This is a genomic window from Streptomyces sp. bgisy027 (genome assembly GCF_057710365.1).
The window spans coordinates 1-323529 of record NZ_JBYIVZ010000004.1 but is presented as its reverse complement, the minus strand read 5'-3'; the positions used below and the strand labels follow the sequence as shown (position 1 = coordinate 323529).

Below are 323529 nucleotides of genomic sequence, written 5' to 3'. Positions count from 1 at the left end.
GAGGCAAAGTACTTCAACGCACGGTGAGGCGCCCCGCGCCGCCGCTGCCGGGCCCGCTTCCACGCAGGTCGGAGCGTCCCCCGGCGTGTTTGCGGTGTGCCCCGGGGCACACCGGTTAAACCAGGCGCTTCGGCTGCGCACGTCGTACACTGGACGGTCCACCGCAGGCCGGTTCCCCTAGTGGGAGCCGGCCTGTCCGCCCCTCAAGGAGGTGCGCCAGGATGACCAGCACGGTCCCCGGGCCAGTAACCCTTCCCCAAGCTCCCGGCTCCTCTCGAGCAGGGGACACCCCAATGGCCGATGGGTCGGCTCTTCAGGCTGTTCTCCTCGACATGGACGGCACTCTGGTGGACACGGAGGGCTTCTGGTGGGACGTCGAGGTCGAGATCTTCGCCGGCCTCGGTCACACCCTCGACGACTCCTGGCGCCATGTGGTGGTCGGCGGCCCGATGACCCGCAGCGCGGGCTTCCTGATCGAGGCCACCGGCGCCGACATCGCGCTCGCCGAACTCACGGTGCTGCTCAACCAGGGCTTCGAGGACCGTATCGACCGCGCCCTGCCGCTGATGCCGGGAGCGGCCCGGCTGCTGGCCGAACTGGCCGCGTACGAGATCCCCACGGCCCTGGTCTCCGCCTCGCACCGGCGCATCATCGACCGCGTCCTGACCTCACTCGGCCCCCAGCACTTCGCGCTGACCGTCGCCGGTGACGAGGTGGAGCGCACCAAGCCGCACCCGGACCCCTACCTGCTCGCCGCGGCCGGGCTCGGCGCGGACCCGGCCAGATGCGCGGTCGTCGAGGACACGGCGACCGGGGTCGCCGCGGCGGAGGCGGCAGGCTGCCATGTGGTGGCCGTACCGTCGATCGCCCCCATCGTGCCGGCCGACCGCCGTACCGTCGTGACCTCCCTCGAAGAGGTCGATCTGGCATTTCTGCGCGGGCTGATGGCTGCCTGACAACACAAATACGCCGGGCGTTCACCCAGCGTGCAACATCGACAACGCGAGAATTCCACGGGTGAATTCGAACCTGCCGGATGGCTGAATTCCGGTGCCTCCGAAGTCCGTTCAGTTTGTGATGTTCAACACTTCAACGGGGGTCGACAGAAGTCACACACTGTGCAGTCGGCCCCCGGCCGGAGGTGTCGGACGCACCTTTGTGTCCCGATTGATGAATCGGTGCACGAATCCTTCCCCGGTCAGGTTTTCGTTGCGTCCGCGCCCGGTTCCGCTGCGTGATGGATCCTCAACTCCGGTCGCTTCGAACCGTCCTGCGCGCGCGGACTAATCTCATCGCGAGAACACCGAACTCACCCCGTGATCCGCCGCGACACCCCTGCATGCCGGGTACACGGAGTCGACCGCTGGAGAAACCCGAGCATGAACCGCAAGACTTTGGTGCTGCCGGCCGTCATCGGCTTGCTCGTGCCGGTTCTCGCCGCCTGTGGCGGGACCGACAGCGGCAGCGACAACGGCGACGCGATCGTCGTCGGCACCACCGACGCGTTCACTGCCTCGAAGGACGCTCCCGCCCCCCTCGATCCGGCCTTCGCCTACGACGTCGGCACCTGGAACATCCTGCGCCAGACGGTGCAGACGCTGATGATCCAGCCGCGCGGCGAGGGCGAGCCGGTTCCCGAGGCCGCCCAGAGCTGCGGCTTCACCGACAGCGGCAATGAGCGCTACGCCTGCACGCTGCGCAAGGACCTGACGTTCGCGAACGGCGACCCGATCACCGCCTCGGACGTCAAGTACTCCATCGACCGCGCCCGCGCCCTGAAGGCCGACAGCGGTGTCTTCGCCCTGCTGTCCACGATCGACACCGTCGAGACCCAGGGTGACAACGAAGTCATCTTCCACCTCAAGACCGCGGACGCCACGTTCCCGTTCAAGCTGTCGACCCCGGTCGCCGGCATCGTCGACCCCGACATCTACGCCAAGGACAAGCTGCGCGACGGCTTCGAGCTCGACGGGTCCGGCCCGTACACGCTCAAGGCCGAGGTCGAGGACGACAAGCTGGTCTCCGCCGTGTTCACCAAGAACCCCAACTACCGGGGGAGCCTGAAGGTGAACAACGAAAAGGTCGAGCTGCGCAACTTCGAGGACGCCGACGAAATGGGCAGCGCCCTCGACAAGGGCGACATCGATCTGATGACCCGCACCATGTCGCCGGAGCAGATCCAGAAGCTGTCGGCCGACTCCGACGACGAGGTCGACCTCGTCGACATGTCGGGCCTGGAGATCCGCTACCTGGCCTTCAACACCAACGCCCCCACGGTGAAGAGCAAGGCCGTCCGCCAGGCGATGGCCCAGATCATCGACCGCGGCGAGCTCGTCTCCAAGGTCTACGGCTCCCAGGCCCAGCCGCTGTACTCGCTGGTCCCGGCCAGCATCACGGGCCACTCCAACTCCTTCTTCAACAAGTACGGCGACCCCGACGTCGACAAGGCCAAGTCGATGATGGAGCGGGCCGGCATCACCACCCCGGTGAAGCTGACCCTGCACTACACGACCGACCACTACGGCTCGGCCACCGAGAAGGAGTTCGAGCTGCTGAAGAAGCAGCTCAACGACAGCGGTCTGTTCGACGTCGACATCAAGGGCACGCCCTGGGCGACATTCCGCCCCGCCGAACAGAAGGGCGCGTACGACGTCTACGGCATGGGCTGGTTCCCGGACTTCCCCGACGCCGACAACTACCTCGCGCCGTTCCTCGACAAGGACAACTTCCTCGGCTCGCCGTACACCAACTCCGCGATCCGCAGCGATCTGATCCCGGAGTCCCGCCGGGTCGCCGACCGGCTGTCCGCCTCCGGCAGCCTGACGGAGATGCAGGACATCGTGGCCAACGACGTGCCGGTGCTGCCGCTGTGGCAGGGCAAGCAGTTCGTCGCCGCGAACGACGCCGTCACGGGCACGGCCTACGTCCTCAACTCCTCCTCGACCCTTCAGCTGTGGGAGCTCGGCCGTGGCGTGAGCGGCTGACGTCTCTCCGAGCCCGGCGCCCGCACCAGGACGCCGGGCCAGGCACGGGGACCCGGGACGGGTTCCGCACAATCGACGACAAGGCACTCGTAAGTGAACATGCGCAACCAGTGGCCAGTCCTGCCCGTAGTGGCAGGGCTGGCCTCCGGCCTGTTGACCGGCTGTGGCACGGAGACGGGGGGCGCCGGCGACACCGGCACCTCGGTGGTCATGGGGATGTCGGACGACGTCCTGGCCACCGACCCCGCCTCGGGCTACGACCCCGGCTCCTGGCTGTTGTTCAACAACGTCTTCCAGTCGCTGCTCAGCTTCCCCAAGGGCGCCACGGAACCGCAGCCAGAAGCCGCCGAGGAGTGCGCCTTCTCCGACTCCAAGGCCATGGTCTACGAGTGCACGCTCAAGGACGGCCTGAAGTTCAGCAACGGCGACGAGCTCACCTCGAAGGACGTCAAGTTCTCCTTCGACCGCATGCTGAAGATCAATGACCCCGACGGCCCCGCGGTCATGTTCCCCACCCTGAGCAAGGTCGAGACGCCGGACGACAAGACGGTCGTCTTCCGGCTCAACTCCTCCGACGCCACGTTCCCGAGCAAGATCGCCTCGGGCGCCGGCTCCATCGTCGACGAGGACCAGTACGACGCCGACGGCCTGCGCAAGGACGGCGAGGCGGTCGGCTCCGGCCCGTACAAGCTCGACAAGTTCGACGACGACGAGGCCGTCTTCTCGGTCAACGAGAACTACAAGGGCACCGCCGAAGTGCAGAACTCCGGCGTGACGATGAAGTTCTTCCACGGCGACCAGGAAGCCCTGAAGAAGGCCCTCAAGGAGAACGAGGTCGACATCGCCTACCGCGGTCTCACCGCCGGCGACATCACCGACGTCGAGAACTCCGGCGGCGACTCGGGCATAGAGGTCGTCGAGGGCGGCAGCGCCGAGGTCCAGCACCTGGTCTTCAACATGGACGACCCGGTCACCGGCAAGCTCGGCGTGCGCAAGGCCATCGCCTACCTGATCGACCGCGACGCCCTCATCAAGGACGTCTACCAGGGCACGGCCACCCCGCTGTACTCGATCATCCCGGCCGGCATCAGCGGCCACAACACGGCCTTCTTCGACACCTACGGCGCCCGCCCCTCCCGCGCCAAGGCCGCCGCGGCGCTCCAGGACGAGGGCGTGAACGGCAAGGTCAAGCTGACCCTGTGGTCCACCCCGTCGCGCTACGGCCCCGCCACCGACGACGAGTTGAAGGCGATCGCCAAGCAGCTCAACGCCAGCGGCCTGTTCGACGCCGACGTGCAGTCCGTCGCGTTCGACCAGTACGAGAAGGACATCGCCGACGGCAAGTACGGCGTGTACGTGAAGGGCTGGATCCCGGACTACCCGGACGCCGACAACTTCACCGCGCCCTTCTTCGGCGAGGGCAACGTGCTGAGCAACAACTACAGCAACAACGCGATCACCGGCACGCTCATCCCGCGCACCGCGGCCGAGAGCGACCGCGCCGCGACCGAGGACGACTTCGGCCAGCTCCAGGACATCGTCGCCAAGGAGCTGCCCGTCCTGCCGGTCTGGCAGGCCAAGCAGTACGCGGTCGTGCGGGACAACGTCTACGGCCTGGAGTACTGCCTCGACGCGTCCACCGTGTTCCGCTTCTGGGAGCTGAGCAAGGGCTGACGGGCGGCCGTACGCGGCCCGAACGCACCGAGGGCGCCCCTTCCTTCCGGCAAGGGGCGCCCTCTTCGTCGTGACCCGGTCTCCTACTGCGCGCCGGGACGCACCAGACCGCTCTCGTACGCGTACACCGCGGCCTGCACCCGGTCCCGCAGCCCCAGCTTGGTCAGCACATGACCCACATGGGTCTTCACGGTCGTCTCGCTGACGAACAGGTCGGCGGCGATCTCGGCGTTCGACAGCCCCCGCGCCACCAGCTTCAGCACCTCCACCTCGCGCTCGGTGAGCGTGTGCAGGGTGTCCGGGACCGGCTCGTCGCCCGAGGGCAGATGCGTGGCGTACTTGTCGAGCAGCCGGCGCGTGATGCTCGGCGCGAGCATCGCCTCACCGGCGGCGACCACGCGGATCGCCTGCACCAGCTCGTTGGCCGGGGCGTCCTTCAGCAGGAAGCCGCTGGCGCCCGCCTTCAGCGCCTCCACCACGTACTCGTCGAGATCGAAGGTCGTCAGCACCAGCACCTTCGCCGGGCCGTCCCGCCCGGGCCCGGTGATCTGCCGCGTCGCCTCCACCCCGTCCATCCGGGGCATGCGGATGTCCATCAGGACCACGTCGGGCTGCAGGGCCCGCACCTGGTCGAGGGCCTGCAGGCCGTCACCGGCCTCGCCCACGACCGCGATGTCCTGCTCGGCCTCCAGGATCATCCGGAAGCCGGTTCGCAGCAGGGGCTGGTCGTCGACCAGTAGGACGCGGATGGCCACGTGAGTCTCCTTCGCTAGTCCGGCCCCATTCTGCCCTGCGCACCGCCACCGGACTCGCCCGCCCCGACCGCGAGCGGGTACGGCGGGGGAGTGCCGCCGAATTCCGGGCAGTGGGCCTGGTGGTCGCACCAGCCGCACAGCTTGGTCGGCCTGGGCCGCCAGTCGCCCGACTCCGTCGCCTGCCGGATCGCGTCCCACAGCGCGAGCAGCTTGCGCTCGACCCGCTCCAGGTCCGCGACCACCGGGTCGTACGTCAGCACGTCACCGCTGCCGAGGTACACGAGCTGAAGCCGGCGCGGGACTACGTTCTTCAGCCGCCAGACCACCAGCGCGTAGAACTTCATCTGGAACAGCGCGCCCTCGGCGTACTCGGGCCGGGGCGCCTTGCCCGTCTTGTAGTCGACGATCCGCACCTCGCCCGTCGGCGCCACGTCGACGCGGTCGATGATCCCGCGCAGCTTCAACCCCGAGTCCAGCTCGGCCTCCACGAACAGCTCGCGCTCGGCGGGCTCCAGCCGGGTCGGGTCCTCCAGCCCGAACCAGCGCTCGACGAGCCGCTCCGCCTCGCCCAGCCAGGTCGCCAGCCGCTCGCCCTCGGGGTCGTCCGCGAACAGCTCCACGACCTCCGGCCTGCTCTCCCGCAGCCGGTCCCACTGCCCGGGGATCAGGGACTTGGCCCGCGGAGCGGTCCGCTCGGCGGCCGGAGCGTCGAAGAGCCGCTCCAGCACCGCGTGCACCAGCGTCCCCTTGGTCGCCGCCGCGCTCGGCTTCTCGGGCAGCCGGTCGATCACCCGGAACCGGTACAGCAGAGGGCACTGCATGAAGTCACTGGCACGGGACGGCGACAGCGAGCTCGGCGGTATCACCGGCAGAGCGGTGACCTTCGCGCCCTCACCCGCCTCGGCGGCCGGTCCGTCCGTGGCCGCGCCCTCACCCGCAGCGCCCTCACCGGTCGCGACCGCAGCCGCCGTACCGTCCACCCCCGTCGGCTCCTCGTCCGGCACCGGCCCTGTGACCGGTGCCGTCGCCGCCGCGACGTCACTGCCGCAGTCCGCCGCGGCACCCTCCGTGCTCGTCTCCATGACCACAGACCTTACGGCCCACCACTGACAGTGACCCAGTCCGGCTGTTACGGGCGGTACGTCAGGGGAAACTCAGGGGGTGCCGGGGCGGAACCCGTCAGGACGGCCGCATACCATCGACCCGAGACCCTTCCGCCCGGCAGGCGCGGAAGACGCTTGGGCGGAAGACGCTGAGAACGAGGGGACATCGTGGACGAGAGCGGCGGGAGCGGGCAGCCGCGATCCGGCACCGACGAGTCGACCGAGCGCCGACCAGACCGTATGGCCCCGGCCACCGACCCCGCACGCCCCGACCCGACCCCGTCCGACACCGCGCACGCGGACTCCGAGCCCGAGAACGGCACGCAGGGCTCAGAGGGCACGGACGGCGCGGGCGACACCGGTAACAGCGCCGCCGACCGCCCGGAGGCGCAGGACACCGCCGTCCCCGAGGCGGCGCCATCGGCCTCCGCTTCCGCCGAGCACGGCACGGAAGAGGGCCCCACTTCCGGCGCCCACCGTCCCGAGGGCACCCACGACCCCCGGCGTCCGCACCCCGACGCCCCCACCCCGCACGACCACCAGGCCACCCCCCACCTCGACCGCGCCCTCGCCCACTCCGGCACCACCAAGGGGCGTCCGCCGCAGCGGCCGAAGGATCCCCGGGGCGGGCTGCTGATGGGGCGGCCGTTCGGCGTGCCCGTCTACGTCGCGCCCAGCTGGTTCCTCGTCGCCGCCCTGATCACCTGGGTGTTCGGCGGGCAGCTCGACCGCGTGCTGCCCGAGCTCGGCGCCGCCCGCTACCTCGTCTCCCTCTTCTTCGCGGTCGCCTTCTACGCGTCCGTCCTCGTCCACGAACTCGCCCACACGGTCGCCGCCCTGCGCTTCAAACTCCCGGTCCGGCGCATCCAGCTCCAGTTCTTCGGCGGCGTCTCCGAGATCGAGAAGGAAGCCGAGACCCCCGGCCGGGAGTTCGTGCTCGCTTTCGTCGGCCCCCTGCTCTCCCTGGTCCTCGCGGGCGCCTTCTACGGCGCCATGCAGTTCGTCGAACCCGGCACCGTCCCCGGCGTCCTGCTCGCCGGCCTGATGATCTCGAACCTCATCGTGGCCGCCTTCAACCTGCTGCCCGGCCTGCCCCTCGACGGCGGCCGCATGCTCCGCGCGGTCGTCTGGAAGATCACCGGCAGGCCGATGAGCGGCACCGTCGCCGCCGCCTGGATCGGCCGCGCCCTCGCCGTCTCCGTCCTGGTCGGCCTCCCGTGGCTCACCCAGTCCGGCGCCCTCGGCTCCGACGCCGTCGACAACGTCGGCATGGACACCGTCATGGACGCCCTGCTCGCCGCCATCCTCGCGGCGATCATCTGGACCGGCGCCGGCAACAGCCTGCGCATGGCCAGGCTGCGCGAGCACCTGCCCGAGCTGCGCGCCCGCAACCTGACCCGCCGCGCCGTCCCCGTCGAGACCGACACCCCCCTGTCCGAGGCACTGCGCCGCGCCAACGCGGCCGGTGCCCGCGCCCTGGTCGTGGTCGACGCCGACGGCAACCCCGTCTCCCTCGTCCGCGAGGCCGCCATCGTCGGCGTACCGGAGCACCGACGTCCCTGGGTCCCCGTCAGCGGCGTCGCCCAGGACCTGACCGACGGCATGCGCGTCTCCGCCGAACTCTCCGGCGAGGAACTCCTCGACGCCCTGCGGGCCGCCCCCGCCACCGAATACCTGGTCGTCGAGGAGACCGGCGAGATCTACGGCGTGCTGTCGGCGGCCGACGTCGAGCGCGCTTTCGTGAAGGCGATGGCCCGCCCGAACTGACGCACCCCGCTTCCCGGGCCCGCTCACCCGTGGTCGGCGGCCCCCGGAAACGCCGGTAGGCTGTTCACATGTCCGAACCGACCGGTGCCGCCCGCCGTCGCGGGCCCTTCAAGGTCGGGGACCAGGTTCAGCTGACCGACCCCAAGGGCCGCCACTACACGTTCACGCTCGAAGCCGGGAAGAACTTCCACACCCACAAGGGTTCCTTCCCGCACGACGAACTGATCGGTGCTCCCGAGGGCAGCGTTGTCCGCACCACCGGGAACGTCGCCTACCTGGCGCTGCGCCCCCTGCTCCCCGACTACGTCCTGTCCATGCCCCGCGGGGCAGCCGTCGTCTACCCCAAGGACGCGGGACAGATCCTCGCCTTCGCCGACATCTTCCCCGGCGCCCGCGTCGTCGAGGCCGGCGTCGGCTCCGGCTCGCTCAGCAGCTTCCTGCTGCGCGCCATCGGCGACCAGGGCATGCTCCACTCCTACGAGCGCCGCGAGGACTTCGCCGACATCGCCCGGCAGAACGTCGAGCGCTACTTCGGCGGCCCCCACCCCGCCTGGCAGCTCACCGTCGGCGACCTCCAGGACAACCTGTCCGACACCGAGGTCGACCGCGTCATCCTCGACATGCTCGCCCCCTGGGAATGCCTGGAGGCCGTCTCCAAGGCGCTCGTCCCCGGCGGCATCGTGTGCTGCTACGTCGCCACCACCACCCAGCTCGCCCGGACCGTCGAGTCCATCCGCGAGATCGGCTGCTTCAACGAGCCGACCGCCTGGGAGACGATGATCCGCAACTGGCACATCGAGGGCCTGGCCGTCCGCCCCGACCACCGGATGATCGGACACACCGGCTTCCTCCTCACCGCCCGGCGACTCGCCGACGGAGTGGAGCCGCCCATGCGCCGCCGACGCCCCGCCAAGGGCGCCTACGGCGAGGACTACGAAGGCCCCAACGCCGACGGCGGCACCGGCCGCTGAGCCGGCCCCGTACCGCATCCAACGCACCGGCGCTGTGGTGGAGTTCCCAGGTCACCCCGGGAACTCCACCACAGCGCCTTTCTGTTGACGCGACCCCGGGAACCGACCGCCCGCCGAGCGCCGCGCGCCCCGCCGGCACCCCCGGCCACCCGACATCCGGCACCGGAACTCCACACCCCCGCCGTTCCGTCACACTGTGACGTGTGGCACGATGCTGGCCACCCACCCCCACCGGCACAGCCCTCACAGGAGACGCTCCTAGTGCAGCAATCCGCCGTCCCGGAACTGGCACACACCCACACCCGGCCCATCCACTGGCTCGCCACCGCCACAGCGGTCGCCGGTGTCGTGGCGTTCTCCTCGGTCCTCCAGCCGGGCGCGGCGACAGCGGCACAGGCAGCCGGCCCGGAGACGAAGCACGCCGCCGCGGCGGTCGCACCCCCCGACCCCGCGCGCATCGACTTCCCGCTCGAATGCGGCCCCGTGAAGGCCGTCGTGGTGAAGAAGGCCACCGGAGACCTCGACGGCGACGGCAGCCCCGAGACCGTGGCCGTGGTGCACTGCGACTCCCCGATGGGCACCCCGCCCGACGGCGTCTACGTCCTCACGCACGCCAAGGAGACAGCCGCTCCCCGCGTCGTCGCGACCCTCGTCGACCCGAAGGACAGCATCACCGTCAGTGACATCGCCGTCCGTGACGAAGCGGTCGAGGCCGAGCTGCTCGGCTACTCGTCGACCGACGTACCGCGTTGCTGCCCGGACGTGAAAAAGAGCGCGAAATGGCAGTGGCAGAACGGCTCGTTCGTCCGCTTGACACCCGCCGGTGCCCACAGCGTCTGACCCTCGCCACAGAGAGTTGTGAGAAATCAGACAGTCGTAACACCCCGTGAACGCAAGGTCACTCGGCGTCCGGGCCGAACACCTCGACCTTGTCCGAAACCCGACGCACATGGATGCAGTCGCCCGGGCATTCCTTCGCCGAGTCCACCACGTCCGTGAGAAGCGGCAGCGGCACGGGCGTTGTGGCCCCCTTGGCCTGCAGGAGCTCGTCATCGGCGCTCTTCACGTAGGCCAGACCGTCGATGTCCAGCTCGAACACCTCGGGCGCATACTGGGCACAGATGCCGTCGCCGGTACAGAGATCCTGATCGATCCAGACCTCCAGCGCCTCACCCTCGACCCCGGCCGTCCGCTCCACGCTCATCTCTCCTACCGCTTGCTGCGCCGAGCCGAACGGGAATCCGGCCAGCTCTGACGGGTGTTGAACGCTTCGACCCTACCTTCGACTGGGTTCCAATCATGTGCGGTGGGTATTCCCCTGGCGTGAGGGAGAGCGCAAGGGTGAAGATCGGACACACCCCGACCGTCTTTGTGATCTAGGGGTTTCAATCGACACCCACCCAGGTAGGGTCTGGAAGCGTCCAGCTCCCCTTGGAGGAGGTGAGGACCGTGGCAGCCCACGACGACGACATGAACCGCGGCATCCGCCCGGGACGAGGGTCCGACGACCCGGCCGGGCAGATTGCCTACCTTGAGCAGGAGATCGCCGTCCTGCGACGCAAGCTCGCCGACTCTCCGCGACACACGAGGATTCTCGAAGAGCGGATCGTCGAGTTGCAGACCAATCTGGCCGGCGTGTCCGCACAGAACGAGCGTCTCGCGAACACGCTCCGTGAGGCCCGCGACCAGATCGTGGCCCTCAAGGAAGAGGTCGACCGGCTCGCACAGCCGCCGGCCGGCTTCGGTGTCTTCCTGCAAGCCAATGAGGACGGCACCGCCGACATCTTCACCGGAGGACGCAAACTCCGCGTGAATGTCAGCCCGAGCGTCGAACTCGACGACCTCCGGCGCGGCCAGGAACTGATGCTCAACGAAGCCCTCAACGTGGTCGAGGCCATGGAATTCGAGAGCGTCGGGGACATCGTCACCCTCAAGGAGATCCTCGAGGACGGCGAACGCGCCCTGGTGCTCGGGCACACCGACGAGGAACGCGTGGTACGGCTCGCCGAGCCGCTGCGCGGCGTGAACATCCGCCCCGGTGACGCCCTGCTGCTCGAACCCCGCTCCGGTTATGTTTACGAAATCGTTCCCAAGAGCGAGGTCGAGGAACTCGTCCTCGAAGAGGTTCCCGACATCGGCTACGAGCAGATCGGTGGCCTGGGCGGCCAGATCGAGGCCATCCGCGACGCCGTCGAGCTGCCTTACCTCTACCCGGACCTGTTCAAGGAGCACGAACTGCGTCCGCCCAAGGGCGTCCTGCTCTACGGGCCCCCGGGATGCGGCAAGACCCTCATCGCCAAGGCCGTCGCCAACTCGCTGGCGAAGAAGGTCGCCGAAGTCACCGGCGTGGCCGCGGGCAAGAGCTTCTTCCTCAACATCAAGGGCCCCGAGCTTCTGAACAAGTACGTCGGCGAGACCGAGCGGCAGATCCGCCTCGTCTTCCAGCGTGCGCGGGAGAAGGCCTCCGAGGGCACACCCGTCATCGTCTTCTTCGACGAGATGGAGTCCCTGTTCCGCACCCGCGGCTCCGGTGTCAGCTCGGACGTGGAGAACACCATCGTCCCGCAGCTGCTCGCCGAGATCGACGGTGTGGAGGGCCTGCAGAACGTGGTCGTGATCGGTGCCTCCAACCGTGAGGACATGATCGACCCGGCCATCCTGCGCCCCGGCCGCCTGGACGTGAAGATCAAGATCGAGCGTCCCGACGCCGAGGCCGCCAAGGACATCTTCGGCAAGTACCTCACCGAGCGACTCCCGCTGCACTCGGAGGACCTCGGCGAGCACAGCGGCGACAAGTCGATGACGGTCCAGAGCATGATCCAGACCGCCGTCGAGCAGATGTACGCCGAATCCGAGGAGAACCGCTTCCTGGAAGTCACCTACGCCAATGGCGACAAGGAAGTCCTCTACTTCAAGGACTTCAATTCCGGTGCCATGATCGAGAACATCGTGGGCCGCGCCAAGAAGATGGCGATCAAGGACTTCCTCGAGCACAAGCAGAAGGGCCTCCGCGTCTCCCACCTCCTCCAGGCATGCGTGGACGAGTTCAAGGAGAACGAGGACCTGCCCAACACCACCAACCCGGACGACTGGGCCCGGATCTCCGGAAAGAAGGGCGAGCGGATCGTCTACATCCGCACCCTCATCACCGGAAAGCAGGGAGCCGACACCGGACGATCCATCGACACGGTGGCCAACACCGGACAGTACCTGTAAAACCCAGGGCGGCTGCGGGTGCCCTCATCGGGTACCCGCAGCCCACTGTTTTTCCGGCCACAACCGGAACACAAGGCGTGCAAGGCAATGACGCAAATGATCTCCCCACCAGGGCAAAGGCGCTCTAGGCTCTTCCGTACCGCCGAGTCGCGCAGTGCGGGGACGGGCACCGCACACGCAACCGAGCGCCAGCGGTACTTGTGCGGCGCCCACGACCGAGGGTGCCGCCGGGCAAGGAGGGCCGCATGACCGTACGGCGAGTAATGGGCATCGAGACGGAGTACGGGATCTCCGTCCCCGGCCACCCCAACGCCAATGCCATGCTCACCTCATCCCAGATCGTCAATGCCTACGCGGCGGCGATGCACCGGGCCCGCCGGGCCCGCTGGGACTTCGAGGAGGAGAACCCGCTGCGGGACGCGCGGGGGTTCGACCTCGCCCGTGAGGCCGCCGACGCCAGCCAGCTCACCGACGAGGACATCGGCCTCGCGAATGTGATCCTCACCAACGGAGCACGGCTCTACGTCGACCATGCGCACCCCGAGTACAGCGCGCCCGAGGTCACCAATCCGCGCGACGCCGTCCTGTGGGACAAGGCCGGCGAGCGCATCATGGCCGAAGCCGCCGAGCGGGCCGCCCAGCTCCCCGGCGCCCAGCCCATCCACCTCTACAAGAACAACACCGACAACAAGGGCGCCTCCTACGGCACGCACGAGAACTACCTGATGAAGCGGGAGACCCCCTTCTCGGACATCGTGCGCCACCTCACGCCCTTCTTCGTCTCCCGCCAGGTCTTCGCCGGAGCGGGCCGCGTCGGCATCGGTCAGGACGGCCACGAACACGGCTTCCAGCTCAGCCAGCGTGCGGACTACTTCGAGGTCGAGGTGGGGCTGGAGACCACCCTGAAACGCCCGATCATCAACACCCGCGACGAGCCCCACGCCGACGCCGAGAAGTACCGCCGACTCCACGTGATCATCGGCGACGCCAACCTCTCCGAGATCTCGACCTACCTCAAGCTGGGCACGACGGCCCTGGTCCTGTCCATGATCGAGGACGGGTTCATCGCGGTGGACCTGGCCGTCGACCAGCCCGTACGCACGCTGCACCAGGTCTCGCACGACCCCTCCCTCAAACGCCTGGTCACCCTCCGCAGCGGCCGCACACTCACCGCGGTACAGCTCCAGATGGAGTACTACGAGCTGTCCCGCAAATACGTCGAGGAGCGCTTCGGCGCGGACGCCGACGAGCAGACCAAGGACGTCCTGTCCCGCTGGGAGGACACCCTGAACCGGCTCGAACGCGACCCGATGAGCCTCTCCGGCGAACTGGACTGGGTCGCCAAGCGGGAGCTCATGGAGGGCTACCGCCGCCGCGACGACCTCGACTGGGACGCGGCCAGGCTGCACCTGGTCGACCTCCAGTACGCCGACGTACGCCCCGAGAAGGGCCTCTACAACCGTCTGGTGGCCCGCGGGCGCATCAAGCGCCTGATGGACGAGGCGACCGTGGAGCGGGCGCAGGTGAAGCCTCCGGAGGACACCCGGGCCTACTTCCGCGGCCGCTGCCTGGAGCAATACGCCGACGACGTCGCCGCGGCCTCCTGGGACTCGGTCATCTTCGATCTCCCGGGCCGCGACTCCCTCCAGCGCGTTCCAACCCTCGAACCGCTTCGCGGAACGCGAAATCACGTCAAGGAGCTCCTGGACCGCTGCCGGACCGCGGAAGACCTGGTCAGGGTCCTGTCAGGCAACTGATCGGCCCCGGGCGGTGTCGGCCGGACATCGGCGGGGCAGGGTGGAAAACCCGGCGCACGGGAATCATCGAGGTGGCCCCCGTACGTTGGAGAAACTGCGGGGCCGATGTCAGACCCGGCTTGTAGGGTCTGATCATCACCGATCGGCAGGAAAGCCGACCTGCCGAACATGTCGGGCGAAACGAGCGGGGTGAGGGATATGGCAACCAAGGACACCGGCGGCGGACAGCAGAAGGCCACGCGCTCCACCGAGGAGGTCGAGGAGCAGGCTGCGGAAACGCAGGCTTCGGAGGACCTCAAGGAGCGTCAGGAGAAGCTGAGCGACGACGTGGACTCGGTTCTGGACGAGATTGACGACGTACTCGAGGAAAATGCCGAGGATTTCGTGCGCTCCTTCGTGCAAAAGGGTGGCCAGTAAAGGAATTCGGGCCGCTTTTGCCTTCGAATCGAAGGTGGCGGGGGATGAGGGTGACTGGGGATCCGAACGCGAAGCAGTGCACGGGTTGCAAGCGCGACTTGTCTCCTGAGGCATTCGCACGGGACAAGAACCGGCGTGATGGTCTTCAGGTGCGGTGTCGGGAGTGCGTGGCGGAGTACAGCGCAGCGCACTACCGGCGCCGCCGGGAGACCATGGGCAAGTCGGTACGGGAGAAGGTGGACGTCCCGGCCGGGCACAAGATCTGTCGGACGTGCGGTGAGGTCAAGCCGCACAGCGAGTGGCATCGCAACGCCACTGCATCCGAAGGTCTGTCGACACGGTGCAAGGCATGCCGGGCTATCCAGGGGCGGCAGGATCACCTGAAGCGCCAGTACGGCATCACCGAAGCCGAGCGCGACGCGTTGGCGGCCTCTCAAGGAGGCGTCTGCTGCATATGTTTGGCAGCTGTGCCCGAGCATGTGGATCACTGCCACGAGACGGGTAGGGTCCGTGGCGTACTGTGCTTCAGCTGCAATGCCGCACTGGGGCAGTTCAAGGATCGGCCCGACGTCATAAGGCGGGCTGCTGCTTACGTGGAAGGAATCGCGTGGAAGCCAACACTCGTAGCACCGGGCGTCTACCAGCTGCCTTCCTGACGCCTGGGTCGTCCTCCTTCATGGACTTTCTCTCCGACCACCAGCCGGAGCTGCTGCCCGGCAAGCGTCAACTCCCGCCCACGCAGGGCGTGATCGAGGCGCCGCACGGCACGACCATCGTCGCCGTCACCTTCCCCGGAGGCGTCGTCCTCGCCGGTGACCGCCGCGCCACCATGGGCAACGTCATCGCGCAGCGCGACATCGAGAAGGTGTTCCCCGCCGACGAGTACTCGGCCGTCGGCATCGCCGGTACGGCCGGTCTGGCCGTCGAGATGGTCAAGCTGTTCCAGCTGGAGCTGGAGCACTTCGAGAAGGTCGAGGGCGCCCAGCTGTCGCTGGAGGGCAAGGCGAACCGGCTGTCGACCATGATCCGGTCCAACCTCGGCATGGCCATGCAGGGGCTGGCCGTGGTGCCGCTCTTCGCCGGGTACGACGTGGACCGGGAGAGGGGGCGGATCTTCTCCTACGACGTCACCGGTGGCCGTTCCGAGGAGCACGGCTTCGCCGCCACCGGCTCCGGTTCGATCTTCGCGCGTGGCGCCATGAAGAAGCTCTTCCGTGATGATCTGAGCGAGGCCGACGCCACGACGCTCGTGGTGCAGGCCCTGTACGACGCGGCCGACGACGACTCGGCGACCGGTGGTCCCGATGTCGCCCGCCGGATCTACCCGATCGTCACCGTGATCACCGAGGACGGCTTCCGCCGGCTGGGCGACGACGAGTCCTCCGAGATCGCCCGCTCGATCCTGGAGCGGCGTCTGGAGCAGCCCGACGGCCCGCGGGCCGCGCTGCTGTAGGCGCGGGTTCCGTCTTATCAAGGTGATCCTGTGACTTCGACAGAAAGGGACGGATAACCGGTGTCGACGCCGTTCTATGTCTCACCCCAGCAGGCCATGGCCGACCGGGCGGAGTACGCCCGCAAGGGCATCGCGCGTGGCCGCAGCCTGGTCGTGCTCCAGTACGCCGACGGCATCGTGTTCGTCGGCGAGAACCCGTCCCGTGCGCTGCACAAGTTCAGCGAGATCTACGACCGCATCGGTTTCGCGGCGGCCGGCAAGTACAACGAGTACGAGAACCTGCGGATCGGCGGCGTGCGCTACGCCGACCTCCGTGGTTACACCTATGACCGTGACGACGTGACCGCCCGCGGTCTGGCCAACGTCTACGCCCAGACGCTGGGCACGATCTTCTCCTCCGCGGCCGAGAAGCCGTACGAGGTGGAGCTGGTCGTCGCCGAGGTGGGCGCGACGCCCGAGGGCGACCAGATCTACCGGCTGCCGCACGACGGATCGATCGTGGACGAGCACGGCTCGGTCGCGGTCGGCGGCAACGCGGAGCTGATCAGCAACTACCTGGACCAGCGCCATCAGGACGGCATGACCCTCGCCGAGGCGCTGAAGCTGGCCGTGCAGGCGCTGTCGCGCGAGTCGAACGGCACTCAGCGGGAGATCCCCGCGGAGCGCCTGGAGGTCGCGGTGCTGGACCGTACGCGTCCGCAGTCGCGCAAGTTCAAGCGCATCGTCGGCCGTCAGCTCGACCGGCTCCTTGAGGCCGGCGGAGCGGCCACCGAGGCCGAGAGCGCCGACAGCGACGAGTCCTCCGAGGAGTCCGGCGCTTCCGAGGAGTAGTCCCGCCCCGCCTCACCCCGCCCGTACTGTGCCCCGGCCGAACCTCGCGGCCGGGGCACAGGGCATGTCCGGGGGCCGTCAGGGGGCGCTGGGCGGGGCTGTGGAGCCTCGTACGACGAGCTGGACCGGAATGTCGCCCCCTTCCGGCTCACGGCCTTCCAGGACCGCCAGGAGGGCCTGCATGCCGCGCTCGCCGAACAGTTCCGCGTCCAGCCGGACGGTGGTGAGCTCGGGGTCGATGGCGGTGGCGAGGGCGAGGTCGTCCAGACCGGTGACGGAGATGTCGTCGGGGATGCGCAGGCCCAGGCGCCGGACGGCCTTGTAGGCGCCGGCGGCGAGCTTGTCGTCGTCGCAGATGATCGCCGTGGGACGGGGGCCCTCGGCGGCGAGCGCGGTTTCGGCGGCGGTGCGGGCCGCGTCGATGGAGATGGGGGCGCGCACGGTCCGCAGTGAGGTGCCGGGCGTGCCGGCGAGCCGGGTGGCCAGTTCGCCCGCGCGTACTTCGAACGTCCAGGAGGCGATGTCGGCCGCCAGGTGCAGGAAGCGGCGGTGGCCGAGGCCCAGCAGGTGCTCGGTGACCTGACGGACGCCGTCGGCGATGTCCAGGTTCACGATCGCGCCCCCGAGGCTGCCCGCGGGGTCGCTGTCGAGCATGACGAGGGGCAGCTGGTCGCCGCGGATGGCGCTGAGGGCGTCGGCGGCCATGGAGGAGGCGATGACGCCGTCCAGGGCGGCCTGGGCGGAGGCGAAGGGGTCGCGGGCCGGGCCGATGCCTTCGGGGGAGGGGTAGAGGACCACGCCGAAGCCGTGCCGGGCGGCGACCCGGGCGGCGCCGGTGTAGACGCCGGCGAAGAATTCCGTGGTGAGAGCCGGGACCACCAGGAGTACCGTGCGGGTGTGGCCCAGGCGCAGGTTGCGGGCCGCGAGGTTGGGCCGGTAGCCGAGTTCGCGGGCTGCCTCCCGTACGCGTTCGGCCGTGGCCGCGGAGACGCGGCCGCGCCATTTGTCGCCGAGGACGAGGGAGACCGCGGCCTGGGACACGCCCGCGGCGTGGGCGACGTCCCGGCTGGTGGGGCGCGTGTTGCCGTGTGCCACCGTCCGCCTACTCCTTCACCTGGACTCGTGAACAGCGCACATGGTACGTATGGCGGAGGGCGTTATACGTAAAACTTCAGCGGAGGGGCGGCGCGGCCGATGACCGGCGCATACGTGGAGATCCTCAGGGCGAGGCATGCCGCCCGGCTGCTCGTCGGCACCCTCATAGGGCGGCTGCCGAACGCCGTCGCCGCGCTCGCGATCCTGCTGTTCGTGCGTGCCGAGGGCGGCTCCTACAGCCTGGCCGGCGCCCTGGCGGCCGTGTACGGCGTCGCCAACGCGATCGGCCAGCCGGTGCTGGGGCGCGTCGTGGATCTGCACGGCCAGCCGCGGGTGCAGCTGCCCGCCGCGATCGCCTCGGCGCTGGCCATGGCCGTGTTCGCCTTCGTCGGCATCGCCCCGCTGCCGCTCGCCTACGCGGCGGTGGCCGCCGCCGGACTCTTCACGCCGCCCCTGGAGGGCGGTCTGAGGGCCCTGTGGGGCTCGGTCCTGCACAAGGAGGGCCAGGTGCACACCGCGTACGCCATGGACGCGGTGGCACAGGAAGTCATGTTCACGGTGGGACCGTTGCTGCTGACTCTGTGTGCGTCGCTGTGGTCGGCCCAGGCGGCGCTGCTCGTGCTGAACGTCATCGGGGTGCTGGGGGCTCTGTCGGTGGTCGTGTCGCCGCCCTCGCGCGCGTGGCGCTCGGCACCGCGCGAGGCGCACTGGCTGGGGGCGCTGCGCTCGGCGGGCCTGCTGGCGCTGCTCGGGGCCTTCCTGTTCGTCGGCGTGGCGATGGGGTCCATCGCGGTGGCGGCGGTGTCGTACGCGGACGACCACGGCGGTGACGTGGTGTACGGCTGGCTGATGGCGGGGCTGGGGCTCGGTGCCCTGATCGGCGGCACGGCGTACGGGGCGCGGCAGTGGGGTGGCGAGCCGGCGCGGCGACTGCGGGTGCTGGTGGCCCTTCTGGCGGTGTGTTACCTGCCGCTGACGCTGATGCCGGGAGCGGTCGCCATGACCTTCCTCGCGGTGCTCGCCGGCGTGTTCCTGGCGCCGTGCATCGCGTGTGCCTTCGTGCTCGTGGACCGGCACGCGCCACAGGGCACGGTCACCGAGGCGTTCTCCTGGCTTGTGACGACGTTCACCGTGGGCGCGTCCGTCGGAACGGGTCTCGCGGGGCCGGTGGTCGAGGCCGGCGGGGCCTTCTGGGGGTTCGCCGTGCCGGGTGCCGCGGGGGCGGTGTCACTGCTGGTCCTGCTGGCCACCGGACGGGTCCTCGCAGCTCCCGGCAGGGGTGCGGTGGTTGCGGCTTCATCGGAAAATGATCCAAACCGTGCCGTCGAACCCCGTTTCAGCTCAGGGGATCGGGCGTAATGTTCAGTCATGGACCGCCGCATTTTCGGGCTGGAGAACGAGTACGGCGTCACATGTACGTTCAGGGGACAGCGCCGCCTGTCTCCCGACGAGGTGGCGCGGTACCTCTTCCGCCGTGTCGTGTCATGGGGCCGCAGCAGCAATGTCTTTCTGCGAAACGGCGCCCGCCTCTATCTCGACGTGGGATCGCATCCGGAATACGCCACACCGGAATGTGACAACGTGACCGAACTGGTCACCCACGACAAAGCGGGCGAGCGCATTCTCGAAGGACTCCTGGTGGACGCCGAACGACGCCTGCACGAGGAGGGAATCGCGGGCGACGTCTACCTCTTCAAGAACAACACCGACTCGGCCGGAAACTCCTACGGTTGCCACGAGAACTATCTCGTGGCGCGGCACGGGGAGTTCTCCCGGCTCGCGGACATCCTCATTCCGTTCCTGGTCACCAGGCAGCTCCTCTGCGGCGCCGGCAAGGTGCTGCAGACCCCCCGGGGCGCGGTGTACTGCGTCAGTCAGCGGGCCGAGCACATCTGGGAGGGCGTCTCCTCGGCGACGACCCGCTCCCGGCCGATCATCAACACGCGGGACGAACCGCACGCGGACGCGGAGCGCTACCGCCGTCTGCACGTCATCGTGGGCGACTCGAACATGTCCGAGACGACCATGCTCCTCAAGGTCGGCGCCACCGACCTGGTGCTGCGCATGATCGAGGCGGGCACCGTGATGCGCGACCTGACCCTGGAGAACCCCATCCGGGCGATCCGCGAGGTCAGCCACGACATCACAGGCCGGCGCAAGGTGCGCCTGGCCAGCGGCCGCGAGGCCTCCGCGCTGGAGGTGCAGCGCGAGTACTACGAGAAGGCCGTGGACTTCTGCGAGCGCCGCGGCATCCGCACCGGCACCGTCGAGCAGGTCCTGGAGCTGTGGGGCCGCACCCTGGACTCGATCGAGTCCGAGGACCTCGACCGCATCGGCACCGAGATCGACTGGGTCATGAAGTACAAGCTCATCGAGCGGTACCGGGCCAAGCACAACATGACCATGTCGCATCCGCGGGTCGCCCAGATAGACCTCGCTTACCACGACATCCACCGGCGTCGTGGCCTGTACTACCTGCTGGAGAAGAAGGGTCAAGCGGCGCGCATCTGCAACGACTTGAAGATCTTCGAGGGCAAGTCCGTTCCGCCGCAGACCACTCGGGCCCGGCTGCGCGGCGATTTCATCCGAAGGGCCCAGGAACAGCGCCGTGACTTCACCGTCGACTGGGTCCACCTCAAGCTCAACGACCAGGCGCAGCGCACGGTCCTGTGCAAGGACCCGTTCCGTTCGGTGGACGACCGGGTGGAGAAACTCATCGCCGGAATGTGAGGAATTCCATCCGACCGGCCCGACTCCGGTGAGCGGTGACATCCGGCCGGAACGCAACACGGGCGCCGTACGTTTCCCGTACGGCGCCCTTCGCACGCCGTAGAGTTGCGCGCACGCCATCCACAAGATCGACCGATTACGAGGCCCCCACCGTGCGCCGACGCTCACTTCTCATCGCTGTTCCCGCAGGACTGGTCACGCTCGCCGGATGCGGGGACGACGACGGGTCGGACTCCGGACAGGGCAGCGACAGCGCGTCGCCGTCGAACCCGGAGAACTCGGCCGCGCCCTCGCCGAAGATCGTGGAGGGCCCGCTGCCGGCGATCACCGCGGGCACGAAGTTCGGCGAGAAGCCCACGGTCGCCAAGGGCAGCGGTGACCCGTCGAAGGACCTCGCCGTGAAGACCGTCATCGCGGGCAACGGCAAGCCGGTCGCCGAGAACGACTACATGCTCGCCAACTACCTCGGCCAGATCTGGGCCACGGCCAAGGTCTTCGACAACTCCTACGACCGGGGCGCGCCCGCCTTCTTCCCGCTCACGCAGGGCCAGATCATCGACGGCTGGCGGTACGCGCTGGCCGGCAAGAAGGTCGGCAGCCGCGTCGAGATGGCGATCCCGCCGACCTGGGGTTACGGCAAGCAGGGCAACGAGCAGGCCGGGATCAAGGGCACCGACACGCTGGTGTTCGTGGTCGACATCGAGGACACCTTCAACTCCAAGAGCTCCGCCAAGGGCAAGGACGTCCCCCAGGACGACGCGAACCTGCCCAAGGCCGGCACCAACACCGACGGCAAGGCCCCCTCCATCGAGATCCCCAAGACGGATCCGCCGAAGAAGCTGGTGGCGAACTACGTCATCGAGGGCGACGGCGACGCGGTGGCCGCCGAGAACACGGTGCTGGTGCAGTACAAGGGCGTGCAGTGGTCCAACGGCAAGGAGTTCGACTCCACGTACGCCAACAAGCAGCTGGTGTCGTTCGCGCTCGCGCAGGTCGTCAAGGGCTGGTCGCAGGGTCTGACCGGCAAGAAGGTCGGCAGCCGGGTGCTGATCGTCATCCCCCCGGACCTGGGCTACGGCGACAACCCGCCGCAGGGCAGCGGCATCGAGAAGGGCGCCACGCTGGTGTTCACCGTGGACATCCTCGCCAAGATGTGAGTCCGGCTGCCGTGATGAAAGACTGAGACCGTTGCCTTTCCACAACAAGCATGGAGCGTAAGACGTGAGCATCGACAAGCCCGAGATCGACTTCCCGGGCGGCGAGCCGCCGAAGGACCTGGAGATCAAGGACATCTGGGAGGGCGACGGCGCGGTTGCGCAGGCGGGCCAGACCGTCACCGTCCACTACGTGGGCGTGGCCTTCAGCACCGGTGAGGAGTTCGACGCCAGCTGGAACCGCGGTACGCCGTTCCGCTTCCCGCTCGGCGGCGGTCGCGTCATCAAGGGCTGGGACCAGGGCGTGCAGGGCATGAAGGTCGGCGGCCGCCGCCAGCTGACCATCCCGGCGCACCTCGCCTACGGCAACCAGAGCCCCACCCCGGCGATCAAGCCCGGCGAGACCCTGATCTTCGTGGTCGACCTGCTCGGCGTCTGATCGTCGCATCCGATCGCCGCCTGTGATCGGCGGGCGACCGGAGCCGACAACCTGGGGCCCATGCCTGTGCGGGCATGGGCCTCGGCTTTTGTCACGCCACTGCGGAGCGGTACGGTCATCGCTCGTAAGCACCATAGGGAAGGCGAAGGGCGTCGATGGCCATTGCCAAGGCCGAGCGGCTCATGAACCTGGCGCTGTGTCTGCTCGGGACGCGGCGGCCACTGAGCAAGCGCGAGCTGCGTGAGTCCATCGAGGCCTATCTCGAAGCGGGCAGCGACGACTCCTTCAACCGGATGTTCGAGCGCGACAAGGACGATCTGCGCGAACTCGGGCTGGTCATCGAGACCGTGGAGAACCTCGACGGCGAGGTCGGCTATCTGGCCCGCCGCGACAGCAACCGGCTGCCGCCGATCACCCTGGACGCCGAGGAGGCCGCGGCGCTCGGCCTGGCCGCCAAGGTGTGGCAGCAGGCCCGGCTCGCGGGGGCTGCCAGCGGCGCCCTCCAGAAGCTGCGCGCCGCGGGGCTGCCGGAGGACGTCGACCCCTATGAGGCGCACGGCGCGCTGGAGCCCCGTATCCCCGTGCACGAGGCGGCGTTCGAGCCGCTGATGCTGGCCTGCCGGGACCGTCGCCCGGTCGTCTTCGACTACCGCAAGGCCACCGCCGCCCGCCCCGAGCAGCGCCATGTCGAGCCGTGGGCGCTGGAGTGCTGGCGCGGCCACTGGTATCTGGCGGGCTGGGACCGCGACCGCGGCGCGGAGCGGGTGTTCCGGCTGTCCCGGATCACCGGCAGGGTGCGCAGCCGCAGCGGCCGCTTCACCGCCGAGATCCCCGACGTCGTCACCGTGCGGGAGACCGTCGCGGGCTGGGCGGGGGAGACCGCCGACCGCTCGGCGCTGATCCGGCTGCGCACGGACGCTGGGTACCCCCTTCGGGCGAAGGCCACGGCGGTTCGGGAACTCGGCGACGGCTGGGACGAGTTGGAGATTCCGTACGGCCATGGGCTGGATGCCTGGCTGGTGGAGTTCGGGCCGGACGTGGTGGTGCTGGAGCCCGCGGAGCTGCGGGCCGACGTGGTGGACCGGCTGCGTGCCGTGGCCAAGGGCTGAGGGGGAGCGGAGCGAGACAGTGGCAGGCAAACCGGTCAGGCCCGTCAACGCCATCGACCAGACCCGGCGGATGCTCTCGCTGGTGACGTATCTGAAGGAGCGTCCCGGTGCTCGCGTCGAGGACGTCGCGCGCGCCTTCGGGATCTCCGAGGACGAGCTGGTCTCCGACCTGGACGTGCTGCCCATGTGCGGCACCAGCTTCCGCGGCGGCGATCTCCTCGACATCGACACCGACGGCGAGCGCATCTGGTGGCACAACCCCGACGACGTGGCCGAGCCGCTGCGGATCGCCGCCGACGAGGCGACCGCGCTGCTGGTGGCCGCCCGCGCCGTGGCCACGCTGCCCGGGCTGCGCGAGAGCGACCGGCAGGCGCTGCTGCGGGCGACCGCCAAGGTGGAGACCGCCTCGGGCGAGGCGGCCGGCGCCAGTGCCCGGCTGTCGGTGACCTTCGAGGCCGAGGGCGGTGTCTTCGCGGACGTCGACCGGGCGATCTCCGAACGGCGCCGGCTCTGGATCCGCTACTACTCACCGGCCCGCGACGAGGTCACCGAGCGGGAGATCGACCCCATCCGCCTGGTCAGCGTCGGCCACACCTATGTCGAGGCCTGGTGCCGGCGCTCCGAGGCCCGGCGCACCTTCCGCCTCGACCGAGTCGCCGAGATCAAGATCCTCGATGAGCCGTCCGCGCCGCCCGAGGTGGAGCTGCGGGACCTGTCCGAGGGGCTGGTGCAGCCCGCGGCGGAGGACCCGGAGGTCGTCGTCGAGGTCGGACCGGGCGGGCGCTGGGTCGCCGAGTACTACCCGCACGACAGCGCGGATGAGCTTGCGGACGGCGGGCTGCGTATCACTTTGCGTACCCCCGACCCGGCGTCGCTGCGGCGCCTGGCGCTCCGGCTGGGCCGCGACGGCCGTATCGTGTCGCCGCCCGAGCTGGCCGACAGCGCCCGGCAGGCGGCCCGCGAGGCACTGGCTGCGTATGACGGGGACGAGGTGCAGGAGTCCCACGGGACGCGTGTGGTTCAGGAGCGGCAGGGCGACAGGCAGGAGCAAGGGCTTTGAGCGAGTCGGCTACGTCCGGGTCCGGTGTACGGGGAATCACGGTGGCGTCAGCGTTCGCCGGGATGAGAAGCGTGGCTCCGGTGGTGTTCAAGGCCGGCTGCCCGGACTGCCGGGGCCGCTTCGAGCTCGGCGCGAACGCCCTGCGCCTCGCCATCGGTGCCAGCAGCCGTACGACGTTCTACTCCTTCACCTGCCCCGACTGCGGCGTCGCCGTCCGCAAGCCCGCCGGCGAGCGGATCATCGAGCTGCTGACCGGCGGCGGCGTCAGCACCCTGCGGCTGCACTCCACGGTCTAGGACCGTCTAGGCTCGCCCTCATGTTCTGGCCGATGTTCGCGGTAGCTGTGGGTTTTGTGGGTCTCGCCGTCCTCGGTGTGCTCGCCGTGCGGGTCTTCCTGGAGGCGCAGCGGCTGGGCCGGCAGGTCACGGACTCGGCACAGCGCATCAGCCGGGCCGCCGAGGACCTGGAGCGGGCGAGCATGAGCGCCGCCCGCGCTGTGGACTCCCTGTAGCCACGCCAAGAAGTGGGTGTGAGTGCAGTGCCGCATACGTTTTGGGCCACTTCGCCCTGTCAACCTGGCTACGGGGAAAGGTACGCTGCTGGTCGCGGGTCGGAGAACGAGGCCCGGACCGCGGACAGGGAGTAGTACGCACGGGGATTGCCTCTCGTTTACCCCTGAGCGTTACGATCGCTGTCAACGCGATCGTTAGGACATATGTCCGACCGATCGGACAGCATCCCACCCCAGCCGCCTCGGTGAGAAGGTAAAGACTTATGTTCGGAAGGCTCGGAGCCCCCGAGATCATTCTCATCCTCGTCGTCATCATCCTGCTGTTCGGCGCGAAGAAGCTTCCGGACATGGCGCGCTCGCTCGGCAAGTCCGCCCGGATCCTGAAGAGCGAGGCCAAGGCGATGAAGGACGACAACAAGTCCGCCGCCCCGGCCGACCCGCCGAACAACGCCGGTGACGACCAGCAGCCCCCGGCTCAGCGCATCATCCAGGCCTCCCCCGGTGACGTGACCAGCTCCCGCCCGGTCAACGAGCCGACGGACACCACCAAGCGCTGACGCAGGGCCGGTGACTTCCGGCCCGCCGCACGAGATGGGAACGTGGGTTGCTGAAGTCTGCCCGCAAAGAGGAGAAGGATCCCGAGGGGCGGATGCCCCTCGCGGAGCATTTGCGCGAACTCCGCAACCGGCTCGTCAAGAGTCTGCTGGCGGTTCTCGTCACGACGATCGTGGCGGCCTTCTTCTACAAGGACATCATCCAGTTCTTCACGGATCCCATCCTCCAGGCGGTGGGATGCGAGTACAGCTTCGCGGAGCTGGCGAAGGACACCAATGAGACGCAGTGCGCGCGCATCGTGCAGAACGGCCTGCTGAGCCCGTTCACGCTCGCCCTCACGGTCTCGCTCTCGTCGGGCGTGGTGCTGGCCTCCCCGATCTGGCTCTACCAACTCTGGGCGTTCATCGCGCCGGGTCTGCACCGGAACGAGAAGAAGTACAGCCTCGCCTTCGTCGGCGCGGGCTTCCCCCTGTTTGTCACGGGGGCCTACTTCGCCTACTGGTCTCTGCCCAAGATGGCGTCGGTGATGCTCGAGTTCTCGATCATCGGCAGCGACAACCAGTTGCCGCTGGACGATCTCCTGCAGCTGATCATGCGCATGATCGTCGTCTTCGGCCTCTCCTTCGAGCTTCCCCTGCTGCTGGTGATGCTGAACTTCGGCGGAGTGCTGTCCGGCAGGAAGATGGCCGGCTGGTGGCGCGCCATGATCATGGGGATCACCCTGTTCGCCGCGATCGCGACGCCGAGCACCGACCCGATCTCCATGCTGGCGCTCGCCGGCCCCATCTGGATCCTGTACTTCGGTGCGACAGCCATCGCGCTTCTCAACGACCGGCGTCGCGCGCGCCGCGACGCGGCGGGCCCGGCCGACGACGAGGCCTCCGACCTGGATCTCACCCCCGAGGACATCGGTGAGGTCGAGTCGGTCTCCGCGAGCCGGGCGCTGCCTGAGCAGGCGACCACGGAGCGGGTCAACGGTTACGACGACGTCACCTGAGAGACGTCTCTCAGCGGGAAGCGGCCGGGGTGCCTACGGGGCGCACCCGGCCGCTTCCGCTTCGGGGTCGTGAGCTGCGTGGATCCCGGGTTTGCGGGGTGCCGATCCGGATAATGATCGTCCTGTTGTCAGTGGCGCCCGGTACGCTCGAAAGCACGATGACAGAGGACCTCTCACCGGCCGAGCGGTATGCGGCGGCACGCAGGCGCGCCGCCGAGCAGGCCACCGCGCTCGCCTCCTTCCGCGAGATGTACGACTTCGGCCTCGACCCCTTCCAGATCGAGGCGTGCCAGGCACTCGAGACGGGAAAGGGCGTGCTGGTGGCCGCGCCCACCGGCTCAGGCAAGACGATCGTCGGCGAGTTCGCCGTCCACCTCGCCCTGATGCAGGGCAAGAAGTGCTTCTACACCACCCCCATCAAGGCGCTGTCGAACCAGAAGTACGCCGACCTGTGCCGCCGTTACGGCAACGGCATGGTCGGCCTGCTGACCGGTGACAACAGCGTCAACCCGGACGCCGCGGTGGTCGTGATGACCACCGAGGTGCTGCGGAACATGCTGTACGCCGGGTCGCAGACCCTCCTCGGCCTCGGCTATGTGGTCATGGACGAGGTGCACTACCTCTCCGACCGCTTCCGTGGCGCCGTATGGGAAGAGGTGATCATTCACCTTCCCGAGTCGGTCACCCTCGTCTCGCTGTCGGCGACCGTGTCCAACGCCGAGGAGTTCGGCGACTGGCTCGACACCGTCCGCGGTGACACCGAGGTCATCGTCTCCGAGCACCGGCCCGTGCCGCTGTTCCAGCACGTGCTCGCCGGACGCCGGATGTACGACCTGTTCGAGGAGGGCGAGGGCAGCAAGAAGGCCGTGAACCCCGACCTCACCCGGCTGGCCCGCATGGAGGCGACCCGGCCGTCCTACCAGGACCGCAGACGCGGCCGTGCCATGCGCGAGGCCGACCGGGAGCGCGAGCGCAGACAGCGCTCCAGGGTGTGGACCCCCGGGCGGCCCGAAGTCATCGAACGCCTCGACGCCGAGGGCCTGCTGCCCGCCATCACCTTCATCTTCAGCCGCGCCGCCTGCGAGGCCGCGGTCCAGCAGTGCCTGCACGCAGGGCTGCGGCTGAACGACGACGAGGCGCGGGAGAAGGTGCGTTCCCTCGTCGAGGAGCGCACCGCGTCCATCCCGACGGAGGACCTGCACGTCCTCGGGTACTACGAGTGGCTGGAAGGCCTCGAGCGCGGCATAGCCGCCCACCACGCGGGCATGCTGCCGACCTTCAAGGAGGTCGTCGAGGAACTGTTCGTCCGCGGCCTGGTCAAGGCCGTGTTCGCCACCGAGACCCTCGCCCTCGGCATCAACATGCCGGCGCGCTCCGTGGTGTTGGAGAAGCTCGTCAAGTGGAACGGCGAGCAGCACGCCGACATCACCCCGGGCGAGTACACCCAGCTGACCGGCCGTGCGGGCCGCCGCGGCATCGATGTCGAGGGACATGCCGTGGTGCTGTGGCAGCGCGGCATGAGCCCGGACCACCTCGCGGGCCTGGCCGGCACGCGCACCTATCCGCTGCGCTCCAGCTTCAAGCCGTCGTACAACATGGCGGTCAACCTCGTCGAGCAGTTCGGGCGGCACCGCTCGCGCGAACTGCTGGAGACGTCCTTCGCGCAGTTCCAGGCCGACAAGTCGGTGGTCGGGATCTCGCGCCAGGTGCAGCGCAACGAGGAGGGGCTTGAGGGCTACAAGGAGTCCATGACCTGCCACCTCGGGAACTTCGAGGAGTACGCGCAGCTGCGCCGCGAACTGAAGGACCGCGAGAACGAGTTGGCCCGCCAGGGCGCGGCTGAGCGCCGCGCGGAGGCGGCTGTCGCGCTGGAGAGGCTCAAGCCGGGCGACGTCATCCATGTGCCGACCGGCAAGTACGCCGGACTCGCGCTGGTGCTCGACCCGGGGCTGCCGGCCGGCCGCTCCAACGGCCACCGCGGCTTCGAGCACCACGACGGGCCGCGCCCGCTGGTTCTCACCTCCGAGCGGCAGGTCAAGCGACTGGCGTCGATGGACTTCCCGGTGCCCGTGGAGGCGCTGGAGCGGATGCGGATCCCCAAGTCCTTCAACCCGCGCTCCCCGCAGTCCCGTCGGGACCTGGCCTCGGCGCTGCGCACCAAGGCCGGGCACATCTCACCCGACCGGCACCGCAAGCGGCGCTCCCAGGCCGCGGACGACCGGGAGATCGACCGGCTGCGCAAGGCCCTGCGGGCACACCCCTGCCACGGCTGCAACGACCGTGAGGACCACGCCCGTTGGGCCGAGCGCTACCACCGGCTGCTGCGGGACACCTCGCAGCTGGAGCGCCGTATCGAAGGCCGCACGAACACGATCGCGCGCACCTTCGACCGCATCGTCGCGCTGCTGACCGAGCTGGACTATCTGCGCGGCGACGAGGTGACCGAGCACGGCAAGCGCCTGGCGCGGCTGTACGGCGAACTCGACCTGCTGGCCAGCGAGTGCCTGCGCGAGCGGGTGTGGGAGGGCCTCGGCCCGGCCGAACTGGCCGCCTGTGTCTCGGCTTTGGTGTACGAGGCACGGGTCGGGGACGACGCGATGGCCCCGAAGCTGCCGTCGGGCAGGGCCAAGGCCGCGCTGGGTGAGATGGTGCGGATCTGGGGTCGGCTGGACGCTCTGGAGGAGGACTTCCGGATCACCCAGACCGAGGGTGTCGGGCAGCGGGAACCGGATCTGGGCTTTGCCTGGGCCGCGTATATGTGGGCCAGCGGCAAGGGCCTGGACGAGGTGCTGCGCGAGGCGGAGATGCCGGCCGGGGACTTCGTGCGGTGGTGCAAGCAGGTGATCGATGTGCTGGGGCAGATCTCGGCGGCTTCGCCTGCGGACTCGACCGTGGGGAAGAGCGCGCGTAAGGCTGTTGAGGGGTTGCTGCGGGGGGTTGTGGCCTACTCGTCGGTGGGGTGATGGATTACGGGCGAGCGCGGGTGCGTTGTGGCTGCTTGCCCAGTTCCCCGCACCCCTGGGGGCGTGCCGTCACCGGAGGATGACCAGTTGCCGGGTCGCTCGTGTCATCGCCACATAGCGGTCCACTGCTCCCTCGATGCCCTCACCGAACCTCTCCGGGTTCACGAGGACGACCAGGTCGAACTCCAGGCCCTTGGACAGCTCGGGGGTCAGTGACCGTACCCGGTCCGTCGGGCGGAACGTGGGGTCGCCGATGACGCAGGCGATTCCCTCGGTGTGTTCGGCGAGCCAGGTGTCGAGGATCGAGTCCCGCTCCCAAACCGATGGGTGGAGCACGGGGAGCCCTCCGCTGCGGATCGACGTCGGCACGTTGGCGTCCGGCAGCGCGGCGCGGATGACCGGCTCGGCCTCCGTCATGATCTCCGCCGGGGTGCGGTAATTGACGTTGAGGGAGGCCAGGTCGATCCGGTCGAGGCCGATGCGGGCCAGGCGGTCCTGCCAGGACTCCGTGAAGCCGTGCCTGGCCTGGGCACGGTCCCCGACGATGGTGAAGCTGCGCGAGGGGCACCGCAGGAGCAGCATCTGCCACTCCGCGTCGGTCAGTTCCTGCGCCTCGTCGACGACGATGTGCGCGAACGGGCCGGCGAGCCGGTCCGGGGCGATGTCGGTCAGCTCGGACTCGTCGACCAGGCTGACCCGGGCGTCCTGGCCGCGCAGCATGATCACCAGGCCCTCACCGTCGTCGCCGTCGGCACCGGAGTCCGCCGTGGCCTCGATGAGGTTGTCGACGACCTGCGTCATCCGCTCGCGCTGCGCGGCGAGGATGCCCGCGTGCCGGCGCTTGCGGCGGGCGGCCTCCGGATCACCGAGCCGTTGCCGTGCCACGTCCAGCAGCGGCAGGTCCGACACGGTCCACGCCTGGGCGTCCGCGCGCTGGAGCCGCTGCACCTCCTCGCGGTCGAGCCAGGGAGCGCACATCCGCAGATAGGCCGGCACCGACCACAGGTCCCCGACCAGGTCGGTCGCCTCCAGCAGCGGCCAGGAGCGGTCGAAGGCTCCGCGCAGCTCCCGGTTCTGTGACAGGGACCTGCGGATCAGCTCGGGGGAGACCTCGCCGTCGTCGCCGGAGGCGTCCTCCTCGTGCCGGTCGACCAGGATCGTCAGCAGTTCCTCCCAGACCTGGTCGCGGGCCTCGTTGTGGGGGACGCCGGGCTCGGCCGCGTCGAACGCCACGGCCCAGTCGCGGGCGGTCAGCCGTACGTCGGACCAGTGGGTCGTGACCGTCATGGCCTCGGTGGGCGGCTCCTCGTAGAAGCGGACGGCCTTCTCGATCGCCCGCACCAGGTCGGCGGACGACTTCAGGCGGGCCGCCTCCGGGTCGGACTCGACGGTCGCCGCGGCCCCCTCGGGAACCAGGTCCCGCAGGATGCAGGTCTGCACGCCCTCCTCGCCGAGGCTCGGCAGGACGTCGGAGACGTACGCCAGATAGGGCCGGTGCGGACCGACGAACAGCACGCCGCCCCGGCGCTGGTCGAGCCGCGGGTCGGAGTACAGCAGGTAGGCGGAGCGGTGCAGGGCGACGACGGTCTTGCCCGTGCCGGGGCCGCCGTCGACGACTAGTGCGCCGCGGGATCCGGCACGGATGATGGCGTCCTGGTCGGCCTGGATCGTGCCGAGCACGTCCCGCATCCTGGGGGAGCGGTTGCTGCCCAGGCTCGCGATGAACGCGGACTGGTCGTCGAGCGCGGCATGCCCGGCGAAGCCGTCCGAGGTGAACACCTCGTCCCAGTAGTCGCTGATCCGGCCCTCGTTCCAGCGGTACCGGCGGCGGCTTGTCAGGCCCATCGGGTTGCCGTGGGTGGCGCCGAAGAACGGCTCGGCCGCGGGGGAGCGCCAGTCGACGAGCAGTCGGCGGCCCGTGCTGTCGGTCAGGCCGAGGCGGCCCACGTAGACCGGCTCGGGGCTGTCCGCGCCGACCATGTGTCCGAGGCACAGGTCCAGGCCGAAGCGGCGCAGGGTGCGCAGACGGGCGCTGAGCCGATGGATCTCGTTGTCGCGGTCCATCGCCTCCCGGCCGGTGCCACCCGGTTCCTTGCGGGCTGCGGCGAGACGGTCGGACAGCTCGGCGATGGACTGTTCGAGGCACTCGGCAATGGCGGCGAAGTGCCGCTCGTCGGCGGCGACGAGTGCCGGATCGGCCTTGAGGGAGAGGCGTTCGGGAAGGGCGAAGGCACTGGTGGTCAGGGGGTTCAAAGTTCTGGCTCCGTAAGTCGGTCGTCGGCGGACCTCGTGTGCGGCGACGCTCCCGGGCCCCGCGGCCACATCACACGCACGCACCGGTATGCCTCCCGTTTCCGCAGGTCGTGGGCCTACGGCCGGAGATTCTGCGGCATGGAGGGGGCCTTGCCGCAAGCCCCCCAGTGCGCTATAAGTTGAAAGTGGCAAGGAGCGGAGAAGCTCCTTGCCTTTGTTGTTTCCGCCGAGTTGCCTTTGCCGTTCGAGCCGCGGTCCGCGCGCGGCGCCTCTCGTCCGCCTTCGCCGGACGTCACATCTCCCGTTGATCGCTCGATCCGGGGTCCGGAACCCGATCTTCATCCCTCACGGTGAGTGACTTTCGAACAATCACACATGATTACGAAAGGTGTTCGCATGTGATCTGAGCGTATAAATGAGGCTGAGCGTAGCGCTGTCGCGCACCCCATTTCAGGTGCTTGCTGAATATGACACAGCGATGATCCGGTCGGACTAAGCTCGCCCGCAGCGCACCGAGTTGAGGTGTAATCGTGCGCTTGTTCCCAAGTGCGCAGAAGATTCCGACATACCCATGACGTACCCCCCTGCAAGCTCCCCCTACACCCACCCGATCAGTTTCAGAGGGCCCACATGGTGAGCGTTCAATCCCCGCCCCGACGCCGTGAACTCCCCTATGCGCGTGTGCTGTTGCTGCCGGCCATAGTGATGGCCGCGGCGATCGGAGCCGCCGTCGCCCTGGTGGCGGACCCGGCCCGGACGGCCGTCGGCGTGTGCGGTGCCGTGGCCATGCTGCTGGTGCTGGCCTCCGCGGCCGAAGCGGTGCGCCGCGGCCGCGCGCTGCGGGACACTCGGGCCGAGCATGCCCGTCACACCGCGTATCTGGAACGCCGCGTCGCCGCCCACGGCGAGGAGATGGCCCGCCTCGCCACGGAGATCACGCCGGCCGCGATCCATGCGCTGCGCTGCGGCAGTTCACCCCATGAAGTGATGCGCGACCTCGCCGAACTCGACCCGTCCTACGGCCGACTCGCCCCGGCGCAGATCGAGTTGGTGAAGTCGATGGTCGACATCGTCGACCACGAGGAAGCCCTGCGCGACTCCGCCCAGCGCTCCTTCGTCAACATCGCCCGCCGCGTTCAGTCGATCGTCCACCAACAGGCCGTGGAACTGCGTGAGATGGAGGAGGACCACGGGCGCAACCCCGAGGTCTTCGACGACCTCCTGCGCATCGACCACGGCACCATGCTGATCGGTCGCCTCGCCGACTCCATCTCCGTGCTCGGCGGCGGCCGCCCCGGACGCCAGTGGCCCGACCCCGTCCCGCTGTACAGCGTGCTGCGCGGCGCGATGTCCCGGATCCTGGAGTACCGACGCATCAGCCTGGACTCCATCGTCCAGGTCAACATCGCCGGCATCTCGGTCGAGCCGATCATCCACGCGGCGGCCGAACTCCTCGACAACGCCACCCGTTACTCGCCGCCGCAGACCAAGGTGCACGTCACCGCCACCGAGGTGCAGACCGGCGTCGCGATCGAGATCGAGGACGCAGGTGTCAGCCTGAGCGAAGAGGCCCGCGCCAGAGTCGAGGGCATGCTCGAACGTGCCAAGCAGGGCACCGACCTCCAGGACCTCGGAGAGTCCCCACGCCTGGGCCTGGCTGTCGTCGGTCGCCTCTGCACCGCCTACAAGATGCAGGTCTCGCTGCGGTCGTCGGCATACGGCGGCGTCCGCGCCGTCCTCGTGGTGCCACGCGAGATGATGACCAACGAGCCCGCGCCCGGACTCGCCCACGGCATCGGGGCGGGAGCGGCGCCCAAGGCCGACGACCCCGATGCGCTCGAAGGTCCCAGGCGCGCTCCCAAGAAGCGGCGCCCGACCAGCCCGAAGATCCCCGCCGCGGTCTCCATGGAGGACGACGTCCCGGTCGTCACCGAATGGACGCCGGGCGGGCTTCCCCAGCGCCGCAGCCGGGTCAAGACCCCGCTCAGCAAGCGCATCGCCGAGCAGGCGGCCATTGAGCAGGCCGAACGAGAGGGTCGGCCGACCATCTGGTCGACGCCCACGTCCGAGCCCGAACCCGAGCCGATGAAGGACGAGCCTGCCCCCGGAGCCTGGGTCGAGGCGTTCTGGGACGGACTCAAGGACAAGCCCGACCCGCTCACACTCCAACCGCGAACTCAACCGGCCGGCGCCGAGGCCGAAGACGAGGGGGACCTCAAGTGATCCAGCAGCGCGCCAACTTCGACTGGATGCTCAAGGAGCTCCACGACGGCGTACCGGGCATCCAGATGATCGTGGTGCTGTCCGCGGACGGACTGCGCATCGCCCGCTACGGCGGCGACCCGGACACCGCCGACCGAGTCGCCGCGGCCTGCGCCGGACTCCAGAGCCTGGCGAGCGCGGTCGCCTCGGAGATCCCGAAGAGCGACGGCAAGATGAAGATGGTCCTCATCGAGATCAACGGCGGCTACTTCTACCTGATGGCCGCCGGCGCCAACGCCTATCTCGCCGTGCTCTCCGACACGTTCGCCGAACCCGGCCGGATGAGCAACCGTATGTCCGACCTCGTCGCCCGCATCGGTGCCCATCTCACCAGTCCGCCCAGGCGCAACGGCCAGACCGTATGACTCCTCCGCAACGCCAGCGGCGATACCCCAAGGAACAACCGCCCTCACCCCCTCCCGGGCCCGGCCCCGGGAAGCAGAAGAACCCCGAGAGGCTCTTCGTGGTGGCCGGACCGGACGGTGCCGAGCGCGACGGCGACCTTGACCTCGTTGCCTTGATCGTGGCACGCGCCGACCCTCCGCCCGCCGCGACGCCCGAGCAGTCGGCGTTACTCCGGCTCACCACCACCCCCCTGTCCGTGGCCGAACTCTCGGCCTATCTCAACCTTCCGTTCAGCGTGATCACGGTCCTGCTCACCGACATGCTGGCGACCGGGCTGGTGACGGCGCGCGCCCCGATCGTGCGTCAGACCGTCGCCGACCGTTCAATCCTCGAAGCGGTGATGCATGGACTTCAAAGGCTCTGACACCGTCCCCGGCCCCCGGACCGAGGACCAGCTGCCGCACACGGCTGAGGCCGCGGTCAAGATCGTGATCGTGGGCGGCTTCGGCGTCGGCAAGACGACCATGGTCGGCTCGGTCAGTGAGATCAGGCCACTGACCACCGAAGAGACCATGACGCAGGCCGGCGTCGGCGTCGACGACAACTTCGGCTCGGCGTCCAAGACAGCCACCACGGTCGCGATGGACTTCGGCCGTATCAGCATCACCGAGCAACTCGTGCTGTACCTCTTCGGCACCCCTGGCCAGGAACGCTTCTGGTTCCTGTGGAACGGGTTGTTCGAGGGTGCGCTGGGCGCGGTCGTGCTGGTCGACACCCGCCGCCTCGAGGTCAGCTTCGACGTCATCGGGCGACTTGAGGAGTGCGGAGTGCCCTTCGTGGTGGCCGTCAACACCTTCCCGGACGCGCCCCGTTATCCCGTGTCCGAACTCCGTACGGCGCTCGACGTGCCCGAGGAGATCCCCATCGTGGAATGCGACGTCCGCCGCCGGGCGTCCAGCCGCGATGTCCTGATGACGCTGATGCACTTCCTGCACGCCCTGGCAACGGCGAAGGCGCCTGCGTGAGCCACGCGCCGACCGAGCCTACGGCCACCCCATCCCCCCACCCCGTCCCCGTCTCCATCCCCTGTACACCGGAATCACTTCAGCTTCGGAGCGACCATCGTGACGCCTGAATCCTTCTCTTCGACTGGTGCGGACGACCCCATGGCCACCCCGCCCCCCGGTTGTCCCGCACACGGCATCGGCCCCGGCGATCTGCGCCGCCTGTACGGCCCCGAAGCGGAGGACCTGGGGGCCGTGTACGAGAAGCTCCGGGCCGAGCACGGCCCTGTGGCTCCCGCGCTGCTGCACCAGGACGTGCCTATCTGGGTGGTGCTCGGTCATGCGGAGAACATGCACACGGTGCGTACCCCCTCGCAGTTCTCCCGTGACACCCGGTTGTGGAGCTCGATGCAGGATGGCACCGTCAAGCCCGATCACCCGCTCATGCCGCACCTCGCGTGGCAGCCCATCTGCTGCCACGCCGAGGGCGAGGAACACCTGCGGCTGCGCGGCGCGGTCACCGGCGCCATGTCGACCATCGACCACCGGGGCATCCGCCGCTACATCAACCGTGCGACCCAGGAACTCGTCAACCAGTTCTGCGAGGAGGGCCAAGCCGATCTGGTGAGCCAGTTCGCCGAGCGCCTGCCGATGATCGTGCTGTGCGAGATCCTCGGCATGACCCACGAGTACAACGACAAACTCGTACAGGCCGCTCGCGACCTGCCCAAAGGTACCGAGACCGCCATCGCCAGCAACGCGTACATCATGGATGTTCTGATGCGGCTGACCGCCGGCCGGCGAGCGGAACCGAAGGACGACTTCACCAGCCACCTGATCAACCACCCGGCGCGGCTCAGCGACGAGGAGGTCGGCCAGCACCTGCGTGTCGTCCTGATCATCGCGTACGAGACCACCGCCAACCTCCTTGCCAACGTGCTGCGAGTGGTGCTCACCGACCCGCGGTTCCGGGCCCAGCTCAGCGGCGGCCAGATGACGGTGCCCGAGGCAGTCGAGCAGTCTCTGTGGGACGAGCCGCCGTTCAGCACTCTCTTGGGCTACTTCGCGAAGCAGGACGTCGAGCTGGGCGGCCAGCGTATCCGCAAGGGCGATGGCCTCCTCGTGGGTCTTGCGCCGGGGAACGTCGACCCACGTGTCCGTCCCGACACCAAGGCCAACATGCAGGGCAACCGCTCCCACCTCGCATTCAGCGGCGGTCCTCACGAGTGCCCGGGCCAGGACATCGGCCGCGCCATCGCTGATGTCGGCGTCGACGCGCTGCTGACCCGTCTCCCCGATGTCGAACTCGCCTGCGAGGAACACGAGCTGAGTTGGCGGGCGTCCATCTCGAACCGGCACCTGGTCGAACTGCCGGTGAAGTTCGCGCCCACGCCTCAGCAGGACGTCATGGCGCGACCGGCGCACCCGGTGACGGCACAGCGCCCCGGCAATTGGCAGTCCAGCATGCCAAGGCCGCAGATGGCGCCTCCAGAGGCGGCTGCCCCGTCCGCGGAGCCGACCCTGACAACGCCCCCCGAACCGGTCAGCCGGCCGGGCCTGTTCCGGCGCCTCCTGCGCTGGTGGCGTGGCGACTGAGCCGACCCGACGCCAGGGCTACCCGGCCCACTCGTCGTACGACGACCAGGCCCGCAGCACACGCGGGCTCACGAAGCGGTGCTCGCGCCCCGTGATCGGATCGGTGAATTCCAGCATCCGCGCCAGCAGTTGGAGCGGACGCCGGAAGTCACCGGCAGCCGCGGGGCCGGTCACCACCGGATAGAGGGGATCGCCGAGGATCGGCACTCCCAAGGCGCTCATGTGCACCCTCAGCTGGTGCGTCTGCCCGGTAAGCGGTACGAGCCGGTACCGGGCACGCCCCATCCGGTGCTCCAGCAACTCGACCCGGCTAACTGCGTTGGGTTCGCCCTCGACCTCGCGGGCCGCCACCACGCCGCGTTCCTTGATGATCCGGCTGCGCAGGGTGCTTGGCAGGTCCACTGAGGGGTCGTACGGGGCCACCGCCTCGTACTCCTTCGCCACCCGCTTGTCGCGGAACAGCGTCTGATAAGCCCCTCGCTCCTCCGGCCGCACGGTGAGCAGAACCAGCCCGGCCGTCAGCCGGTCCAGCCGGTGCGCCGCGCTCAGCGTCGGGGTGCCCAGTTCCCGCCGCAGTCGCGCCAGGGCCGTCTCGGCGACATGGCTTCCGCGCGGCGTGGTGGCCAGGAAGTGCGGTTTGTCCACCACCACCACGTGTTCGTCCCGGTACACGATGTCGACCGCGAACGGCACCCGCTCCTCGTCGGGGAGCTCGCGGTGAAACCACACATACATTCCGGGCCGGTACGCCGTGTCCCTGGACACCGGACTCCCGGTGGCGTCCACGATCCGCCCCGCGTCCAGCATCCCGTCGATCACCTCGGCCCTGGGCGCGAGCCGTGCCACGAGATGGTCGCGCACGGTCGCCCATGCGTCCCCCGTCGGCAACCGAAACCGCACCGGATCCACCCCTTCGCGCTGCGGCAGGGGAGAGGGTGGGGGCGGAGTACGGCGTCTCATCGCAATCAAGTCTACGAGGGGCACGACGGCGAGGACTCTGTCTCGTTTCGGTGGGGCGTACGCGCGCGCGAGGTGAGGCGCGAATCCCGCGGAAGTACGCAGTGCGGGTCTTCTTCGGGGCGCACTTCTTGGGTTGCGTACGCATCGGTGTGTACATGCGTGCGCCTTACGCCCTGGGCTTATGGCTGGCACACTTCTAGACTTGTCCAGGTCGCAACAAGCCGCAACAGTGGCCTTAGCGGCGTGCTCCTCCTTTCGGCCGAGCGCGTGGGGTGATGTCTGTGGACCAGGGACCGACTGTGGGACAGGCGTTGTCGGAGATGTGGGTTCCAACGCCGGTGGGGGCACTGTCGGCGGAGCGGCTGGTCGAACTGGCAGGCAAGATCGGCGGATTTGGCCTGCACCGGATTGTCGACTTGCCCAAGGGCGCCTCCGACGCCGACTGGGTCGTTCGATCTGCGCGACGAGTTGCTCAACGGGTTCGGGGGGCCGGACGGCACGCCACGTCCCGCCTGGACGATCTTCGCGCACGTAGACCCTGGTCCTGTTCACGCTCGCCAGCGGTAGGCGGCCACCCCACTGTGCGGACGTCTTGGGTCGCCTGATCGACCACGTGGGCTTGATCTAGGCTGACGGCGCTCACATCCGTGCAATCCGCAACGTCATTGGTGCGTTCCCATGTCGAGCATTTGATTGCCCGAAGCCCCGACGTCGTCCGAGCCCTCGTCTCTCCCGCCATGTCCCTGTCCCAGGCCTCCGTCGCGCGTCTGTGGCGCCCGACGGACCCCACCATACGGAGGGCGCATGACCACACCCGGCCCAGGCGTGTTATCGACCGCCCGCTTCGCCCATGGTGCCGTTCCTGTGGCCCATGAGCAGACCGTTTGGTGGGGACTGTCCGACATTGGTTCAACGTGTCCTCCGGCGAACGAGAAACATCGCGAAGCCGGCTGTAACTGCCCAACCCGCTGCAACATTCCGCTCGCGGTCAGCAGGGCTACGAGGAGGTCACCGGCGCCCTCGGCCACGCCCCGGACCGTATCCGCTCGTCGACGGCCCGGCAGGCAGCGAAGTCTTCAGGCGCCGATCCCTCAACTGCTGTCCCCGCCCGGCAGCGACATCTGCCATGCCACGCAGATCCGTCGGCTTGCCGGCCGCGCGACGGTTCGAGCCGGCCCAGGCGGCATCGGGACGTGCGGCAGACCGCCCAGGCGCACTTGTGAACGCCTCCGACTCATTGGCGCGGCTCTCCCGTATTTCCACCGAACTACTCGGCGCCCTTTCCGCCTGGGCTTTTCCACTGAGCGAGATCTTTCGACAACACATGCAACAAGGGAAGGAAATGTCACAGGCAATTCATGATGCGCACAACCTCGTCCTGTTGTTGGAGCACCACAAACGGCTGTCCCGCAGCGAGGCGATCGACGAAGCGGTGCGAAATGCGCTTCCGACTGCGCAGCCTGCATAGGGGGAGAGGAACCGCTCATGGCCACCACCTTCGTCACTGGGACAGCGCCCAGGGCGTTGCCCCTTGTCGGGCATGCACTCCCGCTGATGTGGCTCCCGGTCGAGTTCCTCGACTCGCTGCCCGCTCATGGCGACCTGGTCGAGATTCGGACCGGTCGGATTAGAGCGTGTTCGGAATATGCGCTTCGCGCCGTGTTCTACATGAGCATGCAGCTGTTTCGCCTGGAAGCCGAATAGAGCTTTATGAGGGACGACCGCTACCACCACCCTGGGGCTAGCATGCAGATACCGAGCGTTCCCGTTCCCTATATCGGCAGGATTGACCCGCGCGCCCGCAGCGTCTGTGCGCAGTCCAAGGACTGGGTCCAGCGGATGGGCATGATGTCGCCCGGCATGGCCGCCGAGTACTTCGATCGGCTTGCCTACGCCCACCTGGGTACCCGGTACTCCTATGGCGCCACCCGTGAAGGCGCCCAGATCCTGGCCGACCTGACATGCTGGTTCTTCCTTTGGGACGATCAGCACGACCGGTTGATCATCGAAGGCAAGGAACACGAGTGGCGCAGGCAGGTCACTCAGATCCGCGAGGTTGTCCACGACCCCGTCGACTCGAACGCGGACCATCCGGCGCCGCGAGCCCTCGGTGACATCTTGCGCCGCATCCGCCCCCACTTCTCCGGCGTATGGTGGCGTCGCTTCACCCAGCACTGGGAGGGAGTAGTGGCAGCCAACGACCGCGAGTTCGACAACCGCAGCATCGGTGCCAGTGAAACCATCGACAACTACATCGAGCTCCGGCGCCGCTCCGTGGCCATGGTTATGTGGATGGACCTGGTCGAACTGGCTGCCCAGACCGAACTACCGCCGCAGCTCTACCACAGCCCCGAGTACCAGACCTGCGTGACCGCGACGGTCGACTACTGCGCCTGGTGCAATGACCTGCATTCCATGGCCAAGGAGAGGAGCGCTGCCGACACCTCCAACATCGTCACCGTGATCAGCCAGGCCCGCGGCTGCCGTCTTGAAACAGCCGTTGAGGAGACCCTCCAGCGCATGGCCGCCCGTATCGAGGACTTCCTCGAAGCCGAGCAGATGCTCACCATCCGCGTCGCAAACGGCATGCATCTTGATGAGGACGTGCGGCAAGGACTGCACCGCTGCCTGCTGAGCATGAGGGACTGGAACGCCAACATGGATGCCTGGCACCGCATCTCCGCGCGCTACCTCGACGCCGCCCCCGGTGTACGGCTCCAGTACTACAACGAGGACCTGGCCCGGCTGGAACAAGCCTGAGATGTTGTTCAAGGGCGTGGAACGCTGTCGGGATGGCTCGTGGAGATCTCTCCGATGCCCAATGGGACTGGCTGGAGCCGCTGTTGCAGCCCATCCCGAGGACGGCCAGGCCACCGCGGGACGGGGGCAGTTCTTCGACGGGATCTGGAGGCGCGCTCGGACCGGCTCGCCATGGTGGGACGTCCTCCAGCGATACGGGTCTTGGGAGACGGCATATGCGGTCTCCCGGTGCTGGCAGATCGGCAGGACCAGGACCCGCATCTGGGAGAAACTGCAGGGCAAGGTGGATGTCGGCGGCATCATCGCATGGGAGGTCTCCATCGATTCCACCGTCTGCCGGGCCTACCACTACGCCGCCGAGGCTCGCGAAAGGGGCTCACGATCAGGGTCGGACGGGTCCGGACGGCCTGGCGGCGATCCCGACGGCCATGCGCCTGGCCGTACACGTGGCGGCCTGACCACCAGGATTCACCTCGCAGTTGTCGCCTCCTCCGCCGACTCCGTGGAGGAGGGCGGCGGCTGGATCGAGGGCTGGCACGAGGACTGCCGAAGTCGCCTACTGGACCACCGCCGAAACCCGCGGCCAGGGCGTCGCCGCCCGTGCGACGACTGCTCTGGCCCGCTGGGCCCTGGACGACATCGGATTCCATCGCCTGGAATCCATGCACGCCGTCCGCCACGAGGCATCCTGCCGCGTGGCGACCAAGACGGGCTTCGCCCTGGAGGGCACCAAGCGCAGCGCCGCGCTCTACGCGGACGGCCGGTACGACATGCACCCGCACGCCCGCGAGAAGGGCGACTGACCGGACGGGCCGGCCGTCGAGGCACCATCTGCCCAGGCCAGCGGTCCGTTTGAGGCATCGCCGGGCAGTCCAAGACCTAGGCGCGGCTTTCCCGCAGCAGGTAGGTGAACATCATCAGAATCACGGCGGCAGAGCTGATGAGGAGGGCGTACGGCCCCGCCACTGCCCCCGCCCCGATGCAGCAGGGGCCGCTCATCTCAGCGGCGCCGTCGAAGCTGATCATCACGTACGCGGCCGTGAACGAGCCGACCAGCAGCGCGCCCAACAGGCTTGACTGGACGGCGCCTTCGGAGTGGGACGTGATGCTGGGGGAGCGCTCGGAGTGGGTCAGCAGCAGCACGATGATCAGGACCGCGCCGATGATCTCGGCAGTCCCCCCGACCCGGTTGACCAGCGACAGGACCTTGTTGTCCAGGAGGTTCACCAACGTGGTCAGGACCAGCAGGATCACGCCGAACAGTGCCGCGTCGGCCGCTCCGTCCGCTGAGGTGGGTGCGGGGTCGGTGCCGATCAGCTGGAAGCCGGACCAGAGCGCCGACAGCACCATCTGCAGTGCCAGCGCGGCCGCGGCGACCACCACGATCTGGCCGGTCACCATGATCCAGCCGGCGAATGCGGTCGCAGGCGACGTTCGACAGGGGTGACGACCAATGCTGCGCCACCCGGACCGGGGTGCGCCGCGCGATCGGCGTGGTCGCCCAGAACTCCGGCGCGGATCCGGTTGCCACCGGGCGTGAGAACCTGCAACTTCAGGGCAGGCTGTACGGCTTGGGCCGCGCCGGCCTCGGCCGCCGGGTCGCCGAGCCGCTCGACCGCTCCCGGCTCACCGACGCCGCGGACCGTTCGGTCAAGGGCTACTCCGGCGGAATGCGCCGCCGCCTCGATGCCGCCCTCGGTCTGGTGCACCGGCCCGAGGTGCGCTTCCTGGAGAAGCCCACCACCGGCCTCGACCCGGAGACGCGCGCCGCGATGTGGGACGAGATCGGGCGGCTGGCCGGTGAGGACGGCATGACCGTCCTGCTCACCACGCACTATCTGGAGGAGGTCGACCGGCTCGCCGAGCGCATCGTGATTGTCGACCGCGGCCGGATTGTCGTCGCGGGCACACCGGACGCTCTCAAGGGCGAACTCCGCGGTGATGCCGTCCATGTGGAGCTGTGTCAATCGGTCGGGGAAGCGGGGCATACGCTCCTCGCCGGTGCGCTCGGGGCACTGCCGGGTGTGCACGAGGTGCTGGTCGCCGGGCGCCGCGTCAGTGTGCGGGCCGACGAAGGGGCCACGGCGATGCCCGCGCTCCTCGCCGCGCTCGAACGCGCCGGGGTCGGCGTCGCCACCGCGACCGTCGCCTGCCCGTCCCGCGATGACGTCTACCTCCGCTACGCGGGCCGGCGTTACGCCGAGGCCGGCGGAGCCGAGGACCTCGTCCTCGCCGGGACCGGAGGCGCACGATGAGCACCGCGATCTCCCGGACCTGATACATGACACAGCGTCAACTTATGGTGTTCGTACGGCAGCCGGTGTATGCGATCAACACCTTGACCCAGCCGGTGATCTGGCTCTTCCTGTGCGGCAGCCTGTTCAAGAACGTCGTCGAGCTGGGTGGCTTCGGCACCTTCTCCTACCTCGACTACCTGGTCCCGGGCGTCGTCGTGATGAGCGCCCTCAGCTCCAACATGTGGGCGGGGATGAGCACGCTCGACGAGATCCAGCGGGGCCCGCTCAACCGGTTTCTGACCACGTCGGTCAGCCGCGCCGCGCTGATGAACGGCAACGTCGTCAACAACGGTCTGGTCACCGCCCTGCAGTCGGTCGTCATCGTGCTGCTCGGCCTGCTGGGCGGTGCCGACTACCCGGGCGGCGTCGGTGGCATAGCCGTCCTGGTCGTCGCCTCGGTCCTGCTCGGGACCATCTTCGGGGCGCTGTCGAACGCGCTCGGCATGCGGGTGCAGGAGCTCGAGTCGATCATCGGGATCAACACCTTCCTGCTGCTCCCGCTGACGTTCCTGTCGTCGGCCTTCATTGCACCGTCGCAGATGCCCGACTGGATGCGACACATAGCCGACTTCGATCCGCAACTGGGCCATGGTCGCGGGCCGTTCGGCCATGTCCGACCATCCCGACCGGGGGGATGTGCTCGCACGGGGCGGTGGGCTGCTCGCACTGGCCGTCGCCGCGGTGTGGCTGTCCATCTGGACGTTCCGGTCGTATCGGCGGTCGGTCCGAGACGGTCGGAGCCGAGACATGAATGGGGGCGGCACCCGCAAGGTGCCGCCCCACCCCCGTCCTAGGGCTACGCCGCCGGCGCCGCCCCCTCCTGCTCCGCCTCGATCCGGGCGTTCCAGTCCCGCTTCGACGCCTGCCAGCCGTCCTCGTTGTGGCCGAGGCGCCAGTAGCCGGAGATGGAGAGGTCCCCGCGGGGGATGCCGCGGTCGACGCGCAGCAGCTGGCGCAGCTCCTTCACGAAGTGGGCCTCGCCGTGCACGAACGCGTGCACCCGGCCCTCGGGGAAGGCAAGCGAGCGCACGGCCTCGACCAGCGCCTCGCCGACCGGCCGCGAGCCGCGGTGCAGCCAGATGACCTCCACGTCGGAGTCGATCTTCTGCTCCTCCTCGGGGCCGGAGATCTCCACGAAGGCGTACGCCGTGACGCCTTCCGGCAGCGACTCCAGGGAACGGGCGATCGCGGGCAGCGCGCTCTCGTCGCCGACGAGCAGATGCCAGTCGGCGTCCGGGTCGGGGGCGTAGGCGCCGCCGGGGCCCATGAAGCGCACGGTCTCACCCGGCTCGGCGCGCATCGCCCAGGGGCCGGCCAGGCCCTCGTCGCCGTGAATCACGAAGTCCAGGGTCAGTTCACGATGCTCGGGATCCCAGGCCCGCACCGTGTACGTCCGCGTCACCGGCCACTGCTCGCGCGGCAGCTCCTCGCGGATGCGCTCCAGGTCGAACGGCTCGGGAAAGGCCACGCCGTCGGGGGAGAACAGCATCTTCACGTAATGGTCCGTGCAGGTGTCGGCCGCGAAATCGGCGAGCCCGTCACCGCCCAGCACCACACGCTGCATGTGCGGGGTCAGCCGCTCGGTACGGATGACCTGCGCGGAGTGGGGCTTCCGCGGCTTGCGGGCAGGGCGTAGCGCCATCACTGGCCTCCCTCGTTCCAAGCTTAGGTTTACCTAAGTTAGCACCTCCGCCTGGCGAATGCCGCCATGAACGTTCATGGATCGGTGCATGTCGCTCACCTACGGAACGAATTCCCCGTGCCACGAGCCCCAAGCGCACGACCGGGACGCGCTTTCACGCCCCGTCGTCTCACGCCCCCAGCGTCACGAGGAGCCGCTGGAGCGATCCGCCCAGCCCCCAGCGCACCGCCAGCTCGTCAAGGCCCGCCGGATCCCGGGGTGTGCGCGGCAGCGTGGTGTCGACGTCGGGCAGCGGGACGTCCTGCGCGACCCGAACCACCTTCGGGGCGACGGCGACATACGGCCGCGACTCGTCCAGCCGCTTGCGCTGCGAGGGCGTCAGCTTGGCCTTCGGGTCGTCGACCGCCGCCATGATCCCGGCCAGGTCGCCGAACTCGGCCAGCAGCTTCGCGGCCGTCTTCTCGCCGATCCCGGGCACGCCCGGCAGGCCGTCGCTCGGGTCGCCGCGCAGCAGCGCCAGATCGGCGTACCCGCCGCCGTCGACGCCGTACTTATCGCGCAGCCAGTTCTCGTCGGTGAGCTGGAGGGTGCCGACGCCCTTGAGGGGGTACAGCACCCGCACCCCGCGCTCGTCGTCCACCAGCTGGTAGAGGTCGCGGTCGCCGGTGACGATGTCGACCGGGCCCTTCGCGCGTGCCGTGAACGTGCCGATCACGTCGTCCGCCTCGTACCCGGCGACGCCCACGCGCGCGATGCCGAGCGCGTCCAGGACGGCCTCGATGACCGGCACCTGCGGCGACAGCGTGTCCGGCACCTCCTCCTCGTCCGGGCCCGCCTCGCGCTCCTCGGCGACCCGGTGCGCCTTGTAGGAGGGGATCAGCTCGACCCGCCACTCGGGCCGCCAGTCGGCGTCCATGCAGGCCACGAGCGCGTCCGGGCGGTGGTCCTTGACCAGGCGGTCGATGAAGTCGAGGAGCCCGCGCACGGCGTTCACCGGAGAGCCGTCCGGGGCCTTCACGGAGTCCGGGACGCCGAAGTAGGCGCGGAAGTACAGCGAGGCGGTGTCGAGGAGCATCAGTCGTCCGGTCACGTCACGCATCATGCCGTACGGCACTGACATCGAGCCGTCATGCCGTACGGCACCGACGTCGAGCTGTTCGGTGAGCGCCGCGTTGCGCCGCGTTGCGCCGCGTACCCACCCTGTGGTCTGGACCACTTGTGCGTTTGTGTGCGGGGAACCAGGGCAAGCGCCAGCTCGGAGCGACGCCCCCTGCGCAACTGTTGCGCCAGTCGCTCCTTCATCTGCCGTCGAGACAAGAGGTACCCGTGTCATCCAGGCTTGAGGCCGACCATCTGTACAAGGTGTTCGGCAGACGACCGGAGAAGGCCGTCGAGCGGCTCCGCCAGGGAGCCGACCGTGAGGAGCTGCGCGCGGACGGCACCACCGCCGCCGTGATCGACGCCTCGTTCACCGTCGAACCCGGCCAGATCTTCGTCGTCATGGGCCTGTCCGGGTCCGGCAAGTCCACCCTGCTGCGCCTGCTCAACGGGCTCCTGGAGCCGACCGCGGGGCACGTCCGCTTCGACGGCCGGGACCTGACCGCGATCAGCGACCGCGAGCTGCGCGAGGTCCGTGCCAAGAAGATCAGCATGGTGTTCCAGCACTTCGCGCTGTTCCCGCACCGCAGCGTGCTGGAGAACGCCGCCTACGGCCTCGCCGTCCAGGGCGTGCCGCGCGCCGAGCGTGAGAAGCGCGCCGCCGAGGCCCTTCAGCTGTGCGGTCTGGGCGGCTGGGAGAAGTCCTGGCCCGACGAGCTGTCCGGTGGCATGCAGCAGCGCGTGGGCCTCGCCCGTGCGCTCGCCACCGACGCCGACCTGCTCCTGATGGACGAGTCCTTCAGCGCGCTCGACCCGCTGATCCGCCGTGACATGCAGGACCAGCTGCTCCGGCTCCAGAAGACCCTGAAGAAGACGATCGTCTTCATCACCCACGACCTCAACGAGGCCATGCGCCTCGGCGACCGCATCGCCGTCATGCGCGACGGCCGCATCGTGCAGACCGGCACCGCCGAGGACATCCTCCTGCGCCCGGCCGACGACTACGTCGCCTCCTTCATCCAGGACGTCGACCGCTCGCGTGTGCTGACCGCCGGCGCCCTCATGGACACCTCGGTCACCGCCGACGCCCCGCTGTGCACGTGCGAGACCGCGACCGGCGAGACGTCGTTCGTGGAGCTGTGCGCGATCAGCGCCCGCCTGTCGCACCGAGTGACGGTCGTGGACGAGGAGAACCGGGTCATCGGCGTCGTACCGCGCCGGCGGCTGGTCGCGTTCCTCGGCGACGAGGGCGCCGACCCCTCGCCCTGCGACAACCCGGAGGGGCAGGTGATCGCCCATGCCTAGGCTGCGTCTCGGCGACCGGGTCGACTCCGGCGTGGACTGGCTGGTCGCCCACATGGGCTGGCTCTTCGACGCGATCAAGGCGGTCGTGGAGGGCATGTACGACGGCGTCAACGCCGTCCTGACCGCCCCCGAGCCCCTGCTCCTCGCCGGCATCCTCGCCGTGCTGGCCTGGTGGCTGCGCGGTCTGGTCGCGGGCGTCCTCGCCTTCGGCGGGTTCGTACTGGTCGACTCGCTCGACCTGTGGGACCGCGCCATGTCGACGCTGGCCCTCGTGCTGGTCGCCACCGTCATCGCCCTGGTGCTGTCCATCCCGCTGGGCATCTGGGCGGCCCGCTCCAAGACGGTCAGCGCGAGCGTACGGCCCGTCCTGGACCTGCTCCAGACGATGCCGTCCATGGTGCTGCTGATCCCGGCCATCCTCTTCTTCGGCCTGGGCACCGCCGCCGGCGTCATCGCCACCCTGATCTTCGCGCTCGCCCCCGGCGTCCGCATGACCGAGCTCGGCATCCGCCAGGTCGACGCCGAGCTGGTCGAGGCGGCCGAGGCGTTCGGCACCACACCCCGTGACACCCTGCTGCGCGTCCAGCTGCCGCTCGCGCTGCCGACGATCATGGCGGGCATCAACCAGGTCATCATGCTGAGCCTGTCGATGGTCGTCATCGCCGGCATGGTCGGCACCGGCGGCCTCGGCGGCGCGGTCAACGAGGCCATCGGCCGGCTCGACATCGGATTCGGCTTCGAGGCGGGCGTCGGCATCGTCGTCCTCGCCATCTACCTGGACCGGATCACCGGCGCGCTCGGCGCCCAGACCTCCCCGCTCGGCCGCCGCGCCGCCGCCAAGGCGCGAGCCGCGGGGCGCGTCAAGGTCTGGAACCACCGCCCCCGCCCGGTCGTCGCCGTCGCCGGCGTGGCCGCGCTGGCCCTCGTCGCGGGCGGCATGGGCGTCCTCGGCCCCGCCTCCGGCACCGCGGAGGCCTCCGCCACGGATGTCGGCAAGGGCAAGGAGCTCAAGATCGGCTACATCCCGTGGGACGAGGGCATCGCCTCCACGTACCTCTGGAAGGAACTGCTGGAGCGGCGCGGCTTCAAGGTCACCACCGGCCAGTACGCCGCCGGGCCCCTCTACACCGGGCTCGCCACCGGTCAGATCGACTTCGAGACGGACTCCTGGCTGCCCACCACGCACGCCGAGTACTGGAAGAAGTACGGGACGCGGCTCGACGACCTCGGCTCCTGGTACGGCCCCACCTCCCTGGAGCTCAGCGTCCCCTCGTACGTCAAGGGCGTGAACTCGCTGGAGGATCTCAAGAACAACGCCTCCAGGTTCAAGGGCAAGATCATCGGCATCGAGCCGAGCGCCGGGATGATGGGCATGCTCAAGGACACCGTCCTCAAGAAGTACGGCCTTCAGGGCACGTACGAGGTCGTGGACGGCTCGACGCCCGCGATGCTCGCCGAGCTCAAGCGTGCGTACGCCAAGAAGGAGCCCGTCCTCGTCACGCTCTGGTCGCCGCACTGGGCGTACAGCGACTACGACCTGACCAAGCTCAAGGACCCCAAGGGCGCCTGGGGCAAGGGCGACGGCGTGCACACGCTGGCCCGCAAGGGCTTCGCCGGGGACAACCCCGAGGTCGGCGAGTGGCTGAAGGACTTCTCCATGACCGAGAAGCAGCTCACGAGCCTGGAGTCGCAGATCACCAAGGCCGGAAAGGGCAAGGAACAGGACGCGGTGCGCACCTGGCTGAAGCGGAACCCGGGCCTGCTGGACAAGTGGGCCCCGGTCGCCGGGTCCCAGGAGAAGAGCCGGGCGGCCGGGTGACCTGACGGGCCCGACCGCCACCCGAGGGGTGGGTCACGCCGTACGTTTTCCCCTCCGTACGGCCGGCCCGCCCCTCGCGGCGTCTCCGCACGGTCACCCGGCATGCTACGAAAAGGATCCGGCCAACCACGCAGCGCTATCCCACCACCTGAACCGGGCCCTGCGAACTCCCTCTGACCGGCACCGACTTCCCGCCCCCGCGCGCTCCTCCTCACCACCTCTTTGCCCAGGCCCACTCATCGGCACGGACGAGGGAACATGGAAGAGTGCGGACGCATTGAACAGAACAGCGGCGCTCGCGTACTGAGCGGCAGTCAGGGGCGCCACGGGGGCGCCCGGCGGGTCGCGCGAGCGGATCGGCTGGCGCGAACCTGCGGGTCGTACCTCACCCGATGTGTCGTCGATGTGACGGCCGCATGAAACGGTTTGCCGAACATGCGTAGGGTGCAGAGAACTCAACAGAAGGTGTGCGCCGGAAGTCGGGCGCGAGGACAGTGGACCGACGAGCGAAGGAGGGAGCCGGAGCGATGGGCGACCACAAAGAACAGCCCCTTCGGGTGGGCGCGGCCGTACGGCGGCGGCGCCGTGCGCTGGACCTCACCCTCGCGGTCGTGGCCGAGCGCAGCGGCCTGTCGGTGCCCTTCCTGAGCCAGGTCGAGAACGACCGGGCGCGCCCCAGCCGGAGCTCCCTCGAAAAGGTCGCCGACGCGCTGCGGACGACCGCCGTCGAACTCCTCGCCGCCGCCGATCCCGCGTGCAGCGTCGACGTCGTACGGGCCGACACCACCGAACTGGCGCCGGAGCCCCGGACCCGGTCCCTGGTGCGCGGTCACCACCAGATGCACGCCTCGGAGTTCACCGGCGACCACGACGCGGGCCGTGAATTCCAGTTCCGCAACGACCAGTTGATGTACGTCGCCGACGGCGCCGTCGAGATCGAGGCCGAGGGCCGCGCCTACCGCCTCGGCCGCGGCGACACCCTCTATCTCACCGGCGGGGTGCGGCACCGCTGGCGGGCGACCGTGCCGGACACCCGCGTGGTCGTGGTCGCGGTGGCGGAGCACATCGAGGCGGTCCGGGACCGGCCGGGACGCTGATGCGCGTCGTCTCGCTGGTGCCGTCCCTGACGGAGGCCGTGGCCGTCTCGGCCCCCGGCGCGCTCGTCGGAGCCACGGACTGGTGCAGCCACCCCGCGGGGCTGGACGTCACCCGCGTCGGCGGCACCAAGAACCCGAAGGCGGACCGGATCGTCGCCCTCGCGCCCGATCTGGTGATCGCCAACGAGGAGGAGAACCGCGCCCCCGACCTCGACGCCCTGCGCGCGGCCGGCGTCGAGGTCCTGGTGACCGAGGTGCGGGACGTGCCGCAGGCCTTCCGCGAGCTGGCGCGCGTACTGGACGCGTGTGGAGTGCCGGCGCGCCCGCGCTGGCTGGACGAGGCGGAGCGGACCTGGTCGTCGCTGCCGGCCCCGGAGCGCCGTACGACGGCCGTGGTGCCGATCTGGCGGCGGCCCTGGATGGTGCTGGGCCGCGACACCTTCGCGGGCGACGTCCTGGCCCGCCTCGGCGTGGACCACCTGCACGCCACCCACGAGGACTGCTATCCGCGCATCCCCCCGCACGACCTGCTCGCGTCCGCCCCGGACGTCGTCGTCCTGCCCGACGAGCCCTACCGCTTCACGGCCGACGACGGGCCGGAGGCGTTCCCCGGCCTGCCCTGCGCGCTCGTCAGCGGACGGCACCTGACGTGGTACGGCCCGTCACTGGCCGAGGCACCACGAGTGCTGTCCGAGGCGCTGCGAGCAGCGCGCCGCTGAAGAGCCCGCGGGCGGTGTGGACGGCCGCCGCGGTCCAGGCCACGACGAGCACGGCGTAGAGCCCGACGGCCAGCCCCTCGTACACCACGAGCCCGGTGTGCCGGGCCAGCGCCGCGGCGCCGGTGACACAGGTGCCGACCGGGAAGGTGAACGCCCACCAGGTCATCGCGAAGCCCATGCCGTGCCGCTGGGCGCGCACCACATGGGCGGTGGCCAGCCCGAACCACAGCAGCGCGAAGCCCATCACGGGCACGCCGTACAGGACGGCGAGAATCCCGAAGCCCTCGCTGTACGGCGCCGGGACCACCCCCGGGGCGAGGTCGGCGAACGCGCCGACGGCGGTGGTGGACTGCCCGAGCGGGCCCAGCACCAGGAACAGGGTCGGGGTGAGCGCGAGGGGCAGCGGGCCGCCGGTGATCAGCCGGGCGAAGACCAGCGGCAGCATCAGCAGCGTGGCCAGCAGGCTGAGCCCGAACATCGCGACACAGGCGAGCAGCAGCGTCTCCCGGGCCTGGCCGGGCGGCAGATGCGGCACCAGCAGCGGCCCGAGCGCGGCGGACACCATCGGCGCGACGAGCGGCAGCAGCCACACGGGCGTGGCCTGCGACGGTTCGATGCGATGGCGTACGGCCATGAGGTACGGGACGGCGACGGCCGCGGCAAGACCGATCGCCGTACCGGCGACGAACAGCACGGCGTCGAGCGCGACCGCCGCCGCGGGGCCGATCCAGTCCCGGCCGACGGTGAGGGCACCGCCGCCGACCGCCAGCAGGGCCATGGACAGGCAGCCGTAGAAGGGCGCCATCGCCGGGTCGAGGAGGTGGGCGCGGGCCTGGTCGCGGTGGCGGGTCCAGTGCCGGACACGGGCGCCGAGCAGGGCGAGCAGCAGCAGGAGGGAGAGCGCCCAGACCGCAGTGCACAGGGGGCGCAGACCGGAGAGGCGCAGCGGCAGTCCGGCTCCGGCGGTGGCGACGGCGGCGGTACCCATGACGGCGGAGTACCAGTTGGGTCCGAGGTGACGGACGGTGCCGCGGCGACGAATGGGCCCGAGGTGACGGGCAGCGGTGACCATGTGCTCAGGGTCGTCGCAGCGGTCGTCCCCCACCAGGGAGTTTGCCTCTATGGCGACATAAACTGGGCTTATGACTCAGGCGGCGGAGGGGCAGTTTCGCGCGGGAACCCTGGCACACCGTGTCCCGGATCTCGGCGCGTTGGAGCTGCTGCTGGCGGTGGCGCGGATCGGCAGTCTCGGCGGGGCGGCGCGGGAGCTGGGGATCACCCAGCCCGCGGCGAGCAGCCGGATCCGGTCGATGGAGCGTCAGCTCGGGGTGGCCCTGGTGGACCGGTCGCCCCGGGGCTCCCGGCTCACGGACGCCGGGGCGCTGGTGACGGACTGGGCGCGGCGGATCGTGGAGGCGGCGGAGGCGTTCGACGCCGGGGCGCAGGCGTTGCGGGACCGGCGGGACTCGCGGTTGCGGGTGGCGGCGAGCATGACGATCGCGGAGTATCTGCTGCCGGGCTGGCTGCTCGCCCTGCGGGCCCAGCGGCCGGACACCGCGGTGTCCCTGCTCGCCGGGAACTCGGCGGCGGTGGCGGAGCGGTTGCTGGCGGACGAGGCGGATCTGGGGTTCGTGGAGGGGCTGACCGTGCCGACGGGGCTGGACTCCGTGGTGATCGCCCACGACAACCTGATCGTGGTCACGGCGCCGGGGCATCCGTGGTCGCGTCGGCGGCGGCCGCTGGAGGGGGCGGAGCTGGCGGCGACTCCGCTGATCCTGCGGGAGAAGGGGTCGGGGACGCGGCAGGTGCTGGACGCGGCGCTGGGGGGTCTGGCGCGGCCGCTCATCGAGTTGTCGTCGACGACCGCGGTGAAGGCGGCGGCGGTGAGCGGGGCGGGGCCGGCGGTGCTCAGTGAGCTGGCGGTGGGGGAGGAGCTGTCGATGCGGCGACTGGTGGCCGTGCCGCTGGCGGACGTCTCGCTCGCGCGCGACCTGAGGGCGGTGTGGCCGACGGGGCACCGGCCGGTGGGGCCGGCGCGGGACCTGCTGGCGCTGACCCGGGGGTGATCTCCTCGCCCCCGCCGCCCCCACCCGTCCCGTCCCCCGGGGCTGCCGCCCCCGGACCCCCGCTTCGGCCGTGACCGGCCTCGTCCTCAAACGCCGGACGGGCCGAAGAGACGCCGCGCCTCAGCCGGCGGCGGCCCGCACCAGTGCCCGCATCACCCGCAAGTCCTCCCCCATCTCCGGATGCCACTGCACCCCCAACACCCACTCGGCCGAAGGCAGTTCCACGGCCTCCACCGTGCCGTCCGCCGCGAAGGCCGTCGCGACCAGGCCCTCGCCCAGCCGGTCCACGGCCTGGTGGTGGTAGGTCGGCACGGACGTCTCCTCCGGCACCGCGGCGGCGTACAGACTGCCCGGCACCGGCTTCACGGTGTGGCTGCCGAAGACACCGACGACCTCCGCGTGCCCGTCGATGTGCTGCTGGAGCGTGCCGCCGAGGGCGACGTTCAGCAGCTGCATGCCCCGGCAGATGCCCAGCAGCGGCACCCCGGCGGCCAGCGCCGCGTCGATCAGCGCCAGCTCCCACGCGTCCCGCTCACGCGCCGGGGGCCCCGTACGGGGCTCGCGCTCCGCGCCGTAGCGGACCGGCTCCACGTCCGGCCCGCCGGCGATGACCAGCCCGTCCAGCCGGGCCACGGCGGCGGCCGCGTGCTCCGGGTCGTCCGGCGGCAGCATCGTGGCCAGGCCGCCCGCCCGCTGCACCAGCCGGGGATAGCCGGCCGGCAGCAGCGCAGCCTCCAGCTCCCACACGCCCCAGCGCGCACCGGACTCCAGATAGGTGCTGACTCCGATCAGCGGCCTGGCCACAGCAACTCCCTCAACTCTCGAAACGTCAGTCCCGTGCCAACTCTGCCTCGGCCGCCGCCAGCGCCGCGAACTCCTCCTCCGGAGCCTTGGCCACCAGGTGCTTACGGCTGTAGAGGCCGAAGTAGGCGACGGCCACCCCGTACACCACCAGCGCGATCACCGCCGCCGTCACGTCCACCAGGAACGTGGCCACCAGCGCCGCGCACGCCAGCACCAGCGCGACCGACGAGGTCAGCACCCCGCCCGGCGTGCGGTACGGCCGCTCCAGCTCCGGCTCCCGGCGGCGCAGCACGATGTGCGACAGGGACATCAGGGCGTAGGAGATGGTCGCGCCGAAGACGGCGATGTTCAGCATCCGCGCGCCGTTGCCGGACAGCGCGGCCAGCAGGAAACCGATCGTGCCGGGCACCAGCAGGCCCAGGTACGGCGCCTTGCGGCGGCTGGTGAGGGACAGGAACCGGGGCAGGTAGCCCGCGCGGGACAGCGCGAACAGCTGGCGCGAGCCCGCGTAGATCAGGGAGAAGAACGACGCCACCAGGCCGGCCAGGCCCGCGTAGTTCACGATCCGGCTCAGCGTCGTCGCCTCGCCGTCCGGCTGGAGCGCCTCCACCAGCGGATTGCCCGCCTCCTGGATCGCCGCCGAGCCGCGTGCGCCGGCCGCCGCGAAGAAGGTCACCACGGCCAGCACCACCAGGATGGCCATCGACCAGCGGATCGCCTTCGGCAGCGTACGGGCCGGTTCCTTGGTCTCCTCGGCGGCCAGCGGCACGCCCTCGACGCCCAGGAAGAACCACATGCCGAACGGGAACGCGGCCCAGATGCCGAGCAGGCCGAAGGGCAGCCAGGAGTTCGAACCCGCCGCCGAGATGTCGACCGGGATGTCGTCCAGCGAGCCGAAGGAGAAGTCCGGCAGCGCCGCCAGCGCGAACACCACCAGTGCCACCACCGCGATGCCGGTGACCACGAAGCTGAAGCGCAGCGCCTCGCCCACGCCCCAGAGGTGGATGCCGAGGAAGATCGCGAAGCAGACCAGGTACACCGGCCAGCCCGACTCCAGGCCGAACAGGCCCAGCGACTCGACGTAGTCGCCGATGAAGATGACGATCGCGGCGGGCGCGAGAACGTACTCGATGAGGATCGCCGTACCGGTCAGGAACCCGCCCCACGGGCCGAGGGCGCGGCGGGCGAAGCCGTAGCCGCCGCCCGCCGTCGGCAGGATCGAGGACAGCTCGGCCAGGGCGAACACCATGCAGGCGTACATGGCGCCCATGAGGACCATGGCGATCGCCAGGCCGCCGAAGCCGCCCTCGGCCAGACCGAAGTTCCAGCCCGAGTAGTCGCCGGAGACGACGTACGCGACGCCGAGTCCGGTCAGCAGCACCCAGCCGGCGCTGCCGCGGCGCAGCGCTCTGCGCTGCAGATAGTCGTCCGCCTCCGGGGCGGTGGGTGGTGTGTTCGTGGATTCCAGGGACATGGCCAACTCCCCACGTGCGGTGGACACCGGGCGGATCCGGGCACGGTGGGGTGGTCGACCGGGCTCCGGTTCAATGGAATGGATGCATACCTTTGCCGGGTCGGCCGCTCGAACGCAATACCCTTGCGTTAATCGCCGGTAAATCCACCCGCACCGGGGACCGGGCGCCGCTCAGCCGAGGAAGCCCCGCAGCAGTGCCGCCGTGCCCCCGCAGTGCTCGCGCATGATCTCCCGCGCGCACTCCGCGTTGCCCTCGATCACGGCCTCCACCAGGGCCGTGTGCTGGCGCTGGGAGTGCTCCAGGTTGCGCACCAGCAGCGGGATGCAGTCGAGCAGGTCGTTCACGGTCGCGCGCACGGCCGCGTACTGGGCGGTGAGTGTGGGGGAGCCGGACAGCTCGGCCAGGGTCAGGTGCAGCAGGGTGTCCAGCCGGCGGTACTCGGCGAGCGGGGCGTCGTGGGTGCGGGCCAGCGCCTCGCGCAGCCGGTTCGCCTGCTCCTCGGCCAGCCCGTGCGCCGCGCACAGCCCGGCCGCGCCGACCTCCAGCACCTCGCGGAAGCGCAGCGTGTCCTCGACGTCGACGTCCTTCAGGCGGCGGCGCAGCTCCTCCTCGCCGGGGCTGACGGGGCGCGGCAGGACGAACGTGCCGCCGTAGCGGCCGCGCCGCGACTCCACCAGGCCCTGGTCCTGGAGTACCTTCAGCACCTCGCGCAGCGTCACCCGGCTGATCCCCAGCCGGTCCGCCAGCTCGCGCTCCGCGGGCAGCCGTTCACCGCCCGGCACCAGGCCGAGCCGGACGACCTGGAGGATCTGCTCCAGGGCCTCCTCGAAGCCGTTGCCGGCCCGCACCGGCCGCAGTACCGACGTCAGCCGGTCGTCGGCCCCGGGCGCCCCGTGCTCCGTGTCCGTCTGCGACATGTGGCCGGACCCCCTTCCCAATCAATGGTCCTGCGCAATACCTTATGGCTCCCGGCTGACCGAAGTAGCCGAATGGAGGCTCTCCCGTGGCAGACCGCACACCCCCGCTGAGCGTCGAGGAGCTGCACGCCCTCGTCGCGGGCGGTGAGATCGACACTGTCGTCCTCGCGTTCCCCGATATGCAAGGGCGGCTCCAGGGCAAGCGGTTCGCCGCCCGCTTCTTCCTCGACGAGGTACTCCACCACGGCACCGAGGGCTGCAACTACCTCCTCGCCGTCGACACCGAGATGAACACCGTCGAGGGCTACACCATGTCGTCCTGGGACCGCGGCTACGGCGACTTCGCCATGCACCCGGACCTGGCCACGCTGCGCCGCGTCCCGTGGAACGCCGGCACGGCCATGCTGATCGCCGACCTCGCCTGGAACGACGGCTCGCCCGTGGTCGCCGCGCCCCGCCAGATCCTGCGCCGCCAGCTGGAGCGCCTGGCCGAGCACGGCTACACGGCGAACGTCGGCACCGAGCTGGAGTTCATCGTCTTCAAGGACACCTACGAGCAGGCCTGGGACGCGAACTACCGGGGGCTCACCCCGGCCAACCAGTACAACATCGACTACTCGGTGCTCGGCACCGGCCGGATCGAGCCGCTGCTGCGCCGCATCCGCAACGAGATGGCGGGCGCCGGCCTCACCGTCGAGTCCGCCAAGGGCGAGTGCAACCCCGGCCAGCACGAGATCGCCTTCAAGTACGACGACGCCCTGGTCACCTGCGACCAGCACGCGATCTACAAGACCGGCACCAAGGAGATCGCCGCCCAGGAGGGCGTCTCGATCACCTTCATGGCCAAGTACAACGAGCGCGAGGGCAACTCCTGCCACATCCACCTCTCCCTCGCGGACGCCGCCGGCAACAACGCCATGGCCGGGGACGGAGAGGGCGGCATGTCGGACGTCATGCGCCACTTCCTCGCCGGCCAGCTGGCCGCCCTGCGTGACTTCTCGCTGCTGTACGCGCCCCACATCAACTCCTACAAGAGGTTCCAGCCGGGTTCCTTCGCCCCGACCGCCGTCGCCTGGGGATACGACAACCGCACCTGCTCCCTGCGCGTCGTCGGCCACGGCCGCTCGATGCGCTTCGAGAACCGCCTCCCCGGCGGCGACGTCAACCCGCACCTCGCGGTCGCGGGACTGGTGGCCGCCGGCCTGTACGGCATCGAGCAGAAGCTGGAGCTCCCCGAAGCCTGTCCCGGCAACGCCTACACCGCCGACTTCGCGCACGTCCCCACGACCCTGCGCGAGGCCGCCGAGCTCTGGGAGAACAGCCCGATCGCCAAGGCCGCCTTCGGCGACGAGGTCGTCGCCCACTACCGCAACATGGCCCGCGTCGAACTCGAGGCCTTCGACGCCGCGGTGACCGACTGGGAGCTGCGCCGCTCCTTCGAACGCATGTGAGGCACTTCTTGTCCGACCAGCTCCAGGTACTGAATCCGGCCACCGAAGAGGTCGTCGCCACCGTCCCGGCCGCCACCGCGGCCGACGTGGACGCGGCGGTCGTACGCGCCACGAAAGCGCAAGTCCTGTGGTCCGCCCTCGCGCCCGGCGAACGCGCCCGACTGCTGCGGCGGTTCGCCGTCGTCGTGGACGAACACCTCGAAGAACTCGCCCAGTTGGAGGTCCGGGAGGCCGGGCACACCGTCGGCAACGCCCGCTGGGAGGCGGGCAACGTCCGCGATCTGCTCGACTACGCGGCCGGGGGAGTGGAACGGCTGACGGGACAGCAGATCCCGGTCCCCGGCGGCCTGAACGTCACCATCCTCGAACCGCTCGGTGTCGTGGGCGTCATCGCTCCCTGGAACTTCCCGATGCCGATCGCCGCCTGGGGCACCGCCCCCGCGCTGGCGGCCGGCAACGCGGTCCTGCTCAAGCCCGCCGAGACGACCCCGCTGACGGCACTCCGACTGGCGGAGCTGGCGCTGGAGGCGGGTCTTCCGGATGGCCTGTTCCAGGTTCTTCCCGGCCACGGTCCCGTCGCCGGCAACGCCCTCGTCGAGCACCCCGGCGTCGCGAAGATCGTCTTCACCGGTTCGACGGGCGTGGGCAAGCAGGTCCTCGCCAAGGGCTCCGCGCTGCTCAAGCGCGTCACCCTCGAACTCGGCGGCAAGAGCCCCAACATCGTCTTCGCCGACGCCGACCTCGAAGCCGCCGCGGCCGCCGCCCCCATGTCCTTCCTGGACAACTCCGGCCAGGACTGCTGCGCCCGCACCCGCATCCTGGTCCAGCGCTCCGCCTACGACCGGTTCCTGGAGCTGCTGGCCCCCGCCATCGAGGCCGTGACGGTCGGCGACCCGGCCGACGCGACGACCGACATGGGCCCGCTGATCTCCAGGTCCCAGCTGGAACGCGTGCGTTCGTACGTCGACGCGAGCGCCGAGGGCATCCGCGGCAAGGCCCCCGAGGGCCCCGGCTTCTGGTTCCCGCCCACCGTCCTCACCGGCGTCGACCCACGCGCGCGCGTGGCCGTGGAGGAGGTCTTCGGGCCCGTCGCCGTCGTCCTCCCCTTCGAGGACGAGGCGGAGGCGGTGGCCCTCGCCAACGCCACCGACTACGGCCTCTCCGGCTCCATCTGGACCCGGGACGTCGGCCGTGCCCTGCGCGTCTCCCAGGCCGTGCGGGCCGGCAACCTGTCCGTCAACTCGCACTCCAGCGTCCGCTACTGGACCCCGTTCGGCGGGTTCAAGCAGTCCGGCATCGGACGCGAGCTGGGCCCTGACGCCCTGACCGCCTTCACCGAAACCAAGAACGTCTTCATCAGCACGGAGGGTCCCGCACAGTGACCGCAGACAACATTTGCCGGCGTCTCGTCGGCCGTACCGCCGTCATCACCGGCGCCGGCAGCGGCATCGGTCTCGCCACCGCCCGCCGGCTCGCCTCCGAGGGTGCCCGCGTCGTCTGCGGTGACGTCGACGAACAGCGCGGCAAGGCGGCCGCCGAGGAGGTCGGCGGGACCTTCGTGAAGGTCGACGTCACCGACCCCGAACAGGTCGAGGCGCTGTTCAGGACGGCGTTCGAGACCTACGGCAGCGTCGACATCGCCTTCAACAACGCCGGCATCTCGCCGCCCGACGACGACTCCATCCTGGAGACCGGCCTGGAGGCCTGGAAGCGCGTCCAGGAGGTCAACCTCACCTCCGTCTACCTGTGCTGCAAGGCCGCCATCCCCTACATGCGCCGGCAGGGCAGCGGCTCCATCATCAACACGGCGTCGTTCGTGGCGAGGATGGGCGCCGCCACGTCCCAGATCTCCTACACGGCCTCCAAGGGCGGCGTCCTCGCCATGTCCCGTGAGCTGGGCGTGCAGTTCGCCCGCGACGGCATCCGGGTCAACGCCCTGTGCCCGGGTCCGGTCAACACCCCGCTGCTCCAGGAGCTGTTCGCCAAGGACCCGGAGCGCGCCGCCCGCCGGCTGGTGCACATCCCGGTCGGCCGCTTCGCCGAGGCGGAGGAGATCGCCGCCGCGGTCGCGTTCCTGGCCAGCGACGACTCGTCCTTCGTGAACGCCACCGACTTCCTGGTCGACGGCGGAATCTCGGGGGCCTACGTCACGCCGCTGTAGGCCGCCCTACAGTTGCCGGAATGAGCATGACGCCCCCGCCCGGCTGGTACCGCGACCCCTCCGCCCCGCACCTGGAGCGCTGGTGGGACGGCACCGCCTGGACCGAGCACCGGCGCGCCCCCGAGGCACCGGCGGCTCCGACGCCGCCGGTGTCCGGCGCGCCGGCGTACGGGTCGCAGCCGACCGTGCCGCTGACGCCGGGGCGACAGCCGGCCGGGGGTGGCTCCGGGAAGGGGCCGAAGGCCGTCGCCCTGATCGCCGCCGGGGCGGTCCTGCTCACGGCGATCGTCACGGGCGTGATCGTCCTCGGCGAGGACGACGGGGACGGGAAGGCGGAGACCGCGCCGACGCTCGCGACCTCGCAGCCCGTGGACCGCGAGCCGGCGTCGGACACCCCGAGCCCGCCCGAGGCCGGCTCCGAACCCCCCGCCGACGGCCCGGCGGTGGTCACGGACCAGCTCAACGGCATCACCCTGCCGCTGCTCGACGGCTGGGTCAGACCGCGCAACGTCACCGAGGCCGACATCCTCATGACCACGGACGGCACCTACGACTGCCCCGCCGACTTCGGCTTCTGCCGGCACGGCAAGGTCAGCTCGCGCACCGCGTCCGCGGACGACGGGAGTTCCCCCGAGGCGATCGCCAAGGCCGACATCGAGAAAGCGGCCGACGCCGCCTACGACCGCGACCTCATCGGCCGGCGCCCCTTCGGCGGCATCGAGTCCCACGAGGTCACGGCGTCCGGCCCGGTCACGGTGGCGGGCCGCGCCGGCTGGTTCGTGCGCTGGCGGGTGACCACGGCCGAGGGACCGGGCGGCTACGTCCAGTCCCTCGCCTTCCCCTCCGGCGTCGGCACCGGGTCACCGGTCATCGTCCGCTACGTCTTCGACGCGGGCGACGACGGGCCGCCGCCGGCCGACATGGACCGCCTCACCAAGGGCATCCGGTCCACCGCGGACTGAGCGCCCGGCGCGCTACAGGAACGTGTGGCCCTCGCCCCGGTACGTCGGCACGGTCGCCGTCACCGAATCGCCCTCGATCAGGTGCAACGCGTCGAACCGCTCGCACAGTTCACCGGCCTTCGCGTGCCGGAACCACACCTTGTCGCCGAGCAGCAGATCGTCGGCGGGGGAGCCGAGCAGCGGCGTCTGCACCTCGCCGGGACCCTCCTGCGGGTCGTAGCGCAGCCCCTCCGGCAGGTACGGCACCGGCAGCCGGTCGGGACCCGCCACACCGGAGGCCGGATACCCGCCGCCGAGGACGGTCACCACCCCGACGCCCGGCCGGCGCACGACGGGCTGGGCGAACAGCGCGGCGGGACGCCCGCTGAAGGACGTGTAGTTGTCGAACAGCCGCGGGACGTACAGCCCCGACCCGGCGCCGATCTCGGTCACGGCGTCCTCGGCGGCCGTGAACTGCACACTGCCGGTGCCGCCGCCGTTGACGAACTCCAGGTCCGGCGCCACCGCACGCACGGCCCGCACCACCTCCGCCCGGCGCCGGGCGAGCTCCCGGCGGGCGGTGGCCTGCATCAGCCGTACGGCACGCGACCGCAGCGGGCGCCCCGCCACCGAGTCACCGACCCCGGCGATGTGCCCCTCGTACGCCATGATCCCGACGAGCTGGAACCCCGGCCGGCGGGCGACGGTCCGGGCCATGTCGGCGACCTCGGCGGGGGAGTGCAGGGGCGAGCGCCGGGCACCGACGCGGACCCGTCCGCCCAGCAGCTTCAGGGACGTGTCCAACTCCAGGCAGACCCGCACCACTTCCCGGCCGCCGTTGCGGGCGGCGTCGATCAGCCGCAGCTGCGCCGGGTCGTCGATCATCACCGTGACGGCGGCGGCGAGCTTGGGGTCGCCGGCCAGCTCCGCGAACCCGGCGTGGTCGGCCGACGGATACGCGAGCAGGACGTCGTCGAACCCGGAGCGCGCCAGCCACAGCGACTCGGTGAGGGTGAACGACATCAGGCCCGCGAAGCCGTCCTTCGCGAGGACGCGTTCCAGCAGCGCCCGGCAGCGGACGGACTTGCTGGCGACCCGGATCGGCTTGCCGCCGGCCCGGCGGCGCATGTCCTCCGCGTTGGCGTCGAAGGCGTCCAGGTCCACGATCGCGAGGGGGGCGTCGAGATGGGCGGTGGCCCGGTCGTAACGGGCCCGGTCGGCGGCGCGCGCAGTCATGAACGCAGCCTGCCAGACGGGATTACCGCAGGGTAGGGGGACGTTCCGGGCAGATCTGCACGGGGTCGTGGACTGGTTCCCGTTCGCGCAGGTTCAACCCGTAGAGTGACGCGCACGCATGTGGGAACGTCCACGGCCGCCTCTCGCGCCGGGATGACGCTCCCTCGGCGCGGGTATGCGTGCCTGGTCGGAGGAGTCCGTACCGGGTGGGGCAGACCGTGAACGACAACGGCGGCCCATGCCCGAGGACGGGCCAGGGGACGAGGAAACGGGGGGTGCATGAGCACGGAAGCGCGTCGCGCCCCCATCCCCCCGCGCCCGTCGGCCCCGCCTCCGCCCGCCGTGCCGCCTCTCCCGCCCAGACCCCCGCATCCGCCGATCACCGGCGACCCGCGGGACGAGGACAGGGACGGCGGCGAGGACGCGCGAACGGAGGGGTCGGTGCCGGGCGGTGTCGACGTGAGCCCGGACCCCGAGGGCGACGGACGCACTCCCGATCCGGTGGCCGGCTCCCGGACGCCCACCCCCTCGGACACCCGCCCCCACCCGAGCGCCCGCATCCCGTCCCCCGGCTCCGGCACCGCCCCACCCCCACCCCGGGCCTCCGCGCGCTTCCCGGACGCCCCACCCAACGCGGGCCGCCCGGGCGCGGGAGTGTCACCGAGCCCTGAGAGCACCGGTCGCCGCCCGGCCATGGGCGCGGGCACGGGCACGTCACCGAGCCCCGAGAACGTCGGTCGTCGCCCGGCTATGGGCGCGGGAGTGCCACCGAGCTCCGAGAGCACGGGTCGTCGCCCGGCCATGGGTACGGGCACGTCACCGAGCCCTGAGAGCACGGGTCGTCGCCCGGCCATGGGCGCGGGCACGTCACCGAGCCCCGAGAACGTCGGTCGTCGCCCGGCTATGGGCGCGGGAGTGCCACCGAGCCCTGAGAGCACCGGTCGCCGCCCGGCCATGGGCACGGGCACGTCACCGAATCCCGAGAACGTCGGCCGCAGCCCCGCCATGGGCGCGACACCGAGCCCCGAGAACGCAGGCCGTCGCCCGGCCACGAGCGCCTCGCGGAACCCCGAGAGCGCCGGCCCGGCCGCACCCGGCGGCACGCCGCGCCGCCCCGCCGACCGCCCCTCGACCCCACGGCGCACGGGGGCCCCCGCCGAGACCGCCGCGGAGATGACGTTCCGCCTCCGCCCGATCCCCGCGACCGACACCACCAACCGCCCCTCCAGCGGCCAGGGTTCCCCCGGCACCGCTTCGGGGCAGGGCGGCACGGGCATGCCGTCCCGCTCTGGCAGTGCCCCGGTCCAAGGTGCTCCGGGCATGGATCCGCGTGCGGGCAGCGCTCCCGGGCCGGGTTCCGTCGGCACGCCTTCTCGTCCCGGCAGCGTCCTGGCTCAGGGTTCCCCCGGCACCGCTTCCGGGCAGGGCGGCACGGGCATGCCGTCTCGTCCCGGCAGTGCCCCGGTCCAAGGTGCTCCGGGCATGGATCCGCGTGCGGGCAGCGCTCCCGGGCCGGGTTCCGTCGGCACGCCTTCTCGTCCCGGCAGCGTCCCGGCCCAGGGTTCCGTCGGCACGCCCTCTCGTCCCGGCAGCGCCCCGGCTCAGGGTTCCCCCGGCACCGCTTCCGGGCAGGGCGGCACGGGCATGCCGTCCCGTCCCGGCAGTGCCCCCACCCAAGGTGCACCCGGCAACGCTTCCGGGCAGGGCATGCCCTCCCGCCCCGCCGACCCCCCGGCGCACGGTTCCCCCGGTGCGCCCCCACGAGCGGCCTCCGCCTCCGCGCAAGGTTCCCTCGGTACGCCCCACCGTCCCGGCGCCGCTCCCTCCGAGGCCCCCCGGCGTTCCGCGTCCGCGCCGCTGCCGCCCATGCGTCCGCCTGTGACGGCGCCCCCGGGCGGTGGCGGGTACGAGGCGTCGGGCTCCGGTGCAGGCCCGGGCGGTGCGTCGTACCCGACGGGGAGCCAGGGGTCCTCCGCACAGTTCTCGCCGGACCCGTCCCTGTCCTGGAGCGCCCCCACGCCGCCGGCGTCCGGGCGGCCCGTCGTGTCGTTCGGGGAGCCCGAGGGGTACGACCAACAGGCGCGGCCGCGTCCGCTCGGGATGCGGCTCAGGCCTCGGATCGCCGCCGCCGCCTGTGTCGTGCTCGGCGTCGGGCTCATCGGCGGGGCACTGACCGGGAGTTGGCTGGTCGGGGAGCCCGGTGACGGCGGCGCTCGGGACACCTTCGCCGCCGCCGGCAGCCTGTGGCACGGCGTACCCGTCGACCAGCTCTTCCCGCGCACCGTGATCGGGAAGGGCGCCGGCCCCGGCGGAGCCGACCGGACCTGGACGCGGATCGCTGTCGCCCCCGACAGCGGCTGCACGGGCGCCTTCGACCCGCTCCTGCGCAAGGCTCTCGCCCCCGTCGGCTGCCGGCGCCTGCTGCGCGCCACCTACACCGACGCCACCCAGAGCCACGTCACCACCGTCGGCCTGCTCTTCACCGACGCCGACGCCACCGCGATGCGCTCGCTCGACGGCCGCTTCTCCAAGGAGGGCCTCGACCGGCGTACCGACCTCATGCCCCGTCCGTACGCCGCCAAGGGCACCAAGGCCGCCGGCTTCGGCAACGACCAGCGCGCCTCCTGGACCATCTCGGTGCTGACCGACGCCCCCGTCGTCGTCTACGCCGTCTCCGGCTGGGCCGACCACCGCACCGTCGACGAACCCCAGCCGGCCGAGGAGGCCATGGAGTCCGACGCCACCACGGCCGTCGCCCAGGCCGGCCTCGGCCACGAGGCACAGGGCCTCGCCGACCGGATCGAGCGCGCCCTGCGCAAGAACGTCGGCCCGTCCACGGAGCAGCCGTCATGAACCCCGGCACGCACCCCGGCGCGAACCCAGGTACGCGGACCGGCCTGAACAGCGCGGCCTCCGCCACCGTGACCAGTGGTGTGAAGCACCTCGTGACCCGACGCACCGGCCCGCTCGCCGCCCTCCTCGGCGCCTGCCTCGCCCTCCTGCCGCCCACCACAGCGCATGCCGACTCCATACGCGCCCAGCAGTGGGCCCTGGAGGCCATGCACACGCAGGAGGCCTGGCAGACCACGAAGGGCAAGGGCGTCACCGTCGCCGTCCTCGACACCGGCGTCGAGGGCGACCACCCCGACCTCGCAGGCAACGTCCTCCAGGGCAAGGACATGGTCGGCTTCGGAGCCGACCGCGGCGACCGCGCCTGGGCCCGGCACGGCACCGCGATGGCCGGCATCATCGCCGGCCACGGGCACGGCGCCGACAACGGCGACGGCGTCATGGGCATCGCCCCCGAGGCCAAGATCCTCCCCGTCCGCGTGATCCTGGAGGACGGCGACCCCGCCCGCGCCAAGGCCCGCAGCACCCGCGGCAACGCCCTCGCCGAAGGCATCCGCTGGGCCGCCGACCACGGCGCCGACGTCATCAACCTCTCCCTCGGCGACGACTCCAAGTCCGCCCACCCCGAGGCAGGCGAGGACGAGGCCGTGCAGTACGCCCTGAAGAAGGGCGCCGTCGTCGTCGCCTCGGCCGGCAACGGCGGCGAGAAGGGCGACCACATCTCCTACCCGGCCGCCTACCCCGGCGTCATCGCCGCGACCGCAGTCGACCGCTACGGCACCCGCGCCTCGTTCTCCACCCGCCGCTGGTACGCCACGGTCAGCGCCCCCGGCGACAAGGTCGTCATCGCCGACCCCGACCACAAGTACTACGAGGGCTGGGGCACCAGCGCCGCCGCCGCGTTCGTCTCCGGCGCGGTCGCCCTGGTCAAGGCCGCCCACCCCGGCCTGACCCCGGCCCAGATCAAGAAGCTCCTTCAGGACACGGCCCGCAACGCCCCGGCCGACGGCCGCGACGACTCCCGCGGCTACGGCTTCGTCGACCCGGCCGCCGCCATCAAGAAGGCCGCAGGCATGAAGCCGGCGGACCTGAAGCCGGCGTCCTACGGCGAGGAGTACTTCGGCGCGGGCCCCGACGCGGCCTCCTCGGACGACGACGCGACGAGCTGGACCGCATGGCTGGCAGGCACCGCAGGCGGGCTCCTGCTGGTGTCGGCGGTCGTCGTGTGGCGGGGCCGTCGGAGCCGCTAGGCCCTGGCCGCCGGCTCCGACGGCCCCGCTACCAGGCGGCCGGTGTCATGGCGCCCGGGGCGGTGGACGCGCTCCCACCGGCGAACACCGACACCGCGGCCCGCGCCGTCGCCTCGACCAGCGCGACGCCCCGCTGCTTGGTCGTGTTGCCGTCGGAGAGCACCGCCACCAGATAGCCGGTGCCGTCCACCGTCACCCGCCCGATGCTGTTGATGTCCCACAGCCCGGTGGCCGTGCGCGGCAGCCAGCCGTTCTTCAGCGCCCACCCGGAGCCGTCGGCAACGGCCGACACCCCCCACCGCTGGTCGGCCGCGACCTGTCCCATCAGCGCGGTGAGATACGCCCGCGAGTCCGCGCTCAGCTGTGAGTCCGCCGCGCCGAACACCTGCCGCAGCAAAGCGAGTTGATCGGCCGCGGTGGTCTGGGTCAGCCCCCAGTACGTGTCGTGCCCGCCGACGGTGTCCGTGAGCCCGAGGCGCCCGTTCGCCGAGTCCAGCCCGTCCGCCTGCCCGATCGTCCGCCACAGCGCCGAGGCGGCGGTGTTGTCGCTGTGCTCGATCATGTCGATGGCGTACGACCGCTCCGCCGTCGTGAGCGCACGCCCCGCGTCCTGGGCCTGGAGCAGCAGCGCGGCCAGGATGTCGACCTTGACGATGCTCGCGGTGTCGAAGCCGCCGTCGCCGTAGGTCGCGCTCGCGCCGGAATCCAGGTCCAGCACCGCCACCGACACCGCGGCGCCGTCCTCGACGTGCACCGCCTTCATCGCGTGGGCCAGCAGCGCGTCATGGTTCACCGTCGGCTCCGCCACCGGATCCACCGAAGCCTTTCCGTCCGTGTCGTCCGTGCTGGACGCCGAGGGCGACGACGTCGCCGCCGACGATACGGCCCGCACCCCGGGGCGCGCCCCCGTGTGCACGTACGCGGTGCCCGCGGCCGTACCGCACACGACGACGACGGTGGCGAGGGCGCCGTGGAGCAGGGGACGGCGTCGAGGCGGACGGGCGCGGCGGTCGCGTCGGGCTCTGGATGACTCCATGTACGCGATCGTCGTGGCTGTGTCTGTGCATGCCGTGAGACGCACGTTAGAGGCGTGTCAGAGATTCGCAGATTCAGGCGACCGGGTGTCACGCGCGCGTTACCGGGGCCGCACAAGCGCAGGAGTATCCCCCCGATAGGGTCGTCGACCGTGGCGAACAAGAACATTCCCGACTCCCCCTTCTCCGACGACGACGGCTCCGCCGATCCGCGGCTGAGTGCCGCGCTCGCGGCCTGGGCCGAGGACCGCACCGCCGAGGCCCCGGTCCTGGGCGCGCTCAAGGACGCCCGGCTGCTCGTCCCGGTCGTGGCCGTGCTCGGCGAGGTCGAGGAGGACAGTGAGGAGGAGCGCGAAGCTCGTCGGAAGGGTGGTGGTGGGAGACGGGAGGGCGGGCTGCGCCGCGAGAAGACCAGCGACATGGCCGTCCCCACCCTGAGGGCCGGCAACCGCACGGCCCTGCCCGCCTTCACGTCCACCGAGTCCCTCGCCCGCTGGGACCCGGCGGCCCGCCCCGTCGCCGTACGGCTGCACCAGGCCCTGGAGGCCGCGGCGCACGAGAAGGCGGACACGATCGTGCTGGACATGGCAGGTCCGGTGCCCTTCGAGCTGACGGGGCGGGCGCTGCTCGCGGTCGCCGAGGGGCGTACGACCACGGATCCGCTGGCCGATCCGGCCGTGCGGGAGGCGGTACGGGCCGCCGTGTCCGAGGTGCCGGCCGTGCTCAGCGCCCACCTGGGGCCCGGGCAGGCCGACGGCACCCTGGCCCTGGTCCTGGACGCCTCCGCCGTACCCGCTCAGGCCGCGCGTGCGGTCGCCGAGCGGCTCGCCGCCGCCGAAACACTGAGGGCCCGCCTGGTGCGCGGTCTCGACCTGGCCGTGCTGCCGGCCGGGACGACGCCACCGGGCGAGCCCCTGTACGTACGCGGATGAGTCAGCCGTAGACCGGGCCCGTGTACTTCTCGCCGGGCCCCTGGCCGGGCTCGTCCGGGACGATGGAGGCCTCGCGGAAGGCGAGCTGGAGCGACTTCAGGCCGTCGCGCAGCGGCGCCGCGTGGAACGAGCTGATCTCGGTCGCGCTCGCGTCCAGCAGCCCGGCGAGGGCGTGCACCAGCTTGCGGGCCTCGTCGAGGTCCTTGAACTTGTCGCCCTCGTCGGTCAGACCGAGCTTCACGGCGGCGGCGCTCATCAGATTCACGGCGACCGTCACGATCACCTCGACCGCCGGGACCTCGGCGATGTCGCGGGTCATGGCGTCGAAGTCGGACGGCTGCTGCGTACTGTCGGTCATCGCTCACATCTCTTTCAGGGCGCGGAACCCCTTCAGCGTAGTCTCACCGGTCACCGGGAAATCCGCCCCTGCGGTCTCCGCCGCGGACAGGGCCCTGACGGAGAGGCCGTCCGCCGCGGACGCGGCCGGCCGGCCGACGGCCATGGTCGTCTGCGGAAGGGAGGGCGGGTTCTCCACCGCCCACAGCCGTGCCGGGCTCGACGTCGTGTCCCGCACGGTGCCACGGTCGGCCCCGGGCATGGTGTCCCACCGGCGCAGATCGACGCTCATGCCCACCCCCACGGCCTTCAGCACCGCTTCCTTGCGGGTCCAGCAGCGGTAGAAGCCGAGCAGCCGCGCGCGCGGCTCGGCGAACCCGTCCAGCCAGGCGGCCTCCGCCGGGGCGAGTGCCGCACGGCTGAGGTCCGGCAGGTCGACCGGCTTGTGCGTCTCGATGTCGACCCCGACAGCGGCCGTGCTCACCGCCAGGGCGCCGTAGCGCTCCGCACGGCTCAGGCTGATCCACAGCGATGTCTCGGGCCACACCACCCGCGGCGGCCCGTGGCCGGGATCCCCGCAGCCGGGGCAGGGGTGATGCCCCAGCACGACGTCGCCGCCCGGCACCCCCAGCAGATCCCCGAGGACCGTCCGCACCGCCACCCGAGCCGCCGTGAAGTACGCCCCCAGGGGCTCCCGCAGCGCCGCGGCCCGCCGTCGCTCCTCCTCGCCGAGTACGTCATGATGAGGGACGTCCTCGGCGGACCAGAGCCAGATCGACGTGGCCATGCGGCCGACCCTAACCGCCCGGTGAGCGGTCCTTGCAAAATTTGGTACGCTGGTTTCCGACCGGTCGGTCATGTGCCGACCCACAAGTGGAGGCTCCGAACTCCCACCTGATCGTCCCCCGGGACGGCGGGTCACCCCGGTCAGGCGGCCACCATCGTTCCGTACGGACGATGGAGCCGCCCGAAATCGCGCCCCGCGATCATCGCGGCGGTGCTCCGGTAGTGCTTGGAGCCCCGCCTGTGATCGTCCGGGGCATTTTTTGTGCTTCGGCGCGGTTAGGTCTATCGAAAAGAGACATACGCGGCTGTCCGCCAGACCGCCGTGTGGTGCTAACCGAGGAGGATCCATCAGCGCCGAGCCCCGCATCAACGACCGGATTCGCGTTCCCGAGGTGCGACTTGTCGGTCCCAGTGGCGAGCAGGTGGGCATCGTCCCGCTGGCCAAGGCACTGGAGCTTGCGCAGGAGTACGACCTGGACCTGGTCGAGGTCGCGGCGAACGCCCGTCCGCCTGTGTGCAAGCTCATGGACTACGGGAAGTTCAAGTACGAGTCGGCCATGAAGGCCCGTGAGGCGCGCAAGAACCAGGCGCACACGGTCATCAAGGAGATGAAGCTCCGGCCGAAGATCGACCCGCACGACTATGACACCAAGAAGGGTCACGTCGTCCGGTTCCTCAAGCAGGGCGACAAGGTCAAGATCACGATCATGTTCCGTGGTCGCGAGCAGTCCCGGCCCGAGCTGGGCTACCGACTGCTGCAGCGCCTCGCGGAGGACGTCCAGGACCTCGGTTTCGTCGAGTCGAACCCGAAGCAGGACGGCCGAAACATGATCATGGTTCTCGGTCCGCACAAGAAGAAGACCGAGGCGATGGCCGAGGCCCGCCAGGCGCAGGAAGCCCGCAAGGCAGAAGCGAAGGCCAACCCCGGCAAGTCGCAGAACGCCGCGGACACCGAGAACGCCGTGGAGACCGAGGCGCCCGCCGAGGCTTCCGCCGAGGCGTGATCCCGGGGGACACCAGTCCCCAGGACGCAATCGAAATACGAGCGACGCTCCACCTGTGCCCGGTTTCACGACCGGGCACCGGAGCGCCACCTACGAGGAGAGAACGGCGCTATGCCGAAGAACAAGTCGCACAGCGGTGCCAGCAAGCGCTTCAAGATCACCGGCTCCGGCAAGGTGCTCCGTGAGCGCGCCGGCAAGCGCCACCTGCTCGAGCACAAGTCGTCCCGCGTGACGCGCCGCCTGACCGGCAACGCCGAGATGGCCCCGGGCGACGCCGCGAAGATCAAGAAGCTTCTCGGCAAGTGACGTCGGGCGCGGACCGCATCGCGTCGGTCCTCGCGCCTGATCTCCGACCGGGACCCAATCGATACCGGGTCGTGTGAGTCCAACCACGGCCCCGCTACAAGGAGTTAAAAAGTGGCACGCGTCAAGCGGGCAGTCAACGCCCACAAGAAGCGCCGGGCGATCCTCGAGCAGGCCTCCGGCTACCGCGGTCAGCGTTCGCGCCTGTACCGCAAGGCCAAGGAGCAGGTCACCCACTCGCTGGTCTACAACTACAACGACCGCAAGAAGCGCAAGGGTGACTTCCGCCAGCTGTGGATCCAGCGCATCAACGCCGCTGCCCGCGCCAACGGCATCACGTACAACCGCTTCATCCAGGGCCTGAAGGCCGCCAACGTCGAGGTCGACCGCAAGATCCTCGCCGAGCTGGCCGTCAACGACGCGAACGCGTTCGCCGCGCTCGTCGAGGTCGCCCAGAAGGCGCTGCCGAGCGACGTCAACGCCCCGAAGGCGGCGTGACGCTGCGACGGCGCTGAGCCGACGTGACTGAAGGGACCCGCAGGCCGAGGAGGTCTGCGGGTCCTGCTGTTCGTGACTCCCGGAACTCCAAGGTGAAGCCCATGCCCCCCGTCAGCCCCGAGCTGATCTCCCCCCGTTCCCCTCGCGTCTCCGCCGCCCGGCGGCTCGCCAGGCGGAACTTCCGGAGCAAGGAGCGGCTGTTCCTCGCCGAGGGGCCGCAGGCCGTGCGGGAGGCGGCGGCGTACGGAGCCACGCTCGTGGAGCTGTTCACCACCGTCGAGGCCGCGGAGCGGTACGCCGACATCGTCGGAGAGGCCCGGGCCGCCGGGGCGCGGGTGCACCTCGCCGACGAGCAGGTGATCGCCGACATCTCCACCACCGTCACACCGCAGGGCCTCGTCGGCGTCTGCCGGTTCATCGACACCCCCTTCGAGGAGATCCTCGCCGCCCGGCCCAGGCTCGTCGCCGTCCTCGCACATGTGCGCGACCCCGGGAACGCCGGGACCGTGCTGCGCTGCGCCGACGCCGCCGGCGCCGAGGCCGTGGTCCTCACCGACGCCTCCGTCGACCTCTACAACCCCAAGGCCGTACGGGCCTCCGTCGGCTCCCTGTTCCACCTCCCCGTCGCCGTCGGGGTGCCCGTCGAGCGGGCCGTGGCCGGACTCCAGGAGGCCGGGGTGCGCATCCTCGCCGCCGACGGTGCCGGGGACCGGGACCTCGACGACGAGCTCGACAAGGGGAGCATGGGCGGGCCGACCGCCTGGGTGTTCGGGAACGAGGCGTGGGGGCTCCCGGAGGAGACCCGCGCGCTGGCCGACGCCGTCGTGCGCGTCCCGATCCACGGGAAGGCCGAGAGTCTGAACCTCGCCACCGCCGCCGCCGTATGTCTCTATGCCTCGGCCCGTGCACAGCGCGCCTCCGGAGGGTGCCGCAGCGTGACCGAGAGCTAGTAGGGTGACCAGCTCGGGGGCCCCTCAGCCGTCGTGAGAGGTGGGGTACGGGGATGAGTGTCGGCACGAGCAGCGCACCGGGAGCACAACAGGTGCCGCGGCCGTCCGCGTCCCGGACCGGTGACCCCGCCGAGCTCGGCTTCGACCCCGACGACCTGCCCGACGGCCTCGTCGTCGCCGACGAGCACGGCCATGTCATCTGCTTCAACGCCGCCGCCGAGCGCATGACCGCCGTCCGCGCCGCCGACGCCCTCGGACAGCGCCTGGACAAGGCTTTGCCGCTGGAGGATCTGGAGGGCCGCCGCTGGTGGCAGCTGACCGATCCCTACGGCGGACTGACCATCAGGCGCGGGCAGCCCGAGCGCAACCTGCTGCTGCCCGGCGGGCGCGAGGTGCTGGTCTCCGCGCGCTACGTCCGCACCGAGCCGAGCGGGCCCGTCCACCGCGTCGTCGTCTCGCTGCGCGACACCGAGGCCCGCCGCCGCACCGAGCGCAGCCATGCCGAGCTGATCGCGACCGTCGCCCACGAGCTGCGCTCCCCGCTGACCTCGGTCAAGGGCTTCACCGCCACGCTCCTCGCCAAGTGGGAACGCTTCACCGACGACCAGAAGCGGCTGATGCTGGAGACCGTCGACGCCGACGCCGACCGCGTCACCCGGCTCATCGCCGAGCTGCTCGACATCTCGCGCATCGACAGCGGACGCCTGGAGGTGCGCCGCCAGCCCGTCGACATAGGCGCGGCCGTGGGGCGGCACATCCAGGCGTACGTCGCCGCGGGCCAGGTCGCCGACCGGTTCCTGCTGCGCGTCGAGCAGCCGCTGCCCGCCCTGTGGGCCGACCCGGACAAGATCGACCAGGTGCTCAGCAACCTCATCGAAAATGCCGTGCGGCACGGCGACGGAACGGTCACCATTGACATCACGGCCACGGAGTCCCCCCGAGAGGGCGAGGACACCGGCACGTCGGTCACCGTGAGCGACGAGGGGCCCGGCATCCCGGAGGAGTCCATGAACCGCGTCTTCACCCGCTTCTGGCGGGGCAGCAAGCGCGGCGGCACCGGCCTCGGGCTCTACATCGTCAAGGGCATCGTGGAGGCCCACGGCGGCACCATCACGGTCGGCCGCGCCCCCGGCGGCGGCGCACAGTTCCGATTTACGTTGCCCGTGGCGGCCCCGGCCTTCATGGCCTGAGCGGCACCACGGGCGCATTCGCACACCCCGACCCCGTTAGACTCGGCCATTGGCACCTTTGTGTCCACCACCAGAGACGAATCGTCCGCCGATCGTCTCCCGGTCGAAGACGGGGCACTTCAGCCAGCCAATCGGAAGCACGGGAAGAGATGTCGGCACCCAATAAGTCGTACGACCCTGTCGAGGTCGAGGCACTGAAACCGGATGAGATCGAGCGCATGCGGGACGAGGCGCTCGCCGCCTTCGCCGCCGCGGACTCCCTCGACGCGCTCCAGGAGGCCAAGGTCGCCCACACCGGCGGAACCTCGCCGCTGGCCCTCGCCAACCGCGAGATCGGCGCCCTGCCCCCGCACGCCAAGGCCGAGGCCGGCAAGCGGGTGGGGCAGGCCCGCGGCGCGGTGAACAAGGCTCTCGGCGCCCGCCAGGGCGAGCTGGAGGCCGAGCGCGACCAGCGCGTGCTCGTCGAGGAGGCCGTGGACGTCACGCTGCCGTACGACCGCGTACCGGCCGGCGCCCGCCACCCGCTCACCACGCTCTCGGAGCGCATCGAGGACATCTTCGTGGCCATGGGCTACGAGGTGGCCGAGGGCCCGCAGGTCGAGGCGGAGTGGTTCAACTTCGACGCCCTCAACATCGGCCCGGACCACCCGGCGCGCGGCGAGGCGGACACCTTCTTCGTGCAGGGCCCGGACGGCGGCACCGAGTCCGGTGTCGTGCTGCGCACCCACACCTCGCCGGTGCAGATCCGCTCGCTGCTCGGCCGTGAGCTGCCGGTCTACGTGATCTGTCCCGGCCGCGTGTATCGCACCGACGAGCTGGACGCCACCCACACCCCGGTCTTCCACCAGGTCGAGCTGCTCGCCGTGGACGAGGGCCTCACCATGTCGGACCTCAAGGGCACCCTGGACCACATGGTCCAGTCCCTGTTCGGCGAGGGCATGAAGACCCGGCTGCGGCCGAACTTCTTCCCCTTCACCGAGCCGAGCGCCGAGATGGACATGCTCTGCTACGTCTGCAAGGGCGAGTCCGTGGGCAACCCCGACCGGCCCTGCCGTACCTGCTCCTCCGAGGGCTGGATCGAGCTCGGCGGCTGCGGCATGGTCAACCCGCGGGTCCTCACCGCCTGTGGCGTGGACCCGGAGAAGTACAGCGGCTTCGCCTTCGGGTTCGGCATCGAGCGGATGCTGATGTTCCGCCACAACGTCGAAGACATGCGAGACATGGTCGAGGGTGACGTCCGGTTCACCCGGCCGTTCGGGATGGAGATCTGATGCGGGTCCCGCTTTCTTGGCTGCGGGAGTACGTCGACCTGCCGGCGACTCAGACCGGACGCGACGTCCAGGCCAAGCTCATTTCCGCCGGTCTGGAGGTCGAGACCGTCGAGCAGCTCGGCGACGGCCTCAAGGGCCCCCTCGTCGTCGGCCAGGTGCTGACCATCGAGGAGCTGACGGAGTTCAAGAAGCCGATCCGCTTCTGCACCGTCGACGTGGGCCAGGCCAACGGCACCGGCGAGCCGCAGGAACTCATCTGCGGCGCCCGTAACTTCCAGGTCGGCGACAAGGTCGTCGTGGTCCTCCCGGGCGCCGTGCTGCCCGGCGGCTTCGCGATCAGCGCCCGCAAGACCTACGGCCGTACGTCCCACGGCATGATCTGCTCCAGCAGCGAGCTGGGCATGGGCGACGACGGCACGCACGGCATCATCGTGCTGCCCCCGGAGACCGAGGTCGGCAAGGACGCCATCGAGCTCCTGGAGCTGGTCGACGAGGTCCTGGACATCGCCGTCACCGCCAACCGCGGCGACTGCCTGTCCATCCGCGGCGTCGCCCGCGAGACCGCCATCGCCTACGGCCTCCCGCTGCGCGACCCGGCGCTGCTCGACGTGCCCGGCCCGAACGCCTTCGGCTACCCGGTGCAGGTCTCGGACCCGATGGGCTGCGACCGCTTCACCGCCCGCACGGTGACCGGCCTCAGCCCCGAGGCCCGCTCGCCGATCTGGCTCCAGCGGCGCCTGCAGAAGGTCGGCATGCGCCCGATCTCGCTCGCCGTCGACGTCACCAACTACGTGATGATGGAGCTCGGCCAGCCGCTGCACGCCTACGACCGCAACCTGGTCCAGGGCACCATCGGCGTGCGCCGCGCCGAGGAGGGCGAGAAGCTCGTCACCCTCGACGACGTCGAGCGGGGACTGCACGCCGAGGACCTCGTCATCACCGACGACCGCGGCCCCATCGGTCTCGCGGGCGTCATGGGCGGCGCCAACACCGAGATCGCCGACCACGAGGACGTCGAGAACGCGTCCACCGCGGTCGTCATCGAGGCCGCCCACTTCGACCAGGTCGCCATCGCGCGGACGGCCCGCCGGCACAAGCTGTCGTCGGAGGCGTCCCGTCGCTTCGAGCGCGGGGTGGACCCCGCCGCGGCCGCCGCGGCGGCCCAGCGCACGGTCGACCTGCTGGTGCTGCTGGCCGGCGGCACCGCCGACGCCGGTGTCACCGAGGTCGTCACGCCGTCCGCTCCGCACACCATCACCGTCCCGGCCGACCACCCGGACAAGGTCGCGGGCGTCGAGTACGGCCGGGAGACCGTCGTACGCCGGCTCCAGCAGATCGGCTGTGACGTCTACGGGCAGGACGAGCTGATCGTCACCGTGCCGTCCTGGCGGCCCGACCTGCTCGAGCCGAACGACCTGGCGGAAGAGGTCATCCGGCTGGAGGGCTACGAGAACCTGCCCTCCACGCTGCCCAAGCCGCCCTCCGGCCGTGGTCTGACCCACCGTCAGCGCCTGCACCGCCGCGTCGGCCGCGCGCTGGCCGGGGCCGGCTACGTCGAGGCGCCGAACTACCCCTTCGTCAGCGAGCAGGTCTTCGACCAGCTCGGTCTGGCCGCCGACGACCGGGCCCGCCGTGTCGTGAAGCTGGTCAACCCGCTCAACGACGAGGAGCCCGCGCTGCGCACGTCGCTGCTGCCGGGTCTGCTCGGCGCGCTGCGGCGCAACGACGGGCGGGGCTCGCACGAGCTGGCGCTGTTCGAGACCGGGCTGATCTTCCTTCCGAACGAGGAGCAGGGCACCGCCGGTCACCTGGCGGTCGACCGCCGCCCGACGGACGAGGAGCTCGCGGCGCTCGACGCCGTGCTGCCCGAGCAGCCGCGGCACGTGGCCGTCGTCCTCGCCGGTGCGCGTGAGCAGGCCGGCTGGTGGGGCGCCGGACGTCCGGCCGACTGGGCCGACGCCGTCGAGGCGGCCCGGCTCGTGGCCCGCGAGGCCGGTGCCGAGCTGATCGTGCGCGGAGGCCAGTACGGTCCGTGGCACCCCGGCCGGTGCGCCGAACTCGCCGTGACCTTGAACGGCACGGAGCAGGTCGTCGGTCACGCGGGCGAGTTGCACCCCCGGGTGCTCAAGGCCCTCGGTCTGCCCGCGCGCACCTGCGCGATGGAGCTGGACCTGGACACCCTGGAGCAGGTCGGCGACGGCACGCCCCAGGCGCCGAGCATCTCCACGTTCCCGGTGGCCACACAGGACGTGGCCCTCGTCGTGGACAAGCCGGTGCCGGCCGCCGAGGTCGAGGCCGCGCTGCGTGAGGGCGCGGGTGAACTCCTCGAGGCGATCCGCCTGTTCGACGTGTACGTCAACGACGAGCAGCTCGGCGACGGCAGGAAGTCGCTCGCGTACGCGTTGCGCTTCCGCGCGGGTGACAGGACGCTGACGGTTGACGAGGCTTCGGCGGCTCGGGATGCGGCGGTTGCCCTGGCGGGCGAGCGTACCGGTGCCGTGCTGCGGGGCTGATCGCCGCGGGGGACCGTGTCGTCTGCCGGCTGCGGGTTTCGTCGCGGCCGCTCGCGCAGTTCCCCGCGCCCCTTGTGGGGGCGAGCCCCCACACCCCCATCGGGCCCGGTGAGGTCACCTCACTCAATAGGGTGACTTCTCGGGGTGATCTGGTACTTCCGGACCATCTGCCGACAGAATCGGACCGGCCTTTCCAGGCCGGTCCGTTCTGCTTTGTCAGGGCCTATTGGGGGACCATCGGCATGCTCCGCTTCAAGGCTCGGGTTCCCCGCAAGGTGCTCGCGTTCGGGCTGCCCACCGCCTGGGGTGCGATGGCGATCACCTACAAGCTGACCTGCCCGCTCGCCCAGCAGGACGGCCTCGGTGCGCGGATCGTGACCAGTGCCGTCTTCTTCGCCGTGGGGACCGGGCTGATCCTGCACGTCCGGCGGGCCCTGGTGCGCGAGCTACGGCAGGTGCGCGAGGTCGCCGGTGCCGCGCAGAGTGTGCTGCTGCGGCCGCTGCCACCGCGCATCGACGGACTGAACGTCGCCGCCGCCCAGCTCTCCGCGGACCGCAGCGCCCGGGTCGGCGGCGACCTGTACGAGGTCATCGCCACCGAGCACGGCGTACGCGCGGTCATGGGTGATGTGCGCGGCCACGGCATCGCCGCCATCGGCACGGTCGCCGCCGTCCTCGGCAGCTTCCGGGAGGCCGTTCACGACGAACCCGATCTGCGCCGGGTGCTGCACCGACTGGACCGGGCCCTGGCCCGGCATCTGCGCGAGCGGGCACACGACGAGCACCCCGCGGTCGAGGACTTCGTCACCGTGCTGCTCCTGGAGATCGGCCGTGACGGCGAGATCACCGCGCTCAACTGCGGCCATCCCTGGCCGTATCTGCTGAGCGGCACCACCGTCGAGCCTCTCGCCCGCGCCGATCCCCTCCCGCCCCTGGGCCTGTTCCCCCTGCCGGCGGAACTGCCCTTGGTGCCTTGCGGGTCCCTGCTCCCCGGCGACTCCCTGGTCCTGTACACGGACGGTGTCGAGGACGCGAGGGACGCGCGGGGCCGGTTCTTCTCACTGCAGGCGGCGCTCGCCGGTGTCGCAAGGCAGCACCCGATCACTCCCCAGGCGATCCTGCGCGGCCTGTTCACGGCAGTTCTCCGCCACACAAGGGGCAGGCAGTCGGACGACATGGCGCTACTGGTCCTGCGGAACGATCGAACGAGGCTTGCCTGCAACTCCCTGGGGGCGCGGGCAACCGCGCGACCAGCCACGACGAACCCGCAGTCGACCAATTACCTCTAGTGCGGCGGCGATCAGTCGAGCTGCCGAGCCGGCGGCGGCCGTCCGCCCCGCCACGGAGTGTCGGGCAGGCAGCTGGGCGGACGGCGCGGAAGCGGGCCGCCGCACTGTACGAGGGGGAGCCGGCGGCCCGGCCGGCCTCTTTGCGAGGCATCTCAGTCAACCGGTGGGAAACTCTCCGCGACAGCGCGCGCACGCTACGGATTCGCGTACTCCGTTCACACCCCGTGTGAACCGGGTCGCACTAGTCTGACGGTCACCGAGGCCACCCGGGGGGCATATATGCAGCCCAACACTCTGCTCGACGCGATCCTGGACGAGGCCGGGATCTCGCATGCGGGGCTGGCAGCACACGTGAACCAGGCGGGGCGGGCGCGCGGGCTCGCGCTGAGATACGAACACACCGCCGTCGCACGGTGGTTGAAGGGACAGCGGCCCCGCGGCCAGGTGCCCGACCTGATCTGCGAGGTGCTGGCCGGCCGGCTGCACCGTACCGTCACACTCGACGACATCGGTCTCGGCGTCCCCGGTGAACCCAACTCCGCGCACACCACCACGCTGTCCGGCTTCGTCGAGCGGGCCACCGCCCTGTGGCGCTCCGACGAGCAGCAGCGACCGCACATACTGGGCGCCCCCGCGGTCACCGGCACACCCGCCGTGATGCCGGTGTGGGAGTGGGAGAACCCGCCCGAGGACGTCGACGTCTCGCGCGGGGGACGGCACCGGGTCACCTCCGCCGACATCGACATGCTGCGGGCCGCGCGCACCCACTACGAGCAGATGTACCGCAAGGCGGGCGGCATCGCGACCCGTACCCGGATCGTCGGCTTCCTCAACGCCGAGGCCGCCCCGCTGCTGCGCGGCAGTTACACCGACGCCACCGGGCGCCAACTGCACCGGGCCACGGGCGGGCTGGTGGCCATCGCCGGGATCTGCGCCTACGACTCCGACGCGCACGGGCTCGCCCAGCGGTACTTCCATCAGGCGCTGCGGCTGGCGAAGGCCAGTGGGGACCGTGGGCTGGGTGCGTATGTGATCGCCCTGCTCGTCAACCAGGCACTGTTCATGCGGGAGTTCCGGCAGGCGGTCGCCTTCGCGGAGGCCGCGCTGCGGGCCGCCGGCAAGCACATCACCCCGGCACTCGCCTCCGATCTGTACGCGATGCAGGCGAAGGCGTACGCCCACCTCGGCGACGGCACGAGCGCCCTGTCCTGCATCCGGCGTGCCGAACAGGCCGCCGAACGCATCCACCGCGGATACGAACCCGACGAAACGGGCTATGTCCAGCCCGGCCTCGTCAATGTCCAGGTGGCGGAGGCGCTGCTGAGCCTCGGGGAGCTCGCGGCCGCGGGGGAGCATGCCACGGCCGCCGTCGACAACCCCGCGCACGACCGGGGCCGGGTGCACCGGCTGGCCATGCTCAGCACGATCGAGCTGCGCCAGGGCAACGCCGACAAGGCCGTGGCCACCGCCGTACAGATGGCCGAGCAGGCGCGGGGAATGGAGTCCCAGCGCCTGCGTGACAGACTCCGGGCGGTACGCGAACACCTGGTGCGCAGCGGCGGCGCGGGCACCTCCGAGGCCGCCGAACTCATCGACGGAGCGCTGCGCGTACCGCTGTAGGCCGGTGCGCGCGGGTACGCGAACACCGACACCTCATAGTCCCTGCTGCGATATTGCCACTTACTCGACGGAAGGTGGCAGAACCGTGCAGTGGACGAAACAGAACGAACAAACTGTGTATGAGAACCGCTGGTTCACCGTCAACCTGGCAGACGTGGAGCTGCCCGACGGTCGGCACCTGGACCACTTCCTGATACGGCTGCGGCCGGTGGCCGTGGCCACGGTGGTCAACGAGGCCAACGAAGTCCTCCTCCTGTGGCGCCACCGTTTCATCACCGACAGCTGGGGATGGGAGCTCGCGGCGGGCGTCGTCGAGGACGGCGAGGACATCGCCCGCGCGGCCGCCAGGGAACTCGAGGAGGAGACCGGCTGGCGGCCGGGACCCCTGCACCACCTCATGAGCGTGGAGCCCTCCAACGGGCTCACCGACGCCCGGCACCACATCTACTGGGCCGACGAGGGCGAGTACGTCGGGCATCCCGTGGACGACTTCGAGTCGGACCGCAGGGAATGGGTCCCGCTCAAGCTCGTCCCCGACATGGTCGCCCGTGGGGAGGTCCCGGCCGCCAACATGGCGGCCGCGTTACTGCTGCTGCACCATCTCAGGCTCGGCCAGGACGTCCTGCCTTGAAACGACGTCCCCGAGCGGGTGCGCCGGCCGGGCTAGCGCCCCACGGCCTGCCAGATCGCCACGACGAGAGCACCCACGGCGGTGAGGGCGGCGACCGCGGGCAGCGGCCAGCGCGTGTGTTCCAGTGTGTGGATCCGGGTGTTCAGGTCGTCGAGTTCCTTGGCGGTCTCCTCGGTGCGGTGCGTGAGCAGAGTCAGCCCGCCCTCCACGCGGGCGTAGGCGACGTCGAGGCGGCGTCGTAACTCTGCGAGTTCTCCAGATACGACTGGATGCTCGGGATCGGCGGTCACGTGTCCGCTCCTTTCCGTAGTCGTCTCGAATCCCTGGCATGCGCAGGAAAAGTGAACTCGCCTGGTGGACGCATGGGGAGAGTGTGCGAACGGCATATGCGAGCCCGGCGCGCACACGGTGTGTGAATGACGCGGGCCCGGCACCTGTCCGGTGCCGGGCCCGCGTGCTTGGCCGGAATCTGACCGACCGTAATCAGCCGTAGGTGTAGAAGCCGGAGCCGGTCTTGCGGCCCAGCCGGCCGGCGTCCACCATGCGCTGCAGCAGCGGAGGAGCGGCGTACAGCGGCTCCTTGAACTCGTCGTACATGCTGTCCGCCACCGAGGCGACCGTGTCCAGGCCGATGAGGTCGGACAGCTTGAGCGGGCCCATCGGGTGGGCGCAGCCGAGCTCCATGCCGTTGTCGATGTCCTCACGGCTGGCGATGCCCGACTCGAACATCCGGATCGCGGAGAGCAGGTACGGGATGAGCAGGGCGTTCACCACGAAGCCGGAGCGGTCCTGGGCGCGGATGGCGTGCTTGCCCAGCAGCTTCTCGGCGAAGGACTGGGCGCGGGCGATCGTGCCCTCGGAGGTCGTGAGCGCCGGGATCAGCTCGACGAGTTTCTGCACCGGGGCCGGGTTGAAGAAGTGCACGCCGATGACCTGGTCCGGGCGCGAGGTGGCGACCGCGAGCTTCACCAGCGGGATCGAGGAGGTGTTGGAGGCGAGGATCGCGTCCGGCCGGGTCACGACCTGGTCAAGGACCTGGAAGATCTCGGTCTTGACCTGCTCGTTCTCCACGACGGCCTCGATCACGAGATCACGGTCGGCGAACTCGCCGAGGTCGGTGGTGAAGGACAGCCGCGCCTGTGTCTCGTCCCGCTCCGCCTCGCTGATCTTGCCGCGCTCGGCCGCCTTGTCCAGGGAGTTGAACAGCCGGGTACGGCCGATCTCCAGGGCCTCGCCGGTGGTCTCGGCGACCTTCACGTCCAGTCCGGCGCGGGCGCACACCTCGGCGATGCCCGCTCCCATCTGGCCGCAGCCCACCACACCGACGCGTGCAATATCTCCGGAGATGCCGGTCACATCGACCCCTTCGCTGATCCACGACTGCGGCAGGTCCGCCGTTGTTCGGCGCCTGCTCCAAACCTGCACGTTACCTTCGGCGGAGCGTGATCGATCGTTCGGGTGCCGCATGAAAGGCTGACACGGGGTCAGGTCCAGAACGTGTGGATCCATCCCGGGGTGGGGCCATTGACCACGGCACACGGAGGTACGAAGAGGATGCGCAACCGGGAGTCATGGCTGTCACGGCGGGCATTCACGGTGACCGCACTGTCGGCACTCGTGGGGTCAGGCGGCGCGATGGCGGCCGGTTCCGCCGTGGCGGACGGAGCGAACCGGAACCGCCGGTGGGCGACCCGCGAGATGCGCGGGGTCTGGGTGGCGACCGTCGCCAACCGGGACTGGCCCTCCAGGCAGGGGCTCACCGCGGACGAGCAGCGCGCCGAACTGATGGCCCACCTCGACGCGGCCGCGCGCTGCCGGCTGAACACGGTGATCCTCCAGGTGCGGCCCACCGCCGACGCCCTGTGGCCCTCGCCCTACGAGCCGTGGACCCAGGTCCTCACCGGCACCCAGGGCCAGGACCCCGGCTGGGACCCGCTGGGCACGGCGGTGGAGGAGGCCCACGCCCGCGGGCTCCAGCTGCACGCCTGGTGCAACCCGTACCGCATCGCCAACCACACCGACCTCGGCCGGCTGACCGAGACACACCCCGCCCGCCGGCACCCGCACTGGGTGGTGCCGTACGGCGGCAAGCTCTACTACAACCCGGGGCTGCCCGAGGTCCGCGCCTTCGTGCAGCGGGCGATGCTCGACGCGGTGGCGCGCTACCCGGTCGACGCGGTCCACTTCGACGACTACTTCTACCCCTATCCGGTGGCCGGGCAGAGCTTCGACGACGACGAGGCGTACGACACCCACGGCGGCGGTTTCGCGGCCAGGGCCGACTGGCGGCGGGACAACATCGACAAGCTGATCCTGGAGATGGCGGCCGGTATCAGGGCGATCAGACCCACCGCGCAGTTCGGCATCAGCCCGTTCGGCGTGTGGCGCAACGCCGCCTCCGACCCGCAGGGATCTGACACCCGGGCCGGGGTGGAGACGTACGACGACCTGTACGCGGACACCCGCAAGTGGGTGCGCGAGGGCTGGATCGACTACATCTGCCCGCAGCTGTACTGGAACATCGGCTTCGCCGTCGCGGACTACGCCAAACTGCTGCCGTGGTGGGCGCAGGTCGCGCGGGGGAGCCGGACGAAGCTCTACGTCGGAGAGGCGCTCTACAAGGCGGGGGACGCGGCGCAGCCCGCCGCCTGGCAGGATCCGGCCGAGCTGTCGCGGCACCTCACACTGGCCGAGGGCCACCCGGAGGCACGCGGACATGTCTACTTCGCCGCGAAGGACCTGGCGGCGGACCGGATCGGGGCCATGGCACGGGTGGTCGCCGACCACTACGAGCGGCCGGCGATCGCACCACGCTGATCCGCCCCTCGGGGACTGCGACCGGGCCGCCTCGCCGGGCTACCTCGTCGTCGTCTTCCGGTGACGGATCTCGGTGTCGGGGCCGGGGGAGCACAGACCCTCGTGCCCGTCCTCGAAACGGACGCGGTACGGGGGGTTGCCCTCGTGGCCGAGGACTTCGACGATCTCGCCGACCTTGTCGTGTTGCCCGACCACCCTGCCGTGCTGCACAAGCTGGTCGCCCACGGTTGCACGCATCTGTCGGTCCTCCTCACCAGGTGCGGGAGCAGCGGTCCGTGGCCTTGAGTCTACGGCGTGGAGCGGTGGTTGGAAGTGGGTCGTCAGGGCCCGCTCAGCCACGCGCCCGCTGAGTCACGGCGATGCACACGAGCACCGTCGCGGCCGTCAGCGGGGCGGCCACTGTCAGGTGCTCGCCCAGCAGCAGCACCGACCACACCAGTGTGAGCAGGGGCTGGGCCAACTGCAACTGGCTGGCCTTCGGGATGCCGATGGCCGCCATGCCCCGGTACCAGACGACGAGCCCGAGGAACTGCGAGCCCGCCGCGACCCACAGCAGCCCGGTCACGCCGTGCCAGGACAGCTGGACGGCCTCGTGGGACAGGGCCACCACGGCGGCCGGCACACCGATGGGCAGGCACAGCACCAGCGCCCAGCCGATCACCTGCCAGCCCGGCATGACGCGGGCCAGCCGGCCGCCCTCGGTGTAGCCGGCGGCGCACACCAGCAGGGCCCCGAAGAGATACAGGTCGGCGGTGGTCAGCGCGCCGCCGCTCTGCTGCACCGTGAAGGCGGCCACCGCGGCGGCGCCGGTGAGCGCCGCCAGCCAGAAGGTGCGCGAGGGGCGGGTGCCGACGCGCAGGGCCGAGAACAGCGCGGTGGTCAGCGGCAGCAGGCCGACCACGACGGCCGCGTGCGCGGTGGTGGACGTCTGGAGCGCGAGAGTGGTGAGCAGGGGAAAGCCGACGACCACTCCGGCAGCGACCACCGCCAGGCCCGCCCAGTGCCGGCGGGCGGGCAGTGGGACCCTCCCCCACGCTCGGCTCCGCTCGTGCGGGGAGACCCCCACCGCGAGCAGGCAGCCGCCCGCGATGAGTGCGGCGAGCACACTGCGCACGGCGACCAGGGACCAGGGGCCGAAGCTCTCCAGACCCCACGCGGTGGCGGGGAAGGTGAGGGAGAAGGCCGCGACACCGAGGGCGGCCTGGAGGGTGCCGCCGAGGGTCGCGCGCGCCGGAGCGGCCCGCCTGACGGGGGCGACCGCGGTGACCGGCGTGGGGGACGTGGCCGTGGCGGTCGGGGCCGGCTCGGCGGTGACTGCTATCGGGCTCGGGTCGGTAGCGCTATTCTCGGTCCTCATGCATGAGCGTAGCAGTGTCAGTGAACTGGCGAATCAGCTGCGGCGGGAGCTGAACCGCTACTCTCCCGGTGGAAAGCTCCCGTCAAGCCGTGCGCTCGTCGAACGGTTCCGGGTGAGCCCCGTGACCGTCTCCCGCGCCCTCGCGCAACTCGCGGCCGAGGGCCTGGTGGTCACCCGCCCCGGCGCCGGGTCGTTCCGCGCCGAGCCGCACACACGCGTGGCCCCCGCCGGGGACACCTCCTGGCAGGAGGTCACCCTCAGCGCGGAAGGCGGGGCGGAACTCGTCCCGCGCTCGGTGGACGCGTCCGGGGTGCTCGTCTCGCTCGCCGCTCCGCCGCCCGGCGTGATCGAGTTCAACGGCGGCTACCTGCACCAGTCCTTGCAGCCGGAGCGGGCGATGGCGGCCGCGCTGTCGCGGGCCGGGCGACGGCCCGGGGCGTGGGGGAGGCCGCCCATGGAAGGGCTGCCGGAGCTGCGCGAGTGGTTCGCGCGCAGCATCGGCGGGGCGGGCGGCGCCGTCACGGCGGCCGAGGTGCTGATCACCGCGGGCGGCCAGTCGGCGCTGACGACGGCGCTCAAGGCGCTCGCGCCGCCGGGCGCGCCGGTGCTGGTGGAGTCGCCGACGTACCCGGGCATGCTCGCGATCGCCCGCGGCGCCGGTCTGCGTACGGTCCCCGTCCCGGTCGACGCGGACGGGGTACGCCCGTCGCTGCTCGCCGACGCCTTCCGGGCGACGGGCGCCCGCGTCTTCGTCTGCCAGCCGCTGTTCCAGAACCCGACCGGCGCGATGCTCGCCCCGGACCGGCGCGGAGAGGTACTGCGCATCGCGCGGGACGCCGGCGCCTTCGTCGTCGAGGACGACTTCGTACGCCGGCTGGTGCACGAGGATGCGGGGCCGCTGCCGCGCCCGCTGGCCGCCGACGACCCCGACGGCGTCGTCGTCCACGTCTGCTCACTGACCAAGGCGACCTCGCCGAGCTTCCGGGTGAGCGCGCTCGCCGCCCGCGGTCCGGTGCTGGAGCGGCTGCGCGCGATCCAGGTCGTCGACTCCTTCTTCGTGCCGCGCCCCTTGCAGGAAGCGGCCGTGGAGCTGGTCGGCTCGCCCGCCTGGCCCCGTCATCTGCGGGCGATCTCCGCCGAGTTGAAGACCCGCCGCGACACCATGACGGCGGCTCTGCGTCTGGATCTGCCCGAGCTGGCCCTTCCGCACATCCCGTCCGGCGGCTACCACCTGTGGCTCCGCCTGCCCGACGGCACCGGGGGTTCCTCCCGGGCTTTCGGTCCCGGGGGAGAGTCGGCGCTGACCTCCGCGGCCCTGCGCGCGGGCGTCGCCGTCACGCCGGGGCGCCCGTACTTCAGCGCGGAGCCCCCGGCCGGTCATATGCGGCTGAGCTTCGCGGCCGTTGCGGGGCTGGGGGAGATCACGGAAGGGGTGCGGCGGTTGCGGGCGGCTTGCGACGAGGTGCTTTGACGCTTCGTCGGCAGGGCCGGTTGGGGCGTCGTCCGTCTGCGGCGCCGACGTGGCCGGTCGCGCGGTTCCCCGCGCCCCTTGGGGTGTTGGTGGCGGCCGGCGAAAACCGGTCGACGTTCGTGCCCTGCTCCTGCGAATCTCGCCGCATGACCGACACCCCGAGCCTCGCCGAGGGCTATGAGATCTCTGTCGACCCGGACCGTATCGACCGGGAGCGGGTGCATCGGTGGCTGTCCACCGACGCGTACTGGGCGCTCGGGCGGGCACGGGAGAAGCAGGACCGGGCGATCGACGGGTCGCTGAACTTCGGGGTGTACGAGTCGGTCTCGGGGGATCAGGTGGCGTATGCCCGGATCATCACCGACCGGGCGACCTTCGCGTGGCTGTGCGACGTGTACGTGGACCCGTCGGTGCGCGGCAAGGGCATCGGATCGGCGCTCGTGGGGGAGGCGCGGGAGCACCTGCGGCCGTACGGGCTCCGGCGCATCCTGCTCGCCACGCACGACGCGCACGGGGTCTACGCGAAGCTCGGGTTCGCGCCGCTGGAGAACCCGGACCAGTGGATGGCGCTCTACTTCTGACCCCGTGGCCGGCCGCCCCCTCGTCGACGGCGCCCGGGAGGGGCGTACTTGAAGTTTCCATCTGCTCGTTTTCCGGCTACTTGTCCGCCTGATCCTGACCCCGCAGTAAGCCTTCGTCCACCCTCGGTGACGCCCGCACAACCACTCTTGACCTGGTCACTTCGGCGTCACACCATCACCGCATGTCACTTCGGGTCACGTTCGTCGCCGCCGCGCGCAGCTCCTCGCTGCTCGCGGAGCGCTTCCAGGACGACCGGCCGCTGGACCAGGCCGGCTGGGACGAGGTGCAGAGCGTCGCGTACGGCCTGCTGCCGCTGGCGGCGGCCGAGCTGCGCTACTGCTCGCCGACCCCGCGCAGCCGTGCGACCGGCGACGCCCTCGGCTACGCCCCGCTGGTGCAACTCGCCCTGCGCGACTGTGACATGGGCCGCTGGGGTGGGCTCACGCTCGGTGAGGCGATGGCCCGCGAACCGGATGCCGTGGACGTCTGGCTGGCCGATCCGCGGGCCACGCCGCACGGCGGTGAGTCGCTGCTCGGGTTCATCGGCCGGGTCGGCGGCTGGCTCGACACCCGGCCCGTGGACGACGGCGACCGTATCGTCGCCGTGGCCGAGCCGTCGGTGATCCGTGCGGCCCTGGTGTACGCGCTGAAGGCGCCGCCGTCGATGTACTGGAACATCGACGTACGCCCGCTGTCGGCGACCACGGTCACCGGTCGCGCGGGGCGCTGGAACCTCCGCTTCGACGCGGGGTCGACTCAGCGCTCGCGTGCGTAGTCGGTGGTGAGGACCAGGTCCTTGGCCGGTCCGCGCACCCGCCACACCGACCGCCAGTGGTCCGCGTCCCGGACGGTGAACTCGCCCCGGTAGAGGTCGGCCGAGCAGGGGTGGTCGGCGACATGGCGGCCGGAGGACAGGTCCAGGTCGTGGAACGGGCGACCGTCGGCGAAGCGCACGTCCGCCGTCCCCGGCGCGCTCCCCGGCAGGAAGCGCAGCGTCCGCTCGGCGGGCCGCGGCACGCCCCGCCACACGAACGTGCCGGACTCGTGGTGCAGCAGTCCCCGCGGCGCGCCCTGCGGTAGTCCTTGCGGCGCTTGCTGTGGCAGCCCTTGTGGTGCTTCCTGCGGGAGTCCTTGTGGTGCTTGCTGTGGCAGCCCTTGTGGTGCTCCCTGCGGTAGTCCTTGCGGCGTGCCCTGCGGAAGTCCTTGCGGCGCGCCCTGCGGCAACCCTCGCGGCACCCCCTGTGGCAGCCCTCGCGGCACCCCCTGCGGCAGCCCTCGCAGCGGCTCCCCGTCCTCCAGTGGCTCGAAGACCGTCGTGCCGGAGAACTCGCCCTCGTCCCCGGTCGCGAGGTCCCGCACCGACCGCTCGGCGCGCCAGCCTCCGGCCAGATATGCCAGCGCATCCGCTACCGGCCAGAACTCGCCCATCCGTTCCGCCCTCCCGACTCTCCCGGCTCGTCCGACAACTTTCGAAACCGTGCGAACCGTTGACGCCTCCGAATCCCCCTCCCTATCTTGCCGTTCGAAGTGTTGATCAGTGTCTGATATTTCGAACATCGAGCCGCGGAGTATCCATGCCACGCATCCGCTGGAGATACGGCACAGCCGCCACCGCCCTCCTGGTCGCGGCCGGCCTCGTCCCCACCGCCACCGCGCACGCCGAGGACGTCACCGACTACTCGATCACCGTCGACCCGGCCGCCGAGGGCGCCGCGATCGACGACACGATGTACGGCGTCTTCTTCGAGGACATCAACCGGGCCGCGGACGGCGGTCTGTACGCCGAGCTCGTCCAGAACCGGTCCTTCGAGTACTCCACGGCCGACAACGGGTCGTACACGCCCCTCACCTCCTGGACGGTCGGCGGCACGGGCCAGGTCGTGAACGACGCCGGCCGACTGAACGAGCGCAACCGCAACTACCTCTCGCTGGGCGCCGGTTCGTCCGTCACGAACGCCGGCTACAACACCGGGATCCGGGTCGAGCAGGGCAAGCGGTACGACTTCTCGGTGTGGGCCCGCGCAGACAGCGGCAGCACGCTCACCGTCGCTCTGAAGGACGCCGCCGGCGCGCTGGCGACCGCCCGCCAGGTGGCCGTCGAGGGCGGCTGGGCCAAGTACCGGGCCACGTTCACCGCGACCCGCACCAGCAACCGCGGCCGCCTCGCCGTCGCCGCCACCGACGCGGCGGCCCTCGACATGGTGTCCCTGTTCCCGCGCGACACCTACCGGAACCAGCGGAACGGCCTGCGCAAGGACCTCGCCGAGAAGATCGCCGCCCTGCACCCGGGGTTCGTGCGCTTCCCGGGCGGCTGCCTGGTCAACACCGGCTCCATGGAGGACTACAGCGAGGCCTCCGGCTGGCAGCGCAAGCGCTCCTACCAGTGGAAGGACACCGTCGGCCCGGTCGAGGAGCGCGCCACCAACGCCAACTTCTGGGGATACAACCAGAGTTACGGCCTCGGCTACTACGAGTACTTCCGCTTCTCCGAGGACATCGGCGCCATGCCGCTGCCCGTCGTCCCGGCCCTGGTGACCGGCTGCGGCCAGAACAAGGCCGTCGACGACGAGGCGCTGCTCAAGAGGCACATCCAGGACACTCTCGACCTCATCGAGTTCGCGAACGGCCCGGCGACCTCGAAGTGGGGCGGGCTCCGTGCCGAGATGGGCCACCCGCGGCCCTTCCGCCTCACGCACCTCGAAGTCGGCAACGAGGAGAACCTCCCTGAGGAGTTCTTCGACCGCTTCAAGCGGTTCCGCGCCGCCATCGAGGCCGAGTATCCGGACATCACGGTCGTCTCCAACTCCGGCCCCGACGACGCCGGCACCACCTTCGACACCGCCTGGAAGCTCAACCGCGAGGCGAACGTCGAGATGGTCGACGAGCACTACTACAACAGCCCCAACTGGTTCCTCCAGAACAACGACCGGTACGACTCCTACGACCGCGGCGGACCGAAGGTGTTCCTCGGCGAGTACGCCTCGCAGGGCAACGCCTGGAAGAACGGTCTCTCCGAAGCCGCGTTCATGACCGGTCTGGAGCGCAACGCGGACGTCGTCAAGCTCGCCTCGTACGCCCCGCTGCTCGCCAACGAGGACTACGTCCAGTGGCGTCCGGACCTGGTCTGGTTCAACAACCGAGCCTCCTGGAACTCGGCGAACTACGAGGTCCAGAAGCTGTTCATGAACAACGTCGGCGACCGGGTCGTCCCCTCCAAGGCCACCACCACCCCGGACGTCAGCGGCCCGATCACCGGTGCCGTCGGCCTCTCGACCTGGGCGACCAGCGCCGCGTACGACGACGTGAAGGTCACCGCGGCGGACGGCTCGACGCTGCTGAGCGACGACTTCTCCGGTGACGCATGGAAGTGGACGCACACCGGCGCCGGCAGCTGGAGCGTCCAGGACGGCCAGTACGTCCAGACGGACACGGCGGCGGAGAACACCATGGTCCAGGCCGGCGACCCGTCCTGGCACGACTACGACCTGCATGTGAAGGCCACCAAGAAGTCCGGCAAGGAGGGCTTCCTCGTCGCCTTCGGCGTCAAGGACACCGGCAACTACTACTGGTGGAACCTGGGCGGCTGGAACAACACCCAGTCCGCCGTCGAGCAGGCCGTGGACGGCGGCAAGGGCACGCTGCTGACCAAGGCCGGCTCGATCGAGACGGGCCGCGTCTACGACATCGACGTCAAGGTGCGCGGCCGCCAGGTCACGCTGTACCTCGACGGCCAGGAGTGGGGCAGTTTCACCGACGACAAGCCGGCCGAGCCGTTCCGCCAGGTCGTCACGGAGGACGCCCGGACCGGCGACCTGATCGTCAAGGTCGTCAACGCCCAGCCGGCCGAGGCCCGCACCGCGATCGACCTGGGCGGCGCCAGAGTCGCCGCCACGGCCCGGGTCACCACCCTCGCCGCCGACCAGGACGCCGTGAACACCGAGACGGACGCGCCGGTCACCCCGGCGACGTCCACCGTCCCGGGGGTCGCGGACAGATTCACGTACACCTTCCCGGCGAACTCGGTGACGTTCCTGCGGCTCAAGCAGAGGTGACGGAGCGCGTCAGCCGCCGGCGGTCCGTCCCGGGACCGTCGGCAGCACCTTCTCGGCGAGCGGCAGCAGGACGGCGTCGTCCGGCACCATGCCGTCGGCGCGCCACAGGGTCACGTCGAAGGAGCCGCCGCCGTCCTTCGCGCCCTTTCCGGGCGCGCGGACGCATTCGGTCATGTCCCCCACCTGTAGTGATCCCCTGACGTGCGCCCGGGGACATCAGCTCATGGACATGTCCTGGACAGAGCTGGTTCTCTCGGCACCGCTCGCGGAGCCTCCGTGGCAGCGATCAGCGATCAGTGATTGCATAAAACTGCGGCGATACGTATAGTCATGCCGTCTAGAGGAGGATTCCATGGCGGTACGTGCGGCAGTGGCCGGAGCGAGCGGGTATGCGGGCGGGGAACTGCTGCGTCTGCTCCTGGCGCACCCCGAGGTCGAGATCGGGGCCCTGACCGGCAACTCGAACGCCGGGCAGCGACTCGGTGCGCTGCAGCCGCACCTGCTGCCCCTCGCCGGCCATGTGCTCCAGGAGACCACGCCCGAGGCGCTGGCCGGGCATGACGTCGTCTTCCTCGCCCTGCCGCACGGGCAGTCCGCGGCCGTCGCCGAGCAGCTCGGCCCGGACGTGCTGGTCGTCGACATGGGCGCCGACTTCCGGCTGAAGGACGCCGGCGACTGGGAGCGGTTCTACGGCTCCCCGCACGCCGGCACCTGGCCGTACGGCCTTCCCGAGCTGCCGGGTGCCCGCGCTGCGCTGGAGGGGTCCAAGCGCATCGCGGTGCCCGGTTGTTACCCGACCGCTGTCTCGCTCGCCCTGTTCCCGGCGTACGCCGCCTCGCTGGCCGAGCCCGAGGCCGTGATCGTCGCCGCCTCCGGCACGTCCGGCGCCGGCAAGGCGCCCAAGCCGCATCTGCTGGGCAGCGAGGTCATGGGGTCCATGACGCCGTACGGCGTCGGCGGCGGTCACCGGCACACGCCCGAGATGATCCAGAACCTCAGCGCGGCGGCGGGGGAGCGGGTCACGGTCTCCTTCACGCCGACCCTCGCGCCCATGCCCCGCGGCATCCTCGCCACATGCAGCGTGCGGGCCAGGGACGGCGTCACCGCCGAGTCCGTCCGCGCCGCGTACGAGAAGGCCTTCGCCGACGAGCCCTTCGTGCACCTCCTGCCCGAGGGGCAGTGGCCCGCCACGGCGTCCGTCCACGGTTCGAACGCCGTTCAGGTGCAGGTCGCGTTCGACGCCGCCGCGAACCGCATCATCGCGATCAGCGCCATCGACAACCTCACCAAGGGCACGGCCGGTGGTGCCGTCCAGAGCATGAACATCGCCCTCGGGTTCCACGAGAACACCGGGCTTTCCACGATCGGAGTCGCACCGTGAGCGACGCACGTGCGGCCACCGGGCCGCAGACAACCGGGGGTACCTCCCAGGCCCTTGAGGCACTGGGGGACAAAGCCGCACCTCTGCGCTGCACGGGCGGCGGAGAAGCGAACAAGGAGACGCAGTGAGTGTCACGGCAGCAAAGGGGTTCCGGGCGGCGGGCATCGCCGCCGGGATCAAGGAGACCGGCAATCCGGACCTGGCCCTCGTGGTCAACGACGGTCCGCGCCGCGCCGCCGCGGGCGTCTTCACCTCCAACCGCGTCAAGGCCGCCCCGGTCCTGTGGTCCGAGCAGGTCCTCAGGAGCGGCCAGATCTCGGCCGTCGTGCTGAACTCCGGCGGCGCCAACGCCTGTACCGGTCCGAAGGGTTTCCAGGACACCCACGCCACGGCCGAGAAGGTCGCCGAGGTGCTCGACCGCGGCGCGATCGAGGTCGCCGTCTGCTCGACGGGTCTGATCGGGGTCCTGCTCCCGATGGACAAGCTGCTGCCCGGTGTCGAGACCGCGGCCGCTTCCCTGAGCGAGCACGGTGGCGAGAAGGCGGCCATCGCCATCAAGACCACCGACACGGTCCACAAGACGTCCGTCGTGACCAAGGACAGCTGGACCGTCGGCGGCATGGCCAAGGGCGCGGGCATGCTCGCCCCCGGCCTCGCCACCATGCTGGTCGTGCTCACCACGGACGCGGTCGTCGGGAGCGACGATCTGGACAGGGCGCTGCGGGCCGCCACCCGCACGACCTTCGACCGCGTCGACTCCGACGGCTGCATGTCCACCAACGACACCGTGCTACTGCTCGCCTCGGGTTCCTCCGAAGTCACCCCGGAATACGCGGAGTTCGCCGAGGCGGTACGCCACGTCTGCGACGACCTCGGCCAGCAGCTGATCCGGGACGCCGAGGGCGCCAGCAAGGACATCAAGGTCGAGGTGATCAACGCCGCGACCGAGGACGACGCCGTGGAGGTGGGCCGCTCCATCGCCCGCAACAACCTCCTCAAGTGCGCCATCCACGGCGAGGACCCCAACTGGGGCCGGGTGCTCTCCGCGATCGGCACGACCAAGGCCGCCTTCGAGCCCGACCGGCTCAACGTCGCCATCAACGGCGTCTGGGTCTGCAAGAACGGCGGCGTCGGTGAGGACCGCGAGAAGGTCGACATGCGCTACCGCGAGGTGCACATCGTCGCCGACCTCGCCGCGGGCTCCGACACCGCCACGATCTGGACCAACGACCTGACCGCCGACTACGTCCACGAGAACAGCGCCTACTCGTCATGAGCAACGCACCCGCGCGGAAGCACACCGCGCTCCCGAAGGCCCAGATCCTCATCGAGGCGCTGCCCTGGCTGGTCCGGCACAACGGCAAGACCGTCGTCATCAAGTTCGGCGGCAACGCCATGGTCGACGAGGAGCTGAAGGCCGCGTTCGCGCAGGACGTGGTGTTCCTGCACCACGCCGGCCTCAAGCCCGTCGTCGTGCACGGCGGCGGCCCGCAGATCAGCGCCGCCCTCGACAAGCACGGCATCGTCAGCGAGTTCAAGGCCGGCCTGCGCGTCACCACCGAGGACGCCATGGACGTCGTACGGATGGTGCTGGCCGGACAGGTGCAGCGCGAGCTGGTCGGCCTGCTCAACCAGCACGGCCCGCTGGCCGTCGGCCTGACCGGCGAGGACGCCCACACCATCACCGCCACCCGGCACCAGCCCGAGATCGACGGCGAACTCGTCGACATCGGACGGGTCGGCGAGATCACCGACATCGACACGGGCGCGATCGAGGCCCTGCTGGCCGACGGCCGTATCCCGGTCGTCTCGTCGATCGCCCGGAGCCAGGACGACGGACATGTCTACAACGTCAATGCTGATACGGCGGCTGCGGCACTCGCTGCTGCTCTGGGCGCCGAAACCCTCATGGTCCTCACGGACGTCGAGGGCCTCTACGAGGACTGGCCCCACTCCGACGAGGTGATCAGCCGCCTCACCGCTTCCCAACTGGAGAAGCTGCTGCCGGAGCTGAGCTCCGGAATGGTGCCGAAGATGGAGGGCTGTCTGCATGCCGTCCGCGGCGGCGTGACCACCGCCCGCGTCATCGACGGCCGGGTCCAGCACTCGATCCTGCTGGAGATCTTCACCGACGAGGGAATCGGCACGATGGTCGTGCCGGACGCGCCAGAGGGGGACGCCGGATGACCGTCAATCAGGAGTACGCCCAGCGGTGGCAGGGCTCGCTGATGAACAACTACGGCACCCCCCGGCTCCCTCTCGTGCGCGGCGAGGGCCTGAAGGTCTGGGACGCCGACGGCAGGCAGTACCTCGACTTCGTCGGCGGCATCGCCACCAACGCGCTCGGCCACGCCCACCCGGCGATCGTCGATGCCGTGAGCAGGCAGATCGCGTCCCTCGGCCACATCTCCAACTTCTTCATGGCCGAGCCGACCGTCGCCCTCGCCGAACGGCTCCTCCAGCTGTTCGGCCGGGACGGCAAGGTCTTCTTCTGCAACTCCGGCGCCGAGGCCAACGAGGCCGCCTTCAAGCTCGGCCGGCTGACCGGGCGGACCCACATGGTCGCCACCGACGGCGGCTTCCACGGCCGCACCATGGGCGCCCTCGCGCTCACCGGCCAGCCCGCCAAGCAGGACCCGTTCCTGCCGCTGCCGGGCGACGTCACCCACGTGCCCTACGGCGACGCGCAGGCGCTGGCCGCGGCCGTCACCGAGGAGACGGCCCTGGTGATCATCGAGCCGATCCAGGGTGAGAACGGCGTCGTGGTCCCGCCGGCCGGGTACCTCAAGGCGGCGCGGGCGATCACCGCCGCGACCGGCGCGCTGCTGGTCCTGGACGAGGTGCAGACCGGCACCGGCCGTACCGGGCACTGGTTCGCGTACCAGGCCAGCGAGGGCGTCCTGCCGGACGTGGTCACCCTCGCCAAGCAGCTCGGCGGCGGGCTGCCGCTGGGCGCGACGGTCGCGTTCGGCCGGGCGGCGGAGCTGCTGCAGCCCGGTCACCACGGGACGACCTTCGGGGGGAACCCGGTCGCGTGCGCCGCGGGTCTGGCCGTGCTGGACACCATCGCGAACGAGGGGTTGCTGGAGAACGTCAAGCAGCAGAGCGAGAAGTTGCGCGACGGAATCGACGCTCTCGATCACCGGTTGATCGATTATGTCCGGGGTGCGGGCCTGCTCCTGGGTATCGTGCTCACCGAGCCGCTCGCCGCCAAGGTGCAGCAGGTGGCTCAGGACGCCGGATTCCTGGTGAACGCGCCCGCCCCCGATGTCGTACGGCTCATGCCGCCGCTGAACCTCGGGGACGACGAAGTGGAGGCGCTTCTTCAGGCCCTTCCCGGCATCCTGGACGGGGCCGACACGGCCGACGGGGACGCATGATCCGGAGAATGGGACGACGATGAGTCAGGCGCAGGACCACGAGCACAACGGGGTCGCAGGGCCTGCCGTGCCGCAGACCCGCACCGCCCGCCACCGCCGGATCGTCGACATCCTGAACCGGATGCCGGTGCGGTCGCAGAGCCAGCTGGCGAAGCTGCTCGCCGACGACGGGCTGAGCGTCACTCAGGCGACGCTCTCCCGGGACCTCGACGAGCTGAACGCCGTGAAGATCCGCAACAACGACGGCGACCTCATCTACGCGGTGCCGAGCGAGGGGGGTTTCCGGACCCCCCGTGCGCCGCTGGGGGAGTCGGCGAAGGAAGAGCGGATGCGGCGGCTGTCGCAGGAGCTGCTGATCTCCGCGGAGGCCTCGGCGAACCTCGTGGTCCTGCGGACCCCTCCGGGGGCCGCGCAGTTCCTGGCCTCGGCCATCGACCAGGCCGAGCTGCACGACATTCTGGGGACGATCGCCGGTGACGACACGTTGCTGCTGATCAGCCGGAACCCCACGGGGGGTCAGGCTCTCGCCGATCACTTGCTGCGGTTGGCCCAGAACGGCCACTGAGTGGGGTGATGGCGCCCAGTCGCCGACTGCGGGTGGCTCGTGGCCGGTCGCGCGGTTCCCCGCGCCCCCGGGCGGGCCCACTCACCCGAGTCGGGCCGCCAGGCCTCCCGTGCAGCGGACCTCGTCGCCCGCGGTGATCAGCAGCGCCTCCACGTCGGGCAGCGACTCCAGCCACGTCAGGCCCTCCCGCGAACCCATCGCGAAGGCCGCCGTCGCCCAGCAGTCCGCCCAGGTGAGCCGGGGGGCCACCACGGTCACGGCCACCAGGTCCGTGACCGCGGAGCGGCCCGTGCGGGGGTCGACGATGTGGGCGCCGCGTTCCGCCGTGCCGGAGGTGGCCACCGCCAGTTCGCTCAGGCCGGCGGCGGAGATCACGGCTGCCAGGCCGCCGGGGCGAAGAGGGTCGGACACGCCCACGCGCCAAGGGCGTTGCGGGCCCGGTGCGCCCAGGAGCTGGACGTCGCCGCCGCCGTTGACGCTGACGCCGCTCACGTCGGGAACGTCCGCCAGGCGGCGCGCCGCACGCTCGACCGACCAGCCCTTGACGATGCCGGTCGGGTCGAAGCGGCCCTCGTAGGTCGTGCTGAACCAGCCCTCGCTGAGCCGCTCCGCCTCGGCGCCCAGGTCCAGGACCTCGGTCACCTCCGGGTCGCACTCGTCGATGGTCAGCTCCCCGCGCGCCAGCCGGCAGATCTGACTGTCGTCGCGGTACGTGCTGAACACCTCGTCGACCCGGTGCAGCCCGGCGACCGCCTCCTCCAGCGCCGACTGCACGGCACCGAAATCCCCGCCGCGGACGTCGAAGGAGACGACCGTCCCCATGACCTCCTCCGCCCGACGTACCGCGGCGGGAGCCTGTGTCGGTTCCACCACCGTGTCAGCCACCGGCCTGGTCCAGCGCCGACTGGAGGGACTCCTTGTAGCCGGCGCTGGTGTAGGTGGCCCCGGACACCGCGTCGATGTCCGCACTGCCGGCGGTCACGGCCGCCTGGTTGAGCTTCGGCACGGCGTTCGCGGTGATCTGGTCGCTCTGCCCGCCCTTGGGCGCCTGCACCGTCTCGGCCCGGGTGATCTTCCCGCCGCTGACCGTGATCCGGACCTGGACCGGGCCGTACTGGGTCTGCGCGACCCCGCCGGTCACCGTCTTGGCCTGCGCGGCGCCCGACTCCTGCGAACCGGAGCCCTGAGAGCCGGAGCCCTGTGAGCCCGAGCCCTGTGAGGAGCCGCCGCTCGCCTTCGCCTTGTCGATCGCCGACTGGAGGGACTCCTTGTAGGCGGCGCTGGTGTACGTCGCCCCGGACACCGCGTCGATCTCGGCGCTCTGCGCGGTGACGACCGCCTGGTTGAGCTTCGGCACGGCGTTCGCGGTGATCTGGTCGCTCTGCCCGCCCTTGGGCGCCTGGACGGCCTCGGCCCGGGTGATCTTGCCGTTGCTCACGGTCAGCCGCACCTGCACGGCGCCGTACTGGGTCTGCGCCGCCTCACCGGTGACCGTGCCGGACCCGGCGGCCTGGGCGCCGCCCTGGGCCGAGGCCGCCGGAGGTGCGCCGACGCCCGCCGCCTGCGCGGAACCCGGGTCGGACGCCGGCTTCAGCGACAGCAGCAGCACGATCCCGGACACGGTGGCCGCTCCGGCCAGCACGACACGCCGGATGGGGTGACTCTTCCTCATGGCTTCTACAGCTCCTGAAGTCTCGAAGTCCCGTCGCTCACATCTCGAACGACTCGTGATGGATGCGGCGGGCAGGCACGCCCGCGTCGCGCAGTGCTTCGTAGACGGACTGTGCGAAGCCGGTCGGCCCGCACATGAACACGTCGTGCTTGTCGATGTCGGGGAGCTTCTGCTGCAACCGCTCCGCGGAGATGTCGGGCCGCTCGCCGTCGGGGCTGTTGACCGCGTACATCAGCCGGGCACCGCGCTCGTCGGCGATCTTCGCCAGCTCGTCCCACAGCGCCAGGTCCTGGGTGCTGTTGGCCCGGTAGAGCAGCGTGATGTCACCGGAGGCGCCCGGCAGCGTCTCGAACAGGGCCCGCATCGGCGTGATGCCGACGCCGCCCGCCACCAGCAGCACCTTGCCCCGGCTGCGGCGCTGGGCGGTCATGGCGCCGTACGGACCCTCGGCCCACACCTTGGTGCCGGGCTTCAGGTCGCGCAGCCGGGAGGTGTGGTCGCCGATCGCCTTCACGGTGATCCGGAGCATGTCGGGGCGGGGCGCCGCCGACAGGGAGTACGGGTGGGAGCTGAACCGCATGCCCGGCGCCTTGAACCGCCAGCGGAAGAACTGCCCGGCCTCCGCGCCCATCCGGTGCAGCTTGCGCCCGCCGATCAGCACCGACACGATGCCCGGCGTCTCCTCGATGACCGCCTCGACGTACATCCGGTGCCGCAGGTTCAGACGGATCGGGGTGATCACCCGGTACCAGAGCACGGCCGCGGTCACCGCTCCGTACAGCCCGTACCAGAAGGTCTTCGCGGTGGGCGCGACGGCGAACTCGTTGCCGGTGGTGATCTGGTGCCAGAACGTCAGGAACACCGCGGCGTACGTCAGCAGGTGCACGTGGTACCAGGTGTCGTACGGGATCCGGCGCCGGATGCCCCCGATCGAGATGAGCGCGATGAGGAACAGCAGGCCGGTGCCGATGGCCGCCTTGCCCATGTCCGGCAGGGTGTTGACCGAGTCGATCGTCTGCTGGACGATGCCGCCGAGCGTCTTGCCGGCCTGGAGCGCGTAGCCCCACATGATCAGGAAGACGTGCGCGACGACCAGGCAGACCGTGTACCGGCCGCTCATCGCGTGCCAGCGCGCGACCCGGTCCGAGCCCACCCGCCGCTCCAGCGCGGGCACCCGCGCCATCTGGAGCACCACGAGCGCCATCAGGTAGCCGGCGAGCAGACCGGTGATCCGGCCCGCGGCGATGATCTTGGCGGTGTTGTCCGCGAGGGACGGGGTGTTGTCCCACCACAGCCACAGCACGGCGGCGGCGCCCGCCCATAGGGCGACCACCAGCGGAACGGCCGGGGAGCGGCGCGGTCGGATGCGGCGCATCGTCTGGCGTCGGGCGGCACGGCCGCCCGCGATCGTGGTGGTCACGGTTCCTCCGGGGACGGGAGCAAGGGGGGTGGCGGGGTCCCTTGGCCCAGAGATACGTGCGGGAAGGCCCGTGTGTTCAGTGATGGCTGTCCGGTGCCGGGTCAGTACCGGGTGATCGCCGTGGCGCCGCTCGCCGTGCCGATCGCGATGTGCGGTCTGCGCTTCGGCTCGGCCCACTTGAGGATCCGCCGCATCGCGTCCCGCGACACCGACACGCAACCGGCCGTCGCCCCGCGCCCCTTCACATGGAGGAAGATCCCGGCGCCGCGCCCCTTCACCGGACGGTCGTAGTTGAAGCCGATGACGAGTGCGTGCGCGTACAGCGCCCCGTAGGAGATCAGGTGCTCGGACTCGGCGGCCCGGCAGTCACGGGCGCGCGGCTCGCTCCACCGGTTGTAGGCACGGGAGCCGTTGTCCTGGCACCACCAGGAGCCCTGGTGCACACGGCGGTACCTGTACGTCGTCCCGCGCGGCGCCTTGTCGATGCCGAAGGCGTACGGCAGCCCGTACAGCCCCGTCGGTGTCGTGTTCGTGCCCTGTCTGCGCTTCGTGCCCCGGACGAGCCCCTTCGCACCGAACCGGGCCGACGCCGAACCGGCCTTCACCCAGCGCCCGTCGACCCGGTTCCACCAGGTCACCGTCCCCGACGTCGAGCCGGCCCGCGGTGCGACGGCGGTGATCAGCTGGCTGCCGCCGCCGGTGTCCGCCATGCGCGCGGGCAGCGGCCGCGGCGGCCCCTCGCCCGGCGCGGCGCCGAGCACGAGGAGGGACGCGGAAGCGAGGGCGACGAGTCCGGGGCGCATGGCTCAGAAGCTAGACGGAGGCAGCGGCAACGGCACGCCGGGTAGGCCATCCAGGCTGGTCGCGATGTAGTCCTTCTTGGCGAAGTACGCGCTGAGGGACTCGTCGTCCTCCCGCGCGAACCGCTTGCCGTGCAGGTCGCGGTCCTCGTCGTACGTCATCAGGGGGACCGCGTACCCGCAGGAGTCGCGGATGTGCTCGGCCCGCACCAGGATGATCGCGCGCAGGCCGTGCAGCGACGGGTCGATGTCGGGGAAATGCCCGAGCAGTTCCTTGAACCGGGGGTCGTCGCGGAAGACCGCCTCGCCCCGGCCGTGCACCCGCACGATGTTGGGGGGTCCCTGGAAGGCGCACCACATGAGGGTGATGCGGCCGTTCTCCCGCAGATGCGCGATGGTCTCGGCGTTGGAGCCGGCGAAGTCGAGGTAGGCCAGCGTGAGTTCGTCGAGGATCACGAACGAGCCCTTGAGGCCCTTGGGGGAGAGATTGACCGTGCCGTCGGCGGACAGCGGGGCGGTCGCGGTGAAGAAGAGCGGCTGCTCCTCGATGAACGTGCGCAGCCGGCCGTCTATGCGTTCGTAAGTTTTTCCCACATTCACCGAGTATGGACGGGGGTCGTTCGTCTGTCTAAGGAATTCCGGGTCCGGTCGAGTCGTCCGTGGCCGCCCCGGCCGGCGTTCAGCGGGGCGGCCACGGCGCCTGTCACGTCACTTGGTGAGCGTGCAGGCGGCCAGGGAGTTCAGGCCCTGGGGCTTCGCCGCCGTACGGCCGATGGAGATGGCGATGCGGTCGATCGTCGCCACTCGCTTGTCCTTGAGGGGGCCGAGGATGGCGTTCTGGACGAAGTTCGGCCCGCCCTGTCCGACGGTGTCGACCAGTCGCTTGTCGGCTTCCTGGATCTGGGTGTCGAGCAGTGCGAGGTTGCGGTCGACCTCGGCCTGCGCGGTCGCGGGAACGGCGGGGAGCTTCGACCTGACGTCCGGACACGAGACGGTGCCGACGGCGTTGGTGTTGCCCGAGTTGCCTGCGTTCCCGCTGCTGCCGGTGTTCCCGGTGTTCCCGGTGTTCCCGGTGTTTCCGCCGGCCTGCTTGGTCGGCGTCGCCTTCGGGGTCGCCGCGGTTGCGTTCCCGCCCGTGCTGAGCGTGCACGGTGCCAGCGCCTCCAGGCCCTGCGGTCTGGCGGCCGTGCGGCCGATGGCCGTCGCCATGCGGTTGACCGTCGCCACTCGCTTGTCCTTGAGGGGGCCGAGGATGGCGTTCTGGACGAAGTTCGGCCCGCCCTGTCCGACGGTGTCGACCAGTCGCTTGTTGGCCTCCTGGATCTGGGTGTCGAGCAGTGCGAGGTTGCGGTCGACCTCGGCCTGCGCGGTCGCGGGAACGGCGGGGAGCTTCGACCTGACGTCCGGACACGAGACGGTGCCGGGTCCGGCGAGCGTGCGGGCGTTCGTACCACCGTCCCGGGACGTCTCCCCGGCGAGGGCGAACCCGGCGATCACCGTGCCGGACAGCGCCACCGCGGCGGCGCCGCCGATGAACGCGACGCGACGCTTGTTGTACTTCGGAAGAGCCCTGGACATGCGGATGCCTCACTCGGGTTCGGGGGTGTCGTCGGTTGCGAACGCGGCGCCTGCGTCCGGCGAGAAGTACGGGTAAGCGGTTTCTCGCGTTCAAAGGGCGCACCGGAATTTCCGCCGCACCCGACTCAGATTGACGAATCATGCAGCGCTCTGCATACTCATGCAGGTCAATGCATGGTGAGCGTGCTGAGTGCGCACTAGCCTGACGACCGCCTCCCCGTTTCACGCCACGGGGAGGCGGTGCCACACCCAGACCTCCCCTAGGAGCGCAGCGAGTGAGCAGCAACAGCGGTGACGTACGGCTCTGGGGCGGCCGTTTCGCCGACGGTCCCGCCGAGGCCCTGGCCAAGCTGTCCGCGTCCGTCCACTTCGACTGGCGGCTGGCGCCGTACGACATCGCCGGTTCCCGCGCCCACGCGCGCGTGCTGCACAAGGCGGGGCTCCTCACCCAGGACGAGCTGACCCGGATGATCGAGGGCCTCGACCGGCTCGAAGCGGACGTGGCCTCGGGCGAATTCGTCGGCACGATCGCCGACGAGGACGTCCACACCGCCCTGGAGCGGGGCCTGCTGGAGCGCCTCGGCCCGGACCTGGGCGGCAAGCTGCGCGCGGGCCGGTCCCGCAACGACCAGGTAGCGACCCTCTTCCGGATGTACCTCCGGGACCACGCCCGCATCGTCGGCGGCCTGATCGCCGACCTCCAGGACGCACTCGTCGGCCTCGCGGAGGCCCACCCGGACGTGGCCATGCCCGGCCGCACCCACCTCCAGCACGCCCAGCCGGTGCTCTTCGCCCACCACGTCCTCGCGCACGTGCAGTCGCTGTCCCGGGACGCCGAGCGGCTGCGCCAGTGGGACGAGCGCACAGCCGTCTCGCCGTACGGCTCGGGTGCCCTCGCGGGCTCCTCCCTCGGTCTCGACCCGGAGGCGGTCGCGAAGGACCTCGGCTTCGAGCACGGGTCGGCCGCCAACTCGATCGACGGCACGGCCTCCCGTGACTTCGTCGCCGAGTTCGCCTTCATCACCGCGATGATCGGCGTGAACCTCTCCCGGATCGCCGAGGAGGTCATCATCTGGAACACGAAGGAGTTCTCCTTCGTGACCCTGCACGACGCGTTCTCCACGGGCTCGTCGATCATGCCGCAGAAGAAGAACCCGGACATCGCGGAGCTGGCGCGCGGCAAGTCCGGCCGGCTGATCGGCAACCTGACGGGCCTCATGGCCACGCTCAAGGCACTGCCCCTCGCCTACAACCGCGACCTCCAGGAGGACAAGGAGCCGGTCTTCGACTCCTGCGACCAGCTGGAGGTCCTGCTCCCCGCCTTCACCGGCATGATGGCGACCCTCACCGTCAACCGTGAGCGCATGGAGGAACTGGCCCCGGCCGGCTTCTCCCTCGCCACCGACATCGCCGAGTGGCTGGTCAAGCAGGGCGTCCCCTTCCGTGTCGCCCACGAGGTCGCCGGCGAGTGCGTGAAGGTCGCTGAGGCCGAGGGCAAGGAACTGGACGGCCTGACGGACGAGCAGTTCGCGAAGATCTCCGCCCACCTGACGCCGGAGGTGCGCACGGTGCTCAACGTGCCGGGTGCCCTGGCCGCCAGGAACGGCCGCGGCGGCACGGCACCGAGCGCGGTGGCGGTCCAGCTGGCCGAGGTGAAGCAGGACGTGGCGGCCCAGCACGCGTGGGCGGCGGCCAAGCGGCAGGGCTGAGGGCGACGCTCTCCAAGGGGCGCGGGGCCGTGCCGATGTGCGGCCCCGCCGCGTGGGCGTGACGAGCCACGGCGAGCCCGCATTCACCGAACCGCCACGCAGGTGGGCGTGACAAGCCACGGCGAGCCCGCACTCGCCGAACCGCCACGCGGACCGCGCTCCGATTGCGAAGGCCGTCGCGGGGTACGTTGATCGGAATCCGGTACCGGAGCCGACCGAACGGGAGCCCGCGATGCCCTTCGCCCGACTGGCGACAGCAACCACCCCGACCTGCCACATCGGGCTCGGCCTCGCCGCGGTCGGCCGTCCCGGCTACATCAACCTCGGCCGGGACCAGGATCTCGGAGACAACCGCAGCGTCGAATCGCTGCGCACCCGCACCCATGAACTCCTCGACGCCGCCTACGCCCAGGGCGTCCGCTACTTCGACGTCGCCCGCTCCTACGGCCGCTCGGAGGAGTTCCTCGCCGACTGGCTGAGCGCCCGCCCCGCGTTCGACGACATCGTCGTGGGCAGCAAGTGGGGCTACACCTACACCGCGGACTGGACGACCGACGCCGACCGGCACGAGGTCAAGGACCACAGCCTCCGGACCTACGAACGTCAGCGCGCCGAGTCCGAAGAACTCCTCGGCGACCGCCTCGACCTCTACCAGATCCACTCGGTGACCCCGGACAGCCCCGCCCTCACCGACAAGGACCTCCACGCCAGGCTGGCCGAAGCGGCGGCCGGCGGCCTCACTGTCGGCTTCTCCACCAGCGGCCCCGCCCAGGCCGACGCCATCCGCGCCGCCCTCGCGGTGACGGTCGACGGCGAGCCCCTCTTCCGTACCGTCCAGTCGACGTACAACGCCCTGGAGACCTCGGCCGGCCCCGCGCTCGCCGAGGCGCACGACGCCGGGCTCACTGTGATCGTCAAGGAGGGCATGGCCAACGGACGGCTCGCCGATCCCTACGCGCCGGACGCGCTGCAGGCCGTGGCGCGCGAGGTCTCCCTGGGCTGCGACGCCGTCGCGCTCGCCCTGGTCCTGCGCGAGCCCTGGGCCGGCGTGGTCCTCTCCGGTGCCGCGACGACCGTGCAGCTCGTGTCCAACCTGCACGCCGCCGCCGTGGACCTCGACGAGGCCCAGCTGGAGCGGCTCGCCGCGCTGGTCGAGGAGCCGGGCGCCTACTGGGAGCGGCGCGGGCAGTTGCCCTGGCACTGACGCAGATCCGTTGATCAGCAGTTATGAGTCACGCACGCCCAGAGTGAGACATCAATGTCTCACATGCGCTACTCTTGTCTCATGGCCGTCGATCGTGATCACGTGCTGCGCACCGCCGCAGCTCTGCTGACCCGCAAAGCCACCGCGACCATGGACGAGGTCGCCAAGGCCGCCGGGATCAGCCGCGCCACCCTGCACCGGCACTTCGCCGGACGGGACGCGCTGGTGCGGGCCCTGGAGTCGCTCGGCATCGCCGAGTGCGAGGCCGCGCTGGACGCGGCCCGCCCGGACGAGGGACCGGCGCGGGACGCCGTGCACCGGCTGGTCCGCGAGATCGAACCCTCGGCCGGACTGCTCGCCTTCCTCTACACGGAGAACCAGCTCTTCGAGGGCGAGGAGCAGAACGCGGGCTGGGCGCGCATCGACGAACGCATCGCCGAGCTCTTCCGGCGCGGCCAGCAGAGCGGCGAGTTCCGCATCGACCTGAGCGCGGTCTGGCTCACCGAGGCGCTCTACGGCCTGCTCGGCTCCGGAGCCTGGGCGGTCGCCGAGGGCCGCGTCGCCCGCAACGACTTCACGCACATGATCGTCGAGCTGCTGCTCGGCGGCGCACTGCGTCACCCCGCACAACCGAGAGAGGAATCATGACCAGCACCGTGCAGACGGCGAACCCGACCGAGGCGGTGACGAAGCGCCCCGGCCGCTGGCTGGCGCTGTCCGTCCTCGTGCTCGCCGTGCTGCTGGTGGCCGTCGACGCGACCGTCCTCGGCCTTGCGACTCCCTACATCAGCGAGGACCTCAAGCCCTCCGGCACCCAGCTCCTGTGGATAGGCGACGTCTACTCCTTCGTGATCGCCGGCCTGCTCGTCTCCATGGGCAGCCTCGGCGACCGCATCGGCCGTAAGCGGATCCTGCTCGTCGGCGCCACGGCGTTCGGCGCGATATCCGTGCTCAACGCCTATGCGACGACCCCGGAGATGCTGATCGTCGCCCGGGCCCTGCTCGGTGTCGCGGGCGCGACCCTGATGCCGGCGACCCTCGCCCTGATCCGCAACCTCTTCCACGACCCGCGCGAGCGCAGCCTCGCCATCGGCATCTGGGGCGCGACCGCCTCCGCCGGTACGGCCGTCGGCCCGATCGTCGGCGGCTTCCTGCTCGAACACTTCTGGTGGGGCTCGGTCTTCCTGATCAACCTGCCGGTGATGGTGGTCCTGGTCCTCGTCGGCATCAAGCTGCTGCCCGAGTCCCGCAACCCGAGCCCCGGACCCTGGGACCCGATCAGCGTCGCCCTGTCGCTCGTCGGCATGATCGCCGTCGTGTACGCCGTCAAGGAGGCGGCCACCCACGGCTTCACCCCGGTCACGCTGGCCGCGGGCCTGCTGGGCGCGGCCGCGCTGTACGGCTTCGTACGCCGCCAGCTCACCCTGCCGGCCCCGCTGCTGGACATGCGGCTGTTCTGCAGGCGCGGCTTCAGCGGCGCGGTCCTGGCCGACCTGCTGACCATCCTCGGCCTGTCCGGCCTGGTCTTCTTCCTCTCCCAGTTCCTGCAACTCGTGCAGGGCAGGGGGCCGTTGGAGGCGGGCCTCGCCGAACTGCCGGCCGCGATCGGGGCCGTCGTGGCCGGTCTGATCGCCGGCCGTGTGGCCCGCCGCTTCTCGGTACGGGCCGTGGTCTCCGGCGGTCTCGCGGCGATCGGCCTCGCCCTGGCCGTGCTCACCGTGATCGACCGCTCGACGGGCTATCCGCTGCTCGGCACCGCCCTCCTGGTCGTCGGCATCGGCGCGGGCTTCTCCTTCACGGTGACGTCCGACGTGATCCTCTCCTCCGTACCGAAGGAGCAGGCGGGCGCGGCATCCGCGGTGTCGGAGACGGCGTACGAGCTGGGCGCGGCGCTCGGCATCGCGGTGCTCGGCTCGATCGTGACCGGCGTCTACCGGGACTTCACCGGCCCGGCGGGCACCCCGGCCGGTGCCCACGAGTCCCTCGGCGGCGCGGTGGAGGCGGCGGCGGGCATGCCGGCCCAGACGTCCGAGGCGATGCTGGACGCGGCCCGGAGCTCATTCGTGGACGGCCTGGCCATCGCGGCGGGCGCGGGCGCGGCAGTCCTGCTGGCGGCAGCGGTGGCGGCCTGGTTCCTCCTGCGGGGCCAGCGCCTGGAGAACACCGCGTCGTAGCAAAACGCACGAACGGCGGGCCGCCAGAAGAGTGGCCCGCCGTAGCAGCGCCCCACAGGGGCGCGGGGCTGTAACGATGTGCGGCTGCGCCGCATGGGCGCGACAAGCCACGACAGCCCTGCAGGCGACCGACGGCCGGAAGCCCCACGAACCCCGCGGCCGAACCGGCGGAGCTACGCCGCCTCTTTGGCCTTGCTCGCGTACATGTCCACGTACTCCTGCCCCGACAGCCGCATGACCTCCGCCATCACGGAGTCGGTCACCGCCCGCAGCACGTACCGGTCCCGGTCCATGCCCTCGTACCGGGAGAACTCCATGGCCTCGCCGAACCGCACCGTGACCTTGCGCGGCCGCGGCATGCCCGCACCGCCCGGCTGGATCTTGTCCGTGCCGATCATGGCGAAGGGCACCACCGGCGCGCCGGTCATCAGCGTCAGCCGGGCGATACCGGTACGGCCCCGGTAGAGCCGCCCGTCGGGTGAGCGCGTGCCCTCGGGATAGATGCCGAAGACCTTGCCCTCCTCCAGGATCCGGCGCCCCGTCATCAGCGCCGCCACACCGCCCCGGCCGCCGTCCCGGTCCACCGGGATCATGCCGACGCCGGTGAAGAACCAGGCCATCAGGCGGCCCTTGAGGCCCTTGCCGGTGACGTACTCGTCCTTGCCGATGAACAGCACCTGACGGTCGCAGACCAGCGGAAGGATCATCGAGTCGATGAAGGTGAGGTGGTTTCCGGCCAGGATGACCGGGCCGTCGCCCGGAATGTGCTCAGCGCCCTCCACCTGGGGGCGGAACATCAGGCGCATGATCGGTCCGAGCACTGCCTTGATGAGCGCGAAGCGGGACAACGGGCCCTCCGGTGTCAAGGGATTCGTATATGTCTGTGCAGGTGAGGACGATACTCGCGGTCCAGGGGGTACCGCACATCGGGTGGGCCGACTTCACCGAGGTCTTACTCGCCGTTGACGCGCTTTTACCTGCGGTGACCTGCCGCCGACCCTCCGTAATACGGGCGCAACGTGTGACGGACATCGCTCACGGGCACTCCCTGCGGGTGCCCCGCGGGTCCGCGCCGAATCCGACGCGCCGTCACCTCGCCTTTCCCATACGACATCCGGAGTCCCCCGCGACTTACGCCCCGGGTCTCCCCCCTGTCATGGACGCGCACCTACGATCGGCCCGCATCGACGAGGAGAAGGCAGGAAGGGCGCTCATGGGAACCCAGGAGAACGAGCAGACGGCGGTAACCGGACGGCGGATGCTTCTCGGCGCGGCCGTGCTCGGCGCGGGCAGTGCGGTCCTCGGGCTGTCCGGTACGGCGAAGGCCGCGGAGGCCCGGCACGGAGGCGGTGGCGGCGGAGTGAAGAGCCTGCCGAAGCCGACGATCATCGGCCACCGGGGCGCCAGCGGCTACCGGCCCGAGCACACCCTCGGCTCCTATCAGCTGGCCCTCGACATGGGCGCGGACATCGTCGAGGCGGGCGACCTGGTGCCCACCAAGGACGGCCATCTCGTCTGCCGGCACGAGCCGGAGATCGGCGGCACGACCGACGTCGCGGACCACCCCGAGTTCGCCGACCGCAAGAAGACGAAGTCCCTCGACGGCGTCGCCGTCACCGGCTGGTTCACCGAGGACTTCACGCTCGCCGAGCTGAAGACCCTGCGCGCGACCGAGCGCATCCCGGCCAACCGCCCGCACAACACCCTCTACAACGGCCGCTGGGCGATCCCCACCTTCGAGGAGGTCCTGCGCTGGCAGGACGAGCAGACCCGCAAGCGCGGCAAGCAGGTCTGGATCTACCCCGAGCTCAAGCACCCCACCTACTTCCGCAAGCAGGGCCTCGCCCTGGAGGAGCGGGTCGCCAAGGTGCTGCACAAGTACGGCCGCGACAGGCGGAACTCGCCGGTCATCCTGCAGTCCTTCGAGCCGACCAGCATCCAGCGCCTGAACAAGCTGGTCGACAACCCGCTGGTGGTCCTGCTCTCCGGCGCGGCCTCCCGCCCCTGGGACTTCGTCGAGACGGGCGACCCGCGCACCGTCGCCGACCTCGTCAAGCCGGCCGGCCTCAGGGAGATCGCCTCCTACGCCCAGGGCATCGGCCCCACCCTGGACCTGGTCATCCCGAAGGACGCGGCCGGCAACCTCACCACGCCCACCACGCTGGTGACGGACGCGCACAAGGTCGGGCTTATCCTGCACCCCTACACGATGCGCAACGAGAACCCCTTCCTCCCCGCGAACTTCCGCAAGGGCACCGACGCGGACGCCTACGGCGACGTCTTCGGCGCCTACCGGACCTACTTCGCGACCGGCATCGACGGCGTGTTCACCGACAACCCCGACACCGGCCTGCTGGCCCGCGAGGACTTCGTCAACGGCTGAGCCTCCTGCCCCGATCGGGGTGACCGCCGGCCGCCCGGGCAACCTCCGCCCGGGCGGCCGCGTCGTGCCGGACATGAGGGACGACCTGGTTACCGCCCTGCGCCCGCTGCTCCTCGCGGAGGCCCGTGCCGAGGCACCCGCCTCCGGAGCGGAGCCGGGCGACCTGGAACAGGCGGTCTGGCTCCGCCTCCTGGAACGCCTCGACTCCGACGGCCCGCCCGCCGACCCGCACCGCTGGCTGCGCAGCGCCGTGCGCATCGAGGCCCGCCGCAGCCGCCGTACGACGAGGCGCGAGCGGCCGTACGAGAACGAGCCCGCCGCCGACAGCGAACGCCATGACCCCGAGCACCTCGCCCTGGCCGCCGCCCGCCGCCGGGCCCTGCGCGACGCGGTCCGCCGGCTGCCCGGCCGGTGCCCGCGTCTCGTCGAGGCCCTGCTCTCCCCGAACGACCTGACATACCGGGAAATCGCGGGGGAGTTGGGTATCTCACAGGGCAGTCTCGGCCCGGAACGTTCCAGATGCCTGGGATGTCTGCGCCGATTGCTCACGCCGGAGGTTGCGGCCCGCAGTGCGCGGGGATAGGAGTGGGGGACAACAGGCGATCAGGTGAGCGGGAGGCGTGCGCACATGGGCATGAGCGTGACCATCTCTGCGGCGACCGAGCAGGACGCGGAGCAGATCTTCAGGCTGCAGTACCTGTGCTTCCAGAGCGAAGCGGCGCTGTACGGCAACTACCGCATCGACCCGCTCGTCCAAACCCTGGACTCGGTCCGGGCCGAGGTGGCCGGGGACTGCGTCTTCGTGGCACGGCTCGGCGAAGAGGTGGTCGGCTCGGTGCGCGGCAGCGTCACCGCGGACGGCGCCGCAGCGATCGGCAAGCTCTGCGTCCACCCCCGCCTCCAGGGCCACGGCATCGGTGCCAGGCTGCTGCGCGCGGCGGAGGCGGCCCTGACCGAGCAGCGCGGCGCCAAGAGGTTCCGCCTCGAGGCGGGCCACCGCAGCGAGGGCAACCTCCGCCTGTACCGCAAGGTCGGCTACGAGACGGTGGGCACCTCGAAGGGAGCCGACGGGGTCCCGATGATCGTCCTGGAGAAGGCGGCGGGGGCGTACGCGACCACGGCGTGACGGCAACGCCCTGCTTCTCAGGGGCGCGGGGATCTGCGCGAGCAACCACGAACGAGCCGCGGCCGCCTGACAGCCTCAGGCGGCTTCCCCTTGAGACGCACGCTTCCGCAGCCAGTACAGCGCGGACACCGGCAGGAGCACCGGAATGAACAAGTACCCCATGCCGAAGTCCGACCACACGGTCGCGTCGGGGAACGCCGACGGCTCGACCAGGGTCCACGTGCCCACGGCCAGCACGCCCGCCAATTCGGCCGCGCAGCAGACCCGCGCCGCCCTGCGGGCTTTCTCTCCACCCCTGACGAGCGTGTATGTGATGAACCCGTACACGACCCCCGCCACCGCCGACAGCGCATAGGCGAGCGGCGCCCGGTCGAACTCCGTCGCGATCTGGTACGCCGACCGCGACACGGCCCCGACGACCATCACGCCGTACAGCCACACCAGCAGCACCCCGGGCCCGCTGATCAGCCGCGTCGGCCTGTCCTCGGTCACGGCCACCTCAGCCTCCCCAGATGTCATAGAGCCGTACCTCGAGCACGGCCAGCACCACACCGCCGGCGGCGACCGTCACCGAACCCCACTTGGACCGCTCGGCCAGCGACATGAAGCCCGCGGCCGGCACGCACGCGAACGAGCCCAGCAGATACGCCACGAAGATCGTCGTGCCCTGCTCCGGCTTCTCGCCCCGTGCCAGATGCACGATCCCGACCACCAACTGCACCAGGGCCAGCAGCGTCACCACGGCCATCCCGATGAAGTGCCAGTCCTTGGTGGGCTGGTCGCGGTAGGCCGCCCAGCCGCACCAGGCGGCGAGCAACAGCGCGGCGACCCCGGTCACCAGCGTCAGGGCATCAAACATGCGGCGAGCCTATTACGGCCCAAAAGACCTGATGCGGCCGCCCCCGGACGGCACCGTAGGGTCGGGGGCATGAAGATCCGTGCACATGCCCTCCTTTTCGACAACGACGGCACACTCGTCTCCTCCCTCGCCTCCGTGGACCGCTGCTGGGCGCGGTGGGCCGGGGAGTACGGGATCACGGAGGAGTTCGGCAAGGTCGAGCTGCACGGACGTCCGGCCGTCGAGATAGTCGCCGAACTGCTGCCCGCCGACGTCGTACCGCAGGCCCTCGCCCGCATCGAGGCGATGGAGGTCGAGGACGTGCCGAACGACGGCGTACAACTGCTGCCCGGCACCAGGGCATTCCTCGACTCGCTGCCTGCCGACCGCTGGGCCGTCGTCACCTCCGCCACCCGCCGTCTCGCCGAGGCCCGGCTCGACGCCGTCGGCATCCTCCCCAAGACGATGATCACCGCCGACGACATCACCCGCGGCAAGCCCGACCCCGAGCCCTACCTCCTCGCCGCCCGCGAACTGGGCGTCGACCCGGCCGACTGCGTCGTCTTCGAGGACGCCCCCGCCGGTCTCGCGGCCGGTCGCGCCGCCGGGATGACCACCGTGGCGTTGACCACAACCCACCAGGCCCACGAGCTCGACGCCGATCTCGTGGTCATGGACCTCTCCGCCCTGTCGGCGCTGGTCAGCGACGGGGGAGTGGAGATCTCCGTCCGCGACTGAGCACTGTCCACCGCTGTCCGCAATGCGGACAGCGGTTCTTGGCCCACGCAATACGTCTGATTTACTGATCGCATGACCACGACGAGCTGCCGCACCTCTGCGACCGAGGCGACCATGACGCCCGGTGCTCGTTGTATGTGTCCCATGCGCCGAATGTGCGCCTTCTAGAGGGCCCCCGCACCACTCCCTGAGCCTCGCGCCCCGAAGCGAGCCGCCTTGGCACGTCCGTACGCCTGACGCCGTACGAGACCGAGTTGCCCGCGCATGACTTCCCTCCCGTACCAGGGCACACCCACGCCCGCGTACTCGACAGTGACGGAACCCCCTGTGATCACGACATCAGGCCTGACCAAGGTCTATCGCTCACGCGGCCGCGAGGTCACCGCCCTCGACGGCGTCGACCTGCACGTCCGCGAAGGCGAGGTGTACGGCGTCATCGGCCAGTCCGGGGCCGGCAAGTCCTCGCTCATCCGCTGCGTCAACCTGCTGGAGCGCCCCACCTCCGGCACCGTGACCGTCGCCGGACAGGACCTCACCGCCCTCGCCGGACGCGGCCCCCGCGCCGGCAAGGAACTCCGCCGGGCGCGCAGCCGTATCGGCATGGTCTTCCAGCACTTCAACCTGCTGTCCTCCCGGACCGTCCAGGACAACGTCGAGCTTCCGCTGGAGATCCTCGGCAAGTCGGGCAAGGAGCGCTCCCGCAAGGCGCTCGAACTGCTCGACCTCGTCGGGCTCGCCGACAAGGCCAAGTCCTACCCCGCCCAGCTCTCCGGCGGCCAGAAGCAGCGCGTCGGCATCGCCCGCGCCCTCGCCGGCGACCCCGAGGTGCTGCTCTCCGACGAGGCCACCAGCGCCCTCGACCCGGAGACCACCCGCTCCATCCTCCATCTGCTGCGCGACCTGAACCGGCAGCTGGGCCTGACCGTCCTGCTCATCACCCACGAGATGGATGTCGTGAAGTCGATCTGCGACTCGGCCGCGCTGATGGAGAGCGGCCGCATAGTCGAGTCCGGCACCGTCGGCGAGCTGCTCGCGACGCCCGGCTCCGAGCTGGCCTCGGCGCTCTTCCCGGTCGCCGGCGAGGCCTCCGCGGACGACCGGACCGTCGTCGACGTCACCTTCCACGGCGAGGCCGCCACCCAGCCGGTCATCTCCCAGCTCTCGCGGACCTACAACATCGACATCTCGATCCTCGGCGCCGCCATCGACACCGTCGGCGGCCTCCAGGTCGGCCGGATGCGCATCGAACTGCCCGGCCGCTACGAGGACAACGTCGTGCCGATCGGCTTCCTGCGCGAACAGGGCCTGCAGATCGACGTACTGGGCCAGGAGCCCGTTCTGCTGAAGGAAGGTGCCCGGCTGTGACCTGGTCCGAGATGCAGCCCCTGCTGGAGCAGGCGTGTTGGGACACCCTCTACATGGTCGGCTGGTCCACCCTCATCGCCGTCGTCGGCGGTCTCCCGCTCGGCATCCTGCTGGTCCTCACCGACCGGGGCGGCCTGCTCCAGAACGTCCTCGCCAACAAGGTCATCGGGCAGATCGTGAACGTCGCCCGGTCGATGCCGTTCATCATCCTGATGGTCGCGCTGATGAGCTTCACGCGCTGGGTCACCGGGACGACCATCGGCCGCGAGGCCGCCATCGTGCCGCTCGCGATCGGCGCGATCCCGTTCTTCGCGCGGCTTGTCGAGACGAATGTCCGCGAAGTGGACGGCGGGCTCGTGGAGGCCGTCCAGTCGATGGGCGGCAACACCTGGACCGTCGTGCGCAAGGTCCTCGTGCCCGAGTCCCTGCCGTCGGTCATCGCGAGCACCACGACCACGATCGTCGCCCTCATCGGCTACTCCGCCATGGCCGGCACGGTCGGCGCGGGCGGCCTCGGCGACATCGCCATCCGCTACGGCTTCCAGCGCTTCGAGACCGAGCTGATGTGGATCACGGTCGCGATCCTCGCCGTCGTCATCTCCCTCATCCAGTCCGCCGGCGACTACGCGGCCCGCTCCCTGCACCGCCGCGGCGGCCGGTCGGGCCCGGCGCCGAAGCTGCGGCTGCTGAAGGCCTCGACGGCCACGAGCAAGACCGTCTGAGCCCCTCCCAGATCTCCCCGTAACACCACCACGGGGTCGCACCACCCATATGGAAAGGCACTTTTCGTGCGTAACACCGCCAAGATCACCGCTGCCGTCCTCGCCGCCGGAGCCCTCACCCTCGGGCTCGCCGCCTGCGGCTCGGACAAGGACTCCGGCTCCGACGCGAGCGCCCCGCTGAAGGTCGCCGCCACGCCCACCCCGCAGGGCGAGATCCTCACCTACGTCAAGGACAACCTCGCGAAGAAGGCCGGCCTCGAACTCGAGGTCAAGGAGTTCACCGACTACGTGACGCCGAACACGGCCGTCCAGCAGGGTGAGGTCGACGCCAACTACTTCCAGCACCAGCCGTACCTGGACGACTTCAACAAGAAGAACGGCACCGACATCGTCGCCGTGCCGAACGCCACGGTGCACCTGGAGCCGCTCGGCGTGTACTCCCAGGGCGTCAAGAAGCTGACGGACCTGAAGAAGGGCGCCACCGTCGCCCTGCCGAACGACACCACCAACGAGGCCCGCGCGCTGAAGCTGCTCGAGGCCAACGGTGTCATCGAGCTCAAGGCAGGCGTCGGCTACGAGGCGACCCCGAAGGACATCGCCTCCAACCCGAAGGACCTCCAGTTCAAGGAGCTTGAGGCGGCCCAGCTGCCGCGCTCCCTCAGCGACGTCGACGCCGCCGTCATCAACGGCAACTACGCGCTGGAGGCGGACCTCAGCCCCGCCGCGGACGCCATCGCCGCCGAGTCGGCCAAGGACAACCCGTACGGCAACTTCCTCGCCGTGAAGAAGGGCAACGAGGACGACCCGCGCGTCAAGAAGCTCGCGAAGCTGCTGACCTCGCCCGAGGTGAAGAAGTTCATCGAGGACAAGTACGACGGTGCGGTCGTCGCCGCGTTCTAAGAGGTCAAGCGTTATCTGACGGTGCGTATGACGCGTATCGCCACGCACGGGGTCCACTCCTTCACCCGGTGTGGACCCCGTGGTGCGGTTCAGTGCTTTCATGCTGCATGCTGGGCAGTTCAGCAGCCTTGAACGTTCGTCGAAGGTTACGGAGCGTCGCATGACTAGCACCTTCCCCTACATCTCCATCAGCACGGAGCGGTTGGTGCTGCGCCCCCTTGACGAGGACGACGTGCCCGCGCTGGCCGAGATGATGAACGACGAACAGGTCGGCGCATGGACCGACGTCGGGCAGCCCTTCACCGAGGAGGGCGCCCGCACCTGGATCGCCGAGTACGCCCCGACGGAGCGCGAGTCCGGCCGCGGACTCGACCTCGCCGTCACCGAGTTCCTCACCCAGCGCCTGGTCGGCGTCGTCCAGCTGACGAAGACGAACTGGCATGTGCGCGCCACCGAGCTGTCGTACATCGTCGCCCCCTGGGCCCGTGGCGAGGGCTACGCCTCCGAGGCCGCGCTCGCCACAGCCCAATGGCTGTTCACCGACCAGAAGTTCGAGCGCATCGAGCTGCGCACGGCCGCCGACAACACCGCCTCCCAGCAGGTCGCCCAGAAGATCGGCTGCATCAGCGAGGGAGTCCTGCGCAACGCGTGCATAGCGCACGTCCGCACGGACGACGGCACCTGGGCCGACGTACGCACCGACTTCATCGTGTGGAGCCTCCTGCCGGAGGACCTCGACGGCGCCGGTGAGCAACTGGCCGACAGCGGCGGCTTCACGTCGTTCGGCGAGTGGAACTGACGAAAAACGAACCCGTCGGCAGGGTCGGTGCCGAGCCGCTGACCAGGTACCCTCACGGAGCCTGCCCCTCGGGCTGCCCTGCAACGACCTGCGCAAACCCTGGAGACTGACGACGATGGCCGACCGCGTCACGGTGATCGGCTGGGACGGCTCGCCCCTGACGGCCGCGGCCCGCTCAGCCCTCGGCGCCGCCACGCTGGTGGCCGGTGCCGCCCACCACCTGGCGCTCCCCGAGGTGCCGCCCGACGCCGAGCGCATCCGCCTCGGCAGTGTCTCCCTCGCCGCCCGCCGCATCGCGGGCCACCGCGGCACCGCGGTCGTGCTGGCCGACGGCGACCCCGCCTTCTTCGGCGTCGTACGGACCCTGCGCGCGCCCGAGTTCGGCCTGGAGGTCGAGGTCGTCCCCGCCGTCTCCTCGGTCGCCGCCGCCTTCGCCCGCGCCGGTATGCCCTGGGACGACGCACAAGTGGTCGTCGCACACCGGCGCACCCTGCGACGCGCGGTGAATGTGTGCCGCGCCCACACCAAGGTCGCTGTCCTCACCTCACCGGGCGCCGGCCCCGCCGAACTCGGCCTGCTCCTGGAGGGCGTCCACCGCACCTTCGTGATCTGCGAGGAACTGGGCACCGAGCGGGAACAGGTCACCGTCGTCACCTCCGACAAGGCCGCCGACCACACCTGGCGCGACCCGAACGTCGTCATCGTCATCGGCGGCCACGCCGGTACCGCGGAGGCCGGGGAGTGGATCGCCGGCCGCGACCCCAGCACCGGACCGCGCGGTTGGACACTGCCCGCCGAGTCCTACGGCGGACTCATGAGCGAGAGCGAACTCGAACCGCTGCGCGCCGCCCAACTCGCCCGCCTCGGCCCGCGCGTCGGCGACCTCGTGTGGGACATCGGCTGCGCCAGCGGCGCCTTCGCCACCGAGGCCGCCCGGGCCGGCGCCGCCGTCATCGCCGTCGACCGCGACCCGCAGGCGTGCACGCGCACCGAGGCCAACGCACGCGCGTTCGGGGTCCAGCTCCAGATCGTCCACGGCACCGCCCCGCACGTCCTGGAGAACCTTCCCGAGCCGGACGTCGTCCGCGTCGGGGGCGGGGGAGCGGCCGTGGTGTCGGCCGTCGCCGACCGGCGCCCGCAGCGCATCGTCACGCACGCCGCGACCCGCGACGACGCCGAACTCATCGGCCGCGGCCTCTCCGAACACGGCTACGAGGTCGAGTGCTCCCTTCTCCAGTCCGTCGAACTCGACACCCGGGCCTGGACGGAGCGCGAGCGCAGTGTCGCCTTCCTGCTCACCGGGCAGTCGGGACCGCGCCCGGCGCCTCGTTGAGCGACGGCGGCAGGGCGACGGGCGGGCACCGGCCGATCGCACGGCGTGACCGTCCACCCTCCCCGTGATCCTGTTGTCGTACCGCGCGCGGTAGGCTGGCCGATCGTTGTACCGCACTCGGTCGCCCGGCTATTCGTCGGTCAATGTCCGGAAAAACATGCCCTGTTTGGGGTGGGTGTGGTACGGCGAAACCGGAGGACGCGCAACGTGGCGCAGTCCACATCGGCCTGTCGCGGATCAAGCTGTCGCGACGGACGAATGACCACGACAATGCCACTCAATGGCTTTGTCGCCTTTTCGGGACGGGTCGTTCGTGCCGCTGGGCAAGCACGCTCGTTCTTCACTGCGGGGGCGGTCGGTGCGCCGTTCCCGGTGAGCTGGTCGTATAAGCACTAACCGATGGGCGAGGGGTACGCATGACCGACACCGGCCAGGTCCCGGGCGAAGGGCTGCCGGAGAGCGCAGGCACGGTGGAGCAGCCGGGCGTCCCCGCGGCGCACGGTACGTACACCTACCTCTCCGAGACCACCGCCGAGGACGAAGACCTGCTGATGCCCGGCACCCAGGGTGCCTGGGGCAACGAGGTCGCCCCGCCCATGCCGGAGCCGGTCGTCGAGGCCCTGCACGAGCCGGGCGCGCACGAGATGTCCGGCCGCGACAGCGGCTCGGTCGACCTCAGCGCGGTCCGCCTCCCGGGCCCGACGGCACCCACGTCGCCGATCCCGCCGATCACCCCGCGGCGCCCCCTGCACCTCGGCCCGCCCATCCCGGACGCCTCCGCGAGCCCCGTCCGCTCCCTCGCCGACCGCGGCGCCGTCGGCGCACCGGTCCGCCAGGCCGGCCCGGTCCCGGCGAGCCCCGAGCACCTGGACGCCACGGTCCCCCAGCCGGCGGCACCCTGGGGCGCCGCCGCCCAGCCTCCGGCCCCCGGGCCGTCGAGCACGGAGGCGCCGGCTGCCGAAACGGTTATTCCCACGGAGCGGCCCGTGGGTGTGGCGCAGGCGGCGGTCGCTCGGGTGGCCGGGTCTGCTCCGCACGAGGGCGTGTACGCCGGACAGGAGCCGGCTGGGTCCGCCGTCGACGCTGCCGGGGTCGCGCCGGTCGCCGAGGCGGTGCACGGCCAGGACGGTGCGCACGGGCCGGTGGCCTCGGGTGCCGCGGAGGCCAGCGGGGTCGGGGCTGTTCCCGGTGCCGACGGGGGCGCGGGAGCCGTGCCCGCGGCCGCTGACGCCGCGCCGATGAACGTGTCCGTGCCGGCTGCTGGGCCCGTGCCCGGCGGGGACGGTGGCGTGCTTGGCGGACAGGTTCCCGGTGCCGGTGAGGTGCCGGAGGGTGGCGCTGAGGTCGGGCAGGGTCCGGTGGGCGCTGAGGGCGCTGAGAGCACTGAGGGTCCGGTTGGCGCTGGTGGCGCTGGTGGCGCCGGGGTCGCTGACGCTCCGGAGGCCGCCGAGCCGCTCGTGGCCGGCGAAGCGGCCGTCGGTGAGGCAGCCGTTCCGGTCGCCGAAGCCGCGCAGCAGGTTACCGAGGGCTCCATGCCCGAGGCCGCCCAGCCTTCCGAGATGCCCGCGGCCGAGGCCGGCGACGTGATCGCCGATGCGGGCCAAGTCACCGAAGGCGCCACCGGTGATGCCGCTCAGGTCGCCGAGGCCCCTGTCGCTGCGGCTGCTCAGGTTGCCGAGGCCCCTGTTGCTGCGGCTGCTCAGGTTGCCGAGGCCCCTGTTGCTGCGGCCGCCCAGGTCGCCGCAGCCCCCGCCGCCGAGGCCGGTCACATGGCCGACGCCTCCGCCTCGCAGGGCCGGCCGCTTCCCGAGGCCGCGGCTCCCGACGCCGGCCAGGTTCACGGCGCTCCCACTCCCGACGCCGCACAGGTCCCCGGCGCCCCCCAGCCCTCCGACGCCGTAGCTCCCGCCTCCGCAGAAGCCCCCGTACAGATCGCCGAGCCCCAGGCACCACAGGCGGTCCCCTCTCCCGAGGCCGTTCTGCCGCCTGAGGGCGCCCTGCCGCCCGCGGCAGCGCAGTTCCCGGAGGCTCCACAGGCGCCCGAAGCGGCTCAGCACCCCGACGCCGCCCAGGCTCTCCCGGACGCCTCTCAGGCTCCCCTGCTCGTGGACGCCGAGCCCGTCGCTCAGGCCCCGCAGCCGGGTGACGGCGTCCCCGCGCCCACCGACGGCGCCCCCGCGACCGTAGCCGCCGAAGCGATCCCGCGGCCCACGGACGCGGCTCAGCCCGCCCAGCAGGACGCCCCCGCCGCCCCTGCCGAGCCGCCCGCTCAAGACCCGCAGCAGGCACCGGCCCCCGAGACCTTCCCGGACGCCGGCCTCGCACCGGTTCCCGAGGCCCTCCCGGACGCCATCCCTGCACCGGCTCCCGAAGCCGTCCTCGCGCAGGCCCAGCAGCACCCCACGCAGGACGGAGTTCCGGTGAACGCCGACGCCGACGCCGACGCCGACCCCGCCGGCCGGGCCGCGGACGCGAGTGCGCCCGCCGCCGACGCGGAAGCCCTCGTAGCGGACCCCGAAGCGGCCGCCGACCCCGCAGCCGCCGCGGACCCGACAACTGCCGCGGACCCGGCACCCCTTGCGGCCCCGGCACCCGACGCCACCCCGTCGGCCCCGCTCCCGGACGCCGCTCGCACCCCGGACGGCGAACCGACCGGAGCCTCCCAGCCGACCGCTGCGGCGCCCCAGCCCCTCGCCGCCGCAACCGTCGCCCCGGACGCCACCGAGTCCCAGGCGGCCCCGGCGGAGGGCGTCACGGCCGAGACCTCCGAGCCGTTCCTCGCCGAGCCCGCCGGTCCGCAACTCCGGGCCCAGCCCCACCCCGTCCAGCTCGCCGAGGACCCCTCGCAACCGGGCGTCGAGCCCACGGCGTCCGGCGAAACCGAGGCCGAGCCCGTCGCCGTGCTGCCGAGCGGCATCCCGCAGGAGTCGGCGCCCGACCAGCCCCTGGGCCAGTTCGTGCCGGTCGAGGGCTCGGTGCCGACCACCCCGCACCTCGCCCCGACCCCGCCGCAGCCGATGGTGCTGCCGGTGACGGAGGGACCCGGCCCCGCCGCCACGGTGCCCGCGCCCCGGGACGGCGACCCCGCACTCGTACAGCAGGCCGACGACCTGGACACCCGGGCCGCCGATCAGGAAGACCAGGAAGAGCAGGCGGAAGAGAGCACGGCCGTGGTCGAGGAAACACGACAGCCCACCGGTCCCGCGGCGCCCGCCTACGACGACGCCGAACGCGAGGCCGTGCTCAAGGTCATGCGTGAGCGCCGCGACATCCGCAACGGCTTCCGCAGCGACCCCATCCCGCACGAGGTCCTGCTCCGGGTCCTGGAGGCCGCCCACACCGCGCCCTCCGTCGGCCACTCCCAGCCCTGGGACTTCGTCGTCATCCGCTCGGCGGAGACCCGCCGCACCATGCACGAACTGGCGATGCGTCAGCGCGACGCGTACGCCAAGTCCCTCCCCAAGGGCCGCGCGAAGCAGTTCAAGGAACTGAAGATCGAGGCCATCCTCGACACCCCGGTGAACATCGTGGTCACCGCCGACCCGACCCGCGGCGGCCGCCACACCCTCGGCCGGCACACCCAGCCGCAGATGGCCCCGTACTCCGCCGCGCTCGCCGTCGAGAACCTCTGGCTGGCCGCCCGCGCCGAGGGCCTCGGCGTCGGCTGGGTGAGCTTTTTCGACGAGCGCGAGATGGTCCGCTCGCTGGGGCTGCCCGAGCACCTCGAAGTCATCGCCTACCTGTGCGTCGGTTATGTCGACGAGTTCCCGGACGAGCCCGAGCTGCTCCAGGCCGGCTGGTCCAAGCGCCGCCCGCTGTCGTGGGTCGTCCACGAGGAGACGTACGGCCGCCGCGCCCTGCCCGGCGAGGAGCCGCACGACCTGCTCGCCGAGACCGTCGCCCAGATCCGCCCGCTGGACGCCAAGGCGCTCGGCGAGGCCTGGGAGCGGCAGAAGCGGATGACGAAGCCGGCCGGCGCGCTCGGCATGCTGGAGATCATCTCCGCGCAGCTGTCCGGGCTCTCGCGCCAGTGCCCGCCGCCCATCCCGGAGCCCGCGGCCGTCGCGATCTTCGCCGGTGACCACGGTGTGCACGCCCAGGGCGTCACCCCCTGGCCCCAGGAGGTGACGGCCCAGATGGTCGCCAACTTCCTCGGCGGCGGCGCGGTCTGCAACGCCTTCGCCGGCCAGGTGGGTGCCGAGGTGTGCGTCGTCGACGTCGGCGTCGCGGCCGACCTCCCGGCCACCCCCGGCCTGCTGCCCCGCAAGGTCCGCGCGGGCACCTCGGACATGACGACCGGCCCCGCGATGACCCGCGAGGAGGCCAAGCAGGCCATCGAGGTCGGCATCGAGACCGCCCGCGACCTGGTGGCGGCCGGCAACAAGGCGCTGCTCACGGGCGAGATGGGCATCGCCAACACGACCGCGTCGGCCGCCCTGATCTCCGTCTTCACGGGCGCGGACGCCGCCGAGGTCACCGGCCGCGGCACCGGCATCAACGACGAGACGCTGGCCCGCAAGACCGAGGTCGTGCGCCGCGCGATCGAGGTCCACCAGCCCGACCCGGCCGACCCCATCGGCGTCCTCGCCGCGATCGGCGGATTCGAGCACGCCGCGCTCGTCGGCCTCCTGCTGGGCGGCGCGTCGCTGCGCACGCCGGTGATCCTCGACGGCGTCAGCGCCGGTGCCGCCGCACTGGTGGCCCGCGCGATCGCCCCCGAGGTTCTCGCCGCCTGCATCGCGGGCCACCGCAGCGCCGAACCCGGCCATGTGGCCGCCCTCAACAAGCTGGGCCTGCGCCCGCTGGTCGACCTCGACCTCCGCCTCGGCGAGGGCACGGGCGCCCTCCTCGCCCTCCCGCTGGTGCAGAGCACGGCGCGGGCGATGCACGAGGTGGCGACGTTCGACTCGGCCGGCGTCACGGAGAAGTAGCCGCGTGACTGGGGACCCGGGGAAGCACACCCCGGGTCCCCAGTCACGTCGCCGTCCGCGCCCAGCCACCGGACACCCGAACCGTCAGAACCGCCCGCAGCATAAAATCCGCACGTCAGGGCATCGCACCGCCGCCGCAAAAGGGAGCCGCACCCTCATGGCCGAAAATCCCGCCTACCCCGTAGGCCTCCGCCTCACCGGCCGCCGGGTCGTCGTCCTCGGCGGCGGCCAGGTGGCCCAGCGCCGCCTGCCGGCCCTCGTCGCGGCGGGCGCCGACGTCCTCCTGGTGTCCCCCGAGGCGACCCCGTCGGTCGAGGCGATGGCGGACGCGGGCGAGCTCACCTGGCACCGGCGCCGCTACGCGGACGGCGACCTCGCCGACGCCTGGTACGCCCTGATCGCCACCAGCGACCGCGAGGCCAACACCGCCGCCTCCGCCGAGGCCGAGCGCCACCGCGTGTGGTGCGTCCGCTCCGACGACGCCGACGCGGCCACCGCCTGGACCCCGGCCACCGGCCACAGCGAGGGCGTCACGGTCGCCGTCCTCACCACCGACGCCCGCGGCCGCGACCCCCGGCACACCGCCGCCATCCGCGACGCCGTCGTCGAGGGCCTGCGCGACGGCACCCTCGTCGCCCCGCACCACCGCACCCGCACACCCGGCGTCGCCCTCGTCGGCGGCGGCCCCGGCGACCCGGACCTGATCACCGTGCGCGGCCGCCGGCTGCTCGCCGAGGCCGACGTCGTCATCGCCGACCGCCTGGGCCCGCGCGACCTGCTCGCCGAACTCCCGCCGCACGTCGAGGTCATCGACGCGGCGAAGATCCCGTACGGCCGCTTCATGGCCCAGGAGGCCATCAACAACGCCCTGATCGAGCACGCCAAGCAGGGCAAGTCCGTCGTACGGCTCAAGGGCGGCGACCCCTATGTCTTCGGCCGAGGCATGGAGGAGCTGCACGCCCTCGCCGAGGCCGGCATCGCCTGCACCGTCGTCCCCGGCATCTCCAGCTCGATCTCGGTCCCGGGCGCGGCCGGCATCCCCGTCACCCACCGCGGCGTCGCACACGAATTCACGGTGGTCAGCGGGCACGTAGCCCCTGACGACGAGCGCTCCCTGGTCGACTGGCCGTCGCTGGCCAGGCTCACCGGCACCCTCGTCATCCTCATGGGCGTCGACAAGATCGGGAAGATCGCCGAGACACTCGTCGCGCACGGAAAGTCCCCGGACACCCCGCTCGCCCTGATCCAGGAGGGCACCACGGCCGCCCAGCGCCGGGTGGACGCGACGCTCGCGACGGTCGCCGAGACCGTCCGCGCGCAGGAGGTCAGGCCGCCGGCGGTCATCGTCATCGGCGACGTCGTGAACGTCGGACCGACCCCCTCCGCGTAACCGCAGGTAACCCAACCCGTCCCGAACCGTTGGCACCGCACCCAGGACAAGGCAGTATCACTCTGTGGCCGATCTCATCACCGTCGATGACCCCACCGACCCGCGCCTGCGCGACTACACGGGCCTGACCGACGTCGAACTGCGCCGCAAGCGAGAACCGGCCGAGGGCCTGTTCATCGCCGAGGGCGAGAAGGTCATCAGACGGGCGAAGGAAGCCGGCTACGAGATGCGGTCGATGCTGCTGTCGGCCAAGTGGGTCGACGTCATGCGCGACGTCATCGACGAGCTCCCGGCCCCGGTGTACGCGGTCAGCCCGGAGCTCGCCGAGCAGGTCACCGGTTATCACGTGCACCGCGGCGCGCTCGCCTCCATGCAGCGCAAGCCGCTGCCGACGGCGACCGAGCTGCTGCAGTCCGCCCGCCGCGTGGTCGTCATGGAGTCGGTCAACGACCACACCAACATCGGCGCCATCTTCCGCTCCGCGGCCGCCCTGGGCATGGACGCGGTCCTGCTCTCGCCGGACTGCGCGGACCCGCTGTACCGCCGCAGCGTCAAGGTCTCCATGGGCGCGGTCTTCTCCGTGCCGTACGCCCGCCTCGACACCTGGCCCAAGGGCCTCGAGTCGGTCCGCGAGGCCGGTTTCACCCTCCTCGCCCTCACCCCCGACGAGAAGGCCAAGACCCTCGACGAGGCCGCCCCGCACCGCATGGACCGGGTCGCGCTGATGCTCGGCGCCGAGGGCGACGGCCTCTCCACCCAGGCCCTGGTCGCCGCCGACGAATGGGTCCGCATCCCGATGGCCCACGGAGTCGACTCCCTCAACGTCGGCGCGGCCGCCGCGGTCGCCTTCTACGCGGTGGCCACCGGCCGCCCGCGGCTCCAGGACCCGCGCACATGAGCCGCGGTGAGGCGATCGTCGCGGTCCTGCTGCGCGCCGGCCGCGTCCTCGCGATCCGCCGCGGCCCGGGCGTCGCACGCCCCGGCTACTGGCAGCCCGTGAGCGGCAGGATCGAGCCGGGGGAGACCCGGCGCGACGCCGTCGCCCGGGAGGTCCGCGAGGAGGTCGGCCTCACCGTCGTTCCCCTGGCCGAGGTCTGGGAGTCGGAGACCGACGACGGCAGCTTCCGGCTGCACTGGTGGACGGCGCGGGCCGAGACGGGTGACGTGGTGCGCGACCCCGACGAGGTCGCCGAGGCCCGCTGGGTCACACCGGGGGAGTTCCTGTCTCTGAGCCCGGTCTTCGAGGGCGACCGGGAGTTCTTCGAACGGATCCTGCCCCGGCTCCTCTGACACCGCGCACCCCGGGAAGGACCCGCGGGGCACCTACTCCGGAATCTCGAACGTCGACTCGTACCGCTCGGACATCGTGTCCTGGTCCAGCGGTTCGAAGTCCGGGTCCACCTGCTCCTGCTTCGGACGTACGACGTCCCTGTCGCCGTCCCCGCCGAGTCCGCGGTCCGGCCCCTGGCAGCCCTGGGCCGCGGCGATGCCGAGCGCCACGAGCAGCGTCACCACGACGAACACGAACAGCCGCTGCCTCAGCAGCTGAGGGTTGGCGGGCCGTCGCCCCGTCCCCGTGTTCCGGGGAGCCGGACGCCCGTTGCCGCCGCGGGGAGCGGGCCGGCTGCCGTTGGGGGAGCGGGGCGAGGTGCGCGGACCGGGCATCGGGCGGCCCCCGGGGCGGCCCGCCGCCGTACCGCTCTGCGGACCGCCGGCGCCCCGCTGCGGCGGGGCCGTGTCACGGGCGGGGCCAGGGACGCGCGGGCCGCCGGTGCCCCGCGGCATGCCGCCGGTGCCGCGCGGCGGGGGAGTGCCCTGCGCGCGCCGCTGGGTACGCTGCTGATCGGCGTAGGTGTCGGCGAGCCGCCCGGTCGGCCGGTCCGACTCCGGGGAACGCTGTGCGGGCGGGCGTACGTCCGCGAACCCCTGCGCCTCCCGGGCCGCGATCTCCTTCAACCGCAGCGAGAGCTGAAGGGTGCTCGGCCGGTCCTCGGGATCCTTCGCCAGACAGGCCCGCACCAGCGGGGCCAGCGCGTCCGGTACGCCGTGCAGCTGCGCCTCCTCGTGCACGACGCGGTACAGCATCACCTCGGAACTGCCGTGCCCGAAGGGCGAGTCACCCATCGACGCGTACGCGAGCGTGGCGCCCAGCGAGAACACGTCCGTGGCCGGGGTGACGGCGGCGCCGCGCACCTGCTCGGGAGCGAGGAAGCCCGGCGAGCCGACCGCCGTGCCGACGTGGGTGAGGGTCGAGGCCCCCGTCGCCCAGGCGATGCCGAAGTCGATGATCCTCGGCCCCTTGGGGGACAGCAGGATGTTGGACGGCTTCAGATCCCGGTGCACGACACCGGCCTCGTGGACGGCGACCAGTCCTTCGCTCAGGGCGGCCCCGACGGCGGCGACCTCCGCGGCGCCCAGCGCGCCCTCGTCGGCGACCTTGTCGTGCAGGGAGGGACCGGGCACGTACTGCGTGGCGAACCAGGGGCGCTCGGCCTCAAGGTCGGCGGCCACCAGCCGGGCCGTGCAGCCGCCGCGAATCCGCCGTGCCGCCGAGACCTCACGCGCGAAGCGCGAGCGGAACTCCTGGTCCTCCGCCAGATCGGGCCGGATCACCTTGAGTGCGACCCGCTGCCCCTTCTTGTCGGAGCCCAGGTAGACGACGCCCATGCCACCCGCGCCGAGCCGTCTGTGAAGCCTGAACGAGCCGACGACGCGCGGGTCCTCGCGCCTCAGGCGCATCATCGCCATGTTCATCCCCGCTGCCCGGTCCGTCTGACGAGCCACAGCTTACGTTTCCGCGGGCCGCCGTGCGCAGAGGCCGCGCCCTCTCGGCGCGACGGATTGTCAGTGGTGGGTGGGAGACTTGAAGGGTGGTCAGAGGGTGGGCGAACAGGGCGACTTAGCAGCGGAGGTGCCCCCAACCACCCGTGACGAAAGGGGGATTGGGCCCGTGAAGGGTGATCGCGTGGAGATAGTCGTGGACGCCGGGGACACGACGCGCACGTACGAGGTGGTGGCGAGCAGGGCGGGCCGCAGGGTGGAGACGGCGGTGCGTCGAGGTGTCGTGGAAGTGAGCGAAGTCACGCGAAGCGGGACTGTGGTGCGTACGGCGCGCTTCATGGCGAACCGGGTCCTCGCGCTGGTCGAGCAGCCGATCCCGCGGGAGGACGGCTCGGAGCGGAGCCATGAGAAAGCGGGGCACACCGGGCGTCCCCTCGGGGATGACCCCGAGACCTAGGACCTCGTCTCCACCCAGGGGAGTACTCCGCAGGTCATGGCTCATCCTCCGGGAGGCCCGCCAATCGGTACGAGGGCATGACGTGCCGGGGCGGCCACGCGCCTAGATTTGAGGTCAAGCGGCGGGTGCAGCACTCGTCCCCCGAGGTCAGACACCCGCCGCTGCAAACGACAACTGACACAGGTCAGGAGAGGGGCCATGGCCCAGACGGCACCGCGGACAGTGATCCGCATGCAGGAGCGCACGTGGCTGCGCCCCCGTCGCCAGGGCCGCCGCCACCCCCTGGTGGCGACACTCATGGCCCTTCCCCTGGCGGCCCTGCTCCTCCTCGTCTTCGACGGCTGGGAGACAGTGGCCACACAGGCGTCGTCCGTGGGCGTGATGCTGGGGCGCTGAGCGGCGACCCCAGGCCCGGAAGAGCGGTCCGGGCGGGGACATCCACCCATGAAACCCCGTGGGGACGGGGGTGCGGCGGACGGCACAAATGCCGGCGCAGCTGGGGAGCTGCGCCGGCATTGCTTTTCCCTGAAACACACGGGGCCGTTTTCAACACGGCCCGCATCATCGATGCTCCCGGTGGTCGGACTCTGGGCTCCCTGTCCAGGCCGACCCGCATCATCCGGCCCGCCTGGTACCCAGGCCCAGGGCCCCTTCCAGACGCCGGCCCGTATCATCCAGCCCGTCCGGCGTTCGAGGACGAGGCCCCTTCAGGGCCGAAGCGGGGGTCCGAGCACGCCGAGCACGCCGAGCACGCCGAGCACGCCGAGCACGCCGAGCACGCCGAGCACGCCGAGCACGCCGAGCACGCCGAGCACGCCGAGCACGCCGAGCACGCCGACAGAGACTGCCCCCGGCGCCCAGCGACCCGGCTAAGCCAACCCGCGCACAAGGGACCCCGTGACCTCCACCCCGCTCCTGCCCGACCTCACCGCTCAGGCGATAGCCGCGGCCCACTCACGTACGTCCGCCTGTCCCTGCGGAGCCACCGTCACGCTCGCCGAACGCCCCGACGCCACCGTCGTCCGGCACGCGGACACCGTCGCCAAGGCCCACGCCCCGGACATCGACGTCACCGCCCTGGCGTCCCGCATGTCCGCCGCCACCCGCCTCCCCGAGATCCTCCTGCCCCCGCTCACCCCCATACCCGTCGACCTCCACGACCGGCCCGTGAGCTTCTGGCCGTACGGCACCCCGGTCGACCCGGAAGACCCGGACGCTGCCCCCTGGGAAGCGGCCGCCACCCTGCTTGCCCGCCTCCACCGCACCCCCGCACCCGTTCCGCTCCCTCCCATGCGCGGACCCGCCAAGGCGGCCCTCGCCCTGTCCCGCCTCCGCGCGACCACCGACGGCACCCTCGCCACCCCCGTCCTCCGCGCCTGGGACACCCTCCCCGCCTGGGCCCGCGACGAGGCCCCCCAGCCCGACCCCGCCACCCTCTGCCACGGCGACCTCCACCTCGGCCAGCTCGTCCGGCACCCGGCCCCGGACGGCCCCTGGCGGCTCATAGACGTCGACGACCTCGGCCTGGGAGTGCCGGCCTGGGACCTGGCCCGACCGGCCGCCTGGTTCGCGTGCGGGCTGCTGCCGCCCGACGAATGGCACCGGTTCCTCACCGCCTACCGCACCGCCGGCGGCCCGGCCGTGCCCGCCGCCGGCGACCCCTGGCCCGCGCTGGACGTCCCCGCCCGCGCCCTCACCGTGCAGACCGCCGCCCGAGCGATCACCAAGGCCGCCGCCGAGGGGCGCCGCCCGGACGAGACCGAGCAGGCACTGATCGACGCCTGTGACCGAATGGCTTCCGTCCCCCCGGAGTTGGTCCGAGAAGAGGCGAAGTAGGGTGCAACCGACCGCAGCCGGACAGAGTCTGTCCTGGCGATACACGAAGCAGGACCGACCGGCGAGGAGTTGAACCGACCATGCAGTGTCCGAAGTGCCATGCGCCGATGCACACGTACAACCGCAATGGTGTCCAGATCGAGCAGTGCAGTGGCTGCCGCGGCATCTTTCTCGACTACGGCGAGCTGGAGGCGCTGACCCGCCTGGAGTCCCAGTACGCCCAGCCCGCCCCGCCGCCTCCGGCCGCCCCGCAGGCCTACCCGGCCGCCGCCCCGCCGGCCCCTGCCTGGGGCGCCCCGCACGGTGGCCACCACGGTCACTACGGCCACAAGCGCCACAAGAGCTTCGGCCGCATGCTGTTCTCCAGCTGAGCCGCAGCAGGCCACGAAGACCACGAAGAAGCCCCCGGTCGTGCGACCGGGGGCTTCGGTGTGTGGACGATACTGGGATTGAACCAGTGACCTCTTCCGTGTCAGGGAAGCGCTCTCCCGCTGAGCTAATCGTCCTCGGGACCGTGATCGACGATCGACCTGAAGATCACGGAGTGCTGCGTGCGCGATACTGGGATTGAACCAGTGACCTCTTCCGTGTCAGGGAAGCGCTCTCCCGCTGAGCTAATCGCGCGGGGGGATCCGAAGATCCAGTGGACGATACTGGGATTGAACCAGTGACCTCTTCCGTGTCAGGGAAGCGCTCTCCCGCTGAGCTAATCGTCCTTGGAGGTGGAGACGGGATTTGAACCCGTGTAGACGGCTTTGCAGGCCGTTGCCTCGCCTCTCGGCCACTCCACCAGGAGTGTAGGGGTTCGGGATGATCCCCTGTTCTTTCGAGCGGACGACGAGGCTCGAACTCGCGACCTCAACCTTGGCAAGGTTGCGCTCTACCAACTGAGCTACGTCCGCTTGTCGTTTCGTTCCGCTCCCGCGGCCCGGCGACGTGTTGAACTCTAGCGGATTCCGGGGCCAGCACAAAAACGCGTTTGTGCAGCGTGCTGCGCTGCACCTGCTCAGGGACCCGACGGAGCTGCCCGAGGGCACATGGCCAGGTCACCCGCGGGACACCGGCCATAGACTCGACTGCGTGCTCGACCTCCCTCCCCTCGCCCGCTTCGGCGACCGCGTCGCCACCGGCCTCCTCGATGTCACCAGCGACCCCGCGGCCCTGGACTCCAGTGGTTTCTGGGCCGTCTGCGCCGACTTCGAGGGCGGTCTGACCTGCGCCCGCTTCCGGGACGTACGCGAGGAGCCCGTGCCCGCCCCGCTGCCGGGGCAGTGGCCGGGCCCCACCGCCGATGACTGGACGTCGTCCCTCGATCGCGCCGCGTACACGGCGGGCGTGCGGCGGATCCGTGAGTACATCGCGGCCGGCGAGGTCTATCAGGCGAATCTGTGCCGGGTGCTGAGCGCGCCGATCGGGGCGGGCGCCGATGTGGACGCCCTGACCGCCCTGTTGGCCCTCGGCAACCCCGCCCCGTATGCAGGAACGATCCGGCTGCCGGGGCACGGAGTCGAGATAGCCACCGCCTCTCCCGAACTCTTCCTGCGGCGCGACGGACGTGTCGTCGAGTCCGGGCCGATCAAGGGCACCGGGCGCACCGAGGCGGACCTGCTGGAGAAGGACTTCGCCGAGAACGTGATGATCGTCGACCTGGTGCGCAACGACATCGGCCGTGTCTGCGCCACCGGGACCGTGACCGTCCCCGATCTGTGCGCCGTGGAGAAGCACCCGGGCCTCGTGCACCTGGTGTCCACCGTGCGCGGTGAGCTGCGGGCCGACGCCGGCTGGCCGGAGCTGCTCGGCGCCGCGTTCCCGCCCGGGTCGGTCACCGGAGCGCCCAAGTCGAGCGCGCTGCGGATCATCGACGAGCTGGAGACGGCGCCCCGCGGGCCGTACTGCGGCGGCATCGGGTGGGTCGACGCCGACCGCGGTGTCGCCGAGCTGGCCGTCGGGATCCGTACGTTCTGGATCGACCGGGGCGACGGAAGGCTGCGGTTCGGGACCGGCGCGGGGATCACCTGGGGTTCGGATCCCGAGGGGGAGTGGCGGGAGACCGAGCTGAAGGCGTCCCGGCTGCTCGCGGTAGCGTCGGGGGCGTACGAGGTGAGTGGAGAGGGACTGCAATCGTGAGGATCTGGCTCGACGGCGGGCTCCAGGACAGCGAGTCCGCCCGTGTCTCCGTCTTCGACCACGGGCTGACCGTGGGCGACGGCATCTTCGAGACCGTGAAGGCGGTGGCCGGCCGGCCGTTCGCACTGACCCGGCACCTCGACCGGCTGACCCGCTCGGCCCTCGGCCTGGGCCTGCCCGAGCCCGACCACGACGAGGTCCGCCGCGCCTGCGCCGCCGTCCTGGAGGCCAACCCGATGCCGCTCGGCCGGATGCGCATCACCTACACCGGCGGCCACGGCCCCCTCGGATCGGACCGCGGCGACCAGGGCCCGACCCTCGTCGTCGCCCTCGGCGAGACCACCCGCCGGCCCGACTCGACGGCCGTGATCACGGTCCCCTGGACCCGTAACGAACGCGGCGCCCTCACCGGCCTGAAGACCACCTCGTACGCCGAGAACGTGCTCGCTCTCGCCCGCGCCCATGAACGCGGCGCGAGTGAGGCGCTGTTCGCCAACACCGTCGGCCAACTCTGCGAGGGCACCGGCTCGAACGTCTTCGTCGTCCTGGACGGCGAGATCCACACCCCGCCGGTCGCCTCCGGCTGCCTCGCGGGCATCACGCGCGCGCTCACCGTCGAGTGGACCGGCGCCAGGGAGAGCGACCTGCCGCTGGACGCGCTGGAGCGGGCGGAGGAGGTCTTCCTCACCTCCACCCTGCGGGACGTCCAGGCCGTGCACCGCGTCGACGACCGCGAACTGCCGGGCGCACCGGGCCCGGTGACCGCCAAGGCCATGCGGATCTTCGAGGAGCGGTCCGGCGACGACCTGGATCCCTGAGGACCGGAAAATGGGCTGCCGAGCCTCGGCAGGGTGGGTAGAACACCCCTGATGACCACGACCCTGCGGCCGACCGAGCCGCTTCAGCACAACGCGGACGGGACGCGCTCGCGCCGCTACCAGGTGTGCGTGAACAGCCGTCCCGTCGGCGGGATACGACTCGCCACGCACGCCGAGTACGGCCCGACGGTGGCCTGTGTCTCCGAGCTGCGCATCGAGGAACCCGACCGCAGGCGCGGGCGTGCCACGGTGGCCGCGCTGGCCGCGGAGGAGGTCCTGCGCGGCTGGGGCTGCAAGCGCGTCGAGGCCACCGTGCCGGGCGACGCCGACGTCGCGCTACGGCTCGCCCGGGCCCTCGGGTACGTCGTGCGCAGCCGCAACATGACCAAGCGCCTGAACGGCACCCCGCCCGGGCTCCCCGCCGGCAGCGTGTCCCGGCCCATGACGGAGGCCGAGTTCGGCCCCTGGCTGGCCTATGAGCGCGAGGAGTTCGCGCGCAGCCTGATCGCGAGCGGGGTGCCCGCCGCCGACGCGCACAAGAAGGCGGACGACGGGCACAAGAAGTTCCTGCCGGACGGCCTTGCCACCGAGAACACGCTGATCAGCGTGCTGGAGCACGAGGGGGAGGCGGTCGGCAAGCTGTGGCTGGGCCTGTGGCCCGACACCGCGTACGTCCTCGATGTCGAGGCCGACCAGCGCTTCCGCGGACGTGGCCACGGCCGTGCCCTGATGCTGCTGGCCGAGGCGCAGGCCGCCGCCGGCGGCAAGGACCGGGTCGGTCTGCACGTCTTCGCCGGCAACGCCCCGGCGGAACGGCTGTACGAGTCGCTGGGCTACGAGACGACCGCGTACAACCTGGGCAAGGACCTGCTGTAGGGCCGAGCCGGGGCCGCCGGCTCGGCGCCGGTCCTGGAAGGCTCATGAAGATCTTGGTGAGCCTTCTAGAGCCTGTTCGCCGGCAGTCGGTCCGCGATCTCCTCGATGCGGGCGCGCAGGCCCTCCTGGCTCTTGCCGCCGTCGAGGCGCTCGCCGTCGATCACATAGGTCGGGGTGCCGGTCACGCCGATCGCCTTGCCCTCGGCCTGGTCGGCGTCGACGATCAGGATGTGCCGTCCGTCGATCAGGGCGATGTCGAACTCCTCGGCGTCCAGACCGAGTTCCCGGGCCACCTCGACCAGGAAGGGTTCTCCCTTACGGTCCAGCTCCTCGACCCGGCCGAGCACGGCCTCGACGTACTCCCAGCCCTTCCCCTGCTCCAGCGCCTCCTCGGCGGCCTGTGCGGCGGCGAAGGCGTGCTTGTGCTTCTCCAGCGGGAAGTGGCGCAGCCGCAGCTCCAGCCGGTCGCCGTAGCGGGCGCGCAGGGCACGGAGATCGTCCAGGGCGGTGCGGCAATCGGGGCACTGCAGCTCGCACCAGACGTCGAGGACGGGGGCGGCGGGACGGTCGGGGGAGGAGTCGCTCATGGCCCCAGTCTCCCAGCCCCGGCCCGCACGACCCAATCCGACCTGGGGCTTCGGCGGGGGCGGGTCCGGGTACCGCGACCCGACCGGCACCTGCGGAGGAGACGACCCGGAGATGTCCCTGATGTCGGGCCCAGGCATGGCCGGGCGGGGCCGGAACGGTGCAGGATGGAAGGGACGAAGTGCCCTGTCCCGACCTGGCATGCCTGGAGGCCCGGATGATTGCCGAGACCGTTTGTTCAGCCGTCGCCGCGGCCGGCCTGGGCATCGCGGCGGTCACGGCGTACCGCAAGCGTTTCCTCACGGCCACGCGCATCGCCGCGTACTCCCTGGTGCCCCTCGGCCTGGTGATGACCGGAGTCGTCGAGTGGCTGGCGGACACCGCGTTCAGCCCGACGGCCTGGGCGGGCTTCGGAGTCCTCGGAGTCGCATGGGTGCTGTTCATGACCACTCGGGCGGTGGAGCGCCGCCGCGGCGGTACGCGCAAGGAACGCAAGGAGGCCCGTGCCGCCGCGCAGCGTGACGCGGTGGCTCCGGCGGCCTCGGCGCCGTCGCTGGGCGCGGGCTCCCGTCAGCCGACCCGGCCCGCGACCGCGCCCAAGGCGGAGAGCGGGGACGACTTCAGCGACATCGAGGCCATCCTCAAGAAGCACGGCATATGACCCCTGCACAGGGGCTGAAACGACACAGTGGGTCGCGCCGCGGCCGTAAGTGATCAAGACTCGAAGCGGACATCACGGAATCCAGCGAACTCCCGCTCATTCCGGGCGTGTTGATCGCGCGGGGACGTGGATCTACGTCATCATCGCCGCGAGATGCTGGACACGACACAGAGCGAGGCCACTCCGTCTCAGGACGAGCCTCGTGGGTGCCTCTTCGCCCTTTCCCAGCCACCGCTGATGATCTTCCTTGCGGTGATCGGGTGTCTGCTCCTCATGGCTGCGCTGCACGATCTGCTGCTGCTCTGAGCCGTACCCGCGGTCCCCGGCGCCACCCGCCGGGGTCCGCGTCGACACACATCTCGCGCGTGGCAGGCGGCCGCTCAGCCGGCCGCTTCCTTGCGGCGCGCACGGTAGGCGGCCACATGCAGACGGTTCCCACAGGTGCGGCTGTCGCAGTAGCGCCGGGACCGGTTGCGGGAGAGGTCCACGAAGGCGTGCCGGCAGTCGGGCGCCTCGCAGCGGCGCAGTCGCTCCTCCTCGCCGGCGACCACGAAGAACGCCAGCGCCATGCCGCAGTCCGCCGCGAGATGGTCGGCGACGGAGGCGCCGGGGGCGAAGTAGTGCACATGCCAGTCGTAGCCGTCGTGGTCGGTGAGCCGCGGGGTGGTGCCCGCGGCGGCGACCAGCTCGTTGATCAGGCTCGCGGCGCTCCGGGCGTCCGGCGCCGCGAAGATCGCGGCGAACCGTGCCCGCACCTTGCGCACCGCCGACAGATCGAACTCCGAGAGGACCCCGACATCGCTGATTTCGTGCTTTCGTACGAAATCTTCCAGAGCGGCGACATCCGGCAGTCCGTCCGACGTCTCGTCCTCCGGCGCGGTGTTCACCAGATCCACCACGGCATCGAGCGCACACCGGGTGTCATGGGTGATCAGCACGTTACGCTCCCTGGCCTGGTGGTCGGGCGGGGTGCCCGCCGATGCTGGCCGATGGTAGTGGCTCGCGGAGCCCCAGCACGGGCCGCGCCCGTACGCGGCTTCCGATTACAACGCCACAGGAGCGCCGACGGTTCCCGCGAGAGCGGACCTCGTCAGGCTCGGGAGCCTCTCCCGCCCCGCGAGCGCCCCTGCCCCCCACGCACACCAGCGCCGCCCCCGCGGAGCGGAGACGGCGCTGCTGCGTGCCGTATGCGGTTGTCTTGGCCCGAGCCGTCTCCCCGAGTCGACGGCGCCGGGCGGTTCGTGGGGACCTCGCCCTAACTTTCCGCCAGGATGTGTGACAGCTCCTGATCGAGGTCGAAATGCCGATGCTCCGTACCGGGAGGCACGGCGGCATCCGTCCGCTTCAGGAACGACTCCAGGGCACGCGCGGGCGCCTCCAGCAGCGCCTCGCCCTCGGGAGAGCTCAGGGCGATGCAGACGACGCCCTGACCATGACTGCGCGACGGCCAGACGCGGACGTCGCCGGTGCCGGTGGGCCGATGCAGCCCCTCCGCAAGGAGGTCACGGGCGAACACCCACTCGACGGTCTCTTCGGCTCCGGTGTGGAAGGTGGCGTGCACGGCGTAGGGGTCGGCCGTGTCGTACCGCAGGCCTGCGGGGACAGGCAGGGAGGACTCGCTCGACACAACGAGGCGCAGGTGCAGCTCGCAGCTGACCGTGGTGTTCATAAGCGCCAGGGCCTTTCGCTCAGTGTGCGCTCGGGGATTCGCACGTCGGCGAAATCGACATGCCACCTACGGTGCCGTTGTAAACCCCTCTGAGTGTTTTGCGTGTCTTTACGTAACTCTTCCGGCCGAGAACCTGTTCGCGAGGTTCGCCCATTCCGGTGACTGGTTTCGGTCCGGTAGGGTTTGGCCGTATGAATACGGGGAGTAACGAGCCGGGTGATGTTGCCACGGCTGCAGACGGGACCGAAGTGGACGGAGCGAAGGACGACGGCGAGCAGGTTCTGGGCTCGCGAGCGCCGGCGTTCATCAAGGCGCGCCGTGTGCTGCACCTGAGCTGGCAGGTGGGCGTCTTCATCATCGGTCTCGCGATCGTGGGCGCCGGCATCATCATGCTGCCGCTGCCGGGCCCCGGCTGGGTCGTGATCTTCGGAGGCATGGCGGTCTGGGCGACCGAGTTCGTCTGGGCCCAGCTGGTGCTGCGCTGGACCAAGCGCAAGGTCACCGAGGCGGCCCAGAAGGCGCTCGACCCGAAGGTGCGCCGCCGCAACATCATCCTGACGTCGGTCGGCCTCGTGATCATCGGCGTGCTCGTCGGGACATACCTCTGGAAGTTCGGGATGGTCATGCCCTGGAAGATCGAGGACCAGTGATCCGCGAGGGGGGTGCGGGCGTCGGCCGGTGCGCGTTCGCGCTGGTCACGCGCACCCCCTGACATGGGGTAATGTTCTTTCTGCGCCCGGGCGATTAGCTCAGTGGGAGAGCGCTTCGTTCACACCGAAGAGGTCACTGGTTCGAACCCAGTATCGCCCACCCGGATCCGGCGGCCCGTCTGCGACAGTGCAGGCGGGCCGTCGGCGTTTGTGCGTTCAGGGGGCCGTGCTGACGCGCCGGCGTCCGGTGCCTCTCCGGCCGTCGAGGGCGATGGCGCCTTCGGCCGAGAGGCATTCGCAGGCGGCACCCCACCCGCCGTTCGGTCGGCCGACCGCGCGTCCCCCACCTGCGGCATCGCACCGTCGGCCCGGCCCGCCGGACCTCACGTGCCGTCAACTCGGCCGCCCGGCCCGCAAGAAATTCCTGTCCGAATCATTGACGCACCCCGAGGCCCTCCGTAACTTGTGCCAGCAAGCGCTTACTTGAAACGATTCATGCAGGCGGCGACGACGCTGCGGGGAGGCCCGACTGTGGGAACCAACAGGAATGTCGACAGGCGCACGATCCTGAAGGCGGCCGGTGCCACGGCCGCCACGATCGGGCTCGCCTCGACCACGGCGTGCGGGGGCGACGGGGGTGCCTCCGCCGACGGGACGGTGACGATCCGTTACGCATGGTGGGGTGCCGAGGACCGTGCCGAACGGATCAACAAGACCATCGCGCTCTTCGAGAAGAAGTACCCGAAGATCAAGGTCAAGACGGACTTTCAGCCGTACACCGACTTCTGGAAGAAGTTCAACACCCAGGCCTCCGGGGGGAATCCGCCGGACGTGTTCCAGAATGCGATTGGATTCCTGCGCAAATACGACGCGAAGAATGTGCTGCTCGATCTCAGCGAGCAGGTCGAGGCCGGCAACCTCTCCATGGACGGCTTCCGCGCGGGCCTGGACAAGTTCGGTGAGATCGACGGCAAGCTCCTCGGTGTCCCGGTCGGCTCCAACTCCATGGCCCTGGTCATCGACAAGCCCGTCTACACCAAGGCCGGCGTCAAGCCGGAACAGGGCTGGACCTGGGACGACTTCGACGCGGCGATGAAGCGGATCCGCGACCGGACCGGCCGCGCCGGCGACAGCGGCATGTACGGGGTCATGTACCTCTACGACCTCTACCTCCGCCAGAACGGCAAGGCCTTCTTCACCGAGGACGGACTCGGCTTCACCGAGACGGACCTGACGGACTGGTGGACGAAGGCCGAGAAGGGCGTCGAGGAGGGCCTCTACGCCGACGCCAAGAAGGTCGCCCAGATCAAGCCCAAGTCGGCGGTCTCCGCCGAGCTCGCCGGTGGCGAGTTCACCTGGGACAACTTCACCGTCCGCTACACCTCCGAGGGCAAGAGCGAGTACGGCCTCGCGCCGATCCCGACGACGGACGGCAAGAAGACCGGCCAGTACCTCGGCTCCCTGATGCTCAGCGCGTCCAGGCGCACCCAGCACCCCAAGGAGGTCGCCCAGTTCATCGACTTCATGGTGCACGAGCCCGAGGTCGCCAGGATCATGGGCTACGACCGGGGCGTGCCCGCCACCCAGGCCCAGTTCGACGCCTTCCAGCCGACGGACGAGGTCAACAAGGGGATCGCCGCCTACGAGACCTCCCTCGTCGAGGCGGGCGTCCTGGAGCCGATCACCCCGCACCCCAACGGCGCGGACATCTGTGAGGCCGCGTTCCTGCGCATCGCCGAGGAACTCGCGCTCGGCAAGCGCTCGGTCGAGGAGGCCGTCAAGCAGTTCTTCACCGAGTCGAAGACGGCTCTCGTCGTCTGATGGGGATGACCGTGACACACGCCCCTGCGACGGAGGGCCCGACCGAGCTCGCCGAGCCGCGGCACGGACCGGTGAAGCCCGAGCGACCCGCCGCCCTCAAGCGGCGGGTCCGCCGGGAGAACCTGTCCGGCTATCTCTTCATGTCCCCGTGGATCGCCGGGTTCCTGCTGCTCACCGCGGGCCCGATGATCGCCTCGCTCTACTTCGCGTTCACCGACTACAACCTCTTCGACGCGCCCAAGTGGATCGGTCTCGACAACTTCGCCGAGATGTTCGGCGATCCCCGCTGGCGCCACTCGGTGCGGGTCACGCTCTGGTACGTCGTCGTGGGCACGCCCCTGAAGCTGCTCGCGGCGCTCGGCGTCGCCCTGCTCCTCGCGCAGAAGCGGCGCGGCCAGGCCTTCTACCGGGCCGCCTTCTACGCCCCGTCGCTGATCGGCGCGAGCGTCTCCGTCGCCATCGTCTGGAAGGCGATCTTCTCGGACGACGCGATCGTCGACCGCACGCAGAAGATCTTCGGGATCGACGCCGGCGGCTGGACCGGTGACCCGGACCTGATCATCTACAGCCTGGTGGCGCTCACGGTCTGGCAGTTCGGCGCCCCGATGGTCATCTTCCTCGCCGGCCTCAAGCAGGTCCCGCGCGAGCTGTACGAGGCGGCCGAGGTCGACGGGGCCGGCAGGCTCCGGCGGTTCTGGAACATCACGCTGCCGATGATCTCCCCCGTCCTCTTCTTCAACGTCCTGCTGGAGACCATCCACTCCTTCCAGATCTTCAGCTCGGCGTACATCGTCGGCGGCGGCGCCGGAGGCAACGCCTGCGGTCCGGCCGACGGCTCGATGGTCTACACCTGCTACCTCTACGTCCAGGGCTTCGAGAACAGCCGTATGGGTCTGGCCTCCGCCATGGCCTGGATGCTGCTCGTCGCGGTCGCCCTGGTCACGGCGGTGCTGTTCTGGTCCCAGCGGCGCTGGGTGCACTACGAGGAGAGCGCCTGATGAGCACCACCGGTATCCCGACCACCCGCGCCGGGGCGCTGCGCCGCAGGCTGCCCGGGTCCGTCGCCTGGCACATCGGCTCCCTGCTGGTCCTGGCCGTCATCCTCTACCCGGTGATCTGGGTCGTCGGCGGCTCCTTCAAGAAGAGCGAGGACATCGTCGGCAGCCTGGACCTGCTCCCCGGCGACCCGGTCCTGTCCAACTACACGAGCCTCGCCGACGGCATCGCCGACATCTCCATCTCCACGTTCTTCTTCAACTCGCTCTTCCTCGCGGTCGGCTCGGTGATCGGGATCGTGGTGTCCTGCTCGCTGACCGCCTACGCCTTCGCGAGGATCAGGTTCGCCGGGCGGAATCTGCTCTTCACGCTGATGATCGGCACGCTCCTGCTGCCGTACCACGTGCTGCTGATCCCGCAGTATGTGCTGTTCCGCAACATGGAGATGATCAACACCTACACCCCGCTGCTGCTGGGGAAGTACCTCGCCACGGAGGCGTTCTTCGTCTTCCTGATGGTGCAGTTCATGCGGAACCTGCCGAAGGAACTCGACGAGGCGGCCCGCCTGGACGGCTGCGGACACCTCAGGATCTACTGGTCGATCATGCTGCCGCTGTGCCGGCCGGCGCTCATCACCAGCGCGATCTTCACCTTCATCAACGCCTGGAACGACTTCATGGGCCCGCTGATCTACCTCAACGAGCCCGACAAGTACACCGTCTCCCTCGGCCTGAAGATGTTCGTCGACCAGGAGGGCCTGGCGAACTACGGCGGCATGATCGCCATGTCCCTCGTCGCCCTGCTGCCGGTGCTCGCCTTCTTCCTGGCCTTCCAGCGGTATCTGATCGACGGTATGGCGACCTCCGGACTGAAGGGCTGAGGCGGTCACGATGGCCCGAGCGCGTACGAAGGGACCTACGGCAGACGGCGGGGAGTCCGCCCTCGCCGAGCGGTTCGGTCTGTTCGCCGAGTGTCTGCTCACCGGGGTGTGGATCGTCGTGGCCTCCCTCGGCGTGGTGACCTACCCGGCCGCCTTCGCCGCCGGGGCCCGGCATCTGCACCGCAGGATCGCTCACGAGGGCGGGGGCCTGCGGGAGTTCGCCGCCGACTTCCGCATGGCGGTGCGCGGCGGCTGGGTCGTCGGGCTCGCCGGGTGGGCCGTGGCCGCCGCGGTCCGGGTCGACGTCCAGGCCGCCCGCGCCGGGATTCCCGGGGGGCCGCTCGCCGGGGCGATCGGGGTGTTCGCGCTGACCGGGGCCGTCGTGGCGCTGCTGCGGGCGGCGGCCGCCTGGACTCCGGGCGCCGGCTGGCGGGCACTGCTCGCGGGCGCCGGGCGACGGACCGTGCTCGACCCCGCCGGGTCCTTCCTGGTCGTCGGCGGGCTTGCCGTCGTGGCCGCGTCCGCCTGGTTCTCCGCGCCCTTGGCGGTGCCCGTGCTGGGGGCCGTCACGGCCGCGGCCGTCGCCGTGGAGGAGCGGTACCGGCACCGCTGAACGGCGGTGCCCCGCCGCACGAAGGCCGTCGCCCCTTCGCAAGGTCGGCGCTCCCGGGCGGGCGCCGCACTCTCTCTGTCATGCCCCTGACCATCCCCTGCACGCGCACGGAAAGGAAAGGCCATGTCCCCCATACCCCGCAGGTCCCTCCTCAAGGCGGCCGCGGTCGCCGGAGCCGCCGCACAGTTCAGCTGGGCGCTCGGGACGAAGGACGCGCAGGCCGCGCCCCGAGCCGAGGCCGCCGAAGCGGAGCCCGTGACCCTGGACTGGCTGGAGGACGGCGGCCTGGGCGCCGCACCCGGCTCCACCGTCGGTGTTCCCTGGCCGAAGGGCACGTACCAGGAGGACCAGACCTTCGCGCTGACGGACGCCGACGGCAAGGCCGTGCCCGTGCAGTCGTGGCCGATCGCCTACTGGCCCGACGGCTCGCTCAAGTGGACGGCCCACGCGGTCGGTTCGGGCGACGGCCGGCTCACCCTCACCGCGGGGGAGCCCGCGGCCCCGGCCAAGAAGGTCACCGTCGACAGGAGCGGCGGGACCATCGACGTCTCGACCGGCGTCATCACCGCGAGGATCGGCAAGTCGGGCGCGACCCTCGTCAAGTCGGTCACCCGCGGCTCCACGGAGATCGCGAGGAACGGACGGCTCGTGCTGGTCCGGCAGCCCGAGATCGAGGACGAGGACCAGGGCGCCGTAAGGACGGAGCGTTTCGAGGGCGCGATCTCCGAGGTCACCGTCGAGCAGGACGGACCGGTCCGCGCGGTCGTCCGGATCGACGGCAAGCACCGCAAGGGCAGCCGCAGCTGGCTCCCCTTCTCCATCCGGCTCTACTTCTACGCGGGCGCCGACTCCTTCCGCATGGTGCACACCATCACCTTCGACGGCACACAGGAGCCCGGCAGGGCGAGCGGCGACTTCATCCGCGGCATCGGCGTGCGCTTCACGGTGCCGATGCGGGACCAGTCCTACGACCGCCACATCCGCATCGGCGGCGAGGGCACCGGCATGCTCCGCGAGGCCGTCAAGGGCATCACCGGACTGCGCCGCGACCCCGGGGCGGCCGTACAGGCGGCCCAGTTCGCGGGGGAGAAGCTGCCCGACCCGGCGACCTGGGACCAGCGCGTCACCACCCGCCTCCAGTACATCCCCGAGTGGGGCGACTACACCCTCTCCCAGCTGTCCGCCGACGGCTTCACCCTGCGCAAGCGGACCAGGAAGGGGTACGGCTGGATCGGCGCCGGCGGCGGGCGACGGGCCTCCGGGTTCGCCTACGTCGGCGGCGTCAGCGGCGGACTCTCGGTCGGGCTGCGGGACTTCTGGGAGAAATACCCCGCCCAGCTCGACGTCCGCGACGCCCACACCGACGCGGCCGAGGTCACCATGTGGCTGTGGTCGCCCGAGGCCCAGCCCATGGACCTGCGCTTCTACCACGACGGCATGGGCCAGGACACCTACCCCGAGCAGCTGGAGGGCCTCAACATCACCTACGAGGACTACGAGCCGGAGTTCGGCACGCCCTACGGCATCGCCCGTACCTCGGAGCTGCTGTTCTGGGCCAACGAGTCGACGCCCGCGCCGGCCGCCCTGGCCCGGCAGGTCGAGGCCGTACGGGTGCTGCCGCAGCTCGCCGCGCCGCCCGAGCAGCTCATCAAAGCCAAGGTTTTCGGACCGGGTCTGTACTCCGAGCCGGACCGCTCCACGCCCGCCAAGGCGAAGATCGAGGACCACCTCGACTTCCTCTTCACCTACTACAAGGACCAGGTGGAGCAGCGCCGTTGGTACGGCTTCTGGGACCACGGCGACATCATGCACACCTACGACACCGTCAGACACCAGTGGCGGTACGACATCGGCGGCTACGCCTGGGACAATTCCGAGCTCTCGCCGGACCTCTGGCTCTGGTTCGCCTATCTGCGCTCCGGCCGCGCGGACATCTTCCGCTTCGCCGAGGCGATGACCCGGCACACCGGCGAGGTCGACGTCTACCACCTCGGCGAATGGGCCGGCCTCGGCACCCGGCACGGCGTCCAGCACTACGCCGACAGCGCCAAGCAGCAGCGGATCGCCAACACGACGTACCGCCGCTACTACTACTTCCTCACCGCGGACGAGCGGGTCGGCGACCTCATGCACGCCAACGTCGACTCCGACGAGACGTTCCTCGTCCTGGACCCGATCCGCAAGATCCGCACCGAGCCGTACACCCCGGACCGGCACGCGCTGTCGATCGGCTTCGGCACGGACTGGAGCGGGCTCGTCTCGGCGTGGCTGACCGAGTGGGAGCGCAAGGGCCCCAAGTGGGAGAAGGCCAAGGCGCGGGTGCTGTCGACGATGGAGACCATCGCCGCGCAGCCGAACGGGTTCGTGCAGGGCAGTGGCCTCTACGACCTCGACACCGGCAGGTTCGCGATCGCGGCGGAGCCGGTGGTCGGGGTCTCGCACCTGTCCGCCGTGTTCGGGCTCAACGAACTGTGCGCCGAGCTCATCGACCTCGTCGAGATGCCGGAGTTCAACGAGGCGTACTTCGACTACTGCCGGTACTTCAACGCCACGAAGGCGGAGCAGGCGGCGCGGTACGGGTCCAACTTCGGTTCCCTGCTGCTGTTCCAGGGGCACTCGCGGCTGGACGCGTACGCGGCCGTGCAGACGGGGGACGCGAAGCTGGCCGCCCGTGCGTGGGAGAAGTTCTACGACTCCGACGGGTACAAGGAGTCGGCGCCCTGGAAGACGGACGCGCTGAGCGGGCCGGAGGCGCTGGTGGCGGGGAGTGAGGCGAGCTGGGTGTCGACCAATGACACCGCGCTGTACGGCCTCGCCGCCATCGAGAACCTGGCGTTGCTGGGGGACAGGATGCCGTAGCAGGTCGTGGGGAACTGCGGGACCACTGTGGCTGGTCGCGCAGTTCCCCCGCCCCTTTCAGGGGCGTCTCAGTGCATGTTGCCCAGGAAGTCGCGCATCCTCCGGGCGTCCCTGAGGCGTTGCTCGTACGTCGCTCCGATGGCCAGCAGGAGGAGGCCGGCCAGGGCCGGCGGTACCCAGCGGGGCAGTGCGTCGGTCACCTGGGCGATGTACGGGGCGAGTTCGTGCAGGGCGTCCAGGGCCAGTACCGCGCCGCCGAGGAGGAGCGGTGCCTGGAGGCGGTGGCGGGCGCCGAGCAGGGTGACCGCCAGGGCGGCCAGGCCCAGCAGCAGGGGGCGGGTCCACTGCAGGTCGCCCCAGGCCGCGAGGAGGCTCGGCACGAGGGTGGCGGCGAGACCGGGGCCGTAGGCCGTCCAGGACGGGGTCTGCGGCTCGCGCCGCCTGCGCAGGGCGCCGACCAGCAGGGCCGGGACGGTGACCGGCAGCGTGTACGCCTCGGGCGTACCGACGTCCCAGGCCGCCAGGCGCACCCACGTGGCGAGCACGAACAGCGCGGCGGAGGCGTAGGCCACGGACCGGCGTTCCGGGCGGACGGCCACACCGGCGGTGATCACACCGCACAGCGCCAGGACCAGGGCCAGCATCGACAGGTCGGCCGGCGCGGCCGCCAGCGCGACGGCGAGCAGCGCGGCGAGCGCGCCCGTCACCTCGACCGGCACCGTCGCCCGCGCGTCACCGAGCCGTGCCGCGAGCAGAGCCGCCGCCACCGGGACCGTCAGGACCAGCAGGGCCACGTACTGCGGCTGCCAGCCGGCCGCGGCCCCCGCCGCACAGGCCAGCCCGGCGGCGTACGCGAGCCCGGCCGGGGCCGTGACCGGAGCGAGGTGCGCCTTCCAGGAGGCCGCCGCGAAGAGCGCCGTCAGCACGGCGAGCACGGTGAGGGTCGCGGCCTCGGTGGTCAGCGAGAGAAAGGCGAGGGGGAGGGAGGTGAGGAGGGCAAGGACCGTGGCGGTCGTGCGCGGAGCGGGGACGCCGACGACAGTGGCCGTAGCGGCCGCGGGCTCGGCCGCGGCGGTGCTCGTGGATACCTCGGCGGAGGTCGCCGACATCGCCTGTGCCGTCTGCGGCTGCTCGGACGGCCGCAGCCACGCGGCTGCCGCGAGGGCGCCGGCCGTGGTGATCGCCAGGGCCACCACGCCCACGGCGTACGGGACTTCGAGCACGGCGGGCAGGACCAGCGCCGTCGCCCATGCCAGGACCAGCACGCCGGTCAGGGCCCGGGTCCGCCACGCGGTGTCGCGTGCCGCGAGGAGCAGCACGGCGGCGACCACGGCCAGGACGACCGGCACCGTCTCCGTGTCCGGCGGCCACGGAGCGTCGACCGCCATCGCTTGCCGCACATCGCCGGGCGCGCCCGACCACACCTGCTCCACCCGGGCCACCGGACCCACCAGCGCGATCGCCACCAGCGGCAGCGTCCACAGCAGCGCGAGTCCCTGTACGACGCCCGAGGCCCGGGTGAGCCCGTCGCGCACCGCCTGCGGCAGCCGGTCCGCCCGGATCGCCGCCAACAGGGCGATCCCGCACACCAGATACGCCGGAACCGTCCACGCCTGCGGCAGCACGGGGCGCGCGATGCCGCCGAGCGCGGCGACCGCGAGGAGGCCGGCGGCGACGGACAGGCCGAGCGCCTGCTTCACGGCGGCCTCCTGCCACGCCGCCGCGACCGCGATGCCCGCGGCCAAGAGGAGGAGCGCCGCCGCACGGGCGGCGGCGCTCGGGCCGGTGGCCGTCCAGGACAGCCAGCCGGCGGCCCACACGCCCCAGGCACCCATGCCGTACGCACCGATCACCGCGGTGATCCGTACGGACCCGGCAGCCACCCGCAGCGCCACACCCGCGTCGAACCCGGCCGTCACCAGCACGGCGGCCGTGATCCCGGACAGGCTCGCGTCGGCCGCCACCGCCCACAGCGTGAGCGGGAACTGGGCGGCGAGCAGGGCGGCGGGCAGGGGCAGACGCAACTCGCAGGTGCGCGGCAGCAGGCCGTACGCCGTCCACAGGGCCGCCAGCACCGCCGAAGCGGCCGCGAGGTAACCCGTGGCGTCCACGTCGGCCGGCCCGACCTCGTGCAGCGCGTAGGCGTCGAGCACCGTCAGCACGAGCCCGAGGCCCGCCACCGACTCGGCCGTCGACCGCAGCCCGCGCCTCAGCAGCGGCACCGGCGCGGCGAGCACCGCCACCGTGACCGCGCCGAGCACCAGGGCCCGCCCGGCGATCCCCATGTGCCCCCAGCTGACCAGCGTGAACGCCATCGCGGCGATCGTCAGCAGGACCCCGCCCAGCACCAGCAGGACGTTCTGGACCCGGGGCGCCGAGGCCTCGGGACGGGGCGCGGCGACAGGCGCCGGAGCGGACCGGGGCGCCGCCGCTTGCAGCGCGGTGACCAGCCAGGCTCGGCGGTGCAGCAACTGGGCCCGGCGGGCGTCCAGTTGGCGCAGCTCAAGGTCGAGGAGCCGCAACTCCTCGGCCGGGGGCGGAAAGTGCGTCATGCCTGGAGTGTGGTCCGGGTCACCCCGCAGGGCATGAGTGCGCGTACTCAGTCCGTACTCAGATACGGCGGAAACCCCTGGCGGGGGGCAGACTCGGCCCATGGACTGGAGCCGCTACCGCTTCCGCAGCCTGTGGGCCCTGCCCGCGCCGCCCGCCGCCGTCTACGACGCCCTCGAACGGGCCGAGGACTACCCCCGCTGGTGGCCCCAGGTGCGCGAGGTGACCCGGACCGACGACACCAGCGGCGTGATCACGATCCGCTCCGTTCTGCCGTACGCCATGACCTTCACCGCGCGCGAAGTGCTCCGGGACCGCGCGAACGGAGTGCTGGAGGTCTCCATGAGCGGGGACGTCGACGGCTGGGCGCGCTGGACCGTCACCCCGCGCGGCGAGGGGAGCCTGGCCCGCTACGAGCAGGTCGTCGACGTGAGCAAGCCGCTGCTGCGCCGGCTCGCGGTGCCCGGGCGGCCCTTCTTCCGCGCCAACCACCGGCTGATGATGCGCTCCGGACGGCGCGGTCTCACGGCCTACCTGGCCGGAGGTCATCAAGCGGTTTGAAGGAAACGCGCAGGGGCCTGTATTGTTCACTGCGTTCCCGGGCGATTAGCTCAGTGGGAGAGCGCTTCGTTCACACCGAAGAGGTCACTGGTTCGAACCCAGTATCGCCCACCGGGAAGAGGCCGGTCCGCCGCAGCGGACCGGCTTTTTCGTTGTGACGGCGGACCTCCCTCTGTGGTGGCGGACCCTCCTTCGTGGTGGTGGACCCTCCTTCCTCATGCCGCCGCCGGCAGGTCCGGGCGCAGCGGCCACGCCGGGTCCACCGCCTCGTCGTTGCCGCTGCGGGCGAACCACGCCTGGAGCCCGCGTGCCTGTGCCGCGTGCCACACCGCCTGGAGCGTGTGCAGCTCCGCGGGGGACAGCCGCTCCAGCCGGGCCGCGAAACGCCGCCCCACGGCCCGTACCACCTCCAGCGACGCCAGTGCGTCGGCCGCCGCCTCGTGCGCGCCGTCCAACGTGACGCCGTAGTGCTCGCACAGGTCCGTCAGGGTGCGACGGCCCTTGCGATAGCGGTCCAGATGTTTGTCGAGGACACGCGGGTCGAGCACCAGCATCGGCGCCGTCTCGAACCAGTGGTCCAGCGACGACGCGCGATGGCGGCGCAACTCGCGGTCCAGCAACGTCAGATCGAACGGTGCGTTCATCACCACGATCGGCCGGTTCACCGCGGCCTGCGCCGCCAGTTCCTCGGCTATCTCATGCATCACCGGCGCCGGCCAGCGGCCGTTGCGCTGCAGATGCTCATCCGTCAGTCCGTGCACCGCCGTCGCCGCCTCCGGCACCGGCACGCCCGGGTTCACCAGCCACCGGATCACCCGGGGCCGGGCGCCCGGGGCGTCCTGGACGACGACGGCCGCCGAGACGATCCGGTCGGTCTCGACGTCCACGCCTGTTGTCTCCGTGTCGAATGCCGCCAGCGGGCCCTCATACCAGCACGCCATACCTACACAACCCCTCGTTCACCCACGGCAGCTGACGTACCGTCTTCTGCCCGTTTGGTGATACCCGGGCCGTTTGCGACGTACGCCGGAAGGACACAACAGGAGTGCGGGTCTTTGCAGTTCAGCGGCCCGGTACGGGGATTCACCTTGCGTGGAAGGCTGTTGGTCATGGCGATAGCGCAGCCCGAGCGGGGCGGGCTGCTGCCCGAACGCACGGGCCCCCATCGCGGTTCACTCGCCACCACCGCCTGCATGGAGACATTGCAGGTGGGTTATCTGCACGCCGTCGCCGCGGCGTCGGGGTGCTCGCTGGCCCAGCCATTTCCGGACAACGGCATCGACTGGCACGTCAGCCACAGCGCGCCCGGCCACACGGTCGACGACGAGGTCACCATCAAGGTGCAGCTCAAGGCCACCTACCAGCTGGCGCCGAATCCCCCCGGCCGCTTCTTCTCCTTCACGCTCGACAACGACCATCTGGCGAAGCTCGCCCGGACCCCGGTCTCGGTGCACAAGATCCTGGTCGTGATGATCGTCCCGCGGTCCCAGGAACAGTGGCTGCGGGCCGGCCACGACCGGCTCGACCTGCGGCACTGCTGCTACTGGGTCAACCTGGCCGGGCACCCGATCACCGGGCGGCGCCGCACCACCGTGCGGATACCGACCTCACGCATCTTCGACGACCGGGCGCTCTGCGAGATCATGACGCGGGTCGGGACGGGAGGCAGACCATGACGCACCGCCCCCTGGAGGAGCCGGTACGACCGGCGAGGCCGCACCCGGCCGACGCGTCCTGGGAGCGTCTCCCCGAGCCCGGCGAGGTCGACCCCGCCGTCCTCAGCGCCCTGCTGCACCGGCACGGCTGGCAGCGGCGTGGGGGAGCGGCCGGGCGCTACGGCCGCTGGACCCCGCCCGGCCCCGGCGGCAACGGCACCAGCCTGCTCGTGCCCGAGTCCCGCGCCTTCCCCGACAGCGACGACCTGCTCGGCGAGGCGCTGATCGCCCTGTCCCGCAGCGGCACGCCGTCCGCGCACGAGGTGCTGGTCGGGCTCGCCGTACCCAGCGACGAGGTGCGCTGGTGGCGGGACGCGCCGAGCGGGCCGGCCGGGGCCGCGCCCTGGACGGTCGAGGAGGAACTGCGCACCGCAGCCCGCCAGATGCTCCTCGCCGCCGCGCTCGCCACCCGCGCGCGGGCCGGCTACTACGGCGCCCGGCACCGCCGCTCGGCCGCCGCGATGCTGGAGAGCGTCCTCGTCGGCTCCGGCGGTCACCATCTCGCCGCCTTCGTGCCGGTCGGCGCGGCCCGCCCGCTCGCCGTCCGCCTCCACCAGGCCCTTTACGCCGCCCGCGAGGCCATCGACTACCAGCGGGCCACCGGCGGCATGGACGCCTTCGACGGTGCCGTCGAGGCGGGCGTCAGCCGGGAGCTCACGGAAGCGCTGGTGATGCTGGTGCGCGGCACCGAGGGCGCGCGCATCGCCGTCGACTGGTCGCCCGCGGCCGGGGTGCCCGCGGACTGCGCGGCCGGGGTGGAGCCCGTCGAGTTCTCGCCGGGCGACCTGCCCGTGCTGCGCGAGGCCGGCGCCCGCTATCTGCGCGAGGAGCCGTCCGTGCCGGTCAGGATCACGGGTGCGGTCGTGCGTATGCGCAGGTCGGGGCCGCGCGGCGAGGGCACCGTACGGCTGCGCGTCATCGCGGGCGCCGAGGTGCCGCACGTCCGGCTGACCCTGGACGAGGAGGCGTACCGCATTGCGGGCCACGCCCACCTCGTCGGTCTTCCGGTCCGGGTGCACGGGCGGCTGGAGAGCCGCGGCGGTTTCCGCAAGATCACCGACGCCTCGGGGGTCGTACCGGTCCAGGTGGACGAGGCCGAGCGGGACCGGCTGATGAAGTCGCTCCAGGAGGACCTTGACTTTTTTGAGGAGGCTTGCGGCGGAGATGATGCTGGGGACTGAAGGGGGCGCGAACTCGTTGACGCGGGGGCCGGCAGCGTCCTGAGGGGCGCGGGGAACTGCGCGACCAGCCACGACGGAGCCGCAGACAAGAACTGCGCATGGCCGCCATTTCTGGTCGGGCATCCGAGGTCGGTACGATCGCGTAATGCGCGCGCTCCTGGTATGGCGCCGCATCCCACCTTCAGTCAGGAGAGACCGGTGTCAGACGTCCGTGTGATCATCCAACGCGATTCCGAGCGGGAAGAGCGCGTGGTGACAACGGGGACTACGGCCGCCGACCTCTTCGCCGGCGAGCGCTCGATCATCGCCGCGCGCGTGGGCGGCGAGCTCAAGGACCTGTCGTACGTCCTCGCCGACGGTGAGGAGGTCGAGGGCGTCGAGATCTCCTCCGAGGACGGTCTGGGCATCCTCCGGCACTCGACCGCGCACGTGATGGCGCAGGCCGTGCAGGAGCTGTTCCCCGAGGCCAAGCTGGGCATCGGCCCGCCCGTCAAGGACGGCTTCTACTACGACTTCGACGTCGAGAAGCCGTTCACGCCCGAGGATCTCAAGGCCATCGAGAAGAAGATGCAGGAGATCCAGAAGCGCGGGCAGAAGTTCGCCCGCCGCGTCGTCACCGACGAGGCAGCCCGCGAGGAGCTCGCCGCAGAGCCCTACAAGCTGGAGCTGATCGGCCTCAAGGGCTCGGCGTCCTCCGACGACGGCGCGGACGTCGAGGTCGGCGCCGGTGAGCTGACGATCTACGACAACCTCGACGCCAAGACCGGCGACCTGTGCTGGAAGGACCTCTGCCGCGGTCCCCACCTGCCGTCGACCCGCGCGATCCCGGCGTTCAAGCTGATGCGCAACGCGGCCGCCTACTGGCGCGGCAGCGAGAAGAACCCGATGCTCCAGCGCATCTACGGCACCGCCTGGCCGTCCAAGGACGAGCTGAAGGCGTACCTCGACTTCCTCGCCGAGGCCGAGAAGCGCGACCACCGCAAGCTGGGCAACGAGCTCGACCTGTTCTCCGTCCCGGAGCAGATCGGCTCCGGCCTCGCCGTCTTCCACCCCAAGGGCGGCATCGTCCGCCGGGTCATGGAGGACTACTCGCGCCGCCGGCACGAGGAAGAGGGCTACGAGTTCGTCTACACCCCGCACGCCACGAAGGGGAAGCTCTTCGAGACGTCCGGGCACCTGGACTGGTACGCCGAGGGCATGTACCCGCCCATGCAGCTCGACGAGGGCGTGGACTACTACCTCAAGCCCATGAACTGCCCGATGCACAACCTGATCTTCGACGCGCGCGGCCGCTCCTACCGTGAACTGCCGCTGCGCCTCTTCGAGTTCGGCACCGTGTACCGGTACGAGAAGTCGGGCGTCGTGCACGGCCTGACCCGCGCGCGCGGCTTCACGCAGGACGACGCGCACATCTACTGCACCCGCGAGCAGATGTCGGAGGAGCTCGACAAGACGCTCACCTTCGTCCTCGGTCTGCTGCGCGACTACGGTCTGACCGACTTCTACCTGGAGCTGTCCACCAAGGACCCGGAGAAGTTCGTCGGCTCCGACGAGGTCTGGGAGGAGGCCACGGAGACGCTCCGCCAGGTCGCCGAGAAGCAGGGCCTGCCCCTGGTCCCGGACCCGGGCGGCGCCGCCTTCTACGGCCCGAAGATCTCCGTCCAGACCAAGGACGCCATCGGCCGCACCTGGCAGATGTCGACCATCCAGCTCGACTTCAACCTGCCGGAGCGCTTCGACCTGGAGTACACCTCCGCGGACGGCTCCAAGCAGCGCCCGGTCATGATCCACCGCGCGCTGTTCGGCTCCATCGAGCGGTTCTTCGCGGTGCTCCTGGAGCACTACGCGGGCGCCTTCCCGGCATGGCTGGCCCCGGTCCAGGCGATCGGCATCCCGATCGGCGACGGGCACGTGGACTACCTGGAGAAGTTCGCCGCGGCCGCCAAGAAGAAGGGGCTGCGCGTCGAGGTCGACTCCTCCTCGGACCGGATGCAGAAGAAGATCCGCAACGCCCAGAAGCAGAAGGTGCCCTTCATGGTCATCGCGGGCGACGAGGACATGGCCAACAACGCCGTCTCCTTCCGCTACCGCGACGGCTCGCAGGAGAACGGCATCCCGTTCGACGAGGCCATCGCGAAGATCGCGCAGGTCGTCGAGGAGCGGGCGCAGGTCTGATCCGACAGCACAGGAGGCCCCCGGAGGTTCAGCTCTCCGGGGGCCTCCTGTCGCTCTCCCTGGAGAAGATCTGCAGCAGCCACGACGAGAACGAACCCGTCACCGCGCCGAGCAGGGCCAGCCCGCCGGCCATCATCGCGATCGCGATCGACCGGCCACGCGTGGTCACCGGGGTGATGTCGCCGTATCCGACCGTGGTGAGGGTCGCCGCGGCCCACCACACCGCGTCCCCGAAGGTCTTCATGGTGGCGTCGGGCGCTCCGCGTTCGGCCTGGTAGACCGCGAGGGAACCGGCGAAGCCGAGCAGCAGGGTCGCCAGGCTCGCGTAGGCGATCACGCGGGCGTGCAGCGAGATCCGGGGCTGCCCCTGCCGGCGCTGGATCACGTCGTAGAGCGGCACGATCCGCAGCGGCCGCAGGAGCGGCAGGACGACCACGACCGTATGCAGGAAGTGGGTCCTGGCGAAGCGCAGGAATCGCCCCCCGAAGAGCCGCCAGCGCACGGTGTAGTCCACGGCGAACAGCAGCCAGAGGGCGATGTTCGTGTAAACGCACACGTCCTTCCAGAAGGAGGGCATGCCCACGGCGAGCACACGGGCGGCATAGGCGGCCAGGAAGACCAGCGACGCCAAGAACAGCGGGATCTCGGTGCGCTGCTCCCAGCGGGCATAACGGCTGTCGTCGTCCACCGGCCCAGCTTGGCCGGTGCCCGCCCTCCCGTCGCCCCGGCGACACGCCGCGAACGGACGAAGCCATATGCTTCACGCATGACGAGTGAGCCGGAGCAGCAGTGGGGAGTGGGGATCCAGGACGCGTTCCAGCGCCTGTGGACGCCCCATCGGATGGCCTACATCCAGGGTGAGAACAAGCCGACCGGTCCCGGTGCCGACGACGGCTGCCCCTTCTGCTCCATCCCGGCCAAGTCCGACGAGGACGGCCTGGTCGTCAAGCGCGGGGAGCAGGTCTACGCGGTCCTCAACCTGTACCCGTACAACGGCGGCCACCTGATGGTCGTCCCCTACCGTCACGTCGCCGACTACACCGACCTCACCGAGCCGGAGACCATCGAGCTCGCCGTGCTGACCAAGCAGGCGATGACGGCCCTGCGCACCGCCTCGGGCGCCCACGGCTTCAACATCGGCATGAACCAGGGCACCGTCGCCGGCGCCGGCATCGCGGCCCATCTGCACCAGCACATCGTCCCGCGCTGGGGCGGCGACACGAACTTCATGCCGGTCGTGGGCCACACCCGGGTCCTGCCGCAGCTCCTGGCGGACACGAGGAAGATGCTGGCGGAGGTCTGGCCGGCGGCGTGACGCGAGCGGTCTGTGCGGGGTGCCCCCGAACCGAGGGCACCACCGTCATGCGTCGTACAGGTCGGCTTTTCGCGGGGACGGATCCTGCACGGCCGTGCTCAGGAACGACGACCTCGCACCGAACTTCTCGGTGTCCACGCCGTTCTCGGCCAGTACCTTGATCGCCGCGGCGTGTACCACCCGCAGCACCGGAGTGGCCGCGCGCAGCGCGTCGTCCGCCATGAAGCGGTGCCGCCACGGCTGGTCGGCCCACGCGTGCCGCACCCCGAACGGCTCGGGCAGCCCGATCGTCCCGCCCAGCCAGTTCAGCAGCGGCGGATACCAGGAGATCGGGGCCCGCACCGCCAGCCGTACCACCTCGTCGGTGTTGACCAGCGGCAGCTTCACCTTGCGGGTCTCCCACGGCTTGAACGACTTGGTGACCTCCTTGGTCGGCGCCTCGGGCTTCTCCTGGAACAGCCCGTTCACCGGACCGAGGGCGTGCCCGGTCACCTCGATGCGCAGCGTCTCGTGCAGCACGGTCACCGTGATCAGCATCGTGATGATCAACTGGCCGTCCCACAGCGTCCACTGGACGCCGAGATAGTGCCGGTCGCCGCTGCCGAACTGCTGCTTGTTGCAGATGTCCTGAATGGCGTGCGACTTGACCTGGTACGCCTCGACGTCCGTGCCCTCCGGCCGGGACACGGCCTTCGCGCCCTCGGCGATCGGCGTGACGACCCAGTGCCGTATCGAAGGCTTCGGGAAACCGCCCGTGTTCAGCGGGCCGCGCTCCAGCATGCGCAGCTGGTCGTGGATCGCGCGGATCACGTCCCAGCTGCGGAAGGGGTGGATCTCGCGGGTGGAGTCGGCGGCCACCAGGTCCTCGGCGAGCTGCCAGCTGCCCCAGCGGGTGCCCATGCCCAGTATCCCCTTGGGCCCGGCGTAGAACACGGAGTTGGACTGCTGCTCGGCGCTGAGCTTGGCGAGGGACTGGCGCAGCTGCTCGGCCTGGGTCTCGGTGGGGCTAGTCGGCACCGCCTCCGGCACCTTCGCGCCGACACTGCTGCCGGCGAGCAGGCTGTCCCACCGCTCCCGAAGATCCCGCGCGGTGCGCTCGCAGACCTGCTTCGCCCAGAACCAGCCGACGACCGGCATGAGCACGCAGGCTCGCGCGTACCAGGCCCAGAAGCCGGTGAACGGCATCTTCAGCAGGAAGAGCACTGCGAAGGCGCCCGCCGCGACGAGCAGCACGGAGGCGAGCGCGCCGCCCCGCTTCGCGTCCCGCTTGACGATGGTCGTGCGCAGCGTGAAGACCAGCAGCCACAGCAGGAGCCCGGGCAGGAACAGCACACCGCAGACGACCATGATGCCGCTCAGCATCCGGTCGCGGGTCTTGCGGATGTTGTTGGCGGCCAGCGCGTGCTCGACCACGACCTGCGGCTCGGTGCCGAAGGACTGGATCAGCGGCTTGCGGCCGCTGCCGAGCATGCGGTCGACCACGGCCCGTGAGTAGGCCTCACCCAGGTTGGGCCGGAAGATCTTCGCCCACTTGCGACCGGCCTTGACGTCGGTCACGTGCCATTCGTTGTCGGCTTTCTTGATGTCCTCGTACGGGTTGTCCCGATAGGCCGCCGAGGCCAGCGCGAACGTCGCCGTCTGCCCCTCGCCGGCCGTGCGAGGCACCTGCGGACCGAAGATGTCCGCGTAACCGCCCTCAACGGTCATTCCCGCCCCCAGTCGCCGCACTGTCGCTTCTGCGGCCTTCCCGACTTCCGTACCGCGCACACCTGTTGATCAATGATCAGAGTATCCCCAGCCACCGACAATCGTCGGCGGACGGCCGAAGCCGCCCGCCGACGCGGAGGGGAGTCGCCGGTGCGCGCCGGCGCCGACTGCTAGGCGTCGCGCGCCTCTTCACGGATCCTTTCCGCTATCTGCTGCGGCATCGGCTCGTGCCGCGCGTAGGAACGGCTGAAGCGCGCGGTGCCGTGCGACAGCGACCGCAGGTCGACCGAGTACCGGCCGATCTCGATCTCGGGCACCTCGGCCTTGATGAGAGTGCGGTTGCCGCTGGTCTGCTCGGTGCCGAGAACTCGGCCGCGCCGCCCGGACAGGTCGCTCATCACGGCACCGACGTAGTCGTCGCCGACCAGCACGGACACCTCGGCCACCGGCTCCAGCAGATGGATCTTCGCGTCCCCCGCCGCCTCCCGCAGCGCCAGCGCGCCCGCCGTCTGGAACGCGGCGTCGGAGGAGTCCACCGAGTGCGCCTTGCCGTCCAGCAGCGTGACCCGGACGTCGACGAGCGGATGGCCCGCCGCGACGCCCCTGGCCGCCTGGGCCCGGATGCCCTTCTCCACCGACGGGATGAACTGCCGGGGCACCGCGCCGCCGACCACCTTGTCCACGAACTCGATGCCCGAGCCGCCCGGCAGCGGCTCCACCTCGATCTCGCAGATCGCGTACTGCCCGTGGCCGCCGGACTGCTTCACGTGCCGGCCGCGGCCCGCCGACCGGTCGGCGAACGTCTCGCGCAGGGAGACCTTGTGCGGCACGAGGTCGACCTGCACGCCGTAGCGGCTGCGCAGCCGTTCCAGGGCGACGTCCGCGTGCGCCTCGCCCAGGCACCACAGCACCACCTGGTGGGTGGACTGGTTCTGCTCCAGCCGCATGGTGGGGTCCTCGGCGACCAGCCGCGACAGCCCCTGCGACAGCTTGTCCTCGTCGGCCTTGCTGTGCGCCTGGATGGCCAGCGGCAGCAGCGGATCCGGCATCTGCCAGGGCTCCATCAGCAGCGGGTCGTCCTTGGCCGACAGGGTGTCGCCGGTCTCCGCGCGGCTCAGCTTCGCCACACACGCCAGGTCCCCGGCGATGCAGTGGCCGAGCTGGCGCTGCTGCTTGCCGAACGGGGCCGACAGGGCGCCGATCCGCTCGTCGACGTCGTGGTCCTCGTGCCCGCGGTCCTCCAGGCCGTGCCCGGAGACGTGCACCGTCTCGTCGGGGCGCAGGGTGCCGGAGAAGACCCGGACCAGCGAGACCCGGCCGACGTACGGGTCGGACGCGGTCTTCACGACCTCCGCGACCAGCGGGCCGTCCGGATCGCACAGCTTCAGCTCGCGCGGCTTGCCGTCCACCGTGGTCACCCGGGGCGCCTCGCGCTCCAGCGGGGTCGGGAAGCCCCGCGTGATCAGCTCCAGCACCTCGACCGTGCCGAGGCCCTGCCGGGCGCCATCGGCGGCGGGCGCGGCGGCCAGGACGGGGAAGAACGTGCCGCGCGCGACGGCCCGCTCCAGGTCCTCGATGAGCGTCTTGACGTCGACCTGCTCGCCGCCGAGATAGCGGTCCATGAGGGTCTCGTCCTCGCTCTCGGCGATGATCCCCTCGATCAGCCGGTTGCGGGCCTCGTCGATCTCGGGCAGCTGGTCCTCGCCCGGCTCGGACTCCTTGCGCTCCCCGGAGGAGTACTCGAACAGCTTCTGCGACAGCAGCCCGATCAGACCGGTCACGGGCGCGTGCCCGTCGGGACCCTGCGGACCGTGCAGCGGCAGATACAGCGGGAGCACCGCGTCGGGGTCGTCGCCGCCGAAGGCCTCCGCGCAGATCCGCGTCATCTCCTCGTAGTCGGCCCGCGCGGCCTCCAGGTGCGTGACGACGATCGCGCGCGGCATGCCGACGGCCGCGCACTCCTCCCACACCATGCGGGTCGAGCCGTCCACGCCGTCCGAGGCGGAGACGACGAAAAGGGCCGCGTCCGCCGCTCGCAGACCGGCCCTGAGTTCCCCGACGAAGTCGGCGTATCCGGGGGTGTCCAGAAGGTTGATCTTGATGCCGTCCCAGTCGACCGGCACCAGGGAGAGCTGTACCGAGCGTTGCTGCCGGTGCTCGATCTCGTCGTAGTCCGAGACCGTGCCGCCGTCCTCCACGCGGCCCGCCCGGTTCACCGCCCCCGCCGTCAGCGCGAGGGCTTCCACCAAGGTGGTCTTGCCCGATCCGGAGTGGCCGACCAGCACCACATTCCGTACGGACGCGGGTTGGTCGGCCGCTGTAGCCCTGCCGGCGGCCCCGGGGTGTGCGTTCGCCTTGTCGCCCATGATCCTGCCTCCCGTGCACGGTGAGGTCACTGTGGGCGCGGACATCAGGATCCGCGTGCGATGGCGGCTTCGATGACGCCCGCGGTCCTTCGAGCTTTCCACTCCCGTCACGGTGCGTCCATACGGCGGACGCGATCCTGCCGTCCGGAACCGGTGGACCGGTGCCGCCGGCCGCCTGTACGAGTGCCCGGCGGTCGCACGCACGCGCGCGTGGCTACGATGGGCCAGCCGGTGGCCAGCAGGGGCCGCCCGGCGCCACACCGACCCTCGGGAAGGCCATGCTGAACAAGTACGCGCGTGCATTCTTCACGCGTGTCCTCACACCGTTCGCCGCGTTTCTGATCCGGCGGGGCGTCAGCCCCGACACCGTGACGCTCATCGGCACGGCCGGTGTGGTCGCCGGCGCGCTGGTCTTCTACCCCATGGGCGAGTTCTTCTGGGGCACGGTCGTGATCACGCTCTTCGTGTTCTCCGACCTCGTCGACGGCAACATGGCCCGGCAGCTCGGCCGCTCCAGCCGCTGGGGCGCCTTCCTCGACTCCACGCTCGACCGGGTCGCCGACGCCGCGATCTTCGGCGGCTTCATCCTCTGGTACGCCGGCGGGGGCGACGACCTCGTGCTGTGCGCCGTCTCGATCTTCTGCCTCGCCAGCGGCCAGGTGGTGTCGTACACCAAGGCGCGCGGCGAGTCGATCGGTCTGCCGGTCGCCGTCAACGGCCTGGTCGAGCGTGCCGAGCGGCTGGTGATCTCGCTGGTCGCGGCCGGTTTCGCGGGCCTGCACAAGTTCGGCGTGCCCGGCATCCAGTACCTGCTGCCCGTCGCCCTGTGGATCGTCGCCGTCGGTAGCCTGGTGACGCTGATCCAGCGCGTCGTCACGGTCCGCCGCGAGTCCGCCGAGGCGGAGGCCGAGGCCGCCGCGGCCGCGCCGGAGAAGTCGCAGAACGCCTCCCACGGGAGCGAGGCCGCCAAGTGAGTGCCCGGGACCGGCTCACGGACGCGCTGTACGGACTCGGCTGGGGCACCGTCAAGAAGCTCCCCGAGCCGGTCGCCGTACGGCTCGGCCGCACCATCGCCGACCTCGCCTGGAAGCAGCGGGGCAAGGGCGTCGAGCGGCTGGAGAGCAACTACGCGCGCGTGGTGCCCGACGCGAGCCCGGAGCGCCTGGCGGAACTCTCGCGCGCGGGCATGCGCTCGTACCTGCGCTACTGGATGGAGTCCTTCCGGCTGCCCGCCTGGAGCCCCGAGCGCATAAAGAACGGCTTCGACCCCAAGGACGTCCACTACCTCACCGACGGCCTGGCCTCCGACCAGGGCGTCATCCTCGCCCTGCCGCACCTGGGCAACTGGGACCTCGCCGGCGCCTGGGTGACCACCAGACTGGAGACCCCGTTCACGACGGTCGCCGAGCGCCTCAAGCCCGAGACGCTCTACGACCGCTTCGTCGCCTACCGCGAGGGCCTCGGCATGGAGGTTCTGCCGCACAGCGGCGGCACCGCCTTCGGCACGCTGGCCCGCAGGCTGCGCGACGGCGGCCTGGTCTGCCTGGTCTCCGACCGCGACCTGTCCGCCTCCGGCGTCGAGGTGGACTTCTTCGGCGCCACGGCCCGGATGCCGGCCGGTCCCGCGCTGCTCGCCCAGCAGACCGGGGCGCTGCTGCTCCCCGTGACGCTCTGGTACGACGACTCGCCCGTCATGCAGGGCCGGGTGCATCCCCCGATCGAGGTACCTCAGTCAGGTACCCGGGCCGAGAAGACGTCTGTCATGACACAGGCGCTGGCCGATGCCTTCGCCTCGGGGATCGCGGAACATCCGGAGGACTGGCACATGCTTCAGCGCTTGTGGCTCGACGACCTGGAACCACGGCCATCGGCCGCCGGCGCCCGGGACGGGGAACGTCCGTGAGGATCGGCATCGTCTGCCCCTACTCCTGGGACGTCCCCGGTGGCGTCCAGTTCCACATCCGCGACCTCGCCGAGTACTTCATCCGGCTCGGCCACGAGGTGTCCGTCCTCGCCCCCGCCGACGACGACACCCCGCTCCCGCCCTACGTCGTCTCCGCGGGTCGCGCCGTCCCGGTGCCGTACAACGGCTCGGTCGCGCGCCTGAACTTCGGGTTCCTCTCGGCCGCCCGGGTGCGCCGCTGGCTGCACGACGGCCGTTTCGACGTCATCCACATCCACGAGCCGACATCACCGTCCCTCGGCCTGCTGACCTGCTGGGCCGCGCAAGGCCCGATCGTGGCGACCTTCCACACCTCCAACCCGCGCTCCCGCGCCATGATCGCCGCGTACGCCATCCTCCAGGCGGCCCTGGAGAAGATCAGCGCCCGGATCGCGGTCAGCGAGTACGCCCGCCGCACCCTGGTGGAACACCTCGGCGGCGACGCGGTCGTCATCCCCAACGGCGTCGACGTCGACTTCTTCGCCAAGGCGGAGCCCAACCCCGACTGGCAGGGCGACACGATCGGCTTCATCGGCCGTATCGACGAGCCCCGCAAGGGCCTGCCGGTCCTGATGCGGGCCCTGCCGAAGATCCTCGCCGCCCGCCCGCAGACCAGGCTCCTGGTGGCCGGCCGGGGCGACGAGAAGGAGGCGGTGGAGTCCCTGCCCGCCGAGCTGCGCTCCCGCGTCGAGTTCCTCGGCATGGTCAGCGACGAGGACAAGGCCCGCTTCCTGCGCAGCGTCGACCTGTACGTCGCCCCCAACACCGGCGGCGAGAGCTTCGGGATCATCCTGGTCGAGGCGCTGTCGGCCGGCGCCCCGGTCCTCGCCAGCGACCTCGACGCCTTCGCCCAGGTCCTGGACCAGGGCGCGGCCGGCGAACTCTTCGCCAACGAGGACGCGGACGCCCTCGCCGAGGCCGCCGTGCGCCTCCTGGAGGACCCGGTCCGCCGGGCCGAGCTCCAGGAGCGGGGCAGCGCGCACGTCCGCCGGTTCGACTGGTCGACGGTCGGCGCGGACATCCTGTCCGTGTACGAGACGGTGACCGCGGGCGCGGCGGCGGTGGCGGCGGACGACCGCCCCTCGGGCGGCGCCAGCGGGCTGCGGTCCCGGCTGGGGCTGGCGCGGGACTGAGCGGTGCCGCGGCCCGCACGGGCCGAGGCGGGACCGGGCCGAGGCGGGACTGAGACGCGGCCCGACTGCGGCCGAGGCGGGACCCAGCGGCGCCGCGGCCCCGCTGGGGCCGGCGTGGGACCGACCGCCGAGGCGCCGGGTGAGCCGGCGGTCAAGAGCACGGGCGGGCCGAGCGGTTCGCCCGGCGGGACACCCCCGTAGGCTTTCCGCCCGTGACGGCAACTCTCATCTGGATCCTCGTCGCCCTCGTGGCGATCGGCCTCTACCTGAGCTGGACCGCGGGGCGCCTCGACCGCCTGCACGCCAGGATCGACGCGGCGCGTGCCGCGCTCGACGCGCAGCTGTTGCGCCGCGCCTCGGTGGCCCAGGAACTGGCCACCTCCGGCGTGCTCGACCCGGCCGCGTCGATCGTCCTGTACGAGGCCGCGCACGGCGCCCGGCAGGCCGAGGAGGAACAGCGGGAGGTCGCCGAGAGCGAGCTGACCCAGGCGCTGCGGGCCGTGTTCGCCGAACCCCAGCAGGTGGAGGCCGTACGGGAGGCGCCCGGGGGTGAGGAAGCGGCGCGTGAGCTGACCGAGGCGGTGCGCCGGGTACCGATGGCCCGGCGGTTCCACAACGACGCCGTACGGGCGGCCAGGGCGCTGCGCCGGCACCGCAAGGTCCGATGGTTCCGGCTGGCCGGACACGCGCCGTTCCCGATGGCGTTCGAGATGGACGACGAGCCCCCGACGGCACTCGTCGAGCGGGCCGCCTGACCGGCGGTTACACCGCGAGGGCCGGCAAAACGATCCACCGGCTTGTCATTGGCCCTTGCTGTGGCCTGGTCCGTTCCCGTTTCCTCAGTGCTTGCAGTAACCCTCTTTCACCGTGTGAGGTCACCCGTGTCCAACTCCGAAAACCAGACCCCCGAGATCGGCACCGCCCGTGTGAAGCGCGGCATGGCCGAGCAGCTCAAGGGTGGCGTGATCATGGACGTCGTCACGCCGGAGCAGGCGAAGATCGCCGAGGACGCGGGCGCCGTCGCCGTGATGGCCCTGGAGCGGGTCCCGGCCGACATCCGCAAGGACGGCGGCGTGGCCCGGATGTCCGACCCGGACATGATCGAAGGCATCATCGAGGCCGTCTCGATCCCGGTCATGGCCAAGTCCCGCATCGGCCACTTCGTCGAGGCCCAGGTCCTGCAGTCCCTCGGCGTCGACTACATCGACGAGTCCGAGGTCCTCACCCCGGCCGACGAGGTCAACCACTCCGACAAGTGGTCCTTCACGACCCCCTTCGTCTGCGGCGCCACCAACCTCGGTGAGGCCCTGCGCCGCATCGCCGAGGGCGCGGCCATGATCCGCTCCAAGGGCGAGGCCGGCACCGGCAACGTCGTCGAGGCCGTCCGCCACCTGCGCCAGATCAAGAACGAGATCGCCAAGCTGCGCGGCTTCGACAACCACGAGCTGTACGCCGCCGCCAAGGAGCTGCGCGCCCCCTACGAGCTCGTCAAGGAGGTCGCCGAGCTCGGCAAGCTGCCGGTCGTGCTGTTCTCCGCCGGTGGTGTCGCCACGCCGGCCGACGCCGCGCTGATGCGCCAGCTCGGCGCCGAGGGCGTTTTCGTCGGTTCCGGCATCTTCAAGTCCGGCGACCCGGCCAAGCGCGCCGCCGCCATCGTGAAGGCCACGACCTTCTACGACGACCCGAAGATCATCGCGGACGCGTCCCGCAACCTCGGCGAGGCCATGGTCGGCATCAACTGCGACACCCTCCCCGAGACCGAGCGCTACGCCAACCGCGGCTGGTAAGGCGCTGCGTCCCATGAGCAACACGCCCGTCATAGGCGTCCTGGCCCTCCAGGGCGACGTACGGGAGCACCTCATCGCCCTGGCCGCGGTCGACGCCGTGGCCAGGCCGGTGCGGCGCCCCGAGGAACTCGCCGAGATCGACGGTCTCGTCATCCCCGGCGGCGAGTCCACGACCATCTCCAAGCTGGCCGTCCTGTTCGGCGTGCTGGACCCGCTGCGCGCACGCGTGCGTGCCGGTCTCCCCGTCTACGGCACCTGCGCGGGCATGATCATGCTCGCCGACAAGATCCTCGACCCGCGCTCGGGTCAGGAGACGATCGGCGGCATCGACATGATCGTGCGCCGCAACGCCTTCGGCCGCCAGAACGAGTCCTTCGAAGCCGCACTCGACGTGAAGGGCATCGCGGGCGATCCTGTGGAGGGCGTCTTCATCCGCGCCCCCTGGGTCGAGTCCGTCGGCGCCGAGGCGGAGGTGCTCGCCGAGCACGACGGCCACATCGTCGCGGTCCGCCAGGGCAACGCGCTGGCCACGTCGTTCCACCCGGAACTGACCGGCGACCACCGCGTGCACGGTCTGTTCGCCGACATGGTGCGCGCGAACCGGACAGCGGAGTCCTTGTAGGATCTCTGGGGTTCGTTCATAGATGGGTTACGCGAAGGAGACAGGCAGATGTCCGGCCACTCTAAATGGGCCACGACGAAGCACAAGAAGGCCGTGATCGACGCCAAGCGCGGCAAGCTCTTCGCGAAGCTGATCAAGAACATCGAGGTCGCGGCGCGTATGGGCGGCGTCGACCTCGAGGGAAACCCGACGCTTTACGACGCCGTTCAGAAGGCCAAGAAGCAGTCGGTTCCGAACAAGAACATCGACTCCGCGATCAAGCGCGGCGGCGGTCTCGAAGCCGGTGGCGCCGACTACGAGACGATCATGTACGAGGGCTACGGCCCGAACGGCGTCGCGGTGCTCATCGAGTGCCTCACCGACAACCGCAACCGTGCCGCCTCCGACGTCCGCGTCGCCATGACCCGCAACGGCGGCAACATGGCCGACCCCGGCTCGGTGTCGTACATGTTCAGCCGCAAGGGCGTCATCATCGTCCCCAAGGGCGAGCTGACCGAGGACGACGTCCTCACCGCGGTCCTCGAAGCGGGCGCCGAGGAGGTCAACGACCTCGGTGAGTCCTTCGAGGTGCTCAGCGAGGCCACCGACCTGGTCGCGGTCCGCACCGCCCTCCAGGAGGCCGGTATCGACTACGACTCCGCGGACTCCAGCTTCGTGCCGTCCGTCCAGGTCGAGCTGGACGAGGAGGGCGCCAAGAAGATCTTCAGGCTGATCGACGCGCTCGAGGACAGCGACGACGTGCAGAACGTCTTCGCCAACTTCGACGTCAGCGACGAGATCATGGAGAAGGTCGACGCGTAACGCTGTCGCGAGCTGCACCGGCTCAACGGGCCGACGGGGATGCCCCGTCGGCCCGTCGCTCTGTCGGGAGTTGCTGCCCGGCGTTGTCGGTGGCACCGGATAGCCTGCACAAACAGGCGATCGAAGGAGGGGGCGCGGGGTGCGCGTACTGGGGGTGGACCCGGGACTGACACGATGCGGTGTCGGTGTGGTCGAAGGTGTCGCCGGACGCCCGCTCACCATGCTCGGCGTCGGTGTCGTACGGACGCCCGCGGATGCCGAGTTGGGCCACCGCCTCGTCGTCGTCGAGCAGGGCATCGAGATGTGGCTGGACGAGCACCAGCCCGAATTCGTCGCCGTGGAGCGGGTGTTCAGCCAGCACAACGTCCGCACCGTGATGGGCACCGCCCAGGCCAGTGCCGTCGCCATGCTCTGCGCCGCCCGCCGCGGCATCCCCGTCGCGCTGCACACCCCCAGCGAGGTCAAGGCCGCCGTCACCGGCTCGGGCCGCGCCGACAAGGCACAGGTCGGTGCCATGGTCACCCGCCTGCTGCGGCTCGGCGCCCCACCCAAGCCGGCCGACGCCGCCGACGCCCTCGCACTCGCCATCTGTCACATCTGGCGGGCCCCCGCGCAGAACCGACTCCAGCAGGCCGTCGCCCTGCACTCCGCCAAGGCTCCCTCGAAAGGCCGTCTCGCATGATCGCGTTCGTCAGCGGCCCGGTCGCCGCGCTCGCCCCCGACTCCGCGGTGGTGGAGGTCGGCGGGATCGGCATCGCCGTCCAGTGCACGCCGAACACGCTCTCGGGCCTGCGGATGGGCCAGCAGACCAAGCTGGCCACCTCCCTCGTCGTCCGAGAGGACTCACTCACCCTGTACGGCTTCGCCGACGACGACGAGCGTCAGACCTTCGAGCTGCTCCAGACCGCGAGCGGCGTCGGCCCGCGTCTGGCCCAGGCCATGCTGGCCGTGCACCCGCCCGACGCCCTGCGCAGAGCGGTGGCCACCGGCGACGAGAAGTCGCTCACCGCCGTCCCCGGCATCGGCAAGAAGGGCGCCCAGAAGCTGCTCCTGGAGCTGAAGGACCGCCTCGGCGAGCCCATCGGCGCGCCCGCCGTCGGTGCCCCGGTCAGCCAGGGCTGGCGCGACCAGTTGCACGCGGCCCTGATCGGCCTGGGGTACGCGACCCGCGAGGCCGACGAGGCGGTGACCGCCGTCACGCCGCAGGCCGAGGCCGCCGAGGGCACGCCCCAGGTGGGGCAGCTGCTGAAGGCCGCCCTTCAGACCCTGAACAGAGCGCGCTGACCCGGTGGCGCCCCGGGACGGTCCGAAACGCCGCTCCCGGGGACGCCCCCGCCCCTCGCCCGACCCGTCCGACCGCGACCCAGAGGCACACTCCTTGCTGTGTCTTCCGGGGCCGACCTCCGGACCCCCGGCCGCCCCCACCGTCCGGCGCTTCCATCGCTAGGAGAACCGCAGTGAACTGGGACGACACCACCGACACCCCCGCCGCCGAGCGGCTCGTCGGTTCGTCCGCCGACCGTGAGGACCAGGCCGTCGAGGCCGCGCTGCGCCCGAAGGACCTGGGCGAGTTCATCGGCCAGGAGAAGGTCCGCGAACAGCTGGACCTGGTCCTGCGCGCCGCACGCGCGCGTGGCGCCACCGCCGACCACGTGCTGCTCTCCGGCGCCCCCGGCCTGGGCAAGACCACCCTCTCGATGATCATCGCGGCCGAGATGGACGCCCCCATCCGCATCACCAGCGGCCCCGCCATCCAGCACGCCGGCGACCTCGCCGCGATCCTGTCCTCCCTCCAGGAGGGCGAGGTCCTCTTCCTCGACGAGATCCACCGCATGTCCCGGCCCGCCGAGGAGATGCTGTACATGGCGATGGAGGACTTCCGCGTCGACGTGATCGTCGGCAAGGGGCCCGGCGCCACCGCCATCCCGCTGGAGCTGCCCCCGTTCACCCTGGTCGGGGCCACCACCCGGGCCGGTCTGCTGCCGCCGCCGCTGCGTGACCGCTTCGGCTTCACCGCGCACATGGAGTTCTACGAGCCCGCCGAGCTGGAGCGCGTCATCCACCGTTCGGCGAACCTCCTCGACGTCGAGATCGAGGCCGACGGCGCCGCCGAGATCGCCGGCCGCTCCCGCGGCACCCCCCGTATCGCCAACCGCCTGCTGCGCCGCGTGCGCGACTATGCCCAGGTCAAGGCGGACGGGATCATCACCCGGGACATCGCCGGGGCCGCTCTCGCCGTGTACGAGGTCGACGCCCGCGGCCTCGACCGACTGGACCGTGGTGTCCTGGAGGCCCTGCTCAAGCTGTTCGGCGGCGGACCCGTCGGCCTGTCCACGCTCGCTGTCGCGGTGGGGGAGGAGCGTGAGACCGTGGAGGAGGTCGCCGAACCCTTCCTCGTACGGGAGGGACTGCTCGCCCGGACCCCGCGCGGACGCGTCGCGACGCCTGCCGCGTGGGCGCACCTCGGCCTGACCCCGCCGCGCTCGTCAGCTGCGGGAAACGGACAACAGGACCTGTTCGGGGCGTGATGGGACGGTGACGGCGAGCTTGGTGGCCGGAGTAGGAACCCCGGTGCCATGCTGAGCGTTGTTCCATGCGCGGAGACTCGCTTAGACTCCGCCGATGCCGCCTTTGTCGGCGGCAGACAATCCCCCAACCATCAGGCCGCTCACCATCGCGGTCGTGTGAAGGAAGTTCCGACCCGTGAGTCTCGTGACCCTCCTCCCGTTCATCGTGCTCATCGGGGCCATGTTCCTGATGACCCGGTCTGCGAAGAAGAAGCAGCAGCAGGCCGCCGACATGCGGAACCAGATGCAGCCCGGATCCGGTGTCCGCACCATCGGAGGCATGTACGCCACCGTCAAGGAGGTCAGCGACGACACCGTCCTCCTCGACGCCGGCCCGGGCGTGGAGCTTCTCTTCGCCAAGAACGCGATCGGTGCCGTCCTGACGGACGACGAGTACAACCGCATCGTGCACGGCATCGAGCACGACCTGAAGTCCGACGTCGTCCCGGACGACGCCTCCTCCCTCACCGAGTCCGACGAGCCCGCCGCTGCCGCCGCCTCCGACGAGAAGTCCGTCGACCTCGGTAAGAAGGACGAGAACGACGAGGCGGTGGAGCCCTCCGACGCCTCCGTCGCCGCCGAGGCCAAGGCCGACGACGAGCCGAAGAAGACCGACGGCGGCGACTCCGACGCGAAGTAGCCATGTTCCGGGGCGCGCGGGCCATGCCTGCGCGCCCCCGGGCATGCCGACTTCGCACGGGATCCCGACACCATGTGATGGCCGCCAGTCCGTCGATCCGGAGTGAGGCGGCCCGAGAGGGAGTACGAGAAGGTGGCAGCACCTAAGAAGGGCCGGAGCGCGAGCGCCCAGAGCAAGCCAGGGCGCTCGCTGGCCCTCATCCTGATCGCCATCGCGGCGCTCACCGGAGGGATGTTCGCCTCGGGGCACACCACTCCGCGACTCGGTATCGACCTGGCAGGCGGCACGAGCATCACGCTTCGCGCGGTCGCCGAGCCCGGCCAGGAATCCGCGATCAACAAGACCAACATGGACACCGCGGTCGACATCATGGAGCGCCGTGTCAATGGTCTGGGTGTCTCGGAGGCCGAGGTACAGACCCAGGGCGATCGCAACATCATCGTCAACATCCCCAAGGGCACCAACTCCAAGGAAGCCCGGGACCAGGTCGGCACCACCGCCAAGCTCTACTTCCGTCCGGTGATCGCCACCGAGGTCGCCGGCGCCGCCGCGACGCCGACCCCCTCGCCGAGCGCCTCCTCCAGCCCCTCGGGCGCCTCCGGCGACAAGGCGACCGACAAGTCGACCCCCTCCGGCACGCCGTCGGCGAGCTCCACCACCCAGGGCCGCGCGGTCACCGACGCCCTGAAGGCCGACTCCACGCCGTCCCCGAGCACCACCCCGTCCGCGAGCGGCACCCCCACCGGCGACGCGGCGTCCAGCAAGCTCGAAGCGCAGTACGCCGCGCTCGACTGCACGAAGAAGTCGGCCCGCGCCACGGCCGGTGACGGCTCCAAGCCCAGCGACTACACCGTCGCCTGCGGCCAGAACTCGTCCGGCCAGTGGCAGAAGTACATCCTCGGCCCCGCCGAGGTCGACGGCACGGACGTCGACGAGGCCCAGGCCGTCCTGAACACGCAGACCGGCGCCGGCTGGACCGTGACCATGGACTTCACGAACGGTGGCAGCAAGAAGTTCGCCGCCATCACCGGCAAGCTGGCCAAGAACCAGTCCCCGCAGAACCAGTTCGCGATCGTCCTGGACGGCGAGGTCGTCTCCGACCCCTACGTCAGCCAGGCACTGACGGGCGGCAGCGCCGAGATCTCCGGCAACTTCAACCAGGAGTCGGCCCAGAGCCTCGCCAACATGCTGTCGTACGGCGCCCTGCCGCTGACCTTCCAGGAGGACAGCGTCACCACGGTGACCGCCGCGCTCGGCGGTGAGCAGCTGCGCGCCGGTCTGATCGCCGGTGCGATCGGCCTCGGCCTGGTCGTGATCTACCTGCTGGTCTACTACCGCGGCCTGTCGCTGATCGCCCTGCTGTCGCTGCTGGTCTCCGCTGCCCTGACCTACACGATCATGGCGCTGCTCGGCCCGGCCATCGGCTTCGCGCTGAACCTGCCGGCCGTCTGTGGAGCCATCGTCGCCATCGGCATCACAGCGGACTCGTTCATCGTGTACTTCGAACGCGTCCGGGACGAGATCCGCGAGGGCCGCTCGCTGCGCCCCGCGGTCGAGCGTGCCTGGCCGCGTGCCCGGCGCACCATCCTGGTCTCCGACTTCGTGTCCTTCCTCGCCGCCGCGGTGCTCTTCATCGTCACCGTCGGCAAGGTCCAGGGCTTCGCGTTCACGCTCGGCCTGACCACCCTGCTCGACGTGGTCGTCGTGTTCCTGTTCACCAAGCCGCTGCTGACGATCCTGGCCCGCACCAAGTTCTTCGCGAACGGCCACCCGTGGTCCGGTCTCGATCCCAAGCGACTGGGCGCCAAGCCGCCGCTGCGCCGCACCCGCCGTCCCGCCAGCCCTGCCGCGGGCTCTGTCGACCCGAAGGAGGCGTGAGATGTCGAAGCTCGGCAACCTCGGCGCCCGACTGCACCGTGGCGAGGTCGGCTACGACTTCGTCGGCAACCGCAAGATCTGGTACGGCCTCTCCATTCTGATCACCATCACGGCCATCGTCGGCCTGGCGGTGCGCGGCCTGAACATGGGCATCGAGTTCCAGGGCGGAGCCGTCTTCAACACCCCGAAGACCAGCGTCTCGGTCGCGCAGGCGCAGGAGTACGCGGAAGAGGCCTCCGGCCACGACGCGATCGTCCAGAAGCTCGGCAGCGGCGACGACGCCAAGCTGCGCATCCAGGTCTCGGGCATCGACACCAACCAGGCCGACAAGGTCTCGGCCGAGCTGGCCGAGAAGCTGGGCGTCAACGAGAACGACGTCACCGGCGAGCTGGTCGGACCCAGCTGGGGTGAGCAGATCGCCAACAAGGCCTGGCAGGGTCTCGGGATCTTCCTGGTCCTCGTGGTGATCTATCTGGCGATCGCCTTCGAATGGCGCATGGCGCTCGCCGCGTTCGTCGCGCTGATCCACGACATCACCATCACCGTCGGCATCTACGCGCTCGTCGGCTTCGAGGTCACGCCGGGCACCGTGATCGGTCTGCTGACGATCCTCGGTTACTCGCTCTACGACACGGTCGTCGTCTTCGACAGCCTCAAGGAGCAGACGAAGGACATCACCAAGCAGACCCGCTGGACGTACAGCGACGTCGCCAACCGCTCGATCAACAGCACCCTGGTCCGCTCGATCAACACCACGGTGGTCGCGCTGCTGCCGGTGGCGGGCCTGCTGTTCATCGGTGGCGGCTTCCTCGGCGCCGGCATGCTCAACGACATCTCGCTGTCGCTGTTTGTCGGTCTCGCCGCCGGTGCGTACTCCTCGATCTTCATCGCCACACCGCTCGTCGCCGACTTCAAGGAGCGCGAGCCGCAGATGAAGGCCCTGAGGAAGCGCGTGCTGGCCAAGCGTGCCCAGGGTGCCGTACAGGGCGAGGCCCCGCAGCCCCCGGCCACCGACGAGTACCACGACGACGAGCCGGAGGACGCCGCCCCCGCGGTCGTCGGCCCCCGCAACCAGCCCGCGGCCCGTAACCGGGGCCGCGGCCGTCCCTCGGGGAAGCGCCGATGACCGGCATCCAGGAGCTCCTGCTCAGCCGCATCCGTGATGTGGCGGACTACCCGGAGCCGGGCGTGATGTTCAAGGACATCACCCCGCTCCTGGCGGACCCGGCGGCGTTCACGGCGCTCACCGACGCGCTGGCGGAGATCGTCGGGAACACCGGCGCCACGAAGATCGTCGGCCTGGAGGCCCGCGGCTTCATCCTCGGAGCGCCGGTCGCCGTCCGCGCGGGCGTCGGCTTCATCCCCGTGCGCAAGGCCGGCAAGCTCCCCGGGGCCACCCTCAGCCAGGCGTACGACCTGGAGTACGGCTCCGCGGAGATCGAGGTGCACGCCGAGGACCTGACCGCGGGCGACCGCGTCCTCGTCATCGACGACGTCCTGGCGACGGGCGGCACCGCCGAGGCCTCGATCCGGCTGATCCGCCGGGCCGGCGCCGACGTGGCGGGCCTTGCCGTCCTGATGGAGCTGGGCTTCCTCGGCGGCCGTGCCCGCCTGGAGCCGGCCCTGTCCGGAGCCCCGCTGGAGTCGCTCCTCACGGTCTGAGTAACCACCCTGCTCCACCGCACGTATGCCGCGCGCCCGAAGCCGAGGGCGCGCGGCATACGCGTATCCGGGGAGAGAACGCCATACGCTCCCAGGCGCCACGGCGCGCGCCCGCCTGCTCGGTCACCCCCGCACCCCATGGCTCAAAACAAGCGCAGCGAGCCTGGAACGGGTCCGATGTGCCGGCGAACGCAAACCCCACGTCAGCCCCAGGCAACGCACACGCCACCCCCAGGACACGGGCCGGAAGGCGCAGCGGAATCCGACGGCAGCCCCTTGTGTTGCTCGGGTAGACGGCCCTCACATCGGCCTGAAGGCGATCCTGCGGCCCAGGATCGCTACCATGGGGTCTCCGGAGCCTGACCGGGGGACCCGGATCGCGCACGAGGAGTCCTCTTGCCAGACGAGGCCCAGCACCTGACCGCCGCCAAGCCCGAGTCCGCCTCGGCACCGGCGGCCAAGCCCGCGCCGAACGCGCCGCACGCGAAGAACGACTCGCGCGGGACGGTCGAGCATGCCCAGTCCGCGCCGGTCGACAAGCCGGCCGAGCCGCCCCGTCCCAAGCCCGCCGCGTCGACTCCGGCGGTGCGCCCGAACACCGGCCAGCCCGCCCGCTCCGGCTCCTCCAACCGCGTCCGGGCCCGTCTCGCCCGCCTCGGCGTCCAGCGCTCCAACCCGTACAACCCGGTGCTGGAGCCGCTGCTGCGCATAGTCCGCAGCAACGACCCGAAGATCGAGACCGCCACGCTCCGCCAGATCGAGAAGGCGTACCAGGTCGCCGAACGCTGGCACCGCGGCCAGAAGCGCAAGAGCGGCGACCCCTACATCACGCACCCGCTGGCGGTCACCACCATCCTCGCCGAGCTGGGTATGGATCCGGCCACCCTGATGGCGGGCCTGCTGCACGACACCGTCGAGGACACCGAGTACGGCCTCGACCAGCTCCGCCGGGACTTCGGCGACTCCGTCGCCCTGCTCGTCGACGGCGTCACCAAGCTGGACAAGGTCAAGTTCGGCGAGGCCGCGCAGGCCGAGACCGTGCGCAAGATGGTCGTCGCCATGGCCAAGGACCCCCGCGTCCTGGTCATCAAGCTCGCCGACCGCCTGCACAACATGCGCACCATGCGTTACCTCAAGCGCGAGAAGCAGGAGAAGAAGGCGCGCGAGACGCTGGAGATCTACGCGCCCCTCGCCCACCGCCTCGGCATGAACACCATCAAGTGGGAGCTGGAGGACCTCGCCTTCGCGATCCTCTACCCCAAGATGTACGACGAGATCGTACGGCTGGTGGCCGAGCGGGCACCGAAGCGTGACGAGTATCTGGCCATAGTGACCGACGAGGTCCAGCAGGACCTGCGCGCGGCCCGCATCAAGGCGACCGTCACCGGCCGCCCGAAGCACTACTACAGCGTCTACCAGAAGATGATCGTCCGCGGCCGCGACTTCGCGGAGATCTACGACCTGGTGGGCATCCGCGTCCTCGTCGACACGGTCCGCGACTGCTACGCCGCCCTCGGCACCGTGCACGCGCGATGGAACCCGGTCCCCGGCCGGTTCAAGGACTACATCGCGATGCCCAAGTTCAACATGTACCAGTCGCTGCACACGACGGTCATCGGCCCCAACGGCAAGCCGGTCGAACTCCAGATCCGCACGTTCGACATGCACCGCCGCGCCGAGTACGGCATCGCGGCGCACTGGAAGTACAAGCAGGAGGCCGTCGCCGGCGCCTCCAAGATCCGCACCGACGCACCGAGGACGTCCGGCAAGGGCAAGGACGACCACCTCAACGACATGGCGTGGCTGCGCCAGCTGCTCGACTGGCAGAAGGAGACCGAGGACCCGGGCGAGTTCCTGGAGTCCCTGCGCTTCGACCTGTCCCGCAACGAGGTCTTCGTCTTCACCCCCAAGGGCGACGTCATAGCGCTCCCGGCCGGGGCCACCCCGGTCGACTTCGCGTACGCCGTCCACACCGAGGTCGGCCACCGCACGATAGGAGCACGGGTCAACGGCCGGCTCGTGCCGCTCGAATCCACCCTGGACAACGGCGACCTCGTAGAGGTCTTCACCTCCAAGGCGCCCGGCGCGGGCCCCTCCCGCGACTGGCTCGGCTTCGTGAAGTCGCCGCGCGCCCGCAACAAGATCCGTGCCTGGTTCTCCAAGGAGCGCCGCGACGAGGCCATCGAGCAGGGCAAGGACGCCATCGTCCGCGCGATGCGCAAGCAGAACCTGCCGATCCAGCGCATCCTGACCGGTGACTCGCTCGTCACGCTCGCCCATGAGATGCGCTACGCCGACATCTCCGCGCTCTACGCGGCGATCGGCGAGGGCCATGTCTCCGCACAGAACATCGTGCAGAAGCTGGTCCAGGCGCTCGGCGGCGAGGAAGCGGCCACGGAGGAGATCGACGAGTCGGTCCCACCGACCCGCAGCCGCAGCCGCAAGCGCCGCTCCAGCGCCGACCCCGGTGTCATCGTCAAGGGCGTCGAGGACGTGTGGGTCAAGCTGGCCCGCTGCTGTACGCCCGTGCCCGGTGACCCCATCATCGGCTTCGTCACGCGTGGTAGTGGTGTATCGGTTCACCGCAGCGACTGCGTCAACGTGGAGTCACTGTCCCGCGAGCCCGAGCGCATCCTCGAGGTCGAGTGGGCGCCGACGCAGTCCTCGGTCTTCCTGGTCGCCATCCAGGTCGAGGCCCTGGACCGCTCCCGGCTCCTGTCGGACGTCACCCGTGTGCTCTCCGACCAGCATGTCAACATCCTCTCCGCGGCCGTCCAGACCTCCCGGGACCGCGTCGCCACCTCCCGCTTCACCTTCGAGATGGGCGACCCGAAGCACCTCGGCCACGTCCTGAAGGCGGTCAGGGGAGTGGAGGGCGTGTACGACGTGTACCGCGTGACGTCGGCGCGCAGCCGGTCGTAGCCCCGCCGTGGGACCAGACACGTGAAGGGCCCCGTACGTCACGTACGGGGCCCTTCACGTCGTACCGGTGTCGGCTGCCGTCAGCCGCCGAACTCCTGGAGACCCTTCAGGGCCTGGTCCAGCAGGGCCTGACGGCCCTCCAGCTCACGCTCCAGCTTGTCGGCCTTCGCGTTGTTGCCCTGGGCGCGTGCCTGCTCGATCTGGCCCTTCAGCTTGTCCACGGCGGCCTGGAGCTGGCCGGTCAGCCCCTCGGCACGCGCGCGTGCCTCCGGGTTGGTCCGGCGCCACTCGGACTCCTCGGCGTCCTGGAGGGCCCGCTCGACGGCGTGCATCCGGCCTTCGACCTTCGGCCGGGCGTCCCGCGGCACGTGGCCGATGGCCTCCCAGCGCTCGTTGATCGAGCGGAAGGCGGCACGCGCGCCCTTCAGGTCGCCGATCGGCAGGAGCTTCTCGGCCTCGCCGGCCAGCTCCTCCTTCAGCTTCAGGTTCTCCGCCTGCTCGGCGTCGCGCTCCGCGAAGACCGAGCTGCGGGCCGCGAAGAAGATGTCCTGGGCACCGCGGAAGCGGTTCCACAGGTCGTCCTCGTGCTCGCGCTGAGCACGCCCTGCGGCCTTCCACTCCGACATCAGCTCGCGGTAGCGCGCGGCCGTGGGACCCCAGTCCGTCGAACCGGACAGCGCCTCGGCCTCGGAGACCAGCCGCTCCTTGGTCTTGCGGGCCTCCTCGCGCTGCGCGTCCAGCTGCGCGAAGTGCGCCTTGCGGCGCTTGGAGAACGCCGAGCGGGCGTGCGAGAAGCGGTGCCACAGCTCGTCGTCGGACTTGCGGTCAAGGCGCGGCAGACCCTTCCAGGTGTCCACCAGGGCCCGCAGGCGCTCACCGGCGGCCCGCCACTGGTCGGACTGCGCCAGCCCCTCGGCCTCGACGACCAGCGCCTCCTTGGCGTGGCGCGCCTCGTCGGACTGCTTGGCCCGCTGCTGCTTGCGCTCCTCGCGCCGCTTGTCGACCGTCTCGACCAGCTTGTCCAGGCGGGTCCGCAGGGCGGCCAGGTCACCGACCACGTGATGGGCGTCGACCTGCTCACGGATGTGGTCGATCGCGGTCTGGGCGTCCTTCGCCGACAGGTCGGTGGTCTTCACTCGCTTCTCGAGGAGGCCGATCTCGACAACCAGGCCCTCGTACTTGCGCTCGAAATAGGCCAGCGCCTCTTCAGGAGTGCCTGCCTGCCAAGAACCGACAACCTGCTCGCCGTCGGCCGTACGCACGTACACGGTCCCCGTCTCGTCGACGCGGCCCCACGGGTCGCTGCTCACAGCGCCTCCTCCACATGATGCCTGCGAGGGGCTTCTGTTCCCCCGGGCATCGTCCACAGTTTCGTCACGGCCAACATAGGCGACCGGCGGGTTGCCTGTCCGCATCCCGCGCGACCGAAATTTCGCAGTTGGCGGTCAGGATTTGGTGACCGTCGCCTTGTTGATCACGACCGTCGCGTTCGGTGCGCCGTCGCCCTGGCCGGTGCTCTCACCCGCGTCGGCAATCTTCTTGAGTACCTTCATGCCGGATTCGGAAACGGTACCGAACGGTGTGTAGCTGGGCGGAAGCTGACTGTCCTGGTACACGAGGAAGAACTGGCTGCCGCCGGTGTGCTTCTGGCCGGTGTTCGCCATGGCCACCGTGCCCGCCGGGTAGATGTTGTCCTTGAGGCTTTTGTCCTTCAGGTTCTCGTCCGGAATGGTGTAGCCGGGACCGCCCGTGCCGACGCCCGTCGGGTCGCCGCACTGGAGCACGTAGATGCCGTTGGTGGTGAGCCGGTGGCACTTGGAGTGGTCGAAGTAGTTCTTGCCGGCCAGGAACGCGAAAGAGTTCACCGTGTGCGGTGCCGCCGACGCCCTCAGGTCGATGTCTATGTCACCGCAGGTCGTCGCGAGCTTCATGGTGTACTTCGCCGACTTGTCGACGGTCAGCTCCGGCTCCTTCTTCCAGGTCGCCGTTTTGACCTTGCCCTCGGCGGGCTTCTCGCACGGGTCCGGGGCCTTGCTGGTGGGGCTCGCGCTCGGTGTGACCTCCGCGCCCGCGTTCTCCTTGCCGTCGTCCCCCTTGAGGACGCCCGTCGTGTACAGCGCGAGGCTGCCGATGACGACCACTCCGAGCACCGACGCGATCACCGAGTTGCGCATGCGCGCCTTGCGTCGGGCGGACGTGCGCCGCTGCTGCTGCCGCAAGAACTTCTCCCGGGCGAGCTGACGCCGCCGCTGTTCCTGGCTGACCACGGGGTTCTCTCCTCATGCGTCGTAAGTGTCGACCGGTACGCGTGTGTTCATTGAGCCGACTGCCTGCGTGTGCCCCGTACCGTATATGGGTTCGCTGAGGAATCGGCAGCGCCGGTAGGCTCTGACGTCAGGCGGAGTCCGCCGACAAACCACACGTGTCGACACAAACGAAGGACGATCGTGCTCATTGCCGGGTTCCCCGCCGGGGCCTGGGGGACGAACTGTTATCTCGTCGCCCCCGCCGCCGGTGAGGAGTGCGTGATCATCGACCCGGGCCACGAAGCGGCCCCCGGAGTCGAGGAAGCACTGAAGAAGCATCGGCTCAAGCCCGTCGCCGTCGTCCTCACCCACGGCCACCTCGACCACGTCGCCTCGGTCGTCCCCGTGTGCGGCGCGCACGACGTGCCGGCCTGGATCCACCCCGAGGACCGGTACATGATGAGCGACCCCGAGAAGGCGCTCGGCCGTTCCATCGGCATGCAGCTCATGGGCGAACTGACCATCGGGGAGCCGGACGACGTCAAGGAGCTGTCCGACGGCGCCAGGCTGGAGCTGGCCGGCCTGGAGCTCACGGTCGCGCACGCGCCGGGCCATACCAAGGGGTCGGTGACCTTCGGCATGCCCGAGGCGGCGGACATCCCGCCGATCCTGTTCTCGGGCGACCTGCTGTTCGCCGGCTCCATCGGACGCACCGACCTGCCCGGCGGCGACATGGCCGAGATCCTCGACTCGCTGGCACGCGTGTGCCTGCCGCTCGACGACTCGACCGTGGTGCTGTCCGGCCACGGCCCCCAGACGACCATCGGCCGGGAGCGCGCCACCAACCCGTATCTGCGGCAGGTGGCCGCCGGCCCGGGAGCCCAGGAAGCTCCCCGACGAGGAATGTGACGAGACCTTCCGTGAGCACCTTCAAGGCCCCCAAGGGCACGTACGACCTGATCCCGCCGGAGAGCGCCAAGTACCTGGCGGTCCGTGAGGCGATCGCCGCGCCCCTGCGCAACTCCGGCTACGGCTACATCGAGACGCCCGGCTTCGAGAGCGTCGAACTGTTCGCGCGCGGCGTCGGCGAGTCCACCGACATCGTGACCAAGGAGATGTACGCCTTCGAGACCAAGGGCGGCGACAGGCTCGCCCTGCGCCCCGAGGGCACGGCCTCGGTCCTGCGCGCGGCGCTGGAGGCCAACCTGCACAAGGCCGGCAACCTCCCGGTCAAGCTCTGGTACTCCGGCTCCTACTACCGCTACGAGCGCCCCCAGAAGGGCCGCTACAGGCACTTCTCCCAGGTCGGCGCCGAGGCGATCGGCGCGGAGGACCCGGCGCTCGACGCCGAGCTGATCATCCTGGCCGACCAGGCCTACCGCTCGCTCGGCCTGAGCGACTTCCGGATCCTGCTGAACAGCCTGGGCGACAAGGAGTGCCGCCCGGTGTACCGCGCCGCCCTCCAGGACTTCCTGCGCGGCCTCGACCTGGACGAGGACACCCGGCGCCGTATCGACATCAACCCGCTGCGCGTCCTCGACGACAAGCGCGAGTCGGTGCAGCAGCAGCTCACCGGCGCCCCGCTGCTGCGCGACTACCTGTGCGACGCCTGCAAGGCGTACCACGAGGAGGTCCGCGAGCTGATCACCGCGGCGGGCGTCTCCTACGAGGACGACCCGAAGCTGGTGCGCGGCCTGGACTACTACACGCGCACGACCTTCGAGTTCGTCCACGACGGTCTGGGCTCGCAGTCCGCGGTGGGCGGCGGCGGCCGCTACGACGGGCTGTCGGAGATGATCGGCGGCCCCGCGCTGCCGTCCGTCGGCTGGGCCCTCGGCGTCGACCGTACGGTCCTGGCGCTGGAGGCGGAAGGCGTGGAGCTCGAACTCCCGTCGGCCACCAGCGTGTTCGCGGTGCCCCTCGGCGAGGAGGCCCGCAGGGTCCTGTTCGCCAAGGTCACCGAGCTGCGCAAGGTCGGCATCGCGGCCGACTTCTCCTACGGCGCCAAGGGCCTCAAGGGTGCCATGAAGAACGCCAACCGCAGCGGCGCCCGCTACACGATCGTGGCCGGCGAACGCGACCTCGCCGAGGGCGTCGTCCAGCTCAAGGACATGGAGTCCGGCGAGCAGTCGGCGATCGGCGTCAACGAGATCGTGGCCGAGCTGGAAGCCCGATTGGGCTGATTCCGCTCACGGGGCGGGGACCGGACGGTCCCCGCCCCGTCCGCTCTGTCCGTGTCTTGAACTGAGTGCCTTTACCGGCCCCCGCGTATTTCCTTATACGCAGCAAACGGTGGGCACGCCTGCGTGTACGGCACAATGTGCCGTGTCCGGAGAAACTCCAAGTCTCAAGTGACGGAATCGGCGTGATGAGCAAGACGACAGTCAAAGACGTCTCCACCGAGCCCGAGTCGGAGCCTGCTCAGGCGGCACCACGGGCGGTGGGCGGCAGCCGCGCCCTCGCCCTGATGCTGGTGATCACCGGCGCGGCGGGACTGCTTGCCGCGTGGGTCATCACGATCGACAAGTTCAAGCTGCTCGAGGCCAAGGTCGAGGGCAAGACCTTCACCCCCGGGTGCAGCCTGAACCCCGTCGTCTCCTGCGGCAGCGTCATGGAGAGCAAGCAGGCCGCCGCCTTCGGGTTCCCCAACCCGATGCTCGGCCTCGTCGCCTACGGCATCGTCATCTGCGTCGGCATGAGCCTGCTGGGCCGCGCCCGCTTCCCGCGCTGGTACTGGCTCACCTTCAACGCCGGCACCCTCTTCGGCGTGGTCTTCTGCGCCTGGCTGATGTACCAGTCGCTGTACAACATCAACGCGCTGTGCCTGTGGTGCTCGCTGGCCTGGGTCGCGACGATCATCATGTTCTGGTACGTGACCTCGTTCAACGTCCGCAACGGCTTCCTGCCCGCACCGAACTGGCTCAAGAGCTTCTTCGGCGAGTTCACCTGGGTCATGCCCGTACTGCACATCGGTATCATCGGCATGCTGATCCTGACCCGCTGGTGGGACTTCTGGACCAGCTGAGCCCCTCCCCGGGGGCCGGGCGGGATTGTCAGTGCGGTGATTTAGGGTTTCCAGGGTGGAGCCCGACCTGTTCACCGCCGCCGCCGAAGAACGCCAGGAGAAGGACCCAGCCGGCTCTCCTCTGGCCGTGCGCATGCGCCCGCGCACCCTGGACGAGGTGGTGGGCCAGCAGCACCTGCTGAAACCGGGTTCGCCGCTGCGCCGACTCGTGGGCGAGTCCGGCGGCGGCCCCGCCGGGCCTTCCTCGGTGATCCTCTGGGGCCCGCCCGGCACCGGCAAGACCACCCTTGCCTACGTCGTCTCCAAGGCCACCAACAAGCGCTTCGTCGAGCTCTCCGCGATCACCGCGGGTGTCAAGGAGGTCCGCGCGGTCATCGACGGCGCCCGCCGCGCCACCGGCGGCTACGGCAAGGAGACCGTGCTCTTCCTCGACGAGATCCACCGCTTCAGCAAGGCCCAGCAGGACTCCCTCCTCCCGGCCGTGGAGAACCGCTGGGTGACCCTGATCGCGGCGACCACCGAGAACCCGTACTTCTCGGTCATCTCCCCCCTGCTGTCCCGCTCCCTCCTGCTCACCCTCGAACCCCTCACCGACGACGACGTCAGGGGGCTGCTGCGCCGGGCACTGAGCGACGAGCGCGGCCTGAAGGACTCCGTCGGTCTCCCCGGGGACACCGAGGAGCACCTGCTGCGGATCGCCGGCGGCGACGCCCGCCGAGCCCTGACGGCCCTGGAGGCCGCCGCGGGAGCCGCTCTGGACCAGGACGAGAGCGAGATCAGCCTCCAGACGCTGGAGCAGACCGTCGACCGCGCCGCAGTGAAGTACGACCGCGACGGCGACCAGCACTACGACGTGGCCAGCGCCCTCATCAAGTCCATCCGCGGCTCCGACGTCGACGCGGCCCTGCACTACCTGGCCCGGATGATCGAGGCGGGCGAGGACCCCCGCTTCATCGCCCGCCGCCTGATGATCTCCGCCAGCGAGGACATCGGCCTCGCCGACCCGAACGCCCTGCCCATCGCGGTCGCCGCCGCCCAGGCCGTCGCCATGATCGGCTTCCCCGAGGCCGCCCTCACCCTCAGCCACGCCACCATCGCCCTCGCGCTGGCCCCCAAGTCCAACTCCGCGACGACGGCGATCGGCGCCGCGATGGACGACGTACGCAAGGGAATGGCGGGACCGGTGCCCCCGCACCTGCGCGACGGGCACTACAAGGGCGCCGCCAAGCTCGGGCACGCCCAGGGATACGTGTATCCGCACGACCTGACCGAGGGCATCGCCGAGCAGCAGTACGCCCCGGACGCCCTCAAGGACCGCGAGTACTACACGCCGACCAGGCACGGCGCCGAGGCGCGGTACGCGGACGCGGTCGAGTGGACCAGGCAGCACCTCGGTCGCAAGCGGTCCTGAGGGCCCTGTAGACTCGCTCGGAGTGCTGTGTCCCGTGCAGTCAGAACGGGACGGTCAGCCGGAACCCCCAGCGGGTTCCAGGAGCGTCGCGCACCGTTCGAATGGTGTCGCGGGCAGCCCACCACCGTCACGGTAGGTGGGCCACTCGCGTGCTGCACATATGTGCCCAGACCAGGGGAGCGGCTGCCCACCCCGTCCACCAGGACGAGGAGGGTTTCCCCGGCTGCGGATGCGACCTCCGTCAACATCCTGACAAGCCGAACACTGAGAAATGAGAGATTGTGGCGAACCAGTCCCGCCCCAAGGTCAAGAAGTCGCGTGCCCTCGGCATCGCGCTGACCCCGAAGGCCGTCAAGTACTTTGAGGCCCGTCCCTACCCGCCGGGTGAGCACGGCCGTGGCCGCAAGCAGAACTCGGACTACAAGGTCCGTCTGCTGGAGAAGCAGCGTCTGCGTGCGCAGTACGACGTGTCCGAGCGTCAGCTCGTCCGCGCCTACGAGCGTGCCTCCAAGGTTCAGGGCAAGACCGGTGAGGCCCTGATCATCGAGCTCGAGCGTCGTCTCGACGCCCTGGTCCTGCGTTCGGGCATCGCCCGCACCATCTACCAGGCCCGTCAGATGGTCGTTCACGGCCACATCGAGGTCAACGGCCAGAAGGTCGACAAGCCGTCGTTCCGCGTCCGTCCCGACGACGTCGTGATGGTCCGCGAGCGCAGCCGCGAGAAGACCCTCTTCTCGATCGCCCGCGAGGGCGGCTTCGCCCCCGAGGGCGAGACCCCGCGCTACCTCCAGGTGAACCTCAAGGCCCTGGCGTTCCGCCTGGACCGTGAGCCGAACCGCAAGGAGATCCCGGTGATCTGCGACGAGCAGCTCGTCGTCGAGTACTACGCCCGTTGATCCATCAGCGGCCGTAGGACACCTGCGCCTGAGCCCGTCGTCTCCCCGCCCTTGCGGGTGGGGGAGGCGGCGGGCTTCCGCATGTCCGGGGCCGCCTCGGCCGACCGGGCCGATTCCCGGGGCGCCGGCAGCGCCTCTCGTCCTCGCCCAGCGGCGCCGGCGGAAGCAGCTGCTAGCCCGTGACGCCCAGCGGCCTGGGCCCACCGCGAGCACCCGCAGACCCGGCACCCGGCGCAGCAGATCCGTCACCGGCTCCGCACAGGCGTCCAGCAGATGCTCGAATCCGTCCAGGATCACCAGCAGTTCACGACCGTCGAGACGGTCCAGCAGCGCCTCGCGGGGCAGCCGCGTCGTGTGGTCCGTCAGCCCCAGGGCCTCCACGACCGCGCAGTCGACGAACTCCGGATCGCGTACCGGCTCCAGCTCCACGTGTCACACGCCGTCGCCGGGCGCGCACCCCGCGGCCGCGCGCGCCGCCAGCCGTGACTTGCCGACGCCGCAGGCGCCGGTCACCGTCACCAGCCGTGCGGCGCCGAGGGCCTCGGTCAGTTGGGTGAGCGCGGCCGAGCGGCCCACGAACGTGCTGAGTTCCAGGGGCAGATCGCCGGATCCGGGGGAGGGGGGCGCTGTCGATCCCGCATGGAATACGGAACGTACTGAAGTGTGTTCGTTCCGTACAATCGCTTCTCGCGACCCGGCCCCGCGCGGGCGGTAATCCGGTGCGGAGCGGCACCTCCGGCGCGATAGGCTCGGTGCACGACTTTTTCGATGTTGACCGATGTAGAGGCACGTTTCAGGGAGCGGGTGCACACAGTGTCCGGTGGAGAGGTTGCCGGGATCCTGGTGGCCGTCTTCTGGGCGATTCTGGTCTCCTTCCTCGCCGTCGCCCTGGCGAGGCTGGCCCAGACGCTCAAGGCGACCACCAAACTCGTCGCGGACGTGACCGACCAGGCCGTCCCGCTCCTGGCAGACGCCTCCTCGGCGGTGCGCTCCGCGCAGACCCAGATCGACCGGGTCGACGCGATCGCCTCGGACGTCCAGGAGGTCACGTCGAACGCCTCCGCCCTGTCGACCACCGTGGCCTCCACCTTCGGCGGCCCCCTGGTCAAGGTCGCGGCCTTCGGCTACGGCGTCCGCCGGGCCCTCGGCGGCCGCAAGCAGGAGGACGTGCCCGTGAAGTCGCCCCGGCGTACCGTGATCGTGGGCCGGACGGTCCCCACCGCACGCCGCAAGCGGAAGTAAGGACTGAGACCGAGCGATGTTCCGCCGTACGTTCTGGTTCAGCACGGGTGTCGCCGCCGGTGTCTGGGCCACCACCAAGGTCAACCGCAAGCTCAGGCAGCTGACCCCGGAGAGCCTCGCCGCGACCGCGGCGAACAAGGCCCTGGAGACCGGTCAGCGCCTGAAGGACCGCGCGGTGGGATTCGCGCTCGACGTCCGCGACAACATGGCGCAGCGGGAGGCCGAGCTGGAGGACGCGCTCGGGATCCAGGACAACCCCGAACTCCCCGCGCCCCGGCGGTTCACCGCCATCGAGAACAACCGCAGCAACCCGAGGTACGTCGACAACCAGACGTACTCGTACAACCGGAATGAGGACCACTGATGGAGTCGGCCGAGATTCGCCGCCGCTGGCTGAGCTTCTTCGAGGAGCGCGGGCACACCGTCGTCCCTTCGGCGTCGCTCATCGCGGACGACCCGACTCTGCTCCTCGTCCCGGCCGGCATGGTGCCCTTCAAGCCCTACTTCCTGGGTGAGGTCAAGCCGCCGTTCGACCGTGCCACCAGCGTGCAGAAGTGCGTGCGCACGCCGGACATCGAAGAGGTCGGCAAGACCACCCGGCACGGCACGTTCTTCCAGATGTGCGGCAACTTCTCCTTCGGCGACTACTTCAAGGAAGGCGCCATCAAGTACGCCTGGGAGCTGCTCACCAGCCCCCAGGACAAGGGTGGTTACGGCCTGGAGCCGGAGAAGCTCTGGATCACCGTCTACCAGGACGACGACGAGGCCGAGCGCATCTGGCACGAGGTGGTCGGCGTGCCGAAGGAGCGCATCCAGCGCCTCGGCATGAAGGACAACTACTGGTCCATGGGCGTCCCCGGCCCCTGCGGCCCCTGTTCCGAGATCAACTACGACCGCGGCCCCGAGTTCGGTGTCGAGGGCGGCCCCGCCGTCAACGACGAGCGGTACGTGGAGATCTGGAACCTCGTCTTCATGCAGTACGAGCGCGGCGAGGGCATCGGCAAGGACAACTTCGAGATCCTCGGTGAGCTCCCCAGCAAGAACATCGACACGGGCCTGGGCCTGGAGCGACTCGCCATGATTCTGCAGGGCGTGCAGAACATGTACGAGATCGACACCTCCATGGCTGTCATCAAGAAGGCCACCGAGCTGACGGGCGTCCACTACGGCGCCGCCCACAACTCCGACGTCTCCCTCCGCGTCGTCACGGACCACATGCGTACGTCCGTGATGCTCATCGGCGACGGCGTCACCCCCGGCAACGAGGGCCGCGGCTATGTGCTGCGCCGCATCATGCGCCGCGCCATCCGCAACATGCGCCTGCTCGGCGCCACAGGCCCGGTCGTCAAGGACCTCATCGACGTCGTCATCGGCATGATGGGCCGGCAGTACCCCGAGCTCATCACCGACCGCGAGCGCATCGAGAAGGTCGCCCTCGCCGAGGAGAACGCCTTCCTCAAGACGCTGAAGGCCGGCACCAACATCCTCGACACGGCCGTCTCCGACACCAAGGCCGCGGGCTCCACCGTGCTGGCCGGCGACAAGGCCTTCCTGCTCCACGACACCTGGGGCTTCCCGATCGACCTCACCCTGGAGATGGCCGCCGAGCAGGGCCTGTCCGTGGACGAGGACGGCTTCCGCCGCCTGATGAAGGAGCAGCGGGAGCGCGCCAAGGCCGACGCCCAGGCCAAGAAGACCGGTCACGCCGGAGCCGGTGCCTACCGGGAGATCGCCGACAAGGTCGGCGAGACCGACTTCATCGGCTACGGCGACACCGAGGGCGAGTCCACCGTCGTCGGCATCCTCGTCGACGGCGCCTCCTCCCCGGCCGCCACCGAGGGCGACGAGGTCGAGATCGTCCTCGACCGCACCCCGTTCTACGCCGAGGGCGGCGGCCAGATCGGCGACACCGGCCGCATCAAGGTCGACACCGGTGCCGTGATCGAGATCCGCGACTGCCAGAAGCCGGTGCCGGGCGTCTACGTCCACAAGGGCGTCGTCCAGGTCGGCGAGGTCACCGTCGGCGCCAAGGCCCACGCCTCGATCGACTCCCGCCGCCGTACGGCCATCGCCCGCGCCCACTCGGCCACCCACCTCACCCACCAGGCCCTGCGCGACGCCCTCGGCCCGACGGCCGCCCAGGCCGGTTCCGAGAACCAGCCCGGCCGCTTCCGCTTCGACTTCGGTTCGCCCGCCGCCGTCCCGACGGCCGTGATGACCGACGTCGAGCAGAAGATCAACGAGGTGCTCGCCCGCGACCTCGACGTGCACGCCGAGGTCATGGGCATCGACGAGGCCAAGAAGCAGGGCGCCATCGCCGAGTTCGGCGAGAAGTACGGCGAGCGGGTCCGTGTCGTGACCATCGGCGACTTCTCCAAGGAGCTGTGCGGCGGCACGCACGTGCACAACACCGCCCAGCTCGGCCTGGTGAAGCTGCTGGGCGAGTCGTCCATCGGCTCGGGTGTGCGCCGTATCGAGGCCCTGGTCGGCGTGGACGCCTACAACTTCCTCGCCCGTGAGCACACGGTCGTCGCCCAGCTCCAGGAGCTGATCAAGGGCCGTCCGGAGGAGCTTCCGGAGAAGGTCTCCGCCATGCTCGGCAAGCTGAAGGACGCCGAGAAGGAGATCGAGAAGTTCCGCGCCGAGAAGGTGCTCCAGGCCGCCGCCGGTCTCGCCGAGTCCGCCAAGGACGTGCGCGGGATCGCCGTCGTCACCGGTCAGGTCCCGGACGGCACCACGCCGGACGACCTGCGCAGGCTGGTCCTCGACGTGCGCGGCCGTATCCAGGGCGGACGTGCCGCCGTGGTCGCCCTGTTCACCGTCAACAACGGCAAGCCGCTGACGGTCATCGCCACCAACGACGCCGCCCGTGACCGCGGCCTCAAGGCCGGCGACCTGGTCCGTACCGCCGCCAAGACCCTCGGCGGCGGCGGTGGCGGCAAGCCGGACGTCGCCCAGGGCGGCGGCCAGAACCCGGCCGCCGTCGGCGATGCCGTCGACGCCGTCGAGCGGCTCGTGGCGGAAACGGCCAAGTGAGCGAAGACACACACGCGACTGGCGACGGGCGGGGCATGCGCCGCGGCCGTCGTCTCGCGATCGACGTGGGCGACGCCCGTATCGGCGTCGCCTCGTGCGACCCCGACGGGATCCTCGCCACCCCGGTGGAGACGGTCCCCGGCCGGGACGTTCCCGCAGCTCACCGCCGTCTGAGGCAGCTCGTCGAGGAGTACGAGCCGCTTGAAGTCGTCGTCGGCCTGCCCCGCTCCCTCAAGGGCGGCGAGGGCCCGGCCGCGGTCAAGGTCAGAGGCTTCGCCCAGGAACTGGCCCGCACGATCGCGCCCGTACCGGTCAGGCTCGTGGACGAGCGGATGACGACCGTGACGGCCAGTCAGGGACTGCGCGCCTCGGGCGTGAAGTCGAAGAAGGGCCGCGCCGTGATCGACCAGGCAGCCGCTGTGATCATCCTGCAGCAGGCGCTGGAATCCGAACGGGTGTCAGGTAAAGCTCCGGGCGAGAGCGTCGAAGTGGTTATCTGATCGCGATACGGTAACGTTCCGCGCGATGCGACGGTGTTCGAACAGCCGACGCACAAAAAGAGGCGGGACGGGAACCGGATCTTCAGCAGCCGCGTGACCGCCGCCTCGCGGCTCTAGGGGATCGATGACTGAGTATGGCCGGGGCCAAGGCTCCGAACCGTGGCATCCCGAGGACCCGTTGTACGGGGACGGCGGATGGGAAGGCCAGCAGGCCCACACGGGCCGGCAGGCTGCCTACGGCGGCCAGCAGCAGCACTATCCGCAGCAGCCGCAGCAGCACTACGGCGAGTGGGGCCACGGCCAGCAGGACGCGTACGGCCAGCAGGACGCGTACGGCCAGCAGGACGCGTACGGTCAGCAGCAGTACCAGCAGCAGGGTCAGGCGCAGCAGTACCCGCAGCAGTACGACCAGCAGCAGTACCCCGGGCAGCAGCCGCAGCAGCAGTCGTACGACAACAACGGCTGGGCCACCGGCACTCATCAGCACGCCCAGTACCCCAACCACCCGGACCCCTACGGGCAGCAGGCCGCGGCGTACGGCGGTGAGCATGCCGACTACTACGGCACTCCCGACGCCTATCCGCCGCCGGAGCCGCCGAGCCGGCGGCAGGCCGAGCCCGAGCCGCCGCAGACCGACTGGGATCCCGGCCCCGACCAGGGCGAACACGCCTTCTTCGCGGGCGGCGACGATGACGACGACTCCGACGACGACTCGGGGGACGGCCGCGGTGACCGCCGGTCCCGGGGCGGTAAACCCAAGAAACGGCGCAGCGGGACCGCCTGTCTGGTGGTGTCCCTCGTCTTCGCGGGAGGCGTGGCCGGAGTCGGATATTTCGGATACCAGTTTTACCAGGATCGTTTCGGCGCGGCGCCGGACTTCGCCGGGAGCGGCACCGGCGAGACCGTCACCGTGGAGATCCCCAAGGGCGCCCTCGGCAACGAGATCGGCCAGCGGCTCAAGCAGGCCGGCGTCGTCAAGAGCGTCGACGCGTTCGTTGCCGCCCAGGCGCAGAACCCCGACGGGAAGTCGATCCAGGCCGGCGCCTATCTCCTGCGCAAGGAGATGTCCGCCGAGAGTGCCGTCGAGATGATGCTCGACCCGAAGAGCCAGAACAATGTCCTGGTAAAGCCGGGCGAGCGGAATATCGCCGTCTACAAGTCGATCGACGAACAGCTGGATCTGTCGGCCGGTACCACGAAGAAAATCGCCGAAAAGGATTACAAGAGCCTGGGACTGCCGAGCTGGGCGAACGACAACAGCGAGATCAAGGATCCGCTGGAAGGATTCCTCTACCCGGGCACCTATGCCGCGGCCAAGGGCATGAAGCCGGAGGCGGTCCTCAAGGAGATGGTGTCCCGGGCCGCGACCGAGTACAAGTCGCTCGACCTGGAGGCCAAGGCCAAGGCGCTCAAGCTGGACAGCCCGTTGCAGGTCATCACGGTCGCCAGCCTCGTCCAGGCCGAGGGCAAGACCAACGACGACTACCGGAAGATGGCGGAAGTGGTCTACAACCGCCTCGACCGCGCGAACCCCGAGACCTACGGACTGCTGCAGTTCGACTCGACCTTCAACTACCTGAAGGGCGAGAGCAACATCAATATCAGCGAAGACGAGATCAACAGCAACCAGGACCCGTACAACACGTACACGCAGAAGGGTCTGCCGCCCGGACCGATCGGTAACCCGGGTGACGGTGCGCTCGCCGGAACGCTGAAACCGACCGATCAGGGCTGGTACTACTTCGTCGCGGTCGACGGCGTGAGCAAGACCGAATTCGCCAAGACGCACGACGATTTCCAGAAGCTCAAGGACAAGTTCAATGAGAGCTCGGGCAACTGAAGCCCGCCGGGCCGCCGTACTCGGCAAGCCCATCGCCCACTCCCTCTCCCCGGTACTGCACCGCGCCGCCTACGAGGCACTCGGGCTCACCGACTGGTCGTACGACCGGTTCGAGGTCGACGAGGCGGCGCTGCCCGGGTTCGTCTCGGAACTCTGCCCGGAGTGGGCGGGGTTGTCCCTGACCATGCCGCTCAAGCGGGCGATCATCCCGCTGCTCGACGAGATCAGCGAGACGGCGGCCTCGGTGGAGGCCGTCAACACGGTCGTCCGCACCGAGGACGGCCGCTTGACCGGCGACAACACCGACATCCCCGGCATGGTCGCCGCGCTGCGCGAACACGGCGTCGAGCAGGTCGACTCGGCCGCGATCCTCGGTGCCGGCGCCACGGCCTCCTCCGCGCTGGCCGCGCTCGCGCGCATCTGCACCGGCGAGGTCGTGGCGTACGTACGCAGCGAGGCCCGCGCCGCCGAGATGCGGCAGTGGGGCGAGCGGCTCGATGTCGAGGTCCGCACGGCCGACTGGGCGGAGGCGGACCGGGCGCTGCACGCGCCGCTGGTGATCGCGACCACCCCCGCAGGTACGACGGACGCCCTCACCGCAGCCGTACCGGAGCGCCCCGCAACCCTGTTCGACGTGCTCTATGACCCCTGGCCCACCTCTCTCGCGGCGCGCTGGTCCATGTTCGGCGGAGCTGTCGTCAGCGGACTCGACCTGCTCGTGCACCAGGCGGTGCTGCAGGTGGAGCAGATGACCGGCCGGGTCCCGGCGCCCTTGGAGGCCATGCGAAAAGCGGGCGAGCGGGCTCTCGCGAACCGCTGAGATCCGCTGAGTTCCGCAGGGGGCGGAACGGATCCAGGGGGAGTGCAAGCAGTGTCCACGGGTGTGCCGCTGGCGTCCGGCAAGAGTGAAATATTCGAGATCGTCCTGCAGTTCATGCCGGACTGGGTGCAGATTCCGGTGCTCGTCCTGGTGATCCTGCTAGTCGTCGGATCCTGGGTCTTCAAGCTCAAGCGCAAGATCGACCGGCGTCGCGCCGCACGCCAGGGGCAGGCCGTCCACGCCGCCCGGCCGGTGCCGCAGCACGGGCAGGGCCGCGGCGCCGACTACCTGGGCCCGTACGCCCCGCAGCGGCAGGCCCAGCCGCAGCCCGCGCAGTCCAGCGGCGCCGACTTCCTCGGTGCGTACGCCCCGCAGCAGCCGCAGGGCAACACCCCCGCCTGATCCCCGCCGGCGTCCGGCACCGTCCGTTTTCCGTCCGCCTGGTGGACCGGCGGCCGGGGACCGGTGCCGGACGTGGGAGGATCGAAGGTGGCGGGCCGGGGCCGCGCACCTGGTCGCGCCGTCGACGTACGCGAGGACACGCGTACGCAGGGCAGTACCAGGGCGCGAGCACTGAGGAGCACCGTTGAGCAGGTTGCGCTGGCTGACCGCGGGGGAGTCCCACGGTCCCGCACTCGTGGCGACGCTGGAGGGCCTTCCCGCCGGCGTGCCGATCACCACGGAGATGGTGGCGGACCACCTGGCCCGGCGCCGGCTCGGTTATGGACGCGGTGCGCGGATGAAGTTCGAGCGCGACGAGGTCACCTTCATCGGCGGCGTCCGGCACGGCCTCACCCTCGGCTCCCCGGTGGCGATCATGGTGGGCAACACCGAGTGGCCCAAGTGGGACCAGGTCATGGCGGCCGACCCGGTCGACCCGGAGATCCTCGCCGGCCTCGCCCGCAACGCCCCGCTGACCCGCCCCCGCCCCGGCCACGCCGACCTCGCGGGCATGCAGAAGTACGGCTTCGACGAGGCCCGGCCGATCCTGGAGCGCGCCTCCGCGCGCGAGACCGCGGCCCGTGTCGCCCTCGGCGCCGTCGCCCGGTCGTACCTGAAGGAGACGGCCGGCATCGAGATCGTGAGCCATGTCGTCGAGCTGTGCTCGGTGAAGGCGCCGCAGGGGGTGTACCCGACGCCGGCCGACGTCGAGAAGCTGGACGCCGACCCGCTGCGCTGCCTGGACGCGGACGCCTCGAAGGCGATGGTCGCGGAGGTCGACCAGGCTCACAAGGACGGCGACACCCTCGGTGGCGTGGTCGAGGTGCTGGCCTACGGCGTCCCCGTGGGCCTCGGCTCGCACGTGCACTGGGACCGCAAGCTGGACGCCCGCCTCGCCAGTGCCCTCATGGGCATCCAGGCGATCAAGGGCGTCGAACTCGGCGACGGCTTCGAGCTGGCGCGGGTGCCGGGTTCCAAGGCGCACGACGAGATCGTGAACACCCCGGAGGGCATCCGGCGCGTGTCCGGTCGCGCCGGCGGCACCGAGGGCGGCCTCAGCACCGGTGAGCTGCTGCGGGTGCGCGCCGCGATGAAGCCGATCGCGACCGTGCCCCGGGCCCTGCAGACCGTGGACGTCACGACCGGCGAGGCCACGCAGGCCCACCACCAGCGCTCCGACGTCTCCGCGGTCCCGGCCGCCGGTATCGTCGCCGAGGCCATGGTGGCGCTCGTCCTCGCGGACGCGGTCGCGGAGAAGTTCGGCGGCGACTCGGTGCCCGAGACCCGCCGCAACGTCCGGTCGTACCTCGACAACCTCGCGATCCGATGAGCGCAGCGCCTGTGGTGGTGCTGGTCGGGCCGATGGGCGTGGGCAAGTCCACGGTCGGACAGCTGCTCGCCGAGCGCCTCGGCGTGGGCTACCGGGACACCGACGACGACATCGTGGCCGAGCAGGGCCGGACCATCGCGGAGATCTTCGTCGACGAGGGCGAGCCGGTCTTCCGCGCGATCGAGAAGCAGGCCGTGCAGCGGGCGCTCACCGAGCACGACGGCATCCTGGCACTGGGCGGCGGCTCGATCCTGGACGAGGACACGCGCGCGCTGCTGCTCGGGCAGCGGGTCGTCTACCTCTCGATGGACGTCGAGGAGGCGGTCAAGCGCACCGGCCTGAACGCCGCCCGCCCGCTGCTCGCGGTCAATCCGCGCAAGCAGTGGCGCGAGCTGATGGAGGCCCGCCGCCATCTGTACGAGGAGGTGGCCACGGCGGTCGTGGCCACCGACGGCCGTACGCCCGAAGAGGTGACTCAAGCCGCCCTGGACGCACTGGAGTTGAAGGACGCATGACTGAGGCAGTGACGCGGATCCAGGTCGGCGGTACCGCGGGCAGCGAGCCGTACGAGGTTCTGGTGGGCCGTCAGCTCCTGGGTGAGCTGGGCGGGTTGATCGGCGCGCGGGCCAAGCGAGTCGCCGTGATCCACCCGGAGGCGCTGGCCGAGACCGGCGAGGCGCTGCGGGCCGATCTGGCCGAGCAGGGCTTCGAGGCGGTCGCCATCCAGGTGCCGAACGCCGAGGAGGCCAAGACCGCCGAGGTCGCGGCGTACTGCTGGAAGGCGCTCGGGCAGTCCGGGTTCACCCGCTCCGACGTGATCGTCGGCGTCGGCGGCGGCGCGACCACCGACCTCGCCGGCTTCGTGGCGGCGACCTGGCTGCGCGGGGTGCGCTGGATCGCGGTCCCGACCACCGTGCTGGCCATGGTGGACGCGGCCGTCGGCGGCAAGACCGGCATCAACACCGCCGAGGGCAAGAACCTCGTGGGTGCCTTCCACCCGCCGGCCGGCGTGCTGTGCGACCTGGCCGCGCTGGACTCCCTGCCCGTCAACGACTACGTCTCCGGTCTCGCGGAGATCATCAAGGCCGGTTTCATCGCCGACCCGGTGATCCTGGAGCTGATCGAGACCGACCCCGAGGCCGCGCGCACCCCGGCCGGCCCGCACACCGCGGAGCTGATCGAGCGCTCGATCCGGGTCAAGGCCGAGGTCGTCTCGTCGGACCTGAAGGAGTCGGGCCTGCGGGAGATCCTCAACTACGGCCACACGCTCGGCCACGCGATCGAGAAGAACGAACGCTACAAGTGGCGGCACGGCGCCGCGGTGGCGGTCGGAATGCACTTCGCCGCCGAACTGGGCCGTCTCGCCGGGCGGTTGGACGACGCGACGGCGGACCGGCACCGCACCATCCTCGAATCGGTGGGCCTGCCGCTCACCTACCGCTACGACCAGTGGCCCAAGCTGCTCCAGACGATGAAGGTCGACAAGAAGTCCCGCGGCGATCTGTTGCGCTTCATCGTCCTGGACGGCCTGGCCAAGCCCACCGTCCTGGAAGGACCGGACCCGGCCGTGCTGCTCGCCGCGTACGGCGAAGTCGGCCAGTAAGTCCACCGAATCACCGTTCCGTCCGATTCGCCTGTGGCGATGGGCACTTCAGACCGCCACCGGCCGTTCACCAAACGGCGGCCGGGGGCGGTACCGTTCGGTGGCAGGTGGGCCGCGTGCCCGCTGCCAGCGCCAATGGCCATGGAAGACGAGACGGAGTGGCACCGGATGCAGCATGCAGTGGGTTCTCCGCTGCCGCCGCCCCATCAGTCGGGGCACGGGTGGACGCCGGCCGCACACGACCCGGGTGCGCACCACCCGGGTGGACACCCGGGACCCGCCGCGCACCAGGGTCCGGTCCCGCATCAGGGTTCCGCCGCGCACCAGGGTCCGGTCCCGCATCAGGGTTCCGCCCCGCACCAGGGGCCCGCCCCCCATCAGGGTTCCGCCCCGCACCAGGGCTCCGCGCCGGTGCCTCCGCCGCCCCCGGCGCCGGGTTTCGCACCTCCCGGACCGGTCCCGCACACGCCCCACCACGTCCAGGCCCCGCAGGCGCCCGAGACCACGGGCCACGTACCGCTGCCACCCGGCGGCCCCGTCGGCATGCCGAGCGCCCCGCCCGCCGCCTCGGCGCCCGACGCGTCGACCACGACCATCGCGGTGCTGCTCATCGGCCCGGCCGGGGCCGGTAAGACGAGCGTCGCCAAGTACTGGGCGGACCACCGCCGGGTCCCCACGGCCCACATCAGCCTCGACGACGTGCGCGAATGGGTCCGCTCGGGCTTCGCCGACCCCCAGTCCGGGTGGAACGACAACTCCGAGGCCCAGTACCGCCTGGCCCGCCGCACCTGCGGCTTCGCCGCGCGGAACTTCCTGGCCAACGGGATCTCCTGCATCCTCGACGACGCGGTCTTCCCCGACCGCCCGGTCGTCGGCCTCGGCGGCTGGAAGCGCCACGTCGGCCCGGGGCTGCTGCCGGTGGTGCTGCTGCCCGGCCTGGAGATCGTCCTGGAGCGCAACGCCGAACGCGCCGGCAACCGCCGCCTCACCGACGAGGAGGTCGCCCGCATCCACGGCCGTATGGCGGGCTGGTACGGCTCGGGGCTGCCGATCATCGACAACTCCCAGCTCGACGTCCCGCAGACGGCCCAGGTCCTGGACGACGTACTGGCCCGCTCGATCGCAAGCCCCCCGAACTGGTAGCCAACGCGATCGGGCCGGCCTGAAAGGGCGCGGGGAACTGCGCGACAAGCCCCTCCCACCCGCAGACGGCACACAACCCCGGTCGGCACTCCTTCCGATCCTCGCAAATAGGGCAAAGCTCAGTCAGACCACCTCAACCGGCGCCAATCCGGCAGAGCTCCTACGCTCGTGTCATGTCAGAGGTGTACGCCGCCCGCCGAACCCGCCTACGGGAACGCTGCCAAGCCAGCGGCAGCGCCTCCGCGCTGATCTCCCGCCCCGCGAACGTCCGCTACCTCGCGGGCGCCGCCCCGCAGGACTCCGTGCTGCTCATCGGCAAGCACGAGGACCTGCTCGTGTGCGTCGGCCCACCCGGCGACCGCCCCGCCGAGGGTCGCCCCGACGAGGCCCTGCGCACGCACATCCTTCCCGGCGCCGCCGGCGACCCCGCGGTCGCGGCGGCCGACCTCGCGTCCGGCCAGGGCGGTGACACCCTCGCCGTGGAGGAGCACCACCTCACCGTCGCCCGGCACCGGGCCATCCGCTCCGTCGTGCCCCGGCTGCGCCTGACCGACCTCGGCGGCGCGGTCGAACAGCTCCGTGTCGTGAAGGACGAGGAGGAGATCTCCTGCCTGCGCATCGGCGCCGAGATCGCCGACCAGGCCCTGGGCGAGCTCCTCGAATCCATCCTCGTCGGCCGCACCGAGCGCCATCTCGCCCTCGAACTCGAACGCCGCCTCGTCGATCACGGCGCCGACGGCCCCGCCTTCCCGACCGCCGTCGCCACCGGCCCGAACTCCGGCCGGGGCGCACACCGGCCCACCGACCGCCGGGTCGAGGAGGGCGACTTCCTCTCCGTCTGCCTGGGGGCGACGTACCGCGGCTACCGCTGCGAGATCGGCCGTACCTTCGTCATCGGTACGTCCCCCGCGGACTGGCAGATCGATCTGTACGACCTGGTCTTCGCAGCCCAGCGGGCCGGACGGGAGATGCTGGCACCCGGCGCCGCCTACCGCGACGTGGACCGTGCCGCGCGCCAGGTGCTGGACTCCGCGGGGTACACGGAGGGCCTTCCGTCGCTGATGGGGCACGGTGTGGGACTCGAATTCGACGAGGACCCGCAGTTGGCTCCCGCGGCCATGGGTAAACTGGACGCTTGCGTGCCGGTCACCGTCGAACCGGGGGTCCACCTCCCGGGCCGGGGCGGCGTCCGGATCGATGACACGCTCGTCGTCCGCCCCGAGGCGGACGGCGGACCCGAGCTACTCACCATCACGACCAAGGAGCTGCTCGCCCTTTAGACAGGAGCGTGCGCCGGGGTCGTCCACGTCAGTCCAGGAGATTCCGCAACCGTGGCTTCCACGAACGACCTCAAGAACGGCATGGTGCTCAAGCTCGACGGCGGCCAGCTGTGGTCCGTCGTCGAGTTCCAGCACGTCAAGCCCGGCAAGGGCCCGGCCTTCGTGCGCACCAAGCTCAAGAACGTGCTCTCCGGGAAGGTCGTCGACAAGACCTTCAACGCCGGCGTGAAGGTCGAGACGGCCACCGTCGACAAGCGCGACATGCAGTTCTCGTACATGGACGGCGAGTACTTCGTCTTCATGGACATGGAGACCTACGACCAGCTCATGGTCGACCGGAAGGCCGTCGGCGACGCCGCGAACTTCCTGATCGAGGGCTTCATGGCCACCGTCGCCCAGCACGAGGGCGAGGTGCTCTTCGTCGAGCTGCCCGCCGCCGTCGAGCTGGTCATCCAGGAGACCGAGCCGGGCGTCCAGGGCGACCGCTCCACCGGTGGCACCAAGCCCGCCACCCTGGAGACCGGTCACCAGATCCAGGTCCCGCTCTTCATCACCACCGGTGAGAAGATCAAGGTCGACACCCGCACGAGCGACTACCTCGGCCGGGTGAACAGCTAAATTGGCTGCCCGCAACACGGCCCGCAAGCGCGCCTTCCAGATCCTCTTCGAGGGTGACCAGCGCGGAGCCGACGTCCTGACGGTCCTCGCGGACTGGATCCGGCTCTCCCGGACCGACACCCGGCAGCCGCCGGTCAGCGAGTACACGATGCAGCTCGTCGAGGGCTACGCACAGCACGCGAAGCGTATCGACGAGCTGATCGCGCAGTACGCCGTCGGCTGGACGCTCGACCGGATGCCGGTCGTGGACCGCAACATCCTCCGCCTCGGCGCGTATGAGCTGATCTGGGTCGACGAGACCCCGGACGCCGTCGTGCTGGACGAGATGGTGCAGCTGGCGAAGGAGTTCTCCACGGACGAGTCCCCCTCGTTCGTCAACGGCCTGCTCGGCCGTCTCAAGGACCTGAAGCCCTCGCTGCGCCGCGAAGAGGCCTAAGGGCTCGACGAAGACGCGGGAGGGCCCGCAGCGGATGCTGCGGGCCCTCCCGCGTCTTCTTGTACCTCCGGGGTCCTCGACGGCGGCAGAACGCCGCCGGGGTGGCCGCGACCCCATAGGTTTCGGCCACCCCGGCGGTACGTTTCTGCTCAGGCGTGGAGGGCGCTGTGGAGTGCTCAGCCCTCGTCGGCGTGGGTGACCGCGCGGCGCGCGTCCGCGTCCAGCACGCCCCAGCTGATCAGCTGCTCGGTGAGGACCGAGGGGGACTGGTCGTAGATGACGGCGAGTGTGCGCAGGTCGTCCTGGCGGATCGAGAGCACCTTGCCGTTGTAGTCGCCGCGCTGCGACTGGATGGTCGCGGCATAGCGCTGCAGCGGGCCCGCCTTCTCGGCCGGCACGTGAGCCAGCCGCTCCAGGTCCAGGACCAGCTTCGGCGGCGGCTCGGCGGCCCCGCCCGGCGTGGTGCCCGGCAGCAGCTCCTGAACCGGAACGCCGTAGAAATCCGCCAACTCGGCGAGGCGCTGCACGGTCACGGCGCGGTCACCGCGCTCGTACGAACCGACCACGACGGCCTTCCAGCGTCCCTGGGACTTCTCCTCGACACCGTGGAGGGAAAGGCCCTGCTGGGTGCGGATGGCCCGGAGTTTGGCCCCGAGCTGTTTGGCGTATTCGCTGGACATATAGCTCCCCGGACACTGTGTCGACGCGGTCTGGCTTGGGTTCCATGCCGCGCGGTTGGTAACTCACTGTGAGGTTACGCAGCGTTACTCTGGCCCGTCAAGCCGAATGGTCCACACCGACGCTTCCGTGCTATCGGTGGCCGATTGGGCCAAGGGGGTGATGAGGCGTCCTCCGGTGGCCTGCTAACGTGTATGGCGCAAACCAGACGTCCTTTAAGGTCCGTCCCGTGAGGCGGAGAAGGAGGTCCTTTTCGTATGGACAGGCAGCAGGACTCGCAAGCGTCCGACGCCAGGCCCGTTCTCGAAGGCCCTGACATCGCGCGGGTGTTGACCCGCATCGCCCACGAGATCGTCGAGCGCGCCAAGGGCGCCGACGACGTGGTGCTCCTCGGCATTCCCACCCGAGGCGTCTTCCTCGCCCAGCGGCTCGCCGCCAAGCTCGAGGAGATCACCGAGCGCAAGGTGCCGGTCGGCTCGCTGGACATCACGATGTACCGCGACGACCTGCGCATGCACCCGCCGCGTGCGCTCGCCCGCACCGAGATCCCCGGTGACGGCATCGACGGCCGCCTCGTCGTCCTCGTCGACGACGTCCTGTTCTCCGGCCGCACCATCCGCGCCGCGCTCGACGCCCTGAACGACATCGGCCGTCCGCGCGCGGTCCAGCTCGCGGTCCTCGTCGACCGGGGCCACCGCGAACTGCCCATCCGCGCCGACTACGTCGGCAAGAACATCCCCACGTCGCTGCGGGAGACGGTCAAGGTCCAGCTCGCCGAGGAGGACGGTCGCGACACCGTGCTGCTCGGTGCCAAGCAGACCTCCCAGTAGCGCCTGAGGCGTACGTCGCTGTCGTACGTCCGCTCAGTGCGCTCTCGCGCGCACCGGTCTGCCCTGATTCTCCCGATTGAACTGCCTTACGGAGCCTGACAGATGCAGCGTCATCTCATCTCGGCCGCCGACCTCACCCGCGACGACGCCGTCCTGATCCTCGACACCGCCGAGGAGATGGCCCGGGTCGCCGACCGGCCGATCAAGAAGTTGCCGACCCTGCGCGGCCGCACCGTCGTGAACCTCTTCTTCGAGGACTCCACGCGCACCCGCATCTCCTTCGAGGCCGCCGAGAAGCGGCTGTCAGCGGACGTCATCAACTTCACCGCCAAGGGATCGAGCGTGTCCAAGGGCGAGTCCCTGAAGGACACCGCCCAGACCCTGGAGGCCATGGGCGTCGACGCCGTGGTCATCCGGCACGGCGCCTCCGGAGCGCCGTACCGCCTCGCCAACTCCGGCTGGATCGACGCGGCCGTCATCAACGCGGGCGACGGCACTCACCAGCACCCCACCCAGGCCCTCCTGGACGCCTTCACGATGCGCCGCCGGCTCGTCGGCCGGGACGCCGGGCTCGGTCAGGACCTCGACGGCCGGCGCATCACGATCGTCGGCGACGTCCTGCACAGCCGCGTCGCCCGCTCCAACGTCGACCTGCTGCACACCCTCGGCGCCGAGGTCACCCTGGTCGCCCCGCCCACCCTGGTGCCGGTCGGCGTCGAGAACTGGCCCTGCGAGGTGTCGTACGACCTCGACAGCACCCTGCCGAAGTCCGACGCGGTGATGATGCTGCGCGTGCAGCGCGAGCGGATGAACGCCGCCTTCTTCCCGACCGAGCGCGAGTACTCGCGGCGCTACGGCCTCGACGGCGACCGCATGGCGAAGATGCCCGAGCACGCCATCGTGATGCACCCCGGCCCGATGGTCCGCGGCATGGAGATCACCGCCGAGGTCGCCGACTCGGAGCGCTGCACCGCCATCGAGCAGGTCGCAAACGGAGTCTCCATCCGGATGGCCGTTCTGTACCTGCTGCTGGGCGGAAACGAACCGGCCGCGACCCACACCCGTACCGAGGAGAAGTAAGACCATGAGCAAGATCCTGATCCGTGGTGCGAAGGTGCTCGGCGGCGAGCCGCAGGACGTACTGATCGACGGCGAGACCATCGCCGAGGTGGGCACCGCCCTGAGCGACGAGGGCGCCCAGGTCGTCGAGGCGGCCGGCCACGTCCTGCTGCCGGGCCTGGTCGACCTGCACACCCACCTCCGTGAGCCCGGCCGCGAGGACTCCGAGACCGTGCTGACCGGCACGCGCGCGGCGGCCTCCGGCGGCTTCACGGCCGTGTTCGCCATGGCCAACACCTTCCCGGTCGCCGACACCGCCGGCGTCGTCGAGCAGGTCTACCGGCTCGGCCAGGAGCACGGCTACTGCGACGTGCAGCCCATCGGCGCCGTCACCGTCGGCCTGGAGGGCCGCAAGCTCGCCGAGCTGGGCGCCATGCACGAGTCGGCCGCCGGCGTCACCGTCTTCTCCGACGACGGCAAGTGCGTCGACGACGCCGTGATCATGCGCCGCGCGCTGGAGTACGTGAAGGCCTTCGGCGGGGTCGTCGCCCAGCACGCGCAGGAGCCGCGGCTGACCGAGGGCGCCCAGATGAACGAGGGCGTCGTCTCCGCCGAGCTGGGTCTCGGCGGCTGGCCCGCGGTGGCCGAGGAATCGATCATCGCCCGGGACGTCCTGCTCGCCGAGCACGTCGGCTCCCGCGTCCACATCTGCCACCTGTCGACCGCGGGGTCCGTCGAGATCGTCCGCTGGGCCAAGTCCCGCGGCATCGACGTCACCGCCGAGGTCACCCCGCACCACCTGCTCCTCACCGACGAGATGGTGCGCACCTACAACCCGGTCTACAAGGTGAACCCGCCGCTGCGCACCGAGCGTGACGTGATGGCGCTGCGCGAGGCGCTCGCCGACGGCACGATCGACATCGTCGCCACCGACCACGCCCCGCACCCGCACGAGGACAAGGACTGCGAGTGGGCCGCGGCCGCCATGGGGATGGTCGGCCTGGAGACCGCGCTGTCGGTGGTGCAGGCGACCATGGTGGACACCGGGCTCCTCACCTGGGCCGGGGTCGCCGAGCGCATGTCCGTCAAGCCCGCGCAGATCGGGCGGGCAGGCGGGCACGGCCGTCCCGTCTCGGCTGGTGAGCCCGCCAACCTCACGCTCGTCGACACGGAATACCGTGGGTCCGTGGACCCCGCGGGCTTCGCCTCGCGCAGCCGCAACACCCCGTACGAGGGGCGTGAGCTGCCGGGCCGTGTGACGCACACGTGGCTCCGGGGCAGGGCCACGCTCGTCGACGGGAAGCTCACGTGACACCTGCAACTCTGCTCGCCGCCGGACTCGCCGCAGAAAAGAAGTCGGCCGAGGTCACCGACTGGGCCGCCCGTGTGGGCTGGCTCGTCGGACTGGCCCTGTTCGTGGCGCTCGTCTACTGGCTGATGCGCGAGGGCTGGAAATGGCGCGGCACGCTCCAGGGCGACCTGCCCGAGCTGTCCAGCGCGCCGGACGACCCCGGCCCGGCGAGACTGAGCATGAGCGGCCGCTACCACGGCTCGACCACCGCAGGTCAGTGGCTGGACCGCATCGTGGCGCACGGCCTGGGCACCCGCAGCCGGGCCGAGCTCACCCTGACGGACGCGGGACTGGACGTCGTACGCCCCGGCGCGACCGACTTCTTCGTCCCGGCCGCGCAGCTGCGCGAGGCCCGGCTCGACAAGGGCATCGCCGGCAAGGTCCTGACCGAGGGCGGACTGCTCGTGGTGACCTGGGCGCACGGCGAGCGGCTGATCGACTCCGGATTCCGCTCGGATCACGCGGCCGAGCACAACGAGTGGGTCGACGCCATTAACTCCATGATCGACAACTCCGAGATCGACAACAACAGCACGGAAGGCGCCGAACGATGACGACCTCCACAAGGGGAGCCACGAAGGTTCCCGCGGTACTCGTCCTGGAGGACGGCCGGATCTTCCGCGGCCGTGCCTACGGGGCCGTGGGGGTGACCTTCGGCGAGGCCGTGTTCTCCACCGGCATGACCGGCTACCAGGAGACCCTCACCGACCCGTCGTACCACCGCCAGGTCGTCGTCATGACCGCCCCGCACGTCGGCAACACCGGCGTCAACGACGAGGACCCGGAGAGCAAGCAGATCTGGGTCGCCGGCTACGTCGTGCGCGACCCCGCGCGCGTGCCGTCCAACTGGCGCGCCAAGCGCTCGCTGGACGAGGAGCTGCGCCACCAGGGCGTCGTCGGGATCTCCGGCATCGACACCCGCGCCCTCACCCGCCACCTGCGCGAGCTCGGCGCCATGCGCGTCGGCATCTTCTCCGGCAACGCCCTGCCCGACGAGGGCACCATGCTCGCCGAGGTCCGCCAGGCCCCGGAGATGAAGGGCGCCGACCTCTCCGCCGAGGTCGCCACCAAGGAGGCGTACGTCGTCCCGGCGATCGGCGAGAAGAAGTTCACCGTCGCCGCCGTCGACCTCGGCATCAAGGGCATGACTCCGCACCGGATGGCCGAGCGCGGCATCGAGGTGCACGTGCTGCCCGCGACGGCCACCGCCGAGGACGTCTTCGCCGTGAACCCGGACGGCGTGTTCTTCTCCAACGGCCCGGGCGACCCGGCCACCGCCGACCACCCGGTCTCCGTCATGCAGGCGGTCCTGGAGCGCGGCACCCCGCTCTTCGGCATCTGCTTCGGCAACCAGATCCTCGGCCGCGCCCTCGGCTTCGGCACCTACAAGCTGAAGTACGGCCACCGCGGCATCAACCAGCCGGTCCAGGACCGCACGACCGGCAAGGTCGAGGTCACCGCGCACAACCACGGCTTCGCCGTGGACGCGCCGACCGACAAGGTCTCCGAGACCCCCTACGGCCGCGCCGAGGTCTCCCACGTCTGCCTCAACGACAACGTGGTGGAGGGGTTGCACCTCCTCGACAAGCCGGCCTTCAGCGTCCAGTACCACCCCGAAGCGGCAGCGGGCCCGCACGACGCCGCCTACCTGTTCGACCGCTTCGTATCCCTGATGGAGGGCCAGCGTGCCTAAGCGCACCGATATCCAGTCCGTCCTGGTCATCGGCTCCGGCCCGATCGTCATCGGTCAGGCCGCCGAGTTCGACTACTCCGGCACGCAGGCCTGCCGGGTCCTGAAGTCCGAGGGCCTGCGCGTCATCCTCGTGAACTCCAACCCGGCGACGATCATGACCGACCCGGAGATCGCCGACGCCACCTACGTCGAGCCGATCACCCCGGAGTTCGTCGAGAAGATCATCGCCAAGGAGCGGCCCGACACGCTGCTGCCCACCCTGGGCGGCCAGACGGCCCTCAACACGGCGATCTCGCTGCACGAGGCGGGGACCCTGGAGAAGTACGGCGTCGAGCTGATCGGCGCCAACGTGGAGGCCATCAACAAGGGCGAGGACCGCGACCTCTTCAAGGAGGTCGTCGAAGCCGTACGCCGGAAGATCGGGCACGGCGAGTCCGCCCGTTCGGTCATCTGCCACTCCATGGACGACGTCCTGCAGGGCGTCGAGACCCTCGGTGGCTACCCGGTCGTCGTGCGCCCGTCCTTCACCATGGGCGGCGCCGGCTCCGGCTTCGCGCACGACGAGGAGGAACTGCGCCGTATCGCCGGCCAGGGCCTCACGCTCTCCCCGACCACCGAGGTGCTCCTGGAGGAGTCCATCCTCGGCTGGAAGGAGTACGAGCTGGAGCTGATGCGCGACAAGCACGACAACGTCGTGGTCGTCTGCTCCATCGAGAACTTCGACCCGATGGGCGTGCACACCGGCGACTCGATCACCGTCGCCCCGGCGATGACGCTGACCGACCGCGAGTACCAGATCCTGCGGGACATCGGCATCGCCGTGATCCGCGAGGTCGGCGTCGACACCGGCGGCTGCAACATCCAGTTCGCGGTGAACCCCGAGGACGGCCGGGTCATCGTCATCGAGATGAACCCGCGCGTGTCGCGTTCCTCGGCCCTCGCCTCCAAGGCGACCGGCTTCCCGATCGCCAAGATCGCGGCCAAGCTCGCCGTCGGTTACACCCTCGACGAGATCCCGAACGACATCACGCAGGAGACCCCGGCCTCCTTCGAGCCCACGCTCGACTACGTGGTCGTCAAGGCCCCGCGGTTCGCCTTCGAGAAGTTCCCGCAGGCCGACTCCACCCTCACCACCACCATGAAGTCGGTCGGCGAGGCCATGGCCATCGGCCGCAACTTCACCGAGGCCTTCCAGAAGGCGCTGCGCTCGCTGGAGAAGAAGGGCAGCCAGTTCACCTTCGTCGGCGAGCCCGGCGACAAGGCCGAGCTGCTGCGCGAGGCCGTCCGGCCCACCGACGGCCGTATCAACGCGGTCATGCAGGCCATCCGCGCGGGCGCCACCCAGGAGGAGGTCTTCGAGTACACGAAGATCGACCCCTGGTTCGTCGACCAGCTCTTCCTCATCAAGGAGATCGCCGACGAGATCGCCGAGGCCGCGAAGCTCACCCCCGAACTGCTCGCCGAAGCCAAGCGGCACGGCTTCTCCGACGTCCAGATCGCAGAGATCCGCGGTCTGCGCGAGGACGTGGTGCGCGAGGTGCGGCACGCCCTCGGCATCCGCCCGGTCTACAAGACGGTCGACACCTGCGCCGCCGAGTTCGCCGCGAAGACGCCGTACTTCTACTCCTCCTACGACGAGGAGACCGAGGTCGCCCCGCGCGAGAAGCCGGCCGTCATCATCCTGGGTTCCGGTCCCAACCGCATCGGCCAGGGCATCGAGTTCGACTACTCCTGCGTCCACGCCTCCTTCGCACTGAGCGACGCCGGGTACGAGACCGTGATGGTCAACTGCAACCCCGAGACCGTCTCCACGGACTACGACACCTCCGACCGCCTGTACTTCGAGCCGCTGACGCTGGAGGACGTGCTGGAGATCGTCCACGCCGAGCAGCAGGCCGGCCCGGTGGCGGGCGTCGTCGTGCAGCTCGGCGGCCAGACCCCGCTGGGCCTGTCGCAGGCCCTGAAGGACAACGGCGTGCCGATCGTCGGCACCTCCCCGGAGGCCATCCACGCCGCCGAGGACCGGGGCGCCTTCGGGCGGGTCCTGGCCGAGGCGGGCCTGCCGGCCCCCAAGCACGGCACCGCGACCACCTTCGCGGGCGCCAAGGCCATCGCGGACGAGATCGGCTACCCGGTCCTCGTGCGGCCGTCGTACGTCCTCGGCGGGCGCGGCATGGAGATCGTCTACGACGAGACCCGGCTGGAGTCCTACATCGCCGAGTCGACCGAGATCAGCCCCTCGCGGCCGGTCCTCGTCGACCGGTTCCTGGACGACGCCATCGAGATCGACGTCGACGCGCTCTACGACGGCCACGAGCTGTACCTCGGCGGCGTCATGGAGCACATCGAGGAGGCCGGCATCCACTCCGGCGACTCGGCGTGCGCCCTGCCCCCGATCACGCTCGGCGGCTTCGACATCAAGCGCCTGCGCGCCTCCACGGAGGCCATCGCCAAGGGTGTCGGCGTGCGCGGCCTGATCAACATCCAGTTCGCGATGGCCGGCGACATCCTGTACGTCCTGGAGGCCAACCCGCGCGCGTCCCGCACCGTCCCCTTCACCTCGAAGGCGACCGCCGTGCCGCTGGCGAAGGCCGCCGCCCGGATCTCGCTGGGCGCGACCATCGCCGAACTGCGCACGGAGGGGCTCCTTCCGGCGACCGGCGACGGCGGCGAACTCCCGCTCGACGCGCCGATCTCCGTCAAGGAGGCCGTCATGCCGTGGTCGCGCTTCCGCGACATCCACGGCCGCGGCGTCGACACCGTCCTCGGCCCGGAGATGCGCTCCACCGGCGAGGTCATGGGCATCGACTCCGTCTTCGGCACGGCGTACGCCAAGTCGCAGGCGGGCGCGTACGGCCCGCTGCCCACCAAGGGCCGCGCGTTCATCTCGGTCGCCAACCGGGACAAGCGCTCGATGATCTTCCCGGCGCGCGAACTGGTCGCCCACGGCTTCGAGCTGATGGCCACCTCCGGCACCGCCGAGGTCCTCAAGCGCAACGGCATCAACGCCACCGTCGTGCGCAAGCAGTCCGAGGGCGAGGGCCCGAACGGCGAGAAGACCATCGTCCAGCTCATTCACGACGGCGAGGTCGACCTCATCGTCAACACCCCGTACGGCACTGGCGGCCGCCTCGACGGCTACGACATCCGTACGGCGGCCGTGGCGCGGTCCGTGCCCTGCCTGACGACGGTCCAGGCGCTCGCCGCCGCCGTCCAGGGCATCGACGCCCTCAACCACGGCGATGTGGGCGTGCGTTCCCTCCAGGAACACGCCGAGCATCTGACCGCGGCCCGCGACTAGCAGCCCTGAGGGGGACACCGGAAACGGTGTCCCCCTCTTCATGAGGCTCACCGAGGCTTCGAAGAGGACAACACGATGTACAAGCTTTTCTTCCGTCTGGTTTTCAAACGGATGGACCCTGAGCAGGCCCACCACCTGGCGTTCCGCTGGATCCGGCTCGCCGCCCGCATCCCCGTGCTGCGCACCTTCGTCGCGGCCGCTCTCGCGCCCCGCCACAAGGAGCTGCGCACCGAGGCCTTCGGGCTGCGCATGCACGGCCCCTTCGGGCTCGCCGCCGGCTTCGACAAGAACGCCGTCGCCATCGACGGGATGTCGATGCTGGGCTTCGACCACGTCGAGATCGGCACGGTGACCGGCGAGGCACAGCCGGGCAACCCCAGGAAGCGGCTGTTCCGGCTCGTGCAGGACCGCGCGCTCATCAACCGCATGGGCTTCAACAACGAGGGCTCGCTGGCCGTGGCGGCCCGCCTGGCGTCCCGTACGCCCGTCTTCAGGACCGTCGTGGGCGTCAACATCGGCAAGACCAAGGTGGTCCCGGAGGCCGAGGCCGCCGGCGACTACGTGAAGTCGACCGAGCGGCTCGCGCCGTACGCCGACTACCTGGTCGTGAACGTCTCCTCGCCCAACACGCCCGGCCTGCGCAACCTCCAGGCCACGGAGTCCCTGCGGCCGCTCCTGAGCGCCGTCCGCGAGGCCGCCGACCGCACGGTGCCCGGCCGCCGGGTGCCGCTGCTCGTGAAGATCGCGCCGGACCTCGCCGACGAGGATGTGGACGCCGTCGCCGACCTGGCCGTCGAGCTGGGCCTGGACGGGATCATCGCCACGAACACCACCATCGCGCGCGAGGGGCTGGGGCTGAAGTCCGACCCCACCCTGGTGAAGGAGACCGGCGGCCTGTCCGGAGCGCCCCTGAAGGCGCGCTCCCTGGAGGTCCTGCGGCGCCTGTACGCGCGCGTGGGCGACCGGATCACCCTGGTGGGCGTGGGCGGCATCGAGAACGCCGAGGACGCCTGGCAGCGCATCCTGGCCGGTGCCACGCTCGTGCAGGGATACAGCGCGTTCGTCTACGAGGGGCCCTTCTGGGGCCGCGCCATCCACAAGGGGCTCGCCGCGCGCCTGCGCAACAGCCCGTACGCCACCCTCGCCGACGCGGTCGGCGCCGACGTAAGGAAGCCGGCATGAGCTCTCTCGAACCCTTCGGCGCACGTCTGCGCCGTGCCATGGACGAGCGCGGCCCCCTGTGCGTCGGGATCGACCCGCACGCCTCCCTGCTGTCCGAGTGGGGCCTGAACGACGACGTGGCGGGCCTGGAGCGGTTCAGCCGCACGGTCGTCGAGGCGATGGCCGACCGGGTGGCCGTGCTCAAGCCGCAGAGCGCGTTCTTCGAGCGCTTCGGGTCGCGCGGCATCGCCGTCCTGGAGAAGTCGGTCGAGGAGGCGCGGGCGGCCGGGGCGCTGGTGGTGATGGACGCCAAGCGGGGCGACATCGGCTCGACCATGGCCGCGTACGCCGAGACCTTCCTGCGCAAGGACTCGCCGCTGTTCTCGGACGCGCTGACCGTCTCGCCCTATCTCGGCTACGGATCGCTCTCGCCGGCTCTCGCGCTGGCCCGGGAGAGCGGCGCCGGGCTGTTCGTGCTCGCGCTGACGTCGAATCCGGAGGGCGGCGAGGTCCAGCACGCGATCCGCGCGGACGGCCGCACGGTCGGCGCGACGATGCTGGCGCACCTGGCGGCCGAGAACGAGGGCGAGCAGCCGATGGGGTCCTTCGGCGCGGTCGTCGGGGCCACCCTCGGCGACCTGTCGTCCTACGACCTCTCGATCAATGGTCCGATCCTCGCCCCCGGCATCGGGGCCCAGGGCGCCACGGCGGCGGATCTGCCGCACGTCTTCGGCGCCGCGGCGCGCAATGTCGTCCCGAACGTCAGCCGGGGCGTTCTGCGGCAGGGACCGGACGTCGTCGCGCTGCGTGAGTCCGCGTCACGCTTCGCGGACGAGGTCGCACACGCCGTATCGGGCGTCTGACCGCCGTCAGAGGTGTTCGAGCCGGTCGCAGGGGTTCTCCGATGAGTGGCCCGCGGCCGACTTGAGTCTGAATACATCCTCAAATCCAGGGCATTATGTCCAAAATGTCTGGCCTGACGGAGGCTGACCAGGACTTTTCCGCTGTTCTCGCTGACTCTGGCGGACTTGGCCGCTAGTCTCCGACGAGTGAGGGAGCCTCCCACGCCCTTCAGGCAGTGGGGGAGTACGGGCAGCGTGTTGCTCGTGGCTCCCCAGGTGTGGGGCGACTAGGTTCCTCACCGGTCCGTATCCGACAGTTCGACATCCGAGGTGACGTAGGCGTGGCTCTTCCGCCCCTTACCCCTGAACAGCGCGCAGCCGCGCTCGAAAAGGCCGCCGCGGCTCGCCGGGAGCGGGCCGAGGTCAAGAATCGACTCAAGCACTCCGGCGCCTCCCTGCACGAGGTCATCAAGCAGGGCCAGGAGAACGACGTCATCGGCAAGATGAAGGTCTCCGCACTGCTTGAGTCCCTGCCGGGCGTGGGCAAGGTCCGCGCCAAGCAGATCATGGAGCGACTCGGCATCTCCGAGAGCCGCCGCGTGCGCGGTCTCGGCTCGAACCAGATCGCCTCCCTGGAGCGTGAGTTCGGCAGCACCGGCTCCTGAGTCCGCGCTCGTGGGGCAGGGAGTCCCGGGCACTCCGGGATTGCTGGAATAATCGCTGCATGGCTGCAACATTCCGGGGGACGACCCCCGAGCCCCCGGACGTACGTCCGCGGCTGACCGTGCTCTCCGGCCCCTCAGGGGTCGGCAAGAGCACGGTCGTCGCCCATATGCGCAAGGAACACCCCGAGGTCTGGCTCTCGGTGTCGGCGACGACCCGCAAGCCCCGCCCCGGCGAGAAGCACGGTGTCCACTACTTCTTCGTCACCGACGACGAGATGGACAAGCTGATCGCCAACGGTGAGCTGCTGGAGTGGGCGGAGTTCGCGGGCAACCGCTACGGCACGCCGCGTGCGGCCGTGCTGGAGCGGCTGGAGGCGGGTGAGCCCGTCCTGCTGGAGATCGACCTCCAGGGGGCGCGGCAGGTCCGTGAGTCCATGGCCGAGGCTCAGCTGGTGTTCCTGGCTCCTCCCTCCTGGGAGGAGCTCGTGCGCAGACTCACCGGGCGTGGGACCGAGCCGCCCGAGGTGATCGAGCGCCGGCTGGACGCGGCGAAGGTCGAGCTGGCGGCCGAGCCGGAGTTCGACACCACCCTGGTCAACACCTCCGTCGAGGACGTGGCGCGCGAGCTGCTAGCCTTGATGGACGTTGTGTGATCGTGACTGTGTGGTCATGACTGTTCGGTCGTGACCGATTCAGCCAGACCTGATCATGCGCACTGAATCTTTCCCATCCATCGGAAGGTAGAGCGTGTCCTCTTCCATCTCCGCGCCCGAGGGCATCATCAACCCGCCGATCGACGAGCTCCTCGAGGCCACCGACTCGAAGTACAGCCTCGTGATCTACGCGGCCAAACGGGCCCGCCAGATCAACGCGTACTACTCGCAGCTCGGCGAGGGCCTCCTCGAGTACGTCGGTCCGCTCGTCGACACCCACGTCCACGAGAAGCCGCTCTCGATCGCCCTGCGCGAGATCAACGCGGGTCTGCTGACGTCCGAGGCCGTCGAGGGCCCGGCGCAGTAAGTAGTATTTTCAGCTTTGAGCTGGCTTTTCCACAGGCCCGGCAGCAGCGACTGTCGGGCCTGTGGTCTGCTCGGGGTGCGGGGACCGTCCCGCCCGTGATGCAGCATGGAGTCATCGGTCAACGAGTGGGGAGGCCCGGTGGACAAGCCGAAGGTCGTTCTGGGGGTCAGCGGCGGCATCGCCGCGTACAAGGCCTGTGAGCTGCTGCGCAGGCTCACCGAGTCGGGGCACGACGTCCGCGTGGTCCCCACCGCCTCCGCCCTGCACTTCGTCGGCGCCGCCACCTGGTCCGCCCTCTCCGGCAACCCCGTCTCGACGGAGGTCTGGGACGACGTCCACGAGGTCCCGCACGTCCGCATCGGCCAGCACGCCGACCTGGTGATCGTCGCCCCGGCCACGGCCGACACCCTCGCCAAGGCCGCGCACGGCCTCGCCGACGACCTGCTGACCAACACCCTGCTCACCGCCCGCTGCCCGGTGGTCTTCGCGCCCGCCATGCACACCGAGATGTGGGAGCACGCGGCCACGCAGGAGAACGTGGCGACGCTTCGCCGGCGCGGCGCGGTCGTCATCGAGCCCGCCGTCGGCCGGCTCACCGGCGTGGACACCGGCAAGGGCCGGCTGCCCGACCCGGCAGAGATCTTCGAGGTCTGCCGCCGGGTGCTGGCCCGCGGCGTCACCGAGCCCGACCTCAGGGGACGGCACGTCGTCGTCAGCGCCGGCGGCACCCGCGAGCCTCTCGACCCGGTCCGCTTCCTCGGCAACCGCTCCTCCGGCAAGCAGGGCTACGCACTCGCCCGCACCGCCGCCGCCCGGGGCGCCCGCGTCACACTCGTCTCGGCGAACGCGGGGCTGCCCGAGCCGGCCGGCGTGGACGTCGTGCCGGTCGGCACGGCCGTGCAGCTGCGGGAGGCGGTCCTCAAGGCGGCCTCGGACGCCGACGCGGTGGTGATGGCGGCCGCGGTCGCCGACTTCCGCCCCGCGACCTACGCCGCCGGAAAGATCAAGAAGAAGGACGGGGAGGATCCGGAACCCATCGTTCTGGTGCGTAATCCGGACATCCTCGCGGAGATCTCCACCGACCGGGCCCGCCCCGGCCAGGTGATCGTCGGCTTCGCCGCCGAGACGGACAACGTGCTGGCCAACGGCCGCAAGAAGTTGGAACGCAAGGGGTGCGACCTCCTCGTGGTGAACGAGGTGGGGGAGCGCAAGACGTTCGGCTCGGAGGAGAACGAGGCGGTCGTCCTGGGCGCCGACGGCAGCGAGACCCCGGTCCCGTACGGCCCCAAGGAGGCCCTGGCCGAAACGGTGTGGGACCTGGTGGCGCGACGGCTCGGGTGAATTGTTTGATGCGCCCGGGCTTCTCTCGTGCCTTCCTTGATTCCGGTGTGGCGTGCCTGGTCAAGGGGGTGTGACATTGGGCAGAATGCCCGTGCCGCAGGTCACAGCCCTCCCGAGAGGCGAGACAGGGGGTCCGTGACCGAGCACGACAGATAAACTGTCCCCGGACGACGCCGGGCGCAGCCCCCGACCGTCCGCCAATGATCAGCCAGCAGCCGCTGCAACCACAGGGAGCGTTGTGTCCCGTCGCCTGTTCACCTCGGAGTCCGTGACCGAGGGTCACCCCGACAAGATCGCTGACCAGATCAGCGACACCATTCTCGACGCGCTTCTGCGCGAGGACCCGTCCTCCCGGGTCGCCGTCGAGACCCTGATCACCACCGGGCTCGTGCATGTGGCCGGAGAGGTCACGACCAAGACGTACGCGGACATCGCGACGCTGGTCCGCAACAAGATCCTCGAGATCGGCTACGACTCCTCGAAGAAGGGCTTCGACGGCGCCTCCTGCGGAGTCTCCGTCTCGATCGGCTCGCAGTCGCCCGACATCGCGCAGGGCGTGGACACGGCGTACGAGTCCCGGGTCGAGGGCGACGAGGACGAGCTGGACCGTCAGGGTGCCGGTGACCAGGGCCTGATGTTCGGCTACGCGACGGACGAGACGCCCACGTTGATGCCGCTGCCGATCTTCCTGGCGCACCGCCTGTCGAATCGCCTGTCCGAGGTCCGCAAGAACGGCACCATCCCCTACCTGCGCCCCGACGGCAAGACCCAGGTCACCATCGAGTACGACGGTGACAAGGCGATCCGTCTGGACACCGTGGTCGTCTCCTCGCAGCACGCGAGCGACATCGACCTCGACTCGCTTCTCGCGCCCGACATCCGGGAATTCGTGGTCGAGCCCGAGCTGAAGGCTCTCCTGGACGACGGCATCAAGCTGGACACCGAGAACTACCGCCTGTTGGTCAACCCGACCGGTCGCTTCGAGATCGGCGGCCCGATGGGTGACGCGGGTCTGACCGGCCGGAAGATCATCATCGACACCTACGGCGGCATGGCCCGCCACGGCGGTGGCGCGTTCTCCGGCAAGGACCCGTCCAAGGTGGACCGTTCCGCGGCCTACGCGATGCGCTGGGTCGCCAAGAACGTCGTAGCGGCCGGTCTGGCCGCCCGTTGCGAGGTCCAGGTGGCGTACGCGATCGGCAAGGCCGAGCCGGTGGGCCTGTTCGTCGAGACCTTCGGCACCCACAAGATCGAGCCCGAGAAGATCGAGAAGGCCATCGACGAGGTCTTCGACCTCCGCCCGGCCGCGATCATCCGCGACCTCGACCTGCTCCGCCCGATCTATGCCCAGACCGCTGCCTACGGCCACTTCGGCCGTGAGCTGCCGGAGTTCACCTGGGAGCGGACGGACCGGGTGGAGGCGCTGAAGAAGGCCGCCGGGCTGTAGGCCCCCGGCTCCACGGTTCGTACGAGGCCCGGCCCCTTCGGGGGCCGGGCCTCGGCGCGTCTCGAAGCGGTTGGCGGGTCGCTGTGGCGGCTTCGTACGCTGGTGATCTCCCGGTGCGAAGGTTGCGGCTGCTTCTGGGGAGCGGGCCCTTGGGCGCGCGGTGAAGCTGAGCGTTCGTGTGCCGTTGCCGAGGTGATCTCGGGAGGGCTGATGCCGGGGCGTCCGGTGCGAAGGTGACGGGTACTTCGGGGCTGTGGCTCCCGCGGGTTCGCATCCCGCCGTCGGCCGGGGCGGTTCCGGTGGCGTGGCCGAGTGGTCCACGGCGGAGCGCGGTCCGTCGCCGTCGAGGAACTCGGGCGGGCGTCGGTTGTCAGTGGCGTTTGGTAAGAATGCAAGCGTGAGCAGCGAGAACGGGAGTGAGGGCGGCGGCGCCGAGGGGGCGTCGCCCGAGCAGCTCGCGCTCATTCGGGAGAGTGTGCGGCAGGCCAGGACACCGCGGGCCAAGCCCAGGACCTGGCGGGGAGCCAGGCTCGCCGAGCGGTTGCCGGTGGCGCGGGTGCTCGTCGACAAGGGCGTACTGCACCTCGACCGGTACTTCGACTACGCCGTGCCGGAGGAACTGGACGCGGACGCGCAGCCCGGGGTGCGCGTCCGCGTGCGGTTCGGCGCCGGGCGGCATCGTGTGCGCGAGGGGCGGCGCGAGGGCGGCGGGCTCATCGACGGGTTCCTCGTCGAGCGGGTCGCCGAGTCCGACTACTCGGGTCCGCTGGCGGCGCTCGCCCAGGTCGTCTCGCCCGAGCGGGTCCTGAGCGAGGAACTGCTGGGGCTCGCGCGGGCCGTCGCCGACCGGTACGCCGGAGGGCTGGCCGATGTGCTGCAGCTCGCCGTGCCGCCGCGCAGCGCCCGGGCCGAGCAACGGCCCTCGCCGGAGCCGCTTGCACCGCCCGGAAAGCCCGATGCGGGGTCCTGGGGGCGCTATGAGCGCGGGGCCGGCTTCCTGGACGCCCTCGCTGCCGGGGGCGCGCCGCGTGCCGTGTGGAACGCCCTGCCGGGACCCGAGTGGAGCGAGGAACTGGCCCGGGCCGTAGTCGCCACGCTGGCGTCCGGGCGGGGAGCGCTCGTCGTGCTGCCCGACGGGCGGGCCGCGGCGCGGGTCGACGCCGCCCTGACCGCTCTGATGGGCAAGGGGCGGCATGCGGTGCTGACCGCCGACGCCGGCCCCGAGAAGCGGTACCGGCAGTGGCTGGCCGTGCGGAGGGGGAGCGTGCGGGCGGTCGTGGGCACACGCGCCGCCATGTTCGCGCCCGTGCAGGACCTGGGCCTTGTCGCGCTCTGGGACGACGGCGACGACAGCCACAGCGAGCAGCACGCCCCGCAGCCTCATGCGCGCGAAGTGCTGCTGCTCCGGGCGGCCCAGGACAAGTGCGGCTTCCTGCTGGGGAGTTGGAGCTGTACCGTCGAGGCCGCTCAACTCGTGGAGAGCGGCTGGGCCCGGCCGTTGGTCGCCGCGCGGGAGCAGGTGCGGGGCGCGGCTCCGCTCGTACGGACCGTCGGGGACGGCGATCTCGCGCGCGACGAGGCCGCCCGCGCAGCCCGGTTGCCCACGCTCGCCTGGCAGGTGGTGCGGGAAGGGCTGCGGACCGGTCCGGTGCTCGTGCAGGTGCCCCGGCGCGGATATGTGCCGCGGATGGCCTGCGCCAACTGCCGTGCGCCCGCCCGGTGCCGGCACTGTTCCGGGCCGCTGGAGGCGCAGGGTTCCGGGGCCGATCTGCGATGCGGGTGGTGCGGGCGCGACGAGGGTGCCTGGCACTGTCCGGAGTGCGGCGGCTTCCGGTTGCGTGCCCAGGTGGTGGGGGCGCGCCGGACCGCCGAGGAACTGGGGCGCGCCTTTCCCGCCGTTCCGGTGCGGACGTCCGGGCGTGAGCAAGTCCTGGACACCGTGCCGGGCACACCCGCGCTGGTCGTGAGCACACCGGGCGCCGAGCCCGTCGCCGAGGGCGGCTATGCCGCGGCGCTGCTGCTGGACGGCTGGGCCATGCTCGGACGGCCCGATCTGCGGGCGGGGGAGGACGCGTTGCGCCGCTGGATCGCGGCCGCCTCGCTGGTGAGGCCGCAGGGCGCCGGGGGGACGGTGGTCGTCGTCGCCGAGCCCACGCTGCGGCCCGTACAGGCGCTGGTGCGGTGGGACCCGGTCGGGCACGCGGTGCGTGAGCTCGGCGAGCGGGCCGAGCTCGGGTTTCCGCCGGTGTCCCGGATGGCCGCGGTGTCCGGGCCCGGGGAGGCGGTCGCCGAGTTTCTCCGTACGGCCGAGCTGCCGCCGGACGCCGCGGTGCTGGGGCCGGTGCCGATCGCCGTCACGGCGGTGGGGCGACCTCGTCGGGTGGGTGGGCCGCCGCCGGGGGAGCAGTGGGACCGGGCGTTGATCCGGGTGCCGCCGGGGAGCGGGGCCGCGCTGGCGGCCGCGCTGAAGGCCGCGCAGGCGGCTCGGATGGCGCGGGGCGCGAACGAGGTCGCTGTGCGGGTTCGGATTGATCCGCCTGACATCGGGTGAGGGTGGGGCCTCCCTCTCCTGGGCCCTCTCCTGGGCAGGGAGCCAGGGTGGGGCTTTCGTCTCGTCGGCAGGGCGCCACCCGAAGCAGGATCGCCGCGGCGGATGCCGGACTGTGGGCGATCCGGAGGCGGGAGCCGGCCACGTCGGGAGGCCGGCGGCGCGCTGCCGAGAGTCCCGGCCGCTGCCGGAGGGTTCCGGCTCAGATCGGTGACGCCGGTGTCCGCCCCCGGCTTTCACAAACCTGTGTCGAGAACCCGGCCGCGGCGCTCTCCACACCCGTGCCCGGACAAAACTCTGCCCTCCCGGGTGCGCTCCAGGAGGGCAGAGTGCTGGGGGTCAGCCGTTGCGCGGGCCCGGGAATGCGGTGGGCCTGGCCTCGTCGCGCAGGCCGGGGCTGCCTGCCGTCGGCTGTGTCGGCATCGAGCGGGCCGCGGGGACCGTCGGCACCGGCGGGAGGGTGGTGGAGACGTTGACCGTCCGGCTGCCCGACGGCTCGGACGTGCGCTCGGCCTCGGCCGCCGCCTGGGTGGCGGCGCGGCGAGCGCCGTAGCGACGGTGGACCGCCTGCTTGGTGACGCCGAGGGCGGAACCCACCGCGTCCCAGGAGAAGCCGAGCGAGCGGTCGAAGTCCACGGCTGCCGTGACCAGGGTTTCGACGCTGTCCCGCAGCTCCTGGGCGAGACGGACCGTCGGGGCGGGTGCGCGTCCGTAGACGACGAAGCCCGTGGAGGGACCGGAGCGGCGCGGGCGGTAGACGTTGCCCAGTTGTGCGGTGAGCGTGCGCAGTGCGTCCACCTGCCGGCGGACCCGCTCGATGTCCCGCACCAGCAAGTGCAGGCTGGCCCGAGCCTGGGCGTCGTGGGTTGCGTGGTCGGCCATGAACAAGCCTCTCGAACCGGCGATGAAAGGAGAGGGCCGCGGGTACGGCGGTTGCGGCCCGTTGTGGTCAACTCTTTCTTGACCAACGCGGGAGTGCTCCGCGGGTCACGCAATAGGGGCGTGTGGGCATATGCCCACGCCCCTGGGCGGTGTGTACGCCCAGGCCTTCGGCCTGGGACGACTCCCATAGACTTGTGCGTTGCCCAACCGATCCCGACCGAGAGGCCCGTGCCCACCCATGAAGCTTGTCTTCGCCGGTACCCCCGAGGTCGCCGTTCCCGCTCTGGACGCTCTGATCGCCTCCGGGCGGCACGACGTGGCCGCCGTCGTCACCCGGCCCGACGCGCCGGCCGGCCGTGGGCGCAGGCTGGTGGCGAGCCCGGTGGCCGAGCGGGCCGAGGAGGCCGGGATCGAGGTGCTCAAGCCGGCCAAGCCGCGCGATCCCGAGTTCCTCGAACGGCTGCGGGAGATCGCGCCGGACTGCTGCCCCGTCGTCGCCTACGGCGCCCTGCTGCCCCGCGTCGCCCTCGACGTGCCGGCGCACGGCTGGGTCAACCTGCACTTCTCGCTGCTGCCCGCCTGGCGCGGGGCCGCGCCCGTGCAGCACTCCATCATGGCGGGCGACGAGATCACCGGGGCGTCCACCTTCCTCATCGAGGAGGGACTCGACTCCGGGCCCGTCTACGGCACCGTCACCGAGGTGATCCGGTCCACCGACACCAGCGGCGACCTGCTCACCCGGCTGGCCTTCGCGGGCGCCGGGCTGCTGTCCGCGACCATGGACGGGATCGAGGACGGCACACTGAAGGCCGTACCGCAGCCGTCCGACGGGATCACCCTCGCTCCCAAGGTCAACGTCGAGGACGCGCACATCGACTGGAACGCCCCCTCGCTGCGCGTCGACCGGCTCGTGCGCGGATGCACGCCCGCGCCGGGCGCCTGGACCACCTTCCGCGGCGAGCGGCTCAAGCTCATCCAGGTGCAGCCGGTGCCGGGACGGGACGACCTCGCCCCCGGTGAGCTCTCCGTGGGCAAGAACAACGTGTACGTCGGGACCGGGTCGTACGCCGTGGAACTGCTGTGGGTGCAGGCGCAGGGCAAGAAGCCGATGCGCGCCGCCGACTGGGCGCGGGGCGTGCGGATCGGCGACGGGGAGAGCGTCGGGGCATGACCGGCCGTCCGCCGGGACGGCCTGCGACGTAGGCTGGTCCTACATCTCATCCAGTAATCCGGAGCACCTTTTCGTGAGCGACACCTCCCGTCGGCCCCGCAGAACCGGCAAGCCCTACCGACGGCCCAAGAAGGACCCCGTTCGCGTCCTCGCCTTCGACGCGCTGCGCGCCGTGGACGAGCGGGACGCGTACGCCAACCTCGTTCTGCCGCCGCTGCTGCGGAAGGCGCGCGAGAAGGGTGACTTCGACGGGCGGGACGCCGCGCTCGCCACCGAGCTGGTGTACGGGACGCTGCGGCGGCAGGGGACGTACGACGCGATCCTCGCCGAGTGTGTGGACCGGCCGTTGCGCGAGGTCGACCCGCCGGTGCTGGACGTGCTCAGCCTGGGCACGCATCAGCTGCTGGGGACGCGGATTCCCACGCATGCCGCGGTGTCGGCGTCCGTCGAGCTCGCCCGGGTCGTGCTCGGTGACGGGCGCGCGAAGTTCGTCAACGCGGTGCTGCGGAAGGTCGCGCAGGACGATCTGGACGGGTGGATCCAGCGGGTCGCGCCGCCCTACGACGACGATCCCGAGGACCACCTCGCCGTCGTGCACTCGCATCCGCGGTGGGTCGTCTCCGCGCTGTGGGACTCGCTCGGCGGCGGGCGCGCCGGGATCGAGCGGCTGCTGGAGGCCGACAACGAGCGGCCCGAGGTGACGCTGGTCGCGCGGCCGGGGCGGGCCACGACCGAGGAACTGCTCGGCGAGGAGGCCGCGGTGGCGGGGCGCTGGTCGCCGTACGCCGTGCGGTTGGCCGAGGGCGGGGAGCCGGGAGCCATCGAGGCCGTGCGCGAAGGGCGTGCGGGGGTCCAGGACGAGGGCAGTCAGCTCGTCGCCCTCGCGCTCGCCAATGCGCCTCTGGACGGGCCCGACGAGAAGTGGCTCGACGGGTGCGCCGGGCCCGGCGGCAAGGCGGCGCTCCTCGCGGCACACGCCGCCGAGCGCGGGGCCGTGCTGCTGGCGTCCGAGAAGCAGCCGCACCGGGCCGGGCTGGTGGCGAAGGCCCTGCACGGCAATCCGGGGCCGTACCAGGTCATCGCCGCCGACGGGACGCGGCCGCCGTGGTGGGCCGGGAGTTTCGACCGGGCCCTGGTGGACGTGCCGTGCACCGGGCTCGGGGCGTTGCGGCGTCGGCCGGAGGCGCGGTGGCGGCGCCGGCCGGAGGACCTGGACGGGTTCGCCCCGCTCCAGCGGGGGCTGCTGCGCAGCGCCATCGACTCCGTGCGGGTGGGGGGCGTCGTGGGGTACGCGACCTGCTCGCCGCATCTTGCCGAGACACGGGCGGTGGTCGACGACGTGCTCAAGCAGCGGGGTGACGTCGAGCTGATCGATGCGCGGGAGTTGCTGCCGGGTGTGCCGGAGCTGGGGGAGGGGCCCGATGTGCAGTTGTGGCCTCATGTGCACGGGACGGACGCGATGTACCTGGCTCTGATGCGACGGACGGGCTGACTCTCAGGCAAGGACGCCGGCCACTACGGCTCCGGTCTGGCGCTTGCCCAGGTAGGACTCGGCTCTATGGGGCTCCGAGCCGTTGTCCAGTGTCCAGTCGGACTCCAGGATGCCGTAGGGATCGGCGAAGAGCCTGGCGAGGTCCGGCTCCGCGGCCACGAGATCGTCGCGGTCGGAGAAGTTCGCCCACCGCGTGACACGCGGTGGGACCGTCTTCGCCTCCGGCAACCTGTCGAACACCAGCGTCCGCAACCCCAGGCCCCGCAAGGGCTGGCTCTGCTGGTGGCCCTGCTGCCGGACAGGGAGCGGATCCTGGGCCCCGATCACCCCGAAACCCTCACCACCCGCGCGGCCATCGCGGACCTGACCTCCATGGTGGGCACAGCGGGGCAGGCACTCGAACTGTACGCCGCAGTGGCACAGGACCGCGGCCGTGTGCTGGGCCGGAACCACCCCGCCACGCTCCAGACGCGTGTCGGTCCGGCCACGGCGACCGCCCTGGCCGGAAGCCCCAGACGAGCGCTCCGGCTTCTTGCCGAACTCGTCGAGGACCACGTGCGTGTCCTGGGCCCGGAGCACCGGGACACGCTCAGTGTCCGGGTGGGCGTCGCCGCTCTGACCGCGAGGCGCAACGCCGAGCTCGGACGGCAGCTGTTCGCCGACGTGCTCAAGGACCAGATCCGTGTCCTGGGGCTGGACCATCCGGACATCCAGGTCACGGGCCGTTACATCCAGAAGCTCTCCGCGAAGACGCGGCAACGCCGATGAGACGCGGCCCGGCCCTGCCCGCGGTGTTCAGTCGGAGGACTCGACGACCCGCCCGCCGGCCGGGGACACGGCGGGTGCCGCGCCTTCCTCCCGGGACATCCGATGCGGCCACCACACCTTTTTCCCCACGTCCAGGAACAGGGACGTCACCAGCACCGAGCGCACGATGAACGTGTCCAGGAGCACCCCCAGAGCGACCGTGAAGCCGATTTCGGCGAAGGCGACCATCGGCAGGGTGCCCAGGGCCGCGAAGGTGCCGGCGAGGACCAGGCCCGCGGAGGTGATGACGGCGCCGGTGGCGGCCAGGCCCGTGATCACGCCCTTGTGGGTGCCCTGGTGGGCGGCCTCCTCGCGGATGCGGGTGGTCAGGAAGATGTTGTAGTCGATGCCCAGCGCCACCAGGAAGACGAAGACGAACAACGGGAAGTCGGTCGACTCGCCGGCGTAGTCGAAGATGTGGCGGAAGGCGAGCGCGCTGATGCCGAGCGCCGCGGTGAAGGACAGGATCACCGTCCCGATCAGCAGCAGCGGGGCGATCAGGGCCCGCAGCAGGACGGCCAGGATCAGCATCACCACGACCAGGACCAGCGGGATGATCAGGATGTTGTCGTGGGTCGTCGCTCTGTCCATGTCCAGCAGGGCCGCCGTGCCGCCGCCCACCTGGGCGTCGGCGTCCGGCACCGCGTGGACGGCGTCCCGTACCCGTTCCACCGTCTGCTTCGCGGCCTCGCTGTCGGACGGAGCGGTCATCGTCGCCTCGAAGAGCACCTTGCCTTCGAAGAACGGTTTCGAGCCCGGGGGCAGGCCGAGGGATTCGGGGACGACGCCCGGGGTGTCGGCGACGGTGCGGCCCACCTCCCGGGCCTGGGCCTGGTTGCTGACGATGACCAGGGGGTCGCCGCTGCCGGCGGGGAAGTACTCCTCGGAGATCTCCTGACCGGTGATCGATTCCGGTTTGTCGGTGAAGGCGTCGGCGTTGCTCAGCCCCTCGGCGCGCAGCTGGATCATGCCCAAGGAGCAGACCGCGAGCACCGCTGCCGTGATGGCCCAGGTCATGCGGGGGCGGCGGGCGATGTTGTGGCCCATGCGGGCCCAGACGCCCCGCTCGTGCGGGTTCTCCGCGCCGACGTGCGGGATCACCGGCCAGAAGATCCAGCGGCCGAAGATGACGAGGAGGGCGGGGAAGAGGGTCACCATCGCGAGCAGGCCCACCGCCACGCCGATCGCGGCGACCGGGCCGAGGCCGCTCGTGGAGTTCATCTCGGCCGCGAGCAGCACGAGCATGCTCAGGACGACGGTCGCGCCGGAGGCCAGGACCGCGGGGCCCGCGCGGTGCAGGGCGAGGGCCATCGCCTCGTGACGGTCCTGGTGATGGCGGAGTTCTTCCCGGTACCGGGCGACGAGGAGCAGCGCGTAGTCGGTGCCCGCGCCGAAGACGAGGACGGTCAGGATGCCCGCACTCTGTCCGTTGACCGTCAGACCGCCGTGCTCGGCCAGGAGATAGATGAGGGCCTGCGCGGTGAACAGGGCGACGATCACGGCGACCAGGGGGACCAGGAGCAGGGTCGGGCTGCGGTAGGTGATCAGCAGCATGACGATGACGACCGCCATCGCCGCGAGCAGGAGCGTGGAGTCGATGCCCTCGAACGCCTCGGCGAAGTCGGCGGAGGTGCCGCCCGGGCCCGTGACGTACACGGCGAGGCCGCCGCTGCTCGTACCGACGATGTCCTTGATGGAGTCGACGGCGGGTGCGATACGGTCCCAGCCCTGCTCGTCCATCGTGATCGGGACCTGGACCTGCGCGGCGCGCGGGTCGATCTCCCGGTCGAAGACGGGCCCGCGGGTCTCGGCGCCCCGGATGCCGTGGGCGGTCAGCTGCTTGAGCTGGGCCACGTCCTCGGTGATCGCGGCCCGGTCCGGTGCCGTGAGGCCGCTGTCACGGGCGTAGATGACGACCGCGGGGATCTGCTCCGGCCTGAAGTCCTCGGAGATCTGGAGGACTTGGGTGGATTCCGCGGACCCGGGCAGCCAGGACGCCGCGTCGTTGTCCTGCGCGTCGCTCAGCTTCTGGGCGAGCGGCGCCGTCACGAACAGCACCACCAGCCACAGGGCCAGCACCACCCACTTGGCGCGTCGTCCGCAGACCAGATGGGCGATGCCCTGCTGTCCCGAACCCGTCCGCCGGTCCTTCTCCTGGGTCTCTGTCATGGTCACCCCCGCAGCCGTACAGCGATCCGGCCGGCGGCCCAGCATGGCACGCACGGCCCGGACACAACATCCGATGAACGTCTTAGGTCTGGACCGGCGCGAACATTCGTGCCCGGACATGGCAGGCTTGGGTCATGGCCGCGCAGATCAACCCCAGCATCCTGTCCGCCGACTTCGCCCGCCTCGCGGACGAGGCGAAGGCGGTCGAGGGAGCCGACTTCCTCCACGTCGACGTCATGGACAACCATTTCGTCCCGAATCTCACGCTCGGCGTGCCGGTCGTAGAGTCCCTGGCCCGGGCGACGGACACCCCGCTGGACTGCCATCTGATGATCGAGGCCCCCGATCGGTGGGCGCCCCAGTACGTGGAAGCGGGGGCCTCCTCCGTCACGTTCCATGTCGAGGCCGCCGCGGCCCCCGTGCGACTGGCCCGGGAGATCAGGGCCAAGGGTGCCCGCGCCTCCATGGCGCTGAAGCCGGCGACGCCCATCGAGCCGTACGAGGATCTGCTGCCCGAACTCGACATGCTGCTGATCATGACGGTCGAGCCGGGCTTCGGTGGTCAGGCGTTTCTCGACATCATGCTTCCGAAGATTCGCCGCACCCGCGAGTTGATCAGCAAGCACGGCCTCGACCTGTGGCTCCAGGTCGACGGCGGTGTCTCGGCGAGCACCATCGAGCGGTGCGCGGAGGCGGGCGCGGACGTCTTCGTCGCCGGTTCGGCGGTGTACGGGGCGGACGACCCCGCAGCGGCGGTCCGCGCGTTGCGCGCTCAGGCGGAGGACGTGACGAAGTCCGCCGCCTGGGCATGCGACCACTGAGCCAAGGGAACGTGAACGGCGCCCATCAGGGCGGATCAAGAGCGCCGGATCTGCAAGGATGAACGGCGAATCCAGAGTGTGAACAGCAGTGAGGAGATCGCCGTGTCGGGTATGTCGGCGGGCCGGTCAGCCATGCGGATGGGACCCGCTGAGCTGGTGCAGGCGGCGGCCATGGCCCGCCGCTTCTACCTCGAGGGCAAGTCCAAGATCCAGATCGCCGAGGAGTTCGGCGTCAGCCGCTTCAAGGTGGCCCGGGTCCTGGAGACCGCTCTCGAACGGGATCTGGTGCGCATCGAGATCCGGGTGCCGGCCGAGTTGGACGCCGAGCGCTCCGACGCGCTGCGCGCCCGCTACGGCCTGCGGCACGCGGTCGTGGTCGAGTCCCCGGCCGACGCCGAGGAGACACCCGACCCGGAGAACCTGGGAGAAGTGGCCGCCGACCTGCTCGGCGAGCTGGTGAACGAGGGTGACGTGCTGGGCCTGGCCTGGGGCCGGTCCACCATCCACATGGCCGCGGCCCTCGACCGGCTGCCGCCGTGCACGGTGGTGCAGCTGACGGGTGTCTACGACGCCGGGACCGCCGAGCGCGGTTCGGTCGAGGCGGTGCGCCGGGCGGCCCAGGTGTCGGGCGGCGACGCCCACCCCATCTACGCGCCGATGCTGCTGCCGGACGCGGCCACCGCGGCGGCACTGCGCCACCAGACCGGCATCGCGCGGGCCTTCGAGTACTTCGACAAGGTCACCGTCGCCTGCGTCTCCATCGGTTCCTGGGAGCCGGGCATCTCGACGGTGCACGACATGCTCAGCGACGAGGAACGCGCGCACTACGCCTCGCTCGGCGTCGCCGCCGAGATGTCCGCGCACCTCTTCGACGCCGACGGTCGCCGTGTCGGACGGGACTTGGGCGAGCGCTGCATCACCGTCAAGGCCGACCAGCTCCGCCGTATCCCGGAGGTCGTCGCGATCGCGGGCGGGGCGCGCAAGGCGGCCGCGATCGACGCGGTGCTGCGGTCCGGGCTCGTCACCAGCCTGGTGACGGACACATCGGCGGCGGACGTGCTGATGGCGGCGGGCACGACGCCGAAGCCGGCGCTCAACAGGGCGGATCCGGACGGGAGCTGACGGAACATCAGGAGGGGGTGGCCGCGGCCGCCCCCTCCTTCGTGCACGACCACCACGAATCGACGGCCACTACGACGGGGCGGTACCGGAAATGACGGAGCTCGTGGTCACGCTCGACCTCGACGGGGTCACGGACAAGGCCGGCCTGATGGACCGCTGCGCCCGCGATCTGCGGCTGCCCGACTGGTTCGGGCGCAACTGGGACGCGCTGGCCGACTCCCTCTCGGACCGCACGGTGTGGCCGGAAAGCGCCGCCGAGCAGGGGATGCGGATCGTCGTACGGAACTGGCGGCCGTACGCGAAGGCGCGGCCCGGCGAGTGGGAGACCGCTCAGGAGGTGTTCGCCGAGGCGGTGGACCGCACGTCGGCGCTCTCCGTGCTGCTCGCCCTTGGAGGATCCTCCTAGGAGGTCTCTGACCTGCTCGTATGAAGCAACCGTGCCTCGCATTCCGGTCAGCATGGGACAATGAAGTACGTGCTCTTCCCCCTGGCTGACCTGTCCGGGGGCCACCTCTGATCGACTGGGATGTGCAGCACGTGCGTTTCCTCAATGACATCCAGCCCCCGTACGACCTGACCTACGACGACGTCTTCATGGTCCCGAGCCGCAGCGCGGTCGGCTCGCGGCAGGGGGTGGACCTCAGCTCCCCGGACGGCACGGGCACCACGATCCCGCTGGTCGTCGCCAACATGACCGCCATCGCCGGCCGCCGTATGGCCGAGACGATGGCCCGGCGCGGCGGCCTGGTCGTCATCCCGCAGGACATCCCGATCGAGGTCGTCACCGAGGTCGTCTCCTGGGTGAAGGGCCGCCATCACGTCCTCGACACCCCGATCGTGCTGGCCCCGCACCAGACCGTCGCCGACGCGCTGGCCCTGCTGCCCAAGCGGGCCCACAACGCCGGTGTGGTCGTCGACGAGAACCAGCGCCCGATCGGCGTGGTCACCGACGAGGACCTCTCCGGCGTGGACCGCTTCACGCAGCTCGAAGTGGTCATGTCCCGCGACCTGCTCCTCCTGGACGCCGGAATCGACCCGCGTGAGGCCTTCAACACGCTCGACGGCCACAACCGGCGCTACGCCCCGGCCGTGGACTCCGAGGGCCGTCTCGCGGGCATCCTGACCCGTAAGGGCGCCCTGCGCGCCACGCTGTACACGCCCGCCGTCGACGCCGACGGCAAGCTGCGGATAGCGGCCGCCGTCGGAATCAACGGCGACGTGGCGGGCAAGGCCAAGCAACTGCTCGACGCGGGCGTCGACACCCTTGTCATCGACACGGCGCACGGCCACCAGGAGTCGATGATCGCCGCGATCCGGACCGTGCGGGCGCTCGACCCGCGGGTGCCGATCGTCGCGGGCAACATCGTCGCCGCGGAGGGTGTGCGGGATCTGATCGAGGCCGGCGCCGACATCATCAAGGTCGGTGTCGGGCCGGGCGCGATGTGCACCACCCGCATGATGACCGGCGTCGGCCGGCCGCAGTTCTCCGCGGTGCTGGAGTGCGCGGCCGAGGCGAGGAAGTACGGCAAGCACGTGTGGGCCGACGGCGGTGTCCGGCACCCGCGTGACGTCGCCATGGCGCTCGCCGCCGGCGCGTCCAACGTGATGATCGGGTCCTGGTTCGCGGGGACGTACGAGTCGCCGGGCGACCTGCAGCAGGACGCCAACGGGCGGCTGTACAAGGAGTCCTTCGGCATGGCCTCCGCGCGTGCAGTGCGCAACCGTACGTCCGAGGAGTCGTCCTACGACCGTGCCCGCAAGGCGCTGTTCGAGGAGGGCATCTCCACCTCCCGCATGTTCCTCGACCCGGCCCGGCCCGGCGTCGAGGACCTGATCGACTCGATCATCGCGGGCGTGCGGTCGTCCTGCACCTACGCGGGCGCCGGCTCCCTGGAGGAGTTCACGGAGAAGGCCGTCGTCGGCATCCAGAGCGCGGCCGGCTACGCCGAGGGCAAGCCGCTGCACGCCAGCTGGAGCTGACGCTCGGTCAACGCCGGTTCGCCCCCACTGGCCCGGGAACTGCTGTGGGTGGCCGGTGGCTCGTCGCGCAGTTCCCCGCGCCCCTGAAAGGGCGTTGGCCGCACGCACCTGAAGGGGCGCGGGGCACTGCGCGACAAGCCCCGCGCACCCGCACCCTGCAATGGTCGAAAGCCCCCCTGCAACGAACACCCACCCAGTCGCCAGACACGCAATGATCATGCGGTCATGCGCAAGGTTGCTGCATTTCAACAGCAACGTCACTCGCCCTAGGCTGTCGCCTCGAACGTGGCGTGGCAGGGACCCCGCTCGGTGGGTCCCTGTTGCCGTGGGTGCCGCTGGTCCCTGTCGCCCTGAACGGCAGCGATAAGGAGCCAGCGCGTGCTCGACCAAGGCGCACCCCCGCAATCCCCAGGCCAGACGGCCGCCTCCGCGTCCCCCGGCGTCGGCGCGCGCCTGATGCGTCGCAAGCCCGTGGAACACCTGGTCGCAGAGGGCGGCCAGGGCGACGGAGGGTCCCTGCGGCGCACCCTCGGCCTCTGGCAGCTCACCATGATCAGCATCGGTGCCACCCTCGGCACCGGCATCTTCGTCGTCCTCGGCGACGCCGTCCCGGAGGCCGGTCCCGCGGTCACCCTGGCCTTCGTGATCGCCGGCCTCACGGCGCTGTTCTCGGCCCTGTCCTACGCCGAGCTGGCGGGCAGCATCCCGGTCGCGGGCTCCTCCTACTCGTATGCGTACGCAACGATGGGTGAGCTGGTCGCCTGGGTCTGCGGCTGGTGTCTGGTGCTGGAATACGGCGTCTCGGTGGCCGCCGTCGCCGTCGGCTGGGGCGAGTACCTCAACGAGCTGCTCGACGGGACGATAGGCGTCACCGTCCCGTCCGTGCTGTCCTCCGCGCCCGGCGAGGGCGGGATCATCAACCTGCCCGCGCTGATCGTCGTGATGCTGGCGATGGTGTTCCTTCTCGGTGGCGTCCGCGAGTCCGCCCGCGCCAACACGATCATGGTCGCCGTCAAGATCGTCGCACTGGTGTTGTTCTGCGCGGTCGGCTTCATGGGCTTCAAGTCCGGCAACTACGAGGACTTCATGCCGCTCGGCATGGCCGGCGTGAGCGCCGCGGGTGCCACCCTCTTCTTCTCCTACATCGGCTTCGACGCCGCTTCCACCGCCGGTGAGGAGGCCAAGGACCCCAAGAAGGACCTGCCGCGGGCGATCATGCTGTCGCTGATCATCGTGACCGCGCTGTACGTCCTCGTCGCGGGTGTCGCCGTCGGCGCCTGGAACTGGACCAAGTTCGAGGGCTCCGAGGCATCCCTCGCCGCGATCATGAACGACGTCAGCGGCCAGTCCTACTGGGGCACGCTGCTCGCCCTCGGTGCCGTCATCTCCATCGCGAGCGTGGTCCTGACCGTGCTCTACGGCCAGACCCGCATCCTCTTCGCCATGTCCCGTGACGGCCTGGTGCCCAAGGCGCTGGGCAAGGTCCACGCGAAGACCGGCGCGCCGCGCCTCAACACCGTCATCGTGTCCGTGTTCTGCGGCGCCCTCGCGGCCCTCATCCCGCTGGGCAAGCTCGTCGACGCCACCAGCATCGGCACGCTGTTCGCCTTCGCGCTGGTCAACATCGCGGTGATCGTGCTGCGCGTGAAGCGGCCGGAGCTCGAGCGCACGTTCAGGGTGCCGTTCGGGCCGGTGCTGCCGGTGCTGGGCTTCCTGTTCTGCGCGTACAACATGTTCAGCCTCGACACCGTCACCTGGGTGGTCTTCGGGTGCTGGATGGCCGCCGGTCTCGTGTTCTACTTCCTGTACGGCTATCGCCGTTCCCGTCTTGCCGCATCAGAAGTGAAGTGAACCACCCGCAGTGCTGAACGATCTCGACGAACGCATCGTGCACGCCCTCGCCGAGGACGCCCGCCGCTCCTACGCGGACATCGGGCAACTCGTCGGCCTGTCCGCGCCCGCCGTGAAACGGCGCGTGGACCGGCTGCGTGCCACCGGAGCCATCACCGGGTTCACCGTGCGGGTGGACCCGTCGGCCCTCGGCTGGGAGACCGAAGGGTTCGTCGAGATCTACTGCCGGCACAACACCTCGCCGGAGACGATCCGGCGGGGGTTGGAGCGCTATCAGGAGGTCGTGGCCGCGTCCACCGTCACCGGTGAAGCGGATGCGGTCGTCCAGGTTTTCGCCTCTGACATGCGGCACTTCGAGCGGGTGCTCGAGCGGATCGCCGGGGAGCCGTTCGTGGAGCGGACCAAGTCCGTGCTGGTGCTGTCGCCGTTGTTGCGGCGGTTCTCGTCCGGGTCGCCGACATAGTTCTTCGCGTGCGGCCGGGTGGGTGCTTGTCGCGCGGTTCCCCGCACCCCTACGGGGCGCGTTTGCCGATCCTTCTCAGCATGTGCCGTACGACCAGTGCGTGGGCGCCCGTGCCGATGACGAGCCCTCGGTAGACGGTGCCCGCCCGGCCCGGGAATCTCGCCCGGGTCTCCGCCCGCAGGCGCGTGTGGCCCCGGGGCGTCTCGTTCAGATGGAAGATCAGAGCGTACGTCGAGAACGGGTGGCGACCGACGTATGCCAGCTCCTGGCCCGGGATCGACACCGCCACCTCGAACCCGCGTGAGCCGTCCATCAGGGCGGCCAGCTCTTTCCAGACGGCGTCGGTGTCCGCCTCGACGAGCGTCGCGTGCTCGTCGACGAACGGCAGGGCGGGGATCTCGGTGGCGTCCATGGGGGAAGTCTCGCCCGGCCGCCCTCGGCGGGGCCTCCTCCGGCGGGTGGAGTCGGGTAGCCGTTCGGGGGAGAGGTCAGTCGGCCGTCTTGCGCGCCAGGGCGTTGTTGTCGATCGAGTTGTGGACGCTGAAGCTCACCGCGTCCGAGCGGTAGCGGTCGTCCGACCACTCCACCGGGCGGCCCTCGCGGGTCGTCGTCACACGTCGAACCCGCAGCAGCGGGCTCGTGCGGCGGATGCCCAGCAACTCGGCGTCCTGGGCGCCCGCCGACACCGCGTCGATGACGTGCTCGCCGTAGGCGAAGACCAACCCCGTTTCCTCGTAGAGGCGTTGGGTGACCGACGCGCAGTCCGGCTCTATGGACTCGACGGCCGGCGAGATCCAGTCCGCGTAGACCGTGCGCTCCAGGAGCACCGGTTCGCCGTCCAGGCCGCGCACCCGCAGGACGTGCAACACCGGGGTGCCGGGAGACAGTTGGAGGCGTACCGCGTCCTCCTTCGTCGCCGGGCGGTACTCCTGGCAGACCACGTGGCCGGTCGCCTCCCGCCCCATCGCGTTCGCCCACTGGGCGAAGCTGCGCAGCTCCGCGAAGCTCTGGCTGCGGCGGCTGGCCAGGACCACCCGGCGAGCGCCCTGGCGCGAGCCGATGAGGCCCTCGGAGGTCAGCGCCGCGACGGCCTGCCGGACCGTGCCGCGCGAGACGCCGTACCGGGCCGCGAGGTCCGTCTCGGCGGGCAGCAGCGAGCCGACCGTGTACTCCTCGCGGTCGATCGCCCGACGCAGCTCGTCGGCGATCTCCTCGTGTCGCGCCGTCATGCTTCCCCTCTGAGTCCGTTGCTGTGCACAGCGTGACCAGCGTAATCGAGATCGTCCGGCACTCGGTTTCTGAGGTGAGTGTGCACGAATTCAGGGCAGAGGCTTTCGCCAGTGTTTACGAACGTGTCACCATCGGCGGGCCTACTGGGGCCAACTTGTTCAGACAAGTTTGAGATCTTTCCTGGGCAAGATCCTCCTGAACCCTCGCGCGTCCCCTGGAGAAACCGTGTCCACGTCCCTGTCGACCACAGCCCTGCCGAGAAATGCCGCCCTCGGCGGTGCCCTCGCCGTCGTCGCCGCGCTCGCCCTGAGCGCCTGTGGCGCCGCCCCCGACAACGCGTCCACCGCCGCCGACGGCAAGAGCGCCGCCACCGCCACCTCCGCCGCCGACCTCGGCGGGATGGACAAGCTGGTCGCGGCGGCCAAGAAGGAGGGCACGCTGCACGCCATGGCGCTGCCCCGCGACTGGGCCAACTACGGTGCCCTGATCGACGGCTTCCAGAAGAAGTACGGCATCAAGATCGAGGTCGAGAACCCCGACGGGTCCAGCCAGGACGAGATCAACGCCGTGACCTCGCGCAAGGGGCAGGACCGCGCCCCCGACGTGCTCGACCTCGGCAGCTCCTTCGCGATCAGCGCGGCCCAGCAGGGGCTGCTCGCGCCGTACAAGGTCGAGACCTTCGCCGACATCCCCGAGGGCCAGAAGGACGCGCAGGCCCGCTGGTACAACGACTACGGCGGCTACATCTCCATCGGCTGCGACGCGAAGCGGGTCAAGGAGTGCCCGAAGACCTTCGCCGACCTGCTGAAGCCGCAGTACAAGGGCCAGGTCGCCCTCAACGGCAACCCCACCAAGTCCGGCTCCGCCTTCGGCGGCGTGTACGCGGCGGCACTCGCGAGCGGCGGCTCCTTCGACGACATGCAGCCCGGCCTGGACTTCTTCGCCAAGCTGAAGAAGAACGGCAACTACACGCCCGTCGAGTCGACGCCGGCCACCGTCGAGAAGGGCGAGACGCCCATCAGCATCGACTGGGACTACCTCAACGCCGGCTACGCCGAGGAGTTCAGGTCCAAGGGCGTCGACTGGCAGGTGTCGGTGCCCAGCGACGGCAAGTTCTCGCAGTACTACTCCCAGGCCATCAACAAGGACGCCCCGCATCCCGCGGCCGCCCGCCTGTGGCAGGAGTACCTCTACAGCGCCGAGGGCCAGAACCTGTGGCTCAAGGGCTTCGCCCGTCCGGTGCTGATGACCGCCATGGACAAGGCCGGCACCCTCGACAAGACGGCCGCGGCCAAGCTGCCCGAGGTCTCCGGGACGCCCGCCTTCCCGACCGAGGACCAGCAGAACAAGGCCAAGACGGTTCTCGGCCAGGGCTGGGCGAAGGCCGTCTCCGGATGACGAACACCCTCACCCGGGTCGACACGGCGACCGCCGCTCCGCTGAAGCGGCGGCGCCGTGCCGTCGGCGGCGGGCTCGCCGTCCTCCCGCTCCTCGTCTTCACCGCGCTGGCCTTCGGGCTTCCCGCCCTGGCCATGCTGAACGGCGCCTTCACCGTCAAGGCCCCGGCCACCGGCGCGACCTCGTACACCGCCGACAACCTGACGAACTCGCTCCAGGGCGCCTACCTCACGGCCCTGCTCGGCAGCGTCAAGCTGTCCGCCGTCTCCGCCGCGCTCGGGGCCCTCGTCGGGCTGCCGCTCGCCCAGGCCGTGGTGACCTCCCGCTTCCGCGCGCTGCGCGAGGCCGTGCTCACCGCGTCCGGGGTGCTCGCGAACTTCGGCGGCGTCCCACTGGCCTTCGCCTTCGTGGCCACCCTCGGCAACGCCGGTGTCCTGACCCGGCACCTGGGCCTGACGGACAAGGGCTGGGACCTGTACAGCTTCTGGGGCCTGGTCCTGGTCTACCTGTACTTCCTGATCCCGCTGATGGTCCTCACCATCACCCCCGCCCTGGAGGGCCTGCGCTCCCAGTGGCGCGAGGCGGCGCAGAACAACGGCGCGACGACCGTGCAGTACTGGCGGCACGTGGCGCTGCCCGTCCTGCTGCCCACGCTCCTCGGCGGATTCGTCCTGCTCTTCGGCAGCGCCTTCGCCGCGTACGCCACGGCCGCCGCCATGGTGGGCAGCTCGATCCCGCTGGTCACCCTCCAGATCGCCGACGCGCTCTCCGGGAACGTCCTGGTCGGGCAGGAGAACGTGGCGCTCGCCCTCAGCCTCGACATGGTCCTGGTCGCCGGCTTGGTGATGGCCCTGTATCTGCCCCTGCAACGACGGAGCGCCCGATGGCTCGCCTGAACCTGTGGCGGTGGGGCGTGCTCGGCCTCGCCGGCCTGTACTTCCTGGTGCCGCTGGCCGCGTCGGTCGTCTTCACGGTCGACGTACCGGGGCAGGGCCTGACCTTCGACGCCTACACGCAGATCTTCTCCACCGAGGGCTTCGTCTCCAGCCTGCTGCTCTCGCTGGAACTGGCCCTCGCCACCATCGTCGTCGTCCTGCTGCTGATGGTGCCCGCCATGGTCGCCCTGCGGCTCGGCGCGCCCCGGCTGCGGCCCGTGGTCGAGGTGGTGTGCTCGCTGCCGCTGGTCGTGCCGCCGATCGCGTTCGTCGCCGGCATCGGGACGGTGCTGAAGTGGGGACCCGAGCACCTGTCGCGCACGCCGCTGTTCCAGACGTTCGTCGCGATCCAGAACCCGGACTTCCCCGTGGTGCTGGTGCTGGCCTACGTCGTGATGGCGCTGCCGTTCGTGTACCGGGCCCTGGACGCCGGACTGCGCGCCATCGACGTACCCACCCTCGTGGAGGCCGCCCGCAGCTGCGGTGCCGGCTGGCCGCAGGCGCTCATCCGGGCCGTGCTGCCCAACCTGCGCGGCGCCCTGCTCAACGCCTCCTTCCTCACCCTCGCCCTCGTGCTCGGCGAGTTCACGGTCGCGCAACTGCTGGGCTTTCAGCCCTTCGCCGTCTGGATCGTGAACGTCAGCGGCTCGCAGGCCCAGCTGTCGGTCGCCGTGTCCGTGCTGAGCCTGCTCGTGACCTGGGTGCTCCTTCTCGTGATGGCCGGCTTCGGCGGCCGTACCCGTTCCGACTCCCGGGGATGATCATGACCGTGCTCGAAAAGACAGCCGAAGCGCCGGCCGTGCAGGCCGCCACCGTCGAATTCCACGGCCTGCGCCGGGAGTTCGGGTCCACCGTCGCCCTGGACGGACTCGACCTGACCGTCCGACCCGGCGAACTCCTCGCCCTGCTCGGCCCGTCCGGCTGCGGCAAGACCACCGCCCTGCGCATGCTCGCCGGGTTCGAACACCCCGACTCCGGCCAGGTGCTGGTGGACGGCGAGGACGTCACCGCGATCCCCGCGCACCGCCGGGACGCCGGCATGGTCTTCCAGTCGTACAGCCTCTTCCCGCATCTGAGCGCCCTCGACAACGTGGCCTTCGGGCTGCGCATGCGCAAGGTGCGCACCGCCGAGCGGCGGGCCCGCGCCGCCGAGTTGCTGGAGCTGGTCGGTCTCGCCGACAAGGGCGAGCGCTACCCGCACCAGCTCTCCGGTGGCCAGCAGCAGCGCATCGCCCTGGCCCGGGCGCTCGCCCTGCGCCCGCGCGTCCTGCTCCTCGACGAACCGCTCTCCGCGCTGGACGCCAAGGTGCGCCTGACGCTGCGCGAGGAGATCCGGCGGCTCCAGCGGGAGCTCGGCATCACCACCCTGTTCGTCACCCACGACCAGGAGGAGGCCCTGTCCATGGCCGACCGGGTCGCGGTCATGCGCTCCGGCCGGCTCGAACAGTGCGCCGAGCCCGCCGAGTTGTACGGCCGGCCCGCCACCGCGTTCGTCGCCGAGTTCGTCGGCACCATGAGCCGGATCCCGGGCACGCTCGTGGACGGCGGTGTCCAGGTGCTGGGCCGGCGGCTGCCCGTCGACGGCGACGCACCCTCGGTGTCCGAGGTCGACGTACTGGTGCGGCCGGAGGCCGTGGCCGTGCGCGCCGACGACGCCTCCGAGGCGCGCGTGGTCGCCACCGCGTTCCTCGGGGCCACCACCCGGCTGACCGTACGGCTCGCCGACGGCACCGAGGTGAAGGCCGACCTGCCCGCCCACGAGACGGCCGCGCTCGGCGCGGGCGCCGCGGTGAGCGTGTCGCTGCCCGAGCGGCCCGTGCTGGTGGCCGAACGCAGCCGCTGATCCCCGTACGACCCACCCGCCCCCCACGCAAGAACACGGAAGAAAGAGACAACCGTGACTCGACTCCCCCTCCAGGCCGTCCTGTTCGACATGGACGGCACGCTCGTCGACACCGAGCGACTGTGGTGGGAGGCGGTGGAGCAGATCGCCGGTCGGGCCCTGACCGAGGCGGACGAGGCGGAGGTGCTCGGCCGGCCCGTCGAGCACACCGCCGACTGGCTGGCCGCGGCGACGGGCGCGCCGGCCGCCGACCTGGCCGACGCGCTGCACCGCGAGTTCGCCGACCGGGTCCGCGCCGGCATCGTCCCGCGCCCCGGCGCCCTCGACCTGCTCGACGCCCTCGCCCGCGACGGCGTCCCCACGGCCCTGGTCACCGCCTCGCCCCGGGCCGTCGCCGACACCGTCCTCGAAGCCCTCGGCGCGAGCCGCTTCGCGGTCTCCGTCACCGCCGACGACACCGACCGCACCAAGCCCGCCCCCGATCCCTACCTCGCCGCCTGCCGTGCGCTCGGCGTCGACCCGGCGGCCTGCGTCGCCGTCGAGGACACCCGCACCGGCGTCAGCTCCGCCGAGGCGGCCGGCTGCACGGTGCTCGCGGTGCCCTCGCTCGCCCCGATCGAGCCGGCCCCCGGCCGCACCGTCCTGCCCAGCCTGGAGGGCGTCACCACACAGCGGCTGCGCACCCTGCCGACCGCCGCCGCGCCCTCGCACGAACTGCGCGTCATGAGCTGGAACCTCTGGCACGGCGGCACCAGGGTCCACGACCATCTGGCCAAGCAGCTCAAGGTCATCGCCGAGACCGGCGTCGACGTGGTCGGCCTCCAGGAGACGAACGGCACCGCGGCCGAGGACCTCGCCGACGCCATGGGCTGGTACCACCACCGGGCCGGCGAGAACCTCGGCGTCATCAGCCGCCACCCGATCACGGCCTGCTTCGGTGACCCGGCCGTCGGCTTCTACGGCGCGGCCGGCGTCCGGGTCCGGGCGGGTGAGCGGGAGGTCGACATCTGGACGGCCCACCTCGACTACACGCCCTACGGCCCCTACGAGTCCGCCTTCGACGGGCTCCCGGCCGCCGAGCTGATCGCCCATGAGCGGGTGCGGCTCGCACAGATGCGGGACGCCCTGCGCCGGATCGAGGAGAGCGCCGCGCCCGGCGTCCCCGTCGTCCTCGTCGGCGACTTCAACAGCCCCTCCCACCTGGACCGCCCGGACGTCGAGTGGCCGGTGACGAAGGCGGCCGAGGAGGCGGGCCTGCGCGACTCCTACCGTGAGGCCCACCCGGACCCGGCCATCCACCCCGGCCACACCTGGTCGCCGATCCACACCCTGCACGAGGACGGCAGCGGCCGCCCGGAGCCGCAGGACCGGATCGACTTCGTGCTGCACCGCGGCCTGCGCGTGCTGCACTCCCAGACCTGCGTCAGCGGCACACCGCGCCCGTGGCCGGACGTGGAGCACAACGAGTGGCCCTCCGACCACGCCGCCGTGATCACCACGTTCTCCCTGCGCGAATGAGCCGCCGGCGCCTACCATCGGTGCCATGACCCGGCGACATTGATCCACCAGCCGTGCCTCCCGAGGGCCGCCTCGGACGCCGTACCCCCGGTGTCCGAAACGTCCCTGCGGGAAGGCCTCATGACACTCTCACCTGCGCGTGTGCCCGCCACCGGTGTCCGGCGGCTTACGACCACGCTGTACGGCTACTCGTTCCTCGACGACTTCGTCCTGTTCTACCCGGTGTACGCGCTGCTGTTCGCCGACACCGGCATGTCGCTCTGGCAGATCTCCTCCCTGTTCGCCCTGTGGTCGATCACCGGTGTGCTCCTCGAAGTGCCCTCCGGTGCCTGGGCCGACGCCGTGTCGCGGCGCCGGCTGCTGTGGATCGGCCCGCTGCTGACCGCCGCCGGCTTCGCGCTGTGGGTGGCGGTCCCGTCGTACTGGGCCTTCGCGGCCGGGTTCGTCCTGTGGGGTGCCGGCGGGGCGCTCGGCTCCGGCGCCCTGGAGGCGCTGGTCTACGACGAACTGGACCGGCTGGGCGCGGCCGACCGGTACGCCGGTGTCATGGGCCGGTCGCGGGCCGCGCGGCTGCTGGGCACCGTGTCCTCCATCGGCCTCGCCGGGCCCGTCCTCGCCCACGGAGGCCATGCGGCGGTCGGTGCCGCCAGCTTCGTCGCCTGTGTGCTGACCGCCGCAGTCGCGACCCGCTTCCCCGAGCACCGGGTGCGGCCCGGGAGAGGCGAGGACGGCTGGGCGAGGACTCTGCGGACCGGACTCGCCGAGGTCCGCGGTGACCGCACGGTGCGCGGCGCCCTGCTGCTGGTCCCGGCCGTCGCCGCGGTGTGGGGCGCGCTCGACGAGTACACCCCGCTGCTGGTCCGCGACATCGGCGTCGCCGAGGCGACCGTGCCCTACCTGATCATGCTGATCTGGGGTGGCGTCACCCTCGGCAGCCTGCTGACCGGACCGGCCGAACGTCTCGGCGCGACCGGGCTCGCCGTGCTGCTCGCGGGCAGTGCGCTGGCCCTGGCCGCCGGCGCCGCGGCCCGCTCCCTGGCCGGGATCGCGCTGGTGAGCCTCGCCTTCGCCGGGTTCCAGCTGGCCGAGGTGCTCGCCGACGTCCGGCTCCAGCACCGCATCGACGAGACCCGCCGGGCCACCCTCACCTCCGTGGCGAGCCTGGGCACCGAGCTCGCCACGGTCGTCATCTTCGGCGTGTACGCGCTGCTGGGAACGGACGCGGCACACAGCACCGTCTTCGCGGTGCTCGCGGTGCCCTACCTGGTGACAGCGTCGGCCCTCGCCAGAAGCCGGGCCGCCACGGCACGGCCGTGAAGTCGCCCGTCCCCTTCCCGACCTTCTCGAAGGGGGCGGAGCCCGCACACCTGGGCAGTTCCTTCGTCTCGACGGGGCTGCCCGTGGCGGCCCAGCTGTAGCCGAGCCGGTCACGGCGGCCGACGTCATGGACGGTGATGCCGACCCGCCTGCCCTCGGCGCCCGGCAGGTCGGAGTCGGTGATCACACCGGAGACGACGGCCACCTTGCCGCCGGTCACCAGGCAGTCGACCTTCGCCTTCGCCCGGGTGCCCGCGCCGTCCAGGTAATGGCTGAACTCGAAGGTGCCGGTCGCCTTCATCGGGTCGGCGCTGTCCTTCGCCGCAGGATGAGCGTCGAAGGAGAACGTGATGTCGTCCCCGGCGGAGCGGTGCAGCTTGGCGGTGCCGGTGAGTGCGGCGGCCTCCCGCTGCCGTGGCGATGCGTCCGACGCGGTGGCGACGGAGGCGGCCGTGGCGCCGAGCAGCAGCGCGAGCCGAGCACGACGATCTTCGTACGGCGGTTCATCGCGGCCCTTTCCCCAGGTCAAGCGGTCGGTTCCCGCTCTCCCGGCGCCGCGCCCGCGGCACATAGCGCCGGGGACGGGACCCCGTCCCCGCCGCTCGGCGGGGACCCTGGCGAGCCCAGCGCCCCGGGGACGAGCGGAACTGCGCCCGAGGTCGCGCAACGAATCTCCGCCGGCCCCCGGGCGCACGCAACAAACCGCTCACCGGCGCGCAACGGCTCCTTCTTGTCCGGCCTGGTCAGCCGCCCGTACCTTCTACATGGCCCCCACAATCACCCTTTCGCCCCGGTGAGGACACGCATGCGCACCGCCCTGCTCCAGAGCTCCGGCCGCCCCGGCTCGACCGTCGAGAACCTCAAGGTCCTCGACGACGCCGCGGACCGTGCCGCCGCCGCGGGCGCCGGGTTGCTGGTCGCGCCGGAGATGTTCCTCACCGGGTACGCGATCGGCGACGACATCGCCCGTCTCGCCGAGCCCGCCGACGGCGACTGCGCGGACGCGGTCGCCGAGATCGCCGGCCGGCACGGCCTGGCCGTCGTCTACGGCTACCCGGAGCGCGAGGGCGACGTCGTCTTCAACTCCGCCCAGCTGATCTCCGCCGACGGCACCCGACTGGCGAACTACCGCAAGACCCACCTCTTCGGCTGCTTCGAGCGCGACCACTTCACGTCGGGCGAGCAGCAGATCGTCCAGGCCGAACTGCACGGCGTCCGGGTCGGCATCCTGATCTGCTACGACGTCGAGTTCCCGGAGAACGTCCGGGCCCACGCCCTCGCCGGCACCGACCTGCTGCTCGTCCCGACGGCGCAGATGCACCCGTTCCAGTTCGTCGCCGAGTCGATGATCCCGGTGCGGGCCTTCGAGAACCAGATGTACGTCGCCTACGTCAACCGGGTCGGCCAGGAAGGGGAGTTCGAGTTCGTCGGCCTCTCCACGCTCGCCGGCCCCGACGGAGTCGCCCGCACCCGGGCGGGCCACGCCGAGGAACTCGTCCTCGCCGACGTCGACCCCGCCTTCGTCGCCGCCTCCCGCGAGGCGAACCCGTATCTGAAGGACCGCCGCCCCGGCCTCTACGGGTCGCTCGTCTGAAATCCCCCCGCTTCCCCTGACGCAGTCGCAAGGAGTCCGTACCCCATGACGTCCATGGTGCCCAACGCCGTCGAGCACACCGACGAGCAGCAGCAGCCGCCGATCACCATGTTCGGCCCGGACTTCCCTTACGCCTACGACGACTTCCTCGCCCACCCGGCGGGGCTCGGCCAGATACCGGCGACCGGGCACGGCACCGAGATCGCGGTCATCGGCGGCGGCCTGTCCGGCATCGTCGCCGCCTACGAGCTGATGAAGATGGGCCTCAGGCCCGTCGTGTACGAGGCCGACGAGATCGGCGGCCGGCTGCGCACCGTCGGCTTCGACGGCCCCAGCACCGAGGGCCTGACGGCCGAGATGGGCGCGATGCGCTTCCCGCCGTCCTCCACGGCGCTCCAGCACTACATCGACCTGGTCGGCCTGAAGACCAGCCCGTTCCCCAACCCTCTCGCCGAGGCGACGCCCTCCACCGTCGTCGACCTCAAGGGCGAGTCGCACTACGCCGAGACGATCGACGACCTGCCGCAGGTCTACCGCGACGTCGCCGAGGCCTGGAACAAGTGCCTCGAAGAGGGCGCCGACTTCTCCGACATGAACCGGGCCATGCGCGAGCGGGACGTGCCGCGCATCCGCGAGATCTGGGCGAAGCTCGTCGAGAAGCTCGACAACCAGACCTTCTACGGTTTCCTCTGCGACTCCGAGGCCTTCAAGTCCTTCCGGCACCGCGAGATCTTCGGCCAGGTCGGCTTCGGCACCGGCGGCTGGGACACCGACTTCCCGAACTCCATCCTGGAGATCCTGCGCGTCGTCTACACCGAGGCCGACGACCACCACCGCGGCATCGTCGGCGGCTCCCAGCAGCTGCCGGTGCGCCTGTGGGAGCGTGAGCCGGAGAAGATCGTCCACTGGGCCCACGGCACCTCGCTGGCGTCGCTGCACGAGAACGGCGCGCCCCGCCCGGCCGTGACCCGGCTGCACCGCGCCGCCGGCAACCGGATCACCGTGACCGACGCCGACGGCGACATCCGCACCTACCCGGCGGCGATCTTCACCGCCCAGTCGTGGATGCTGCTGTCGAAGATCGCCTGCGACGACTCGCTCTTCCCGATCGACCACTGGACGGCGATCGAGCGCACCCACTACATGGAGTCGAGCAAGCTCTTCGTGCCGGTCGACCGGCCGTTCTGGCTGGACAAGGCCGTCGACGACAGGGGAAATCCGACCGGCCGGGACGTCATGTCGATGACGCTGACCGACCGGATGACCCGCGGCACCTACCTCCTGGACGACGGCCCGGACAAGCCGGCCGTCATCTGCCTGTCGTACACCTGGTGCGACGACAGCCTGAAGTGGCTGCCGCTGTCCGCGAACGAGCGGATGGAGGTCATGCTGAAGTCGCTCGGCGAGATCTACCCGAAGGTCGACATCAGGAAGCACATCATCGGCAACCCGGTGACGGTCTCCTGGGAGAACGAGCCCTACTTCATGGGCGCGTTCAAGGCCAACCTGCCCGGCCACTACCGCTACCAGCGCCGCCTGTTCACGCACTTCATGCAGGACCGGCTGCCCGAGGACAAGCGGGGCATCTTCCTCGCCGGTGACGACATCTCCTGGACGGCCGGCTGGGCCGAGGGTGCCGTCCAGACCGCGCTGAACGCGGTCTGGGGCGTCATGCACCACCTCGGCGGGTCGACGGACGCGGTCAACCCGGGTCCGGGCGACGTCTTCGACGAGATCGCCCCGGTCGAGCTGCCCGAGGACTGACCCCGGCGGGCGGGGCCGTCACAGTCCGGCGGCCCGCACCGCCTCGTACACCTCGGCGGCGACGTCCTTGAGCTCCTGGGCGTCGCGCGCGAGGCCCTGGAGCTCGAAGAAGAACTCGTCGAGCCCGTCCACGGCGTGCGCGGCCAGGTCCGCCACGATCTGGTCGACGCTGCCCTGGAACGCGGCGCGGTCCGCGCCGTCGTAGGCCTTCGCGCTGTACCGGGCGTTGATCCGGACCACGGCCTGGATCGGCTCCGTGCGTCCGCGCTCGGCCGCGAGGTCCTGCAACTGCTGCCACTGCGAGGCGAGTTGCTCGGCGCCCATGGCGATCGGCATCCAGCCGTCGAGGCGGTCGACGAGCCGGGTCATCGCCTTCCTGCTGTTGGTGGGCACCAGGATCGGGATCGGCCGGGCGGGCTTGGGCGCCACCACGGCCGAGGCGACCTTGGAGTGCGGGCCGTCGTAGGACACGGGGTCCGGTCCCCATACGGCCCGGCACACCTCGATCATCTCGTCGAGGACCCTGCCGCGCTCCTCGAACGGCGCCACGCCCGCCGCCGCGTACTCGTCGAGCGACCAGCCGGTGCCGAAGCCCGCCACGACCCGGCCGCCGCTCGCCGCGTCCAGCGTGGCGAGCGCCTTGGCCAGCTGGAACGGGTTGTGCAGCGGTGCCACCAGGATGCTGGTGCCGAGCCGGGCCCGCTCGGTCGCCGACACCGCCAGGGTCAGCGTGACCAGCGGGTCCGGGACGCCGCGGTACATGTCGGGCCACGCGAGCCCCTCGATGCCGTACAGGCCCTGGGTCTGGGGCTCGGGGAACAGGGCCCGCTCGTAGACCCAGAAGCTCTCGAAGCCGATCCGCTCGGCGGTGCGCGCGACGTCCGGTACGTCACGGCCGATGTCGTACTGCTGTGCTTGAGGGAGGCTGAGCCCCAGCCGAAGGGCCATCCGTACGCTCCTTTGCGTCGGTCCGTCACAGATCGGTTCGGGTCCGTCACTGACGGTTCAATCGTCAACTTAACTCGGGTACCCGCGTGGGTCAGGTGTACCGCGCGGTGTGGCCGAGATCAGTCCGCCAGTGGCGTGAGCAGCATGCGTCCCGCGAACCCCACCGCCGCGTCGAGCCGCTCGGCGAACTCCTCGGCGAGCCCCGGGCACCCGCGCAGCGCCCACAGCGCCCGGGCCGACGACCAGGTGGCGTCCCGCGCGCGCTCCAGGCTCCAGGAGCCGAGCAGATGAGTGATCGGGTCGGCGATCTGGAGCAGATCGGGACCCGGCATCAGATCTTCGCGGATGCGCTCCTCCAGCGAGACGAGGAGGTCACCCACGCGGTCGAACTCGTCCTCCAGCTCGACGGGTTCGCAGCCGAGGCTACGACAGGCGTCCACCACCGCGAGCGCCAGATCGTGGCCGATGTGCGCATTGATGCCCGCGAGCGCGAACTGCAACGGCCGTACGCCCGGATGCCGCCGCATCTGGAACAGGGGCCGCCAGCACGCGGGCGGACGCCGCCCGTCCTCGGCCGACTCCACCGCCGCGAGATACCGCTCCGCGAACCGCACGTCCAGCGTGATCGCCGCCCGCGCGTCCGGGAACCGGCCGCCGTCGATGTGCCGGTCGACCTCCTGCGTGACGGCGAGGTAGACGCGGTTGAAGACGGCGACACCGTCGCGTTCGGGGAGCATCGCTGCAAGGGAGCGCATACGGGAGATGACCGCGTCCACGGCTGTGGTGGATTGTTCGCATTGCGCCATGGGTGCAATGTCCCAGCTTTAGGGTGGCCGCAGTGTCGGCGGGCCCGGCGCTTCCCCAGAACGGGGGACGCGCTCGCTGTGGGGGAGGGGGAGCAGGACCGTGCCAGGCTCACGCGCCCGGCGACTGGCCGCACGCCGGGCCGAGCGCCGCAGGGCCGCCCGGCGGGGCGTCATGGCGGTGGCGGCCTCGGTCGTGGTCGCTGTGGGCGCGGTCACCGGAATGGTCTCCGCCCTCGACGACCGCGGGGGCTCCGACGAGGCCGGGCCGCCCCGGGTGACGCGCTCGCCGAGTCTGGACTCCCTGCCGCTCCTGCCGTCGGCCTCCCCGCCGGCCACGAAGTCACCGCCGCCGACATCCGCCTCGCCCACCAGGACGCGAGAGAGGTCCACCCCGGCCCCCTCGCCCGCGCGGACCGAGAACAAGCAGAGCACGGCCGTGGTCTCCGCCCGCCTGTACCGCCACCCGGACTCCCAGGTCCTGGAGTGGGTCCGCGACAACCCCGCCGACCCGCGCCACGCCGTGATCGAGTCCCGGATCGCCGCCCAGCCGGCCGCGGTGTGGTTCGCCGACTACACGCCCGACACCATCACCGCCCGGGTCCGCGCGGTCACTTCGGGCGGGTCGGCGCTCGGTCGTGTCCCGGTGGTCGTGCCGTACGCGATACCGGACCGCGACTGCGGCGGGTACTCCGAGGGCGGGGCGCCCGGCCTGGACGCCTACGACGCCTGGATCGACCGGTTCGCCGCCGGGCTCGGCTCCGGCGACGTCATCGTCGTCCTGGAGCCCGACTCCGTCGCCCAGGCCGACTGCCTCTCCGAGGGCGCCCGCGCCGACCGCTTCGCCTCCCTGGCCCGCGCGGGCCGCGTCATGAAGGCCGCCAACCCCAGGGCCCGCGTCTACTACGACGCCGGGCACTCCGGCTGGAACGCGCCCGCCAGGCAGGCGGACTGGCTGCGGCAGGCCGGCGCCGCCTCGACCGCGTCCTCCGACGGCGTCTTCAGCAACGTCTCCAATTTCCGCACCACGTCCGCCGAGATCGCCTACGACCGGCAGGTCCTGGACGCCCTGGGCGGTCCCGCGAGCCTCGGCGCCGTCATCGACACCAGCCGCAACGGCGCCGGCGCCCCGGCGGACGGCGAGTGGTGCGACCCGTCGGGGCGCAAGCTGGGCCGGGCGCCGACCCTCGCGACGGGCGAGTCCCGGATCGACGCCTACCTTTGGGTGAAGCTCCCGGGGGAGTCGGACGGGTGCAAGGGCAGGCCGGGCACGTTCACCGCGTCGTACGCCTACGAGCTGGCGCGCTGAGTGCCCTCGCCGGTGCCGCTCTCCTCGTCGTAGGACGACGTCCCCTCGTCCAGGAGCGGCTCCTGCGTCTTGAGGTGGGCCGGGGCGAACGCGCGCAGCGTGTGGTAGCCGGTGATGACCACCAGCGTGCCCAGCGCGATGCCGCTCAGCTCGAAGGTGTCGGTGAACTCCATGGTGACGTTGCCGACGCCGATGATGACGCCCGCGGCGGCCGGCACCAGGTTCAGCGGATTGCGCAGGTCCACCTCGGCGTTGATCCAGATCTGCGCGCCGAGCAGACCGATCATGCCGTACAGCACCGCGCCGACGACCAGGACCGCGCCGGTCACGACCGCGCCGGAGCCGCCGTCGGCCCGGATGACCGCCGCGACGCCGACGAAGGAGAGCGAGCAGCCGAGGTGGCTGGGCACCCGGCCGCGCGTGGCCAGCAGGAAGATCACCGTCGCGACGCCCGACATCATGATCGCCAAGTTGGGATCGAGCCCCATCAGGACCGGCGGCACGAACGACGCGCCGAACATCGCCACCACGTGCCGGGCACCGAGCCCGACCGTGCGGGGCCAGGACAGCCGTTCGTCGGGCCGGACGACCGCTCCGGGCTCCGGGGTGTGTCCGTCGCCGTGCAGTTTCCAGCGGACGCCGAGATCCATGGTGCGGTTTCGCTTGCGTCGTGCGGGTGGGCCCGGACCATTGTCAGGGACACCGGAGGCGGCCCCCGACCCGGGCCCATCAGGGATGCTGAGCGTCCGCTTAGGATGGTGGGCGTCAACTCGTACGTACCGGGAGTCCCGCACGTGACCGCCGAAGCCCCGACAGCGCCCGCCCTCTCCTACGGCCGGCTCATCCCCGTCACCGTCCACTTCGACGACCTGGACGCGCTCGGGCTGCTGCACAACGCCCGCTACCCGCTGATGGTCGAGCGGGCCTGGACCGAGCTGTGGCGGGAGCACGGCTTCCGCTTCGAGGGCGACTGGGTGGCGGCCGGCGACGCCTGCAACGCGGTCAGGGAACTGCGCATCGGCTACGAGGCACCGGTCACCAAGCCCGGCGTCTACGCCGTCCACCTCTGGCTGGAGCGGCTCGGCAACACCGGGCTGACGTACGGCTTCCGGTTCTGCTCGGCCGACGGCTCGGTGACCTATGCCCACGGCACCCGGGTCCTGGTCCGGCTGGACGCCGGAACGCTGCGCCCGGCGCCGTGGAGCGAGGGATTCAGGGCCGCGGGTCGGGAACTGCTGCGTCCGGCCGGCTGACCTTCGGGCGCTCACGGTCACCCGCGCGCAGGACGCGCGCGAACACCACGAGCCCGAAGGACAGCACCGTGACCAGGCAGAACGACACCATCAGACTGGTGGCCTGGGCGATACCGCCGATCGCGCTCGGGGCGATGAGCCCCGAGGTGTAGGTGATCGTCGCGACGCCGGCGATGGCCAGCGAGGGGTTGGGGCCGCTGCGGCCCGCCGCCGCGAAGCACAGCGGCACGACCACCGCGATGCCGAGCCCCAGCAGCGCGAACCCGGCCATCGCCAGGACCGGCTGGTCCGACACGACGATGAGCAGTCCGCCGAGCGTGGCGAGGACGCCGCTGAACCGGACCGTGCGCACGGAGCCGTAGCGGTCCACCACCTTGTCGCCGACGAGGCGGGCGATCGCCATGGTGAGCGTGAAGCCGGTCGTGCAGGCCGCCGCGAGCCCCGCCGAGGTGTCCAGTTGGTCCCGCAGATAGACCGCCGACCAGTCCAGGCTCGCGCCCTCCGCGAACACCGCGCAGAACCCGACCGCGCCGATGAGCAACGCCGACTTGGGCGGCAGCGCGAAGCGGGGCGGCGGCTCCTCGTCCTCGGCGGGCTGCAGGTCGAGCACCCACTGGCAGGCCGCCACGCCGAGAAGCGTGAGCGTCACCGCCGCGAGCGCGTGGTGCAGCCGGGCGTCGGAGCCGAGGTGCGCCGCGAGCGTGCCGGCCGCCGAGCCGATCAGGGCGCCCGCGCTCCACATGCCGTGCAGGCCCGACATGATCGACCGGCCGAGCCGGGTCTCGACCTCGACGCCGAGCGCGTTCATCGCCACGTCCGCCATGCCCGCCGTGGCGCCGTAGACGAAAAGCGCCAGACACAGGGTCAGCAAATTGGGGGCGAGCGAGGGCAGGACGAGCGCCAGCGTCCACAGGGCGATCAGCCCGCGCAGGGCGTTCCGGGCGCCGAAGCGGTGCGAGATGCTCCCCGCCAGCGGCATCGCGACGGAAGCGCCGAGCGCGGGGAAGGCGAGCGCGATGCCCAACTGGCCGGCGCCGACGCCGGCATGGTCCTGGATCCACGGCACGCGCGTCGCGAACGAGCCGGTGACGGCGCCGTGCACGGCGAAGACGGCGGCCACGGCGTACCGGGCGCGCCTCACTTCGCGCAGGTCGTAGACCATCCCACCCATTGTGCGACCCCTCCCGGTCTTCGTTTCGTGCTGAGCCCGGCGTAAACTATCAGGAACCCTGCCTGATAGATAGAGTGTTTTCGCGGCCCACCCGCTGCCGTGCCCCGCACGTCCCGGCCGATCTGGAAGGATCCCGGCATGCCCGCATCCCCGAGCACCGCCCGGGCCATCAACGACCGGCTCGCCCTCCGACTGCTCCAGCAGCAGGGCTCGTTGACGGCAGGACAGCTCAAGCAGCTGACCGGACTGTCCCGGCCGACCGTGGCCGACCTCGTCGAGCGCCTCACCGGCGCCGGCCTGATAGCGGTCGTCGGCGAGGCCGGCGAGCAGCGCCGCGGCCCGAACGCCAAGCTGTACGGCATCGTCGCCGACCGCGCCCACCTCACGGCCCTGGACGTCCGTACCGAAAGCGTCTCGGTGATCGTGTCCGACCTGGTCGGGACCGTGCTCGCCGAGGCGTCGGCACCGATCGGCGACGACACCGGGACCGGGCCCGCGGTGGAGCAGGCGGTGGCGCTGGTGGAGCGGGTCGTGAAGGAGGCCGGGGCGGACCGGCTCCATACGGTGGGGATAGGCGCCCCGGGCCTGATCGACCCGGCGAGCGGCGAACTGCGCGACTCCACCGGCCTGCCCGAATGGCACCGCAGTCTGGTCGCCGCCCTCCAGGAACGGCTGCCCGAGGCCCGTGTCATCGTCGAGAACGAGACCAACCTCGCCGCCCTCGCCGAACAGCGCGACGGAGTCGCCGCCGACCGGGACACCTTCGTCCTGCTGTGGCTCGGCCACGGCACCGGCGCGGCCGTGGTCCTCGACGGCGCGCTGCGCCGCGGCGCCTCCGGCGGCACCGGCGAGATCGGCTTCCTGCCGGTGCCCGGGACGACCGGGCTGCCGTCGGCGGTGGACTGTGAGGGCGGGTTCCACTCGCTCGCGGGATCGGCGGCGATCGTGGAACTGGCGAGATCGTTCGGCCTGCTGGTCGAGGACGCGTCCGCGCCCGAGCCGCTGGCCGCGGGGGTGGTGGGGAAGGCCGTCGCACTGGTGGCCGGGAACTCGGAGGCGGGCGTGGGCACGGTGGCCGCGGCCGGTCGGCCGGAGCACGAGGCGCGGGCCGCCGCCTCCGCCGACCGCTTCCTCGACACCCTCGCCGACCAGCTGGCCGTCGGTGCCGCATCCGTCGTCGCCATCCTCGACCCCGGCTGTGTGGTCCTCGGCGGGGAGGTCGGGCAGGCCGGGGGAGGGGTGCTCGCCGCGCGGGTGCAGGAGCGGGTCCGGCGGATGTCGCCGCTCGCGACCGTCGTACGGCCCAGCGGCCTGGGCGGCGCCGCCGTCCTGCGCGGCGCACTGCTCACCGCCCGCGACGCCGCGCAGGACGAACTGTTCGCACCGCGGGACCGCTGACGGTTCCGAGGGATCTGGGCCGGCCAGTGGTTGAGGCATCGGGGGTGGTCAGCGTGGTGGTGAGCGTCGGGGTGGTCGGGGTGGGGTGAGCGCCGGGGTGGTCGGGGGTCCGGGCCGGCCAGTGGTTGAAGCATCGGGGGTGGTCAGCGGTTGAGGGATCCGGGGCGGTCGGGGTGGTGGTGAGCGTCGGGCCAGCCGGTGGGTGAGGGATCCGGGCCGGGCGGTGGTTGAGGGATCCGGGGAGGTCGGCGTGGTGGTGGGCGCCGGGCCGGTCGGCGTGGTCGAGGGAGCCGGGCCAGTCGGCAGTTGACGGATCCGGGCCGGTCGGCGCCGTTGGGCCAGGCGGGCCGGGTGGCGGTCCCGGCGTGTCCCCGGGGGGCCGCTCAGACGCCCCGCCCACCCCCGACCCGCCGCCCCAGATACTCCTCGAACGTCCCCTTGCCCACCGCGTGCTCCGGTGCCAGGAGACCGCCCGAGCGCATGCCCCGGTACGCCTTCCCCCACAGCGGCACCTTGACGACGAGCCGCCTGCGGCCCGTGGCCCGGAGGTACGCGCGGGCCAGCGAGTCGAAGGTCCGCACCTCGGGTCCGCCCAGGTCCGCGACCCGCCCGGCGGGAGCCGCCAGGGCCAGCCCGGCCAGCCGGTCCGCGACCTCCGCGACCTCGACGGGCTGGTCCTTCACGCCGGCCGGGACCAGCATCACCGGCACCTTGGCCAGGGCCGCGAGCACCCGCAGCACCAGGTCGTGGAACTGGGTCGCGCGCAGCACGGTCCAGCCCAGCCCCGATGCCTCGACCATCCGCTCCACGGCGAGCTTGGACTTGTAGTAGCCGAGCGGCACCAGGTCCACGCCGACGATCGAGATGTAGACCAGATGCCGTACCCCGGCCCTCTTCGCGGCCTCGATCAGCCGAGCCGCCGCCTCCTGGTCGCCGCCGCCCTGCGAGCTCGCGCAGTGGACGACCGTGTCCACGCCCGCCATCGCGGTGTCCAGGCCGGGACCGCCCTTGCGCAGGTCGACGGCGTAGGGCTGGGCGCGCCGACTGAGCACCCGCACCTCGTGCCCGTCCCCGCGCAGCCGCTCGGTGACGAGCCGGCCGAGCGTTCCGGTGCCGCCGGTCACCAGGATCGTGGTCATGCCGTTCAGTCCCTTCGGAGGCCGGGCGCTCCCGGGCGAAGCGCCCCTCGCCGACCGGGACCGGGTAGCCCATGCGAAATGTGACAGCCGGGGCACCAAGCCCTGCGGGCCGCTACGCCCGCGAGAGCTGTCGGCCCGCGAACTGGAGCTTGTCCGGGTTGACCACGGCCCGTGCGTGTGCGATCAGCCCGTCCCGCACTTCGAACCCCACCACAGTCATCAGCGTCTCGCCCGCCCAGACAGCCACCGCGGACGAACCGTTGACCTCGGCGAGCGTGAAGTCCGCACCGGCCAGGAACGTCCGCGACGCACCCGCGAGGAAGCGGGCCACCTTCTCCCGGCCCTCGATCGGCCGCCGCGCCGCCGAGACCTTGCCGCCGCCGTCGCTCGACCAGACGACGTCGGCCGCCAGCAGCTTCTCCAGCCCGCTCAGGTCACCGTCGCGGGCCGCCGTGAGGAACGAGCTGACCAGTTCCTCCCGCCGCTGGGGAGTCGACTCGAACCGCGAGCGGTCCTCACCGACCCGCCGCACCGCGCGCCGGTAGAGCTGCCGGCAGTTCGCCTCGGTCAGATCCAGCGCCTCGGCGATCTCCCGATGGCCGTAGGCGAACGCCTCCCGCAGCACGTACACGGCCCGCTCGGTCGGGGTCAGCCGCTCCAGCAGCACCAGCATCGCCAGCGACACGGCATCGCGCTGCTCGGCGGACTCCAGCGGTCCGAGCGTGCCGTCCGAGGTGACCACCGGCTCCGGCAGCCAGGGGCCGACGTACCGCTCGCGCCGGGCCCTTGCCGAGGTCAGCCGGTTGAGGCAGAGGTTGGTGACGACCTTCGCGAGCCAGGCCGGCGGATGCTCGATCGAGTCCCGGTCGGCGCCGCTGAAGCGCAGATAGGCGTCCTGGACGGTGTCCTCGGCCTCCTCCGCCGAGCCGAGCATGCGATACGCCAGCCCGAACAGGCGCGGGCGGTGTGACTCGAACTCTTCGGCGGTCGCGCTCGTCATGCCCTCACCCTGTCAGAGGCGCCGCGGGCGGCAGTTGGGAGACCCGGCGGCGGGCAAGGGCCGTCGACACCGCCGCCGGGCCGTCTGCGGGGCTCCACCGGAAGAGGGGTCCGAGTGGAAGAGGGATCCGAGGACGAGGAGGTTCCCGCACAGTAAAGAGGACTAGACCATAGCGTCAATAGGTATGGACCAATCTCAAGAGCATTTCCCCGCAGGGGAGTTGAGGTGCCGGCCGGGCGCTGTGAAAGTCCAGCGAAGACGCCTGTGAGCCACCCCACACCCTTTGCCCGTATGGACACCGATCAGGCGTGGCACACTGGCCGTGTACCAGAAGCAGCGCACTCCGGGGTCGGTGAAAGTCCGAACCGGCGGTTACAGTCCGCGACCCGGTCGCCTCCAGCGGCCGGTTGACCAGGTGAAATTCCTGGACCGACGGTTAAAGTCCGGATGGGAGGCAGTGCGCGGCGGGCGGGCATTCGTGCGCGCCGCCGTACCGGTTCGTCCATGGGGCGAACCCTGTCCGGCGTCGCCCCCGGTGTCCCTGCTCGTACATTCTGTCGTCATCGACAGCCCCGGAGTCCGTGCCCCCATGAGGCAGGAGGACCCGGGAAGTGTTCACCGGAATCGTCGAAGAGCTGGGCGAGATCACCGCCGTCGAGACCCTCGACGACGCCTGTCGCTTCCGACTGCGCGGCCCCGTCGTCACCGACGGCGCGAAGCACGGCGACTCCATCGCGGTCAACGGCGTGTGCCTGACGGTCGTCGACCACGAGGGCGACGAATTCACCGCCGACGTCATGGCCGAGACCCTCAACCGCTCCAGCCTGGGCGCCCTCGCCGTCGGCTCCCGCGTCAACCTGGAGCGCCCCACCGCCGTGGGCGCCCGTCTCGGCGGGCACATCGTGCAGGGCCACGTCGACGGCACCGCCGAGGTGCTGGAGCGCAAGCCCTCCGACAACTGGGAGATCGTGAAGATCTCGCTCCCCGCGGACCTCTCCCGCTACGTGGTCGAGAAGGGCTCCATCACCGTCGACGGCATCAGCCTCACCGTCGTCGACGCCGGACCCGACTACTTCACCGTGAGTCTCATCCCCACCACCCTCGCGCTGACCACGCTCGGCCTCAAGCAGCCCGGCGACCCGGTCAACCTCGAGGTCGACGTCATCGCCAAGTACGTCGAGCGGATGCTGGGCGAGAGGGCCTCCTCCGAAGGGGCGACGGCGAAGTGAACGCGCTGAACTCCGAGGCCTTCACCCTCTTCGGCCAGCACATCCTCTGGTCGGACATGATCGGCAACCTCTTCGGCCTCACCGCCCTCGCCCTCGGCTGGCGGCGCTCCATATGGACCTGGCCCGTGCAGTTCCTCGCCGGCCTGATCCTGTTCGGGGCGTTCCTCGGCCATCTGACCGGCAGTGCCGGCAAGCAGGCGGTCGTCATGGTCGTCGCCCTGTACGGCTGGTGGCAGTGGCAGCGCAGCAAGGGGCGGCCCGAAGACGGTGGCGACGGCCACATCAGCGTCCGGTTCGCCACCTGGCGCGAGCGCACGGCCATGGTCGCGGCGGCAGCCGCCGGCACCGTCGCCGTGGCGCTGCTCTTCAAGGCGTACCCGAGCCTGTCCTGGGACCCCTGGCCCGACGCCTACATCTTCGTCGGCACCATCGTCGCCATGTACGCCCAGGCACGCGGCATGGTCGAGTTCTGGTTCGCCTGGCTGCTCGTCGACCTGGTCGGCGTCCCCCTCAACTTCGCCAACGGCTACGCCTTCTCCGGCTTCGTCTACGTCATCTACGGCGCACTCGTCCTGTGGGGCATGCGCGACTGGTGGCTGCGCTCCCGCAACGACGCGCGGCCCGTCCTGGAAGGAGCGCCGGCATGACCGCCCGCCTGTCACCCGCCACCCTGAACGAGGCGCTTCGCGCCGACCCCTCGATCCCATCGACCCTGTACCGCACCGAGGACATCGAGGACCTGACCCTCGACCCGGTCGAGCGGGCCATCGCCGACATCGCGGCCGGCCGCCCGGTCGTGGTCGTCGACGACGAGGACCGGGAGAACGAGGGCGACCTCGTCATCGCCGCCGAGCACGCGACCCCCGAGATCGTCGCCTTCATGATGAGCGAGTGCCGCGGCCTGATCTGCGCCCCCATGGAGCCGGACGAGCTGGACCGGCTGGAGCTCCCGCAGATGGTCCAGGACAACACCGAGTCGATGAAGACCGCGTTCACGGTCTCCGTGGACGCCTCCGCCGCGCACGGCGTGACCACCGGCATCTCGGCCTCCGACCGCTCGACCACGCTCCAGCTCCTGGCGAGCGGCAGGGCACAGCCGTCGGACCTCGTCCGCCCCGGCCACGTCTTCCCGCTGCGCGCCCGCCCCGGCGGCGTCCTCGTGCGCAACGGCCACACCGAGGCCGCCGTCGACCTCGCCCGCCTCGCGGGCCTGCGTCCGGCCGGTGCCATCGTCGAGATCGCCGGCGAGGACGGCGAGATGCTGCGGCTGCCCGAGCTGATCCCGTTCGCCCGCAAGCACGGCCTGACGATCATCTCCATCGAGGACCTGATCACCTACCTGCGCGACGCCGAGCCCCGGCAGCAGGTGGAGCGGGTGGAGCAGGTGCCGGCCGAGCGCGAGTCGTTCCCGGCCGAGTCCACCGTCCGCCGCGAGGCGGAGGTCCATCTCCCCACCGCCCACGGCACCTTCACCGCCTACGGCTACCGCTCCACCGTCGACGGCGTCGAACACGTCGCCCTCGTCCACGGCGAGCTCGGCGACGGCGAGGACGTCGTGGTCCGCATCCACTCCGAGTGCCTGACCGGCGACGTCTTCCACTCCCTGCGCTGCGACTGCGGCCCCCAGCTGCAGGCGGCGCTGGAACGCATCCAGGACGAGGGCCGCGGAGTCGTCGTCTACCTGCGCGGACACGAGGGCCGGGGAATCGGTCTGATGTCCAAGCTGCGCGCCTACGAACTCCAGGAGCGCGGCCGCGACACCCTCGACGCCAACCTCGAACTCGGTCTGCCCGCGGACGCCCGCGACTACGGCGCCGGCGCGCGGATCCTGGCCGACCTGGGCGTGCACAGCGTGCGCCTGCTGACCAACAACCCCGACAAGTCCGACGCGCTGCGCGGCCACGGCATCGAGGTCACCGAGCGCGAGCCGATGCCCGTGCAGGCGGGCGAGCACAACCTGACGTACCTGCGCACCAAGCGGGACCGGATGGGCCACGACCTGCCCTGGCTGGACACGGTCCCCGTGGCCGCGGCCCCCCTGTCCACCTGCACCAACCAGTAACAGCACACCGAGGAGACTCAAGAACGTGAGCGGCAAGGGCGCACCGGAGCTGTCCGTACGCAATGTGGGCGACCTGCGGGTCGCGGTCATCGCGGCACAGTGGCACGAGAAGGTGATGGACGGACTGGTGGACGGCGCGCTGCGCGCCCTGCACGACCTGGGCATCGACGAGCCGACCCTCCTGCGGGTCCCCGGCAGCTGGGAGCTCCCGGTGGTCGCCAAGGTCCTCGCGGGCCGCGGCTACGACGCGATCGTCGCCCTCGGGGTCGTCATCCGCGGCGGCACCCCCCACTTCGAGTACGTGTGCCAGGGCGTGACCCAGGGCCTCACCCAGGTCTCCGTCGAGACCGGCGTCCCCGTCGGCTTCGGCGTGCTGACCTGCGACACCGAGGAGCAGGCCCTGGACCGGGCCGGCATCGAGGGCTCCAACGAGGACAAGGGGCACGAGGCGGTGACCGCGGCCGTGGCCACGGCGGCGACCCTGCGCTCAGTATCCGAACCCTGGCGCTGACGAAAGGCGTATGTGGCATAGGCTGAGCGTCACCATGTCCAAGAAGACGTTCGAGGAGCTCTTCACCGAGCTCCAGCACAAGGCCGCCCACGGCGATCCCGCCACCTCCCGTACCGCCGAACTCGTCGACAAGGGCGTCCACGCCATCGGCAAGAAGGTCGTCGAGGAGGCCGCCGAGGTCTGGATGGCCGCCGAGTACGAGGGCAAGGAAGCCGCCGCCGAGGAGATCTCGCAGCTGCTGTACCACGTCCAGGTGATGATGGTCGCCCGCGGCATCTCCCTGGACGACGTGTACGCCCACCTCTGAGCACCAGCAATTCAGCACACCGTAAGAGCGAACGAAGGAAGCCGACCTCATGCTGCGCATCGCCGTCCCCAACAAGGGTTCCCTGTCCGGCCCTGCGGCGGAGATGCTGCATGAGGCCGGCTACCAGCAGCGGCGCGAGTCCAAGGAACTGCGGATCGTCGACCCCGGCAACGACGTCGAGTTCTTCTACCTCCGCCCCCGCGACATCGCCATCTACGTCGCATCCGGCCAGCTCGACATCGGCATCACCGGCCGTGACCTGCTGATCGACTCCGACGCCTACGCCGAGGAGATCCTGCCGCTCGGCTTCGCGCGCTCCACCTTCCGCTTCGCCACCAAGCCCGGCACCGTCGGCGACGACCTGGCGGACCTCAAGGGCAAGACGGTCGCCACCTCCTACGAGGGCATCGTCGCCAAGCACCTCGCCGACCACGGCATCGACGCCTCCGTCGTCCACCTCGACGGCGCCGTCGAGACCGCGATCCAGCTCGGTGTCGCGCAGGTCATCGCGGACGTCGTGGAGACCGGAACCTCGCTGCGCAACGCAGGCCTCCAGGTCGTCGGCGAGCCGATCATGAAGTCCGAGGCCGTCGTCATCCGCCGCATCGGCGCGGACGCCGAGGAACCGAAGGTCCAGCAGTTCCTGCGCCGCCTCCAGGGTGTCCTGGTCGCCCGGACCTACGTGATGATGGACTACGACTGCCGCGTCGAGCAGCTGGAGAAGGCCGTCGCCCTCACCCCGGGCCTGGAGTCGCCGACCGTGTCCCCGCTGCACAACGAGGGCTGGGTGGCCGTCCGTGCGATGGTCCCGGCCAAGGAGGCCCAGCGCATCATGGACGACCTGTACGACATCGGCGCCCGGGCCATCCTGACCACGGCCATCCACGCCTGCCGCCTGTAGAGAACGCCGCCTGTAGAGAACACAGAGATGTCCGAACTGCCTGCTCTTCCCGTCACGTTCCGGCCGGGCCGCACCCGGGCCGTCCTGCTCACCGCGGGCGTCGCGATCTTCGTCGTCATCACGGCCGTCGCGCTGCTCCTGGAGAAGCTCGGCCCCGGTGAGCGCCTCAGCTTCGTCCTCACCGGCGCGCTCATGTTCGGCGTGCTGGCGATGCTGGCGCGTGTGAAGGTCGTCGCCGACGAGTCCGGTGTCACCGTGGTGAACATCGCCACCCGGCGCCGGCTGGACTGGGCCGAGATCCTCCAGGTGAACCTCCGTCCGGGTGACCCCTGGGTGTTCCTCAACCTCAGCGACGGAACCAGCCTGCCCGCGCTCGGCATCCAGCCGGGCATCGCCAAGCAGCACGCCATCGCCGACGCGCGCGCCCTGCGGGCGCTCGCCGAGGCGCATGCCATCAAGGAGCCCGGGGACCGTGAGGGCTGACTCGGCGGCGTTCACCCTGCCGTAAATCGCGATGTCTTGATTAATCTGTTGGCGGAGGCGTTTTCGTGACGCCTCCGCCGCTGATGTGCCCGACGGTCTTCAGAGGCCCCCTGCTACCCGAGGAGTGATTCCCTCCAGCGATGGACGGATCGTCCTGTAGTACCTGCGCCGCCCCCAGCCGACATACCGGGGCGGCCGCGTCATGAGCATCCCCCTGCTGCTTCTCGCAGCCGCGTTCCTCCTGATCCTCGCCAACGGCTTCTTCGTGGCCGCCGAGTTCGGCCTGGTCACGGTCGAGGCGACGGACGCCGAGAAGGCCGCCGCCGAGGGCGACCGCCGGGCCCACCGGGTCGTCGAGTCGCTCAAGGAACTGTCCTTCCAGCTCTCCGGCACCCAGCTCGGCATCACCATCACCTCCCTCGTCGTCGGCATGCTGGCCGAACCGGCACTCGCCCAGCTGCTGGGCGGTCCGTTCACCGCGATCGGCATCCCCGAGGGCGCGGTGTCCGGTGTGGCCGTCGTCGTCGGCATGCTGCTGGCCTCGGCCGTGCAGATGGTGATCGGCGAGCTCGTGCCCAAGAACTGGGCCGTGTCCCGGCCGATGCAGGTCGCACGCTTCGTCGCCGGCCCGCAGCACGTCTTCGCCCGCCTGTTCCGCCCGGTGATCGCCGGGCTGAACGCCGTCGCGAACCGTCTCGTGCGCGCGCTGGGCATCGAGCCCGCCGAGGAACTGGCCTCGGCCCGCACCCCCGGCGAACTCGTCTCGCTGGCCCGGCACTCCGCCCAGGCCGGCGCCCTGGAACAGGACACGGCGGACCTCTTCGTACGGACCCTGTCGCTCGGTGAGCTCACCGCGCAGCACGTCATGACCCCGCGCGTGAAGGTCAGCGCGCTCCAGTCGTCGGCGACCGCCGAGGACGTGGTCAACCTCACCCGCGCCACCGGTCTGTCCCGCTTCCCGGTCTACCGGGACAAGATCGACGAGATCGTCGGCATGGTCCATCTGAAGGACGCTCTCGCGATCCGTTCGAGTGAGCGGCTGCGCACCCCCGCCGGCCGTATCGCCCGCCCGGCGCTGCTCGTCCCCGAGACCCTGCCCGTCCAGCCGCTGCTGGCCCAGCTGCGCAGCGAGCAGCCCATCGCCGTCGTCGTCGACGAGTACGGCGGCACGGCCGGCGTGGTCACGCTGGAGGACATCGTCGAGGAGATCGTCGGCGAGGTCCGCGACGAGCACGACGACGTGCTCAACGAACCGCCCGAACTCGCCGCGGCCCCGGCGGAGGACGGCCGTCCCGCCTGGGACGCCGACGGCAGCTGCCGGGTCGACATCCTCCAGCGCATAGGCCTCGACGTGCCCGAGGGGCCGTACGAGACCGTCGCCGGGCTCGTCGCCGACCTGCTCGGACGCATCCCGGCCGTCGGCGACCGGGCGGAGCTGCCGGGCTGGCGGCTGTCGGTGCGCCGGGTCGGCCACTACCGCGCCGAGCGGGTGCGGCTGGTGCGGACCGGGTCCGTGGTGGAGGTCGCCCGATGAGCGTCCTCCAACTCGTCTTCGCCGGGCTGCTCGTGCTTGCCAACGGCTTCTTCGTCGGCGCCGAGTTCGCCCTGGTCTCGGTGCGTCGCAGCCAGATCGAACCACTGGGCACGGCACGCGCCCGCCAGGTCCTGTACGGCCTGGAGCGGCTGCCGCAGATGATGGCGGCGGCCCAGTTCGGCATCACCGTCTGCTCGCTGACGCTCGGCGCGGTCGCCGAGCCGACCGTGGCGCATCTGCTGGAGCCGGTGTTCGAGTGGGCCCGGCTGCCGGCCGGCATGATCCACCCGCTCACCTATGTCATCGCGCTCGCCGCGGTGGTCTTCTTCCACCTGGTCATCGGCGAGATGCTGCCGAAGAACCTGGCCATGGCGGCGCCCGAGAAGGTCGCACTGTGGCTCAGTCCCGGCCTGGTGTGGTTCGCCCGCTTCTGCAAGCCGATCACCGTCGCTCTCGGCGCGGTCGCGCAGGCCATCCTGCGGCTGTTCCGCGTCGAGCCCAAGGACGAGATCGAGGCGGTCTTCACCAGCGAGCAGCTCAACCGGCTCGTCGAGGACTCCGGCCAGGCGGGCCTGCTCGGCCCCGAGGAGCAGGAGCGTCTGGAGGACGCCCTGGAGCTGGGCTCCCGCCCGGTGACGGACGTCCTCCTCGGCCGCGAGTCCCTGGTGACCGTCAGCCCGGCGGTCACTCCGGGCCAGATCGTCGCGCTCACCGCCCGCACCGGGTACTCCCGCTTCCCGATCGCGGTGGAGAACGGTGCCTTCATGGGCTATCTGCACGTGAAGGACGTCCTGGACCTGGAGGAGTCGGAGCGTGCGGTGCCGCAGCAGGTGTGGCGCCCGATGACGACCCTGCGCTCGGAACTGCCGCTGGACGACGCCCTGACGGTGATGCGCCGCGCCGCGACGCACCTCGCCCAGGTCGCCGACGCCTCCGGCCGGGTCCTCGGCCTGGTCGCGCTGGAGGACGTACTGGAGCTCCTGGTGGGCGAGGTACGCGACCCCGCGCACCGCGAGCTGCCCGAGGTACGGGTGACGGGGCCGCGGGTGAGCAGCGGCGAGCCGGAAGAGGCACTGGCCGGCTGACCCGGACACGGGGCCGCGGGATCCGTCACATGGCCGACGGATCCTGCGGGCCCCGGCCCGACAGCACTTCGCCGTACGCCTGCATCAGATCCGGCAGCCGGAGCGTGGACAGCTCGTCCCGGGTCAGCGCCCCCGGATAGGTCGTCAGCCGCAGATCCCGGTACGCGCAGCTCTTCTCGTACAGCGTCCGCAGGAACCGCCCGTTGCCCAGCTCGTCGATCCAGCCCTGGTCGACCACGTGCCCGGCGATCGACCGCAGCTCCTCCAGCGCCTCCTCGTCCCACGCGTCGCCGTTCTCGGCGGCGAGGACCTCGCCGATCGAGGTCAGTTCGAGGGGACGGTAGGAGGGGAAGTCGACGCGGGTCGTGAAGCGGGAGGACAGACCGGGGTTCGCGGCCAGCAGCCGGTCCATGCCCTCGGGGTAGCCGGCGAGGATCACGACCAGGTGGTCCCGGTTGTCCTCCGCCCGCTTCAGCAGCACTTGGAGGGCCTCGTCGCCGTAGGCGTCGCCCTTGCCGTAGCCGGTGTTGGAGAGGGAGTAGGCCTCGTCCACGAAGAGGACCCCGCCGAGCGCGGAGTCGATGAGCTCATTGGCCTTCACGGCCGTCTGGCCCAGATACTCGCCGACCAGGTCGGCCCGCTGGGCCTCCACGAGGTGGTCGCCGCCGAGCAGTCCGAGTGCGTAGAAGACGCGGCCCAGGATGCGCGCGACCGTGGTCTTGCCGGTGCCCGAGGGGCCGGAGAAGACGAAGTGCCGTTTCGGCGGCTGCACCGGCAGCCCCTGCCCGGTGCGCAGCCGGGCCATGTTCAACTGGGCGGACAGCGCCTTGACCTGGCGCTTGACCGGCTCCAGCCCCACCATGCGCTCGAGTTCGGCGAGCGCCTCCTCGAGTAATCCGGGGTCGGTCGGCCCGGCCGGCAGCGGCTGCGAGGACACGGCGGTCTTCTCGCGCACCGCGGGATCCACCACCGACGGCAGCGGGCCCGTGGGCAGGTCGGGGTCCGACAGTTTCAGGTCCCGTCCCTCGGTGCCGAAGAGCGGGTCGAGGCCGTCGACCATGTCCTGCCCGAAGCCGGTGAGCGTGATGGCCGCGAGGTCGGTGGGGTCGTCGTACCCGTCGCCCTCGGCGATGGCCGCGAGCCGGGCCGAGGTGTCCATGAAGGCGGGGTCGACGCGGTGCACGGCGCGGTAGAGGGGGAGGGCGGCGGCGGAGCGGCCCGTGCCCTCGTGCGCCCGGGCCAGCCAGTAGCGCAGTTCCTTGCGCTGCGGCTGCTCGCTGCGGCACCGCATCAGCGCGGCCGACAGCAGGGGTTCGGCCTGCCCGTACATCTCCAGGCGCACCCGGGCCATGCCGCCGAACAGGCCCGCCTCGATGCCGAGCATCGGATCGTCGAGCAGCGGTTCGGTGTGCCGGACGAGTTGCTCCCAGTCCTTCACCAGATAGGCGCGGCAGGCGTGCAGGAAGCGGACCTGGTGGTCGGTGTCCACGGGCGGGAGTCCGGCGAGCGCCCGGTCCAGCTCCGGCACGTGCCGGCCGTCCAGCCAGTGCGAGGCGTGCGCCAGCAGCAGGTCCCGCGGGCTCTCCAGCACCGGCTGCACCCACCAGCCCAGCCAGTACCAGGAGTTGAGCGTGCGGCGGTGCCGGGCGCGCTGCTCCCCGAAGCGGTCCCGGTGCCGGAACATCCGCAGCAGCGCGGTCGTCGTGTCGACGCGCAGCGCGTGCAGCCCGAGCCAGCCGTCGGCCATCCCGGGGTCGATCCGCACCGCGGTGCGGAACTCCTCCTCCGCCTGTGGATACGCCCCCATGGTGTAGGCATCCACACCTCGCAGCCAGGCGAGGTCGGCCGGGGCCTCGGGGCCCTGCGTGCCGAAGTCCATCACGTCCCCCACAAACCGTGCCCCCGTCGGTTGGCAGGCCGCCGGCCGTCGGCCGCCATGATCAGGTTGATCGAACCGCCGTACCGCGGACCGGAGTTGCAACGGTGCGCACCGCGGCCGTCCGAAGGTCGCACCGAGGGCATCGTACCTGCGAGGGCATGGCCCGCCCCAGGGTGCCGCACCTGCCGTTTGGCGAGGTGGAGGCAGATCGGGGGAGTGCGGACGGTGACCGAGGGTGAGCAAATCACGCCTCTCGGCGCCCGAAAAGTGGAGTCAGGGCAGAACGAAGCCCCCGATCACGGGGGAACAACCGGGGGCTTCGCGACTGCGGGCGGTCTCGAACGACCGCACATTGAGAACGTAAGTCCTGTACGGCCCCCGGGTCAAGCCGAGTTGAAGCACTCCGGGAACTTGTCCGGCGGCGCTCTTCACAAGTTCAGCACATTGCCGATGGGTCGTCACCGTGTGTGATGGACTGGTCCGGTCCAGCGGTCCCTGCAGGCCCAGGAATCACCTCATATCCCTTCTCGCGCTGCCGAACCAGAAGGTCGGCGAACGGCCGCGAAGGGTCCTCGGTGAAGTGACTCAGCTCCGCCCTGACCCACCCTTCCCAGAACTCCCGCTGCTCCTCCCCGTCCCGTGAGCGACCCCGCGTCCACGAATCCTCGTGCGGCACGTCCATCCACAGCAGCCGGGCGAGGTGGGGGCGCAGGCCGCGGCGGCCGGCTCCGACGCCCTCGACGACGATCACCGGCGCGGGCGGCAGGGCGATCGGCGCGCCGAAGCGGCGGGCCCGCCAGTCGTAGGGCGTGTAGTGGGCGGTCCGGCCCTCGGTGAGCGGTTCGATCACCTGGGTCAGCAGGCGCTCCGTCCACGCGAACAGCTCTTCGTGGCTGGCGATGTCGTCGAGATGCAGCACCGGGGCGTCGTCCAGCTCCCGGGCCAACCGCCCGGCGAACGTGGACTTTCCGGAGCCGGCGTGCCCGTCGACGCCGACGAGGCGGACGGGTCCGCAGGACGGGGGGAGGCGGCGCAGCCGCGCGGCGAGCTCGTGAATCGTTTTTCCTGAAAGCCGGTCGGGGTTGGGCATATTTCGTTGGAACATTCTAGTAGTGGGTGAAAGCGGATGCTGCGGTGGGATGAGAAAAGGTGTCGCTTTGAACTAGACGGCCGATGTCCACAATGCCGCAGAAAAACTCCGGCCACCACAGTGAAATCCGCGTTCCGCCTGAGGTCCACGCTGAGTAAGGTGCCAGGTGCGCAACTGTGGGGTGACGCAACGGGGATGGGCTGGGACACATGGCCGCGGGGTTATTCGAAGGGCAGTATGTCTGGCATCCGGCGGCCGACGACCGTGTGCTGGCGAGCGTATGCGTCGATGTCCGGGCCGGACGTTATCTCAGCTCCCGCGACGCCCTGGCCGAAACCCGCGGTGACTTCGCCCTGCGCGCCCACCGCTCCCTGGTGCTCGCCTCGGAGGCCGCCGACTCCGACCTCGTCGAGCGCTGGCTGACGGAGGAGCCGGGCCCCGAGGCCGCCCTGATGTGGGCGCGGGTCGCCGTGCTGCGGGCGTTGCGTGCGGCCGACGCCCGCGACCCGCGCACCGAGGCGCTGGAGCGGATAGCGCTGGCCGCCTGCGAGCGGGCCACGACGGCCGACCCGGGGGATCCCACGCCCTGGGTGGCCAAGCTCGCCATGGCCCGGCTGCACCGGCTGCGCGACCAGGCGCCGCGCGGGCTGCTCACCGCCCCGCCCGGGCCGTGGGGGCTGTTCGCGCACGTGCTGTCCCTCGACCCGTGGCACCGCGAGGCCCACCACCGTTTTCTGGCCTGCTTCTTCCCTCGCTACGGCGGCTCCGTGACGGGCGCCTGGGACGTCGCCGCCTTCCTCGGCCAGCGAGCCCCCGTCGACTCGCCGCTGCGGCTGCTCCCGCTGGTCGCCCTGGTCGAGTGCTACGACCCCACCCAGCTGCTCGCCGACCGCGTCTGGGAGCAGCCGCAGTGGCGTTCGACCGCACTGGAGATCCACCAGAGCTGGCTGCCTGTGGTGGCCGGCTACCCCTTCACTCCGGTCCTCGACCTGGCCTACCTCGCGCATGCCCTGGTCATGGCCCGGTGCGAGGCGCAGGCACGCCTCGTCTTCACGGCGATGGGTCCCTATGCCTCGCGCATGCCCTGGTCCGTCTTCGGCGACCCGGCCGAGCAGCTGTCCCGGGCGCGCCGCGCCTGCGGGCTGCCCGTGCCGGCCGCCTGACGTGCCGTCACCCCCCACCGAGAGAAAGGTCCGGCCCGTGTCACACCGGATATCCGCCCCGCGTGCCCGAGCGCGCGGTGGAGCGGATCCGCACGCGCTCGACGACGACGCCACACTGCATGCGATGGGTTATCCGAGAAAACTCACGCGACGCTTTCAGGCGTTCGACAATTTCGCCATATCATTCACCATCATCAACATCATCTCGGGTATCTTCTCGGGATTCGGATTCGGTCTGAACGCGGGCGGCCCGAGCGTTCTCGTATTCGGCTGGATAGGCGTCTCCGTCATGGTGCTCTTCGTGGGAGCAGCGATGGCGGAAGTGGCCTCCGCCTATCCGACGAGCGGCGCGCTCTACTTCTCCGCAGGAAAACTCGCCAAACGCCACAAGGGCGCCTGGTCCTGGTACACCGGCTGGCTGAACTTCGTGGGCCAGGTCGGCGGTACGGCCGCCACCGGGTATGCCGCGGCCACCTTCATCCAGGCATTCATCACCCTCCAGTGGCCCTCTTACGAGCCGACGGGTCACCGCACGGTGCTGATCACGGCCCTGATCATCGTGCTCCAGGGGCTCGCGAACACCTACACCGTTCAGTTGGTCGCCGTACTGAACAGGATCTCCGTCTGGTGGCTGCTCTGTGGACTCGTGGTCATCGTGACGGCACTCATCGTCATTCCGGATCACCATCAACCGGCCTCGTATGTCACGCATTTCGCGAACAACACCGGTTTCACGAGCGGGCTTTACGGCGGCATGCTCGGACTGCTCGTCACCAGCTGGACCTTCACCGGCTTCGACGGCAGCTTCCACATGTCCGAGGAAACGGTCCGGGCCACGGTCAACGCACCGAGGGGGATCACGCGGGCGATCGCATACTCGGCAATCGCCGGACTGCTGCTGATGCTGGCACTGGTCTACAGCATTCGTGACTACGACCGGGTCGCGGGCGCCGACGCGCCGCCGGTGCAGATTCTGATCGACGGACTCGGACTCGGCGGCGCGAAGGCACTGCTGTTGATCGTGATCGGCGCCATGCTGTTCTGCGGGCTCGCCAATCTCACCAGCAACACCCGGCAGATCTTCGCCTTCTCCCGGGACGGGGCGATGCCGGGCTCGCGCTGGTGGCACTCGGTCTCGCCGCGCACCCGCACCCCCGTCAAGGCGGTGTGGCTGGCGGTCGGCTGCTCGCTGACGCTGGTGGTGCCGGGCTGGTGGTCGCACACGGCGTTCACGGCCATCGTCAGCGTCAACGTCGTCGGCCTCTTCCTCGCCTACGCCGTCCCGATCCTGCTCAGGCTGCGGCTCGGCGACGAGTTCCAGCCGGGGCCCTGGCATCTGGGCCGCTGGGGCCGGCCGGTCGGGATCGTCGCGGTGACCTGGATCCTGGTCAGCAGCGTCCTGTTCATGCTGCCGCAGGCCTCGCCCGTCACCGTCGACTCGTTCAATTACGCGCCGGTCGCCCTGGCCGCGGTCCTGGCCGTGGCCACGGTGTGGTGGTTCACCAGCGCCCGCCGCCGCTTCCACGGCCCGGTCAGCTACGGCCGGCCCGACGAGGTGGCGGCGATGGACCTGGTCTGACGAACCGTAACCGGCCCCCGGTGCACACCGCCACGGTGGTGTGCACCAGGGGCTGTCTTGCTCATCTCACCCTGCCTGCAGGGGAGTTGGTGCTCCAGATCTTGTCCCGTTCACGCCAATGGCCGACACCGATATGCGTAGCCACGCCAGGGACCGAAGTGCTGGCAGAGGCTGCCTTGTGCGTTCATAGTGGGCGGACAGCCGTGCACAGGATCCGCCCGACTCGGACACCTGGGGGTCATCCGCCCATGAGCAGAGCCGAACAGCCGTCCCGCAGAACCGTCCTCGCCGCCGCGGTCGCCGCGGCCGTCGTCGGCGGCACCGGCCCGGCCGCCGCCGACAGCACCGCCGAGACCGCCGCCGACGCCCCGCCCCCCGCCGACGCCCGGGCCCGCACCGTCGACAACCGTGCCTGGACCACGTACCGCGACTGGCGCTGCGGCACCGCCCAGGGCACCCGGGCCCTCGCCGGCCGCCGCCCCGGCATCGTGATCACCGCGCCCGCGGGCACCGTCGACCACACCGACCCCCACACCGGCCGGACCGCGAGCTGGGAGTACGCGACCTGGACCTCCCCGGTCCACCGGCTCGGCGTGCCCGCGACCGAGGTGATCGCCTCCTGGAACGCGCACACCCCCGAGGGCACCTGGCTCCAGATCGAACTGGAGGGCACGTACTCCGACGGCACGGCCACCCCCTGGTACGTCCTGGGCCGCTGGGCCGCCGGTGACCAGGACATCCGCCGGACCTCGGTCGACGACCAGAGCGACGGCAGGAGCAGCATCTGGACGGACACGTTCGCGATCGACGACCCGGCGACCGGGCTGCGGCTGACCGCGTACCGGCTGCGGCTGACCCTCTACCGCAGGCCCGGCACCCGGCTCACCCCGAAGGTCTGGCGGGCCGGCGCGATGGGCTCCGACGTCCCCGACCGCTTCACCGTCCCGGCCTCCACCCCCGGCCTCGCCCAGGAACTGCTCGTCCCGCGGTACTCGCAGGAGACCCACGTCGGCCAGTACCCCGAGTACGACAACGGCGGTGAGGCCTGGTGCAGCCCGACCTCCTCGCAGATGATCGTCGAGTACTGGGGTGGCCGGCTCACCCCGGAGCAGCTGTCCTGGGTCGACCCGGCCTTCGCCGACCCGCAGGTCTGCCACGCGGCCCGGTACACCTACGACTACCAGTACGAGGGCTGCGGGAACTGGCCCTTCAACGCCGCCTACGCCGCCACCTTCGACGACCTCCAGGGTGTCGTCACCCGGCTCGGCTCGCTCACCGACCTGGAGACGCTGATCGCGGCCGGCATCCCGGCCATAACGTCCCAGTCCTTCCTGAAGGAGGAGCTGACCGGGGCGGGGTACGGCACCGCCGGCCATCTGATGACGGTCGTCGGCTTCACCGCGGACGGCGACGTGATCGCCAACGACCCGAACTCGCCCGGCAACGAGGCCGTGCGGCGCGTCTACAAGAGGCGGGAGTGGGAGAACATCTGGCTCCGGACCAAGCGGTACAACGCGAGCGGCAAGGTCGTCTCCGGCACCGGCGGCGTGTGCTACCTCTACTTCCCCGCGTGTCCGGATCCGCGCCAGCGCGCCGCGCTCGCGGCGGTGGGCGTCCTGTGAGCAAGGTCTCCGCCGCATAAACCGTTTCCGCGCCGCGATGCTCGTCACTCAGCTCGGCCTGTTGTGAGCCGGCCCACACGGAAACCTTTGTGTGGACATATCCCGACCCTGTTGTTCACGTGCCGCTCGGAGTCGTTCAGACTCGAACGGGTGGCTGGTGGAGGTCTGACATACTGCCGATGTCCCGCAGCCCGTTGAACAACAGGGTCTAAATTGAATATTAGTCAACAGCGCGACGCGGCCCGTCCCCGGGCACGCGGCACCGAACGCTCGGTGGCGCGCCGTGCCGAACTCATCGCCATCGGGCGGAAGCTGTTCGCCGACACGTCGTACGACGCGCTCTCCATGGACGACATCGCGCGCCAGGCCCATGTCGCCAAGGGGCTCATCTACTACTACTTCCAGTCCAAGCGCGGCTACTACCTGGCCATCATCCAGGACTCCGTCGCCGACCTGGTCACCTATGCGGCGAGCGGCGTCGAGCTGGACGCGGTGGACCGGGTCCACCGCACCATCGACAGCTACCTGCGCTACGCCGAGCACAACCAGGCCGCCTACCGCACCATCGTCAGCGGCGGCGTCGGCTTCGACGCCGAGGTGCACGCCATCCGGGACGGCGTGCGCGAGGCGATCGTCGCGACCCTCGCCGAGGGAGCGTACGGCCGGACCGACATCGCCCCGATCGCCCGCATGGGCCTGCTCGCCTGGGTGTGCAGCGTGGAGGGCGCCACCCTCGACTGGATAGACCGCCCCGAGCTGCCCCGGGACACCATGCGCGAGCTCCTGGTGAGGATGCTCGGCGGCGCCATGCGCTCCATCGAGGAGCTCGACCCCGACTACCGGGCCCCCGACCCGGCCCGCCGGGAGGGCTGACCCCGGACGTGCGCATGGGGCGGAGGTCTCGTGGTCCCCCGCCCCAGGCCCCCCGTGGGACCGGCTAGTTGATCGCCCTGATCAGCTCACCGTTCGCCGTGTCCCCGCTCAGCTCCCAGAAGAAGGTCCCGCCCAGCCCCTGCCGGTTCTTGTACGTCATCTTGCTCGCGATGGTCCCCGGGGTGTCGTAACTCCACCAGTTGCTCCCGCACTTGGCGTATGCGGTGCCGCCCACCGTCCCGGTCGCCGGGCACTTGGTCCTGAGGACCTTGTAGTCCTCGATGCCCGCCTCGTAGGTGCCGGCTGCCGCCCCGGTCGCCGTGCCGCCCGGTGCCGACTGGGTGACGCCGGTCCAGCCGCGGCCGTAGAAGCCGATGCCGAGCAGCAGCTTGGACGACGGGACGCCGAGGCTCTTGAGCTTGGCGATGGTCGCCGAGGTGTGGAAGTTCGCCTTCGGGATCCCGGAGTAGGAGTTCAGCGCCGAGTGCGGAGCCGTCGGACCGGTCGCGTCCCAGGCTCCGAAGAAGTCGTACGTCATCGGGTTGTACCAGTCGACGTACTGTGCCGCGCCCGCGTAGTTCGCCGCGTCGATCTTGCCGCCGCTGGTCGCGTCGGCGGTGATCGCCGCGGTGACGAGGTTGCGGGAGCCGAACTTGGCACGCACCGCCGACATCAGGTTCTTGAAGGCCTCCCGGCCACTGGTGTCACAGGTGGCACCGCAGGCGTTCGGGTACTCCCAGTCGATGTCGATGCCGTCGAAGACATCCGCCCACTTGGAGTTCTCGACCAGGTCGTAGCAGGACTGGGCGAACGCGGCCGGGTTGCGGGCCGCCTCGCCGAATCCGGTCGACCAGGTCCAGCCGCCGAAGGACCACAGGACCTTCAGGCCCGGGTGCTTCTTCTTCAGCTCGCGCAGCTGGTTGAAGTTGCCGCGCAGCGGCTGGTCCCAGGTGTCGGCGACGCCGTCCACCGACTCGGCGGCGGTGTAGGTGCGTTCGGTGGCGGCGTAGGAGTCGCCCATCGCGCACTTGCCGCCGGTGACGTTGCCGAAGGCGTAGTTGATGTGGGTGAGCTTGGCCGCCGAGCCCGAGGTCTCGATGTTCTTGACGTAGTACTTGCGGTCGTAGGTGCCCCATTCCGTGAAGTAGCCGACGACCTTGGAGCCGGCGGCCGGCTTCGGTGCGGAGTCGGGTTCGGCGGTGGCCGTGCCGGCGCCGGCGAGCAGTCCGACGCCGAGGACGGCCGCGCATGCGGCGGACACGAGCGCCCGGAGCCGGGTGCGCGGGCGGTGCGAAAGGTGCATCGGGTGTCTCCTCGTGGGGGAGAGGGGAGCAGGTGCCGATTGGCATGAACGCGATGATGCGTTGATCCGTCACGGTAGGAGGACTAGACCAGTACGTCAATGGTTCGGACCAATTTTGGAAGTGTTGATGACGTGTCGGACACTTCTTGAAGTGAGCGGTCGTTAACTGGTGACTCGATGCCTCCGATCGGGCATACTCGCAGCGCACAGCCGCTGGTCAGCAGCTTCCGAGACCCGGGAATGCGAGCATCGGCCCGGCACCAGTGAGACCCGGCGGAGCCGCCCCACCCAAGGCGTACGTCCGCCGACGTGCCCGACAGGGAGGATCGTCGACATGCCCGACCGCGCCCCGCAGCCGGTGGACCGTCAACTGCCCACGGACGAGGCCCGGGATCTGATCTCGCTCGTCCGCGACATCGCGCAGCGCGAGATCGCCCCGAAGGCGGCCGAGGAGGAGGATGCCGGACGCTTCCCGCGCGAGGTCTTCACCCTGCTCTCCGAATCCGGACTGCTCGGCCTGCCGTACGACTCCGAGTACGGCGGCGGCGACCAGCCGTACGAGGTCTACCTCCAGGTACTCGAAGAACTCGCCGCGGTCCGCCTCACCGTCGGCCTGGGCGTCAGCGTGCACACCCTGGCCTCCTATGCGCTCGCCACCCACGGCAGCAAGCAGCAGCAGGTCGAGCACCTCCCCGCGATGCTCGGCGGCGGGCTCCTCGGCGCGTACTGCCTCTCGGAGCCGGCCTCCGGGTCCGACGCGGCCTCGCTGCGGACGAAGGCCGTGCGCGACGGCGAGGACTGGGTCATCACCGGTACCAAGGCATGGATCACCCACGGCGGCATCGCCGACTTCTACACCGTCATGGCCCGCACCGGTGAGGACGGCCCGCGCGGGATCAGCGCGTTCCTGGTGCCCGCCGACGCCACCGGTCTGAGCGCGGCGGCGCCCGAGAAGAAGATGGGCATGAAGGGGTCGCCCACCGCCCAGGTCCACTTCGACGGTGTCCGGGTCGGCGACGAGCGGCGCATCGGCGAGGAGGGCCAGGGCTTCGCCATCGCCCTGTCCGCGCTCGACTCGGGCCGGCTGGGCATCGCGGCCTGCGCGATCGGGGTGGCCCAGGCCGCGCTCGACGAGGCGGTGACCTACGCGACCGAGCGCCGGCAGTTCGGCAAGCCGATCGCCGACTTCCAGGGCCTGCGCTTCATGCTCGCCGACATGGCCACCCAGATCGAGGCGGGCCGGGCGCTGTACCTGGCGGCGGCGCGGCTGCGGGACGCCGGCCGGCCGTTCGCCAAGCAGGCGGCGATGGCCAAACTGCACTGCACCGACACGGCGATGAAGGTCACCACCGACGCCGTCCAGATCCTCGGCGGGTACGGCTACACCGCGGACTTCCCGGCCGAGCGCTACATGCGCGAGGCCAAGGTCCTCCAGATCGTCGAGGGCACCAACCAGATTCAGCGGATGGTCATCGCCCGTCACCTAGCTGGTCCCGAGGGACGCTGAACTGGCCGTGCTTGACCGTCGGCGCCGCGAGCCGGATCCACTCCGGGTCGTGGCGCCCGGGCAGGGTGCGGCCCCGGTCCGCCCACATCCGCATCAGGTCGCGGTAGATCGGCGGATCCTGCTGCTGCGGGGGCGCCGGCGGCTGAAGCGTTCCTGCGGGCCGGGGAACGAAGACGCGGCGCTGGGGCCCGGTCCCGTAGTAGGTGTGGGGCATACCCGGGCAACGCGGAGGTGGCGGGACAAGTCACCGCCGGTCGGAATCGGGCGTGAGTTCACCCGCGTCCGGTTCCCCCTCTGGTCACCCGAGGCTGTCTGACGTACCGTCAGCGCAGCTCGCGTCCAGGGAGGTTCGCCATGACCGAGGACGACCGCCCGGTACCGCTCGACGAGTACCCGGTGCACCAGGTGCCGCTGTCCATGAAGCACGTCGCGACCGGCGACCGGAACGCCTACGACCGCTGCATCTTCCACGTCCTCGACCATCAGGGGCGGGCGCTGCTGATCCTCGGGCTCGGGGTGTACCCGAACGCCGGGGTGATCGACGCCTACGCCACCCTGCGAGTGGGGGACACCCTGCACGCCGTACGCGCTTCGGACGCGCTCGGCGACGACCGCATGCGGCTCGCCGTCGGGCCGCTCCGGATCGAGGTCGAGGAGCCGCTGCGCCGGCTGCGCCTCGTCGGGGACGACGACTCCCTGTCGTACGACCTCACCTGGACCGCCGGCTTCCAGGCCCTGTGGGAACCCCATCACGTCCAGCGCCGCGGCGACCGGCTCACCCTCGAAGGGCGCCGTTTCGTGCAGGCGGGGAGCGTGGCGGGCGTGATCCGCGCCGGGGACGAGGAGTTCCGGGTCACCGAGGCCGGGTGGACCGGCACCCGCGACCGCAGCTGGGGTGTGCGGCCCATACCGGGGGAGGAGGGCGGACGTCTCGCGGAGGAGCACCCGACGGAGGGCTTCCACTGGATCTGGTGCCCGGTCCGCTTCGAGGACCGGTTCCTGATGGTGATCCTCCAGGAGGACGCCGACGGGCACCGCTCACTGAACGAGGCGACGCTGGTCCGTCCCGGCCGGCGCGACACCCAACTCGGCTGGCCCCAGGCCGAGATCACCTACCGCCCGGGCACCCGTCGGCCCGAACGCGCTCTCATCCACCTCGGCGACCTCCGCAAGCCGCAGGAGCTGGAGGTGGAGATCCTCACCTCCTCCCCGCTCGCCGTCGGCGCCGGCTATCCACCCGCCGACGACTGGCAGCACGGCACCTGGCGCGGGCGCGGCTGGACCGACCGGCGCACCTACGACCTCACCGAGCCCCACCCCCTGGCCGCGTACGGCGTCACCGACCACGCCGCCCGCTTCCGGCTGGACGGCCGGACCGGTCACGGCGTCTTCGAGCACGGCTCGTTCGGGCGGCACGACCCGAGCGGCTTCGCGGACTTCAGGTCGGTCGCACCCTAGGGGGATTTGCGTCATGGCAGCCAAGGCACCGCGCCCGCGCACCAGCACCCTGCCCAACGCCCGGCTTCGCTCACGCGGGGGCACCCCCATCCCGGAGGAGATCGCCCGCCGCCTCAACGCCTGGCTGCGCACCCGGCTGCCCGGCGCCGAGGCGGTCGGCGTCACCGTCCCCGAGTCGAACGGCCTGTCCAGCGAGACCCTGCTCTTCGAGATCCGGCACCCTCAGGCACCCGTGCCCGCGTGCGCGCTGCGGCTCGCGGCCGACCCGGCGGCCTACACGGTCTTCCCGGTGTACGACATGCCGCGCCAGTACCGGACGATGCGCGTCGTCGCCGAGCACACGGATCTGCCCGTGCCCAGGGTGCTGTGGCTGGAGGAGGACCCCGGTCCGCTGGGTGCGCCCTTCTTCGTCATGGAGCGCGTCGCGGGACGCGTGCCGCCGGACGTCATGCCGTACACCTACGAGGGCAACTGGCTGCACGCGGCGAGCGACGAGGAGCGTGAGCGCCTGGAGGCGGCCTCGGTCGACCTGCTGGCCCGGCTGCACGACCAAGTGCCGCACAAGGAGGCCGAGTTCCTCGCCCTGCCGGGTGAGGGGGACGCCCTGCGGCGGCACGTGACGGCCCAACGCGCGTACTACGAATGGGTGGTTGACGGACTCGCCCGCTCACCGCTGATCGAGGACGCGTTCGCACGGCTGGAGGACCTCTGGCCACGCGATCCGGGGACACCCGTGCTCAACTGGGGCGACGCGCGCATCGGCAACGTCGTCTACGACGGGTTCACCCCGGCTGCCGTACTGGACTGGGAGATGGCGGCCCTGGCCCCGCGCGAGGTCGACCTCGGCTGGACCGTCTATCTGCACCGCTTCTTCCAGGACCTCACCGTCGCCTTCGGACAGCCCGGACTCCCGGACTTCCTGCGCCGCGACCGCGTCGAGGCCCGCTACGCCGAACTCACCGGCCACACCCCGCGCGACATGGAGTTCTACACGCTGTACGCCGCCCTGCGGCACGGCGTCGTCATGCTGCGCATCGCCTACCGGCAGGCCCACTTCGGCGAAGTGGCCGTCCCGGCGGACCCGGACACACTGATCCTGCACCACGGCAGCCTGCGAGCCATGGTGCAGGGCAGCTACTGGAGTTGAGCGAGGCGCGAACGAACGCCGAACGCGCTTCAGGCGGCCTGGCGCCGCATGACGGGGACCCTGATGGGGCGCGAGCCCGGTCCGCCGACGTGCGAGAAGGGCTGTGTCCGCCAGTCCAGTCCCTGAGGGAGCGTCAACAGCAGGGCGGTGTCCTGCTCCTGCGGCTCGTCGGACTGGTCGGCGGAGCGGGCCTCGGCGGCCCGGCGGCCCGTCCCGGCGCAGACCGTGAGGCCGAAGGGGTTCCAGGGCGAGGCACACAGCGCGTGCTCCGGCAGGACCTCCTCGTCCGCCAGCAGGGCGATGGGCTGCGCGCAGTCCGGGCAGATCACCCGGTACATCTCGAAGGTGTCGTACGCGTCGAGTTCGTCGTCCTCCAGGGCGTCGGGTTCGACACCCTCCGGAGCGGGCTCGACGACCGGCTGCTGCCGCTTGGGCGTGGTACGACCAGGGCGCTTAAGACTCTGCATGGGATTCTCCCCCTCGGGCTGGGCCGTGACGGCACTGCGGCCTCGACCACAGCAAGCACTTCCCGCCTCGTCTCGGCATTAATCACGGGTACATCACGGAGCCTGTTCGGGGCCTGTGGCCTTCGTCACATGCCGCTCGCAGGTGCCCGAGGCGGCCGGTTTGTCCCTCAGGCGGCTCACAGCCGGCCGCGCGCCACATCACAAACCGGGCATGACCTGGTCTGCTGAGGTATCCGAGGAGATCAGCCGCACTGTAGGTTCTTGCGCCATGGAGGAGCTGGACCGACAAATCGTGCAGCTGCTCGTCAAGGACGGGCGGATGAGCTACACCGACCTGGGCAAGGCCACCGGCCTGTCCACGTCGGCCGTGCACCAGCGGGTGCGCCGGCTGGAGCAGCGTGGCGTCATCCGCGGCTATGCCGCGGTCGTCGACCCGGAGGCCGTGGGGCTGCCCATGACGGCCTTCATCTCGGTGAAACCGTTCGATCCCAGCGCCCCCGACGACATAGCGGACCGGCTCGCCGGCGTGCCCGAGATCGAGGCGTGCCACAGCGTGGCGGGCGACGAGAACTACATCCTCAAGGTGCGCGTGGCCACGCCGCACGAGCTGGAGGAGCTGCTGGCCCGGGTGCGGTCGCTGGCGGGGGTCTCCACGCGGACGACGGTCGTCCTGTCGACGCCGTACGAGGCGAGGCCGCCGAAGGTCTGATCGCCGTTCGGGCGGTGGATGTTCTTCGGCTGCGGGCCGTCCTGGGCTGGTCGCGCAGTGCCCCGCGCCCCTGCCGGCGGTGCAGGAGACCCCGGTCGAGAGGCTGCCGGCGGAGGCGCGAGACTGGTCCCCATGAGTGAGACCGCCGCCCAGCCGAAGACCGTTCTCCTGCGCCGAGGAGAAGTGCACAGTCCCGCCGACCCCTTCGCCACCGCGATGGTCGTGGAGCGCGGTCAGGTCGCCTGGGTCGGGTCCGAGGGAGCCGCCGACGCCTTCGCGGGCGGCGTGGACGAGGTCGTCGACCTGGACGGTGCCCTGGTCACCCCCGCGTTCACCGACGCCCATGTGCACACCACCGCCACGGGCCTCGCCCTGACCGGCCTCGACCTGTCCGGCGCCCCGTCCCTGGAGGCCGCTCTCGCCCTCGTACGGGACTTCGCCGCCGCCCGCCCGGACGACCGCGTCCTGCTCGGCCACGGCTGGGACGCGGCCCGCTGGCCCGGCGGCCGCCCGCCGACGCGCGCCGAACTCGACGCGGCCACCGGCGGGCGCCCGCTGTACCTGTCCCGCATCGACGTCCACTCCGCGGTCGTCACCACGGCCCTGCTGGAGATGACGCCCGGGGAACTCGGCGCCGTCGACGGCCCGCTCGTCGCCGACGCCCACCACGCGGTCCGCGCGACCGCGCTGGCCTCCATCACCCCGGCCCAGCGCGTCGAGGCCCAGCGGGCCGCCCTGGCGCACGCGGCCTCCCTCGGGATCGGCACGGTCCACGAGTGCGGCGGGCCGGACATCTCCTCCGAGGACGACTTCACCGGCCTGCTCCGGCTCGCCGCCGAGGAGGCGGGACCCCGGGTCGTCGGCTACTGGGCCGAGCAGGACATCGCCAGGGCGCGTGAGCTGGGCGCGCTCGGCGCCGCCGGTGACCTCTTCGTCGACGGCGCCCTCGGCTCGCACACCGCCTGTCTGCACCGGCCGTACGCCGACGCCGGCCACACCGGGACCGCCTATCTGGACGCGGGCGCCGTCGCCGCCCATGTCGCCGCCTGCACCGAGGCGGGCCTCCAGGCGGGCTTCCACGCCATCGGCGACGCCGCAGTGACCGCCGTCGTGGAGGGCGTGCGTGCCGCCGCCGAGAAGGTCGGCCTGGCCCGCGTCCGCGCCGCCCGGCACCGGGTCGAGCATGCCGAGATGCTCATCCCCGAGACCGTCGCCGCCTTCGCCGAACTGGGCCTCACCGCCTCGGTGCAGCCGGCCTTCGACGCGCTGTGGGGCGGCGAGGAGGGCATGTACGTCCAGCGCCTCGGTGCCGAGCGTGCCCGCTCCCTCAACCCCTTCGCGGCCCTGCTGCGCGCGGGCGTCCCGCTCGCCTTCGGCTCCGACAGCCCCGTCACACCGCTCGACCCCTGGGGCACCGTCCGCGCGGCCGCCTTCCACCACACGCCGGAGCACCGGGTGTCGGTGCGCGCCGCGTTCACGGCGCACACACGCGGCGGCTGGCGGGCGATCGGACGCGACGACGCGGGTGTCCTGATGCCGGGCGCACCCGCCGACTACGCCGTGTGGCGCACCGGCGAACTGGTGGTCCAGGCCCCCGACGACCGGGTCGCGCGCTGGTCCACCGACCCCCGCTCCGGCACCCCCGGCCTGCCCGACCTCACCCCGGGCCGTGACCTGCCGGTCTGCCTGCGCACGGTGGTGGGCGGACGAACGGTCTTCGTACGGCCGGGCGAGTGATCTCCCGGGGTGGCGCGAACCCGATCACCGCGCGCCGCCCCGTCGCGCGACCTGCGAATCCTCTGCGCTGACCAGCGAAGGGGGTGAAAAACCGCAGGTCAAACGGCTGTTGACAGGCGGAGGCCCGAGGCCGGTAGGTTCGGCGGAGTCCACCACCGGACGCCCGACCGGGCAACCGCGGAACTTCCGGGAGCCCGTCGCAACGCCGCTGGGTCAGGGACGGTGCCGCACCGGGCACCGCCACTGGGAGCCAGGCTCAGCGCTCGCGCGGCGACGACGGAACTTTGCGGCCGGTCGGGAAGGTGTGACCCGGATGGGGCCCGGGCGCTCAGTAGACAACGGCTTTCGGTCGACCCGCAGCCAGCGGGTCCCAGGTCGGCCCGAAGGGCGCCGGGCCCCCATCCGCAGCGTGCGTGCACCGCAGCGCGGGCCGCGCGGAACCCGCACTCACCCGGCTCTTGCGCAATCGGCGCCGCCGTACGAACGTGCTGTCACGTCAGCGCAGGCCGCGACCACTATGGTTGTCCTCTGCGTAGAGATGAAGGGGCAGCAGTGAACGACGGCGACGGGACCCTCGCGGCACAGGACCGGGGGAAGCGGTTCGGTCCGCTCGGCACGGCGTTGGTGATCATTCCGACCTACAACGAGGCGGAGAACATCAAGAGCATCGTCGGCCGGGTCCGGGTGGCGGTGCCGGACGCGCACGTCCTGGTGGCCGACGACAACAGCCCCGACGGCACCGGCAAGCTCGCGGACGAGCTGGCCGCCGAGGACGACCACGTCCAGGTCCTGCACCGCAAGGGCAAGGAGGGCCTCGGCGCGGCCTACCTCGCGGGCTTCCGCTGGGGTATCGAGCACGACTACGGCGTCCTGATCGAGATGGACGCCGACGGCTCCCACCAGCCCGAGGAACTGCCCCGCCTGCTGACCGCCCTGAAGGGCGCCGACCTCGTGCTCGGCTCCCGCTGGGTGCCCGGCGGCCGGGTCGTGAACTGGCCCAGGTCCCGGGAGTTCATCTCCCGCGGCGGCAGCCTGTACTCCCGCGTCGCCCTGGACCTGCCGCTGCGCGACATCACCGGCGGCTACCGCGCCTTCCGCCGCGAGACCCTGGAGGGCCTCGGCCTGGACGACGTGGCCTCCCAGGGCTACTGCTTCCAGGTCGACCTCGCCCGCCGCGCGGTGAAGGCCGGCTACCACGTGGTCGAGGTGCCGATCACCTTCGTCGAGCGGGAGCTCGGTGACTCCAAGATGAGCCGCGACATCCTTGTCGAGGCCCTGTGGCGGGTCACCTCGTGGGGTGCGCAGGAGCGGGTCGGCAAGCTGCTGGGCCGCCCCAAGCCGGCCTCGTCGCAGCCGCAGCCGCAGTCGCAGCCCGAGCAGCCTCCGCAGTCACAGGCGTAGGGCCCGAGGCACAGGCCGGTGTCCCGGCGTCGGTGAAGGCCGCGCCGGGGGTCGTCCCGTGGCCGCGCAGCTGACCGCGCGGCAAGTGCTCGCCGTCCGTTTATCCCGCTCTGAGCCGAGCCCAGGCACACTGGACGCATGACGACTGGCGCACCGACCCCGACGTACCCCGCCCGGCCGCGGCGTTCCCGGCTGCGCACCTTCCTGCCGCTGGCCGTCGCCGCGTGGCTGGTGCTGGAGATCTGGCTGCTGACCGTGGTCGCGGACGCGATCGGTGGGCTCGCGGTGTTCCTGCTGCTGGTCGCCGGTCTGGTGCTCGGCTCGGTGGTGATCAAGCGGGCGGGCCGGCGTGCGTTCCAGGCGCTGAACGAGGCGCTCCAGCGCGGCGGCACCCCGGCAAGCGGCGGTGGCAACGGTCTGATGATGCTGGGCGGCCTGCTGATCATGCTGCCGGGTCTGATCTCGGACGCGCTGGGCCTGCTCCTGCTGATACCGCCGGTCCAGAAAGTGCTGAGCCGTTACGCCGAGCGGACCTTCGACCGAAAACTCCGTGAGGCGACGGCCGGTTCGTTCGGTGACGCCTTCCAGCAGGCCCGCATTCACCACCCCGACGGCAAGGTCGTGCAGGGTGAGGTCATCCGGGACGAGCCGGCCGACGCCCCGCAGGAGCCGCGGCCGCCGCTGACCGGCTGAGCCGCCGACGGGACGGGTCCGTGCGCTCGGCGCCCGGGCCCTTCACCTGTATCCGGATGCGGGCAGGCGGTATGCGGCACCCGGATCCGGAACGGCCACACGCTCCCACCGGAAAACGGGCACGCGAAACCGCGGGCGCCGTACGTCTTCAAGACGTACGGCGCCCGCGGTTGTACGCGTTACCTGGTAAGTCCAAGCCGCGCGGGACTACGCGGACTTGCGGCTGTCCCGGGGGTGAACCGCGATGTTCATCGCCCCGGAGCGCAGCACCGCAAGACGTTCCTCGAGGACCTCTTCGAGTTCCTCGCGGGTACGCCGCTCCATCAGCATGTCCCAATGTGTACGCGCGGGCTTGGCCTTCTTCTCTTCAGGGCCGTCGCCGTCCACCAGGAGTGCCTGGGCCCCGCAGACCTTGCACTCCCACTCCGGCGGGATCTCCGCCTCGACCGAGAAGGGCATCTCGAACCGGTGCCCCTTCTCGCATGCGTACTCCACGGCCTGGCGCGGGGCCAGGTCGATGCCGCGGTCCGTCTCGTAGCTGGTCACCACGAGGCGCGTGCCGCGAAGAGCTCGCTCACTCATGAATCGTGCCTCCCGGGCTTGTCGCCCACAGGACAGGTGTCGCTGTCGTCGTCATCCGGTCAACGTCCGGTCGGCGGTAAAGATTCCCGTTCCGCGTCACGTTCCGGGTCGTGCGTCGCCGTCGTAGCCGCAGCCTTGCTGACCAATGTCGTACCCACCGGCGCCCGGTTTGTCACATCTGCTAGCAGATGTAACCCAGCGTTTCGGCATCTTTGACGCGCAGTAACGGTACGCCTGGCAGGCCAAACGCGTACACTACCGCCCTTTCCCTCGGAACGCTAAATCGTTGTCGGCACCGGATTGCCCGCGTCGCCGATGGCCCTGCGCACCGGCACCCTCGCGAGCAGGACGAATCCGATGACGAAGAAGGCCACCAGGGAGATGATCGCGTCCCGGTAGCTTCCGGTCAGCTGGTAGGTGAGCCCGAACAGCAGGGGACCCAGCCAGCTCATGCCGCGGTCGCTGAGTTCGTATGCCGAGAAGTACTCGGCTTCCTTCCCCGGTGGGACGAGATGCGAGAACAGGGAGCGGGACAGCGCCTGGCTGCCGCCCAGGACGAGTCCGATGCCGGCCGCCAGGACGAAGAACCAGACCGGCGCCCCGGCCGGCAGGAAGTATCCGGCCGCAAGCGTCACCGTCCACGCGACGAGCGAGCCGAGGATGGTCCGCTTCGCCCCGTAGATCCGGGCCAGCCGTCCCATCCCCAGTGCGCCCGCCACCGCCAGCACCTGGACCAGCAGTACGGCTCCGATGAGCGTGGACTGCCCGAGGCCCAGTTCCTCGGAGCCGTAGATCGACGCCTGGGAGATCACGGTCTGGATGCCGTCGTTGTAGATCAGGTAGGCCAGCAGGAAGGCGAGGGTCAGCGGGTGGCGGCGCATGTCGCGGATCGTCGCGGCGAGTTGCCGGAAGCCCATCGCGCCCGCCCGCCCGGCCACCTGGTCGCTGCTGGAGCGGCGGTCGCGCAGTCGCCGGAGCGGGATGAGCGCCCAGGCGCCCCACCACAGGCCGGCCGAGGCCAGGCAGATGCGGACGGCGGTGCCCTCCGAGACGCCGAAGGAGTCGTGTGCCAGGTACAGGACCAGGTTCACGATCAGCATCAGTGAGCCCGACGCGTATCCGAAGGCCCAGCCCCGGGAGGAGACCGCGTCGCGTTCCTCCGGCGGGGCGATCTGCGGGAGGTAGGAGTTGTAGAGCATCATCGCGACCGACTGGGCCGCGTTCGCCACGATCAGCAGGACTCCGCCGAGCAGATAGCGGTCGCCGTCCAGGAAGAACATCGCCGTGGTGGCGGCCGCCCCCGTGTAGGCGGCGGCCGCGAGCAGGGGCTTCTTGCGGCCGGTGCGGTCGGCGGCCGCACCCACCAGCGGCATCACCAGGACGGCCACGATGACCGACAGCGACACCGAGTACGCGAAGAAGGAGCCCGCGCGCACGGGTATGCCCAGGGGGTGGACGAACCCGTCCGCGTCCGCCGCCTCCTCGGCGACCGACGTCAGATAGGGGCCCAGGAAGACGGTGAGCACACTCGTCGAGTAGACGGAGCACGCCCAGTCGTAGAAGTACCAGCCGCGCTGCTCGCGCCGCCGCCCCGCGGCCTCGCCGGCCGTGTCGGTTCGCACGGTATCGGTGCCCACCCCGTGCCCTCGCTTCCCCGTGATGATCCCGCGCGAGGGCGGAGCCGGGCCGCGGACCGGGTCAGACCCAGACGTCCCGGTCCTCCATGACCTTGCGCAACGTGTCGATGTGATCGGTCATGATGCCATCGACTCCCAGGTCCAGGAGCCGGTGCATCGCATCGGGATCATTGATGGTCCACACGTGCACCTGCAGCCCGCGCGCATGGGCGGTCCGGACGAAGCGGTGGTCCACCACCTGGATGCCGGACTGCGCCTCGGGCACCTGGGCGGCGACCGCCGAACCGCGCAGCGCGGCCGGCACGCCCCAGGAGCGCAGCCGCAGGTTGAGGACGCCCCGGGTGCCGTACGACGTCGCCAGGCGAGGGCCCGCCAGTCGCTGGGCGCGGACGACACGGGCCTCGGAGAAGGAGCCGACGCAGACGCGGTCCCAGCAGTTGGTGCGCTCGACGAGCTCCAGGAAGGGGTGAAGGGCCGGCTCCGCCTTGAGGTCGACGTTCCAGCGGACGTCGGGAAAGGTCTCCAGCAGCTCCTCGAACAACGGCACCGGCTCCTTGCCGGCCACGCGCGCCTGGCGTACGTCGTCCCAGGTCAGGTCGGCGATCCGGCCCGCCCCGTCCGTCACCCGGTCCAGGGTCGAGTCGTGGAAGGCGACGAGCCTGCCGTCGCGCGTGGTGTGGACGTCGGTCTCGATGTACCGGTAGCCCGCTGCGATCGCGCGCCGGAACTGGAACTCGGTGTTCTCCAGGCCGTCCGCCGCCCCGCCCCGATGGGCGAAGGGGATCGGGCCGGGGTGGTCGAGGTAGGGGTGGCGTATCCGCGTGGTGCTCACGGACGCAGTATCGCTCCCCGGGGTTGCCCGGTGGCAACGACCGTGCTGCCGTCGGATGCCGCGGGGACGGCGAACACCCGCAGGAAGAACTGGGCGAGCGGGCCGATCGACAGCGCGTACAGGAGGGTGCCGACGCCGACGGTGCCGCCCAGGGCGAAGCCGGTCACCACGACCGCGATCTCGACGGCGGTGCGCATCAGGCGGATCGAGCGGCCGGTGCGCCGGTGCAGCCCTGTCATCAGGCCGTCCCGGGGGCCGGGGCCGAAGCGGGCGGCGATGTACAGGCCGGTGGCCACGCCGTTGAGCAGGATGCCGGCCACGAGGAGCGGGATCCGCACGGCCAGGGAGTGCGCCTCGGGGAGCAGGGCGAGGGTGCCGTCCATGGCGACGCCGACCACGAAGACGTTGGAGACGGTGCCCAGGCCCGGTCGCTGGCGCAGCGGGATCCACAGGAGCAGCACTGCCGCGCCGACGATGATCGAGACGACACCGATCGTCAGGCCGGTGAGCTCGGCGAGGCCCTGGTGCAGCACGTTCCAGGGCTCCAGGCCGAGCCCCGCCTCGACGAGCAGCGCCGAGCTCGCGCCGTACAGCGCGAGCCCGGTGTAGAGCTGTGTCAGCCGCCGTACGAGATGCCCCTGCGCGAGCCCTTGTGTGACCTGTCCCTGCGTGGACAAGACGTGCCCCCCCCTGTGGTGGTAGTGGCCTGATGCGTGACACCCTGTGGCTTGGGATGCAACGTCATCCATGGCCAATTCGGAGAAGGTGGACTGGAAATCATGGCGCAGTGGACTTCCGCGGTGGGTGCCGCGCAGCTCGCGCGGCTCCTCACCTCCCAGCAGGATCGCCCGGCCGGGCCGGGCAGCAGACGCCCGCCCGCGTACCGGGCGCTGGCCGACGGCATCCGGCTGCTCGTCCTGGAGGGCCGTGTCCCGGTCGCCGCGCGGCTGCCCGCCGAGCGGGAGCTGGCCCTCGCGCTGTCCGTGAGCCGTACGACCGTGGCCGCCGCCTACGAGGCGCTGCGCGGCGAGGGGTTCCTGGAGTCGCGGCGCGGGGCCGGCAGCTGGACCGCCGTACCGGCCGGGAACCCGCTGCCAGCGCGGGGCCTCGAACCGCTGCCGCCCGAGGCGCTCGGCTCGATCATCGACCTCGGCTGCGCGGCCCTGCCCGCGCCCGAGCCGTGGCTGACCCGTGCCGTCCAGGGTGCCCTGGAGGAGCTTCCGCCGTACGCCCACACCCACGGCGACTATCCGGCCGGGCTGCCCGCGCTGCGGTCGATGATCGCCGAGCGGTACACGGAGCGTGGCATTCCCACCATGCCCGAGCAGATCATGGTGACGACCGGGGCGATGGGCGCGATCGACGCCATCTGCCATCTGTTCGCGGGCCGCGGTGAGCGGATCGCGGTCGAGTCGCCGTCGTACGCGAACATCCTCCAGTTGATGCGGGAGGCGGGGGCGCGGCTGGTGCCCGTGGCCATGGCCGAGAGGCTGTCCGGCTGGGACATGGACCGCTGGCGGCAGGTGCTGCGGGAGGCGGCGCCGCGGGTCGCGTATGTCGTCGCCGACTTCCACAACCCGACCGGAGCGCTGGCCGACGAGGACCAGCGGCGGCGCCTGGTCGACGCGGCCCGGTCGGCCGGGACGGTGCTGGTCGCCGACGAGACGATGAGTGAGCTGTGGCTCGACCCGGGCCTCGAAATGCCCCGGCCCGTCTGCGCCTTCGATCCCGCCGGGTCGACCGTGATCACCGTCGGGTCGGCCAGCAAGGCCTTCTGGGCGGGGATGCGGATCGGCTGGGTGCGGGCGGCTCCGGATGTGATCCGCAGTCTCGTGTCCGCGCGCGCCTACGCCGATCTGGGTACACCCGTGCTTGAGCAGCTCGCCGTGAACTGGCTGTTCGGCACCGGGGGTTGGGAGCAAGCCGTGGACGTGCGGCGCGGGCAGGCCCGGGAGAACCGGGACGCGCTGGTCGCCGCGGTGCGCCGCGAGCTGCCCGAGTGGGAGTTCGAGGTGCCCGTCGGCGGGCTCACGCTGTGGGTCCGCACCGGGGGCCTGTCCGGGTCGCGGCTCGCGGAGGTGGGGGAGCGGGTCGGGGTGCGGGTGCCGTCCGGGCCCCGGTTCGGGGTGGACGGCGCCTTCGAGGGGTATGTGCGGCTGCCGTTCACCGTGGGGGGCGCGGTGGCCGAGGAGGCCGCGGTCAGGCTGGCCGCGGCGGCCCGGCTGGTGGAGGGCGGTGCGAGCGGAGTGAGTGGAGCGGCGGAGTCGGTACGGCCGTTCGTCGCCTGAGCGGAGAGCGTGCCTGCGGCGGTCGGTGCGGTCCTTCTTCAGGGCCGTCGGCCGCCAGGACCACCCTCGGCCTTGGGGGTTGTGTTCGGCTTCGGGTCTGCGTTGGGCCTTGGGGGTTGTGTTCGGCTTCGGGTCTGCGTTGGGCCTTGGGGGTTGTGTTCGGCTTCGGGTCTGCGTTGGGCCTTGGGGGTTGTGTTCGGCTTCGGGTCTGCGTTGGGCCTTGAGGGCTGTGCTCGGCCTCGGGTCTGCCTTCGGCCTTGAGAGCCGCGCTCGGCCTCGGGTCCGCTCCGCGCCTTCAGGGCGCCCCTCGGTCGAGGCCGGTCAGGTCGTCTCCGCCACCACGGCCTCCGCGGGGACCGGCTCCGGCTCCGGTTCCGGTTCGGCCTTCTCCAGGTTCGTCAGCCGCTCCGCCTCCACCGGGGCCGTCCGCTCCGGCAGCAGCTCCAGCACCGCCTGGCGGTGGGCGTCGCTCGTGGCGTCGTCGTAGGGGTCCGGGGTGGCCGGGACCTGGAGGCGGTGGACGGGGCCGGTGCCCAGGCGGGCGTAGCCGCGGCCGGGCGGGACGTCGGCGACCGGTGTGGTGTGCGGAGGAGCGCCCAGGACGGACTCCAGTTGCCCGGCCGTCGCGGGGCCGAGCACGACACGCGCGCGCGTGTGCTGCCGTACCGCGTCGGACAGGGCGTCCACGGTGTCCCACTGCTCGGCCACGACCACTGTGACGTTCGCCGCGCGGCCGTGCCGCAGGGGCACCTGGAGCAGGGCCTGCGGGTCCTTGCGGTCGTCCGCCGCGGCGAGGTGGGTGAACGCCGTCGGGCGGTCCAGCAGGAGCCACAGCGGGCGCTTGGTGTCCTCCGGCGGCGGGTTGCCGGCCTGCCGGGCCCGGTTCACGGCGATCAGGCGCCGCTCCGTCTCCGTCGCGGCCCACTCCATGCTGGCCAGCGCCCCGGCCAGCCCGCACTCGACGGCCAGGACGCCGTCCCGTCCGGTCAGGCAGGCGTACTCGCCGGTGCTGCCGCCCTCGACGATGACGACGTCGCCGTACTGGAGGGCCTGGAGCGCGACGGAGCGCAGCAGGGTCGAGGTGCCGCTGCCCGGCTGGCCGACGACCAGCAGGTGCGGCTCGGTGGAGCGGATGCCGGTGCGCCAGACCACCGGCGGCACGTCGAGCTGCCGGTCGCCATGGGTCAGAGGAAGCGTGCGCTGCACCCCGCTGGGGTCGGTGAAGCCGAGGACGGTCTCGCCCGGGGCCGTGACGAAACGCTGGGCGGCGATGTCGGTGGGCAGCGGGGCGAGGACGGTGACCGTGAGTTCGTTGCCCTCCTCGTCCCAGTCGAAGTGGTACTCACGGCCGCGGCCGGACTTCGTCGTCAGCAGATGCTCGATCCGCGCGCGGGCCTGCGCCTCGCCGTCGGTGAAGTAGGCCGGGTAGCGCACGAGGAGCCGGCCGACGCGCCCGGTGCCGTCGAACTCGAACTCGGGGAAGGCCTTCTCCCACTCGCCGCCGTGGGAGTACAGCGGGGCCGGGTCGTCGGCCGCGGAGAAGTACGGGACCAGAGCCTCGTACAACGCCCGCAGGCGTTCCAGCTGGGACTCGTCGGGGCCGTCGGGCTCCGTCGGCGTACGGTCCCGGCCCTGCCAGGCTGCCGCCGCCATCACGGTGATGACGGCGAGCAGCGGGCCGTACGGCACGAGTGCCACGACCAGGATCACCGAGGCCACCAGGAACAGCAGCGGGCCGCGCTTGTCCTTGGGGGTCTCGGCCCATCTGCGCCGCCCGGCCGTGGCCAGCCGGCGCAGACCACGGGTGATCGTGATCAGTGGATGGAGGACGTCAGAGGCGCTGTCGCCGGCCGTCCGGGCCAGCTCCCGGCTTCGGGCGAACTGCGCGCGGGCCAGATCGCGGCTCCGGGCGATCTGCGCGCTGCCTGTGCTCAGGATGCGGGGGAGGGGGCGGCGGGCCACTGCTGTCTCCTACAGGTGCGTACGGGCGGGTGGGACGGCGTCAGAACTGGATGCCGCCCAGGAGGCTCGCGAGACTCTCGCCGCCGGCCTTGATGCTCGGGGCGATCGCCGTGCTTGCCAGGTAGAAGCCGAACAGGGCCGAGATCAGGGCGTGCGACGCCTTCAGCCCGTCCTTGCGGAAGAAGATGAAGACGACGATGCCCAGCAGAACGACGCCTGAGATGGAGAGGATCATGTGAGTGCTCCTGGTTTGTGGGGACAGTCACCATGAGTACTTCCAGGCTCACAGGATGTATCCATACGATAAAAGGTGCAACTGGGTGAAATCTTGAATATTTCCCCCCGTTGGCGGAGTGTCCTTGTGCGGATGGGCTTGGGTGATGCGTCCGGCTGTGTCTGCGATGATCTTTGCCTCGGGCGTACCGGGTCATGTGCCGCGCTAGCCAGTACGCTGGCGAATCACTCGTACGGCCGAGCACCGCTCGCCGGCCGTACTGCTGCTCCCCACGGCAGCGAGCAGTTCCCGCAGTCCCCGAGTACGTAGTGAGAGGCGGTCCGGCCGATGACTGATGCCCCCGACCCCGAGGTCGTGGAGCTGGCGACCAAGATCTTCGATCTGGCCCGGCAGGGGCAGACCGAGGCGCTCGTGGCGTACGTCGACGCCGGCGTTCCGGCCAACCTCACCAACGACCGCGGCGACTCCCTCGTGATGCTCGCCGCCTATCACGGCCACGCGGACGCGGTGCGCGCCCTGCTCGCCCGGGGTGCCGAGGCCAACCGCGTCAACGACCGGGGCCAGACGCCACTCGCCGGTGCTGTCTTCAAGGGTGAGACGGAAGTGATCAAGGCTCTTCTGGAAGGCGGCGCCGACCCGGCCGGGGGCACTCCCTCGGCCGTGGACACCGCCCGCATGTTTGCCAAGACGGAGCTGCTCGCACTGTTCGACGCTCACTGAGCGGAATGCTCTGACCAGCTAAGACACGGATAACGGGGGAGGCGGTACAGGGCCGCCGAAATTTCGGTCGCGGCAGATGTAAGTGCCGAGTCATCATGACGTCGTGATTCACGGACGCGATGGCTGGGCAGGTGTTGCCGCACCGCGCGGGCCGTGATCGGTCCGCATGGGCCACCGACGAGAGGCAGAGGAAGATGGTCTACAGCAAGCAGGAAACGGCGGGCGCCCCGACGTGTTGTCACGCGGCCAGGTGAAGCAGGAACCCCGGTTGCGTCGACGCTTGATGTGAGGCTGTTTCCCATGTTCGAACCGGTCATAGCGCCCAGCGGAACGCTGCTCGGCCTGCTCCAGCGGGGCCGCGGCGACGGCACGCTGCACGCGCTCACCGCCCCGCGGGCCGAGGCGCTCGCGGCGCTGAACCACTGTGTGCTGCGGGATCCCCGCCACGACTGGCAGGTGGAGAACCGCTCCCTGTACTACGCCCGTCTCTACCTCGACCTCAGCGGCGAGCTCGACGAGATCGAGGCCCACCTCTTCGACGTCGAGGACGTGCTCGACACCGAGGAGTCACGCACGGGCCTGGCCCTCGCCGTCCTCGGCCACCTCGCGTCCTACGGCAGGCCGGACGCCCTGGAGCTGCTGCGCAGGTACGCCGCCTCGGGCTCCAACTGGGCCTGGGCGCTGGACGAACTCGCGCTCAGGGACGACGACACCGGGCTGCGCGCCCTCGCCGCACCCGTGCTCGCGCGCTTCTCCGCCGACCCCGAGGGCGAGGCCGAGCTGGCCGCCGCGGTACGGGACGCTTTCGAGCCACGGCCGTGGCGGCTGTGGGCCGAGGACCCGCGCGAGTCCATCGGCACGCGTGTGCGTGCCGCTCAGGAGGCCGGCTGTTTCGACCGCTGGCAACGGCAGATGCGACCTACCGGGCCCCGTCCGGGGTGGAGCGTGCAGGCGGTCTTCGAGTGGGCCCAGCAGGGCATGGATCGCGGTGCCGCACTCCATGTGCCCGCCGCCCGGTGCCTCATGGCCGTCGCGGGCCCCGAGGACCGGCCGGAGATCGTCGCCGCCGCCGAGGACGGCAGCGACGGAGCCCGCTGCACCGCCCTGCGTTACCTCGCCGACACCAACGACCCGAGCGCCCTCGACCTGATCGAGGCGGCCGTCGTCACCGGCACACCGGCCGTCGTGGAGGCCGCCGTCGACGCCTTCGAGCGGATGCGCAGCGTCGCCGCCGTCGACCGGGCGCGCGGCTGGGCCCGACGGCCGGATCCGCTCGGTGCCGCCGCCGGACGCATGCTCGCCTGCCGGGGCGGGGCCGAGGACAAGGACCTCGTCCTCGCCGCCCTGCGCGAGGCCGTTCGCGGCGAAGGCCCCGACGCCCCGACGTTGTGGACCCTCGTGGACGGCACCGGACGGCTCGGCATCGCCTGCGCCGCCCCCGTGCTGCGCCACATCTACCGCGAGACCGCCTCGTCCCATCTGCGCGGCCGCACCGCCCGTGCCCTCGCCGCCACCGATCCCTCCTTCCCGTCCGGGTTCGCCGTCGAATGCCTCTGGGACTGCGAGGAGACCACCCGCGAGATCGCCGCCCGGCACGCCGAGACCGGGGACACCCGCGTCGTCGAGCGACTGCGCCGGCTCGCCGCCGATCCGGCCGAGGAGGCCGAGGTCCAGACCGCCGTACGCAGCCGGATCGGACCGGACGCGAGCGCGGGCTGACAGGTGTTCACCCTGTGCATCTCGCGGAGATCCGCCCGCCGGGTGAACGCGGGATGACCGGCGGGTCGGACGCGCATGGACGCCATCTGACCCGCTCGGGTGCGCAGCGGAACGCTCATGGGACGTTTGTCGTTCGGAAAGATCCACTTTGACGCGGCCACGTCCAGCACGGCGACAACACCGGTATGCGTGTCGTCATCGTGACCGAATCCTTTCCCCCCGATGTGAACGGCGTGGCCCACTGCGCGCTCCAGACCGCCCGACACCTCGTCGATCGCGGTCACGCGCCCCTCGTCGTCGCACCGGCTCCCGCTCCCGGGAACAAGGCGGCCGCCTCCATGGCGCCCTGCCCCGTCGTCCATGTCCCCTCCCTCCCGCTCCCCGGCTACCCCCAGGTCAGGGTCGCGCTCCCCAGCCGGCGCCTGGCCGCCGCGCTGATCCAGCACCGGCCCGACGTCGTGCACCTGGCCAGCCCCTTCGTCCTCGGCGTGCGCGGCATGGCCGCCGCCGCCCGGCTCGGCATCCCCGCCGTCGCCGTCTACCAGACCGACCTGGCCGGATACGCCCGCACCTACATGGGCGCCGGCGAGGGCGCGGCCTGGCGGCGCATACGGTCCGTCCACTCCGCCGCCGACCTCACCCTCGTCCCCTCCAGTGCTTCCATGAACGATCTGGAGGCCCACCAAGTGCCCCGGCTCAAGCTGTGGGCACGCGGCGTGGACACCGCCCGCTTCCGCCCCGAGCTCCGCGACGAGAAGCTGCGCCGCGAACTCGCCCCGAACGGCGAGGTCATCGTCGGCTACGTCGGGCGGCTCGCCCCGGAGAAGCACATCGAGCTGCTCTCCGGCGTGTGCGGCCTGGCCGGTGTCAAGGTCGTCGTCGTCGGCGACGGGCCGAGCCGGCCCGCGCTCGCCGAGGCGCTGCCCGGCGCGGTCTTCCTGGGCCGCCGCGGCGGCGACGACCTCGCCCGGATCTTCGCCTCGTTCGACGTCTTCGCCCACACGGGCCCGTTCGAGACCTTCTGCCAGACCGTGCAGGAGGCCATGGCCAGCGGAGTGCCGGTCGTCGCCCCCGCCGCGGGCGGTCCGCTCGACCTGGTGGACCACGGCCGCACCGGCCTGCTGGTGCCGCCGAGGGACGCCGACGCCGTACGGAACGCCGTGCAGACCCTCGTCGCCGACCCGGCGCTGCGGGCCGCGTACGGCGCCGCCGGGCACGCCACGGTCGGGGGCCGCACCTGGGCCGCCGTCGGCGACCAGCTGATCGGCCACTACGCCGACGTGCTGGCCGCGCGCCGGGCGGTGGTGGCGGCATGACCGGCCTGCGGATCGTCCGGCTCGCGAACTTCGTCGCACCCGCCTCCGGGGGGCTGCGCACCGCGCTGCGCGAGCTGGGCAAGGGCTTCAAGCTGGCGGGCCACGCCCCCGTCCTGATCGTGCCCGGTGACAGGTACAGCGACGGCGAGACCGAGCAGGGCCGCGTGATCACTCTGCCCGGTCCGATGCTGCCCGGCACCGGCGGCTACCGCGTGCTCATCGACAGGCGGCGGGTCGCGTCCCTCCTCGAGGAACTCGCCCCCGACCGCCTTGAGGTCTCCGACCGCACCACGCTGCGCTGGACCGGCAGGTGGGCCCGCCGCGCCCGGGTGCCCGCCGTGATGGTCTCCCACGAGACCGCCGACGGCGTACTGCGGACCTGGGGCCTGTCGGAGAACCTGTCGCGGCGGGCCGCCGACGCCCTCAACGTCCGTACCGCCCACACGTACTCGCGGGTCGTGTGCACCACCGAGTTCGCCGAGCGGGAGTTCGTGCGGATCGGCGCCCGCAACGTCGTACGGGCCCCGCTGGGCGTCGATCTGATGAACCGGCGCCCCACCCTGCGCGACGCCGCGCTGCGCGCCACCCACGCGCGGGCGGACGAGACGCTGCTGGTGATGTGCTCGCGGCTCTCCGTGGAGAAGCGGCCCGGCACCGCCCTCGACGCCCTGGAGTCGCTGCGCCGGCGCGGAGTGCGCGCCGTGCTCGTGGTGGCGGGCAACGGCCCGCTGCGGGCGGGGCTGGAGAAGCGGGCGCAGGAGCGCGACCTGCCGGTCACCTTCCTCGGACACGTCGCCGACCGCAGTCTGCTCGGCGCGCTCCAGGCCTCCGCCGACGTGGCCATGGCCCCCGGGCCCGCCGAGACCTTCGGGCTCGCCGCACTGGAGGCCATGGCCTGCGGCACGCCCGTCGTGGCGAGCGCGTCGTCCGCGCTGCCGGAGGTGATCGGTTCCGCCGGGGCCACCGCCGCGGACAACGGGGACGCCTTCGCGGACGCCGTGGAGATGATCCTGGACCGTCCCGAGCGTGAGCGCCGGGAGGCGGCACGCGCGCGTGCGGAGTGCTTCGGCTGGGGCGCGGCGGTCGACGCCTTCCTCACGGCGCACGACGCGGCCCTGCCGGCGCGTCCCTTCGTGCGTGCGGAGGGCGCGGCATGAGACCGCTCCGTTACGTCGCCCTCGGGGACTCCCTGACCGAGGGGGTGGGCGATCCGGTGGGGAACGGGTGGCGCGGCTGGGCCGCGCTGCTCGCCGGGGGGCTGTCCGAACCGTCCGCCGAGTTCACCAACCTCGCGGTCAGCGGGGCGCAGACGCGGGACGTGCTGGAGACCCAGCTGCCGGCGGCGCTGGAACTGCGCCCGGACGTCGCGTCCGTCCTGGTGGGCGTGAACGACACCCTGCGCAGCACCTTCGACATCGAGAGGATCGCCCAGCGCCTCGACAAGGTCTACGAGTCCCTCACCCGTCAGGGCTCGGCCGTGCTCACGGCCTGCCTGCCCGACCCGGGCACGATGCTGGGTCTGCCGGGGGTGCTGGGCCATCCGCTGGCCCGCAGGCAGCGGGCCGTCAACACGGTGGTCCACACGCTGTCCGAGCGGTACGGGGCGGTGCATCTGCACGCCGTCGACGACCCCTGGATCATGGACCGCGCGATGTGGAGCTCGGACCGGCTGCATCCCGGGGAGCGCGGGCACCGGCAGATCGCTCTGCGCTTCCACGCGATGCTCAGGCACCGCGGCATCGGGACGCAGGCGGCTCCCGCGGCCGAGCCCGAGTTCCCGCCGCCCACCAGGTCGGCGAGCCTGCTGTGGCTGGCCACCGCGGGTACCGCCTGGGTGATCCGGCGCTGCAACGACCTGCTGCCGCAACTGGTGCGCCTCGCCGCCGTCGAGATGGGGCACCGCGCGAGGGGCAGGAGCGACCGGCTCGATCTGCGGGCGGCGCATTCGGTGTCGCGGGCGCTGGCGGCGTTGTCGGCGCCCGGGGCCATGGGGCTGTCCGAGCGCATGACTGTGCCGGAGCACCTGTCGCTGCCCGAGGGGCTGCCGGTGCCCGTGCCCGCACACCGCTCGGTCCCGAAGCCCCAGCCCGAACCGGAGGCGGCGTAGCGGGCGGCCAAGGCGAAGTGGCTCGGGTTGTGGGCGGTGGTCTTCGGCCAGGGGGTGGCTCGGATTGTCGGCGGCGGCCTACGACCAGGAAGCGGCCCCGGTCGTCAGCGGCGGCGTACGGACACGAACCGGACCGGTGTGCCCGGTACGGCCTGTGCGGCGGCCGGGAGGTCGGCCGTGCGGACGACGGCGATCACCGGGTAGCCGCCGGTCGTCGGGTGGTCGGCCAGGAATACCAGCGGCCTGCCGTCGGGCGGCACCTGGACAGCGCCCAGGACCACGCCCTCGCTGGGGAGTTCACGCGTGAGCGCCCGTTCCAGGGCGGGCCCCTCGGTGCGCAGCCCGATGCGGTTGCTCGCGGCGGAGACTCGGTACACGCGGGTGGTGAAGGCGCGCACGGCCGCCGTCGTGAACCAGTCCTCGCGCGGGCCCTGCGTCACGCGCAGCACGAGCTCGGTCGGGGGTGCCGGCTGCGGGGCGACGTCCACGCGTGCGTGCGGCCGCGTCGGTGGGCCGAGCGGCAGTACCGCGCCGTCCGTGAGGGGCGGTGGGCCGAGAGCGGACAGCAGGTCGGTGGAGCGGCTGCCGAGGACCGGTTCGACGGCGACGCCGCCGGAGACGCCCACATAGCCGCGTACGCCCGAAAGGGCCGCGCCGACCTCCAGGAGCGCGCCCGCGGGCACGTGCACCGGAGCGCCCCAGGCGACCGGGCGCCCGTCCACCGTGACCCGGCAGGGCGCGCCGGCGACCGCCACGGTGACCGCCGAACGGGGCCGCAGCGTGCAGCCGTTGAGCGTGGTCTCCAGCACCGCCGCCTCGGGCGGGTTGCCGACCAGCCGGTTGACCAGCGCCGCCGCGGGAGCGTCCAGCGCCCCGGAGCGGGGCACGCCGAGATGGGCGTGCCCGGGACGGCCGAGGTCCTGCACGGTGGTCAGTGCCCCGGCACGTACGACGGACAGGGCGTGGTCGCTCATGAGCTCCCCACGGCGACGAAGCGCACGCGCGTGCCCGGCGTCAGCAGCGCGGCCGGCACCCGCGTGTGGTCCCACAGCACGGTGTCGGTGCTGCCGATCAGCTGCCAGCCGCCGGGCGACGAGCGCGGGTACACGCCCGTGTAGGGACCCGCCAGCGCCACCGCACCGGCGGGCACGGAGGTGCGCGGAGAGGGCCGGCGCGGCACGTCGTAGCGCGGCGGCAGACCGGTGAGATAGCCGAAACCGGGGGCGAAACCGCAGAAGGCGACGCTGAATTCGGTGTCCGCGTGGATCCGCGCGACCTCCTCGGGGGACACCCCCCAGAGCGCGGCGACGTCGGCGAGGTCCGGGCCGTCGTAGCGCACCGGAAGTTCGACGGTCGCACGCGCGTGTGGGGGAGCGGGCGGCACTTCGGAGGTGGTCAGTTCGGTGGCGAGGCGGGCCGGGTCGGTGAGGCCGTCGAGCAGGACGGTCCGGGCCGCGGGGACGATCTCGCGGACCGACAGCGCGCCCTCGGCGCGGCGCCGCAGCAGCTCCGTGTGCAGCGCCCGGGCCTCCTCGCCCGAGGACACCTCGACGAGCAGGGCGTCGTCACCGACGGGCAGCACCCTCATGCGAAGGCCTCCACCCGGATCCCCGACTCCTCCAGCCGGGCCCGCACGCGGCGGGCCAGCTCGACGGCGCCGGGCGTGTCCCCGTGCAGGCACAGGGAACGCGCGCGTACCTCCACGCAGACCCCGGAGTGTGCGGTGACCGTGCCCGTGCGGGCCAGGCCCACCGAGCGCTCCACGACGGCCTCCGGATCGCTGACCAGGGCACCGCCCTGACCGCGCGGCACGAGCGTGCCCCGCTCGGTGTACGCGCGGTCCGCGAACGCCTCCGTGACGGCCGGGAGTCCGGCCTTGGCGGCCAGCTCCAGCACCCGGGAGCCGGGCAGGCCGAGCACGGGCAGCGTGGCGTCCGCCAGGAGCACGCCGTCGACGACCGCGCCGGCCTGCTCCTCGTCGTGCACGACGCGGTTGTAGAGCGCGCCGTGCGGCTTGACGTACGACACGCGCGTGCCCGCCGCTCGCGCGAAGACCTCCAGGGCGCCGATCTGGTAGGCCACTTCGGCCGTCAGCTCGGCGGGCGGCACGTCCATCGCGCGCCGCCCGAACCCCGCCAGGTCCCGGTAGGAGACCTGGGCGCCGATCCGTACCCCGCGCTCGGCCGCCTGCTCGCACACCCGCCGCATGGTGGCCGCGTCCCCGGCGTGGAAGCCGCAGGCCACGTTGGCGCTGGTGACGACCGACAGCAGCCGTTCGTCGTCGGTGAGCTGCCAGCGGCCGAAGCCCTCGCCGAGGTCGGCGTTGAGATCGATCGAGCTCATGAGTTCCGTCGTTTCCTCAGTCCGGTGGTCAGGCGACGATGCGGTGCTGCTCGTCGCGGGCATCGGTCAGGAACATCTGGCCCGGTGCGTGGGTGATGGCGAACGGCGGGCGGGAGGCCGTCACGGCGGCCTGCGGGGTCACTCCGCAGGCCCAGAACATCGGGATGTCGTCCGGCTCCAGGTCGACCGGGTCGCCGAAGTCGGGCCGTCCGAGGTCCGCGATGCCCAGCGCCGAGGGGTCACCGCAGTGCACGGGGGCGCCGTGCACCGCGGGCAGGAGGCCCGTCTCGCGCAGGGCCGCCGCCACGTGCTGCGGCGGCACCGGGCGCATGGACACCACCATCGGGCCGTGCAGCCGTCCCGCCGGCCGGCAGTGCCGACTCGTCACGTACATCGGGACGTTGCGGCCCTGCTCGACATGCCGGATCGGGACTCCCGCCCCGGCCAGCGCCGACTCGAAGGTGAAGCTGCACCCGATCAGGAACGACACGAGATCGCCCCGCCAGTGCGCCCGTACGTCCGTCGGCTGGTCCACCAACTCGCCGTCCCGCCACACCCGGTAGCGCGGCAGATCGGTGCGCAGGTCGGCGCCGTCGGCGAGGACGGTCGTCCAGGAACCGGCGTCCGTGACGTCGAGGACCGGGCAGGGCTTGGGGTTGCGCTGGCAGAACAGCAGCATGTCGTACGCCCAGTCGGCGGGCACCGAGATCAGATTGACCTGCGTGTGCCCCGCCGCGACCCCGGCCGTGGGGCCCGCGAGTCCGTCCCGGAAGCGTGCGCGGGCGGTCGCGGGGCTCCACGCGTGCGCGTGCTCGTCGACGGCGGTGACGGGCTGGTCCGCCGTCGCGGCGGTGAGCGGACGGTCCTCCGTGCGGTTCACGCCAGCTCCTTCCCGCGCGTCTCCGGCAGTCCGAGCAGGGCCAGCGCCGCGATGCCGTAGCCGATCGCGCCGAAGACCAGCGCGCCGCCCACACCCCAGCTGTCGGCGAGGAAGCCGACCGTGGTGGGGAAGACGGCGCCCACCGCGCGGCCGGTGTTGTAGGTGAAGCCCTGTCCCGTGCCGCGCACCGCCGTCGGGTACAGCTCGCTCAGGTACGAGCCGAAGCCGCTGAAGATCGCCGACATGCAGAACCCGAGCGGGAACCCGAGTATCAGCACCAGGGTGTTGGCACCGCTCGGGATGTTCGCGTACGCCAGGATGCAGACCGCCGACAGCAGCGCGAACAGCCAGATGTTGCGCCGGCGGCCCAGCCGGTCGGTGAGGTAACCGCCGGTCAGATAGCCGAGGAACGCGCCCGAGATCAGGAACGTCAGGTAGCCGCCGGTGCCGACGACCGACAGGTCGCGCTCGGTCTTCAGGTAGGTCGGCACCCAGGTGGCCAGGGTGTAGTAACCGCCCTGCACACCGGTGGAGAGCAGCCCCGCGAAGATCGTCGTACGCAGCAGACCGGGCTTGAAGATCGCCGCGAAGTTGCCCTTGTCCGTGCTCCGTTCACGCACGGCCACGGCCTCGGGGGCGTCGTGCACCCGGCGCCGCATCCAGATGACGAGCAGTGCGGGCAGGGCGCCGGTCCAGAACATCACGCGCCAGGCCAGGTCGTCGTCGGCGAGGGAGAAGACGACGGTGTACATGATCGCGGCCAGGGCCCAGCCGACGGCCCAGGAGCTCTGGATCGCGCCGAGGGTGCGGCCCCGGTGCTTGGCGCTCGCGTACTCGGCGACCAGGATCGCGCCGACCGCCCACTCGCCGCCGAAGCCGAGGCCCTGAAGCGCCCGGAAGACCAGCAGGGTCTCGTAGTTGGGCGCGAAACCGCAGGCGACGGTGAAGACCGCATAGGTGATCACGGTGATCATCAGCGCCTTGACCCGGCCGATCCGGTCGGCGAGCACCCCGGCGAGGGCGCCGCCGATCGCGGAGACGACGAGCGTGACGGTGGTGAGGAGGCCGGTCTGACCGCTGTCCAGGCCGAAGTACGCCGCCAGCACCACCATGCTCAGCGGCAGCATGAAGTAGTCGTAGGAATCCAGTGCATACCCGCCGAAAGCGCCCGCGAAGGCGCGGCGGCCGCGCGGGCCCAGGGCGCGCAGCCAGCCGAACGCGCCGTCGTCGTCGGCGCGTTCGTCAGCGGTGGGGTGGGTCAGGGCCTGCGGTGGAGGGGTCTTGCTCATGGGCACCTCGCAGAGAGGGGACGGGGGTGCAGGGGGGGGTGAGCCGTGCCGGTGCGAAGTACCGTAGGGGATTGTTCAACGATCCCTCAATACCCATGTTGGTTCGTTCTTGCGGTCTGCGATTGAATTCCGGCATGGACGAGCACCTGACCTCACTGTCCGAGGACCGCGCGCTCCTCGGCCGTACGAGCACCGCGGAGCGAGTCTCCGACATCCTCAGGAGCCGTATCGCCGAAGGGTTCTTCCCACCCGGCGCCCGGCTGTCGGAGGACAGCATCGGCGGCGCGCTCGGCGTCTCCCGCAACACCCTGCGCGAGGCGTTCCGGCTGCTCACCCATGAACGGCTGCTCGTGCACGAGCTGAACCGGGGGGTCTTCGTCCGGGTCCTGACCGTCGAGGACGTCGAGGACATCTACCGCACCCGCGGCCTCGTCGAGTGCGCCGTCGTACGGCGTCTCGGCGAGCCGCCGTACGGCTTGGACCCGCTCGCCGGAGCGGTCGAGGAGGGGCTCGGGGCGGCTCGTGAAGGTGACTGGAATGGTGTGGGTACGGCCAATATCCACTTCCACCGCGAGCTGGTCGCCCTGGCCGGCAGCGCCCGCACCGACGAACTGATGCGCAGCGTCTTCGCCGAGCTGCGGCTCGCGTTCCACGTCGTGGACGACCCGAAGCGCCTGCACGAGCCCTACCTCGCACGTAACCGGCAGATCCTCCAGGCGCTGGAAGCGGGCGACAAGGGCGGGGCGGAGAAGCTGCTCGCGGTCTATCTGGAGGACTCCTTGGAACGGGTCGTGGAGGTCTACCGACGCCGGGTGTCGAGCGCCCCGTAAGGGGCGCGGGGATCTGCGCGAACAACCACGGCCGCCCCGCACACGAGAAGCGAACCGATTCTCGGCTCAGCCGGCGGAGCGCCGTCGTTTGGTTCGTTGTCAGACCGAGGACCTAGTCTGTGCACCGTGACTTCGCCTGCATCGACGGACCGTGTTCCGCCCCAGCTCAGCGCGGGGCCGCGCCCGGCTCCGGGCCCGGCCGCCGACGAGGGGCTGGCGCGGCGGCTGCGCGCGCTCGCCTGCACCGCGCCGCTGCACGACCTCGACACGCGCAAGGCCAACCTCGCCGGCGAGTACTCGGTGTACGGCATGGCCGAGGTGGCACTCGCCGCCATCGACCTGGTCACCCTCAACATGGACTTCGACACCGGCGCCGACCACGACCAGATAGTCGCCCGTCTCATCCCCCGCATCGCCGCCCAGGCCCCGCGCCGCCCCGTCGCCGAGCACGAGCGGGTGGCCCGCTGGGTCCTGGAGAACCTGATCAACGTCGGCAGCGTGGACCGCGGCTTCCGGGCCGTGTACGGCACCTTCGCGCCGGACGGCAGCTATGTCCGCCGTGACTACGACTTCAAGCTGATCGAGGAGGTCCCGGGGCCGGGCGGCACCGTGTACCTCCGGACGACCGACGAGGCGGTCAACGTCCTCGTCGGCGCCCTCGACACCGATGTCACCAGCGCGCAGATCGCCGCCGAGGTCAAGCTGGAGGTGCTGATCAACCGCGGCCGCCTCGCCGACGCCCAGCTCGCCGCCGAGCAGGCCCGCTACCGCACCGTGCAGTACTCCGAGACGCTCCGCCGCGCCCTGGACGCGACCCGGCGCAATGTCCGGGCGGTCGACTGGCTGAACTCCGTCCCCGACATGATCGCCGAGGCCCTCGACCACGTCGCCGACCGGTACCGCCACGAGAACGCGATCCTCACGAACATCCGCAAGGCACGCGACGAGACCGAGGACGCGGAGCACAAGCGCCGCGCGGCCGAGCTGGTCGACATCGTCAAGGACTGCATCCGACGGCACACCCAGTTGCAGTCCCGGCTGCTGGAGGCCGGCCCCCTGTTCCGCGCCGAACAGGACCGGCAGGCCTTCGCGACACCCATGACCACGTCGGGGATCGACCTCTACGGTCACCTGGTCTCGCCGGTGCTCCCGCTGCCGCTGGAGCAGGCGGTCCGCGTCACGGACGCCTACTTCGCGCGCGGGACGGGTCTCCGTACGCCGGTGTCGGTCCGTGTGGCCGATCTTGTCGACATATTGCTGACGCCGCCCGTGGAGCGGGAGCATCTGGGCGCCGAGATGCCCGAGCCCGACCTGATCGCGACGCCGGACGACAGCCGGTTCAGCGAGGAGCAGCTGGCCGCCGCCATGGAGCTGCTGGACCTGCCGTCCGACGCGCCGCGCCGACTGTCGGGACTGCTGGCCCAGGCCCGTCGCCAGGACCCCGACCTGCCGTATCTGGTCGCCCTGCTGGCGGTCCACGCCGCCAGTCCGCCGGTGGGCACGGCCTATCGGCAGGGCGAGGAGAAGCTGCTGTTCGCCGTGGACGACGGCACCGAGCTGGACGACCCCGAGTTCGGCGGCGCCGACCTCATCGTCGGCACGGCCCTGCTGGACGCCGTGGGGATGGCGGCCGACAGAACGGAAGCAGCATGAGCCGCTTCGAGCACCGCACGAACCACCAGCACCACCGCACCGAGGAGCCGAAACCGTGACCGAGCACGTCGATCGGAGTGAACCGGAGGCCGCCGCCCCGCCGGCGACCGCCGCCGTCACCCCCGCCGACGCCGCCGACGCGGCGCGGCTCGTCGCCTTCGGGCTCCAGCCCAAGCTGCAGCCCGCGCGGGACCAGGAGTACACCGATCTGCTGCGCCGGTACCGCGAGGACCCGCCGTTCGCGCGGCTCGCGGACGCCGTGGCCGCGGGGCTCGGGCTGGTCGTGCTGGAGGTGTCCCCGCGCGCCGGGATGGCGGTGACCGCGGCCGAGGACTCCGTGTTCGCCGTGCGCATGGGCGACTACGCGCGTCGTACGTCCGCCGACGGCAGCGACCGCTTCCTGCACGGGCTGGCCCATCTCGCCGTGGCCGCCATGGCGTTCCCGCGGCCCGAGGACCTCGCCGACGACGGCTACATCGGACGCGTCACCGTCAACGGCGTCGACGCCTTCGTCCGGCAGGCCTGCCGCCGGCTGGAGGAGCGCGCCGAGGAACAGGGCGAGAACACCGACCCCGCCACGGACGCGCCCGGTCTGGAGGCGGCCTGGCGGATCTGGGTCAGACGCAGCGCGACCGGCGCCACCAAGGACGCGCGTCGGCTCGCCGGCTCCACCACCGGCATCGTCGGCAAGGCCGCGGCCTTCCTGACCGACTCCGGGTTCCTCCAGCGGACCGGTGACGACAACGGCGGCACCTATCGGACCACCGCTCGTTACCAGCTCCAGGTGCGGGACATGGCCGGCAGCGCCGCCATGGCCGAGCTGCTGGAGCTGGGCGTGGTCCCGGTCACCGACGGCACCGCGACCCTGCTGCCCGCGGAGGAGACGGACGACCTGGAGCTGGTGGCCGACGCCGGGTTGCCGTTCCACTCGGCCGGAGCTTCCTGAGGCCCCGCGGCCCGTGGGCTGCCCCGAACTTCCCCGATCTGCCGAAGACTTACGAGAGTCCGCCATGTACGAGCTGTCCCGGGTCCGTCTCTACTCCATCGGACCGGCCGGTGCACGCTACGCCGACACCGTGCTTGACCTGCGCGGCGTGGGCGAGCCGGTGCCCGACCCCGCGCCCACGCAGGCGGAGTTCTTCGAGGAGGAGCCCGTCGGCCCGCCGCGCCGGCCCGCCCCGGCAGGCGTGCTCTTCCTGGAGAACGGCGGCGGCAAGTCGGTCCTGCTCAAGCTGATCTTCTCCGTGATGCTGCCGGGCCACCGCAACACCCTGGGCGGCGCCAGCTCCGGCGTGCTGCGGAAGTTCCTGCTCGCCGACGACTGCGGGCATGTCGCGCTGGAGTGGCAGCACACGCTCACCGGCGAGTGTGTCGTGGTCGGCAAGGTGAGCGAGTGGCGCGGACGCCAGGTCTCCAACGACCCCCGGAAGTTCGCCGAGGCCTGGTACTCCTTCCGGCCCGGCCCCGGGCTCTCCCTGGACAACCTGCCCGTCGCCGAGTCCACGGCCGTACGGGCGCCCGTGGAGGGCCAGTCCGGCGCGCAGGGCCGCCGCCGCACCATGAAGGGCTTCCGGGACGCGATCACGGAGGCGGGCAAGGCGTATCCGCATCTGGAGGTGCACTGGGAGGAGATCCACGACCGCTGGATCGAGCACCTCGGCGACCTCGGCCTCGACCCCGAACTCTTCCGCTACCAGCGCGAGATGAACGCGGACGAGGGTGAGGCGGCCGGCCTCTTCGCGGTCAAGAAGGACTCCGACTTCACCGACCTGCTGCTGCGGGCCGTGACCGACACGCGCGACACCGACGGCCTCGCCGACCTGGTCGGCGGCTTCGGCAACAAGCTGGGCAGGCGTGCCGAGCTGATCGCCGAGCGGGACTTCACCGCCGGATCCGTCGACCTGCTCGGGCGGATCGTCGAGGCCGCCGAGACCCGCTCACGCGCACGTGACATCCACGCCGGCGCCGAGCGGCGCACCAGGACCCTGGCCCGGCGGCTGTCCGCGCGAGGCGTCCAGGAGCGGGTACGGGCCGCCGACCTCGCCCAGCGGGTCACCGCCGCCGCGTACGCCGTCACCCACGCCGAGGCGGCCCGCGAGCGCAGCGCGCTGATCGCCGCCGAACTCGCCTACCGGCACGCCTCGCTGGCGCTCGCCGCGGCCGAGAAGTCCGCGGCCGCCCAGAAGCGCGAGCTCGCCGACGCCCGCACCCTGCACTCCGCCTGGCAGGCCGCCGAAGCCGTCCTGCGGCACCGCGCCTCCTCCGACCGCGTCGCACGGGTGGCCGCCGCCATCCAGGAGGCCGAGCGCGACGCGGCCCCCGCGCTGGCCGCCCGCGCCAAGGCCGCCGTCGATCTCGTACGGGCCCTGCACGCCGCGGCGGAGAGCGCCGAGGCCCTCGCCAACGAGGGGGAGGAGCGCTCCGCCGCCCTCCAGGAGGTCAGCGAGTCCGCCTACGCGGACTCCACCGCCGCCGCCACCGACGCGCAGCGCGCCCGCAGTGAGGTCGGCCACCTGCGGCAGCGCCTGACCGAGGTCGAGCAGGAGACCGCCGAGGCCGTCCGCGCGGGCTGGCTCGACGACAGCACGCCCGACGCCGACCCGGCCCGCGCCGCCCTCGCGGCGAGCGACGCCGAGAAGAGCGCCGTCGCCGCCTGGGACACCGCCCGCGAGGCTTCCCGGCGCGCCTCGGAGCACGCGCGTGAAGCGGCCTCCACCGAGTCCCGTGCGGAACTGACGGCGGCCCGCGCGGCGGACGCGGCGACGGCGGCGGACCGTGCGTACGACGCCGAGCGGCGGCTCGCCGAGGGGCTGGCGGCGGAGGAACGCCTGGCCGAACTGCTGAGCCTGACCGGTGAGCCGGGTGTGAAACGCGGGTCGGTTCCCGCTCCTCGCAACGGTGAGGACGGCAACGAAAGCCCGGCCGCTGCCGGTGCCCTCACCCCGGAGGAGCTGGACCGGTTCGCCGGCGAACTGCGTGAGCTGCTCGACGACGCCGTTTCCGCCGCCGAGCGCCAGCTCTTCGAGCTGCGTACGGCGGCCGCGGACGACGCCCGGATCCTGGGCGCGCTCGGCGACGGCGGGCTGCTGCCGCCCGGCCCGGACGTGCTGGCGACCGTGGAGTTCCTCGGCGAGCAGGGCATCCCTGCGCTGCCGGGCTGGCGCTACCTCGCCCAGGCCGTCGACCCCACCGACCACGCGCGCGTACTGGCCGCCCGGCCCGAACTGGTCGACGGCGTGATCATCACCGACCCGGCCACGCACGCGCGTGCCCGCGAGGTGCTGGGCGACGCGGCCCTGTTGCCCCGGTCCGCCGTAGCGGTGGGCACGGCCGCCGCCCTGCTCGCCCCGACTCCGGCCGCCGACGCGCCGGACGGTGACGTCTTCCTCGTACCTCCGAACCCGGCCATGCACGACGAGTTCGCCGCCGACGAGGAGCGTCAGGCGCTGCGCGCGCGGACGACCGAGCGGGACGAGGAGATCCGCGGCCTCGCCGCACGGCTCGGCAAGGACCGTGAACTGGCGGCCCGGCTCGCCTCATGGCGGACCGGCTGCCCGGACGGACGGCTGGTGGAGCTGGCGCAGGCGGCCGGGGAGGCGCGCGCGTTCGCCGAGGAGTCCGAGGCCGAACTGGCCGAGGCGCGGACCGTGCGGGCCGAGGCCGACGAAGCCGCCGCCGAGGCGGCCCAGGTCCGCGACGAGCGGCAGGAGACCGCGCAGAAGGCCCGGCGGTCCGCCGACGCCCTGGCGGGGCTGGCGTTCCGGCTGCGTGAGCGGGCGGGCTGGCAGGTCAAGGTGCGCGAACTCGCCGACGAGGCCGTCGAGTCCGAGGCCCGCGCCCAGAGCTGCCTGGAGCGTGCCCGCGCCGCCGACGAGGACCGCCGGGCCGCCCAGCGCGCGGCCGACGACGCGCGCCGCACCGCGCGTGCCCTGCGCGCCGAGCGCTCGGAGATCGCGGGCGCCCCCGACGACGTACCCGACACGGACGCGGTCGAGCCGAAGGCGTCCCTGCCCGCGCTTCGCGAGGCGTACCGGGCCGCGTCCCAGGTGTACGAGAAGGTCGGCGTCGGCGCCGACCTGCGTGCCGAGCAGGCCCGCGCGGAGAGCGACGAGAGCGCGGCGCGCGCGGAGCTGGACCGGCTGAGCAACAAGGTCCGTACCCGGGCCGAGCAGCTCCTGCAGTCGCCGGACGGCTCCGACGGACCCTCCCGGCAGGCGGCTTCCGCGCGCGCGGAGGAGCTGGTCCAGCTTCTGGAGACCCGCATGTCCAGCGCCAGCGAACAGCTCGGGCGGCTGCGCGGCGAGGCCGAGCGGCACGCCCCCGAGGACGGTGAGGCACACACCGAGCTGTCCGAGGAAATCCAGCCGCGCGACGCCGACCACGCGCAGGCTCTGCTGCGCACCGCGACGACCGAACTCGCCGCCCGAACCGAGGCGTTGACACAGGCACGCGAGGCGCACGCCGAACTCCTCGAAGCCCACCGCGGCGCCGAGGACGCGGCCGGTGGCTTCGACGAGATCGCCGCGATGCTGCGCGACCTGCTGCGCGAGCACGCCTTGGACGAGGAGCAGGACGAGCCGGAGGCCTACCCCGGCGGCCCGGAGGAGGCCCGGCACTCCGCGGCCGAGGCCCGCCGGTCGCTGCGCGGCTGCGCCGCCGACCTGTCCGCCGCCGAGGCCGCCGTGCGCGAGGCGAGCGACGTGCTCGTACGGCACGCCAACTCCACGCGGTACGAGCAGGTCCGCACCCCCGCCCGCCAGCAGATCCGTGAACTGCCCGCCTCCGCACTGCCCGAGCACGCGCAGAAGTGGGCGGACGCCTTCGCGCCCCGACTCCGTGTGCTCACCGACGAGTTGGCGCAGCTGGAGCGCAACCGCGACTCGATCGTGGACCGGCTGCGCGGCCTGGTGGAGTCGGCGCTGGCCACCCTGCGGTCCGCGCAGCGTCTGTCCCGGCTGCCCGAAGGGCTCGGCGAGTGGTCCGGACAGGAGTTCCTGCGCATCCGCTTCGAGGAGCCCGACCAGGCCACCCTCACCGAACGGCTGGGCGAGGTCGTCGACGAGGCGACCCGCGCGGCCGTGAAGAAGAACTCCGACCTGCGACGCGACGGAATGTCGCTGCTCCTGCGGGGAGTCGCCGCGGCGCTCCAGCCCAAGGGCGTCGCCGTCGAGATCCTCAAGCCGGACGCCGTGCTGCGCGCCGAGCGCGTGCCCGTCGGGCAGATGGGCGACGTGTTCTCGGGCGGTCAGCTCCTCACCGCCGCCATCGCCCTGTACTGCACGATGGCCGCGCTCAGGAGCAATGACCGGGGCCGGGACAAGCACCGGCACGCGGGCACGCTCTTCCTCGACAACCCCATCGGGCGCGCCAACGCGACCTATCTGCTGGAGCTGCAGCGGGCCGTGTCGGACGCGCTCGGCGTCCAGCTCCTCTACACCACGGGCCTGTTCGACACGACCGCGCTCGCCGAGTTCCCGCTGGTCATCCGCCTGCGCAACGACGCCGACCTGCGGGCGGGCCTGAAGTACATCAGCGTGGAGGAGCACCTCCGCCCGGGGCTTCCCCAGCAGCCCCAGGCGGGGGAGGCGGTGCACAGCGAGATCACGGCGACCCGGATGTTCAAGCGCCTGGCGGCACCGGCGACGCCGTGATGTGAGCCGGCGGTGAACGGAGGCGCGGGGTCGCTCAGTTCGCCGCCGACAAGACGACGGGACCGTCGCCGGGTGCGGCCTGCCTTGCCGCGCCCTCCAGGCTGTGCTCGGCGAGGACGCCCGTCCGATGGCGCTGAACGAACCAGTAGCAGGCGAAGCCGCCGCCCGCGACGACGGCGACGAACAGCACCGCGCCCCGGCGCAGATACCAGTGGTACGGAGCCGCAGCGTTGGGGTCTTGCGGCTGTCAGCAACCGTACGACGTGCCCCGACACGTGCGAACGGGCGCCGGCTGTCCTGCCGGTACCGGCTGTCCGACCGGGGGTTGGGGGATCGGCCGCTCGACCGCGCGTCAGCTGTGCGGCCGGCCGCGTGCCGATCGACCGGAACTCAGGAGTGCGACAACCGCCCGGTCCGGCTCCGCCGGCCTATTCGCTCCTGCGCGCGCTCGGCCTCCCGCGCCAGCTGCCGGGCTCGGCGCCGCTCGCGTCGCAGGGAGCGCGCCGTGCTGCTCGGCGCCGAGACCACGCCGTTGCGCTGGTTCCAGACCTGGCGGGTCACCCAGACGTCCAGGGCGCCCCAGGTGGCCACCACGGTGCTGACGACGCTGCTGATCACCATGGGGAACGCCAGCCACGATCCCGCCAGCGTGCACAGGAAGGCCACCATCGCCTGTATCAGCGTCAACGCGATGATCAGCACGGCCCGCACCGCCGACCTGCGCACCGGATCCGGCATTCGGCGCCGGGGCGCGGTCTCCTCCACCCACAACGGCCGGTACCCCGACCAGCCCCCGGGCGTCCGGTCACCGTCGGCCGCCACGCCGGCGTCGTCCTCGTCCGCCGTCACCACGCGTGTGCCCTCCGGAATCTCGCGGCTCACCGTCTCCGTGCGCCCGCCCACCGGAATGTCGCGATCCAGCGCTTCGGGACCGCGCCGCGCCCTCTCGTGCGCCGTGGCGCCGTCCTCAAGCGCCTCACGCCGCTCCGCCGTGCCCATCACCGTGTCACTCCCCACCGCCAGCAGACCCCTTGCCCGTGTCCGAAGACCCGACTCCCCAGTGGCTGCCCGGCTTGCGCTGTTTTACGCCGCCCAGGGGCTGGATGCGGCTCCTGTGGCCCATTCCGCCCCCATTTCCCGTACAGAAGGACGAACGACGCGGCCCGAAGATTCCCGGGAATGATAGAAATCCGGCCAACTGGCCAGAGAAACCGGCTGGTTCCCTCCCTCGGGGTGCCATGGGATCGCGGTAGGCAATCTCCCGTAATGAACGGACAACTCCACATGTCTCGTCGCCGGTACGGAAGTTCAGGTTCCGGACCGCTCTTCGAGTTAGTTGTGCGTCGGTAGTAGGCTCGCGCCGACTGTTGACGCACAGGTGTGCCCCCTGCCCGGTGGGGGGTTTGAGCTGGGGGAGGCCATGCGCTTTCGCGGGAAGTCGATCCGCCGGAAGATGGTGGCGCTGCTTCTCGTGCCGCTGGTGTCCCTGACCGCTATCTGGGGTTTCGCCACGGTACTCACGGGGCGAGGTGTGGCCCAGTTGTTCACGGTGTCGTCCCTCGTCGAGAAGATCGGTTACTCCACCGAGGACGCCGTGCGCGTCCTCCAGCAGGAGCGCCGTCAGGCGCTCGTCTATCTCGCCGACCCACGGGCCTCGGACGCACTGACGGCACTGCGCGTCACCCGGCGCTCCACCGACGCCGCGGTGTCCGAGATCCGCAAGAACGCCAAGGACCCCGACGTCCGTGACGGGATGGACGAGGGCGACGAGGAGCGCCTCACCGCGGTCCTGGACGCCTTCGACGGCATCAACGCCCTGCGCCGCAGCGTCGAGGACGGCACGGTGACCCGCGCCCAGGCCCTGTATCTCTACAACCGCCTCGTCGACCCCTGCTACGCCCTGCTGGGTGCCCTCGACGGCATCGACAGCGTCGCGATGGACAAGCAGGCACGCGCCCTGCTCAACGTCACCCGCGCCCGCGAGCTCCTCTCCCGCGAGGACGCGTTGCTCAGTTCCGCCCTCGTGGTCGGCAAGCTCACCCGCGAGGAGATCCGCGACGTCTCCGACCTCGTGGCCCAGCGCACCCTCATGTACGACGTCAGCCTCACCGACCTGCCGTCGTCGGAGCGCGAGCGCTTCGAGCGCTTCTGGAAGAACGCCTCCACCGCCCCGCTGCGCGTCGCCGAACAGGCCGTCATCTTCGGCCAGCCGGGCCGGCCCAGCATCGTCGAGGCCAAGAGCTGGGACACCGCCGCGGGCAGCGTCCTGGAAGAGCTCAGCAAACTCAACGACGAGGCGGGCACCCGCTATCAGGAGCGCGTCCAGCCGGTCGCGATGGGCGTCATCGTCAAGGCCGCCATCGCCGGCGTCCTCGGACTGCTTGCCCTGCTGTTCTCGCTCGTGCTGTCCGTACGGATCGGCCGCAGCCTCATCCGCGACCTGCGGCAGCTGCGCATGGAGGCCCACGAGGCGTCCGGTGTGCGCCTGCCCAGCGTGATGCGCCGCCTGTCCGCCGGCGAACAGGTCGACGTGGAGACCGAGGTCCCGCGCCTGGAGTACGACAAGAACGAGATCGGCGAGGTCGGCCAGGCCCTCAACACCCTCCAGCGCGCCGCCGTCGAGGCCGCCGTCAAGCAGGCCGAACTGCGCGCCGGCGTCTCCGAGGTCTTCGTGAACCTCGCCCGCCGCAGCCAGGTCCTCCTGCACAAGCAGCTCACCCTCCTCGACACCATGGAACGCCGGACCGAGGACACCGACGAACTCGCCGACCTGTTCCGCCTGGACCACCTGACCACCCGCATGCGCCGCCACGCCGAGGGCCTGGTGATCCTCTCCGGCGCCGCCCCCTCCCGGCAGTGGCGCAAGCCCGTCCAGCTCATGGATGTCGTGCGCGCCGCGGTCGCCGAGGTCGAGGACTACGAGCGCATCGAGGTGCGCCGGCTGCCCCGTGTCGCCGTCACCGGTCCGGCCGTCGCGGACATCACTCACCTCGTCGCCGAACTCCTGGAGAACGCCACGGTGTTCTCCCCGCCGCACACAGCGGTCCAGGTGCTGGGCGAGCGCGTCGCCAACGGCTTCACCCTGGAGATCCACGACCGCGGCCTGGGCATGGCCGCCGAGGCCCTCCTCGACGCCAACCTCCGGCTCGCCGAGACGCCCGAGTTCGAACTGTCCGACACCGACCGGCTCGGCCTCTTCGTGGTCAGCCGTCTCGCCCAGCGCCAGAACGTCCGTGTCTCCCTCCAGCCGTCGCCGTACGGCGGTACCACCGCCGTCGTGTTCATCCCCGACGCGCTCCTCACCGACGACGTGCCCGACACCAACGGCATCGGATTCCGCCTCGACCGGCCCACCCCGTCCAAGGAGGCGGAGCTGGAGGAGGCGCGCCGCGCGGCCCTCTCCCAGGTACCGGTCCGCGTGCCCGGCCTGCCCACCCCGCTCCTGGACGGCCCGGTCGAACTGGAAGCCCCTGTCGACCTCGACGCGCTCGGAGGCTTCCCGGACCACCTCGACGACGAGGACGGCGATCGCGGCGGCCTGTTCCGCCCGCGCCGGGCCCTCGGCCCCACGGAGACCGAGGCGACGGGCCCCCTCGGCGAGCAGCACCCGGCCTCCGGGATCCCCGGCGGCCCGGAGCAGACCGGCCCCGAAGCCGACATGAGCGCCCCGGTGCCGCTGCCCCGCCGCAGTACACCCAAGCTGGTCAGCTCGCACGGGCGCCCCGTCACGGAGCAGCGCTCCCGGCGCGAGAAGCCGGACCCTGAGCCCACGGCGAGCCAGACCCGACCGCAGCCCAACGGCCTCGCTCCGCTGCCGACCCGCCGCCGCGGCACAGGGCCCCAGGGCGGCGCGGCCGACGGGCACGACCATGGCCAGGAGCGCCCCGGTATCCCGTCCGCCGGCGCGCGGGACCGCGGTGAGCAGCCGGAGCCACCGGCACTGCCAAAGCGCACACACCGCCCGGCGATCGCGTCCGGCGGCCCCGACGACTCCGCACCGACCCTGGCCGGCGCGCAACCGCCCAGTGGCTCCGGAGCGGGCGCGCTGCCCCGACGCGTACGGCAGGCCAACCTGGCTCCCCAGCTCAGGCAGGGCCCCGCGCGGCGCCCCGAGGGCAAGCCGGAGCCCGTGGAACGGGACGCGGACGAGGTACGCAGCCGAATGGCCTCGCTCCAGCGCGGCTGGCAACGCGGCCGCACGGAGAACGCCGCGGGCGACGACACCCACAGCGGCACAGCACCACAACGAACGACTAAGGGGGACGGTCGATGACCGCACCAGAGGCGACCGGCCACACCGCGACGAACCAGTCGGGGGAGCTCAACTGGCTCCTCGACGACCTGGTGGACCGCGTCGCCAGCATCCGCAAGGCCCTTGTGCTCTCCGGCGACGGCCTGCCGACGGGTGTGTCCAAGGACCTGACCCGTGAGGACAGCGAGCACCTGGCCGCTGTGGCGTCCGGGTTCCACAGCCTCGCCAAGGGCGTGGGCCGCCACTTCGAGGCGGGCAGCGTCCGGCAGACGGTCGTCGAGCTGGACGAAGCCTTCCTGTTCGTGACGGCGGCCGGTGACGGCAGCTGCCTCGCCGTGCTCTCGGACGCCGACTCCGACGTCGGCCAGGTCGCGTACGAGATGACGCTCCTCGTCAAGCGGGTCGGCGTACATCTGGGCTCCACTCCGCGCACCGATCTGACCTCGGGCGGGTAGTGGGATGGCATGAGCGCTGACGGTCAGGGAAGAAGCCACTGGTTCGACGACGAGGCCGGACCGGTCGTCCGTCCGTACGCCATGACGCGCGGCCGCACCACCAGTGCGGCCCAGCACCGCCTCGACCTGATCGCGGTGGTCGTCGCGGAATCGCACGCGGACGACCCGGACGCCGACTCGACACTGTCCCCGGAACACGTGGACATCGTCGGGCTGTGCCGTGACGCCCCGCAGTCCGTCGCGGAACTCTCCGCCGAACTCGATCTGCCCATCGGAGTCGTGCGGGTACTCGTCGGGGACCTCGTGGACGCGGAATTCGTCCATGTGAACCGGCCCGTACCGCCTGCCGAGCTGGTGGACGAGAGTATTCTGCGCGACGTGATCAACGGCCTGCGGGCGCTCTGAGCGGCGCGGAAGCGGGGTAGTGACGTGACAGGCTGGCAGTTCTGGGTCGACCGTGGCGGTACCTTCACGGACATCGTCGCGCGACGCCCGGACGGCCGCCTGCTGACGCACAAGCTCCTGTCGGAGAACCCGGCGCGCTACTCCGACGCGGCCGTGGCGGGCGTACGCGAACTGCTGGACGGCTCCCCGGACCCCATCGAGGCCGTCCGCATGGGCACGACGGTCGCCACGAACGCCCTCCTGGAGCGCAAGGGCGAGCGGACCCTGCTCGTGATCACCAGTGGCTTCCGCGACGCCCTGCGCATCGCCTACCAGAACCGCCCCCGCATCTTCGCCCGCCGCATCGAGCTGCCCGAGCTGCTGTACGAGCGCGTCGTCGAGGTCGACGAACGCATCGCCGCCGACGGCACCGTCCTGCGCACCCCCGACCTCGATGCCCTGGCCGGTCCCCTCCGGGAGGCGTACGACGACGGGATCCGTGCGGTCGCCGTGGTCTGCATGCACAGCCATCTCCACCCCGCCCACGAGCAGGCTGTCGGGCGACTCGCCGGTCGCGTCGGCTTCCCGCAGATCTCGCTGTCCAGCGAGGTCAGCCCCCTGATGAAACTCGTCCCGCGCGGGGACACCGCCGTCGTCGACGCCTACCTCTCGCCCGTGCTGCGCCGCTACGTCCAGCACATCGCCGACCAGCTCGAAGACGTGCGGCTGATGTTCATGCAGTCGAACGGCGGTCTCGCCGAAGCCGGGCAGTTCCGCGGCAAGGACGCCATCCTCTCCGGACCCGCCGGCGGCATCGTCGGCATGGCCCGCATGTCGCAGCTGGCCGGGTTCGACCGGGTCATCGGCTTCGACATGGGCGGCACCTCCACCGACGTCTCGCACTTCGCGGGCGGCTACGAACGCGTCTTCACCACCCAGATCGCCGGGGTGCGGCTGCGCGCCCCCATGCTGGACATCCACACCGTCGCGGCCGGCGGCGGCTCGGTTCTCCACTTCGACGGCTCCCGCTACCGCGTAGGGCCGGACTCGGCGGGCGCGGACCCGGGGCCCGCCTGCTACCGGGGCGGCGGACCGCTCGCCGTGACCGACGCCAACGTCATGCTCGGCCGCATCCAACCCGCGTACTTCCCCCAGGTGTTCGGGCCCGACGGCGACCAGCCCCTCGACGACGCCCTCGTCCGCGACCGCTTCGCCGCCCTCGCGCGTGAGATCCGCGAACAGACGGGGGACGACCGCACCCCCGAGCAGGTGGCCGAGGGCTACCTTCAGATCGCCGTCGCCAACATCGCCAACGCCGTGAAGCGGATCTCCGTCCAGAAGGGCCACGACGTCACCCGCTACGCCCTCACCACCTTCGGTGGCGCGGGTGGACAGCACGCGTGCATGGTCGCCGACTCGCTCGGCATCCGCACCGTCCTCGTGCCGCCCATGGCCGGCGTCCTGTCCGCACTCGGCATCGGGCTCGCCGACACGACGGCCATGCGCGAACAGTCCGTGGAGGTCCCCCTCGACACCTCCTCGATGGCAGGCGTACTGAAGACCGCGGACGACCTCGAATCCGCCGCCCGCGCCGAACTCCTCGACGAGGACGTCCCCGAGGACCAGGTCAGGATCACCCGACGCGCCCAACTCCGCTACGACGGCACCGACACCACCCTCACCGTCGAACTCACCGAGCCCGCCCCGATGCGGCGTGCCTTCGAAGAACGTCATCGCGCCACGTACTCCTTCACTCTCGACCGCCCGATCGTCGTCGAAGCCCTCTCCGTCGAGGCCACCGGCATCACCGAACCCCCTGATCTCTCCGCTCTCGCCCCTTACGAGGCCGCCCCCGAGGGCAGCCCGGCCGCACCGCCGACGGTCCGCCTCCACACCGGCGGCACCCGGCGCGAAGTACCCCTCCACCGCCGCGAGTTCCTTCCTCCCGGTGAAACCGTCACCGGCCCGGCGATCATCACCGAGGCCGGCGCGACGACCGTCGTGGACGACGGCTGGCAAGCCGTGGCGACCGACGACGGGCATCTGGTCATGGAACGCGTGGCGACTACGGAGAGTTCCGACCTCGACACGAAAGCCGACCCGGTTCTGCTCGAGGTCTTCAACAACCTCTTCATGTCCATCGCCGAACAGATGGGCGCCCGCCTCGAGTCCACGGCCCAGTCCGTCAACATCAAGGAGCGCCTGGACTTCTCGTGCGCGCTCTTCGACCCGGACGGAAACCTGGTGGCCAACGCCCCGCACATCCCCGTCCACCTGGGCTCGATGGGCACGAGCGTCAAGGAGGTCATCCGGCGCCGCGGCTCCGGCATGCGCCCGGGCGACACCTACGCGGTCAACGACCCCTACCACGGCGGCACCCATCTCCCCGACGTCACCGTGATCACCCCGGTGTTCGACACGGGCGGCACGGCGAACACGGAGGGTGAGCCGCGGATCCTCTTCTACGTCGCCTCGCGCGGCCACCACGCCGAGATCGGCGGCATCGCGCCCGGCTCCATGCCCGCGAACAGCAGCACCATCGAGGAGGAGGGAATCCTCTTCGACAACTGGCTGCTCGCCGAGAACGGCCGCTTCCGCGAGGAGGAGACCCTCCGCCTGCTCACCGAGGCGCGGTACCCCTCCCGCAACCCCCGGACCAACCTCGCCGACCTGCGCGCCCAGATCGCGGCCAACCAGAAGGGCGTCGACGAAGTCGCCCGAATGATCGAGAACTTCGGCCTCGACGTCGTCCAGGCGTACATGCGGCACGTCCAGGACAACGCCGAGGAAGCGGTGCGCCGGGTCATCGACGCCCTCGACGACGGCGAGTACGCCTACGAGACCGACTCTGGCGCCGTCATCCGGGTACGCGTGCGCGTGGACCGCGCCGCCCGCACCGCCACCGTCGACTTCGCCGGCACCTCCCCGCAGCTCGCCACCAACTTCAACGCGCCCTTCTCGGTGGTCAACGCCGCGGTCCTGTACGTCTTCCGCACCCTGGTCGCCGACGACATCCCGCTCAACGACGGCTGCCTGCGCCCCCTCGACATCATCGTGCCGCCCGGTTCCATGCTCGCCCCCGAACCACCGGCCGCGGTCGTCGCGGGCAACGTGGAGACCTCCCAGGCCATCACCGGCGCCCTCTACGCGGCCCTCGGCGTCCAGGCGGAGGGCTCCGGCACCATGAACAACGTCACCTTCGGCAACGAACGCCACCAGTACTACGAGACCGTGGCCTCCGGATCAGGCGCGGGAGACGGCTTCCCCGGCGCGCCCGTCGTTCAGACCCACATGACCAACTCACGGCTCACCGATCCCGAAGTGCTGGAATGGCGACTGCCCGTCCAACTCGACGAGTTCGCGCTCCGGCACGGCAGCGGCGGCGCCGGGCGGTGGCACGGCGGGGACGGTGCCGTACGCCGCCTCCGGTTCCACGAGCCCATGACGGTCTCCACGCTGTCCCAGCACCGCAGGGTCCCGCCCTACGGCATGGCCGGCGGCGAGCCCGGCGCACTGGGAGCCAACCGTGTCGAGCACGCGGACGGCACGGTCACCGCGCTCGCCGGCAGCGACTCGGCTGACGTCGGCCCCGGCGACGTACTCGTCATCGAAACCCCCGGCGGCGGAGGCTACGGCCCACCGTCGCGCGACCCCCATCAAGCAGGAGAAGAGATCGATGATCTTCGGGCGTTCTGAGCGCGGGAAGCCTCCGGTCGAGCCCGTCACGCTCAAGATCCTGGTGGCCGGCGGCTTCGGCGTGGGCAAGACCACCCTCGTCGGCGCGGTCAGCGAGATCAGGCCGCTGCGCACCGAGGAACTGCTCACCGAGGCCGGACGTCCGGTCGACGACACGAGCGGTGTCGAGGGCAAGCGCACCACCACCGTGGCCATGGACTTCGGCCGCATCACCCTGCGCGAGGACCTGGTCCTGTACCTCTTCGGCACGCCCGGCCAGGAGCGGTTCTGGTTCATGTGGGACGAGCTGTCGGAGGGCGCCCTCGGCGCGATCGTCCTCGCCGACACACGGCGTCTGGAGGACTCCTTCGCCGCCATCGACTACTTCGAACGGCGCGGCATACCCTTCCTCGTCGGCGTCAACTGCTTCGAGGGCGCCGACCGTTACCCCGCCGCCGACATCCGGCAGGCCCTCGATCTGGACCCCGACGTACCGCTGGTGCTGTGCGACGCCCGCGACCGGGAGTCCGTCAAGGAGATCCTCATCGGCGTCGTCCAGCACGCGATGGCCTTCCAGGCGAGCCACCGGCAGACCGTGGCGACCTGAACCGCGCTCACAGACACGACCCGTACCCCCGCCGACCGGGGTACGGGCCGTGCGCCTGGGGCACACACACGTGGCTCACCTCGGACGCACGCACGCGTGGGCCGCTCTCGGCGCCTGCGTCAGCTCTGGCCGTCCTCCTGCCAACCGAAGCTCTTCTCCACCGCCTTGCGCCAGTTGTGGTACTCGCGGTCACGCGTCTCGGCGGTCATGGTGGGCGTCCACTCGGCGTCCTTCGCCCAGTGCGCCTTCAGCTCGTCCAGGTCGTTCCACACGCCCGTGGCCAGCCCGGCCGCGTAGGCGGCGCCCAGGCAGGTCGTCTCGGAGATCTTGGGCCGGATCACCGGCACGCCGAGTACGTCGGCCTGGTGCTGCATGAGGAGGTTGTTCTTCGTCATGCCACCGTCGACCTTCAGGGTCGTGATCTCGACGCCGGAGTCCTGGTACATGGCGTCCACGACCTCGCGCGTCTGCCAGCTCGTCGCCTCCAGCACCGCGCGGGCGAGGTGCGCCTTGGTGACGTAGCGCGTCAGGCCGGTGATGACACCGCGCGCGTCCGAGCGCCAGTACGGAGCGAACAGGCCGGAGAACGCGGGCACGATGTACGCACCGCCGTTGTCCTCGACGCTCTCCGCGAGGGGCTCGATCTCGTCGGCGGTGCGGATGATGCCGAGCTGGTCGCGGAACCATTGGACGAGCGCGCCCGTTATGGCTATGGCCCCCTCCAGGCAGTACACCGGCGCCTCGTCGCCGATCTTGTAGCCCATCGTCGTCAGCAGCCCGCTCTTCGACGGCACCGGCCGGTTGCCCGTGTTGAGCAGCAGGAAGCTTCCGGTGCCGTAGGTGTTCTTCGCGGTGCCGACGTCGTAGCAGGCCTGCCCGAACACGGCCGCCTGCTGGTCGCCCAGGGCCGAGGCGACCGGGACCCCGGCCAGCTGGCCGACGGCGGTGCCGTACACCTCGGCGGAGGACCTGATCTCCGGCAGGACGGCCTCGGGCACGTTCATGGCGGACAGGATCGAGGAGTCCCACTGGAGGGTCCCCAGGTTCATCAGCATCGTGCGCCCGGCGTTCGTCACGTCGGTGACGTGCCGCCCGCCGTCCGTGCCGCCGGTGAGGTTCCAGATGAGCCAGGAGTCGATGGTGCCGAAGGCGATCTCGCCCCGTTCGGCGCGATCCCGCAGGCCGGGCACGTTGTCCAGCAGCCAGGCCGCCTTGGGGCCGGAGAAGTAGCTGGCCAGCGGCAGGCCGGTCTGCTCGCGGAACCGGTCCTGCCCGTCCGAGCCGCCGAGTTGGTTGCACAGTGCAGCGGTGCGCGTGTCCTGCCACACGATCGCGTTGTGCACCGGCTTGCCGGTCGCACGGTCCCACAGGACCGTCGTCTCGCGCTGGTTGGTGATGCCGAGCGCGCTGAGCTGGTCGGTGCGCAGTCCGGCCTTGGCGATCGCCCCGGCGACCACCGCCTGCACCTTGGACCAGATCTCCGTGGCGTCGTGCTCCACCCAGCCGGGCTTGGGGAAGATCTGGCGGTGCTCGCGCTGGTCGACGGCCACGATCGCGCCGTCCTGGTTGAAGATGATGCAGCGGCTCGAGGTCGTGCCCTGGTCGATTGCGGCGACGAACTTGTCCGTCATGACGTCCCCTTCGTCGGATCCTTCAGAACGCTGCGTTGAAGATGACCCCGGACAACGCCCCGCCGATCAGCGGTCCCACGACCGGGATCCAGGAGTAACCCCAGTCCGAGGTGCCCTTGTTGGGAATCGGCAGCAGGGCGTGGATGATGCGGGGGCCCAGGTCACGGGCCGGGTTGATGGCGTACCCCGTGGGACCGCCGAGCGACAGGCCGATGCCGACCACCAGGAACGAGACGATCAGGATTCCCGTGCCCGACAGGCCGAGTCCCTTGGTCAGGCCGAACGCCAGGATCGGCAGCACCAGGGCGATCGTCGCGATGATCTCGGTGATCAGGTTCGCGACAGGATTTCGGATCGCGGGCGCGGTGGAGAAGATCCCGAGCGTCGGCTGAGCGAGCTTCTCGTCGCGGTTGGCCTGGAACTGCGCGAAGTAGACCAGCCAGCACAGCACCGCACCGAGCATCGCGCCGACCATCTGGCCTGCGATGTAGATGCCGACCTTGTCCCAGACCCCTGTGTCGATGGCGATCCCGATCGTCACGGCCGGGTTGATCTGTCCACCGGACAGCGGGGCCGCGGTGTACGCGCCGGCCATGACGCCGAATCCCCAGCCGAAGGCGATGACGATCCAGCCGCCGTCCTTCGCCTTGGAGTAATTCAGCAGGACGGCGGCTACGACACCGGCTCCGAAGAGGATCAGGATCGCGGTGCCGATGACCTCACCGAGGAAAATGTCTCCGTTGCTCATGGCTGCTCCTAGGCCCTGGCCGGGACGATCGGCCCCGGTTCTTCGTGCGGGGTGCGTTTCCCATGGCGACTTCAGACGAAGGCAGGGAAGGTCCCGACCCCGCCCGGCGTCCGTGACGAGCGTGCCGTCGCAGCCGAATCGCCCGTGGGGGAGGGCCTTTGCACAGGCGGAACCGCGCGGCACAGTGCGTGGATACGCCGAGAATGTACGGCGATGTCGGCTGACACCGGGAAGTGTTCACCGGTGTCCAAGGGGCGTCAAGGTCGCTGACGCCAACGGTTCGGGGTGTGCCGACGGTTCACGGGCCCACGCCTTCCGCGCTCCGGGCACGCCCACTCGGAAGTGAGACGGGACAGGGACGGGACACCAGGCCCCGCCGGGGCCGGCAGGCGGGCCAGTTCCTGCTGGACTCGACAGGGGTCGAAGGCTATTGCTGTGCTGAGGCCCACGGGTGCCTTTCGGCCACCGCCGACCTCGTGGGGAAAGCGTCTCACCCCCTGCCGGGCTCCGCCACCGCGCAACCGGCGGCAGTCGCCGTTTCCACTCCGCGCAGGATTTCGTGCCCCGGCAGTCCCGCGCGTCCCAGGACCCAGCTCGCCCCGCGCAGCGACTTCGCAGCTTTCTTCAGCGGTGCCAGACAGGAGGCCGCCTGCCGATGGTCCGTCACGCTCCCGGGTTCGCACAGGACCGTGGCGAGTGACAGCGTGATGGCGCGTCCGCCCGCCGACCAGGGCGCGTCCAACACCGAGGCAGCCAGCGGATTCAGCCCCTCCGGATCCGCGAGGACCAAGAAGTCGTCCCCGCCGATGTGGCCGACGCGGGTGCTGTCCGTCGCCACGTGCTGAAGCGCCCGTCCGACCGACCTGATCAGCTCGTCGCCGGCCGCGAACCCGGCCCCGTCGTTGACCTGCTTGAAGTGGTCCACGTCCAGCCAGCTCAGCGCGAATCTCCGCCCGTCCGCGATCCGCTGGTCCACCTCACCGGTGATCGCGTCGGATCCCGGCAGCCGGGTCAGCGGGTTGAGCCCGGCCGCCTCCTCCACCCGGTTCTCGGCGAGCGCCCGCACGAGGTCCGCGAGCCTTACGACACCGACACACCGGCCGAACCGGTCGACCACGGCGACGTCGTCCGAGGTGCGGTCCCGGCCGCCGTCCGCGACCACGTCCAGTACCTCCCACGCCGTGGCGTCGACGCCCACCGTGCGCGGTGGATCGCCGAGCTTTGCCGCGGGCCGGTCGGCGTAGAGGGCGTGGCCGTAGCGGCCCGACATCGACAGCAGAAAGCGGGAACGATGCACCGACCGCACCGGGACGCCGTACATGTCCACCAGCAGCACCCCGGACACGTCCGGGGACCCGGTCAGCAGCGCCCGCACCTGTCCGGCCGACGCGGTGGCGGGCAGCAGTGCCGCCGGCCGCACGAACTCGCGTACCGAGGGACCGGACCGAGGTGTCACCGCCAGTCCGGTCGAGCGCGGCGGAACGTATACCTCCGCCGCGGGCAGCCGGGCCGGTGGAGCGAACAGCTCGCCCTGGGCCAGCTGCGCACCCGCCGCTCGTGCCGCCGCGCACTGCAGCTCCGTCTCCACCCCCTCCACGCACACGAGTGCCCCCAGCTGCTCGGACAGCGTCCGCATCGCACCGATCGCCGCCGGCCGCGCCAGCAGGGACGCGTCCAGTTTCACCAGCTCCGGCGACATGTCGGTGAGCAGCCGCAGCGGGACGTCTCCGTCGCCGACGCCGTCCGCGCTGATCCGGAACCCCTGGTCCCGCAGCGTGCCGACCGCCTCCAGAAGCGCCTGCTGGGGCACATGTGTGTACGGCGGACCGACATCGATCGTCACCTCCCACGGCAGCCGCCCCGCGGCGCGGACCGCGTCGTGCAGAGGTGTCAGCCCACCGAGGTCGCCGAGGGTGCCGGCGAACACGTTGACGTACAGGGGGAGCAGGGTCTCCTTGCGAGCCGCCGCGCGGAACGCCAACACGGCGAGCCGGCCGTCGAGTTCGGGATCGCGGCGCGCCTCGGCCAGGACGTCACCGGTCTCCGGGCGGGCCAGTATCTCCAGCCCCGCGACCCCGCCGGTCGTCAGATTGACCACCGGTTGGAAGGCGAAGCGGAGAGTATCCGTCCAGGAGTGCACGGGAGCATGATTGCGCCGCTGGAGCCCGCCCGAGCCCAGTTCATGAGACGTTCACGCAGGATTCCGGCCCGCTCACGCTGCGTAGACTGATGCTGATGGCCCTGGGCTCGAACGAGCTCGATCCGCAGTTGGCGCGACCACTCGCGCAGGCATGGGCCACAACCGCCGCGCCCCGATCTCACCGCACCGCGACCACCGCCGACCCGTGTCCGAACAACCCCTGGTTCGCGGCGATGCCCACCCGCGCACCGGCGACCTGACGCTCGCCCGCGGCGCCCCTCAACTGCCACGTCAGCTCGCATACTTGGGCGATGGCCTGGGCCGGTACCGCCTCGCCGAAGGAGGCCAGGCCGCCGCTCGTGTTCACGGGTATGCGTCCGCCCAGCGCCGTCGTGCCCTCTCTCAGCAGCTTCGCGGCCTCTCCTTCGCCGCACAGCCCGAGATCCTCGTACCACTGCAACTCCAGTGCGGTGGACAAGTCGTAGACCTCCGCGAAGGACAGGTCCCCGGGCCCGATTCCCGCTTCCTCGTAGGCCGCGCGGGCGATCGACTCCCGGAACGTCTCGGCCGTCGGCTGCACCGCCACCGCGGAGTCCGTCGCGATGTCGGGCAGGTCCAGAACGGTGTTGGGGTAGCGCGGTGTCACCGTGGAGACCGCCCGTATCCGCACCGGATCGGGGACTCCGTGCCGACGCGCGAAGTCCATCCCGGACAGCACGAGCGCGGCGCCCCCGTCCGACGTCGCGCAGATGTCGAGCAGCCGCAGCGGATCGGCCACCACGGCTGAGGCGGCGACCTCGTCGGCGGTGACCGCTTTGCGGTAGCGGGCGTTGGGATTGAGCGCGCCCAGGGCGGAGTTCTTCACTTTGACCTGGCCGAAGTCCTCAGGGGTGTCCCCGTGCACCGCCATCCGCCGACGGGCGTACAGCCCGAAGTAGGTCGGATTCGTCGCACCGAGGACACGGAACCGCAGCCAGTCCGGATCGTCGGGCCGGTCGCCGCCCGCCGGTCGGAAGAAGCCCTTGGGAGCCGCGTCGGCGCCGACCACGAGCACCACGTCCGCGAGCCCCGAAAGTATCTGCGCCCGCGCGGTGTTGACGGCCTGGGCCCCCGAAGCGCACGCCGCGTACACGCTCGCGACCCGCGCACCCTGCCAGCCGAGCGCCTTCGCGAACGTCGCCCCGGCCACGTATCCCGGGTAGCCGCCCCGCACGGTGTCCGCACCGACGATCGACCCGATGTCCCGCCACTCCAGGCCCGCGTCGGCCAGCGCCGCGCGTGCCGCCGCCACGCCGTACTCGACGAAGTTCCGTCCCCACTTGCCCCATGGATGCATGCCCGCGCCGAGCACCGCCACGTCGTCCGTCATGCCGTCACCCCCGTCGGCCGCCACTGCCAGGTCGTCCAGGTTGTCTCCGTGTCCTCATGGAGCACACCTGGTACGACCTCCACCTCCATACCCACCGTCAGATCGGCGACGGTGACCCCGGGAGCCGCTTGTCCCAGCACCACGAGGCGCTCGGATTCCAGCTCCACAGCGATCAACGTGTACGGCTCCCACGGAAGTTCCGGATTGGTCACATAGGGTGACGGAGGCCGGTACCGGCTGTCCGTGAAGGACCAGACGCGCCCGCGCCTCGACAGGGTGACCTCCTCCAGGTCACCGCCGGGACAGCCCGGGTTGCGGCAGTGGCCGCCCTCTCGAGGGAAGAACACCGACGTACACGCGGAGCAACGGGTACCGATCAGCCGGAAGTCCTCCCCGTCGCCGGCGAACCACCCGGCGACCACAGGCGTACGCGTGCGTGGCATATCCCCTCCCGACAACTCATCTGACGGTTCGTCAGAAGTCTGTCACGGTCGACCGGACAACGGCAGGGCGCCGGGTGCGCCCTTCGGAAGGAACCGCACCGGATCGCTTCCCCGACGGACCGCACACCTGATAGATGCAGGAGACATGACACGACTCTCGACCTTGGCACGGCGACTGACCGTCACCCTCGCCACGCTCCTCGCCGTGACCGCCGCACCCGCGACCGCCCAGGCGAAGACCGCGACCGACAAGGCCCCCAGGGACTTCGTGGCGCTGAGAAACGTGGATCCGACGATCATCCAGGAGATGCGGTACTTCACTCCGCACAACTTCGTCGGCGAGCGCATCGACGGCTACCGGCAGCCCCTGTGCATCCTCACCCGACCCGCCGCCGAAGCGCTCCACAAGGCCCAGCTGCGGCTCCTGCGCCAGGGCTACTCGCTCAAGGTGTACGACTGCTACCGCCCGCAGCGCGCCGTGGACCACTTCGTGCGCTGGGCCGAGGACCTCGACGACCAGGCCATGAAGGGCGAGTTCTACCCGAACGTCGACAAGACCCGGCTGTTCCTGGACGGCTACATCGCGGAGAAGTCCGGCCACAGCCGCGGCTCCACCACGGACCTGACCATCGTCAGGCTGCCGGCCAAGCCGACCCGGCCGTACCGACCCGGCGAGCCCCTGGTGCCCTGCTATGCGGCCAAGGCCGAGCGGTTCCCCGACAACTCCCTCGACATGGGCACCGGATTCGACTGCTTCGACACCCTCTCCCACACCCTCGACCCACGCATCCAGGGCGAACAGCGCGCCAACCGACTGCTCCTCAAGAGCGCCCTGGAAGCCCTCGGATTCGTGAACCTCGCCGAGGAGTGGTGGCACTACACGTACAAGCCCGAGCTCTACCCGGACACCTACTTCGACTTCCCCGTGTCCTCGAAATCCCTCACCACGCACTGGTGACCGGCCCCCGGAAGACGCCCTTCCACTCATCGGATACAGTCCGCCGCGTGTCCGAAACTCAAACCTCCGTTCCCAACTCCGCAGCGAACTCCCACTGTTCGACCTGCGGTGCGCCCTACGGAGAGGGCGTCTCCGGCTGGCCGCGCACCTGCCCGGTGTGCGGAGCCGTGGCCTACCGCAACCCGCTGCCTGTGGCCATCGCCCTCCAGCCCGTGTACGACACCCAGGGCACAGCCCTGGTCGTCGTCACCCGCACCATCGCCCCCGCGCGCGGGGGCATCGCCCTGCCGGGCGGCTACATCGACGACCGCGAGGACTGGCGGCACGCCGTGGTCCGCGAACTCGGCGAGGAGACCGGCATCGACGCGGCCGGCCGCGACGTACGCCTCGTCGACGCCATGAGCTCCCCGGACGGCCACCTGCTGCTGTTCGGCCTCCTCCCGGAGCGGCCCGCCGACCGTCTGCCGGCGTCGGCCGCCACGGACGAGACCGAGGGCCGGCACCTCCTGCGCAGGCCGGAGGAGCTCGCCTTCCCGCTGCACACGCTGGCCGTACGGGCCTTCTTCGAGGGCCGCTACATCTGAGCCGCACCCTCGCCCAGCCCGCGAACACGCACCGGACGGGGTGACGGGATCATGCCGTCCTCGTGCTCCAGCTCGACGACCACACGGTCGCCGTCCCAGCGGGTGACGTAGCGCTCGATCTCCGGCTCGTGCCAGCCGTCCCCCGCGTCCGGCACCACCAGCCCGCTCCCGGCCCGTCCCCGGGCGGGCGCCCACACCTCCAGTTCCAGCCCGCCGTCGTCCCCACGCACGGGGACGACGGCGCCCGAGCGCACAAGCACCGGGATCCGTGACATGGGCGCGTCGACGAGAACCTGCCCCGGCCCTTCGTACGCCCGCTCCGTCGCCGTGTCGTACCAACGCCCCCGCGGCAACTGCACGGCACGCCGGTCCGCCCCCGGATCCAGCACCGGCACCACCAACAGATCGTCGCCGAGCAGAAACGCATCCTCGCAGTCGCGCAACGTGCGGTCCTCGGGCGCCGACCACCACATCGGACGCACATAGGGCGCCCCTGTGCGCCGGGCCAGATGCGCCAGCGTCATGAAGTACGGCAGCAGCCTCCGGCGCTCGACGAGCGCCACGCGCGCGTGCTCCAGCACCTCGGGGCCGAACTCCCACGGCTCCCTGCGCCCCGCCCGCAGACTCGCGTGCGTACGGAACAGCGGCAGATACGCCGCGAACTGGAACCACCGCAGATACAGCTCCGGCGACGGACTCCCGTCGAAGCCGCCCACGTCCGGCCCCGAGTACGGCACGCCGCACAGCCCGAGCCCCATGACCAGCGACAGCGACGCCCGCAGCCCGGGCCAGCCCGTGGCCACGTCCCCGGACCAGCTGCCGCCATAACGCTGCATGCCGGCCCACCCCGAGCGCGAGAAGACGAAGGGGCGCTCCCCGGGAGCCAGTTCGCGCAGCCCTTCGTAGCCCGCACTGGCCATGCACAGGCCATAGACGTTGTGCGCCTCCCGGTGGTCGCCGCCCCGCCCCTCCAAGGAGTGCCTGGCCGAACGCGGCAGCGTCGACTCCCCGAACGCGGTGAACGAAGTCGGCTCGTTCATGTCATGCCAGAAACCCGCGAAACCCTGCGCCAGCCGCTCCTCGTACAGCCCGCCCCACCACACACGCACGCGCGCGTGCGTGAAGTCGGGGAAGACCGCATCCCCGGGCCAGACCACACCCCGCGCGACCTCACCCGAGGCGTTCCGCACGAACACGTCCAGGGCAGTGCCGCTGTCGTACACGGGGTTGCCCGGCTCCGCCTTGACCGCCGGGTCGACGATCGACACCAGGCGGATCCCGTCCCGCCGCAAATCCTCGGCGAGCTGAGGCAGCTTGGGAAAGCCCTCATGGTCGACCGTGAACACCTGATGCTCGTCGTAGTGGTCGATGTCCAGATGGACCGCGTCCAGCGGCAGATCCCGCTCCTGATAACCCGAAACGATCCGCCGCACCTCCTGCTCGCTGCCGAACCCCCACCGCGCGTGATGGTGCCCCAGCGCCCACGCGGGCGGCAGCGCCGCCGGACCGGTCAGGGAGGCCCACACGAGCAGTACGCGCGCGGGAGTACCCACCATCACCCAGCACCGCAGGGGACCGCCGTCCATCCGCAGCTCGCTGGTCCCCGCCCGGTCGTGCCCGGAACCGGCGCCTTCCTCGCCCTCCCGCAGCGTCACGGTGCCGTCCCACGAGGTGTCGTGGAACACCAGGTGCGTGGCGGCGTCGGCCACGACCAGCTGCACCGGCATCGTGATGTACAGCGGGTCGTCACCGGGACCGAACGAACGCCCGGGATCGGTGTTCCACAGTGAGTACGTCCCGTCCCTGAGCCGCGGTCCCGATGCCCGCCCCCCGAGCCCGAAGAACCGCGCGTCCGCAGCCACCTCCGACCGCTGCATCCAGCGCGCCGGCCCACCCGCGACGGGCTCCCACCAGCGCGGCGGCAGATCACGACGCAACGTCACACCACCGGGCGTCTGCACCTCCACGGCGCCGTGCCGCGAGATGACCACGGTCACCCGCTCGGCCACGACCCGCCAGCCACCGTCCTTGTCGGGCTCCAGCACCGCCCTGGGATCCGGTTCCGGACAGCGGCCCGCCAGCGCGTACGACGGCTCGGGAGCCGACCCGTCCCAGCCCCAGAAGACCGCCCCGTTCACCGTCACGGTCACCTGCAGCTCGGACCGGCTGAACCGGATCACACCGCCACCCGGACCGGGCCGCACCTCCTGCACAGGCCCGGGCACACGGGCACGCTCGGCACCCCGGGGTGGCAGCCCCACGGCGTCCGCGCGCTTCCTGCGCCAGGCTGCTCGTACGGTGCGCAACCCCTGGGCCGCCCCCACAGAACCGACCACCTTCATCGAACGCACCAGGTCACGACCGTCCATGCTGCTCAGCCTGCCATTCGCCGCCCCACACGCGTGTGCCGTTCAACTGCCGTTCACCCGTGCCGGGACCACATCTTCACGACACGGACTATGTGGGGCGGACCCTGGTGTAGAAGTCGATCACATGGCATCGTCCGTGTCATCCGCGTCACGCGCACACCCCCGCCGTGCGTGGAAGACGCACACGACGCGCACAGTTTCCGGGAGCCGCTCCATGTCGATCCTGAACCCCCAGCCGCTGTGGCAGCCAGACCCGCAGCGCATCGCCCGAGCACAGGTCACCCAGTTCCAGGCCTGGGCCGCCGAGAACCACGGCGCCCCCGCCGAGGGCGGCTACGCGGCGCTGCACCGCTGGTCGGTCGACGAACTGGAAGCCTTCTGGAACGCCGTCACGGAGTGGTTCGACGTACAGTTCTCCACCCCCTACGCGCGCGTGCTCGGCGACCGCTCGATGCCCGGCGCCCAGTGGTTCCCCGGCGCGACCCTCAACTACGCCGAGCACGCCCTGCGCGCGGCAGCGACCCGCGCGGACCAACCCGCACTCCTGCACGTCGACGAATCCCATGAGCCCCGCCCCGTCACCTGGTCCGAGCTCCGCCGCCAGGTGGGCTCCCTCGCCGCCGAGCTGCGCGCCCTCGGTGTACGCCCCGGAGACCGCGTCAGCGGCTACCTCCCCAACATCCCGCAGGCAGTGGTCGCACTGCTCGCCACAGCCACCGTCGGCGGCGTATGGACCTCCTGCGCCCCCGACTTCGGCGCCCGCAGCGTCCTCGACCGCTTCCAGCAGGTCGAGCCGGTCGTGCTGTTCACCGTCGACGGCTACCGCTACGGCGGCAAGGAACACGACCGCCGCGAGACCGTCGCCGAACTCCGCCGCGAACTGCCGACCCTGCGAGCGGTCGTGCACATTCCGGTCCTCGGCACCGAGGCCCCCGAAGGAGCCCTGGAATGGTCGGCCCTCACCGCCGCCGACGAGGAACCCGTCTTCGAGCAGGTCCCCTTCGAGCACCCCCTCTGGGTGCTCTACTCCTCCGGCACGACCGGCCTGCCCAAAGCCATCGTCCAGTCCCAGGGCGGCATCCTCGTCGAGCACCTCAAGCAACTCGGCCTGCACTGCGACCTGGGCCCCGAGGACCGTTTCTTCTGGTTCACCTCGACCGGCTGGATGATGTGGAACTTCCTCGTCTCCGGCCTGCTCACCGGCACCACGATCGTCCTCTACGACGGCAGCCCCGGCTATCCCGACACCGGCGCCCAGTGGCGCATCGCCGAACGCACCGGAGCGACCCTCTACGGCACCTCAGCCGCCTACGTCATGGCCTGCCGCAAAGCCGACGTGCACCCCGCGCGTGACTTCGACCTCTCCAAGGTGCAGTGCGTCGCCACCACCGGCTCACCACTGCCGCCCGACGGTTTCCGCTGGCTGCACGACGAAGTCCGCGACGACCTCTGGATCGCCTCCGTCAGCGGCGGCACGGACGTGTGCTCCTGCTTCGCCGGAGCCGTGCCCACCCTGCCCGTACACGTCGGCGAGCTCCAGGCCGCCGGCCTCGGCACCGGTCTCCAGTCCTGGGACCCCAGCGGCAGACCCGTCATCGACGAGGTGGGGGAGCTCGTGGTCACCAACCCCATGCCGTCGATGCCGATCCACTTCTGGAACGACCCCGACGGCAGCCGGTACCACGACAGCTACTTCGACACCTACCCCGGCGTATGGCGCCACGGCGACTGGATCACCATCACCTCACGCGGCTCCGTCGTCATCCACGGCCGCTCCGACTCGACCCTCAACCGCCAGGGCGTCCGCATGGGGTCGGCCGACATCTACGAAGCCGTGGAGCGCCTCCCCGAGATCAAGGAATCCCTCGTCATCGGTATCGAACAGGCCGACGGCGGCTACTGGATGCCCCTGTTCGTACACCTGGTTCCGGGCGCCGTACTCGACGAGGCCCTCCTGAACCGCATCAAGCAGACCATCCGCGAACAGCTCTCTCCGCGCCACGTCCCCGACGAGGTCATCGAGGTCCCCGGCGTCCCGCACACCCTCACCGGCAAGCGCATCGAGGTCCCGGTCAAGCGCCTCCTCCAGGGAACCCCCCTGGACAAGGCGGTCAACCCCGGCTCCGTCGACAACCTCGACCTCCTCCACTTCTACGAGGACCTCGCCCGCAAGCGCGCCTGACCGACCTGACACCCGGCCTCGGACCCACCGCACTCACGCGGAGTCCGAGGCCGACAGCACCGGACCCCCCCTCCGAACTGGGCAAATACGCCCCACCCAGCTCTCCGCGCACTTCCTCCCGCCCCGTTGTCAGTGCCGCCGGTTACTGTGAGTGAGCATTGATCGACTGCGTACCAGGGGGAAAACATGGCGCACACCGACCACCAGACGATGCGACGCATCCTGCGCCGCGAGATCGCCGGGACGATCGGCCTTCTGACCGACGAGCACGACTTCCGAGCCATGCGGCGCTACCGCAGCTTCACCTTCGACGACCACAAGTTCTACCTGGAACAGGTGGAAGCCCTCCTCAGGACCCGGGCCTCCCAGGGCGGCCATACGACGATCGCGCTCTTCGACCCACAGGAGTACGCCGAGTTCTGCGCCGACACCGGCCTCGACCCCGACGCCTCGTCGAGCCGCACACGCTTCACCGCTGAACTCGCGGCCACCGGACCCACCGTCCCCTACGACGGCCGGCCGCTGTCGGACGTCGTCCCGGCCCTCGTCGACGAAGCCGTCCGGCAAGCCACCTGGGAATACGCGTCCATCCTCCTGGCACGCCTCGGAACCTGCGCTACGTGCGGCGAGGACATCGGCCGTGCCGCCTTCACACGCGCCTCCGGCCTCCTCGTACGCATCCTGGATATGGCCCCGCCGGGCAGCCGACACGTCGTATGCAGCGTCACCGGAACCCCGGAAACACTCCTCTCCGTCCTGCACGCCGACGAGGACGACGAAGGTTCAGCACACCTCGACGAGGCCGAAGCGCTGGAGTTCACCACCGTGCTCGCCCTCGGCCTTGCCACCCGCAGCCCCGGCGGACTCGTGATGCGGACCAGCGCGCCCGGCACGACCGACCGCATCTACGGATGGCGCCTGCGCGGAGACGGACTGGAACCCCTCACTGCTGGCGAGGTCTTCGACGCCTACTGCACCGATATCGAAACGGGCGACCTGATCTCACCGGAATCAGGCGTCGACTACTGCGTGCCCCCGGACCTCGGCAGCGGGAGCGAGCAGACGCCCCCTGGTCATCACCACTGAGACGTGCAAGGGGCGCTCCACCCGAAGGTGGGGCGCCCCACACAACCAAAACGCAGCCGTGCCGCCGCGGCCTTACTCGCCCGAGAGCACGGCCTGAGCGGCGTTGCGCGCCTCCTCGGCGCTCTCGGCAGCACGCGCCGCCGCGGCCGCACGCTCACACTGCGCCAGCGTGTACTTCGCCAGCGTCGCCCGGACATAGGGAATGGACGCCGAACCCATGGACAGGGAGGTGACACCCAGACCGGTCAGCACACAGGCCAGCAGCGGGTCGGACGCGGCCTCACCGCAGACTCCACAGCTCTTGCCCTCGGCCTTCGCCGCCTCCGCGGACAGCGCGACCAGGTCGAGCAGCGCGGGCTGCCACGGGTCCTGAAGGCGGGACACCGCACCCACCTGACGGTCCGCAGCGAAGGTGTACTGCGCGAGGTCGTTGGTACCCAAGGACAGGAACTCGACCTCCTGAAGGACCGAGCGCGCCCGCAGCGCGGCGGAGGGGATCTCCACCATCGCCCCGAACTTCGCCCGCAGCCCGGCCTCACGGCACGCGTTCGCGAACGCCTTGGCGTCGGATCGGTCAGCCACCATCGGGGCCATGACCTCAAGGTAGACGGGCAGTCCCTCCGCCGCCTTCGCGAGCGCAGTCAGCTGCGTCCGCAGCACGTCGGGGTGGTCCAGCAGCGTCCGCAGACCACGCACACCCAGCGCGGGGTTCGGCTCGTCGGCAGGTGTCAGGAAGTCCAGCGGCTTGTCCGCACCCGCGTCCAGGACACGGACGACCACCCGGCCCTCGGGGAAGGCCTCGAGAACCTGCCGATAGGCCTCGACCTGCTTCTCCTCCGACGGCGCATTCTTGCTGTCGTCGAGGAAGAGGAACTCGGTACGGAACAGACCGACGCCCTCGGCACCCGCCTCGACGGCAGCCGGCACGTCAGCCGGACCGCCGACGTTCGCAAGCAGCGGCACCTTGTGACCGTCGGCGGTGGCACCCGGCCCCGTCGACGCGGCGAGCGCGGCCTTGCGCGCGGCGGCCGCGGCCTCGAGCTCCACCTTCTTCTCCGCGCTCGGGTTCACGAAGATGTCGCCGGTGCTGCCGTCGACCGCGATGACCGTGCCCTCGGCGAGCTCACCGGCACCCGGCAGCGCGACCACGGCCGGCACCCCGAGCGCCCGCGCCAGAATCGCGCTGTGACTGGTCGGCCCGCCCTCCTCGGTGACAAAACCGAGAACGAGAGTGGGGTCCAGCAGCGCCGTGTCCGCAGGCGCGAGGTCGCGCGCCACCAGGACGTAGGGCTCGTCGCTGTCCGGGACACCCGGCATCGGAACCCCGAGCAGCCGGGCGACGATACGATTCCGCACGTCGTCGAGGTCGGCCACGCGACCGGCAAGGTACTCACCGGCACCGGCCAGCAGCTCGCGGTACGCGGCGAAGGCGTCGTACACCGCCCGCTCGGCCGTGCTGCCGACGGCGATGCGCCGGTCCACGTCCGCCATCAGTTCGGGGTCCTGGGCCATCATGGCCTGCGCCTCGAGTACCGCCTGGGCTTCGCCCCCCGCCAGGTTGCCGCGCGCCATCAGGTCGGCTGCCACAGCCTCCACCGCCTTGCGGGCGCGCCCCTGTTCACGCTCCGCGTCCTCGGCCGGAATCTGCTTGGCAGGCGGTTCCAGGACCGCCGTTCCCATGTGCCGAACCTCGCCGATGGCCACACCGTGGCTCACGCCGACGCCTTGCAGCGTTGTCTCCATCTCACCCGTCTCCGATAGTGCGGCGGGTCCCGCCGCCGCGGTGGTTGTGGTCCCTACTCGCCGTCATACGACGGCATCGAAGTCACTTCCAGGTGAAGAGACTGTCGCCGGCCTTCACATCGCCGCTGTCACGCAGATCGGAGAGAGCCTCGGCCGTGGCCTCGAGGGCGACGATCGGGCACACCGGGGACTTGCCGGCCGCCTCGACGGCCGCAGGGTCCCAGCGCACGATGCTCTGGCCGCGCGTAACGGTGTCGCCCTTGTTCACGAGCAGCTCGAAGCCCTCGCCGTTGAGCTGCACGGTGTCGATACCGAGGTGGGTGAGGACCCCATGACCCTGGTCGTCCACAACGACGAAGGCATGAGGGTGGAGAGAGACGATGACCCCGTCCACGGGCGAGACGGCCTCGGAGGGCTCACGCACGGGGTCGATCGCAGTGCCCGGGCCGACCATGGCGCCGGAGAAGACGGGATCCGGTACGGACGCCAGTCCGACGGCGCGTCCTGCCTGTGGGGACGTCACGGTGGTCATGGGAAACCTCCCAGGGGTGGAGATCGTTATGGGCCGTCGCTGCCTGTGCCGGACGGCACACTGTTCAGCAGGGTATGTCACATGAAGTGCCGGTTCCGCGTGGGCACTCCGGAGTGGTCTAGACCATACCGCAAATCGATTTGCACGCGCTCCACGGCCACGTGTACAGTCGTACTCCTGCTTGGGTCTGAGTGACGCAGTTGAGCGCCCTTGCCTGGCAGCATCCAACCTTGTCAGATCCTATCTCGGGGTCACCTTCTGCATGCCTGCGGGACGGTGGTCAGAGGGCCGGAAAAACACTGATAGAGTTTGGAACACCGAAGGGAAGCGCCCGGAGGAAAGCCCGAGAGGGTGAGTACA

The 323529-nt window shown here is 71.0% G+C and carries 287 protein-coding genes, 7 tRNA genes, 8 pseudogenes and 1 riboswitch; of the genes and pseudogenes, 212 read left to right on the top strand and 90 right to left on the bottom strand.

The annotated features are described in order from the left end of the window. Positions 1-221 precede the first annotated feature (221 nt). From AC3ETA_RS06690 to AC3ETA_RS06680, 3 genes are all read left to right on the top strand, one after another. Entirely contained in the window at positions 222-956 is a 735-nt protein-coding gene (locus tag AC3ETA_RS06690) for an HAD family hydrolase (protein WP_432191850.1), read from the top strand. Between the two features lie 423 nt (positions 957-1379). After that, positions 1380-2984 carry an ABC transporter substrate-binding protein gene (locus tag AC3ETA_RS06685; protein ID WP_432191849.1) on the top strand — a complete coding sequence of 535 codons (1605 nt, stop codon included), beginning with the start codon at positions 1380-1382 and terminating at the stop codon, positions 2982-2984. A gap of 93 nt (positions 2985-3077) precedes the next feature. Further along, the gene (locus AC3ETA_RS06680) at positions 3078-4658 is read left to right on the top strand and encodes an ABC transporter substrate-binding protein (protein WP_432191848.1); all 1581 of its coding nucleotides are present in this window, start codon (positions 3078-3080) and stop codon (positions 4656-4658) included. An 83-nt stretch (positions 4659-4741) separates the two neighbouring features. On the opposite strand, the gene AC3ETA_RS06675 is transcribed toward AC3ETA_RS06680, so the two are convergent. Next, positions 4742-5413: a response regulator gene (locus AC3ETA_RS06675; RefSeq protein WP_030946450.1), complete on the bottom strand. Its 672-nt coding sequence runs from the start codon at positions 5411-5413 to the stop codon at positions 4742-4744. Between the two features lie 14 nt (positions 5414-5427). After that, positions 5428-6495, bottom strand: coding sequence for a RecB family exonuclease (locus AC3ETA_RS06670; protein ID WP_432191847.1), 1068 nt, complete (start codon positions 6493-6495; stop codon positions 5428-5430). Positions 6496-6684: 189 nt separating this feature from the next. Between AC3ETA_RS06670 and AC3ETA_RS06665 the strand changes: the two genes are divergently transcribed. From AC3ETA_RS06665 to AC3ETA_RS06655, 3 genes are all read left to right on the top strand, one after another. Further along, positions 6685-8283, top strand: coding sequence for a site-2 protease family protein (locus AC3ETA_RS06665; protein ID WP_432191846.1), 1599 nt, complete (start codon positions 6685-6687; stop codon positions 8281-8283). Between the two features lie 68 nt (positions 8284-8351). After that, the gene (locus AC3ETA_RS06660) at positions 8352-9254 is read left to right on the top strand and encodes a tRNA (adenine-N1)-methyltransferase (protein ID WP_093745402.1); all 903 of its coding nucleotides are present in this window, start codon (positions 8352-8354) and stop codon (positions 9252-9254) included. 261 nt (positions 9255-9515) lie between these two features. Then, complete coding sequence (locus tag AC3ETA_RS06655) at positions 9516-10094, top strand: hypothetical protein (RefSeq protein ID WP_432191845.1); 579 nt, start codon at positions 9516-9518, stop codon at positions 10092-10094. A gap of 58 nt (positions 10095-10152) precedes the next feature. On the opposite strand, the gene AC3ETA_RS06650 is transcribed toward AC3ETA_RS06655, so the two are convergent. After that, positions 10153-10458 carry a ferredoxin gene (locus AC3ETA_RS06650; protein ID WP_432191844.1) on the bottom strand — a complete coding sequence of 102 codons (306 nt, stop codon included), beginning with the start codon at positions 10456-10458 and terminating at the stop codon, positions 10153-10155. Positions 10459-10703: 245 nt separating this feature from the next. Here AC3ETA_RS06650 and arc point away from each other — a divergent pair, with 245 nt between their 5' ends. The 6 genes from arc (at position 10704) to prcA (ending at position 16928) form a co-directional block, all read left to right on the top strand. Then, a complete protein-coding gene (gene arc, locus AC3ETA_RS06645) occupies positions 10704-12470 on the top strand; it encodes a proteasome ATPase (protein WP_126897220.1) in 1767 nt (588 codons plus the stop codon). 245 nt (positions 12471-12715) lie between these two features. After that, positions 12716-14227 (top strand): depupylase/deamidase Dop, encoded by a 1512-nt coding sequence (dop, locus tag AC3ETA_RS06640; RefSeq protein WP_432191843.1) that lies wholly within the window; start codon positions 12716-12718, stop codon positions 14225-14227. A gap of 198 nt (positions 14228-14425) precedes the next feature. Continuing rightward, on the top strand, positions 14426-14644 hold the full coding sequence (locus AC3ETA_RS06635; protein WP_019757212.1) for a ubiquitin-like protein Pup: 219 nt from the start codon (positions 14426-14428) through the stop codon (positions 14642-14644). Positions 14645-14688: 44 nt separating this feature from the next. Further along, the gene (locus AC3ETA_RS06630) at positions 14689-15300 is read left to right on the top strand and encodes an endonuclease VII domain-containing protein (RefSeq protein WP_432191842.1); all 612 of its coding nucleotides are present in this window, start codon (positions 14689-14691) and stop codon (positions 15298-15300) included. Beyond that, positions 15252-16097: a proteasome subunit beta gene (gene prcB / locus AC3ETA_RS06625; RefSeq protein ID WP_037867770.1), complete on the top strand. Its 846-nt coding sequence runs from the start codon at positions 15252-15254 to the stop codon at positions 16095-16097. Before AC3ETA_RS06630 ends, prcB begins: the two co-directional genes overlap by 49 nt. Positions 16098-16157: 60 nt before the next feature. After that, the gene (prcA, locus tag AC3ETA_RS06620) at positions 16158-16928 is read left to right on the top strand and encodes a proteasome subunit alpha (RefSeq protein WP_432191841.1); all 771 of its coding nucleotides are present in this window, start codon (positions 16158-16160) and stop codon (positions 16926-16928) included. Positions 16929-17006: 78 nt separating this feature from the next. On the opposite strand, the gene AC3ETA_RS06615 is transcribed toward prcA, so the two are convergent. Then, positions 17007-18023, bottom strand: coding sequence for a LacI family DNA-binding transcriptional regulator (locus tag AC3ETA_RS06615; protein WP_432191840.1), 1017 nt, complete (start codon positions 18021-18023; stop codon positions 17007-17009). Positions 18024-18122: 99 nt separating this feature from the next. Here AC3ETA_RS06615 and AC3ETA_RS06610 point away from each other — a divergent pair, with 99 nt between their 5' ends. The 11 genes from AC3ETA_RS06610 (at position 18123) to AC3ETA_RS06560 (ending at position 29541) form a co-directional block, all read left to right on the top strand. Next, a complete protein-coding gene (locus AC3ETA_RS06610) occupies positions 18123-19382 on the top strand; it encodes an MFS transporter (protein ID WP_432191839.1) in 1260 nt (419 codons plus the stop codon). A gap of 9 nt (positions 19383-19391) precedes the next feature. After that, positions 19392-20753 (top strand): Pup--protein ligase, encoded by a 1362-nt coding sequence (pafA, locus tag AC3ETA_RS06605; protein ID WP_030955459.1) that lies wholly within the window; start codon positions 19392-19394, stop codon positions 20751-20753. A 152-nt stretch (positions 20754-20905) separates the two neighbouring features. Further along, positions 20906-21910 carry an FKBP-type peptidyl-prolyl cis-trans isomerase gene (locus AC3ETA_RS06600; protein WP_432191838.1) on the top strand — a complete coding sequence of 335 codons (1005 nt, stop codon included), beginning with the start codon at positions 20906-20908 and terminating at the stop codon, positions 21908-21910. A 64-nt stretch (positions 21911-21974) separates the two neighbouring features. Next, a complete protein-coding gene (locus tag AC3ETA_RS06595) occupies positions 21975-22346 on the top strand; it encodes an FKBP-type peptidyl-prolyl cis-trans isomerase (RefSeq protein WP_403459178.1) in 372 nt (123 codons plus the stop codon). A gap of 155 nt (positions 22347-22501) precedes the next feature. Next, positions 22502-23455 (top strand): helix-turn-helix transcriptional regulator, encoded by a 954-nt coding sequence (locus AC3ETA_RS06590; protein ID WP_432191837.1) that lies wholly within the window; start codon positions 22502-22504, stop codon positions 23453-23455. A 19-nt stretch (positions 23456-23474) separates the two neighbouring features. Next, positions 23475-24515 carry a helix-turn-helix transcriptional regulator gene (locus tag AC3ETA_RS06585; RefSeq protein WP_432191836.1) on the top strand — a complete coding sequence of 347 codons (1041 nt, stop codon included), beginning with the start codon at positions 23475-23477 and terminating at the stop codon, positions 24513-24515. Next, complete coding sequence (locus tag AC3ETA_RS06580) at positions 24512-24811, top strand: hypothetical protein (protein ID WP_359049459.1); 300 nt, start codon at positions 24512-24514, stop codon at positions 24809-24811. Before AC3ETA_RS06585 ends, AC3ETA_RS06580 begins: the two co-directional genes overlap by 4 nt. Before the next feature lie 20 nt (positions 24812-24831). Continuing rightward, positions 24832-25026 (top strand): hypothetical protein, encoded by a 195-nt coding sequence (locus tag AC3ETA_RS06575; RefSeq protein ID WP_432191835.1) that lies wholly within the window; start codon positions 24832-24834, stop codon positions 25024-25026. Positions 25027-25289: 263 nt separating this feature from the next. Beyond that, complete coding sequence (gene tatA / locus AC3ETA_RS06570; protein ID WP_030956493.1) at positions 25290-25583, top strand: Sec-independent protein translocase subunit TatA; 294 nt, start codon at positions 25290-25292, stop codon at positions 25581-25583. A 47-nt stretch (positions 25584-25630) separates the two neighbouring features. Further along, a complete protein-coding gene (tatC, locus tag AC3ETA_RS06565) occupies positions 25631-26578 on the top strand; it encodes a twin-arginine translocase subunit TatC (protein ID WP_432191834.1) in 948 nt (315 codons plus the stop codon). A gap of 113 nt (positions 26579-26691) precedes the next feature. Then, the gene (locus AC3ETA_RS06560) at positions 26692-29541 is read left to right on the top strand and encodes a DEAD/DEAH box helicase (RefSeq protein WP_432191859.1); all 2850 of its coding nucleotides are present in this window, start codon (positions 26692-26694) and stop codon (positions 29539-29541) included. Positions 29542-29610: 69 nt separating this feature from the next. Here AC3ETA_RS06560 and helR read toward each other — a convergent pair whose 3' ends face one another. Next, complete coding sequence (gene helR, locus AC3ETA_RS06555) at positions 29611-31794, bottom strand: RNA polymerase recycling motor ATPase HelR (protein WP_432191833.1); 2184 nt, start codon at positions 31792-31794, stop codon at positions 29611-29613. Between the two features lie 630 nt (positions 31795-32424). Between helR and AC3ETA_RS06550 the strand changes: the two genes are divergently transcribed. The 5 genes from AC3ETA_RS06550 to AC3ETA_RS06530 all read left to right on the top strand — a co-directional run bounded on the left by AC3ETA_RS06550 (position 32425) and on the right by AC3ETA_RS06530 (position 37001). After that, the gene (locus AC3ETA_RS06550) at positions 32425-34017 is read left to right on the top strand and encodes a sensor histidine kinase (protein ID WP_432191832.1); all 1593 of its coding nucleotides are present in this window, start codon (positions 32425-32427) and stop codon (positions 34015-34017) included. Further along, complete coding sequence (locus AC3ETA_RS06545) at positions 34014-34421, top strand: roadblock/LC7 domain-containing protein (protein ID WP_030946521.1); 408 nt, start codon at positions 34014-34016, stop codon at positions 34419-34421. Before AC3ETA_RS06550 ends, AC3ETA_RS06545 begins: the two co-directional genes overlap by 4 nt. Then, on the top strand, positions 34418-34825 hold the full coding sequence (locus AC3ETA_RS06540; protein ID WP_432191831.1) for a DUF742 domain-containing protein: 408 nt from the start codon (positions 34418-34420) through the stop codon (positions 34823-34825). Before AC3ETA_RS06545 ends, AC3ETA_RS06540 begins: the two co-directional genes overlap by 4 nt. Continuing rightward, positions 34806-35426 carry a GTP-binding protein gene (locus AC3ETA_RS06535; protein ID WP_432191830.1) on the top strand — a complete coding sequence of 207 codons (621 nt, stop codon included), beginning with the start codon at positions 34806-34808 and terminating at the stop codon, positions 35424-35426. The genes AC3ETA_RS06540 and AC3ETA_RS06535 overlap by 20 nt, the downstream gene beginning before the upstream one ends. Positions 35427-35525: 99 nt before the next feature. Beyond that, positions 35526-37001 carry a cytochrome P450 gene (locus AC3ETA_RS06530; RefSeq protein WP_432191829.1) on the top strand — a complete coding sequence of 492 codons (1476 nt, stop codon included), beginning with the start codon at positions 35526-35528 and terminating at the stop codon, positions 36999-37001. Positions 37002-37019: 18 nt separating this feature from the next. Here the strand turns inward: AC3ETA_RS06530 and AC3ETA_RS06525 are convergent, their stop codons facing one another. After that, positions 37020-37961, bottom strand: coding sequence for an RluA family pseudouridine synthase (locus AC3ETA_RS06525; RefSeq protein ID WP_432191828.1), 942 nt, complete (start codon positions 37959-37961; stop codon positions 37020-37022). A gap of 1219 nt (positions 37962-39180) precedes the next feature. Between AC3ETA_RS06525 and AC3ETA_RS06520 the strand changes: the two genes are divergently transcribed. From AC3ETA_RS06520 to AC3ETA_RS06505, 4 genes and pseudogenes are all read left to right on the top strand, one after another. Next, positions 39181-39429, top strand: coding sequence for a hypothetical protein (locus AC3ETA_RS06520; RefSeq protein ID WP_432191827.1), 249 nt, complete (start codon positions 39181-39183; stop codon positions 39427-39429). 17 nt (positions 39430-39446) lie between these two features. Next, positions 39447-39665, top strand: coding sequence for a hypothetical protein (locus AC3ETA_RS06515; protein ID WP_432191826.1), 219 nt, complete (start codon positions 39447-39449; stop codon positions 39663-39665). Between the two features lie 42 nt (positions 39666-39707). Next, positions 39708-40721 (top strand): terpene synthase family protein, encoded by a 1014-nt coding sequence (locus tag AC3ETA_RS06510; RefSeq protein WP_432191825.1) that lies wholly within the window; start codon positions 39708-39710, stop codon positions 40719-40721. Positions 40722-41254: 533 nt separating this feature from the next. After that, a pseudogene (locus AC3ETA_RS06505) lies at positions 41255-41524 on the top strand (GNAT family N-acetyltransferase); the annotation flags it as partial. 76 nt (positions 41525-41600) lie between these two features. Here the strand turns inward: AC3ETA_RS06505 and AC3ETA_RS06500 are convergent. Then, positions 41601-42122 carry a hypothetical protein gene (locus AC3ETA_RS06500; protein WP_432191824.1) on the bottom strand — a complete coding sequence of 174 codons (522 nt, stop codon included), beginning with the start codon at positions 42120-42122 and terminating at the stop codon, positions 41601-41603. A 52-nt stretch (positions 42123-42174) separates the two neighbouring features. Between AC3ETA_RS06500 and AC3ETA_RS06495 the strand changes: the two are divergent. Then, positions 42175-42976 (top strand): annotated as a pseudogene (locus tag AC3ETA_RS06495) (ATP-binding cassette domain-containing protein); the annotation flags it as partial. Between the two features lie 26 nt (positions 42977-43002). Then, a pseudogene (locus AC3ETA_RS06490) lies at positions 43003-43744 on the top strand (ABC transporter permease); the annotation flags it as partial. A 70-nt stretch (positions 43745-43814) separates the two neighbouring features. Here the strand turns inward: AC3ETA_RS06490 and AC3ETA_RS06485 are convergent. Beyond that, positions 43815-44660 (bottom strand): siderophore-interacting protein, encoded by an 846-nt coding sequence (locus AC3ETA_RS06485; protein ID WP_432191823.1) that lies wholly within the window; start codon positions 44658-44660, stop codon positions 43815-43817. 169 nt (positions 44661-44829) lie between these two features. Further along, positions 44830-45780 carry a 5'-3' exonuclease gene (locus tag AC3ETA_RS06480; protein WP_432191858.1) on the bottom strand — a complete coding sequence of 317 codons (951 nt, stop codon included), beginning with the start codon at positions 45778-45780 and terminating at the stop codon, positions 44830-44832. A 206-nt stretch (positions 45781-45986) separates the two neighbouring features. Here AC3ETA_RS06480 and AC3ETA_RS06475 point away from each other — a divergent pair, with 206 nt between their 5' ends. The 4 genes from AC3ETA_RS06475 (at position 45987) to AC3ETA_RS06460 (ending at position 50698) form a co-directional block, all read left to right on the top strand. Continuing rightward, positions 45987-47063: a quaternary amine ABC transporter ATP-binding protein gene (locus AC3ETA_RS06475; RefSeq protein ID WP_432191822.1), complete on the top strand. Its 1077-nt coding sequence runs from the start codon at positions 45987-45989 to the stop codon at positions 47061-47063. After that, positions 47056-48882 (top strand): ABC transporter permease/substrate binding protein, encoded by a 1827-nt coding sequence (locus AC3ETA_RS06470; RefSeq protein WP_432191821.1) that lies wholly within the window; start codon positions 47056-47058, stop codon positions 48880-48882. The genes AC3ETA_RS06475 and AC3ETA_RS06470 overlap by 8 nt, the downstream gene beginning before the upstream one ends. Before the next feature lie 527 nt (positions 48883-49409). Continuing rightward, positions 49410-49979, top strand: a complete 570-nt coding sequence (locus AC3ETA_RS06465) for a helix-turn-helix domain-containing protein (RefSeq protein WP_432191820.1) — start codon at positions 49410-49412, stop codon at positions 49977-49979. Beyond that, complete coding sequence (locus AC3ETA_RS06460) at positions 49979-50698, top strand: helical backbone metal receptor (RefSeq protein ID WP_432191819.1); 720 nt, start codon at positions 49979-49981, stop codon at positions 50696-50698. The genes AC3ETA_RS06465 and AC3ETA_RS06460 overlap by 1 nt, the downstream gene beginning before the upstream one ends. On the opposite strand, the gene AC3ETA_RS06455 is transcribed toward AC3ETA_RS06460, so the two are convergent. Then, positions 50610-51770 (bottom strand): TDT family transporter, encoded by a 1161-nt coding sequence (locus AC3ETA_RS06455; protein WP_432191818.1) that lies wholly within the window; start codon positions 51768-51770, stop codon positions 50610-50612. The two genes, AC3ETA_RS06460 and AC3ETA_RS06455, sit on opposite strands and share 89 nt — an antisense overlap. Positions 51771-51840: 70 nt before the next feature. On the opposite strand from AC3ETA_RS06455, the gene AC3ETA_RS06450 reads away from it, so the two are divergent. Beyond that, entirely contained in the window at positions 51841-52764 is a 924-nt protein-coding gene (locus AC3ETA_RS06450) for a LysR family transcriptional regulator (RefSeq protein ID WP_432191817.1), read from the top strand. Between the two features lie 120 nt (positions 52765-52884). Here AC3ETA_RS06450 and AC3ETA_RS06445 read toward each other — a convergent pair whose 3' ends face one another. From AC3ETA_RS06445 to AC3ETA_RS06435, 3 genes are all read right to left on the bottom strand, one after another. Continuing rightward, complete coding sequence (locus AC3ETA_RS06445; protein ID WP_432191857.1) at positions 52885-53556, bottom strand: gamma-glutamyl-gamma-aminobutyrate hydrolase family protein; 672 nt, start codon at positions 53554-53556, stop codon at positions 52885-52887. 37 nt (positions 53557-53593) lie between these two features. Next, positions 53594-55042: an ethanolamine permease gene (gene eat / locus AC3ETA_RS06440; protein ID WP_432191816.1), complete on the bottom strand. Its 1449-nt coding sequence runs from the start codon at positions 55040-55042 to the stop codon at positions 53594-53596. 171 nt (positions 55043-55213) lie between these two features. Continuing rightward, entirely contained in the window at positions 55214-55960 is a 747-nt protein-coding gene (locus AC3ETA_RS06435) for a FadR/GntR family transcriptional regulator (protein ID WP_432191815.1), read from the bottom strand. Positions 55961-56046: 86 nt separating this feature from the next. Between AC3ETA_RS06435 and AC3ETA_RS06430 the strand changes: the two genes are divergently transcribed. Genes AC3ETA_RS06430 through AC3ETA_RS06415 form a run of 4 tightly spaced genes read left to right on the top strand, consistent with a single transcriptional unit; the run spans position 56047 to position 60534 of the window. Further along, positions 56047-57411 (top strand): glutamine synthetase family protein, encoded by a 1365-nt coding sequence (locus AC3ETA_RS06430; protein ID WP_432191814.1) that lies wholly within the window; start codon positions 56047-56049, stop codon positions 57409-57411. Positions 57412-57419: 8 nt separating this feature from the next. Further along, positions 57420-58793, top strand: a complete 1374-nt coding sequence (locus AC3ETA_RS06425; RefSeq protein WP_432191813.1) for an aldehyde dehydrogenase family protein — start codon at positions 57420-57422, stop codon at positions 58791-58793. Continuing rightward, on the top strand, positions 58790-59572 hold the full coding sequence (locus AC3ETA_RS06420) for a 3-oxoacyl-ACP reductase (protein ID WP_432191812.1): 783 nt from the start codon (positions 58790-58792) through the stop codon (positions 59570-59572). The genes AC3ETA_RS06425 and AC3ETA_RS06420 overlap by 4 nt, the downstream gene beginning before the upstream one ends. Positions 59573-59598: 26 nt before the next feature. After that, on the top strand, positions 59599-60534 hold the full coding sequence (locus tag AC3ETA_RS06415) for a DUF2510 domain-containing protein (protein WP_432191856.1): 936 nt from the start codon (positions 59599-59601) through the stop codon (positions 60532-60534). A gap of 12 nt (positions 60535-60546) precedes the next feature. On the opposite strand, the gene AC3ETA_RS06410 is transcribed toward AC3ETA_RS06415, so the two are convergent. Then, positions 60547-61749, bottom strand: a complete 1203-nt coding sequence (locus AC3ETA_RS06410; RefSeq protein WP_432191811.1) for an amino acid deaminase/aldolase — start codon at positions 61747-61749, stop codon at positions 60547-60549. Between the two features lie 1866 nt (positions 61750-63615). Here AC3ETA_RS06410 and AC3ETA_RS06405 point away from each other — a divergent pair. Both AC3ETA_RS06405 and mycP read left to right on the top strand, forming a co-directional pair. Continuing rightward, complete coding sequence (locus AC3ETA_RS06405) at positions 63616-64602, top strand: hypothetical protein (protein ID WP_432191810.1); 987 nt, start codon at positions 63616-63618, stop codon at positions 64600-64602. Further along, on the top strand, positions 64599-65849 hold the full coding sequence (gene mycP, locus AC3ETA_RS06400; protein ID WP_432191809.1) for a type VII secretion-associated serine protease mycosin: 1251 nt from the start codon (positions 64599-64601) through the stop codon (positions 65847-65849). The genes AC3ETA_RS06405 and mycP overlap by 4 nt, the downstream gene beginning before the upstream one ends. A 28-nt stretch (positions 65850-65877) precedes the next feature. Here mycP and AC3ETA_RS06395 read toward each other — a convergent pair whose 3' ends face one another. After that, positions 65878-66885, bottom strand: a complete 1008-nt coding sequence (locus tag AC3ETA_RS06395; RefSeq protein WP_432191808.1) for a serine hydrolase — start codon at positions 66883-66885, stop codon at positions 65878-65880. A gap of 150 nt (positions 66886-67035) precedes the next feature. Here AC3ETA_RS06395 and AC3ETA_RS06390 point away from each other — a divergent pair, with 150 nt between their 5' ends. Next, the gene (locus AC3ETA_RS06390; RefSeq protein WP_432191807.1) at positions 67036-67815 is read left to right on the top strand and encodes an SseB family protein; all 780 of its coding nucleotides are present in this window, start codon (positions 67036-67038) and stop codon (positions 67813-67815) included. Position 67816: 1 nt separating this feature from the next. Here the strand turns inward: AC3ETA_RS06390 and AC3ETA_RS06385 are convergent, their stop codons facing one another. Next, a complete protein-coding gene (locus AC3ETA_RS06385) occupies positions 67817-68173 on the bottom strand; it encodes a DUF1844 domain-containing protein (RefSeq protein WP_030963780.1) in 357 nt (118 codons plus the stop codon). 3 nt (positions 68174-68176) lie between these two features. Next, positions 68177-68938, bottom strand: a complete 762-nt coding sequence (locus AC3ETA_RS06380) for a 4'-phosphopantetheinyl transferase family protein (protein WP_432191806.1) — start codon at positions 68936-68938, stop codon at positions 68177-68179. Positions 68939-69259: 321 nt separating this feature from the next. On the opposite strand from AC3ETA_RS06380, the pseudogene infC reads away from it, so the two are divergent. The 10 genes and pseudogenes from infC to AC3ETA_RS06330 all read left to right on the top strand — a co-directional run bounded on the left by infC (position 69260) and on the right by AC3ETA_RS06330 (position 80206). Further along, positions 69260-69941, top strand: a pseudogene (gene infC, locus AC3ETA_RS06375) (translation initiation factor IF-3). A gap of 111 nt (positions 69942-70052) precedes the next feature. Further along, positions 70053-70247 carry a 50S ribosomal protein L35 gene (gene rpmI / locus AC3ETA_RS06370; RefSeq protein WP_003977225.1) on the top strand — a complete coding sequence of 65 codons (195 nt, stop codon included), beginning with the start codon at positions 70053-70055 and terminating at the stop codon, positions 70245-70247. Between the two features lie 111 nt (positions 70248-70358). After that, complete coding sequence (rplT, locus tag AC3ETA_RS06365) at positions 70359-70742, top strand: 50S ribosomal protein L20 (protein ID WP_006141703.1); 384 nt, start codon at positions 70359-70361, stop codon at positions 70740-70742. A gap of 101 nt (positions 70743-70843) precedes the next feature. Then, complete coding sequence (locus AC3ETA_RS06360) at positions 70844-71692, top strand: TrmH family RNA methyltransferase (protein WP_432191805.1); 849 nt, start codon at positions 70844-70846, stop codon at positions 71690-71692. A gap of 53 nt (positions 71693-71745) precedes the next feature. Next, positions 71746-72882 (top strand): sensor histidine kinase, encoded by a 1137-nt coding sequence (locus AC3ETA_RS06355; protein ID WP_432191804.1) that lies wholly within the window; start codon positions 71746-71748, stop codon positions 72880-72882. A 149-nt stretch (positions 72883-73031) separates the two neighbouring features. Next, a complete protein-coding gene (gene pheS / locus AC3ETA_RS06350; RefSeq protein ID WP_432191803.1) occupies positions 73032-74153 on the top strand; it encodes a phenylalanine--tRNA ligase subunit alpha in 1122 nt (373 codons plus the stop codon). Beyond that, on the top strand, positions 74153-76666 hold the full coding sequence (gene pheT, locus AC3ETA_RS06345; protein ID WP_432191802.1) for a phenylalanine--tRNA ligase subunit beta: 2514 nt from the start codon (positions 74153-74155) through the stop codon (positions 76664-76666). The genes pheS and pheT overlap by 1 nt, the downstream gene beginning before the upstream one ends. A gap of 242 nt (positions 76667-76908) precedes the next feature. Further along, positions 76909-77955 (top strand): PP2C family protein-serine/threonine phosphatase, encoded by a 1047-nt coding sequence (locus AC3ETA_RS06340; protein WP_432191801.1) that lies wholly within the window; start codon positions 76909-76911, stop codon positions 77953-77955. A gap of 279 nt (positions 77956-78234) precedes the next feature. Further along, positions 78235-79575, top strand: coding sequence for an NsdA family TPR-like regulatory protein (locus AC3ETA_RS06335; RefSeq protein WP_030952278.1), 1341 nt, complete (start codon positions 78235-78237; stop codon positions 79573-79575). 85 nt (positions 79576-79660) lie between these two features. After that, entirely contained in the window at positions 79661-80206 is a 546-nt protein-coding gene (locus tag AC3ETA_RS06330; RefSeq protein WP_330353296.1) for an NUDIX hydrolase, read from the top strand. Between the two features lie 32 nt (positions 80207-80238). Here the strand turns inward: AC3ETA_RS06330 and AC3ETA_RS06325 are convergent, their stop codons facing one another. Both AC3ETA_RS06325 and AC3ETA_RS06320 read right to left on the bottom strand, forming a co-directional pair. After that, on the bottom strand, positions 80239-80496 hold the full coding sequence (locus AC3ETA_RS06325) for a hypothetical protein (RefSeq protein ID WP_432191800.1): 258 nt from the start codon (positions 80494-80496) through the stop codon (positions 80239-80241). Between the two features lie 193 nt (positions 80497-80689). Next, a complete protein-coding gene (locus tag AC3ETA_RS06320; RefSeq protein WP_125524822.1) occupies positions 80690-81562 on the bottom strand; it encodes a 3-hydroxybutyryl-CoA dehydrogenase in 873 nt (290 codons plus the stop codon). A gap of 198 nt (positions 81563-81760) precedes the next feature. On the opposite strand from AC3ETA_RS06320, the gene AC3ETA_RS06315 reads away from it, so the two are divergent. Then, a complete protein-coding gene (locus tag AC3ETA_RS06315; RefSeq protein WP_488187631.1) occupies positions 81761-83023 on the top strand; it encodes a glycoside hydrolase family 10-like protein in 1263 nt (420 codons plus the stop codon). 39 nt (positions 83024-83062) lie between these two features. Here the strand turns inward: AC3ETA_RS06315 and AC3ETA_RS06310 are convergent, their stop codons facing one another. Beyond that, on the bottom strand, positions 83063-83260 hold the full coding sequence (locus AC3ETA_RS06310) for a DUF1918 domain-containing protein (protein WP_269643374.1): 198 nt from the start codon (positions 83258-83260) through the stop codon (positions 83063-83065). Positions 83261-83354: 94 nt separating this feature from the next. Further along, entirely contained in the window at positions 83355-84380 is a 1026-nt protein-coding gene (locus tag AC3ETA_RS06305) for a DMT family transporter (RefSeq protein ID WP_432191798.1), read from the bottom strand. On the opposite strand from AC3ETA_RS06305, the gene AC3ETA_RS06300 reads away from it, so the two are divergent. The 3 genes from AC3ETA_RS06300 to AC3ETA_RS06290 all read left to right on the top strand — a co-directional run bounded on the left by AC3ETA_RS06300 (position 84379) and on the right by AC3ETA_RS06290 (position 87208). Beyond that, entirely contained in the window at positions 84379-85851 is a 1473-nt protein-coding gene (locus AC3ETA_RS06300) for an aminotransferase-like domain-containing protein (protein WP_432191797.1), read from the top strand. The genes AC3ETA_RS06305 and AC3ETA_RS06300 overlap by 2 nt on opposite strands. Before the next feature lie 146 nt (positions 85852-85997). Further along, on the top strand, positions 85998-86432 hold the full coding sequence (locus AC3ETA_RS06295) for a GNAT family N-acetyltransferase (protein WP_432191796.1): 435 nt from the start codon (positions 85998-86000) through the stop codon (positions 86430-86432). 182 nt (positions 86433-86614) lie between these two features. Beyond that, a complete protein-coding gene (locus AC3ETA_RS06290) occupies positions 86615-87208 on the top strand; it encodes a histidine phosphatase family protein (RefSeq protein ID WP_432191795.1) in 594 nt (197 codons plus the stop codon). On the opposite strand, the pseudogene AC3ETA_RS06285 reads toward AC3ETA_RS06290, so the two are convergent. Further along, a pseudogene (locus AC3ETA_RS06285) lies at positions 87190-87492 on the bottom strand (DUF6314 family protein); the annotation flags it as partial. The gene AC3ETA_RS06290 and the pseudogene AC3ETA_RS06285 sit on opposite strands and share 19 nt — an antisense overlap. A 228-nt stretch (positions 87493-87720) precedes the next feature. After that, positions 87721-87861: pseudogene (locus AC3ETA_RS06280) on the bottom strand (DUF6314 family protein); the annotation flags it as partial. 146 nt (positions 87862-88007) lie between these two features. On the opposite strand from AC3ETA_RS06280, the gene AC3ETA_RS06275 reads away from it, so the two are divergent. Beyond that, positions 88008-90485 (top strand): alpha-L-arabinofuranosidase C-terminal domain-containing protein, encoded by a 2478-nt coding sequence (locus tag AC3ETA_RS06275; RefSeq protein ID WP_432191794.1) that lies wholly within the window; start codon positions 88008-88010, stop codon positions 90483-90485. Positions 90486-90494: 9 nt separating this feature from the next. Here AC3ETA_RS06275 and AC3ETA_RS06270 read toward each other — a convergent pair whose 3' ends face one another. Further along, complete coding sequence (locus tag AC3ETA_RS06270; protein WP_432191793.1) at positions 90495-90659, bottom strand: hypothetical protein; 165 nt, start codon at positions 90657-90659, stop codon at positions 90495-90497. A 178-nt stretch (positions 90660-90837) separates the two neighbouring features. Here AC3ETA_RS06270 and argC point away from each other — a divergent pair, with 178 nt between their 5' ends. The 5 genes from argC to AC3ETA_RS06245 all read left to right on the top strand — a co-directional run bounded on the left by argC (position 90838) and on the right by AC3ETA_RS06245 (position 95811). Continuing rightward, positions 90838-91866 carry an N-acetyl-gamma-glutamyl-phosphate reductase gene (gene argC, locus AC3ETA_RS06265; protein WP_432191792.1) on the top strand — a complete coding sequence of 343 codons (1029 nt, stop codon included), beginning with the start codon at positions 90838-90840 and terminating at the stop codon, positions 91864-91866. Between the two features lie 124 nt (positions 91867-91990). Further along, the gene (gene argJ, locus AC3ETA_RS06260) at positions 91991-93142 is read left to right on the top strand and encodes a bifunctional glutamate N-acetyltransferase/amino-acid acetyltransferase ArgJ (protein ID WP_432191791.1); all 1152 of its coding nucleotides are present in this window, start codon (positions 91991-91993) and stop codon (positions 93140-93142) included. Then, positions 93139-94053 carry an acetylglutamate kinase gene (gene argB / locus AC3ETA_RS06255; protein WP_432191790.1) on the top strand — a complete coding sequence of 305 codons (915 nt, stop codon included), beginning with the start codon at positions 93139-93141 and terminating at the stop codon, positions 94051-94053. The genes argJ and argB overlap by 4 nt, the downstream gene beginning before the upstream one ends. After that, positions 94050-95246 (top strand): acetylornithine transaminase, encoded by a 1197-nt coding sequence (locus tag AC3ETA_RS06250; protein ID WP_432191789.1) that lies wholly within the window; start codon positions 94050-94052, stop codon positions 95244-95246. The genes argB and AC3ETA_RS06250 overlap by 4 nt, the downstream gene beginning before the upstream one ends. Positions 95247-95265: 19 nt before the next feature. Beyond that, positions 95266-95811: an arginine repressor gene (locus AC3ETA_RS06245; protein WP_030959635.1), complete on the top strand. Its 546-nt coding sequence runs from the start codon at positions 95266-95268 to the stop codon at positions 95809-95811. A gap of 81 nt (positions 95812-95892) precedes the next feature. Here the strand turns inward: AC3ETA_RS06245 and AC3ETA_RS06240 are convergent, their stop codons facing one another. The 6 genes from AC3ETA_RS06240 to AC3ETA_RS06215 form a co-directional block, all read right to left on the bottom strand. Beyond that, entirely contained in the window at positions 95893-96696 is an 804-nt protein-coding gene (locus AC3ETA_RS06240) for an FAD:protein FMN transferase (protein ID WP_432191788.1), read from the bottom strand. Continuing rightward, the gene (locus tag AC3ETA_RS06235; RefSeq protein ID WP_432191787.1) at positions 96689-97483 is read right to left on the bottom strand and encodes an FMN-binding protein; all 795 of its coding nucleotides are present in this window, start codon (positions 97481-97483) and stop codon (positions 96689-96691) included. The genes AC3ETA_RS06240 and AC3ETA_RS06235 overlap by 8 nt, the downstream gene beginning before the upstream one ends. A 37-nt stretch (positions 97484-97520) precedes the next feature. Further along, entirely contained in the window at positions 97521-98903 is a 1383-nt protein-coding gene (locus AC3ETA_RS06230) for a ferredoxin reductase family protein (protein WP_432191786.1), read from the bottom strand. 101 nt (positions 98904-99004) lie between these two features. Next, the gene (locus AC3ETA_RS06225) at positions 99005-99706 is read right to left on the bottom strand and encodes a L,D-transpeptidase family protein (protein ID WP_432191785.1); all 702 of its coding nucleotides are present in this window, start codon (positions 99704-99706) and stop codon (positions 99005-99007) included. A 3-nt stretch (positions 99707-99709) separates the two neighbouring features. After that, on the bottom strand, positions 99710-100297 hold the full coding sequence (locus AC3ETA_RS06220; RefSeq protein WP_432191784.1) for a pyridoxamine 5'-phosphate oxidase family protein: 588 nt from the start codon (positions 100295-100297) through the stop codon (positions 99710-99712). A 114-nt stretch (positions 100298-100411) separates the two neighbouring features. Then, positions 100412-101281 (bottom strand): hypothetical protein, encoded by an 870-nt coding sequence (locus AC3ETA_RS06215; protein ID WP_432191783.1) that lies wholly within the window; start codon positions 101279-101281, stop codon positions 100412-100414. Between the two features lie 275 nt (positions 101282-101556). On the opposite strand from AC3ETA_RS06215, the gene argH reads away from it, so the two are divergent. The 4 genes from argH to AC3ETA_RS06195 all read left to right on the top strand — a co-directional run bounded on the left by argH (position 101557) and on the right by AC3ETA_RS06195 (position 106368). After that, positions 101557-102990: an argininosuccinate lyase gene (argH, locus tag AC3ETA_RS06210; RefSeq protein WP_432191782.1), complete on the top strand. Its 1434-nt coding sequence runs from the start codon at positions 101557-101559 to the stop codon at positions 102988-102990. 232 nt (positions 102991-103222) lie between these two features. Continuing rightward, entirely contained in the window at positions 103223-104194 is a 972-nt protein-coding gene (locus tag AC3ETA_RS06205) for an aldo/keto reductase (RefSeq protein WP_432191781.1), read from the top strand. Positions 104195-104275: 81 nt separating this feature from the next. After that, positions 104276-104842 (top strand): TetR/AcrR family transcriptional regulator, encoded by a 567-nt coding sequence (locus AC3ETA_RS06200; protein WP_432191780.1) that lies wholly within the window; start codon positions 104276-104278, stop codon positions 104840-104842. Then, on the top strand, positions 104839-106368 hold the full coding sequence (locus AC3ETA_RS06195) for an MFS transporter (RefSeq protein ID WP_432191779.1): 1530 nt from the start codon (positions 104839-104841) through the stop codon (positions 106366-106368). The genes AC3ETA_RS06200 and AC3ETA_RS06195 overlap by 4 nt, the downstream gene beginning before the upstream one ends. 173 nt (positions 106369-106541) lie before the next feature. On the opposite strand, the gene AC3ETA_RS06190 is transcribed toward AC3ETA_RS06195, so the two are convergent. After that, the gene (locus AC3ETA_RS06190) at positions 106542-107216 is read right to left on the bottom strand and encodes a lysophospholipid acyltransferase family protein (protein WP_274237642.1); all 675 of its coding nucleotides are present in this window, start codon (positions 107214-107216) and stop codon (positions 106542-106544) included. A 365-nt stretch (positions 107217-107581) separates the two neighbouring features. On the opposite strand from AC3ETA_RS06190, the gene AC3ETA_RS06185 reads away from it, so the two are divergent. The 3 genes from AC3ETA_RS06185 (at position 107582) to AC3ETA_RS06175 (ending at position 109877) form a co-directional block, all read left to right on the top strand. Further along, the gene (locus AC3ETA_RS06185; protein ID WP_432191778.1) at positions 107582-108751 is read left to right on the top strand and encodes a glycerophosphodiester phosphodiesterase; all 1170 of its coding nucleotides are present in this window, start codon (positions 107582-107584) and stop codon (positions 108749-108751) included. 73 nt (positions 108752-108824) lie between these two features. Next, a complete protein-coding gene (locus AC3ETA_RS06180) occupies positions 108825-109334 on the top strand; it encodes a sigma-70 family RNA polymerase sigma factor (protein ID WP_432191777.1) in 510 nt (169 codons plus the stop codon). 45 nt (positions 109335-109379) lie between these two features. Continuing rightward, a complete protein-coding gene (locus tag AC3ETA_RS06175) occupies positions 109380-109877 on the top strand; it encodes a GNAT family N-acetyltransferase (protein ID WP_432191776.1) in 498 nt (165 codons plus the stop codon). A 75-nt stretch (positions 109878-109952) separates the two neighbouring features. On the opposite strand, the gene AC3ETA_RS06170 is transcribed toward AC3ETA_RS06175, so the two are convergent. Next, positions 109953-110396 carry a hypothetical protein gene (locus AC3ETA_RS06170; protein WP_432191775.1) on the bottom strand — a complete coding sequence of 148 codons (444 nt, stop codon included), beginning with the start codon at positions 110394-110396 and terminating at the stop codon, positions 109953-109955. Then, positions 110377-110736 carry a hypothetical protein gene (locus AC3ETA_RS06165; RefSeq protein WP_432191774.1) on the bottom strand — a complete coding sequence of 120 codons (360 nt, stop codon included), beginning with the start codon at positions 110734-110736 and terminating at the stop codon, positions 110377-110379. Before AC3ETA_RS06165 ends, AC3ETA_RS06170 begins: the two co-directional genes overlap by 20 nt. A 69-nt stretch (positions 110737-110805) precedes the next feature. Between AC3ETA_RS06165 and AC3ETA_RS06160 the strand changes: the two genes are divergently transcribed. From AC3ETA_RS06160 to AC3ETA_RS06115, 10 genes are all read left to right on the top strand, one after another. Next, entirely contained in the window at positions 110806-111453 is a 648-nt protein-coding gene (locus tag AC3ETA_RS06160) for an HAD family hydrolase (protein WP_432191773.1), read from the top strand. Positions 111454-111780: 327 nt separating this feature from the next. Further along, on the top strand, positions 111781-112818 hold the full coding sequence (locus AC3ETA_RS06155) for a methionine ABC transporter ATP-binding protein (protein ID WP_432191772.1): 1038 nt from the start codon (positions 111781-111783) through the stop codon (positions 112816-112818). Beyond that, a complete protein-coding gene (locus AC3ETA_RS06150; RefSeq protein ID WP_432191771.1) occupies positions 112815-113540 on the top strand; it encodes a methionine ABC transporter permease in 726 nt (241 codons plus the stop codon). The genes AC3ETA_RS06155 and AC3ETA_RS06150 overlap by 4 nt, the downstream gene beginning before the upstream one ends. Positions 113541-113606: 66 nt before the next feature. After that, on the top strand, positions 113607-114440 hold the full coding sequence (locus AC3ETA_RS06145; protein ID WP_432191770.1) for a MetQ/NlpA family ABC transporter substrate-binding protein: 834 nt from the start codon (positions 113607-113609) through the stop codon (positions 114438-114440). A gap of 160 nt (positions 114441-114600) precedes the next feature. Continuing rightward, on the top strand, positions 114601-115239 hold the full coding sequence (locus tag AC3ETA_RS06140; protein ID WP_432191769.1) for a GNAT family N-acetyltransferase: 639 nt from the start codon (positions 114601-114603) through the stop codon (positions 115237-115239). Between the two features lie 115 nt (positions 115240-115354). Continuing rightward, entirely contained in the window at positions 115355-116572 is a 1218-nt protein-coding gene (gene cbiE / locus AC3ETA_RS06135; protein WP_432191768.1) for a precorrin-6y C5,15-methyltransferase (decarboxylating) subunit CbiE, read from the top strand. A gap of 416 nt (positions 116573-116988) precedes the next feature. Next, positions 116989-121503: a nicotinate-nucleotide--dimethylbenzimidazole phosphoribosyltransferase gene (gene cobT / locus AC3ETA_RS06130; RefSeq protein WP_432191767.1), complete on the top strand. Its 4515-nt coding sequence runs from the start codon at positions 116989-116991 to the stop codon at positions 121501-121503. A 157-nt stretch (positions 121504-121660) separates the two neighbouring features. After that, on the top strand, positions 121661-122893 hold the full coding sequence (cobA, locus tag AC3ETA_RS06125) for a uroporphyrinogen-III C-methyltransferase (protein WP_432191766.1): 1233 nt from the start codon (positions 121661-121663) through the stop codon (positions 122891-122893). Positions 122894-122957: 64 nt separating this feature from the next. Then, positions 122958-123791, top strand: coding sequence for a TrmH family RNA methyltransferase (locus AC3ETA_RS06120; RefSeq protein ID WP_432191765.1), 834 nt, complete (start codon positions 122958-122960; stop codon positions 123789-123791). Beyond that, entirely contained in the window at positions 123788-124183 is a 396-nt protein-coding gene (locus tag AC3ETA_RS06115) for an NUDIX domain-containing protein (protein WP_432191764.1), read from the top strand. Before AC3ETA_RS06120 ends, AC3ETA_RS06115 begins: the two co-directional genes overlap by 4 nt. 33 nt (positions 124184-124216) lie before the next feature. Here the strand turns inward: AC3ETA_RS06115 and AC3ETA_RS06110 are convergent, their stop codons facing one another. Next, positions 124217-125647, bottom strand: coding sequence for a serine/threonine-protein kinase (locus AC3ETA_RS06110; RefSeq protein WP_432191855.1), 1431 nt, complete (start codon positions 125645-125647; stop codon positions 124217-124219). A 196-nt stretch (positions 125648-125843) separates the two neighbouring features. On the opposite strand from AC3ETA_RS06110, the gene AC3ETA_RS06105 reads away from it, so the two are divergent. Both AC3ETA_RS06105 and AC3ETA_RS06100 read left to right on the top strand, forming a co-directional pair. Next, positions 125844-126131: a hypothetical protein gene (locus AC3ETA_RS06105; protein ID WP_190073872.1), complete on the top strand. Its 288-nt coding sequence runs from the start codon at positions 125844-125846 to the stop codon at positions 126129-126131. Positions 126132-126329: 198 nt separating this feature from the next. Beyond that, positions 126330-126527, top strand: a complete 198-nt coding sequence (locus AC3ETA_RS06100; protein WP_030967874.1) for a hypothetical protein — start codon at positions 126330-126332, stop codon at positions 126525-126527. A 311-nt stretch (positions 126528-126838) separates the two neighbouring features. On the opposite strand, the gene AC3ETA_RS06095 is transcribed toward AC3ETA_RS06100, so the two are convergent. Continuing rightward, positions 126839-126964 carry a hypothetical protein gene (locus AC3ETA_RS06095; protein WP_432191763.1) on the bottom strand — a complete coding sequence of 42 codons (126 nt, stop codon included), beginning with the start codon at positions 126962-126964 and terminating at the stop codon, positions 126839-126841. Between the two features lie 64 nt (positions 126965-127028). Between AC3ETA_RS06095 and AC3ETA_RS06090 the strand changes: the two genes are divergently transcribed. After that, positions 127029-127967 carry a phosphotransferase family protein gene (locus tag AC3ETA_RS06090; RefSeq protein ID WP_432191762.1) on the top strand — a complete coding sequence of 313 codons (939 nt, stop codon included), beginning with the start codon at positions 127029-127031 and terminating at the stop codon, positions 127965-127967. A gap of 80 nt (positions 127968-128047) precedes the next feature. Next, positions 128048-128338 carry a TFIIB-type zinc ribbon-containing protein gene (locus AC3ETA_RS06085; RefSeq protein ID WP_432191761.1) on the top strand — a complete coding sequence of 97 codons (291 nt, stop codon included), beginning with the start codon at positions 128048-128050 and terminating at the stop codon, positions 128336-128338. A 63-nt stretch (positions 128339-128401) separates the two neighbouring features. On the opposite strand, the gene AC3ETA_RS06080 is transcribed toward AC3ETA_RS06085, so the two are convergent. The 5 genes from AC3ETA_RS06080 to AC3ETA_RS06060 form a co-directional block, all read right to left on the bottom strand. Beyond that, positions 128402-128473 (bottom strand) — tRNA-Val (locus AC3ETA_RS06080). Between the two features lie 46 nt (positions 128474-128519). Then, a tRNA-Val gene (locus AC3ETA_RS06075) sits at positions 128520-128591 on the bottom strand. A 20-nt stretch (positions 128592-128611) separates the two neighbouring features. Continuing rightward, positions 128612-128683, bottom strand: a tRNA-Val gene (locus AC3ETA_RS06070). Position 128684: 1 nt separating this feature from the next. After that, positions 128685-128758 (bottom strand) — tRNA-Cys (locus tag AC3ETA_RS06065). Positions 128759-128796: 38 nt separating this feature from the next. Beyond that, positions 128797-128869: transfer RNA gene (locus AC3ETA_RS06060), tRNA-Gly, on the bottom strand. A 178-nt stretch (positions 128870-129047) separates the two neighbouring features. On the opposite strand from AC3ETA_RS06060, the gene AC3ETA_RS06055 reads away from it, so the two are divergent. From AC3ETA_RS06055 to AC3ETA_RS06045, 3 genes are read left to right on the top strand one after another with little or no spacing between them, the layout of a single operon-like run. Beyond that, positions 129048-130094 (top strand): chorismate-binding protein, encoded by a 1047-nt coding sequence (locus AC3ETA_RS06055; RefSeq protein WP_432191760.1) that lies wholly within the window; start codon positions 129048-129050, stop codon positions 130092-130094. Then, a complete protein-coding gene (locus AC3ETA_RS06050; protein WP_432191759.1) occupies positions 130091-130912 on the top strand; it encodes an aminotransferase class IV in 822 nt (273 codons plus the stop codon). The genes AC3ETA_RS06055 and AC3ETA_RS06050 overlap by 4 nt, the downstream gene beginning before the upstream one ends. Before the next feature lie 51 nt (positions 130913-130963). Further along, positions 130964-131788, top strand: a complete 825-nt coding sequence (locus AC3ETA_RS06045; protein ID WP_432191758.1) for a GNAT family N-acetyltransferase — start codon at positions 130964-130966, stop codon at positions 131786-131788. Positions 131789-131853: 65 nt separating this feature from the next. Here the strand turns inward: AC3ETA_RS06045 and AC3ETA_RS06040 are convergent, their stop codons facing one another. Continuing rightward, entirely contained in the window at positions 131854-132375 is a 522-nt protein-coding gene (locus AC3ETA_RS06040; RefSeq protein WP_432191757.1) for a DsbA family protein, read from the bottom strand. Between the two features lie 215 nt (positions 132376-132590). Between AC3ETA_RS06040 and AC3ETA_RS06035 the strand changes: the two genes are divergently transcribed. Next, the gene (locus AC3ETA_RS06035) at positions 132591-133034 is read left to right on the top strand and encodes a hypothetical protein (protein WP_432191756.1); all 444 of its coding nucleotides are present in this window, start codon (positions 132591-132593) and stop codon (positions 133032-133034) included. A gap of 153 nt (positions 133035-133187) precedes the next feature. Then, positions 133188-133340: a hypothetical protein gene (locus AC3ETA_RS06030; protein ID WP_163017197.1), complete on the top strand. Its 153-nt coding sequence runs from the start codon at positions 133188-133190 to the stop codon at positions 133338-133340. 74 nt (positions 133341-133414) lie between these two features. Here AC3ETA_RS06030 and AC3ETA_RS06025 read toward each other — a convergent pair whose 3' ends face one another. Together AC3ETA_RS06025 and AC3ETA_RS06020 are read right to left on the bottom strand one after the other, a co-directional pair. Then, positions 133415-133972 carry a CGNR zinc finger domain-containing protein gene (locus AC3ETA_RS06025; RefSeq protein WP_432191755.1) on the bottom strand — a complete coding sequence of 186 codons (558 nt, stop codon included), beginning with the start codon at positions 133970-133972 and terminating at the stop codon, positions 133415-133417. Positions 133973-134289: 317 nt separating this feature from the next. After that, positions 134290-134703 (bottom strand): SsgA family sporulation/cell division regulator, encoded by a 414-nt coding sequence (locus tag AC3ETA_RS06020; RefSeq protein ID WP_004002642.1) that lies wholly within the window; start codon positions 134701-134703, stop codon positions 134290-134292. A 191-nt stretch (positions 134704-134894) separates the two neighbouring features. Between AC3ETA_RS06020 and AC3ETA_RS06015 the strand changes: the two genes are divergently transcribed. The 7 genes from AC3ETA_RS06015 to AC3ETA_RS05985 all read left to right on the top strand — a co-directional run bounded on the left by AC3ETA_RS06015 (position 134895) and on the right by AC3ETA_RS05985 (position 142522). Then, positions 134895-135353 carry a TIGR02611 family protein gene (locus AC3ETA_RS06015; protein ID WP_432191754.1) on the top strand — a complete coding sequence of 153 codons (459 nt, stop codon included), beginning with the start codon at positions 134895-134897 and terminating at the stop codon, positions 135351-135353. Between the two features lie 88 nt (positions 135354-135441). Beyond that, positions 135442-135513, top strand: a tRNA-Val gene (locus tag AC3ETA_RS06010). A gap of 371 nt (positions 135514-135884) precedes the next feature. Beyond that, entirely contained in the window at positions 135885-137174 is a 1290-nt protein-coding gene (locus tag AC3ETA_RS06005; protein WP_432191753.1) for an ABC transporter substrate-binding protein, read from the top strand. Then, complete coding sequence (locus AC3ETA_RS06000) at positions 137174-138172, top strand: carbohydrate ABC transporter permease (RefSeq protein ID WP_432191752.1); 999 nt, start codon at positions 137174-137176, stop codon at positions 138170-138172. Before AC3ETA_RS06005 ends, AC3ETA_RS06000 begins: the two co-directional genes overlap by 1 nt. Continuing rightward, entirely contained in the window at positions 138172-139050 is an 879-nt protein-coding gene (locus tag AC3ETA_RS05995) for a carbohydrate ABC transporter permease (RefSeq protein ID WP_432191751.1), read from the top strand. Before AC3ETA_RS06000 ends, AC3ETA_RS05995 begins: the two co-directional genes overlap by 1 nt. A 10-nt stretch (positions 139051-139060) precedes the next feature. Beyond that, positions 139061-139663 (top strand): hypothetical protein, encoded by a 603-nt coding sequence (locus AC3ETA_RS05990; RefSeq protein WP_432191750.1) that lies wholly within the window; start codon positions 139061-139063, stop codon positions 139661-139663. A 123-nt stretch (positions 139664-139786) separates the two neighbouring features. Then, a complete protein-coding gene (locus tag AC3ETA_RS05985) occupies positions 139787-142522 on the top strand; it encodes an exo-rhamnogalacturonan lyase family protein (RefSeq protein WP_432191749.1) in 2736 nt (911 codons plus the stop codon). A gap of 68 nt (positions 142523-142590) precedes the next feature. On the opposite strand, the gene AC3ETA_RS05980 is transcribed toward AC3ETA_RS05985, so the two are convergent. Beyond that, a complete protein-coding gene (locus tag AC3ETA_RS05980) occupies positions 142591-145074 on the bottom strand; it encodes an SCO7613 C-terminal domain-containing membrane protein (protein WP_432191748.1) in 2484 nt (827 codons plus the stop codon). Positions 145075-145174: 100 nt separating this feature from the next. On the opposite strand from AC3ETA_RS05980, the gene AC3ETA_RS05975 reads away from it, so the two are divergent. Both AC3ETA_RS05975 and AC3ETA_RS05970 read left to right on the top strand, forming a co-directional pair. After that, positions 145175-145633 (top strand): SRPBCC family protein, encoded by a 459-nt coding sequence (locus tag AC3ETA_RS05975; RefSeq protein WP_432191747.1) that lies wholly within the window; start codon positions 145175-145177, stop codon positions 145631-145633. 39 nt (positions 145634-145672) lie between these two features. Next, a tRNA-Val gene (locus AC3ETA_RS05970) sits at positions 145673-145744 on the top strand. Between the two features lie 104 nt (positions 145745-145848). Here the strand turns inward: AC3ETA_RS05970 and AC3ETA_RS05965 are convergent. Continuing rightward, positions 145849-146574, bottom strand: a complete 726-nt coding sequence (locus AC3ETA_RS05965) for a 3'-5' exonuclease (protein WP_432191746.1) — start codon at positions 146572-146574, stop codon at positions 145849-145851. Between the two features lie 168 nt (positions 146575-146742). Between AC3ETA_RS05965 and AC3ETA_RS05960 the strand changes: the two genes are divergently transcribed. The 3 genes from AC3ETA_RS05960 (at position 146743) to thrS (ending at position 150704) form a co-directional block, all read left to right on the top strand. Continuing rightward, positions 146743-147309 carry a DUF4365 domain-containing protein gene (locus AC3ETA_RS05960; protein WP_432191745.1) on the top strand — a complete coding sequence of 189 codons (567 nt, stop codon included), beginning with the start codon at positions 146743-146745 and terminating at the stop codon, positions 147307-147309. After that, positions 147306-148529, top strand: a complete 1224-nt coding sequence (locus AC3ETA_RS05955) for a hypothetical protein (RefSeq protein WP_432191744.1) — start codon at positions 147306-147308, stop codon at positions 148527-148529. The genes AC3ETA_RS05960 and AC3ETA_RS05955 overlap by 4 nt, the downstream gene beginning before the upstream one ends. Before the next feature lie 198 nt (positions 148530-148727). Further along, positions 148728-150704 carry a threonine--tRNA ligase gene (gene thrS, locus AC3ETA_RS05950; protein WP_432191743.1) on the top strand — a complete coding sequence of 659 codons (1977 nt, stop codon included), beginning with the start codon at positions 148728-148730 and terminating at the stop codon, positions 150702-150704. Between the two features lie 28 nt (positions 150705-150732). Here the strand turns inward: thrS and AC3ETA_RS05945 are convergent, their stop codons facing one another. Next, a complete protein-coding gene (locus AC3ETA_RS05945; RefSeq protein WP_432191742.1) occupies positions 150733-151392 on the bottom strand; it encodes a potassium channel family protein in 660 nt (219 codons plus the stop codon). A 78-nt stretch (positions 151393-151470) separates the two neighbouring features. On the opposite strand from AC3ETA_RS05945, the gene AC3ETA_RS05940 reads away from it, so the two are divergent. Then, positions 151471-152019, top strand: coding sequence for an HIT family protein (locus AC3ETA_RS05940; protein WP_432191741.1), 549 nt, complete (start codon positions 151471-151473; stop codon positions 152017-152019). Positions 152020-152064: 45 nt separating this feature from the next. Here the strand turns inward: AC3ETA_RS05940 and AC3ETA_RS05935 are convergent, their stop codons facing one another. Both AC3ETA_RS05935 and AC3ETA_RS05930 read right to left on the bottom strand, forming a co-directional pair. Beyond that, positions 152065-153726: a hypothetical protein gene (locus AC3ETA_RS05935; protein WP_432191740.1), complete on the bottom strand. Its 1662-nt coding sequence runs from the start codon at positions 153724-153726 to the stop codon at positions 152065-152067. A gap of 170 nt (positions 153727-153896) precedes the next feature. Further along, on the bottom strand, positions 153897-156092 hold the full coding sequence (locus AC3ETA_RS05930) for an elongation factor G-like protein EF-G2 (RefSeq protein ID WP_432191739.1): 2196 nt from the start codon (positions 156090-156092) through the stop codon (positions 153897-153899). Positions 156093-156370: 278 nt separating this feature from the next. Here AC3ETA_RS05930 and pgsA point away from each other — a divergent pair, with 278 nt between their 5' ends. From pgsA to AC3ETA_RS05855, 15 genes are all read left to right on the top strand, one after another. Continuing rightward, on the top strand, positions 156371-157066 hold the full coding sequence (gene pgsA / locus AC3ETA_RS05925; RefSeq protein ID WP_432191738.1) for a phosphatidylinositol phosphate synthase: 696 nt from the start codon (positions 156371-156373) through the stop codon (positions 157064-157066). Further along, positions 157063-157995, top strand: a complete 933-nt coding sequence (locus AC3ETA_RS05920) for a phosphatidylinositol mannoside acyltransferase (protein WP_432191737.1) — start codon at positions 157063-157065, stop codon at positions 157993-157995. The genes pgsA and AC3ETA_RS05920 overlap by 4 nt, the downstream gene beginning before the upstream one ends. Beyond that, positions 157992-159167 carry a glycosyltransferase family 4 protein gene (locus AC3ETA_RS05915; RefSeq protein ID WP_432191736.1) on the top strand — a complete coding sequence of 392 codons (1176 nt, stop codon included), beginning with the start codon at positions 157992-157994 and terminating at the stop codon, positions 159165-159167. The genes AC3ETA_RS05920 and AC3ETA_RS05915 overlap by 4 nt, the downstream gene beginning before the upstream one ends. Positions 159168-159379: 212 nt before the next feature. Further along, positions 159380-159922, top strand: a complete 543-nt coding sequence (locus AC3ETA_RS05910; protein WP_432191735.1) for a LemA family protein — start codon at positions 159380-159382, stop codon at positions 159920-159922. 126 nt (positions 159923-160048) lie between these two features. Next, positions 160049-160954: a pyridoxal 5'-phosphate synthase lyase subunit PdxS gene (gene pdxS / locus AC3ETA_RS05905; RefSeq protein ID WP_030945245.1), complete on the top strand. Its 906-nt coding sequence runs from the start codon at positions 160049-160051 to the stop codon at positions 160952-160954. A 13-nt stretch (positions 160955-160967) separates the two neighbouring features. After that, a complete protein-coding gene (gene pdxT / locus AC3ETA_RS05900; RefSeq protein ID WP_432191734.1) occupies positions 160968-161576 on the top strand; it encodes a pyridoxal 5'-phosphate synthase glutaminase subunit PdxT in 609 nt (202 codons plus the stop codon). A gap of 48 nt (positions 161577-161624) precedes the next feature. Beyond that, positions 161625-162377 (top strand): YebC/PmpR family DNA-binding transcriptional regulator, encoded by a 753-nt coding sequence (locus AC3ETA_RS05895; RefSeq protein ID WP_432191733.1) that lies wholly within the window; start codon positions 161625-161627, stop codon positions 162375-162377. A 139-nt stretch (positions 162378-162516) separates the two neighbouring features. Next, complete coding sequence (ruvC, locus tag AC3ETA_RS05890; protein ID WP_432191732.1) at positions 162517-163059, top strand: crossover junction endodeoxyribonuclease RuvC; 543 nt, start codon at positions 162517-162519, stop codon at positions 163057-163059. Beyond that, positions 163056-163661: a Holliday junction branch migration protein RuvA gene (gene ruvA, locus AC3ETA_RS05885; RefSeq protein WP_432191731.1), complete on the top strand. Its 606-nt coding sequence runs from the start codon at positions 163056-163058 to the stop codon at positions 163659-163661. The genes ruvC and ruvA overlap by 4 nt, the downstream gene beginning before the upstream one ends. 173 nt (positions 163662-163834) lie before the next feature. Further along, entirely contained in the window at positions 163835-164905 is a 1071-nt protein-coding gene (gene ruvB, locus AC3ETA_RS05880; protein WP_432191730.1) for a Holliday junction branch migration DNA helicase RuvB, read from the top strand. A 175-nt stretch (positions 164906-165080) separates the two neighbouring features. Further along, on the top strand, positions 165081-165584 hold the full coding sequence (yajC, locus tag AC3ETA_RS05875; RefSeq protein WP_432191729.1) for a preprotein translocase subunit YajC: 504 nt from the start codon (positions 165081-165083) through the stop codon (positions 165582-165584). Between the two features lie 132 nt (positions 165585-165716). Beyond that, on the top strand, positions 165717-167462 hold the full coding sequence (gene secD / locus AC3ETA_RS05870) for a protein translocase subunit SecD (RefSeq protein WP_432191728.1): 1746 nt from the start codon (positions 165717-165719) through the stop codon (positions 167460-167462). Between the two features lies 1 nt (position 167463). Next, positions 167464-168588, top strand: coding sequence for a protein translocase subunit SecF (gene secF / locus AC3ETA_RS05865; RefSeq protein WP_432191727.1), 1125 nt, complete (start codon positions 167464-167466; stop codon positions 168586-168588). Next, on the top strand, positions 168585-169124 hold the full coding sequence (locus AC3ETA_RS05860) for an adenine phosphoribosyltransferase (RefSeq protein WP_432191726.1): 540 nt from the start codon (positions 168585-168587) through the stop codon (positions 169122-169124). The genes secF and AC3ETA_RS05860 overlap by 4 nt, the downstream gene beginning before the upstream one ends. 396 nt (positions 169125-169520) lie before the next feature. Continuing rightward, positions 169521-172046 carry a RelA/SpoT family protein gene (locus AC3ETA_RS05855; RefSeq protein WP_432191725.1) on the top strand — a complete coding sequence of 842 codons (2526 nt, stop codon included), beginning with the start codon at positions 169521-169523 and terminating at the stop codon, positions 172044-172046. 80 nt (positions 172047-172126) lie between these two features. Here AC3ETA_RS05855 and AC3ETA_RS05850 read toward each other — a convergent pair whose 3' ends face one another. Together AC3ETA_RS05850 and AC3ETA_RS05845 are read right to left on the bottom strand one after the other, a co-directional pair. Further along, a complete protein-coding gene (locus AC3ETA_RS05850; protein ID WP_432191724.1) occupies positions 172127-173356 on the bottom strand; it encodes a DUF349 domain-containing protein in 1230 nt (409 codons plus the stop codon). A gap of 135 nt (positions 173357-173491) precedes the next feature. Continuing rightward, positions 173492-174313 carry a peptidylprolyl isomerase gene (locus AC3ETA_RS05845; protein ID WP_432191723.1) on the bottom strand — a complete coding sequence of 274 codons (822 nt, stop codon included), beginning with the start codon at positions 174311-174313 and terminating at the stop codon, positions 173492-173494. Positions 174314-174493: 180 nt separating this feature from the next. On the opposite strand from AC3ETA_RS05845, the gene AC3ETA_RS05840 reads away from it, so the two are divergent. The 5 genes from AC3ETA_RS05840 (at position 174494) to rpsD (ending at position 179624) form a co-directional block, all read left to right on the top strand. Beyond that, entirely contained in the window at positions 174494-175201 is a 708-nt protein-coding gene (locus AC3ETA_RS05840; RefSeq protein WP_432191722.1) for an MBL fold metallo-hydrolase, read from the top strand. 11 nt (positions 175202-175212) lie between these two features. Further along, complete coding sequence (gene hisS, locus AC3ETA_RS05835; protein ID WP_030945286.1) at positions 175213-176475, top strand: histidine--tRNA ligase; 1263 nt, start codon at positions 175213-175215, stop codon at positions 176473-176475. Positions 176476-176660: 185 nt separating this feature from the next. After that, a complete protein-coding gene (locus AC3ETA_RS05830) occupies positions 176661-177317 on the top strand; it encodes a vitamin K epoxide reductase family protein (RefSeq protein WP_432191721.1) in 657 nt (218 codons plus the stop codon). A gap of 55 nt (positions 177318-177372) precedes the next feature. Continuing rightward, positions 177373-178728 carry a replication-associated recombination protein A gene (locus AC3ETA_RS05825; RefSeq protein ID WP_432191720.1) on the top strand — a complete coding sequence of 452 codons (1356 nt, stop codon included), beginning with the start codon at positions 177373-177375 and terminating at the stop codon, positions 178726-178728. A 281-nt stretch (positions 178729-179009) separates the two neighbouring features. Beyond that, positions 179010-179624 (top strand): 30S ribosomal protein S4, encoded by a 615-nt coding sequence (rpsD, locus tag AC3ETA_RS05820; protein WP_015661793.1) that lies wholly within the window; start codon positions 179010-179012, stop codon positions 179622-179624. A 432-nt stretch (positions 179625-180056) separates the two neighbouring features. Here rpsD and AC3ETA_RS05815 read toward each other — a convergent pair whose 3' ends face one another. Further along, a complete protein-coding gene (locus tag AC3ETA_RS05815) occupies positions 180057-180200 on the bottom strand; it encodes a hypothetical protein (RefSeq protein ID WP_488187630.1) in 144 nt (47 codons plus the stop codon). A gap of 228 nt (positions 180201-180428) precedes the next feature. Between AC3ETA_RS05815 and AC3ETA_RS05810 the strand changes: the two genes are divergently transcribed. The 14 genes from AC3ETA_RS05810 to nusB all read left to right on the top strand — a co-directional run bounded on the left by AC3ETA_RS05810 (position 180429) and on the right by nusB (position 193913). Beyond that, a complete protein-coding gene (locus tag AC3ETA_RS05810) occupies positions 180429-180866 on the top strand; it encodes a DUF948 domain-containing protein (protein ID WP_432191719.1) in 438 nt (145 codons plus the stop codon). Positions 180867-180882: 16 nt separating this feature from the next. After that, positions 180883-181230 carry a hypothetical protein gene (locus AC3ETA_RS05805; protein ID WP_432191718.1) on the top strand — a complete coding sequence of 116 codons (348 nt, stop codon included), beginning with the start codon at positions 180883-180885 and terminating at the stop codon, positions 181228-181230. After that, positions 181230-183902: an alanine--tRNA ligase gene (gene alaS, locus AC3ETA_RS05800; protein WP_432191717.1), complete on the top strand. Its 2673-nt coding sequence runs from the start codon at positions 181230-181232 to the stop codon at positions 183900-183902. The genes AC3ETA_RS05805 and alaS overlap by 1 nt, the downstream gene beginning before the upstream one ends. A 35-nt stretch (positions 183903-183937) precedes the next feature. Beyond that, complete coding sequence (gene ruvX / locus AC3ETA_RS05795) at positions 183938-184402, top strand: Holliday junction resolvase RuvX (protein ID WP_432191854.1); 465 nt, start codon at positions 183938-183940, stop codon at positions 184400-184402. 124 nt (positions 184403-184526) lie between these two features. Further along, the gene (gene mltG / locus AC3ETA_RS05790; RefSeq protein WP_432191716.1) at positions 184527-186242 is read left to right on the top strand and encodes an endolytic transglycosylase MltG; all 1716 of its coding nucleotides are present in this window, start codon (positions 184527-184529) and stop codon (positions 186240-186242) included. Then, positions 186223-187062 (top strand): shikimate dehydrogenase, encoded by an 840-nt coding sequence (locus AC3ETA_RS05785; protein ID WP_432191715.1) that lies wholly within the window; start codon positions 186223-186225, stop codon positions 187060-187062. Before mltG ends, AC3ETA_RS05785 begins: the two co-directional genes overlap by 20 nt. Positions 187063-187113: 51 nt before the next feature. After that, complete coding sequence (locus AC3ETA_RS05780) at positions 187114-187464, top strand: hypothetical protein (protein WP_432191714.1); 351 nt, start codon at positions 187114-187116, stop codon at positions 187462-187464. Between the two features lie 184 nt (positions 187465-187648). Continuing rightward, the gene (aroC, locus tag AC3ETA_RS05775) at positions 187649-188833 is read left to right on the top strand and encodes a chorismate synthase (RefSeq protein WP_432191713.1); all 1185 of its coding nucleotides are present in this window, start codon (positions 187649-187651) and stop codon (positions 188831-188833) included. Further along, on the top strand, positions 188830-189348 hold the full coding sequence (locus AC3ETA_RS05770) for a shikimate kinase (protein ID WP_432191712.1): 519 nt from the start codon (positions 188830-188832) through the stop codon (positions 189346-189348). The genes aroC and AC3ETA_RS05770 overlap by 4 nt, the downstream gene beginning before the upstream one ends. Then, positions 189345-190436 (top strand): 3-dehydroquinate synthase, encoded by a 1092-nt coding sequence (aroB, locus tag AC3ETA_RS05765; protein WP_432191711.1) that lies wholly within the window; start codon positions 189345-189347, stop codon positions 190434-190436. Before AC3ETA_RS05770 ends, aroB begins: the two co-directional genes overlap by 4 nt. A 168-nt stretch (positions 190437-190604) precedes the next feature. After that, positions 190605-191579 carry an AAA family ATPase gene (locus tag AC3ETA_RS05760; protein ID WP_432191710.1) on the top strand — a complete coding sequence of 325 codons (975 nt, stop codon included), beginning with the start codon at positions 190605-190607 and terminating at the stop codon, positions 191577-191579. A 173-nt stretch (positions 191580-191752) separates the two neighbouring features. Beyond that, positions 191753-192859 (top strand): aminopeptidase P family protein, encoded by a 1107-nt coding sequence (locus AC3ETA_RS05755; RefSeq protein WP_432191709.1) that lies wholly within the window; start codon positions 191753-191755, stop codon positions 192857-192859. A 51-nt stretch (positions 192860-192910) separates the two neighbouring features. Continuing rightward, entirely contained in the window at positions 192911-193477 is a 567-nt protein-coding gene (gene efp, locus AC3ETA_RS05750; RefSeq protein WP_030947394.1) for an elongation factor P, read from the top strand. 1 nt (position 193478) lies between these two features. After that, complete coding sequence (gene nusB / locus AC3ETA_RS05745; protein ID WP_432191708.1) at positions 193479-193913, top strand: transcription antitermination factor NusB; 435 nt, start codon at positions 193479-193481, stop codon at positions 193911-193913. Positions 193914-194089: 176 nt separating this feature from the next. Here the strand turns inward: nusB and bldD are convergent, their stop codons facing one another. Beyond that, positions 194090-194593, bottom strand: coding sequence for a transcriptional regulator BldD (gene bldD, locus AC3ETA_RS05740; protein WP_432191707.1), 504 nt, complete (start codon positions 194591-194593; stop codon positions 194090-194092). 255 nt (positions 194594-194848) lie between these two features. On the opposite strand from bldD, the gene pyrR reads away from it, so the two are divergent. The 14 genes from pyrR to AC3ETA_RS05670 all read left to right on the top strand — a co-directional run bounded on the left by pyrR (position 194849) and on the right by AC3ETA_RS05670 (position 211852). Beyond that, on the top strand, positions 194849-195421 hold the full coding sequence (pyrR, locus tag AC3ETA_RS05735; RefSeq protein ID WP_432191706.1) for a bifunctional pyr operon transcriptional regulator/uracil phosphoribosyltransferase PyrR: 573 nt from the start codon (positions 194849-194851) through the stop codon (positions 195419-195421). A gap of 102 nt (positions 195422-195523) precedes the next feature. Then, complete coding sequence (locus AC3ETA_RS05730) at positions 195524-196501, top strand: aspartate carbamoyltransferase catalytic subunit (RefSeq protein WP_432191705.1); 978 nt, start codon at positions 195524-195526, stop codon at positions 196499-196501. Positions 196502-196505: 4 nt separating this feature from the next. Continuing rightward, positions 196506-197792: a dihydroorotase gene (locus AC3ETA_RS05725; RefSeq protein WP_432191704.1), complete on the top strand. Its 1287-nt coding sequence runs from the start codon at positions 196506-196508 to the stop codon at positions 197790-197792. Continuing rightward, on the top strand, positions 197789-198385 hold the full coding sequence (locus AC3ETA_RS05720; RefSeq protein WP_432191703.1) for a PH-like domain-containing protein: 597 nt from the start codon (positions 197789-197791) through the stop codon (positions 198383-198385). Before AC3ETA_RS05725 ends, AC3ETA_RS05720 begins: the two co-directional genes overlap by 4 nt. Continuing rightward, entirely contained in the window at positions 198382-199524 is a 1143-nt protein-coding gene (carA, locus tag AC3ETA_RS05715) for a glutamine-hydrolyzing carbamoyl-phosphate synthase small subunit (protein ID WP_432191702.1), read from the top strand. The genes AC3ETA_RS05720 and carA overlap by 4 nt, the downstream gene beginning before the upstream one ends. After that, entirely contained in the window at positions 199517-202825 is a 3309-nt protein-coding gene (gene carB / locus AC3ETA_RS05710; protein ID WP_432191701.1) for a carbamoyl-phosphate synthase large subunit, read from the top strand. Before carA ends, carB begins: the two co-directional genes overlap by 8 nt. Before the next feature lie 75 nt (positions 202826-202900). Continuing rightward, positions 202901-204007 (top strand): quinone-dependent dihydroorotate dehydrogenase, encoded by a 1107-nt coding sequence (locus tag AC3ETA_RS05705; protein WP_432191700.1) that lies wholly within the window; start codon positions 202901-202903, stop codon positions 204005-204007. Next, positions 204004-204849: an orotidine-5'-phosphate decarboxylase gene (gene pyrF / locus AC3ETA_RS05700; protein ID WP_432191699.1), complete on the top strand. Its 846-nt coding sequence runs from the start codon at positions 204004-204006 to the stop codon at positions 204847-204849. Before AC3ETA_RS05705 ends, pyrF begins: the two co-directional genes overlap by 4 nt. 320 nt (positions 204850-205169) lie before the next feature. Continuing rightward, positions 205170-205493, top strand: a complete 324-nt coding sequence (locus tag AC3ETA_RS05695; RefSeq protein ID WP_003977346.1) for an integration host factor — start codon at positions 205170-205172, stop codon at positions 205491-205493. A gap of 59 nt (positions 205494-205552) precedes the next feature. Then, the gene (gene gmk / locus AC3ETA_RS05690) at positions 205553-206146 is read left to right on the top strand and encodes a guanylate kinase (protein ID WP_432191698.1); all 594 of its coding nucleotides are present in this window, start codon (positions 205553-205555) and stop codon (positions 206144-206146) included. A 94-nt stretch (positions 206147-206240) separates the two neighbouring features. Continuing rightward, a complete protein-coding gene (gene rpoZ / locus AC3ETA_RS05685) occupies positions 206241-206513 on the top strand; it encodes a DNA-directed RNA polymerase subunit omega (RefSeq protein WP_003988945.1) in 273 nt (90 codons plus the stop codon). Positions 206514-206651: 138 nt separating this feature from the next. Further along, entirely contained in the window at positions 206652-207854 is a 1203-nt protein-coding gene (coaBC, locus tag AC3ETA_RS05680; protein WP_432191697.1) for a bifunctional phosphopantothenoylcysteine decarboxylase/phosphopantothenate--cysteine ligase CoaBC, read from the top strand. A 238-nt stretch (positions 207855-208092) separates the two neighbouring features. Continuing rightward, on the top strand, positions 208093-209301 hold the full coding sequence (gene metK, locus AC3ETA_RS05675) for a methionine adenosyltransferase (protein ID WP_432191696.1): 1209 nt from the start codon (positions 208093-208095) through the stop codon (positions 209299-209301). 397 nt (positions 209302-209698) lie between these two features. After that, the gene (locus tag AC3ETA_RS05670; RefSeq protein ID WP_432191695.1) at positions 209699-211852 is read left to right on the top strand and encodes a primosomal protein N'; all 2154 of its coding nucleotides are present in this window, start codon (positions 209699-209701) and stop codon (positions 211850-211852) included. Between the two features lie 336 nt (positions 211853-212188). Here the strand turns inward: AC3ETA_RS05670 and AC3ETA_RS05665 are convergent, their stop codons facing one another. Beyond that, entirely contained in the window at positions 212189-212731 is a 543-nt protein-coding gene (locus AC3ETA_RS05665; protein WP_432191694.1) for a hypothetical protein, read from the bottom strand. Positions 212732-212969: 238 nt separating this feature from the next. Here AC3ETA_RS05665 and fmt point away from each other — a divergent pair, with 238 nt between their 5' ends. Together fmt and AC3ETA_RS05655 are read left to right on the top strand one after the other, a co-directional pair. Next, positions 212970-213902 carry a methionyl-tRNA formyltransferase gene (fmt, locus tag AC3ETA_RS05660; protein ID WP_432191693.1) on the top strand — a complete coding sequence of 311 codons (933 nt, stop codon included), beginning with the start codon at positions 212970-212972 and terminating at the stop codon, positions 213900-213902. 73 nt (positions 213903-213975) lie between these two features. Continuing rightward, entirely contained in the window at positions 213976-215394 is a 1419-nt protein-coding gene (locus AC3ETA_RS05655) for an RsmB/NOP family class I SAM-dependent RNA methyltransferase (RefSeq protein WP_432191692.1), read from the top strand. Positions 215395-215397: 3 nt separating this feature from the next. Here AC3ETA_RS05655 and AC3ETA_RS05650 read toward each other — a convergent pair whose 3' ends face one another. After that, positions 215398-215634: a hypothetical protein gene (locus AC3ETA_RS05650; RefSeq protein ID WP_432191691.1), complete on the bottom strand. Its 237-nt coding sequence runs from the start codon at positions 215632-215634 to the stop codon at positions 215398-215400. Between the two features lie 42 nt (positions 215635-215676). On the opposite strand from AC3ETA_RS05650, the gene AC3ETA_RS05645 reads away from it, so the two are divergent. After that, positions 215677-216162 carry a tetratricopeptide repeat protein gene (locus AC3ETA_RS05645; RefSeq protein ID WP_432191690.1) on the top strand — a complete coding sequence of 162 codons (486 nt, stop codon included), beginning with the start codon at positions 215677-215679 and terminating at the stop codon, positions 216160-216162. A gap of 27 nt (positions 216163-216189) precedes the next feature. On the opposite strand, the gene AC3ETA_RS05640 is transcribed toward AC3ETA_RS05645, so the two are convergent. After that, the gene (locus AC3ETA_RS05640) at positions 216190-218370 is read right to left on the bottom strand and encodes an MMPL family transporter (RefSeq protein ID WP_432191689.1); all 2181 of its coding nucleotides are present in this window, start codon (positions 218368-218370) and stop codon (positions 216190-216192) included. Between the two features lie 134 nt (positions 218371-218504). On the opposite strand from AC3ETA_RS05640, the gene rpe reads away from it, so the two are divergent. From rpe to AC3ETA_RS05610, 6 genes are all read left to right on the top strand, one after another. Continuing rightward, on the top strand, positions 218505-219191 hold the full coding sequence (rpe, locus tag AC3ETA_RS05635) for a ribulose-phosphate 3-epimerase (protein WP_432191688.1): 687 nt from the start codon (positions 218505-218507) through the stop codon (positions 219189-219191). A gap of 78 nt (positions 219192-219269) precedes the next feature. Continuing rightward, positions 219270-220313 carry a sugar-binding transcriptional regulator gene (locus AC3ETA_RS05630; RefSeq protein WP_432191687.1) on the top strand — a complete coding sequence of 348 codons (1044 nt, stop codon included), beginning with the start codon at positions 219270-219272 and terminating at the stop codon, positions 220311-220313. A 91-nt stretch (positions 220314-220404) separates the two neighbouring features. Next, entirely contained in the window at positions 220405-220719 is a 315-nt protein-coding gene (locus tag AC3ETA_RS05625) for a barstar family protein (RefSeq protein WP_432191686.1), read from the top strand. A gap of 131 nt (positions 220720-220850) precedes the next feature. Then, a complete protein-coding gene (locus AC3ETA_RS05620) occupies positions 220851-222293 on the top strand; it encodes a GuaB1 family IMP dehydrogenase-related protein (RefSeq protein WP_432191685.1) in 1443 nt (480 codons plus the stop codon). 378 nt (positions 222294-222671) lie between these two features. Further along, positions 222672-224144 carry an amino acid permease gene (locus tag AC3ETA_RS05615; RefSeq protein WP_432191684.1) on the top strand — a complete coding sequence of 491 codons (1473 nt, stop codon included), beginning with the start codon at positions 222672-222674 and terminating at the stop codon, positions 224142-224144. Between the two features lie 10 nt (positions 224145-224154). After that, on the top strand, positions 224155-224607 hold the full coding sequence (locus AC3ETA_RS05610) for an Lrp/AsnC family transcriptional regulator (RefSeq protein WP_030947984.1): 453 nt from the start codon (positions 224155-224157) through the stop codon (positions 224605-224607). A gap of 49 nt (positions 224608-224656) precedes the next feature. Here AC3ETA_RS05610 and AC3ETA_RS05605 read toward each other — a convergent pair whose 3' ends face one another. Together AC3ETA_RS05605 and AC3ETA_RS05600 are read right to left on the bottom strand one after the other, a co-directional pair. Further along, positions 224657-225019, bottom strand: a complete 363-nt coding sequence (locus AC3ETA_RS05605) for a hypothetical protein (protein ID WP_432191683.1) — start codon at positions 225017-225019, stop codon at positions 224657-224659. A gap of 76 nt (positions 225020-225095) precedes the next feature. Further along, complete coding sequence (locus AC3ETA_RS05600) at positions 225096-225836, bottom strand: GntR family transcriptional regulator (protein ID WP_432191682.1); 741 nt, start codon at positions 225834-225836, stop codon at positions 225096-225098. A 226-nt stretch (positions 225837-226062) separates the two neighbouring features. Between AC3ETA_RS05600 and AC3ETA_RS05595 the strand changes: the two genes are divergently transcribed. The 6 genes from AC3ETA_RS05595 (at position 226063) to AC3ETA_RS05570 (ending at position 232848) form a co-directional block, all read left to right on the top strand. Further along, positions 226063-227235, top strand: coding sequence for an ABC transporter substrate-binding protein (locus tag AC3ETA_RS05595; protein ID WP_432191681.1), 1173 nt, complete (start codon positions 226063-226065; stop codon positions 227233-227235). Further along, positions 227232-228131, top strand: a complete 900-nt coding sequence (locus AC3ETA_RS05590) for an ABC transporter permease (RefSeq protein ID WP_432191680.1) — start codon at positions 227232-227234, stop codon at positions 228129-228131. Before AC3ETA_RS05595 ends, AC3ETA_RS05590 begins: the two co-directional genes overlap by 4 nt. Next, entirely contained in the window at positions 228119-228931 is an 813-nt protein-coding gene (locus tag AC3ETA_RS05585; protein ID WP_432191679.1) for an ABC transporter permease, read from the top strand. The genes AC3ETA_RS05590 and AC3ETA_RS05585 overlap by 13 nt, the downstream gene beginning before the upstream one ends. Positions 228932-228933: 2 nt before the next feature. After that, positions 228934-230013, top strand: coding sequence for an ABC transporter ATP-binding protein (locus AC3ETA_RS05580; RefSeq protein WP_432191678.1), 1080 nt, complete (start codon positions 228934-228936; stop codon positions 230011-230013). 54 nt (positions 230014-230067) lie between these two features. Then, entirely contained in the window at positions 230068-231531 is a 1464-nt protein-coding gene (locus AC3ETA_RS05575; protein WP_432191677.1) for an HAD-IA family hydrolase, read from the top strand. A 120-nt stretch (positions 231532-231651) separates the two neighbouring features. Continuing rightward, complete coding sequence (locus AC3ETA_RS05570; RefSeq protein WP_432191676.1) at positions 231652-232848, top strand: MFS transporter; 1197 nt, start codon at positions 231652-231654, stop codon at positions 232846-232848. On the opposite strand, the pseudogene AC3ETA_RS05565 reads toward AC3ETA_RS05570, so the two are convergent. After that, positions 232820-233355 (bottom strand): annotated as a pseudogene (locus AC3ETA_RS05565) (Repetin); the annotation flags it as partial. The gene AC3ETA_RS05570 and the pseudogene AC3ETA_RS05565 sit on opposite strands and share 29 nt — an antisense overlap. Before the next feature lie 298 nt (positions 233356-233653). Here AC3ETA_RS05565 and AC3ETA_RS05560 point away from each other — a divergent pair. Both AC3ETA_RS05560 and AC3ETA_RS05555 read left to right on the top strand, forming a co-directional pair. Next, positions 233654-234442: a carbon-nitrogen hydrolase family protein gene (locus AC3ETA_RS05560; RefSeq protein ID WP_432191675.1), complete on the top strand. Its 789-nt coding sequence runs from the start codon at positions 233654-233656 to the stop codon at positions 234440-234442. A 45-nt stretch (positions 234443-234487) separates the two neighbouring features. Further along, complete coding sequence (locus tag AC3ETA_RS05555) at positions 234488-236206, top strand: flavin monoamine oxidase family protein (RefSeq protein WP_432191674.1); 1719 nt, start codon at positions 234488-234490, stop codon at positions 236204-236206. A gap of 18 nt (positions 236207-236224) precedes the next feature. Here AC3ETA_RS05555 and AC3ETA_RS05550 read toward each other — a convergent pair whose 3' ends face one another. Both AC3ETA_RS05550 and AC3ETA_RS05545 read right to left on the bottom strand, forming a co-directional pair. Beyond that, positions 236225-237154 (bottom strand): LLM class F420-dependent oxidoreductase, encoded by a 930-nt coding sequence (locus AC3ETA_RS05550; RefSeq protein WP_432191673.1) that lies wholly within the window; start codon positions 237152-237154, stop codon positions 236225-236227. Positions 237155-237273: 119 nt separating this feature from the next. Then, positions 237274-237960, bottom strand: a complete 687-nt coding sequence (locus tag AC3ETA_RS05545) for a DUF5995 family protein (protein ID WP_432191672.1) — start codon at positions 237958-237960, stop codon at positions 237274-237276. Between the two features lie 172 nt (positions 237961-238132). On the opposite strand from AC3ETA_RS05545, the gene AC3ETA_RS05540 reads away from it, so the two are divergent. Continuing rightward, positions 238133-239266, top strand: coding sequence for a glycoside hydrolase family 6 protein (locus AC3ETA_RS05540; RefSeq protein WP_432191853.1), 1134 nt, complete (start codon positions 238133-238135; stop codon positions 239264-239266). On the opposite strand, the gene AC3ETA_RS05535 is transcribed toward AC3ETA_RS05540, so the two are convergent. Further along, positions 239248-239916 (bottom strand): solute carrier family 23 protein, encoded by a 669-nt coding sequence (locus AC3ETA_RS05535; protein WP_432191671.1) that lies wholly within the window; start codon positions 239914-239916, stop codon positions 239248-239250. The genes AC3ETA_RS05540 and AC3ETA_RS05535 overlap by 19 nt on opposite strands. A 144-nt stretch (positions 239917-240060) precedes the next feature. On the opposite strand from AC3ETA_RS05535, the gene AC3ETA_RS05530 reads away from it, so the two are divergent. Next, positions 240061-240519: an acyl-CoA thioesterase gene (locus AC3ETA_RS05530; RefSeq protein ID WP_432191670.1), complete on the top strand. Its 459-nt coding sequence runs from the start codon at positions 240061-240063 to the stop codon at positions 240517-240519. Here the strand turns inward: AC3ETA_RS05530 and AC3ETA_RS05525 are convergent. Then, a complete protein-coding gene (locus tag AC3ETA_RS05525; RefSeq protein ID WP_432191669.1) occupies positions 240479-241690 on the bottom strand; it encodes an MFS transporter in 1212 nt (403 codons plus the stop codon). The two genes, AC3ETA_RS05530 and AC3ETA_RS05525, sit on opposite strands and share 41 nt — an antisense overlap. A 138-nt stretch (positions 241691-241828) precedes the next feature. On the opposite strand from AC3ETA_RS05525, the gene AC3ETA_RS05520 reads away from it, so the two are divergent. After that, positions 241829-243088, top strand: coding sequence for an ROK family transcriptional regulator (locus AC3ETA_RS05520; RefSeq protein ID WP_432191668.1), 1260 nt, complete (start codon positions 241829-241831; stop codon positions 243086-243088). A gap of 383 nt (positions 243089-243471) precedes the next feature. Here AC3ETA_RS05520 and AC3ETA_RS05515 read toward each other — a convergent pair whose 3' ends face one another. Further along, positions 243472-244227 carry an SDR family oxidoreductase gene (locus AC3ETA_RS05515; protein ID WP_432191667.1) on the bottom strand — a complete coding sequence of 252 codons (756 nt, stop codon included), beginning with the start codon at positions 244225-244227 and terminating at the stop codon, positions 243472-243474. Between the two features lie 112 nt (positions 244228-244339). Next, complete coding sequence (locus AC3ETA_RS05510) at positions 244340-245227, bottom strand: RNA polymerase sigma-70 factor (RefSeq protein WP_432191666.1); 888 nt, start codon at positions 245225-245227, stop codon at positions 244340-244342. A gap of 334 nt (positions 245228-245561) precedes the next feature. After that, positions 245562-245692, top strand: a riboswitch (FMN riboswitch). Between the two features lie 146 nt (positions 245693-245838). Between AC3ETA_RS05510 and AC3ETA_RS05505 the strand changes: the two genes are divergently transcribed. From AC3ETA_RS05505 to AC3ETA_RS05465, 9 genes are all read left to right on the top strand, one after another. Continuing rightward, the gene (locus AC3ETA_RS05505) at positions 245839-246456 is read left to right on the top strand and encodes a riboflavin synthase (protein ID WP_432191665.1); all 618 of its coding nucleotides are present in this window, start codon (positions 245839-245841) and stop codon (positions 246454-246456) included. After that, positions 246453-247103, top strand: a complete 651-nt coding sequence (locus tag AC3ETA_RS05500) for a nicotinamide mononucleotide transporter family protein (RefSeq protein ID WP_432191664.1) — start codon at positions 246453-246455, stop codon at positions 247101-247103. Before AC3ETA_RS05505 ends, AC3ETA_RS05500 begins: the two co-directional genes overlap by 4 nt. After that, positions 247100-248518 carry a bifunctional 3,4-dihydroxy-2-butanone-4-phosphate synthase/GTP cyclohydrolase II gene (locus tag AC3ETA_RS05495; RefSeq protein ID WP_432191663.1) on the top strand — a complete coding sequence of 473 codons (1419 nt, stop codon included), beginning with the start codon at positions 247100-247102 and terminating at the stop codon, positions 248516-248518. The genes AC3ETA_RS05500 and AC3ETA_RS05495 overlap by 4 nt, the downstream gene beginning before the upstream one ends. Before the next feature lie 25 nt (positions 248519-248543). Further along, complete coding sequence (gene ribH / locus AC3ETA_RS05490; RefSeq protein ID WP_003988915.1) at positions 248544-249029, top strand: 6,7-dimethyl-8-ribityllumazine synthase; 486 nt, start codon at positions 248544-248546, stop codon at positions 249027-249029. A gap of 34 nt (positions 249030-249063) precedes the next feature. Next, positions 249064-249336 carry a phosphoribosyl-ATP diphosphatase gene (locus AC3ETA_RS05485; RefSeq protein WP_004990764.1) on the top strand — a complete coding sequence of 91 codons (273 nt, stop codon included), beginning with the start codon at positions 249064-249066 and terminating at the stop codon, positions 249334-249336. 49 nt (positions 249337-249385) lie between these two features. Continuing rightward, positions 249386-250237 carry an ATP phosphoribosyltransferase gene (gene hisG / locus AC3ETA_RS05480; RefSeq protein ID WP_432191662.1) on the top strand — a complete coding sequence of 284 codons (852 nt, stop codon included), beginning with the start codon at positions 249386-249388 and terminating at the stop codon, positions 250235-250237. Between the two features lie 27 nt (positions 250238-250264). Further along, the gene (locus AC3ETA_RS05475; protein ID WP_432191661.1) at positions 250265-250720 is read left to right on the top strand and encodes a PH domain-containing protein; all 456 of its coding nucleotides are present in this window, start codon (positions 250265-250267) and stop codon (positions 250718-250720) included. A gap of 202 nt (positions 250721-250922) precedes the next feature. Next, the gene (locus AC3ETA_RS05470; protein WP_432191660.1) at positions 250923-252254 is read left to right on the top strand and encodes a hemolysin family protein; all 1332 of its coding nucleotides are present in this window, start codon (positions 250923-250925) and stop codon (positions 252252-252254) included. Further along, on the top strand, positions 252251-253339 hold the full coding sequence (locus tag AC3ETA_RS05465) for a hemolysin family protein (protein WP_432191659.1): 1089 nt from the start codon (positions 252251-252253) through the stop codon (positions 253337-253339). The genes AC3ETA_RS05470 and AC3ETA_RS05465 overlap by 4 nt, the downstream gene beginning before the upstream one ends. A gap of 25 nt (positions 253340-253364) precedes the next feature. Here AC3ETA_RS05465 and AC3ETA_RS05460 read toward each other — a convergent pair whose 3' ends face one another. Both AC3ETA_RS05460 and AC3ETA_RS05455 read right to left on the bottom strand, forming a co-directional pair. Then, positions 253365-255218: an AAA family ATPase gene (locus AC3ETA_RS05460; RefSeq protein WP_432191658.1), complete on the bottom strand. Its 1854-nt coding sequence runs from the start codon at positions 255216-255218 to the stop codon at positions 253365-253367. Positions 255219-255654: 436 nt separating this feature from the next. Beyond that, positions 255655-256308 carry a uridine kinase family protein gene (locus AC3ETA_RS05455; protein ID WP_432191657.1) on the bottom strand — a complete coding sequence of 218 codons (654 nt, stop codon included), beginning with the start codon at positions 256306-256308 and terminating at the stop codon, positions 255655-255657. Between the two features lie 209 nt (positions 256309-256517). On the opposite strand from AC3ETA_RS05455, the gene AC3ETA_RS05450 reads away from it, so the two are divergent. From AC3ETA_RS05450 to AC3ETA_RS05435, 4 genes are all read left to right on the top strand, one after another. Then, a complete protein-coding gene (locus AC3ETA_RS05450) occupies positions 256518-257471 on the top strand; it encodes a hypothetical protein (RefSeq protein WP_432191656.1) in 954 nt (317 codons plus the stop codon). 37 nt (positions 257472-257508) lie between these two features. Beyond that, positions 257509-259050, top strand: coding sequence for an amino acid permease (locus AC3ETA_RS05445; RefSeq protein WP_432191655.1), 1542 nt, complete (start codon positions 257509-257511; stop codon positions 259048-259050). A gap of 248 nt (positions 259051-259298) precedes the next feature. Continuing rightward, complete coding sequence (locus tag AC3ETA_RS05440; protein WP_432191654.1) at positions 259299-260672, top strand: C39 family peptidase; 1374 nt, start codon at positions 259299-259301, stop codon at positions 260670-260672. A gap of 213 nt (positions 260673-260885) precedes the next feature. Then, entirely contained in the window at positions 260886-261545 is a 660-nt protein-coding gene (locus tag AC3ETA_RS05435; protein WP_432191653.1) for a TetR/AcrR family transcriptional regulator, read from the top strand. A gap of 64 nt (positions 261546-261609) precedes the next feature. Here the strand turns inward: AC3ETA_RS05435 and AC3ETA_RS05430 are convergent, their stop codons facing one another. After that, complete coding sequence (locus AC3ETA_RS05430) at positions 261610-262848, bottom strand: glycoside hydrolase family 18 protein (RefSeq protein WP_432191652.1); 1239 nt, start codon at positions 262846-262848, stop codon at positions 261610-261612. A 334-nt stretch (positions 262849-263182) separates the two neighbouring features. Between AC3ETA_RS05430 and AC3ETA_RS05425 the strand changes: the two genes are divergently transcribed. After that, positions 263183-264355, top strand: a complete 1173-nt coding sequence (locus AC3ETA_RS05425; protein ID WP_432191651.1) for an acyl-CoA dehydrogenase family protein — start codon at positions 263183-263185, stop codon at positions 264353-264355. On the opposite strand, the gene AC3ETA_RS05420 is transcribed toward AC3ETA_RS05425, so the two are convergent. Beyond that, positions 264318-264569 carry a hypothetical protein gene (locus AC3ETA_RS05420; RefSeq protein ID WP_432191650.1) on the bottom strand — a complete coding sequence of 84 codons (252 nt, stop codon included), beginning with the start codon at positions 264567-264569 and terminating at the stop codon, positions 264318-264320. The two genes, AC3ETA_RS05425 and AC3ETA_RS05420, sit on opposite strands and share 38 nt — an antisense overlap. Positions 264570-264709: 140 nt before the next feature. Here AC3ETA_RS05420 and AC3ETA_RS05415 point away from each other — a divergent pair, with 140 nt between their 5' ends. Beyond that, complete coding sequence (locus AC3ETA_RS05415; RefSeq protein WP_432191649.1) at positions 264710-265813, top strand: Rv3169 family protein; 1104 nt, start codon at positions 264710-264712, stop codon at positions 265811-265813. A gap of 13 nt (positions 265814-265826) precedes the next feature. Then, positions 265827-266960, top strand: coding sequence for a phosphotransferase family protein (locus AC3ETA_RS05410; RefSeq protein ID WP_432191648.1), 1134 nt, complete (start codon positions 265827-265829; stop codon positions 266958-266960). Between the two features lie 29 nt (positions 266961-266989). On the opposite strand, the gene AC3ETA_RS05405 is transcribed toward AC3ETA_RS05410, so the two are convergent. Then, positions 266990-267427, bottom strand: a complete 438-nt coding sequence (locus tag AC3ETA_RS05405; protein ID WP_432191647.1) for a hypothetical protein — start codon at positions 267425-267427, stop codon at positions 266990-266992. 268 nt (positions 267428-267695) lie between these two features. On the opposite strand from AC3ETA_RS05405, the gene AC3ETA_RS05400 reads away from it, so the two are divergent. The 4 genes from AC3ETA_RS05400 (at position 267696) to fxsA (ending at position 271967) form a co-directional block, all read left to right on the top strand. After that, positions 267696-268136, top strand: a complete 441-nt coding sequence (locus tag AC3ETA_RS05400) for an Lrp/AsnC family transcriptional regulator (protein ID WP_030951019.1) — start codon at positions 267696-267698, stop codon at positions 268134-268136. 132 nt (positions 268137-268268) lie between these two features. Next, the gene (locus AC3ETA_RS05395) at positions 268269-269873 is read left to right on the top strand and encodes an amidohydrolase (RefSeq protein WP_432191646.1); all 1605 of its coding nucleotides are present in this window, start codon (positions 268269-268271) and stop codon (positions 269871-269873) included. 552 nt (positions 269874-270425) lie between these two features. Beyond that, positions 270426-271274 carry a polyprenol monophosphomannose synthase gene (locus AC3ETA_RS05390; protein WP_432191645.1) on the top strand — a complete coding sequence of 283 codons (849 nt, stop codon included), beginning with the start codon at positions 270426-270428 and terminating at the stop codon, positions 271272-271274. A gap of 138 nt (positions 271275-271412) precedes the next feature. Beyond that, the gene (gene fxsA, locus AC3ETA_RS05385) at positions 271413-271967 is read left to right on the top strand and encodes an FxsA family membrane protein (RefSeq protein ID WP_432191644.1); all 555 of its coding nucleotides are present in this window, start codon (positions 271413-271415) and stop codon (positions 271965-271967) included. A gap of 207 nt (positions 271968-272174) precedes the next feature. Here the strand turns inward: fxsA and AC3ETA_RS05380 are convergent, their stop codons facing one another. From AC3ETA_RS05380 to yczE, 4 genes are all read right to left on the bottom strand, one after another. Next, complete coding sequence (locus tag AC3ETA_RS05380) at positions 272175-272549, bottom strand: RNA polymerase-binding protein RbpA (RefSeq protein ID WP_003977404.1); 375 nt, start codon at positions 272547-272549, stop codon at positions 272175-272177. Positions 272550-272827: 278 nt separating this feature from the next. Then, the gene (locus AC3ETA_RS05375) at positions 272828-274186 is read right to left on the bottom strand and encodes an MFS transporter (protein WP_432191643.1); all 1359 of its coding nucleotides are present in this window, start codon (positions 274184-274186) and stop codon (positions 272828-272830) included. Positions 274187-274247: 61 nt separating this feature from the next. After that, on the bottom strand, positions 274248-275018 hold the full coding sequence (locus AC3ETA_RS05370) for a glycerophosphodiester phosphodiesterase family protein (protein ID WP_432191642.1): 771 nt from the start codon (positions 275016-275018) through the stop codon (positions 274248-274250). Next, positions 275015-275695: a membrane protein YczE gene (gene yczE / locus AC3ETA_RS05365; RefSeq protein WP_488187629.1), complete on the bottom strand. Its 681-nt coding sequence runs from the start codon at positions 275693-275695 to the stop codon at positions 275015-275017. Before yczE ends, AC3ETA_RS05370 begins: the two co-directional genes overlap by 4 nt. Before the next feature lie 102 nt (positions 275696-275797). Here yczE and AC3ETA_RS05360 point away from each other — a divergent pair, with 102 nt between their 5' ends. Next, positions 275798-277306: an SCO1417 family PLP biosynthesis transcription factor gene (locus AC3ETA_RS05360; protein WP_432191640.1), complete on the top strand. Its 1509-nt coding sequence runs from the start codon at positions 275798-275800 to the stop codon at positions 277304-277306. A 321-nt stretch (positions 277307-277627) separates the two neighbouring features. On the opposite strand, the gene AC3ETA_RS05355 is transcribed toward AC3ETA_RS05360, so the two are convergent. Both AC3ETA_RS05355 and AC3ETA_RS05350 read right to left on the bottom strand, forming a co-directional pair. Continuing rightward, positions 277628-279268, bottom strand: a complete 1641-nt coding sequence (locus AC3ETA_RS05355; RefSeq protein ID WP_432191639.1) for an ATP-binding cassette domain-containing protein — start codon at positions 279266-279268, stop codon at positions 277628-277630. Positions 279269-279308: 40 nt separating this feature from the next. After that, on the bottom strand, positions 279309-279503 hold the full coding sequence (locus AC3ETA_RS05350) for a hypothetical protein (RefSeq protein ID WP_004002760.1): 195 nt from the start codon (positions 279501-279503) through the stop codon (positions 279309-279311). A gap of 327 nt (positions 279504-279830) precedes the next feature. Between AC3ETA_RS05350 and AC3ETA_RS05345 the strand changes: the two genes are divergently transcribed. The 5 genes from AC3ETA_RS05345 (at position 279831) to AC3ETA_RS05325 (ending at position 285365) form a co-directional block, all read left to right on the top strand. Continuing rightward, positions 279831-280223, top strand: a complete 393-nt coding sequence (locus AC3ETA_RS05345) for an ankyrin repeat domain-containing protein (protein WP_432191638.1) — start codon at positions 279831-279833, stop codon at positions 280221-280223. A 300-nt stretch (positions 280224-280523) separates the two neighbouring features. Next, positions 280524-281942 (top strand): HEAT repeat domain-containing protein, encoded by a 1419-nt coding sequence (locus AC3ETA_RS05340; RefSeq protein ID WP_432191637.1) that lies wholly within the window; start codon positions 280524-280526, stop codon positions 281940-281942. A gap of 185 nt (positions 281943-282127) precedes the next feature. Further along, a complete protein-coding gene (locus AC3ETA_RS05335; protein ID WP_432191636.1) occupies positions 282128-283258 on the top strand; it encodes a glycosyltransferase family 4 protein in 1131 nt (376 codons plus the stop codon). After that, entirely contained in the window at positions 283255-284415 is a 1161-nt protein-coding gene (locus AC3ETA_RS05330) for a glycosyltransferase (RefSeq protein ID WP_432191635.1), read from the top strand. The genes AC3ETA_RS05335 and AC3ETA_RS05330 overlap by 4 nt, the downstream gene beginning before the upstream one ends. Beyond that, positions 284412-285365, top strand: coding sequence for an SGNH/GDSL hydrolase family protein (locus tag AC3ETA_RS05325; protein ID WP_432191634.1), 954 nt, complete (start codon positions 284412-284414; stop codon positions 285363-285365). The genes AC3ETA_RS05330 and AC3ETA_RS05325 overlap by 4 nt, the downstream gene beginning before the upstream one ends. A 104-nt stretch (positions 285366-285469) precedes the next feature. Here the strand turns inward: AC3ETA_RS05325 and AC3ETA_RS05320 are convergent, their stop codons facing one another. The 5 genes from AC3ETA_RS05320 to AC3ETA_RS05300 are packed head-to-tail and all read right to left on the bottom strand — an operon-like array spanning position 285470 to position 289877. Beyond that, complete coding sequence (locus AC3ETA_RS05320; protein ID WP_432191633.1) at positions 285470-286339, bottom strand: 5-oxoprolinase subunit C family protein; 870 nt, start codon at positions 286337-286339, stop codon at positions 285470-285472. Then, positions 286336-286953 carry a 5-oxoprolinase subunit B family protein gene (locus AC3ETA_RS05315; protein ID WP_432191632.1) on the bottom strand — a complete coding sequence of 206 codons (618 nt, stop codon included), beginning with the start codon at positions 286951-286953 and terminating at the stop codon, positions 286336-286338. Before AC3ETA_RS05315 ends, AC3ETA_RS05320 begins: the two co-directional genes overlap by 4 nt. Continuing rightward, complete coding sequence (locus tag AC3ETA_RS05310) at positions 286950-287708, bottom strand: LamB/YcsF family protein (RefSeq protein ID WP_432191631.1); 759 nt, start codon at positions 287706-287708, stop codon at positions 286950-286952. The genes AC3ETA_RS05315 and AC3ETA_RS05310 overlap by 4 nt, the downstream gene beginning before the upstream one ends. A gap of 28 nt (positions 287709-287736) precedes the next feature. Then, a complete protein-coding gene (locus tag AC3ETA_RS05305; protein WP_432191630.1) occupies positions 287737-288588 on the bottom strand; it encodes a putative hydro-lyase in 852 nt (283 codons plus the stop codon). Beyond that, positions 288585-289877, bottom strand: a complete 1293-nt coding sequence (locus tag AC3ETA_RS05300) for an MFS transporter (protein ID WP_432191629.1) — start codon at positions 289875-289877, stop codon at positions 288585-288587. Before AC3ETA_RS05300 ends, AC3ETA_RS05305 begins: the two co-directional genes overlap by 4 nt. A gap of 134 nt (positions 289878-290011) precedes the next feature. Here AC3ETA_RS05300 and AC3ETA_RS05295 point away from each other — a divergent pair, with 134 nt between their 5' ends. The 4 genes from AC3ETA_RS05295 (at position 290012) to AC3ETA_RS05280 (ending at position 298011) form a co-directional block, all read left to right on the top strand. After that, the gene (locus AC3ETA_RS05295; RefSeq protein WP_432191628.1) at positions 290012-290707 is read left to right on the top strand and encodes a GntR family transcriptional regulator; all 696 of its coding nucleotides are present in this window, start codon (positions 290012-290014) and stop codon (positions 290705-290707) included. A gap of 126 nt (positions 290708-290833) precedes the next feature. Continuing rightward, entirely contained in the window at positions 290834-292360 is a 1527-nt protein-coding gene (locus AC3ETA_RS05290; RefSeq protein ID WP_381520112.1) for a hypothetical protein, read from the top strand. Positions 292361-292415: 55 nt separating this feature from the next. Next, a complete protein-coding gene (locus AC3ETA_RS05285; RefSeq protein WP_403079245.1) occupies positions 292416-293306 on the top strand; it encodes a hypothetical protein in 891 nt (296 codons plus the stop codon). Between the two features lie 64 nt (positions 293307-293370). Continuing rightward, positions 293371-298011, top strand: coding sequence for a hypothetical protein (locus AC3ETA_RS05280; RefSeq protein WP_432191627.1), 4641 nt, complete (start codon positions 293371-293373; stop codon positions 298009-298011). A 34-nt stretch (positions 298012-298045) separates the two neighbouring features. On the opposite strand, the pseudogene AC3ETA_RS05275 reads toward AC3ETA_RS05280, so the two are convergent. Next, positions 298046-298243, bottom strand: a pseudogene (locus AC3ETA_RS05275) (amino acid permease); the annotation flags it as partial. A 158-nt stretch (positions 298244-298401) separates the two neighbouring features. Next, positions 298402-299010: a hypothetical protein gene (locus tag AC3ETA_RS05270; protein ID WP_432191852.1), complete on the bottom strand. Its 609-nt coding sequence runs from the start codon at positions 299008-299010 to the stop codon at positions 298402-298404. A 421-nt stretch (positions 299011-299431) separates the two neighbouring features. Here AC3ETA_RS05270 and AC3ETA_RS05265 point away from each other — a divergent pair, with 421 nt between their 5' ends. The 5 genes from AC3ETA_RS05265 to AC3ETA_RS05245 are packed head-to-tail and all read left to right on the top strand — an operon-like array spanning position 299432 to position 307384. Continuing rightward, positions 299432-302284: a nitrate- and nitrite sensing domain-containing protein gene (locus AC3ETA_RS05265; RefSeq protein WP_432191626.1), complete on the top strand. Its 2853-nt coding sequence runs from the start codon at positions 299432-299434 to the stop codon at positions 302282-302284. After that, positions 302281-302718 carry a roadblock/LC7 domain-containing protein gene (locus AC3ETA_RS05260; protein WP_030955653.1) on the top strand — a complete coding sequence of 146 codons (438 nt, stop codon included), beginning with the start codon at positions 302281-302283 and terminating at the stop codon, positions 302716-302718. The genes AC3ETA_RS05265 and AC3ETA_RS05260 overlap by 4 nt, the downstream gene beginning before the upstream one ends. Before the next feature lie 9 nt (positions 302719-302727). Continuing rightward, complete coding sequence (locus AC3ETA_RS05255) at positions 302728-303123, top strand: DUF742 domain-containing protein (protein WP_432191625.1); 396 nt, start codon at positions 302728-302730, stop codon at positions 303121-303123. Positions 303124-303147: 24 nt separating this feature from the next. Further along, positions 303148-306798: a hydantoinase B/oxoprolinase family protein gene (locus tag AC3ETA_RS05250; protein WP_432191624.1), complete on the top strand. Its 3651-nt coding sequence runs from the start codon at positions 303148-303150 to the stop codon at positions 306796-306798. After that, on the top strand, positions 306779-307384 hold the full coding sequence (locus AC3ETA_RS05245; RefSeq protein ID WP_432191623.1) for a GTP-binding protein: 606 nt from the start codon (positions 306779-306781) through the stop codon (positions 307382-307384). Before AC3ETA_RS05250 ends, AC3ETA_RS05245 begins: the two co-directional genes overlap by 20 nt. Positions 307385-307503: 119 nt before the next feature. Here the strand turns inward: AC3ETA_RS05245 and glpK are convergent, their stop codons facing one another. The 5 genes from glpK to AC3ETA_RS05220 all read right to left on the bottom strand — a co-directional run bounded on the left by glpK (position 307504) and on the right by AC3ETA_RS05220 (position 313694). Continuing rightward, entirely contained in the window at positions 307504-309015 is a 1512-nt protein-coding gene (glpK, locus tag AC3ETA_RS05240) for a glycerol kinase GlpK (RefSeq protein ID WP_432191622.1), read from the bottom strand. Between the two features lie 22 nt (positions 309016-309037). Beyond that, positions 309038-309763 carry an MIP/aquaporin family protein gene (locus tag AC3ETA_RS05235; RefSeq protein ID WP_432191621.1) on the bottom strand — a complete coding sequence of 242 codons (726 nt, stop codon included), beginning with the start codon at positions 309761-309763 and terminating at the stop codon, positions 309038-309040. 490 nt (positions 309764-310253) lie between these two features. Next, the gene (locus tag AC3ETA_RS05230; RefSeq protein WP_432191620.1) at positions 310254-311903 is read right to left on the bottom strand and encodes an EAL domain-containing protein; all 1650 of its coding nucleotides are present in this window, start codon (positions 311901-311903) and stop codon (positions 310254-310256) included. A gap of 178 nt (positions 311904-312081) precedes the next feature. Next, positions 312082-313272 (bottom strand): lipid-transfer protein, encoded by a 1191-nt coding sequence (locus AC3ETA_RS05225; RefSeq protein ID WP_432191619.1) that lies wholly within the window; start codon positions 313270-313272, stop codon positions 312082-312084. Then, positions 313269-313694, bottom strand: coding sequence for a Zn-ribbon domain-containing OB-fold protein (locus tag AC3ETA_RS05220; RefSeq protein ID WP_432191851.1), 426 nt, complete (start codon positions 313692-313694; stop codon positions 313269-313271). The genes AC3ETA_RS05225 and AC3ETA_RS05220 overlap by 4 nt, the downstream gene beginning before the upstream one ends. 166 nt (positions 313695-313860) lie before the next feature. Here AC3ETA_RS05220 and AC3ETA_RS05215 point away from each other — a divergent pair, with 166 nt between their 5' ends. Together AC3ETA_RS05215 and AC3ETA_RS05210 are read left to right on the top strand one after the other, a co-directional pair. Continuing rightward, a complete protein-coding gene (locus AC3ETA_RS05215) occupies positions 313861-314673 on the top strand; it encodes a M15 family metallopeptidase (protein WP_432191618.1) in 813 nt (270 codons plus the stop codon). 47 nt (positions 314674-314720) lie between these two features. Beyond that, positions 314721-315257: an NUDIX domain-containing protein gene (locus tag AC3ETA_RS05210; protein ID WP_432191617.1), complete on the top strand. Its 537-nt coding sequence runs from the start codon at positions 314721-314723 to the stop codon at positions 315255-315257. Here the strand turns inward: AC3ETA_RS05210 and AC3ETA_RS05205 are convergent. Further along, the gene (locus tag AC3ETA_RS05205; protein ID WP_432191616.1) at positions 315248-317626 is read right to left on the bottom strand and encodes a glycoside hydrolase family 31 protein; all 2379 of its coding nucleotides are present in this window, start codon (positions 317624-317626) and stop codon (positions 315248-315250) included. The two genes, AC3ETA_RS05210 and AC3ETA_RS05205, sit on opposite strands and share 10 nt — an antisense overlap. A gap of 214 nt (positions 317627-317840) precedes the next feature. Here AC3ETA_RS05205 and AC3ETA_RS05200 point away from each other — a divergent pair, with 214 nt between their 5' ends. Next, positions 317841-319808 (top strand): acetoacetate--CoA ligase, encoded by a 1968-nt coding sequence (locus AC3ETA_RS05200; protein WP_432191615.1) that lies wholly within the window; start codon positions 317841-317843, stop codon positions 319806-319808. A gap of 186 nt (positions 319809-319994) precedes the next feature. Next, positions 319995-320894 (top strand): hypothetical protein, encoded by a 900-nt coding sequence (locus AC3ETA_RS05195; RefSeq protein WP_432191614.1) that lies wholly within the window; start codon positions 319995-319997, stop codon positions 320892-320894. A 72-nt stretch (positions 320895-320966) separates the two neighbouring features. Here the strand turns inward: AC3ETA_RS05195 and ptsP are convergent, their stop codons facing one another. Together ptsP and AC3ETA_RS05185 are read right to left on the bottom strand one after the other, a co-directional pair. Beyond that, positions 320967-322637: a phosphoenolpyruvate--protein phosphotransferase gene (gene ptsP / locus AC3ETA_RS05190; protein ID WP_432191613.1), complete on the bottom strand. Its 1671-nt coding sequence runs from the start codon at positions 322635-322637 to the stop codon at positions 320967-320969. Positions 322638-322719: 82 nt separating this feature from the next. Continuing rightward, a complete protein-coding gene (locus tag AC3ETA_RS05185) occupies positions 322720-323169 on the bottom strand; it encodes a PTS sugar transporter subunit IIA (RefSeq protein WP_432191612.1) in 450 nt (149 codons plus the stop codon). Positions 323170-323529 lie beyond the last annotated feature (360 nt).

Coding starts and splice junctions, on each gene's coding strand:
- AC3ETA_RS05625 (WP_432191686.1), top strand. CDS start 220,405: ATGACGGAGCTCGTGGTCACGCTCGACCTCGACGGGGTCACGGACAAG.
- AC3ETA_RS06040 (WP_432191757.1), bottom strand. CDS start 132,375: ATGAGCGACTCCTCCCCCGACCGTCCCGCCGCCCCCGTCCTCGACGTC.
- fmt (WP_432191693.1), top strand. CDS start 212,970: ATGAAGCTTGTCTTCGCCGGTACCCCCGAGGTCGCCGTTCCCGCTCTG.
- AC3ETA_RS05770 (WP_432191712.1), top strand. CDS start 188,830: ATGAGCGCAGCGCCTGTGGTGGTGCTGGTCGGGCCGATGGGCGTGGGC.
- AC3ETA_RS05980 (WP_432191748.1), bottom strand. CDS start 145,074: ATGACGCACTTTCCGCCCCCGGCCGAGGAGTTGCGGCTCCTCGACCTT.
- AC3ETA_RS05830 (WP_432191721.1), top strand. CDS start 176,661: ATGAGCAAGACGACAGTCAAAGACGTCTCCACCGAGCCCGAGTCGGAG.
- AC3ETA_RS06250 (WP_432191789.1), top strand. CDS start 94,050: ATGACCGTCAATCAGGAGTACGCCCAGCGGTGGCAGGGCTCGCTGATG.
- cbiE (WP_432191768.1), top strand. CDS start 115,355: ATGGCCGACCGCGTCACGGTGATCGGCTGGGACGGCTCGCCCCTGACG.
- AC3ETA_RS05455 (WP_432191657.1), bottom strand. CDS start 256,308: ATGCCCAACCCCGACCGGCTTTCAGGAAAAACGATTCACGAGCTCGCC.
- AC3ETA_RS06670 (WP_432191847.1), bottom strand. CDS start 6,495: ATGGAGACGAGCACGGAGGGTGCCGCGGCGGACTGCGGCAGTGACGTC.
- AC3ETA_RS05450 (WP_432191656.1), top strand. CDS start 256,518: ATGGCCGCGGGGTTATTCGAAGGGCAGTATGTCTGGCATCCGGCGGCC.
- AC3ETA_RS05560 (WP_432191675.1), top strand. CDS start 233,654: ATGCGCACCGCCCTGCTCCAGAGCTCCGGCCGCCCCGGCTCGACCGTC.
- AC3ETA_RS06310 (WP_269643374.1), bottom strand. CDS start 83,260: ATGCGTGCAACCGTGGGCGACCAGCTTGTGCAGCACGGCAGGGTGGTC.
- AC3ETA_RS05470 (WP_432191660.1), top strand. CDS start 250,923: ATGAGCATCCCCCTGCTGCTTCTCGCAGCCGCGTTCCTCCTGATCCTC.
- AC3ETA_RS05935 (WP_432191740.1), bottom strand. CDS start 153,726: ATGACCGTTGAGGGCGGTTACGCGGACATCTTCGGTCCGCAGGTGCCT.
- AC3ETA_RS05325 (WP_432191634.1), top strand. CDS start 284,412: ATGAGACCGCTCCGTTACGTCGCCCTCGGGGACTCCCTGACCGAGGGG.
- AC3ETA_RS06000 (WP_432191752.1), top strand. CDS start 137,174: ATGGGGATGACCGTGACACACGCCCCTGCGACGGAGGGCCCGACCGAG.
- alaS (WP_432191717.1), top strand. CDS start 181,230: ATGGAGTCGGCCGAGATTCGCCGCCGCTGGCTGAGCTTCTTCGAGGAG.
- AC3ETA_RS05580 (WP_432191678.1), top strand. CDS start 228,934: ATGACCGTGCTCGAAAAGACAGCCGAAGCGCCGGCCGTGCAGGCCGCC.
- fxsA (WP_432191644.1), top strand. CDS start 271,413: ATGACGACTGGCGCACCGACCCCGACGTACCCCGCCCGGCCGCGGCGT.
- ruvX (WP_432191854.1), top strand. CDS start 183,938: ATGCGCCGCGGCCGTCGTCTCGCGATCGACGTGGGCGACGCCCGTATC.
- AC3ETA_RS05665 (WP_432191694.1), bottom strand. CDS start 212,731: ATGGCCGACCACGCAACCCACGACGCCCAGGCTCGGGCCAGCCTGCAC.
- ruvA (WP_432191731.1), top strand. CDS start 163,056: ATGATCGCGTTCGTCAGCGGCCCGGTCGCCGCGCTCGCCCCCGACTCC.
- pafA (WP_030955459.1), top strand. CDS start 19,392: ATGGACCGCCGCATTTTCGGGCTGGAGAACGAGTACGGCGTCACATGT.
- AC3ETA_RS05600 (WP_432191682.1), bottom strand. CDS start 225,836: ATGACGGCGCGACACGAGGAGATCGCCGACGAGCTGCGTCGGGCGATC.
- pyrR (WP_432191706.1), top strand. CDS start 194,849: ATGGACAGGCAGCAGGACTCGCAAGCGTCCGACGCCAGGCCCGTTCTC.
- AC3ETA_RS06480 (WP_432191858.1), bottom strand. CDS start 45,780: ATGTCAGTGCCGTACGGCATGATGCGTGACGTGACCGGACGACTGATG.
- AC3ETA_RS06470 (WP_432191821.1), top strand. CDS start 47,056: ATGCCTAGGCTGCGTCTCGGCGACCGGGTCGACTCCGGCGTGGACTGG.
- AC3ETA_RS05960 (WP_432191745.1), top strand. CDS start 146,743: ATGGCGATAGCGCAGCCCGAGCGGGGCGGGCTGCTGCCCGAACGCACG.
- AC3ETA_RS06410 (WP_432191811.1), bottom strand. CDS start 61,749: ATGACTGCGCGCGCCGCCGACCGGGCCCGTTACGACCGGGCCACCGCC.
- AC3ETA_RS05605 (WP_432191683.1), bottom strand. CDS start 225,019: ATGGACGCCACCGAGATCCCCGCCCTGCCGTTCGTCGACGAGCACGCG.
- AC3ETA_RS06610 (WP_432191839.1), top strand. CDS start 18,123: ATGACCGGCGCATACGTGGAGATCCTCAGGGCGAGGCATGCCGCCCGG.
- pyrF (WP_432191699.1), top strand. CDS start 204,004: ATGAGCTCTCTCGAACCCTTCGGCGCACGTCTGCGCCGTGCCATGGAC.
- AC3ETA_RS06160 (WP_432191773.1), top strand. CDS start 110,806: ATGAAGATCCGTGCACATGCCCTCCTTTTCGACAACGACGGCACACTC.
- AC3ETA_RS05330 (WP_432191635.1), top strand. CDS start 283,255: ATGACCGGCCTGCGGATCGTCCGGCTCGCGAACTTCGTCGCACCCGCC.
- AC3ETA_RS06535 (WP_432191830.1), top strand. CDS start 34,806: ATGGACTTCAAAGGCTCTGACACCGTCCCCGGCCCCCGGACCGAGGAC.
- AC3ETA_RS05185 (WP_432191612.1), bottom strand. CDS start 323,169: ATGACCACCGTGACGTCCCCACAGGCAGGACGCGCCGTCGGACTGGCG.
- AC3ETA_RS06510 (WP_432191825.1), top strand. CDS start 39,708: ATGCAGATACCGAGCGTTCCCGTTCCCTATATCGGCAGGATTGACCCG.
- AC3ETA_RS06035 (WP_432191756.1), top strand. CDS start 132,591: ATGATTGCCGAGACCGTTTGTTCAGCCGTCGCCGCGGCCGGCCTGGGC.
- AC3ETA_RS06460 (WP_432191819.1), top strand. CDS start 49,979: ATGCGCGTCGTCTCGCTGGTGCCGTCCCTGACGGAGGCCGTGGCCGTC.
- AC3ETA_RS05420 (WP_432191650.1), bottom strand. CDS start 264,569: ATGCCCCACACCTACTACGGGACCGGGCCCCAGCGCCGCGTCTTCGTT.
- AC3ETA_RS06110 (WP_432191855.1), bottom strand. CDS start 125,647: ATGAACATGGCGATGATGCGCCTGAGGCGCGAGGACCCGCGCGTCGTC.
- pdxT (WP_432191734.1), top strand. CDS start 160,968: ATGAGCAACACGCCCGTCATAGGCGTCCTGGCCCTCCAGGGCGACGTA.
- gmk (WP_432191698.1), top strand. CDS start 205,553: ATGGCTGCAACATTCCGGGGGACGACCCCCGAGCCCCCGGACGTACGT.
- AC3ETA_RS05265 (WP_432191626.1), top strand. CDS start 299,432: ATGCGCTTTCGCGGGAAGTCGATCCGCCGGAAGATGGTGGCGCTGCTT.
- AC3ETA_RS05430 (WP_432191652.1), bottom strand. CDS start 262,848: ATGCACCTTTCGCACCGCCCGCGCACCCGGCTCCGGGCGCTCGTGTCC.
- AC3ETA_RS06100 (WP_030967874.1), top strand. CDS start 126,330: ATGGCCCAGACGGCACCGCGGACAGTGATCCGCATGCAGGAGCGCACG.
- AC3ETA_RS06500 (WP_432191824.1), bottom strand. CDS start 42,122: ATGGTGACCGGCCAGATCGTGGTGGTCGCCGCGGCCGCGCTGGCACTG.
- AC3ETA_RS06200 (WP_432191780.1), top strand. CDS start 104,276: ATGGCCGTCGATCGTGATCACGTGCTGCGCACCGCCGCAGCTCTGCTG.
- AC3ETA_RS06245 (WP_030959635.1), top strand. CDS start 95,266: ATGAGTCAGGCGCAGGACCACGAGCACAACGGGGTCGCAGGGCCTGCC.
- AC3ETA_RS06205 (WP_432191781.1), top strand. CDS start 103,223: ATGCCCTTCGCCCGACTGGCGACAGCAACCACCCCGACCTGCCACATC.
- AC3ETA_RS06290 (WP_432191795.1), top strand. CDS start 86,615: ATGTCACTTCGGGTCACGTTCGTCGCCGCCGCGCGCAGCTCCTCGCTG.
- AC3ETA_RS05400 (WP_030951019.1), top strand. CDS start 267,696: ATGGAGGAGCTGGACCGACAAATCGTGCAGCTGCTCGTCAAGGACGGG.
- AC3ETA_RS05405 (WP_432191647.1), bottom strand. CDS start 267,427: ATGCAGAGTCTTAAGCGCCCTGGTCGTACCACGCCCAAGCGGCAGCAG.
- AC3ETA_RS05235 (WP_432191621.1), bottom strand. CDS start 309,763: ATGAGCAACGGAGACATTTTCCTCGGTGAGGTCATCGGCACCGCGATC.
- AC3ETA_RS05475 (WP_432191661.1), top strand. CDS start 250,265: ATGTCCGAACTGCCTGCTCTTCCCGTCACGTTCCGGCCGGGCCGCACC.
- AC3ETA_RS05245 (WP_432191623.1), top strand. CDS start 306,779: ATGATCTTCGGGCGTTCTGAGCGCGGGAAGCCTCCGGTCGAGCCCGTC.
- AC3ETA_RS06030 (WP_163017197.1), top strand. CDS start 133,188: ATGCTGGACACGACACAGAGCGAGGCCACTCCGTCTCAGGACGAGCCT.
- AC3ETA_RS05195 (WP_432191614.1), top strand. CDS start 319,995: ATGGCGCACACCGACCACCAGACGATGCGACGCATCCTGCGCCGCGAG.
- AC3ETA_RS05335 (WP_432191636.1), top strand. CDS start 282,128: ATGCGTGTCGTCATCGTGACCGAATCCTTTCCCCCCGATGTGAACGGC.
- AC3ETA_RS06575 (WP_432191835.1), top strand. CDS start 24,832: ATGTTCTGGCCGATGTTCGCGGTAGCTGTGGGTTTTGTGGGTCTCGCC.
- AC3ETA_RS06380 (WP_432191806.1), bottom strand. CDS start 68,938: ATGGCCACGTCGATCTGGCTCTGGTCCGCCGAGGACGTCCCTCATCAT.
- rpmI (WP_003977225.1), top strand. CDS start 70,053: ATGCCGAAGAACAAGTCGCACAGCGGTGCCAGCAAGCGCTTCAAGATC.
- AC3ETA_RS06540 (WP_432191831.1), top strand. CDS start 34,418: ATGACTCCTCCGCAACGCCAGCGGCGATACCCCAAGGAACAACCGCCC.
- mycP (WP_432191809.1), top strand. CDS start 64,599: ATGAACCCCGGCACGCACCCCGGCGCGAACCCAGGTACGCGGACCGGC.
- eat (WP_432191816.1), bottom strand. CDS start 55,042: ATGTCCCTGGAATCCACGAACACACCACCCACCGCCCCGGAGGCGGAC.
- cobA (WP_432191766.1), top strand. CDS start 121,661: ATGGCCGAAAATCCCGCCTACCCCGTAGGCCTCCGCCTCACCGGCCGC.
- AC3ETA_RS06590 (WP_432191837.1), top strand. CDS start 22,502: ATGGCCATTGCCAAGGCCGAGCGGCTCATGAACCTGGCGCTGTGTCTG.
- AC3ETA_RS05760 (WP_432191710.1), top strand. CDS start 190,605: ATGCAGCATGCAGTGGGTTCTCCGCTGCCGCCGCCCCATCAGTCGGGG.
- AC3ETA_RS06275 (WP_432191794.1), top strand. CDS start 88,008: ATGCCACGCATCCGCTGGAGATACGGCACAGCCGCCACCGCCCTCCTG.
- tatA (WP_030956493.1), top strand. CDS start 25,290: ATGTTCGGAAGGCTCGGAGCCCCCGAGATCATTCTCATCCTCGTCGTC.
- carA (WP_432191702.1), top strand. CDS start 198,382: ATGACGACCTCCACAAGGGGAGCCACGAAGGTTCCCGCGGTACTCGTC.
- AC3ETA_RS05570 (WP_432191676.1), top strand. CDS start 231,652: ATGACACTCTCACCTGCGCGTGTGCCCGCCACCGGTGTCCGGCGGCTT.
- AC3ETA_RS05860 (WP_432191726.1), top strand. CDS start 168,585: ATGACCGGCATCCAGGAGCTCCTGCTCAGCCGCATCCGTGATGTGGCG.
- pheS (WP_432191803.1), top strand. CDS start 73,032: ATGTCGGCACCCAATAAGTCGTACGACCCTGTCGAGGTCGAGGCACTG.
- AC3ETA_RS06450 (WP_432191817.1), top strand. CDS start 51,841: ATGACTCAGGCGGCGGAGGGGCAGTTTCGCGCGGGAACCCTGGCACAC.
- AC3ETA_RS05965 (WP_432191746.1), bottom strand. CDS start 146,574: ATGGCGTGCTGGTATGAGGGCCCGCTGGCGGCATTCGACACGGAGACA.
- cobT (WP_432191767.1), top strand. CDS start 116,989: ATGACCGACACCGGCCAGGTCCCGGGCGAAGGGCTGCCGGAGAGCGCA.
- AC3ETA_RS06170 (WP_432191775.1), bottom strand. CDS start 110,396: ATGACATCTGGGGAGGCTGAGGTGGCCGTGACCGAGGACAGGCCGACG.
- AC3ETA_RS05515 (WP_432191667.1), bottom strand. CDS start 244,227: ATGACCACGATCCTGGTGACCGGCGGCACCGGAACGCTCGGCCGGCTC.
- AC3ETA_RS06315 (WP_488187631.1), top strand. CDS start 81,761: ATGCGCAACCGGGAGTCATGGCTGTCACGGCGGGCATTCACGGTGACC.
- AC3ETA_RS05805 (WP_432191718.1), top strand. CDS start 180,883: ATGTTCCGCCGTACGTTCTGGTTCAGCACGGGTGTCGCCGCCGGTGTC.
- AC3ETA_RS05955 (WP_432191744.1), top strand. CDS start 147,306: ATGACGCACCGCCCCCTGGAGGAGCCGGTACGACCGGCGAGGCCGCAC.
- argC (WP_432191792.1), top strand. CDS start 90,838: ATGGCGGTACGTGCGGCAGTGGCCGGAGCGAGCGGGTATGCGGGCGGG.
- AC3ETA_RS05205 (WP_432191616.1), bottom strand. CDS start 317,626: ATGGACGGTCGTGACCTGGTGCGTTCGATGAAGGTGGTCGGTTCTGTG.
- AC3ETA_RS06165 (WP_432191774.1), bottom strand. CDS start 110,736: ATGTTTGATGCCCTGACGCTGGTGACCGGGGTCGCCGCGCTGTTGCTC.
- AC3ETA_RS06115 (WP_432191764.1), top strand. CDS start 123,788: ATGAGCCGCGGTGAGGCGATCGTCGCGGTCCTGCTGCGCGCCGGCCGC.
- AC3ETA_RS06525 (WP_432191828.1), bottom strand. CDS start 37,961: ATGAGACGCCGTACTCCGCCCCCACCCTCTCCCCTGCCGCAGCGCGAA.
- dop (WP_432191843.1), top strand. CDS start 12,716: ATGACCGTACGGCGAGTAATGGGCATCGAGACGGAGTACGGGATCTCC.
- AC3ETA_RS06235 (WP_432191787.1), bottom strand. CDS start 97,483: ATGAGGAAGAGTCACCCCATCCGGCGTGTCGTGCTGGCCGGAGCGGCC.
- AC3ETA_RS05310 (WP_432191631.1), bottom strand. CDS start 287,708: ATGAGCTCGATCGATCTCAACGCCGACCTCGGCGAGGGCTTCGGCCGC.
- AC3ETA_RS05985 (WP_432191749.1), top strand. CDS start 139,787: ATGTCCCCCATACCCCGCAGGTCCCTCCTCAAGGCGGCCGCGGTCGCC.
- AC3ETA_RS06465 (WP_432191820.1), top strand. CDS start 49,410: ATGGGCGACCACAAAGAACAGCCCCTTCGGGTGGGCGCGGCCGTACGG.
- AC3ETA_RS05295 (WP_432191628.1), top strand. CDS start 290,012: ATGGACGAGCACCTGACCTCACTGTCCGAGGACCGCGCGCTCCTCGGC.
- aroB (WP_432191711.1), top strand. CDS start 189,345: ATGACTGAGGCAGTGACGCGGATCCAGGTCGGCGGTACCGCGGGCAGC.
- AC3ETA_RS05380 (WP_003977404.1), bottom strand. CDS start 272,549: ATGAGTGAGCGAGCTCTTCGCGGCACGCGCCTCGTGGTGACCAGCTAC.
- AC3ETA_RS05280 (WP_432191627.1), top strand. CDS start 293,371: ATGTACGAGCTGTCCCGGGTCCGTCTCTACTCCATCGGACCGGCCGGT.
- AC3ETA_RS06405 (WP_432191810.1), top strand. CDS start 63,616: ATGCGTCCGCCTGTGACGGCGCCCCCGGGCGGTGGCGGGTACGAGGCG.
- AC3ETA_RS06305 (WP_432191798.1), bottom strand. CDS start 84,380: ATGAGGACCGAGAATAGCGCTACCGACCCGAGCCCGATAGCAGTCACC.
- ptsP (WP_432191613.1), bottom strand. CDS start 322,637: ATGGAGACAACGCTGCAAGGCGTCGGCGTGAGCCACGGTGTGGCCATC.
- AC3ETA_RS06395 (WP_432191808.1), bottom strand. CDS start 66,885: ATGGAGTCATCCAGAGCCCGACGCGACCGCCGCGCCCGTCCGCCTCGA.
- AC3ETA_RS05975 (WP_432191747.1), top strand. CDS start 145,175: ATGGACTGGAGCCGCTACCGCTTCCGCAGCCTGTGGGCCCTGCCCGCG.
- AC3ETA_RS06140 (WP_432191769.1), top strand. CDS start 114,601: ATGACTAGCACCTTCCCCTACATCTCCATCAGCACGGAGCGGTTGGTG.
- AC3ETA_RS05535 (WP_432191671.1), bottom strand. CDS start 239,916: ATGGATCTCGGCGTCCGCTGGAAACTGCACGGCGACGGACACACCCCG.
- AC3ETA_RS06215 (WP_432191783.1), bottom strand. CDS start 101,281: ATGTCCAGGGCTCTTCCGAAGTACAACAAGCGTCGCGTCGCGTTCATC.
- AC3ETA_RS06355 (WP_432191804.1), top strand. CDS start 71,746: ATGAGTGTCGGCACGAGCAGCGCACCGGGAGCACAACAGGTGCCGCGG.
- AC3ETA_RS06020 (WP_004002642.1), bottom strand. CDS start 134,703: ATGAACACCACGGTCAGCTGCGAGCTGCACCTGCGCCTCGTTGTGTCG.
- AC3ETA_RS05360 (WP_432191640.1), top strand. CDS start 275,798: ATGGCGCAGTGGACTTCCGCGGTGGGTGCCGCGCAGCTCGCGCGGCTC.
- AC3ETA_RS06560 (WP_432191859.1), top strand. CDS start 26,692: ATGATCGTCCTGTTGTCAGTGGCGCCCGGTACGCTCGAAAGCACGATG.
- AC3ETA_RS06660 (WP_093745402.1), top strand. CDS start 8,352: ATGTCCGAACCGACCGGTGCCGCCCGCCGTCGCGGGCCCTTCAAGGTC.
- pheT (WP_432191802.1), top strand. CDS start 74,153: ATGCGGGTCCCGCTTTCTTGGCTGCGGGAGTACGTCGACCTGCCGGCG.
- AC3ETA_RS05520 (WP_432191668.1), top strand. CDS start 241,829: ATGCCCGCATCCCCGAGCACCGCCCGGGCCATCAACGACCGGCTCGCC.
- AC3ETA_RS05640 (WP_432191689.1), bottom strand. CDS start 218,370: ATGACAGAGACCCAGGAGAAGGACCGGCGGACGGGTTCGGGACAGCAG.
- AC3ETA_RS05930 (WP_432191739.1), bottom strand. CDS start 156,092: ATGGGCGACAAGGCGAACGCACACCCCGGGGCCGCCGGCAGGGCTACA.
- AC3ETA_RS06485 (WP_432191823.1), bottom strand. CDS start 44,660: ATGGCGCTACGCCCTGCCCGCAAGCCGCGGAAGCCCCACTCCGCGCAG.
- pgsA (WP_432191738.1), top strand. CDS start 156,371: ATGCTGAACAAGTACGCGCGTGCATTCTTCACGCGTGTCCTCACACCG.
- glpK (WP_432191622.1), bottom strand. CDS start 309,015: ATGACGGACAAGTTCGTCGCCGCAATCGACCAGGGCACGACCTCGAGC.
- AC3ETA_RS05200 (WP_432191615.1), top strand. CDS start 317,841: ATGTCGATCCTGAACCCCCAGCCGCTGTGGCAGCCAGACCCGCAGCGC.
- AC3ETA_RS06295 (WP_432191796.1), top strand. CDS start 85,998: ATGACCGACACCCCGAGCCTCGCCGAGGGCTATGAGATCTCTGTCGAC.
- AC3ETA_RS05225 (WP_432191619.1), bottom strand. CDS start 313,272: ATGACGGACGACGTGGCGGTGCTCGGCGCGGGCATGCATCCATGGGGC.
- AC3ETA_RS05540 (WP_432191853.1), top strand. CDS start 238,133: ATGGCGGTGGCGGCCTCGGTCGTGGTCGCTGTGGGCGCGGTCACCGGA.
- secF (WP_432191727.1), top strand. CDS start 167,464: ATGTCGAAGCTCGGCAACCTCGGCGCCCGACTGCACCGTGGCGAGGTC.
- AC3ETA_RS06685 (WP_432191849.1), top strand. CDS start 1,380: ATGAACCGCAAGACTTTGGTGCTGCCGGCCGTCATCGGCTTGCTCGTG.
- AC3ETA_RS06435 (WP_432191815.1), bottom strand. CDS start 55,960: ATGTCGCAGACGGACACGGAGCACGGGGCGCCCGGGGCCGACGACCGG.
- AC3ETA_RS06175 (WP_432191776.1), top strand. CDS start 109,380: ATGGGCATGAGCGTGACCATCTCTGCGGCGACCGAGCAGGACGCGGAG.
- AC3ETA_RS06690 (WP_432191850.1), top strand. CDS start 222: ATGACCAGCACGGTCCCCGGGCCAGTAACCCTTCCCCAAGCTCCCGGC.
- AC3ETA_RS05315 (WP_432191632.1), bottom strand. CDS start 286,953: ATGAGGGTGCTGCCCGTCGGTGACGACGCCCTGCTCGTCGAGGTGTCC.
- AC3ETA_RS05495 (WP_432191663.1), top strand. CDS start 247,100: ATGACCGCCCGCCTGTCACCCGCCACCCTGAACGAGGCGCTTCGCGCC.
- AC3ETA_RS06085 (WP_432191761.1), top strand. CDS start 128,048: ATGCAGTGTCCGAAGTGCCATGCGCCGATGCACACGTACAACCGCAAT.
- AC3ETA_RS06045 (WP_432191758.1), top strand. CDS start 130,964: ATGACCACGACCCTGCGGCCGACCGAGCCGCTTCAGCACAACGCGGAC.
- AC3ETA_RS05215 (WP_432191618.1), top strand. CDS start 313,861: ATGACACGACTCTCGACCTTGGCACGGCGACTGACCGTCACCCTCGCC.
- AC3ETA_RS05350 (WP_004002760.1), bottom strand. CDS start 279,503: ATGATCCTCTCCATCTCAGGCGTCGTTCTGCTGGGCATCGTCGTCTTC.
- AC3ETA_RS06185 (WP_432191778.1), top strand. CDS start 107,582: ATGGGAACCCAGGAGAACGAGCAGACGGCGGTAACCGGACGGCGGATG.
- AC3ETA_RS05485 (WP_004990764.1), top strand. CDS start 249,064: ATGTCCAAGAAGACGTTCGAGGAGCTCTTCACCGAGCTCCAGCACAAG.
- AC3ETA_RS06015 (WP_432191754.1), top strand. CDS start 134,895: ATGAATACGGGGAGTAACGAGCCGGGTGATGTTGCCACGGCTGCAGAC.
- AC3ETA_RS06550 (WP_432191832.1), top strand. CDS start 32,425: ATGGTGAGCGTTCAATCCCCGCCCCGACGCCGTGAACTCCCCTATGCG.
- AC3ETA_RS05340 (WP_432191637.1), top strand. CDS start 280,524: ATGTTCGAACCGGTCATAGCGCCCAGCGGAACGCTGCTCGGCCTGCTC.
- AC3ETA_RS06515 (WP_432191826.1), top strand. CDS start 39,447: ATGGCCACCACCTTCGTCACTGGGACAGCGCCCAGGGCGTTGCCCCTT.
- AC3ETA_RS05425 (WP_432191651.1), top strand. CDS start 263,183: ATGCCCGACCGCGCCCCGCAGCCGGTGGACCGTCAACTGCCCACGGAC.
- AC3ETA_RS06270 (WP_432191793.1), bottom strand. CDS start 90,659: ATGACCGAATGCGTCCGCGCGCCCGGAAAGGGCGCGAAGGACGGCGGC.
- AC3ETA_RS06650 (WP_432191844.1), bottom strand. CDS start 10,458: ATGAGCGTGGAGCGGACGGCCGGGGTCGAGGGTGAGGCGCTGGAGGTC.
- AC3ETA_RS05395 (WP_432191646.1), top strand. CDS start 268,269: ATGAGTGAGACCGCCGCCCAGCCGAAGACCGTTCTCCTGCGCCGAGGA.
- AC3ETA_RS05940 (WP_432191741.1), top strand. CDS start 151,471: ATGACGAGTGAGCCGGAGCAGCAGTGGGGAGTGGGGATCCAGGACGCG.
- AC3ETA_RS05255 (WP_432191625.1), top strand. CDS start 302,728: ATGAGCGCTGACGGTCAGGGAAGAAGCCACTGGTTCGACGACGAGGCC.
- AC3ETA_RS05785 (WP_432191715.1), top strand. CDS start 186,223: ATGAGAGCTCGGGCAACTGAAGCCCGCCGGGCCGCCGTACTCGGCAAG.
- AC3ETA_RS06385 (WP_030963780.1), bottom strand. CDS start 68,173: ATGACCGACAGTACGCAGCAGCCGTCCGACTTCGACGCCATGACCCGC.
- AC3ETA_RS06340 (WP_432191801.1), top strand. CDS start 76,909: ATGCTCCGCTTCAAGGCTCGGGTTCCCCGCAAGGTGCTCGCGTTCGGG.
- AC3ETA_RS05510 (WP_432191666.1), bottom strand. CDS start 245,227: ATGACGAGCGCGACCGCCGAAGAGTTCGAGTCACACCGCCCGCGCCTG.
- AC3ETA_RS05705 (WP_432191700.1), top strand. CDS start 202,901: ATGTACAAGCTTTTCTTCCGTCTGGTTTTCAAACGGATGGACCCTGAG.
- AC3ETA_RS05895 (WP_432191733.1), top strand. CDS start 161,625: ATGTCCGGCCACTCTAAATGGGCCACGACGAAGCACAAGAAGGCCGTG.
- AC3ETA_RS05555 (WP_432191674.1), top strand. CDS start 234,488: ATGACGTCCATGGTGCCCAACGCCGTCGAGCACACCGACGAGCAGCAG.
- mltG (WP_432191716.1), top strand. CDS start 184,527: ATGACTGAGTATGGCCGGGGCCAAGGCTCCGAACCGTGGCATCCCGAG.
- AC3ETA_RS06415 (WP_432191856.1), top strand. CDS start 59,599: ATGACGCCCCCGCCCGGCTGGTACCGCGACCCCTCCGCCCCGCACCTG.
- AC3ETA_RS06300 (WP_432191797.1), top strand. CDS start 84,379: ATGCATGAGCGTAGCAGTGTCAGTGAACTGGCGAATCAGCTGCGGCGG.
- hisG (WP_432191662.1), top strand. CDS start 249,386: ATGCTGCGCATCGCCGTCCCCAACAAGGGTTCCCTGTCCGGCCCTGCG.
- rpe (WP_432191688.1), top strand. CDS start 218,505: ATGGCCGCGCAGATCAACCCCAGCATCCTGTCCGCCGACTTCGCCCGC.
- AC3ETA_RS05345 (WP_432191638.1), top strand. CDS start 279,831: ATGACTGATGCCCCCGACCCCGAGGTCGTGGAGCTGGCGACCAAGATC.
- AC3ETA_RS05725 (WP_432191704.1), top strand. CDS start 196,506: ATGAGCAAGATCCTGATCCGTGGTGCGAAGGTGCTCGGCGGCGAGCCG.
- AC3ETA_RS05460 (WP_432191658.1), bottom strand. CDS start 255,218: ATGGACTTCGGCACGCAGGGCCCCGAGGCCCCGGCCGACCTCGCCTGG.
- AC3ETA_RS05525 (WP_432191669.1), bottom strand. CDS start 241,690: ATGGGTGGGATGGTCTACGACCTGCGCGAAGTGAGGCGCGCCCGGTAC.
- AC3ETA_RS05545 (WP_432191672.1), bottom strand. CDS start 237,960: ATGGCGCAATGCGAACAATCCACCACAGCCGTGGACGCGGTCATCTCC.
- AC3ETA_RS05550 (WP_432191673.1), bottom strand. CDS start 237,154: ATGGCCCTTCGGCTGGGGCTCAGCCTCCCTCAAGCACAGCAGTACGAC.
- AC3ETA_RS05270 (WP_432191852.1), bottom strand. CDS start 299,010: ATGGGCACGGCGGAGCGGCGTGAGGCGCTTGAGGACGGCGCCACGGCG.
- AC3ETA_RS05415 (WP_432191649.1), top strand. CDS start 264,710: ATGACCGAGGACGACCGCCCGGTACCGCTCGACGAGTACCCGGTGCAC.
- AC3ETA_RS05755 (WP_432191709.1), top strand. CDS start 191,753: ATGTCAGAGGTGTACGCCGCCCGCCGAACCCGCCTACGGGAACGCTGC.
- AC3ETA_RS06635 (WP_019757212.1), top strand. CDS start 14,426: ATGGCAACCAAGGACACCGGCGGCGGACAGCAGAAGGCCACGCGCTCC.
- AC3ETA_RS05990 (WP_432191750.1), top strand. CDS start 139,061: ATGGCCCGAGCGCGTACGAAGGGACCTACGGCAGACGGCGGGGAGTCC.
- AC3ETA_RS05730 (WP_432191705.1), top strand. CDS start 195,524: ATGCAGCGTCATCTCATCTCGGCCGCCGACCTCACCCGCGACGACGCC.
- AC3ETA_RS05410 (WP_432191648.1), top strand. CDS start 265,827: ATGGCAGCCAAGGCACCGCGCCCGCGCACCAGCACCCTGCCCAACGCC.
- AC3ETA_RS05260 (WP_030955653.1), top strand. CDS start 302,281: ATGACCGCACCAGAGGCGACCGGCCACACCGCGACGAACCAGTCGGGG.
- AC3ETA_RS06455 (WP_432191818.1), bottom strand. CDS start 51,770: ATGGTCACCGCTGCCCGTCACCTCGGGCCCATTCGTCGCCGCGGCACC.
- argB (WP_432191790.1), top strand. CDS start 93,139: ATGAGCAACGCACCCGCGCGGAAGCACACCGCGCTCCCGAAGGCCCAG.
- AC3ETA_RS05300 (WP_432191629.1), bottom strand. CDS start 289,877: ATGAGCAAGACCCCTCCACCGCAGGCCCTGACCCACCCCACCGCTGAC.
- AC3ETA_RS05320 (WP_432191633.1), bottom strand. CDS start 286,339: ATGAGCGACCACGCCCTGTCCGTCGTACGTGCCGGGGCACTGACCACC.
- AC3ETA_RS05465 (WP_432191659.1), top strand. CDS start 252,251: ATGAGCGTCCTCCAACTCGTCTTCGCCGGGCTGCTCGTGCTTGCCAAC.
- AC3ETA_RS05585 (WP_432191679.1), top strand. CDS start 228,119: ATGGCTCGCCTGAACCTGTGGCGGTGGGGCGTGCTCGGCCTCGCCGGC.
- bldD (WP_432191707.1), bottom strand. CDS start 194,593: ATGTCCAGCGAATACGCCAAACAGCTCGGGGCCAAACTCCGGGCCATC.
- AC3ETA_RS05440 (WP_432191654.1), top strand. CDS start 259,299: ATGAGCAGAGCCGAACAGCCGTCCCGCAGAACCGTCCTCGCCGCCGCG.
- AC3ETA_RS06180 (WP_432191777.1), top strand. CDS start 108,825: ATGAGGGACGACCTGGTTACCGCCCTGCGCCCGCTGCTCCTCGCGGAG.
- AC3ETA_RS06630 (WP_432191842.1), top strand. CDS start 14,689: ATGAGGGTGACTGGGGATCCGAACGCGAAGCAGTGCACGGGTTGCAAG.
- AC3ETA_RS06195 (WP_432191779.1), top strand. CDS start 104,839: ATGACCAGCACCGTGCAGACGGCGAACCCGACCGAGGCGGTGACGAAG.
- AC3ETA_RS06335 (WP_030952278.1), top strand. CDS start 78,235: ATGCAGCCCAACACTCTGCTCGACGCGATCCTGGACGAGGCCGGGATC.
- AC3ETA_RS06225 (WP_432191785.1), bottom strand. CDS start 99,706: ATGCGCCCCGGACTCGTCGCCCTCGCTTCCGCGTCCCTCCTCGTGCTC.
- AC3ETA_RS06360 (WP_432191805.1), top strand. CDS start 70,844: ATGCCCCCCGTCAGCCCCGAGCTGATCTCCCCCCGTTCCCCTCGCGTC.
- AC3ETA_RS05590 (WP_432191680.1), top strand. CDS start 227,232: ATGACGAACACCCTCACCCGGGTCGACACGGCGACCGCCGCTCCGCTG.
- AC3ETA_RS05995 (WP_432191751.1), top strand. CDS start 138,172: ATGAGCACCACCGGTATCCCGACCACCCGCGCCGGGGCGCTGCGCCGC.